Raw genomic sequence first — 461373 nt, 5'->3', positions numbered from 1 at the left:
AAAAGACTATTGAAGAAAATGGTAGATTAGCTGGAGTTAGTTTCAGATCAAGAGATGGACATTCCACTATGAATTTTAAAGTAGATAAATTAATACTTGCGATTGGTCAAGAAGCATCCTTAGGTTATAGAGATTTGAAGCTTTCTGATGGAATTTTTGCATCTGGAGATTTAATAAATGGTGGTGAAACTGTAGTTCAAGCAGTTGCAGATGGAAAAAAAGCTGCGTTAGATATAATCGATTATTTAAATAAAAAGGAGGCAAAATAATATGACTTTCAAAAAAGATTTGTCTATAGATTTTTTAGGAGTTAAATGTGAAAATCCTTTTTTTCTATCATCTTCACCAGTTAGCAGTAGCTATGAAATGATCTCTAAAGCTTTTGAATCAGGTTGGGGTGGAGTATTTTATAAAACAGTAGGAATATTTATTCCTGATGAATGTTCCCCAAGATTTGATATAGGAACAAAAGAGTCTACAGTATGGACTGGTTTTAAAAACATGGAGATGATTTCTGATAAGCCACTTGAGGTAAATCTAGAATATATAAATAAGTTAAAAAGAGATTATCCTAATAAAGTTGTTGCAGTTAGTATAATGGGCAGTACTAAAGAAGAATGGGAAGAATTATCAAAATTGGTAACAGAAGCTGGAGCAGACATGCTAGAATGCAATTTTTCATGTCCTCAAATGACAAGTAGTGCCATGGGTTCAGATGTGGGACAGAATCCAGATTTAGTATATGAATATACAAAAGCAGTAGTAAGTAAAACCCATTTACCTGTAGTTGCAAAGATGACTCCAAATTTAGGAAATATAGAAATACCTGCTATTGCAGCATTAAAAGGAGGAGCAAAAGGTATATCAGCTATAAATACAGTGAAGTCTATAACAAATATAGACTTAGAGCATTTAACTGCTATGCCCGTTGTAAATGGTAAATCTTCTATATCTGGCTATTCTGGAGCAGCTATAAAACCAATAGCGTTAAGATTTGTGGCTGATTTGTTAAAGCATCCTGATATTAGGGAAACCCATATAAGTGGAATAGGAGGTATAGAAACTTGGCAAGATGCACTTGAATTCTTATTACTTGGAGCACGTAATTTACAAGTAACTACTTCTGTTATGCAGTATGGATATAGAATTGTAGAAGATATGATAAGTGGATTGTCATATTATATGGATGAAAGAGGTGTAAGTAGCCTTGATGAAATAATAGGTACAGCATTGCCTAATATAGTATCGGCAGAAGAATTAGATAGGGACTTTAAAATCATACCTGAAATAGATGAAGAAAAATGTGCTAACTGTGGTAGATGTTATATATCTTGTTTTGATGCTGGTCATCAAGCTATTGATTGGGATGAAGAAAAGAGGCTTCCAAAAGTTAATGATAATTGTGTAGGTTGTCATTTATGTCTAAATGTATGTCTAGTATTAGGCTGTATAATTCCTGGAGAAGTGAAATTTAAAGAAGGCAGGACTCCTCATGAAGTAGAAATTAAAGAAATATATGAATAGGAAAAAGATTTACTATAGCAGTATTTTATGAAATGGTTTAAAGAATAAAGCCTTGTGTATTATGAAGTTTTAATACCAGGCTTTATTTTTTTATGTAAATAGTAAAATTTTCAATAAGTAAAATATGAATATTTATACACTGAATCTATAATTTTTCATTTTCTGATTTTTCTAACCTTAATGAAATTAGCATTAAAAACCTTTATATCACCCTGTTATTAAATATTATTTTCTCTGTAATAAATATATAATCTTTAAAAGATAAAAAAATATTTATGTATTTTTAAATAATATATTGCAATATTATTCATTTTGGCTTATAATATTAAATTATAATATAAATATCATGGGAGGAATATTAAATGAAAAAAATTAGTAATTATATAGCTTTAATTATGGTTGTTTTATTGTTATCGATAAGTTTAGTAGGTTGTAGTGGTTCGAAAGATGTTTCTACAAAAAATAAATCTAAGTCAAATTTAGAAAAAATTAAAGAATCAGGGAAGATAGTTTTAGGAACTTGTGCTGATTATCCACCTTATGAATTTCATAAACAAATTGATGGGAAAGATGAAATAGTAGGATTTGATATTGAAGTTGCTAAGGAAATTGCAAAAGATTTAGGTGTAGAACTTGAAATAAAAGATATGGATTTTAAAGGGCTTTTATCAGCATTACAAACTGGAAATGTTGATTTTATTGTAGCAGGAATGAATCCTACTCCAGAAAGAAAAGAGAGTGTGGATTTTTCAAAAATATACTATGCATCTGAACATGGACTGTTAATCAGAGCAGAAGATAAAGAAAAATATAAATCCATTGATGACTTAAATGGCATGAAAGTTGGAGCTCAAAAAGGTACTATTCAGGAGGAAATAGTTCAGGATAAAATTAAAAACCCACAAGCTAAAGCCTTAGGTAAAATTACCGATCTAACTCTAGAATTAAAAAATAAAAAAATCGATGGAGTAGCTTTAGCAATTCCTGTAGCTGAATCTTATGCAGAAGCAAATTCTGACCTTATTGTTTCGCCTTATATAGACTTTGGAAAAGAAGGAGACGGAGTTGCAATAGCAGTTAAAAAAGGTGAAAAAGAATTAGTAGATGCTATGAACAAAACAATAGATAAAATGACAAAGGAAAAACTTATTGAAAAATTCTTAAAAGATGCTACAGCTCTTTCAGAAGAATAGAATTAGTTCTATAGAATGTATCTGATATACTAGGAGGTTTAGAAATTGGATTTTAGTTTTTTAAAAAATTATTATATGTTTTTTTTAGAAGGAGCAAAGATAACTTTATTATTAGCTATACTTACAATATTTTTCGGTGTAATATTTGGAATATTATTAGCCTTAATGAGAATATCACATAACCCTATATTGAAAACTATATCAGCTGCATATATAGAATTTATAAGGGGTACACCTATAATGGTTCAATTATTTATAGTTTATTATGGATTATCATTTATAGGAATAACATTTCCTGATATAAATGTTTTAGGTAGCAGTTTTCCTGATTTAATGGCAGGAGTTACAGCTTTATCTATAAACAGTGCTGCATATGTAGCAGAAATAGTTCGTGCAGGAATTCAAGCTGTAGATAAGGGGCAAATGGAAGCTTCAAGATCTTTAGGTTTAACCTATTTTATGTCTATGAAAAGTATTATATTGCCTCAAGCCATAAAGAATGTACTCCCTGCCCTAGGGAATGAATTTATTGCAATTATTAAAGAATCATCTATAGTTTCAATAATTGGAATACATGAATTAATGTATAATACAGATATGGTAAGAGGAAATACATTTAAACCCTTTGAGCCACTGATAGTTACTGCAGGCATATATTTTATTATTACCTTTAGTTTGTCTACAATTGTAAGGACTCTTGAAAGGAGATTGAAAACAAGTGATTAAAGTAATTGATTTGCATAAGAATTTTAAGAATTTACATGTATTAAAGGGAATAAATCTAAATGTTTCTAAGGGAGAGGTTGTAGTAATAATAGGTCCTAGTGGCTCAGGAAAAAGCACTTTATTAAGATGTTTAAATAAATTAGAAGAATCAAACAGCGGTGAAATACTTTTTAAAGATATTTCAGTAACTAACTGTAAAAATGGTATAAATAAAATAAGGCAAGATATGGGGATGGTTTTTCAAAACTTCAATCTGTTTCCCCATATGACTGTTTTAGAAAATATTACTCTTGCTCCTATTAAGATAAAGAAAATGGATAAAAAACAGGCTGAAGATATAGGGTTTAAGCTTCTTGGAAGAGTAGGTTTATCTGATAAGGCAAATAGCTATCCTAATCAACTTTCGGGAGGACAAAAACAGAGAGTTGCTATAGCTAGAGCTTTGGCCATGTCGCCAGATTTAATGCTTTTTGATGAACCTACATCTGCCCTTGATCCTGAAATGGTAGGAGAAGTATTGGAAGTAATGAAGCAATTAGCTGCTGAAGGAATGACTATGATAATAGTGACTCATGAAATGACATTCGCTAGACAAGTAGCAGATAGAGTTATATTTATGGATGACGGTGTTATTTTAGAAGAAGGTAGTCCAGAAGAATTTTTTACAAATCCTAAAAACCAAAGAGCACAGGATTTTTTAAAAAGAGTTGTCAATTAAAAATTTTTATAAGAAATACCCCTAAAATAGGGGTTTTATTTTTTATATGTTATTATAATATATGATATATGTTATAATTGCATGTGTGGATATAGAAAGGAGCAAAATTTAATGAAATTATTATTAGATATGCACAATCATACAATAGCAAGTGGCCATGCATATAGCACTGTTCAAGAAATAGCAGCAGAAGCCTATAAAAAAGGTTTGAAATATTTAGGAATAACAGATCATGGTCCTGAAATGCCGGGAGGACCTCATATTTTTCATATAGGTAATCTTAAAGTTATACCAGAAAAAATCAATGGAGTAGAGATATTAAAAGGTGTAGAGGCAAATATTCTAAATCAAGAGGGAAAATTAGATATACCAGAAAAACTATTGAAAGATCTAGATATAGTAATTGCTTCACTACATGATGCTTGTATAGAACCTTATGATTTAGAGGGAAATACAAAAGCCCTTTTAAATACTATGGAAAATAAATATGTAGATATAATAGGACACCCAGGGAATCCAGTATTCCCAATTGATAAAGAAAAATTTGTTTTAGGAGCAAAAAGGACAAATACTTTAATAGAAATTAATAATAGCTCCTTTTTAAAAAGTAGAAAAGGTAGTGAAGAAAATTGCTACGAGATAGCTAAATTGTGTAAAAAACATAGAACACCAATAATTGTAAACAGCGATAGTCATATTTCTTTTGATACAGGAAAATTTGATAAGGCAATTGAATTATTAGAGGATATTGAAATGCCAGAAGAACTAATTATAAATACTTCTACTGATAAATTTATAAGTTATTTAAAGAACAAGGGAAAGACTAGATTTCTTTAAAAACTTTAAGATAAAATTACTTCCTCGCGTAAAATTGGAGGGAGTTTTTTATTACAATATAGCATTGAAGATAGCACTAATATAGAATACAATTATAATATGAAAAATATTTTATATTTAATAAAAAGGTAATATAAATATTATTAAGGGGGAATATAATGGATGAGATTAAGGTGGAAAGCAATGGAAAGGCACTTATTCCTTTTATAATTTTTGTAGCCATTTATTTAGCAAGTGGTATCATACTCCAATCTCAAGGAGTTGAAATGGCTTTTTATCAATTGCCAGGACCGGTAGCGGTAATGATAGGTATAATTATAGCATTTATAATGTTTAAAGGATCTATTGATGAAAAATTTAACACCTTAGTAAAAGGATGTGGTGATGAGAATATAATTATTATGTGTATTATCTACTTATTAGCTGGAGCTTTTTCATCAGTTTCTCAAGCTATGGGTGGAGTAGATTCTACAGTTAATCTAGGTCTTAAACTTATTCCAGCCAAATATGTTACAGCAGGGATTTTTATAATTGCAGGCTTTATATCTACATCTACAGGAACTTCTGTAGGAACTATAGTAGCTGTAGGTCCAATTGCAGTAGGATTGGCTGAGAAAGCAGGGTTAAATCTACCACTAGTAATAGCTGCTCTTATAGGAGGAGCTATGTTTGGTGACAATTTATCAATAATATCTGATACAACAATAGCAGCAACAAGAACTCAAGATGTAGAGATGAAAGATAAATTTAGATTAAATATTATAATTGCACTGCCAGCAGCTATAATTACAATAATTTTATTATTAATATTTGGACAACCAACTACTATTTCAACAGTTGGAGATTATTCATTCAATATAATTAAGGTATTGCCATATTTATTTGTACTAATAGCGGCATTAGTTGGGGTTAATGTATTTGTTGTATTGACAGGTGGAATTGTGTTTTCAGGAATTATTGGTATTGTATATGGAGAATTAGGGATATTGACTTTTGCTCAGGAGATTTTTAATGGATTTGAGGGAATGTTTGATATTTTCCTATTGTCTATGTTAACAGGAGGTTTAGCCTTCATGGTTATAAAAGAAGGAGGCCTACAATGGATTCTTGATAAAATTCAAGGGAGGATTAAAGGTAGAAAATCTGCTGAAGTAGGTATTGCGGCTTTAATTAGTCTTATAGATGCAGCTACAGCAAATAATACAGTAGCTATAATAATATCTGGATCTATTGCAAAAGAAATTTCTAAAGAATATAAGGTAGATCCTAGAAGGACTGCTTCTTTATTAGATTCTTTTTCTTGTGTAATGCAAGGTATGATTCCTTATGGGGCACAACTATTAATAGCTGTAAGTTTTACTAAAGGTTTAGTAAATCCAATAGAAATAATACCACTTTTATGGTACCAACAATTATTAGCATTAGCTGCTATAATATCGATATTTATCCCATTTGCAGATGGAATAATTAAAAGAAATCCATGGGATTTTCAAAATAATAAGGTGATGGAAAAATAAATATATAAAAGGTGAAATAGTACTTTGTCAGCTATATGACAAGGTACTATTTTTAGATATATATATTTTTTACTCTGCCTCAAGAATTGCATCTTTAATCCTTTTATATTTTCGTATATTAATTATTTTTGTCTCATCATTAATTAAGAAAGTGGGAACTTCTTCTATATTGTATTTATCTACTAGCTCATAAGCTATTTTTAATTTTTCATCATATTTTCCACTATCAATATTCCTATTCATTTCTTCTACATCTAAACCAACCTTTTTTCCAATATCATTAATAATACTTTCTTCCCCTATATTTTTTATATCTACAAATGCTGTTTTAAATACTTCCCTTGAGAAGACACTGTACTTATGTACACTTTTGGCATATTCTCTAGCCAGAAGGGCCCTATGAGAGTTGAATTTTATATTTACATTTTCATTAAAAGAAATATTATAAGGGCTACCATATTTTCCTAATGTTTTAAACATTTTTATAGTTTTGTCTTTAGAAAAAATATCATATAGATTTCTACCTTCAAAAGGAATTTCAGGGTATTGTTCATAAGGAATCCATTCTATAAAAAAATTAACTCCATCTTTTTTAAGTTGTTCTACTATACCAGTAGCTATAAAACAAAAAGGGCAATTAAAATCAAAAAAAACTTTTACATTAGTCATAATATACCTCCTAAAAATAATCTGTATTAAATATACCCTTATTTGTTTTTGCTATTCATATATTAGAGTAAGGTTTCTTAAGAATTAAGAAATTTCATACTAGAAAATTTATGGGCTTGGCACATATATTGCAATTAATAAAAGATAGTGTTTTAATAATTAATAAATTTCTTATATCTACCTATATACATTGTGTTAAATTAGACACTTAACAATTCAAAATAATTTAGATTTCACCCAATAACTAATCTAAAAGAATAATAATACAAATTCGCTAATTTTTTATGGCAAGTAAAACATAAGTTATATGAACCATTGTTATAATTATATCAATAATTTCATAATACCTGATCTTTAAATAAACTTTAAAATTCCAATAAAATTATTTTATTTGAATATTTCTAAATATTTTTATTGGATATTCAAAATGGGGGGATGAAATAGTGATAAAGTTATCTAATAAAAAGCTTGAAGAAGTTATGATACCAATTGATAAAATAAAAGTTGAAGATAACAATTTATATGAAAAAATTAAGTGAGGTAAAGGTTATATTATCTTAGATTCAGGTGAATCTATCTGGAAATGTGTAAATATAATGAAAGAAGAAAATCAAGATAAAATATTAATAAGTAAAAATAATAAAATTGTAGGTATAATAAATTGGGAGCTTATGATTTATCTTCTTCACAATACATTAAAGCAAAGTTCTTTAGCATTTAAATATATTTTTGATAATATTCAAGAAGCAGTATGTGTTATTGATAATAAAGGTAAGGTAGTTATATGGAACAATAATGCTGAAAAATTATACAATATACCTAAAACAGATATTTTGGAAAAACAGCTAGATGAGTTTTTTCCAAATGCTATAAATATGGATGTATTGAAAACTAAAAAAATTATAGAGAATGTTTATCATACGCCAAGAAAAGGATGTAATATAGTTATTAGTGCAGCTCCAATATTTTTGAATAATGAACTTATAGGTGTTGTAAGTACAGACAAAGATGTTACTGAAATGGAGAGACTTTCAACAGAACTGAAAGATGCTACTAGAAAAGTAAAATGTTTAGAAAGAGAATTGGAAAAGCTATCTAGTAAAGAACATAAATTTGTCATGGGGAAAAGTAAAATAATACAGCATAAGATGAAAAAAGCAAATCTTGCAGCAAAGAGTAATGCATCTATATTAATATTAGGGGAAAGTGGCACTGGAAAAGAAGTATTTGCAAGGAATATACATGAAGTTAGTTGTGTTGAAGGAAAATTTGTTCCTGTTAATTGTAGTGCTATACCATCTGAGTTATTTGAAAGTGAATTTTTCGGGTATGAGGCAGGTGCTTTTACTGGTGCTAGCAAGAAAGGTAAAGCAGGATATTTTGAACTTGCTAAAAATGGAACATTATTTTTGGATGAAATAGGAGAGCTTCCAATGTCTATGCAGTCTAAGTTATTGAGAGCTATACAGGAAAATAGGATAAAAAGGCTAGGATCAGAAAAGTATATACCTGTAAATACAAGAATAGTTTCTGCAACTAATCAAAATTTAGAAAAACTTATAAAAGAAAAAAAGTTTCGAATGGATTTATATTATCGTTTAAATGTAATTGATATAGAGTTACCACCTTTGAGAGAAAGACAGGAAGATATAATTTTATTTGTTAATTTCTTTTTAAAAAAGTTTAATAAGGAATATAATAAAAAAATATTAGGAATAGATAAAGACTTAGTTAATATTTTAAATTCATATAGATGGCCAGGAAATATAAGAGAATTAAGAAATGTAATGGAACAGATGGTTGTATTGTGTAGTGATAGAGTTATAACTAAAGATATGATTCCAGAATACATAATAGAGGATACAAAAACTTATAATATTAAGAAGTTCCTTAATAAAAATTGCAACGAAGAAATAGGATTAAGGGAAATACTAAAAAATTATGAAAAGTATTTAATAGACAAAGCATTAGAGGAGGAAGATGGAAATATTGTTAAAGCAGCAAACAGATTAAAAATTCCAAGAAGTACTTTACACTATAAATTAAATAATTATAATGATGATGTCAAGAACTTGACTTAAATAAAGTTTGTATAATATTATTAAAACTATATAATTGATGAATATTCTGATTTAGTAATAAGTCAGTATTGAGAGCTAATTTACTTAAAAACGCAGGGTTGATATATATCAATCCTGCGTTTTTAAATGACTAATTTATAAATATTAAAAAACCAAATGTCAAGAAGTTGACAATCAAGTCAACTTCTTGACATTTGGTTTATCCATATAAAGTAAACTAATACATTATTTATAGCAAATATTGGATGGAAAGGTTATAAAATCATATAAAAATACATTGGCATATGTTTTGCAATTAAATATAGTGTCGCTAATTTTGAAAAAAGGAGGTGAAATTATGAACGTAAAAATATATTTAAGACAACATGTTGGAGTAGCATCTACACCTACAGTTGAAGAAAATGAAGAAGTCTTGAGAGGTCAACTTATTGCAAAACCTAAAGGGTTAGGCAGCAATATACATTCAAGTGTGCATGGGGTAGTTAAGAAAGTATCAAAGGATTTTATTGAAATTGATGGATTTGATAAACAAAATGAAGAGTTTGTCAAAATCAAGGAAACAGATAATTACCTAGAGGCTATTAAGGAAGCTGGTGTAGTTGGTGCTGGCGGTGCTGGGTTTCCAACTCATGTAAAACTTGATACATCATTAAAGGGTGGATATGTTATAGCAAATGCTGCAGAATGTGAGCCTACATTAGAACACAATATGAAACTATTAGAAGAAGATCCTGAGGTTGTAATCAGAGGGTTAAAATATGTGATGAAAATAACAAATGCTTCAAAGGCTTTTATTGTGATAAAACCTAAAAATAAAAAAGCCATGATAAGTATAGCTAGAAAAATTAAGGAAAACAGGAAAATAGAAATTAAATTTTTACCAGACCTTTATCCATCGGGAGATGAAAGAGTAATACTAAGGGAGGTTTTAGGAGTTGAATTAGAGCCTGGAAAACTTCCTCTTGAAGCCAATGCTGTTGTATGTAATGTTGAAACTCTTAAAAATATAACTTTAGCCATAGAAGACAGAAAGCCTGTTATTGAAAAGGATATTACTATAGGTGGAAAAATTGAAGGAGCAAAAAATGGAAAAGTTTTCTTGAATGTGCCAATAGGAGTATCGACAGAAAGTATGATAAACAAAACAGGGGAGGTTATAAAACCTTATGGAGAAATTATTATGGGTGGAGCTTTTACAGGATCCCGTGGCAATCTTAATTCTACAATAACAAAAACTACAGGAGGTATTGCCATAACAGAGTCTTTTCCTACAGCAAAAACAAGTTTTGGAATTTTAGCTTGTGAATGCGGGGCACAGGAGGAAAGACTTGAAGAAATAGCTGCTGAAATGGGTGGAGAAGTAGTAGCAAGTACTAAATGTGCTCGAATGGTAAAGGTTGGTAATCAATACAAATGTGAAAAACCTGGAGTATGTCCTGGCCAAGCTAAGAAAATTTTAGAATTAAAAAAGAATGGTGCAAAAGCTGTGTTAGTTGGAACATGTCAGGATTGAACTAATACTGTTGCAGATGTAGCTCCTAGGTTAGGAGTTCCAGTTTATCACAGTACAGACCATATTGTAAGGGCATTTGGGTTAAATTTATATAGAAAAATTAAGTAGACATAGGAGGGATATAATGGCAATAACTGCTGAAGAGGCAAGGGAGCATAAAGATGAATTTGCTATAACTTGCTGCAGGTTTGAGGCTGGTGAGGAGATTAAACCATCAAACTTAGAAGATCCTAATATTGTACCTGATCTAGAAGACTCAGGACTTTTAGAAATACCAGAAAATTGTCTTAAAATAGGTGAAGTATTAGGTGCAAAACTTAAGGTTACAGTTGACGCTTTAACACCTCTTACACCAGATTTAGTCGAAGGGCTAAAAGAAACTGTGGCAGAAAAGAAGGAAGAAGTAGAAGAATCTTTCAAAGAAAAAGAAGTTGAAGAAAGAGTTGTTCCAATAAAGGGAATAAGAGACTCAGAGTATGTAAGAATTCATATAGGAGAAGGAAAGGATATAAATTTAGATATTCCTGTCTGTATTAGTCAAGGATTTGGAGCAGATACAAAATCAGAAAATATAGTGAAAGATTCAGCATTAGAGCTTAAAGAAGATAGTGATGAAGATAAAATAATAAGAACTTTAACTCGTAAGCATTTCGAAATAGATGAAGTTAAATTTGGGGATGAGACTAAAATACAAGGTACAACACTCTATATACGAGAAAATATAGTAGAGGAAGCAATAGATAGTCAAGATTTAGTAACTAATATAGAATTAGATATTATAACTCCTGATAGGTATGGAGAGTATAGCAACACTATAATGGATGTTCAACCTATTGCAGTAAAAGAAGAAGGAGGACTAGGTGAGGGAATAACTAGAGTAATTGATGGAGCAGTAGTTGTAGTTACAGGTACAGATGAAAAAGGCGTTCAAATTGGAGAATTTGGTTCTTCAGAAGGAGAAATTGATAGAAATGTTTTATTTAATAGGCCGGGATCTCCAGATGATGGAGATATACTAATTAAGACAAATGTTACTATTAAAGAAGGAAAGAATATGGAAAGACCTGGTCCAATGGCAGCTCATAGAGCTACAGATGTTATAACCCAAGAAATAAGAGAAGTATTAAAAAAAGCTGACGAAGAACTTATTGTAAATGAGGAAGAATTTGTACAAAAACATAGAGCTAAAAGGAAGAAAGTTGTTATAGTGAAGGAAATTATGGGGCAAGGTGCTATGCATGATAATTTCATAATGCCAGATGAGCCAGTAGGTACTCTAGGAGCAAAAGCAAATGTAGACTTAGGAAATGTGCCAATTGTTGTAACTCCTTTACAAATATTAGATGGCTGTATTCATGCTCTAACTTGTATAGGACCTGCATCAAAAGAGACATCTAGACATTATTTTAGAGAACCATTAGTTCTTGAAACAATGAATGATGAGGATATTGATTTATTAGCAGTTGTTTTAGTTGGTTCTCCTCAAGCAAATAATGAGAAATTCTATGTTTCTAGATTATTAGGTACAACAGTAGAGGCAATGAATGTAGATGGTGCAATAGTTACTACTGAAGGGTTTGGAAATAACCATATAGATTTTGCAAGTCATATAGAAGAAATAGGAAAAAGAGATATTCCAGTAGTTGGAATGACATTCTCAGGAGTGCAAGGTGAGTTAGTTGTTGGAAATAAATATATGGATGCGATGATAGATTTAAACAAATCAAGGCAAGGTATAGAAAATGAAATTTTAAGTAACAATTGTCTCACTAAAGAAGATGCAAAAAGGGCTTTAGCTATGTTGAAAGCTAAAATGGCTGGAGAAACAATAAAAAAAGCAGAACGAAAATGGAGCTCTGATATAAAAATGAACAACATAGCTTTAATTGAAAAAGCTACAGGAGAAAAAATTGAATTAGAACCAAATGAAACATTACTTAAAATGAGTGAAAAGCGTAAAAAAATATATGAGAAAGATAAATAGTAGGTGGAAATATTGAAAGAAGAAAGTTTTATAAATCAAAATTATTTTCAAGGAAAAATAACAGATATAAGTGATGGTGGTGTAAAAATAGAATTTTTTGGTCGCTTAGGAAGTATAAGAATTCCTAAGAGGATGTTAATCAGTAAAGAAGAACCTAAAATTGGTTCGGAGGTAGGATTTATGATGACTTACCCAGAGGTTTTAGAATGAGGTAAAAGGAGGTTTTAAAGTGGATTCTATAATAAAAAATTTGCAGTCAGAAGTTTATGTTCCAATAACTCCAGATCCTATATGGACACCTATAACTAAAGAATTAAGTGAAATGACTATTGCTTTAGTAACATGTGCAGGAGTACATTTAAAATCAGATAAAAGATTTAATCTTGCTGGAGATACAGGGTTCAGAAAAGTGCCAGGAGATGTTGAGAGTGATGATTTAATGGTATCTCATGGTGGTTATGATAATAGTGATGTAAACAAAGATATTAATTGTATGTTTCCAATTGATAGAATTAGAGAGCTTGCTAAAGAAGGCTTCATAAAAAGCATAGCACCAATTAATTTTGGAGTTATGGGTGGCGGTGGTGATATAGAAGCTTTCACCAATGAAACGGGACCTAAAATTGCTAAATTATTAGGGGAAGAGAAGGTAGATGCAGTTATATTAACTGCAGGATGAGGAACTTGTCACCGCTCTGCCGTGATTCTGCAGAGAGCAATAGAAGATAGTGGAATTCCTACAGTATTGATAGCAGCTTTACCACCAGTGGCAAGGCAGAATGGATCTCCTAGAATTGTATCGCCAAAAGTACCAATGGGTGCAAATGCTGGGGAACCAAATAATATTGAGATGCAAACAAATATTGTTAGAGATACTTTAGAACAATTAATTAAAATAGAAACGCCAGGAACAATCGTTCCTCTTCCATATGAGTATGAAGCAAAAGTATAAAAAATTAAATCACCTCCCAAACATTTGGGAGGTGGGTTTAAAAGTGAATATAGCAAAAATAGTTTACTGAAGAATCAGAATATAGAAAATTTTTAAATAATTGGAATAGAAGGGGGTTAAAAAATGAGTGTAATTATGAAAAGAATTAATGCTATAGATTCCCATACCATGGGTGAGCCTACAAGGGTAGTAGTTGGTGGAGTGCCTAAAATTCTAGGAAAAACAATGGCTGAAAAGAAAAAATATTTGCAAAAAAATATGGATGAACTTAGAACATCTTTAATGTTAGAACCAAGGGGACATAATGATATGTTTGGATCTGTAATTATTGAGCCTATCAACGATGAAGCAGATTTTGGAGTTATATTCATGGATAGTGGCGGATATTTAAATATGTGCGGACATGGATCCATTGGAACCATAACTGTAGCTGTTGAAACAGGTATTGTTGAGGCAAAAGAACCTTATACGGAAGTAATAATGGATACGCCAGCTGGTATAGTTAAGGGAATAGCTAAGGTAGAAGATAGTATGGTAAAGGAAGTATCTGTAGAAAATGTTCCAGCATTTCATTATAAAGAAGATGTAAAAATAGAGGTTCCAGAAGTTGGAGAAATAACATTAGATATATCTTTTGGTGGAAGTTTTTTTGCAATAGTCAATGCAAAGGATTTAGGCATAAAAGTAAAACCAGAAAATAGTACAAAATTACTTGAGCTAGGGTTAAAAATAAGGGATATAGTTAATGAAGAAATAGAAATACAACATCCTATTTTAAAACATATAAATACTGTTGATTTGGTTGAAATATATGATGAAGCAACTAATCCAAAGGCTGATGCCAAAAATGTTGTTGTATTTGGTCAAGCACAAGTTGACAGATCTCCATGTGGTACAGGTACATGTGCTAAAATGGCTACTTTATATTCTAAAGGAAATATGAAAAAGGGAGAAACATTTATATATGAAAGTATACTAGGCACAATGTTTAAAGGTAGAATATTAGCTACTACTAAAGTTGGAAACTATGATGCCATTATACCAGAAATAACAGGTGCAGCCTTTATATCAGGTTATAACCAATATGTTATTGATCCACATGATCCACTAAAAGATGGTTTTATTCTCTAAATTATAACATTGTTTGTTAAACAAATATCCAATTTAAAGGAAAGTGCTGGTCGCATAACAGAATTATATTATTTAAAAAACTTAATAGTAGGGAGGTATAAACCATGATAATAAGGATACTTCAAGGTGGATTGATTTTAATTGCAGCTTACTTTTTAACTCTCTTTATAAGAGATTTCAATATAAATAAAAATAATTTAGAAAATAATTCTTGGGGAAAGGTATCATCTATAGGATTTCTTGCGAATTTCTTTGATACATTAGGTATAGGTTCATTTGCCCCGTTAACAGCTTTGCTTAAGGGTTTTAAACAGACAGAAGATAGAGTAATGCCTGGAACTTTAAATGTTGGTTGTACAATTCCAGTGATATTAGAAGCGTTTATATTTATTTCTGTTATAGAAGTTGAACCTATAACTCTTGTAAGTATGCTGATTACTGCAACAATAGGAGCATGGATTGGAGCTGGAGTAGTAGCAAAAATGTCAGAAAAAAAGATTCAAAAAACTATGGGTATAGCATTAATTGTCACAGCAGTACTTATGCTATTAGGTAAATTTGAATTAATGCCAACTGGAGGAGAGGATTTAGGATTGACAGGAATGAAATTAATAGTTGCTATAGTAGGGAACTTTATATTTGGGGCATTAATGACTGCAGGAATTGGATTATATGCTCCTTGTATGGTACTAGTATATTTGCTTGGTATGTCATCTAGGGTAGCTTTTCCAATAATGATGGGTTCATGTGCATTTTTGATGCCAGTAGCATCAATAAAGTTTATAAAAGAAGGAGCATATGATAGAAAAGCTTCAATGGGTATAACCTTAGGAGGAGTAATTGGAGTTTTCATAGCAGCATATATAGTAAAAGAATTGCCTCTTAATGCATTAGAATGGTTAGTAATATTTGTTGTATTATATACTGCATCAACAATGTTAAGGTCTGCAATGAAAAAAAATGAGGTTTCAGATATTAAATCATCATAAATATTTTAAATAGTATTTATGATTTACTGATAAATACTCTGTGTTATATATTATAGGATATTTATTGAATTTTTCCTAAAAGTTGATTTTTCAAAAAAATAAATAAATTCAATAAAATAATTGACTATAGTTAAACAATATTGTATAATAATTTGATATAAGGTTAAAAATATTGAATAGGAATAGTAAGAAGATAATATCTTAAGAGAGGAAAATTCACCGGCTGAAAGATTTTCTAGATCCCTATCTTTTGAACCTACCTAGGAGTTGTTGATGATAATAAATCAAACGGTGTTGTCTCCGTTAAGAGACTTTCAAGAGGACATTTAATGTCAACTTGGGTGGTAACGCGATAAAACCTTCGTCCCATTTTTGGGATGAAGGTTTATTTTTTATATAAAAGGAGTGATAGGTTAAGATGGAAGATAAAAAACAAAAAAAGTTTGTAAAAGAAATAACTTCTAAAGAAGAGGATTTTTCACAATGGTATACTGATGTTATTTTAAAAACTGATATGGTAGATTATGCCCCAGTAAGAGGGTGTATGGTAATAAAACCTTATGGATATGGAGTTTGGGAAGGAATTAAGGATGTTACTGACAGAAGGTTTAAAGAAACAGGTCATAAAAATGCATACTTTCCATTGTTAATTCCAGAAAATTTTTTACAAAAGGAAGCAGATCATTTTGAGGGTTTTGCTCCAGAAGTTCTTTGGGTTACACATGGTGGATCTGAGAAATTGTCTGAACGATTATTCATAAGACCGACATCAGAAACTATAATATGTACAATGTATTCAAAGTGGATAAAATCTTATAGGGATTTGCCAGTCCTTATGAATCAATGGTGTAATGTTATTAGATGGGAAAAAACTACAAGACCTTTTTTAAGAACTGCAGAATTTTTATGGCAAGAAGGTCATACAGTACATGAAACTTATGATGAAGCTCAAGAGGAGACTTTGCAAATGCTGGAAATATATAGGGAAGTTGCAGAAGATGAGTTAGCAATGCCAGTGATACTAGGGGAAAAAAGTATTGGAGAAAGATTTGCTGGAGCTGATAAAACATATACTATGGAAGCTATGATGTACGATGGAAAAGCACTACAGGCTGGGACTTCTCATAATTTAGGTCAAAATTTTGCAAAGATGTTTAATATTCAATTTTTAGATAGAGACGGAAAATTAAAATATGGGTGGAGTACTTCTTGGGGAATATCTACTAGACTTATAGGTGGAATAATAATGGTACATGGAGACAATAGAGGATTGAAAATGCCACCAAGAATAGCACCAATTCAAGTAGTAGTTTTGCCAATAGCTTCCCATAAGGAAGGAGTAATGGATAAGGCTTACGAATTATTTACTCAACTCAAGGAAGATTTTAGAGTGGAGCTAGATGATAGAGAAGGTTATAGTGCTGGTTGGAAGTTTAATGAATGGGAGATGAAAGGTGTACCTTTGAGACTTGAAATAGGCCCAAGGGATATAGAAAAAAATCAAGTAACAGCTGTTAGAAGAGATACATTAGAAAAGTTCACCTTACCACTTGAGGGTTTAAATGAAAAAATAGCAGAAATATTAGATGATATTCATGATACGATGTTTAAAATAGCAGCAAATCATAGAGATGAAAATACTCATGAATCCATAGATTATGATGAAATTAAAGAAATGGCAAAGGGAATACCAGGATTTATTAAAACAATGTGGTGTGGTTCTGAAGAATGTGAAGAGAAATTAAAGTCAGACACAGGTCTAACTATAAGATGTATACCATTTGAACAAAAACATTTAGGAGATAATTGTCCTATATGTGGCAAAGAAGCTAAGCATATGGTATATATAGCTAAAGCTTATTAAAAGTATATAATAATTCTTAATTATATATTGATTAAGAGAAGTTCTTGTCTTTTATGATTAAAAGTCTAAAAGACAAGGACTTTTTTTATACTTAAAAATTCTATTTGAACTGTACCATAAGTAATAATGTCTAAAAATGATGAAAATATTAGATAAATACATTATAATATTATTGTTGTACTAAGACCATCTAAGACAATATAAGTAGAATTTCACAACATATGTAATATTGATTGTAAAAGATATGAAAGAATTTTCATATAAAAATTAATTATAATTATGCATAACTGAGGAGGAGTTATATGACAAAAATTGCTTTTGTAGATGGTGTACTTATTGATGGTATAGGTAGTGAGCCACTTGAAAAATCTTTAGTATTAATTGAAGATGAAAAAATTAAATATGTAGGTCAAAAAATACATATTGATTCAGATTATGAAATTGTAGATATATCTGGAATGACTATCATGCCAGGTCTTATTGATACCCATGTTCATTTTGGTGGTGCACTAAGTCCTTCAGATATAAATTGGATACTTGAGCCGACATTACAGAAAGCAGTAGTATCTGTTTCTCAAGCAGAAGCCTGTCTTGAGCATGGGATTACTACTGTGGGGGATATTTCAAGAAACGGAACTTATTTGAGAGATATGATTGATAAAGGAATAATTAAAGGACCGAGAACTATAACTTGTGGATTAGGACTTTCTAGAACTGGTGGTCATGGAGATACCCATTCTTTACCCTTTGATTATGTTCAAGAATCTCATCCTTGGGCGATATGTGTTGATGGTAAGGAGAACTTACGTCATGCAGTGAGAAGGATTATTAGGACTAATCCAGACATGATTAAAATCTGGGCTACAGGTGGAGGCGTTTGGAGACTAGAAAGAAAGACTGATCAACATTATAGTTTTGAAGAGATTCAAGTAGTAGTAGAAGAGGCAAATTATTTAGGACTCCCTGTAAGAGCCCATTGTGAAAGTTTAGAAGGTGCAAAAGATTGTTGTAAAGCTGGAGTATATAGTATTGAACATGGACAAGAATTAGATGATGAATGTCTTAGTTTAATGATGGAAAAGGATATTACTTTAGTTCCAACTATGCAATTTTTTTATGAATGGTTTACTGAATATGAACCACCCTATAGATCTATATTAGATAAATTTCCTGGTAAAACAATAGCAGAAAAAGAACTAAATCGTACAATAGCTAATTTTCAAGCTGCAAAAGATGCAGGAATAAGAATAGTAGTAGGCTCAGATTCTTTTTGTAGTCAACTTACGCCTTATGGCGAGTATAGTTTAAAAGAAATACATGCTATAAATAAGTCTGGACTATCTCCAATGGAAACTATAGTAGCAGCAACTAGAAGTGGTGCAGACATGCTTAAAGTATCAGGCATAACAGGTACTTTAGAAGAAAATAAATATGCTGATTTAATAGTTCTTGAAAAAAGTCCATTAGAAGATATAGAAAATATTAAAAAGGAAAATATGACTATAATAATGAAAAATGGAATTTTCATAAAGAAAAAATAGGTGATTAAAACAGAATAAATTGGTTAAAAAGATAGGTGGAGGATTCTTTCTTCCACTTATTTTTTTATTATATTGATTATAACAATTATTATCAATTGAAAACACCTATTATTTGGCTAAAACAGTAGATTTTTAAAGAATTAAGGTATATAATATTATCAATTGAATATAAATTTAGAAGGTATTATAGAATTATTTTGGAGGTTAGGATATGGAGAATTATAAATTGGGAGTTAAAGTTTCCATTATAACTATAATTGTTAATATAATTTTAGCAGTTATTAAAATATTTTCTGGAATTGTAGGAAAAAGTAATGCAATGCTGGCAGATGGAGTTCATACTTTATCAGATGTACTAACTACTTTTGTTGTACTTTTAGGTTTAAAAGTATCTTCAAAAGAGGCAGATGAAAATCACCCTTATGGTCATGAAAAATACGAACCTGTATTTGCAAAACTTTTAAGTATTATTCTTGTATTAACAGGCATTTATATTGGATATGGAAGTTTAAAGGTATTGATAAGTGGAAATATTAAGACTCCTGGTATAATAGCTTTGGTAGCTGCTTTAATTTCAATTGTATTTAAGGAAGGTATGTATTGGTATACTGTAAAGACGGCAAGGAAGATAAAAAGTTTATCATTAGAAGCAGATGCTTGGCATCATAGATCAGACTCATTGTCATCTATAGGTACATTTATAGGTATTCTGGGAGCTAGAATGGGAGTTAAAATTTTAGACCCTATAGCAGGAATAGTTGTTAGTATTTTTGTTGTAAAAGTTGGGGTAGAATTATATTTAAAGGCGACAAGAGAATTAGTAGATGAAGCAGCTGACGAAAAAACTGTTGAAAAGATTAGAAGTTTAACTTATTCCATAAAAGGCGTAGAAGAAATTAGGGATTTAAAGACTAGAGTATTTGGAAATAGAATATATGTAGATATTGATATTGCTGTAAATGCCTTTATTTCCGTAGAGGAAGGTCATAATATAGCAGAAGAAGTTCATGATGCTATTGAAAATCGTGTGGAAAGTGTAAAGCACTGTATGGTTCACGTAGAACCTAAAAAAACTCAAGATTAATCTTGAGTTTTTTTATTTTTTTAGAAAACCATAGATTTATTTTAAATTGTACAAAAATATGCTATACTCTATGAAAATAATAAATTTATAAAATATTATGAAATTTAGGACATAAAAGCTAATTTTTTAAGTTATTAAGGAGATGAATTTTCATGATATTGGATATACAAAATCATATAATAGTAATCAGAGGGGCTGGTGATATTGGTTCCGGTATTGGCTATAGATTATTTAGATGTGGTTTTAAAGTGATTTTCTTAGAAATAAGAAATCCATCTAACGTTAGAAGAAAAGTTTCTTTTTCTGAGGCTGTTTACGATGGAGAAACTAAAGTGGAAGGCATTAAGGCAAGGTGTGTTTCAAATGTTAAAGAGGCATTTAAAATATTAGATGAGGGAATAATTCCTGTAATAATTGACCCTATAGGAGAAACTATAATCGATATAAAACCTTATGTATTAATAGATTCAATTATTAACAAGAAAAATATAGGAACTTATGTTAACATGGCAGATCTAGTTATAGGAGTAGGTCCTGGATTTATTGCAGGAGAAGATGTGGACATAGTAATAGAAAGTAATAGAGGACAAAATCTTGGTAAAATTATAACTAATGGACAAGCAGAGCCTAATACTGGAATTCCAGGAAATGTAAAGGGATATACAATAGAAAGGGTTTTAAGAGCTAATAAAGACGGACAAATAGAGGTTTTAAAAGATATAGGCTCTCTAGTAAAGAAAGGTGAAATTCTTGCTTACATAGGTGGAGAGATTGTAAAAGCTGAAATAGATGGAGTTATAAGGGGAATGATAAAGAATGGATACTATGTAAAAAAGGGAATGAAAATTGGAGATATAGATCCTAGAGGCGATAGAAGTTATTGTTATAAAATTTCAGATAAGGCTATGGCTATTGGAGGAGGAGTTTTAGAAGGGATATTATATTATTTTAATGAGAAGGTTGAAAATGATATTGTATAATATTTTTTTCTATATTTATAAGTAAATATAATAAACATACAATCTATAATGAGAAAAATGTTTATTTAAAGAATAGTTTTTAAATAAGGAGTGATAAAATGGACGAGTCCTTATTGAAACAAATACAACCTACAGTAGCTCAATATGCTAATGTAATATCAAATGTTATACATGTAGAAGTAGAGATTGTGGACAATAACCTTATAAGAATTGCAAGTACTGAAATATATAAAGATAAAATTGATCAAAATATTTCTGTTGAAGGATATGTATATAGGTATGTTTTAAAAACAGGTCAATGTCAAATAATTGAAAAACCGGGCTATCATGAACTTTGCGTAAATTGTGTAAATAGATACAATTGTGTAGAAAAATTAGAGCTTTGTACACCTATTAAATTAAATGATGATATTATAGGTGTTATTGGACTCATATGCTTAACTGATGAACAAAAAAAATATGTTTTAGATAATATAAATTCACATTTACAGTTTTTAGATCAGATAGCTGAGTTTATTAGTGCCAAGGTATATGAAAATATGGAAAAGCAAAGAAATGCTTCAATGATAAAATTATTAAAAGAAATATTAAATAATATTAATAAAGGAATATTGGTCATTGATACAGAAGGTAGAATAAGGGATATAAATAATAGTGCTAAAGTTCAATTAAAATTAACATCGAAATCTTTAAATAAGAAGATAGAAATAGAATCTAATAAAGAGTATATAATGGGAGGGGAAGTATTTCTTATTAAAGTAGATAATAAAAAACATAATATTATAGGAAATGTTATCCCTGTATCTGAAATATTTCCACAATATGATAAGATAATTATATTTGACAAAACAAATAAATTAAAAAAAGATTTTTATAATGCTACTAATATTAGACAGCCTATAACTATGGATAACATTATTGGAAAATCTGACAAGATAATTAATATAAAAGAAAAAATAAAAAGAATAGCTTCATCTAATTCTACAGTGCTAATTACTGGAGAGAGTGGAACGGGAAAAGAACTATTTGCTAGAGCTATTCATGCAGAAGGTAATAGGAAAAGTAAACCTTTTGTAGCTATAAATTGTGGTGCTATTCCTGATACATTATTGGAAAGTGAGCTTTTTGGATATGTTAAAGGAGCTTTTACTGGAGCAGATCCAAATGGTAAAATAGGTAAGTTTGAACTTGCTAATGAAGGTGTAATATTTTTAGATGAAATAGGGGACATGCCTTTATATCTTCAAGTTAAGCTTTTGAGGGTACTTCAAGAAATGAAGATTGTGCGAATAGGATCAAATAAACAAATAGAATTAGATGTAAGGGTAATTGCAGCAACTAATAAAGATCTAAAAAGATTAATTAGAGAAAATAAGTTTAGAGAAGACTTATTTTATAGATTAAATGTAATCCCTATAGAACTTCCACCTCTTAGAGAAAGAAAAGAAGATATAGAACCTATAATGATGGAGCTTATATATAAATATAATAATATTTTTAAGAAAAATGTTCATGGAGTAGATGAGGATGTAAAAGAGATATTCTTAAATTATCCGTGGGCAGGAAATGTAAGAGAATTAGAAAATACCATAGAATTTATGATGAATTTTGTAAATGATAAAGGTATATTAACTAAAAATTTAATTCCTAAAACAATTCTTCATTATAAAGGAAGTGAAGCAATGAAAAAGGAAGATCAAGTTATAAAACCATTAAAAACTATGGAAAAAGAATATATTTTAAAAGTTTTAGATTTATATGGATATGATACTAGAGGTAAAAAAAGAACAGCAGAAGCCTTAGGAATAGGTATAGCAACCTTATATAGGAAATTGAACTAAAATTAGACTAACTCATGGGTTAGTCTAATTTTAGATTTGACAATTATCAAAATGATAAAAAATATCAAAATGATAAATGGGTATGAATAGCGCTTTCATGTATTTTTATTATCAAAATGATAAAAAACATTTTAAAATCAATTTTTTTATTAACTAAATTAGTTAACTAAAACATTGAGATAATGTCTGAAATCAAGTATATATCACGATAATAAGATTTTTAAGATAAAAAAGCTGCATAAAAAGATTTTGGCATAGTATTTGCTTATTAATATAGTAGAAGATATCTAATGAAATATATTTAAGGAGGACTAGTAATGAAAAAAGCAATAAAATGGCAAAACAATACTATGTCATGCAAAGGAAAAAAAGCGGATGTAGATTTTTTAAGTCAAAAAGAAATGCATAAAGTCAGAAATTTTCATAAAAGCTTTCCTCAATATACTGAAACACCTTTAGTAAAATTAGATAACTTAGCTAAAAGATTAAATATGGGAGGCATTTATATAAAAGATGAATCTCATAGGTTCGGTTTAAATGCTTTTAAGGTACTTGGAGGATCTTATTCCATAGCTAAGTATATGGCTAAAAGGCTTAGAAAGGATATTCAAGAACTTCCATATGAAAAGTTAATATCAGATGAAATTAGAAAAAAGTTAGGAGAAATAACATTTTATACAGCTACAGATGGAAATCATGGCAGGGGAATAGCATGGACTGCGAACCAATTGAAACAAAAATCTGTAGTCTATATGCCAAAAGGTTCTTCTCAAATTAGACTTGAAAACATAAGAAAAGAAGGGGCTGAAGCTTCAATAACAGATATGAATTATGATGAAGCAGTACGTTTAGCAGCAAAACATGCAGAAGAAACAAATGGTGTAATTATTCAGGACACTGCTTGGGAAGGTTATGAAGATATACCTACATGGATTATGCAAGGATATGGAACCATGGCTTTAGAAGCTTTGGAACAATTGAAAAATTATGGAGTAGAAAAACCAACTCATATATTTATGCAAGCTGGAGTAGGATCTTTTGCAGCTGCTATTCAGGGTTTTTTTGCATCAGTTTATGGAGATGATTGCCCTATATCAGTAATAGTTGAGCCTAATGATGCAGCATGTCTTTATAAATCGGCTGTTATAGGGGATGGAAAACCAAGATTTGTTACAGGAGATATGCCGACTATTATGGCAGGACTTGCGTGTGGAGAACCAAATACTATTGGATGGGAAATTTTAAAATCTTATAGTAGTAGCTTTATTTCTTGCCCTGATTGGGTAGCAGCAAATGGTATGAGAATACTTGGCAATCCTTTAAATACCGATAGAAAGGTTGTGGCTGGAGAGTCTGGTGCTGTTACTGCTGGCTTTATTGCAACTATTATGATAGATGAAAAATATAAGGATTTGAGAAAAGAGTTAAAATTAGATGAAAATTCTAAGATTCTTTTATTCAGTACTGAAGGAGATACAGATCCTGATCATTATAGAGATGTTACATGGAGAGGTAAAAATTCAGAACCAATTTTTAATGAATAATAAAAAAATAAGGGGGCAAGCAAAAATGAATATTGAGTTTGAAAAAGTTCTTAAAAAGGCAAAAGAGTATAGGGAAGATATGACTAAATTTTTAAGAGATATGATAGCAATTCCTAGTGAAAGTGCTCAAGAGGAAAAAGTAGTTCAAAGAATTAAAGAGGAAATGGAAAAAATAGGGTTTGATAAGGTGCAAATAGATCCAATGGGAAATATATTAGGGTATATTGGTAAAGGAAAGCATGTTATAGCAATGGATGCTCATATAGACACGGTAGGAATAGGGGATAAGGAACTTTGGGAGTTTGATCCATATGAAGGTTTTGAAGATGATGAAGTAATTGGTGGTAGAGGGGCAAGTGACCAAGAAGGCGGAATGGTTTCTATGGTATATGCTGGAAAAATAATTAAAGATCTTGGTTTAGAAGATGACTATACTTTAGTTATTACTGGCACTATACAAGAAGAAGATTGCGATGGGCTTTGCTGGCAATATATAATTAATGAACTTGAACTTAAACCTGAGTTTGTAGTTATAACTGAGCCAACGAATTTAAATATTTATAGAGGACAAAGGGGAAGAATGGAAATTAGAGTAGATACAAAGGGTATTAGTTGTCACGGCTCAGCTCCAGAAAGAGGAGATAATGCTATCTTTAAAATGGCTCCAATATTAAATGAATTGAGAGCATTGCATGAAAATTTACATGTGGATTCTTTTTTAGGTAAAGGAAGTTTAACAGTTTCAGAAATATTCTTTACATCACCATCAAGGTGTGCAGTTGCTGATGGTTGTACTATCTCCATAGATAGAAGATTGACTTGGGGTGAAACATGGGAAAAAGCTCTTGAAGAGATTAGAAATTTACCCGCTGTTAAAGAAGCGAAAGCGGAAGTTTCGATGTATAACTATGAAAGACCATCTTATACGGGACTTGTTTATCCAACTGAATGTTATTTCCCAGCTTGGAAGATTGATGAGGATCAAGAAGCTTGTCAAACTTTAGTTTATGCTTATGAAAATTTATTTGAAGAAAAACCATTAGTAGATAAATGGACATTTTCAACTAATGGAGTGTCTATCATGGGCAGATATGGTATTCCATGTATAGGATTTGGACCAGGAAAGGAAGAGGAAGCCCATGCACCAAATGAAAAAACGTGGAAAGATCATTTAGTAAAAAGTGCAGCTATGTATGCTGTAATACCAACAATATATGTTAATAAGTTCAAAAAATAATTTAAAAGAAAGGATGACTTTTAATGCAAACTATATTTAGAGGAAAGGATTTTATTACTTTACAAGAATGGACAAAGGAAGAAATAGATACTTTGTTAGATGTATCTTTTGATCTAAAGAGAAAATTTGCTATGGGAATAGATACACCTTATCTCAAGAATAAAACGGCATTTTTAATGTTCTTTGAGGAATCTACAAGAACTAGAAATTCAATGGAGGCTGGTATAGCTCAATTAGGGGGACATGGTAATTATTTAGATACAAGTACAATGCAAATTTCTCATGGTGAAGTTGCCAAAGATACTGCTATTATATTATCAAGATTTGGTCATGCAATAGCATGCAGAAATTGTTTCTGGGGAATAGGAAATAAATATTTAAGAGAAATGGCTGAATGGTCAAGTGCTCCTATATTAAATTTACAATGTGATCTATATCATCCAATGCAAGGTATAGCTGATTTAATGACAATTAAAGAAAAAGTTGGAGATACTAAAAGATTAAAAGTTTCAATAATATGGGCATATGCAACTACTCATAAGAAGCCAATTTCTGTACCTGTAACTCAAGCACTTCTTTTCCCAAGATATGGAATAGATGTAACTCTTGCTTATCCAGAAGGATATGACCTACCAGATTGGGTGATTAAGCAATCTAAAGAAAATGCAGAAAAACACGGTGGCACTTTCAAGATTACTCACAATATGGAAGAAGCTTATAGAGATGCTCATGTAGTGATACCAAAGAATTGGGGTAGCTGGGTGACAAACCAAAGTGATGAAGTAGTGGATGACTTACTAGAATCCTACAAAACTTGGAAATGTACTGAAAAAATGATGTCTATTGCTGATAAAGATGTAATGTATATGCATGCACTACCAGCAGATAGGGAAAATGAAGTTGAAAATTCAGTTATAGATGGACCTCATTCCATCATCTATGATGAGGCAGAGAATAGACTTCATACAGCTAAAGCAGTAATGACACTAACAATGGGTGGTAAATAAAAATGGAAAAGATAGCGGTTGTAGCTATAGGTGGAAATTCATTAATTAAAGATAAAAATCATTCAACAGTTGAAGACCAATATAATGCTATATGTGAAACTGTTAGTCATATAGTCAATATTATTGAAGAAGGGTATAAAGTAGTTATAACTCATGGTAATGGACCACAAGTTGGATTTAATTTAAGAAGATCTGAAATAGCTGAGGAAAGTGAAGGGATGCACCCAGTTCCACTTGTGAACTGTGGTGCAAATACACAGGGTTCTATAGGTTATCAAATTCAACAAGCTTTTGATAATGAGTTTTTAAAAAGAGGTATAAATAAAAAGGCAGTTTCAGTTGTAACCCAAGTAGAAGTTGATAAAGATGATAAAGCTTTCATTAATCCAACTAAACCAATAGGCTCTTTTTATACGAAAGAAGAGACTAATAAATTGAGAAATGAGCATCCTGATTGGGTATTAATTGAAGATGCAAAAAGAGGATACAGGAGGGTTGTTCCTTCTCCAATGCCAAAGAATGTAGTAGAAAAAGATGCTATTAAAGATTTAATAAATACTGGATATGTTGTAATTGCTGTTGGTGGTGGAGGTATACCAGTTATTAGAGATGAAGAAAAATACTTTAAAGGTGTAGATGCAGTAATAGATAAAGATTATGCTTCTAGTTTATTAGCAATTGAACTTAAAGCAGATTTATTCATAGTTTCTACTGGAGTTGAAAAGGTTTGCATTAATTATGGAACAGATAAAGAAAAGGCCTTAGATAAACTTAATATAGAAGAAACAAAAAAGTTAATAGAAGAAGGACATTTTGCTCCAGGAAGTATGCTTCCCAAGATAAATGCGATATTGAATTTTCTTGAGAATAGTAATGGAAAGGCAATCATTACATCTCCTGAAAAATTGAAGGAATCAGTTAAGGGTGAAGATGGAACTCATTTGATAAAATAAAGAGTTGAGCTTTTAGATGCAGTTATAACTGCATCTAAAACTCAAAAAAATATTTTCAAGGTTTAAAATAATAATATTGACTAAATCTTCTATAGAATACTATAAAATTTTTGATAAAGACTCTTATCCTATGATGTTCTAGAAAATTTTATTAAATGAACATGTAATTTGTATAAAAGCTAGGAAATCTTAAGGTTATTTAACTATATTGTAAATTTAATATAAATATTAAATTTACAAGAAGGGGTGGGTTTAATGACAAAGAGTACTTCTATTTATGATTTAGACGGTAAACCTGAATTAAAAGTTGCAATACCTTTAGGATTGCAACATGTTTTGGCAATGTTTGCAGGAAATATTGCTCCTATAATGATAATAGCTGGTGTAGTGGGATTAAGTATTGAGGATAAAGTGTTTATGATTCAATGTGCAATGTTTGTGGCAGGGTTGGTTACACTTATACAATTGTATCCTGTTGGTAGAGTAGGAGCAAGATTGCCAATAGTAATGGGAACTAGCTTTGCCTTTGTTCCAACGGCTATAGCTGTTGGAGAATCCTATGGACTTCCTGCTGTTTTAGGAGGGTCTTTAATTGGTAGTTTAGCTGAAATAATCATGGGTTTCTTTGTTAAACCTTTACGTAAATATTTTCCACCTATAGTTACTGGTATTGTGTTGGTTACTATAGGATTTTCATTATTCCCTGTAGGAATTAATTATTTTGCAGGAGGAGCAGGTGCAGCTGATTTTGGTTCACCTAAAAATTTATTTTTAGGATTTTTTGTTCTTATTATTATAATTTTGTTGCAGAGATTTAGTAAAGGACTGTTAAATGTAGCATCTATACTTATTGGGATAATATTAGGTTATATTGTGGCTATTCCGTTGAAAAAAGTTGATTTTTCAGGAGTATCAACAGCTGGATGGATTAGCATTCCAAGACCTCTTAAATTTGGAATGGAATTTCGCTTAGATGCAATTCTTAAATTTGCTTCTGTATACTTGGTTGTTGGGTTAGAAACTTTAGGTAATGTATCTGGTATTACATTAAGTGGACTTAATAGAGAGGCTAATGAAGATGAAATGTCAGGTGCAGTTATTGCAGATGGGGTAGGTAGCGCTATAGGTGCATTCTTCAATGTGTTGCCTAATACTGCCTTTGGACAAAATGCTGGTATTGTAGCTATGACTAAGGTTATGAGTAGATACTGTGTGGCTACAGGGGCGATTTTTCTTATGTTAGCTGGAATTGTTCCTAAATTTGGTGCTATATGTGCTGCTATGCCTTCAAGTGTTTTAGGAGGAGCAGTTATGATGGTATTTTCCATGATCACTATAAGTGGGTTCAAAATGATTTCTTTAGCAGGATTCGATGATAGAAATACTATTATTTTAGCTATTTCTTTATCTCTTGGTCTTGGATTTGCCCAAGTACCTGCTGCAACTGAGTATATGCCAGTAGTTATGAAATCTTTTTTTGGTGATTCCGTAGTAGCTGCAGGATTATTGGCCTTGTTCTTAAATGCTATAATTCCTCAAAAAGAAGAAACTGAAGAAGAAACACAAGCTGAATAGCTTAAAGGCTATATGACAAAAGTCATACTTTCTTTGTTATATTGTAGAATCATAAATAAAAAGGAGTGTTTTTATGCTACTTATAGGGAATGGAAGAGTTGTAACACAGGATGAAAATAATCCTTATATAGAAAATGGATGCGTTGTAGTTAAGGATAATTTAATATTGGAAATTGGTGATACTCAGGAGTTAAAAAGGAGATATAAAGATATAGATTTTATAGATGCTAAAGGAAAAGTAATCATGCCTGGTATGATCAACACTCACCATCATATATATAGTGCTTTTGCAAGAGGAATGAGTTTAAATGGAAAACCAGCAACGAACTTTATTGAAATACTTGAAAAATTGTGGTGGCGGCTAGATAAAGTTCTTACATTGGAAGATGTTAAATATAGTGCTTATGTTACGTTGATCGAATGTATAAAAAATGGTACAACTACTATTTTTGATCATCATGCAAGTCAAGGAGCTGTAAGAGAGAGCTTATTTACTATTGGAGAGATAACAAGGGAATTGGGAGTTAGAAGTTCTCTTTGTTATGAGGTATCAGATAGAGATGGAAAAGAGATAATGGAGGAAGGCATAAGAGAAAATTTAGCATTTATAAAACATGTTAATAATCTTAAAGATGATATGTTAAAGGGTATGTTTGGACTTCATGCTTCTTTTACCCTATCCAATGATACTATCAATAAATGTAGGGAATCAATAGAAGGGGTTGATGCAGGATTTCATATACATGTAGCTGAAGGCATCGATGATTTATATAATTCATTAAATAGATATAATAAGAGAGTTGTAGAGAGATTGTTTGATTTTGATATTTTAGGAGAAAAAACTTTAGCTATACACTGTGTTCATATTAACAATAGAGAAATAGAGATACTTAAAAATACGAATACAAAGGTAGTAAATAATCCTGAGTCTAATATGGGCAATGGAGTAGGATGTTCACCTATAATTGAGATGATGAAAAGAAATATAACTGTAGGACTTGGAACGGACGGCTATACAAGTGATATGTTTGAGTCTGTGAAAGTTAGTAATATTGTTCATAAACATAATCTCTCTAATCCAAATGCAGGTACAAAAGAAACACCAAAGATGATATTTAAAAATAATGCTAAAATTGCAGCTGAATATTTTGAAAGACCATTGGGAGTGCTAAAGGAAGGAGCATATGCTGATATAATTGTAGTGGATTATAATCCTCTTACTAATATGGATAAAAATAATTCAAATGCACATATACTTTTTGGAATGACAGGAAGAAGTGTAGATACTACTATTATCAATGGAAAGGTTATCATGAAAGATAGGAAATTGGTGAATATAGATGAAGAAAAAATTCACACTAAATCTCGTGAATTATCCTTAGATCTTTGGAAACGAATTTAAATAGTTATAAAAAATAAGATGGAGGGAAATACTATGGCGAATCTTAATGTGAATATTTGTGGAATGGATTTTAAAAATCCAATAATGACTGCTGCGGGTCCAGGGGCTAAAGATGGGGAAATGTGTAAAAAAGCTAAAGAAGGTGGAGTTGGGGGGATAGTAACAAAGACTATATCTGTAGAGGCAGCAGATGTACCACGTCCTTGTATGGCAAAGACAAGCGCAGGATTTCTAAATACAGAGCTTTGGTCAGAATTACCAAAAGAGCAATGGATCGAAAAAGAGTATAAAAAAGTTAAAGAAACGGGGCTTCCTGTGATTATAAGTATGGGATATACAGCTGACCAAATTAAAGAAATAGGGCCTCTTGTAAGACCATATGCTGATGCAGTGGAACTTTCTACTCATTATGTAGGGACAGATGTTACACCAATTGTCGATGCTTTAAAAGCAGCAAAAAATGCATTAGATGTGCCTGTATTCATGAAAATGAGTCCACATACAGATATTCAGAAGATAGCTAAGGCTGTTGAAAATGCAGGAGCAGACGGTTTAGTTATGATAAATTCTTTTGGACCATGTATGGCTATTGATACAAATACTGGATATCCAATAATGGGTAGTGAAGCTGGATATGGATGGCTTTCAGGGGCAGCTATTCGTCCATTGACTATAAGATGTATATATGATGCTGCTCAAGTTATAGATATTCCAATAATTGGCGTTGGTGGTGTGACTTCAGGAAGAGATGCGGCTGAGATGTTGATGGCTGGTGCAAATGCTGTACAAATTTGTACAGAGGCAATACTCAAAGGACCAAGTATTTATGGAAAAGTTGCTAAAGAGCTGCATGATTTCTTAGAGGAAAAAGGATATAATGATGTAAATGAAATTGTAGGATTAGCGATAGAAAAAGGAAAAGAAAGAAAGTTTAGAACATATTCAATACCTCCAGTAATTGATCAAGAAAAATGTATACTATGTGGACAATGTAAAATAAGTTGTGTATATGATGCTATTACATTAGATGGAGAATGGACTTTAAATGAAAATAAATGCTTTGGATGTGGATTATGTGTAACTAAATGTCCTACAAATGCTTTAACTATAGATTATCTTTAATTAGAACTTTTAGAAGGGAGTTTTTCCATGACTACAATAATTAAAGGTGGAAAGATAGTTACTGCTTCAGATGCATATTATGCAGATTTAAAAATTGATAATGGTAAAATAATAAGTATAGGGGAGAATTTGTATGAAAAAGATTCTAAAAAAATAGATGCTACAAATTGTTATATCTTTCCTGGAGCCATAGATCCTCATACTCATTTTGATTTAGAAGTTGGAAATGCAGTTACAGCAGACGATTTTGAAAGTGGCACTAAGGCTGCAATTATTGGAGGAACTACCACTATAATTGATTTTGTTAATCATAATAAGGGAGAAACTTTAAATGATGCTCTAAATAATTGGAAGAGAAAAGCAGAAGGAAAGACTTATTGTGATTATGGTTTTCATATGACTATATCAGAATGGAATGAGAATATTTCTGATGAAATGAAGGATATGATAGATAAAGGAATTCCATCTTTTAAAATGTACATGGCCTATAAAGAAAGACTTCAAGTAGATGATGATATCATATTGAAAGCTCTCAAGAGGAGCAAAGAAATCGGAGGACTTATAGAATTTCATTGTGAAAATGGGGATATGATAGATTTTCTAATAGAAGAGGAGAAGACAAAAGAACATTTTTCACCCAAATTTCATCCTATTTCAAGACCTAATGAAGTTGAAAAAGAAGCAGTTTCAAGGCTTATCTCTTTAGCTAAAGTTGCAGGACAACCAATATATATAGTGCATCTAAGTACAAAAGAGGCATTGAAAGAAACTATTGAAGCAAAGAAAGAAGGACAAGAAATCTATGTAGAGACCTGTCCTCAGTACTTATTATTAGACGATAGTTTGTATGAAGATGAAAATAGCAAAAATTTTGAAGTGGCAAAGTATGTATTATCTCCACCCCTTAGAAAAAAAGTGGATATAAAGGCTCTCTGGAATGGTTTAAAGAATAATTATATTGATATTATTGCAACAGATCACTGTTCTTTTAATTATAATGGACAGAAAACATTGGGAAAAAATGATTTTAGTAAGATTCCCAATGGAATACCTGGGGTTGAGCATAGATTTTTGCTAATGTATAATTATGGAGTTTTAACAGATAAAATAAGTATCAATCAGTTGGTAGATTTAACTTCGACTAATGCAGCTAAGATTTTTGGATTATATCCTAGAAAGGGTACTATAGCAGTTGGAAGCGATGCAGATATAGTTATTTGGAATCCAAATCATTTGTCTACAATTACAGCTAAAAATCAGACTCATAAAGTAGATTATACCCCTTATGAGGGATTTAAAATAAAGGGTAGGGTTGAGCATGTATTTTTAAGAGGTCATCATATTGTCAAACATTCCAAATTAGATTTAGAAGAATCTTTAGGAAGATTTGTATATAGAGAGCCTTTTAAAGGGAGGTAAAGATATGTATCAATTTATTGTAAATGGTGAGGATGTAGGCATAGATAAAGATAAAAAACTTATAGAATATTTAAGGGAAGATTTAAGATTAACATCTGTAAAAAATGGTTGTTCAGAAGGAGCTTGTGGTACTTGTTCTATTTTAGTAAATGGAAGGCCTATGAGAGCATGTATTTTAACTACATCTAAAGTAGTTGGTAAGGAGATTACAACAGTGGAAGGCCTTACAGATAGAGAAAAAGATGTTTATGCTTATGCTTTTTCTGAAATGGGAGCAGTTCAATGTGGTTTTTGTACTCCAGGAATGGTTATTAGTGCCAAAGGTCTTTTAGATACTAATTTGAATCTCACAGAAGAGGAAATAAAAAAAGCTATAAGAGGTAATATTTGTAGATGTACAGGATATATTAAAATTGCTGAAGCTATAAAGTTGGCAGCAAAAATTCTTAGAGAAAATATAGAAGTTCCTCAAGTAGCATTTAAAGGCATAGTAGGAGAAAGAATGCATAGAGTAGATGCAAAGGATAAGGTTCTTGGTACAGGGGAATATGTGGATGATTTATATTTTGAAGGTATGCTTTATGGTTCAGCCCTTAGAACTAAATATCCTAGAGCACTTGTTAAAAAGATTGATATTTCAAAGGCAAAGGAGTACCCAGGAGTAATAACGGTTCTTACTGCTGAAGATATACCTGGGAAAAGATACATAGGGCATTTAGTTAAAGATTGGCCTGCTTTAATAGCAGTTGGAGAGGAAACAAGATATGTAGGTGATGCTGTGGCATTAGTAGCAGCTGAAAGTAGAGAAGCTCTAAAAAAAGGCTTGGAACTCATAGAAGTTGAATATAAGGAACTTGAACCAGTTACAAGTCCTGAAATGGCTATGATAGAAGGAGCTCCTAAAATTCATAAAGATGGAAATATATTAACTAAAGAGGTATTAAAAAGAGGGAATGCATGTGGAATTTTAGAAAAATCAAAATATGTTGTGACTACTAAATATTCAACACCTTTTACAGAACATGCCTTTTTGGAACCAGAATGTGCAATTGCTATGCCTAATGGTGAGGATGGTATACTCTTATATACAGGAGGGCAGAGTGTTTATGATGATCAAACTGAAGTTTCTGAGCTATTAGGGTTTCCTAAAGAAAAGGTAAGAGTTATTAGTAAACTTGTAGGTGGAGGTTTTGGGGGAAAAGAAGATATGAGTGTCCAGCATCATGCTGCTCTATTAGCTTGGTATACTAAGCTACCTGTTAAAGTAACTTTATCTCGTAAAGAAAGTATTATGATCCATCCTAAGAGACATGCTATGGAAATGGAATTTACTACCGCATGTGACGAAAATGGAAAACTTACTGCTATGAAGGCCAGATTAGTGTCAGATACAGGAGCCTATGCATCATTGGGTGGTCCAGTACTTCAAAGAGCATGCACTCATGCAGCAGGACCTTATAATTATCAGAATGTTGATATTGAAGGTTTAGCAGTCTATACTAATAATCCACCAGCAGGTGCTTTTAGAGGATTTGGAGTAACCCAATCTGCTTTTGCTATAGAGTGTAATTTAAATATTTTAGCTGAAAATGTTGGTATATCACCGTGGGAGATACGTTATAGAAATGCTGTCAGACCTGGTGATATTCTTCCTAATGGACAGATTGCAGATGAAGGAACTGCTATAGTAGAGACTCTTTTAGCAGTAAAAGAAGAATATGAAAAGCATCCCTATGCAGGCATAGCTTGTGCTATGAAAAATGCTGGATTAGGAGTTGGGGTACCTGATTTTGGTAGATGTAGATTAACTATATCTGATGGTAAAGTTCATATTAGAACTAGTGCAGCTTGTATGGGACAAGGATTAGCAACTGTAACAACACATATAGTCTGTGAAACAACAGGGCTGATACCAGATAATATAATAGCTGATGCACCAGATACAGCTATAACTCCAGATTCTGGGACATCTACTGCTTCAAGACAAACTCTATTTACAGGCGAAGCTACAAGAAGAGCTTCTTTAAAATTAAAAGATGCCTTGAATTTAGGTAAAACATTAGAGGAACTTGAAGGAGAAGATTTTTATGGTGAATATGAGGGAAAAACAGATCCAATGGGATTGGATAAGCCGAATCCAGTAAGCCATATAGCTTATGGATATGCTACTCATGTTGCAATAATAGATGAAAATGGAAGAGTTCAAAAAATAGTAGCTGCTCATGATGTTGGAAAGGCTATAAATCCAATAAATATTGAAGGACAAATTGAAGGTGGAGTTGTAATGAGTCTTGGATATGCTTTGACTGAAAATTATCCATTGGAGAATGGTGTTCCGAAAGCTAAGTTTGGTACATTAGGTTTATTTAGAGCTAATGATATACCAGAAATTGAGAGTATTATTGTAGAGAAAAATGATATTTCATTAGCTTATGGAGCAAAGGGCATTGGTGAGATAACAGCAATTCCTACTGCACCAGCAGTGCAAGGAGCTTATTATAAATTAGATGGAAAGTATAGAACTAAATTACCACTTCAAGATACACCCTATAATAGGGAAAAATAATAAAAATATAATAATAAAGGAGATGTAAATTATGAGAAAACAATCTATATCAACAAATAAAGCTCCAGAAGCTATAGGACCTTATTCACAGGCTATAAAAGTAGGCAATTTAATATATACTTCAGGACAATTACCAATAGATCCTAGCACAGGAGAACTTATAAATGATGATATAAAGAAGGCTACAGCTCAATCATTAGAAAACGTTAAAGCTATATTAGAAGAGGTCAATGTCAGTATGGACAAGGTTGTAAAAACATTAGTCTTTGTAAAAGATCTTAATGATTTTACAGCAGTAAATGAAGTATATGCAGAGTATTTTACACAAAACTATCCTGCAAGATCTTGTATAGAGGTAGCAAAGTTGCCTAAGGATGCAAGGGTTGAAATTGAAGTTATTGCATTAGCAGAATAATTTAAATCAATAGGGTGCCTGATTGGTACCCTATTCAGCAGAAATGATAATTTCAAAATTAAAAAAGGGAGACTAATATGGAAGCTAATAAAAATTTTGCAAAAAAAACTATTATTGGTGTTATGGTACTAATATTTTTAACTATAATATCTATGTCTATTGGTAGATACCCTATAAATGCAAAAGATATATTTTTATACTTAATAGGTAGAAAAAATTTACCTCCTGAGGTAGTAACTATTTTATTTAAAGTTAGGCTTTCAAGAATATTGTCTGCACTTTTAATAGGAAGTTCATTAGCGCTTTCTGGAGCAGCGTACCAAGGTATGTTTAAAAATCCACTAGTTTCCCCTGATATATTAGGAGCTAGTACAGGAGCCAGCTTTGGAGCGTGTTTAGGTATGCTTTTTTCCTGGAATATTTTTTTTATACAGATTTCCTCTTTTATTTTTGGACTTATAGCTGTATTTATTACTTATGTTTTAAGTGAGAGAGTTAAAGATGGAGATAATATTTTAATATTAGTTCTTTCTGGTGTTATGATAAATACTTTATTCTCATCCTTTGTTTCTTTGATTAAGTTTATAGCAGATCCTTACAATAAATTGCCTAGTATCACATTTTGGCTTATGGGAAGTCTAGCTTCAGTTGATTATAAAGATGTACTATTTTTAATAATTCCTATACTAATTGGTATAATTACAATTTGTTTATTGAAATGGAAGCTGAACATATTGTCTTTAGGAGATGAAGAAGCGAAAACATTGGGGATAAATACTAAAAAAATAAGATTGATAGCAATTATGGCTTCCACTTTAATGACTTCTGCTACAGTAGCTATTGGAGGGAATATTGGTTGGATAGGTCTTATTATTCCCCATTTAGCAAGAGCAATTGTAGGTCCAGATTATAGATATTTAACAAGTATGTCCATAATCATGGGTGGAATATTTTTGATATTTATAGATGATTTAGCAAGAATTGTAGGAGGATTAGAAATACCAATAGGTATATTAAATTCTATAGTGGGAGTTCCTTTTTACATATATATATTAATAAATTATAGGAGAGATTGGTCATGAGAATTGAGGCTAGAAACTTAGCATATGGCTTTAATAACAATATTGTAGGCAGTAACATTTATTTTGAAGTTGCTAAAGGAGAAATGTTGTTTATCTTAGGACCAAACGGAGTTGGAAAGACTACCTTAATTAAAACTATACTTAATTTATTAGGACCATTGGATGGAGATATATTGATTGATAATTTATCTATATCAGATTTTAATAGAAAAGAACTGGGGAGAATTTTTGCGTATGTGCCTCAAAATAATTCTTTTAACTTTCCCTTTAAGGTTATAGATATGATTCTAATGGGAAGAACGCCTTATTTAGAAAAATTTCAAACTCCTAAGAAAAAGGACTATGAAATAGCTTTTAATTCATTAGAGATACTCAATATATCTCATTTAGAAAATAAACCTTTTACTAATATTAGTGGAGGAGAAAAACAACTAGTATTGATAGCTAGGGCATTAACACAAGAAGCAAATTTTTTAGTTTTAGATGAGCCTACATCCAGTTTAGATTTTGGAAATGAAGTTAAATTATTAAAAATACTAGAAAAATTATCTAAAAGGGGAATGGGCGTTATAATGGCTACCCACAATCCTAACCATGCTGTGAAGAAATCAGGTAAGATATTATTGTTAAAAGGGAAAAAAGATTTTTATTTTGGTTCTAGTCTAGAAACTTTAACAAAGGAAAGACTAGAAAAGGTTTATGAAACAAAAGTGGATGTAGCTTTTACAAAGAAAGATAAGAAAGTATTTATATCAATTTAATAAAAATAAATCTGTTTAGAGTACTAAAATAATTAGTACTAAACAGGTTAAACTAGGGGGAATAAATATGAATAAGAAAAAGTTGTTAATTAGTAGTATTTTTTTCATTTTAATAATTTCTTTATTAACAACAGGTTGTGTCAAGGAGTCAGATTCCAAAGAAGAGAGTACTATAACAATAGAGGATATGGCTAATAGAAAGGTAAAAGTTCCTACAAATATTTCAAAAGTTTATGCTACAAACCCAAGTGGAACTATATTTGTCTATACTTTAGACCCAGATTCTCTTATAGGTCTTAATTATGAATTTACTGATTATGAAAAACAATTTGTTGATGAGAAATATAGGAAGTTACCAGTTTTAGGAGGATGGTTTGGAAAGAATTCTACTGGAAATGTAGAAGAAATTTTAAAGTATAGTCCAGATTTAATAGTTAATGTAGGAAAAATTGACGAAACTTCTATATCAGCAAGTGAAAAGATAGAAGAAATCTTACAAGCACCAGTTATAATGCTTGGTGATAATATTGAAGAAATTTCAGAAGCATATGAAATATTAGGGAAAGTTTTAGGAAAAGAAAAAAGAGCTCAAGAATTAGCTAAGTATTCTAATGATATATTAAAAGAAGCAGAAGAAAATAGTTCAAAGATAAAAGAAGAAGATATGAAAAAGGTTTATTATGCTGAAGGTCCTAAAGGTTTAGAAACTGAAGGGAATGGTTCTAGGAGAATGAAGGTTCTAGAACTAGTTAAAGGTGAGAATGCTTCGAAATCTGTTGAAACAAAAGATAAACATGGAAAAACTAATGTATCTTTAGAAGAGTTGTTAATGTGGAATCCAGAATATATATTGGTAGGCTCTGATCCTGATAAAGGTTTAAATGTGAAAGAAAATATATTAAAAGACCCATTATGGCAAGATATAGAGGCAGTAAAAAATAAAAATATTTATGAGATACCACATGGGCCTTTTAATTGGTTTGATAGACCACCAGCTGTAAACAGATTGATGGGGATTAAATGGTTAGGAAATTTAATTTATCCTGAAGTATTTGATTATGATATAAAAGAAGAGACAACTAAATTTTATAAACAATTTTATAATATGGATTTAAATGAAGAGCAAATAGAAATGTTATTGAGTAATTAAATGAAAAAGATATGGGCATATTATTGGAGAAGAATAGAAACATATAAGGAGGTTTTTTTAATGAAAGCATATGTAGATAAAGACACTTGCATAGGTTGTGGTTTATGTCCTACTATATGTCCACAAGTTTTTGAAATGGATGATGATGGAAAGGCAGTAGCAGCTGACGAAGAAATATCTGAAACTCTAATAGATAGTGCTAGAGAAGCTGAGGAATCATGTCCAGTAGCTGCTATAACAGTTGAATAGTTTTCTTATCTAGAATACATAGCTAAGAATTTCTAGCTATGTATTTTTTCCCTTGATACTAAATGCAATATATAATATAATGATTACTGTAATAATACTCGTAATATATGTAAAAAAATAAAAGGATGTGTTTTTGGTGGGGTGCAATAAGAAATCTTGTATAGCAACTATTTTAACAATAGGCATGCTAACTTCTACAAGTTTTGCTAATGCTGGGGGGCATTCGCTAAACTCTGATTGCAAAAAAGAAAAAACAATAAAGATAATAAAAGAGAAAAAAAGCATTTCTAGAGAAATAAAAAAAGATAAGAAGCATAAAGAAAATATTTTAAAAACAAAAGAAGGAAAAGAAGCTTATAAAGTGTTAAATAAGACTTTTCTATTAGACAAGCCAAGCGAGGATGGAAAAGTTATAGAAGAATTAGATTCAGAACAAGTTATATATTTAATTAATAGCTATGGAGGTTATGGCTTGTTTATAACTAAAGACTCCAATAAAGGATTTGTAAAGCTTGATGATGTAAATGATGAGCCAGAAGAATTAGTAAACGTAACTATTGGTATTTCAAAAGTTACAAAGAGAATTACCAACGAAAATAAATATAATTATAATCTTGTAAAAGGAGATAATGTTTTAATCAAAGATTATGATGAAAATAATAAGAAATACATAATTGTAGATGAGTTTGGAAATGAGTTTAAATTGATTTCAGAATATATTAGTTTAAATGGGAATCCAGCTATAGCTTCAAGAAATGAAAATTTTAATTCAAAAGGATCCTTAGAAAATACTTATAATGAGAGAAGATCTATTGAAAAATCATATTTGAAAAATGGAGATTTATTGTATTTTAGAAATCAAGAAGGAAATTTTAATGTAGGATTATACTTAGAAGAGAATAAAATCATATATCCTTTATTAAGAGATAGAGAAATTAAAATCCCAAATGTAGACTCCATGAATCTTAAAAATGTAAATATTAGAAAAATAATAACTAGATAACTATTAGTATTGATTAGTCTAAAACATGGACTAATCTTTTCTATATCTAAATAAAGAGGAGGAGTGGAGATGAATTATGAGATTACAAAAAAAGAGAGGATTGCTAGGATTGTTAGTATTTTAACAGTTGTTCCGCTAGTTGCTCTTTTCACAATAACTTTATTGTATATTAATTTTAAAGAAGATTTTCAAGGTTTTTTCTGGTATTTTTATTCTATTTTATTTCTAACCATACTACCTATATCTGCCTATCCATTAAAATATATATTACCTAGTTATAGGAATTCAGGAAGAGGTGGGGAAAGAAAACTTGCTTTTATTTTAGCGATATTAGGCTATGTATTGGGAAGTTTTTTTGTCTTTATACTTAAGGGTTCACTTATTGTAAAAAAGATATTTTCTGTTTATTTCACATCAGGAATAATTTTGACTTTTGCTAATAAAAGTTTAAAATTTAAAGCTAGTGGACATGCTTGTGGAGTATCTGGACCTATTACACTTTTATATCATTTTTTGGGAATCCAATTTTATTTTTATATCTAATAATACCATTAATATTTTGGGCAAGAATAAAATTAAAAAGACATACATATAAAGAATTAATAGCAGGTACTTTAATAGGAATATTTTCTACAACTATAGGTATCTGGTTATTGTAACTTTTATAGTATGAATAGTAAAACTTTAACTTATTTTTCCTATATGATATAATAAAATTATTTAAAGGTAAATGAAAATATTTATAAAAGGGAGGTTGCTATGTCTAGTATATTAAAAGGGAAGGAAGTTGTTAAGAGGGTTAAAGAGGACATTAAAAGGGATATAGTAGATTTAAACGAAAAGGATATTGAACCTACATTAGCTATAGTAAGATTAGGAGAAAATCCGGATGATATTGCTTATGAAAAAAGCATACTTAAGAATTGTGAAGGGGTAGGAATAGAGGGTAAGGTTTATAAAAAGGATTTAAATATTTCTACGGAGGAATTGATAAATTCAGTTGAAAGATTAAATGAAGATGATAGTATTCATGGTATATTAATATTTAGACCATTGCCAAAACATATTGATGAAGATATAATAGCTAAAACAATTAGTCCATTAAAGGATGTAGATTGTATGAATCCTTTAAATCTAGAAAAAATATTTGAAGGAGATATGAAAGGATTTGCACCATGTACTCCAAAGGCTGCTGTAATGATTATGGATCATTATGATATTCCCTTAAAGGGAGCTCATGTAGTTATTATAAATAGGAGTATGGTAGTAGGTAGACCACTTTCTATGATGCTACTGGGCAAGGATTCTACGGTTACTATTTGCCATTCTAAAACTAAGGATCTAAAGAAATTTACCAATAGTGCGGACATAATTGTAACAGCTTTAGGTAGATCAAAATATATTACTAATGAATATTTCAACAAAGAAAGTGTTGTAATAGATGTAGGAATAAGCTTTGATGAAAAAGGAAAAATGACAGGAGATGTAGATTTTGAAAATGTATCTCCAAATGTAAACGCTATTACTCCAGTGCCTGGTGGAGTAGGAAGCTTGACTACTTCTGTTCTATTGAGTCATGTAGTGCTTGCAGCTAAAAATATTTAAGCTATTAAAAAGAGTCTTTTTAAAAATTAAGACTCTTTTTTTCTTTTTCATACAAAACTAGTCAATTTTTGATGAAGGAGAATATATAAGTAATATAGAAATATAAGAATGGATAGATGAATATAGCTATAGGAGGGATTGGCTTGAGGTTAATATTGGACACTATTGATGAAAATCTAATAGTTAAATTTAAAGGGGAGTTAGATCATCATACAACTGAAAAAGCTAGAGAAAAAATTGACAAATGGTATTTTGAAAAGAGAAAAAGAAATATAATATTTGATTTAAGAGAGTTAAATTTCATGGATAGTTCTGGAATAGGTCTTATAATGGGAAGATATAAGACTTGTAAGGAAAATAGGGGAGAGGTATTTATAGTAAATTCCAGTTCTAATCTAGAAAGAATCCTAAGTATGTCAGGAATTTATAAGATAATAAAAGTCTATCCAAGTGTTGATTCTATATTGGAAAATACTTTAGAGAGGTGAGAGTTGATGAGAAATGAAAATCATATGAAATTAGAATTTGTTAGTAAATCTAGCAATGAAGCTTTTGCAAGGGTAGTAGTAGCTGCTTTTGCTTCTCAACTAGACCCTACTATAGAAGAAATATCAGATATAAAAACAGCAGTTTCAGAAGCAGTTACAAATTCTATTATTCACGGATATGAAAATTCTGAAGGAATTGTAACTATAGAGTGCAAAATAATTGATAATATAATAGAAATAATAATTGAAGATGATGGAAAGGGAATAAATAATTTAGAAAAAGCTTTAGAGCCTTTCTATACATCTAGACCAGAGTTAGAAAGATCAGGGATGGGCTTTACTGTAATGGAGACTTTTATGGATGATTTGGAAGTAATATCTGAGCCAGAAAAAGGGACTAAGGTTAAAATGACAAAGAAGTTTAAAAGCCTTTCTAATAGGGAGTAGATACTATGACTAAAAAGGATATAAATGAAAATGGACTTTTAAGTCATGAGGAAACTATGAAACTTATAGTAGAGGCTCAAAATGGAAATGAAGAGGCTAAGGAAATATTAGTTAGTAGAAATATAGGACTTGTAAGAAGTGTATTAAAAGGATTTACTAATAGGGGTTATGATACTGAAGATTTATTTCAAATAGGTTGTATTGGTCTTCTGAAAGCCATAGATAAATTTGATGCAAGCTATAATGTAAAATTTTCTACATATGCTGTTCCCATGATTATAGGAGAAATTAAAAGATTTTTAAGAGATGATGGTATTATAAAGGTGAGTAGATCTTTAAAACAGGCTGCAATAAAAGTAAAAATTGCTTCAGAAAAATTATCTAAAGAATTGGGAAGAGAACCTACAATCCAGGAGATAGCTGATGAAATAGGCATGGATAAAGAAGAAGTTATAGTAGCATTGGATTCTAATTATCAACCTGATTATTTACATGATATAATTCACGAAAGTGATGGTTCGCCTCTTTATTTAATTGACAAAGTAAGTATAGATGAAGAAGATGAAGGAGATATTATAGATAAAATACTTTTAAAGGAAATGTTAGGTAAGTTAAAATCTAGGGATAGACAAATAATCATAATGCGTTATTTTAAAGATAAAACTCAAGTTGAAGTGGCTAAAATGTTAGGCATATCTCAAGTCCAAGTATCAAGGATAGAAAAGAGAATATTAAAAAATATGAGGGAAATGTTAGCAAAGGCATGAATTCATGCCTTTATTTTTTTGAATTAAAATAAAATAAAGGTAAATAATAAAGATGAGAATAAAAGATATGGGAGTGATTTAATGAAAATAAAAACTAGAAATTTACTAATACTAGTCTTAGTGCTTATTTTTTCTTTCTCAATGGGAATAATTTTATATAAGAACAATAATAAATCTAATAAATCTATTCCCAAGAAAGCAAAGTTTGTATTGAATACTATTGATTATAATAGAAAAGAATAGATTGAGGTGAGAATCATAGATAAAGATCAAGCATATATAAAATTAGAATCTAGATATACTGTAGAGCCAAATAGTAATGTTTATTTAACTGATGTAGCTGAAATATACTGTAATAATCCAAATGTACAAAAATTTTTAGAAGGGCTTAAAGTATATAAATCTAAAAATGAAGAAATTTATGAATTCATATCTGCTATAGATATATTAAGTAAAATAGAAAATCAAAAAGATAATGTAGATGTAGTAATGACTGGAGAACCTGAAGTGTTAATTGAAGTTAAAAAAGCAGAGAGAAAAAGTAAGATATTTGAATATTTTAAAGTATTAATAGTATGTTTAGTATTATTTTTTGGAGCAGGATTGGCGATTATATATTTTCACGAAGATGTAAATATGCAGAAGTGTATGGAAAAAATTTTTTATACAATTACAGGAGAATATAATAAGAATCCTTTAATTATACTCATTCCATATTCTCTAGGTATAGGCATAGGCATGGGAGCTTTTTTCAGTCCTATATTTAGTGTTAAATCAAAACGAAAAGAGCCAGGTCCATTGGAAGTAGAAATGGATCAATATAATAAAGAAATAGATGAATACATTGTAGAGGAAATAAAAAATACTGAGAAACCTCTTAAATAGGTGGTGATACTTTGTTAAATGCTTTACTAATGTTTATAGGAGTATCTGGAGGAATAGTTGTAGGAAATGCAGCAGGTGCTTTTATTTCTTTGTTAGGGATAGTTCCAAGATTAGCGCAGATAAGTGATACAGATAGTAGAGTACCTTTATATCAATGGATTTTAATTATATCTGCAACTATGTTTAGTTTTATATTTTTTTCAGAGTTCTCTTTTAAATTTAGTAAATATCTTTTAATTATACTTGGACTGTTTTTTGGTACTTTTGTAGGGCTATTTGCTTCTGCACTGGCAGAAGTTTTAAATGTAATACCAGTATTATCTAGAAAAATGGAAATTATCTACTATACACCTCTCTTAATTATCTCGATAGTATTAGGAAAGGTATCAGCTTCATTATTAAACTGGTTAGTATTAGTTAATTACAAATAGAAAGGAGTAAATTATGGATAGATTAAATAAAAAGGAATATGAAAAGTATGCAGAAAAGAAAATCCCAACACCTACTTATTTTAAAAATATATTTTGGGCTTTTGTTGTAGGTGGTGGAATATGTGTATTAGGTCAATTTATTAGAAATTGGCTTTTTTCAAGAGGTTTAAATGAAAAACAGGTAGCTGCAGGAACCTCTATAATGTTAGTATTTATTGGTGCTTTCTTAACAGGTATTGGAGTATATGATAGATTAGGAAAAGTTGCAGGAGCAGGTTCAATAGTACCTATTACTGGATTTGCCAATTCTATAGTCTCTCCAGCTATGGAATTTAAAAGAGAAGGTTATGTTTTTGGAGTAGCAGCACGAATGTTTACAATAGCAGGACCAGTTTTAGTATATGGAATAGGAAGTTCTATTTTGGTTGGAATAATCTATTTGCTATTTGGAGGTGGTAAATAATATGACACTGAAAAGAATAGGAACTCAGACTGTAAAGCTAGAGAATCCTCCATCTATTATTAGTACCGCAAGTATTGTAGGACCTAAAGAGGGAGAAGGACCACTTAAAGAGTACTTTGATATGATTTTAGAAGATGATCTTTGGGGCCAAGAATCTTGGGAAAAATGTGAAAGCAAATTACAAGAAGAGGCAGTAAAGATGGCATTAACTAATGCTGAATTAACAGAAAGTGATATTAATTATCTTTTTTCTGGAGATTTACTAAATCAAATTATTTCTTCTTCCTATTGTGCTAGACAACTTAGTATGCCTTATTTTGGCCTTTATGGAGCATGTTCTACTATGGCCCAATCTTTAAGTTTAGGTGCTATGACTATAGACGGAGGATTTGCTGACTATGTAGCTTGTGTTACTTCTAGTCATTTTAGTTCAGCGGAAAGACAATTCCGTTATCCACTAGAGTTTGGAAATCAGAGGCCATTTTCTTCTCAGTGGACTATAACTGGTTCTGGTGCTGCTATAGTATCTTCTACAGGAAATGGACCTTTTGTTACATATGTAACTACAGGAAAGGTTATTGATGCAGGGATAAAAGATGTAAACAATATGGGGGCAGCTATGGCTCCGGCTGCAGTAGATACTATATCAAATCATTTTAAAGATACAGGGTATACTCCAGATGATTATGATTTAATAATAACTGGAGATTTAGGTTTTGTAGGAAAAGACATTACATCAGATCTATTAAAACAAGAAGGATATGATATATCAGAGGTTTTTAATGATAGTGGGATTAAGATATTTGCTCATAAAGAACAAGATACTCATGCTGGTGGAAGTGGCTGTGGCTGTTCAGCAGTAGTATTTGCTGGTTATGTATATAAGGAACTTTTAAAAGGTAGTTTAAATAAGGTTCTCCTAATTTCTACAGGTGCTCTTCACTCTCCAATCAGTACACAGCAAGGAGAATCTATACCAGGTATAGCACATGCAGTAACTATAAGCAATTCAAAAGAGTAGAGGAGGATTTGAAATGGAATATTTAAAAGCTTTTATAATTGGCGGGCTTATATGTGTTATAGGTCAAATTTTAATGGATGCTACTAAATTGACTCCTGCCCATATCCTTGTAATATTTGTTACATCTGGTGTCATACTTACAGCCATAGGAATATATGAACCTTTGATTGATTTTGCTCAAGCAGGAGCATCAGTGCCACTAACAGGATTTGGATATGCCCTTTGCAATGGAGCATTTGAGGGAGTTAAAAAAAGTGGACTTATAGGAGCATTTACTGGAGGATTAGAAGCTACTGCTGGAGGTATAGCAGGAGCTATTATATTTGGATATATCATGTCAATAGTATCAAATCCAAAAACAAAGGACTAAAAATAAAGGACTAAGGAAAATTTCCTTAGTCCTTTAAATTAATTATTATTGGTTTTGTCTCCATCTTCGCCTGACTTATCTGGTTTATCAGGATCTTCACCATTTCCTGGATCTTTTGGACTCTCTGGATTTTCTGGATTTTCTGGGTTTTCTGGTGGTGGAGTTACATCATCTTTTTTATCATCCTTTTTATCATCCTTTTTATCATCCTTTTTATCATCTTTGTCTTTATCTTTATCCTTTTCCTTATCTTTATCTTCTTCTTTCTCCTTATCTTTTTCCTTATCTTCTTCATCCGGCTTTTCCTTTATAATTCCCTTATGAGCATTGCAAGATGCAGTAGGAACAGTGCCTTCTACAAATATTTCTGATATTATAGTACCTTCACTACTACATAGTGTACCAGGTAGTTTTCCAGATTTAGAACATACATTGGCAGTTGTTATACCATTTGGCCTGTCAAATCTTTTATTTTCTAAGCCTTCATGAGCTTTAGTCATAATATTTCTCCACAGACCAGAGGCCATTGAACTTCCCTGATTCAATTTGATTGCAGGAGAATCATTTCCTATCCATACTGCTGATACATAATATGGTGTATATCCAACAAACCAAGCATCTGCATTTTCCTGAGTAGTACCTGTCTTACCAGCTGTAGTCATATTAGGAATAGCCGCTTTTTTTGCAGTACCGCTTGTTACAGTGGTTCTTAAGATATCAGTCATTACATAAGCTACTTGTGGAGATACTACTTTATTTTTCTTAGGCTCATTGTCAATAAGGACATTTCCATGTTTATCTAGTATTTTAGTAAAAGATGTAGGTTCAATATAGGTTCCACCATTTGCAATAGAACCAAAAGCTGCTGTCATTTCCAATGGAGTAATTCCTCTTGTCATACCACCAAGACCTAAAGCAGCAAGGTTTTCATCATTACTTGCTTTATTTTCACTACTAGATATAAAATTATCATCCTTAGGATTATTTTTATTCACAATTCCCATTCTAGACAAATATTCTATAGAAGTATCTATACCAATAGATTCTAAAGTCTTAACAGAGTTTACATTCATAGATTGTTCTACAGATTTTCTAAGAGGAGTAGGTCCCCAATAGCCTTTATACCAGTTATTTGGCCACAAATTGCCAGCTCCATTATAATGAGGTGCATCATCAATAGCAGTAGCTGCAGTAAATCCATTATCTAATGCTGGTAGATATACAGCAATAGGCTTTATAGATGAACCTGGCTGTCTAGGAGAAGAAGTGGCTCTATTTAATAATTTATTTCCTTTGATATCTCTTCCACCTACTAGAGATTTTATTTGACCATTAGTATGATCCATTATAACTGTAGCAGATTGAGGTTGAACTACTCCTTCTTCATTTCTAAAGAAATAATCATCGCTTATAATTAAATTGCCATTTTCATCAAGAGAATAGAAATCTTTATTTTTAGATAAAAAGTCTTTAGAAATAATTATTTCTTTATTCTCTCCTATACGATATGCATCCTCAGAAATAGCCAAAGCTCCAACGGGATGAGTAGTTAAATTTCTCTTTTCATTAACTGTATAATAATCAGCAATATCTATACTTTTTGTATAAGGAGTGAGTTTTTTATTGTTGATTATTAAGTTATCGTCATTAATTTGGAAAGAACCATTTTCTATCATAAGATTAAAATTCTTGTCAAATAAATGATCCTGTCTATAATATATAATGTTATTTCTTTCATCTCTTATATTTCCACTGCTATCTAGAGACCAGCTGATTAATACAGGTTTTCCAGCTCCTTCTGGATTTCCAAATAAAATTTCTGTAAAGTTTCTGTAGACATCTTCTATTTTATGTTGCATATCTACATCCATAGTAGAATATATTTTTAGTCCACCAGTATATAATTCTTTTTCTGCTTCTTCTCTTGTATAATCAAGTTTTTCAACTAAAGCATCAATAACTTGAGATTTAACGAAATCAGTAAAATAAGAGGATATTCCTTTGATTTTCTTCTCTCCAGGTTTTAAATGTTCTGCCACATTTTCACTTAAGGCCTCTTTATACTGTTTTTCTGTAATATAGCCTAATTCTTTCATTTTCATAAGGACTACTTTCTGACGATTTACAGCTTCATCATTATATACAGCAATGTATTTTTCACCTAAAATGTCAATTTGTCCTACTTCGGCAGTGGACTTGCTGTCAAAGTTTTCAGGTTTAACTATTTTATAGGGTGGGTACTTAGATGGACTTTTGACTATACCTGCAAGAAGTGCACTTTCTCCAATAGTTAAATCCTCTACATTTTTTGAAAAATAAGTTTGTGAAGCTTCTTGTACTCCATAAGCACCTTGGCCTAAATAAATTCTATTTAAATAGGCTTCAAGTATTTGATCTTTTGTAAGAGCTTTTTCTAGTCGTAGAGCGATATAAGCTTCTTTAATTTTCCTATCAAGTTTTTTTTCATTAGTTAGATATAGATTTCTAGCTAATTGTTGAGTTATAGTACTAGCTCCTCTTACTGTAGATTTAGCCTTTATATTGTCTATGACAGCACTCATAATTCCCTTTGGATCTACTCCCATATGTTTTTCAAATCTTTCATCTTCAATAGCTATAAATGCATCTTGTAGATGCTTAGGGATTTTTTCTAAATCAACAATAGTCCTATATTCTTGAGTTTGAACCTTTTCTATCACCTTTCCATTTTCATCTAATATAAATGAAGTTTGATTTAACAATGCCTCTATATTTGTAGGCTCTATTTCTGGAGCATCTTTTACTATAGCTACTACAATACCAGTTATAGCACCTATAGATATTACAATAACTACTAATAATGCTAATAAAGATATTTTTAACTTACTTTTCTCTTTTTTGACTTCTTTTTTATTATTTGTTTTTTTTGTCTTTCTTTTATTGCTCTCTGACATTAAACTACCTCCTTAAATGGTAAAAAAGGTAAAATAGTAAATTAATTATAACATATTTTTTCTATAAAAACACACTTTAAACTAATAGTATGCATATATTATATACGAGGGGGGCTTTTTTTGAAACATATATTTAAAAGAAATAAACATATTATATGGATAGTTTTAGTAATTTTTGTTGTAATATACATATTTAAATATATTGATAAAAATATAAAACCTACATTAATAGCTATATCTGAGATTAAAGCAAAGGCTATGGCTACTGAAGTAATAAATGATTCTGTTAACTTAAGAATAAATGATGATATTGATTATAAAGATTTAATATTTGTTAAATATGATGATAATGGAAAAGTAACACTAATGCAAGCAAATACTATAGTAATGAATAGTATATCATCTGATGTTGCTTCAGAAGTACAAAAACAACTAAAAGAAATTTCTCAATCAAAAGTTGATGTGCCTTTGACAAATGCTTTTGATACACAACTTTTAAAACTACCTAGTATCAATATGGAAATAATACCTGAAGGAGCAGTTTCTGTAGATTTTGCCACTGAATTTCAAGAGTCTGGAATAAACCAAACTAGACATAGAATCTATCTAATTGTAGAAACTAATATTAAAATTATTGTGCCATTAGTATCTGAGGAAATTAAAATTAGTACTAATGTACCAATTGCAGAAACTATAATAATAGGAGATGTTCCAGAGCAATATATAAACGTTCCAGGAGATGATGTATTGAAAGTAGTTAAATAATAGAAAAGAAATAATATATATAGTATAATATGATAGAGAATGGATGGTGATATGGTGATTTCAAATGAAAAATCAAGAGAAAAAGTACTAATTGTAGGAGTAGATTTAGGAGAAAGAAATTTTAATATAGATGATTCCTTAGAAGAACTAGAAGAACTTGTACTAGCTGCTAATGGAGAAGTAATAGAAAAACTTATTCAAAAAAGAGAAAAAATTAATCCAGCTTATTATATAGGAAAGGGAAAGGCAAATGAGATAAAAAATTATTGTTATGAATTAAATATAGATACTGTAGTTTTCAATGATGAACTTTCACCTGCTCAAATTAAAAATTTAGAAAATATTATAGAAAGAAAAATAATAGATAGAACTAATTTGATACTTGATATATTTGCTAAAAGAGCCAGTTCTAAAGAGGGACAACTTCAAGTAGAGTTAGCTCAACTTAAATATAGACTTCCCAGATTAGTAGGGCTTAGAGATTATCTATCTAGAGAAGGTGGAGGTATAGGGACTAGAGGACCTGGGGAGCAAAAGTTGGAAACAGATAGACGTCATATTCTAAGGGAAATTGACAATATTGAAAGACAATTAAGAAATATAAAGAAAACTAGAAATATAAAAAGGAAGAAGAGAGAAAAAACAGATCTTCCTATAGTTGCATTAGTAGGTTATACAAATGCCGGAAAATCTACAATTTTAAATAAGATAATTGAGTTAAATGAAAACTATGATAAAAACAAGAAAGTATTTGTTTATGATATGCTTTTTGCTACATTAGATATTTCTCTTAGAAAAGCAGAATTGCCAAATGGTCAACCTTTTCTCATAACAGATACAGTGGGTTTTGTAAGTAAACTACCTACAGATTTAGTTGAGGCTTTTAAAGGTACTTTGGAGGAAGTAGAATATGCAGATTTACTTCTTCATGTAGTAGATGCTTCAAATGAAAATTTGGATCTTCAAATGAATACAACCTATGATATTTTAAAGGATTTAAATGTGTTAGATAAGCCTATTATCAGTGTATTTAATAAAATGGATAAAGTAGGAGATAAAAAACTAATATATGATGATAGGTATGCAGATGAAGAAATATTTTTATCCGCAAAAAATGGAAAGGATATTAATAGATTACTTGAAGCAATTCAAGAAAATTTACCTATAAAATATATAGACACTACTTTAATAATCCCTTATGATAAACAAGATATATTATCTTATATATTTGATAATTATAATGTGGAAATCATCGACCATATTGATGAAGGTACAGAAATAAAAGTAGAACTGAGTAGTGTAGATTATAAACGATATTTTAATTATATAAAGAATAGGTGATATTGTATGAAAGGTAGAAATATTTGGAAAAATATTTCTGAATTAGATGATTATTTTATAACTTATTTATTGTATAAAGAGGGAAAATCTATAGAAAGCATTGCCATTATTAGAAAAATGTCTAAAAGTGAAGTTGAAAAGGATATTATAAAAAGTAAGATATTTTTTTCAAAGGATGCAAAGAAAGATGATGAATTAATAAAAATTATAAGTTTATCAAAAAAAGAGAGAATAGCGTATTTAAATAATATGACAAAGGATGAAAAAAATAAACTATCTGATGAAATTTATAAAAGATATATTAAATTTAAAAATCAAGAAGATAGAATGATTCTCATTTGGCTTATAGGAGAGCTTGATGAAGATAGATTTCTTCCTTTTTTAAGAATGGAATTAAGAAGTAAAAATGTAAACTATAGAAGGCTCTCTTGTTCTGCTTTAGGGAAAATGAATAGAAAGGAAACTAAAGATTGGTTAGAAACTGCTTTAAGAGATGAGAATCCTCAAGTAAGACAATATGCAACAAAGGCATTATCAGGGATAGGAGATGAATATACTATAAAATTATTAGAAAAGATTGCTATTGTAGATGAAAAGGAATATGTGAAAAGAGGAGCTAAGAAATCTATTGAAGAAATAAAAAATAGATTAAAAATAGGGGTTAATAATTAGAAATATTACATAGAATATATATAAGAAGAAATCTTAATTTTTATTTTCAGAAAAATATTGAAATTCAATTAAATTTGATGTATCATTAAATTAATAGATATGGGAGGTGATTGCCAATGATAGTAAGAAAATGTGCTGGCGGTATAGTTTTCCACAGGAATAAGGTGTTTATTCTAAAAAATGATAAAGGTCACTGGGTATTGCCAAAAGGGAAAATTCGTAACGGTTCTCTAGCAGTAGAGACGGCCCTAAATCATGTAAGGATTGAGGGAGGCGTTGAGGGTGAAGTAATTTCTACTGCGGGAGAAACTAGTTACGAATTTTATTCTTTGTCTAGAAAACAACCAGTATATAACTTTATTACTTGGTACATTATGGAATCTCATTCTGAGGGTTTTGAATTTAATAAAGATTTAGGATTTTTAGATGGAGGCTTTTTCCCAATAGAAGAAGCTATGGACAAAATAACTCACAATCAAGATAAATCACTTGTAAACCTTTCCTACAAAAAATATTTAGATATGATTAATATGGAGGATATAGAAGAAGTTTATGTGTAAGGGTAGCTTGCTACCCTTATTTTTTATTTTCCTGTAAAAGATGATATAATTGTGAATAGTTAAATATAAAGGTGGAAAGGAGATAAGGATGAAAAATAGATATAGAACTATATATAAAATGGGCGAAGATGAAGTTTCAATTAAAAAATCTAGATTTATTGGATATGCAATGCCTATAAATTCAGAAGAAGAAGCTATAAAATTTATTGAAGAAATAAAAGCTAAACATAGGGATGCGACCCATAATGTTTATGCTTATGTTCTGGGAGAAGATAATAATATTCAAAGATATAGTGATGATGGAGAACCTAGTGGTACAGCAGGTATACCTGCATTAGAAGTTATAAAAAAGGAAGATTTAAGAAATGTGGTTGTAGTAGTTACTAGATATTTTGGAGGAAAGAAATTAGGGACGGGAGGACTTATAAGGGCGTATACAAAAGGAGCTAAAATAGGAATAGAATCTGGAATAATAATAGAAAGAGTACTTTTTAGAAAAGTGAAAGTTAGAATTGATTATACACTATATGGTATGGTAGAAAACCATTTAATTAATAAAAAAATTTATATAGAAGATACTATATTTGATGATGGAGTCAATATTATACTTTATATTGAATATGATAAAGATGAAAGATTTAGAAAAAACATACAAGAACTTACAAATGGAACGGGTATTATTGATGATATTGGAGAGGAATATCTTTCAATAAAAGATGGAAAAATATTAAAAAAACAATAGATTAAATATACATATATAGGGTAAATGTAAGGTGGAGGTGCAAATATGAAAAAAATGAAGAAAAATAAAGCGGAAATGTTGGATAAAAAAGTTTGGGCTGTAGTAGGTGCAACACCTAGTGAAGAAAAGTTTGGATATAAGATTTGGGAAATACTTAGAGAACATGATTATGAAACTTATGGAGTGAATCCAAAATATGATGAGATAAAAGGTCAGAAAATATATAAATCTTTAAAAGATATTCCAGTTAAACCTGATGTTATAGATTTTGTAGTACCACCAAAAGTAACTCTTGCTTTTCTTGAAGAAGCTAAAGAATTAGGAATAGAGTATTTGTGGTTCCAGCCAGGAACTTTTGATGATAATGTAATTGAGAAGGCAGAAGAAATGGGATTTAAAATACTATATCATGATTGTGTATTGGCAACTTTAAAAGAAATAGAATAGGCTTATAAGCCTATTCTTTCTTAATGAATAACTCACCTATACCTATGCATAATAATAGTATACTAAATAACTTTTTTAAAACATTAGAATTTATTTTAATTGCTAAAGAAGAACCTATAAGAGCTCCTATTACTCCACCAACTATTATTAAAATTGCTAGTTTAAACTCAATATTTTTATTTAAGTAATGAATAATTAAGGCAACTATAGATATGGGTATAAACACTATTAAATTAATTCCTTGAGCTTGCTTTTGAGTTAATTCAGTGAATAAGATTAGTGAAGGAATAAGTATAGTGCCTCCACCAATTCCCATACCACTTACTATACCTGAAAAAAATCCAATTATAAATAATTTCATTTTATCAACATCCTAATAGCAGCGAATATAATGATAGAGCCAAATATTTTTCTTAGTATATTTACAGGCACTTTATTTAATAATTTTGCACCTATAAAACTTCCTAGCATTCCACCTATTGCTACTATAAATGCAATATTTAGCTGTATTATATTATGCTTATAATATATTAAGACACTTATAATACTTAGAGGAAGTATTATAGATATGGCAGTGGCATGAGCTTTATGGTCATCTACATTTAACAAAAATACTAATGCAGGAACTACTATAGTACCTCCTCCAGAACCAAAAAGACCATTTACAAGTCCTGCTGCTAAACCTATTCCAACGGTTTTAAGTTGCTTTTTTTCCATAGTTATCTCCTTTATAGTTTATATGGTATAATATTTTGTAGTTAAAGTATCTTTATAGTTAATTTTTCCTAAACAATTAAACCTTATTCAAAATATAGATAGTTAAAATTTTTAATGGAGGTGTTTTAAATTGATTGCAAACAATATAATTGATCTTATAGGAGAAACTCCTATACTTAAAATGAATAATATAGTTGAAAAAGATTGGTCAGATGTATATCTAAAGCTAGAATATTTTAATCCGGCAGGTAGTGTAAAAGATAGACCAGCCCTTTATATGATAGAAGAGGCTGAGAAAAAGGGAAAGTTAAAGAAAGGATCAGTAATTATAGAGCCTACTAGTGGAAATACAGGAATTGGTTTAGCAATGGTAGGGGCGGCTAAAGGATATAAAGTGATTTTAGTTATGCCTGATACTATGAGTGTTGAAAGAAGAAGTTTACTTAAGGCTTATGGTGCAGAAGTTATTTTGACTCCAGGAGAGAAAGGAATGCAAGGTTCTATTGATAAAGCAGAAGAACTAGTTAGAAATAATGAAAATTATTTTTTACCTTATCAATTTAAAAATCCAGATAATCCAAAAGCTCATGAAGAGACTACAGCTCTAGAAATATTGAAACAAATGAATGGAGATATAGATGTATTTATAGCTGGAATAGGAACAGGAGGAACCATAACTGGAGTTGGAAAAGTTCTAAAAAAAGAAATACCTAATGTAAAAATAATAGGAGTTGAACCAGCTTCTTCTCCATTATTATCAGGTGGAGATGCGGGCCCTCATAAAATACAAGGAATAGGAGCAAATTTTATTCCAGAAATATTAGATTTAGATTTATTAGATGGAGTGGAAAAAATAAAAGATGAAGATGCTATAGAAATGACTAGAAGATTAGCTAGAAAAGAAGGAGTACTATTAGGAATATCTTCTGGTGCAGCAGCTTTTGCGGCATTAAAATGGGCTAAAAAATTAGGTGAAGGTAAAAGAATAGTGGCCATTGCTCCAGATTCAGGGGAAAGATATTTAAGTACAAAAATATTTGAATAAAAAATATTATAAATAATGGAGGTACATTCGTGGAAAATATAGAAAAAATATGTGATGAACTAGTTAGTTGGCTAAGAGAAAAAGTTAGTGAAGCAAATGCGAGAGGTATAGTTTTTGGTTTAAGTGGTGGGATAGATTCAGCTGTTGTAGCAGGTTTTGCTAAAAAGGCTTTTCCTGAGAATAGTTTAGGAATTATTATGCCTTGTCATAGCAATCCTATAGATGAGGAACATGGAATATTGGTAGCAGAAAGTCTAAATTTGAAAACTACTAAGATAGATTTAACTAGTACCTATGATATATTTATGGAGACTGTATCTAACAATGGAGAATCAAAATTAGCTGAAGCTAATGTAAAACCTAGACTTAGGATGACTACATTATACTATTTCGCTCAAAAGTACAATTATTTAGTTGCAGGTCCTAGCAATAAAAGTGAATTTACTGTAGGGTATTTTACTAAGCATGGAGATAGTGCTGTAGATATATTTCCTATTGCTTCATTTGTTAAATCTGAAGTAAGAGAACTTGCCTATTGCTTAAATATACCTGAAAAAATTATAAACAAACCTCCTACAGCTGGTCTTTGGGAAAATCAAACAGATGAAAAAGAAATGGGATTCAGTTATGATGTATTAGATAACTATATAAAAACTGGCAATGGTGATAAAGAAGTTGTAGATAAAATAGAAAAGATGAATAAAAGAAGTGAACATAAGAGAAAATTTCCTCCCATATTTACCTCAGAAAAATAAATCTAGTGAAATAGTTCGTTTTATATGTTAAAATATTATTGTTATTGATAGAAGGAGGTTAGAAACGGTATGGCAGGACATTCAAAATGGTCGAATATTAAAAGAAAAAAAGGAAAAGAAGATGCTGCTCGTGGTAAAGTTTTTACAAAACTAACTAGGTATATTACTGTAGCTGTTAAAGAAGGTGGAGATGATCCAGAGTACAATCCTGCACTTAAGGCTGCTATAGAAAAGGCTAAGGCTGAGAATATGCCTAATGATAATATAGATAGGGCAATTAAAAAAGCTGCTGGAAGTCAAGATGCTAACAACTTTGAAGAAATTAAATATGAAGGATATGGCCCAGCAGGAATAGCAGTATTTGTTACTTCTCTAACAGACAATAGAAATAGGACTGCTTCAGATGTAAGACATGCTTTTGATAAATTTGGTGGAAACTTAGGTCAAACAGGATGTGTTTCATTTATGTTTGATAGGAAAGGCGTACTTGCTATAGAAAAAAATAATAGTATAGATGAAGAAGAGCTCATGATGGAAGCTATTGAACTTGGAGCAGAAGATTTTAGTTCAGAGGAAGAAGTATTTGAAATAATCACAGCTCCTGGGGACTTTAATAATGTAAGAGACACATTAAAAGAAAATGGATACAGTTTTGTAACAGCAGAAACTTCTTTCATACCACAAAATACTGTAGAACTTAAAAATGAAAAAGATATTAAAAACATGGTAAAACTCATAGAGAGTCTTGAAGACAATGATGATATTCAAGAAGTATACCATAATTGGGAAATCCCTGATGATTTAGAAATTGAGTAGATTATAGAGGTCTAATACCTAAAAAATCGAAAAAAGAGAATTGAATAATGATATACGTATATATAAATTATTTATAATTTAGTATTTAACAGTATCCCATTTTTATATATGAGAAAAATATAAAAATGGGATATTATATTTTAAATAATGTACAGAAACTTGTAATAATATGCTAAATATTATATATGAATTTATTAATTAAATTTTAAAGGAGATGATTTTATGATTTTAATAAAAGAATTTGAATTTGATGCAGCTCATAATCTTATTCATTATCATGGGAAATGTGAAAAATTACATGGTCATACTTATAGACTTGTAGTAAAGTTAGAAGGAAAACCAGATGAAGAAGGAATGATTTTTGATTTTGTAGAATTAAAAAATATAGTTAATGAAAAAATAATAAGTAAATTTGATCATGCTTATTTAAACAATATTATTTCTCAACCTACTGCTGAAAATATAGCTATGTACACATGGAAAAATCTTGAGAAATATGTTAATAGGAATAATTGTAGTCTCTATGAGGTTGAAGTGTGGGAAACTAAAACTAGTGGTGTTATATATAGGGGTGAATAAAAATGGAAGACATACAAAAACAAATAGATACAAGGAATATAGCCCTCAAAAAAGTAGGTATTAAAGATTTTAAATGGCCTATATCTGTTCTTGATAAAGAAAATAAAAGGCAGGATACTATTGCTCAAATAGATGCAGCTGTAAGTCTTTCCCATGATATAAAAGGTACACATATGAGTAGATTTGTTGAAATTATAAAAAAGATGAAAAGAGTTTCTCCTAAAAGTATTGAAGAAACTCTTGATGACATGACAAAAAAGTTAGATTCTAAATCAGCATATATGAAAATAGGCTTTGATTATTTTATTAAAAAAGTTTCACCAGTTACTGAAATAAAGTCTTTAACAGATATAAGATGTTATTATAAAGCTACAAAAGAAGAAAAATTGAAACTTCTAATGGGCATTTCTGTACCTGTTATAACATTGTGTCCTTGTTCTAAAGCAATAAGTGAGTTTGGTGCTCACAATCAAAGAGCTATCGTTGATATTTTAGTTGAGATGAATAGTCGTGTTTGGATTGAAGAAATAGTTAAAATAGCGGAAGAAAGCTCTAGTTCCCCTGTTTATCCTCTTCTTAAAAGAAAAGATGAAAAATATATTACAGAGCAATCTTATTTAAATCCAAGATTTGTAGAAGATGTGGCAAGAGAGGCTGCTTTAAAACTTGAGAAAAATAAAAAAATTGATTGGTATAGTGTAAAGGTAGAAAGTATAGAGAGCATTCACAATCACAGTGCTTTTGCCTATACAGAAAAAGGTTATATATTATAAATCTTAAAACTTGAAAGGAGAGTTTATTATGAGGTATATAGAATTAAAAGATGGAACAATTTACAAATTTAAAAATATGAAGATAATGGGCATAATAAATGTTACAGATAACTCCTTCTATTCAAATTCAAGAGTATATAGTGTAGAAAATGCAGTGAATAGAGGAATTGAAATGATAGAATGTGGAGCAGATATTTTAGATATAGGTGGAGAGTCTACTAGGCCTGGTTCTAATCCAATAACTGTTGAAGAAGAAATACAAAGAGTAGTTCCTGTTATTAGTGGTATTAGACAAAAAAACAAAGATATACTAATCTCTGTAGATACTTATAGAAGTGAAACTGCAGAGGAAGCAATAAAGGCAGGTGCAGATATTATTAATGATATATCAGCTATGACTTTTGATGAAAATATGGCAGATATAGCCATAAAGTATAATGTTCCTATCATACTTATGCATATTAAAGGTAAACCAAAAGATATGCAAAAAAATCCCCACTATAATGATGTTATTAAAGAAGTTAAAGATTTTTTAGAAGAAAGAATAAACTATGCTATAAATAGGGGAATTAAAAAAGATAAATTAATACTTGATCCAGGAATAGGATTTGGAAAAAGTTTTGATCATAATATAAAACTTATAAAGAATATAAATGAATTTTTAATATTTGATTTGCCAGTACTTCTTGCAGTATCAAGAAAGTCTTTTATAGGTCAGGCTCTCAGTGATATTCCTGTAGAAGAATGCCTAGAGGGTACTATAGCAGTTTCATGTTATGCAGCTTTGAAAGATGTTGATATAATAAGGGTTCATGATGTATTAGAAAATAGTAGAGCTATAAAGATGACAGAGGTGTTAAAATGAATACTGTATATATAAGCTTCGGGAGCAATATAGGATATAGAGAGAAAGCTATTGAAGATGCACTGTATTTAATAAATCAAAATGGAATGAAAATAACTAGAATGTCAAATATATTTGAAACAGAACCCTATGGATATACAAAGCAACCAATTTTTTTAAATGGAGTAGTAGAAGTAGAAACAGAATTAAGTTGTAGAAATGTATTAGAAAGACTTCTTTATATAGAGAAAAAAATAGGACGAGTTAGAAAATTTAAATGGAGTCCACGGATTATTGATCTTGATATTATATTTTTTAATGATGCACTATATAATGAGGAAGACTTAAAAGTTCCTCATCCTGATATGCAGAATAGAGATTTTGTTCTTAAGCCTTTATGTGATATATGTCCTGATTTTATTCATCCAGTTTTTAAAAAGACAATTAAAGAGCTTTTGGACGATTTAAAATAATGATATATAAGAAATTTTTTCAAATAAGTAAAGTCACAAAAGCAAGACTTTTCACATTTTAAAATATAAAAAAATTTAATTTAGATATACTAAAAATAAAATTGAAAATAGGATAAAAGGAGTATTTTTATGTAAAATTATAACACAATTAAACATTAAAGTAGGAATAGAAATAGGAGGTTTTTATGAAGAAAATTGTAGCTCTTATGGGAAGTCCAAGGAAAGGTAAAAATACAGATATAATACTTAATTCTTTACTCAAAGGGATTAATAAGAAAGATTATAGTGTACATAAAATATATTTAGCAGAAAAAAATTTAACGTGTTGCACAGCTTGTGATTCCTGCAAAAGAGATGGGCAATGCATATTAGAAGATGATATGCGTGAAATATATGATTTGTTTGATGAAGGTGATGTGTTTATTTTAGCTTCACCCTTGTATTTCAATTCAGTAAGTAGTTTAACAAAAATAGTTATTGATAGATGTCAGAGATATTGGTCATTAAAATGTTCTTTAAATAAAATTTATAGGAAATATAAAAAAAGAATAGGTATATTTTTATCGGTAGGTGGAGCAGATTTTGAACATGATCAATTTCAAGCGTGTATAAAGACTATAGATCTATTTTTTAAATCAATAGATGTTAAATATGTAGGTAACTATTTGGTTTCTGGAACAGATAAAAAAGCTATATGGAATAGGAAAGATTTACTTGAAGAAGTTCAGGACATAGGTAGAAATATAGAAAAAACATCTTGTTTTTATATTCACAGGTAGAAGTTTTTCTATGTGTATTCAGCATAGATATAATTTAACGATAAAAGCTAGCTATAGGTTTAGCAATAGAAATTTAAGTCTTTAAGTATAAAAAACTCTAGTTTAAAACATACTAAAAGTAAGTTTGAATTTAGAAAAGAAGGAGTGTAGTTATGGATAATAATCAAAACTTTGAAGAGATAAAGGAAAGATTTAAAAATGCTAGTGTAGATGAGAAAATAAGAATATATACTACTACTCAAGGTTTAACTGTAGAACAATTTAAAGAACTACTCAGAATGTTTCCACTTAAATATCTAGATAAATTGGAAAAAGCTATGGCTTAAAAGCTGTCTCAAATACTTTGAGACAGCTTTTACTGTTATAATTCAAAAATATGGGTATAATTAAAATAAAATTTGAAAGGTGGAAAGAAATGGATAGAACAATATCTATATTATTTTCAATTTTTTTACCCATAGCTATTTTATTACTTAGTGTAAATGTCATAGCATTTAATGAAAATTTTTATGCTAAAAAGTATGATGAATATAACATTACCTATAGTACAAATATTGAAAAAGATGAACTAATGGACTTAACAACTAAATTATTTAAATATTTAAGGGGGGAAGAAAATAATAGCAAAATTGAAAAGTATTTTAATAAAAAAGAGCTTATGCATTTAGAAGATGTAAAAACTCTGTTTAATAAAGGATTTGTATTGAGAAATATTTCTATATCTATTTTATTAATTAGTATTATATATTTATTATTTAATAAACCTAAGAATCTAGCTGTATATGGAAGAAATTCTTCTATTATATCCCTTGGTATTATTTTAGCATTCTTTATTTTGTATTTAATAGATTTCAATAAATATTTTACTTATTTTCATTTAGTATTATTTGATAATGATTTATGGTTATTGAATCCAAATGTAGATATTTTAATTAGAATATTTCCTGAAGAAATATTTATAGACCTTCTAAATAACATAGTGTTATTATTTGTAATTATTATGTCAATAATACTAGTAATTACAAATTTATATATTGGAAGGGTGAAGGGGAATGTTAAATGAGGAAAGCTTAACTGATAGTTTAAAAAGAAGATTGAAAGATTTGAAAAGAAGAAAGAATATAAAAAATTATTATTTAAAAAAAATAAAGGGAGGCAAAAGTTATAATGCAGTATTACTAGATAGCTTAATCATAAAATTTATAATGACTTTATTATTTTTTATAGTGCTTATTTCCAAGACTGGGTATTTTATACTTTCCCTAATAATTTCTTTATTATTTCTCTTTTCAGTTTTATATGCTAGTTATTATATAAAAGCAAAAAAATTCAATAAAAAAGTCATTGAAATAAATAAAGATATAGTTAACAGAAAGATTATGAAAGAAATTAATTACTTTACAAATGATGAGTTTATTCAGTATGTAAGAGAAATTTTTGAAAAATACTATAATATCTCTTTTGATGAATATAAAGAAAATATAGATTTAGTTGGGAAAAAATACGATGAAGTATGGGCGATAAAATGTTTTAAAACATCTCAAGAAGATAGAATTTCTAAAAAAGATATAAGAGATTTTAAAGATGAAGTGGATGAAATTGGAATTGAAAGGGGAATAGTTGTAACTAATTCCTATTTTGTAAGTGGAATGAAAACAGAATATGAAGGTATTATTGAACTAGTAGATTTTGATTCATTAGTATACATGGTTAAAGAAATAGGAGAATATCCATCAAAAGAAGATGTAGAAGAAATTATTATAAGTAGATATGAAGAGAATAAAAAGGATATATCAAAAAGGAAAGGTCATGTATTTTCTAAAACTAAAGTGTTTAAATACTTATTTTTGAGCTTTTGTTTATTTATATTATCAACAATGACAATATATAGCTTTTATTACATGATTATGGCTTTTATTTCCTTATCTTTAGCTATAGTATCTGTATTCTATGAATACTTTCAGAAACTAATATTTAAAGAAACGGAAGAGGAATAAAACTTCTGCCTTCACAGGTAGAAGTTTTTCTATTACAATTATATAGTAAGGAGAAGGGAGAGAATACATATGATACGTTTTTTAACAGCAGGTGAATCTCATGGAAAAGAATTAGTAGGAATATTAGAAGGAATTCCCGCAAATATGGATATAGATTTAGATTTTATCAATAATGAATTAAAAAGAAGGCAAAAAGGTTATGGAAGAAGCGAAAGAATGAGTATGGAAAAAGATGATATGGTTATATTATCTGGAATAAATAAAGGAAAAACCACTGGAAATCCTATTAGCTTTAAAATTAAAAACAGAGGATATTTAGAAGTACTTGGAAAAATAAATAGACCTAGACCTGGTCATGGAGATTTATCTGGAGCTATAAAGTATAATCAAAAAGATGATGTAAGGAATGTATTGGAAAGAGCTAGTGCAAGGGAAACAGCAGCAAGAGTAGGTGTTGGTAGTATATGTAAGGTTCTTCTAAAGAACTTAGATATAGAAATATACAGTCATGTAATTCAAATAGGCGGAATAGAATCATCAAAATCTATCTATAATAAGGGAAATATAGAAGATATAAAGAATGCTGATCATTCTATTATAAGGGTAGTAGATAGTATAGCAGAGGAAAAAATAATTAAAAAGATTAGAAAAACTAAAGAAAAGGGAGACACATTAGGAGGAACAATTGAATTAATTGGAGTAAATATTCCAGTAGGATTAGGTAGTTATGTTAGTTGGGATAGAAGATTAGATGGAAAAATTGGTCAAAGCATGATGAGTATACCTGGAATAAAGGCTGTAGAGATAGGGAATGGCTTAGAAAGCGGAAAGAGCTATGGCTCAGAAATTCATGATGAAATTTTTTATGAAAAAAATTATTTTAGGAAAACTAATAATGCTGGTGGTATAGAAGCAGGAGTATCCAATGGAGAGGATATAATAGTTAGATGTACTATGAAGCCTATACCTACCCTTAAGAAGCCTTTAAAGAGCATAGATATGAATACAAAGAAGACATCTTTAGCTCAAGTAGAACGTTCAGATGTATTAGCAGTACCTTCTGCTAGTATAGTTGCAGAAAATATGCTTGCCTATATATTAGCAGAAGAGATAATGCTAAAATTTGGTGGAGATAGTATAGAAGAATTAAAGAAAAATTATAAATTGAGTATTTAGTAGGTGATAATATGAATATAGTCATTGGAAATCATATATTTGATAAAATGGAAAATTTTCTAAATAAAAATACAAAAGGAAATATTTTTTTAATTACAGATGAAAATGTGGGGAAATACTATTCAGATAAAATTCTTCATTATTTATCAAATTTTAAGGTTAATGTATATACTTTAATACCAGGTGAAGAAAACAAAAATTTAAATGTAGTGAAAGATATATATAGTCGACTCATAGACTTAAATTGTGATAGAAATACAGTGATAATAAGTTTTGGTGGTGGGGTAGTAGGAGATATTGCAGGGTTTGTAGCTTCAACTTATTTAAGAGGAGTAGATTATGTTCAAATACCTACTACATTATTATCTCAAATAGATAGTAGTATTGGAGGAAAAGTTGGAGTAGACTTTAAAGGTTATAAAAATATGATAGGTTCTTTTTATTTCCCTTTAGCTACTTTTATAGATATAGAATTGCTTAAATCTTTAAACAAAAGAAATATAACATCAGGAGTTGGAGAACTTTTGAAATACGGCCTTATATATGATTATAATTTTTTTGAGTTTTTATCTTCTAATATAGATAATATTTATAATTTTGATAATAAAGTATTAAAAATAGCTATAGAGAAGGCTGTTTATATTAAAGAAAAAATAGTTTCAGAAGATAAAAGAGATAAAGGAATAAGAAAAATACTAAATTTCGGACATACTATAGGTCATGGAATTGAATCCTTTTATAACTTTCAAAGATTTAATCATGGAGAAGCTATTATATTAGGAATGATATATGAAAGTTTTATTGCCAAGGAAATAAGGTTAATAGATGAAAAATATTTTAATGAAATATTTAAGGTCTTAAATAGACTAGTAAATCCAGAGGCGTTCAACCAAAAGGAAATAAATGAAATATTAAATAAAATGACGTATGATAAGAAAAATGAAAAAGACAAAATTGTATTTATTCTTCCAGTAGGTAAAGGAAAGGTTGAAATATTTAATGATATTGAAATTAATTTAATTAAAAAAACTCTAAGTGGTGATTGGATATGGAAATAATAGGTGGAAATAGGTTTTTAAAAGGTGAAATAAAAATACCAGGAGATAAGTCAATATCTCATAGAAGTATAATACTAAGTTCTATAGCTGAAGGAGAAACAGAAATATATAACTTCTTAGATTCAGAGGATACTAAAGCTACTATAGATTGCTTCAGAAAAATGGGAATATCTATTGATAAAGATGGAGAAAAGCTAGTTGTGAAAGGCAAAGGTTTAAAGGGGCTTGCCCCTCCAGATTGTATATTAGACTGTAAAAATTCTGGGACTACTATGAGACTTATAAGCGGTGTATTAGTAGGACAGAACTTTTCTACAATATTAACGGGAGATAATTCTTTAAATAATAGACCTATGAGCAGAATAATTAATCCCTTAAAAAGAATGGGAGGAAATATTGAAGGATTAGATAATGAATATCCTCCATTAAAAATAAGGCCTATTTCTAATTTAAATGGAATTTATTATAAAATGCCTGTAGCAAGTGCTCAGGTAAAATCTGCAATACTCCTTGCTTCTCTTTATGCAGAAGGAGAAACTATAATTGAAGAAAAAGGACCTTCCAGAGATCATACTGAAAGAATGCTTAATTATTTTGGTGCAAGAATTAATAAAAATAATAATTTGATTTCATTAAAAGGTGGCTCTAGATTAGAGGGACGAAAAATATTTATTCCAGGAGATTTTTCTTCTGCCTCGTTTTTTATAGTTGCAGCTTTAATTTTAGAAGGTTCAGAAATAGTTATAAAGGATGTAGGAGTAAATGAAACTAGAGTGGGACTTTTACATGTTCTTAAAGAAATGGGGGGGAATATCGAGATAGATAATGTAAAAAATTTCAATAATGAACTAGTAGGTGATATATATGTTAAGTATTCTAAACTTAAAAGCACAAATATATATGGAAATAAAATAGCTACATTCATAGATGAGATACCAATATTAGTAGTTGCTGCTACATTTGCAGAAGGAACTACAACTATAAATGATGCCAGTGAACTAAAGTATAAAGAAAGTGATAGAATAAAAGTTATGACAGAAGAAATGAACAAAATGGGAGCTTCAATAAAAGCCCTTGAAGATGGTATGATAATCGAAGGCGGCTCTTCATTAAAGCCAGCAAAACTAAATAGCTATAATGATCATAGAATTGCTATGGCTCTTTTTATTGCTGCATTAAAGGCAGAAGGAAAATCTTATATACTAGGTTCAGAATGCATAAATATATCTTTTCCTACATTTTTCGATATTCCAATAAGGAAAATCGACTAATTATTTGATTTTTCTACAATAAAGTCATATAATATTACAAGTGATTATTTCAATAATTGGTGTAAACTTATATAGATTTTAAGGAGGAGTATTAAATGAAAAAAGAATTACCAATAGCTATGTCAAATAAACATATTCACTTATCACAAGAACATTTAGAAATTTTATTTGGAAAAGGTTATGAGTTGACTAAAAAGAAAGACTTATCCCAACCAGGCCAATTTGCGGCTGAAGAAAGAGTAGAGATTGTTGGAACTAGAGGAAGTTTAAAAGTTAGAGTATTAGGACCAGTTAGGAAAGCTACTCAAGTAGAAGTATCAGTAACAGATGCTTTTACCCTTGGAGTTAGATCAGAAATCAGGAACTCTGGTGACATAGAGGGAACACCAGGGTTGAAGATAGTAGGACCTGAAGGTGAAGTTGAGTTAGATAAGGGAGTTATTGTAGCTGCAAGACATATTCATATGTATACGGATGAAGCTAAGGAATTTGGAGTTAAAGATGGAGATATAGTTAAAGTAAAAGTTGATGGGTTTAGAGGCTTGACATTTGATAATGTATTAGTTAGAGTTGGAGAAGGACATAAATTAGAAATGCATGTAGACATGGAAGAAGGAAATGCTGCAGGCATTAAAAATGGAGATCTTGTAGAAATAATAAAGTAATGGGGGTATATTATGAAAAATATAGGTTCTATGATTGATCATACTTTACTTAAGCCAGAAGCAACATCGGAAATGATTGAAACACTGTGTAAGGAAGCTAAGGAATACGGTTTTTTTTCAGTTTGTGTAAATCCATATTATGTAAAGCAAGTTAAAGAAGAATTAAAGGGCAGTGAAGTAAAAATAGCCACAGTCATAGGATTTCCACTAGGAAATACAACTAAGGAAGTAAAGGCTTTTGAGTCATCTGAGGCTATTAAAAATGGTGCTGATGAATTAGATATGGTGATCAATATAGCAGCTTTAAAGAATAGGGATTATGATGTAGTTGAGGAAGATATAAAGGCTGTAGTAGATGCAGCAAATGGCAGTGCATTAGTAAAAGTAATAATAGAAACCTGTCTTTTAAATGATGATGAAAAGAAAAAGGCTTGTGAAATAGCTAAATCTGCTGGTGCTGATTTTGTTAAAACTTCTACTGGATTTAGTACAGGGGGAGCTACTGAGGAAGATGTAAAACTTATGAGAGAAACTGTAGGAGAAAATTTAGGAGTTAAAGCTTCTGGCGGCATTAGAGATTATGAAACTGCCAAGAAAATGGTAAATGCAGGAGCTAGCAGAATAGGAGCTAGTTCTTCTGTAAAAATTGTTAAGGAAATAAATAATTAAAAAAATATATATGAAATTTATAAACAAAGACTGCCTAAATTAAAGGCAGTCTTTATTACATTTTTGGAAAAATATTATAATAATTGCCTTAATAGACTGGTAAATCATGATTATTATATAGATATATGGGTATCTTAAATTGTAGGGGAAAATAAAGGAGGTTTATTAAATGAGTCAATACCATGAACCTGTAGAGTTGTTAGATGAGAAAGCTAGGAATATTGTAAGGGCATTAAATAGTCTTAAAGAGGAAGTAGAAGCTGTAGATTGGTACAATCAAAGAGTAGTAGCATCAAAAGATGAAGAGCTTAAAAAAATAATGGCTCACAATAGAGATGAAGAGATAGAGCATGCTTGTATGACTATAGAATGGCTAAGAAGAAATATGCCTGCTTGGGATGAGGAACTAAAAACTTATCTTTTCACTGAAGGACCTATAACTGAATTGGAAGAAGAGGCAATGGCAAAAGGAAATAATGATGATGGGGAAAAACAAATAAATGATAGTAGTTTAAATTTAGGGGATTTAAAATAGGGAAGGAGGAATACAAATGCTCAATAGACAATTGGCACCTATAACAGAAGAAGCTTGGAAGGAAATTGATGAAAGGGCAAAGGAAGTTTTGAGATCTTACCTTTCTGCCAGAAAAGTAGTTAGCGTAGAAGGTCCTAGGGGATGGGATTATACAGCTATAACTGAGGGAAGATTAGAAAATATAAGAGAAGGAAATGATGTGTGCTTTGGTAATTATAGTGTATTGCCATTGATAGAAGTAAGGGCAGAATTTGAAATGAATCGCTGGGAATTAGATAATATAATGAGGGGAGCAAAGGATATAGACTATGAACCTCTTGAAAAAGCTGTAGAGAAAATAGCTTTGTTTGAAGAAGATGCTATATATAATGGACTTAAAGAGGCTAAGATAAAGGGAATATTAGATATCTCAAAGGGGAAGGAAATAAAGCTTGGAAGAGATAGTACTTCTATATTGAAATCAATAGCAAAGGGAGTACTAAAATTAAAAGAAGTATATGCTGATAGCCCTTATGACTTAATAATCGGAAAAGATATATATGAAATAGTACAATCAGAAAATCCAGGATACCCTTTAGATAGAAAAATAAAAGATTTAATTAAAGGAGATATAGTATTTAGCCATGTAATAGATGGTGCAGTACTAATTCCCCATGCTCATGAAGATTTAGAGTTTACTATAGGTCAAGATTTTTCTATAGGATACCAATCAAATGATAACAAAAATGTTAGATTTTTTATTACTGAGTCTTTTACATTTAGGATTTTAGATCCAAGTATTATAGTTAGTTATAAATTATAATATATTCACTCCTTAAATTATATTTGCCAAAGCTTTAGAATGAGATAAATTTTATAGCTTTGGCAAATATTTTTTTATGATATCATTTTAAATTTAAGGAGTCAAAATTTATAGTACGAAAAGCAGAGAAATTACAAAAAGCTGAAAAAACATTATAGCTTTTAACTAACTTCCATACAGCTGCTTGATTATTAATATTGGCTGAGGTAAGGACAATATCTGCAATATAACTTATAGTAACTTGACTCCATTATAAAATACAAAAATTTGCATTCCATGTATCAATTGCTTATACTAATAGGGAAAAGTTTAGAGCCATTAATTATTAATAAAATCTTAGTAAGAGAATCACTATTATACGAATTTTTATTTTGCAGTATTATGTTAAATAGATACTTTTATCTATGAATAGGAAGAAAGTGGGGAGACTTATGGGTGGCAATATTTTAATTGTAGACGATGAACAGGCTATAGCAGATTTAATTGAAGTTTATCTAAAAAATGAAGGCTTTACAGTATACAAATTTTATAGCGGTCAGGATGCGCTCAGGTGTGTTAAGTCGGAAAAATTGGAGCTTGCAATACTAGACATAATGTTGCCAGATATTGATGGTTTTACTCTTTGTCGAAAAATAAGAGAAAATTATAATTTCCCTATTATTATGCTGACGGCTAAAGAAGAAGAAATCGATAAAATTACTGGACTAACACTGGGAGCTGACGATTATATTACAAAGCCTTTTCGTCCTTTAGAGCTAGTTGCTCGTGTCAAGGCGCAGTTGCGTAGATTTACAAAATATAACTTTGTCGAGCCGTTGTGTGAGGAAAGGCTAATTGAATTCTCAGGGTTAGTTTTAAATAAGGATACTCATGAATGTACATTAAACGAAAGGCCTCTTGTCCTTACTCCTACAGAGTTTTCTATTTTGTGGGTGCTATGTTCCAATCGAGGACGTGTAGTTAGTTCTGAGGAGTTGTTCCAAGAGGTATGGGGGGAAGATAAATATTTCAGCAATAGTAATAACACAGTGATGGTACACATCCGTCATTTGAGGGAAAAAATGCATGATTCTGCAGAGCATCCTAAATATATTAAAACAGTATGGGGAGTTGGCTATAAAATTGAAAAATAATGGAAAGAGCATTTTAAAAGCTGGTCTTATCATCTTTGCAACTATTCTGTTTTGTTTAGGTACGGTATGGTTTGTAGATCAAGTATTTAACGGAGTATTTAAAGAGTGGTTTTATAATAGATTTTCTACTAATCCTGAATATTCAAGGTACGGAGAATTAGGAGTCATATTTAGAAGTTGGTCTGAAATAAAAAAAATTGTCATTAGTGTATTTTTTGCTTTTGTAATAATTATAGTGTTATGTTCAAGTATTTCAGCATATTTTTATGCACGCTATAGAAGTAAAAAAGACATCACCTTTATTGCAGATTTCATGAGTTCCTTTATGAATTCAAACAGTGATGGATTAACGTTGCCAAAAAAATACTCTGAAATTGAAATTCAGCTTATTAGGATAAAGGGAATTTCACAAAATCATCAGCAACTTATGCAGGTGGAAATGCAGCGAAAAAATGATCTAATTACTTATTTGGCACATGATCTAAAAACACCACTTGCTTCAGTAATCGGATACTTGAGTCTTTTAGATGAAGTACCAGATATGCCAGTAGAGCAAAAAGCAAAGTACGTTGGAATAGCTTTAGAAAAAGCATATAGGCTGGAGGAACTGATCAATGAGTTTTTTGAAATTACAAGATTTAATTTGCAGTCTATTGTCTTGAATAAAAGAAAAATAAAACTTGCTTTTATGCTTCAACAGATGGTTGACGAATTTTACCCTATGCTCATACCACAGGGAAAACAGGTCATTATTCATGCCCCTGATAATCTTATTTTAGTAGGAGATGCCGATAAGCTTGCTAGGGTTTTCAATAATATTCTAAAAAATGCCATTGCTTATAGTTATGAAAATAGTGTTATTGATATTTCAGCAGCTCAACAGGACGAAAATATCGTTATTACCTTTATTAATCAAGGTGATCCAATTCCTCCACAGAAGTTGGATACTATTTTTGAGAAATTTTATAGACTGGACTTTTCTCGTTCCACAAGCACTGGTGGAACTGGGTTGGGTTTAGCAATTGCTAAAGAAATAGTTACGGCACATGGTGGAACGATTACAGCTAAGAGCAATGAGGAACATACAATATTTACTATAAATCTTCCGTCTTAAGAGAATATTAAGATATTCATAAGACAAAATTCCAACATAATTCCTTCTTTTGTGATTAAATAGAATCATCACAAAAGAAGGAGATGTTTTATTATGGTATCAGAAAATATAAAGAAAAAATTAAGAATGAGAATAATTTTGATATTTCTCTCTATGGTTATCATTGCTGCTGTTATTTATAAATCTATCCTTATACCTAGAAATCAGTTAGGTGAAAAAAATCAGTTGGATAATAAAAGTCAGTTGGATCATCTTATTTCTATACCTTCTGACGGATTGTATAGTACTCATGCAATTTTGATACGTTTAAAGGACTATGCAGTTATGATGCAAAAAGAGAGCGAAGAAAAAATTTATCCAGCTTCTTTGACTAAAATGATGACAGCAATTATTGCAATTGAAAAATTGTCAAATTTGCAGGAGGAAATTACACTTTCCGATTCTATGTTCAATGAACTATACTATGCAAATGCTTCAATGGCTGGTTTCCAACCAAATGAGAATGTGAGGGCAATTGATCTGTTATATGGGGTTTTGCTTCCAAGCGGTGCAGAGTCTTGTATTGGGCTTGCCGATAAAATTGCAGGATCAGAGCAGAAATTTGCAGAAATGATGAATCAAAAGGCGGCAGAGCTTGGCATGAATGATACTCATTTTGTAAATGCGACTGGACTTCACGATGAAAATCACTATACAACAGTTAAGGATATGTCTATACTTCTTAGCTATGCATTGCAGAATGATACATTTCGTAAAATTTTTACTTCTTCCCGACATGCCACCAATCCTACGAATAAGCACCCTAACGGAATAACTTTTTACAGCACTATGTTTAGTAAACTTAAAGATTCAAGCATTATTAACGGAAAAATTTTAGGAGGGAAAACTGGATATACTGATGAGGCTGGCTTATGTCTTGCAAGTCTTGCTAAGGTAGATGGAAAAGAATATGTTTTAGTTACAGTTGGGGCTAAAGGAAATCCAAAATCTGAGCAGTATAATATTAGTGATGCATTGGCAGTGTATAATAGATTAGGAAAAGAATAAGTTCTTTATAATATTATCTTAAGACTTTGATAAGTTAAAATTCTAATACCATCTGTTTGAATTTAACAAGGTGATACTATTTGTGGATTATGTATGGATTGAGTTTTGAGTAATGAAATCTAATTATAAAATGACTCAAGAAAAAGAGTATAGTGCCATAGCTAAAATCTAGACTTTATTTTTAAAGATGACATTAAGCAAGTGGAAAACTTTCACATGAATTATATTTGAGACCAGGATAAATTCTTATCAGTTTATACTGAGCTTATTAATATATTTATTTACTTATATAAATTTTTATGATAAAATTTTTCAGGACAAGGGATTATAAAAATATACATTTTTGTCTATAATGAGGTGATATAGTAAATGAAAAATAAAGCAGTAGTTTTAGGAGCTAATTATTATATTGGTCTCAGTATAATACGTTGTTTAGCTATTCATAATATACCAGTTGTTGCAATTGATTATTCTAAAAAGGGTACATATGGTTTTCATTCTAAGTATTTATCAGAAAAATTAATTGGTCCTGATTGTAAAAAAGATCCCCAAGGTCTTTTATCTTTTTTAGTTGATTATGGCAAAAAACAAGAAAAGCCTCCAGTATTACTTCCTACAGCAGATGGATATGCAGAATTTATTGATAGATATTTACATACTTTAAGAAAATATTATTTAATAAATCAAACAGAACAGGGATTATTTACAAAAGTTATAAATAAGGAAACTCTCCATTCTTTAGCTAGAGAACATAATATATTGGTTCCAGAAACTATATATGTAGATGAAGAGGATTTTGAAATAAAAGTTAAAGAAAATATCAAGTTTCCATGTTTGGTGAAGCCAACAAATTCACCAGAATTTGTATCTCATTTTAGGAAAAAACTATTTAAAGTCTACAATATGGAAGAATTAAAAGATGCAATAAGAAGATCTAAAGATGCAAATTTAGAAGTAATAGTCCAAAGGATTATTCCAGGATTTGATGATCATATGTATACTTTTGATGCTTATCTAAATCAGGATTCAAAAGTAAGTCATTGGATGACATGTCAAAAATTAAGACAGTTTCCTATAAATTATGGTGCATCTGTATATACTATACAAAAGCATGTACCTGAATTATATAAAATAGGAGGAAAGTTTTTGGAGGACATTGGATTTAAAGGTTTTGCGGAAATAGAATTTAAGAAGGATGCCGATACTGGTAAGTTTTATATGATAGAAATAAATGCTAGAACTACAAACCTCAATAGTTTATTATATAAAGCAGGAATTAATATGCCTTATTTAGCCTATAGTGAATTAACTGGACAACTTCCTGAAGCCTATGCCATAGAAAAGGATACTAATATAGCTTTTTGGTATGCCTATGAGGATTTTTTAGCAATAAAAGACTATAGAAAATCTAACCAATTAAAATTAGGAGAAATCCTTAAAACATTTAATAGGCCTAAAGCCTATGCAATTTGGGACATAAAAGATCCAAAGCCTGCATTTGCTTTCTTAGGGAATAAGACAAAACGGGCATTTAATAAATTTTTTGGACAATAAAATAATTAATAATGTGGGGAGATGAGCAAATGATAAAACTATCTAAATTGCTTAAGTCCATAGAAGTAGTTAAATCTTTTAATGAAAAAGAAATGGATATCAAAGGTATTAGTTATAATTCTAAAGAAGTTAAAGAAGGATATTTATTTGTATGTATAAAAGGTTATAAAACTGATGGACATAAATATATACCACAGGCTATTAAAAATGGAGCAAAGGGAATTATAGTTGAAGATGTGCAGGATATACCAGAAATTCCTCAATTTCAAGTTAAGGATTCTCGAAAAGCTTTATCAGCCCTAAGTGCTAGATTTTATGGATATCCATCAAAAGATATGAAAGTTATTGGTATCACTGGGACTAATGGAAAAACATCTACATCTTTTTTGACAAATACTATATTAGAAAGCCATAGATTAAAAACAGGGCTTATTGGCACTATTATGGTTAAGTATGGTAGTTATTTAAAACCATCTATTTTAACTACTCCAGAATCCCTTGATCTTCAAAATTATTTCTACCAAATGAGAAAAGAAAATATATCCCATACTGTAATGGAAGTTTCATCATCTGCTTTAGAATTAAATAGGGTGGCTGATGTAGATTATGATATAGTAGCTTTAAATAACATAAGTAGAGAACATATAGATGTGCATGGTTCCTTTGATGAATATTTTAAAATAAAATCCAGTTTAATAAAAAATATAAAAGAAGATGGTTGGGCTATTTTAAATTTGGATTGTCCCTATTCTTCATCATTGATAAATAAAACTAGAGGAAATGTTTTAACATATGGAATAAAAGATAAGAATGGTTATTTATCTATTAGAGATCTAGATCTTTCTACTGGAAGGGCAAAATTCACAGTAGAACTTTCTAAATTCTTAACAGTGGGAAAAACAGAATATAAACATCAAAAGTTTAGGATAGAACTATCAGTACCAGGATATCATTCAGTTTATAATTCCCTAGTGGCTGTTTCCATAGGATTATTATGCCAGGTACCTATAAGTACTATTCAAGAGGCTCTAGGTTCATTTACAGGTGTAGAACGTCGTTTTCAATTTATTTATGATGAAGACTTTAAAATTATTGATGACCATTTTGCAAATTCAGGAAATATAGATGTGACAATGGAAACATTAAGTTTAATGGACTATAAAAATATTCATTTAGTATATGCAATTAGGGGAAATCGTGGCATTGTAACAAATAGTGAAAATGCAGAAACTATTGCTAAATGGATTAAGAAACTAGGTATGAAAGGAATAATTGCAACTAAAAGTAGTTCCCATGTTACAGAAAAAGATAAAGTATCAGATGAGGAGCTAAGAGTTTTTAAAGAGGTAATGGACAGAGAGGGAATTACTGTGTATTTATATGACAAACTTCCTCATGCTATAGATCATGCTTTAGCTAATGTTTCTTCTGGAGATATTATATTGTTGGCAGGCTGTCAGGGTATGGACTATGGTGCTCAAATAACTTTAGAAAAACTTTATAAATTAAGACCTGATCTAAATAAAGAAAGATTACTAGAACCTTTAAAAAGTAGAATAGCAGGAATTGCTTAGTTTGCAGGAGGAGAAGTATATTATGAATGATAAAATAATAGGAATAATCGGTGGCATGGGACCCGAAGCTACAGCAGACCTATATATGAAAATTATTAAGGAGACTAAGGTAAAGGAAGAGCAAGAACATTTCAGGGTTATAATTGACAGTAACCCTAAAATACCAGATAGAACTAGGGCTATATTAGAAAAGGGTGAAAGTCCTGTAAATGCTATAGTGGAAACTGCAAATAACTTAGGTAAGGCAGGAGTTGACATAGGATGTATGCCTTGTATAACAGCCCATTATTTTTTTGATGAGGTACAAAGTCAGGTGCCCTTTAAAATTATAAATGCATTAGAGGAATTAAATTTATATTTAAAAAATAATTACCCTAATATTAAGAATATAGGTATATTAGCTACTACGGGAACTGTTAAGACAGGTTTATTTAACAAATATCTTACAGATTTTAATATTATTTATCCTGACGAAGATACTCAATCTAAAAAGGTAATGGAAGCCATATATGGAGAATCAGGTATTAAAAAAGGAAATACAGGAAAAGAGAATTTAAATTTACTCGTAGAAGCTACTGAAGAATTAGTAGACAAGGGCGCAAAATTAATAATAGGTGGATGTACGGAAATTACATTAGTATTAAAACCTTATAATATAGATAAGCCATTAATTGATCCTATGGATGTAGTAGCTAAAAGTATAGTAAGGTACTAATATAATATTTTAGTGCGAATAGTTTGACAAAATATGAATATTTAGGTATAATGGCATTAAAATTAAACTATTGAATAATTTTAAGGCGTGTAACCATAAGAGGGCAAAAGCCAAAAAAGAAGTTTTTATATTTCTTTTTTGGCTTTTTTGTTTTTGTAAAATTAATGGACAATATGAAGTATATCCATTGCCACAAAATCAAACCTATAAGTGTGAAAGGCGGACAACCTAAGACAGGAAATATTAATAGTCCAGTTTTATATCTTAGTGATTTTCTATTATTAGTATTAGGAGTATTAATAAATTACAATATACTATAATTAGTACTAAATTGACATATCATACAATTTATAGGTGTGTTACTGAAAAACAGGCATAAACCCATATATCAGCTATCATACTTATATATGTGTTATGCCTTTTTAAACAAAGTTTTGTCTTTTTAGTATCGCGGGGGTGGATGAATATGAGTAGTAAGAAATATCTAGTAAACAAGGTATTTAATAATAATGTACTTCTTGCAGTCGATAAAGAAAATGGGAAGGAATTAGTTCTAGTAGGAAAAGGGATTGGCTTTGGCAAAACAAAAAAAGAAGGTAAACTAGTAGAAATAAAAGATGAGCAAGTAGAAAAATCCTTTGTTGCTTTTGATGATAATACAAAAGAAGAATATTATCAGCTCATGGGTTTAATAAATGAAAAGGTTATTGGAGTAAGTGAAGAAATTATAGCTATGTCTGAAGATAAATTTGGTAGATTAAACTCTCATATACATATTGCACTAACAGATCACATTGGATTTGCATTAGACAGGATAAAAACAGGTATGGAAATAAATAATCCATTTATATATGAAATTAAAGCATTATACCCTAAAGAATTTGAATTAGGACAAAAGGCGGCTGAAATTATAAAAGCCAGATTAGGAGTTGAAATTTCAGAATCAGAAATGGGATTTATAGCTCTACATATTCATTCAGCTAGAGAAAATAAGAAAGTAACAGAAACTATAAAGGATACAAAATTTTTAAAAAAATTAATTAACATAATTGAAGAGGATTTGGATATACATTTAAATAACAATGATTTAATGTATAGTAGGCTTGTAAATCATCTACGGATGACTATAATCAGACTAGAAGAAAAAAAGAATATAGAAAATCCTTTACTAAATGCTATAAGAGAACAATTTTATGAATCTTATAAAACAGCAACAAAGGTTGGAAAATATATTGAAAGTGAAAAGAATATACATGTAACAGATGAAGAATTAGGCTTTATGGCTCTTCATATAGAGAGAATTAAGGAAACCGCTAACAATCCAGCACTTAGGTCTTAATGAATTTTATAATATGGTTTTATAAAAATTATCAGATAATTAAAATTTAATATAAAATTAAAGCGTGTTACTGAGCGATATCAGGCATAAGCTTTCTAATATAGTTTTAAACTAACTGTATTAAAATAGCTTATGCCTTTTTTATATGGTGTACAAGTATTTTTGAAATATTTATTAGTAGTTGGCTATTTAAATCGTAGAACAATAATTTAATTACTATAAAAGAAAAGGTGATGTTGAAAGGTTATATCTAAGAAAATAGTATATAGAGGATTAGCAATTATAATAGCATGTGCCTTTGCTATTAGTAATCTTTGGATTACATCGATTTCATATGCAGAAGAAGATTCTTTATTTTAAATGAAGTAATAAGTTTTAATTTATATACTCATAGTAGGAGAATCCAGTCATTCAACATAAGAAAATATAGCAATTATATAAGTTTTGCAATAAGATATGAGATTTTTAAGGTAAGGAGGTGAGTTTTAAATTTAAGGGTAAAAGGAGTTATTATATTAATTTTATTTAGAAATAATAAAAAGGAGGTATTTAAATGAGAAATTTTTTAGGTAAACTTCAAAAATTAGGAAAGGCATTAATGCTTCCAGTTGCAGTATTGCCAGTGGCTGGTATACTATTAAGACTTGGTCAGGAAGATCTTTTAAATGTGCCTTTTATATCTGCTGCAGGAGATGCTCTACTTGGTAAGCTAGATATTTTGTTTGCAATAGGTGTAGCAGTAGGATTATCCTTTGATAATTCTGGAGCAGCAGGTCTTGCAGGGGCAGTAGGATATTTTGTAATAACTGAAGGTGCAGGAGCCATAAACGAAAATATCAATATGGGAGTATTAGCTGGTATTATAGCTGGAGTTGTTGCAGGAAATCTATATAATAAATATCATGATATTAAATTACCAGATTGGTTAGGCTTCTTTGGTGGTAGAAGATTTATACCAATAGTTACATCTTTTATATGTATTATATTAGCTCTTATATTTGGATATATATGGCCACCAATTCAAAATGTTATAGATAGTATAGGAGGATGGATTATAGGAGCAGGAGCATTGGGAGTATTTGTTTTTGGTTTCCTAAATAGGCTTCTTATTCCACTAGGACTACACCATGTTCTTAATAATTTTGTATGGGTTATATTTAGAGAGTATAATGGAAAAACAGGAGATATAGCAAGATTCTTTGCAGGAGATCCAAATGCAGGAATGTTTCAAGCAGGATTTTATCCAATAATGATGTTTGGATTAGCAGCAGCTGCGTTGGCTATGTATAAGACCGCAAAGCCTGAAAATAAAAAGAAGGTAAGTGGTGCATTATTTTCCATAGCATTTACTTCATTTTTAACTGGGATTACAGAGCCAATTGAGTTTATGTTTATGTTCTTAGCACCATCTTTATATGTAATTCACGCTCTTCTTTCTGGAATATCAATGGCAGTAGTTTATAGTTTAGGAATTAGACATGGATTTACTTTTTCTGCTGGTGCCTTCGATTTCTTACTAAATATGAAACTTGCAACTAAAGGATGGCTTCTTATTCCTATAGGATTGGTATTTGGACTTATATACTATCTAATCTTCGTATATGTAATTAAGAAAAAAGATTTACCAACACCAGGTAGAGTAGATGAAGATGGAGGAGATCTAGATACAGTAATAGATGAAAAAGGAATTGATAATTTAGCTGTAGCTTATATAGATGCACTAGGTGGAGTAGAAAATATTGAAAATGTGGACTCTTGTATTACTAGACTTAGAATTTCACTAAATGATAGTACAGGTGTAAGTGAAGAAGAGTTGAAAAAATTAGGAGCTTCTGGAGTTATAAAGCCAAGCAAGAAAAACATACAGGTAATTATAGGGACTAAGGCAGAATTCTTAGCTGATAAGATAAATAATTATTTAAGGGCTAAGAGTAAAAGATAATTTTGATAAATAAATATGGTGACTAATTAGTCACCATATTTATTTTATAAATTAAAGGTAAGGAGATTGTCATGATTAAGAGAATACTAGATTTGAATTCATCTGATATAAAAAATATGGATAAAGAAGAAAAACTTTTAAGTATAAAAACAGGAGAAGGAAGAACCTTAGTTACAGAAGTTATATGTATTGCACCGCCAGCATTATGGGATGTAAGCAATGTAGAATTAGCTTCTGCTTTTGGTTCTGACATTATTTTATTAAATGTATATGATGTAAATGATTCTAAAATTGAGGGATTGCCAGAAAGAAAGGGTATTAGCCCTATAGAACAGGTTAAAAATCTTACAGGTAGATTAGTAGCTGTGAATTTAGAGCCTACTGATTTAGATGAAGAAGTTTCAAATGAAAGATTGAATGTATCTGATGGTAGGGTAGCTACATTAGAAAATGTTAAAAGAATAGTAGAACAAGGGGCAGATATGGTTTTACTCACTGGGAATCCAAAGACAGGTGTAACTAATAGCCAAATAATAAAAATAATTAGAAAAATAAAAGAAAGTATAGGGGATAAAATAATAATTGCAGCTGGAAAAATGCATTCTTCAGGAAGTGAAACAGAAGTAGGATTAAATATCATAAATAAAGATCTGATAAAAAATTTTGTAGAAGCAGGTGCAGATATTATTTTAGTTCCAGCTCCTGCCACAGTACCAGGTATGACTGTAGATTATGTAAGAAATATGATAGAATATATTCATTCACTAGGAAAACTATCTATGACATCCATAGGAACTTCCCAAGAAGGAGCTGATGAATGGACTATTAAAAATATAGCTCTTTATAGCAAAATGGCAGGAACAGATATCCATCACATAGGAGACTGTGGTATGCCTCTAGGAATGGCTACTCCTGAAAATATTATGGCTTATTCGATTGCCATAAAAGGTAAGAGGCATACTTATAGAAGAATGGCTAGATCAGTAAATAGGTAAATTAATATAAAAAAATCTAAAATAACATAAGAAATATAATATATTTTACAAATATTACTATATAAGGAGGCTAAAAAATGTTTAATTTTTTCAAAAAGGATAAATCTTTGTCTATTAAATCTCCTATAACAGGAGAAATTGTTGAAATAACAAAAGTACCAGATGAAGTATTTGCACAAAAAATGGTAGGAGATGGAGTTGCCATAAATCCTACTGATGGAGTCATAGTTTCTCCTTGCAATGGAAAGGTAGTTCAATTGTTTCCTACTAGACATGCTCTAGGGATAGAATCAGATGATGGAGTAGAGATTCTTATCCATATAGGTTTAGATACAGTAGAATTAAAGGGAGAAGGTTTTGAAAGTTTTGTAGAAGTTGGAGATAGAGTGAAAACAGGTGATAAATTGCTAGAAGTAGATTTTGATTTAGTAGAGAAAAAAGGGAAGCCTATTGTAAGTCCAGTTATAATAACTAATCCGGATTTTGTAGAAGGGATTTCTAAAAACTCAGGAAAAGTTATTGCTGGTGAAGATGAGATACTAAAGGTGGAGTTAAAATAAATGGTGGATATAAAAGAAGCTTCTCTTAGTTTTATATATAAAACTAAGAGAAGCTTCTTTAAAAATGAATGAAGTATTATATCCAGAATATTATTTTCAGAGAATGTTTTCTTTTTTTGTAGATGTTATACTATCAAAATATATTTGTGTAGATGCTTTGTTTTTTCAGGATATTTTATGTTTTTTTACAATGTTTAAAAGTTTTAATTTACTAAAGGGAAAATATTTAGTTAGTGTAAATATTTTTAAAAACAAGCGAATATTAAATATTTTAAGAGGGCCATAAATGGATAGTTTATTCTTTATAGCTCTTTTGTTTATTATTGCCATGCATTATTCAATATACATTAATCCAAGTAATAAGTTTGCATGTGAGTTAATAGGGGAAAGTAATATAGGAAAAGATGACATTGTTATAAAGTTATCAAAGGTTAATCTCATTATATTGAAAACCTTAAAAACATTCTATATAATGTAATAGAAAAAGACTGTATTGTTGGGAGGTCGATTAAAATGATATATGTAATAAATAATAGCAATGACCCCTTTTTTAATCATGCTGCAGAAGAATATTTAATAGATAATTTTGATGAAGAAGTGTTTATGCTATGGATAAATAAACCTTCTATATTGATTGGAAGAAATCAAAATACCGTATCAGAAATAAATCTAGATTATGTTGAAGAAAATGGTATTATAGTAGTTAGGAGACTTTCAGGTGGAGGGACAGTATATAATGATTTAGGAAATATGAATTTTACCTTTATTACTTCTAGGGATACCACAAAACCACAAGTGAAAAATAAATTTGAAAAATTTGCATTACCTGTAGTAAAGGCACTTATATCCCTAGATGTAAATGCTGAATTTACAGGTAGGAATGATATAGCAATAGATGGAAAGAAAATTTCTGGAAATGCCCAATATTTTAGCAAGGACAAGCTTCTTCATCATGGGACTCTTTTATATGATTGTGATATGTCTAAATTATCTCTAGCGTTAAAGAGTAGACCAATAAAGTTTGTGGATAAATCGATAAAATCAACAGGAGCAAGAGTTACAAATATTTCTCATCATATGAAAAAAAAGATGAGCTTATCTGAATTTAGAAATTATTTGCAAGAATATATAATAAAGACTTATGACATAAAGACTATATATGAATTTAATAAAAAAGATTTATATGAAATTAATAAAATAGCTAAAAATAGATTTGCAACATGGGAATGGAATTATGGCAGAAGTCCAAATTATAAATATAAGAATTCTGTAAAATATCCAAGTGGAGTGATAGAATATCATTTAGAAGTTGAAAATGGGAAGATAGAGAATATTTCTATTTATGGAGATTTCTTTGGAGAGAAAAATATACAAGATTTGGAAAAAATCCTAATAGGAGTAAGGCATAGTGCAAAAGATATAGAGATTACTTTACATAAAATAGATATAGAAGATTATATCTATGGTATATTAATAAAGGAATTTATTGATGGATTAATGAATATAGAATCAAATATGGGAGGAGAATAATAGCTTTAAAGAAATAACATGGATTAGAGTAAAATGGATTATTACTACAGATGAAATTATTTCGGCAGAAGTTCTATGGAAAATAATGCATAAAAGATGGGATATTGACAATAATGCTTTTCATCAACTAAAAACATATTGGCATTTAACCTAATGAAATTGTATTTCTTTCCGTGTATTAGAGGCTTTAGAAAGAAAAGTATGCTTTATATAGATATTATTGAAGATATGAGAGATAAAAGATTTACAATAGAAGATAATTGGAATAATCCAATATTTATAAAAACATGATTTGAAAGTAAAATTGGAAATTAATTTTTTAGAATTTCTTGGGGTAGGGAGATTTTTATCTATTTTTATGACCTAACAGTCTTTAGAATTTCTATTTATTCAAATGAATGATAAAAAATGCTTTGTTCAATTACAAAAAATAAAGGAGTGTTAATATGCTATTTGAATCGTCTAGAATGTTTTTAAGGAAAATGACATCGGAAGATATAGAGGTATATCATAGATGGAGAAATGATATAGAGGTTATGAAATCCACTGCTCCATTTTTGGACATTTATCATATTGAAGAAACAGAAGAATTCGTTAATCAGGTAATTTTAGGTTCTCAATCTTCAAAGAGTTATATAATAGTGGAGAAAGAGTCTAACAAACCAATAGGGATTACTTCCTTAACTAATATAGATTACAAAAATCGTAGTGCTGAATTTATTATTGATATTGGGGATAAAACGTCATGGGGTAAAGGTTATGGAGCAGAGTCAATGAAATTGCTTCTTGATTACAGTTTTTTAGAAATGAATCTACATAGGGTATTTTTAAGGGTATTTTCATTTAATAATAGAGCTATTAAACTATACGAGAAGATGGGTTTTCAACATGAAGGAAGATCCCGAGAAAGTATTTTTCGAGAAGGAAAATGGCATGATATAATTCATATGTCAATTCTTCAAAATGAATATATTCAAAGAAATTAAAAGTTTAGAGTATAGAAATTTTGATTAAGTAAGATATTGAAGGATTACAATATTTATTATACAATTTACTTAGTATTTATAAGATAGTGAAAAATAAGTATGGAAACTTTAGTTAACAGTACTTTAGAGATTCTATCTGATACTATGATATAAAGAGATATAAGAGAAAGTTACTTCTCGGGCTGCACGTTTTGTAAGTTTTCGGCAATAGTTTTTTGCTGTGTATTTTAGGGTTTTCTTTGCCAAAAAGTAACACTGATGTTGTATGGTTTTATTGTCGGAAGAAGATAGCTCTATTAGGTTCACTCCCTTTCTGAGTGAAGTTCGGAAACAAGGGCTTTTCCCTTTTTTCTTTTTCACTCTGTATCCGTACGGAAGAAGGTGTTTTGTTGTGATTTTCAAAAATGGTTTTGAGAAAACGCAAAAATGTTCGCCACGGGAAATAACTTTTTTTGATAGGCTACATAGGCAATACGACAAAAAGGACACAGTGCTAACCGCCTAATAGCGCCGTATCCTTAAAAAAGAGCACACTTAATATATTCCCGTAAATCTATTTTTTTCAAAAGGAAAGCTGCGGCTTTGGTTGTTATCTCAAAACCACGGTTTTTTATTATACTGCAAGGCATATTCCCAATATGTTTTTGTTTGGGTACAGTACTTAATAGATAAAAAATAATAATCCAATTTATTATTTATCGTCTAAAGCGCAGTCCAAGGTAGTTTGACAATGAATTCTCAATGAGTTTAACAAGAGCTTATTTGTATCTTGCTGTCCTATTAATTGTGGCAATTCAGTACAACCTAAGATAACACCATCAACATCATAACGATTGATAATATCTAAAAATTGCTGCCTAGATTTATTTGATACTTTATTTATAACTAATTCTCCAAAGATGATATTTTCAATCACTTGCTTTTCATCATCGTTAGGGACAACAACATCAATGTCATATTTGCTAAAGCCTTTTTGATAAAAGTCACCTTGCATTGTATATAAAATACCTGTTAGTAAAACTTTTTTAAGTCCTTTTTGTTTGGCTTCTTTTGCTACCGATTCAACTATACTGATGATTGGTAATGGTATTTCATCAATAATGTTATCTAAAACGGAGTGAGGTGAATTAGCCGCCATAATCACAAAATCTGCACCAGCTTTTTTCAGATTTTCAAGTCCTTCTAATATATAAGATTGATATTCTTCTGTTTTGCGTTGATTTTCCAAATCAGTAAAATACTGAAAGTTTAAGCTGTTAATTAAGATTTCTGGATAATAGTAGTCATGGTATTTTTCATAGTATAGGTCGGTAATTGTCTTATAATAATGAATTGTTGAAGCTAAACTAATACCGCCTAAAATTCCAATTTTTTTCATACTTATTCGCCTCCCTTTGTTGTTTTAATTATAAATGATTGATTATCGATTGCTCTCATAGTTGCTAAAATACCGTCAAGGTGATCGTATTCATGTTGTAAAAGCTCAGATAAATCATCCTCTAAGTTCATATAACATTTTTGCCATTTGAGATCTAAATACTCAATTCTGCATTTTCTATGCCGCTGTACTTTTACCAGAAGATTAGGGAAAGACATACAATCATCTAAGACTGTCATCATTTCATCATCTAAAAAGTGGATAGACGGATTGATAAATACAATAGGTTTGTCAATAAACATATAAATAATTCTTTTTTGCACACCGATTTGTGGAGCGGCTATTGCCCTGCCTGCATGATATTTTTCTCTAAATGTCAATAGAGTATCATGTAAATCTTGAATTATTGGCAGTGTATCCGATAATTCTTCTTTTTGCACGGGTTTGCTAACCTCGTAAAGTTTTGGATTGCCAAGTAATAATATTTCTTTTTTCATTCTATCCCTCCATTCTTATGTACTATTATAGTATTGAAATTGTTTGGGTTCAATGGTAAAATTGTATGCAGAACAATATTGAAGGTGGAATGAATATGCCTGTCAACTCTTTTGAAAATTATCCAATGACATGGAAACCCAAAATAGAAAAGAATAATGAAAATCCGATTTATTTAGAGATTGCACAAGCCTTAGAAAATGACATTAGAAAGGGAATTTTGCAGCCGAATGATAAATTGCCGCCACAGCGAGAATTAGCTGACTTTTTAGATGTCAATTTAAGTACCATTGCAAGGGCTTTTAAGATATGTACATCAAAAGGACTTTTGAGTGGCGTTATCGGACGTGGTACATATATTGCAGCTGATGTTATGGCAAATATGCCTATGTTAGATGAAGCAGGATTAGAAAGTTGTATCAACATGGGGGCATCTCACCCTTTATATGAGCAAAATCATTATGTAGTTCAATCAATGAAACGACTTATAAAAAAGGCGAACATTGAAAATATATTAAAATATACGGAAACATCTGGCAGACTGTCACACAAAAAAAGTGCACAAAAATGGATTGAATACTTCGGACTTAAAACGGAATTAGAAAATATCGTTATTACATCAGGTTTGCAAAATTCACTGGCGATTCTTTTATCTTCGCTATTTCATTATGGAGATAAGATTGCAACAAATGAATTGATTTATCCAGGAATTAAAAATGTTGCAAATATGTTAGGCATACAGTTAATGCCTGTTCCTTATGATGATGAGAAAATAGATATTCAGGCTTTAGAGCAACTATGCAAATTAGAAAACATAAAAGGAATATTTGTAATTCCTGATTATCATAATCCCACAACCATAACTATGTCATTTGAGGAAAGAAAATCCCTTGCGGCTTTGGCTGAAAAATATGATTTATTATGCTTGGAAGATGGGACATATTCATTTTTGACAGAAATGAAAATCCTGCCTATTACTTCCTTAATTCCTGAGCGTAGCATTTATATTTCAACTATATCAAATTCCATTTGCGCTGGTTTACGTATTGCTTTTGTAGTTGCACCAACAAAAGTGATTATGCGTATTACAAACGCAATCAATAATATAAATGTTATGTCGTCACCATTTGAAGCAGAATTAGTATCACAAATGATTGAAAACGAATTAGCAATTAAAATTGTGGATGAAAAAATCAAAGAAATACAAGAAAGAAATAAGATAACTAATAAAGTTTTAGGCGGATATACTGTATGGGGAGATCTAAATAGTCAATTTCGCTGGCTCATGCTTCCTACGTTTTGGACGGGAACTCAATTTGAGAAAAAATTGAAGCAAAAAGGAGTACAGGTATTTTGTTGTGAACGATTTGTTGTTGGGAGCAATTCCATTGCACCTGCTGTGCGAATAGCAATCTGTACACCATCAACAATAAGAGACTTAGAAAAAGGATTATATATTATAAAAGAAACATTGGAAGATAATTAGTATAACGCTCAGTTGCATTTTATATTGTTCTATATTTCATTATAGAAAATATAATCTTATATAATAGGAATTGCATACTAGTTTAGGTTTAAGAATAGGATATGTAAAATGATATAGAGTTATATAATAATGCGTGAAGCAAAGCAACTTTATGACTTTTTGACAATCTATCAAAGTAGTACGAACAGGAAAGGGATTGATGAACGAATTAAGAGTGGATTAAGCAATAACTTAATCCACTCTTAATTATACATAAAAACAATACAAAAAACCGAAAAAAGAGATGATTTTTCTCCGACTCAGCCTATGGGCAACATGCTATAATAATAACATGAGCAGAAAACATAGATAAATCAACGATTCTAAAGCTCTATCCTAAAAAAATATGATCTTAGGAGGGTAAAATGAGCTATAAGAGAGCAGAACATATTCTGCCAGCAGAAATTATTGAACTAATTCAGAATTACGTTGATGGAGAATCTATATATATCCCCAGAAAAGATAACAATAGACGGGAATGGGGAGAAAGAACCAATATTCGTAATGAATTAGACACACGAAATCAACAAATATATGATGATTATCAACAAGGATATGAAATTATCGAATTAGTTAAAAAATACTTTTTATCTGAAAAAAGTATACAATGTATTATCCTTAAAATGAAAAAAACAGTTTGATAAGAATAAGTCAATATACTTTAAGTGTATTGGCTTATTCTTTTTTCTAAAAAAGTTTAAGGTAGAAATATGGTGTAAAAAGAACTAAAATAGACACATCCAATAGGAGAAAATTTAAGGAGGAAAAAGTATGTGGACACCTGTTTGATTTTCATAGCGAAGGCTGTTGCAAATAAATAACATAAGACATGTAATAGCTTTTAAATATTTCTGGTAAACAAAGGAGTACAAAATGGGCTATTTAAGGAAAATTGAATATAAGATTATGCAAAAGGATTCATATAAAATCATTCACAATTGTTCTGGATGTGGATGTAAAGCAACATGTTATAAAGTGATACGTGTATTAGGAAAATAGAAGATATAGATTATTTATATAATATCTTACAGAAAGGATGTTAGTATGAAAAATATTACTATAAGACAAGCAGGAAATAATGATATAAGAGGAATAAAAGATATTGTAAAGGAGGCCTTCGATAGATCGGGTAAGAATGAAGGATTGTCATTGGGGTCATTAGCAGTTAAGCCTTCGTATCAGCGTAAAGGAATTGGAAGAAGACTTATAGATTATGGATTGAAAAAAGCTAAAGAAATTGGGTTTGAATCTGCCTTAAAATATGGAATTGTATTATCTAATAATCATCCTGAGAATCCTTATTTAAAAATTAAATTTCTTGACATCAATAGGGAAGTATCTGGTAAGATGAGATTTTGTGACTCCTTTTATGATGGAAATGGAGAGTTACTATAGATATAGTCAACATTATTTAAAAAATCAAACATTAAAAGGTCTTAACTAGTCAATCATATGTTACACTTACTCATATATAATTTATATGCTTTGCCTAAATAATGAGCCTAAGAATATAGGATGATTTGTCAACGTGGTTTCCCTCGACGAATTATTCGATATTCTTTAAGATTAACTAGGCAATATCATATTTGTCTTTTAACTTAGTAACCATTTCTTCTGATGTTTTAAAATTTAATACATATTTAGCAGTATTATTATATTTGTATTCATGCCTTGCAACTGCCTTTATTAACTGTTTCTTACTATAAAAAGTGTGTCTATTATATAATATCTTGATCTACCCTATGGCTTCTTTCGACTCTACCATTTTGCCAAGGGGAATAAGGTCTTGTTCTTCTTAATGACATTTTTAACTGTTTTATAGCATTTTCAAATGAGTTCTTTTTATCTGTTCTTTCATCATCATTTGCAAATTCTGTCCCATTATCCGTTTGAATTGTATGTATCCTAAAGCCCATTTTAGATTCTAATTCTCTAAGAAACTTTGCTGTTTCATAAGTACTTTTTTCTTTATTTCTGTAACATATCTATTGTAACCTTATAAGATGTACTTCAAACACAAGATCCTTTATAGCATAAATAAAAATTGTTGAATAATTTTTATAAACTTAATTTACAGTATTTGAATATATTAATAATCGTTATGTCACTAAAATCATTTATAGGCATTAGCCTAGTATAAAAAATCAAAATAGTTATTTTATTTCATTGATATTTATCCAATTTACTGATATTTCTTTTATCATACAGTTAGCATCTATTACAGCTCTATTTGTTTTTGAAAATTTTCTATATTTTATCATTAAAAATGGATTCTTTGATAGTTTTTGTATGCAATAAAAAGAAAATTATAAAAATATTGAAAATTGTTTAAAGTGCCTGTATAATTGTATATATTTATCAATTATTCAAATTAAATAGAAGGAGGTTGAGAGCAAATGATTTATTCAGTCATAATAGTTACTTAAAAATTAAATTAGGGGGGATATGTAAAATGAAAAAAATTTAACCAAAATAACAACTATTATTTTATTAGTATTTTCTATGACACTAACAAATTTTTCAATGATTGTAAGAGCAGCTGAACCAAAGGCACAAGGAATACAGGAGGTGGAAGCATCTACTGTTAAAGAAGAAGTAAAGGATATAAAAGAGTCGATAAATCTACCGACATTAGAAAATATAGACAATTTAATAGACTCGGCAGAAGAAGTTAAACAAGAAGAAGATGTGGAGAAAATGCCTCCATTAAAGTTCCCGGAAATTAACACTATGAGTATTAAAGAGGGAAATAATTATCCAATTATTTTAGTTCATGGTTTTATGGGTTTTGGAAGAGATGAATTGTTAGGATATAAATATTGGGGTGGAACAGTTGATCTTCAAGAAAAATTAAATGCCTCAGGCCATAAGACTTATACAGCAACAGTAGGACCAGTATCTAGTAATTGGGATAGAGCTTGTGAACTTTACGCTTACATAGTAGGTGGAACAGTAGATTATGGAGAAGCTCATGCAAAAAAATTTAAACATAATAGATATGGAAGGACATATCCAGGTATATATAAAAATATAAGCAATGAAAATAAAATACATTTAATAGGTCATAGTATGGGTGGACAAACTATACGTACACTTACACAGCTGTTAAGTGAAGGCAGCAAAGAGGAAATAAATTGTGGACAAGAAAATATTTCACCATTATTTGAAGGAGGAAAGCATTGGGTTCATAGCATTACTACTATATCTACGCCTAATGATGGGACAACCTTATCAGATCTAATACCAGCAAAAGATTTATTAAGTTCTGCATTTGGTGCATTAGGAGCAATAACTGGTAAAAATAAGTTATTCAGCGCAGTATATGATTTTAAATTAGATCAATGGGGATTAAAAAAACAAAAGGCAGAATCTCAACGTGATTATATTAAAAGGGTTTTAGAAAGTGGTATTTGGAATAGGACAAAGGATATATCAACTTATGATTTATCCACAAAAGGTGCACAAGAACTCAATACATGGGTAAAGGCTCAACCAAACGTATATTATTTTTCCTGGATAACGCAAGCAACTAAAGAATCTAAACTTACAGGTCATTCCGTAGCACAAATTGGTCCAATGAATCCTCTATTTTATCCAACAGCAAACTTAATGGGTAGATATTCACGTAATAAAAAAGATCTTCCTATCATTGATAAGAAATGGTTTCCAAATGATGGTGTTGTAAATTGTATTAGTCAAAATGGACCTAAATTAGGTTCTAATGATGTTATTGAGCAATATAATAGCGGAGCTAAAATAGGACAATGGAATGTAATGCCTAGAATTATAAATACGGATCATATGGACATAGTAGGTACATTTGGTAACGTTAAAGACTGGTATATTGACTATGGAAACTTTTTAAGTAAATTGCCAAGATAAATAGATGAAATAATAAGATAAAACTAGCTTATTATATTTATGATAAGCTAGTTTTTTATACTGAAATTTACTTATACTAATTCGCGCCATTTATTTTCCATTAAAGGTGGTACATAGTTTTTCATTTGTTTGATTAATTCTAAAGGAGTGTCTGAAACTGAAATAAGCTTAATATTTGATTCATTCATGAAACCTTCAGTACAAGTGTTTTTAATCATATGTAAAAGAGGATCAAAGAAATTTGATATATTTAATATGACAATAGGCTTTTTATGAATACCAAGCTGAGCTCAACTAGATACTTCAAATAGTTCTTCAAAAATACCAAGCCCACCAGGAAGTGCTATAAATCCATCAGAAAGCTCAGCCATAGTTTGCTTCCTTTCATGCATGTTTTCAACTTCAATAAGTTTAGTCAAATTTTTATGAACCATTTCACCTGAGAAAAGCCCTTTAGGCATAACCCCAATAACTTTTCCGTTATTTCTTAAAACTTCATTTGATATCTCACCCATAAGGGCTATTCTTAAACCACCATATACTAATTCAATTTTGTTTTCAGCCAATATTTTACCTAGTAGTTTAGCACTTTCTTTATATTCAGAGCGTAAATCTAGATTAGAGCCAGAATAAACACAGATTCTTTTCATAAAAATTACCTCCTATAATGATGTTTTGTTGATAATGTGAAGTACAACTAAAGGATAAGATAGTAACCATTGCGGACTTGCTGCTGGAGAGATGGAACTAATACATCAAACATGATATCTCATCCTAAAGATCTATCTGATGAACTCATATATGCTATGAGGGATTGTAATAAAGTATGTAAACACCTACATTTGCCAGTTCAATCAGGTAGTGATAAAACATTAAAGAATATGAATAGAAAATATACTAAAGAAAAATATTTAAGACTTGTCGAAAAGATTAAAAATAAAATACTAGGCATTGCATTAACTATAGATATGATTGTAGGTTTTTCTGGCGAAACTGAAAAAGATTTTAAAGAAACTTTAGACTTAGTAAAGAAAGTTAAATATGATTCAACTTATACTTTCCTATACTCCATGGTATATTGAAAGGAGGAGCTATGAACAAATTTAAATCTAACCCATTTTATATGAAGGTATTTGGAGATTATACATTATTTACAGACCCTATGACAAAAGGGGGAGGAGAGAAGTTTACTTATCAGGTGCCAAGTTACCAAGCCTTAAAAGGGATAGTGGAGGCATGTTATTGGAAGCCTACATTTTATTATGTCATTGATTCTGTAAAGGCTTAAAGGTTTATCCTAAATTTTAATAAATGCCATGGAGAATTTACTACCGCAGTAGTTTTTGTACGGAGTCTATTATAGAGACCGATAAATCAAAATTTTAAGGAGGAAGTTATGAAAAAAACAGCTGTATTTTTATATGATAAATGTTGTCTTTTTGAGTTGACAGTGGCTTTAGAAATGTTACAGATGGCTCAAAAACCCATTACCTACTTTGCCACTGAATTACAGCCCATTCGTTCAGAAGAAGGTTTATTAGTTAAAGCAGATTGTACTTTGGAAGAATTGAATGTTAATGAGTATGATTCCCTTTTATTAACAGGTTCTTCTGATGCGAGAGGAGCAGTGGAAGATGTGAAAGTGTTACAATTTATCGATAAGTTTTACAAGAAAGAAGCTTTAATTGGTGCAATTTCTATCGCGCCTATATTTCTGCTAAAATTGGGACATTTGAAAGGTAAGCCCTTCATGATAGGTGTGGAAAAACACCATCTATATGAAGAAGGGGTGACGGAAGAGGATATGATACAAATGATAGGATGGAAGGCAGCTTGTGACGGTGCTGTTCCGGAAAAATATCTGAAAGCTGACAATATCATAACCTCTGTAGCTTTCGGATTTCGTCAATGGGCAATAGCTATCGGAAAAGAACTAGGTATTCCAGTTTATCCAGGATCTTTTGATTTAGAGAAAGAGTGATTTGTTTCTGTAAAATTTGATAAGTCTATTTACATTTTTCTATCAAGTTTATTTATAATAGACTCATACAAAAACTACTGCAGTAATTAATATTTTGATTCTAGGAAATAAGGGTTCTAAAGCGAAGTAATAATATTATAGATGATATATTTTCAAAATCCATTTATGATAGTTGTAGAGACGGGGCATAGTTCCCTACAATGCTTAGTAAAAGATTTCATGTTAGTCATAATAAATTTATGGGAATATTTTATCTTACAATACATGATAGGTATTTTATTTATAAATATTTGAATAAAACGTGTTAATACCAAACATGTAGTGTAAGTAATAAACATTAATTAAAGGATTTTTGGAATTTAGTAGAAAGCATTATCCTTGAATATAAGGAAAGAAAAGAATGGTTAAAAAATCATGGCATAAGAATGGATTTGTAGTAGAAAATAAGTTGGCATTTTTAGCCAACTTATTTTTATACATTGAATCTGAACAATACTACATCTCCATCTTGTATTATATAGTCTTTGCCCTCTAGGCGAACAAGGCCTTTTTCTTTTGCTTGAGTATTTCCACCTGCATTTATTAAATCTTTATAGTTTATAACTTCTGCTCTTATAAATCCTCTTTCCATATCTGTATGAATTTTTCCAGCAGCTTCAGGTGCTTTTGTTCCTTTTTTTATAGTCCAAGCTCTTACTTCTTGAGGACCAGCAGTTAAAAAGCTCATAAGGCCTAGTAGATCATAGCTAACTCTTATAAGTTTATCAAGTCCTGATTCTTTAAGTCCTAGTTCATCTAAGAATATGGCTCTTTCTTCTCCTTCTAGTTGAGCAATTTCTGATTCTATCTTTGCAGATATAATTACAGTTTTTGAATTTTCCTTTTTTGCATATTCTCTTACTTTAATTACATAGGGATTATCTTCATACCCATCTATTAAATCCTCTTCTGAAACATTGCACACATATAAAACCGGTTTCAATGAAAGGAGATTTAAGCTTTTTATAATACTATGTTCTTCTTTTGTAAAATCTAAGCTTCTAAGGGATGTACCTTCTTCAATATTTTTTTTAATTCTAGATAAAAGTTCATATTCTTTCTTGTAGCTTTTATCTCCTTTTAAATCCTTTTCTACTTTGGCAAGTCTTCTATCTATAACTTCTAAATCAGAAAGCATAAGCTCCAAATTTATAATTTCAATATCGTTTATAGGATCTATTCTTCCTTCTACATGAGTTACATTTTCATTTTCAAAGCATCTGATAACTTGAATGATAGACTCTACTTCACGAATATGTGAAAGAAATTTATTGCCTAAGCCTTCACCATTACTAGCCCCTTTTACTAAACCAGCAATATCGAAAAATTCAATAGTAGCTGGAGTGATTTTTTCTGGATTAACAAGCTCAGCTAATTCATCTAATCTTTCATCTGGCACAGGAACAATACCTACATTTGGTTCTATAGTGCAAAACGGGTAATTTTCTGCATCTGCCTTTGCAGCTGTTAATGCATTAAAGAGAGTGCTCTTTCCTACATTTGGTAGTCCTACTATTCCTAATTTCATTCCAATCTTCCTTTCGAGATTAAGTTGTTGTGTCATAAAACATTATATATTATGGTTTTTATTTATTCAATATGGAGTAGAGAATTTAAGGTTTTACTTTACATAGATTTTACTTTGTCTTAACTTGAATTTAACTATTTTAAACTAATATAAAATTGTAATAAGAAACGAGAGGAGAATGCAAATGAAAATTAGTAGCTTTAAGAAAGTAATATTAATCTTGTCTTTAGTATTAGTGATTTCTGTAGTGCTATCTGGTTGTAATAGTGATTCAAAAAAAGAGACTAATTCTGAAAGTAAAGGTTCAGAGTTAAAAGGGACGGTAAATATTGTAGGTTCTACATCTGTATCATTGTTGGCAGAAGAGTTAGGAAAAGAATTTAGTAAAAAAAATCCAGAAGTAAAGGTAAATGTACAAGGAGTTGGTTCTACAGCAGGAATTAAAGCTACAATTGATAAAACAGCAGATATTGGTATAAGTTCAAGGGATTTAAAAGATGAAGAAAAGAAGTCTGGAATAAAAGAACATATAATAGCTTACGATGGCATTATAGTAGCAGTACATCCTGAAAACAAAGTGGAAGATTTAGATATGGATACTATAAGTAAAATATTTACTGGGGAAATAAAAAATTGGAGTGAAGTTGGTGGAAGTAATGAAGAAATTTTAGTGGTTTCTAGAGAAGAAGGCTCAGGTACAAGAGGAGCTTTTGAAGAAATATTGGATTTTGATTCAGTTAGAGAAGATGCTCTTATCGCTGAAGGAAATGGAGCAGTTAAGGCCAATATAGCAAGTAAGAAAAACTCAATAGGATATTTGTCCTTATCTTATTTAGATGATACAACAAAAGGTCTTAAAATAGGCGGAGTAGAAGGAATAGTAGAAAAAATTAAATCTGGAGATTATAAAATTTCAAGACCATTTTTAATGCTTACAAATGGAGAGGAAGATTCTCTAATAAAAGAATTTATAGATTTTGTACTAAGTGAAGAAGGTCAAAAGATAGTAGGAGAAAAACAGATTACTGTGAAATAAATGGTGGGTACTAGAATTTAAATTTAATTAGTGCCAGTTCACGGATTTTAATTTATTAGGTCTTTCTTCCGAAAAAGCTTTGGAGAAAATAGGACTTAAATTTCATAAAACCCTATCGCGAATGATGGTTATTTTCTAAATTGATTGAAAATCAATTTCACAGGTTTTGTGAAAAACTTCTTCTCTATTTTCTAACCAAAGGCTTTTTAAGTCAATAGACCTAATAAATTAAAATTCTATAGCTATGTTATTTATTTTAAATATATTAATTCTAATGGCACAAAATGTGAGCAAATAGAAATAAAAGATGAGTGACTTAAAAAGTTTTGCCATGAAATAATCTGAATAAAATAGAAAATGCGTTAAGAAATTTTCACTATTTGAGCGAAGCGAGTTTGAAAATATTTAGCATTTTCTATTTTATGAGGATACTATTTCATCAAAACTTTTTTCGGAGCGAATTTTTATTTCTATTTGCGAAAATTCGCATTATGTTAAAAGAAAGTGTATATCTTATTATTTTAAATCTATGGATTGGTACTAATTCAAAAGAACTATACTAATTTAAAAAGAGGTGTAATATATGACCAAATCTAATTGGCAAGAAAAACTAAATGAAAAATTATTTTTAATAAGTGCACTAATTTCTATTATTTTAGTTTTTAGTATTACATTATTTATATTTATAAAAGGTGTACCTGCAATAAAAGAAATTGGGCTGAAAAGTTTTATATTAGGAACTAAATGGAAGCCTGGAAATGGTCAATATGGAATCTTACCTATGATACTAGGCTCAATATATGTAACTATAGGAGCTTGTATAATAGGAGTGCCTATAGGGGTATTTACAGCTATATATTTAAGTGAAATGGCTAATAAAAAAGTAGCGGATTTTTTAAGAAAAGTTGTAGAGTTATTAGCAGGCATACCTTCAGTAGTTTTTGGTTTCTTTGGACTTGTAACTATAGTTCCTATCATAGATAAAATATTTGGTGGAGGGGGAAATAGTCTTTTGGCTTCTTCAATAATACTTGGGATAATGATTTTGCCAACAATTATAAGTATTTCTGAAGCCTCTATGAGATCCGTTCCTAAGGAATATAAAGAAGGAGCATTGGCATTAGGCTCAACCCATTTAGACAGTATTTTCAAAGTAATATTGCCCTCTGCAAGTTCTGGAATATTTGCTTCTATTGTATTGGCATTAGGTAGAGCAATAGGTGAAACTATGGCTATTATATTAGTATCAGGTAATACTCCATTAATTCCTCATTCTGCTTTTGACAGAGTGAGAACATTGACTTCCAATATAGCCATAGAAATGGGATATGCGTATGGACTCCATCAAGAATCACTTTTTGCTACAGGTGTTATTTTATTTGTGTTTATAATGCTTATCAATGGAGTATTTATAGCATTTAGTAGAAAAGTAGGTGAAGCTAATGACAGATAAAAGTTTGCAATTGACAGGTAAAAGTTTACAAAGAAATCAAATAAATATTAAAAGTTTAAAAGAAAAATTTATTAAAGGGCTCATTTATTTTTCTGTATTTTTAACCTTTGGAATAGTTTTATGGATACTTGTTCATATAGTATTTAATGGATTTGTAAAGGCTAATAAGATGAATATTCTTAGTGGAGATGAAAGTATTTTACCTATTCTCATGAATACTTTTTATATTGTAGTATTAGCAGTATTTATTTCTACTCCTATAGGTATTTGGACAGCTATTTATTTAAATGAATATGCTGGAAAAAGTAAATTAGTCCATTTAATACGTTTTGCTATTCAAAGTTTGGCTGGCATACCTTCTATAATATTTGGACTTTTTGGAATGATTGTTTTTGTTGTAGGATTAAATCTTAATTGGTCTATACTTTCAGGGGCTTTGACCCTTAGTATTATGATTCTTCCTATAATAATTAAAACTACTGAAGAAGCTTTAAAAACAGTACCTCTATCTATAAGAGAAGGAAGCTTGGCATTAGGAGCTTCAAAACTTAGAACTATAAAAGGTGTGGTCATTCCTAGTGCTCTTCCTGGAATAATTATTTCGATTATTTTAAGTATAGGTAGAATAGTAGGAGAGACGGCGGCAGTTTATTTAACAGCTGGAATGGTACCTAGGTTAGCTGGTAGTCCCTTAGAATCTGGGAGAACTTTATCAGTACATTTATATATTTTAGCAAAAGAAGGAGTTTCTTTTGAAAGTGCTTATTTTACAGCTACTATTTTAGTTATATTTATATTATTTGTAAATATGATTTCAAATAAATTAGCTAAAAAGTATAACAAAAAGTTAAAAGGGAATTAAGGGGGAGTCATAATGAATAGCAAGATAATTGTGGACAATTTAAATTTTTATTATGGAAATATGAAAGTGCTTAATAGTATAGATATTTCCTTCTATGAAAATAGTATAACTGCTTTAATAGGACCTTCTGGATGTGGAAAGACAAGCTTTTTAAGAATATTAAACAGATTAAATGATACTGTATCTAATGTAAAAGTAGAAGGGAATATAGTATTGGATGGAACAGATATATATAAAGATATGGATCCTATAACTCTTAGAAAAAAGGTAGGAATGGTATTTCAAAAGCCAAATCCCTTTCCTATGAGTATATATGATAATGTAGCCTATGGGCCTAGGGTTCATGGAATAAAGAAAAAAAATGAATTAAATGAGATAGTTGAAAGGAGTTTAAAATCAGCTTTTCTATGGGATGAGGTAAAAGATAGATTAAATAAATCTGCATTGAGCCTTTCAGGAGGTCAACAACAAAGACTTTGTATAGCTAGAGCGTTGGCAGTGGAACCAGAGGTTATACTTATGGATGAGCCTACTTCTGCCCTTGATCCTATAGCCACATCAAAAATTGAAGATTTAATAACTACTTTAAAAGAAAATTATACAGTTATAATAGTTACTCACTCTATGCAACAGGCGGCTAGAATTTCAGATTATACGGCATTTTTTCTTTTAGGTAAATTAGTTGAGCATGAGAAAACTAAATATATTTTTGAATCTCCAAGGGATAAGAGAACTAAGGACTATATCACAGGCATGTTTGGCTAAAAGGCATAAATATGCCTGTGTTTTTTTAATATTTTTTGTTTTAAATGGAATAATAAAGTTTAAAGGAGGTTTTTTAATGAGGAAGATTAGAAGAAAGTTACTAGGTTTACTTATTATAGTTACAATAATGTCTTTATTTGCCATTGGATGTAAAAAAACAGATATAGAAAATTCAAAAGAAGAGCCAGAGAAAAAAGATGTAAGTACAAATATAGGAGGAAGTAAAAATAAGGAGTTAGTAGATAGGGGAGAAAATATTGCAGATAATTTAGTAGAGCTAATAGGTATAGAAGGAGCGACAGCAATAATATATGAAAATCAGGCTATAGTAGCTGTGGAGATAGCTGATAGTGTTGAATTAAATGAGGAATTGATTAATATGATAAAAGAAACTGCTATGAAAGCTGATGGACAAATAAAAGATGTTAAACTAATTGCAGATGACAAAACATTTGATATAATAGATAATATAGCTCAATCACTTATTAAAGGAGATAGTGTTAACAACTATAATACAGAAATAAATAAGATAGTTAAAAGGGCAAGATAATTGAAAGATATAGTCAAAACCTGGTCTTATGACTAGGTTTTTTCATATAATAACTAATAACTTATATTTTTATATTTAAATATGGGTAATATAAAAATAAATGGGTTAAGGAGGTAATTTTGTTGGCACCAATAAATGAAAGAATGAATATAGGTAAAGGAATAAATTTAAATCTAATTAAAACTAATAAGTTTAAATCAAATTTAGTAAGTCTTTATATGGAAATGCCTTTAGATAAGGATGATGTTACAAAGAATGCATTGATTCCCTTAGTTCTAAAAAGAGGTACGAATAAATATACTACTAATTTAGATATTGAAAGAAAATTGGAAGAATTATATGGAGCAGAATTCAGCTTAAATATTAATAAAAAAGGGGAAAGGCATGTATTAAGATTTACCATAGAAAGTCCAAAAGGTATTTATGTAGAAGATGAGAAATATTTTTATGATGTAATTGATTTTTTAAAGGAAATAGTATTTAATCCATATCTAGAGGAGAATAGTTTTAGTAAGAAATATGTAGAGCAAGAAAAAGAAAATTTAAAGAAAATAATAGAAGGAAAAATAAATGATAAAAGATCTTATGCTATAACTAGATGTATAGAGGAAATGTGCAAAAATGAAAAGTTCAGTATTTATGAATATGGTTATGTAGAAGATTTAGATTCTATTAATAATCAAAATTTATATAGCCGCTACGAATATATTTTAAATACTAGTCCTATAGAAATATTTTTTATTGGAGACTATGATGACAATATTGTAGAATATATGGAAGATACATTTAGAATAGATAGAGAAAATATAGTAGATGTTCCTAGGGAAAAAATTATAAATGGAGTACAGACTAAAAATATGGTCCGTGAAGATATGTCAATAAGCCAAGGAAAATTAGTAATGGGTTACAGAACAAGCATTCCCTATGAAGATGATCTCTATAATGCATTATTAGTTGCTAGTGAAATATTAGGTGGCGGGCCAAATTCAAAACTATTTAGAACTGTGAGAGAAAAGGAAAGCCTTGCATACTATATAGGTTCTATGGTATATAAATACAAATCTATAATGCTTATAGATGCAGGTATTGATTTTGATAAATATGAAAAGACATTGGAAATAACTAGAGGACAAATAGATGAATTGAAAAATGGAGTATTTACCGATGAGGATATAGAAATTGCGAAAAAATCTATAGTTACTTCTTTAAAATCTGTAACAGATAGCAATTATTTAATATCTGAATTCTTTTTAAGTCAAATATTATCCAATGACAATAGTACTATTGATGAAACAATAGAAAGCATTTTAAATGTGAATAAAGAAGAGATAATAGAAGCTTCTAATAAAATAAACATAGATACAATATACTTTTTAAGAAATGAAAATCTGTAATCTAGGAGGTATATACTTTGGATAAGAAAATATATAAAAACCAAAAAATAGATGAAGAAATGTTTTTCTATGAATCAGAAAGTGGCCTTAGAGTCTATTTAGTGCCTAAAAAAGGATATATGAAAAAACATGCTGTATTTGCAACTAAATATGGCTCAAATGACAATAAATTTATCCCTATAGGGAAAAAAGAAATGATTGAAGTTCCAGAAGGAATTGCTCATTTTCTAGAGCATAAATTATTTGAAGAACCAGATGAAAATATATTTGATCAGTTTTCAAAATTTGGTGCTAGTGTGAATGCCTATACAAATTTTAATCAAACAGCATATCTTTTTTCTTGCACTGACAATTTTTATGAAAGCTTGGAACTTTTAATTAAATTTGTTCAAAATCCATATTTTACTGATGAGAATGTAGATAAAGAAAAAGGTATAATAGCTCAGGAAATAAAAATGTATGAGGATAGTCCAGGATGGAAGGTGTTTTTTAATTGTTTAACAGGAATGTATCATAATCATCCTGTCAAAATAGATATAGCAGGTACTGTGGAAAGTATTCAAAAAATTGATAAAGAAACTCTTTATACCTGCTACAATACATTTTATCATCCTAAAAATATGGTTCTATTCTTAGTAGGAGATATATCTTTTGATGAAGTAATAAAAGTAGTAGAGAAATCTGAAAAAAAAGATATTAAAAATAATATAGAAGAAATAACTCGTATATATTCTGAAGAACCAAAGGAAATTAAAGAGAAATACATAGAGGAAAATTTAGTTACCTCTATACCTATATTTACTATAGGTTTTAAAGATGATGATGTAGGATTAGATGGAAAGAAATTAGTGAAAAAAGAAATTGCTACAAATATATTATTAGATATGTTATTTGGAAGAAGCTCTAAATTTTATCAGGAGCTTTATAATGAGGGACTTGTAGATAGTAGTTTTGGTGGACAGTATATTGGGCACAAAAGCTATGGGCATTCTATTATAGCGGGTCAATCATATAAGCCAGAAATAGTGCTTGAAAAGACAAATTTGTATTTAGAAAATATGAGAAATAAAGGATTAAATAAAGAAGATTTTGAAAGGATTAAAAAGAAAAATATAGGATCTAATATTATGGGCTTTAATTCAATAGATTTTATAGCTAATAATTTTATAAATTATTTATTCTTAGATTTTTCCTTTATTGATTATATAGATCTCTATGATTCCATATCCTTTGATGATATATCAAATAGATTTAATAATCACTATAGAAAAGATAATTATACATTATCTGTAGTAAAACCTGTTTAAATTCTTTTAAATTTTTCTATTTTATGTTATATTTAGGACGTAGGTATAGAAAGGGGGTTAATATATGGACCCTGTAGCTTTTAAAATATTTGGAATAGAGGTAATGTGGTATGGAATACTTATTTCTTCTGGTATCATAATAGGTGCAATACTTGCGTTTAGAGAAGCAAGAAGAGTGGGCTTTGATGAAGAAACATTAATAGATCTATTATTATATGCTATTCCCCTCTCTATAGTAGGTGCAAGAATATACTACGTAATCTTTAGTTGGGATTATTATGGCAATAATTTAAAAGAAATTTTCCACATGAGAGGTGGAGGATTAGCAATACATGGAGCTATTGCTGCTGCAGTAATAGTGACTGTGATATTTTGTAAGAAGAGGAAAGTAGATTTCTGGCAGGTAACAGATATAACTGCCCCAAGTATTATACTAGGTCAGGCTATTGGCAGATGGGGAAATTATATAAATCAGGAAGCTCATGGAGGACCGACAGATTTACCTTGGGGAATTATAGTTGATGGTGTAAAAGTTCATCCTACTTTCCTATATGAATCATTGTGGAATTTTATAGTTTTTTTCTATTTAATTTGGTATAGAAAAAACAAAGAAAAAGTAACAGGAGAAACTTTCCTATTGTATTTGATATTATATTCTATTGGAAGGTTTTTTATTGAAGGGCTTAGGACTGATAGTTTAATGCTAGGACCAATTCGAATAGCTCAACTTGTAAGCCTATCACTTATAGCTGTTTCTATATTGATTTTTTTCTACAGAAGAAAAAAATTATATAGGATTTAAAAGAGCAGCATATATTCTGCTCTTTTTTAATGTCTAAAAATAGCAAAATTACATTTATTATATAGATATTTAAACATTATTATAGTTTTTATGGAGTAGTAAAAAAAAGCTATTTAAAATCTAATTAAAATAGGACGGAAGTCCTAGATATTATTTAGATTTTTTTTATTTTTTTGAAGGATTTTACGAATAATTATAGAAATAAATAAGTGTGGAGTAAAGTGGTGAGAAGTGGGAGGTAGTGTAATCATTTTTTGGGGTGGATAAAATGTTTATTGGAGAATACCAACATAATTTAGATAATAAGGGAAGAGTTATTATTCCCTCTAAGTTGAGAGATGGACTAGGGGACAATTTTATAATGACTAAAGGATTAGATAACTGTTTATTTGTCTACCCAAAATCTGAATGGGGTATATTAGAAGAAAAGTTGAAATCACTACCTTTGACTAGCAGAGATGCTAGGGCATTTGTAAGATTTTTCTTTTCAGGAGCTACTGAATGTGAATTAGACAAACAGGGAAGAATCCTCATTCCTGCAAATTTAAGAAATCATTCAAAACTAGAAAGAGAAGCTGTAATAATAGGAGTTGGTACAAGAGTAGAAATTTGGAGTAAGGAAGAATGGGATATATACAATGAAGATGATAGTTTAAGTTATGAAAGTATAGCAGAAAAGATGGCTGAATTAGGGATATAAAAAATATATGGGAGTTGATAGATTGAATTTTGAACATATTCCTGTAATGCTTAATGAAGTACTAGAAGGACTTAATATAAAGGATGATGGAGTATATATAGATGGTACCTTAGGAGGTGCTGGTCATTCAATTGAAATTGTTAAAAGACTTAGTACAGGTAAGCTAATTGGGATAGATCAAGATGAAAATGCAATAAATAAATCTAAGGAAGTTTTATCTGATTATAGTGATAATGTGATTTTTGTACATGATAATTTTAAAAATATGAAAAATATATTAAATGAACTTGGGATAAAGAAAGTTGATGGGATACTTTTAGATTTAGGGGTATCATCTCATCAATTAGATGAAGAAGAAAGAGGTTTTTCATACAACAAAGATGCTCCTTTAGATATGAGGATGAATAGGGAGAGTTCTTTTTCAGCTTGGGATGTAGTTAATAAATATAATGAAAGACAATTAGAAAAAATTCTTTGGGACTTTGGAGAAGAAAAATGGGCAAAAAGGATAGCTAAATTTATAGTGGAGGGTCGTAAAGAAGGTCCAATAGATACTACATATGAATTAGTATCTATTATAAAAAAAGCTATACCAAAACAGGTAAGAAGTAAAGGTGGACATCCTGCAAGAAAAACTTTTCAAGCTATCCGTATAGAAGTAAATAGCGAATTGGATATTTTGAAAAATAGCATTTTAGATGCAAATAGCGTTTTATATGAAAAAGGGAGATTGTGTATCATTACCTTCCATTCATTGGAGGATAGGATAGTTAAAGATACATTTAAATATTTAAATAAAGATTGTATATGTCCACCAGAGTTTCCAATATGCAATTGTGATAAGAAAAAGGAATTGAAAATTTTAACAAGGAAACCAATAACACCTAGCAAGAAAGAAATAGGGACAAATCCAAGATCTAGAAGTGCTAAACTTCGAATAGGAGAGAAAGTTTAGTGTTCTAATTTTAGGGAGGTGTGAATAAATTTGTTAGTAGCTAAACGGGAAGAAAACCATTATTATACAGAAAGAAATAAGACGAGAAAGCCGAAGAAAAATAATAAAAATAAAAAAAATAAATCTAATGATAAATTGAAATTTTTACTTTGTGCAACTATAATATTATTAACTTGTCTATTTATTTTATTAAGATATACTTATATCACAAAAATGAGACTGGAAGTATCAAAACTGGAAAATGAAAAGAATCAATTAGAGAAGGAAAAACAGGAGGCAGTAGCTGAACTTGACAGAGTTAAAAGTGCTTCTAAAATAGAAGAAGATGCAAAGGTAAAGCTTGGCATGGATTATCCTACAGATGAACAAGTAGTTTATGTATCTATTGATGAACAAGGAATTAAAGATAATGAAGATAACAAAGAAGCAAAAGAAAAAGATGAGTTTTTTATAGTTGGGTATTTAAAAAATATGATGGATATAATATTAAAGAAATTCTAGGAGGTTCGGGCAAATGCCAGCACCTAGCAATAGGACTAAAAAACGATTAGTAATTATATTTTTTGTTGTATCATTTTTTGTTTTCGTGCTTATATTAAGATTAGGATATTTACAAATTGTAAAAGGTGAAGAGCTAAAAAAAGGTGCATTAGAACAATGGACTAAGGGTATTGATATAAAACCAAAAAGAGGAGTAATATATGATAGAAATGGCAAAAAAATGGCTATGAGCATTAGCTCTTACACCGTATGGAGTAGTCCAGCTGATATTAAAAATTCTAAAGAGACTGCTAAAGTAGTAGCTGAAATATTAGATATGGATGAAAAAGAGATTTACGAAAAAATAACCAAACAGCAGAGAGTAGAGAAAATTAAACAATGGATAACTAAAGAAGAAGCCGTAAAACTTAGAAAAGCTAATTTACCAGGCATAGAAATTATTGATGACAATAAAAGACATTATCCTTATGGAAATTTTGCAAGCCATATAATTGGATTTACAGATATTGACAATAATGGTTTATATGGTATTGAAAAAGTTTATGATAAATATTTAAATGGGACACCAGGAAAGTGGATAAAAACTACTGATGCAAAGGGAAGACAACTTCCATATGGTGGTGAGAAATTATATGAAGCAGAGGATGGCTTAAGTGTAGTACTTACTTTAGATGAAACTATACAGCATTTTGCTGAAAAGGCAGCATTAGAATCTCTTTTAAAGAATAATGCAAAAAATGTATCTGTTATTGTAATGGAACCTAAATCAGGAGATGTTTTAGCCATGGTTACTAAGCCAGATTATGATCCAAATAATCCAAGAGAACCAATAGATGAAGAAATAAAAGCACAGTGGAAGGATTTACCACATCAGGAACTTGAAAAAAGATGGTATGATATGTGGAGGAACTTTGCTATAAATGATGCATATGAACCGGGTTCTACTTTTAAGATCATAACAGCAGCTGCTGGTTTAGAAGAAAATGTGACAACTCCAAAGACAAGATTTCATTGTGGAGGTCAGATTAAAGGTATTCCAGGAGCAAATATAAAATGTTGGAGATGGTATAATCCTCATGGAAGTCAAACTTTTAAAGAAGGAGCTCAGAACTCCTGTAATGCTGTTTTTGTAGATGTAGGTAGAAAATTAGGAAGCGAAAAAATGCTTAAATATGTAAAAGCATTTGGATTTGGAGAAAATACGGAAATAGATTTGACTGGAGAACAGGCAGGAATTGTGCCAACAAATCCTAAAAATATGAAGGAGGTAAATCTTGCAACCATGTCTTATGGTCATGGAATTGCAGTGACTCCTATTCAACTTGTAACGGCTGTTTCAGCTGTAGCAAATGGTGGAGATTTAATGAAGCCTAGATTGGTGAAGGAATTGATAGATGAAGATGGAAAGGTTGTGCAAAGTTTTAAGCCAGAAGCTAGAAGAAAAGTTATATCTAAAGAGACTTCAGATACTCTATTAGATATACTAGAATCCGTAGTATCAGAAGGTACTGGTAAAAATGCTTATGTGCCTGGGTATAGAATAGCTGGAAAAACTGGAACAGCTCAAAAAGTAATAGATGGAAGATATGCTCCAGGTAAATATATTGCCTCTTTTGTGGCAGTAGCACCGGCAGATGATCCTAAGGTAGCTGTATTAGTAGTAGTGGATGAACCAGGTGGTGCAAGCTATTATGGAGGAAGTACTGCGGCTCCCACAGCTAGCGAGGTAGTTGAAGAAACATTGAAGTATCTAGATGTAAAACCTAAATACACTGAAAAAGAAAAAGAAGAACTGGCTAAAACAGTAGAAGTTCCAGATGTAAGAAATAAAAATATAGTAGATGCAGGTAAAATGTTGACAAAACTTGGTTTCAAATATAATACGGAAATACCAAATATTACAGAGGATGCAATAGTTATAGATCAATTTCCATTGCCAGGAACTAAAGTTAATGAAGGTTCTATTGTAGACTTATATTTTAATGAAAAGGGGAAAGAATCTAATGAGAAGATAATGCCAGATTTAAGTGGAAAGAATAGAGAAGAAGTAGTTAAAATTTTAGACGGTTTGAATGTGAAATATAACTTTAATGGAAATGGCATAGTAGTTGATCAAAAGCCTGAAGCAGGAATAGAAATTGATGAAAATATAACTGTAGAAGTTGAATTTTCAGATACTAAAGAGTAATATAGTAAAGGGCGACTTTTAAAGTTGCCTTTTAATTAATTTTTATAGTGGATCAGGTTTTAGAGAAGGATTTATTCTTAACTAAATACTGGATAATATAAAGGTATGTGCAAGAAAACTGAAGAGGTGAAAAGATGAAGATAAAAAACTTAATCGAAGGATTAGAGATAGAAAAAATTCATGGAGATTTGGAAAAAGATATAAAGGGAATTGGCTATAATTCAAGAAAGATTGACTTGGATTATTTATTTGTGGCTATAGAAGGATTTGAATCTGATGGTCATAAATATATACAAGAAGCAATAGAAAGAGGTGCTATTGCTTTAGTTGTTGAGAAGGATATTAAATTAGATAGAGAAGATATAACTATAATTAGAGTAGAAGATGGTAGAGATAGTTTAGCTAGAATAAGTTCAAATTTTTATGGAAAGCCATCACAAAATATGAAGGTTATAGGAGTAACAGGGACTAATGGAAAAACTTCTATAACTTATTTAGTTAAGAGTATATTAGATAGAGTCAACAAAAATACTGGAGTAATCGGTACTATGGGCAGTGTTATAGATGGAGAAGTATTAAGTACAGAAAATACAACTCCAGAATCATTATGGATACAAAGATATCTCTATACTATGCTGAAAGAAGGTACAAAACATTGTGTTATGGAAGTTTCTTCCCATTCTCTAGATTTAAAAAGAGTAGAATATTGTAATTTTGATATAGGGGTATTTACAAATTTAAGTAGAGATCATTTAGATTATCATAATACTGTAGAAAATTATTTTAATGCCAAATTAAAATTATTTTATATGACAAATAAATGCAATATAATTAATATAGATGATAAATATGGAAGAAGGATAATAGAAGAAACTAAGAATTTAGATATTTCTACAATTACTTATGGAATAGAAAAAAAATCTACTATATATGCTACAGACATAGAATATCATTTAAAAGGTGTAGATTTTAAATTAAATACACCTAAAGGTTCAATAGACATATCTTTTAATATTCCTGGAGAATTTAGTGTTTACAATGCATTGGCAGCTGCTAGTGTTGCATATTGTTATGGAATAGATCTAAAGGGCATAAAGGAAGGGTTGGAAGCTGTAGAAGGAATTAGAGGAAGATTTGAAATAGTTCCTACCAATGAAGATTTTTCGGTTATAATAGATTTTGCACATACTCCAGATGGACTTGAAAAAGTCTTATCCACAATAAAAGAATTTGCAGAGGGAAGAATAGTAGCTGTTTTTGGTGCAGGTGGAAATAGAGACAGAACAAAAAGACCTATTATGGGAGAATCAGTAGGGAAATATGCTGATTTTCTAATTGTAACTTCTGATAATCCTAGAAATGAAGAGCCAATGAGGATTATTGATGATGTAGTAGAAGGAGTTAAGAAAGTTAATAATAATTATATAAAAGTTGTAGATAGAAAAGAAGCTATAGAATATGCTATAAAAAATGCCAAACCCAAAGATATTATTTTGCTTGCAGGAAAGGGCCATGAGACATATACTATTATTGGCAATGAAGTTCTTCCTTTTGATGAAAGACAAATAGTTTTAGATTTTTTAAAGGAAATAAAGAATTAATTTATATATACTAGAGAGGAGAAAAAATAATGGTGGATTATACTGATACAATACGTACTATTGTTATTTCTTTTATTATAACTGTTATATTAGGGCCTATATTAATACCTGTTTTAAGAAAAATGAAAATTGGGCAAAGTATTAGAGAGGAAGGTCCAAAAACTCATTACAAAAAAAGTGGTACTCCTACTATGGGTGGAATTATTATGGTGATTGGACTTTTAATCACTATATTGACTTCAGGCATGTTAAATAGCGATATGTATATTTTACTTTTATCTACTTTTGGTTTTGGACTTATAGGATTTATTGATGATTTTATAAAAGTTGTAAAGAAAAGATCCTTGGGACTTAAACCCTATCAAAAGTTAATTGGTCAATTTGTTCTAGCAGCATTATTAGCTATTTATCAATCTAATACATCTATGTTAGGTACGAAGATAATTATCCCATTTGTAAGCAATAAATATTTGGATTTAGGAATGCTTTATATACCTTTTATAACATTTGTAGTAGTAGGTACTGTAAACAGTGTTAATTTGACAGATGGACTAGATGGATTGGCTACGGGAGTAACTTTAATAGTGCTATCTTTTTTTGGCCTAGTTTCTTTAAATTGGGGAATGGATAGTCTTTCTGTATTTGCTTCAGCATTAACTGGTGCATGCCTTGGGTTTTTAGTTTATAATGCATATCCTGCTAAAATTTTTATGGGTGATACAGGCTCTATGGCCTTAGGAGGAGCGGTATCTGCACTGGCAGTGCTTTTGAATTTACCCTTAATAATTCCTATTGTAGGAGGAATATATTTTGTGGAGGCATTGTCAGTAATAATACAGGTAACTTCTTATAAATTAACAGGAAAGAGAGTTTTTTTAATGAGTCCTCTTCACCATCATTTCGAACAAAAAGGATGGTCAGAAACTAGAGTTGTTGCAGTTTTTTGGATTACAACTGTTATACTTTGTTTGATTGGAGTAGCTAGTATAAATTAATTTTAGAAAGATAGGTGTTTTATATGGAGTTAGAAAACAAAACTGTACTCATATTAGGTTTAGGGATAAGTGGAGTATCAACTGTCAAAGCTTTAAATAAATTAGGGGCTGATATTATAATAAGTGATTTAAAGAAGAAAGAAGAGCTAGAAGAATTTTTAGAGGATATATCTCCCTACCCTGTAAAGCTTTTTTTAGGTACTAATGATATTCCATTAAATAATGTGGATTTAATTGTTAAAAGCCCTGGGATACCTTTTGATATACCAATAATTGAAAAAGCTAAAAAACTAGATATTGAAGTAATAAATGATTTAGAATTGGCTTACAGAATTATTCCTAAGAACAAATTTATAGCGATAACTGGAACTAACGGAAAAACTACTACTACTACATTGACAGGAGAAATTTTCAAAAAAGCTGGATATAGTTGTCATATTACAGGGAATATAGGAGTAGGAATACTTTGGGAGGCTGTGAACTCTAAAGAAGAAGATATATTTATAGTAGAAGCAAGTAGTTTTCAATTAGAAAGTACCGAAAAATTTAAACCTAAAGTAAGCACAATTTTAAACATAACTCCAGATCACATAAATTGGCATAAATCTTATAAAAATTATATCGATTGTAAGAAAAAAATATTTAAAAGTCAAGATGATACTGATTTTACTGTACTTAACTATGATGATGAGATATTAAGAAAATCAAAAGATAGTATAAACTCAAATATTATATGGTTTAGTGTAAATAATAAATTAGATGATGGAGTATATATTGATGGGGAAGATATAGTTATAAAAGATGGGGAAGAAGCTATTAAAGTTCTACCTTGGAAGGAAGTTAAGATGCCGGGAAAGCATAATTTAGAAAATGTACTATCCAGTATAGCTATAAGTTGGTCAATGGGCATAGATATAGAAGTTATAGAAGATGTTTTAAAAAATTTTGAAGGATTGGAACATAGAATAGAATATGTGACTAGTATTAAGGGTATAAAGTTTTATAATGATTCAAAGGGAACAAACCCAGTTTCTAGTATAGAAGCTATAAAGGCATTGGAAGATTCAATAATTCTTATAGCAGGAGGTAAGGATAAAGAATCTGATTTCGATGAATTTGTAGAAGTTTTTAAAGGTAGATTAAAATATTTAATTCTTTTAGGTGAGACTAGCAAAAAAATTAAAGAAACTGCAATTAAACATGGGTTCAATAATATATATATAGTAGGAAGTATAAAAGAAGCAGTTAATAAATCTTTTCAATTAGGAAATAGTGGAGATAAGATTCTACTTTCACCAGCTTGTGCTAGTTGGGATATGTATAAAAGTTTTGAAGAAAGGGGAAAAGATTTTAAGAAGGCTGTTTACAGTTTAAAGGAGGATTAGATAATGGCAAGAAAAAGGGCTAGTGACTTTACTTTACTTATATCTACCATATTATTAGTATTTATTGGTATAATTATGGTATTTAGCTCTAGTTGGCCAGATGCACTTCATAAATTGAAAGATGGTTATTATTTTTTAAGAAAGCAACTAATAGCAAGTTTCTTAGGATTGATAACTCTAGTTTTTTTTATGAATTTTAATTATAAAAAATTAAATAAAATAGCTTTACCTATTTTCATAATGTCTTTGCTTTCTGGATTGCTTATTTTTACACCTCTTGGAACAGAATTTCATGGAGCTAAGAGATGGGTTAAGGTAGGAGAATCATTTACTTTTATGCCTTCAGATATAATCAAGCTAGGAGCTATAATATATCTATCATCTTTATTAGCAAAGAAAAAAGATGATATTGAAAGCTTTTGGAAAGGGATTGTTCCTTCTCTAATTATTATAGGCTTGTCCTGTGGTTTGATTTTCCTACAAAGAGACTTTAGTACAAGTTTCACATTAGCTCTTACACTTTTAAGTATTATGTTTGTTGCCGGAACTAAGATGATCTATTTTGGAGGCCTTGTGCCGATAGGAGTACTAGGAGTCTACAAGGCTATATCAGGAGAAGAATTTAGATCTTTAAGAGTTAAAGCTTTTTTGGATCCCTTTGAGCATAAACTTGGGTATGGATGGCAAGCAGTCCAATCTCTATATGCCCTAGGTTCTGGAGGTTTATTTGGCTTAGGTCTAGGAAAGAGTAGACAAAAATTTTTCTATATACCAGAGCCTTATAATGATTTTATTTTTTCCATAATTGGGGAAGAACTTGGTTTCTTAGGTTCTCTTACAGTTATAATGTTGTTTTTATTAATTATATGGAGAGGTATTAAAATTGCTTTAAATATTGAAGATTTATTTGGATGTTTATTAGCTTCAGGAATTACGGCTCTTATTACCGTTCAGACCCTTATACATCTAGCAGTAGTTACATCTTCCGTTCCTACTACAGGGATTCCTTTGCCTTTAGTTAGTTATGGTGGAACATCTTTAATTCTTTATATGGGTTCTATAGGTATACTTCTAAATATATCAAGACATACAGAATTGGATAGGAGTTGAAAACAAATGAAATTTTTAATAACTGGTGGAGGAACTGGAGGACATATATATCCAGCTTTAGCCATTGCTAATGAAATAAGGGACAGATACAAGAATGCAGAAATATTATATGTTGGAACAGAAAAAGGAATGGAAAGCGAATTGGTTCCTAAGGAAGGTTTTGATTTTAGGACTGTAAGGGTGAAGGGCTTTCCTAGAAAAATATCAAAAGAAATTTTTAAGACTGTTAAAGAGTTGTTTTTAGGTCTTAATGATGCAAAAAAAATTATAAAGGAATTTCAACCGGATATAGTAATTGGCACTGGTGGTTATGTATGTGGTCCAGTAGTCTATATTGCCAGCAAAAAAAAGATACCAACTATTATACATGAGCAAAATGCATTTCCTGGAATGACTAATAAGATATTATCTAGATATGTAAATAAAATAGCATTAAGTTTTGAAGAGTCTAAAAAATATTTTAAGTATCCTGATAAAATGTACATAACAGGAAATCCAGTAAGAAAAAGCTTATTTTCAATAGATAAAGATAAAGCTTATGAAGAACTAAATATAAAATCAGATATTCCATTTTTGCTTTCTTTTGGAGGAAGTGGAGGACAAAAAAAATTAAATGACAGTATGTTTCATGTAATAAAGGAAAATATTAATAATTCTAATATACAAATACTTCATGTAACAGGTAAAAGATTTTATGATGATTTTATAAATAATTTAACTAAAGAAAATATAATTATAAAAGAAAACATTCAAGTACTTCCTTATTTTTTTGATATGCCAAAGGGTTTGAGTATTGCAGATTTAGTTATTACAAGTGCAGGCGCTATAACTCTTTCAGAAATAACTGCATTAGGAATACCAAGCATTATAATTCCTAAATCATACACAGCAGAAAATCATCAAGTATATAATGCAAAAGCTCTTGAAAAAAAAGGTGCTAGTGTAGTTATATTAGAAGAAAGTTTAACAGGAGAGGTTTTAGAAAATACTATTAAAGAGTTAATAAAAGATAAGGAAAAATTAAGTTCTATGAAAGAAAACAGCAAAAAACTTGGAAAGATAAAGGCAGTTAATGAGATTGTCGATATAATAGAGGAAATGATTTAATAAATTTTAGCTATGTAACACCTTTTTAGAATATGCATAGAATATATTATATCTAATATATAGTTGTTGCATATTCTGGAGGTGTTATGATGGGGAAATATATAATTAATGGAGACAAAAGATTAGTAGGTGAAGTTTCTGTGTCAGGGGCTAAAAATGCTGTTTTGCCTATTTTAGCAGCTACAATTGTTGGAGGTAATAGGAGTACCATTTTTAATACTCCAAATCTTAGAGATGTAGATATAATGGAAAAAATATTACTTTCCATTGGATGCAAAGTGGAAAGAATGGACAATATTATGTATGTTGATTCTAGAAATTTAAGTAGTACAAATATTCCAGATGAACTAGTAAGGGAAATGCGTTCTTCAATTATACTTATGGGTTCTATGCTAGCTAGATGTGGTGAGACAACTGTATCCTACCCAGGGGGTTGTGAAATTGGTCCAAGACCTATAGATTTACATCTAAAGGCATTGAGACAAATGGGAGCTGAAATAGATGAATCCCATGGCTTTTTATATTGTTGTTGTAAGGAACTAAAAGGTTGTGAAATACAATTAGATTATCCAAGTGTAGGTGCTACAGAAAACACTATATTGGCTGCTGTGAGAGCAAAGGGAACTACTATTATAAGGAATGCAGCAAGAGAACCAGAAATCATAGATTTACAAAATTATTTAAATAAATGTGGTGGAAAGGTATCTGGTGCTGGTACTAGTATTATAAGGGTTGAAGGAGTAGATAAATTTGAAGATGTAGAATATACAATTATGTCAGACAGAATAGTTACGGGAACTTATATGGCAGCATCAGCAATAACTGGTGGAGAAGTTGTAGTAAAAAATATTGAAACCAATCATATTCAAGCTATAGTAGCTAAATTAAAAGAGGCAGGTTGTTTAATATATAATGATAATAGTTCGTTGAAGGTTATAGGTCCTGAAAAGATAAACTGTATTGAAATGACGCAGACACTACCTTATCCAGGATTTCCTACGGATATGCAGGCCCAAATGATGGCTCTTTTAAGTATAGCCAATGGTACAAGTATTATATCAGAGACAGTTTTTGAAAATAGATTTAAGCATTCAGATGAACTAATAAGAATGGGAGCTAATATTAAAATAATAGGTAAGGTAGCTATAATAAAAGGGGTTAAAGAACTTACAGGTGCAAAAGTGACTTCAAAGGATTTAAGAGGTGGAGCAAGCTTAGTATTAGCAGGTTTAAAAGCCAAGGGAACTACTGAAGTTGAAGATATTTTTCATATAGAAAGAGGCTATGAAGATTTAGATAAAAACTTGAGAAAACTAGGAGCAGATATTGTGAAGATAGAATAAGCAGCTATTTGCTGCTGTAGTTTGCAAGGACAAGCACTAGGTGGTGTATTGAATGACTAAAAAGGTAAATGTTGATAAAAAATCAAAGAAGAAACAAAAAGGAATTATATTTTTTATATTTTTAATGATATTTTTTATTTTTATTATGATATCGTTTAAAACAAATTTATTCAATATATCCTCAATGGAAGTTGAGGGAAATGAAAATTTATCTGAAGAAGAAGTTGTTAATGCAGCAGGAAATTATGAAAATGAGAATATATTTAGGGTTAATACAAAGAAGATGGAGATGAATTTAAAATATCATCCTTATGTAAAGGAAGCAAATGTAAAGAGAAAATATCCTGATAAATTGGTAATTAAAGTCTTAGAGAGAAAAGAAAAATTTATTATACCTTATATGGAGTCTTATGTATATTCTGATGATGAAGGAATTATTTTAAGAATTGAATCTGAAGCTGATACAAAAAAAATACCAGCAATTAAAGGTATAGATATTGAAAGACCCAAGGTTAAAGACGAAGTTATTGTTAAAAATGATAGAGATTTAAATAATTTAAAAGAAATTATACAGACAGCTGATGAGTTTAAACTACTTCATCAAATAGAAAGTATTAATTTGTCAAAAAAGGAAAATATTAATATAGAATTAAGAAATGGAATTAAGGTTGCCTTTGGACCTTCAAATAATGTAAAATATAAATTAAGATACCTTTATAGTATATTAGAGGATATTTCAAAAAAAGACTTAAATTGTAAATACATATACTTTAATAAAGGGGAGAATCCAATTATAGTAACTGATGATAAATAGGAGGATTTAAATGAAAAAGGTTGAAGGACGAGTTGCAATTGCATTAGTATGTGTTTTCTTAGGTGTTATTTTAGCTATACAATTTAAGACTGTTAGCCAAACAATAGGCACAGGAGTTTTGCCTACTCAAAAATCTCAACAATTAGCTATTGAACTAAAGAAAATTCAAGAAGAAAGAGATGGACTTAGAAAAGAAATAGATGATATTGAAGAAAAAATCAGCCAGTATGAGAAAGGCGAATCAGAAAAGAATGTATATACTGAAAATCTATATAAGGATTTAGAAAAATATAGGATGTTTGCAGGTTATGCAGATTTGAAGGGACCAGGAGTAGTTTTGGAGATAAATGATCCACCTATGGATGTTCAACTTGGTGAAGAGTCTAGTATAATAGATGATTATGATATTATATTGCAAATAATAAGTGTTTTAAATGCTTCTGAAGCAGAAGCTATATCTATAAATGATCAAAGATACACTGCCTATACTGAAGTAGTTAGAGCTGGAAATCACATTGAAGTAAATGGAGTTTCTGTAGGTGCACCTATAGTAATAAAAGCTATTGGAGACCCTTCCTTGCTTGAATCTTCTCTAATTTTCAAGGGTGGCATATTATGGTATTTGGAAAATTATTCTGATTATATAGTTCAATTGAAGCAGGAAAAAAATATTGAAATTCCTAAATATAGAAAAACTCAAGAATTTACTTATGCAAAGCCTAAAGTTGACAGTGCCAATTAACAACCCTAGGGGGATGGATATGAAAAAAATTAGTAAATTTAATTCTATACTATTTGTTTTTAGTATACTTCTAGGTTTTTTAATTGTGACTCAAATGAAACAAAATGTAGAAAGTTATAATTTAGTTACTTTAAAATCTATTCAAGTTACTAAAAATGAGATAAATAATGCCCATGATGAGATAAAGGAAATGAAATCACTCATAGAAATTAAAAAAGGAGAATTGAAAAAAATAGAAAAAATAAAGGGCAATAGTAATGAAAATATACATGATGTTTTGATTGAAGGAGTTGAAGAGACAAAAGCTATTGCTGGGCTTACAGATATGGAGGGTCCAGGGATAGTGATTAAGATGCAAGATAATCAGGATACAGAAATTAAGGGAGTTGAAATTAGTGATGATGTAATTCATGACATGGATATACTTATGATATTAAATGATTTGAGAGTGGCTGGAGCTGAGGCAATAAGTATAAATGGTCAAAGAGTAATGCCTATGTCTGAAATTAAATGTGGAGGGCCTATAGTTAAAATCAATGGTAAAAGTTTGGGAACTCCTTTTATAATAAAGGCAATAGGTGATCCTAAGCTTTTATATGCTGCTGTCAATGCACCTGGAACTCATGGATATGAAATAAAAAATTTTAATAAAATAAATGTAAAATCCAATATGGAAGACAATGTTTTTATTCCTGGATATTCTGGCAGATTTAAATTTAAACATGCCAAACCTATAAAAGAAGGTGATTAAATTGTTATTTGCATTGTTAGGAATTTTAATAGGGGTAGTTGTTGGACTTATACTTCCCATAACCTATAGTCCAACTTATGCATTATATATATCAGTAGCAATACTAGCTTGCCTAGACTCAGTATTTGGAGGAGTAAGGGCAAATTTAGAAAACACATTTGACACTAGAATATTTATATCAGGTTTTTTTGGAAATGCAATATTAGCTGCTTTTTTAGCCTATATTGGTGATAGACTAGGAGTACCTTTATATTATGCAGCTATTTTTGCTTTTGGAGGAAGGTTATTTGACAATTTTGCATCTATTAGAAGAATACTTTTATTTAAAAGAGGTGCAAGGAAGAAGAAAGAGGAAATTAAAGAAGAATGATTAGAAGACTACTAGATATTCTAAAGTAGATTTAGGCTAAAGGGGGCATATTTATGGATGAGTTTATTACCTCTATTGACCTAGGTACTTCAAAGGTATGTGCTATTATCAGTGAAATAGATAAAAATAGACAACTCCAAATAGTAGGAGTTGGGACTTGCCCCTGTGAAGGGATTAAAAAGGGTATTGTAGTAGATATTGATTCTACCTCTAAGTCTATATTATATGCATTAGAACAGGCTGAAAATATGGCAAATATGGAAGTTAGTACAGCTTATGTAAATATACCTGGTGGATATACAAAGATTATAAGAAATAAGGGCATAATAGCTGTATCTGGCGAAGATAAGGAAATTGATTCTGAAGATATAGAAAGGGTGTTGAATTCAGCTGCCATTTTATCTATGCCACAAGATCAACATATAATAGATATTATTCCTGCCCAATATATAATAGATGGTTATGATGAAATAAGAGATCCTTTAGGGATGGTAGGAATTAGACTAGAGGCAGATGTAGATATTGTTATAGGTTCTACTACAACTATTTTAAACGCTGTTAAGAGTGCAAATGAAGTAGGTATGGAGGTTTTAGGACTAATACCTGAGCCTTTTGCAGTTTCCGAATCTGTATCTAACAAAGATGAAAGAGAGTTAGGAGTCTTGATAATAGATATAGGAGCTGGAACAAGTGATTTCTCAGTTTTTAAAAAAGATCAATTAAAATATAATGGTTTAGTTCCCATAGCAGGAAATCATATAACAAATGATATATCCGTTGGATTAAGAATTTCTTTTGATGAAAGTGAAGAAATAAAAAGAAAGTTTGGTATAGCTTATACCCCTTTGGCTAGCGATGAAAAAATGTTAAAGGTAAATCCTATTGGAATAGATCAGAAACTTAGTATTTCTGAAGCTCAATTGTCTACAATAATTGAAGCTAGATTAGGGGAAATTTTTGAAATGATTAATGAAGAACTTATAAAGAATGATTTGAAAAAAGAAATTTTAACTGGAATAGTATTAACTGGTGGAGGTGTTGGTTATTTTCCGGGTTCTAAAGAACTTGCTAAGGAAATATTTAATTTACCTGTAAGAATAGGTAAACCTAAATTTATAGGAATTGATGACCCAATATATTCGACAGGATTAGGATTGATTAATTATTCGCTTAAAAGAAAATTTAATTATTATATAGAACATAATGATTCAGAAGTTAAAAAAAGTAACTCTAGCAAAAAATCAGGAAACAATATTACATCATTTTTTAAGAAAATATGGGATGAATATTTTTAGCATTATTAGATAAGGGGGTTTATGACGTGTTTGACTTTGATGTGGAAGTAGAAGAATTTGCACATATTAAAGTTATAGGTGTTGGCGGAGGTGGCAACAACGCAGTAAATAGAATGGTTGAATGTGGTGTTAAAGGTGTTGAATTTATTGCCATAAATACGGACAAGCAAGCATTACAATCGTCCAAGGCAGAGACTAAGTTACAAATTGGAGAAAAATTAACTAAGGGATTGGGAGCAGGAGCCAATCCAGATATAGGAATGAAAGCGGCAGAAGAAAGTAGAAATGAAATTGCCGATGGATTAAAAGGGGCAGACATGATATTTATTACTGCTGGTATGGGAGGAGGTACTGGTACTGGTGCAGCACCTATAGTAGCAGAAATAGCAAAAGAAATAGGAATATTAACTGTAGGAGTAGTTACTAAGCCTTTTACTTTTGAAGGAAGAAGAAGAATGATCCACGCTGAAAAGGGTATTGATGAATTAAAAAACAAAGTGGATACATTAGTTACTATTCCAAATGATAGGTTGTTGCAAGTTGCAGAAAAAAAGACTACTATTGTAGAAGCATTTTCTATGGCTGATGAGGTGTTGAAACAAGGTATTCAAGGAATCTCAGATTTAATAGCTGTACCAGCCCTTATTAATTTAGATTTTGCTGATGTAAAGACTATTATGTATGATCAAGGAATAGCTCATATGGGCATTGGAAAGGCTACTGGAGATAATAGAGCACAAGACGCAGCAAGGCAGGCAATACAAAGTCCACTATTAGAAACTTCTATTGAAGGAGCGAAGGCAGTCCTTTTAAATATTACAGGTGGTGGAGATTTAGGAATATTTGAAGTTAATGAAGCAGCTGATTTAATTAGACAGTCAGTAGACCAAGATGCAAATATTATATTTGGAGCAGGAATTGATGATAGTTTAAATGAGGAAATACAAATTACTGTTATAGCTACTGGTTTTGGAGGTGGAAATAGAAAAACTCTAAAAAGCAAAGAAAAGCCTAGTGCAGATGAAAAACTGAAAACTAGAGAGGAAATATCAGATAGTCAATTTGACTTAGACAATCTTGATATACCTACTTTTTTAAGGAAAAAAGATAGATAAAGAAGAAAGTAAATATTATGTCAAAAAATCGTTTCTCAAAATAGAGAGGCGATTTTTTTTGAGCCTAAGAAGTGACAATATTTTCTAGATAAATAATATATAATATACATAAATTTATTTCTATATGAATAAAAGTAGAGTATAGGGTTTTTTAAAAGGGGGCATTGTATGTATATTTATGCTGAGTACTTAATTTTAGAAAATGCTATTATTAATTATATTATACTATATGTAACCAAAAAGATTACTAGAACCGAAACAAGTAAATTTAGGTTGATAATGGCAGCTTTTATAGGTGCAATCTATACTTTAGTAGTGTTTTTCCCATCTCTTAAATTTATGGTTAAATTTACAGTAAAGATTTCAATGTCAGTTTTAATTATTATAGTAGCTTTTAATCCAGAAAAATTTTCAGATTTTATCCGCCTATTATCTATGTTTTATGTGACAGCTTTTGTTTTTGCAGGTGCTACCTTTGCACTATTTTATGTAATAAATGGCAAGTTTTCAGTTTACAATGGAGTATTCTATATAACAGATTTTCCAGTGAAGTTTTTAATATTAGGAGTTTGTACATCTTTTATTTTAATAAAATATGTATTTAGTTATTTGCAAATAAAATTAGGTAAGAAAGATATTTTAACCAATATAATCATTAATTTAAATAATAAAAAAGCTAATATAGTAGCATTAGTTGACACAGGCAATTCTTTAAAGGAGCCTATTAGCCAAAGACCTGTAATAATAGTTGAATTTTTTGCTATAAAAGATTTGCTTCCAGAGAAGGTCCAGAGACTGTTCATGAATAATGATGATTTTGATTTAGATATTGTAACAGATATAATGCTAGAATCAATAGATGAAATAAACCTAAGAGTTATACCTTTTAAGGCTATAGGAACAGAGAGTGGTATGCTATTAGGGTTTAGTCCAGATGAAATTTTAATAGTAGATGAATTTGTAGAAAAGAAAATAGAAGAAGAAATAGTAGTGGGAATATATAATAATAAATTATCTAATGACAATAAATATAAGGGTTTACTTAACCCAGAAATTTTATACTAAGGGGATGACAATATCATGAGTAATTTAGTAAAAATCAGAATGAAAGTTAGTTTGTTTTTGTTGAAAACAGGGTCAAAGTATAAGCTATTAAGGGAAGTGTTTTATATAGGGAGTGGTGAAGTGCTTCCACCGCCTCTGAAACCAAAAGAAGAAAAAGAACTCATATGCCAATTAAAGGAAGATAATAGTGTGAAAGGTATACTTATAGAAAGAAACTTAAGACTGGTTGTTTATATAGCCAGAAAATTTGAAAATACAGGTATATGTGTAGAAGATTTAATCTCTATTGGAACAATAGGACTTATTAAAGCTGTTAATACTTTTAATCCAGAAAAAAAGATAAAACTTGCTACATATGCATCTAAATGCATTGAAAATGAGATACTTATGTATTTAAGAAGGAATAATAAGGTTAAATCTGAAGTTTCTTTTGACGAGCCTTTAAACATAGACTGGGACGGAAATGAACTATTGCTTTCAGATGTATTAGGAACTGATGCAGATATTATATTTAAATATCTAGAGGAGGAAATAGATAGAGAACTTTTAGATCAAGCTATGGAGAAACTTTCTGGTAGAGAGAAAAAGATAGTAGAACTTCGGTTTGGACTTAGAAATGGACAGGAGAAAACTCAAAAAGAAGTAGCTGATATATTAGGCATATCTCAATCTTATATTTCAAGACTTGAAAAAAGAATTATAAGAAGACTTGAAAAAGAGATAAGTAGAATGGTCTAATACTTGGATACAGGATTTTTCTTTAAAATGGTTAATCTATTTACATTAATTAATGAATAAAAAAAAGCATAAGGGTAATAATTTTATCTTAAAAGGGGCAAAAAATGGTGAAAGGGATGAAGATAAATAATGCGTAGCAACAAAGTAGAAATTTGTGGAGTAAATACATCAGAGTTGCCTGTTCTCACCAATGAAGAAATGCAAAAATTGTTTATAAAAATTAAAGCTGGAGACATGGAGGCAAGGGAAGAGTTTATCAATGGAAATTTAAGATTAGTTTTAAGCATTATTCAAAGATTCAATAAAAGGGGAGAACATGTAGATGATTTATTTCAAGTAGGTTGTATAGGTCTTATTAAGGCTATAGATAATTTTGATTTAAGTCATAATGTAAAATTTTCTACTTATGCTGTTCCTATGATAATTGGAGAAATTAGAAGATATTTAAGAGATAATAATTCTATTAGGGTTAGTAGATCTTTAAGAGATATAGCTTATAAAGCTTTGCAGTCAAGAGAACAATTTGTAAATAGGCATTCTAGAGAACCAACAGTAACAGAAATAGCAGAGGATTTAAATCTACCTAAAGAAGAGGTAGTTTTTGCTCTAGATGCTATACAAGAACCTATTTCACTATTTGAACCTATATATCATGATAGTGGGGATGCTATATATATAATGGATCAAGTAAAGGATGACAAAAGTGAAGATGAAGTTTGGCTTCAAGGAATTGCGTTAAGAGAAGCATTGGATAAATTAAATGATAGGGAAAAGCATATATTAAATTTGAGATTTTATGAAGGCAAAACCCAAATGGAAGTTGCAGATGAGATTGGAATATCACAAGCTCAAGTTTCTAGACTTGAGAAAAATGCATTGAAAAATATGAGGAAATTTATTTAAAAAATAATAGACTATTCATTCTCAATTATAATTGAGAATGAATAGATTTTTTATAGTTAAAGTTTTATTTAAGCAACAATTTGCTCAAACTTTCTTATATATATTTGAATTAATTCCTTTTCATCTATATCTGCACTTGGTTTATCTAATACTATTTGCCCACCATTTAGCATTATTATTCTATCGGAATATTTAAGAGCATCTTTTATATTATGAGAAATCATTATTGTTGTTATGGAATACTTTTCTATTAATTTTTTTGTCTTTTCCATTATTAGATTAGATGTTTTTGGATCTAATGCTGCTGTATGTTCATCTAACAATAATAGATCAGGATATTTCATAGTAGCCATAATTAGTGATAGAGCTTGTCTTTGACCACCAGATAGAAACTTTACTTTAGTATCTAATTTTTTTTCAAGCCCTAAACTTAAATCTTTTAATAGTTCAATATATTTATCTATATTTTCTTTTTTTAATAATTTTTTTAGAGTGAATTTTTCTCCTTTTTTATTAGCTAAGGACAAATTTTCTAAAATGGTAAGAGATGAAGATATGCCCATGGAAGGATTTTGATATACCCTTCCAATATATTTAGCCCTTTCTTCTTCTTTTAGTTTAGATATGTTTTTTTCTTTTAAAAATATATTGCCCTGATCTGCCAATATATTTCCACCAATTATATTGAAAAGAGTAGTTTTTCCACAGCCATTGGGACCAATTATAGCTGTAGATGTATTTGTTTCTACTTCTAAATTGAAATTATTAAATATATTTATTTGATTGTCCGTATTTGAGTTGAAACTTTTACATAGATTAGTTATTTTTAACATAATTTACTCCCCCTTTTCTTCTATTAAAGCTTAAGATATCTACTAGAAAATTATTATAGGATATAAATATTATTACTATTATTGCACTAATAGCTTTAAAATCAGTAGGCTCTAATCCTAAATCTAATACGATTCCTTCTATAAATTTATATATTATTGCACCTAGTATTGCTCTTGTTGTATTTTTAATTTTATTTGAATCTTTATTTATAGTATCTCCTATTATAATTGAAGCAAGGGCTACTACTATAATAGAACTACCCATAGTAATATCTACAAATCCTTGAAATTGGGATGCTAAAGCACCACTTAAAGCTACAAGTCCATTAGCTATCATCATTCCCATTGTTTTATACATGTTGATATTTTTTCCTAAAGCTTTTATAAAAGATTCATTATCCCCTGTTACTATCAATAAATAACCTGTTTCTGTTTTTAGAAATTGATCTAATATTATCTTTACAAATAATACAATTATAATTAGTACAACTAATGTAGAATTAAAATCAAAAATTGAATCATAACTAAATAGTGGTATATTAGCTTTTCCATTAGTCCTAAGATTTATAGAGTATAATATAGTCATAGTTAATATTCCAGACAAAAGAGGTTTTATTTTTAGCTTTGTAAAAAGTATAGATGTTAACAATCCAGCTAAAGAACCAAAGATGAAAGCCATTAAAGTACTTATTATCGGATTAACCCCCATATACATAAATTTTGCAAATATGAATGCTCCAAAGGGGAATGTTCCCTCTACAGAAAGATCTGCTATATCTAATATTTTATAGGTTATAAATACTCCCATAGCTAAAATAGAAAATATAAGTCCCTGTTCTAAGGATGTTATAATAAGTGAATTCATTAATAGTCCTCCATTCTTTACTTTTTATTTTCAACTTCTACAGCTTTTTTAAAAACAGGAAGGTTTGGATTTAATCCTAATTTATCTAAAGTATTTCTGTTAATCTTTGTTATAGTTTTTTCTGACACTTCAACAGGTATTTCAGAAATATCTTTTTTATCTACAAGTATTTTTTTTGCCATTTGTCCTGTTTGTTTTCCTAATTCATAATAGCTGATTCCATTTGTAATAAGGGCACCGCCTCTTACTTGTGTTTCTTCAGCAGAGACTGTTATCATCTTGTTTTCTATAGCTGTTTTTGATATTAATTCTATTGATGAAGCTACCATATTATCAGTAAGAAGATATAAAGCATCTGCTTTTTTCATTATGGAATTTAGAGCTTGAGGAAGTTCATTTACATTACTTACTCCAATAGTTACAACTTTCAGATCTTCGCTAGATGCCAATTTATTTACTTCTTCTATTTGAATTTCAGAATTTGTTTCACTAGTGTTGTACAATATACCTATAGTTTTGATATTAGGGTCAATTTCTTTAAACATTTTTAGTTGAGAAGCTGTAGGAGCCATGTCAGATGTTCCAGTTACATTTTCGTTGATATTTTCCCAATCTTCAATTATTTCTGATTTTACTGGATCAGTTACTGCACTAAATAATATAGGTATATTTCTTGTAACTTGCTTAGCACTTTGTGCAGCAGGCGTTGCTATTGCAAATATTAAGTCCATTTTATTTTTTGAAAAAATTTGAGCTATACTAACTGTATTTGCAATATCTCCTTGAGAATTTTGATAGTTTATTTCCACATTAACTCCAAGATTTTTTAACTCATCTTCAAAACCTTCCCTTACTTCGTCTAACGCTGGATGTTCCGATAATTGGCTAATTCCAATTTTAAATACTTCATTTCCTGATGTATTATTGTCTTTTTTACTATTTACATTACATCCTGTGAAAATTATTGTACTTGCTAGTATTATTAGTACTAATATGCTACTAAGTTTATATTTTTTCATTTTTGTTTCCTCCTTTAAAATTAATAATAAAAAAATCTTCCATCCCTATAAACATAATTTTTATTATGTTTATAGGGACGAAAGATTTTATCCGTGGTACCACCCTTATTATGACAGTGTCATCACTTAATCAGACCTAACAGTCCTATCCCCTATAACGATGGGCTTTCGAATCCGTCTACTTGAATAATCGTTTAACGAATCTGCTTTGGAGTGAATATTACATATCCTCTTATTGCTGGCTCTCACCTTTCCCAACTCTCTTTAAATAAGATAAGATATCTTTTTCTCCATCATAGCATTTATATATTGGATATTATAATAATACTTTAAAACATTAATGTCAAGAGTTATTGAAAATATTTTTAATATAAAATAATACTATACTAGAAATAAAGTAGTCATATTTTATATATCTATAAAAATATACATAGTAGAAGACAAGTATTAAAAGGTGGTGGAATAATGATTAAAATATCAGAATTAAGAGAGAAGGAAATTATAAATATAAGAGATGGTTCTAGGCTAGGATATATAGATGATGTGAAAGTAGATTTAGATAAGGGAGAAGTAACGGGCATAATAATACCTGGTCCAGGAAAAGTTTTTAGTTTATTTGGTAAAAATCAAGATGTAGTTATAAATTGGAATGATATTATAAAAATTGGAATAGACACTATTTTAATAGACTTCAAAGAAGCTGAATAAATCTATATTAGACAATTTTTAATCTATATATTATAATAATATAACCAGATGGTTAGTTATTAAGAGTGTATAATGTGAAAAAGAGGTGAAACCATGAAATGCCCTTTTTGTAATTTTTACGAAACTAAAGTAATTGATTCAAGACCTACTGATGAAGGACAAGCAATTAGGAGAAGAAGAGAATGCATTAATTGTAGTAAAAGATTTACAACTTATGAAAAAATAGAAGAAATACCTTTGATTGTAGTAAAGAAAGATGGGAATAGACAACCTTATGATAGGAATAAATTACTTACTGGAATAATAAAAGCTTGTGAGAAACGTCCAGTATCTATGAAAGTTATAGAACAGATAGTTGATCATGTTGAAAAAACATTGTACAATTCCATGGAAAAAGAAGTAACTAGTAAGTACATTGGCGAAATGGTAATGAATAAATTAAAAAATGTAGATGAAGTATCTTATGTAAGGTATGCCTCTGTATATAGGCAATTCAAGGATATAAATACTTTCATGGATGAATTAAAAAAACTTTTAGATGAAGAATAAAGAATAGTTCAGGACTTTACTATTTAGTAGGGTCCTATTTATTTAAGAGAGGTGAGGAAATGGGATTTAGACTTATGTCCAATAATGAAAATATTCAGTATTATGTAATAGAGTCCTTTAATAAATCTAATAAGGTTGATCATCTTTTTTCAACTAGAATTGGTTGGAACAACAATAATTTTTCAAAGAATATCTCAAAATTATTTAATGTAAAAGAAGAAAATATAGTTTTTTCAAATCAAGTTCATGGAACTAATATTGGGTATATAAAAGATATAGAAAAATACAAAAATGAAATATTTCCTAAAGGAGTAGATGGTTTAATTACTGATAGGAAAGATATAGTTTTAGTCACATATTATGCTGATTGTGTTCCGTTGTTTTTTCTAGATATTAAAAACGAAATTATAGCATTAGCCCATGCAGGTTGGAGGGGGACAGTCAAAAATATTGGAGGTAAAATGGTAGATTTAATGGTGAATAAATTCAATTCTAATCCAAAAAATATATTTATTGGAATAGGTCCTTCTATTGGTCCTTGTTGTTACGAGGTAGGAGAGAATGTATATAATGAGTTTAAGAAAAATTATAGTTTTTATGAAGAATTGTTTGTGACGAAAAAAGTTAATAAGTGGTATTTAAATTTATGGGAAGCAAATAGAATATTATTATATAATAAAGGTATACCTAATGGAAATATTACAGTTAGCAATATTTGTACTAGTTGTAATAATGATAAACTCTATTCATATAGAAAAGAAAATGGGACTCAAAATAGAATGATATCAGCTATTAAACTAAAGCATTAGTATGGAGGTAAAAAAATGAATGAGAAAATTTTAGTTGTTGATGACGAGGAACATATTGTTCAACTTCTAAAATATAATTTGGAAGGTAATGGCTATATAGTAGGAGAAGCCTATACTGGAAGGGAAGTTTTAGATATAGTTCAAAGAGAAAAGTTTGATCTTATAATATTAGATCTTATGCTTCCAGAATTAGATGGGATTGAAGTATGTAAAAAACTAAAAAGGGATGTATTAACAAGTAGTATTCCAATTATTATGTTAACTGCTAAAAGTGGAGAAATGGATAAGGTTTTGGGATTAGAAATCGGTGCTGATGACTATATTACAAAGCCTTTTAGTATTAGGGAACTTCTTGCAAGGGTTAAGGTGATTTTAAGACGTATAGAAAAAAAAGAAAATATTAAAAATGGAGAATTGAAAATAGGAGATGTAGTTATAGATTTAGATAGCCATGAAGTAAGAAAAAAAGAAGAGTATATAGATTTAACATATAAGGAATTTGAATTGTTAAAAGTATTGGTAGAAAATAGGGGAAAAGCATTGTCTAGAAATACACTTTTAGATATAGTGTGGGGATATGATTATTTTGGGGAGACTAGAACTGTGGATGTGCATATTAGAAATTTAAGAAAAAAGATAGAAGATAATGATAAAGAACCTAAGTATATTGAGACCATAAGAGGAATAGGTTATAAAATGAGATAGGTGATATTATGAGGAAAAAAATTTTTATCGTTTTTTCTTTTCTCGCATTGATAGCATTAATAACTACAGGAATACTATCTTTAAGTTTTCAAAAAATGATTAGCTTAAAAGTTTTAGAAGATAAATTAGATTCAAATGTTTTAATGGTTAAAAAAGCAGTTGAAGAAGAAAATATAGATAATAGAAATTTAGATATAGTAGCAAAAGAATATTCAAGATTAGTTGATGCCAGAGTTGTATTCATGGACGAAGATGGAAACGTAATAGGGGATAGTGCTGAAAAAGAAGAGAGGGCTTTAAAGGATGAATATATAGTAAAAGATATGATATCTTCAAATGTATCTCTTGACAATAAAAATGGTAATATTTCTAGTATTAGAATTTCAGTAGATTCCAGTGATGCAGATAAGTTAAATAAAAACTATGTAAAATATTTATTTATATCAGCTTTTATAGGTTTCATAGTAGCTTTTATTATTGGGCTTAGATATATGAGATATGCTACTGATCCTTATAAAGAGCTAACAAAGGCTATGAAGAATATTTCAAATGGAAATTATGGAGAAAAACTTCATTTTCAAGAATATAGCGAGTTGGGAGTTTTAGCAAATAGTTTTAATGATATGAGTGTGAAATTAGATGATACAATTGAAAAATTGCAGGAAAGCAATACAAAGCTTAAAGCTACACTTACAAGTATAGTTGATGGTCTTATAGCCTTGGACAATAATTTGAATTTTATTTTAATCAATCCAGTTGCAGAGAAAATATTTGATATAGAAGGGCATAAAATTATGGGAAAAAATATATATGATGTTTTTTCTGAAGAGGAAATATTTAAAATATTTCAAGACTATCCTATTGACAATTTTACTTGGGAAAAAGAATTAGAAATATATGAACCTGAATATAAAGTATTAAATGTATATGCAAATCCTATTATTTTAAACAATGATCCTACTCGAAAATTAGGAATGGTATATTTATTCCAAGATGTAACTAAAGTAAAGAAATTGGAAAGTGTAAGAGAAGATTTTGTTGCTAATGTATCACATGAGTTAAAAACTCCACTTACATCTATAAAAGGATTTATTGAAACTTTAAAAGATGGAGCTATAGAAGATAAGAAAGTATCCCATAAGTTTTTAAATATTATCCATGTAGAAGTTGAAAGATTAGATTGTCTAGTTAACGACTTATTACTTCTTTCGGAAATTGAAAGTAAAAATAGGGATTTAGTTTATGAGTATTTTGATGTTAAAGAAGCTATAGAAGATCTATTTCAGTTTCTAGATAAAATTGCAGAAAAGAAGGATATTGTATTAGAAAAAGAAATAGAGAAAGATATTCCAGAGGTATATGGAAGCTACAATTATTTTAAGCAGATGCTTATGAATTTAGTAGATAATGCTATTAAATATACTCCTAGTGGAGGAAAAGTAAAAATTTTAGCATTTAAAGAAGGGAAAGATTTAACAGTTCAAATTAAAGACACAGGCATAGGAATTGATAAAAAACATCAAGATAGGTTGTTTGAAAGGTTTTATAGAGTAGATAAAGCAAGAAGTAGGCAAGTTGGAGGAACCGGATTAGGACTAGCTATTGTGAAACATATAGTTTTAATCTTTAATGGAACTTTGGATTTAGAAAGTGCACCAAATGAGGGCTCAATATTTACTATTAAAATTCCTTTGAATAATAATGAATATTTTAGAGGTTGATAATATGGAGATAAGAGATTTTAATAAAATAATACTGCAAAATATCTTGCAGTATGGAGATATAGGAATACATGTTATAAATAATAGTAGAAAAACAATTGTATATAATGAGGCAATGTCAAAACTAGAGGGATTAAAAGAAGAAATAGTTAAGAATAGGGATTTATTAGAAGTTTTTCCTAGCTTGGACGAGGAAAGTAGTACTTTAATCAATGTAGTGAGAACAGGAAAGCCAATATTAAATAGAACTCAAACATATTTAAATTTAAAGGGACAGAAAATAGTTACAGTTAATTCTACATTGCCACTTATACATGAAGGAAATACTGTAGGAGCTTTAGAAATTGCTAAAAATATAACATATATTAAAGAATTATCTGATCAATTAATTGATTTACAGGCTGAATTAAATAATAAAAAGAAGAAGAAACAAAATAAAACTATTAAAAAATATAAATTTAAAGATATAATAGGAAATAATAAAGAATTAAAGAAGGCTATAGAATTAGGAAGAAGAGGAAGCAAATCTAAATCAAGTGTGTTAATATATGGAGAAACTGGCTCAGGAAAGGAATTATTTGCTCAAAGTATTCACTATGATGGAGCCAGAAAGAAAGAACCCTTTATAGCTCAAAACTGTGCTGCTATCCCAGATTCTCTTCTTGAGGGTATATTATTTGGCACAAAAAAAGGTGGCTTTACAGGAGCTGTAGATAAACCAGGAATATTTGAACAAGCTAATGGTGGCACTCTTATGTTAGATGAAATAAATTCTATGACTCTACCCTTACAAGCAAAACTTTTAAGAGTATTGCAAGAAGGTTATATTAGGAGAATAGGGGGAATTAAGGATATACCTGTTGATGTGAAAATAATAGCTACTACTAATGAAGAACCATTAGAGAGTGTGAAAAAGGGAACTTTGAGGAAGGATCTATATTATAGATTAAATGTAATATATATTGCTATTCCTTCATTGAGGGAGAGGCTAGATGATATTTCCTTATTATGTGAATATTTTATTGAAAAATATAATAGAGAACTTAATAAAAATGTATGGTTAATATCTGAAGAAGTTTTATCATGTTTTCAAAATTATTCATGGCCTGGTAATGTTAGAGAGTTAGAAAATGCTATAGAATCTGCTATGAATTATATATTAGATGATGAACATGTTTTAAAGAAAGAGCATTTTATTTCTACTAAACGTATATTAGAATCTAATCCAAAAACTAATTTATTTAAATATATTGATGAGGGAAAGGTTCTTCCAGAACTAATGAATGATATTGAAAAAAAGATTATTGTAGAGGCTCTATCTAAAAATGAAAACAATATATCTAAGGCAGCTAGAAATTTAGGGATAAAAAGACAGACATTGCAGCATAAACTTAAAAAATATGAATTATAACCATGTAGACGCAATAAATTTTGCATTATATTGCAAAAAAAATTGCGTCTATGTGGTTTTTTCACTATAATAATAATGAAAAACCATATATTTTGACAAAATATATGGTTTAAATAGGCTTTTTGGTTGGCATATATATTGCAATTGTATATGGTAGTTGATATTGTGATAGTAAAAAGATTATAAAAAATAGATTATGGAGGTGCTTTTTGTGAAAAAGGAAAATGTAAAGGTTATTCTTTGGGGTTTTGGTGCAATGGGAAGTGGTATGGCAGAAGTATTACTTAAGAAGAAAGGTATAGAAATAGTAGGAGTTTGTGATATGTATCCTAAGATAGTTAATAAGAGTATGTATGAAATCTTGGGGATAGAAAAAGGGGATAGGAAAGAAGTAATTATTAGTGATAATATTGAGGAAACCATAAAAGAAGGAGCAGCAGATATTGTACTTATTGCTACAGATTCCTTTGTAAAAGGTGTATTTGATAAGGTTAAATTTTGTTTAGAAAGAAAGATAAATGTTATAACTACTGCTGAAGAAATGGCTTATCCTCAGGCACAAGAATTAGAACTTTCTAAGGAACTTGATGAAATAGCTAAGAAAAATGGAGTCACAGTTTTGGGAACTGGAATAAATCCAGGTCTTATAATGGATTTATTAGTAGTGGCCCTTACAGGTGCATGTGCAGATGTAGATTCTATTAAAGCAGAGAGAGTTAATAATCTTTCACCATTTGGGCCAGCTGTTATGAGTGAACAAGGTGTTGGAATAACTGAAGATGAATTTAATGCAAGGGTAAAAGATGGTTCATTGGCAGGACATGTAGGTTTTCCAGAGTCAATAAATATGATTAGTGATGCTTTAGGATGGAAACTGAGTGGTGAAATAAAGCAAACAATGGAGCCAATAGTTTCAAACGTATATAGGAAAGCTCCATATGCAGAAGTAGAAAAAGGAAATGTAGCTGGATGTAAAATGTTAGGCCATGGATATGTAGATGGTGAAGAAAAAATAACAATGGTTCATCCACAGCAAGTTGAACCTCAGCTTGAAGGTGTAGATACAGGAGATTATATAACTATTAAAGGAAATCCAGATATAAATATGGCTATAAAACCAGAAATACCTGGTGGAATAGGTACTATTGCTATGTGCATAAATATGATTCCACAAGTAATAAATGCTAACCCAGGTTTAAAAACCATGCTCGATTTACCAGTACCTAGAGCTATTATGGGAGATATGAGGGACTATATTGAAGATTAATTATATTTTTAGAAAGAAGGAGGTACATTGAAATGGATGCTAAAAAAGGTAGTTGGGTGAGAATTCACAATATAGTTTTAAAACCTGAAGATAGATCTCCAAATTTACCAGAGGATACCAAGAAAGTACCTTTAGAAATGTGGGATAAAGGCTTTCTTTTAAATGAATTTGCTAATATAGGAGATATAGTAGAAGTTGAAACTTATATAGGAAGAAAAGTAGAAGGGAAATTAGTAGAGATAAATCCTTATTATGAACATGATTTTGGTAAATGTGTACCTGAATTATTATATATAGGTAGACAGCTTAGAGGTTATCTGGAAGGAAGTGCTCAAGATGAGTAAAGATATGAGTTTTGAGGCTGTAATGGCAAGAAGATCGGAAACAATGAAAAAGGCCATTGGAATAGATTATAGTCATTTTGAATCTGGGAGTATTGCTTTTGATTATGAAAGAATGATGAAAGAAACAGGTTATAGTTTGGAAGAAATACAAGAGATTCAAAAGGAAACGGGAGTAGGAAATACACCGGTTCTTGAACTTAGAAATTTAACTAAATTAGCTAGAAAGTTTTCACCTAAGGGGAAAGGAGCTAGAATTTTTGTAAAAGATGAAGCAGCTAATCCATCAGGAAGCTTTAAAGCTAGAAGAGCAGCTACAGCTTGCTATCATGCAGAAAAACTAGGATATAAAGGTGTTATTGCAGCAACTAGTGGAAATTATGGTGCAGCAGTAGCTAGTCAAGCTGCTATGAGAGGCCTTAAATGTATAATAGTTCAGGAATGCTATGATTCAAGGGAAGTAGGTCAGCCAGAAATTGTTGAAAAGGCGAGAAAATGTGAAGCTTATGGTGCAGAAGTTGTACAACTTACTGTTGGACCAGAACTATTCTATAGTTTTTTAAGATTATTAGAAGAAACAGGTTATTTCAATGCATCTTTATATACTCCTTTTGGTATTGCAGGTGTGGAAACATTAGGATATGAATTATCTACTGAGTTTAGAGAAAGGGAAGGAAAAGACCCAGATGTAGTGGTTGTAACTAATGCAGGAGGAGGAAATTTAACTGGTACAGCTAGGGGGCTTATAAAAGCCAATGCAGATACTCAAATTGTAGGAGCCAGTGTAAATTTAAGTGGTTTACACATGGCTAGTGACACCCAATTTAATAAAAAATCTTTCACTACTGGTCACACCGGATTTGGCATACCTTTTGCGACTTGGCCAGATAGATCTGATGTACCAAGGTCAGCAGCAAGACCATTAAGGTACATGGACAGATATGTAACCGTAAATCAAGGCCCTGTATTTTATATGACAGAAGCACTGGCACAACTAGAGGGACTAGAAAGAGGACCTGCAGGAAACACCTCTTTGGCAGCGGCTTTTGCTTTGGCTCAAGAACTAGATGAGGACAAAATTATTGTAGCTCAAGAAACAGAATATACAGGTGCAGGGAAGCATATTCAACCTCAATTGACTTTTGCAAAAGAAAATGGTATTGAAGTAATAGTTGGGGATCCTAAAAATGAAGTACCTGGAGAAAATATTGTTCTACCTAAAGATCCAAGTTATGTAAAGATAGAAGAGGTAGAATTAGATAATATTAAAAGATCATATATTAGAAATTGTATAAAGCATACAAAGGTAGATAGAGTTAGTAGAGAAGATATTGAATTTTTAATAAAGGATACGAAGTCTAGTAAAAAGTTTGTAGAGGGTATATTAGATGAGTTAGAAGTAAATTATTAAGATTATATTTATTATTTGGAGGTGTTATTAGTGAAAAGTCTTATAAAAAGAGAAGATGATTTTCAAGAAAGAAGAAAACATATTGCGAATTTAACAGAAGAACAACTAGAGGAAAGATTTTGGAAATTAGCTGAAGAAATTGTTGAGCCTTTAGTAGATTTAGCTTATAAAAACACTTCCCCATCTATTGAAAGATCTATATTACTTAGAATGGGATTTTCAAGTATTGAATGTACTGCAATAGTAGATGGAGCTATAGAGAGGGGACTTTTAGGAAAAGGTGCAGGACATTTAGTATATAGATTGGCAAAAGAGAAAAACATGTCTATAAGAGATGCAGGACTTAAACTTGCAGAAGGAGAAATGTGGGATGATTTATTGGCTATATTCAAGGGAGGTGCTGAATAATGGAGTTAAAGCCAAATGAGAAATTAAGTGTTGAAAATATATTAAAGGATATTGATAAATATAGACCAAGAAGAAGAGGATGGACTTGGAGAAGTGGAATAGATCAAAATAGAAAAATAGGACAATTTGAATATTATGATACAGCAGAGCCTTTAAAACAAAGCCAGCCATTACCAGCTAGTAAGGGTTTTAATTATATAGATCCACAACCAGAAAATGTTATAACTACAGAAATTGCTTCTGGAAGATTTGAAGATGATATTAGACGTATGAGAATGGCTGCATGGCATGGTGCAGATCATTTGATGGTTATTAGGACAGCAGGACAAAGTCATTTTGATGGTCTAATAGAAGGTACACCTCAAGGTGTAGGCGGAATACCAGTAACCAGAAAACAAGTAAGAGCTCAAAGAAAGGCATTAGATATAATAGAAGATGAGGTAGGTCGTCCATTAAATTATCATTCTTATGTAAGTGGAGTTGCTGGGCCAGAAATTGCAGTTATGTTTGCAGAAGAAGGGGTAAATGGTGCTCACCAAGACCCTCAATATAATGTACTTTATAGAAATATAAATATGATCAGATCTTTTGTAGATGCTGCTTCAGCTAAAAAAGTTATGACTTGGGCTGAAATAGCTCAAATAGATGGAGCTCATAATGCTAATGCAACAGCAAGGGAAGCATGGAAGGTAATGCCAGAGCTTATGGTTCAACATGCTATAAATAGTATGTTTTCAGTAAAGGTAGGCATGAAGAAAGAAAATATCTGTCTCTCAACTGTACCACCAACAGCTCCACCAGCACCTTGTATGAGATTAGACTTACCTTATGCTGTTGCACTTAGAGAATTGTTTAGAGATTATAAAATGAGAGCACAAATGAATACTAAGTATATGGAATCATCAACTAGAGAAGCCACTGTAACTCACACATTGAATTTGCTTATTTCAAAACTTACAAGAGCAGAAATCCAATCTACTATTACTCCAGATGAAGGTAGAAATGTGCCATGGCATATATACAATATTGAGGCAGTAGATACGGCAAAACAAGCCCTCATAGGTATGGATGGACTTACAGAAATGGTGGAAATAAAGAGGGACAAAGGTGAATTAGTTGATAAAGTAAGGGAACTTAAAGAAAGAGCAGTTCTATTTATGGAAGAAATTATAGAAGTTGGTGGATACTTTGAAGCAGTTGAAAAAGGTTTCTTTGTTGATTCAGGAGAGTATCCAGAACGAAACGGAGATGGAATAGCAAGAAAAATTGATGGAGGTATAGGAGTAGGCACAGTATATGAAAGAGAACCTGATTATATGGCACCTGTTACAGCTGTTTTTGGATATAATAATGTAGAACAATATGATAAAGAAGCAGTTGACAATCCTTCTAAACTAATGGGTGGATGTACATTTGAAGATCCTGATAAAATTGTATTTATTGATGAATTAGATGAAAATGATAATGTTAATGTTAGACTAGAAGAAACAAAGGAATTGAGAGAAACATCTAAGATAAAACCTGAAATGGAATGGGCAGGAGATGGAATAGTTCAAATCACATTATTTTTACCTACAAAGCCAAGAGTAGCAGAGTTTACTGCTATTGAAATTGGTAAGAAAATGGGACTTGAAGATGTAGAAGTAATCCATAAGGAAGTAATGCAAGAAGCAGAGGGAACTAGGATTGAGCTAAAAGGTAGGGTTCCATTTACTATAGATACAGATGAATTAATAATTCCACCAGAACCAGAAGTTATGACAGAAGACGAAATAAGGGCTGATATTGAAGCAAATCCAATGAAAGTAGTTGCAGGTACTGTAGGTGAGGATGAACATTCAGTAGGACTTAGAGAGATAATAGATATAAAACATGGTGGTATTGAAAAATACGGTATAGAATGTGAATATTTAGGAACATCTGTACCAGTGGAGAAATTAGTAGATGCTGCTATTGAAACTAATGCTGATGCAATACTTGCTTCAACTATTATAAGTCATGATGATATTCACTATAAGAATATGAAAAGAATACATGAGCTATGTGTAGAGAAAGGAATAAGGGATAAAATAGTACTTGTTTCTGGAGGAACTCAAGTATCAAATGAGTTAGCAGTTAAAAGCGGAATGGATGCAGGTTTTGGAAGAGGTTCAAATGGAGGTCATGTGGCTACATTTATAGTTAAGAAAAGAAGAGAGATAAAAAATGAAGATTAATATATTAGTTGCAGAAATAGGTAGTACTACTACAGTAGTTAATGGATTCCATGAAGTAGACAGTACTTGTCCTAGATTTGTAGGACAGGGGCAAGCACCTACTTCTGTAACAGAAGGTGATGTAAATATAGGCCTTAAAGGGGCAATAGATGATTTGAAAAATAATCTTAATATAAAAGAATTAGAATATGATGAACTTATAGCTACTAGTAGTGCAGCAGGTGGCTTAAGAATGACAGTACATGGGCTTGTATATGACATGACTGTAAGGGCGGCAAAGGAAGCAGCATTAGGTGCAGGAGCTAATATAAAATATATTACTTCTGGAAAGCTTAGAAAATCAGGTCTAAAAAAGATTAAAGAAATTAATCCAAATATTATTTTAATTGCTGGTGGAGTAGATTATGGAGAAAGGGATACTGCCCTTTATAATGCAGAACTTATTGCAGAACTAAATTTAAATGTACCAGTTATATATGCTGGAAATATTGAAAATCAAGAGGAAATTAAAGAGATTTTTGAAAATACTAAATCAGAATTATATATTGTGGATAATGTATATCCTAAAATTGATGATTTAAATATTGAGCCTACAAGGAAAGTTATCCAAGATGTGTTTGAAAAGCATATAATTCATGCACCTGGAATGGAAAAAATAAGGAATATGGTTACAGGACCTATTATGCCTACACCAGGTGCTGTAATGAATGCTTCCAAACTACTTTATGAAGATATAGGAGATATTTTGGCTTTAGATGTTGGAGGAGCTACTACAGATATTCATTCAGTTACAGAAGGCAGCGACGAGGTATCAAGGATACTTATAAGTCCAGAACCAGTGGCCAAGAGGACTGTTGAGGGTGATCTAGGTGTCTATGTAAATATGAAGAACATTGTAGAGATGGTAGGAAAAGAAGAATTAGAAAAAAATTTAAATATTAATTCAAAAGAGTTAGAAGAGCTTATTGAAAATCATAAACCTATACCTAGGACTGAACTAGAAAAAGATTTTGTAGAGGAATTGGCACTTCATGCAGTAATAACTGGAGTGAAAAGACATGCTGGCATATTTAGACATTTATACGGGCCTGGTGGAAAGAAGACTGTTGCAGAAGGGAAAGATTTGACTCAAGTAAAATATATAATAGGTACTGGAGGAGCTCTTACAAGACTTCCAAATAGACTGGATATGATGAAACAAATAGCTTTAAGCAATAAGGGAATGGAGCTTTTACCAAATAAAGATGCAAAAATACTTATAGATAATTATTATATAATGGCTTCACTAGGTGTATTAGCAAAAGAACATCCAAAAGCTGCATTAAGTATTTTAAAGAAGAGTCTTGAAATTAAATAAATATAGTTTATAAATTCTTTAAATAAGTCCAACAGAATGTTGGACTTATTTAAAATACAAATGGAGGGATATATATGAGTTATCCGAGAGTTGAGGTGGATTTAAACAAACTTAAACATAATGTAAAAACAATAGTAAGCAGATGCAATGAAAAAGACATAAAAGTAGCAGGGGTAACTAAAGGATTCTGTGGAGATCCTAAAATAGCCAAAGTTTATGTAGATGGTGGAGTTAGTTTTTTAGCTGATTCTAGAGTAGAGAATTTAAAGAAATTAAGAAATATAGATATTCCCAAAATATTATTGCGTTTACCTATGTTAAGTGAGGTAGAATATGTAGTACAATATGCAGATATCTCACTAAATTCAGAGATAGAAACTATTAAAGCTCTTTCTAAACAAGCATTAGAATTTAATAAAGTTCATAAAATTATTCTAATGGTTGATCTAGGTGATTTAAGAGAAGGATATTTTAAAGAGGAAGAAATATATGATGCTATAGAAAAAATAATAAAATTAGAAGGAGTTAAGCTAGAAGGCATAGGGACTAATTTAACTTGTCATGGTGGTATAATTCCAAGGAAGGATAATACTATTAGGCTTATTGAAATAAAGCAAAAGGTCAAGGAAAATTATAATATTGATTTAGAAATTATTTCTGGTGGAAATTCTAGTAGTCTTCATTTAGTATTTAATGGTGAAATGCCAGAAGGTATAAATCAATTAAGATTGGGAGAATCATTAATTTTAGGTAGGGAAACGGCTTTTGGAGGGAAAATAAAAGATACTTTTAATGATATCTTTACCTTAGTAGTGGAAGCTATAGAATTGAAGGAAAAACCTTCTATACCTATTGGGGAAATAGGAATGGATGCTTTTGGCAATAAACCTATTTTTGTAGATAGGGGCATAAGGAAAAGAATGATATCTGCTATTGGGAAACAGGACATAGATTTAGAGAACATAACCCCTATAGATAAAGATATAATAATAATAGGAGGAAGTAGTGATCACTTGATATTAGATGTGACTGATAGTAAAATAGACTATAGTGTAGGAGATAAAATAAGGTTTAAATTAGACTATGGTGGAATATTAAGTACTACAACTTCAGAGTATGTAAAAACAGTTTATATTTAACCTTGATAGAAAGGTGATTTAATGGATCTTTTTAGTTATAACATGGAAAAACAATTAGATAGAGAAGCACCATTAGCAGAAAGAATGAGACCAAAAACTTTGGAAGAGTTTGTAGGGCAAAAACATATACTAGAAGAAGGAAAATTTTTAAATAGAGCTATTAAAGCAGACAGATTGCCTTCTATGATATTTTATGGTCCTCCAGGGACAGGTAAAACTACATTGGCAATGATTATTGCTAATACTACAGAAATGAATTTTGAAAAGTTAAGTGCAGTCACATCAGGAGTTAAGGATATTAGAAAAGTAACAGAAATTGCAGAAGAAAAGTTAAAAATGTATAGCAAGAGGACTGTATTGTTTATAGATGAGATACATAGATTTAATAAGTCGCAACAAGATGCACTTCTGCCTTTTGTAGAAAGAGGTATAATTATTTTAATTGGAGCAACGACTGAAAACCCTTATTTTGAAGTTAATAAAGCTCTATTATCCAGAATGACAGTTATACAATTAGAATCATTAAAAGATAAAGACCTAAAATTATTATTATCTAGGGCTTTAAAAGATGACAGAAGAGGTTTAGGGAAGAATAATATTGATATTGATGAAGATGCTATAGATTATCTTATTAATATAGCAGATGGAGATGCTAGAATGATTCTAAATTCTTTAGAGTTAGCAGTTTTGACAACTACTAAAGATGGAGAAGGAAAAATTCTTATTACAAGGGAAGTTATAAAGGATTGTATTCAAACTAAGGGAATAAAATATGATAAAGCTGGAGATGAACATTATGATACTGTTTCTGCCTTTATTAAAAGTATGAGAGGTTCAGATCCAGATGCAACATTGTATTGGCTTGCTAAAATGATTGAAGCAGGAGAGGATCCTAAGTTTATAGGAAGAAGAATTATAATATCTGCTTCTGAGGATGTAGGAAATGCAGATCCTCAAGCTTTAAATATTGCTATATCTGCATTTCAAGCAATAGATATAATAGGAATGCCTGAAGGAAGGATACCATTAGCTCAAGCTGCGGTATATATGGCTTGTGCACCAAAAAGCAATTCTTCTTATTTAGGCATAAATAATGCATTAAAAGATGTGAGAAATGAAAAAATAGGTTTAGTTCCATCATATTTAAGAGATAATAGTTATAAGAAAGGCAATAAATTAAAGAATGATGACAATTATAAATATCCTCATGATTATCCAAATTCATATGTAGAGCAACAATACTTACCTAATGAATTTAAGAATAAGGTATATTATGTTCCTACAGAAAATGGATATGAAAGAAAAATAAAGGAAAAATTAAATAAATTATTTGACAAAAGGAAATAATGAAATTATAATTGTAGGTAAAACAATATTTTTCATGTGTATAAATACTTTGATAGGAAGAGTAAATATAGGAAAAGTCTTAGCGAGTCGGTGACGGTGGAAGACCGATACGGATTCTATATTGAAAAACATCCTGGAGTTTCTAACCGAAATTATTTAGAGAGTAGGCTTAGACGGTATCATACCGTTATATATGATAGGCATTTAATGTGCTAAATGAAGTAGGTCATCTAAATATGACAATTAGGGTGGTACCGCGAACCTTTCGTCCCTTTATAAGGACGAAGGGTTTTTTTATTTCATTTTGAAAGGAGAATGAGAATGGAAAAAGCAACTGTAAAAGAAATTTTTAAGGATTCAGAAAAATATTTAAATAATGAAATTCAAATAGAAGGATGGATAAGGACATTAAGATCTTCTAAAAAATTTGGATTTATAGAAGTAAATGATGGTACTTTCTTTAAAAATATTCAAGTTGTTTTTGATGAAAATCTTGAAAATTTTAAGGAAATATCTAAGTTCCCTATTAGTTCTTCAATAGTAGTACAGGGTAAATTAGATCCTACACCACAGGCGAAACAGCCATTTGAAATTAAGGCAACTAATGTTTCTATTATAGGTGATTCAGAAAGAGATTATCCTTTACAAAAGAAAAGACATTCTTTTGAGTATTTAAGAACTATAGCTCACTTAAGACCTAGAAGTAATGCTTTTTCTGCAGTATTTAGAGTTAGATCTTTAGCAGCTTATGCAGTTCATAAATTTTTTCAAGAAAGAAATTTTGTATATGTTCACACTCCAATAATTACTGGAAGTGATGCTGAAGGTGCAGGAGAAATGTTTAGGGTTACTAACCTAGATTTAAAAAATATACCATTAGACGATGATGGTAAAGTAGATTTCTCTGAAGATTTTTTTGGAAAAGATACAAATTTAACTGTTAGTGGACAATTAGAAGCAGAGGCTTATGCATTAGCTTTTAGAAATGTCTATACTTTTGGACCAACTTTTAGAGCAGAAAATTCAAACACTGCTCGTCATGCAGCAGAATTTTGGATGATAGAGCCAGAAATTGCTTTTGCTGATTTAAATGACAATATGGATTTGGCAGAAGATATGATGAAATATATAATTAATTATGTAATGGAAAATGCTAAGGAAGAAATGAAATTTTTCAACTCCTTTGTTGATAAGGGACTTTTTGATAGGCTTGAAAATGTAGTTAATTCTGAATTTGAACGTATAACCTATACAGAGGCAATAGATATATTAGAAAAATCCAAAGAAAAATTCCAATATCCAGTTAAATGGGGAATAGATTTGCAAACTGAACATGAAAGATATATAACAGAAAAGGTATTTAGAAAACCAGTATTTGTAATGGATTATCCAAAGGATATAAAAGCATTTTATATGAGGTTAAATGATGACGGTAAGACTGTAGCAGCTATGGATTTATTAGTACCTGGAGTTGGTGAAATAGTTGGCGGTAGTCAAAGAGAGGAAAGATTGGATATTTTAGAAAAGAGAATGGAAGAGTTAGGAATGAATAAAGAAGAATACTGGTGGTATCTAGAACTTCGAAAATATGGTGGAACAAAACACGCAGGCTTTGGTCTTGGATTCGAAAGAGCTATTATGTACATGACTGGTATGAAGAATATTAGGGATGTAATACCTTTTCCAAGAACAGTAGGTTTAGCAGAATTTTAATTTGAAATGAGGACTAAAATTTCAGGAAAATCTATAATAGGTTTTTCTGAAATTTTTTATTTTAAATTCCCAATTAAAGACCTTGATTTATTCATATATCTTTGCTATAATAGACTCTAAAACATATTATTTTTCAAAATAAATTATATATGTAGCTGTGAAAGGAAGTAGTAGGTTTTTTATTTCTTATAGAGAGCTGTCACTTGGTGGAAGACAGTAGAAATAATTCTGAACTCGTCCTTGAGTTGTTAAAGTGAAAACTATTAGCTTTAACCGGCAGAAGAGCCGTTATTCTTAGAGTGGATAGATTTTTTCTATCAATTAGTGTGGTACCGCGGAATGAAGCCTTTCGTCTCTAATAGAGATAAGGGCTTTTTTGTTTTTATAAAATAGCAAGGAGGTAATAAAGAATGGAATATAATCCGAAAACAATTGAAAAGAAGTGGCAAGATATATGGGATGAAAAAGAAATATTTAAAACTAGTGATGATAAGACAAAACCAAAATTCTATGCACTTATAGAGTTTCCTTATCCTTCAGGGCAAGGGTTACATGTAGGTCATCCTAGACCTTATACAGCTTTAGATGTAGTTTCTAGAAAAAGAAGGTTTCAAGGATATAATGTATTGTATCCAATGGGATGGGATGCTTTTGGACTTCCAACGGAAAATTTTGCTATACAGCATAAAATACATCCAAAAGTAGTTACAGAAAACAATGTGGCTAAATTTAAAAAACAACTTAAATCCATAGGATTTTCATTTGATTGGTCAAAAGAGATAAATACTACAGATCCAGCATATTATAAATGGACTCAATGGATATTTTTGCAAATGTTTAAAAAAGGTCTTGCATACAAAAAGGAAATGCCTATAAATTGGTGTACATCCTGTAAAGTGGGTTTAGCAAATGAAGAAGTAGTAAATGGAAGCTGTGAAAGATGTGGTGGAGAGGTTGTTAGAAAAGTAAAAAACCAATGGATGCTAAAGATTACTGAATATGCAGATAGATTGATTAATGATTTAGATACTGTAGATTATATAGATAGAATTAAAACTCAGCAAATAAATTGGATAGGTAGATCTGAAGGAATGGAAGTAGATTTTCAAATTGCAGGAAAAGAAGATTCCTTAAAAGTATTTACTACTAGGCCTGATACATTATTTGGTGCAACATATATGGTTATTGCTGCTGAACATCCATTAATAGAAAAGTATAATGATATTATAGAAAATATGGATGAAGTAAGAGAATATCAAGAAATGGCTACTAAGAAATCAGATTTTGAAAGAACTGAATTAAATAAAGAGAAAACAGGGGTAGAGATTAAAGGTTTGAAGGCAATAAATCCAGTAAATAACAAAGAAATATCTATTTGGATATCTGATTATGTACTTATGGGTTATGGAACTGGTGCTATAATGTCTGTACCTGCCCATGATAGTAGAGACTGGGAATTTGCTAAAAAGTTTGAACTTCCAATTGTAGAGGTAGTTAAAGGCGGAGATGTTAAAAAAGAAGCCTATACAGATACAGAAACAGGAATATTAGTTAACTCTGATTTTATAAATGGATTAGAAGTGAAGGATGCTATAGGGAAAATGAGCAATTGGTTAGAGGAAAAAGGCTTAGGTAAAAGAAAAGTTAATTATAAATTGAGAGATTGGGTATTTTCACGTCAAAGATATTGGGGAGAACCTATACCTCTTGTGCACTGTGAAAAATGTGGATGGGTTCCAGTTCCAGAGGAGGAACTTCCAGTTATGTTACCTGAAGTGGAGAATTACGAGCCTACCCATAATGGAGAATCACCTCTTGCAAATATGGAAGAATGGGTGAATGTAAGTTGTCCTAAATGTGGAGGGAACGCTACAAGAGAAACAGATACTATGCCACAATGGGCTGGTTCTTCTTGGTATTTCTTAAGATATATAGATCCATATAATGACAAAGAAATAGCAAGTAAGGAAGAAATAGATTATTGGCTTCCAGTAGACTGGTATAATGGAGGAATGGAGCATACAACCCTTCATTTATTGTATTCAAGATTTTGGCATAAATTTTTATATGATATAGGAGTAGTATCTTCTAAAGAGCCATACAATAAAAGAACTGCCCATGGAATGATCTTGGGAGGCAATAATGAAAAAATGTCAAAATCCAGAGGAAATGTAGTTAATCCAGATGACATAGTGAATGAATATGGAGCGGATACATTAAGAACTTATGAAATGTTCATAGGAGATTTTGAAAAAAGTGTTCCTTGGTCTGAAAATGGAGTTAAGGGTTGTAGAAGATTTTTAGAAAGAGTATGGAGGCTTCAAGATATAGTTGTAGATGGAAATAGTTATTCAGATAAGCTAGAGGCAAGTATTCATAAAACTATAAAAAAAGTAACAGAGGATTATGAAACATTGAAGTTTAATACAGCTATTGCAGCATTAATGTCTCTGTTAAATGAATTTAATGATATAGGAAAAATAAATAAAGAAGAGCTTAGGACTTACCTAATACTTCTAAATCCTGTAGCACCTCATATTACTGAAGAAGTTTGGGAAAAATCAGGACTAGGTGATACATTACACGAATCTATTTGGCCAAAATGGGATAAAAATAAGTTAGTAGAGGATGTAGTAGAAATTGCCATTCAGGTGAATGGGAAGGTTAGAGGTAGGGAGAAAATAGCTATAGATGAATCTAAAGAAAGTATAAGAGATAAAGTAGTACAAAATGAAGGTGTTAAGAAATTTATTGAAGATAAAGAAATTGTTAAGGAAATATATATACCGGGTAAAATATATAATATAGTAGTTAAATAATTGGTCAAAAAGGGAGGTTTTCCTCCCTTTTAAATTACCTATAGGAGGCAAAAATATGAAAAAAATTAAGATAATTACAGATAGTACTAGTTATTTAAGCAAAGAGTATGCATTGGAAAGAGATATTTCTGTTATACCATTAAGTTATACTTTTGAAAATGAAACTTATAAAGAAGGATTTCCTGGAGAATTTGATGAGTTTTTCAAAAGATTAAGTGAATCTAAGGATTTTCCAATAACATCTCAACCTTCTACAGGAGATTTCCTTAAAGAATATGAAGAAGCTCTTAATAAATATGATGAAATAATAGTTTTAACTTTATCTTCTAAATTAAGTGGCACTTATAACAATGCTATGTTAGCTAGAACTATGTCAGAAGAAAGTAGAATAACAGTAGTGGATTCTAGGCAGGCAGCTTCTAATCTAAAATTATTAGTCGAAGAAGCTGTAGATATGATTGAGGATGGTAAGAGTAGAGATGAAATAATAAATCGTGTAGCTGAAATGGAAAAAGGTATGGCTATTTATTTTACAGTAGGAACATTGGAATATTTGAAAAGAGGAGGAAGATTGAGTGCTGTTAGCACTGTCATAGGTTCAGTTTTGAATATTAAACCGATTATAGCACTTCAAAATGGTGAGTTGGAATTGTTAGAGAAAACTAGAGGAAAAAATAGAGCTGTAAAGAAGATGCTTGGATTAATTCCTTCTAATATAAATCAAATTAGCATTTGTCACATATTAAACTATGATGAAGCTTTAAGTTTAAAGAGTAAATTAATAGAGATTTTTCCTAAAGCGGTAGTGACTATAGATGAAATAGGACCAGTAGTAGGTGCTCATTTAGGACCAGAGACTATAGGAGTCTGTTATAGTTATTGATAAATATATTTCAATTTTCAAAAAGTATGTTATAATGAGATGGGAAATAAGTATAAAAAATCTATTTTTTGGAGGTGCTGTTTAATGAAAAAGATTTTAGTTACAGGAGCTCTTGGTCAAATAGGATCTGAACTTACTATGGAATTGAGAAAGATGTATGGTGACAACAATGTTATAGCTAGTAGTAGGAGAAAAAAGGAAGGACAAGAGGAGGTAATTGAATCAGGTCCTTTTGAAGTAGTAGATGTGTTGGAAGGCGAAAAGTTAGCCAATGTAGTAAAGAAACATAAAGTTGACACCATTATTCATTTAGCAGCAATACTATCAGCTGTAGGGGAAGAAAGGCCTAATCAAGCATGGAATATTAATATGAATGGTCTGTATAATATTTTAGAAATAGGAAGAGAAGAAAATTGCTTAGTATTTACCCCAAGTTCTATTGCAGCTTTTGGACCATCTACACCTCAGGATAAGACACCTCAAGATACTATACAAAGACCAGAAACTATGTATGGTGTAACAAAAGTTGCGGGAGAAATTCTATGTGATTACTACTTTAAAAAATTTGGTGTAGATACTAGAGGAGTACGTTTTCCAGGACTTATATCCCATAAGACATTACCAGGTGGTGGAACAACAGATTACGCAGTGCATATATATTATGATGCATTAAAACATGGAAGGTATACATCTTTTATTAAAGAAGGTACTTATATGGATATGATGTATATGCCAGATGCTATTGACGCTATAATTCAGCTTATGCAAGCAGATCCAGATAAACTTATTCATAGAAATGCTTTCAATATTACAGCTATGAGTTTTGAACCAGAAGATATAGCTGCTGAGATTAAAAAACATATACCTGAATTTGAGATGGATTATGATGTAGATCCAGTAAGACAGGCAATAGCAGAATCTTGGCCAAATTCTCTTGATGATACTGCAGCAAGAGAAGAATGGGGTTGGAATCCTAAATATGATTTAGCTAAAATGACTGAAGATATGTTGGAGAAACTAAAATTAAAATTAAATAAGTAGGAATATGCGTAAATTAAAAGGGATCTTTCTAATAGAGAATGGTCCCTTTGTTTATTTAGATATATATTTTTTAAAAATAAAAAGAGAAGAAATGTAATTATATTATTACATATAAATTAATTAATATAATCACACAAAGATAACTTTTATAATATATTAGTATTAAAGAAAGAAATATTTTATTACAAGGTAAAAAATATTTAAATAATAAATTTGAAGAAAGGAGATTTAGATTATGACGAAAGTTTATTATTATAATCCAAATAAATGTTGTCACAAACATGAACATTCTCATGAAAATCATCATAAATCCAGTTGCCATAAACCACCAAAAAAAGATTGTGAACCAAAAAATCTAGGTTTAAAGTGCAAAGAAATATGTGGTGCTGTAAATATACCTTTTATTAATTTAGCTACTACACCACCAGTACAAACTACACTAGGAAATGTTTCAGTAGACTTGAGATGTTATGATAAACCAAAATTGAAAATAGACTTTTCAGCTATAGCAAACCTTAATTTGACTGCTGCTACCAACTTCACATTGACTTTTAGAGTATACAGAAGATGTGATAATGGACCAGAGGTAGAAATAGATACAATTGTTATACCAAATACTATTCCAGTTACAGCAGCAATTGTTGCATCTAGTCCAGTTAGTTTTAGTATATGTGATGAAGATTTTTGTCCTGGAGAATGTTGCACTTATAGAATAACAGTTGAAGGAACATCTACTGCAGCTATAACAGGTTCATTTAATATAAGTAAAGGAGTTATATCCACATTAGTAACTGAACAATGTTAATACAATATTAGTTTATCATTAAAGCTCCTTTCTAGTAGTATATGCTACTAGAAAGGAGTTTATAATAATTATATTTAGAATAAATATAATTAGAGGTGATTTAAAAATTGAGAGAGAAAAATTATTATATATGTTTATTGAGTTCAAAAAATTATGTAATACAGATTATATATATATTAGAAAACCTAGGCTACACAAAATTTGATATTATATCTACTCCTTATGAAATAAGGAGAGGATGTGATTATGCGATTAAATTTAAAAAAATAGAAGATTTACAAATTATTATGAAAGAAACAAATAAATTAAACATGGAAATTAAAGATGTATATAAAATTGAAAGAATAAATGGTGAAAAAACCATTAAAAAGATAAAATATTTTATTTAAACTTGAAAAAACCTTTTTTATGCTTTTGGTCCTCAGTACTCATCAGTTTTTCTTTCATTAGTTTTAATTCTTCTTCTATAATATTTGAGTGAGCAATTATTTGTTCTATTGTTTCTTTTATTTCTAGTATATTTTTCTTGAGCTCCATAAAGTCAGAGTTGTGAATAGAAATTAATTCATCTTTTTCTTCAATTTGTATATCCTTATTATTTAAGTTTATTATTTCTTCTTTATCAAAGTTGATTTTTTTTTGATCTTTTTCATTAAAAAATAGATACATTTTATCACTAATTTGGGCATAAAAATTATTAGTTTTGTTATTAAGATATTTTTTTTTAGAATTAGATGAGTATTTTAAGAACCATATAGAAGGGCTATTTAGTTTTATTTTATCTATAAGGATCCAAGTTTCGCCATAGTCCATTGAATTTAAACATCCTATTTCATCATCTTTCAGATATGTTATTTTTAAAGTTTCATTTATTTCTGACATTATAGGTGTATATGTACAGTTATTAATAACAGGTAAATTTATTTTTTTCCATTTAAATTTACTTTGTCCTCCAGGAGATAATTTTTTGTATCTAAGAATATAATCTTTGTCTTCTAAACTAGACCAAAGAATATGAATATTGTTTTTAGAATCTATAAATAAATATGGAAATTTGTTATTTGTCTTAGTAAGAGAGATTTTTTCAATAATTTGAGACCATTTTTTTATAAAAACATTATAAAAGGTATAGTAAATATGTGTTGAGTTACGTTCATTAGTTCTAAAAACAAGATGTATATTGCCTAAATTATCTGAATCAATGTAAAAGGGAGCAAGTATTTTCTTGGAAAATATACTTGTTACAGTTTTTTTTGTCCAATTTGAAGAATTTTTAGTTATTTGTTCTATGCTCCATAAATTAATATTTACTAGATTAGCACAAGCATAAAAAATATTTACAGAATTATTTGACATAAATAAGGTTATATGTTTATAAATATTTGATTTAGTATTTAACCTAAAAATTGATTGCTTAATCCACTTTTTTTGAGTATAAGTACAGTGTATCAAATTACCATTTTCAATTAAATAAATTAATTGTATCTTATCTTTTTCATCAATAATTACTGAAAAATCTAATATATTATGCTCTATTTCAGAAAGAGAAATAATATTATTATTTTTATTATCAAATTTATTAAAAAGCAAATTGTTTTTTTCATCGATGTAAAAATTGAAATATTCTCCTTTTGAATTTTTAATAAGTTCACTTTCTTTTATTTTAATGTTCAATTTATTCCCTCCTTTTTTATATAAAAAATCACAAAACTTTATATAATTCATAATATGAGAGTAAGAGTTAATTTATTAAAGATAAAGGAGTGAAAATGATGACTGAAGGTTTCAAGTTTTCCAGTTGTAATGGAAAAATGGAATTTGATTTAAATCAAATCAAGGAATTAGATTGTATTATGGTAGATAAAGTTTATGATCAATGTCAACAGAGAGAATGTTATCCTAAAGTAGAGCTTGACATAGGTTCCAAATCTTTTGATAATATAAGATTTAAACCTGGGTTTATAGTTCCAGATACTTTAATAATATCTGACATACCTAATAAACCACACTTTAGGAGGGTTCAATTTACATTAAGGGTACCATATGAAGTAATTATGTCTGATGGTACGTCGGTCGAAGGGCTTTTGCCAGATACTAAGGAAGATATAGTAATGTTTATACCAGATGCAAGAGATGAATTTGAGTTTAAAATCATTGTAGAAACAAACTCTCAAGTATTAGGTCAACCTATGGTAATAGATAAAAAGCTTACTTTTGCAGCAGGTTTATTTATAATAATTAAAGTTTTAGGTAGAGTTCAATTACTAATTCCTACATTTGGTTTTTGCCCAGAACCACCAGAGTGTGAAGAGTTTAGTCCAGAAGATATTTGTGATGATTTTGATTGCCATCCATTTCCTTTATTCTCTCCCCTACAATATCAGGATATATTTGAAGATGAAGATTAAAAGAAGAGCGTTAGGCTCTTCTTTTTTTCGTAAGTATGATTAAAATAGGAATTAACTTAGTGGTGAAAGTTTAATACTAGTCCTGATATTGTTAAATATTGGTTTGAGACAAGGATATATAAGAAATTTCTTTGAATCATACAAGAAGGTATTGGTTACTGAGACAGTTATGCATAGGAATACTGACGTAACTAACTATGAAAAAATTTCACGATAATAATTATTATTTGTACTGAATTAGAAATAGAAAATATATTGGAATCAAATATAGGGTGAAAATAAGTATTTTAACTTATTTCCACCCTATATTTAGTTTATTTTTTTGAAAGTTTTTCATTTTTTCTTTTGTTTTCATATATTAAAGCTAATTTATCTAATATATCTACTGGATCTATAATCATAGATTTTCCTTTAGAAGAAGTATTTTCATTTTTTAAAGATGAATCTTTTTTGCTTGAGACTTCTTCTGTAATCTCTTTATCTTCCTTAAATTCAATATTTATCTCTTCTTTTTTATTATTTGTAATAGGATATTCATTTTTTCTTAAATCATTTCCCATTATAACACCTCCATTTAACATTAATTATTATGATTTACTAAACTTTGATATTTTTTTAAATAATTTATAAATTTCTTCTTCATTAAAATTACAATCATTAATTAAATGGGAGGTGATTTCTTCTGGGCTACTATTGGTATAAAAGTTTTGATTTTTATTTATATCATTTAAAACTTTTTTATATAATTTTTTTTCTTTTGGAAAAAGAACATCCTCCAAATTCAATTCATATGTTTCAGGTCTTTCATGAGTTCCACCTTGGTCTTTATAATTTTCAAACCAAATATGATTTTCTTCACATTGAAACTTTACATTTTCAGGTTTATTTATTTTTATTATTTCAGTAGTATTACAAAACTTACATTTCATAGACTCACTCCTTGCTCTCCTTAGAGATACCAAATATTTTAACTCCTGGTTCTATTTCTATGAGCTCAAACCTCTTATTATTTATAGTAAGAATGCCTTTTTCATCAATTTTCAAATCTAGATCTAATCCCTCAATATTAAATTTGTCTATATAGTAAGGATTTAAAATTACAAATATTGAATTTAATTGTATTGGTGAAATATTATTATTATTAGTCAGATTTGCTTGATTTGAAGCATTTATCATAAAATTATATAATCGACTATTTTCATCACTTAAAATATCGTCCAAACCTTCTTCTATTTTATTTTTTTCTTCCAATTTTCCCCCTCCATATAAGATCATTAGAAATTATTCATCACTTTTAGTTATTTTTTTATCAGAATATATACATATATTCTTATCATCTATTAAATCACCATCAAGACCATTAATGGATAATTCTCCAGACCTATCAATATTTATTGAAATAGGAATATTTTCTTTTTTAGTGTCTATATAAAGATATTCAAGTCCAAGAATTGCAAAAAAATTAAATTGAGACAAATCTATTTTTTTACAGCTAAAAGTGTTTGCTTGGTTTGAGAGGTTAAGTACTAATGATTGTTTTAATTTTTCCAAAATAATCACCTCATATATTCATTCATAATTTTTTGCACTTCTTTGTTTTTGTCTTCATTGCTTAGTTTTTTATTATTTCGTAGTAAATATAGTTTTTCTAAAAGTTCTACGGGGTTGTTTTGTTTTTTTATATTCATTGTCATTTCAATATTTCCTAATTCTATCTTATTTATATAGTCATCTATATTAGGATTTTCATCTACTGATTTCTTATTTTCTTTTTTATTATCCAAAATAATACCTCCTTACTTTCTAAAATTTAACAGTTGTAGTTTCTTTTCTATCTGGACTTTCTTTATCTTTTATTGTAATTGTTTTTCCCTTTTCAGCTTTTTTACTACTTTCAATTATTTTTTGTGTTTCTTCCCCAGAGCTAATTTTGTTATGTTGTTCAACATCTATACTTAAGTTTTTGTATTTAGAATTAGCTGCATCATAGGGTTCACCATCTACATATACATTGCCTTTCATATCAATTTTAAGTTCCCAAGGAACACCATCACGTTTTTTATTGGATCTTATTTTTATCCAATCATTATTTTCTGACATCTTATAGCCTCCTTTATGCGAAATTAATATTAACAGTGGAGGAATTTTGAGTTACTGCAGAATATGCAGAAAGGCACATATTAGATTGCTGGTTTGTATTTATTTGATTTGCAATCTTTGCACCCATACGGACATTGTCTTTATCTTTTACTTTTGGCAAAGTTTTTTTAAAATCTTGAGACATAGTAAAGCCTCCTATTATCAAATATTTCTACTAGTATGTTATGTATTGTAGGGATAAATGTTCATAAAATTTTCATAAAAAAAGAACCTCTGAAAAAAGAGGTTCAAACTTATTGTTTGCCAACAATACAATAAATCCTTATATTATATTGTTGTTTTATCTACCATTGATTTTAATAATTGTATTTTTTCTGATTTACTGGCGTTTTCAGGTTTTACTTCTTGAAAGGCTGTTAGTATTTCAGTAGCGCTAGTAGGGTTTAATGGTATATCTGATTCTAAACTTATACCTTTAAGAGGGAGATTTAACGGGTGAAATTTCTTTGAATTAAATGTTAAACCATCTTTTGAAAATCCTATTTTCAAGTCTAACTCTCCTTTCTTTATAATTTAGATTTTTTAAAAATACTTATTTTAACAGGGAGTTTTCCCTTTATTATATTCTATTAAATATCTAGCAAGTCACTATCATCTTGAATAGAAAAACCAACTTGAGCTTCTATTACATTGGCAACTTGAGCAGCAATTAGTGTCAATACTTGTAGCTGAACTTGGGTTACAGTTTTTTGATTTATCACAGATGCAAATATACGATCTGCCATTAATTTCCACCTCCTTAATTTTACATATCTAATGTTTTTATCAATTTTTAAATATCTAGTAAGTCACTATCATCTTGAATAGAAAAACCAACTTGAGCTTCTATTACATTAGCAACTTGAGCAGCAACTATTGTTAGCACTTGTAGTTGGACTTGAGTTACAGTCTTTTGATTTACTACGGATGCAAAAATGCGATCTGACATTATATTTAACCTCCTTAATTTATTATTAATTATGGTTAAATTAGATTTATTATCTAATTTTAAATATCTAGCAAGTCTCTATCATCTTGAATTGTAAAACCAACTTGAGCTTCTATTACATTGGCAACTTGTGCAGCAATTATTGTTAATACCTGAAGTTGGATTTGAGTTACGGTTTTTTGATTTACTACAGAGGCAAAGATACGATCTGACACTATGTCACCTCCTCATACCTTTGTTTTTGGTTCAGTACATACTATGCATGTATTTATAATTATGCTACATAAAAAATGTAATTATAATGAATATGAATGTTGACAAGAATACTAGGGTATTATATACTTATAAAAGAATACCAAGTAAATTAGTTGGAATTAAAAGAGGTGGAAAAATGAGATTATCTACGAAAGGACGATATGGCCTAAAAGCTATGTTTCAGTTGTCTCTTCACTATGGAGAAGGTCCTATTCCTTTAAAAAGTGTAGCAGATGAACAGAGAATATCTGAAAATTATTTAGAACAATTAGTAGCTGTACTTAGAAAAGATGGATTTCTTGAGAGTGTAAGAGGAGCACAAGGTGGATATCTATTGTCAAAGCCTCCGTCAGAGATTACTGTGGGAAGTATTTTAAGATCCTTAGAGGGAAATATGGCACCAGCTGATTGTGTAATAGATGATGAGATGAATAAATGTGATAGGGAAGAGCATTGTGTTACAAAATTAGTTTGGATGAGAATAAGGGATAGTATTGATGAAGTAATAGATTCTATTACTCTTCAAGATATGGTTGATGAACATATGGATATATTATCAAATAGGAAAGCAGAAGTTTAGGAGGAGATATTATGAAAAATTATATCTACATGGACAATTCAGCTACTACTCCTGTAAAAAAGGAAGTATTAGATGAAATGATTCCATATTTTATCGAAAATTATGGAAATCCATCAAGTATCTATTCATTAGGAAGTAAATCTAAAAATGCTGTTGAAAGCGCAAGAGATAAGGTTGCAAAGGTACTTGGGGCAAAATCAAGTGAAATATTTTTTACTGGAGGAGGCTCTGAATCAGATAATTGGGCTATTAAAGGAATTGCTTTTGCAAATAAAAATAAAGGAAATCATATTATTACTACAAAGATTGAACATCATGGAGTACTTCATACATGTGAATATTTAGAAAGAAAAGGTTTTAAGGTTACTTATTTAGATGTAGATGAATATGGAATGATAGATATAAATGATCTTAAAAATTCTATTACAGATGAAACTATACTTATTACTATAATGTTTGCCAATAATGAAATTGGAACTATACAACCTATTAAAGAAATTGGTGAAATAGCCAAGGAAAAAGGTATATATTTTCACACAGATGCAGTTCAAGCTGTAGGCCATGTGAAAATTGATGTAAATGAATTAAATATAGATCTACTTTCATTATCTGCCCATAAATTTTATGGACCAAAAGGTATAGGTGCATTATACATCAGACGAGGAGTAAAACTAGACTCTTTAATAGAAGGAGGAGCTCAAGAGAGGAGTAGAAGGGCAGGGACTGAGAATGTTCCTGGTATAGTAGGATTAGGTAAAGCTATAGAACTTGCTTACGAAAATATAGATGAAAATAATGAAAAGCTTATAACTCTCAGGGAAAGACTTATAAAAAAAGTTTTTGACAGCATTGATTATGTAAGATTAAATGGACATCCAACAAAAAGACTTCCGGGAAATGTTAGCTTTTGTTTTAAATTTATAGAAGGAGAGTCTCTATTACTTAGTTTAGATATGGAAGGAATAGCAGGTTCTAGCGGTTCAGCATGTACTTCAGGATCTTTAGATCCTTCTCATGTACTTTTAGCTATAGGTCTTCCACATGAAATAGCTCATGGTTCATTAAGGCTTTCATTAGGTGATTTCAATACAAAAGAGGAAATAGACTATGTAGTTGAAAAATTGACAGAAATTGTACAAAGACTTAGAGATATGTCACCACTATATGAAAAGGCAAAGGAGGAAAAATAATGTATTCAGAAAAAGTAATGGAACATTTTAGAAATCCTAGAAATGTTGGTGAAATACCAGATGCAGATGGTGTTGGTGAAGTAGGAAATCCAAAGTGTGGAGATATTATGAAAATGTATTTAAAAATAGAAGATGGAATTATTAAGGATGTTAAATTTAAAACTTTTGGTTGTGGTTCTGCCATAGCTTCTTCAAGTATGGCAACAGAAATGGTTAAAGGAAAGAGTATAGATGAAGCTATGAAGGTTACAAATAAATCTGTAGCTGAATCTCTTGATGGACTACCACCAATTAAAATGCATTGTTCCGTATTAGCTGAACAAGCTATAAAAGCTGCACTTTTAGATTACTCAAATAAGAACAATATTTACATTGATGGTCTTGAAGATTTTGATCCTACTGAAGATCCACATGATCATCATTAGAAAAAAACTGCTGAAATATTTCAGCAGTTTTTTTAATTTAAAAATCAAATATTTTTAAAAATATGTGAAATACTAATTCAATAAAGGTGAATTTAAAATTGAAAAGGAGCATCTATGTGATAAGATATAAGGATTTAATTGGAGCAAATGTGGTGGAAGAAAAGAATGGTGAAAAAATAGGAGAAATATCTGATGTGATTTTCACAGATGATTTTGAAAAATTCATTGGTTTTTTAATAGAAGATGGAAAATTTTTAAAACAAAAGAAAAAGATATTTATAGATGATATTTTATCTTTTGGCAAGGATGTTATTATTATTGATTCAGAAAAAGTCTTATCTATTAAAAAGAACAATGTAAATGAAGGTATTACAGGAGAGGATATTAAATTTATAGATAAAGAAATACTTACAGAAAATGGTGAGTGCCTAGGATATATAAAAGATTTATTATTTAACTATGAAAAAGAAAAGTTAATTGGATATATTATTACTGAAGGGATAATAGAAGATATTACTAAGGGAAGAAGTTTTGTGCCTAATTTATCAAATATAAAAATAAATAAGGAAAATCTAATAGTAGGTAATGAAGTTAAATATTTAATTAGCAAAAATAAAGAACATTACAAAAAACTGTTAGAATTGATAGAGAGATAAAGAGGCAAGATAAATATAGAATCTAAAAAAGGGAGATGATATAAATGAATGGTAGTTTTAAAAGAGGAGCTTTTATGGGAAGTCTTATAGGAGCATCAGCAGCAGTATTTGCTGCATCTAGAATAGGACCAATGCAAAAGAGAAAAATTAGGAGAAATACTAGAAAAGCTATATCAAATATAAAGGATGGGATGAACTTAATTTGGAAATAGGCAGCTTTTGCTGCCTATAAATTATAATAGGGAGATAAGAAATGGCTGTTAGAAATATGGTATTGGGTTTACAAATTTCAGCTGTATTACTTATAATAACAGTAATATACTATGTTATAAATATAGGAAATAAGTATATTGAAGAAAATAAAAAAATTAAAATAGATAATAAAAGGTTATATAAATTTTTTATATGCTTTTTATTATTATACTTAATATATATTTTAACTAAAAAATATAAATTTCTATTGGAAATAATAAATGTTTTAATATTGTCATTAATTTTAGCTTATCTTTTAAACCCTATAGTGGATTTTTTGGAAAAAAAGAAAATACCTAGGCTATGGAGTGTTATATTTTTATATATTCTCATTGGCTTCATAATATTCATTTTCTCTTTTATTTTAATTCCTGAAATTATAAAGGAGTTTAAAAATATAGGATATATATTGCCAGATTATTTGAATAAAGTTTATGCATATATAGATAAAATACACAATAGATATTTTTTAAATTTAAATAATTTACCTCCTGAACTTAACGGCATAAGAGGAGTATTTAAAGAAAATATAAATAGTCTTGAAAAGATTTTTATAAAATGGATTAAAAAGTTTACAAATATAACTGTGAATATGTTTTCTAAGATTTTCACTTTAATTTTGGTGCCTATTATTTCATTTTATTTTTTGAAAGACAAAGAATATTTTAAGAGAAAAATTTATTTAACCATACCTAAAACCTATAGAAATGAAGTTAAAAAGCTTTTTAAAGAAATAGATAAATCTATAAGTAGCTTTATTAGAGGAAGAATAATAGTAGGGATATATGTAGGTATAACTACTACTATAGCATTAATTATTTTAAATATAAATTTTGCTTTTAGTATTGGCATGTTAGCAGGTTTAGCAGATATAATTCCTTATTTTGGTCCCATTATAGGGATTGTTCCTGCGGTTTTCCTTGCATTACTTGATGGTCCTTTAAAAGTAATATGGGTTATAATTGCTTTCACCATTATCCAACAAACAGAAAATAATATAATTACTCCAAAAGTTGTAGGAGAAAGTGTGGGTATTCATCCTGTAACTGTTATATTATCTCTAATAATAGGAGGAGGCTTCTTTGGAATACTGGGAATGCTTTTAGCTATACCAATAGTAGCAATAATTAAAATTATGTATTCCTATTTTATAGAGAAAGTTAAATAGGGTTAATTATTGACAATTCAAAGCTTTTTAATTATAATCCTAGTTATAGAGTAGGGTATAACTGTCGTCCCTTTTCTGTTTCGGGACGTTTTTTTTATAGGATAAAAATATGAAGATTTATTTATTAAATAAATTCTTAAGATAAAGGTGAGGTGTGCTCTTAATGAAAAAGATGGGATTGAATGAAATAAGAAATGAATTTTTAGATTTTTTCCAAGAAAAAAACCATTTAATTTTACCAAGTTTCTCCTTAGTTCCTAAAAACGATAAAAGTTTATTATTAATAAATGCAGGGATGGCACCTTTGAAACCATATTTTACTGGTGATTCTATTCCTCCTAATAAAAGGGTGGCTACTTGTCAAAAATGCGTTAGAACGGGAGATATTGAAAATGTAGGGAAAACAGATAGACATGCAACTTTTTTTGAAATGCTAGGAAATTTTTCTTTTGGAGAATATTTTAAAGATGAAGCTATAGAGTGGGCTTGGGAATTTATGACTGAAAGATTGGAGATACCTAGAGAAAATATATGGGTAACTATATATTTTGACGATGACGAAGCTTTTGAAATTTGGAATAAAAAAATTAAAATTTCAAAAGAAAAAATAATTAGATTAGGAAAAGAGGATAATTTTTGGGAGCTAGAAGTAGGCCCTGGTGGTCCATGTTCAGAGATTTATATAGATAGAGGAGAAGAATATGGTTGTGGAAAATCAACTTGTAAACCAGGGTGTGAATGTGATAGATATGTTGAAGTTTGGAATTTAGTATTTTCACAATATGATAAAGATGAGTATGGGAATTATAATCCACTTCCAAATCCAAATATTGATACAGGAATGGGACTTGAAAGAATAGCAGCTGTTATGGAAGGAGCAGACAATATATTTGAAATAGGAATTATAAATGATTTATTAAAAGAAGTAGAGAAAATAAGTGGAGAGAAATATGGAAAAGATAAAAAAGTAGACGAATCTATTAGAGTGATAACAGACCATATAAGAGCTATTACTTTTTTAGTATCTGATGGAGTTTTACCTAGTAATGAAGGTAGAGGATATGTACTAAGAAGATTAATAAGAAGAGGAGCAAGACATGGTAAGTTATTAGGAATAGATGGAATATTTTTATATGCTCTTTCTGAAAAAGTGATACAATTATGGAAGGAAGAATATACTGAGCTTGCTGAAAATGAGGAAAAAATTAAGAGAATAATAAAAATTGAAGAAGAAAAATTTGAAGAGACTATTGATCAAGGAATAAATATACTCAATAAATATATTGAAGATATGGAAAATAATAATGAAAAAACATTATCAGGAGATAAAGCTTTTAAACTCTATGATACCTATGGATTTCCATTGGATTTAACAAGAGAAATACTTGAAGAAAAAGCTTTGAAAGTAGATGAAAAAGAGTTTAATATAGAAATGGAAGAGCAAAGAGAAAGAGCAAGAAATGCAAGAGATGGCTCAAAAAGAGAAGCTTGGGGAAAGGACGAGTTGACTAGTAGGTTTAAAGAATTTAAGACTAAATTCATAGGATATACTACTACAGAGTCTAATTCTAGAATAATAGGATTATTTAAAGATGAAGAAAAAGTTTCTATTTTAAAAAATGGAGAAAAGGGTATAATTATTTTAGATGAGACTCCTTTCTATGGAGAAAGTGGAGGTCAAGTTGGAGATATCGGAGTTATAAAGGGACAAAATTTTGAATCTAAAGTATTAGATACTCAAAAAACTAAAAATAATATTATATATCAATTTGTAGAGGTAGAAAGCGGAGAAATTAAAAATGGTGAAGAGGTATTTGCAAGGGTAGATAGAACTAGAAGGAAGGACATAGCTAGAAATCATTCTGCAACTCATCTTCTTCATAAAGCTTTAAAAGATGTTTTAGGTAATCATGTAAATCAAGCAGGATCATTAGTTTTACCAGATAGACTAAGATTTGATTTTACTCATTATGATGCTGTAACAAAAAAAGAATTAGATAAGATTGAAGAGATTGTGAATAAAAAAATATTAGAAGGATTAAATGTATCAGTTATCGAAACTAGTATGGATGAAGCAAAAAAAAGAGGAGCTATAGCTTTATTTGAAGATAAGTATAAAGAGGATGTAAGGGTTATAGAAATGGGCTCTTTTAGCAAAGAGTTTTGTGGAGGTACTCATGTAGACAATACTAGCAATATTGGTTTATTTAAAATTGTTAGCGAATCTAGTATTGCTTCTGGTGTTAGAAGAATTGAAGCTATAACTGGCAGGAAAGTTTATAGTCATTTAAAGTATATGGAGGAAGAAATAGATTCTATATCAAATATTCTTAAATCTAATAAAGACAATGTATTAGAGAAAGTGAAGTCTATGTCTGAAGAAATAAAAGAAAAAGAAAGGGAAATACAATCCTTAAAATCTAAGGTAGCTTCATCTTTGTCTGAAGATATCCTAGAACAAAAACATAGTATAGAGGGAATAAATATTATTACTTACAAGGTTAAAGATATGGATATGAATAGCTTGAGAAGTCTAGGAGATGAAATTAAAAATCATCTTGAATCTGGAGTTGTAGTACTTGCATCTGTTTCAGAAAATAGTGTATCTTTTGTGTCAATGGTTACTAAAGATTTAATTAATAAGGGACTTCATGCTGGAAATATAATAAGAGAAGTAGCTAAAGTGACTGGAGGCGGTGGTGGTGGACGTCCAGATATGGCACAAGCAGGTGGAAAGGATCCTAGCAAAGTAGATAGTAGTTTAGAATTGGTTGAAGTTTTAGTCAAGGAAAGTTTAAAATAAATATTAGTCAAATTATTTGACTAATATTTATTTTAAAAGTATGTATATAATATAATCTTTATGGTATAAATATTATAAGGGGGTGTTTTAATGAACAATAATAATTTTAATGAAACTATGAAATTTGAACCACCAAAAGAAAATATAAATGAGGCTAGAGAAATTCTTATAACTGTTTATGAAGCCTTAAAGGAAAGAGGATATAACCCTATTAATCAAATGATTGGATATATACTATCTGGAGATCCAACTTATGTAACTAGCTATAACAATGCTAGAAGTTTAGTAAGAAAATTAGAAAGAGACGAACTTATTGAAGAATTATTAAGGTCTTATTTAGAAAATGAAAATAATGAGGAAAATAATAGGAAGTAGGAGAGGTATAATTGAATAGGTACAGGCTAATAAGCAGCTTAATTATTGTATTACTAATGTTTTCTTTTTTCAGTGCAAACACTATAGAAGCATCAAGTGAATCTAATAATAAGACAGTGTACTTAATCGTACTTAATAAGTATATTCTGAAAGATATTGATAACATGGCTAATTTGAAGCAAATTGTTAATGAAGGCAGTATTGGACTCATGAATACTAGAGGGTTATATAATTATAAAGGTTCGGAAAGCTTTTTGACTATAAACTCATCGAAAAAAGCATATTCCACTTATGAAAGTGCAGAAACATATAATTTAAATGAGGAAAACAAAGAAATATACGAAAGAAGAATTGGACCAGTAACAGATGATTTTCAAATTGCAAATATAAATTTTAATAAAATTATTGAATTAAATAAGAAAAATAGCTATGAGCCGTATATAGGAGTTTTAGGAGATAGTTTACATAAATCAGGATTAAAAACTGCTATGTATGGGAATGGAGACACTTTGGAAGAAGTTATGAGATCATCAAGTCTTATTCCTATTGATTCTAAGGGATTAATTGATTTTGGAAATGTGGACAATATATTGATTAAGGATAAGAATTTTCCTTATGGAATTAGAACAGATTATGATAAATTGATCACTGAAATAAGTAATGTAAAAAATAAATCATCTTTGATAGTTGTTGATACTGGTGATTTAGATAGGCTTAGCTCTTATAGTCAGGAGCTAACAGATGAGATGTTTGAAAAGCACAGATTAAATATATTGGATAAGATTGATAATTTTATAGGGAATTTAAAAGATAATATTGATAAAGAGAATTCTATGCTTATTATAGTGAGTCCCAATAGTGGAGAGGAAAGATTAGATGATAGTAAATTATCACCTTTAGTGCTTTGGGGAAATAATATTCCTAAGGGGATTTTAAATTCTCCCACTACCAAAAGAGAAGGGGTGGTAACGAATATTGACATAGCTCCTTCCATTGCAGAATTTTTAGGAGCTTCAACAAAGTATATGTCTGGAAATGTGTTAAGTTATAAAGAAAATGATGATAATCTTAATTATATTTTAACTAATAATTCAAGAATAAATATAGTTTCTAAAAGTAGATTTTATATATTGTCTACTTATAGTATATTATCCATGATTGTAATATTATTTGTTATGCTAGTATTAGGAAGCAAGGTAAAGCTCAAAGGCAGATTATATAATATTTTAAGTATTGCAATTATAACTATTGGAATAATTCCATTATCTTTAATACTGACATCAGCAATAAATTGGACAAATTATACGAATTATATTATTTCTTTAATTGTTACTTTGTTTTTATTGATACTATTTATATATAAAGTTAAAAAAATAGATAAAGTTTTACTTGTTTCTGGTCTGATTTATTGGATATTAGTGCTAGATATGTTCCTAGGAGGGAATTTAACTAGGTACTCTGCATTAGGATATGATCCAACAATTGGTGCTAGATACTTTGGACTAGGTAATGAGATGGTAGGAGTGTTTTTAGGTGTTAGTGCAGTATTTATAGGAACTTTTATGAATAAAAGAGGAAATAAACTAATTTCATTTATTTTATTGGTTTTTTCTGCTATAATAGTAGGACACCCTAAATTGGGAGCAAATGTGGGGGGAAGTATTGCTACTTTATTTTTTACAATCTATTTCTTATTAGAGTCTTTAGACAAAAATATAAATTTTAAAAGGATTTTTACCATTGGACTATTTATTATAGGCTTTGTTATTATTATGGCTTTTATTGATATTAAATTTAATCCTAGCCCTACCCATTTAGGAAAAACTGTTATGATGACTAACGATGAAGGAAAGTGGATAATAGGTAGTATTGCCCTTAGAAAATTTTTGATGAATATTAAATTGGTGGGTTCCTCTATATGGACTAAAGTTTTACATGCTAATTTAATTTCTCAGATGGTAATTATTTTTACTTTAGGAGATAGATTAAGAGAATTATTCGAGGAGCATAAATATATTTATATAGGATTCATAAGCGGTATGACTGGAAGTATAATAGGGTTTTTGGCTAATGATTCTGGAATAATACTTGCTTCTATAGCTGTAACGTTAATTAATGTATCCTTTATTTTTAAAACAATTGAGTATATAGCTGATGAACAATGTTATTAAGTATGTATTTAATATTTTGTATAAAATTAATTTAAAATGAGGAGAGTTTATGGAAAGAATCTTAGGAATTGATGTAGGAGATAAGACGATAGGTGTAGCTGTAAGTGATCCTTTGGGGTTAACCGCTCAAGGTATTATTACAATAGAAAGAAATGGTATAAAAAATGATTTTAAAGCTCTAAAGTCTATTATCGATGAATATGAAATTGCTAAAATAGTAGTTGGATTTCCTAAAAATATGAACAATACTATAGGACCTCAAGGGGAGAAAGTTCTAGAGTTTGTAGAGGAAATAAAAAAAGAGTTTGAATTGGAAATAATTTTAGAAGATGAGCGTTTGACTACAGTAGCTGCTGAAAAGCTTTTGATTAATGGAGATGTAAGCAGAAAAAAGAGAAAAAAGGTCATTGATAAAGTAGCTGCAACCTATATATTACAGACTTATTTAGATAAAAATTATTGAAGAAGGTGAAGTAGGTGGAAGATAGGATAGTTTTATTAGACGAGAGAGGTAAAAAAGAAGAATTTGAAATTTCTGTAACTTTCGGTCTTGATGATTCTAATTATGCTGTACTTTTCCCTATGGACAATGAAAATGAAGCTTATATTCTCAGAATGGAATATGATGATAATGGTGATTTGATTTTAGTAGGGATAGAAGATGATGGAGAGTTAAATGATGCTATACTAGCTTATGAAAGTATTTTAAAGGAAAGTATTAAATAAAATTAAATACAGATATTTGACTTTTATTATATATATCTATATTCTATATATAGAATAAATAAGCAGGTGAAAATATGGATATTAATTTAGATTCTATAAAAGAGAGGTTAAAAGAAGAAGGATATAAATTAACAACTCAGAGAAGAGCAATATTAGATGTTATTATTGAAAATAAAGGGAGTCATTTAAGTCCAGAAGAAATTTATGATATAGTAAAATTAAAATATCCAGAAATAGGCTTGGCCACAGTTTATAGAACTTTGCAACTCTTGGAACAGTTAGACATAATATGCAAATTAAATTTTGATGATGGCTGTAATAGGTATGAATTAAATTCAAATTCTAGTGATCATCATCATCACCATCTAATATGTTTAGATTGCGGAAAAGTCATAGAAGTTAAATTAGACTTATTGGAAAGCTTAGAATATGAGATTGAGAAAGAAGGGAAATTTGAGATAGTGGATCACAATGTAAAATTTTTCGGATACTGTAGCGAGTGTCGAGATAAATAAATCCCCTAAAGGGGATTGTTTTTTTGTAAGTATAGTGTGTAAGCTAATATTTTGTTTTTCGAATACTAATTATTATAAGATTTGGAGAAATTAATAAAATAGAAGGAGTTGATATAGTTTGTCTAGAAAACCTTATAAATTAAAAATTATACCTTTAGGTGGCCTAGGTGAAATAGGAAAAAATATTACCGTAATAGAATATAGAAATGACATAATTGTTATAGATTGTGGTGTTATTTTTCCTGAAGATGAAATGTTGGGTATAGATGTAGTTATACCTGATATAAGTTATTTGTTAAAAAACAAAGAAAGGGTTAAAGCTATAGTTTTAACTCATGGTCATGAAGACCATATTGGAGCATTGCCTTATGTTCTAAAAAAGATAAATGCACCTGTTTACGGAACTAAACTAACATTAGGATTAGTGGAAAATAAACTGAAAGAACATAAGATGAAGAATGTTAAATTAAATAAACTAGAAGCGGGAGATTCTATAGAAATTGGCTGTTTTAAAATAGAGCTTATTAAAACTAATCATAGTATTCCAGATTCTGTTGCATTAGCTATACACACACCTGTTGGAATAATAGTTCACACAGGAGATTTTAAAATTGACTATACTCCTATAAACGATGAAGCTATAGATCTTCATAAATTTGCTGAATTAGGTAAAAAAGGAGTATTAGCATTATTAGCAGATAGTACTAATGTAGAAAGACCAGGATATACTATGTCCGAAAGTACGGTAGGTGAAACTTTTAATGATATTTTTGCAATGGCAGAACATAGAATTGTAGTTGCAACCTTTGCATCAAATGTATACCGTATACAACAAATAATAGATTCAGCAGTTCTTTTTAATAGAAAAGTTGTGGTATCTGGAAGAAGTATGGTAAATGTAATTGGAGTTGCTACAGAGTTAGGATATTTAAATATTCCTGATGGAACGTTGATAGATATAAATGATATGGATAAATATCCGTATGATAAAATTGTGGTTGTTACTACAGGTAGTCAAGGTGAACCAATGTCTGCATTGGCTAGGATGGCATATTCTGAGCATAGAAAAATACAGTTAGTACCAGGAGATTTAGTAGTTATATCTGCATCTCCTATACCAGGAAATGAAAAAACTGTTTCAAGAGTTATAGATCAATTAATGGAAAAAGGTGCAAATGTTATTTATGAATCTTTGGCAGATGTTCATGTATCTGGTCATGCATGTGAAGAGGAACTTAAACTCATTCATGCATTAGTAAAGCCTAAGTACTTTATACCAGTTCATGGAGAATATAGGCATTTAAGAAGACATTCTAAATTAGCAGAAAATTTAGGAATGCCAAAAGAAAATATTTTTATAGCTGAAAATGGCTCTACAATAGAATTTACTAGAAACTCATGTTCCTTTGGGCCTAAAGTAACTGCAGGAAATATTTTAGTAGATGGTCTAGGTATAGGAGATGTAGGTAATATTGTTTTAAGAGATAGAAAACATTTGTCAGAAGATGGTCTAATTGTAGTAGTTGTTACTATAAGTAAGGAAGATGGAAAGGTTATGGCAGGCCCTGATATTATATCAAGAGGGTTTGTATATGTAAGAGAATCTGAAGATTTAATGGAAGAGTCAAGAAATGTTGTTAGAAAAGTATTGAAAGAATGTGAAAAAAACCATATAACTGATTGGGCTACATTAAAGTCTAGTATCCGTGATGCGTTAAGAGGATTTTTATATGAGAAAATCAAGAGAAATCCAATGATATTGCCTATTATTATGGAAGTTTAAAGTCGTAGATTTTCTACGACTTTCCTCATATTATATAGCTTGTTTTATAATTATGTAGTATAATGTTCTTGATAAAGTATATTTAAATGGATTAAGGAGGTACTTCATGAACTATACAGTACTTGTTTATTTTTTACTACTTGCTTTAGGAGCTATTATTTCACATAAAGGCTTGATAAGTGATAATTTTAGCAAAAAACTTGGTCCTATTCAAAACTTTTGCCTATTATTCTTGCTTTTTACAATGGGTGTAAGGATTGGGTTGGACAAGAAAGTGATTTCCTCATTTTTTCAAATAGGTGCTAAAGCAACAGTTCTAGCTGTATTTTCTATATTATTTAGTATTATTCTTGTTAGATTAGTAAGAAATATGGTTCTTAGAGATGAGGGGGAGGTAAATGAGCCTTAGTATTATTTTAGCAGTTGTATTAGGAATTGGAGTAGGATATTTTTTAATTCCCGATTGTTTTTTTTCTTATACTGGTATTATTACAGACATAGGACTTTGTTTACTTTTATTTTTTGCAGGAATGGATATTGGAAAACAAAAAGGCGTATTTAAAGATCTTAAAAAAATGGGATTTAGGATACTTCTTGTACCTCTAATGATTATTATAGGAAGTATATTTGGTAGTATTGTAGGAGGATTTTTATTAAAAATGCCTATTAATGAATCAGGAGCTGTAGGCGCAGGTTTAGGATGGTATACACTATCTTCAGTGATGCTTACTAATTATTCTACAGAATTAAGTGCCATAGCATTTTTGACTAATGTAGTTAGGGAGATTATTGCTCTTATAGTTGTGCCACTAATAGCTAGATACATTGGATATTTAGAATGCATTGCTCCTTGCGGTGCAACTGCTATGGATACAGCATTACCTGTTGTTTCACGTTCAACTAATTCACAAACTACTATAATTTCATTTGTTTCTGGTGTAATACTTAGTTTGGTTGTACCTATTTTAGTTTCTATAATGATAAAGATATGATTAGGAGGGATACTATGAATGTATATGATGAAGCTCACAAATTATCCGGAGCTATAAGAGAATCAGATGAATATAAGAAATATGTTGAAAAACAAAAAAAGGTTTTTTCGGACGATAAGAATAAAGAAATGATTGAGGATTTTAGAAAGAAGGCTCTTGAAATTCAAATGGAACAATTATCAGGGAAGGAAATAGATAAGGAAAAAATTGAAAGACTACAAAAATTAGAAGACATATTAATGTTGAACCCTAATATAAAAGATTTTTTCATAGCGGAGATGAATTTTAGTCAATTAATATCAGATATCTATAAGATATTAGACGATGTAATGAAATTGGATCTACCTGAGAAATAGATATGGAGGAAAATATGGATACTAAATATATAACTAAAGCTGGACTTATTTCTGCAATATATGTAGTTTTAGTAGCCATTCAAATGCCTATTGGTCAATTAGCTTTTGGTCCTATTCAACTAAGAATTGCAGAAGGTTTAACTTTGTTACCTTTAGTAGAGCCAGCTGCAGTGCCAGGAGTTTTTATGGGATGTTTAATTTCAAATATAATACTCGTTTCTTTTTCTGGGTTTGGACTAATAGATGTAGTAGGAGGTAGTTTAGTTACTCTTATAGCAGCTTATTTGACTAGCAAAACAACTAGTAAAAAACTAGCCATACTTCCGCCTGTTATATTAAATGGATTCTTAGTTTCCATCTGGGTTTCATACTTTACAAAAATACCTTACTGGTACACAGTATTAGGAATTTCTTTAGGAGAATTAATATCTGTAGTAGTTTTTGGGAATATTATACTTATAATATATAAAAATATATTTAAAAATTGATATAGATAATTCTTTTATACATCCTTGTAAAAAAGAGATAATACTTGTATAATAAAATAAGTAAATATGGTTTAAAGGTGGAGATTTTGTGACAGAATCTTTAAGAAATAAAAAGTGGAAAAAAAGTTTTAATAAAATTCTTATCTTTTGTTCCATTATAATAGTTGTAAGTACGATTATGATGAAAGTTTATTATGATAAGGCTTTAAATCCAGTATCTCCTAATGATCCAAAAGAAAAAACTATAGAAATTTCTTCTGGAAGTTCTACATCTAGAATTGCAGATATTTTAAAAGAAAATGGGCTAATCAGGAGTAAATTAGTATTTAAGTATAAAGTTAGAAAAGAAAAGCTAGATGGAAAATTAAAGTCTGGCAATTATTCTTTAAATACAGGAATGGGAGTTAAAGAAATTTTAGTAAGCCTTTCTTCTGGAGGTAGAGATGGAGATATTATCAAATTTACGATACCAGAAGGTTTTGAATTAAAACAGATTGCTTATAGACTAGACGAATTGGGACTTGCTGATGAGAAAAAATTTTTAGAGCTGTGTCAAGATGTAAATAGATTTTCTAATAAGTATAGTTTTTTAAAGAAAATACCTAAAGGTTATAATTTAGAGGGATACTTATTTCCTGATACTTATGAAATATATATAAATGCAAGTGAGGAAGAAATTATTGAGAGAATGCTTTCAAGATTTGAACAATTTTATGAAACAGATTTTAAAAAGAAGGTTGAAAAATCTGATTTAGATTTAAATGAAATAGTAACATTAGCTTCAATGATAGAAAAAGAAGCTAGAGTTGATAAGGAACGTTCAACTATTGCAGGAGTATTTTACAATAGATTAGAAATTAATATGCTTCTTCAAGTGGATGCTACAGTACAATATGCCTTAGGAGAAAGGAAAGAACGCTTATTATATAAAGATTTAAAGGTTGATTCACCTTATAATACTTATATTCACAAAGGTTTACCTCCATCTCCTATTGCATCACCAGGTGAGAAGTCTCTAATAGCTGCTGTGAATCCTTCAGATGTAGATTATCTATATTATGTATTAAAAAAAGATGGTAGTGGTGAACATATTTTTACTAAGACTTATGAAGAACATTTGAAGGCTCAGTCAGAAAAATAAAATTTATATAAAATATTTATATAATACGTGGATGGCTAATTACCACGTATTACTTTTGTAAAAGAGGAAGTGTTATATTTGGTAGATATAAATTATGATTATATAGAAGAATATATTAGAGGTATTTTACAAGAGGATTCAGATAAATTAAAGGAAATAAAAGATTATGGGAATAGTAATCATATACCTATTGTATGTCCTGAAGTAGGACAATTTATTAAAGTGCTATTAAAGATAAGTGATGCAAAAAATATTTTAGAAGTAGGTACTGCTATTGGATATTCTTCTTTAATTATGGCTGAAGCAACTAGTTCTGATACCAAAATAACTACCATAGAGAAAAAGGAAGATATGTTTAAAATTGCAAAAAAAAATATAAATCAAAGTAAATACAGGGAAAGAATTAGGATTATAGAAGGAGATGCAAGAGAAATTATATCAGAACTAGAGCAAAAATATGATTTCATATTTTTAGATGCAGCTAAGGGTCATTATTTAGATTTTTTTAATGAATGTAGTAGAGTGTTAAGAAAAGGTGGAGTAATATTATCTGATAATGTTTTATATAAAGGAATGGTAGCTAGTGATGAATTAGTTGTTAAAAGAAAAAAGACAATTGTAAAAAGAATGAGAAATTATTTGGAATATATTTCAAATTTGGATGGTTATATAACTAGTGTTCTCCCATTAGGAGATGGTGTATCTATAACATATAAAGAGGAGGGAGATAATGAATAAACCAGAGTTATTGGCACCTGCTGGAGATCTAGAAAAGTTAAAAATGGCTATAGTTTATGGTGCAGATGCAGTTTATTTAGGTGGAGAAGAGTTTGGACTTAGAAAAGCTTCCAAGAATTTCACATTAGAAGATATAGAAGAAGGTATAAGATTTGCTCATAAGAGAAATAAAAAAGTTTATGTTACTTTAAATATAATTCCACATAATGAAGATTTAATAGGTCTCGATGAATATGTATCGGAGCTTGAGAAAATAGGTGTAGATGGTGTAATAGTAGCAGATCCTGGAGTTTTTTCTGTAATAAGAAGGGTAGCTCCTAATATGCCTATACATTTGAGTACTCAAGCTAGTGCTACAAATTATGAAACTATTAGATTCTGGTATGATCTAGGGATAAGAAGAATAGTAGTAGCAAGAGAATTATCCTTGGATGAAATTAAAGAGATAAAGAAAAAATTGCCTAAGGATTTAGAGATAGAAGCTTTTGTTCATGGTGCTATGTGTATATCTTATTCTGGTAGATGTTTACTTAGCAACTATATGGCAGGTAGAGATGCAAATAGAGGAGAATGTGCTCATCCTTGTAGATGGAAATATAATTTAGTAGAAGAAAAAAGACCAGGAGAATATTTTCCAATATATGAAGATGAAAAAGGGACTTTTATATTTAATTCTAAGGACTTATGTATGATAAAGTATATACCAGAGTTAATTGAGGCTGGAATATGTAGTTTTAAGATAGAAGGAAGAGTAAAAAGTCAATATTATGTAGCTACAGTGATAAGAGCTTATAGAAAAGCTATAGATGAATTTTTCAGATATAAAAAGAACTATGTATACAAAGAAGAATGGCTTGAAGAAATTAAAAAGGCTAGTTATAGAGATTTTACTACAGGGTTTTACTTTAAAAAACCTACAGGTGATGATCAGATTTATGAGAATAGCTCCTATATAAGGAAATATGATTTTGTAGGATTGGTTTTAGATTATGATAAGAAAACAAAATTGGCAACTGTGGAGCAAAGAAATAGAATATTTGTAGGGGATGAAATAGAAATTTTCGGTCCTAATAAAGAATTCTTTACTCAAAATATTGAAGAAATGTGGAATGAAAATGGTGAAAAAATAGAGGTAGCGCCCCATCCTCAGCAAATTATAAAGATGAAGATGAAAGAGCCTGTTGAAGAGTGGGATATTATTAGAAAAGCTAGAAAGGATTGATTTAATTGAAAAGATCTATACTTATAGGAATTACTGGAGGTACTGGTTCGGGTAAGAGTACTGTGGCTAAGGAAATTTATAAGTCTATTGAAGAAACAAATGTAGTAGTTATTGAACAAGATTCCTATTATAAAAGCCAAAGTAATTTAACTTTTGAGGAAAGAAAAAATACTAATTATGATCATCCTTTTGCTTTTGATAATAACTTACTAATTGAACATTTAAATAAACTATTAAAGGGACTGCCTATAGAAAAGCCTATTTATGATTTTGAAAAACATAATAGAAAAAAAGAAACAATAAAAGTATGGCCAAAAGAGATAATTATTTTAGAAGGACTTTTAATTTTAGATGATGAAAAAATTAGAGATTTGTTAGATATTAAAATTTTTGTAGATACTGATTCGGATGTAAGGGTTATAAGACGTATAAATAGGGATATTAAAGAAAGAGGTAGAAGTTTAGATTCAGTAATAGAACAGTATATGAAAACAGTTAGACCAGCTCATATGCAGTTTGTAGAGCCAAGTAAAAAGTATGCCGATATTATTATTCCGGAAGGTGGATATAATAAGGTGGCAATTGATATAATGGTTACAAAAATTAAATCAATTATAGATGATAAATAATAAATACCTCCATTACTAATTGGGAATACTATTATTGATTAAAGTGATGGAGGTTTTTTTATGGGGAAATATAGCAAGGATATTATTCAAAATAGAGTTTTAAAATCAGCATTTATTATTTTTTTTATATTTATGCTTTTAATATTTAGGTTATATTGGATTCAAATTATTAAAAATGAAGAATATAGATTGGCTGCGTTGAAACAGAGGGGAAAAGAAGTAGAAATATATCCTGCTCGTGGTATTATTTATGATAAAAATTTAATTCCTCTAACAAATAGGGAAAGAGTGCCTACGCTGTTTTTAATTGGAGATTACTTTTTAAAAGATAAAGAAGCTTTAGACTTTATTATGGATAAGGGTATTGAAACAGATCTTATAAATAGAGATATGAATCAATTTAAAGAAATAGAGATTGATGAATTGCTAGATAATGATTCACTGCCAAAAGGTATTTTTTTTACTGAAAAGATAGCAAGATATAATAAGGAAAATATTCTATCTCATGTTATTGGTCATACTAAAAAAAGTGAAAATAAAGGAGAGAGTGGAATTGAAAAGACTTTTGATGATGTACTAAAAAAAGAAAATACAGGTTCTATATATTTTGAAATTGACAATAAAAAAAATCCTATACTTGGAGGAGGCTATTCACTAGTAGAAAACAAAGATATAAATAAGCCTAGCAATGTACAATTAACAGTAGATTACCATATTCAAAAAATTGTAGAGGAAATAATGGATGAGGAAGGGATAAAGGGTTCCGTTATAGTTTCAGATACAAATAATGGTGATATTGTCGCTATGGCTAGTCGCCCTAATTTTATTCAAGGAGAAATAGATAATTTTTTTAATAGAGAAAACATGGAATTATATAATAAAGGAATTCAAGTTTCTTATCCTCCTGGATCTTTATTTAAGGTAGTAGTACTTCTTGCTGCATTAGAGGAAGATCCTAGTCTAATTAGGGAAAATTTTTATTGTAAAGGTTTTGAGGAGTTAAATGATTTAGTTATTAAATGCAATAAAGAGGAAGGACATGGAGAACTTTCTATAAAAGAAGCTTTTGCTAAATCTTGCAATTCTGCTTTTATTCAAATAGGAGAAAGAGTAGGCAGTGATAAAGTAATAGATGCGGCTAAAAAATTAGGATTTGGTGAAAAAATTAATATTGGACTTACAGAAGAGGTGAAAGGAAATTTACCTAAAGGTGAGGAAACTAAAGGGCCTTCTATTGGTAATATATCCATAGGACAGGGGAGTGTAGAGGTGACTCCGCTTCAAATAACTAATATGATAATGATAATTGCTAATAAGGGAGTTAAAAAAGATTTATCTATAATTAAAGGAATTGTTACAGATGATGGAAAGATGGTTAAAGAGTTTAATAAAGAAAAAAATGAAGAAGTAGTATCTGAAGAATCTTGTAAAGTTATAGATGAATATATGGCTGAAGTTATATTAAATGGGACAGCTAGAAGTATGAATTTGGAGGATATAGGAGGAGCAGCTGGAAAAACAGGTTCTGCCCAGGCAATATTGAACGGTAAAGATACTATACATGGCTGGTTTTCAGGCTATTTTCCTAGGGAAAATCCTAAATATGTTATAACAGTTTTTGTAGAAGATGATTCTTCAGGTTCAGCAAGTGCAATACCAATATTTGAAAAAATATCAAGAGAGATATGGAATAAAAACAGATAGGACTGGCACCTTAATTACTCCTACTTCATATACTTTAATATGGGGGAAAGTGGAGGTGCATTTATGATTCCATTGTTTTCTATAAGAGGGTTGTTTAAACCCTTTTTAATGTTTACTGGATATATTTCAAGCAATAATTCTTTTCCAAAACCTTTAAGTAGGGATGAAGAAGAAAAATACTTAAAATTATATGAAGAAGGAAATGAAGAGGCAAGAAACATATTAATAGAAAGAAATTTAAGACTTGTTGCTCATATGGTTAAGAAATATTCAAATACTGGAAAAGACATAGATGATCTTATTTCCATTGGAACTATAGGACTTATAAAGGCTATATCTACCTACGATAGAAAAAAAGGTACTAGATTAGCAACTTATGCAGCCAGATGTATAGATAATGAAATATTAATGACTATTAGATCAGATAAAAAGGTTAAATCAGAAGTTTCACTTCAAGAGCCTATTGGAGTAGATAAAGAGGGTAATGAAATTTCTTTAATAGACATATTAGGAACTGATATTGATGAAGTCATAAATGAAGTGGATTTAAAATTACAGATTAAAAAATTATACAGCAAAATGAGTAAGGTTTTAAAAGAAAGAGAAAAGACTATTATTGAATTGAGATATGGATTAGTAGATGGAGGATGTAGAACACAAAGGGAAATAGCTAGTATGTTAGGTATTTCTAGATCATATGTTTCTAGAATTGAAAAGAGAGCTATAAAAAAATTAAATAAGGCTTTAGATGGTTGATAAATAAAATAATATAAATAAAAAATCGGGATTTACCATCCCGATTTTGCTATTACATATTAGGAGTAATCCTTCTTAAAATTTCTTGAATTTCATCTGCAAAGCCAGAAACAGGTTTTCCATTCCTTATATCTCGGGCCATATTACTTAATCTTTTGTATAAATCTGCATCTGCAGTTACGCTTACAGTGGTAATATTATTGTCTGCATCTTTTACTGTTTTTTCAACTTTTCTTTTAATATCGTCAGTTACTCTTCCTTCTACATTGTTTTCCATATCAATTCCCACTAAGGCAGTATTTCCGGTTATTACGGTAGTACAACTATTTATATCATTTAAATCAGCAACTTTTCTAGATATGTTTTCTGCCCTGTTGGAAAGATCTCTATTCATATTATCAGTTGTGTTTCTATTATCATTTGTTCCAATATTATCAGTTATGTTTCTATTATCGTTTGTTCCAATATTATCAGTATCGTTTCTTCTAGTATCTTTCCCAAGATTATTATCGCCTCTTAAGTTATTGTTTAAATTCCCATCTATGTTTGTGTCATCTCTTGTATCTCTTCCTACTCTATTTTCCATCCTATTATTTCTAACATTAGGTCTCTGAGGTTGGCAACCAACTCCTAACAAAATTAATGCTAGAGAGAATATAAGGAATAGGAAAATTTTATTATTTTTCAAATTTTTCACCTCCTATAATTATTGTTTCATATTATCTTTTTTTTATTAAGGAATTTTATCATCTAAATGTATGAAAAAGGAATAATTAATATCATAAAAAATGTTATCATAATTGATATTAATTATTAAATAAAAAAACATAACAAATATTTAAATTATTTAAAATATTTGTTATAATATAAACATTGATATATTTAAAACGAAAGGTGAATTTTATGCTACTTAAAAAAATAGACTTAAAAAACATTCCAGTTGTAAAATTAATTGACTTAATAATAAATAAAGCTATTGATATGAAAGCTAGCGATATACATATAGAACCTTTTTCTAATAAAATTAGAATCAGATATAGAATCGATGGAGATTTAATAAATATTGGAAGGCTTCCAATAGAAAAACTATCTTCTATAATAACCAGAATAAAAATAATGGGCAAGATGGACATAGCAGAGAAGAGATTACCTCAAGATGGAAGAATAGAATTTTATCTTGAAGAAAGAACAGTAGATTTACGTATTTCAAGTTTGCCAACAATATATGGTGAAAAAGTAGTTATTAGGATTTTAGATAAAAATAATTTTATTTTTTCAAAAGAAGAATTAGGATTTTACTCAAAAAATTTAGAAACTTTTGAATACATATTGAAACAACCATATGGAATAATATTGGTTACAGGACCTACTGGAAGCGGTAAGACAACTACTTTATATTCAATATTGAGAGAATTAAATAGTATAGAAAAAAATATAATTACTATAGAAGATCCTGTTGAATATAAGTTAAAAGGCATAAATCAAGTTCAGGTAAATAATAAAGCAGGTCTTACTTTTGCTAATGGTTTAAGAACTATATTAAGACAAGATCCAGATATAATAATGGTTGGAGAAATTAGAGATTCTGAAACTGCTAAAATAGCTATAGGATCTGCTATAACTGGACATTTAGTTATTTCAACTCTACACACTAATGATACGGCTTCAAGTATTATAAGATTAGTTGATATGAAAATAGAACCTTATTTAATCTCATCTGCAATAATAGGAGTTATTTCCCAAAGACTTGTAAAGAAACTTTGTAGAAAATGTAAAATACCTTACGGTGCTAGTGAAAGTGAGAAGAAATTTTTAGGATCAAAACAAGAAGAACTAATTTTATATAAACCATGCGGATGTAAAAGTTGTAATAATGGTTTTAAAGGCAGAGTAGCAGTTCATGAAATTCTTCCTATAGATGAAGAGATAAGGGAATTAATAAATAAAAATCCATCTTCAAATGATATAAGAAACTTGGCAATAAAAAATGGAATGATTTCTTTACTTTCTAATTTAAAACAGCTTGCTTTAAAGGGTGAAATAGCCTTTGATGAAGTATTAAAAGTAGGATATACATTAAAGTAGAGGTGTTTTAATGAATTTTTTGAAATTAGTTAAATATGGTATAGAAGAAAAGGCCTCTGATATACATTTAGTAGCTGATACTTTCCCAATTTTTAGAGTTAATGGTGAATTAAAAAAATATGGAAATAGGAAATTGAATTCAGGAGATGTAGAAAAGATAGTTAAAGGTCTTCTAGATAAAAAACAATTAAGGAAACTTTATGAAGAGGGAGATGTGGATATAGCTTATTCAATAACAGATATAGGTAGATTTCGTATAAATATTTTTAAACAAAGAGGAAAATTAAGCTTATCTTTAAGAATCATACCAAATAATATACCTGCTATGAAAGAATTGAACATACCTGATGTAGTTAAAAAACTGATAAGTAAATCTAGAGGGCTTATTCTTGTTACAGGACCTACTGGAAGCGGTAAATCTACAACTTTAGCTTCTATCATAAATGAGATAAATGAAAAAAGAAATTGTCATATTATTACCTTAGAAGATCCAATAGAGTATGTACATAAACATAAAAAGAGTATTATTAATCAGAGGGAAATTGGAAGTGATTCAATAAGTTTTAATAAAGGGTTAAGATCAGCTTTAAGGCAAGATCCAGATGTAATTCTAGTGGGAGAGATTAGAGATTTAGAAACTATTAGTACTGTATTGACAGCTTCTGAAACTGGGCATTTAGTTCTTTCCACTCTTCATACCTCAGGAGCATCAAAGACTATAGATAGAATAATAGATGTATTTCCAGCACAACAACAGAGACAGATAAAAGTTCAATTAGCATCTGTTATACAAGGAGTAATATCTCAACAATTGCTAAAAAGCACTGAGGTGAATAAAAGGGTAGCAGCTTTTGAAATTATGATAGGTACTCCAGCTATAAGAAATTTAATTAGAGAAGGGAAAAATTATCAAATTGATACAGCTATTCAAACTGGAAAAAACTATGGTATGCAAACAATGGATAGTTCAATTTTAGATTTATATGAAAGAATGCGTATTTCTAAAGAAACGGCTTTAAATGGCTCAGTAAATAAAGATATACTAGCTAAATATCTTTAATAAGGTGGTGATATATTGATTTATAACTATAGAGCTGTTTCAAATAAGGGGGAAATAGTTAGAGGAAGTCATGAAGGGGAAAATATAGATGAAATTTTAGATATAATAAGAAATAACGGATATATTCCTATAAATATTGAAATGGTTAAGAAAGAGGAAATCAAAACGAAAAAATTATTCCAAACTAAAATTCAAAAAAAAGATATTTCTATATTTTGTCGTCAATTTTATACAATGCTAGAAGCAGGAATAGGTGTTATAAATTGTTTAGATACTTTAGAAAAACAAACAGAGAATAAACTTCTAAAAAAAACTATTGGACAAGTTCAAGAGGAAGTAGAAAAGGGAAATACCCTTTCAGAATCTATGAAAAAGCATAGAAAGGTCTTTCCTGATCTCTTTATAAATATGGTAGAAGCAGGAGAAATTAGTGGGTCTTTAGAGACAATATTAAAGAGAATGGCTCTTTATTATGAAAAAGAATATAAAATTGAAACAAAAACAAAAGGTGCATTAATTTATCCACTTGTCTTAATAATAGTATCCATATTTGTAGTTATATTTTTACTTGCTATAGTGCTACCCACATTTATAGGCATGTTTGAAAATAGTGATGTAACATTGCCAATACCAACAAGGATATTGCTGAAAATTGGATATAGCTTTAAAAAACATTGGTATATATATTTAGTTTCCTTATTAATTTTTTCTTTATTTATAAAAATTTACAAGGAAACTTATAAAGGAAGAATATTTTTAGATAGGCTTAAAATTGGATTGCCAGGCATACAGAAATTCAATTCCAAAATTATAACTTCTAGATTTACTAGAACACTTTCTACACTTTTATCTAGTGGGATTCCTCTTATACAATCATTAGAAATTGTAAATAAAACTATAGAAAATGAAGTAGTTATGGAAAAGCTTAACGAGGCAATTAAAAGTATAGAAAGAGGCTTACCATTATGGAAAAGTATTGAAAACATGAATATTTTTCCACCACTAGCTAATTCTATGATAAATGTTGGTGAAGAATCAGGTTCTCTTGTAGAACTATTATATAAAACTGCAGATTTTTATGAAGATGAAGTTGATACATCCCTTGAAACAGTGACAACTATAATAGAACCTATACTTATAATAATTATGGCATTTATTATTGGATTTATAGTTATAGCTATGGCAATGCCAATATTTGATATGGTGAATACTATCGAATTTTAATTGAAATTATTTTACAGGGGGAAGAGAAATGTTAAATAAATATGGAGAGAGATTAAAGAATAATAGTGGATTTACTTTACTCGAATTAATATTAGTAATTTCCATACTAGGAATACTTGCGGCAATTGCTGTACCTAAAATAAGCAAAACGAAGGAAATTGCAGAGATTGTAGCTCATAATGCAAATGTAAAAACATTAGAATCCGCAGCCAATATGTATATTTTAGATAAAGGAGTTCCAAATGGTAAGAAGAAAATAATATTGAATGATAATAATAATGAGCTAAAATCATATATAGAAGAAGTGCCAAAGATCCCAAATTCTATAAAGAAAGACGAGCATAGGGACTATTATACAGTTGTAATTAAAAGTGATGGTGAAATAGAAGTAGAGCCTAAAAAAAGAAATAAAGAAAATGAAAGTAAATAAAGGATGTTTAATATGACCATAATTATATTTATTTTAGGTACAATTGTAGGTTCATTTTTAAATGTATTTATATATAGAATACCAAGAAAAGAGGGCTTGACTTTTCCCTCTTTCCATTGTTCAAAATGTTTTAAACCTTTGAAGTGGTATGAACTTATACCCATATTAAGTTTTTTTATCCAAGGTGGCAAATGCAGATACTGTAAAGAAAGGGTGACCTTACAGTATCCATTTGTCGAAATATTGAATGGGTTTACATATTTGACTTTATATAATTATTTTGGTGTTGGTTTACAATTTGTATTTTATGCTATAATAATTGATATTTTAATTATTATAAGCCTTATAGATTATAATTTTCGAATTATTCCAAGCAAACTTAATATATTATTACTTATTTCAACTTTTATATACAAATTGTTTCAATTCCTATTATATGATATTTCGCCATATTTTCTCAATAGTATTATTGGACTAATTGCATCTAGTGGTATATTCCTATTGCTTCTTATAATATCAAAAGGAGGAGTAGGTGGGGGAGATATAAAACTTATGGGAGTATTAGGGTTTATTTTAGGGGCTGAATTATCTTTTTTAAATATATTTTTATCCTTTTTTATTGGGGCTATCGCATCTATTTTACTAATTATGCTTAAAATAAAAAGAAGAAAGGATTCAATTCCATTTGCCCCATTTATTTCTATAGCATTTATGATCACTATTTTATGGGGTAGAGATATTATTTATTGGTATTTTACTACTTTGTTTTAGCTATTATTAAAGAACGGGAGGGGAGATTTTGGTTTTTAAATTGGCGTTTTTAAATAGGACAATATTATCTATTGATATTGGTACATATGAGACTAAAGTAGTAGAGGGAAAAATAACTCATAAAGGGATAGTTATAAATAATTTTTTTTCTTTCTTAACTCCTGAAGGGGCTTATAGAGATGGACATATATTAGAAAAGGAACTCCTTTATTATGTATTAAAAGAGGAACTTAGAAAAAATAAATTATCTTCAAAAATTACTTATTTAACAATTAAAAGTAGTTCCATTATTACTGAGGAAATAAAAATTCCTGTAGTAAAAGATAAAGATATTGAAGGTATACTAAAGTACGAATTAAAAGAGTATCTACCCATAGGTATAGAAGATTATATAATACAATATAAAATACTTAATAAAATGAAAGTTGAAGAGATTGAAAAATTAAGGATACTATTAATAGCTATTCCTAAGGAAATAGTTGAAAATCATTTTATACTTTTAAGGGATTTAGGATTAAAACCTACTGTATTAGACTTTCAATTAAATAGTGTAAGTAAATTATTAAAATATAATCAAATTATAAATGAAAATCAAGATATTAAAGATACTGTTATAGCATTGATAGATTTAGGTTTTATAAATACCAGTGTAATTATAAATAGAAATGATGATATCTTGTTTAACCAAAGTATAGAATTTGGTGGTGATAGTATGAATGAAAACAGAATGAATGGAATAGATAAAGGAGATATTGAAATAATGCTAAAAGAAATAAATTCAGTATTTGTAAATTATAAAAAAATATATAAGGAAGACGAAATCAGAAAAATATTTTTATATGGAGGTCTTTCGAATATTAAAGATATGGGCAATATATTTGAAAAGTATTTTAATATGCCTTCTATCAGAATAAAAAATATGGACAATATTTATTTGAAGGAGGACTTAAATAAATATGTAAACTGTGTAGGTTGTATTATAAGGGCTGGTGAATAATATAATGAAAGACTTAAATTTTTTTAGTCCCTATGTAAAACCTAATAGATTTGAATTTGAAATATTATATTATTTTCTAATATTATCATTTATAGCGGGGGTTATTTTTTATAGCTTTATAAACGAAATGAAAATTGATAATCTTTTAAAAGAAGTAAATATATTAAAAAAAGAAGCTCAAAATGAAGAAATTCAAATTAAAGTTAAAAAACTAAAAAGAGAGAAAGAAGAAATAGAGAAAGATAAAAATATAACTAAAGAATTAAATAGTCTAGAAAAAGTTATTGAAGAAGAAGATATAATTGATGAAAAATTGTTAAAAGAAATTACTTTAAGAACTCCAAAAAATATTTCATTAAATTCTATAGAAATAAATTCAAATGTAATAGATATAAAGGGTATTGGGGAAGATAAATTCTCTATCGCTCAATTTGAACATAACTTAAATGAAGCAGAAAAATTTAAAGATGTATTTGTTTCAAACATATCCTTTGGAGAGAATAATTATAATTTCTCTTTAATAATAAGTCTTAAAGAAGAGGATGTGAGAAATAATGAAGATAATAGTGAACGAGAAAATTAATTTGAATAAAAGGGAAAGATATCTCTTAATATTATTAGGAACTATAATATTTTTTTGCTTTTTTCAAAAAACAATTTTTGCCGTACAAAAAGAAAGGATAAGAAAATTAGAAAAACAAAAAAATAAATATCAAGAGGAAAACATTGAAATAGATAAAATATTGAATGAAAAAGAGAAGATAAAGGAAAATTCTATTAGATTAAGTAGGGAAAAAGACAGAATATATATTCAATATTTTTCTAGTTTAGAACAGTCTCAAATTATTTATGTACTAGATGAGTTATTAAATGAATCAAAACTTAAAATATTAGATATAAATTTCTCTAAACCAGAGCTTGAAACAGAAAATGGAGTTTCTATTAATACTATGAATATATCTATCCTTTTTAAGGGGAACTATGAATATATTATAGAATGTTTAAAAAAAATAAAAAGCAATCCAAAAAAAATTTTAATAACTAATATTATTATAAATAGTGAAAATGATGATATTTTAACAGGGGAAATTGGACTAAAGTTATATAGTCTAGAAAATATATTAAATGTAAAAGAAAATACAGTTTCTATGAACTCTAATTTAAATTCTGAAAGGAAAAATCCTTTTAGTCCAATTAAGAAAAATGATGAAGGAATGGAAATTTTAGTAGAAGATAATTTAATAAATAGTGAAGAAGAAAATAAAATATATATGGATGATATTGTAAAAAAATCAGGCAACAATAGTAAAGTAAATAAAAATATATTTAATAACATTCAATATGTTCAAAAAGAATATATAAAAGAATATATACCTGAAACTAAAAGTTCAGAAGGTAAAGAAAAGACAGAGAAAAAACCTGAAGAACAAAAAAAGTATAAAGATAACTCTTCTAAATATGAAAAACAATTTTATATAGATTTAAGCAAAAGAAATATAATCATTAATTGTTCAGAAAACGATATGATTTTTTGGATTTATTCATGTGATAATTTAGATACTAAAATAAAATTAGTTTTTCTAGATAATAAGGGAAATAAAATTTATATAGAGAGCTTTGAAAAAGTGACTAGTAATAAATGGAAGTGTGTAGAATTTAAATTTCCAGAAAATAAATTCTCTTATCCTTTAAAATTGGACAAGATATATTTTGAGTTAGAAAATAATATAGATAAATCTAATTTTATTTTTGTTGATGGCATAGATATAAAGAATGGGGATTAAGTACTTTAAAAAATTAAAAAGGAGAGGACTTTAAATGCACAATTCTGTTGAACTCTCTAAAAATAAAATAGGTACAACTTTAATTGAGGTAGTATTATGTGTTGGGATTATATCTATTATATTGTTAATAGCTTTACCAAGCAGACAAGCTATATTAACTTTTAGAGAAAGAAAAGAATTAATGGAATTAAAAAATGACATAAATTATATAAGAAATAAAGCTATATGCGATATGATGAGATGTAGTATAAAATTTTTTCCCCAAAAAAATGCTTATAATATTTATAAATATGAAAGTTCCCAGGAATTAATTGCAAAGAAGCAGTTTAAAAGCAGTATGAAAATTGAAAAAGTAAATTTTTGTGAAGGATTAGAAGACTATTATGGGGAGTTAATGTTTACAGAGACAGGTGCTCCAAGAAGAGGAGGAAGAATAATTCTTAGGAATGGAAGAAATGAAAAAATTGTAATAACTGTAGAACCTGCTACAGGAAAGGTCAATATATATTTCAATGAGGAGTAGAAATTATGAACAAGAAAGGTTTTATTTTAGTAGAAGCTTTAATAGGGATATTTTTTGTAAGTTTAATATCTATTGTATTTTTTCCTATATTTACTTTAATAAACAATCAATTTTATAATATGGAGATTAAAAATGATATGAAATACTACGGAGAAACAATTATAGAAAGAATAAAAGCTTTTGACGATAATAGTGATGAATACATATTAGATATGAGTCTAGATGAAATTATTAACAATTTTTATAGAAAAGATGATGTTAGTATAAAGTTACCTTTAAATATGGATGGGAATTTTGATTATAAAGTAAATATTAATAAAAGAAATAGAGGTAATAATTTGTGGAAAATTATTGTAGAGGTATATCCTAAAACAAATAAAACGGAAATTGAAGGTGTTAGATTTGAAGCAAATATGCCCAAACCAGAAAAGAAGTAAAAAAAATTTTATATTGCTTGAAAATAAGGGGTTTACTTTGATAGAATTACTTTTAGGGGTTAGTATTTCTGGAATATTAGTATTGTCTCTATATTTTATATTTAATTATTCTGTGAAGACCAGTAAAATAGGAGAAGAAAAAGAAGAGTTTTTATTAAACGGACGATACGCTATTGAATATATGAAAAGAGAGATTAGAAATGGAGAAGAAATAATATCATCTGATAAAATTAATGGATTTAATAAAAAATATAAAAATAATTTTGGATTTGTTATAAAAGTTAAAAGGGATCAGGGATATAAATACGTTTCTTATTATTTGGAAAAAGGGAGTATACGTAGAATTGTATCTATAAATACAGCAAGTAAATATCCTTATATAGGTAGTTTCGAAGGACATAATAGGATAGTAGGAAATATAAGTTCAATTGAAGGCTCTAGAGTCGATTTTAAAAACAATAAAATAGTTTTAAATTTTCTAATGAATGGAGAATGGAATAACAATATGGAATTTAAAACAGAAATTTTTATGAGATGTCCGACAGATTATTAAATCGGGGGAGATATTTTGGACAATGATAAAGGTTCTATTCTTATTTTATCGATTATAATTGGAGCTATTATGTTTTTATTATCTAACTTTTTATTATATGCTATTCATCTAGACAATCAAATTGTTACTTCAAGTGTAAACAATACTCAGTCCTACTATTTGGCAGAGGACAAAATTTATCTTTGTTTTGACGAAGGGAGTACATATTATGACGAGTTGATTTCAATTTTAAAACATTATTTGAAATATAAGGGATTTAGCAATCCTCCAAATAAGAATACAATAATAATAGATAAAGAAGATTTAAACCTTGAGGATACAAAAAGAAAGGTTAAAACAGATACTTTTATAAAAGATAATATATTAAATGGCTGTATTGTAGCTGAATCTGATTATAAATCTATAGATAAAAAGGTTTGTGGAATATTTACAGTAATAAATCCTTTATATAATATGGGTGAACCAATAGTTTCTAAAAATATAGATGGAGAGTTTGAAAAAGAAGATATAGAAGAATTTATAAATCAAATTTTTAATGGTTTTAAACTTGAAAGTTTTGAAGATGATATTGAAATTATAGATGTAGATAGTTTTCACAGAGTAGATATATATATAAATGATGATAAAACAGAAAATATGAGAATAGATTTTTTTAAATATGAAGATGAAATAAAACCTATAGAGAAAAAGTATTTATCTAAGGATGAAATATTTTTAATTTTAAAAAATAAAAAAGACAGCAAATCTGAAGTAAATATATATGGAAATGAGAAAAAAGTTATAAATACATTTAAGGGAATTATATATGTTGATGGAAATTTAAATTTATATAATAAGGTGCAATTTAATGGAATTATAGCTATTAATTCTGGAAAATTAAATGTATGTTCTAAAATTGGCAAACCAAATATAAAAGGAATGTTCATAGTAAATAATTATATGGAAGATGAGAAATTAATTGAAGAAAAAGTAAACTTAGAATATCGACAGGAAATGGTAGACAGATTTGGAATATATCTACCTGAATATGTAAAACCGAAACTTTATATAGTAAGAGAAGGAGGAATGATAAAAAAATGAGATTACATATTTAATAGAAGATGAGGTTATTTATATAACAAATAAGGTGCTAAAGAATAAGGAAGATATATGTACATGTGAGAAATGTAAACTTGATATAGTAGCAATATCACTCAATAATTTACCACCTCAGTATGTTGTTACTGAGAAAGGGGAACTATATAAAAGAGTAAATAATATGAATATACAGTTTGAGATAGATATAACTAGAGAGGTAATCAAATCTATTGAAAAAGTAAACAAGAAACCTAGACATAAATAATTTTGGTGATGAGAATGAAGAATATTGTATTAATAGGACCTAGTGGTGCAGGCAAAACTTCAATAGGAAAATACATATCTAATATATTAAAAATTGAACATATTGATACAGATGATTTAGTTAAAAAACAATTTAATATGAGTATTGAGAAAATATTTTACAACTACGGTGAAGATTGTTTTAGAATGGAAGAAGCTAATATAGTTAAAAAAATAGCTGATAGAGATAATTTGGTTATATCCACTGGTGGAGGGGTGGTTATTAATAAAGATAATATAAGATATTTAAGAAAAAACGGCATATTATTTTTATTAACAGGAAATATAGATACCCTCACTCAAAATTTGATGTCTTCTAGAGAACAAAGACCTTTAATTGGCTGTAACAATATATATGGTAATATACATGACAAAATAAAAAACATATTTTTACAAAGGAAAGATTTGTATATTAACTCGGCAGATTATTTTATAAATATAGATAATAGAACTATTGAAGAAATCGGAGAAGAAATTATTTGGATTTATGAAAAATATTAAACTTGTAGTAATACAAAAGCCTTGCTATAATTAAAGTTGGTCATAGTTCTAATTTAAGGATATTAGAATTTACTAAATATTATAGGGCTAAAATAATTAAAAAATCAACTAAATATTTATTTTGATAATAGGAGGTATTATAGATGATTTCAGCAAATGACATAAGAAAAGGTGTAACTTTTGAAATGAATGGAGAAGTATGGCAAGTAATAGACTTTCAACATGTTAAGCCAGGAAAAGGTGCCGCATTTGTTAGAACTAAAATTAAAAATGTTATGACGGGAACAATAAGGGAAGTTACACTAAATCCAAATGAAAAATTCCCTAGGGTTCATATTGAAAATAAGGAAATGCAATATCTATATAATGACGGAGAATTGTATTATTTTATGGATAATGAAACTTTTGAACAAATACCTTTAAATAAGGAACAGGTAGAAGAAGATATTATTTATATTAAAGAAAATGATCAGGCAACAGTAAGATTTTATGAAGGGAAACCTTTTGAACTTGTAGCACCAAACTTTGTTGAACTTGAAGTAGTCGAAACTGAACCTGGCATAAAAGGAGATACTGCTACTGGAGCAACTAAGCCAGCAACTGTTGAGACTGGAGCAAGCTTTCAAGTACCACTTTTCATCAATACTGGAGATAAAATAAAAATAGATACTAGAACAGGTGAGTATTTATCAAGAGTTTAGGGCATAATTGAAATATATAAAAAATCTGAGGAGGGATTATATGGATCATTTATATCAGAAGGTTTCCTATTTAAAAGGGTTAGCTGAAGGTTTAGGAATTGAAGAATCAACTAAAGAAGGTAAATTGCTCCTACATATGGTAGATACTTTGGAAGATTTTGCTGAAACTATTGAGGAGTTAGATGAGTACATGAGCTATGTAGATGAAGATCTAGCTGATGTAGAGGAAGAAGTATATGGTTTAATTGACGAAGATTATGAATATGATGATTTTGAAGATGAATACAATTGTATAGAAATAAAATGCCCAGACTGTGATGAGGAAGATATAGAGTCCTTAGATAAAATGGAATAAAGAAATAAAGATACATCTTAAAACCTAGAACAAAATATTTTGTTCTAGGTTTTATTTTTTTAAAAAATTTAAGCATATTATTTGATTTTGGACATACTTATGTATAAAGGAGGGACAGGTTATTATGATGGATGAATCTCTAATATTTGATTATTTACTTCAATATATATCTCCTGAAATTAGCAATATATTATTTAAAATTTCTAAAGATGAAAAAAGAAAAATAGAAGAAATAAGGCTTAGAAATAATTCTCCCTTAATGGTTTGCTATGGAGGAGGAGATTATTATGTTTCAAGAAATGGAAAATTAATAGAGAATGAAAAATATAATTTTATGGTAAGTAAAAAACATTTATTTAAGACTTTTCAATTAGTAAGTAATTATTCAATATATGCTTTTGAAGAAGAGATAAGGAACGGATTTATAACTTTAAAAGGAGGTCATAGGGTAGGAATAGCAGGAAAAATCATCTATGGTCCTAATGGCATAGAAACAATTAAAGATATTTCGTCATTAAACATAAGAATTGCTAGAGAAAAAATAGGTGTTTCAGATGAAATTATGAAATATTTAATAAAGGAATCAAATTCGATATATCATACCCTAATTGTCTCTCCGCCCCAATGTGGTAAGACTACGCTTTTAAGAGATATTATTAGAAATATAAGTAATGGAATGCCAGGAGTAAATTTTAAAGGTAGAAAGGTAGGAGTAGTAGATGAAAGATCTGAAATTGCTGGGGTATATAATGGAATTCCACAAAAAAATATAGGTGAGAGAACAGATGTATTAGATGGCTGTCTTAAAAAAGATGGGATTATAATGTTGATTCGTGCCATGTCTCCAGAGATAATTGCAACAGATGAATTAGGAGGAAAGGAAGATATAAAAGCAATATATGAAGCTTTAAAAGCAGGAGTAATACTTATTTCAACAGTTCATGGGAAGGATTTAGAAGATATAATGACTAAAAATAATTTAGGTGAGTTAATAGAAGGAAAAATATTTGAAAGAATAATTATATTAGACAATTCAAAAGGAGTGGGGACAATTCGAGATATATTGGACGGGCATACATTCATTTCTGTTATTAATTAGGGAAGGTGTAATATTATGATTTTAAAGTTGATTGGAAGTATTTTAATAGTCTTATCTTCTAGCTTAATTGGTTATATATATGGAAAAAGCTATAAGGAAAGATTAGAGAATCTAATTTATTTAGAAAATTGCATAAAAATTCTAGAAACAGAAATTATGTATGGTGCTAGTCCACTGCCTGAAGCATTAGAAAATGTATATAACAAAGGAAATCAAAAAGTTTCATTTATTTTCGCCTTAATATCTAAGGCATTGAAAAAAAATAAAGATGGTGATGTCTTAGAATGCTTTTTAACAGTAGTGGAAAATATGAAAAAAGATTTGAATTTGAAAAAAGAAGATATAGAAGTTTTTTTAAACCTAGGTAGAACTATTGGTTCATCTGGTAGAAAAGATCAAGAGAAAAACTTTAAATTAATTCTAGCTCAAATAAAAGCATTGCAAAAAGAAGCTAGACTAGAAAAAGAAAAAAATGAAAAATTATTTAAAAATCTAGGTTTTTTATCAGGTCTAGCTATAGTTATTATATTACTATAAGGGAGAGAATAAAATGGATGTGGATTTAATATTTAAAATTGCTAGTATAGGCATATTGTCAGCAGTTTTGCATACCGTCCTAACTAGATCTGGAAAAGAAGAATATGCTTATTTAGCTTCTCTGGCTGGAGTAGTTATAGTCCTTGGAGTAGTTATAAATTTAATAAGTAAGTTGTTTGATAATGTAAAGTCGTTATTTCAGCTCTATTAACTAGGAAGTGATTATGTGGAGATATTTCAAATAGTAGGCATAGGATTAATAGCTACTATGATGATTGTATTTTTAAAAGATCAAAAGCCTGAATTTGCATTATTAATTAGTGTTGCAACAAGTATAATAATTTTTTATTTTATAATAGATAAATTTCAAGTAGTTGTGCAAGTTCTAAATAATTTAGCTAAAAATGCAAATGTAGATTTTATATATTTTACTACTATTTTAAAAATCATTGGAATAGCCTATGTTATTGAATTTGGAGCTCAGATTTCTAGGGATGCTGGTGAAGAATCAATTGCCTCTAAAATTGAATTAGGAGGTAAAGTAATAATAATGGTGCTGGGAATACCTATTTTAACGGCACTTATGGATTTAATAATAAAAATACTGCCATAAAGGTGAGTTAAAAATGATAAAAAAGAAAACGGTTATAATATTTTTTTTAATACTTATACTACCTACATGTATTTATGGCTCTGAAAGTGAAAATGATGATAATATAGATTATATCATGGAACAGCTTGAAATATTAGATATAGAGGAAATAGAAGAAGTGATAAAAAGCTTAGATGATGTAACATATGATTATTTTCCTGAAATAAACTTTAAAGATTTTGTTTTATCAATGATTAAAGGCGAGAGAACAATTAAAGCTGAAGATATATTAAAAGGCATGGGAAAGTTTTTCTTAAAAGAAGTTGCTGAAAATATAGCACTTCTAATACAAATATTAGCTATAACCATAGTTTGTGCTATTCTAACTAATTTGCAATCTAGTTTTGAAAATGATACTGTAGGAAAATTAGCCTATTATATATGCTATATATTATTAGCTACTATTGTAATAAAGAGTTTTACTGTAATAATGACACTAGGGAAAACAACCGTAGATAATATGGTGAATTTCATGCAAATAATACTTCCAATTTTATTAACACTTTTAGTAGCGGTAGGTGGAATTACTTCTAATGCTATTTTTCATCCAATAGTATTAGGAACTGTAAATATAGTAGGAGTATTAGTAAAAGATATAATATTTCCATTTATATTTTTTTCTTTCACCATTGGGCTAATGAGTAGAATATCAGAAAAAGTCCAATTTACTAAGTTATCAGAACTTTTAAGACAAGTAGTAGTTACAGTTATTGGAATTTCATTGACAATATTTATAGGAATTATGTCTATGTATGGGATAGCATCAAAAGTTGATGGAGTTACAGTAAGAACGGCCAAATTTGCTATGGACAAATTCATTCCAATTGTAGGAAAATTTCTATCAGATGCAATGGATACAGTAGTAGGCTGTTCTGCGGTGCTAAAGAATGCAGTGGGTGTTATAGGACTATTCACATTATTTCTCATATGCATTATACCGATTATAAAAATAATTGCTTTGATTTTTGTATATAAGGTAGTCATAGCAGTTATTGAGCCAGTTTCTACTATAGAAATTGGAGAATGTTTAAATGAAGTCAGTAAATCTTTATTATTAGTATTAGCTAGCTTGCTATCCGTATCAATTATGTTTTTTATAACTATTACAATAATAGTTGAGGCAGGAAATATAACTGTAATGCTAAGGTAGGTGAGAAAATTGGGATTGTAACATTTTTAAAAAGCTGGGTTATAGATATAGTTACAATGGTTATATTCATATCATTTTTAGAGATGATTTTGCCTAATAGCAATATGAAAAGATTTATAGATATGATAGTTGGACTTTTAATTATAGTTGTCATTATAACTCCATTCATAAAAATTATTTCTAGAGATATAGATATAGAAAAGCATTTTTTATTGAGTAATAACAAATTAAATAGTGAATTGAAAAACAATCATATAAATGAGGATGAAAAAGTTTCGAAATTACAGGAAGAACAAATAATTAAAGCTTATGAAAAAAATATTGAAAAAGAAATACAAAATTTGATAGAAAAAGAGACAGATTATGAACTGGAAAGCATAGAAATAACAATAGATAATGAATTAGAAGCTGAAGATTATGGATCAATAAGAGAAATGAGTTTAGTTTTAAGAGATAAAAAGAAGAAATCATTAAAAAATAAAAAAGAAATACAAGTAGAAAAGATAGAAAATGTTTGGATAAAAAATAATAAAATAAAAAAAGAAGATAAAGATTTTGAGGATAGTAATAAAATAAAAAAACTTATAGCAAAAGAATATGGTTTACCAATAGACAAAATTTCTACTCATTTAATAGGAAACGGTAGGTGAAAAGTATGGAATTTAATTTTAAAATTAAAGAATTATTACAAAAGATAACTAATAAGAAATATATAAATAAATTATTAATAATATTAATAGTAGGTATAATGCTTTTAATTACTTCTAGTATATTTAAGCAGGATAAAGAAAAAGAGACAATTAAAAAGAATAACAACATAAAGGAAAAAAAAGAGGAGAATTACATGGAAGATTATGCATATGAATTAGAAAAAAAACTGGAGAAAATTTTAGGTCAAATTAAAGGTGCAGGAAAAGTAAATGTAATGGTAACTTTAGATGAAACTACTGAAAAAATTCCTGCTGTTAATAAGACAGAAAATCAAGAAAAAACTAATGAGGAAGATTCTCAAGGAGGTGTTCGAGAAATCAAAAGAGAGGACTCCAGCGTTCAGGTTGTAACGAAGGGTAATGATGGTTCAATACTAGTACTAAAAGAAATAAAACCAAAGGTAAAAGGTGTGATAGTTGTTGCAGAGGGAGCTTATGATATAGAGGTAAAGGAACAATTATATGAGGCTGTGAAAACAGCTCTAGGTATATCAGGCAACAAAGTGGAAGTCTATTCTAGTAATTAAGTAAGGGGGGCTTTATATGTTTACTTTAAAAAAACCAGCGATTATAACAATTTTAGTTGCACTATTAGTTTTAACAGGATATGTTAATCATCAGCTAACACAAAATTCTGTTTCAAAAATTTCCAATGACTATCAAAGTCATGAAGAGAAAGAATTAGCTAAAGCTAAAAAATCAAATAACAAAGATTCTGTAGAAACCATTTCAAAAGAAAAAAATAACAAAAATGTTTCTAATCTAACAGAAGAAATAAATGACAACATAGAAAAGACTATTTCCAAGGAAGAAAACCTTAAAAGTAGCAATTATTTTGTAGAACATAGACTGTCTAGAGATAAGATGAGGGCAAATTTAGTAGATGACTTAAGAGATATTGTTGAAGATGAAAAAACTAATAATGAGATAAGAACAAAAGCTCAAAGCGAGATTATCAGCATGGGAGAAATGTCTGAAAAGGAATTGTACATGGAGGGGCTTATTAAAGCTAAGGGATTTGAAGAAGCTCTTGTGTTCTTAAAAGAAGATGGAGCAAAAGTAGTAGTGTCTGTAGACGAATTAACAGAACAGGATGTAATTAAAATATTAGATATAGTGAAAAATGAAACTAAGTTAGATCCTTCTAAAATAAAAATTATGAAAAAACAATAGATTTATAATTTTTAATATTACTCTTATCAAAAGATAATTATAAGGTGACATTATCATAAAATAATAATAAATTGAGAAAATATCTGTTGACAAAAAAGAAAAATTATAATAAAATCATACTGTCAAGCAATTTGCTTGACAGTATGATTTTGTTGTGGTGATTTTGATGGTAGATAAAATTGTTGAAATAGGTATCTTGTTTGATTTTTATGGAAAGCTTTTAACTGAAAGTCAGTATTTAGCAATAGAATTTTATTATGTATATGATTTGTCTTTAGGAGAAATTGCTGAAGAGCTTAATATAAGTAGACAGGGAGTTTATGATAGATTAAAAAGAGCAGAAAATATATTATATAGTTATGAAGAAAAATTAGGATTAGTTAAAAAATTTTCTTTTACTAAAGAAAAGGTGAAGGAAATATTAAAATATTCCCATGACATTGAGACTGAGGCAGAAAAGTTAGGGTTTGAGAAGACTGAATGTAATATTAAAAAAATCAAAAAGATTGCCTTAGAAATATTAGAAAGTGACCAGGAGGGTATATAATGGTATTTGAAAGTTTATCTGAAAAGCTTCAAAATGCTCTGGGAAAATTAAAAGGCAGAGGAAAGTTGACAGAAAAAGATGTGAATTCATCTATGAGGGAAGTTAAACTGGCTCTTTTAGAAGCAGATGTAAACTTTAAAGTTGTAAAAAATTTTATAAACGATGTTAAAGAAAGAGCAGTTGGTTCAGAAGTTATGGAAAGTTTAACTCCAGGACAGCAAATAGTTAAAATTGTTAATGAAGAATTAACTAACTTAATGGGAGAAAAAGAGAGTAAGTTAGAATTTTCTCCTACACCTCCAACTGTAATACTTATGTGTGGTCTACAAGGAGCAGGTAAGACTACTACTGCAGGAAAACTTGCAAATATTTTAAAAAATCAAGATAAAAGACCTTTATTGGTGGCCTGTGATATATATAGGCCAGCAGCAATTAAACAATTGCAGGTTGTAGGAGAGAAAGTAGATGTGCCTGTATTTTCTATGGGTGATAAAAATAATCCTGTAGATATTGCAAAAGCAGCAGTTGAACATGGGAAAAGGAATGGAAATGATATAATAATAATAGATACTGCAGGCAGACTCCATATAGATGAAGAACTCATGGATGAATTAGAAGGAATAAAAAGCGAAGTAACTCCTAATGATATATTACTTGTTGTAGATTCTATGACGGGACAAGATGCAGTTACTGTAGCAGAAACTTTTAATAGTAGACTTGGTATTACTGGCGTAGTACTTACTAAATTAGATGGAGATGCCCGTGGAGGAGCAGCTTTATCTATTAGAGCTGTTACAGAAAAGCCTATAAAATTTGTAGGAATGGGAGAAAAACTAGATGAATTAGAACCGTTCCATCCAGACCGTATGGCCTCAAGAATACTTGGAATGGGTGATGTATTAAGTTTAATAGAAAAGGCTGAAAAATCTTTTGATGCACAAAAAGCTATGGAATTAGAAAAAAAGATTCGTAGCCAACAATTTACATTTGATGATTTTTTAGATCAATTAGATCAAATGAAAAACTTAGGACCTTTAGATCAGGTATTAGGTATGATACCTGGTATTAATTCTAAACAGTTAAAGAATTTAAATGTAGATGAAAAAGAGATCGTAAGAATAGAAGCTATTATTCAATCTATGACAAAAGAAGAAAGAACTGATCCTGCTATTATAAACAGCAGTAGAAGAAAAAGAATAGCTAAAGGTAGTGGAACTTCTGTACAAGAAGTAAATAGACTATTAAAGCAGTTTAGAGAAACAAAGAAGATGATGAAGAGATTTACTGATATGGAAAAAAGCATGAAGAAAAAAGGTAAGTTTGGACTTCCCTTTTTCTAAGAATAGATATTTTTAAATTAAAGGAGGTGAAAATATGGCAGTTAAAATTAGATTAAAAAGAATGGGTGCAAAGAAAAACCCTTTTTATAGAATTGTAGTTGCTGATTCTCGTTCCCCAAGAAATGGAAGATTTATAGAAGAGATAGGATACTATAATCCTTTAACAGAACCTATAACTATGAAGGTTGATGATGAAAAAGCTGTTAAATGGCTAACTAATGGTGCAAAACCTACTGATACAGTTGATAGACTTTTCAGAGAAGGTGGAGTTTACGACAAGTGGAATGAAAGTAAGGAACAACAATAATTCCTTAGGGGGTGAAAGTTGTGGGAGAATTAGTTGAGATAATTGCTAAAGCGCTTGTAGATAATCCTGATGAGGTAGAGGTAAATGAAGTGGAAGGAACTCAATCAGTAATTATAGAACTTAAAGTTGCTCAAGAAGATATGGGGAAAATAATAGGTAAACAAGGTAGGATAGCTAAAGCTATTAGGACAGTAGTAAAAGCAGCTGCTATTAAAGAAAATAAAAGAGTAGTTGTAGAAATTATACAGTAGGGATTAGCTTTCTAATCCCTTTTTTACTACCAATTGGCAGGTGAGGCTATGGATTATATTCAAGTAGGAAAAATTATAAATACCCAGGGGATTAAAGGAGAAATAAAGATTTATCCGTTTACAGATAATATTTATAGATTTGATGAGCTTAAAAAAGTTTATATTGGTGAAAGAAAAGTATTAGTGTGTATTGAAAATGTTTGGTATAAAAAAGAATTTATAATTTTAAAACTGGAAGGATACGATAATATAAATGAAGTGTTAAAATTTAAAAATGAATATTTATATATTGATGAAAGAGATAGAGTTAGACTTCCAAAAAATTCTTATTTTATATTTGATATAGTAGGTTGCAATGTATTAGATAGCAGTAAAAATAGTATAGGGATTGTAACTGAAGTCATAAAAAATACAGGCAATGATATATATATTGTAAAAAATAAATGCAATAATAAAGAATATTTGATTCCAGCAGTGAAACAATTTATAAAAAAAATAGATATTGAGAATAAGAAAATAATTATTGAACCTATTAAAGGATTGATAGAATGAAAATAGATATTCTGACTTTATTTCCTGAAATATTCCATGGTATATTTAACTGGAGTATAATAGGTAGGGCAGTAGAAAAAGAATTAGTCAAACTTAATTCTATAGATATAAGAGATTTTTCAAAAGATAAGCATAAAAGAGTAGATGATTATCCTTTTGGTGGAGGACCAGGTATGGTTATGAAACCAGAGCCCATTTATGAAGCTATAAAAAGTGTTAAAAAAGATGGATCTAAAGTTATTTATTTATCTCCTAAAGGGAAGGTATACAATCAAGAAATGGCTAATGAATTAGCAAGGGAAAAGCATTTAATACTTTTATCAGGACACTATGAGGGAATTGATAATAGAATTGTAGAAAATTATGTAGATGAAGAAATATCTATAGGAGATTATGTTTTAACTGGAGGAGAAATTCCAGCTTTAGTTTTATTAGACTCTATAGTAAGGCTTATTCCAGGAGTTCTTAGTAGCAAAGAGTCATTTATGGAAGAATCTCATTATAATGGGCTTTTAGAGTATCCACAGTATACTAGGCCTAGGAATTTTAAAGGAGACAATGTTCCCGAAGTTCTTCTATCTGGAAACCATAAAGAAATTGAAAAATGGAGATTATATGAATCATTAAAAATGACTTACTTGAACAGGGTAGATTTAATAAAAAAAAGAAATTTAACTAATGAAGAAAGAGCTATTCTAAAAGAAGTTTGTAGAGATTTAAAAAATAAATAAATATTGTATTTTAAACATACATATGCTATAATACACAAGGTATGGTATAAAGGACGGTCCTCTGTCTATAGGATATGAACGTCTAGGGAGAAGGGAGGTTTTTATACTATGAATATTATAAAAATGATTGAAGATGAGCAATTAAAGAAGGATATTCCTCAATTTAATACAGGTGATACTGTTCAAGTACATTATAAAGTTAAAGAAGGCTCTCGTGAAAGAATTCAAGTATTTGAAGGTACTGTTTTGAAGAGACAAGGCGGTGGAGTGAGAGAAACTTTTACAGTTAGAAGAATTTCCTATGGAGTTGGAGTAGAAAGAACTTTTCCTCTACATTCTCCAAGAATTGAAAAACTTGTTGTTACTAGAAGAGGTAAAGTTAGAAGATCTAAACTGTATTACTTAAGGGAAAGACAAGGTAAATCTGCTAGAGTTAAGGAAAAATCAAAATACTAAAATATTGGGACTTATTAAGGTCCCAATATTTATTTATTCTCAGGTTGGTGATAGTATGAATATAAATTGGTATCCTGGACATATGAAGAAGACTAAAGAATCAATGAAAAGAAGCCTACCCCTTATAGATATTATATATGAAGTTCTTGATGCAAGAGTACCTATTAGTAGTAAAAATCCAGATGTTGATAATATAATTGGAAACAAACCTAGATTGATTATATTAAACAAAGCAGATCTAAGCAATGAAATAGCTAATAAGGAGTGGGAGAGGTTTTTCTTAAATAAAGGAATACCTACAATTTTTGTAAATTCTTTAACTGGTTCTGGATTAAATCAAATAGTTAACAAATCTAATACTTTAATTAAGGATAAAATGAATAAATTGAAAGATAAAGGTATAAAAAATAGACCTATTAGAGCTATGATATTAGGGGTGCCTAATGTAGGAAAATCCACTTTAATTAATAATTTATCAGGTAGAAAAGGTGCTAAAACTGGCAATAAACCAGGTGTTACTAAGGGAAATCAATGGATAAAAATAAAAGGAAATTTAGAATTATTAGATACTCCGGGAATATTGTGGCCTAAATTGGACAATGAAGAACTAGCTTTAAATTTAGCTTTTACTGGAGCTATAAAAGATGAACTTTTAGATATAGAAGATTTAGCTTTTAAATTGCTTGAAAAACTTATAAAGCTATGTCCCGTGTTAATAGAAAAAAGGTATAATATTATAGTTAGAAACCATTCAACCTATGAGATCATGGAAAGTATTGCTATGAATAGAGGGTGCATATTAAAGGGTGGAGAAATTGATTATACAAGGATAAGTAATACTATAATTGATGATTTTAGGAAAGGAAGAATAGGAAAAATAACATTAGAACTACCCTAGTTATTGTCTGGAGGGATTTTATGTTAGAAATTGAAAATGAAATAAGGTCTAGAGGGTATAAATACATTGCCTGTATAGATGAAGTAGGTAGAGGTTGTTTAGCAGGAGATGTAGTGGCTTCTGCTTTAATAATGCCAAAGGATTTAATTATAGAGGGAGCAAAGGATTCAAAAAAACTAACACCTAAGAAAAGAGAAAAACTATATACTAAAATATTAGATAATGCTTTGGCAGTTGGATTTGGACAAGTAGATTCTAGAACTATAGATAGAATTAATATCAAGGAAAGTACCAGATTAGCTATGAAAAAAGCAGTACTAAACTTAAAAGATAGAAATGGAAATAAAGTTATTCCGGATTTTTTGTTAATTGATGCAGAAGAGGTATATTTAGATATTCCACAAAAAAGCATTATAAAGGGAGATGCAAAATGTCATGGAATAGCATGTGCCTCTATATTAGCAAAGGTTTTCAGAGATAGACAATGTGAAGTTTGGGGAAGGGAATATATTGGATATTTAATTGAAAAAAATAAAGGTTATGGTACTAAAGAGCATAGGGAAGCCATAAAAAAAATAGGTCCATCTCCAATTCATAGACTAACTTTTCTAAAGAAAATTATTTAGGGGGAAAAGGCATGTATATATATAACTCTTTCCCATTAGAAAGTCTACATTTAGATATAAGTGATTTTTTAATTAAAGAAGGGGATATAATCTTTGGAGAAATATTAGATATAAATGAAGAACTAATATTTTTAAAGTTGGAAAATATAGGATTAGTAAAAGGGGAAAATAATATAAATATTAAGTATCCAAAGTCTGGTAGAATCAAGTTTTTAGTTAAGTCTATATATAATGAAAAAATAGAGTTATCCCCTATTATAAATGAAAAAACAGAAAATTTAAGACCAGAAAAGTTTGAAAATAAAAAAATTATTGATAAGATATTTAGAGAGTATAATATTTTACAAGATGAAATATCGGAGGAATTTGTAGAAAGTTTATTAGATTATAATATTCCTCTAAATAAAGATAATGTTTTAAAGGGACTTAAAACCATAAAAAAATTAGAATGGATTTTAAATAAAGAAGATGGAGAAAAAATAATATTATTTAATACTGATAAAGAGCCTATGAAGGAAGAAATAGAAAAATTTATAATAGTAAATAAAGAAGAATACAACGAGATGAAAAGTCTTGATTATATATATACTAAAGTAAAAGATATGTTTCCAGAAGGGGAATTAACAAGCTGGTGTATAAAATCTATTGCATTTATTTTAAAAAATAATATGAATATATCAATAAATAATTTGGAAAAAATATTTTGTATATTGAAAGGTAGAGAGATAATATCACGGGAAGTATTTGAATTTTTTTATGATGAAGATGAAAATAAAGGTGATAGTTTGATTTTTAACAATAAAAATTTTATTGATATTATAGGAAAAGATAACTCTTATATTAAAAATTATTATAAGGATTTAAATAAAAAAATAGAATATATTAATAATAAAATTAAAAACAATTTTTTAAAAATAGACAATGATACTAAAAAAAATATTGAAAAGTTAGGTGACAGTTTAAAGTTTTTAGAAGAAATAAACAAAGAAATGACCTTTGTCTATGTACCAATATTTGCTGATAAAGAGGAGAATAGAGGTTCTGTATCTATGTTTAAAAAGGCAAATAAAAATATTAATAAAGGTGATAAATTAAATGTATTTATTAATTTGGATATGGATTATTTAAATAAAGTTAAAATATATTGTGAGGCATTTGACAATTTATTAAATATTAGTTTCAATATAGAAAAGAAAGATATATACTTATTTAAACAAAATGAGGAAATACTTTATAATCTTATAAGAGAAAGCGGGTATAAATTAAATGCTGTAAATTATATAGAGGATAGAGACATAAACTTATTAGATACCTTATCAGACAACCAGAATCCATACTATTATTTAGATGTGAGGGTGTAAGATATGAGGAAATCTAAAAAAGATAAAGAAAAAAAGGCTGTGGCATTAAAATATAGTAAAGATGATGTTTCTCCTATTATAGTTGCAAAGGGAAAGGGATATGTTGCAGAGAATATAATTAAAAAGGGAAAAGATGAGAAAATTGAATTATATGAAGATGAAAAACTCCTAGATGACCTTATGAAGTTGGAAATTAGAGAAGAAATTCCTCCTAAACTTTATAATGCTGTAGCGGAAATAATTGCTTATGTATATTATTTGGACAAGAAAAAGGGTGATTTAAATGACTAGCCATATAGAAAAAGGGAGGACTGGTGAATCTATAGCGGTTAAATATTTAATTAATAAAGATTATTATATACTGGAGAAAAATTTCAGAATTAAAACAGGAGAAATTGATATTATCGCTTTAAAGGATGATATTTTAGCTTTTGTAGAGGTTAAAACTAGGACAAGTACTAATTATGGATATGCATATGAGGCCGTCAATAAAAAGAAACAGAGGAAAATTATAAATACTGCTCTATATTATATAAAGCTTAATAGAATGAAAAATTATCAATTGAGATTTGATATTATAGAAGTGTATCTAGGAAGAACCAATAAAATAAATCATTTTAAAAATGCTTTTGTATAGATAAATTGGCTTAAAAGGATTTTAAAATAAAGAATATTTTAATAAATCAGAAAAGAGGTTTAAAATGTATTCAAAAGTAAAAACATGTGTACTTCAAGGTTTAAATGGGTTTACAGTTGAAGTTGAAACAGATATATCTAATGGGCTTCCAACTTTCACCATAGTAGGACTTCCGGATATATCTATAAAAGAGTCTAAAGAAAGAGTTAGAACAGCTATAAAAAATAGTGGCTATCAGTTTCCGTTAAAAAGGATTACAATTAATCTAGCCCCAGCTAATATAAAGAAAGAAGGTTCACAAATAGACTTAGCTATAGCCATAGGAATGTTAGCGGCAATGGATGTAATTAATAGATATAATTTTTCTAATATTTCTTTTGTAGGAGAGTTGGCTTTAGATGGAAAAGTAAATAAAATTGAAGGGGCACTTCCTATGATTATATCTTTAAGGGAAAAAGGCATAAAAAATATAGTAATACCTTATGAAAATAGGGATGAATGTGGGATAATACAGGATATAAATATAATACCAGTTAAGAATTTAAACCAATTAGTGAGATTTCTAAATGGCCAGGAAAAGATAAACTTTTATAAAAGAGATGTAAAAAATTCACTTAGCAGTAATGAAAGTATGGAAAAAGATTTTTCTGATATTAAAGGTCAAGAAGGATTAAAAAGGGCATTAGAGGTTGCTGCTGCAGGATTCCATAATATAATAATCATTGGTCCACCTGGTTCAGGGAAAACTATGTCATCAGAAAGACTTCCAACTATACTTCCAAATCTTACATTTGAAGAATCTATAGAAACAACTAAGATATATAGTGTAGCAGGACTGTTAAATAAGGATTCCTTAATAAATAAAAGGCCTTTCAGATCCCCACATCATACTGCATCTTCATCTTCTTTAATTGGAGGAGGAAGAGTTCCTAAACCAGGAGAAGTTTCACTAGCTCATAATGGTGTATTATTCTTAGATGAACTCCCTGAATTTCAAAAAAATGTATTAGAAGCTCTGAGGCAGCCCATCGAAGATGGCAATGTAACTATATCTAGAGTTAATGCAACTTTAACATATCCATCTAAGTTTATGTTAGTTGCAAGCATGAATCCATGTCCGTGTGGATATTTAGGTGATCCATATCATGAGTGCACATGTACTACAAATAGTATTAATAAATATTTAGGGAAAATAAGTCATCCTCTATTGGATAGAATTGATATACATATAGAAGTTATGCCAGTAGAATATAGTGATCTAAGAAAGGATACAAAAACAGAATCTTCCCAAGATATAAGAACAAGAGTTGACAGAGCGAGAGAAATTCAGTTAGAAAGATATTATAATAAAAATATATTTTCTAATGGGCAATTAACCTCTAAAGGTGTGAAAGAATATTGCAGACTGAACAATAAAGCTAATAAAATTATGAAACAGGCTTTTGAAAAATTCAAATTTAGTGCAAGAAGTTATAATAAAATATTAAAAGTAGGGAGAACTATTGCAGATTTAGATGGAGAAGAAAAAATTAAAGAAAATCATATATTAGAAGCTATCCAATATAGGAGTTTAGATAAAAAATATTGGGGGTAAGGAGATGAATGAAGTCAATAATAGGGAAGTACTTATCTGGTTAAATAGCATAGGAGTTAGTAATGTAACTGTAAACAAGCTTTTAAGATATTTTGAAAATATATCAGATATATGGAAAGTATCTACTGATGAAATTTTAAGTTTGAAAGGTATAAGAAGTAGCGTCAAGGATAAAATTATTTCTAAAAGAAAAGAATCTGTATTAGAAAATATCTTGATAAAAATAAAGAAAAACGATATAAATGTTATGACTGTATTTGATGAAGATTATCCAAATAGGTTAAGATATATTTATAATAATCCTGCAGTTTTATACTATAAAGGATCGTTTTCAGAGGTTGACAAATTATCCATAGGTATAGTAGGCTCTAGGAAGGCGACTTCTTATGGAAAATGGGTTAGTGGAAAATTCTCAAATGAATTATCTGAACTAGGGATTACAATTATAAGTGGAATGGCTAAAGGTATAGATACCGAAGCTCATAAAGGTGCTTTAAAGGGTAGCGGAAGAACAATTGCTGTCTTAGGTAGTGGATTAGATAATATATATCCTAAAAACAATAAAAAATTATATGATAGAATATGTGAGTGTGGAGCAGTTGTATCTGAATTTCCTTTAGGAACTGAACCTTACGCATCTAACTTTCCTCAAAGAAATAGAATAATTAGTGGTTTATCTTTAGGTATTCTAGTAATAGAAGCAACAGAGAAAAGTGGTTCTTTAATAACTGTAGAACATGCTATAGAACAAGGCAAAGAAGTATTTGCTATTCCAGGCAATATAAATAGTATTTTTAGCAGAGGAACTAATTATTTGATAAAAGATGGTGCTAAAATAGTTATGGATATAGAAGATATATTGGAAGAAATAGATGAATTTAAAAATATATCCATTAGAAGTGATGAAAAATTTGATTATTCTGAGTTAAGCTCTATGGAGATGAAGATAATAGAGTGCATAAGAAAAGAACCTACTCATTGTGACAATATAGTTTATATGACAGGATTAGATATATCTACTGTAAGTAGTACATTAACTATATTGGAATTAAAAGGGATAGTAAAGGAACTTCCTGGTAGGGTATATATATTATGTTAACATATAGGAATTAATAGTTGGAGGTGTGTACATTGCAAAAAAATCTAGTTATAGTTGAGTCACCTGCAAAAGCAAAAACTATTGGAAAATTCTTGGGAAAAAATTATAAAGTAAAGGCATCTGTTGGTCATATAAGGGATTTACCTAAAAGTACTTTAGGTATAGATATTGAGAATGATTTTGAGCCAAAATATATAACTATTAGAGGTAAAGGCCCAGTCATAAAGGAATTGAAAAGTGAAGCGAAGAAATCAGACAAAATTTATCTTGCAACAGACCCTGATAGAGAAGGAGAAGCTATATCTTGGCATTTAGCTCATATACTAGGGTTAGAAGAAGAAAAACCAGTAAGAATAGAATTTAACGAAATAACTAAAGATGCAGTTTCAGAAGCTATAGAAAATCCTAGACCAATTAATAGGGACCTAGTTGATGCACAACAAGCAAGAAGGGTATTAGATAGATTAGTTGGATATAAAATAAGTCCATTATTGTGGAGAAAGATAAGAAGGGGTTTAAGTGCAGGTAGAGTTCAATCTGTAGCTGTAAAGCTGGTATGCGATAGAGAGAAAGAAATAGAAGATTTCATACCAGAAGAATATTGGAGTATTAAAGGAATATTTGAAAAAAATAAAAGAAAATTTGAAGCAGACTTTTATGGAGAAATGAAAGGCAACAAGGAGATAAAAATAGATTTAAAGTCAGAGAAAGATGTAAAAAAAGTGATTAAAGATCTAGATAAAGGTAAGTACCATGTACATGAAGTGAAAAAAGGCACAAAAAGACGAAATCCTTATCCCCCATATACTACTAGTACTTTACAACAAGATGCTTCAAAAAGGTTAAGATTTTCTGCAAAAAAAACTATGGCTATAGCACAGCAGTTATATGAGGGAATAGATATAAAGAGAGAAGGTACAGTTGGACTTATAACTTATATAAGAACTGATTCTACTAGAATTTCTCAAGAAGCTATGGATACTGCAAGTGATTTTATTATAAGAAATTATGGAAAGGAATACTCTGTCAAAAGAAAAAACATTAAGAAAAAGAAAAGTAGTGATACTCAAGATGCTCATGAAGCTATAAGAGCTACATCTGTTAATAGAAAACCAGAAGATATAAAGAATTCATTAACTCCTGATCAATATAAATTATATAAACTTATCTGGGAAAGATTTATAGCTAGTCAAATGAGTGTAGCAATATATGAAACTTTATCCATTAAAATTCTATCAGGGAAATATATTTTTAGGGCATCTGGTTCTAAATTGAAATTTGATGGTTTTATGAAAGTATACAGTGTATTAGGGAAAGATAATACTATAGGTATGCCTACCCTTAAAAAGGGAGAAGAAATAAAGTTACAAAAATTAAAACCTAATCAACATTTTACTCAACCACCTGCTAGATATACAGAAGCAAGTCTTATTAAAACTTTAGAGGAGTTGGGCATAGGAAGGCCAAGTACTTATTCTCCTACTATATCTACTATTTTAAATAGAGAATATGTGGTCATAGAAAATAGAAGTTTCGAGCCTACAGAGTTAGGACTATTAGTTACAGAATTGTTAGAAGAATATTTTAAAAATATAATAAATGAAGAATTTACTGCTAACATGGAAGAAGATTTAGATAGAGTAGCAGATGGAAAATCTCCATGGAAAAAAGTAATTAAGGATTTTTATTCTGAATTTCATAAAGTTTTAGAAGTAGCTGAAGAAGAAATTGAAAAAATAGAAATAAAAGATGAAGAAACAGATGTTATTTGTGAAAAATGTGGAAGAAATATGGTAGTTAAATATGGACGATATGGAAAATTTTTAGCTTGCCCAGGATATCCTGAATGTAAAAATACAAAACCTTTTTTAGAGGAATTAGGTGTGGATTGTCCACGTTGTGGTGGGAAAATTGTTGAAAGAAGAACTAAAAAAGGTAGAAGATTTTATGGGTGTAGCAATTATCCTAAATGTAATTTTATGTCTTGGGATGAGCCTATTAGTGAGAAATGTCCAAAATGTGAAGATATACTAGTTAAAAGAAAAAATAAAAATAGCGCTATTATTAAATGTATGAATAAATCTTGTGATTACAAGAAAGTAGAAAAAAATAATAAATAAAATTAATAAATTAAGCTGTACTTTTATGTGAAATTATGGTAATCTATCATTAGACACGCAATTTAAACAAAAAAAAATATTCTGAAAACTATAAAATTAGTCTTGAACTTATGGAGAAAATATGATACTATTTCTTTTGTTTGTATATGTCCTATAAAGGAGTGGTTTTAGATGATGAAGGGAACTACTATTGTAGCTGTTAAAAAAGACGAAAAACTAGCTATTGCTGGCGACGGACAAGTAACTATGGGAGATAAAACAATAATGAAGGGGACAGCAAAGAAGGTTAGAAAAATATACAATGGGAAAGTACTTATTGGATTTGCTGGTTCTGTAGCAGATGCAATTACATTAGCTGAAATTTTGGAAGAAAAATTGGAACAATATGATGGAAATTTAAGAAGAGCTGCAGTTGAAATGGCAAAAGATTGGAGAAGAGATAAAGTATTAAAGCAATTAGAAGCTATGCTCATAGCAGGTGATAAGGAAAATTTATTAGTTATATCAGGGAATGGAGAGGTTATAGAGCCTGATGAAGGTATAGTTGCAATAGGTTCTGGAGGAAATTATGCGTTGGCTGCAGGTAAGGCTTTACTTAAACATTCAAAACTAGGTATTAAAAATATTGTAAAGGAATCTTTATATATAGCTTCAACTATTTGTGTATATACAAACGATAATATAACTGTTGAAATGCTCTAAGGAGAGTGATTAAATGAAGGAATTAACTCCTAGTGAAATAGTAAATGAGCTAGATAAATATATTGTTGGTCAAGATAAAGCTAAAAAGGCTGTAGCTATTGCCATTAGGAATAGGTATAGGAGAAGTTTATTAGATGAGGAATTTAAAGATGAAGTTAAACCTAAAAACATCTTAATGGTTGGACCGACAGGAGTTGGAAAAACTGAGATAGCAAGAAGATTGGCCAAACTTATAAAAGCTCCTTTTATAAAAGTTGAGGCTACTAAGTTTACTGAAGTGGGCTATGTAGGTAGAGATGTAGATTCCATGGTTAGAGATTTAGTTGAAGATTCCATTAGAATGATTAAGGAAGAAAAAATAAACAAGGTTTATGATAAGGGTAAGCTACTAGCAGAAGACAAAATCTTAGATATACTTGCACCAAGTTCTAAAAGGAAAAAAAATTCTAATAATCCTTTAGAAATGCTTTTTAATATAGAAGATGAGGAAGAAAAAAAAGTAGAAGATAAAAGTATAGAAATTAAAGAATATCGTAATAATATGAGAAAAAGACTTAAAAATGGCGAATTAGAAAATAGGATTATTGAAATTGAGGTAGAGGAGAATTCAAATTCTACAGTAGAATACTTTAGTGGATTAGGTATGGAAGAGTTTAATATAAACATGGGTGATATGTTTGGAGACTTTTTACCTAAAAAAGTTAAAAAAAGAAAGGTAACAATAAAAGAGGCTAAAAAAATAATTGGAGCACAAGAAGCACAAAAATTAATTGATATGGATGAGGTTATAGAAGAAGGAATTAAGAGGGCAGAAAATAGTGGAATAATCTTTATTGATGAAATAGATAAAATAGCAGGTAAAGATTATTCATCAGGACCAGATGTATCAAGAGAAGGAGTGCAAAGAGACATTCTTCCTATAATAGAGGGCAGCAATATAATGACTAAATATGGACCTGTTAAAACTGACCATATACTTTTTATTGCAGCTGGAGCTTTTCATGTTTCAAAAGTTAATGATTTAATTCCAGAAATACAGGGAAGATTTCCTATTAGGGTTGAATTGGATAACTTAACTGAAGAGAATTTTAAACAAATTCTTACTAAGCCTAAAAATGCTTTAATAAAGCAGTATCAACTTTTATTGAAGACTGAAGGGATAAATCTTAGTTTTACTGAAGAAGCTATAACTGAAATTGCTAAGTTTTCTTATATTTCTAATGAACAACATGAAAATATAGGTGCAAGACGATTACACACAGTCATTGAAAAAATATTAGAGGATATATCATTTAATGCGCCAGATTTAGAAGAAAAAGATGTAGTATTAGATGGTAAATATATAGAATCAAAACTCATGAATGACATTCAGCAAAAAGACATATCAAAATATATATTATAAAGGGAGGATTATAATGAGTGAAAGTTTATTACAAAAAACTAGAAGATTGAATAAAGCACTACAAAGTTCAGGGTCTAAACCTGTTTCTTTTCCTGAATTAAGTAAAATACTTAGTGATATATTGGATGCAAATGTATATATAGCTAGTAGAAAAGGTAGGGTTTTAGGCTATGAGCTTTCCACCGGTCTTGATTGTGATATACTTCAAAATGAAGTAGTGGAAGAGAAAAGATTTCCTAAAAAATATAATGATCGACTACTGAGAGTTATAGAAACTAAGGAAAATGTTGAAGAAATGAAAGAATGTGTATTTGATGAAATTTCTGAATGTGAATATCCTAATAAAATAGTAACTATAATACCTATAAATAGTGGTGGAGTTAGATTAGGAACTTTAGTATTATCTAGATTAGATAGAAACTTTACAGAAGATGATTTAGTTTTAGCTGAATATAGTGCTACAATAGTAGGCATGGAAATTTTAAGATCTAAAAATGATGAGATAGAAGAAGAAGCTAGGAAAAAAGCAGTAGTACAAATGGCCATAGGAACTTTATCTTATTCAGAATTAGAGGCTATGGAGCATATATTTAATGAGTTAGATGGCAATGAAGGATTATTAGTAGCTAGCAAAATTGCAGACAGAGTAGGAATCACTCGTTCTGTAATAGTAAATGCCTTAAGAAAATTTGAAAGTGCAGGTGTAATTGAATCTAGGTCATTGGGAATGAAAGGAACACATATAAAAATATTAAATGATAAATTGATTGATGAGCTTCAAAAAGCTAGAGGATAGTAGGTTTTTAAACCTACTATTTTTTATATTATGAATACTAGATTTTAGATAAAAAATTAAAACCTCTTCTATGCAATACAGTTAATCCGTTCGTCCCAAAACAAATTAGGACCTTGGTCCTAATTTGTTTAATTTCAATAAAAAAAAGAAATTTTAGAAGGAAAATTTTGCTTAGGCAAGAATATAGTACTAGTGGACTAGCGAAAAATGTTATTTTCTTAGAAAAAAGATAAAAAAAAGAGGAATAATATAGATAAAAAGACAAAAATAGTTTATAATGTTAATAACAATATTTAGTTTAAGAGGTGAGAATCATGTTATCAAATATATATTCGACAACAAATTTTTTAAAGAAAGCTTTAGATGGAACTTGGGCTAGGAACAAAGTCATATCTCAAAACATCGCTAATGTAGATACTCCGAACTACAAAAGAAAATCAATAGTATTTGAGGACTATTTAAAACGGGAATTAAGTAGTAGTAAAAAAGGGCTAGAAACCACAAATGATAAGCATATTTCTGGTATTAGAGCATTTCAAGATGATGAACCTAAGATAGTAGAGCATAATAATTCATCTTACAGGTTTGATGGAAACAATGTAAATATAGATGTGGAAACAGGAAATTTAGCAAAAAATACTATTATGCATGAAGCTTTGGTAAAACAAATTACAGATGAATATGAGAAAGTTAAAAATGCAATTATTGAAGGAGGAAAATAAAATGGGTATGTTTGATTCTATTAATATAAATTCTTCTGCTTTAACAGCTGAAAAGGCAAGGATTGATATTATATCTAAAAATATTGCTAATGAGAAAACCACTAGATCTACAGGAGGACAACCTTATAGAAGACAAACAGTAGTATTTCAGGAGAAAAAAAAGAATCTTTTTTCTCAATATTTGTCAAAGCATAAGAAGGACTTTAATGGAGATGGTGTGAAGATAGCTAAAATAGTTGATGACCCTACACCTTTTAAACTAGTATATGAACCAGGGCATCCAGATGCAGATGAAAATGGATATGTTAGAATGCCAAATGTAGAAATGGTAAAAGAAATGGTTGATATGATAGACGCTCAACGAGCTTATGAAGCTAATATAACTGCTATGAATGCATCTAAAACTATGCTTATGAAAACATTGGACATAGGTAGAAGATAGGAGGACTAAATATGAAAGTTAATTCTATACAATATGAAAATAATGATTTTCCTATTGTGAATAATAAAAAAGATAATCAGGAAAGTAATGGAATATCTTTTGGAAATTATTTAAAAAAAGCAATTGATAATGTTAATGAACTTCAAATTAATTCTGAAAACTATAAAAAACTATTAGCTACAGGAGATATTGATAATCTTCATGATGTTATGATAGCTGGAGAAAAAGCAAACATTTCACTACAATTAACTATGAGCATAAGAAACAAAGTAGTGGAGGCATATAGAGAAATTATGAGGATGCAATTATAGATAATGTAGCAGAGAACGGGGTGATTTAGTGGGAGAAACAATTCAGCAAATGAGAAAGGAATTAAATGAGCATTGGCAAAATATGAGTAAAAATAAAAAGATTAAGCTTGGTATAATAACCGGAGTAGTGATACTAGTTGTTTTTATATTAATATTTACTTTAACAAGACCTAAGTATGAAGTTCTTTATGATAATTTATCTCTTAAGGATATGGGAGAGGTAACTAAGAAACTTGATGAAATGAATATAAAGTGGAAGACTGACAATGATGAAAAAACTATTTTAGTACCTGCAGATATGAAAAACAAGGTGAAGCTTGAGCTAGCCTCTGAAGGCTTACCAAAAGAGGGATATGGTTTTGCAGATGCATTTGATGATAGCAATTGGACTATGACAGATTATGAAAAAAAGGAAAGAATGCGATATGCTCTTCAAAATGAATTATCTTCCACTATTTCTGAAATAGATGGGATTGAAAGTGCAACTGTGTACATAGATGAAAAAGAAGACTCAGGTTTTGTATTAGAAGATGATAAAAAAGAAACTACGGCTTCAGTATTTATTAAAAAGAGTGAAAAAAAACAGATACCAGCAGATAAGGTGACAGCAATTAAAAATCTTGTAGCAGGTTCAATCAATATGGATGAAGGAAATGTATCTGTTATTGATGACTCAGGACAGCTTTTAACAGATAATGGAGATAATGCAAATTACCAGATGAATGATCAATATGCTATACAACAGAATATAGAGTTAAAAACAAATGAAGGTCTTAGGAGATTTTTAGAAAATGTATTTGGGTATGGAAATGTAGATGTAAGAACTAGTGCAAAGGTAAATTTTGATAGTGAAGTAACAAAAGTAGTGGAATTTTCACCCCCTATTGAAGAAAATGAAGAGGGACTTATTAGGAGTATGGAAGAGATAGAAGAGACAATGGTAGGCGGAGATGGAAATATACCAGTTGGAGTTGATGGAAATCCACCAGATTATGAAATGGAGGATGGTGGAAATTCTAGATATGATAAAGCAAGTCGTGCAATTAATTATGAATTAAATGAAATAAATAGGGAAATCAAAAAAGCACCTGGTCAGGTGGAAGGTATAACAGTTGCTGTTCTTGTTAATGAAGCAGCATTAATAGATGGAGAAATGACAGAAGAAAAAAAGAATGAAATAGCTAATTTAGTTACAGCAGCTACAGGTCTTGATACTAGAGAAGTTCAAATAAGTTCTCAAGTTTTTAGTAGTAGTATGGAACCAGAAGAAGAGGAAAAAAAGGAGAATAAAGATTTAATTAAGTGGATTATATTAGCAGGAGTACTAGTGGCTGTTACTGTTGGCTTTATATTATATAAAAGAAAAAGAGATAAAGAGGAAGAAGAAGAGCTTGAAGATTTAGAAAGGTCTTTAGAGGAAAAAATAGATGAAACAACTCAAACTCAAATTCAAGGGCTGGATTTTGAGGCAAAAGAATCTGAAATGAAGACTCAAATAGAAGAATTTATAGAGAAGAAGCCAGAAGCTGTAGCTCAACTACTAAGATCATGGCTAAATGAATAGGAGTGACAATTAATGGCTAAAGAACAATTAACTGGTAAAGAAAAAGCAGCTATACTTCTTATTACATTAGGTCCTCAAAAATCTGCTGATATATTTAAACATTTAAATGAAGAAGAAATAGAGGAACTAACATTGCAAATCGCTAATATGAGAATGGTTTCTCCTGAAGAAAAACAAAAGATAATAGAGAATTTTTATCAACTTTGTTTAGCTCAAGAATATATTTCAGAAGGCGGAATCAGCTATGCTAAGGATGTATTAGAGAGAGCCTTAGGTGATGATAAGGCAGAGGATATAATAAGTAGATTGACATCATCTTTACAAGTTAGACCTTTTGAATTTGCAAGAAAAGCGGATGCAGGTCAATTATTAAATTATATACAAAATGAACATCCTCAAACTATTGCATTAATACTTTCCTATTTATCATCATCACAGGCAGCCCAGATATTAGCGAGTCTACCTGAAGAAAAACAAGCGGAAGTAGCTAGACGAGTAGCAATTATGGACAGGACTTCTCCAGAGGTAGTTAAAGAGATAGAACAGGTACTAGAAAGTAAATTTTCAAATATTGTTTCTCAAGATTTTACAGATGCTGGAGGCGTTCAAACTGTGGTAGATATATTAAATTCTGTAGATAGAGGAACAGAAAAACATATCATGGAAGAAATAGATATAAAGGATGCAGAACTTAGTGATGAAATTAGAAAGAGAATGTTTGTATTTGAAGATATAGTGGGACTTGATAATAGAAGTATTCAAAGAGTTATTAGAGAAGTTGATAATAGTCAGTGGGCTATTGCTCTAAAAGGGGCTAGCGAAGAAGTAAAAGAAAGTATATTTACAAATATGTCTAAGAGACTAGTTGAAATGATTAAAGAAGATATAGAATTTATGGGACCTGTTCGATTAAAAGATATAGAAGAAGCACAACAAACTATTGTAAATGTAATTAGAAAGTTAGAAGAAGAGGGAGAAATCATTACTCCAAGAGGAGGAGATGAAATAATTGTCTAGTATTATAAAATCCTCTAAAGTTTTAGAGGTAAAAGGTGATTCTCTAATTAAAAAAATAGATAATAAAGAAGAAAAAGTTTTATTAGAAAAAGCTAAGGAAAAATATGATGAGATAGTAAAGATAGCAAATAAAGAAGCAGAAAATATAATTAGAAGCGGATATGAAGAAAAGAAAATAATATTAGATAAGGTCTCTGAAGAAGCTAAAAAAAGTTTCGAACAATGGAAGCAAAAAGGCCATGAAGAAGGTTTGAAATTAGGATATGATGAAGGGTATATGAAAGGATATGAGGAAGGAAGAAAAGATTCTAATATTTTAATAGATGAGGCTTTAGAAATAAAAGAACATTATATTAAAGAAAAAGAAAAAATATATAGAGAAGTTGAAGAAGATATTATTAAACTTGTCATAGAAATTTCTGAAAAAGTAATTTATGACAAAGTAGATCAAGACAAAGAGTATATAGTTTCTGTAGTATTAAAGGGGATTGATAGTCTTAATACTACGGAAAGCTTAATTGTTAGGGTATCCAAGGAAGATTATAAGATAGTGGAAATGTCTAAAAATAAAATATTAGCTAAGGCAAGCTTAGTTAATGATTTAGAAGTAAAATTAGATAACAATCTAAACAAAGGAGATTGTATCATAGAAACATCAAAGGGCAATGTAGATGTAAGTATAGATTATCAGATAGAAAAAGTACAGGAATTATTAAATAATATTTTGCATAGCGAGTGATTTATGTGGAAAAAACAGTAGATATAAAAAAATATATAGAAGCTGTAAAGGATAAACGATTAGTTAAATATACTGGAAATATTACTAAGGTTACAGGTCTTACTATAGAATCTAATGGACCTATGGCTAGCATTGGAGAACTATGCTATATATATCCTCATGATAAAAGTAAACCTATAATGGCAGAGGTTGTAGGATTCAGAGAAGATAAAATACTTCTCATGCCTTTAGGAGATATGGAAGGTATTGCCTCAGGGAGTACTGTAATTGCTAATGGAAAATCATTAAATGTTAATGTCGGGGATGAACTAATAGGAAGGGTTATTAATGGTCTAGGAGAACCTATAGATGGAAAAGGCCCAATTAGTACATTAAAAAGCTATCCAGTTTCAAAATCCTCACCTAATCCATTGGAAAGGAAGAAGATAGATGAACCTCTGTCTCTAGGAGTAAAAGCTATAGATGGACTTTTAACTTGTGGTAAAGGGCAAAGAATAGGAATATTTGCAGGAAGTGGAGTTGGAAAGAGTACCCTAATGGGAATGGTTTCAAGAAATTCAACTGCGGATGTGAATGTTATAGGACTTATAGGAGAGCGGGGAAGGGAAGTTAGGGAGTTTATAGAAAATGACTTAAAAAAAGAAGGGCTTGAGAAGTCTGTAGTTGTAGTAGTGACTTCTGATCAACCGGCTCTTATTAGAGTTAAAGGTGCCATGGTAACTACAGCTATTGCCGAATATTTCAGAGATCAAGGAATGAATGTAATGCTTTTGATGGATTCTTTAACTCGTTTTGCAATGGCTCAAAGGGAAATTGGGTTAGCTATTGGAGAACCTCCAGTTACTAGAGGGTTTACTCCATCTGTGTTTGCTCTTTTGCCAAGGCTTTTAGAGAGAGCGGGAACTTCTTCAAAAGGGACTATTACTGGTCTATATACAGTATTAGTGGATGGTGATGATTTAAATGAACCTATTACCGATACAGTAAGAGGTATATTAGATGGGCATATAGTACTTTCAAGAAAACTTGCCAATCAAAATCATTATCCAGCAATTAATATTTTAGGAAGTATAAGTAGGGTCATGCCTAATATAGTCTCGGAAGAACATAAAAATATGTCCAATAGTATTAAAGATATATTAGCAGTATATGAGGAATCAGAGGATTTAATAAATATTGGTGCTTATAAAAGAGGTAGTAATAAGAAATTAGATATGGCAATAGATTTAATAGATGATATAAATGAATTTTTAACTCAGGAGGTTTCAAGAAGCTATAATTTTGAAGAAACTAGAAATAAGCTTTTAGAGATTGATAAAAAATCTAGAAAGTTTAAGTAATGGGAGAGTGTAGTATTGGAAAAATTCAATTTTAAATTTGAAAGGTTATTAGACTATAAAAAGACCTTAGAAAATCATAAGAAAAGTGAATATGGAAACATACAACAGAAACTAATTAAAGAAGAAGAGATTTTAAAAAACTATTGTGAATTCAAAAATGAACTTAAAAAGAAAAAGAATAAATCTTCAAATAAAATAAATGTAGCTAGCTTGCAACTATATAATAATTATATAAATGATATGAATGAAATAATTTCTACTCAAAAAGAATTAGTTAATAAGGCTGAAGACCAATTAAAAACCGTAAAAAGTGAGTTATTAGAGATAAGAAAAGAAAAAAGAGCTTTTGAAAGATTAAAGGAAAATAAGTATGAAGAGTATTTATATTGTGTCAAAAAAGAAGAAGAAAAACTTATAGATACAATAGTAAGTTTTAAAGGAAGCACCCGATAATAAAGAAAGGGGTGTTGTAAAAGGCATGGAGAACCTTAAAAATAAAAAGAAAACTTTGATCATAACAATAATCCTAATATTTATTTTTGTAAGTATAGTTTCTATTTTTCATGGAAAAGATAGATTTTTAAAAAATAAATCAAATATTTTATTTAGTAAGATATTTGGTTTTACAGGAGAACTATTCAAATCTGGTTCTACAAATGCAGAGAAGGAAAATAAAAAGGATTGTTTATCTAATTATTATCTTTCTTTAGAAACTAGTAGTGCTGCTGATAAACTTTATATAATAAAGAAAAATGATAAAGAATTATATAGTGATTTGATTAAGATAATGAATAGAAAATCGCCTAATAAGACTTCTAATATTTTAAAACTGATAAGAAATATAGATAAAAGAAAAGATTATCTTTCTTCGATATTTAATGAAATACAAAAAGGTAAGGAAAAAGAAATAAAAGAGGAAGTTGAAACTTTAGAAAACATTGATACTTTAGCTAGTATAAAGAAAATAGAGCAGATGACTTACGAAGATGAAGAATATTTAAGCATATTGCCAAAAATTATAAGTATCATGGATGAAAAAAAATCAGCTGAAATTCTCTTTTACATTGATAATAATATAAAGAAAAAAACTATGGCTAAATTAGAAAATAAAAAAAGAAATGATTTGGAGAAATTGATATTTAAAATGGAGTATCAAGATAGAAAGTTGGAAGATATAGCTAAGACATATGATTCAAAATCTACAAAAGAAGTTGTCAAAGAAATTGGAAATGAAGAAATATATTCTATGAAAAAGCTGTCTTATATATATATGAATTTGTCAATAGAGAAGGCAGCAGAAGTTTTAGCAGAAATAAAAAATGATGAATTTGTGGAAGAACTTATTTCAGCTATAGGAAAAGAAGAAGAGCTTCGAAAAGTTGATAACTCCAGAATGACTGAAATTAATGAAGCAGTTAAATTTTTAAGAGAGTATAATGAAAAAGTAGATGAATTAGTAGAAGTATATTCGAAAATGTCAACTAATAATGTAGCTAAAGTTGTTGAAAATATGATGGGAAATACAAAAAAAGTAACTTCTTTGGAAATTGATTCTTCACCAATATATGAAATATCTGATTCTACTATTATATTGGATGTACTAAGTAGAATGAAGAAACCTACTTTGTCAAAAATTATTAATAATATGGACAGCAAAAAAGCTTCCAAGTTAACTCAAATGTTAGCTAGTCCATAAAAATATTATGTAAAGGAGGTGAAAATATGAAGGAGATAAATAATATGCCAAAATTAAAAGCTGCTAATGATTTCTTTATTTTCAAGGATAAAGTTGAAACCAAAGACGCAGAAGGTGATTTTAGTAAGGATTTCTTCAATTGTTTGGAGAAAATTAATTCTAAAAAGGAAGATAAGTCTATAGATAAGGATGATTCAACAAAGAATAAAAAAATAAATAGAGATATAGATGGAGAACTGAATGAAATTAATATATTATTAGAAAGTATAATTTTATCTTTAAATAAAATAGAAATAATAGCTGATAAGGAAGAATTCAAGAAATTGGATAAAGACTTATTTATGGTAGTAAAAGAAGAATTTCAAATTCAAGATGAATATTATAATTCTAATGATTTAAACACTGAAGAGATTATAGAAAATTTATTAGATAATATATCCAATATTGAGGATATAATATATGAAATTGAAGAAGATATAGAAAATAAATTATCTAATAAAGAAGAAAATTATCTTTTCAATACAAGAAATATTAAAGAAAATATAGGAGTTATTAAAAAAGAAATACTTCCTCAATTAGAAGATAGAATAAATATAATTAAAGATATAGCTTTTTTTGAAAAAATAAATGATGAAGAAAATAAGGAAAGTAGCAAAACAGATTTAATTTTTCTAGAGGAAAAAAATATTCCTGAAAATACAAGTATGTCGCTATATAAGGCATTAGAAGCGATAGAAGATGCAACAGATGAACTATTAGAAGAATTATTGACTGAAGATAGTTTAGAATTAGATGAAAAAGATAGTCCTATTGATTTTGAAAAAGTTTTAGAACAAGATTTTAGTTTTTATGAAGTACAGGAACAATCCACATTATTAAGTACTAAATCAGATTTAGTATTTAACAATAAAATGGAATCAATAGAAAATAAAGTGATAGAGAACCCAAAGGAAAATGTAATTAAACAGGTAATAGACAAGGCAAAATTTATGTTAGAAGATAAAAAATCTGAAATGCAAATAAAGCTTAAACCAGAAATATTGGGAGAGCTCTTATTAAAAGTAGAAGTTGAAAAAGGCGTAGTTGTAGCTAAGGCAATAGTAGATAACTATAGAGTTAAAGAGCTTATTGAGACCAATATTATTCAATTAAAGGAAGGACTTGAGGAACAAGGTTTGGATATTAAAACCTTTGAGGTTCAAGTGGGAAATAATTCGGATTTTGAGAAAGAAGAAAGAAATGATGCCTTTTACAAGAATAAAAATAAAAAGTTAAAACTTAAAAAAGAAAGAATTTCAAGTCTAGATAATTATGAAGAAAACACAATATTTAATGATCCTATTTTATTAAATGAATTTAGATTAGATTTAAAAGCCTAGGAGGTGTAAGTTTGGATATCAATAATATAAATAATAAAAATAGTGAAAATTATATATCTGAATTTGATAATGAAAAGAAAGGGTTTGATAATAAATCAGGAAAAACTAATGAATTAGACAAGGATGCTTTTTTTAAATTATTGATGGCACAATTTTCGAATCAGGATCCATTAAATCCAATGGAAGATAAAGAATTTATAGCTCAGATGGCACAGTTTAGCACTCTTGAACAAGTACAAAGTTTAAATAAAAATTTCACAAACTCTCAAAAAGAAATAAAAGCTTCTATAGATAATTTAAATAATAATTATATTGATGCAAGTATTGAAACTTTGAAGGAGATAATAAATTTAAGAAAAGCATTGGAAGCTTATTTAGCTAAAGAAGATAAGCCTAGTACACCAGAACCAGAAGAAAATGAAGAGTAAATAAATCTGGAGCTGATATTGTGAATAGAATTAATATAAAACAATTAGAGAGTAGATTAATTAATTCTTCTACTCCAATTAATGATAAACAGGTAAATTCAAACAAAAATTTTAAAGAAATACTTGAAAAAGTCCAAGGGAAAAATGAGGAAATCAAATTTTCTAAACATGCATTAGAAAGAATGGATTCAAGAGATGTAAAGCTAAATTTAGAAGAAGTAAAAAAAATAGAAATGGCTTTCAAAAAAGCAGAAGAGAAGGGAGTTAAAGATGCATTTATTCTTCTAGGAGATAAAGGATTTATAGCAAGTATAGAAAATAAAACTGTTATTACTTCTATAACTAACGAAGAACTTAAGGAAAATATATTTACAAATATTGATGGGGCAGTAATATTGTAACTGGACCTTTTAAGGAAGTTATCTATGTCTGACTGATTGAAGACATGGTACTGCTTAGAAAATGGAGGTATGTAAAATGATGAGATCAATGTATTCAGCCGTTTCTGGACTGAGAGCACACCAAAATAAGATGGATGTTATTGGAAACAACATTGCTAATGTAAATACTGTTGGATATAAAAAAGGTCAAATGACTTTTCAAGAAGTATTTAGCCAAACAATAAGAGGAGCAGGAGCACCACAAGGTGGAAAAGGTGGGACAAACCCTCAACAGGTAGGTTTAGGTGTAGATGTTGGCTCTATAAATACTATCCATACAAATGGACCATCTCAAAGAACGGATGACCCTAGAAACGTTATGATAGATGGAGAAGGATTTTTTGTAGTAACTGATGATGCCAATTTTGAAAATAGATATTATACAAGAGCTGGAAATTTTGGGGAAGACACAGATGGAACATTGGTAACACCTGGTGGATATAAAGTATTAGGATATAAAGCAGATGAAAATGGAAATATAACAACAGAAATTGGACCAATAGTCATAAATAAGTCAGAAACAATAGCACCAACAGCAACAACAGATATTCAATTTAGAGGAAATTTAGATTCAAGAAGCGATGAAACTTTTACAATAAATACTGTTATAAAAGATAGTTTAGGTGGTTCATGGATCGTAGAATTTAAGTTTGAAAAGGATCCTAATGAAACTAATCAATGGACAATATCATTAGAAGATATAAAAAGTGAAAAAACAGGAATAAAGATAGAAGGAAAAATCACCGGTAAGAACACTATAAAATTTGATGAATATGGGAAAATTGATGAAAATTCAGTAGAAAATCTTTATTTAGATCTTTCTGGTATAACACAAGGTGAAGACAAGGATGGTAACAAAGTTGATTTAGGAGCAACTTTTGGGAATGAAGGAAATATAACTATATTTGATCCAGAAGACAAAGATTCCTATAAAAAAATAAATCAGTATGATAATGATAGAGATATTGAGCCATATCCTAAAAACGGTAATTCTTCTGGAAAATTAAAGGATTTTTCAATAGATGAATTTGGAGTTATAGTAGGAAATTTTACTAATGGAGAAAATAAAGCATTAGGACAGCTGATGTTAGCTAAATTTGACAATCCTATGGGATTAGAAAAAGTAGGGAGTAATTTTTTTAAAAATACTAGAAACACTGGGGAAGCCCAATATGGAGCAGCAGGTACTAGCGGTTTTGGAACAACTAAGTCTGGAAATCTTGAGATGTCTAATGTAGATCTCTCTATGGAATTTACCGAAATGATAACAACTCAAAGAGGATTTCAAGCTAATTCTAGAATTATTACAGCTTCTGATGAAATGCTTCAAGAATTAGTAAATATGAAGAGATAATTAATTATTTAATTGGCTATTGAGGGGAAAAACCCCTCATGCCAATTACAGAAGGTGGGATATTTATGATAAAAGTTAAAAGATTAAATGGAAAGGAGTTTGTTATAAATAGTGATTTAATTGAGTTTGTAGAGGAAACACCTGATACAGTTATTACTTTAACGACAGGTAGAAAAGTAGTTGTTCAGGAGCCTATAGATGATATTATAGATAAGGTTATAGCTTTCAAATCAAAAAATATACAGTATATAAAAAGATAAGAATAGGGAAAAGAGGTGTAACAGTTGGATATAGCAACTATTGTTGGATTAGTTAGCGGTTTTATATTTATTATATGGGGAATTCTTATATCTGGAGAGATAGGTTCCTTTATAGACATATCTTCTATTTTAATAGTTATCGGTGGAACTTTAGCTTCTACTCTTATAAGTTACCCTATAAAAAGTTTTTTAGGATCTTTTAAGGTAGTAAAAAATGCTTTTTTTCATGAGGAAATTTCCCCAGATGGAGTTATAGCACAAATAATTAAATTGGCTAATGTAGCAAGAAAAGAAGGATTATTATCTCTAGAAGAACTTGCGGAAGGTATTGATGACAAGTTTTTAAAAAAAGGCATAATGTTAATAGTAGATGGAACTGATCCAGAACTAGTAAGAAATATACTTGAAACAGAACTTGTTTTTCTTGAGGAAAGACATACAGAAGGTCAAAGTTTATTTGAAACTATGGGATCATTTGCTCCAGCCTATGGAATGTTAGGTACTCTTATAGGGCTTATAAATATGCTTAAAAAACTAGAGGATCCTTCTAGTATAGGACCAAATATGTCTGTAGCTTTAGTAACAACTTTTTATGGTTCGTTTTTAGCTAATGTAGTATTTTTACCTATGGCAAATAAGTTAAAAATTAGAAGCAATAGAGAAATATTAGTAAAAGAATTAATGGTTGAAGGACTTTTATCTATACAAGCAGGTGAAAATCCAAGAATCATTGAGGAAAAATTAAAAACTTTTGTTCCACCGGAGCTTAGAACTGATTATAAAGATCAGCTTGAAAGTGAGGGAGCATAATGCGAAAAAGGAAAAAGGAAGAGAAGGAAAACGCTCAAGAATGGCTAACTACATATAGCGATATGGTTACCTTATTACTTTGTTTCTTTATTTTATTATTTTCTTTTTCGGAAATTGATGCTCAAAAGTTTAGGACTATTATGAGCTCTTTTCAAGGTGGTACAGGAGTTTTGGAAAGTGGTTCTGCTATGGATATTCCAGAAGAACTAGAGGGAGATGTAAATGTAAATGCAGATGAAGATGAGTTAAAAGAACTAAAAGATGTTATTGAAGAATATGCAAAAAATATAGGTATGGAAGATGAAATTACATTAAAAATTGAACAAAGAGGATTAGTTATAAGATTTATGGATAGTGTATTTTTTGACTCAGGTAAAGCTGAAATAAAATCTGAATCAAAAGAAATACTCCATTATATGGCTGAACTATTAAATAAAAAAGAATTTAAAGGAAAACTTATAAAAATAGAAGGCCATACAGATTCTGATCCAATTGTATATTCTACTACATACCCTACTAACTGGGAACTCTCATCTACTAGAGCTACAAATGTGTTAAGATACTTAATAGAGTCAGAAGGAATAGATGGAGATAGAGTATCCTCTTCAGGATATAGTTTTTATAGACCAGTAGCTTCAAATAACACAAAAGAAAATAAAGCAAAAAATAGAAGGGTTGATATAGTTATTTTAAAATCATCTTATGAAAAATGGGAGCCATAAATTATGCTATAAAATTCTAGTGAGGTGAAGATATGGATACTAAAAAAACAATACTAATAGTTTTGCTTGTTATTTTAATATTATTTGCAGTAGCTGGCTTAATTTTAGGATTTTCTATTTATAAAAATAGTGGAGACAAAAATAAAGATATAGAGAAATATTATATTACTTTAGAAGAAATGTATTGCAACATAAAGGATAGTAAAAAGATTATAAAATTAAAGGCTACTATAGAAATTAATAATAAAAAGACTTATGAAGAATTAGAAGAAAAACAATTTTTAATGAGGAATGAAATAAATAAAATTATTAGAAATAAAGAGGAAAAAGAACTTCTAGGAAAAGAGGGGCAAGTAGCTTTACAGAATGAGATAAAAGATAGTTTAATAAAATTATTTGACAACGGTGAAAGCATTTCAAATGTTTATTTTGATGAGTTAATAATACAGTAGGGGGGATATACAATTGGCTGAAGTATTATCACAAAGTGAAATAGATGCCCTACTCCAAGCAGTAAGTTCTGGTGAAGTTGATGTAGAGGAAATACAAGAAGAAGAAAACTTTAATAAAGTTAAAAAATATGATTTTAGAAATCCGCAGAAAATTGCTAAAGATCAATTAAGAACTTTAGAGATTATTCATGAAAATTTTACAAGACTTTTTCAAACTTTTTTATCTGGTTATTTAAGGGCACCAGTTAAAACATCAATTTTAACAGTAGATCAATATGCATATAGTGAATTTAGTAATGCTATTTCTAATCCAGCTTTTTTGAGTATAATTAATTTCAATCCTTTAAATGGACAGATATTAATTGATATGTCCACAAATATAGTATTTACTATAATTGATAGATTACTAGGTGGAGATGGTGAGGAAATAGATGAAACAAGAAGTTTTACTGAAATAGAGATTTCTCTTTTACAGGGAATGATGAACAGGGTTATAGGACTATTAAAAGAAGCATGGGAAAATGTCATTGAATTGAAACCGTCCTTAGAAAAAATAGAGGTAAATTCTCAATTTGCTCAAATAGTTCCCCCTAATGAAACTGTAGCATTAGTTACCTTAAATATATCTATAGGCGATGTTGAAGGTATGATTAATATATGTATTCCATATATAGTTTTAGAACCTATTTTAGACAAATTAAGTACAAAATTTTGGTTTTCTAGTGCTAGAAAAGAGATATCTAAAAAAGATTTGGAGGTTATGAAAGAGAGGATTTTAGAAACTTCTGTGCCTGTTCAGGCAGAGTTAGGTTCTACTATTATTAGAGTTAAAGATATATTGAATATACAAATAGGAGATGTAATTAAATTAAATTATAATAATAATTTAATAAAGATGAGAATTGGTTCAAAAGTAAAGTTTCTAGGAACTCCAGGAGTATCAAACAATAATATGGCAGTGAAAATAGTAAAGGCAGTAAAGGATGGTGAGGGTAACAATGAATAATGACATGCTTTCTCAAGAAGAAATTGATTTTATACTTAAAGGGTCAGATGGAGAAAAGAATGAGGATAATTTAGAATTAATTGGAGATGTAGAAAAAGATACACTTGGTGAAATTGGAAACATAAGTATGGGGACTGCTGCTACAACTTTATCTACATTGTTAAATCAGAAAGTTACTATTACTACTCCAAAGGTAATGATAACAACTATTGATAGATTAGCAGGTGCATATCAAATACCTTTTGTTGCAATTGATGTAACTTATAAGGAAGGTTTAGAAGGAGCTAACATACTGATATTAAAAGTAGATGATGTGAAGGCAATTACAGATGTATTAATGGGAAAAGAAGAAATACATTTGGAAAGGGAGTTAACAGATCTAGATTTAAGTGCTGTAAGTGAAGTTATGAATCAAATGATGGGATCATCAGCAACTTCCTTATCAGAAATATTTTCGAAAAAAATTGATATAGAGCCTCCTAAGTCTTATGAAATAACCTTTAGTGAAGGTAAAGAAAAAATTGATATTTTAAAAGGTGACCAACCTATAGTTAAAATATCTTTTAGAATGATTGTAGGAAATATAATAGATAGTGAGATAATGCAGCTTATACCTTTAGATTTTGCAAAAGAAATGGCAGATATTTTATTGGGAAAAGAAGAAGAGAATCTATCTTTAGAAAAGGACAATGAAGTATCAGCAGCAGTAGAAGAAATTGAAGAAGATTATGAAGTTAGTGAAGAAATACCAATAAAGCCAACTAATTTGGCAGAAGATGAAAATAATATAACTAAGAAGAAGATTGATAATAATGAAGAAACAGTTGTTGTTAAAAAACCTGTTTTTGAAACTTTTAATGGAAAATCTGATGAAAGCTATAATGAATCAATAGATCTAGTAGGAGAAATTCCTGTAGAAATAACTGCTGAATTAGGCAGAACTAAGAAAAAGATTGGTGAAATATTAGAATATGGTCCTGGAACAATAATAGAATTGGACAAGCTTGTAGGAGAACCTTTAAATATCTATGCAAATGGAAAGTTTATAGCTAGAGGCGAAGTAGTAGTAATAGATGATAATTTTGGTATTAGGATAACAGAGATTGTTAATTCCTATAAACATAGTTAATAGAATAATAAATAAGTAAGGGGGAATTTAAATGTCTAAAAGTATATTAATAGTAGATGATGCATCATTTATGAGAATGATGATAAAAGATATCTTAACTAAAAACGGTTTTGAAGTAGTTGGAGAAGCAGAAAACGGAAAAAAAGCAGTGGAAAAATATGAGGAACTAAATCCAGATCTAGTAATTATGGATATCACTATGCCTGAAATGGATGGAATTCAAGCTGTGAAAGAAATTAAAAAAATGAATGGAGAGGCAAAAATAGTAATGTGTTCTGCTATGGGACAACAGACTATGGTTATAGAAGCTATACAAGCAGGAGCTAAAGATTTTATAGTGAAACCTTTCCAGGCAGATAGAGTTATTGAAGCTGTGAAAAAGGTACTTGCTTAAGATGGGAAAAAGTTCCTTAATAGTATTTCTAATTTGTTTATTTCCAGATATAGCTTTTGCAGCAAATATTAATGAAAATAATCTTCATTATGGTAATTTGCTTTTAAAGATCATAATGTATGTTATTTTGCTTATATTGGTATTGTTTATTACATTCTATGGAACAAAGTTTCTGGCCAAAAGGTCAAAAACATTTTTTAATAGTAAATATATGGAAGTTGTTGACTCTATTAACTTGGGATCTAATAATAGGATAGTGATTATTAATATAAATAATTATATTTATATTATATCCATGAATAATAATGGGACAGCCCTTATAGATAAGATGGAAATAGAGTCTTTCTATTCAAGTAGTAGGGAAAGCAAAGATTTTAGCAAATATTTAGAAGAAAACATTGAAAGAAAGGAAATAGCAAATAGCTTCGAAAATGAACTTAAGAAAATGCTAAATAGATTTAAATTTATTAATAGAAAAATAGATGGGAATGAAGATGAAAATGAAGAGAGTGATTAAAAATGCCATCATATTATTAATTTTGATATTGTTTTTTTCTAATACAATATATGCTCAATCAGAATCACCTTTTTTGGGGAAAACAATTAAAATTGATGATGTAGAAAATCCACATGACTATGTAGCTTCTATACAAATATTATTATTACTTACAGTACTTACACTAGCACCATCTATACTTATAATGATGACTAGCTTTACTAGAATTATAATAGTATTGTCTTTTATAAGAAATGCTTTAGGTCTTCAGCAAACACCTCCAAACCAGGTGTTAATTGGATTAGCTTTGTTTTTAACTTTCTTTATAATGGCTCCAGTTGGCAGTAAAATTAATAGTGAAGCTATACAACCTTTTCTTAGAGAAGAAATTGATCAAGAGATAGCATATAAAAAGACTATGGAACCTATAAGAGAGTTTATGTTTAAACAAACTAGGGATAAGGACTTAGGATTATTTATGGATATAGGAAAGTTAAAAGATGTAAAAAAGTTAGAAGAGATACCTAGTAGAGTCCTTATTCCTGCTTTTATAATAAGCGAATTAAAGACTGCATTTCAAATTGGTTTTATAATATATATACCTTTTCTAGTAATTGATATGGTAGTTTCTAGTACATTAATGTCTATGGGAATGATGATGTTGCCACCTGTAATTATCTCTTTACCTTTTAAAATACTTTTATTTATTTTGGTTGACGGGTGGAGTTTAATAGCAAAATCCTTAGTTACTGGTTTTAAATAGTTGAGGTGATTAATTATGAATGAAGGAGATGTTTTAAAGATAGCCCAAGAAGCTATCAAAACTATTTTAATAGTATCGGCACCGATGTTGGGTTTTAGTTTAATTGTAGGATTAATAGTTAGTATTTTTCAAGCTGTAACTCAGATACAGGAAGCTACTTTAGCTTTTGTACCTAAAATAATTGCAGTATTATTATCTATAATAATATTTGGACCTTGGATTTTAAAAGCGGTAACAGAATTTACAGAAACTTTACTAACAAATATTAATTTATACTTACAGTAGAATAGGTGTATAAAATGGAAAATATGTTTAATTTTTTAGCTGATAGCTACGAATTATTTTTATTAGTATTTATTAGGGCTTCAGGGATATTTCTTTTTTCACCTCTCTTTAGCTCTCAAAATATACCTAATATATTTAAAACAGGGTTTTCGCTTATATTTTCATTACTTCTGACTTTAAATTTAGGTATTGAATATTTAGGACAAGCTAATGGAAATCTTATAGTATTAATAGTTAAAGAGTTAATGGTAGGAATAATAATTGGATATATAAGCTATGTTTTCTTTAGTGTTTTTTACATTTTAGGTCAAATAGTTGATATGGAAATTGGATTTGGAATGGTGAATGTAATAGATCCTCAAAATAAAATACAAATACCAGTTATGGGAAATTTTTATTATATATTAGCATTGTTAATTTTCTTATCTATTAATGGGCATCATTTCATTATAAAAGCTTTAGTAGATAGTTATAAATATATTCCTATAGGTGGTTTTGATATAGGAGAGGCTACTACAAAACAATTAGTAGATATTTTAGCTAATACTTTTAGTTTAGGATTTAAGATAGCTAGCCCAATAGTTGTGATAATACTTCTTACAGATATACTTCTGGGTATTTTATCAAGAACTATTCCTCAAATGAATGTATTTGTTGTAGGGTTACCATTGAAAATTATAGCAGGTATGCTGATTATAGCTGCTACAATACCAATATTTAATGTGCTTACAGGCCATGTATTTAAAGATATGTTTAAAGAAATATATACTTTTTTAAAAGGCCCTTAATTAAGGAAGGATTTAAATGGAATTTAAAATACAATTACAACTCTTTGCAGATGCAGAAAAGACAGAAAAGGCTACACCCAAAAAACGTAAAGATGCTAGAGAAGAAGGTCAAGTATTTCAAAGCAGAGAAATAAGTTCTGTATTTATTTTACTTATCTCTTTTCTAGTTTTCAATACGTTTGGAAAATTGATTTTCAAAAATTTAACAGATTTAATGAAATATTTATATTCATCTTTTGAAAACTTAGATAATTTCTTTACCTATGATAATATTAGAATTAGATTTTTATCTATAGTAGTCATTTTTTTAAAAACTTCTGCTCCAGTTTTAATAGCAGCTTCTTTTGCTGGCATATTAATTAATTATATACAAATAGGATTTTTATTTACAACAAAACCTTTAAAACCTAAATTAAGTAGAATTAATCCAATAGAAGGTTTTAAAAGAATTTTTTCAAAAAAAGCATTTGTTGAATTAGCAAAGTCTATAGTTAAAATATTGTTAATAGGATATGTAGCTTATTCTTTTATAAGAAAAAGAGTTGGAATCTTAATAAATTTACCTAGTATGGAACCTATTAAAATATTAGAAAATTTTTCAAATCTATCTTTTAAATTTGGAATGAAAATATTAGGAGTATTATTATTTGTATCCTTATTGGACTATTTATATCAATGGAGAAGTTATGAAAAGAATCTGATGATGAGCAAAGAAGAGATAAAAGAAGAATTTAAGCAAACAGAGGGAGATCCATTGATAAAATCTAAGATAAGAGAAAAGCAAAAGAAAATGGCATTTACTAGGATGATGCAAGATGTTCCAAAGGCAGATGTTATTATTACAAATCCAACTCATATTGCAATTGCTTTAAAATATGATCAGGAATCATATTTTGCTCCTATTTTATTGGCTAAGGGAGAAAATATTATAGCTGAAAATATAAAGAAGAAAGGAAAAGAAAACTCTATCCCTATTGTAGAAAACAAGCCACTAGCTAGGGCTATTTACAAGACAGTAGAAATAGGGGATATTATACCTGAAGAATTATATGAAGCAGTGGCAGAAGTATTGGCTTATGTATATAGTTTAAAAGATGAGTTTTAGGGGGATATTTAGAATGAAATTTGGCGATCTTGTTGTAGCTATAGGAATAATTGCAATGGTTATTATAATTATTATACCAGTACCTACATGGACATTAGATATACTTTTAAGTTTAAATATTTCTTTATCATTATTATTATTATTAATATCCATGTATACTAAAGATGTATTGGAAATTTCGATTTTTCCATCTTTATTATTAATATCTACGGTTTATAGATTGGCTCTTAATATTTCGACAACTAGAAGTATTTTAAAAGATGGAGATGCTGGAAGAGTAATTGAGACCTTTGGTCAGTTTGTTATACAAGGAGATATTGTAGTAGGATTTATAGTATTTTTAATTATAGTTATAGTACAATTTATAGTTATTACTAAAGGAGCAGAAAGAGTGGCAGAAGTAGCAGCTAGATTTACTTTAGATGCAATGCCAGGAAAGCAAATGGCTATTGATGCTGATTTGAATTCAGGACTTATAACGGAAGAGGAAGCTAGAGATAGAAGAAAAAAAGTACAAAAATATTCTGATTTTTATGGTGCTATGGACGGAGCCAGTAAATTTGTAAAGGGAGATGCAGTTGCAGGTTTAATTATAACCTTTATAAATATTGGAGCAGGATTTATTATAGGAATGGTTTCTAAAGGAATGCCCTTTAAAGAAGCCTTATCTAAATATACACTTTTGACAGTAGGAGATGGACTTGTAAGTCAGATACCAGCACTACTTATATCTACTTCAACAGGATTAGTAGTTACAAGAGCTGCTTCAGAGTCAAACTTAGGACAAGATTTAATCAATCAACTATTTGGAAATGATCCTAAGTTAATGTTTGTTATAGGAGGAGTACTTATATTTTTAGGTGTATTTACTCCATTACCAACTATTGCATATATTATATTAGCAGCGTTATTTGTGTTTTCTGGATATTCTATGAAGAAAGAAATTAAAGAAGTTGAAGAAGATGAAATTGTTGAAGAAACTGAGGCAGATGAGTTAAGAAAACCCGAGAATGTTATGTCATTATTAAAAATAGATGATATAGAATTAGAATTTGGATATGGGCTTATTCCTCTTGCTGATGCTAATCAAGGAGGAGATCTTTTAGATAGAATAGTTATGATTAGAAGACAGATAGCTATGGAACTAGGACTAGTAGTCCCTATAGTAAGACTTAGAGACAATATCCAATTAAATCCAAATGAGTATATAGTTAAAATTAAAGGTGTGGAGGTAACCAGAGGAGAAGTTTTATTTGATCACTATTTAGCTATGAATCCTGGAATGGTAGATGAAGAAATAGAAGGGATTGACACTGTCGAACCTGCTTTTGGATTGCCAGCTAAATGGATAACAGATAGGGAAAGGGAGAAAGCAGAAGTTTTAGGCTATACTGTAGTGGATCCACCTTCTGTTATAGCCACCCATTTAACTGAAATAATTAAGGAAAGAGCTCATGAACTGATAGGTAGGCAGGATGTGAAATTATTAATTGATAATGTAAAGGAAGACTATCCAGCAGTTGTAGAAGAATTGGTTCCTAAAATTTTATCTATAGGAGACATTCAAAAAATACTTTCCAATTTGCTTAGAGAACAAATAAGTATTAGAGATATGGTCACTATATTAGAAACTTTAGCGGATTATGGTACTATCACCAAAGATACAGATTTACTAACTGAATATGTAAGACAGAAATTATCAGGGTATATAACCAATAAATATGTAATGAATAGCAGAATAAATGTTATAACTCTTGACAGTGAAGTAGAAGAACTCATAATGAATTCAATAAGTAAAAATGAAACAGGATCTTATCTATCAATGGAACCCAATACTGCACAAAAGGTACTTAGCTCTACTTTAAAATCAGTTAAGAATTTGACTTCTATTGGAGAACAACCAATTATATTAACTGCTCCTATAGTTCGATTGTATTTTAAAAGACTTACAGAACAAGTTACTAGAGATTTAGTTGTATTATCATACAATGAGATTGAACCTTCTGTGGAAGTTCAATCTTTAGGGATGGTGAACATTTAAAATGAAGGTAAAAAAATATATAGGAGAAAATACAAAAGATGCTCTAATGAAGCTAAAAGAAGATTTAGGTCCTGAAGCTGTAATATTAAATACTAGAACAGTGAAGCAGAAAGGGTTTTTAGGTTTTTTAAAAAAGCCATCAGTTGAGATTATTGCGGCTAGCGATAGAAATTATAAAAAATCCACCATAATAGAAAAAAAAGAAAGCATTAACCATGCAAATAACATAAATAATGAATTAAAAAGGCTTGGAAATTTAGTTGAAAGTATGGCTACGCAAGTAAATAATGGGGGACAGGTATTTAATACAAAGTTAGAAAAGTATAGGAAGGTATTAGTGAATAATGGTGTTAATTATAATATTGCCACTAATATATTGAAAAGAATAGATGAGCAAATAAATATTAATGGAAAAAGTGAAGATGAAATTAAGAAAATTATTGGATTTAACTTAAAAGAATCCCTTGGAAATATTGAACCCATAGACATAGAGAGCTTTCCAAAAACTATATTTTTCATAGGACCTACAGGAGTAGGAAAAACTACAACTTTAGCTAAAATAGCAGCTAATCTAGTAATTGATGGGAGTTATGATATAGGACTTATTACAGCCGACACTTATAGAATAGCAGCTGTAGAACAATTGAAAATTTATAGTGAAATATTAGGTCTACCTGTTAAGGTTATTTATAATTCAGAAGAAATATACAAGGCTATGGCTGAGTTTAAAGCGAAAGATATTATACTAGTTGATACTGCAGGAAGAAGTCATAAAGATAATTTTCAAATGAAAGAAATTAGAAAACTTTTAGATAGTGTAAACAATAAGGAAATATACTTAGTCTTAAGTGCAGTTACAGACTTTGTTACATTAAAATCTATTTTAAATAAATATGATTTTGTAGAGGATTATAAAATTATATTTACAAAATTAGATGAAGTTAACGGATATGGAAATATATTAAATACAAAGTTTTGTATAGATAAGCCATTATCTTATTTTACGACTGGACAAGATGTACCAGATGATATAGAGATAGCAGATGTAGATAAAGTAGTAAAATATTTGATTGGAGAGAATTAGTATGGCTGATCAAGCGGAGAGACTAAGGGAAATTATGCATAGACATTTAGATAGAAATGATATTGATAGAATAGAAGATAATGAATCAAAATTTATTGCAGTTACTAGTGGAAAAGGTGGAGTTGGGAAAACTAATTTCACTGTAAATTTAGCCATATCTTTGGCAATATTAGGTTATAAAGTAGTTATAATAGATGGGGATCTAGGGCTAGCTAATGTAGATGTTATTTCTGGAACATATTTAAAATATACTATTTCAGATATGTTTTTAAAGGGAAAAAGTATATCTGAAATAATGGCTGAAGGACCAAGTGGAATTAAAATAATATCTGGAGGTTCTGGATTAAAAGAGTTAAATTTATTGAGTGGTGAAAATTTAGAGACATTTATAAAGGAAATAGAAAAAATTGAAAACCAATATGATTTTATAATAATAGATACTGGTGCTGGAATATCTCAAAATGTAATTAAGTTTTTACTATTAGCGGATGAGTTGGTTTTAGTAACTACTCCAGATCCTACTTCATTAATGGATGGATATGCTCTTTTAAAAGCAATAATTACCTGTGATTATATGGGGGATATTAAAATGTTCATAAATATGGTTGAAAGTAGGAAGGAGGCAGAAGAAGTTTATAATAAATTAAATATTGCATCTAACAGATTTTTAAAGAGAGATATTGAATTTTTAGGTTATTTGAATAAAAGTTTTATTGTTGGAAATGCAGTAAAAAATCAAAGGCCTTTTGTATTGGACAATCCTAATTGTTCTGTATCTAGAAAAATAAAAATAATTGCTTCAAGATTTACTAATATAAGTGAAAAGGAATTTAAAAAAATAAAAACCACAAGCTTCTCTCAAAGACTCCGAGAATTTTTCTTAGGAGAAGGTGGCTAGAACATATGGAATAAAATAAAGTTCTATTTAACACTGGTCATAGGATAGAAATATTGAAAACTAGAAATGAGTAAGAAATTAGCTATTCTGGCCAAGTGTTAGATATATTAGATGATGATATATCTAATTATTAGACCTATTAAAAAGGGTTCTAAAATACCATTATATAGTGGGGATATAATTAAAATTGCTTGCATGCAGGAAAACAAAAGAAAATATATGTTTGGAGCAAAAATAACTGATAGAAAACATAAAGGTATCTATTGAAAAAGAGAGGATTTTAAGAGAAAAAGGAATGATATAAGTGATAAAGGTATTAGTTGTAGATGATTCAGCTCTTATAAGAAAAATAGTTATAGATATATTAGAAGAAGATCAAGAAATTAAAGTTGTAGGAACTGCTAGAAATGGAAAAGATGCAATAGAAAAAATTTTATCCCTTAAACCAGATGTAATAACATTAGATATTGAAATGCCTATAATGGATGGAATATCCACATTAAAGGAAATTGTAAGAAACCATAAAATACCTGTAGTCATGTTAAGTAGTTTAACGGTTAAAGGGGCTGATTTAACTCTTAAAGCATTAGATATTGGAGCAGTTGATTTTGTGACAAAACCTAAAAATATTTTTAGTATAGGAAGTATTTCTGAAAAAAATAAATTAATTAGAAAAGTTAAAATAGCTTCTAAAATTAGGATAGATGAGAAACAAAGGACTTTTGAGCAGATTAAGTTATTTGAAGAAGATGAAAATAAAGGAAAATATAATACTGATAATCCTTATGATAATATTATTGCAATTGCTACTTCTACAGGAGGACCTAAGGCTTTACAGGAAGTTATACCTAAATTACCTTACAATATTAATGGAACTATAGTAGTTGTCCAACATATGCCTGCTGGTTTTACTAAATCATTAGCTATTAGATTGAATTCTATTTCTCAAATAAAAGTAAAAGAAGGTGAAGATAGTGAAAAACTAAAAAGAGGATATTGTTATATTGCTCCTGGAGATTTTCATATGAATATATATCAACAGGGAAATGAGTTTTTTATTAAATTAAATAAAGAAGAGCCTATATCTGGATTAAGACCTTCAGCAGATATACTAATGAATTCAGTTTCAAAACTTAATGGAATAAATAAAATAGGAATAGTTTTAACTGGAATGGGTTCAGATGGAAGTAAGGGTATTAGTCAAATTAAAAACAAAGGTGGCTATACTATGGCACAAGATGAGAAGACATCTATAGTATTTGGTATGCCTAGGTCTGCAATAGATACGGGAAATATAGACTTAGTATTGCCATTAGATAAATTTGGAAATGAAATTATTAAAAGAGCGGGGGTGCAGTAATGGATTTAGATATTAATCAATATTTAAATATATTTGTGGAAGAATCTAAAGAACATTTACAGGATATGAATGATATTCTATTAAGTTTGGAAAAAGATACAGAGAATGAGAAATTACTAAATGAGATTTTTAGAATATCCCATACATTGAAAGGTATGGCTGGTACTATGGGATTTAATAATATGGCAAATTTAACTCATGACATGGAAGATGTATTACAGGCGATTAGAAGTGATGAGATTAGTATAAATACAAATATAGTAGATATATTGTTTAAATGTCTTGATGCATTAGAGATTTCTGTAGATTATGTAAGTGAAAATGAAGAAGAAGATGACAATGAACATTTAGAACTAATAGAAGAATTGAAGAAAATACTTAATAAAGATGAAGAATTAAAGGACGAAGAAAAAAAGTATAAAAAACCAAAGAAATATGATCAATATATTGCAAATGCAGTCAAAGAAGCTAGGGAAAAGGGTTTAAATCCTTATGATATATCTATAAAATTAAATGACGATTGTATGTTAAAGTCTGCCAGAGCTTTCATCATATTTAATACTGTAGAAAATTTTTCTGAAATAATATATTCAAATCCTAGTGTTGAAGACATTGAAGATGAAAAATTTGAATTGGAATTTTCCTTAGTTATTATAACAAAATATGAGAAAAATAAGGTAAAAGAAGAAATATTAAATATATCTGAAATAGATGAGGTTAATGTAGAAGATATTGAAATAAGTAAAGATAATAAGAAAAATATTAAAAAGAAAAAAGATAAAAAAAATGTAAAAAAACCTACTACTAATAATGGGAAAAAAGCAAATAGAGTTGGCAAAACAGTTAGAGTGGATATTGATAGATTAGATACTTTAATGAATTTAGTAAGTGAATTAATAATAATAAAAACTAGAATGGAAGATATGAGTGGAACAACTAGCAAGGAAGATATGAATGAAGCAATAGAGTATTTGGAAAGGATTACTACAAATCTTCATGATGCAGTAATGAAAGTTAGAATGGTACCTATTGAAAGGGTATTTAATAGATTTCCAAGGATGGTGAGAGATTTATCTAAGGAATTAAATAAAGAAATAAACTTGGAAATGTCAGGAGAAGAAACAGAAGTTGATAGAACTGTTATTGATGAAATTGGAGATCCGTTAATCCATCTTATAAGAAACTCTATAGATCATGGAATAGAGCATCCAGATGAAAGAACTGAAATAGGAAAGGACAGAGCGGGTACTGTAAAGTTAAAAGCTTATCCTGATGGAAATAATGTAGTTGTTGAAGTGGAAGATGATGGAGGAGGAATAGATGAAGAGATAATAAAGAAAAAAGCTATAGAAAAAGAATTAATAACTGAGGCTGAGGCAGAAAAATTAAATAAAAATGAATTAATACAATTATTATTTAAAGCTGGATTCAGTACATCAGATACAGTATCAGATGTTTCAGGAAGAGGAGTTGGATTAGATGTAGTAAAGAGTAAGATTGAGGCTATAAATGGATCTATAGAAATTGAAACCAATAAAGGAAAGGGAACTTGCTTTATAATAAGAATACCTTTAACTTTAGCTATTATACAAGCTCTATTAGTGAAACTTGGTAAAGAAATATATGCTATTCCATTAAGTTCAATTTCAGAAATAACTAGTATAGATAGAGAGAAAATTAGAAAAATTCAAGATGAGGAAATTATACTATATAGAGATAAAACATTGCCTATTGTTAGATTAAACCGTTTGATGGGAATAAAAGAAAGTGAAATGGACGAATTAACAGTAGTAGTTGTAAAAAAAGGAGATAGACAAGCAGGCTTAATTGTAAATGATTTAATAGGCCAACAGGAAATAGTAATTAAGCCTTTGGGAAGATTTTTATCCAATATAAAATATTTGGCAGGTGCTACTATACTTGGCAATGGAAAGATTTCTTTAATATTAGATGTAAATACATTATTTTAGGAAGGAGAAGCTAAATGGTTTTGAATACTGAGAATAAGGACTTAGAAAATAAATACGTGTTATTTAAATTAGATAACGAATACTTTGGTTTAGGTATAAATAATGTTCTTTCTATTGAAAAGTTCCAAGATTGTACTAGGGTTCCTAATGCTCCTGTATATATTGTAGGAGTAGTTAATTTAAGAGGAGAAGTTATTCCAGTTGTAGATTTAAGGAAAAAATTAAATTTAGAATTTAAGGAAAATGATAAGGATACAAGAATAATTATTGTAAAGTCTAAGGAAGTAGTAGTAGGACTTGTAGTTGACTTATCTTCAGAGGTCTTAGAAATTGATAATAAAAACATAGACAAGCCACCAGCTACGGAAAATAAAAAGATGAGAGAGTATATAAAGGGTATAGGAAAGGATAATGAGAGATTAATTATATTATTGGATTTGGATAGGCTTTTAGATCTGGATTAGATGGGGTGTTAATATGGCATTAAATACCAATGATATCAATGATATTAAGATTGATGTATTGAAAGAGCTGGGAAATATAGGTTCTGGCAATGCAGCAACTGCTTTGGCAACTATGATATCTAAAAAAGTAGATATGGATGTTCCGAAAGTTAAAATATTAGATTTTAAAGAAGTTCCTAATATTCTTGGAGGAGAAGAAGCTCCTGTAGTAGGAATTTATTTTGAAATGACTGGAGAAATAGTAGGAAATATAATGTTTGTTCTAGATTTGAAATCCGCAAAAAATTTAACTAATATTTTGTTGGATAGAGAAAATAAAACCTTAAATTTGGATGAAATGGATATTTCAGCTTTATCTGAACTAGGTAATATTTTAGCTTCATCATATATAAGTTCACTAAGTACTCTAACTGGTTTAAATGTAGCTATATCTATTCCATCTTTGGCTACAGATATGGCTGGAGCTATTTTGAGTGTCCCTGCCATTCAATATGGATATATTGCGGACTATGTGCTTCTTATTGAAACCTATTTTCAAGAGGGAAATAATAAAGTAACTGGAAATTTATTTATGATTCCTGAAATAGATTCGTTTGAAAAATTATTAAAAAGTTTAGGAGTATGTTGAAATGGATGCTATAAAAGTAGGTATGGCAGATTTGAAAGCTATAGAATCACCAGGAATATTAACTACATTGGGGCTTGGTTCCTGTGTAGGAATAACTTTGTTTGATAAAAAATCTAATATTGCAGGGCTAGCACATATAATGCTACCCTCTAGTAAAGAAATAAAAAACAATAGCAATAAGGCTAAATTTGCTGATACGGGAATTGAACTTTTAGTAGAAAAAATGCTCTTAATAGGAGCAAATAAAAATTTTTTAGTAGCTAAAATTGCAGGAGGTGCACAAATGTTTTCTTTTAATTCCAAGAGTAATATTTTAAAAATTGGAGAAAGAAATGTGATAGCTACAAAAGAAAAATTAAAGGAACTAAAAATTCCTGTTGTTAGCGAAGATACTGGTGGTAACTATGGAAGAACTATAGAATTAAATGCAGAAGATGGTTCTTTATTAGTTAAAACGATAGGACATGGTATAAAAATCATCTAGTTTTTCCTAGTAGGAGGTATACCTATGGTTATTGGAGAATTATGGAAAGAGTATGAAGAAACTAATGACAAAAAAGTGAAAGAGAAATTAATTATTGAATACATTCCCTTAGTAAAAATTGTAGCTGGAAGGATGTATAATTTCTATGGTAGTAAAGTTGATTTTGAAGATTTGATAGGTTATGGTATTTTAGGCCTAATAGATAGCATAGAAAGATTTGATCTAAGCAAGAATATTAAATTTGAAACCTATGCTCAAATTCGGATAAGAGGGACAATAATTGATAATGTAAGAAAATTGGATTGGATACCGAGATCTTTAAGAAAAAAATCAAAAGATGTGCAGAGGGCAATGATGGAGCTAGAAAATAAATTAGGATATTCTCCATCAAATGCTGAATTAGCAAAACATATGAATATGAGCATAGAGGAAATAGAAGAATTGTTAGCAGATATTTCTACTTTTAATGTAATTTCTCTAGAAGATACTTTAAAAGCAAATAATGAAGGGGTAATTGATGTGAAAAGCAGAGAAGATACTCCAGAAGATATTATAGAAAAAAAGGAAATAAAAGAAATATTAATAAAGGCCATAGAAAATTTACCTAATAAAGAGCAGTTAGTAATTTCGCTTTACTATTATGATGAATTAACTTATAAAGAGATTGGATATATTTTAGAATTATCCGAGTCAAGAATTTCACAGATACATAGTAAGTCAATATTAAAAATTAAAAATTATTTAATAAGAAAAGGGATAAAATCCAATTAAGCTGGAGGGGGATTTTAGTGAAATATGGTTTTGAAGAAAAAATATTTGTGGAAGTGAGTAGAAATGGCTTAGAAGGATATTTAACATTAATTTCTGACGATAAAGATTTAAATTTTGATTTTAATAATACTATATCTATTATTAAAGAAAAAATAAAATTAGGACTAAAAAGTGACATAATAAAAGATATGATAGATAATAAAATATACAAGGAGAGAGTTTGTATTGCAGAAGGAGTTTATCCAATAAACGAAAAAGATGGTTATGTTAAATATTATTTTGATAAAAATAAAAAACTGATGCCTAAAATAAATGAAGATGGCACTGTAGACTACAGAGAGCTGGATTTAGTTAATAATGTTAGTGAAGGAGATATATTAGCTAAAATAATATTACCTTCTGGAGGAAAAGAAGGATTAAAGGTTACAGGAGAAAAAATTCCTTATAGACAAGGGAAAACTCCATTTTTTAAATGTGGAAAAAATGTTAAGACAGCTGGAAAAGGACTTTATTTAGTTTCAACTCATGATGGTCAAGTAAAGCTAGTAGATAATAAATTAAATGTTTTAGAAGTTTTAGAGGTTTCTTCTGTTGACAATTCTACTGGAAATATAGATTTTAATGGTTCAATAATAGTTAAAGGCAATGTAATAAATGGATTTAAAGTAAAGGCTGATGGAGATATTGAAATTTTAGGTGTAGTTGAAGGTGCTGATATAGAGTGTACTGGTGATATTTCAGTTAGACAAGGTATACAGGGATGCAATAGTGGTGAAATATCTAGTATGGGAAATATAGTAACAAAGTTTATAGAAAATTCTAATATATTTTGTAAGAGAAATTTAGTGGCAGAGGCAATAATGCATAGTGAAGTAATTTGTAATAATTCAGTAGATATAATTGGGAAAAGAGGTCTATTAGTAGGAGGAATATGCAGAGCAAGAAAAGAAATAAGGGCTAAAACAGTAGGTTCTAGGATGGCAACTTCAACTATTCTAGAAGTAGGGGTTGAGCCAGAATATAAAATTAAAAGTAATAATTTAGCAGAAGAGATTTCCACAACTAAGTCTAATATAAGTAAAGTTGAGAAATCTTTATTTACATTAGAAAAACTAGTTAATTCTAATAAAATAAATGAAGAAAAAAAGCAGCTATATAAGAAATTGGAAAACACTAGAAGGGTCTTAGAAATGAAACTAAATAAAATAAATAAAGAATATACTGCTGTAAAATCTATGATGAAAGATATATCTGAAGGATGTATAAAAGTTGAAGGAACTGTATATCCGGGAGTTAAGATTGTAATAGGGGATAGTACAATGTTTGTTAGGGAAGAATTAAAGAATTGTACATTTTATAAGGAGGAAGGTGAAATAAAAATCGCTCCTTATTAAGGGGATGGTGGAAAAAATGACAATTAGACCTGTAGATTATACTACTTTAGTGTCAAAGACTCAAGAGCTATCTCAAGTTAAACAAATAGAAAATAAAAGAAATGAAATTCAAATGCAACAAGACTTTGTTTATAAACAAGATAAGATTAAAAAGGATCTAAATAGGGTTAGAGATTCAGAAAAAAGCAGAATGTTAAATATAAATGATAAGGAGAAAAAGAAAAAACACAATGATTCGAGAAAAGAGAAGAAAAAGAATAAAAAAGATAAGAAAAAATCTTATATAGGAAATGAAATAGATATTAAAATATGATAAGGAGTTATTATGATATATATAGTTTTATTATTTATAGGAATAATACTAGTTATAATTTCTTTTATATATATTTTAAAAATAGAAAAAGAAAAAGACGAAAAGTATAATTATATTGAAGAAATGTATTTAGAGATTAAAAAATATAATAATAAGTCCATGGAGATAATGGAAGAATTTGAGGAATTAGTGGATTTATCTATATCTAATATAGAAAATACATTAGAAGATAAAAATAAAGAAAAGCAATCTATATCAAATAAAAAAAATAATTTATTTGAAAGCAAAAATTATTTAACAGAAAAGAGTCAAATAGATAAAATATTAGAATTAAAAAAAATAGGATTAACCAATGAAGAAATAGCAAAAAAGCTAAATAAAGGAATAAGGGAAATCGATATAATTCTAAAGGTTAATACAAATAATACAAAAATATAATAAGACAATAAATATATGTTGAATAATTAAAAACTCTATGTTATACTACTAGAGTGATTACACACATTCTCTGATTTTTAAAGCAGTGCCGAATAAGGTCCTTTAAAGAAATGAAGGGAATGGAGGAATAAAACTAGGAGGTGAAATTATATGTCAGTTGTTACTATGAAAGGTCTTTTAGAAGCTGGTGTTCATTTTGGACATCAAACTAGAAGATGGAATCCTAAAATGGCAGAATATATATTCACAGAAAGAAATGGAATATATATTATTGATCTACAAAAAACAGTTAGTAAAGTAGAAGAAGCTTATGAATTTATTAAAGAAGTATCTGAAGATGGTGGAAAAATACTATTTGTAGGAACAAAGAAACAAGCTCAAGAAGCTATTGAAGCTGAAGCTAAAAGATGTGGTATGTATTATGTAAATCAAAGATGGTTAGGTGGAATGTTGACTAACTATAAAACCATAAAAAAGAGAATTGATAGGCTTAGCGAGTTAAAAGAAATGGAAGAAGAAGGTATTTTTGAAGTGCTGCCTAAAAAAGAAGTAATGCAACTTAAACATGAAGCTGAAAGATTAGAAAAATTCCTAGGCGGAATTCAAGACATGGGTGGTCTTCCAGATGTATTATTTGTTGTAGATCCAAGAAAGGAAAGAATTGCAGTAAATGAAGCAAAGATTTTAGGTATACCTGTTGTGGCAATAGTTGATACTAACTGTGATCCTGATGAAATAGATTATGTGATTCCAGGAAATGATGATGCTATCAGAGCTGTAAAATTGCTTACAGGAACTATGGCAGATGCAGTAATTGAAGGTAGACAAGGAGAACAAATAGAAGAAACTGAAGAGTAAATACTAAATGGTAAGGGTCATATAAGGGAGTTTTCCCTTACTACTCTTACCTTTTTAATTAATAAGATGAGGAGGTATAATATGGCTGTATCAGCGGCATTAGTAAAAGAATTAAGAGAGAGAACAGGTGTAGGCATGATGGACTGCAAAAAAGCCTTAGAAGAAACTGGTGGAGATATAGATAAATCAATAGAACTATTAAGAGAAAAAGGTCTATCAAAAGCTGCTAAAAAAGCTAGTAGAATAGCTGCAGAAGGTCTAGTTGATTCATATATACACAATGGTAGAATTGGAGTTTTAATAGAAGTGAATACAGAAACAGATTTTGTAGCCAAAAATAAAGATTTCCAAGATTTTGTTCATGATATGGCAATGCAAGTTGCAGCAGCAAATCCAAAATATATTTCAAAAGAAGATGTACCAGAAGAAGAAGTTCAAAAAGAAAGAGAAATACTAATTCATCAAGTTGTAAATGAAGGCAAGCCAGAACATGTTGCAGAAAAAATAGTAGAAGGAAGACTTGGTAAATTTTATGAAAGAATTTGTTTATTAGAGCAAGCTTTTATTAAAGATCCAAATGTTAAGGTTAAGGATCTTCTAAATGAAAAAATAACAACTATTGGAGAAAATATTAAAATAAGAAGATTTGCAAGATTTGAAGTTGGAGAGGGTTTAGAAAAAAGAGAAGAAGATTTTGCTGAAGAAGTTGCAAAACAAATGAATAATTAATTTAAATGGAGAACATTATAGTGTTCTCCATTTAAATAAAATCGATATATGAGAAGGAAAAGTGATTTAAATGTAGAAATATATAGAATAGGGAGTGTTACCATGACTAAAGCAAAATATAAAAGGATAGTTTTAAAATTAAGTGGAGAAGCATTATCAGGAGAAAAGGGCTTTGGTATCGATGAAAACACAATTACAAGGATTTCTAATGAGATTAAAAAATTAAATGACATAGGTGTAGAGGTTGCTATAGTAGTAGGAGGAGGCAATTTCTGGAGAGGAAGAAGTAGTAAAGGAATGGACCGAACTACGTCTGATTATATGGGTATGTTAGGTACTGTTATAAATGCATTGGCATTGCAAGATGCATTAGAAGAGATAGGAGTTATAACAAGAGTTCAAACTGCTATAGAGATGAGACAGATTGCAGAACCTTATATTAGAAGAAGAGCTATAAGACATTTGGAAAAGGGCAGGGTAGTTATATTTGCGGCCGGTTCAGGAAACCCATATTTTACAACTGATACTGCAGCAGCTTTAAGAGCAGCAGAAATCGAAGCTAATGTAATGTTACTTGCAAAAAAAGGTGTTGATGGAGTATATGATTCTGATCCTAAATTGAATATATCTGCTAAAAAATTTGATAATTTAAAATACATAGATGTATTAAACCTAGGACTAGGAGTAATGGACTCTACGGCTACATCTCTATGTATGGATAATAAAATTCCTCTAATTGTATTTGGTATTGATAGCCCAGATAACATTATAGATGTTGTTTTAGGTAAAAAAATTGGTACAGTGATAAAGGAGGATTAAATATATGTATTTGGATGTTCATAAAGAAGCTGAAGACAAAATGAAAAAGACTGTTAATGTATACAAAGATGAATTATTAGGTATTAGAGCTGGAAGGGCAAATCCTGCATTATTGGATAAAATAAATGTGGATTATTATGGGGTGTTAACTCCATTAAATCAACTAGCAAGTATTTCAACTCCTGAACCAAGGCTTTTAGTTATACAACCTTGGGATGCTAATACTATTCCTCAAATTGAAAAATCAATATTGACCTCTGATTTAGGATTAAACCCTTCCAATGATGGAAAATTAATTAGACTCCCTATTCCACAATTAACAGAAGAAAGAAGGAAAGATTTAGTAAAGCTTGTAGGTAAAAATGCAGAAGAAGCAAAAATTGCTATCAGAAATACTAGAAGAGAATTAAATGATAAATTAAAGAAGATGGAAAAAAATAAAGATATAAGTGAAGATGAAAAAAAACAAGCAGAAAATGAAGCTCAAAATATTACTGATAAATATATAGAGGAAATAGATAAATTGACTGAAAAAAAAGAGCAAGAGTTAATGGAAGTCTAATAAAGTATTTAAAAGTTCACAAACCCCCCTTCCATATTGGAGGGGGGTTTGCAAGTCTAGAAGCTTTCGGAGGTAATAAATATGAAAAATAGACAAAGAATAATTAAAGATTTGAAAGAACAAATTGATGAAAATAATTTACCTAAACATATAGCTATTATTATGGACGGAAATGGAAGATGGGCGAAAAAAAGATTTTTGCCAAGAACAGCTGGGCATAAGGAAGGCATGGAAAGAGTTAAAGAGATTGTTGAAGTGTCTGCAAGATTAGGAATAAAACATCTATCTCTATATGCTTTTTCTACTGAAAATTGGAAAAGACCAGAACAAGAAATAGATGGGCTTATGAAATTATTAGTTCAGTATTTAAGATCAGAAATTGAAAGATTGCATAAAAATAATATAAAAATTAAGGCTCTGGGGGATATATCTAAATTACCATCTTTACAAAGAAAAGAAGTGGAAGATGCCATGGAAAAAACTAAGAACAATAGTAGGATGATTTTAAACATTGGATTAAACTATGGTGGAAGAGATGAAATAATTGTAGCTACAAAAAATATTTTAAAAGATATAAAAATGGGTAAAATGAATATAGAAGATTTAGATGCTAATACTTTTGAAAAATATCTTTATACTAAAAAACAACCAGACCCAGATTTATTAATAAGACCTAGTGGAGAATTAAGAATAAGTAATTTTTTATTATATCAAATAGCATATACAGAGTTTTGGTTTTCTAATATTTATTGGCCTGATTTTAGAGAGGAACATTTCTATCAAGCTATCATAGATTATCAAAAAAGAGATAGAAGATATGGAGGAATTTAAGTGAAAGAGTTAATCATTAGAAGCATAAGTGGGCTAATTGGAATCATATTATTAGTATTAATAGCATCAAAAGGTGGTCTAATACTAAATATTGGTATTATGCTTGTATCTTTTGTTGGAGTATATGAGTTTTACAATGCTACAAATATGAAAGGATTCAATCCTATAAAAACTCTAGGCTATATTTTTTCTATTGGTCTATTTATAAATAATATTAAATCCCAGTGGTTAAGCTTAAATTTCCTTATTTTTATTATCTTAATAGCAATATTAATTTTGTTAATATTGAAAAAAAATTTTAGTATACAAGACGTAGGAATAACATTATTAGGACTTTTATATATTCCTTTTTTAATATTTCACATAACTTATTTGGATAAGAGCATATATATATGGTTTATATTCATTATCGCTTGGGGAACTGATACATTTGCATATATAGCAGGAAATTTATTTGGAAAGAAAAAGCTTTGTCCTAATTTAAGTCCTAATAAAACAGTTGAAGGTTCTATAGGTGGAATCATAGGTAGTGTCTTATTGATTGTAATTTTTTCAAAATATTTTAATTTAGCTTCTTTACGGGGAAATATATTATTGTCAATTATAGCATCTATTATGGCACAAATTGGTGATTTAACAGCTTCAAAGATAAAAAGGATTACTGGCATTAAAGATTTTGGATATATAATACCAGGTCATGGAGGTGTATTAGATAGATTTGATAGTATACTTTTTACAGCTCCAGTAGTATATTATTTTGTAAAGTATTTTATATTTTAAAAAAGGATAGGTGGTGTATCAATTGATTACAGCATTAGCGGCAGTATTTGTATTCATGATGGTAATAATGTTTCATGAGTTTGGACATTTTATTACAGCAAAAATGGTAGGGATAAAAGTACATGAATTTGCTATAGGTATGGGACCTAGAATATTTCATAAAACAAAAGGTGAAACAGAGTATTCTATAAGGGCCTTACCTATAGGCGGATATGTAAAAATGGAAGGTGAAGATGAATCTTCTGATGATCCAAATAGTTTTAATAAAAAGCCAATAGGTTCTAGAATTTTGGTGGTAGTTGCAGGAGCTATTATGAATTTCATTTTAGCTATAATTGTATTTGGGATTATTTCTTATGTAATGGGTATGCCTACTACTGTAATAGATGAAGTAATAGTAGATACACCAGCATATAAGGCAGGTTTAGAACCTGGGGATAAAATTATAAATGTAAATAATAAAGAAATAAATAGCTGGAATAATGTGATAAAAGAAATAAATAATGTGGAACCTAAAAAAGATATAGAAATTATTGTATTAAGAGGTTCGGAAAAAAAGAGCTTTACATTAAAACCAAAGTTTGATAAAGAAACTGGAAGATATCTCATCGGCATAACTACCAAAACTAATAAGAGTTTTACTTCTGCAGTAAAAGGTGGAGTAGAAAAAACAGGTGAAATACTAGGTGCTATGTTTGAGTTCTTTAGAATGCTTGTTACTGGTGAAATTAAAAAGGGAAGTTTGTCTGGACCAGTAGGAGTTATTTATACTGTAGGTCAGGCAGCTAAGTATGGATTTATGAATATTCTATACATAACTGGGCTTATAAGTGTAAATCTAGGTTTTTTCAACCTTTTACCAATTCCAGCTTTAGATGGAGGCAGAATATTATTTATGCTAATTGAGTTATTTAGAGGTGAGCCTCTGGATCCAGAAAAAGAAGGCTTTATACATTTTGTAGGATTTGTTTTACTTATAATATTAATGATTTATGTTACCTATTCTGATATAGTTAAATTTTTTGGATAGTTTTAATGTTAATTGTTAAGAGGGTGAGAAAATGAATAGAAGAAAAACTAATATTTTAAAAGTTGGTAATGTCTATATTGGTGGAGATAGTCAAATATCTATTCAGTCTATGACAAATACAGATACTAGAGACGTAGAATCTACAATTAATCAAATTATAGAACTTGAAAAGGCAAAATGTGATATTGTAAGAATAGCTATTCCTGATATGGAAGCAGCAAAGGCAATCACCAAGATAAAAAAGAAAACCAATATTCCAATTATTGGAGATATACAGTTTGATTATAGATTAGCTATAGAATCCGTTAAAAATGGTATTGATGGTTTAAGAATAAACCCAGGGAATATTGGTTCTAAGACTAGAGTAAAAGAAGTTGTAAAATCATGTCAAGAAAAGAATATACCTATTAGAATTGGAGTTAACTCTGGTTCTATAAGCAAAAAAGCTTTAGAAAAATACGGCGGTGTTAATGAAGATTCTATAGTGTATAGTGCTTTAGAACATATACGAATTTTAGAAGATATGAATTATACAAATATAAAAATATCTTTAAAGGCTACTGATGTACCTTTGACAATTAAATCCTATTTAAAGATGGCTGAATATGTAGACTATCCATTTCACTTAGGTATTACAGAGGCTGGCCCTGTATGGAATGGAACTGTAAAATCTTCTGTAGGTATAGGAGCACTGTTGGCAATGGGAGTTGGAGATACTATAAGAGTATCATTAACAGGCAATCCAGTAGAAGAAGTTAGAGTAGGAAAAGAGATATTGAAGTCTTTAGATTTGCTGGAAGATGGAGTCCAGATAATATCTTGTCCTACTTGTGGAAGAACTCAAATAAATTTATTTAAATTAGTTAAAGAGGCACAAGATAAACTTGAAAATATAGATAAACTTATTAAGGTGGCTATTATGGGCTGCCCAGTAAATGGGCCTGGTGAAGCTAAGGAAGCAGATATTGGAATAGCTGGTGGTAAAGGTTATGGACTAATTTTCAAAAAAGGAAAAATAGTAAAAAAGGTTAGTGAAGAAAAATTGTTGGACGAGCTAATAAAAGAAATCAAAACTATTTAATTATCTAGTTATATAAATAAATTATAGTAACCAGGGAAATATATAATATTATGAAGATTTTAGATACAAATTAGATTAGCTTTCATCAATGAATATTGAAATCTTTCAAAAGTATTAATTAAGGGGGCTTCTTTTTAACATATGAATAATCAAAATAGATTAGATAGTATATTGACAAAGAATAAGCTTCATTTAAATTTAGAAAATTTAAATGAAGCTTATATAACCGAAGTTTTATTAGATGTAAAAGACAAAAGCATTTTTTTAAAATTAATGTCTCAAAAATTAGTTAAAGAGAAAGAAATAAATATTTTAAAAGAATATTTAAATAAAAAATTTCATGATTTTAATGAAGTATATATTCATATTAGTTATAGTATTAAAGAAAGTGATTTCCAGTATATATTAGAAGACTATTGGTCTAATATTGTTTATTTAATAAGAAAAAAAGTACCCTCTAGCAATGCATGGATAAATGATATAAGATGGCAAATAATAGAAAACACACTTATATTGACTTCTGAAAATGGAATATCTCTATATACTTTAAAGAAAAATGGGATAGAAAAAGAAATAGAAAAAAAGATATACAACGAGTTTAATATTAAAATTAAAGTTAGTATAGATTCTAATAATATAAAAAATGATGTAAATAAAGAAGATTTTTTTGTTCAAAAGAAAGAAGAAGAAAAAAATTTATCTAAGAATGTTTTAGAATCAACAAATTATGAACAGAATGGAAAAGAATCGACTAGAAAACAATTTGAACAAGACTATTTATATAAATATGGTGGAAAAACTGGTGATGACATATTAGATATAAAAAATATAAATGTAAATTCTGGTGTTGTGACTTTAGAAGGAAAAATATTTGATACAGAATCTAGAGAAATTAGAGGTGGGAAAACTTTATATATTTTCAATATTACTGATTTCACAAATTCTATTACAGTAAAAGCTTTTTTAAAAAAGAAGGATAAAGATGAATTTGAATATTATGTAAAAGAAGGGAAATATGTTAGGGTTAGAGGAGAAGTAGTATATGATAATTATTCAAGAAGTACTGTTTTAATGCTAAGAAGTTTAAATATAATAGAAAGGCCTAGAAGAGAGGATAATTCAAGTAAGAAAAGAGTAGAACTTCATTTACATACTCAAATGAGTGCTATGGACGGTTTGACTAAGTTTTCTGAGCTGGCTAAGCAAGCCAAGGATTGGGGGCACAATGCCATTGCTATTACAGATCATGGGGTAGTCCAAGGCTTTCCAGAAGGAATGGAAGCTAGTAAAAAATATGATTTAAAAATTATATATGGAGTTGAAGGCTATCTTGTTAATGATATTGGTTCTATAGTTAGAAATTATAAAAATGAAGATATAGATTGTGAATATGTAGTATTTGATATAGAGACTACAGGATTTTCCCCAATAAATGATAAGGTTACAGAAATAGGTGCAGTTAAGATAAAGGGTGGAAAAGTAATTGATAGATTTAGTCAATTAATAAATCCTGAAAGGCCTATACCAGAAAAAATAATAAAGTTGACTGGAATAACTGATGAAATGGTTAGTAATCAACCTACTATAGAGAAAGTACTTCCTGAATTTTATAAATTCATTGAAGGAACTGTTTTAGTTGCGCATAATGCCTCTTTTGATGTAGGATTTATGAGAGAAAACTATTCTCGTATAGATATGGAAATAAAAAACCCAGTTTTAGATACTTTAGAATTAACACGAAGTCTATTTCCACAATTGAAAAGTCATAGGCTTAACACTGTAGCTAAGTATTTAAATGTAAGCTTAGAAAATCACCATAGAGCAGTAGATGATGCTGAAGCTACTGCTGATATCTTTTTGAAATGTTTAGAGATTTTAGATAGAAAAGGAATTACTAAATTATATGAAATTAATACTAAATTGCAGGATACTAAAAATGCTTACAAAGGTCAGACATATCATATAATTATATTAGTAAAAAATTATACAGGATTAAAAAATCTTTATAAAATAATTTCTGAGTCTCATTTAAATTATTTTTATAGAAAACCCAGAATACCTAAATCTTTATTAACAAAATATAGAGAAGGACTTATATTGGGAAGTGCTTGTGAAGCAGGAGAACTTTACAAAAGTATATTAAATAGAAGTGATAATAATCAAATTAGAGATATTGTTAATTTCTATGATTATTTAGAAATACAACCTATAGGCAATAATCTGCATTTAGTGAGAAATGGTATGGTTAAGAATATAGAAGAACTGAAGGATATTAATAAAAAGATAGTTAGTCTAGGAGAAAAATATGAAAAACCTGTTGTTGCTACAGGAGATGTACATTTCTTAAAAAGAGAAGATGAAATCTATAGAAGAATATTAATGAATGGGCAAGGCTTTTCAGATGCAGATAATCAACCACCTCTTTATTTTAGGACTACAAATGAAATGTTGGAAGAATTTAATTATTTGGGAGAGGAAAAAGCAAATGAAGTAGTAATAGATAATACTAATTATATTGCTAATATATGTGAAGAAATAATTCCGATTCCAGATGGAACATTTCCACCAGAGATCGAAGGTGCAGAAGATCAATTAAAGTCTATTACTCACAATAGGGCTATGGAAATATACGGTAATCCGTTGCCTGATATAGTGAAGAAAAGATTGGACAAGGAATTAAACTCTATTATTAAAAATGGTTATGCTGTTATGTATATAATAGCACAAAAATTAGTGTGGAAATCTTTAGAAGATGGTTATTTAGTAGGTTCCAGAGGTTCTGTAGGTTCTTCTTTTGTTGCAACTATGAGTGGAATTACTGAAGTTAATCCATTAGTTCCTCATTATGTATGTCCAAAATGTCAATATAGTTATTTTTTTGAGGATGGTTCTGTAGGTTCAGGAATAGATTTGCCAGATAAGAAATGTCCAAAATGTAATACTGAACTTAAAAAAGATGGTCATGATATACCTTTTGAAGTTTTCTTAGGTTTCGAAGGAGATAAAGAACCAGATATAGATTTAAATTTTGCAGGAGAATATCAACCTATAGCCCATAGATATACGGAAGAATTATTTGGTGAAGGCTATGTATTTAGAGCAGGAACTATAGGTACTATTGCAGAAAAAACAGCTTATGGCTTTGTTAAAAAATATTTTGATGAAAAAGATGAATATGTGCACCCAGCAGAAATAAATAGACTAGTTAAAGGATTGACTGGAGTAAAGAGAACATCTGGACAGCATCCAGGAGGAGTCATGATAGTGCCAAAATATAAAGATATATATGACTTTACTCCGGTACAATATCCAGCAGATGATAAGAGTTCTGGAGTAATAACCACTCATTTTGATTATAATTCTATTAGTGGAAGGATATTAAAATTAGACATATTAGGACATGACGTTCCTACAATAATTAAAATGTTAGAAGATATAACAGGTGTTAAACCTGAAAGTATATCATTAGATGATAAGGAAACTATGAAATTATTTACTAGTACTGAATCATTAGGTATTACTAAAGATGATATAAATACAGATGTAGGAACATTGGGAATACCAGAGTTTGGTACTAGATTCGTAAGACAAATGCTTGTAGATACAAAACCAAACACCTTTTCAGAGCTAGTTCAAATTAGTGGACTTTCCCATGGAACGGATGTATGGCTGAATAATGCTCAATTAATAGTTAAAAATAAAATAGCCGAATTTAGTGATGTTATTTCTACTAGAGATGATATTATGTTATTTTTAATTTATGAAGGTTTAGATAAGAAAAGATCATTCAAGATTATGGAAAAGGTTAGAAAGGGCAAGGGACTAACTGAAGAAGATGAGAAGTATATGAGAGATATGAATATCCCTAATTGGTATATAGAATCTTGTAAGAAGATAAAGTATATGTTTCCAAAAGCACATGCTGTAGCTTATGTTATGATGTCTTTTAGAATTGCCTATTTTAAGGTATATTATCCAGAAGCTTTTTATGCAACTTATTTTACAACTAAAGCTAGTGATTTTGATGCAGATTTAATACTTGAGGGGATGTCTACAGTTAAAAACAAAATAGAAGAAATTGAATCATCTCAAGAAATAACTGCAAAAGAAAAAAATCTTTTGACTGTTCTTGAAGTGGCTCTTGAAATGTATTCAAGAGGATATAAGTTTGAAAGAGTTGATTTGTACAAATCTGATAGTGACAAATTTTTAATAGGAGATGAAGGAATTATTCCACCTTTAAAATGTTTACAAGGTGTTGGTCAAACTGCTGCAAAAAATATAGCTATTGAAAGAAAAGCAGGAGAGTTTATTTCCGTAGAAGATTTTATGAATAGAGCTAAGGTGGGTAAGACAGTAGTTGAAGCGTTAAAAAGGCATAAATGTCTTGTAGGAATGCCAGAGAGCAATCAGCTTGATTTATTTAATATTTGATTTTTTATCTGAAGATGTTATAATATTAGTGACAATACTTATGATACCTGATAAAGTAAAGAGTGGGAGTGCCCACTCTTTACTTTATTTAAACTAAAAACAATAAGTATAAATAAATATATTTATGAAAAAATAGGATTAAGCCTTATATTCATGTATCAATATTTAGTTAAAAAATATATACAAGTGATATAAGTAAATGAAAATCATGGAGGTGAAATTGTGAGAAAGAAAGATATAATTAGTTTAATATATAAAATTAGTGAATCTAAAATAAAAGAGTTTGGATATGAATTAGTTGATGTAGAGTTTGTTAAAGAGGGAAAGAATCATTTTTTAAGAGTATTTGTTGATAAACCTGGTGGTATAACAATAGACGATTGTCAAAATGTAAGTGAATTTATAAGCAATTCATTAGATGAACATGATCCTATTAATATTCCTTATTATTTAGAGGTTTCATCTCCAGGTCTTGATAGGCCATTTAAAACTGATAAGGATTTTAATAGGAATTTAGGAGAGATTGTGGAAGTTAGTCTATATAAGAATTTCAAGGAAAAGAAGAACTATATTGGGGAATTATTATCTTTTAATAAAGATATGATAAAAATAATTGATTCTGATTTAGGAGAAATTGAAATTCCTAGAGAGATTATATCTAAGATTAATTTAGCTGTTATATTTTGAGGGAGGTTTTGAAAAAAATGAAAGCCGAGTTTATACAGGCACTTGAGGAAATAGAGAAAGAAAAGGGCATATCTAAAGATACTATATTTGATGCTTTAGAATCTGCATTGATATCAGGATATAAGAAAAACTTTGGTTCTTCTCAAAATGTAGAAGTTGAAATAGATAAAAATACAGGTTCAGTAAAAGTATATGCAAATAAAACCGTAGTGGAGAATGTGTCTAATAAATTGTTAGAAATAGGTTTAGAAGAAGCACAAGAAATTGATAGCAAATATGAAATTGATGATATAGTTAAAATAGAAGTTACACCTAAGAACTTTGGAAGAATTGCAGCTCAAACCTCTAAACAAGTGGTAATGCAGAAGATAAAAGAAGCAGAGAGAGAAGTTGTATATGAAGAGTTTGTAAATAGGGAAAATGAAATAGTTACTGGAATGATACAAAGAATAAGTAAAAATATGGTTTATATAGATCTGGGTAAGACAGAGGGAGTTTTACCACCTTCAGAACAGATTGAAGGTGAAAGATATGAGCAAGGAGATAGAATAAAAGTTTATATTTTAGAGGTGAAAAAAACAACTAAGGGTCCACAAATAGTCCTTTCAAGATCCCATCCTGGTTTGGTAAAAAGACTTTTTGAATTAGAAGTTCCAGAAATTCATGATGGAGTAGTAGATGTTTATGCAATATCTAGAGAAGCTGGCTCTAGAACAAAAATTGCAGTTTATTCTAAAGATGACAATGTAGATCCAGTAGGAGCTTGCGTAGGATTTAAAGGAAGCAGAGTTAAGGCAATAGTTGAGGAGTTAAATGGAGAAAAGATAGATATAGTTATATGGAATAAAGATATGGAGAAATTTATTGCTAATAGTTTAAGCCCTTCACAAGTTTTAATGGTAGATGTAGATGAAAGAGAGAAATCAGCACTAGTTGTAGTTCCAGATTATCAATTGTCCTTGGCCATAGGTAAGGAGGGACAAAACGCCAGGCTTGCAGCAAAACTTACAAACTGGAAAATAGATATTAAAAGTGAGAGTCAATATGAAACAGAAATTAAAGAGTAGGGTGATTTAATTGAAAAAAAGAAAACTGCCTTTAAGAAAATGTATAGTTTGTGGTCAAAAAAGAATAAAAAAAGATCTAATAAGAGTAGTTAAAAATAAAGAAAAAGGTGTAATGGTAGACTCAACGGGTAGAATTAATGGAAGAGGAGCTTATATTTGCAATAATATAGATTGCTTAGATAATTTAGAAAAGAATAAAAAACTTTCTAAAATATTAGAAACTGAAATTCCAGAAGAAATATATAATGAGTTAGCATATATAATTTCTAAAAAAGATAATGAACATTAGATATAGAGTCACCTTTAAATAATTTGGGGGGTGTATAGTTTGACAAAAATTAGAGTATATGAATTAGCAAAGGAATTAAATATAACTAGTAAAGAGTTAATAAAAAGAATTTCTGATTTAGATTTGGATATAAATAGCCATATGAGTACTGTGGAAAAAGAAGAGGCAGAACTAATAAAAGAATTATTAGGGTCAGAAGTGGATTCAAATGAAAAAAATGTAAAGGAAGATGATAATATAGAAGATATTGAGGCAATAGAAATAGAGGAAAATATAGTAGTTAAAGACCTAGCAGAAAAACTAGATGTTACTCCTAGTGAAGTTATTACTAAACTTATACCATTGGGAATTATGGCAAATCAAAATCAAGCTATAGATTTTGATACTGCTAGTATTGTAGCTGAGGAATTTGGAGTTTCTATAAAGCCTATTGATATTGAAAAAGATAGTGAAGATATTGGAATCGATCTAGATTTTGAAGATGATTCAAAAGATTTAAAACCTAGACCACCTATAGTAACAGTTATGGGACATGTAGATCATGGAAAAACTTCCTTGTTAGATGCTATTAGAAAGACTGCTGTTACTGAGAGAGAAGCTGGTGGAATTACTCAACATATTGGAGCTTCTACCATAAGAATAGGTAAGGAAAAAATTGTGTTTTTAGATACTCCAGGGCATGAAGCTTTTACGACTATGAGAGCAAGAGGTGCACAGGTAACTGATATAGCTATTTTAGTAGTTGCTGCAGATGATGGAGTTATGCCTCAAACTGTTGAAGCAATAAACCATGCTAAAGCTGCAGAAGTACCTATAGTAGTTGCAATAAATAAAATAGATAAACCTACTGCAAATCCAGATAGAATAAAACAAGAGTTAGTAGAATATGGTTTAGTTTCAGAAGACTGGGGAGGAGACACTATATGTGTTCCAGTTTCAGCTCGAAATAATGAAGGAATTGACGAGTTATTAGAAATGGTACTATTAGTTGCAGAGATGCAAGAGTTGAAAGCAAACCCAGATAGAAAAGCTGTAGGGATAATAGTAGAAGCAGAATTAGATAAAGGAAAGGGACCAGTAGCTACTGCTTTAGTTCAGAAAGGTACTTTAAGAGTAGGAGACGTAGTAGTTTCAGGGACATCTCATGGAAGAGTAAGGGCTATGATAGATGATAAAGGAAAAAGAGTTAAAAAAGCTACTCCTTCCATACCAGTTATGATATTAGGCTTGTCTGAAGTGCCAGAAGCTGGTGAATATATATATGTAGTAGATAATGAGAAGAAAGCAAGACATTATACTGAAATAAGGAAAGAAAAAATAAGAGAAGAGCAGATGAAAGCTTCTCAGAAAGTTTCTCTTGATGATCTTTTTGAACAAATACAATCAGGTGAAGTTAAAGAATTAAATGTAATAATAAAAGCAGATGTAAAGGGATCTGTAGAGGCAGTAAAACAATCTTTAGCTAAGTTAGAAACTGAAGAAGTTAGGGTAAATATTATACATGGTGGCGTAGGTGGAATAACAGAAAGTGATGTTATGCTAGCTTCGGCTTCAAATGCTATCATAATAGGCTTTAATGTAAGACCAACTTTAACTGCCATAGATATATCTAAAAGAGAAAGCGTAGATATAAGAACTTATAGAGTTATATATGACGCTATAGAAGATATAGAGTCTGCAATGAGAGGACTATTAGATCCTGATATAGTAGAAGAAGCTATAGGAAGAGCAGAAATAAGAGCTACCTTTAAAGTACCTAATGTAGGAATGGTTGCTGGCATTTATGTCTTACAAGGGAAGATAACCAGAAGTTCTAAAGTAAGATTATTAAGAGAAGATGTAGTAATTTATGAAGGAGATATTTCATCTTTAAAACGTTTCAAGGATGATGTTAGAGAAGTTCAATCAGGTTATGAAGGTGGGTTAAGTCTTGAAAACTATAATGATATAAAAGAAGGGGATATTGTAGAAGCGTATATTTTAAAAGAGGTAAAGAGATAGGAGTGTATTCTTTATGAATAATAAAAGAATAAATAGAATTTCAGAAGAGGTAAAAAAAGCACTTTCGTATATAATATCTAATGATCTAAAGGATCCTAGAATATCTCCAATGACAAGTGTAACTCATGTAGATGTTACAGGGGATTTGAGATATGCCAAAGTTTATATTAGTGTATTAGGAAATGAAAGAGAAAAAGATAATACAATAAAAGGATTAGAAAGTGCTAAAGGATTTATAAGAAATGAAATAGGAGATAAAGTGGACTTACGATATATCCCAGAACCAATTTTTCAATTAGATGAATCTATTGAACGAGGTATATATATGTCAAAGCTTATAGATAAAGTAAATAAAAAGGATAAAAGAGGGAGTACAGATGAATAGAGAATTAAATCTGTTAATAGATGAGTTTATTGATTTAATTAAATCAAGTAATAATATTTACTTGGCTAGCCATGTTCAGCCAGATGGAGATAATATAGGATCTTTGCTGGCTTTAGGCAGGGCTCTTGAAAAAATGAATAAAGACATAAATATAGTAAAAGTTGATAGTATTCCAAAAAATTTTCAATTTTTACCTAATATGCATTTTTTTCAAGAGCCAAATATTGATGAAGACATAGATCTTTTTATTGCTTTAGATAGTGGTGATATGGAAAGATTGGGTGTAGCAAAAGAAATAGCTTTAAAATCAAAAAAAATAGTTAATATAGATCATCATATAACTAATAATAATTTTGGAGATTTAAATATTGTTTCCCCATTAGCTAGTTCTACTGGGGAGATAGTATACCATATTATAAAAGAAATGAATATAGATATAGATGAAGATATAGCTACATGTATTTATGTGGCCATAAGTACAGATACAGGAAGCTTTATGTATGATAGTACTACTATGGAAACTCACTTAATTGCAGCAGATTTATTAGATAAAAATATTGATTTAAATAAAATTATTGTAAATATATATCAAAGTAAGACTTTAGAAAAAACCAAACTTTTTATTAAATCATTAAACACTTTAAAAATATTTAAAAATGGAAAAATTGCTATAGTAAAAACAACTCAAAAAATGTTAAATGATTGTGGGGCAAGTATAGAAGACGCAGAAGGTTTAGTTTCTTTCATTAGGGATATTGAGGGAGTAGAAGTAGCCTGTATACTGAAAGAAATAGATAAAAAAGAGATAAAGATTAGCTTAAGATCTAAAAAGGAAGTTGATGTTTCCAAAATTAGTTTAAAATTTAATGGAGGAGGACATAAAAGAGCTGCAGGTTGTACAATATATGAAAATATAGATGATGCAAAAAAGATTATATTAAAAGAAATATATAATTATATTTAAGGTGATGTTATGGACGGTGTTTTTAATATTTTTAAACCTAAGGGTTTATCTTCTCATGATATCGTTAGAGAAGTTAGAAAAATATTGGGTATAAGAAAAGTAGGACATACAGGTACATTAGATCCAAATGCTAGTGGAGTATTGCCTATATGCGTAGGTAAAGCTACAAGAACTAGTGAATATCTATTAGACTCAAATAAAACATATATTGCTGAGCTTACATTAGGATATGAAACTGATACTCAAGATGAAGATGGAAAAGTTTTAAAACAATCTGATAAAATTGTATCTAAAACAGATATTATTAGAATCTTTGAGTTTTTTAAAGGGGAAGTATATCAACTTCCTCCTATGTACTCAGCTCTAAAATATAAGGGAAAAAAGCTATATGAGTTAGCTAGAGAAGGAATAGAAGTAGAAAGAAAAAAAAGAAAGGTATACATATATGATATGGACATATTAAATATAGAAAATAATAAGATATTATTTAGAGTTAAATGTTCTAGAGGAACATATGTAAGAACCTTATGTAATGATATAGGGAGAATGCTAGGCACCTATGGATATATGTCCTATTTAATGAGAGAAGAGGTTTATCCTTTTAATATAGAGGAAGCCATTAGTTTAGAAACTCTTTTTATTAAAAATGCAAATAAAGAGATTGAGGATATTTTAATACCTATGGACTATGGATTAAAATGCTTTAAGTCTTTTGATTTTCCACCATATCTTTGGAAAAAACTTTCTAATGGTGAAAAAATTAAATTAAATAATCTAGATATATTTAAAGATGTTGAAATAGAAGAAAATTTACGTATTTATTGTAAAGACACTTTTATAGGTATTGGAAAAATTACAAATAAAAATAAAGAATTAATTTTTAAAATGGATAAAGTATTATTATAAAGGTGATAAAATATGGAAATAGTAAATTATGAAAAAAATGAGATGGTTAAAGAAAAAACAGCTGTAGCCTTAGGCAATTTTGATGGGTTGCATATAGGTCATCAAAAGCTAATTAAAACAATGGTTAGTAAAGGACGAGAAAAAAAACTTAAAAGTTCAGTATTGCTTTTTAAAACACATACTAAGAGTATAATACGTGGAAATAAGAGGCCTAAATTGCTAACTTCTAATAATCAAAAGATCTCCTTATTAGAATCTATTGGGGTTGAAATGATCTATTCAATGAATTTTAATAAAGACATAATGCAACTTAGTCCAAGACAATTTGTAGAAGATATATTAGTAGATAAATTGAATGTTAAACTTGTAGTAGTAGGCTTTAACTATAGATTTGGACATAAGGCTCAGGGAGATAGTGCTTGTTTAAAGAAATTAGGAAAAGAGTTTGGTTTTGAAGTTATAGTAGTAGAGCCAGTATATGGTGAAGAGTTAATTATAAGCAGTACTTTGATAAGAGAATTACTAAGTGAAGGAAATATTGAGAAAGCTAATAAATTTTTAGGTAGACCTTATGAAATGGAAGGAGAAGTAGTAGAAGGAAATAAAAGAGGAAAAGGACTAGGTTTTCCTACGGCAAATATTAAATTAGATAAAGGTTATTTAGTACCTAAATTTGGTGTATATAAATCTATTACTATTGTTGATGGAAAGAAATATTTAAGCTTGACAAATGTAGGGAAAAATCCTACTTTTAATGACGATGATGTTAGTGTAGAAAGCTATATATTAAATTTTAATAATAATATATATGGCAAAAAAATTAGTGTGAAATTTATAGATTTTATTAGAGAAGAGATAAAGTTTAATACAAGAGAAGAGCTCATAGCTCAAATGCTTAAAGATGTAGATAATATAAAAAGAATTTAATAATGTTTACATTCCAATAAGTATATGATAAAATTAACTTAGTCTTGGTTACCTCCAGCTAAGTATATCGTATCCTCGACGATACACTTAGCTGGAGGCGAATAAAATTAATGAGGAGGTGCTTTAAATGGCATTGACAAAGGAAGAAAAGGCTAAAATTATAGAAGAATACAAAGTACATGAAGGTGATACAGGCTCACCAGAAGTCCAAATTGCTATGTTGACTTATAGAATAAATACTTTAAATGAACATCTTAAAAATCATAAAAAAGATTTTCATTCAAGAAGAGGTTTGTTAAAGATGGTTGGGCAAAGAAGAGGGTTATTAAATTATTTGAAAAACTCAGATATAGAAAGATACCGTAATCTTATTGAAAGGTTGCATATAAGAGGATAGAATAGAGCGGGGACTCCCGCTCTATTGATTTATTAGACTTAAACTTTATTTATTATTTAATATAGTTTTTTTTATTGAATTCAGGTTATAATATCTATTATTAATAGTTATTATACAAAAATAAAAGGAGGTAAAACATGGAGAAAGTTTTTGAATATGATTTAGCAGGTAGAAAATTATCTGTGACTATAGGAAAAGTTGCAGAACAAGCAAATGGTGCCTGCATTGTTAGATATGGTGATACTGTTGTTTTAGTAACAGCCACTGCATCTAAGGAACCTAGGGAAGGAATAGATTTTTTTCCACTAAGTGTTGATTTTGAAGAAAGGCTTTATTCAGTTGGTAAGATACCAGGTGGGTTTATAAAAAGAGAAGGAAGGCCAAGTGAAAAGGCTATTTTAACTTCAAGACTTATTGATAGACCTATAAGACCATTGTTTCCAAAAGGGTACAGAAATGATGTACAAGTTATTGCAACAGTATTATCTACAGATCAGGATTGCACTCCTGATATTATTGCAATGATAGGCTCTTCAATAGCCCTTACAATATCTGATATTCCATTTGCTGGACCAACAGGCTCTGTATTAGTAGGTTTAGTAGATGATAATATAGTTATCAATCCTACTAGTGATGAAAGAGATAAATCTGACTTACATTTAGTAGTTTCAGGTACTAAGGAAGCTGTAATGATGGTTGAAGCCGGGGCAAATGAAGTATCTGAAAAAACTATGCTAGATTGCATAATAACTGCACATGAGCACATAAAAGGTATATGTGATTTTATAGAGGAAATTAGAGAAGAAATAGGAAAAGAAAAATTAGAGTACGAAGTTTTCAAACCTGAAGAGGAAATAGAGAATGAAGTAAGAGATTTTACTGTAGAAAAAATAGTGAAAGCTATTCAATCTACTGATAAGCAAATACGAGAAGAAAATATGGATAAGGTCAAAGAGGAAATCTTTAAACATTTTCTAGAAAAATATCCTGACCATGAAAAAGATATAGATGCGATTATAGGCGAAATAACAAAAGAAGAAGTACGAAGAATGATATTAGAAAAAGGTATTAGACCAGACAATAGAAAAATTGATGAAATACGACCAATATCTATTGATGTAGGAATATTACCTAGAACACATGGTTCTGGATTATTTACAAGAGGGCAAACTCAAGCCCTTACTATTGCTACATTGGGTGCATCAAGCGATGTACAAATAATCGATGGTATAAGTGAAGAAGAATCTAAAAGATATATGCATCATTATAATTTTCCTCCATATAGCGTTGGAGAAACAAGAATGCTTAGAGGTCCTGGTAGAAGAGAAATTGGACATGGGGCTTTAGCAGAGAGAGCTCTAGAGCCAGTTATTCCTTCAGAAGAGGACTTTCCATATACAATTAGATTAGTATCTGAAATATTAAGCTCTAATGGTTCTTCATCTCAAGCTAGTGTGTGCGGAAGCACTTTAGCATTATTAGATGCAGGAGTGCCTATAAAAGCACCTGTTGCAGGAATAGCTATGGGACTTATGAAATCAGAGGATAAAGTTGTGATCTTATCTGATATTCAAGGTTTAGAGGACTTTTTAGGAGATATGGACTTTAAAGTTGCAGGCACTGAAAAAGGTATTACAGCTATTCAAATGGATATAAAGATAGCTGGAATTGGAAGAGATATTTTAGAGGAGGCATTAGAAAGAGCAAGAACAGGTAGATTATTTATATTAAATAAAATGTTATCAGTAATTTCTGAACCAAGAGAAGAGTTATCTCCTTATGCACCAAGAATATTTACTATGCAAGTAAGTCCAGATAAAATAAGGGATGTAATAGGACCTGGAGGAAAAGTTATTAATAAAATTATAGAAGAAACAGATGTTAAAATAGATATTGATGAAAAAGGCAAAGTTTTTATAGCTGCTGATGATGAAGAAAAGGGAAACAGAGCTATGGAAATGGTTAACAAGGCTGTAAAAGATGTAGAAGTAGGAGAGACATATCTAGGTAAAGTAACGAGAATAGCCCCATTTGGAGCTTTTGTAGAAATATTAAATGGTAAAGAAGGGCTAGTTCATATATCCAATATTGCAAGAGAAAGAATAAATAAAGTAGAGGATGTACTATCTATTGGAGATAAAATACTTGTAAAAGTAATAGAGATAGATAACCAAGGAAGAATAAATTTATCTAGAAAAGCCACTCTACCAAAAGATGAAGACGAAAAAGGAAAAGAAGATAAAAAGAATAAAAGAAAATAAGAGCATGAACCTAGGGATGGTTCATGTTTTTTCATCATAAAATATCATAATAAATCTTATCATAATTGATATAGCATATATTAATATAAATTTGAATAGAATATAACAAAACCTAGTTTATAAAAGGAGGTAAATTATGAAAATTTTTTATATAAATAAAAGAAAATTATATATGATTATTACATTATTATGTATAATAATAGTTTTTATAATATTCTATAATGTATATTATAAAAACTCAGAAGAAACTTTTAAAGAAGATGTATTTTATAAAGGAAATACAAATGAAAATATTATAGCCTTTGCTTGTAATGTAGATTGGGGCAATGAATATATACCTGAAATGCTTTCTATTTTTGAAGAAGAAGAAATTAAAATAACTTATTTTGTAACTGGTAAATGGGCAGAAAAAAATAAGGATTTGTTAAAGGAAATATATTCTCATGATCATGAAATTGGAAATCATGGTTATTCCCATGAGAATTATGGAGAGTTAGGATATGAAGCTAACATGGAAGGAATTAAAAAATGTCATGAAGTTTTAAATGAAACATTAGATATAGAATGTAAATATTTTGCACCACCATCAGGTTCTTTTAATGATAATACGATTAAAGCGGCAAAAGATTTAAATTATGATATAATTATGTGGAGTATTGATACTATAGACTGGAGAGATGATAGTACAGAGGATAAAATTATAAACAGAGTATTGACTCAGGCAGAAAAATCCACTATAGTTTTAATGCATCCTACAGAAGAAACTATAAAAGCGCTACCTACAATTATTAAGTCATTAAAAAAGGAAGGATATTCCATTGGAAAGGTTAATCAAATTATAAAATAATTTCACTATATTTATTAATTTATTAAAAAATGATACTGAGGTGATAAAAATGAAAGTTAAAATAATTAACAAAAGTTCTTTTTCTCTCCCTGAATACAAAACAGAGGGATCAGCAGGTATGGACCTATATGCTAATATTGAAAAACCAAAGATTTTAAGACCTTTAGAAAGAGCTTTGATTCCTACAGGTATTTTTCTTTCCATTCCTTTTGGGTGCGAGGGACAAGTTAGACCTAGAAGTGGACTAGCTTTAAAGCATGGTATAACCTTAGCCAATGCAATAGGTACTATAGATAGTGATTATAGAGGTGAAATCAAAGTTATATTGATTAATTTAAGTAATGAAGATTTTGTTATAGATAAAGGCGATAGAATAGCTCAATTAATTTTTGTTAAATATGAAAAAGCTGATTTTGTAGAAGTAAATTCCTTAGATAACACAGAAAGAGGTCAGGGAGGCTTTGGACATACAGGATATTAGAAATTATAACAAAGCATATCATAGATGATACATTCATATATTATAAAAAAACAATAAAATAAAGTAAAAATAAATTTGTGCTTGGAGGAATTTAAATGTTGTTAAGCGAATTAGGAGGAAAAGAAATTGTAAATTTAAACGATGGTGGAAGATTAGGAATGATTGCAGATTCAGACGTGATAATAGATATAAACACTGGGAAAATTATATCCTTATTACTACCAGATAAAAGAGTACAATTTAAGTTATTTGGAGAAAAAGAAGAGATAGAAATACCTTGGAATTCAATAAAAAAAATAGGAGATGACATGATAATAGTGGAAATAGAAGATTATTGAAAAGTCACAAACTTTTAGCTAATCCATATTATAAAACTAAAGGTGAATAAAAATTAGAGGTGAAGGTTGTAATGAATACAATAATTCAGAAATATGGCGGAACTTCTGTAGCAACAAAAGAAAGTAGAAAACAAGTTGTGGCTAAAATAGTGGAAAAGCATAATGAAAATTATAATGTAGTTGTAGTAGTATCCGCAATTGGAAGAAAAGGAAATCCTTATTCTACTGATTCATTAATTGATTTAATAAATAAAAATTTTATATCTAGTAGAGAATTAGATATGATTTTATCTTGTGGAGAAATTATTTCAGCGGTAGTATTGGCTAATGCATTAAGTGAAGAAGGATATAAGTCTATAGTATATACAGGATATCAAGCTGGAATTAAAACTACTAAAAATTTTGGCAAAGCCGAAATTATAAAAATTGAACCTGACAAAATAAATAATAGTTTAAATAAAGGTTATATAGTAATAGTCGCTGGCTTTCAAGGGGCTACTGAAGATGGTGAAATTACTACCTTAGGCAGAGGAGGTAGTGATATAACAGCTATAGCATTAGGTAAAGCTTTAAATAGCAAATTGGTGGAAATTTATTCTGATGTGGATGGGATAATGACTGCAGATCCAAATATTGTACCAGATGCTCGTTCTTTAGAATCTATGGGATATTCTGAGGTATATCAATTAGCTGAAGATGGTGCAAAAGTAATACACCCAAAAGCTGTAGAATTAGCTCAAAAATATAATATTCCCATAAAAATAAAAAATACTTTTTCAAATAAACAGGGTACCACAATAGAGAGTACTGAAACATTAATTTTAAATGGCAAAAAAGATTTTAAAAATGAAAAAATTATTACTGCTATTACTTATAAAAAGGGTAGAGTGCAAGTAATAATACGTATTGATGAAGAATCAGATGATACTGAAAAATTAATGGAACAATTAACCTTTCATAATATAAGTATTGATCTTATAAATTTTTTTATTGATAAAAAAGTTTTCACTATTAACGAAGAAGATTTAAATATAGTTGAAAAAATATTAGTTAAAGGGGACTATAATTATGAACTAATCAAAAATTGTTGTAAGCTAAGTGCCATAGGCTATAAGATGCAAGGAGTTCCAGGTGTGATGGGTAGAATAGTTAAGTCTCTATCTAGAGAAAACATAAGGATATTACAAACTTCAGACTCTCATAGTACTATCTGGTGTTTGATAAAAGAAAAAGATACAAATAAAGCTTTAACCGCTCTTCACAAAGAATTTAAGCTATATGAATAAAAAAGCATGATTATCCTTATATAAGGATAATCATGCTTTTTTAAAATAAATTTCTTGTTTTAGCATATTTTTTAATAAAGAGTAGAAACTAAAAAAAGAAACTATTGAAGAGTAAATGGAGGTAATATTTTAATGGGATTTTTAGATTTAAATAATAATGGTGAAAATGAAGAGAATCAAAATAATGAAATTGAAAGTCTTATAGAACTAGGTACTGAAAAGAAGTCAAACAGTAAAAATATTCCAAAAGACATACAATTTTTAACAATAATAGGTGAAATTGAAGGACACACAGTTTCACCTCCTCAAAAAAAAGCTACAAAATACGAACATATAATTCCTCTTCTGATTTCAGCTATGGAAGATCCTAATATCAAAGGTATATTTATTATATTAAATACAATAGGCGGAGATGTAGAAGCAGGCCTGGCATTAGCAGAAATGATAAATAGTATTGATAAGCCAAAGGTATCTTTAGTATTAGGAGGAGGGCATAGTATAGGTGTACCATTAGCTACTGCAACGGATTATTCATTTATAGTTCCTTCCGCTTCTATGACTATTCATCCAATACGAACCACAGGATTAGTAATAAGCGGCCCTCAAACTTTTAGATATTTTGAAAAAATGCAGCAGAGAATTATAAATTTCATATTAAGAACATCAAAGGTTGATAAAAAAGTTTTAATGGAATTAATGTATGCAACTGATGAAATTGCAAATGATGTAGGAACTATACTCATAGGCCAAGAAGCAGTAGATTGTGGTTTAATAGATAAAGTTGGCGGATTTAGTGAAGCTATGAAAAAGCTTAAAACTCTCTTTTGAATCTCATTAAATAATGCATATAGTATAACTAACTAAATTATGCTATAATAACATAGATAAACAGTTTTTTAAGGGGGGATTTTTTTGACATTTATACAAGCTATAATTTTAGGAATATTTCAAGGTGTTACTGAATTTTTACCAATTAGTAGTTCAGGGCATTTAGTAGTTTTGCAACATTTTTTTGGTATCAAAGAGGGAAATTTATTTTTTACTGAAATGCTTCATTTTGGTACATTAATTTCTATTTTTATCGTGTACTTTAATGATATTATAAAGATAATAATTGAATTCTTTAGAATGCTAGGACAAGGTATAAAAAACAAGAAATTTAAAATTACTAATATATACCAAAAAATGGCTATCTTAATAATTATTGGTAGTATACCTACAGCCATAATAGGTCTAGTGTTTAAAGATAGTTTTGAAAAGCTATATAGTTCTATATCGGCAATTAGCATTGCTTTTCTAATTACAGGATTTATATTATGGTTTGTTGATAAAAAAGCTAGAGGTAATAAGGATGTAAAAGATATGAGTTTATTTGATTCCATACTAATAGGAGTTTTTCAAGGAGCGGCTATAGCACCTGGCATATCTAGATCTGGTTCTACTATAGCAGGAGGATTATTTAGAGGCTTAAATAGAAAATTAGCAACAGAGTTTTCTTTTTTACTTGCATTACCAGCAACTTTTGGTGCTGGACTATTAGGCATAAAGGAAGTAATAGATACTGGAAGCAAAGCACATTTTTCTGCTCCATTATTATTAGGAGTTGTTATTTCTACTGTTGTAGGAGTTATTTCAATAAAAATTTTAATTAAATTATTAGAAAATGAAAAACTATATTATTTTTCTTATTATCTATGGGCTTTAGGAATAATATTATTATTTACTCAGATGTTTTAAATAAATAGAGATTTTAAAATCATCTGTAGAAATAATTCTAGAGGTGGTTAAGTTGAAAAAGAAGAAGAAAGAATTTAATAGAGAAGTAACAGGTCTTATTATAATATCTATGGGAATGCTCTCTGTTTTAAGTTTGTTAAGTGATAAAATGGGGATAATAGGAAAGCTCTTAAGAGACACATATCTTGCCTTAATGGGATTTGGAGGCTATATATTTCCATTAGTTATTATATTTACTGGAGTATTATTTATTATAAATAAAGTAGATATAGCAAAAGATAAAAAAACGATATTCCTATTGATAATATTTTTGTCTTTTATAACTATTTTAGATATTAGTAAAGTAAGAACAGATTCTTTTAGAGAACATATAAATCTAGCCTTTGAATATAGTAAAAGTGGCCTAGGTGGGGGAATTATAGGTGGTTTTTTTGGCTATCTTTCCTTTAAATTATTTGGCTCTTTAGGTTCTTATATAATATTTTTTATTATTGCATTGGTAAACTTTTTATTAATAACAGAAATAGAGATAAAAAATTTTTTCAAAAAAATAATTAAGGAAAATGAACCTTCTAAAACTAAAAAAGACAATAATACATTAAATATTATGAGGAAAAAAGAAAATACTAAATCTAATAAAAAGAAAGATGAAAAAATAAAAATATTTGATTATAACAATAATAAAAATTTCAACAAAGAAAATTTTAACAAAGTTAAAAAGAAAAACATAAACTTTAATGAAGAGTCTACAAATACTTATAATTTTCCACATTTGGATTTATTGAAAGATAGACGAAGTGAAAAAAGTTCTAATGATAGAAAAGAAGTTCTATCAAATGCAAAAAAAATAGAAGAAACGATGGAGAACTTTGGTATTAAAGCAGAAATTGTCCAAATAAGTAAAGGACCTACTATTACTTGTTATGAGCTACAACCTGCTCCAGGAGTTAAAGTGAGTAAAATAGTAAATTTATCTAATGATATAGCTTTAAACTTAGCTACATCTGATGTAAGAATAGAGGCCCCCATACCAGGAAAAGCAGCAGTAGGTATAGAAGTGCCTAATAAAAATAAATTGAGTGTACCCTTAAAAGAAATTTTAATGTCAGAGGATTATAAGAATATTAATACAAAAACACCTTTAGCTTTAGGAAAAGATATATCAGGGAAACCAATAATAACTAATATGGAAAAAATGCCTCATTTATTAATTGCTGGGGCTACAGGTTCAGGGAAAAGTGTTTGCATAAATACTATTATTATGAGTATATTATATAAATCTAGCCCTGAAGATGTGAAATTAATTTTAATTGATCCTAAAGTAGTAGAGTTAAATATATATAATGGAATTCCTCACTTGTTAATTCCGGTGGTAACAGATGCTAAAAAGGCTAGAAATGCATTAAGTTGGTCTGTAGAAGAAATGACTAGAAGATATAAAATTTTTGCTCAAAATAATGTAAGAGATATCCATAGTTATAATAACAAAATTAAAAATAATAAAGAAAGTGAGTCTGAAGTTTTACCTCAGATAGTTATAATTATTGATGAATTAGCAGATTTAATGATGGTATCTGCTCAAGAAATAGAAGATTATATCTGTAGATTGGCACAAATGGCTAGAGCTGCTGGAATGTATTTAATTGTAGCAACTCAAAGGCCTTCAGTAGATGTAATTACTGGTACTATAAAAGCTAATATACCATCTAGAATTTCTTTTGCAGTTACGTCTCAGGCAGATTCCAGAACTATTTTAGATATGGGCGGAGCAGAAAAATTATTAGGTAAAGGAGATATGCTTTTCTATCCTTCTAATTTTTCTAAACCATTAAGAGTGCAAGGTGCTTTTGTTGATGATGAGGAGGTTGTGGAAGTAGTTAAATTTTTAAAAGAACAGAAAAGTGTAGAATATGATGAAGAAATAATAGATTCTATGGAAAATAAATCTATCATTGACAAAGACAAAGAAAACGAAGATGAACTACTTCCTGAAGCTATAAATTTAGTTATAGAGGAAGATCAAGCTTCCATATCACTCCTTCAACGAAAATTACGTATTGGATATGCAAGGGCTGCACGTCTTATAGATGAAATGGAAGAGAGAGGAATAGTCGGTGGACATGAAGGCAGTAAACCTAGAAAAGTGTTAATTGACAAAGAAACTTTTAATTCAGAATAAAGAGGTGTTCATAGTTGGATACAAAAAACATAGCTATAATTACTTTAGGATGTTCAAAGAATGAAATAGATTCGGATTTAATGACAAGTATTTTACTTAATAAGGGATATTATATTACTGATGAATTAAATAAAGCAGATGTGATAGTTATAAATACCTGTGGATTCATTAATGATGCAAAAGAAGAATCAATAGAAATTATTTGGGAAATGTGTAAATACAAAGAATATGGTCGTTGTAAATATATTGTATTGGCAGGTTGTTTAGCAGAAAGATACTGGAAAGAATTGATGGATGAAATAAAATATGTAGACGGAATTATAGGTACAGGAAATATAAAAGAGATAGTAAATTTAATAGAGGAATTAGAAAGAAAAAATAAAGTTATAAAAGTAGGAAATATAAATAGTGAATATGTAGAAAAACCTAAAAGAAGAGATTTTAATCATACTGCCTATGTTAAAATCTCTGAAGGTTGCAATAACAATTGTTCCTATTGTATAATACCAAAACTTCGTGGCAAATACAGAAGTAGAAAAATAGAGGATATTATTTCAGAAGTTGAATATTTGGCAGATGAAGGTGTCAAAGAAATAATACTTATTGCACAGAATACAACAGATTATGGAATAGATTTATATGGTGAGTATAAATTACCTCATTTATTAGAGAAATTAAATAAAATAAAAAAAATAAATTGGATTAGACTTTTATATATGTATCCTGATAATTTTAATGATAATTTTATAAAAGCTATTAAAGAAAATGATAAGGTAGTAAAGTATTTAGATATACCTATTCAGCATATGAGTGATAAAGTTTTAAAAAATATGAATAGAAAAACTACTAAAAAAGATATTACAAATTTAATAAGTAAATTAAGAAATGAAATTCCAGAAATAGTTATTAGAACTACAATTATAGTTGGATTTCCTGGGGAGACATTAGAACAATTTAATGAATTATATCAATCTGTTGAAGAAAATAAATTTGATAGATTAGGTGTCTTTACTTATTCTAGAGAAGAAGGGACAAGTGCATATAATTTCAAAGATCAAATAGATGAAGAAACAAAAAAATATAGAAAAGACAAAATAATGGAACTGCAAAAAGAAATATCTTTAAAAAGAAATAAAGAAAAACTAGGTAAAATATATACTGTTTTAGTGGAAGAAGAAATAGAATCAGGTACATATATTGGTAGAACTTATATGGATAGTCCTGAAATAGATGGTCTTGTTTATTTTAATAGTAGTGATAAAGTAGAAATAGGAAGTTTTATAAAGGTAAGAATTGTTGATTATTTAGAGTATGATTTAATGGGGGCGATTATAGGTGAATCTGGCCAACAAGATAACACTTTTTAGAGTTGTTTTAATTCCTATTTTCATGTTTTTCTTACTTTCCAATATTAGTAATGGTCAATATATAGCTGCAGCAATTTTTATAATAGCATCACTTACTGATACATTAGATGGATATATAGCTAGAAGCAGAAATCAAGTGACTAACTTTGGTAAATTTATGGATCCGTTAGCTGATAAATTATTGGTTTCTGCAGCTTTAATATCTTTAGTAGAATTAAAAAGAGTACCAGCTTGGATGGTTGTAGTTATCATTGCAAGAGAATTTGCAATTACAGGTTTAAGAGTTATTGCAGCTTCAGAAGGAGTTACTATTGCAGCAAGTAGTTTAGGAAAAATAAAAACAATCACTCAACTAGTAGCTGTAATAGCAATATTATTTAATATTCATCCTTTTGATACAATAATGCTTTATACAGCAGTGTTCTTTACTATATTATCAGGAATAGACTATATACGTAAAAATAAAAAAGTGTTACATTCTGGGGAAAGATAGACAGGAGTTGAAAACTTATGAAATCTGAAATTATTAGTGTTGGTAGTGAATTGCTTCTTGGAAATACTATAAATACTAATGCTACATTTATATCTATGAAATTAGCTGAATTGGGTATAGATATATTTTATCATACTGTTGTAGGAGATAATGCAAATAGGCTTAAAGATGTTACAAAACTGGCAATTAGCAGATCAGATTTAATTATTTATACAGGCGGCTTAGGACCAACTAAGGATGATTTAACAAAAGAAGTTGTTTCTGAAACTTTAGGTATTGAATTAGAACTTAATAATATTTATCTTAAAAATATAAAAGAATATTTTAAGAAAAAGAATGCTAAAATGACAGAGAATAATATAAAACAAGCTTATATACCTAAAGGAGGCAAAATTTTAAATAATGATATAGGAACAGCTCCTGGTGTTTTCTTAAATCGGAAAGGCAAGAAAATAGTGTTTCTGCCAGGACCTCCAAATGAAATGAAAACTATGTTTAATAATTATACAGTTCCATTATTAAAACAAGAAAATATTATAAAATCAAAAGTTATAAAAACTATGGGAATAGGAGAATCTTCTTTGGAGGAATTAATTAAAGATATTATTGCTAATCAATCTAACCCAACTATTGCTACTTATGCAAAACAAGGACAAGTAGAAATTAGGGTGACTGGAAAGGGCAGAAGTGAAAAAGAAGTTAACCAACTTATTAACCCTATAATAGATAAAATTAATAAAAAAGTAGGAAATTATATATATAGCTATAATGACGAGTCTATTGAAGAAGTTTTCTTTCAGTTATTAAAGAAGAATAACATGACAGTAGGATTTTGTGAATCATGTACTGGAGGTTTAGTATCTAGCAGATTTACAGCTCTAGCAGATGCATCTCAAGTTTTTGAAAGAGGAATAGTTGCTTATAGTAATAATTCTAAAATGGAAGAATTAAATGTAAATAAAGATACATTAGAAGCTCATGGACCTGTAAGTGAAGAAACTGCGAGAGAAATGGCTTTAGGACTATTGAACAAAAGTAATGTAGACATAGCTTTATCTACAACTGGAATAGCAGGACCAACTGGCGGAACCAAAACTAAACCTTTGGGTTTAGTTTATATTGGACTAGCAACTAAAAATGAAAACTATGCTATAAAAACTTTCTTTACTGGAGATAGAAACTCTATTCAAAGGAAAGCTGCAAATAAGGTATTTGCAGAAGGAAGAAAATATTTACTTAAAATTAATAATTGACTATACCACTAAAATAATGTAGAATAGTTATTATGAACTTGTGTTCTAATATTTGAAAGGTGGTGAATCCAGTTTAACTGGGTATAAATGGTTGAAAACACTGATAAGCAAAAGGCATTAAATAATGCTTTAAATCAAATAGAAAAACAGTTTGGTAAAGGTTCTATAATGAAATTAGGAGAAAATGCTCATATGAATATTGAGGTGATTCCAACTGGAGCTTTAGATTTAGATATAGCCTTAGGAATAGGAGGACTTCCTAAAGGGAGGGTGATAGAAGTATTTGGCCCTGAATCTTCTGGTAAGACTACAGTAGCTCTTCATGCTATAGCTGAATCACAAAAAAGAGGTGGTATTGCTGCTTTCATAGATGCTGAACATGCTTTAGATCCAACTTATGCAAAGAAACTAGGGGTAGATACTGAAAATTTAATTGTATCTCAGCCTGATACAGGAGAGCAAGCTTTAGAAATTGCAGAAGCTTTAGTAAGGAGTGGTGCTGTGGATATTGTAGTAGTTGACTCAGTTGCAGCATTAGTTCCAAAAGCAGAAATAGAGGGAGAAATGGGAGATAGTCATGTTGGATTACAAGCAAGGCTTATGTCTCAGGCTTTAAGAAAATTATCAGGCTCTATAAGTAAGTCTCAAACTATTGCTATATTTATAAATCAACTTAGAGAAAAAGTAGGAATTATGTTTGGAAATCCTGAAACTACTACGGGAGGTAGAGCTTTAAAGTTTTATTCTTCAGTAAGATTGGATGTAAGAAGAATAGAAGCTATAAAACAAGGTGATAATATAATAGGAAATCGTACTAGAGTAAGAGTTGTTAAAAATAAGGTAGCACCTCCTTTTAAGAAAGCAGAATTTGATATAATGTATGGGGAAGGTATATCTAAAGAAGGAAATATTTTAGATGTAGGAGTATCTTCTGATATTATAAATAAAGCTGGTTCTTGGTACAGTTATGGTGAGCATAGGTTAGGTCAAGGAAGAGAAAACTCTAAAGATTTTCTAAAAGAAAATCCTGAAATAGCTTTGGAAATAGAAAATAAAATTAGAGAAAAATATGGTTTAATAAATAAAAAAGATAAAAAAAACATTCAAGACGAAAGTAAGGATAAAAGTGAAAAAAAGAAAGAAAAAAATAAATAGAAGATAAAACCTCCTTATATTATATAAGGAGGTTTTATCTTAAAGGAGTGTTATATTTGAAAATACTATTCTTTACAGATACACATATAAGAGGAACTACTCCTGCAAATAGAAAAGATAATTTAGTTGATACCTTAGAGGAAAAATTTAATGAAGTATTGGATATATCAAATAAACACAATGTAGATTATATACTACATGGAGGGGATTTGTTTGATAGACCAGATGTTTCTATTTCCATTGTAAGTAGATTCGTTACCATTTTAAATAAATTTAAGATGCCAATTTATATAATCTGTGGTAATCATGACATATATGGACATAATCCAGATACAATAAATAGGACTATGCTAGGATTGTTTAATTCTATTGGTACAGTAAATTTAATAGATGAAAACCAAATTGTATTTTTAAAAAAAGATGATGTGACTGTACAACTAACAGGTCAGCCATATATATATAATATTGATGATAATAATAGTTTAAATAGATATATTATAAATGATGTAGATCCTAAAGCAGACTATTCAATTCATATGGTTCATGGTATGCTCTTAGATAAACCTTTTATAAAGGGAATTCCCTATACATTAATATATGATATAAAATCTACTAAAGCTGATATTACACTTTCTGGACATTATCATTCAGGATTTGGTATTATAAAATCAAATGATAAATACTTTGTGAACCCAGGAAGTTTGATCCGAATAACAAATAGTCTTAAAGAAATTGAAAGAATTCCTCAAGTAGTTTTAATTGATTTAAATGATGATATAAATATAAAACTTATTCCGTTGAAAACAGCATTACCTGGAGAAAAAATATTAGATAGAAAGAAAATTGAAACTTTTATATTTAAAAATGAGAGATTAGTCCAGTTTAAGCAATCTATAGATTCAACTGTCAGCTTTGAAAAATTGGATATTAATGAAGTATTATTAGAAGTTTCTACAGCTGAAGGAGTTGCAGAAAATGTAAAGGAAGAAGCTTTAAGAAGAATTGCATCCTCTCAAATGAAAGATTTAGGAGATGATTAGTATATGAAGTATATTAAGAAGGTTATTTTAGAAAACTTTCAATCCCATAAATATACGGAGTTAGAGTTTGATGAAAATTTAAATGTCATAGTTGGACCTTCAGATCAGGGCAAAAGTGCTATAATAAGAGGAATTAAATGGGCTCTTTTTAATGAACCTTCTGGAGACTTCTTTATAAGAGAAGGTGAAAGTGATTGTAGTGTAACAATACAATTTAATGATGGTATTAAAATTAAGAGATATAAAAGTAAAAATAAGAATTTATATTGTCTTTATGATAGCAGTGGAGAAGAACAGATTTTTGAAGGGTTTGGAAAAAATGTTCCTAAAGAAATAATTGATGCAACAAATATTAGAAAAGTATATTTAGATGGAAAACAGACAAACTCTATAAATATAAGCGATCAATTAGAAGGGCCTTTTTTACTGTCTGAAAAAACTAGTACAAGGGCAAATGCAATTGGAAGATTAGTTGGAGTTCATATAATTGATGATGCTGTTGGAGAGACTTTGAAAGATATAAGAAACTTAAATTTATCTAGACGGAATTTAACAAATCAATTAGACAAACTTGAAAATAATTTAAAAGAGTATAACTATCTTGAAGAATTAAAATCTACTGTAAAAAAATTGGACGAAATAAAAAATGAAATTAAACAATTAGAAGATAAGTCTATGAAATTAAAGAAAATAAGTATAGAATATAATAATATAGAAAAAGAAACAAAAGATTTGAAAAATCTAAGTATTAAATTAGAAAATATAAATACAGTAGAAAGCATTACTAATGATTTAAATATGAAAGTAAAAACATATAATTTTATTGATAATAGACGGAAATACTTATTCGATATTAATAAAAATATTTGTTATAATGAAAATATAGTGAATTCTTTAGAGAATTTACATAGAGTCAGTGAATTAGTTAAAGAATCAGAAGATAAGGTTATTAAAAAAAATAGATTAGAAGTTGTAGACTCAAATTGCAAATTAGTGAAAAAGAATATAAAAGCTAATTATAATATTCTTACTGAGTTAAAAAATATTGATATTGTAGATAAAAAAATTTCCTTCATATATGATGATAGTAAAAAGCTTATAGAGTTAATATCTACTAAAAAAAAGTTTGATGAAAATAATATGAGAACAATATATGGAAGAAATTATCTAGAGAAATTTTCTCAGATAAATTATGTAGATAAAGTTTTTTCTGTTTTGGAAAAGAAAGTGCTTATATTGTCAAAGCTAATAAATTTTCAGAATGAAAAAAATATTACTCAATCTGAACTAAACTCAACTAAAAAAGCTATTAAAAAAGAAAATAAACAAATTGAATATTATCTTAGGGAATATAAAAGGTTATTAGAACAATTTGAAGTATGCCCATTATGTTTTCACAAGATAGACAATGAAACTATAGAGGAAATAATTAATAACTATAATTGAGGAGGATAAATGTGAGTGACTATGAAAAAGAACTAAATTTATTGAAAAAAGATCTTGAAAAGGCAAAATCTTTAAAATATAAAGCAGAAGCAAGATTAGAACAACTAAATAAACAACAAGAAGAAATTGTTAGAGAATTGGAAGAATTAGGGGTTAATCCTGATGAATTAGATGGGGAAATCGAAAAGTTAACTAAAGAAATAAATAATTTATTTGAAGAAGCTCATAAAATGCTTCCAAAGGATATTTTAGAAAAGAAGTGATGCTAATGATTGAAAATTATTTGGATTTAGAAAATAAGACAGAAGCTCTTAAAAGTTTTTTATCTAGAGAGTCAGGAAAGAAAGATAAAATATTAGAACAGATAGAAGATACATCAGAAGAGCTTTCGAATATTGATGAGAAGGTAAACCTTTTAGAAAAGGTAAATATATTACTCCAAAAGACTTCTGAATATGCAAGGCTACAATCAAAACAGCAAATTGAGGTAATAGTTTCTAACTGTCTTCAATATATATTTGATTCTAATATGGAGTTTATTATTGAAATTGAAGAGTTATATGGCAAGCCTAATGCTGAATTTTACGTTATTACAAAAGATGAAAAAGAAGTTATTAAAACTAAACCAGAACTATCTAGAGGGGGAGGAGTAGTAGATATAATTTCCTTAGCATTAAGAGTATCTTTTCTTCAAGTTCATAAACCTCTTATACAAGGGCCTTTAATATTAGATGAACCAGCTAAACATGTTAGTGAAGATTTTATTTTTAATGTAGCAGATTTTTTGAAGAGAACTTCTGAAATGTTTAGTAGACAGATTATTATGGTTACACACAACCATCACCTTTCATCTGTTAGTACAAATGCTTATAGAGTTCATCTAGAGGGTACTAAGAGCATTGTTGAAAAGGTAACCCCTAATTAATCACTTGACAGACCTATATAAAAGTAATAAAATAAAATCGTATGCAAGTCCTATCAATACACAAATGTAGACTCTATAAACCGAGACTACTCGGTTTATATTTTTATCATGATTTATTCGTTTATTTATTTGTTAATGATTATTGAAAATATTGTATGGAACTTGAAAAGTTAATAGAAATGGAGGTGCTGTGTTATTGACCCTATTATTAAATTAGTTATAACTGCCGCTATAGGAATTATTGTTGGTTTTTATATAAGAAAAACTATAGCTGAAGGTAAAATTAATAATGCAGAAGAAGTAGCTAAGAAAATAGTAAATGATGCCAAAAGAGAAGCGGAAACAGAAAAAAAAGAAGTTCTTCTTGAAGCAAAAGAGGAAATTCACAAACTTAGAAATGATATTGAGAAAGAAAATAGAGAAAGAAGAAATGAAATTCAAAGATTAGAAAGAAGATTAGTTAATAAAGAGGAAACAATTGATAGGAAAAGTGAATCCCTTGAGAAAAAAGAAGAATTTATTGTAAAGAAAGTCAGAGAGCTAAATGAAAAAGAAAGCTTAATAGAACAACTTTATGATAAGCAGGTTGAAGAACTTGAAAGATTATCTGGACTTACAACAGATGAAGCAAAAGAACTTCTTCTAAATGATGTAAGAAAGGAAATCGTACATGAATCTGCCATAATGATTAAGGAAATGGAAAATAAAGCAAAGGAAGAAGCAGATAAAAAAGCAAAGGAAATAATTTCTTGTGCTATTCAAAAATGTGCTGCTGACCATGTAGCTGAAACCACTGTTACTGTTGTTCCTTTACCTAATGATGAAATGAAAGGTAGAATAATAGGAAGAGAAGGTAGAAATATTAGAACATTAGAAACTTTAACAGGAATAGATCTTATAATAGATGATACTCCAGAAGCTGTAGTACTTTCTGGCTTTGATCCTATTAGAAGAGAAATAGCTAGAATTGCTTTAGAAAAATTAATTGTAGATGGAAGAATTCATCCCGCAAGAATTGAAGAAATGGTGGAAAAGGCTAAGAAAGAAGTAGAAAGTATTATTCGTGAGGAAGGAGAACAAGCAGCTTTTGAAACTGGAGTACATGGATTACATCATGGGCTTGTTAAGCTACTTGGTAGGCTTAAGTATAGAACAAGTTATGGTCAGAATGTATTAAGACATTCTATAGAAGTTTCTCATCTAGCCGGAGTTATGGCTGCTGAATTAGGAGCTAATGTTAGAGTAGCTAAAAGAGCTGGCTTACTTCATGATATAGGTAAAGCAGTAGATCATGAAGTAGAGGGACCTCATGTAACTATTGGTGTAGATCTATCTCGAAGATATAAAGAATCAAAAGAGGTATTACATGCTATAGAAGCTCATCATGGAGATGTTGAACCTCAAACTATAGAAGCTGTATTAGTCCAAGCTGCCGATGCTATTTCAGCGGCTCGACCTGGTGCAAGAAGGGAAACCTTAGAAGCATACATTAAAAGACTTGAAAAATTAGAAGAAATTGCAAATTCTTTTGATGGTATAGAAAAATCATTTGCTATACAAGCAGGTCGTGAAGTAAGGATAATGGTTAAGCCTGAGATAATTAATGATGATGAGATAATGCATACTGCAAGAAATATAGTTAAAACAATAGAATCAGAATTGGATTATCCTGGACAAATAAAAGTAAATGTAATCCGAGAAACAAGAGCTGTAGAATATGCTAAATAAATTTAATTTAGAGAGTATTATAGCTATAGATAAAAATATATTATTTTTTTATAAACTTTTTCAAAAATAAAAGAGGATTTCTCTATTAATTGTAGAATTAAGTGTATATATAATATAAATAAAATAATATATGTAGAGGGGGCTATTTTAATGGATGTATTAAAAGTATCAGCAAAATCAAGTCCAAATTCTGTTGCAGGAGCATTGGCAGGTGTTTTAAGAGAAAAAGGTGCTGCTGAAATTCAAGCTATAGGAGCAGGAGCACTTAACCAAGCTGTTAAAGCAGTTGCTATTGCTAGAGGATTTGTTGCACCAAGTGGAATGGATCTTATTTGTATTCCAGCATTTACTGACATTGAGATTGATGGTGAGGAAAGAACAGCTATGAAATTGATTGTGGAACCAAGATAATAAAATACTAAAAGTAATAAAAAAATCTGCCAAAAGGCAGATTTTTTTATTACTTTTAGTATACTTTCATAAGTATTTTGAAATTAAAGAGGGTTTTATTATTATTTGTAGAATAGATATATATATAGGAATAATATACAAAATATAAAACGTAATTTTGTAAAAATATTTTATTAAATAGGAGGCTAATTTTAATGGATATATTAAAAGTAGCAACTAAATCAAATCCGAATTCTGTTGCAGGGGCATTGGCAGGTGTTTTAAGGGAAGAAGGAAGTGCTGAAATTCAAGCTATAGGAGCAGGAGCACTTAATCAAGCTATTAAAGCAGTTGCTATTGCTAGAGGATTTGTTGCACCAAGTGGAGTAGATCTTATTTGTATTCCAGCATTTACTGACATTGAGATTGATGGTGAGGAAAGAACAGCTATGAAGTTGATTGTGGAACCAAGATAGTAGGAATAAAAAAACCTGCCAAAAGGCAGGTTTTTAAATTATAAAAAATGTTATAATATAAATATCTTTTATATCCCAAGGGAGTGATCCATATGATAGCCGATTTACATGCTCATACATTTTTTTCTGATGGATTATTAACTCCAGAAGAAATTGTAGATTTAGCTGTAGAAAAAAATCTTGATACTTTAGCTATCACTGACCATGATACTGTATCAGGAATCGATAGAGCTATAAATAGGAGTAATTTGTATAAAAACTTTTTTATAATTCCAGGCATAGAGCTAAGCTGCATATATGATGATGAAGAAATTCATATATTAGGTTATTTTATAAATTATAAATCATCTTGTGTAAAAAAAATTACAAAGAAATTACAAGATGAAAGAATAATTAGAGGTAAAAAGATCATTTTAAAATTAAATGAATTGGGAATGAATATTAAATTATCAGATGTTGAGAAATTTGCAAAAGGTAAAATAATTGGAAGACCACATATTGCTCGAACTTTAATCAAAAAAGGATATGTAAGAAACATGGAAGAAGCTTTTAGTATGTTTTTGAATAAAGATAAACCAGCATATGTTGAAAGATATAAATTATCTTTAAAAGATGCTATTGATTTAATACATAGCATTGGAGGTATAGCTATTATTGCTCACCCAGGATTAATTAATAATAAGGAAGCAATATATTATTGTATTGAAAACGGAATTGATGGAATAGAAGTAACTCATTCTAAACATTCACTAGAGCAAGTTTCATATCTTATTAATATAGCTAATAAATATAGTCTAATTAAAACAGCTGGCTCTGATTGTCATGGTGAGTTAATAGATGGAGAGTATTTATTAGGGAAATATTATGTAAATATAGACAATATACCAGAATTTAAAAGGAGGGTTGAAATTGACAATTTATAGAGGTGAAAGAAGTAGACAATTTCCTTCTAAGATTAGTACCACTTCTTTTGTGAAACTTTATATACTACACTTACTTAGGGATAAAACTTATTATGGTAATGAAATAATTGATGAAATAAAGCTAAGACTTAACAATAAATGGGAGCCAAGTCCCGGGATGGTATATCCATTGTTAAGAGAATTAGAAGAAGAAGGATATGTAACTGGATGGTGGGAGGAACCTGATAAACGTTCCATTAGGAGATATAAACTTACTGATAAAGGATTTGAACATTATAAAGTTATATTATTAATGTATAAGCCTGTATTTGAAGACTCTTTATACATTATAAAAACTGTCTTAAAAGATATATATAATATAGATATTTAACAAATCTTAATATCTAAAAGAAGGGTTAGCTATTTTAATATAGAAATAACTAAATATATTGAAAATCACATTGTATAATGGAGGGAGAACATGAATTTTAATTTATCAAAGAAAAGTCTAGAAATTTCACCATCTTTAACTTTAGATATTACAGCGAAAGCAAAAGCTATGAAGGCTGAAGGGGTGGATGTAATTAGTTTTGGGGCAGGTGAACCAGATTTTAATACGCCTAAAAATATAGTTGAAGCTGGAATTGAAGCTATTGAACAAGGAAAGACTAGATATACTCCAGCTTCTGGTTTAATAGAGCTAAAAGAAGCTGTATGCAAAAAATTTAAAGATGACAATAATCTTTCCTATTTACCTGAAAATATTATAATATCTAGTGGAGCAAAACATTCTATTTACAATGCGCTAATGGCTATTACAAATCCTGGTGACGAAATAATTATATCTGTTCCCTATTGGGTTAGTTATCCTGAACTAATAAAACTTGCAGGTGGTATTCCAGTATATATAAATACTAAGGAAGAAAATGATTTTAAATATACTATAAATGATTTAAATAGAGTAATTACTGATAAGACAAAAGCAATTATATTGAATAGCCCAAATAATCCTACAGGTGCTCTTTATAATGAAGAAGAATTAAAAGAAATTGCAGATTGGGCTATAAAAAATAATATACTTGTAATATCTGATGAAATATATGAAAAATTAGCATACGATGAAGAGACACATGTAAGTATTGCTTCTATAAATAATGATATTAAAGATATAACTATAGTCATAAATGGTATGTCTAAAGCTTATGCAATGACAGGATGGAGAATAGGATACGCGGCTGCAAATAAAGATATTGCTAAAGTTATGAGCAATATTCAAAGCCATACTACTTCAAATCCTTGTTCTATTTCCCAGTACGCTAGTATTGAAGGACTAGCCGGGGATCAAGCTAGTGTAGAAAATATGAAAAAAGCTTTTGAGCAAAGAAGAAATTTCATGGTAGATGCGATAAACGATATAAAAGGATTAAGTTGTCAAAAACCTAAAGGTGCTTTCTATGTGATGGTTAATTTTACCAAATTAAAAAATAAAACAATTTACAATAAAAAAATAAAAAGTTCTTTAGACTTTGCGAACCTTTTATTAGAAAAAGGTAATGTAGCAGTAATTCCAGGTATTGCTTTTGGAGATGATGATTATATAAGATTATCTTATGCAACATCCATGGGTAATATAGAAGAAGGATTAAATAGAATAAAAGAAATAGTAGAAAGGGCATAGAATTTAAAGAGAATAAATAATTATAAATTTGTTTAAAAAACATTCTTTATTTTCGATTTTAAGGCATTATAAAATAAATTCAATAGTTTAACATTCAAAAGGTAGCAAAATGTTTTTGTAAGGATTTTATGCCTTTAAATTATACTGTTATATATTTATGCATTATAAAATAGTTAAAAATAAATAATAGATAATATATAATATTAATTAAATAGTTGAAAATAAAGTTTACATAATAATATTATGTAAACTTTATTTTTGCAGAAAGATAAGTTATTAAAATATAAATATATAGTATAAATAAAAGGTTAAGAAAATAAATTTGTTAGAAAATATGATATAATATATTTATAGAGATTATTTAGGTTATGCCAAAGCCACTCTTTCTTCCTATTTTATTTTAACACGGAGAAATTGAGAGACACGAAAAGAATGAGTTAGAGCTAGACTTTAAAGCAAAAACTAAAATTCTAAAATTAAAGATAAATTAGAAAACAAAATAGGATTTAATGTGAAACAGAGAAAAAGATACAAATTTAAAAAATAACAATATAAGGTGAAAAAAATGAACAATAAAGTTTTAGTAGTAATTATGGCATGCATAATAATAGTAGCTAACAGAAAATAAATAGGGCATTTAGTTTTGACAAGTACTTTTTCAAGATTAAATGTTTTTTATTCAACTATAACATTAGTCACAAAATAAACATTTTGTGACTAATGTTTGGAAAAATAATAGAAAGTGGTGATAAAATGGATGATATACCATTAATATTAGAAGATTATTTAAATTATATGGAAACTATAAGAGGAAAATCTTCGAATACAGTTAAAGAATATTTTTTTGACATAAGAACTTTTTTTAGATTTTTAAAGATTAGATATAGATTAGTTAATAAGGAAACTATTTTTGATGAAATTGAGATTTTTGATATAGATATAGATTTCATCAAAAAAGTTACTATACAAGATCTACATGCTTTTATTTCATTTGTAGATAAAACGAGAGATAATGGCAACCATGCTAAAGCTAGAAAAGTTGCTAGTGTTCGCTCCTTTTTTAATTATCTACATACAAAGGTCAATCTTATTGAAAAAAATCCTGCAGATAATTTAGAATTTCCAAAAGCTAATAGTCGGCAGCCTGTATATCTGACCTTAGAACAAGCAAAATTATTATTAGATACAGTAAATAAAAATCCTAGTGAACTATTTAGAAAAAGGGATTATGCTATTATAACATTGTTTCTAAACTGTGGGCTTAGACTATCGGAATTAGTAAGTATTGATATTGATAAAATTAAAGAAGATACACTCACTGTAATAGGAAAAGGAAACAAAGAAAGAACCATATATTTAAATGAAGCTTGTATAAAAGCTATAGATGAATATATAAAAATAAGGCCTAAAGATACTAAGGACAAAAATGCATTGTTCATAAGTAAAAGAAAAAATAGAATTAGTAATAGAGCTGTACAACATATGATAGATAAATATTTAGAAAAAACAGGACTTGATACATCTATATACTCTACTCATAAACTTAGACATACTGCAGCTACTTTAATGTATAAATATGGGAATGTAGATATAAAAGCATTGCAAGAAATATTAGGTCATGAAAATGTTGCTACAACTCAAATATATACACATATTGATGATGAAAGATTAAGAGATGCTGTAAATAGCAATCCCTTATCCCATACTTTCCCCTCTGATATTAAAAACCAAAGGTAATTTTACCTTTGGTTTTTAATTGGTACTTTTATAATATCACCTGGATATATATTCATCTCTTTTAAATTATTGAACTCTACTATATCGCACACCATTTTTCTTGTATCATAATCTTTTGGTTTGTTCTTTAACGCTATTCCCCAAATAGTATCCCCTTCTTTAACTTTCACCCTATGATATTTTTCTTCATATGTAATACTATAAGCTTTATTATTTAAAAATATTACTGTTATCAAAATAACCATTATAACCATAACAAGTATTGATAGAAAAAATCTTTTAAAATTCACTATACTAACTTTTTTATTTAACATAAAACCACCTCAAAACATAAGTTCTTTTTCTTTATTATCATTATAAGCAAACGTAAGTTCCAAGTCAATACTTTTTTCTCAAAAAAACGAACTCTTGTTTGAATTTTTTCTTTTTTTATGCTATAATAAATATAATTTAATATTAGTTGGTGTATTTTTTGAGCAATTTGAAGATTTGTCATGTACTCTCGTAACTCCAGTCATGAATTAGTAGCTAAATTTTGTATATGTTATAAATTTTATGTATACATAAGTATAAATACACTGTAGGTTCTGCAGAAATTAAGACGCTTGTTAAAAAGCAAAGAACCAAAAGCTATGCTTTTATCTGAATCGTTTTGTTTCTTTGCCCAGATAGTAGGTTACAAGGTTGATGAAGCAGAAATTTTTAGTAGTGATGCTAAAAGTATGTGACTTTAGTCATGTGAAGTTCACTAAATATTAAGTATATACTAATCCTATGTGAGGTGTTTAAATTGTATGAAGATTTAAATCAAAAACAAATTGAAATATTACTTTTTATAAAAAGTTCAATTCAGAAAAAAGGATACCCTCCTTCCGTTAGAGAAATATGTAAAGGAGTAAAACTAAAATCTACTTCTACTGCTCATAGTTATTTAGGCAATTTAGAAGAGAAAGGATATATTAGAAAAGACCCTACAAAACCTAGGGCCATTGAAGTTTTAAATAGGGATGAAGACTATTTATTTGCTCCTAAAAAAACTGTAGATATACCTATTATAGGAAAGGTAACTGCTGGGCAACCTATACTCGCTATTGAAAATATACAAGAAACATTTCCTGTACCTTTAGAAATAGCTGAAAAAGGTTCTATATTTATGCTAGAAGTTCAAGGTGAAAGTATGATCAATGCTGGCATTTTTGATGGAGATTATGTATTAGTAAAGCAACAAAATAATGCTGAAAATGGAGATATTATAGTTGCATTATTAGATGATGAAGCCACAATAAAGAGATTTTTCAAGGAAAAAGACTGCGTAAGATTACAACCAGAAAACGAAAGTATGTCTCCACTACTTACGAAGAATGTTGCAATTTTAGGAAAAGTAATAGGGTTATATAGAAGTATTAAATAAGGATAAGCTGTATTTAAACCAGCTTATCCTTATTTATTAAGTTTTCTTCGTATAAATTATTTAAAGATTTCATTATTCCCAATTTGCAATGTTCATAAGTAAGACCACCTTGATAATATGCATAATAAGGTTCTCTAATAGGAGCATCCGCACTCAATTCAATAGATGAACCTTGTATAAATCCTCCAGCGGCCATTATAACTTGATCTTCATACCCAGGCATATCTGAAGGTTCTGGAGTAAAATAAGAGTCCACTGGAGATGCACTTTGTATACCTTTACAAAACTCTAGAATTCTTTTTCTGCTATTAAATTCTATTCCTTGTATAATATCACTTCTTAAATCATCTACATTAGGTATAACTTTAAAACCTAAACTACTATAAACTGCTGCCATTAGAATAGCTCCCTTTACAGCTTCTGATACAATATGAGGTGCCAAAAATAAACCTTGTAAAATACTTCTTGTCATTCCAAATGTTAATCCACAATCTTTTCCAAGTCCTGGTGCAGTACTTCTATTTGCTATTAATTCAATTAAATCTTTGTTTCCCACTATATATCCTCCAGATAAAGCTAAACCTCCTCCTGGGTTTTTAATTAAGGATCCTGCCATAATATCAGCTCCTATATCTGTAGGTTCTTTTTTTTCTAAAAACTCTCCATAACAATTATCTACCATAATTATTACTTTATCATTATTTTCTTTAATTTTTCTAATAACATTGTTCATTTCACTTATATTTATAGCTTTTCTATCACTATATCCAGTAGATCTTTGAATTAAAATTAATTTAGTTTTCTCAGTAATATTCTTTAGAACTTGGTCTATATTTATATGACCATCATTATCTAAAGGTATTTCTTTATAAGATATTCCAAACTCACAAAGAGTTCCCTTTTCATTTCCCTTTGTCCCTATTACTTTTTGTAATGTTTCATAAGGGCTACCTGTTATAGATATTAATTCATCATTAGGTCTCAATATTCCTGACAAAGTTAAAGTAATAGCATGTGTGCCAGAGGCAATTGTAGGCCTTACTAGAGCATCCTCTGTGTTAAAGACATAGGAATATATCTCCTCTACCTTATCCCTTCCTATATCATCATATCCATATCCTGTGGTCCAATAAAAATCTGTAGAACTTAATCTAGCTTTTTGCATTCCCTCTATTACTTTATATTGATTATATTCTTTATTTTTATCAATTATAGATAAATTCTCTTTTATTAATTTTTCCTTTTCTTCCACATACCTTATTACTTCTTCTTTAAGACTAAATTGTTTACATAAAATATTTATTGTATCCTTATCCATATTCTTAGTTTCCACCTTTTCTAAAATATTTAAAAACAAAAGCCTCTGAAAATCAGAGACATTTGTCTAAATCTATTCTTGTTCTATATTTCGGTTTATATAATTAATGGTTTTACTAGGCACAATCGTAGATATAGCATGCTTATAAATAAGTTGTTGTTTTCCTTCACTTTCTAATATTATTGTGTAATTGTCAAATCCCTTAACAGTACCTTTTAATTGATAACCATTAACTAAAAAAACTGTTATATCTACACTATCCTTTCTTGCCATATTCAAAAACATATCTTGTAAATTCATACTACCTTTCAAAATATTTCCCTCCTTTATTTATTAAATTTAATTCACCCTTTATATATTTTATAATATAATTTATAACTTCATATTTATTTTTGAAGTCATCTAAATTAATCCACTTTATTTTTTCATCTTTTCTAAACCATGTTAATTGCCTTTTTGCAAATCTTCTTGTATCTCTTTTTAATAAAGTCAGCGTTTCATCTAAAGTCTTTTCTCCTTTTAAATAAAGGATTATTTCCTTATATCCTAAAGCTTTTAGCGAATTAAGTTCTTCACTATATCCCATGTCTAATATTTGTTTAACCTCTTCTATTAGACCTTCTTCTATCATTTTGTCTACTCTTGAATTAATTCTATTATATAGAACTTTTCTTTCCATGGTCAATCCCATTATAATTACATTATACTTTTCATTACATTTTCTTGAATCCTTATAAAATCTTGACATAGGTTTACCAGTTTCATTATATACTTCTAATGCACGTATTATTCTTTTTCTATCATTTACATTAATTCTATTCGAAGAATTAGGATCTATTTCTTTGAGTTTATTATATATATATTTATTACCATATTCATCAGCTATTTTATTGCACTTTTCTCTAAATTCATCTCTAGGAGGAACATCAATAAAATTCAAATCATATACTAAAGAATTTACATATAGTCCTGTCCCTCCTACAACTATTGGAGTCTTACCCCTGTTATAAATATCTTCAATATATTTAGTAGCCAATTCTTTATAGTCTGCTACAGTAAATTCTTCATCAGGATTAACTATGTCTATTAAATAATGAGGAATTCCCTCCTTTTCTTCTTCTTTAATTTTTGCAGTTCCTATATTCATGTATTTATATATCTGAGCAGAATCAGCTGAAATAATTTCTCCATTTAATTTTTTTGCTATTTCTATCGATACTTCTGTTTTACCTATAGCAGTTGGTCCTACTAGTATAACTAGAGGTATCTTTTTTGTCATACCAATCATCCTTTAAATAATTCTTTTGAATTTTTTCTCTAAATCTCTCTTTGTTATCTTTATTATAACTGGCCTACCATGAGGACATGTATATGGGTTATTTAGTTTTGTAAGTTGTTTTAACAATTCTTCAATTTCCGGTTTTGTAATTTTATCTCCTGCCTTTATAGCATTTGTACATGCCATTTTCATTATTTTTTCTAGTTTTACATCATAATTAGTATTTAAATTGTTTTTTATATTATCTAGTATATCAAAAAACAATTTCTTTATCTGAGGTTTTCCAAAAATTAAAGGCACTCCTCGTATAGCTATACTATTTAATCCAAATTCTTCAATATCAAACCCTAAATTATGAAATAAATCTTTATTATCTTCAACAATAGATAGTTCTTTATTTGTCAATTGAATGATTTCTGGAGATAATAAAGATTGAATAGTAATATTTTCTCTTTCATATTCCCCTTTATATTGTTCATATTTTACTCTTTCATGGGCTGCATGTTGATCTATAAGATAAAAATAATTATCTAATGTATTTTCTAAAATAATATAGGTGCTGAATAATATACCCACCAATTTAGTATTTTTAAACACATCATTTAATTCTTCTTTTTCATATTCACAGTCTGATACTTTCTCAAACTGTTTATTTTCTTCCTTATCTATCTGCTCTTTTACCTCTTTTTTCTCCAAAGGAGATTCTGCTTTAAAAGAAATAGATCTAAGCATGGTTTCACTATTTAGATCTTCTTTATTTTCAAAGGAATTAGTTTTTTCATATATTTTAATATTGTCTATAGGTTCTTCTTCTTCTTTGTTTAAATCTAAAAAATTAACTTCTTCAACAATATTATCTTTTTTACCTTCTATTTTTACTTTCGGGATAGACATGGTTTCCTTTAATATTTTATCTACTAATCCTTCTATTATATTATTTATTTCATTTTGATTAGAAAATCTTATTTCTTGTTTTGTAGGATGTATGTTTACATCTATTAAACTTGGATTAATTTCAATGAACAATATAAAAATAGGGAACCTATTAATTGGTATTAAGGACTTGTAACATCTTTCAATAGTCTTAGTTAGTTGAATATTTTTAATCCATCTACCATTGACAAATATATATTGATGTCCTCTATTTCCTCTGTAGAAATCATTTTTAGATATATATCCTTTTACTGATAATTTATTGTCAGAATAATTAATTTCTAATAGATTTTCTATAAAGTCTTTTCCTAGTATAGAGTATATATTAGATTTTATATTGTTTTTACCAGGGGTTTTTAATACTATTTTATTATCTTTAATATATTTAAAAGAAACATTAGGATTTCCTAAAGCTATTTTATAAATTACATCACTTATATGATTTGATTCTGCTAAATCGCTTTTTAAGAACTTTTTCCTTACAGGAATATTATAAAATAAATCTTTTGCTATCATTGTAGTTCCTAAAGGACAGCCTATTGTTTCTTTTTTTAATATTTCACCCTCTTTCAAAAATATTCTTATACCTTTATTAGAATCCTTACTACGTGTAAGTGTTTCCATCTTAGTAGTCATAGAAATACTTGCAAGTGCTTCTCCTCTAAACCCTAATGAATGTATATTTAATAAATCCTCAGCAGTTGAAATTTTGCTAGTAGAATGTCTTAAAAATGCATACTCAACTTCATCTTCATTCATGCCAATACCATCATCCGTTATTCTTATATAAGTTTTTCCTCCATTTTTTATTTCTATAACTATATTATTTGAACTTGCATCAATAGAGTTTTCAACTAACTCTTTTACAATAGAAGCTGGGTTTTCGATTATTTCACCAGCTGCAATTTTAGCAATAGTTGATTCATCTAGAATCTTTATTCTATTATTCATTTTCTCCTCTCCTTAGAGGTTCTTAGCCTCCTCAACCATATTATACAATATATTCATAGCTTCCATTGGTGTTAATTTAATTATATCTAAATCTTTTACTTTGTTTATAAATTCTTCACTTTTATATTGAAATAAATCTAATTGTTTTAGATTATTTTTCTTTTTTTCATTATCATTATCATTATCATTATGATTTTCATTTTTTATTTCTATATATTCCCTAGGCTTTTCATTCCTTTCAATATTGTTTAAAATTTCATCAGCCCTATTTATAATATCCTGATTGATACCAGCAAGTCTAGCTACTTCTATCCCATAACTCTTATCAGTACTACCCTTAACTATCTTTCTCAAAAATATAATTTCTTTTCCCTTTTCTTCAACTAAAATTGTATAATTTTTAATACCCTCAAGTTCATTTTCCAACTGGGTTAATTCGTGATAATGAGTGGCAAATAATGTTTTTGCTCTTATATTTTCATTAATGTATTCTATTACAGACCAAGCAATACTTAGTCCATCGAAAGTGCTTGTACCTCTACCTACCTCATCTAATATAATTAGACTATTTTCAGTTGCATTTTTAATAATATTTGAAACTTCGTTCATCTCAACCATAAAAGTACTTTCACCCTGAGCTAAATTATCAGAAGCACCAATTCTAGTAAATATCCTATCTACTACTCCAATATTCCCTTCATCTGCTGGTATAAAGCTTCCTACTTGGGCCATTAGTGTTATCAAAGCTACTTGTCTCATATATGTGGACTTTCCAGCCATATTAGGTCCTGTAATAATTATAGTTCTATTTTCTTTATTATCTAAATAGGTATCATTTGGTACAAAGGAGTTTTCTTTTAGAGTTTTTTCTACCACAGGATGCCTTCCATTTCTTATATCTATAATACCATTATTATTTAATTTAGGCCTAACGTAATTATTCTTATAAGCTACTTGAGCAAAAGAATTCAAAACATCAACTTTAGATATTATTCTGCTTACTTTTTGGATCCGCTCAACTTCACTTTTTATTTTATTTCTAATATTTATAAAGAGATTATATTCTAAGTCTACCATTCTTTCTTCTGCTCCTAATATTTTAGCTTCCATTTCCTTTAATTCAGGAACAAAATACCTTTCTGAATTAGCTAAAGTTTGTTTTCTAATATAATTATTAGGAACCAATTTTAAATAAGACTTTGATACTTCAATAAAATAACCGAAAACTTTATTATAACTAACTTTTAATGTCTTAATTCCTGTTTTTTTCTTTTCTTGTTCTTCTAAATTTGCTAACCATTCTTTACCCTTTATTGCTGCTTCTCTAAGCTCTTTTAATCGATCATCAAATTCAGCTTTAATAATTCCTCCTTCTCGCACCGATATAGGTGGTTCATCTGTTATAGATTTATCTATTAAGGAGAAGATATCGTCTAATGGATCAATTTTATTTCCTAAATCTGTTAATCCTATACTATCTGAATTAATAAGTGTCTGTTTTAACTTAGGCAATTCACTAAGAGAGTTCTTTAATGAAATTAAATCCCTAGCATTACAACTTCCATATATAATTTTACTCATAATTCGTTCTAAATCGTATATATTTTTTAATGAATTTTTTACTTCATCCATGAGCATAATATCTTCTATAAAATTCTCTACTATTTCAAGTCTATATTCAATTTTATCTCTAGCTACTAAGGGTTGCTCTAGCCATTTTTTTAGAAGTCTCCCACCCATTGCCGTAGAAGTATTATCTAAAAGCCACATAAGAGAACCTTTTTTTTCTTTACCCCGAATTGTTTCATTTATCTCTAGATTTATTCTAGTATTAATATCTAAAAACATATAATTTTTAACTGAGTAAAAGAAAATCTTATTTATATGTTCTAAAGTTGTTTTCTGAGTTTTAAATAAATAAGATAATAATATCCATATAGATATAATGGAATAATTCTTATTATTAAGTTCAAATTTTGTAATAGAATTAGATCCAAAATGTTTTTCTATTTTCTCTATACAATCACTTAATTCATACTCAGAATCATCATATACTTCTATATGAGGGTTTATATTATTTTCTATTATTTTCATTATTTTTTTATTTTGAAATAATCTTTCGCTTAACATTACCTCAGATGGTATAGTCTTTCCTAACTCATCAATTATAAAATTTGTATTGTCCTTTGTGTTACCATAGTATTCGGTAGTATAAAACTCACCGGTAGAAATATCTACATAGGATAACCCTACTCCTTTATCTCCTAAATATATACTTGCAAGAAAATTATTAGATTTCTCATCTAGTGCTTTTAAGTCTGTTATCGTTCCTGGTGTAACAACCCTAACTACATCTCTTTCAACAATACCTTTTGCTTCTGAAGGATCTTCTAATTGTTCACAAATAGCTACTTTATAACCTTTTTTTATAAGTTTAGAGATATATGAATCAGCTGCATGATAAGGCACTCCACACATAGGTGCCTTTTTTTTATTTCCAATTTCTCTTTTAGTTAATGTAATCTCTAATTCTTTAGCAGCTATACTAGCATCATCAAAAAACATTTCATAAAAATCTCCAAGTCTAAAAAAAAGAATACAATCTTTATATTTATCTTTAATATTTATATATTGTTTCATCATTGGTGTTAAATCTTTCAAATTAATCCCTCCAATAGAAATAGAAAAAAGGTTCTAGACTATATGACCTTCCAATGTGAAAGTTTTTACATCAGTTATTTTTACATTTACAAAGGTTCCAATTAGATCTTTATCGCCCTTAAAGTGTACTAATTTGCTAGAATCAGTTCTGCCATTTAACATACTTTCATCATTTTTACTTATATCTTCAACTAATACTTTTACAATTTTGTTCATATAATTTTTGTTGCTTTCATAAAAGATAGGATATAAAGTATCTAAAAGTCTTTGAAATCTTTCATGTTTTATATTATCTGGAACTTGTTCTTCATGTTTTGCAGCAATAGTACCTTCTCTCATAGAGTATAAAAAAGTATAAGCTGAATCATATTTTACTTTTTTTACTAAATCCAAAGTTTCTTTAAAATCTTCTTCTGTTTCACCAGGGAAACCTACAATTATATCAGTGGTTAATACAATATTGGGTATTTCCCTTTTAATTTTTTCTACAAGTTTTAAATATTTTTCCTTAGTATATTTTCTATTCATATTCCTTAATATTTTATCACTACCAGATTGAACTGGCAAATGTAGATGTTTACATACTTTATCACAATCTCTCATAGCATGTATAAGTTCATCTGACAAATCCTTAGGGTGAGATGTCATGAATCTTATTCTCTCAATACCATCAACTTCATTTATATCTCTTAACAGTTGAGCAAAAGTATAAGGTGTCTCAAGGTTTTTACCATAAGAGTTCACATTTTGTCCTAAAAGGGTGATTTCTTTGTATCCTTTTTGAGCTAATAATTCTATCTCTTTTAATATGTTTTCAGGAATTCTACTCTTTTCTCTACCCCTAGTATAAGGAACTATACAATAGCTACAAAAATTATTGCAACCATACATAATATCTACAAAAGCTTTAAAGTTGTATTTTCGGTTAGCATCTATATTTTCTACAATTTCACGACTTTCTTCAATTATATCCACTATAGTTTCTCCTGTTTGCAGATGACTATTTATTAATTGGGGCAATTTATAAATATTATTTGTGCCAAATATTATATCTACATGTTTAAATTTATCCATTATAAAATTTCGTACACTTTCTTGTTGGCTCATACATCCACATACAGCTATAGTGATATCAGGCTTTTCTCTTTTAAGAGCTTTCAACGCTCCTAACTGTCCATAAACTTTTAAATCGGCATTTTCTCTTACTGAACATGTATTGTAAATAATTAAATCACTATCTTCTTTATTATCTGCAGGAGAATATCCCATGCTTTCTAATATCCATGATATTTCCTCTGAATCATGTTCGTTCATTTGACAACCATAAGTTACAGTGAGATGTTTCCTTCTCCTGCTTGTTTTCTCAAAGTATTCATCATTCCATTGTTTTACTTGCTCCATATAATGCTGTTGTTTTAACTCTTCACTATTAATATCTATATTTATATTTTTTCTCTTATTCATTATTTTTCCTCCTCAGTGTTTATAGTTCAATGATATATATTATACCATACAACTATATAAAAAAAGACCTGGCTTTACACCAGGTCTTTTTAATTTAAATATTGGATTTTTTAATCTAATTAGAATGTAATTGTATTGCTAGTATTAAATAAACCATCTACAAGGAGAATAGGAGGTCAATTTTATGTGAGATTAGCAAAATAAAATACAAAATCCGAGCTTATTAGATTGTAAAAATCTAAAGCTAATTCTATATGTTTTTTATTGCTCATATCTAGTTTTTCAAATAATAGATTTTCAGCTTCATTTATTTTACCTAATTCTATTAATTTTAATAATTCTTTATGAAGATAATCGGTTTGAGAATTTTCATTTTCATATAATAAATCATAATATACCTCATCTTTATCTTCAATATGTAGAAAAATTTTTGCTAAAAAATTTATTATTTCTTTTATCAATCTCATTATATAATCCTGCTGATACATATAAACACATCCTTTCTATGGATAAAGAAGATCGAAAAAATAATCATAGTTATATAATGCAATTACTAATCCCCTTCAATAATAACCTCTATTCCCACATTTAAGCCTATACGATACAATCCAATGGCATACTTGTTGCTGCAGGCTTGCCTATAATCAGAGAATTTATGCATGAATCCCTTTTTCATATAGGATTATTTTTTATCTATGTTGTAGAAATAAATAGATAAAGTCCCTTTTTGTTTCCATATGTTCATTAGTACTATCTAAATTAAATTCTAATATATTTAGAGCATTGAGTAAACAATAATTGTCAAAAGAAAAAAGTTATCACTTTCTGGTAAAATTTTTTAGTCTAAAAACAAAATTAGTTATAAAAGTATGACTTAACTATGATTATAACATTAAATATTGAGCTATCGCATATATTTTAAAGTCAAATTAAAAATTTAATTATTTAACAACTTAAATATAATTATTAAACATAGTCCAACCTTATATATAATTGATGTAAAAAAGACCAATCATAACTAAATATCCAGTTATAGCAGATCTTATAACTATTTTAGCAGTTTCAGAATCTCTAATTTCTCCAACCATTATTATATCTGGATCTTGTCTTAATATAGGTCTTAAACCATTAGTAAAAGTAAGACCTGTTTTATTATTTACCTGAACTTGATTTATGCCTTTTAACTTATATTCAACAGGATCTTCTATAGTAATTATATTTTTTTCCATACTATTTAATTCTCTCAATATTGAATATAAAGTAGTTGTCTTGCCGCTTCCAGTAGCGGTCGGAATAGTACTGGGATAGTTTTATATGAACAATTAAGTGATTCTTATAGATATGAAAATTATCCTGAAAGGACCTTAGGAGAGAAAATAAGAAAGCAGAGAAATATAAAAGGACTTACTGCTGAAGAATTGGGTAACCTGTGCGGAGTTAGTAAAAATACAATTTATAGTTATGAATCAAACAATGCTGTTCCTACTTCTAACGTTATGAAAAAAATAGTTAATGTCCTGGATGTAGATGTTAAATATTTTGAAGATGATTATTATAATTTTGTGTTATCTGAAAATTATACTGATTATTTAAAAGAGTGGAGAAAACTTCTTAGAGTTGAAGAACTAGAAGAAAAACTAGGTGTATCTTATGCATCTTATTCAAGTTGGGAAAAAGGTAGTTTTATGGCCAGAAATACATTCAATAAAATTAAAAATAGGTTATTTTAAAAAATATAAATAAGAATCTCTAAATAGATCCTTATTGATTTGTGATTCTATTTTTGATAACTTTATTTTTATAAAAAATATTTAGATATGTCGCAAACCACTTAGCAATTAATAAAATGGTGGCTGGTGAGATATAAAAAAAGGGGGTAAAATCCCCTTTTCTTATATCTTCTTATTTAAATTTAAATAGATTTAAATCTTGCATAAAATAAAAATTGAAATATTATACTACTTAATAAATTAATTAAAATATTAATGTTTTCTTTTTTAAACAATTTCTTACCTAATTTCAAACAGATAACTATAGAACTAAGATTCATTATTATACTGATTATAATTATAATCAGTGATTAAAGTTATTAAATGAATAACTGCTGAAATTATGATAAAAACTCCATATATTATATTATAAGTATTAATATATTTTTCTCTCATTGTAATACTTCCTTTTACTTATCTTTTTCTTCCCTATATCTTATATTCTACAAATAATATCAAAATCCTTTTTTATTTGTGGTAAAGATGTCCAATTGATTTTAAAGCCTATATTTAGCTTATATAATGTTTTAATCTGATTAGGATGAATTGTATTACTAAAGTTAAAATAAATGTCCTACAAGGAAAATAGGAGGTCAGTTTTGTACAAGTTTAGCTAAAATAAGAAAAAGAGCCTAGGCTCAGGCTCTAAAGATATGTACTCCTAAAGTAACTCATTAACTTAATAAATTCTATATATGCTAAATTTTTAACTTTTAAAAAAATGTTCTCCATTATCATATTTATTTAGAGTTAAAGTTTTACTTTCTATATTAACATTTTATTCATCATAAAATATAAATGTTGATAAATCTAAGTCTTCAGTATTATATGATATAAAAACCGCTTTTTCTTTATCACTTAAATTAATATCTTCTAATGGAGTTACCTTTGGCATCTCATGGACTTTTTTTTCAAAGGTAGCTAATTCTAATGCTTCCGTGGCCATTAAAATTCCTTCATCATATGTTTTAGCACAACTTATACACTCTGGTAAATCTGGAAATGATATTGATATTCCATATTCATCATATTCATCATAATTAAAGATAGCATAATATCCTATTTTCATAATTATCCCTTCCTTCGCTTATATCCAACCAGCTTGTTTCCAAATATTCCTTAAAGTGCCTATTGGTATTTCATGATTTTTTCCATGATTAGGTACCTGTACTGTCTTCTTTCCTTTTTTCCATGTTTCATGGCTTCCTTTCTGGCGAACTTTTTTAAAACCTTCTTTTTTCAATCTTTGATGCACATCTTTAACCTTTCTACCTGTTGGCTTAGAATTTTTAGCCTTCTTTTTTATAAAATTAACAATACTATTATATAATTTGTGGCCCTTTGTTATAAGCTTACCACCATAATATATTGCAAGTCCACCTCCGACTGCAACTAAAACTACCTTACCAACTCCAGGTATATACCAAGTACCTGCTAATAACGACGCCATGGCACTAGGAAGTTCAATGCCAACACTAGCAGCCCTCATTAAACCATTATTAGAATTACCATATAAATTAGAATTAATATCAATTTCACCATTTGAATCATCAATTTTAATTGCATAATCAATTGTTTCTAAGTAATTAATAAATTCATCCTCTGTTAACTTTGTACCATCCTCCAATATAATGTAATCACTTGTAGAATCATCCTCTGATGCAAAAGAAAAACTACTAAAAGATGTTAGCATTATACAAAAAACCAAAGTAAAACTTATAAATTTTTTATAATTTTTCATTATACTTCTACTCTCCTACCTAACATTAATTAAATACCATACATAAAATATAATGCATACAACAATTAAATTCAAGCAAAATATTTTTTTATAATAACTCATTTGATTATAGAAAAAATTTATAATTTAAAATAATTAATTACTTTTTCTAAATCATCTCTTATTACATCTTCAATACTCATATTTATTAAATCACCTATTTCCACACCATAAAACCTCAATTCCTTTTAAATATTGATTATACATTCCAATCACAAACTTCAACGTGATATTTAAACATCTTATCTTAGCTCTTCATCTTTATTATGCGTATTGGCTAAATCTCCATACACTAATTTATACTAATTTAAATCTAAACTAAATTATGTCATATTAAAAACACATCTCCAAGAATCTAAAAATCTCAGACACTACAGATGGGTAATTCACTATATATTATCTTTTATAACACTTTCTCAAAAAATAAAAAAGACCTGGCACTACACCAGGTCATAAAAATTTATAAAACTATTGCTTCAAATCCATCTTTCTTTAATTGTGCAACTAGGTTGTCCCCACTTCCCCTCTTACTAAATGCACCAGTTTGAACTTTATACAGCCCTCCATCTTTCACTATTATAGCATCATATCCTTTTGATTTTAATTCATTAACTAACTTTTGAGCATTACCCTTATTACTGAAAGCACCAGTTTGTACTCTATATAGTTTGTTATTATTTGAATCTTTATTTTTTATAGCTTCTTCTATTTTGGAAAAAGTATTCTTACCAGGTATTCCATCTGCCGTAAATCCATTATCTCTTTGAAAAGCTATTACTGCATTTTTAGTACTATTACCAAAGACTCCATCAATACTTCCTACATTATATCCTAGTTTATTTAAGTTACTCTGTAATCCTCTTATTATAGAATTCATTTTATTTAGTGTATTGGGTCCTGCTATTCCATCAGTAGATAGTCCATAAGCTGCTTGAAATCTTCTTACTGCATCTGCTGTGCCTGCACCATAAATTCCATCTATAGATACCCCTTTGTATCCTAAACCGTTAAGGTTCATTTGTAAATATCTTACTTCTGTTCCTCTACTACCTATTTTCAATACTGTAGATGTATTATTATTAGGTTCACCATCTCCACTTGAAATTTGCCCTCTTACTTCTCTCATAAATTGAGCTTTATCTATACCAGTTCCAGGACAAGTTTTAGAAGCATTTTCTCTATGAAATCTAATATATTTACCTCTATCATCAAACCATTTTGCTAATTTTAATATACTAGCTTTTTGAGATCCTTCAAATTTATCATTACCAATATCAAAGTTTCCAAGCATTTCAACCATAAAAGGTATTCCACCATTAATTGAATTATAGCCTTTTATACTTGCAGGTTGTCTCCCAAAGCTCCTACCAGTTATAAATTTTCCATCTGGTGTTAATGTAACATGTTGTCCTATATCTTCCCATCCTAGAGTGTTTACATGGTAGTTTCTCATACTATTTTGCCAGTATTGGGCATCAGGTCTTTGTCTCCAATTTAAATGATCTGGTCTCCATGTATGATGTACATGAAGCTCCACATGATTATAGTTTTTAAGTTCATTAATAAGTTGATCAACTGTTAATATTCTATCTACATTATAAATCCTCTCCTTTTATTTATAACTAATTTAATTTTTCTTTTTCTGCCCTTGGGTCAGCTATAACCTCATAAGTTCCCATAGAAGTTAAGCTTATTAATATAGCATTTATTACTGTTAAAACTATGCCTTCTATGCCTTGTCCACTTTTAGCAAAAATAAAAGTAAGAATTAATGCAATTATGAAAGCATATATTCTTACTACTTGATCACCAAAATTCTTTTTTATAATACTTTTTGTAAATTGAACTACTATACTTACTGCAGCTACTAATCCTGCAAAGGTTGCAAGAGTTTCGGCTGTCATAAATTCATTCATATGAACTCACCTCCTTTCACTTAGAAATAAAATAAGTGACTGCTGCTGTAGCAATCACTGTAATTATTGTCTTTATTAAATTCTCCCAGTTTTGACCTGGTTTAGATTCTAACTTATCAATTTTATTATCAAGTCTATCTATTTTTACTTCTAGTTTTTCGAGTGTAGAAGTCATGTTCTTCATTTGTTCATTATTTGCTGTAAAATCTAGTTTTGTTTCTGTTACATCTTTCTGCAACCCTTCTACTACTCCTTCAACTTTAGTAAGCCTTGTTTCTACATTCTTTATATAAATGCAATCTTTACAGTCTTCATTCATTTTCTACCTCCAAATTTACATAATTAAAGAATTAAAAAATAAACTCACTTTTAAATAGGGCTAGCTATAAAAAATAACTTATTGTAGAAAAGTGGCTGGCTGTATCTATTAATTACTTCTGTCTTGTATTTATTATGATTAAACATATCAAGATACTCTTTCTCTGTTCTAATGTAATTACCCTTATCAAAATATCTCATGCAATTATTTTTTAAAACACAATAAGGTTTAAAATAAGGTTCTACTACAAGTATATTTCCTTCATGTTTTAGTACCCTATGAAACTCTTTTAAATAGTCCTTTAGTTCCTCTGAATCAATATGATGCAATACAGAGAATATAAGTATATGATCTATTGATTTATCATCAATTGGTAATATAGAGGATTCAAGAGTTGCAAACTCATATTCGGGATATAATCTTTTTGCATATTCAATTCTTTCCTTATTATGTTTAATTACATTCTCTACATAAAGCTTAGAAAACCACTTTGGCCTTACGAGAATATGATACAATCTTGGGGATAACTCCATATTATATGTCCTCCTTTTAAAAATTAATCCTGTTTTATTATCCCCTTATAATATTTAATTATTTAAGTATAAAAAATAAGCCTTTAAGGCTCTTTAATTTTCTGCATCTCTCTTTTCCTTTATCTAACTCTTTGTTTTATTTTTATCATTAATTTGCCAAATCAATTGTTTTTTCATTATTTTATTTACCTCTTCTGAAGATATATCAAATTTTTTAGCTATTTCTGTATCAATTTTGTCTTCATCTGGAAAATCATCATCTTTAGCTTTTGATTGATAAAGATCGTGCCAAGCTTTATACACTTTTGCTTCTTCCTTAGTTAACTGCTTGCTCCAATCTTTTTCCATTAGCTCATAATTATAATCCATTTTCTCATATTCTCCAGGACTAACAGTATCCGCCTTTGCCCAATCACCTTCTGGTGCATATGTAGTTTTACCCAATGTATGACCTTCGCCTATATATTCTTTATAATCATAAAACCATATTACTACAGCATTAAACTTTTCTTCCTCTTTTATTTTTTCAACAATCTCTTTAGATATATCTTCTAATTCTTTTACATTTACTTTTTCTTTTATTACAACATCATAAGAGTATCTTTTGGCTGCTTCTACTGATATATCTTCTTTTTCTATTATCTCATAATCTACACTTGCAGTACTACTTGTATTCTTACTACCACAACCAGTCATAGCTATAAGTAACAAAAGAATCGTTAAGTAAAATAAACTCCTTTTAGATAATAGTTTTTTGATATTTAATCTCCCCCTTCTTTAACTACTTTCACAAAAAAGGAGAAAATCCTTCTTTCTTCTCTACTGTCTCTACTACCTTAATTTATTACATAAAAAGAGAGCTCTTTTGTGAGCTCTTTTAATATTAGTATTTTTATATTAATTATTTAAAGCTTTTATATTTTAATTAAACTCCCTTTCTATTTCAATTACTTCTCCTGTGTTAGCATCTATTTTTACTTCATAATACATTCCAGTATAGGTTCTTATAGTAATTTCATAAACTAATATACCATTTTCAGTGTCTAGCTCAACTTTTAATACTTCCCCTGGAACATGTCTTAAAGCAATTTCAATAGCTTCTGATCCACTGATTTGATGAATTCTCCAATGATTGTCCATTGCATAAATCTCCCCTTTCTTATGATTTACACAATTACTATATTCAATTGCTTAAAAAATTGTGCTATTTCCATTTTTTTGTTTTTTATCTTATTAATTATGATTAAATCTGTTTAGATATTAATTTTATGTATAACAAAAGAACATACCCTGTGCAATAAGTATGCCCTCTTTATTATCTTCTAAATATTTTAAATAATTTCTGTCCTGTACTGGTTGTATAGTAAACTTTATTGCTATAATTTTTCTTCCTTTTTTAATCTTTTCATAATTTATTTTTATATCAGTAAATTTATTTATTTCTTTTTTTGATACTTTTAAAACCGATCTTTCAAAATCATAAAATCTTTCATACTCTTCTTCTATTCCTAAATATTCTCTTAAATCTTTTATGTTAATTTTCCTTTCTTCTATTGATTCATATTGTTTTAATAACTCGTATATTCTAACTGAATAACTACTTCTCAGTTGTAAAATATTTTCTATTTGATACCTTGTAAAATTCTTTTTTAAATCCAAAATATAAGGTATTAAATCTTTGTCAATATATAGACCTAGCTCTTTACTATCTTCAGTAATTTCTGGTTTATTTATCAATCTTATTATTGTAGCAGTTTTTTTCCTTTTTCATTTATACTTTCAACTTGTAACCTTTTTTCCTCCAAGTTAAAAGCTACTTTTTTAATGTAGTTATAAAAATTCTTATCTTTTGTTTGCTCTTTTAAAGATAATACATTTATATAATATTTTTCAAATTGCCTCTCCTGATGTTCTCTTACATCTGTTATAATTAGACTAAACAATTTTAATTCATTTAAATTCATTCTTCCTTTAAATTCAATTAGCTTATTATGCTTTACTACTAATTTTTTATTATTTTCTTCCATTTATCTCACTTCCATTTTTTTGCTTTTTTAATATTATATCATTTTTAAGACGAGAAATAAACTACAGACTCGCTCATAGTCCTTATTTTTATCGTTATAACCCTTAAATTTCTCGTCTACTAATCTTTGTAATCGTCTGATCAAGCTTGTCCTATACCTTCTAAAAGTAGTTAAATTGTTTGTTAGTATATCTATTTTTCACATGATTTTGATACAATATATAGTTATTTTGTTCACGTGAATTGGTATTTAATTTATTTATATGTTATGCTACATAAAAGTATATTATGGTAAAATAAGAATCTATTGGGAGGAGATTTTTAATGTTTAAAAAGGTTTTTACTTGTATGTTAACGGTTTCATTGATTATAACTGGTACTATCAATATAACTTATGCACAAGAGTCACAAGTTATTTCTGAGGATGAGATAAATAATAGGTTAAGAACATTTAGTCAAGAATCCAAATCAGTAGATTTGAATGAAAAAACAGTAAAAAGTCTTGAACAAAGAATAAAAAGAGGAGAACTTCTAGATAGTGAAGAAGTAACAGATCATGATTCTTTGATGGAAGAGTATGAACGGTTTTTAGAAAAAAATAAAAGTAAATCTAATTGGACTTCATTTATTTCAGATAGTGGAACTGTTGTAAGTTCTACATAATATCATACAACAATAAATGGTGCTAAGGTAAGAAAAAGTCATGGTGCATATTGGGCAGGTTTTACATTTGATTATTCAACATATAGACAAGGTAATAGTAAAATTCATCGAGTTTATGGTGCACAATCAGTAGCTGGTGGTGGAACTATGAGTTTATCTTCACCAAGAATTATTCGGGACTGCAACTGTAACAAGTCCAGCGAGAGCAGAAATGGATTTTACTTTTAGTGGATATGGAGGTGTAGGCAGTTATTCAGGAGTAGTTGGAATAACTGCTGGAAATAATCATGGTTCAGGTGGAGTTTATACGTATTAGTAAGGTTAATATATGAAGAAAGGAAGTTTATGATATATGAATAATGTAATAAGAAGTTTAATAGTTTATACTACTCCGATTTTAATAATAATTTTAGTAATATTATTAATAGTATATATCATTAGAAAGTTAAGTGATAAAAATAAATAACTAGATAGTGAATATATTTGATTCTTATTTTACTTAATATATTGTAAATAAAGGAAGCTTCAAGCTTCCTTTATTTAATGAATGAACTATTTTTATTTATTATTAATATCAGTTATGATATTAATAATAAATAAATCTATCCTGGTACTTTATCAATTCTTTTATTTTTTAAAAACTTAAAAACTAATAAATACTCAATTTTTTTAATTTTTTTATTATCTTCATTTTGAACAATATAAAATCAATTTTAAGACTTGTATTTGCGTTTTTAAGGACTTTAATATGTTTACATATATAGAATATAAGTTTATTTTTCATTAGCCTCAACTCCTTTGCTTTATCCTTCTCCCACATCTTTTATAACTATCATGTCTCATTAAATTTTCAACCTTATCTCCAAGTTTAATTTTCTTAGCCTTCTTCTTTTTATATATGTTCTTTAATTTTCTATATGTGTTAATATCACTTTTCCTTAAGTATTCTCCAATAGTCATCATCTCCGCCACCTTTTACTTATTGTTTTACTGTTATATGTTGTGAAATAATACGTAAAAAACCGTAAGATTGAAATTTGAATCTTACGGTTTTTCTATAATTTGTGATATAAATATAAAGTATCTCTAATCAATATTTATATTGTAACAAAATACATAACATTATAATTTAGTGTATCTTATTACTTTATTTTATCTGCATATATTCTATAATCACCTATAAAATTATCAAAATTCACTGAAAGCAGGTATCTTTCATCTTTGTCTACTACTAATTCTTTAGTACCACTCTTATTTATTGGAAAATCTTGAATCACTTCATCTTTTGAACGAGTTAGTTGAATTTTTAAAGTGCCTTCTTTTACATTAGAATCATATGTGAATTTTACCTTATCACCTTTTTTTAACTCTAATGTTATTACTCTATTGCTACTTGTTTTAGATTTAATATCATCTTTAATACACCCTAAAGAAGGAATCATACTTTCGATAGACTTAAAAGAGGAACATCCTGCTGTAAAAAATATTAGCATACATATTACCAATGTTATGATTAATAGTTTATAAAATTTCATATATTATCTCCTTCCTATTGTTGTTTATTTAACATCTAATGGTATCCGGTCGTAACTTACTGCTGTAGAAATTATAGCATATTTTTTCATAACATGGAATTCGTCCATATATTTTATTTATGAGCAACTATAATATGTAATAAAAAAAGACACACCCTTACAGGTATGCCCTCTTTTATGTTATTTCATCTATAAGTAATTCAACTGTTATTGGCTTATCCATAAAATTATATATATGTTTCATTACCTCTATAGTCTACTTATCATTCATGCCATAGTTATAAACCCTTGATTTTCCATTCTATTTAGATATTGCTTGTGACTACATGATAGTTTTAAAATTTTATTGATAATATTTATATAAAACTTGCCTAATCTACTCCAGATTCTTTCAGCCCTTTTTACTGCTTCTTGCATTTTATCCCCATATCTCTTTTAAGGTATTTAATACTTTTTGTATGGTCTTATCCCCAACCCCTTTTGTCCTCTTTAGAACTTGCACTAACTTTATTTTAAAGTCTGCTCCTTCTGCTGACTCCGCACCATCTTTGAAACCTTGACTGTATATATCAGATAAAAGCTTTCCATCTCTTGCCTGTCCATCTTCTTTACTGTTTTATAAACTTTTCTGTTTAATAACTTTTTCATTTTTATACCTTCAGCAAGAATTTTTTTAGCATAATCACGTTATTATGAATAACCACCCTTGTATTTTTTCTAAGTTATCTTTTTTAAATATATTAATTAATCCATATATGAATATTGATATAGACCACATCGTTTCCATCTCTCTACCTCCTACTTAACTATTTTCAAGCTCAAATCTGGATATTGATACTCAAACATCTTTTTCTTAATCTTAAACACTTGAGTTTCAACCCCTTTAACATCAACAACCTCTGTAGTTCCGTCATTGTTTACTATTACAAAATCTGCTATGTATGTAATAGCTCTATATTTCTTTCCGTTCTTTGTAAATTTAGGTTGTAACTCGTACCTTGGTTGTAATCCAAAATCTTTTATCTCTTCTGCCTGTTTTAATATCTTTAACATAGAGTAATATTCAGCTTCTTTTTTACTATCAAATGTAATTCCGTCTATTTCAGTCTTTTTATTGTTATACTTGCTTTTCTTTTTAGGCTTTTTCTTATTTAAATAATTAAGATATTCTTCTTCTGTCCATCTTAGACTCATAGGTTTCACCTTCTTTTCTCCTGCATAGTTCTATAGCTCCTTTTACGCTCATATTCTCATCAAAATATATTTCAACTACTTCATCAGCTATAGCTAACATTTCTTCCTTACTCATTTTTATTTTACCTTCTCCTTATAATTCTTGTCATCACGTTTTCTAAACACCTAGCATAATTTATAGTAGGCACCAAATATATCTCATTCTAAGGAGGTGTAATTATGACTAGAGAAAGATGTCATTTTGACGATTCACTACTATTCTTCTTCTTGTTACTTGTAATAATCTTCTGTAACTGTGATCATTTCTAATAAATTTGTCTATTAAGCCGGGGAATAATCCTCGGCTTTTTTTATAACTCTTCTACTTTACACTCACCTGTTACAAAGTCTAGCTTAAGAAAACATTCCTTAAATCCTTCTCTATGCTGTAGAATATAAAATTCCTTTTCCTCTGCTATGAACATTCCTTTAAATTTTGTTCCCTTTTCACCTTTTCCTTTTCCAAATGTTGTGATTTCGTACCTTTTTCCGATATTCATGATATTCCTCCTATAATTGATTTTGCTCTCTCATCTTTTTCAAAGCTTCTTCTCTTTTTCTTTCAGCAATAGCTTCTAAATCATCAGCACTATACTTGTCCGTTCTTTGCCCAAAATTATGAAATCTAGTTTTTTTAGGTTTCTTATATTGTTTATTTTGATATAGCTGCTGTTGTTTTTGTTGCTTTTCTATTTCTTTTTTTCTTCTTAAAGGTTCTAAGTCATCTATAGTTAATATGTTATTATCTTTCCAGTTTCTTAAAATTCCTAGAACATATTAAAATTCCTAGAACATATGGAACTCTCCTACTTTTATTTCCAACCGCAATTTTTATAGCCTCACTAAACATTTGTAAACTAAATATTTTTGAGTATTCGTATATTTCATCAATTAAGATTGGAGGTATCACTCCCATATTTTCTTCTAGAAGCCTTACGATATTTTTTAGATTTTCGTCGTACATACACTATTCTCATCGTTCTTTTCATTCTTGTTTATGTCTTTTCGTAGTTCTTTTACAGTTTCTTTATGGTTTTTGTCGGTCTTTTACTAGTTTTTCTGTGGTTTCCTCACTCTGGTAAAGCTCGTATTTTACTATCTTTATAGTGGTCTTTTTTGAATCTGGTACCTTTATAATCATACTTTCACTTTCCAATAGATTTTAAAAATTTCTTACCTTAGTTTTTGACCAATTCCAAGGATCCATATGTAATGTAGAAAAATCATACTGTAACTTATTCTTTTATTGTGTTATTATATATTTAGAGATAAAAGTTGAATTTATTGAATTTTAAAACAACATAATTATATTTTTTTATATTTTAAAGGAGGAGATTTTCCATGAACTTTTCTAAACGAATTGAGAAAATGCAAGAATCCCCTATTAGAAAGTTGGTACCTATAGCGGAAGAAACCAAGGGAAAAGGGAAAAAAGTTTACCATTTAAACATAGGACAACCTGATATAAAGACTCCTGTAGAATTTTTTAATGCTGTTAAAGATTTTGATAAAGAGGTTTTAGCGTATGCACCATCTCAAGGTACTCCAGAACTTATCTCTGCTATCAAAAAATATTATGCCAAATATAATATAAATTTTGAAGATGATGAAATACTTGTAACAAATGGTGGAAGTGAAGCTCTAATATTTTCTCTTTTAGCTACTTGTGACCATGGAGATGAAGTTTTAGTACCAGAACCTTTCTATACTAATTATAATGGGTTTGGAGATATGACAGGTGTTAATGTAGTGCCTATTACAACAAAGGCTGAAAACGGTTTCCACCTACCTGAAAAATCTGAAATAGAGAAACTCATTAGCCAAAAGACTAAGGCAATATTATTTTCCAATCCTGGAAATCCAACTGGAACTATATATACAAAAGAAGAAATTTATATGCTTAGAGATATATCTAAAAAACATAATATATTTTTAATTGCAGATGAAGTTTATAGAGAGTTTGTCTATGATGGATTAGAATATATGAGTTTTGCACATTTAAATGATATTGAAGATAGAATTATTTTAACTGACAGTGTTTCAAAACGATTTAGTGCATGTGGTGCAAGAATTGGATGTATAGCTTCTAAAAATAAAGATCTAATGAAACAAATACTAAAACTATGCCAAGGTAGGCTTTGTGTTGCTACTATCGAACAAATTGGTGCTGCTAATTTTATTAATGTACCTGATAAATATATTGAAGAAACAAAAGAAGAATATAGAAAAAGAAGAGATGTAGTATATAATGCATTAAAGGAAATGGATGGAGTAATTTGTGAAAAACCACATGGTGCCTTTTATAATATTGCAAAATTGCCAGTAAAGAATGCTGAAAAATTTGTTATATGGCTATTAAAAGAGTTTGATATAAATAATGAAACTGTTATGTTAGCACCTGCTGAAGGTTTTTATGCCACAGAAGGATTAGGCAAAGATGAGGTAAGAATCTCATACTGTTTAAATGTAGAAGATCTTAAAAAAGCTATGAAAATACTTAGTGAAGCTTTGAAAGTTTATCCAGATAAGAAATAAAGATATAAAAAGCAAGCAGCATTAGAACTGCTTGCTTTTTATATCTTTAGTATTCCTGTACTAAAGATCTCTCATATAATTCACATTTTTCATAATTGCATAGTCCCTGGATATTGTTTATACAAGTTATTGCACCACATTTTTTAAAATTCATACAGAGTTTTAATTTAGTTTTCTTATTTGATTTTTTTCTCATACCCATCTTCCTTTTCTGCCTTTTATAAAATCATATCATAAATAAATAGTATTTTCAATACCATTTTCAGAAATTTGCAACAAATTATATATTAATATTCATTTTCCTATTAATTTTAAATATAATATAGGCAAAAATGCAAGAAAAGTATTATTATAATCCAATATTTTTATTTAGACTTAAATATTTTTTTAAAAAACCCCTTATTAGATTCTTCTATTCTTTTTACTTTTTCTTTTAGCCCTGCTACTTCATAAGATTTTTCTTTTACCTTCATCTTTAATTTTGCATTCTCACAGATTAAAACATCCCTTTCCTTACTAGTTAGCTCTTTTCTTAATTCTTCAATTTCATCTTTTAATTTCATTATCAATTTTTCTTCATTTTCTTGATTTGAATCTAAAATATTTTTTATTTTTACAGCAATTTCTTCAGTGATTACTTCTCCTAGATTGGTACTAATTTCTTGTGATAATGTATTAAAATCTATTTTTTGTAATGAATCCGAAGTAGTTACTGCTTCTTCTTGATTATTAACAAGAATTTCAGGGGATTTTATTATTAATTTAATTTGTTTATTGCTAAAGCCTTTGTCTTGTAATGACTTTATGTACTGGAGCATCTCTATTTCCTTATAGGTATAGTATCTGTGATTAGAATCATTTCTAGGAATATCAAGTTCAAATTCTTTTTCATAATATCTTAAAACATGCGGAGGATAATCAGTTATTTCAGATACTTCAGAAATAGTATGTTGTTTCTCTAAATCTAGATCTAGCATATATTCCGCCTCCTTCATATTATTCCTCTTATATAATAACTATTCTTTAAAAACTTGCTATTTCCTTTTTATATAATACATATTTTCCAAAGTATTTATTGACATAATGTACTATATATCTTAATAATATAATTTCTATGTCAAATAAAATAAAAAAATAGGGACTGAATCATCAGTCCCTATTTTTCAATAGATTTCTCCAACAATTTAACTAACAAATCTACAGAAGAATTAATATCTTTTTTTGAAGCCATTTCCACAGTTGAATGGACATACCTAGTAGGTATAGAAATTGCTCCTGTAGGAACTCCATCTCTAGTTAAATGAATCGCTCCTGAATCTGTCCCTCCAAATTCCAATACTTCCATTTGATAAGGTATATTATTTTCCTCTGCAATTTCTATCATAAGATTTTTTACTTTAGGATGAGTAAGTATTGAATTATCTTTCACTTTAATAGCTGTACCCTTATTTAATCCAACAGCAAATCTTTTAGCCTTTGGAGTGTCACCAGTTGAAGTAACATCAATTGCAATACTTAAACTAGGGTTAATCTTATAAGCAGAAGTTCTAGCTCCTCTAAGACCAACTTCTTCTTGAACAGTGAATACAAAATACAAATCGTTATTGCTACTTTTAATTTTTTTAATAGCCTCAATAGCTACAAAGCATCCAATTCTATCATCTAAACATTTAGAAAAAATCACATTATCATTTTCAGAAAAACCTGACTCATAAACACAAATATCTCCTATATTGATCTTTTCTACTGCTTCTTCTTTATTTGAAACTCCAATATCTATGAACATATTTTCAAGTTTCAATTTTCCCATATTATCTACAGGCTCTGAAAATATAACTCCAACAGTCCCATTTTCAAAAATAACTTTTTGTCCAAGAGATATAAAAGGAGAAATTCCTCCTATATTTGTAAATCTTAAAAAACCTTCATCATCAATATCAGTTACCATTAAACCTATTTGATCCATATGAGCTGCAATCATTATTTTTTTGCCTTTCCCTTTTTTTCTCCCAATTAAATTACCTAATGGATCTATTTCAATTTCATCAACATAATCTTTAATTTCATCCATTATAAAGTTCCTAATATTATTCTCATTTCCCGATGGTGAATATATCTCTACTAGTTTCTTAGCTAACTCACTATTAAAAGCCATTTAAAAATCCCCCTTTTTAATTTCACTTAATATAGATTTTAAAAGTTTAAAAGTATTCTCATAGTCTTCCTTTGCCATGACAGATATAGGTGAATGTATATATCTACATGGTACTGAAATTGTTGTTGTAATAGATCCTTCTTTAGTTTGATGAATTTTACCTGAATCATTTCCTCCAAAACTAGTTTTCCTAAATTGATAAGGTATATTGTTTTTTTCCGCAATATTAACTATATATTTTCTAAAATTAATATTAAATAATGTTGTTCTATCTATTAAAGATATAGCAGGCCCCTTTTTTAACTTAGTAGGAATTAAATGTTCGTCTGTTTCTGGAGAGTCTGAACAAAGAGTTCCCTCTAAAATTATACTAATTTCAGGTTCAACGGTATAAGTTGCTGGTCCAGCTCCTACTAAACCTACTTCTTCCATAACAGTAAATACAGCATAAAAACCGAATTTTGTATTTTCTTTAATCAAATCTATAAGAAGACTACATCCTACTCTATTATCTAAAGCCTTGGCTTTTATTAAATCATTTCCAAATTCTATGTATTCACTATAAAATATTGCATAGTCTCCTATAGAAATTAAGTCTTCTGCCTCTTCTCTGCTGTTTGCACCTATGTCAATATAAAGTTGCTCTAATTTTAATGCTTTGAGACGTTCTTCCTTTTTCTGCAAATGTATAGGTTTAGCACCTATAACACCTGGTATTTGTTTTTTACCAACTATTACAGGTTTAGATACAAGAATTCTTTCATCTATTCCACCAACAGTTGTAAATTTCAAAAGTCCGGAATCATCTATATCAGTTATAATAAATCCTACTTCATCCATATGGGCTGTTATCATTAACTTAGGAAAACTATTCTCTCCTTTTTTATAGGCAATTACATTTCCTATTTTATCAACTTGTATTTCATCTACATAATCTTTTATTTCCTCAATGATTATATCTCTAACATCTTTTTCATTTCCTGAAACTCCAGAAGCTTCAGTTAATTTTTCTAATAACATAATAACCCCTCCAAATTTTCATTTGAAATTGAAGATATAAAGAAAGTTAATAATTTTGCTGTATTTTCTATATCTTTTAAATCAACAACTTCAACAGAAGTATGCATATATCTTAATGGAATAGAAATACATAGAGTAGGGATACCTTGTCTAGTAATTTGGATGGCTCTTGCATCAGTTCCTGTAGGACCAGGATCTACTTCTAATTGAAACGGTATATTATAATCTTTAGCTACACTTACTAGTTTTTCTCTCAATCCAGGATGAATATTCCCTCCTAAAGTAATTCCTGGCCCTTTACCCATTTCTAAAGTATCTTCTTTAGGTAATTCAGGGGTAGAACCAAATCCTACATCTATTGCAATACCTATATCAGGGTTTATATTATATGCACTTGTAGCTGCTCCTCTGCATCCTACTTCTTCTTGAACAGTAGATACAAAATAAATATCAGGATGATGATTTATAGTATTTAATTTTCTGATACATTCATATAATGTAACTACTCCTGCTCTGTCATCTAAGGCTTTACCAGTTACTCTATTACCTTGCAATTTTATTAACTCTCTTTTAATAGTAATACTATCCCCTATTTGCACAATATTTTTAATATCTTTTCTATCTAAACCTAGATCAATGGACATATCTTCTATCTTTACAGAATTGTTTCTCTCAGCTTCTTCTTGTAGATGAGGAGGTTTTGCACCTATTATGCCAAATAAGTTCTTTTTACCATGTACTATAACTTCTTGGCCTAAAAGGGTTCTAGGATCTATCCCTCCAATTGTTGAAAATCTTATAAATCCTCCATCTTCAATGTCTGTAACTATCAACCCAATTTCATCCATATGTGCTGCTAACATAATTTTAATTCTATCCTTATTGTTACTTAAAGTACCTTTTTTAATAGCTATTATATTTCCAAGATTATCAGTTCTTATTTCATCAGAATATTTATCAAAAGCAGAAATAATTGTATCTTTAATTTTGTATTCATAGCCAGAAACTCCATGAGAATCAGATAAAATTTTGAGAAAATCTTCTGTTTTCATTAAAAACGCCCCCTTATTGGTCTTATTATACCATAATTTTTAATTATTAGATTGTCTAAATAATTTTTCTATAAAAAAATGTTCTCACAGGCTTAAAGTTATATCTATCTGGTAGAATAATCTGCTCAGTACTTCCAACAAATAGTATTCCTTCATCTGATAAACTATTATAGAATTTCTCATATAATAATTCCTTTCCCTCTTCAGTAAAATATATCATTACATTTCTACATATTATTAAATCTATATTTTTAGGAAAAGAATCCTTTAATAAATCCATTTTTTCAAATTTTACACATTCTTTTATCTCGTCTTTTATCCTATAGTTAGATTTTAGAGGAGAGAAGTATTTATTTTTAAATTCTATAGGTAGATTTCCTAACGCTTTTTTATTATATATACCAATTTTAGCCTTCTTTATGGCTTCCATATCTATATCTGTGGCTAATATATTTATATCTTTTAAATTGAAAAATTTACTTAATAACATTACCATAGAATAAGGTTCTTCACCTGTAGAACATGCACTACTCCAAATCCTAAGAGGCTTGTCCTTTTTCTTAATAAGACCAGAAAGAATATATTTTTCTAAAACTTCCCATTGTTTCGGATTTCTATAAAATTCCGAAACATTTATAGTTAGATAGTTTACAAATTCGTTTAATAATTCCTCGTTATTTTTTAAGCTAATAAAATAATCATCAAAGTCTTTAAAATTATTTCTAGTAACTAAAGAACCTATTCTTCGTTTCATTTGCTTTTCTTTATAAAGATTTAAATCTATATCTATTAGCTCTTTTACTTGTTTTTTAAATACTTCATATTTTTCCATGATTCAACCCCTTTGCATTATTGTATACCTCTTATTTTAGCAATAAAAAAGAACTGTGGCAAATAAAAGCCACAGATTAATGTAAAGGGGGTCTTGATGTATTTTGTGAGGTCATTTAATATCTTTGACAATTAAATTTTTTTTATACATAAACCCCCAAAGTTTTATTCTTTATCTTTTATTATTTCTTCAATAGTACTATCAATTTCTTTATTTTCTATAACATATTCTTCATTTTCCTCTTCATCTAATGCTTCTTTCATACTAAGACTAATACGCTCTTTATCTTCATTTATATCCATGATTTTAACTTTAACCTTTTCTCCAATTTTCAATTTATCAGATGGCCTATTTATATGTTCATTTGAAATTTGAGATATGTGAACTAAGCCATCTACTCCTGAATCAAGTCTTACAAATGCACCAAAATCTAATAAATTAACAACATTACCCTCAACAATATCTCCAATATTACATTCTTCTATAAATATTTCCCATGGTTTTGGAAGTGTTTGTTTTAATCCAAGAGAAATTCTATTTTTATCTTTATCAAAATTTAAAACCTCAACTTTAATTTCTTCACCTTCACTTATGACTTCAGAAGGATGCTTAATTTTATTCCAGGATAGATCCGAAATGTGGACTAAACCATCAATACCTCCTATATCTACAAAAGCACCAAAGTTTGTAATTCTCTTAATTTCTCCCTTAATTATTTTTCCTATCTCAAGATTTTCCCATATTTTCTCCTTCATTTCATTTAATTCTTCCATTTCTACTTCTTTTCTAGATAATATTATTCTATTTTTGTTTCTATTAAAATCAGTTATTTTTACTAAAAGAGTTTTTCCTTTATAATTCTCTAAATTTTTAACGTATTTTACAGATAACAAAGAAGCAGGAATAAATGCTCTTAAACCATTTACAAGAGCTATAACTCCACCTTTAACTATTTCTACTACTTTACACTCTACTTTTTCTTGGTTCTCATATATTTGTTCAACTTTATCCCAATTTTTTATAGTTTCTACTCTCTTAGTTGAAAGTACTACATTCCCCTCTCCATCATCTAAGTTAAGCACATATACTTCTATTTCATCATCTTCTTTAAAAAGTTCCTTAGGAGAAAGATTAGGTTCATTTGAAAGTTCTGATCTTTCTATGATTCCATCGGATTTATATCCTACATTAACTATTACCTCATTATCAGTAACAAGAATAACCTTTCCCTTCACAATGCTTCCACGTTGTAAATAAATCATAGAATCTTCTATGGCTTTCATCATTTCATCATTATTTATATTTTCCATTTTATCAATTACCTCCTTAATGATCCAATCAGGTGTTGAAGCACCTGCTGTTAATCCCACAGTTTCATATCCTGAAATAGTTTCTAATGATAAATCATCAATTGTTTCAATATGATATACATTTTGACAGTATTTTTTACTTATTTCTACTAATTTATTTGTATTTGAGCTATGATATCCTCCAATTACAATCATTGCCTCAACTTTTTTCGCTATATCTTTACAAGAATTTTGTCTTAGGCTTGTAGCATTACAAATGGTATTAAATATCTCCAATTCATCAACTTTATTTGAAACTATATCTACCAATGTATTAAATTTATCTAAAGTATTGGTTGTTTGCGATAATATACATGCTTTTTTTAAATTAGGTAAATTTTCCGCTTCTTCTTTATTATTAATAATTATACCTTCATTATTGCACCATCCATTTATTCCAATAACTTCTGGATGTTCTTTATCTCCAATAATAATAATTTTATAACCATTTTTCCAATACTCATTTGCCTTTTTATGAATATTTTTTACATAAGGACATGTACAATCAATTACATCTAGATTTTTATTCTTTATATTTTCATAAATATTATTAGGAATACCATGAGATCTTATGATTACTTTTCCGTTTTTAATATCATCAATAGAATTAGCAACTTTTAAGCCTAAACCATTTAATTTTTCAACAGCTTGTTTATTGTGTATGAGAGGTCCTAAGGAATAAATAGAATCATTTTCTTTTTCTAATTCATCTGTACTCATATCTACAGCTCTTTTAACACCAAAACAAAACCCCGCATTATCAGCTATAATAATCTCCATTTTTTTCATCCTTCCAAATAAATTATTTTAAAGAATATATTGCCTTCATTATCTCTTGACTAAGAATTTTATAATCCTCTGTTCTAATTTTTTTATTATAATATTCACTAAAATATATAGGTTCTCCTATGTTTATTTTAATTTTACTGAAAGGTTTATATTTAGATTCAATGTGTATGGGAACTATTGGTGCCTTTGCTTTTATACTTATTAATGCAATACCAGGTTTAGCATTTTCAATATTTTCTTCATAAACTCTGGTCCCTTCTGGAAATATACCTAGAACTTCATTATTTTTTAATACTGTTAAAGAATTTCTTATTGCAGACAAATCTGCAGACTTCCTATCTACCGGAAATGCTCCTAATGCACTTACTAACCAACCTAAAAATTTATTTTCAAATAGCTCTTTTTTGGCCATAAATCTTATTCTTCTAGGAATAGCTATACCTAAAATAACAGGATCTAATTCACTAATATGATTAGAACATAGAATAACCTTCCCCTCAGTAGGTATATTCTCTTTCCCTGTTATTCTAAATCTAAATATAATTCTAAAGATAATATTACCAATTAAATGACAAAACTTATAGAAAAATAACATCTGTTACCTCCCTTCGACTATATCAACTATTAAATTGACAGATTCATTTATAGATTTATAAGTAGTATTTATTTCAATAGCGTCCTTAGCTTTTTTTAGAGGACCAATAGCTCTAGTACTATCCAATTCATCCCTTTTTTCAATCTCTTTTTTTATTTGTTCCAATGAAATACTTTTTTCACATTTTTGAATTAAATCTTTATATCTTCTTTTAGCTCTTTCTTCAATAGAAGCAGTAATATAAAATTTAAAATTTGATTTTGGAAGAACTACAGTACCTATATCTCTACCATCCATTATAATATTTTTATCTTTAGCAATATCTCTTTGTAATCTAATCATACCATTTCTAACCTCTCTAATTTTTGCAATATCTGATACATTTTGACTAATAATATTATCTCTAATCTGCTTGTCTACATTTTTATTATCTAAGTAAATATGTCCATTTATAAAATCTATATAAGTGCTATTTAATTCTTCTATAATTTTAATTTCATCATTTAAATTTATTCCTTTTTCTAGTACTTTAAGAGTAAAGGCCCTATACATTGCACCTGTATCAATATATTCTATATTCATTTTCTTAGCAACTAATTTAGAAATAGTACTTTTTCCTGCACCTGCTGGTCCATCTACAGCAATGGAAATATTATTATATTTATTTTTCATAATTAAATCCTCCTTATGTAAAACTATAACCACCATTTGGTGGTTTTGTTATTCTTTATTTATTTAAATCAGGTCTTAAGTTTTTTGCCTCCTTTAAATAAACATGCTTTACACTATTTTGACCTATACTAGAATCATACAAGACCATTACTCGTATACATTTTTTCAAATTATCCAAAACTTCCATTTCATTGAAGCACATTAGTGCAGCATTTTTATATCCAATAACTCTAGCAGCTTTTGCAGGATATTCTTTGTTTAAATCTCTGGTAGAGGAAAACAAAATACTAATTACTTTTTCTTTATCAAGATTATTTTTTCTTTCTATTTCTTTTAATAATTCAATAGTATTTGAAATTATACTTTTACTATTATTTTCCTCTACTGTAGTAGCACCTCTTATAGCAATAGTACCCATTATACCACTATCCTTTTTTATTATATATTAAAAATATTAATCTCTCAAGCTATTTTAGTTTTACATTTCCTAATATTTCAATACTTTGAGATGTAGATACAATTGTATCCAATTTTGGACTTTCAATATTTTTACTAATACCAATTAATTTTACTGTAGCCTTATCCATATATTTTGTTCCATCAATTTCAATTAAATCATTATTTGAAACATTTATTTCAATTTCATCTTTTTTTGAAAAATCTCCTTTCTTTTCACCATTAATTAATATACTGATATTCTCTTGACTATTATCTTCAAGTTTTAATATTATTACCCCATTTTCTAATTCATTAAATTTATTCAAGGAGATATATTTTATATCATTATTAAATTTAGTTGTGCTTATTATATTTTCATCTTTTATATTTATAAATTGTATACATATTAAAGAAATTAAGCCTATTATAGCAAAAGTTAAGATAATTGATTCAATTTTCTTAAATAAGTTGTCCATAGTATCCTCCTATACATTATTTTATATATTATAGTTTATGTAATAAACTTATAAATAATGTATAAGAAAACTAGTTTTAAGTTAACAATTGATACCCGCTAAATAACCAGTAGAATATGCATTTTGTAAATTATATCCTCCAGTTAGAGAATCTACATCAATTACTTCGCCTGCAAAAAATAATCCTTTAACTAATTTGGATTCCATAGTAGAAGGATTTATTTCTAAAGTAGAAATTCCTCCAGATGTAATAATAGCTTCTTCTATAGGTCTAAATTTAAGAAAATTTAATTTTAATTTTTTTATATTTTCTATAAGTCTAATACGTTCTTCTTTAGTTATTTGATTAATATATTGACTTTCATTAATATTCGACAATCTTAATATAATAGGAATAAGTTTTTGGGGTAATAAATCTTTTAATCCATTTTTAATTTGTTTATTATTATATTTATCAAAATCTTTTAAAATTCTATTATCAAGTTTTTCAAAAGATAATGCCGGTTTTAAATCTATATAAAGAATTATTTCTTCCTTTGCTGATACATGTTTATTGATAATATTACTCATAGTTAAAATTATTGGACCTGTTAGTCCAAAATGAGTAAATAACATTTCTCCAAAGTTTTCATATGTTTTTTTATTTCCTATATAAGCTGATATGCTTATATTTTTCAATGTTAGTCCTTGCAAATCTCTAACCCATTTTTCCTTAGTTTCACATGGTACTAATCCAGGCTTTAATGCTATAGTTGAATGTCCTAAATCTTTTGCAAATTTATATCCATCTCCTGTAGAACCTGTTATAGGATAAGATTTCCCTCCTGTTGCAATTATTACTTTATCAAAATTTTCACTAGAACTATCCTTAAATGTTAATGTGAAAAAACCATCCCTATGAGAGACTTTATTAACTTCTTTATTTAATATTATATCTACATTCTTTTCAATTAAAAATTTTTCAAAAGCCTTTATAATATCACTAGATTTATCTGAAACTGGAAAAATTCTTCCTCCTCTTTCAACTTTAGTTTTAAGACCACATTTATTCAAAAGAGCTAATATATCCCTGTTAGTATAGCTATATAATGCACTATATAAAAAATCTTTATTAGTAGTCACATTATCTAAAAAAGTCTCCACATCAGCATTATTAGTTATATTGCAACGACCTTTTCCAGTTATAAATAATTTTTTCCCTAGTTTGTTATTTTTTTCAAACAATTTCACTTCTTTATTTCGAGAACTTGCAAATCCTGCAGCTATTATACCAGCAGGTCCTCCACCTATTACTGCTACCTTTTCTTTCATTGATTTTCCTCCTAATACTTAAGATGACAAGTATCATTAAATAATTTCAGAACATTATTATAATCCCTAAATTCAATAATACTTAAACTTACATTGTCTAAAGACATTTTACTAAAGTAACTAATATCCATATCTAATAATCCTATAATTATAGTTTTAATTGCGGCACTATGAGATACTACTAGAATATTTTTATTTGGATTTAATTCGGATATTCTATTAATGCCTTCCATAGTCCTCTTTTGTAAATCTGATAATGTTTCAGCATCTTCTAATTTTAATTTGTGAGGTTCTTTCATCCATAAAAGATGTTTTTCATAATGTCTTTCAATAAGGTCTTTTTTCGTAATTCCTTCCCAAGAACCAAAATTAATCTCCCTAAAATTTTTATCAGAATTAACTTTTAGTTTTAATTTATTTCCAATAACTTCTGCAGTTTTAAAAGCTCTTTTTAAGTCACTAGAATATATATTGTCTATTTTTTCATTAGACAACCTATTGGCAATTTCTTCAGCTTGTTTTATTCCTTTTTTAGTTAATAAAGTATCTCTTTGTCCTTGAATTTTCTTTAAAATATTCCATTCTGATTCTCCGTGTCTTACTAAATATAGTCTTTTCATAGCTAGTCCTCCTTAAATGGTTATATTAATAGTATAGTCTATTTTTAAAAAATATGTAGTTATTTTTATATTTTATTTTTATATCAATTATGATAAGATTTATTATGATATTTTATAAGAAACAAATAGAATCCCTAAACTTAAGGATTCTATTTGTTTCTTATATTTTCATTTTGTTTATTAGTAAAATTGTAAACACTATGTTTCTTCCAAATATCTTCCAAGTCTTTAAAGTATTTAGTTATGTCATCTCCCTTTTTCATACCTATTGCAATTACCAATGCATTTATTAAACTCATCGGTGCTACTAGTGAATCAACAAATGAAACCATGTTACTACTTGCAAGAAGAGTTATATCCGATATTCGAGCAGCAGGTGAAATTAAACTATCTGTTATTCCAATAACCTTACATCCCTTCTCCTTTACATAATTTAATGCATCTAAAGTTCTTGTTGAATATCTTGGATAACTAATTCCAATAACTACATCTTTGTCAGTAACTTTAAATAATTGTTCAAATATATCATTAGGACCTGCAGTTACAACTGTTACATTTTCTATTATAAAATTTAAATAAAATCCTAAATATCCTGCTAAGAAAGATGAGCTTCTTAAACCTAGTATATAAACTTTTTCACTATTTAAAATTTTATCTACTGCATCTTGGAAAACATCAAAATCTATTTCGTCAACAGTTTTATTAATATTAGACATATCTTTTTTAAAAACTTTTTCAAATAAATTTTCCTTACTAGAGCAATTATCAACTAATGATATTCTTTGAACAGTAGTTAATTTGTTTTTAATCACTTCTTGTAACTCATTTTGCAAATCTCTATATCCATCATACCCTAAGGTATCTGCAAATCTAACTACTGTTGACTCACTTACTCCTACTTTCTCTCCTAATTTAGCAGCTGTCATAAAAGCCGCTCTATCATAATTCTCCATAATATACTCAGCAATTAGCTTTTGACCTTTACTAAGCTTGGCAAAATTCTGTTGTATTAATTTTATTAGGTCTATATTGTCCTTCATTGTCCACTCCTTCATATCTTGTTATTAATTTAAAACCTTCTTCTAATGCCGCCTTATTTATTGTTTCAGTTCCTTTAGGAACTCTATTTAATACAGCTTTTTCCAGCTCTACTTTGTCTACAACTTTAATAAGTCCATTTAAACTTCCTAATGCAATCATATTCGCCACCATAGGCCTATTTAATACATTTTCTGCAGTTTCTAATATAGGAATAGTATATATATATATATCTTCTCTATTAGGCTTATTTCTTACACTACTATCTATTATTAAAGAGCCACCTTTCTTTAAAGAATCTATATATTTATCACAGGCAACTTGAGTTAATGCTAATAATACATCACAATTTCTAACTTTAGGGTAATTTATTTCTTTTTCACTGATAATAACCTCAGCTTTACTTGCTCCACCTCTTGCCTCTGGTCCATAGGACTGTGATTGGACTACATGTTTCCCATCTGAAAGTGCTGCTTCTGCTAAAATAATACCAGCTAGTATTAATCCCTGTCCTCCAGAGCCGCTTAATCTTAATTCTCTTTGTACCACAATATCACCCCTTCTTTAAAAAGAATTTACCAGCCTTTTATACTCTTCCGTATATTCTGGCCTAATACTTTTATGCAATTCACCAACTATGATTTTCCCTTTAAGTTTATCTTCATCTAATTTTTTAGCTGCATTTATACTAATAGATTGATCCCTTAAAAATTTCATCATATCTACAGCATTTCCTTTTTTATTCTTTCTTCCATAATAAGTAGGACATATTGTCACTGTTTCTATAAAAGAAAATCCCTTGTTTTTAATACCCTCTTCTATTAGTTTAACAATTAGTTTTGGATTAAATACTGTAGATCTTCCTACATATGTTGCACCTGCACTAGTAGTTAAATCACAAAGATCAAATTGAGTATCAATATTTCCATAAGGTGCAGTAGTGCCTTTATCACCTCTAGGAGTTGTTGGTGAATATTGACCTCCTGTCATTCCATAAATATTGTTATTATAAACTATGGTGGTAATATCAATATTTCTTCTTGCAGCATGTATTAGATGATTCCCCCCAATTGCTGCCGAATCTCCATCTCCAGTAATGACTATAACATCTAAATTAGGGTTAGCCATTTTAATTCCTGTAGCAAATGCAAGAGCCCTACCATGAGTTGTATGTAATGTATTAAAATCTAAATAACCTGAAGCTCTTGATGAACAACCTATTCCAGAAACAATACAAATTTTATCTCTATCTAGTTTTAAATTATCTATAGCTTTAACAATTGAACGTGTAACTATACCATTTCCACAGCCAGGACACCAGATATGTGGTAAGCTATTAGTTCTAAAATAATCATCTACTATTTGACTAGGCAATTTTTAAACCTCCTTAATATAAGATAATATTTCATCAGGAGTAATCAGCTCTCCATTAACTCTACCATATTTATATACATCTGTTGATTTTTTAGCTATTCTATCTACCTCTAGATAATATTGTCCTAAATTCATTTCAACTACTATTATCTTTTTCACAGTTTTGGCTAACTCCAAAATTTGTTTTTCAGGTGAAGGCCAAATTGTAATAGGTCTAAACATACCGACTTTTATATTTTCCTTTCTTGCCATATCTACTGCACTTTTTACCGATCTAGCAGTTCCTCCATATGCTATTAAAGCTATTTCTGCATCTTCTAAAAAATATTCATCATATTTTACTATATCTTGAGTATTTTCTTCTACTTTTTTGGTCAATCTATTTATTAAACTCTCTGCTATTTTTGAGTCATTAGTTGGAAAACCATTTATATCATGAACTAGTCCAGTAACATGATATCTATAACCTTCTCCAAAGCTTGCCATGGCTGGAACTAAATCTCCGTCATTAATTTCATAAGGGTTATAATCTTCAGCTTTATCTTTAGGTTTTAATCTATCTACTATTTCAATTTCATTTTCATCTGGTATTTCTATCTTTTCCCTCATATGAGCAATTACCTCATCCATTAATATTATAACTGGTGTCCTATATCTTTCAGATAGATTAAAAGCTTCTATAGTGATTTCATAGGTTTCCTTTACAGAATATGGGCTTAAAGCTATAATCGGATGATCACCATGTGTTCCCCATCTAGCTTGCATTACATCTCCTTGAGCAGGTGATGTAGGGAGTCCTGTACTAGGCCCTCCTCTCTGAACATCTACTATAACACAAGGAACTTCTGCCATTGCAGCATATCCTATATTTTCTTGTTTCAATGAAAAGCCTGGTCCACTAGTTGCAGTCATAGACTTTAAACCAGTTAAAGAAGCTCCTATTACTGCACCTATACTTGCTATTTCATCCTCCATTTGAATAAATTTTCCCCCAATTCTAGGAAGTTTGGCAGCAGATATTTCAGCAATCTCTGTAGATGGAGTTATAGGATAGCCAGAATAAAATCTCATACCTGCTGCAATTGCACCTTCTACACAAGCTTCATTGCCTTGCATTAGTTTTATATTTCCCCTTTTCATTTATTCTTACCTCCTAAATAAATAGCATAATCAGGACATCTTAGTTCACATTGACCACATTCAATACATGAATCTATATCTTCAATATTTACTTTTCCATCTTTAATACTAAGTACATCTCTAGGACAAAATGCCACACATATTCCACAGCCCTTACACCATTCCTTATTTACCTGTAGCTGCTTTAACGTTTTTTTAGGCATTACCCTACTCCCCCTTTTATAATTATTTCTTCAATTAAATAATACCAAATTAATTATATAATTGCAAGATTTATTTCATTTTTTATTTATTTCTTTATTTTTTGCAAGTTTAGATTCACCCCTTGTGTTTATTGTCATAAAAATAAAAGCCTGATTAGGCTTTTATTTATATTGGGTAGGTTTTAAATTCTTCATTTACTAAATTAGTATCTATTTTATATTTTTTTGCTTGCCTATTTTTAAAATACTCTAGTGCTATTTGAGGAAATAAAGCATAAGACAATACATCTTCATCTTGTTCTATATATTCTTTAATATCTTCTTTTAAGTTCCCTAGTTCTGGCTCTAATAAATCTGCAGGACGTCCCGTAAAAACTTCTTCATCTCCAATTATTATTTTTTTAATATCTTCCTTTATAGGTATAGTTGGCTTTCCATACAATCCCTTAACATAATTTTTAACTTCTTTAGGTATCATTTTATATCTTTCACCTAGAACAATATTAAATACTGCTTGAGTTCCTACCATTTGGCTCATAGGAGTTACTAGAGGAGGATATCCTAAATCTTCTCTTACTTTTGGAACTTCCTCTAAAACTTCCTCAAACTTATCTAGTGAACCTTGAGCCTTCAATTGAGATACTAAATTAGATAACATACCTCCTGGTACTTGATACTTCAAAGTTTTGGCATTTACCTCAAGTACCCTAGAATTTAATAAACCTTCCCTTATGTATTTTTCTCTTATGTCTTTAAAATACTCAGATATTTCTAAAAGCAAATCCATATCTAACCTTGGATCGTATGAAGAATCTTTTAAAGATGCTACCATGGGTTCAGTTGCAGGCTGACTTGTTCCCATTCCAAATGGAGAAATTGCAGTATCTATTATATTTGCTCCTGCTTCTATTGATTTCATATAAGTTTGATTTGCTATTCCACTAGTAAAGTGAGAATGAATTTGTATTGGTACATTAACCTTATCTTTAATTTGTTTAACCAATTTTTCTGCAGTGTATGGAAGTAATATACCGGACATATCTTTTATACATATTGAATCTGCTCCCATTTCTTCCATTTCTATTGCTAGATTAACATAATAATCAATATTGTGAACTGGACTTATTGTATAGGATATTGCAGTTTGGGCATGCCCACCTGCTTTTTTAGTTGCGTTTACAGCAGTTTTTAAATTTCTAGTATCATTTAATGCATCGAATACTCTAATTATATCTATTCCATTCTTTATAGATTTTTTAACAAACTCTTCCACAACATCATCAGAATAGTGTTTGTATCCTAAAAGATTTTGACCCCTTAGTAACATTTGAAGTTTAGTATTTTTGAAGTTTTTCCTTAAAACTCTAAGTCTTTCCCATGGATCTTCATTTAGATATCTTAAACAAGAATCAAAAGTAGCTCCTCCCCATACTTCTAGAGAATAATACCCTACTTGGTCTAACTTCTTCGCAATGGGTAGCATTTCCTCTGTTTTCATTCTAGTGGCTATTAAAGATTGGTGGGCATCTCTTAAGATTGTTTCTGTTATTTTTACTTCTGACAAATTTACCCCTCCTAATTAAGTTTTTCTACACCATACAGTATTGGTGGATTATTAATTTGATTAATAAATTGAAACTTCAAAACACTATATTTTTTTTGATTTAGTTCATATAAAAACTTTTCAATTATTTTCTTTTCTTCTAATCCTCCTATATGGCCTGTATAACTAGTTACTAAAAGAACGCCATTTTGATCTAATAACTCTAATGAAGTTTTTATTCCCTGTATAGTTGTTTCAGGCTTTGTAACAATATTATGATCTCCCGTTGGTAAATAGCCCAAATTAAATACTACAAGTTTTATTTTTTCATCTTTTATATAATTTGAGATGTTTTCATGCCCATCATGAATAAGTCTAACTCTATTAGCCAGACCCTTTTCTTTAAGTCTTTTTTTAGTATGATCTAGTGCATCTATTTGAACATCAAACCCATAAATCTTACCTAAAGGTCCTACTAGTTCAGCTAATAATAGAGTATCATTTCCTTTTCCTACAGTGCAATCTAGTACAATATCTCCTGGCCAAATTGTTTCTTTCATTATTTTTTTTGCAAGTTCTACAGCATTTTTAAAATATTTATAATCCAATTTGTTTCAACTCCATAATAAATTTATGTTAATCTAAAATTTATTTATAAAATATAATTATATCTATGCCTTATTATATAAAAAATATGGCAATTTTAAATGCCATATCCTAATTATGACAAAATGTTAAAGATTCTTTAAATACTCTATTTCCTCATTTGTTAAATACTTCCAACTTCCTATCTTTAAGCTTCCTAATTCTAAATCTTCAATAGCTATTCTCTTTAAAGAAATTATCGGATGATTTATAGCATCACACATTTTTCTAATTTGTCTATTCTTTCCTTCATGTATCTCCATTTCTAATAAAGAACTATCTTTATCTTTATTTAATACCTTTATGCTTGCTTTTGTAGTAATATAATCATCTATTTTTAATCCATTTCTAAATTTTTTAAGCTCTGTTTCTGTAGGAATTCCTCTAACTCTTCCTATATATCTTTTCTTAATCTCATTACTAGGATGAGTTAATTTATAAGTTATTTCCCCGTCATTTGTTAAAAGTAATAGCCCTGAAGTATCATAATCTAATCTTCCTACTGGATATATTCTTTCTTCTATACCTTGAATTAAATCTATAACTTTCTTTCTGTTAAATTCGTCTTTAACTGTAGTTACATATCCAGTAGGTTTGTTCAGCATTATATATACACTTTTTTCTTCTATTTTTATTACTTTTCCATCTACCTTTACTATATCTTTCTTTAAATCCACTTTACTTCCTAACTTCTGTATAACTTCCCCATTCACCATTACTCTTCCTTCTAAAATTATTTCTTCTGATCTTCTTCTTGAGGCTATACCACAAAGAGCCATATACTTTTGTAATCTCATAGAAACTCCCTCTTTTCTTTAGATTAATTATCTTTAATATTTTATCTTAAATTAAATATTTAGTATAAATATTTAACAACCCACTATCTTCGACCCTCTTCTTTATTATTTTTTTATCTTTAGTGTATAGATTCATATTCTCCATTCTTTTGAAATAACTATCTCCAGCAAAAGTATATCTTTTTCTAAGCCCCTCCTTACTCCTCATTCTTTCATTAGTATAAGCAATAATATCACCTATGGCTAGAGATCTTGGTAACTCTAGAAGCTTATATTCCTTAATCATTCTAACACTATTATGTCCTGCTAAACTTCCTGTTGATATAGCTTCAGTATGTCCTACAAATAGTCCTGACTTTTCTCCTCCACAAAATAAATTATCCACGCCTTTTACTTTCATGGTATTATCCCTAGGTGCCATAGATAAATATCTTACAGAATTTCCTATGCCACCAGAATAAGGATCTTCATATCGAGCATTTTCTAATCCCTTAATTTTTCTTAGTTCATCTAAAGGATAAAAAGATGTCATAAGCTTTGCATGGCCAGTATCTAGTAATATTAGATTTTCTGCATATTCTTTTAAGGCATATTGTTCACATACTTTTTTAGATAGTTTACTCCTATCAATATCTTCTTTAGGTACTGGAATTATAACTACTCCTTTTTCATTTAATTCTTTTTTAATATCATCACTTAAAGAGTCTTTATTTAATTTACAAGAACCGCTAAAAGCTCCATAGGTACCATCACTTTTTTGACCTACTAGGTCTTTAACTCCTGCTTTTTGACTAATACTAACTCTAGGACCAAAGGTAGGACATCTTAATATACACATAGAACAACCATTTCCATATTTCAAACAATTCCCCATAGGCCCTGTAGAACCTGTTGTATCTATAAATACATTTCCATTCACAACTTTTTCATCATCAAGTACTACACCTTTAATAGTTTCCTTATCCATTATAACATCTACTACTCTCTTTTTAGTCATAATCTGAATATCTAAATTATTAAGAAGTTTTCTTACTTCTGGTTCTACTTTAGTTACATCATATAAGCTGCCATGCTTATGACCAGGAAATTCTATATTTTTATGCCTTGATAATCTATCAGTTATTTCAAATAATTCATAAGCCCCTAAATATATATTTTCTTCTGTTGCAGTAAAACGTCCATTATTTCTCATTATACCTCCTACATTTCCTAGACCAAGAAGCATATCTGTTTTCTCTATTAAAATTACCTTAGCCCCTGCTTTTTTAGCAGATATGCTAGCGGCACACCCTGACCAGCCCCCGCCTATTATGACAACAGTATCCAATTAAATCACCTCACTAATAAAATATTTTTTGTTGGATTTTTGCTTTACATAGCTTTACTCTTTGTCCTTCTTTTATCCTATTAGTACAAGCTCCACATACACCTTCTCCACAACAAATCTTAGAATTATTTGTAGTCATAAATTTAATATTTTCATTAGTATTTTTTATTATTTTATATATTGATTCATGTAGTAAATCTGAACCAGCACTAAATACTAACTTTACATTTTCATTTTCTATTAATTTCATAATTATTTCTGTATCTTTTTCTATTTTTCCCTCTATTATTTTTATTTTTTCTAAACTTGTAAAATTATTTATATAGTTATTTTTAAATTCTCCTGGATCCAGAAATAATATTACATTGTTATTATTTCTTATCATTTCTTCTATAGTTAAATTTATAGAAGCCTGCCCCATACCTTTTGAGATTACTAGACAATTAGAATCTTTTATTTCTTTTAAATATCTAGCTCCTAAAATACCATTCCAATAGGGACCTCTTATTATATATTCAATATTATTATTTAAAGCTTTTGTCTTAGAACCTCTAATTTTATATAGTATGCTTATATATTTATTATTTTCTGTTTTCAATATAGACATTGGTACATTAAAATATTCTTTATCTTTACTTCCTCTTAAAATTATATAAGAACCTGCCCTATTTAGTTCCTTTACAAGTTCCTTTTCTGTTTCAATCTTTAATAAATATAATTTATCTTCTATTTTTTTCTTTTCAATTAGCATTCCTTTATAATCTTTCCTACTATCTTTAACTTTTTTATTATTCATATAGTACTCATTTAAAATACATACTCCATTCCATTCACAATCACAAAATTCTCTTCCCTGTAGTTGGGAACAAGTTATACAATCCATAGTATCTGCTAAAATACAAGGACAGTATTCTGTTCCTGCATCTACACAATTAAAATTTTTAGCCATAAAACCTCCTCCTATTTTTCCATCTAATATTAAAATATTTATTTAAAAATATTTTGTTACAGTTTTAGGCAAATTAAAAAAGAGCTTATAAGCTCTTTTTTAATTTCTTCAAAAAACCAATTCCTTTAATTTCTTCTTTTGCTATTAAGTTACTGGTATATATTAGCTCCCCATCTAAATACACAGATATTTTCCCAATTATATCTCCTTTATTTACAGCGGCTTCAATATTTTCAGGTAAATTTATAGTTACCTTTATCCTTTCTTTCTCCTCTTCTTTCAATGGCAAAATACAGCTTGAATCTGTAACTATTGGTAAATATTCTTTGTTACCGTTTTCAACTTCTATATTTTTTATAAATTGCCCTTTATCATATATAAAATATGGTTTATAATTTTCAAATCCATAATCTAATAACTTATAACAATCATTAAACCAATCTCGATCATTTAGAACTACTGAAACTAATTGCATGCCATTTTTAGTAGCACTAGATACTAAACACCTTCCTGCTCTTTTTGTATACCCAGTCTTAACTCCATCTCCACCATCATATTGCCACAAAGTTTTATTTTTGTTATAAAAATAATTATTTTTATCCCTATTTGCTGTCCATGATTTGCTACTTACTATTTCTTTGAAAGTTTCATGTTTCAATGCTTCTCTAGAAATAAGTCCTAAATCATAGGCAGTAGTATAATGATTTTCGTCTTCTAATCCATGGGGATTAGTAAAATTTGTATTTAAAGCACCTATTTCCTTTGCCTTATCATTCATTAAATTAACGAAGTTTTCTACATCTCCACCTATATGGTCCGCTATTACCATAGCAGCATCATTTCCTGAACGAAGCATTAAACCATATAACAAATCCCTCAAACTTATCTTTTCCTCTTCATATATATATATACTTGAACCTTCTATTCCTACAAAATCTTTTTCTACTTTGATTTTATCATCTAAATCTCCATTTTCTAATGCTACTAAAGCTGTCATTATCTTTGTAGTACTTGCCATTGGCATCTTTTTATTAGGATTTAGAGTATAAAGTATTCTTCCAGATTTCACATCTATAAGTATGCTGCTTTCTGCATTTATTACAGGGTCAGTATATGATATGGAAGTTATAAAAAATAAAATTATAAAGGATATAATAACAACTTTAATATTCAATTTTCTACCTCCATTTATATGAATTCATTCTTCTATAGTAAATAACAGAAGCAGAAATATTCTGCTTCTTAACTAGGTTCAATATCATTTATCTCTTTGGTAGAACCTTTCTTATTACTTTTATTTATAAGATCAGTAGTAAGTTTTCCTGCTAAATCAATAATATTATTTATTGCATTACTTCCTTCATCTACAGGTAACATTTTTATTTGTTCATTACCTACAACCATAAATGCAATAGGCTGAATTGATACCCCAGCTCCAGCTCCACCGCCAAAAGGTAATTTTTCCTCTTCAGTATCATAATCATTTTTTTTATTTTTTCTATTGTTCATATTACTAAATTCAGTTCCTCCAGATGCAAAACCAAAAGATACTCTTGAAATAGGTATAATAACTAAACCATCTGGAGATTGGACAGGGTCTCCAACTATTGTATTTACATCTACCATTTCTTTTATACTATTCATTGTAGTTTTCATTAGCCCTTCTATAGGATGTTCTGCCATTTTTATTCACCACCTTCTTTATACTTAGTCCATATAAACTTATAATAATAATATAAACCAAATTGGATTTAATTATACAATTAAATCTAGTTTCAAACTTACTTTTATTAAAATATGGATATATATTTATGTAAATATCATCTATTTCTCTTTTATTTATAAGAATTGAAAGAACAGAATTTTTTATTGCCCAAAAAAGCCCAGTATAAATACCAGTTAAAGCTGCATCTTTTGAGCCAATATCAGTTATCCAATGTATTTTCTTTATTTCTCCTCTTTTCCAAAAAAAAGAAATAACTTTTTTATATTGATTATAATATTTTAAATATCTTTTTATTTTAAATTCTTTTTCCCCATCATTTTTCTTTCTTCTCTTATATCTTTGTATAATTTTTTCGTTATCAATTTTATATTTTATCAATCCCTTTAAAGCAATTAATTGAATATTAATCTCATTAGATTCCTTTCTTCTGAAATCAATAACTATGTATAGAGGCCATAATAAAATAACTAAAAACACAACCAAAATAATTAAAAACCATTTCATAAATTCACCTCATTTTAATATAGAAGGCTAATAAATATTATTTCCATAAAAAAAGAAAATAACACACTTAAGTGTATTATTTTCCATCTTCGTCAATCTTAAACTCTTCTAATGGAGGCAATTCTTTTAAACTTTTCAATCCGAAATATTTTAAAAATTGTTTAGTTGTTCCATATATTATAGGCCTTCCTGTTTTTTCTATTCTTCCTTTCTCTTCAATAAGTTCCTTTTCTAATAAAGTATCTAAAGCTTTATCACATCTTACACCTCTAATAGCTTCTATTTCGCTTTTTGTTATAGGTTGTCTATAAGTAATTATAGACAATGTTTCTAAAGCAGCATTAGATAAACTTTTCTTAGTCTTTGGCATGCTCAATTTTTTAATCCAATCAAAATGCTCAGATCTGGTGCCTAACTGATAACTATCTCCAATCTGAGTTATTTTAATTCCTCGCCTTTCAAAATCAAACTCATTTATCATTTCATTAATTATTTCTTCAACTTTTTTTTCATTCATTTCTAAAACATTAGAAATATCCTTTAACGATAAAGGATCTCCCCAAATAAACAAAAGTGATTCAATAATTGATTTGATCTCTTTTTTATCCATTGCTGACCATCCCTTCAAAGGATTTTTTAACTAAAAGAATATCAGAAAAATTATTCTTCTGTTTAATTTTAATATATTTTAATTTTGCTAGTTCTAAAGTTGATAAGAAAGTTACTATAATTTCGGATCTTGTAGAATTATTGTCAAATAATTGGCTAAATCTAATACTTTTTTCTATATTCAATCTATATTTTAAATTTCTTATACATTCTTCCAAAGTAACTTCATCTCTTTGTATTTCATTAATATCTATAGGCTTTATTTTCCTTTTACTTTTATCTAAAAGATCATTTAGGACATCTACTAATTGTTCTAAATTCATTTCATCTAATTCTATTTCCTCTTCTATATCTTCTTCTATGTATTGAGATATATCTTCTTTAGGTTTATAAAAAACTTTATTTTGCCTTTCTTCATAAACTTTCAATTTATTAGCTGCCTTTTTATATTTCTTATACTCAACTAATTTTTTTACTAGTTCCGTCCTAGGGTCTATTTCTTCCATTTCCATTTGAAGTCCCTGATCTTCCTCTTTTTTAGAAGGAAGCAACATCTTAGACTTAATTTCTAATAAAGTAGAAGCCATAACTAGAAATTCGCTAGTTATTTCCATATTAACTTCTTCAGCTTTATTTAAAAATTCCATATATTGATCTGTTATTTCACTAATAGGTATGTCGTAGATATCAACTTTAGCCTTTTCTATTAAGTGCAATAATAAATCTAAAGGTCCTTCAAAAGCATTAAGTACTACATTATATTTCATATAAAAACCCCTTTAACTAACTATTTTTAATAAAAGATTTAAACTTATATTTATCAAAGGTCCTAAAATTTTATCAATAGTATTGCTAATCACTAAAAAAACTAATATTAAATAAAGATACCTTTCATATTTATAAAATTTATATTCCCATTTAACTGGAAGAATACTTGCAACTACTTTGGAACCATCTAAAGGAGGAAAAGGTAGTAGATTAAACACTCCTAACATAATATTATACCATAAAGTAATTATTAAAATATCTATAAAAATGCTATTTTTAATTATATTAGTTGATATTATAAAAGCTGATATTATAGCTATTACAAAATTTGTTAATGGACCTGCTAAAGAAACTAATATAGTATCTCTTTTTCTCTTTTTAAAATAGCTTGGGTTAATAGGCACAGGTTTAGCCCACCCAAACTTAAACACTAACATAAATAAAAAACCTACTATATCAATATGTTTTAAAGGATTAAGAGTCAATCTACCTGCTTCCTTTGCAGTAGGATCCCCTAATTTATAAGCAGTATATCCATGAGCCAACTCGTGGAATATTATAGCTATAAATAAACCAGGTAAAGAAATTATTTTTTCTAAAATCATAAACAACCCTCACTCTCAAAAAATAAAGCTAGATACATTGTATAATTATTTTATAAAAAATACAATGTATCTAGCTAACTATAAGCCATATTTATTCAGTTAAAAAATTATTTAAAGTTTTCTTAAACATATCTTTAAATCCTGCACTATCTATTGAATCGTTGAAAACTAAGTTTATTTTCTCAACTTCTTTCCCTTCAATACTTAAAATCATGTCTCCTATTTTTTCCCCTTTCTTTACAGGAGCATCAACAGATTTAGGTAATAGTATTTCCTTTTCCACTTCTTTTGTAGAATTTATAGGTAATAGTATATATGCATCCTTTTCTAGAGATACATCAACTTCTTCCTTACTACCCTTTTGAACTATTATTTTATCTACTATATCACCTTTTCTACCTATTGTTAAAGAATCATAATTTGAAAATCCATAATCTAAAAGTCTTTTACTCTCATCAAATCTTATTTTTGATGTTTCACAACCTAATACTACTGAAATAAGTTGTAAATTACCTTTTTTAGCAGAAGCTGATAAACAAAATCCTGCATCTTGAGTAGAACCTGTCTTAATACCATTAGCTCCATCATATTCTTTTATAAGTCTATTAGTATTAACTAAACCTTGAGTTATTTTTTTATCTTTGCCTACTTTCATTTCTTTCATCCAAATAGTTAACCATTCATGAATTTTAGGATACTTTAATAATTCTCTAGACATTAAACTCACATCATAAGCAGTTGTATAATGGTTTTCTGCTGGAAGTCCAGTTGTATTTTTAAAGGATGTATTTTTCATGCCTAGTTCCTTAGCTTTTTCATTCATTTTTTTTACAAATGCTTCCTCGCTACCTGATATATGCTCGGCTATTGCCACACTTGCATCATTTGCTGATCTTAAGCAAATAGCCGTAAGAAGATCCTCAACTCTTTGAACTTCTCCTTCTTCTAAATAGATTTGGCTTCCTCCCATTCCTTGGGCATGAGCTGAGATATTTACTTCATCATTAAGATCTATTTCTCCTTTTTCAATAAGTTCCATTGTTATTAATAAAACCATTATTTTAGTAATACTAGCTGGATGAAGTTTCTCGTGGGAATTTTCTTCATATATAATATCTCCGGAATAAGAATCTATGAGTATAGCTGATTTAGCATCTATATCAAGTTTATTTTCTGCAAAAACTTTATTTGTTGATAAGAAAAAGATTAATATTGCTAAAAAAAAGCATGTATACTTTCTATTTTTTTGAAATAAACTCATATTGTTCCCTCCTATCTTGCTATATTAAATATTTATACTTATATTAACCTATTAAATATTAAGTTATTCAATTTTAAATCGAACAAATAAAAAAACAAAACTTTTAAAAAAGTTTTGTTTTTTTATTTGTTATTTCTCCATAAACTAATTTTTTATTTTCTTTATTTTTATTTCCTACATCAATAATATTCTTTAACTTTTCTTTAACTTCTTCCACTTTTCCTCTATTATTTCCATGTATATAAGCTAATACATCTCCCTTTTTAACTTTATCATCCACTTTTTTGTTTAATACAATCCCTGCTGATAAATCTATTTCTGATTCTTTAGTATCTCTTCCTGCACCTAATATTAATGCACATTTTCCGATTTCTTCAGCATTCATAGATTTTATATAACCTTCTTTATCACTTTCGACTTTTAAAACATACTTTGCCTTGGGCAATAGCTCTGTATCTTCAATATAGCTAGTATCTCCATATTGATATTTTACTAATTCCAACAATTTCTTATAAGCTTTGCCTGTTTTAATAGTATTCACTAACATTTCTCTTCCTTCTTTTTCATTGGAAGTTTTTTTAGCCAATACTAATAATTTAGAACCTAAGAATAAACATAATTCATAAAAATCTTTTGGTCCTTTTCCTTGTAATGTTTCAACTGCTTCTTTAATCTCCAGTCCATTTCCTATAGCATATCCTAAAGGCTCGTCCATATTTGTAACTAATGCTATAGTTTCCCTACCAAATCCGGTTCCTATTTCTACCATTTCTTCTGCTAATGAGATAGCGTTGTCTAGATTTTTCATGAAAGCTCCACTACCTACTTTTACATCTAATATTATTGCATCTGAACCTATTGCTAATTTCTTACTCATAATACTACTTGCTATCAATGAAATATTCTCTACTGTAGCTGTTACATCTCTTAATGAATATAATTTCTTATCAGCTGGGGTAATATTAGCAGTTTGGCTACAAAGAGCAATATTTATTTCATTAGAAATGCGAACAAATTCTTCCCTACTTAATTCTACTTTAAAATCTTTTATTGATTCAAGCTTGTCCAAAGTGCCTCCAGTATGACCTAACCCTCTACCTGACATCTTAACAAATGGGACTCCACAAGCTGCCACCATAGGAGCTAAAGCTATAGTAGTTTTATCTCCTACACCCCCTGTACTATGTTTATCTACTTTTGTGCCACTAATTTGAGATAAATCTACAGTTTCCCCTGAATTTATCATAGCTTTTGTTAAATTTAAAGTTTCCCTTTTATTCATTTTATTAAAGTATATAGCCATTAAAAGAGAAGCTACTTGATAATCTGGTATCTTATTATCAGTATAACCTTTAATAAAGAAATTAATTTCTTCTTTTGTAAGCTCCTCTCCATCTCTTTTTTTCTTGATTATATCATACATTCTCATAGCCATATTACCCCACCTTTATCTTTGTTAGATATTTTTAACTATTTCTCTTACTAGTTTTTCAAAAGTTCCTTTAACTTTTTCAGATGTTTCAACGACTTCTTCATGATTTAATGGCTTATCTAATATACCTGCAGCCATATTTGTTATGCAAGATATCCCTAAAACTTTCATTCCACCATGTCTAGCAATAATTACTTCTGGCACCGTTGACATTCCAACTGCATCTGCACCAAGAATTCTTGCTAATTTAACTTCTGCTGGAGTTTCGTATGTTGGTCCAGTAAACCACATATAAACTCCTTCCTTTAAATTTATACCTAAAGTTTTAGATGATTTTTTAGCAATGCTTATTAAATTCTCATCATATGCAGATGTCATATCTAAAAATCTTAATCCCAATTCATCAATATTTTTTCCCATTAAAGGATTTTTCCCTGTAAAATTTATATGATCTGTAATAAGCATTAAATCTCCGGGACTAAATTTTTCATTTATTCCTCCTGCTGCATTAGTAACAATGATAGTTTCTATTCCCATTGATTTCATGACCCTTATTGGAAAAGTAACATCTTCCAATGGATATCCTTCATAAAAATGGAATCTACCTTGCATAGCAACAACTTTTTTATTCTCTAAATCTCCTAATATTAATCTGCCCTTGTGACCTTCTACAGTTGAAATGGGGAAGTTTGGTATTTCATCATATTTGATTATTGTTTTATTTTCTATTTTTTCTGCCAACTCTCCTAATCCAGAACCCAATATTATTCCAATACTTGGTTTGTAATCTACTTTAGATAGTATATACTCTCCACTTTGATTTATTTTTTCTAAAAAATTCAAAATTACCCCTCCTAAGCTCTTGGATGTGCTTTATCATACACTTCCTTTAATTTTTCATCATTTATTGCAAAAAAATATTTTTGTGTTGTAGAAATATCTGAATGTCCTAATATTTTCTGAACAGATTTTAAATCTGCTCCATTTTGTAAAATATGTACTGCAAATGAATCTCTTAAAGTATTAGGTGTTATTTTCTTATTAATATTTGTTTTTCTTGTATAATATCTTATAATTTTCCAAAATCCTTGTCTTGTCAACCTTTTCCCTTGATAATTTATAAAAAGAGCTCTTTCCTCAGTATCTTTTAATGTTTCCATTCTATATTCATTAATATATTTTTTTAAATAGGTAGAAGCTGTCCTACCCATTGGAACCATTCTTGTATTATTTGCTTTTTTATCCAATGTAACATTGCTAAGTTCAAAATTGATATTATCTATATCTAATAGTACTAGTTCTGAAACCTTAATTCCAGTTGCATACAAAAGTTCCAAAATAGCCTTGTCTCTTGAACCTTTAAAGCTATTAGGTATAGGCTGAGCTAATATTATATTGACTTCCTTTGGAGTCAATATGTCAGGTACTTTTCTCTCTTGTTTTGGTGCTTGAAGATTATGTGTTGGATCTATATCAATAATCCCATTATTTAATAAATATTGGTAAAAAGATCTTAAAGAAGCAAGTTTCCTTGAAATAGTAGAAGCAGATTTTCCATCTCTTTGTAAATAAACTAAATAAGTTATTATAATAGTTTTATTTACATTCACTAAATCTACAGAACTATAATTACTTAAGTAATTATTAAATTGTTTTAAATCTCTAATATAAGATTCCTGCGTATTTCTCGATAATTCCCTTTCATTTTTAATATAATTTAGGAACTGCTCAATAATATTATGCATATTAATTTCTCCTTTATAGTTATAGTCTATAGTTAGTATATATAGTCTGTTATAAGTTTCATAAATATAGGAGTAATATAGGCTTCTACTATACTACCAATTAATATAATAATAGAAAATATAAGTATTATTATAGAATAATTTATAAAGCTAGTCAATTTATGGTTATAATTTAATCTAAGTTTTTTTCCTTTTATACTATTTAATGAATTTACCATTCCAATTGAAGCTATAGATATAATTCCTGGTATTATAAATAAATTTTGAGGCAATATGGAGAACAATGCAAATAACAGTCCTTTCATTTTAAACTCATTAACTAAAAAACCTACTGTGAAACCAATTGCAAATCCTCTTAATAGGATTATAACCGGTATTATTGGAATACCAATTATAATAAAACTTGTTATCCATATTAAAAATATTGTTTTAAAATTATTTAAAACAGACTCTTTTAACAACAAAAAACTATCCACATTATCTTTGCTAATTAATTTAAAAAAAGAATTGAAAAAGCTTATTACTTGTCCTTTTTGCTCACTATTTAAAACCCTTATAGATATAGCACCTATGATTATACCTATAATTAAAAAAGCAAACATTATAAAATATATTAAAAAATTATCTTTAAAATGTTTATATAACCAACCCTTTGCTTTATGTTGCAAAAGTATATCCTCCTTTCTCAGCTATATACAAGCTTTATATAAAATACTATGCTTAAAAAGAGGATATTATCACTTTTAATATTTTATTTATTTTCTAAATAATTTTTAGCTATTAACGCACCTATTATAGTCTTACTATCTACTATTTCTCCTTTTAGTACTTTATCTATTAATGAATTAAGATCTAATTTAATAATTTCTATATACTCATCCTTTTCTGGTTCAGCCAATCCTTCTATTAGTTCAATAGCTAAAAATAAATACATTTTTTCATCTGAAAAACCTGGTGAAGTATAAAACTCAGTTATATATTCTAGTTTTCCCGAAGAAAAACCAGTTTCTTCTTTTAACTCTCTTTCAGCTGTCTCCTTAGGTTCCTCTCCAATCTCTAATTTCCCAGCAGGTATTTCTAAAAGTTCTTTTTCTACTGCTTTTCTATATTGCTTTACAAGTATTATTTCCCCTTCTTTTGTTATAGGTACTATAGCTACTGCACCAGGATGTTCTACTATTTCACGTTTTGAATACTTTTTATCTGGTAATTCCACTGTATCTATTCTCAAATTAAGTATTTTACCTTCATATATCTTTTCTGTTTTCATAGTTTTTTCTTCAAAATTCATTTTAAGTTTCCTCCTTTTTTAAAAAATACTTATATACAGCTCTACCTACAGCACCTAAAGTCATAAAAAACTCTCTATCTTCCTCAATACCTCTCCCCATAGTTTTTATATCTAAATCAAAATGGTTTAAAGCCTCTACTATACCTTCTCCATTTTCATAATTTATTTCATATCTTTCTAATATTTTATTATCTGATAATTGTTTATTGATTAGGTTATTTTTAACTTCGTCTAATTTTGGAATAACTAATTTTCCTCCTGTATTACAGATTTCATCTAGTACTGTTAGAGTATGATGACTTATACCTCTATGTCTATCTCTTTTATCTTTAAAACTAATTCTTGGAACTATAAAAGGTATCCCTCCAAGATTATTTACTGCATCGACAATATAACCTTGTTCTATTCCACTAAACCCATATTTAGTGCCTGTTCCTACAATTCCTGGTCCCATAGTTATTATAGTTATATCGCTTTCAATTGCCTCTTTAGAAGCTATTATTCCCGAATATATATTTATAGCTTCTATATCTCCTCCAAAAGCATTGCCTATAGTTATAGTCTTATTAATAATTCCTTTTTCTTTTAACTTCTTAACAGTATTACTAAATTGAATAGGTAATGCTCCAGCATCTGTCATTATATAATTTATTTTCAGAGAAGGATCGATCCATTTTAACATACTAGAGATAGGAGCTAACATGCTGTGTAAAGTCCCTACTATGAAAATATTGCCATCTAAACTAGTAAATTTATTAAATGCATCATGATACGGACTATCCTCTTCCTCAACAGCTAAGCATTTGAGTTGTAATGGTGTATATCTTAATTTCATTATATGACCTTTTCCATGTATACTTTGGAAAGTATTGCTATAATTATATATAACAAAATGGTATCCTCCTGTCCCTAGAGATAATGATACAGCTGTAGTATTTAGAACAACCTTATCCCCTATTTCAATCTTTCCAGTCATATCATTATAGTTTATAGCTTTTGATATATCACCCTCTATATCTATTTCAATCCAAGTTGTAGTTTTATCTTTTTTTAAAATATTATTTACAATTCCTATTTTGTAACCTATCAGTTTGAAGACCTCCTTATCTACCTAATTTATCTAAAAATCTTAAAAAACTGTTTTTTTCTATTATCTTAGAAAAAGAAATAAATTCTGCAATCATTTGAATTATAATTAAAATTAATAAATAAATTATTTTTACATTCATACTATGAGTAAATACACAATAAACTCCTAAAGTAAAACCCAATATATTAGAACCTATATCCCCCATCATACATTTGGCTTTCAAATCTATAGGCAAATATCTAATTAATATACCAAAAAAAGAAAAAAGTATAAAATCAAAATAATTATTTCCAGAGGTTAATATTAAAATTACAGACATTATAATAAATACCTTTGATGCCCTTCCTGGACGTAAATCAAAAAGATTTATTAAATTAGTAAATAATGAAATTACTAAAATATTTAAAATTACTTCAATTATGGATTTAGAAATGTATAGAGATATTAAAACTGCTACAAGGAATCCAATACCTGCCTTAAGTCCTCCAGTTGTTAACCTACCTTTAAAAAAAGATTTAATATGCCCTTTAAGGCCTTTAACTTTTTCATCTCCTATTAAATCATCTAATAAACCTATAAGCCCAATTAGTATAAATCCAACTAAATATAATAATATTTTAGTGATATCCCTTTTTAAATAAAACCCTATTAAGATAACTGTAATAGTTTGAACTATAACAAATAATAATCCCATACTAGATGGTATTCTTTCTTTCCTATAGTTTAAGCATAAACAATTGCTATCGTTTAGCATATTGAAAATAAAAGGTGTACCTATAAAAGATATTATAGTACTCATTAATAAACTAATTATATTGATTATATATATATTCATAAATTCACCTTCTAAAAAAAAGTATTATAATAGTATTTAAAATATTAAAAAATTGTTTCCCTCTGTGTACAAAGTCCTTTAAACTTCTTCCTGTTTCCCTATGTCTCATATCTACTTCTACTTCCTTAATAGAATATCCTCCTCTTAGAGCACCTACTGTCATTGCTATTTCCACTCCAAATCTATCAGGAATATAGTTTATACTCTCAACTACTTCTTTTTTATATACTCTTTGTCCAGATAAAGTAGTATCTATACTTTTTCCAGTATGAATATATACTCCTCTTTTTGCTAACCTTTTAACAAAGCCAAATCCACCTTTTTTTAAAGGTTTTGGAAATTTTGCTACACTAAAATCTGCTTCATCGTTTAAAACAGGATAAATAAGCTTCTCGATTTCACTACTAGTCTTTCCTAAATCTCCATCAACTAAAACTAAATAATCATAATCTATTCTATTTACAGCTTCTTTTATAGCAAATCCTTTTCCTCTGTTTCTATTTAACTTAATTAAATCTATACCCATATTTTCAACAATAGTTGAAGTATTATCCATAGAACCATCATCTACTACAACCAAGTTATTTATTAAATTAACTTTTTTTAAATCTTCTATTGTTTCTTTTATTGTATCCTCTTCATTATAAGCTGGAATTATTGCAACTATCTTTCTTTTCACCATAAAATCTCTCCTATTCTGAAATAGCATCACTAGGATCTGGAAGCAAAGATTCAGCACTAGGTTTTATACCATAATTACCAGGTCTTCCTTCCATAGACATAACTAAAGCTACTTTTCCCATTATTGAATCTATATTATCTACAGTAGATATTCTAGAATCTTTATATTCCTCCATATATGAATTTTTTACTTTAGTTTTTTCAATACCTATAATAGGTAAGTCCAATTTTTTTACAGTATCTATAATGTTTTTATCAAGTATATTTATTCTATCTACATCTTTACTATCACTGCCACCTGCTATAATTATATAATCAACTGATTCATCTATATTCCCTATTATATTTATTAGACCATATTCTTTAAAATATTTGATAATTTCATTTTCTTCATCTGAGGCAATAGCAGTTGATAAATCAATTGTAGCTTTTCCAACTATATTATCCTCTAATTCTTCCTTTTTCACACCATTTTTCAAATAGATTTCATTTAAAATATCTTGATTTAGAAATTTATCTTTTATTGTTGTTATATTCACAACATCAGCTCCTGACATTTCTAAAACTTTTCCCACACCTGAATATATATACTCATCATTTGTCTCAATTATTGCTACTTTCATACCTGATAATCTATTCTTAATAACTTCGGGGTATAAGGTTTCATTAAACTTTTCATATTGTGAGTTTTGCATTTTTAAATCCTCTATATCTTTTTTTAAATTAATATTCTCTCCTCGTAAATAATCAAATTTTTCCTCTAGTTTTGATGCTATATCTTCTTTCTGTTCTACTAAAAAATTTTGAGCATCTAAAGTAAATCCAATATAAATTCCAATAGCTAAAGCTAAAAATATTGATACAATTGATATTACATAGAATTTCATATTTGGTATCAAAATATCACTCCTTACATTCCAAACATTATCTTAAGTCTAATTTTTATAAGTTGCATTAGTTCCTTCATAGGAGGAAACATCATTGTAATTACTATTATAGGAATTAAAGCTGCAAGGCCTAGTCCAATAATATATTTTAATTTAAAATGACTTCTGTATAATTTGTTTACCCCCTTTGCATCAACTAATTTGGAGCCAACCTTCAATCTAACTAAAAAAGTGCTAGCCATTCCACTTCTACCTTTTTCTAAGAAGTCAATCATATTATTGTGAGTTCCCACTGCCACAATTAAATCTGCATTATTTGAGTAGGCAAGAAGCAATGCAATATCTTCACTTGTACCAGGCGATGGAAAAACAACAGCTTCTAAACCAAGTTCTTTTACTCTCTCGAGTCCCGGAGCTTTTCCATTAGTGTATGCATGAACTACTATTTCCTTACTTTCCTTCAAGCATCTATCACTAACACTATCCATATCTCCTACAACTATATCAGGAGTATAACCAGACTCTAATAATGCATCCCCACCTCCATCAACACCTATTAATATTGGGTGAACCTCATTTATATATGCCTGGATAGCTTGCAAATCTCTTTTATAATCTCTTCCTCTTACAACTATTAATGCATGTCTTCCATTTATTTTTGTTTTAATATCTGGTATTGGAACTTTGCCTGTTACAAGTCCTTTCTCTCTCTTTGCATATTCTAATGTATTTTCAATAAATAAATCTAGTTCTTTTTCTAGATTTTCATACCCTATACTTAGCAGTTTTTCAATTTTTCCATCGTCTAATAATTGACAAACTCCAATAGGATTTCCATCTAAAAATAATTTATTGTCTTTTATTTCAATTGTTTCACCTTCTCTTACTAAATCAAATACTTCAGTACCTATTGATTCAAATATAGGTATTCCTGCTTCTAACAATATCGAAGGACCTCTATTAGGATATCTTCCACTAATAGTTTCATCCGTATTGATTACACATTTAATCCTTTTTTCAACTAAAGATGCAGCTGCTATTTCGTCTAAGTCTTTATGACAAATCATAGCTATATCTCCTGGTTTCAGTCGTTTTGTCATATTTTTAGTTTGTTTGTCCTTTTTTACTTTTCCTTTAATATACATAATAATCCTCCATATCTATTATACATATAATAGTGGCTTAAGCAATACTTACTATAGCACTTGGTAATATATCCATGACTCTTCAATTTATTATAGCATAATATTGAATTTTATAAAATTTTTTTAATTTACTTCTTACTAAAGACTCATAAACTTTTATTTTTTTAATACTTTAGTTATATTTTTTTATTTTATTATCAATTATGATAAAATTATTTATGATAATATTAGATATAATAATAGTGACCCATTGTCTAATTTTAATTAAACAAAAGGTCACTGTTTATAGACATAATTTATAGTTTACAGATATTAAATATAACTATAAGATCGCTCTATCCTGTCTAAGCTTCACTTTTCATCATTTCTTGTTCTAGTCTTAATTTATCTGCAACCATTGCTATGAATTCACTATTTGTATAAAGTGGTAAAAATGGAATATAGCAATATACACATTTAACTCTTTTATTTAGTTATATTTATCTAATATTCATAGGTTTTTATAATAAATATTTATAGATTTTCTAGTACCTACCTATTATATATATAATATAGCTTTTATAAATAAGAGTCAAGTATATTATTTATACCACATATCAATTATGACAAAGTCAATTAAGATTTACAACCCAACAACTTTAATTTCTCTTTCAACAAAAACAGTTTCATCTTCTACTAATGTTGCTTTCAAGTTAAAACTACCAAATTTATAATTATTATTAGTTTTTATTTTACAACTCTTACCATCTTGTGATGCTATAGTTGCCAATGAAGTATCATCTATTTCAAACTTGACATCTTTGTCCACTTCTTCATCATTGTTAAATACTGTTGCAGTATAGGTAGATTCAAAACCCACCATCATTTTGTCATAGCCATCTATGGTTATTGAATAGTTATCTTCTGGTTCAGTTGGTTCTGGTTCTTCTGGTATCTCAGGTTCTTCATCGACAACATCAAATGGTAAAATTGGTTCTATATTGCCCTCTAATATATCTATTTCATCCTTATATCTATTTGCAATTTCATTCTCTATATCATCATTACTATTATTTATTAATGTTTGCTTACCATGCAATATCACAAGTCCATCTTTTGCATAATCTATTCCTTGAACTTCCCATTTTTGCCCCCACTTTATAAAACAATCTTTTTTCTTTATTTGCCTTGTAATTTCCGTATAAGGTAAAGTTACAGTTATATTGTCGGCACTTAAACTAAATACATCTTGTTGTTCAATTGTAAACTTATCACCTTCTACAAATGCATAAAATAAATATAGCTTATTATTAATAATAAATTTAATATCAAAATTACATCTTCTTATTATTGACTTGTAATATGAATTATATTTCTTACAATTTACTTCTGGCAACACAATAAAAAAGAGGTCATTATATTCTACATAATCACCTCGTGCAATTTTACTATTTGTTATTATTCTTTTATCGTCAAAAATTCTTTCTTGCTTTGTATTTTGTATTATTGCTTTTGTTAGCTTATTATTTATCTTTACATCTTCCCCTATTTCTTGAATTATAAAATCTATATCATCATTCAAACTTATATTAAAAATATCCATTAAATCACATCCTTTTTTTAGTGTTCTCTGTAGAGAGGCGTTTTAAGAGGTTATAATTTATCCATAGACCAATTATATGTCTTGAATTTTTAAATTGATTCTGTGGTGTTCTGTGGTGAATAATATTATTTGTACCCCTAGCAAATGGCTATTTCAAGCCGTTTACAAGGGTTTTATTGATGTTGAGATGTTACCCTCTACAAATGGCATGGTTGACACGTTTGTAAGGGGTAGTTATTTTTAACCATATACCACTACCCCTATTTTTGCTTGTTTATTACTATTTAAACATCCACACAAAACTAGCATCATTTTCGCTAACTAAATCATCATTTTTCATAGCTGAAATTTTCCTTCTCAGGTCGTCAATCCTTTGCATAATATTTGTGTGGAAATGTGTTATGCTTATATCATTCGTTTTGTAATTTTTCATTGTTTGAGGATTGTTTGCAATACTTTCTAAAACAGATAATGCTGTTTGATATATAGCTTTTTTATTTGTATTAGATGTTGCAATATATTCATCTGTATCAGCTAAATTATTTTCCATTAAATACACTTGTAGTTTCTCATCTGAAATATTAAAACCTTCAATTTCCATTGATAATCTTTCCAAATTTGTCATATTAATCATCCTTTCTCTTTTTCTTTCTTCTTAATATATAATAAAAAATAACATTGCCAACAACTTACCTATTTGTAACATGAAATTAGGACAAGTTTAAAGTATGTGTAATTAGCCATATCAGGTATCCAATGGACTACCTAACCTATTGTATATCTATTGCATACACAATTGTATATGCAATAATTAGTGTAATATATAAAAAAGGACTAGAAATTTAATCCTAATCCTTATGTAACGGTAAGTTGTGATATAACTTACTAAATTTCAATATTTATATTATCTTTGGTATAGTTGATAATATCATATATATTATTAAACCTTCTGTTATCATTTTTATGATTTAATTTATATCCTTTTTTATCCTCTACAAATAATGTATTATATATCTTATATCCGTTATTATTAATATTAAATACATATTCATCAAACAACGTTTCTTTAAACAAATGAAGTTTTAAATCCCCTTTAATTCCTCTAATTGAAGTTTCATTTATTTCTTCAACTTCATAGCTATTATTATTTAGATATTCTTTAAAATCATTAAACAAGCTCATATTATGCTTATTCATAAAACCCCTCCCCTATTTTCCTATTCCATATTTATTATTCTATATTTAACTGTTGTTTCCCTTCTTTTTAGAATAGGAATATATAAGTTGAGATACAATCATTGGTTAGCTCACATAAGTTATTATATTTCATGTTTAGAAATTATGGTATTTTTTGGGTGTGTAAATAAACCTACTCTCCTAAAATTTTTACACTTGTATCAATTAAATACAACAATCCATCATTTATATTGTCATCTTTTATATATCCCAGTGCTCCCCAATATTTTTGATTAATTTCTTTAATTCTTTTTTCTAATATAGGTGATTCTATAACTTCAATCTCATCACTATATTTGTTAACTATATATTGTACTATATTTTCTTTTTCAATTGCTTGTTTAACATCTTCTTTAGATTCTTTATAACCTTTGTCTACTAAACGAATTATATCTAATACAAATTCAGTAAAACTCATCACCCTCATCCCCTTTTATAATTTTATTATATTATACCATAAAATCCAATATTTTTTTGGGTGTGTAAATTGATTAACTCTCAACACATTTTTACAAAAAGGGGGTATCGGCTTTATACCCCTGTACCCTATATTTTATATTATATCCTTTTGAATTGTCTGAATATTCATAATAGTTTTAATGTCACAAAACCTCGGTTTGATGACTAATGATACCCTTACTTATACCTTAATTCTATATAATATATGTTATGTATAATTATTTTACCATTTATTGTATATTTTATATGCTTTCATGTACTCTCTTTACCTCATTAAAGTACATTGTTATGTACGTGTCAATGTTATCCCATTTATTACCTTTTATAAGGTTATATTATCCATTAATTACCTTTTATCCTTCATTATTTCTCTGGTTATATTTCCCTTTTAACTACCATTTATTGTTATATTATTGATACCCTTCTGGTGTATAGTATATATGGTACAATATGTAATTTCCATAATATACCATAATATGTTATAATGTAGTATTCTTGTAAGTGCCGAATAGTTGGCATTTCCCGGGAAATAATATGGAAATAATTAGGTGTATTACCTCATTAATACACTTCCCACCATTAACACATTCCCCTTCAACCCCCTACCTTCCAAACCTACAACACCACACCAATACAATAACATATGAATGATTGTTCATACGTTCATATGTCTTATATCTATACATCACATCTATATACTACATCAACTAATCAACTAATCAACTAATCAACTACAACAAACATCACACCAACACCAACTCTAACTCTAACACTAATCAATACACCTCAACTACAACCTCTTTATACAGTTGTCTTATAAGCTCTTACAACAACCACCCATACCAATACCACACCCACAACACCCCAACACCACACAACGCCAATACAAAGCCAACGGAACAACGGGACACACCCTACGCCCCGCTGACCCACACAACAAACTACTGCTCTATATCATCTTTGCTAGTTAGTTTCTCTAGTTCTGCATTAACATCTATCGTAAATGGATTACATTCTACCGCCCTTTCAGTACTCATTATACCACTTTCTGTTGCTTTAGATAAGTTCTCTATTATCTCACCCGCATTTTGTGGTATGTTCATGTTAAAATTACAATCTATATAAGCATCTTCATTTATATTATATCCTAATATGTTTAATAACTTCTTCATTATCCCCCATCTTTTCTCAAATCCTTGTTTAAGATATAAGCTATTCATTGCCCCTTTAATTTCTGCTAAACTATACATCATCCTGATACTTGTTTCTGATACATTACTTATTTCTTGTGAGTTCATACTTACTGCTGGTGTCATAGATATATCCATTAAACTTTGTTTAAGGTTTTGCCACAATATTTTAAAACTTTGATAATCCATTTTACTATTTACAAATTCAAAGTTCGCATCTTCCGCTAATTGTAAAGCATAGCCAACTGCATTTTCATCAACTCCACCTTCTTTAGTATTTAGTTTAGTCCCTTTAAAAGTTGGTATAGGATTAAGATACTTATAAAAACTGTCCATATACTTACTTAGTAAATCCTCCATCGAATCTAATATATCTATATATTCATTTAAACTTGCATTACCTTTAAGTTCATCTTCTTCTGATGGTATTCTATATACTATAGGTAAACCACTTAAATTATTATATTCCCCCGTCTTGTGTAAATCCCCGCCGACATCATTATATTCTTCTACAGTTGTATCTGTATATATAGTATAATAACTAATCCCATCAAAGATATAATAATGGATAAAACTTATCATATCACCTTTATTATCATAAATCGGATAAGAATCCTCTCCATCAAATACAATACTTTTTATCCTTCTATTCTCATCTATATATACATATTCATATGTTTCCCCATACTTTACCATATTACTTAATATCCTATAATCTAGCTGATTATATTTCCCTTCTCGATACACCTTTTTATATTGTTCAAGTGCATCAAGGTCATTGCTAATTAAAGTTACTGGATTCTTTAATAAAAACGCTGTTTCAAATGTTAGTAGTGTTTTAGCATAATTTAAAGCTATCTTCCTTGTCCTAAATACTTTACCATTATACACTTCATCAACTCTTTGTTTAATCTTATGTTTACCCGCCAAATATTCTTTATTGTCAAGTATATTTCTAACTCTATTCATATGCCAATTATCTTTAACTTCTTCTTCAAACCAAAACATATCACCATCATATTTACTTAAAATATATTGTTCAAGTTTATTCATATTATCACGCCTTTCTATTTTTATTGAATTTCCTTTTAGGAATTTCTAAACGTTCTTAATGTCCATTTAACCCTTATAACTTAATATCTTTAAATCATAATCCTTACCATCATCAAATAAATAAGGTATCTCCATTAACTTAATATCATTAAGAGATACCTGTATATGTTTCTTTTTTATAACATCATCAAATATAAAATATTTATTTTCAAACATTTCCTTATCATGTTTATTTTTTATAACTGCTTCATTCCTTTGCTGAAAGTCCAAAAAGTCCATAACTTCTGTATATGTACAATTTATTGTTTGCATTTGTCTATTACCTTTTATTAGTAGCTTTATAGACACTACAGTTGTATCTAAATCAATATTTTTGCTTACTTTTGCCATAAAATTATACCCCCTATATTAAACTTGAACCATGTATCTACCTAGTTTAAGCGACTGTACTGCTAAACCCAACGCATCAACAAGGTCGTCATGATTATTTTCTCCCTCTATATTTGAAAACTTTCCTCTACTTTCTCTATAAATCAACATTTGTTCAAGTGTTTCTTTGTCATTTATAGTTATTACCCCTGTTTCAAATACTTCTTTTAAATCATTTACAAGAATTGTTTTACTTACACTATCTTGATACCAACCATGCTCCCACTTTCTACGCCCTGTTATCTTATCCTTTTTCTTTGTCTTATTTAGATTAATATATTGCTTTTCTTTCCATAACCTTTGTAATATATCAATTCCATATGTATTACGTTCACACATTATACAAGCATAGTTGTAAAAATACCCTAGCTCTGCAACTATATCAACAAATTTATATGTAGGTATGTCATTCCTATTAAATGTAGCAACTTGTTCACCATTTGAATCTAAAATACATATCGTTGAGTCATCACCTTGTCCATTACCTAAGGCAACATCCACACCCATAAAGTACCATTCTTTTTGTTTAGGTGTTTCATATATATTCAACCCATCACAAACATACTTTTGTAAACTTAAAGGCAATCCCTCTATACTCTTTAATGGTTTTGGTATGTAATACATTCTTTCATTTATAATATTGGTATCAAATACACCTTTATTTGTACTAACAAAACATTCACTAGGATAAGCGGGATATTCTTGTACAAATAAATCTTTCATGTCTTGCATTTTATATCTTCGCCACATTAATTGTCTTAATGTAACTTTTGTATCTTCAAGTAATTTACGTTCATATGGTGTAAGCTCCAAAGGGTCTGAACTTAATGGTCTACCATGATTTGTTGACTCATACCACCTTACCGCCTCTTCAATTTCCGTCTTAAATTGCATTGCATGAGTTTTACTTGTCCATGGATAAAAGAATGGTTTATATTTACTTCTTCCTTTCTCTGCATTTTGCCATATTGCATGGTAAAAATCATACCCCTTTGCTGTACTTTCTATTATTAATTTACTTGTATTATTTTTAGCCAATGCTTGTTCAAGTGCTAATAATCCTTGCTTTTTAACATCATCTTTTATAACCATTGCCAGCTCTGAAATGTGTATCATTTGTAATGTATGTGACCTTCCAACATCACTAGAAAAAACTTGTACTGCAATTCTTGAACCATTTTCAAGTAGCAACTCATTCCTATTTGACCTTTTTTCCTTTAATCTAACTACATCTGGAATTGACCTTTGCATTAGCTTTAATCTATGAAATAAGTTTTGTAGTGCCTTTTCCTCATGACAAACCATCAAATAATTACTGTTTGGAATTTGATATGCACTCCACAACATTAAACCCAAAGATAAGGTACTAAATCCTAGTTGTCTTGATTTCAAAATTATATTATATCTTCCCATATCGCTAACAAAATGCTCTTGTTCTTCATTCAGCTTAAAAGGTATCATTTCATTTTTATTATCTAATATCTTTACAAAATTCAATAACCACAATCTCGGATCATTGTTTATTATCTTTAATTTTTCCTTTGTACTCATTTTCTTTCCCATTTTGCTTATATCCTCCCTTCATAACAAAAAACTAAAATAGGGTAATGCTATTACACTACCCACTAAATAAAACCCCTCTAAACGCCTTCTATAGAGGAATTATAATATTAATCCATCATCCTCTTCTTTTTCTTCCGTTTGCATATATTTATCAATTGATTTTCTATATTTCTTTATTTCCTTTTGCAACATAATCATATTTTTTATTGCTTGTGAATCTGTATCTTCTATAGCTTTCTTTTTTACTTCTTCGTATACTTCTAACATATCAGTTGCAAATTCATCTTCCTTCAATAAAAAAAGTAGTCGCTTATATTCTGGACTACTTTCCCACCTTTTCATGTAGTTAAGGAATTGCTCTCTATTGCTTATTTTTCCACCTGCCCATCCACGACTACAATATTCAATATAATCATCTTCCGTCATTTGGCTATAATCTTTTTTTATTCCTTGAATATTATTTTTCCATTGGAAATACGTTCTTCTTCTAATATTATCTATTTTACTTATTTCTTCCCATATGGTAGTATCCGCCATTACTCTTCACCTCTTCCAAGTAAACTGTTTATCTTATCTAAATTAAATTTCATTTCATGCATTACACGCAACATTTCTGTTTGAACTTCCTCTATTGTCATTGTTCTTATTCTTTGTTTTTCTTGCTCTGTCAAAATATCTTTTTGTTGTTGTAACAAATAATCTAGCTTTTGATTCATGCTATTATAAAAATCCTCATTTTCCTTCTTATAATCTTTTATATTTGTTAAATTTTCCATCTCCATAACCTCCTATTTTATAAACATTTTATAAATACATCCAATAAATAAATAACAAGCATATATTGCTATGCTTGTATATAATCCAAAATCTACACCTTTTTTTATTTCCTTATAAACGAATGAGGGAGTTATTAATTGACTATTTACAACCAAAATCAAATTAAAAGTTGTAGAATCAAAAACAAATGGCTTGTTTAGCGGGTTACAGGGGTCGCTTCGTATAGAGAGGGTATATATAAGTTGTAGAATAATAATTATAGAAATAAAAACTTAAATAAAAGAAACTTACATAGATGTAGGGTTGCACCCTACGACCCGCTGGCTTGTCTTAAAATTGTTCCGCTATCGCTACACAATTTTAATCCAATCCATGTTTTATTTTCTATTTTATTAATTTACAATTCAATAATAACTATATTTATTTTTTGTTTAAGAATATTTTAATTTTATTATTATTTATGTATCTACCATTTATATGTATAGGTAAGAACAAAGAAGCAACTTCGCCCCAAAAACAGTCGATAATGGCTTGAAATACACACAAACTAGGATTTCAACATGGACTAGACGGGTAGTCCATGTAGACAATTACATGGTCTAGACGGGTAGTCCATGTAAAATCTAATATGGTGTAATTGGTCTATATCCCGCATCCTTAAATAGGTTAACTGTTGCTTTTGATACTTCATTTCCACTACATATCAAATAAGGATTAAAATATATTTCCCTTGCTTGTCTTTGTCCTACCCTCTTAATAAAAAGCTTATCTTCTAGTGTTTTTAATAAACCTTTTATCTTATCTCTACCTAGCTTTGTAAGCTCTTGTAATTCTTTGTTGCTAAAACTTGTCCCATCTGGCTTTGCTATTCTATTTGTTTGGAACTCTACATATGTTTGTATGCAAAATAAAAAGAGTCCTTCATCTGGACTCAGTTTAATAGTTTGCATATATTCTCTTAATTCTGTTCTATATATTTTAATAAAGTGACTATCTTCTTTCCAATTTAACCAATATTTTTCTTTTTTCTCTTCTAAATCAAACATTCTTCTTATTTCTTTTACTTTTGCATTGTCAACTTGTTTATCTTTACTTACTTTTTCAAGTAAATTAATTATAACCTCTTTATCTTCTATTATTTCGCCTGTTTCTTTATTGTATAGGGTATTAGTACCCCTATTAATTTCTAAGTCCTCTAAACACATTTCTATAGCCATATTGCATTACCTCCACTTTTTTATTTTACTTTTTAAGATAAAAAAATTAGTGACTTTTATTTTCATCACTAATTTCATATATTCTATCTATTAAATTTCTTTCATTCTTAAAAACAAATAACGTTTTTATTTTGTTAAACTTGTCAGGTTTAATATCTACAATTGTATATCCTTCTTTTAATAATTTTCTTGCAATTGCAGGTTCAAAAACTGTTATACACTTTTTCATAACATACACCTCCAAAACAATAAAAAAATAAGGTCAACTTTTTCTAGTCAACCTTATTAAAAAAATAATCTATCAATTTCATCTTCATGTTTTTTATTAAAATCAATTTTCTTTTCAGCTCTATTTATAACTTGCTTTGTTCTGTAATATCTTTTCTTTTCTTGCTTTGTCATTTTTTTATTGTTTTGTTTCTTTATCAACACCCTTTTATTTTTATTATCTAAAATTATATTATTAATTTTATAAACCCCTCTCCACCTTTTATTCTTGTACACACCGTTTATTTTTATTGATACTTTATACTTGCTTTAACAAAATTCTTGTTTGTTACTGCACTAGAAAAAACTTTTCTGTGCTTTGCTATATATACAAAATCATGTATATCCATTCCTACATCCTGTAGGTGATATATTGCTTTGTATTTTTGTTTTGGTAAAGATAAATCAATACCAAATATTTCTCCTAATTCATTAAGTTTTATTTCTGTTTCCATATATCCTTCCTCATCTACATATATTTTTTTATGTAGATTATACTTTTTTATTATATCATAAAAGTAATTTTTACTATGTTTTGAAACTACATCAACAAATTCAGGATATTTTAATATATCTTTATAATAATATTTAAACATGAATTTGTCAAAGAAATATTGTTTGAAAGCTGTGTCAATAGAAATTAATATTTCAAGTTGTTCCTCTGCAAAATTATCTAGCTTTACATCATACAAACTCATTATAGTAACTAGTGTTGAACCAGCAAATTTATCAAAATATTCTTTACAACCAAACTGTATATTTTTATTTAAGCTAATACAATCAGGATTTTGTATGTATGTTACATGATTCCCAAAACATTTATTTTTTGCTAAATCCATATCCACACCGACCATTTTACTAACTTCTAAATCTTTTAATTCTGTATCTTCCCTTAAATATAATGTGCTAAAACTGTTAAAAAGTTTAGTTTCTATGCCAAATAGCTTATTTAAAACATATGTACTACCTAAACTATCTACATCATCACTACCCATAATGTAATATGTATTGTCTAAATCCTTGTACCATTTTTTAAATCCTTTTTTTCTAATAAAAAGTAAATCCATATTATCCGATGCTTGTCTATGTTTCTTTCATTTTTATTATTAAAAAGAGGAAAGAATATAATTGCATCTTCTCACCTTCCTTTTTTATTTATTTTTCTTCTATGTAATTTTTATATTTTTCTACTTTATCATCAGACATATTTCTTTCATTATTTTCCCATTTTGAAATTAAACCTATTGAACAATTTAATTCTTTTGACAATTCCCTTAATGTTATGTTCTTTGACATTCTTTTAATTTTCCAATTCCACCTGTTCACCTTTCTAACCTCCCTTATCCCTTATTTGTATAAAGTTTGACTTTAAAGCTAAATAAAAAAGGTAGGAGGGGAATAACCCTTCTACCTTTTTAAAAGCTCTCTAAATTGATTCTATGCTGTTATTATGCACTTGCCTTTTCTGTAAATAGTGCAACTGCTTTTTCATTTAGAACTTTCAAAGTTGGTTCTGCAATTACTTGTGCTTTAACACTATCACCAGTTTTTGCCAACATTTCAAATTGTGGTGTTCTTAAAAATGCTATTCTTACAAATGCAGGGTCAAATATTAATATCTTATCTGCATCCATGTGTCTATCTAATATTAAATGTACATTTCCAAAGTTTGTTTGAATTGTATTAGCAACTATACCAAATTTATCATTTTGTGCTTGATAGAAATAAGTATCCTTGTAAAGTGCATCAATTTTTTCTTTCATATCTGCATTTACTAATGCAACATATTCACCTGTTCCTAGTCCATTTTCCCATAATTTTCTAACTGTTGCTTTAAAAGCATCCTCACTAAATACTCTATTTACTTTGTTATCTGTTGTAACAAAGTTTTGTAGTCCTTGCATTTTTCTTATTCCTGTCGCTGAGCCATCGTCTTTTACAGAATTTAAAAATGCCTTTTCCATGCCAATTTTCATTTCAATAAGACGGTCATTTAACTCTTCACCTAGCATATCTTTAATTCCAATAACATCTGATGCCATAGCTGAACCTGATACTGCAACGGAACGTTTGAATATTTGGCAAACATTGTTCTTTTCTTTTCTTGTGCTAGATTGAAATTTAGTTGTTTCTGCACCTTCTGCAACTGTCATATCTTCATCAATACTTAATTCTTTTTCTCTCCATGTTACAATTTTACTTGTTGCTTTATCATATTGTCCACTTCCTAAAAGCAATGTTGAAAGTGGTGTGTCAATTGGGTGTACTAAACTAATCTCCTTTGTTAAATCAATATTTTCATTTTGTGTAAAATTATCTGTCTTAATCATAATCAATCATCCTTTCTAATTTTGATTTATCCGCATATTTGGTTTTTATTTTAACCAAATAATCTTTCTAATTTACTTCCAATCATGCTTTGTACATTACCTTCTTTTTCTGCTTTAGTATATTGATCGTCATTCCTTTTCTTTTCTGGTTTGAAACTTTCATCAATTTCTTTTTCTTTTGTTAGCTCTTTAAACTTATCAATTTTTTCTTGCATTTTTTCTAAATCTTCATCGACTACAAATTCAATTATTTCTTCATCAATACCATTTTTTAATGCTAAATTCTTTTGACTCAATTCCTTATTTCGCTTGTCTAATTCTTCTACACCTTCAACCTTCTCATTTAGTTCTTGAATTGTAGTATCTTTTGTTGTAATAGTTTCTTCTACTTGTCCTTGAAATTGATTGACAAGCTCTTTTACCTCTTCAAGTGTATATGTTTCCTTTTCCTCAAATTCAAATTCCATACTTATCATCTCCTTTATTTTTATTGTTGTTATTGTTGCTGTTTCCATCTCCTACCGTCTAAAATTCGACTTATACACTAATAAAAAATAAGAGTACCGATAAACAGTACCCTTATTAAATAGGAGATGTATTTTATGTAAAGCTCTTAGAGCTTATTTTAAAAAGTCATGCAACGTATAATCACGTTGCAAAATTATGGCTACTAAAAATTCAATTATAATACTAAAATTTTTAAATTAAATATTAATTAAATAATAATTATAAAAAAGGAAGGTGAGCTTAAATAAGCTCTACTATACACACATAAAATGTATATATAATACAACTTATTTATACCCAAAACACTACCCCCTCTATATATAAGATTGTAGCTTTGCTAAGCACTTTGTCAAGCAAATCATGTTAAATTTTCCTACCTTCAATATATTTGTTAAAAATGTTTGATTTTACCCCTATTTGTGCTGGATTCTGCTAGCTATTTTGTTACTATTGTCATGTTAAAAATACTACCTCCCCTATATATAAGATTGTAGCTTTACTAGCCGTTTATGTGAATGTTTTATGCTAAATATACCCCTTCCTCATATAGTTATACTACATCTCTCAATCCGTTTGTCAAGTAAATCATGTTAAATACTACCCTTCCTGTTAATATATTATGTACATCTGCTTAGTGTTTTTACACTATTGTCATGTTAAAAATACTATCCCCCTATAATATACCTATGCTTGCTTAGTGTTTATATCTATTCTTTTGTTAAAATACTATCCCCTCTATATATATAATTGTAGCTTTGCTCGGTGTTTATAGAACTATTTACATAAAAAATAAAGTTGCCCTACTTGGACAACTCTATTAAATATTCTTTATATCTTTTTACCTCTTCTGCTAATTTTCTTTTATATTCTATATCTGTTTCTAGTTTTGATTTAATAATACGTTCATTTCTTTCTATCATTTCTTTTAATTTTTCTTCTAGTGCAACTTTTATTACTGCATCATCTGTTTCAAGAATCCAATGCGGTTTTTCATTTTTCATATAGCTCTTTATCTTTAACATTAAATCACTCCTATTTTTAATTTTAGTAAAATAACTACTTGACTTTGCTTTAAAATATAATATCCTGAAAGGTTGCGTTAGGAAAAAGGGTATAGGTATCCTGTTTTTTGATACCATACCTATTTCCCTTTTTCTTCCACATATCCCGAATAGGATTGTTGAGGTTTCAAGGTGTGTATAATAGTCGGCTTTTTCATTCCCGAATTGAGTCATCGTATGCAACTGTCCTTACTCAAACGACTCAATGTATCTCTGCCAGTTGTCTCCCCCGAACCAATATTTATTTTATTTGGGTTTGTGTTCTCCACCCCAATTAGGACAATATAAGATAATACACATATCTATACTGCCCGAACAACTTTTTGCATTAGCTTGTTCAAACTATCGTTTTTTAAGTGGTATCGGCATCCACTTTTGATACTCAATATTTAATTTTAAACAAATAAAAAGGCACTCCCACATTATTTGTGAAAGTGCCTTAAAAGTTAGTTTATACTACTTGCATAAACACCAAAAATTTGGTATATTATAAGTAATATAAACTTCCTTTGTAGATAAGTGGGCGGCACTTTCTACCTCGTCTATATTGTGTGGTGACAATATAGAAAGGAAGTTTTTATTTTATTGTTTTAAATCTCTATTCTAGGATGATATTTAATAAATTCTTTTCTCAAGTCACGTTCTGACATATTCAAATAAATCATTGTTGTTTGTATATTAGAATGGTCTAATAACCTTGATAGAACGTGTATAGAACCACCATTGCGTAAAAATTCTATTGCAAATGTAGCTCTTAATCTATGTGGATGCACATCTTCAATTCCTGCTTTTTTACCTGCACTTCTCAATGACTTGCCATAGCTTGTAACTTGTAATTTAGTCCCACGATTAGTAGGAAATAGCCATTCATTTGGATGTTGAGAATATTTCTCTCTAAAATTAATCCACCTCTTCAATTCAAAACTCATACGATTGGTTAAGTAGCCAACCTTTTCTTTTTTATTTTTTGTGTCCTTAAAAATAATAACTCCATTCTTAAAATCAATATCATCATCTGTAAGAGATAAAGTTTCCCCAATTCTTGCCCCTGTAGAAACCAATAATTTTGTAATGATATAATCTCTATGTCCATGTAAAGTTAAAACATCAAATTGATCTAGTATCTTTTTTAATTCTTCTCTTGTAATAGCTTCTTTGATTTTTTCTCTCTTTTTTAAATATTTAATTCTTTCTGCTGGACTTTCCCTAATATATCTTTCTTCCACCATAAAATTAAAAAATACTTTTATGTTTCTAATGTAATTATTGATTGTATTTGGACTTAATTCTTTTCCAAAATCATCTCTATTTTCTGGACTGTTTATATCTGCATTGGCTGTTGCAACTGTATATTTGCCCCGTTCTTGTAAATACTTGATATAGTGTCTTATATGTTTTGGCTCTACTTGTTCAAATGAAACCACGTTTAATTCATTTTCAAGATACATTGCAAATAACTGCAAAGTTTTGTCATATGATATAATTGTTTTTTTAGATAGATTTTTTGAAGTACAATACAAGCTGTAATCTTCAATCATGTATTCAAAATTATTTAATTCAGGCATAAGAAAAGTGACCCCCTTGCTTAGTCCTATTAACTAAACAAAAGAGTCACTATTTATAGGTGTTTCAAATGTGTTTGTTGGTATATATTACTGATTGGAAAATATTTACTATTGCTCAAACCCTTGAATTATGCTTTATTTTCCATCATTTCTTGCTCTAATCTCAATTTATCTGCAACCATTGCTATGAATTCACTATTAGTAGGCTTACCCTTATCTGTATGAACAGTATATCCAAAAATATTGTTTATAGTGTCTACCTTTCCTCTACTCCATGCTACTTCTATAGCATGTCTAATAGCTCTTTCCACTCTACTAGGAGTAGTATTGTATTTTTTAGCTATATTTGGATATAATTCTTTAGTTACTGCACCTAATAACTCTACATCCTCAACTACCATAGCAATAGCTTCCCTTAAGTATAAATATCCCTTTATATGGGCTGGTACTCCTATTTCATGAATAATATTAGTTATTCTTGCTTCCATACTTTTATTATTATCTGGATTTACAGGCATCTCTTTAGGTATATTAATATATCTTTTTATATTTACATTATCATTAACCATTCCAGATACTTCTCTCAGCCTTTTCATAAATATCTCGAAGTCAAAAGGTTTAACTACATAATAATCTGCTCCTAATTCAATAGTTCTTTGGGTTATCTTATCTTGTCCAACAGCTGATAAAACAATTACCTTAGGACGTTTTTCTAAATTCATAAGATTTAAACGTTCTAAGACACCTAATCCATCTAAATGTGGCATTATAATGTCTAAAATTAAAACATCTGGTCTTTTCTCTTCAATCATATCCAATGCCTCTAATCCATCTTTAGCAAAACCTATAACTTCAAAGTCTTCCTGTTGTGCTAAATATTCCTCTAATATGTCACAAAACTCTCTGTTATCATCAGCTACAACTATTTTTATTTTTTCCAAAGTAAATACCCCCCCTGTATATTAAGTTAAAAAATCATCTTTGCATCACATATATTTATTCGACAAACAAATGTTATATCCTTCTATTTCTTTTAAAAACATTTTTAACATTAAATAGGAAAAGATAGAACTTGTCTATCTTTCCCTATTTTCTGCAAAATTACTCTTGTTTTTAATGCTTATATTGGTTTGTTCTAACATCCACTCTATATACAATCCATAACCTTTTGTAGGATCATTTACAAAAACATGAGTAACTGCTCCAACTATTTTCCCATCTTGTATTATAGGACTTCCACTCATTCCTTGAACAATTCCTCCAGTTCTCTGTAATAAATCTTTATCTGTAACTTTTAAAACCATACTTTTTTGTTCAGGAACCAATTGATTTTGAGCTTTAACTATTTCTATCTCAAACTTTTCAATCTTATCTCCATTTAGAGTGGTTAATATATAAGCTTTCCCTTCTTTAACTTCTTCTTGGAGAGCTACAGGCATAGGTTTTTCGTTATTTGTATTTGAAATATCAGTATTTATTTTTCCATATATACCGAAGGGAGTATTTCTAGTTATATCACCTAAAATATTTTCTGTTTCATAAAATATTCCTCTAATTTCACCAGGATTTCCTTTTTTACCTTGTTCTATTTCTGAAATCTTCGCCTTCATTATTTTGCCGTTTTTTACATTTAATAATTTCCCCGTATCCATATCTGTAATACCATGACCTAAAGCTCCAAACATATTATTATCTTCATTATAAAAAGTAAGAGTTCCTATTCCTGCTGTTTTATCTCTTACCCATATACCTAATCTATAGCAATTATCTTGAATACTTTTTACAGGTATTACTTCTGTGGTAAAATTCATATTATTTCTTTCAATTACAATAGACACTCTATTATCCTTTATATTATTTAATAATTCAATTACATGTTCAGCACTTTCTACCTTCTGTCCATTTATTTCTACTATATTATCTCCTGCTCTTATACCTGCTTTTTTAGCTGGATTATATTTTTTACCATCTACACCTACAATATCTGTTACTGATACTACTAGAACACCTTTTGTATTTAAACGAACTCCTACAGAATTGCCTCCAGGTACTAGATATGCTCTATCTATAACATTTACTTCTACAGTTTTAATTGGCACAATTCCAAATAACTTAAATTGCATTTTAGCTATACCTGATTCTAAAGTATCAAAACTATAGGATTTTTTCAAAGAGGTCCCAAATTTTTCAGTAGAATCTATATTTAATATATTATTACTATCCTGAGAAACTTTCAAAGTGAGAGGAAAAAAAACTTTAAAATCCTTTTTTTCTCCCTTTATAATATTGATTTCTTCAGGATAATAAAAAACACTCCATGTTTGAATGAAGTAAAAAAATATAAAAAATAGAAATAAAATAGATATTTGTCTTTTATATTTAGAATACCTTGGCAAATATAATCACTCTCCTAAAATTGCCTTTTTATATTCACCTCCACAAAATTATTATTTGCAAATATAATTTAGCCTTTTTTGCACCTATTTATTCTGTGTAATTATTTATCCATATGTAAAGTAAATTCAACACTGGTTTAAAAATGAAAAACACTTTATACTTAAGTATAAAGTGTTTTTAAAATTATTTTTTTATTTTTTTAGTTAATTCTAGCATTTCTTTTGCATGTAATTTTGTCGTATTTGTTAAATTTACTCCACCTAATAATCTTGCTAATTCATTAATTCTTTCCTCATAATCTAATTTTTTAACTTTAACAGAAGTTTTATTATTAGTACTCTTTTTTGATATGGCAAAATGCATATCTGCTAAAGCGGCAATTTGAGGCAAATGTGAAATACAAATTACTTGATGATTTTTTGAAATTTTATTAATTTTTTCTCCTACAACTTGAGCAGTCCTTCCACTAATTCCTGTATCAATTTCATCAAATATAAGGCAAGGTATATAATCATATTCCGCCAATATGGATTTAAAGGCTAACATTATTCTAGACATCTCTCCACCTGAAACAATTTTAGAAAGAGGTTTTAATTTTTCACCAGGATTTGTGGATATTAAAAATTCAACTTTATCAACACCGCTAACTGTAAAATAATCATATTCCTTGAAATCTACTTTAAAAACTATATCCTTCATATTCAATTCTTGTAATTCCCTGAAAATATTATTTTCAAGTTTTTTACTAATTAATTTCCTTTTATCAGTTAAAACTCCACAATTAATTTTTAAAATATCTTCAATCTTCTTTATATCATCCTTAATTTCTTGTATTTCTTCTTCCATATTTAAAAACAATTGAAGTTTTGAGTACATTTTATCTCTATATATAAAGATTTCATTTATAGTATTTCCGTATTTTTTTTTCAATTTATTTATAGTATTGATCCTGTCTTCTAAAAATTCTAGTCTTTTATTATCTAAAGCTAAATTATCCATATAAGTATTTAAGTTTCTTGTAATATCTTGTAATTCATAGTTAATGTTTAAAAGTTCTTCATAACTTTTGTCTAACTGAATATCATTTTCTTTTATCTTTTCAATTAAACTAATAACTTCATTCAAACTATCTATTGTAGAAAAACTATCATACTCTTTAGATTGGAGAATATTTATAGATTGACCTAAACTAGATACAATATCTTTTGCATTATTTAATTTATTATACTCATTGAGGATATCTTTTTCTTCATCTTGAGACAATTTTGCACTATCTATTTCTTCTATCTGATACTTTAAAATATCAATCTCTCTATCTCTTTCCATCTCTTCTAAAGAAAGCTCTTTTAATTTTTTTCTTAAATTTAATACTTTCATATAATCAGATGCTACTTTTTCTTTTAATTTGTTAAAAGACTTGTCTCCAAATGAATCAATAATATCTATATGACTTTCTGTATTTAAGAGAGATTGATGTTCATGCTGACCATGTATATCAATTAAATGTTTAGTAATATTATCTAACATATTAACAGTAACTGTTCTTCCATTGATTCTAGAAACGCTTCTACCTGTCGAATGCAATTCTCTAGTTATAAGCATATAATTATTATTATCATTTTCAATGCCATATTTTTTTAAAATTTTTTCTATCTTCTTAGAATCTTCAAGAAAAAAAAGCCCCTCTAATATAGCCTTATCATAACCTGTTCTTATTAAATCTTTATTGGCTCTCCCACCTAAAATAAGACTTATAGCTTCAACAATTATTGATTTTCCAGCTCCTGTTTCTCCTGTTAATACATTTAATCCTTTATTAAAGTTTATATGTAGTTTTTCAACAATAGCAAAATTTTCAATATTTAATTCTACAATCATAAAGCTCCCTCCAATTAATTAAGTAAGCCTTGGAAAGTCTTTACTACTGAATCAACATATTTCATATCACTAACTGCTATAAATATAGTATCATCTCCTGCAATTGTACCTACTACATGCTCAACTTTTAATGTATCAATAGCCGAAGCACATACTTGAGCCGCACCAGGTAAAGTTTTAATAACTAAAATATGACCTGCTATATCAAAGCCTATAATCGAGCTTTTAAATATTTTTATAAGCCTCTCAGTCGCTCCCTCAATATTTTCATCCATAACTGCATATTTATATTTTCCACTTTTAGATAATACTTTAACTAATCTCAATTCTTTTATATCTCTAGAAATAGTAGCTTGGGTAATATCTATACCAGTTCTCTTTAAATGCTCCGATAGCTCTTCTTGAGTTTCTATTTCATAAGCCTCAATTAATTCTAAAATTTTTCTTTGTCTTGCATATTTCTTCATATTTTTCCTCCTTATGAACAAGGATAGTGTGTTTTTTAAATTACAGTACTTGATGAGATTTATTAACTATTTCTTTAAGGTTACTTTCCATTTTTTCATTATTCTCAGATATTTTCCCTGTTAAGTAAAATAAATATTCTATATTCCCAGTAGCACCCTTTACCGGAGAATACGTTACATTTTTCACAAATAATTTTAATTCCCTGCAAAATTCATAAACATTTAATAATACTTCTTCATGAACTTTTTTATCCCTTATTATGCCTTTTTTGCCCACTTTTTCTTTGCCAGCTTCAAATTGAGGTTTAACTAAAGAGACAATTTCCCCATCTTCTTTTATAAGTTTTTTTACAACAGGTAAAACTAATTTTAGTGAGATAAAAGAAACATCTATAGAGACAAAATCCACTAACTCACCTATATCATCCTGAGTTACATATCTTATATTAGTCCTTTCTTTAACAATTACTCTATCATCTTGTCTTAAATTCCAATCTATTTGTCCATAGCCTACATCTATTGCATATACTTTTCTTGCACCTTTTTTAAGCATACAGTCTGTAAATCCTCCTGTAGATGCACCTACATCTATTGCCAATTTATCTTTTAAATCTATGTTAAAATATTCAATAGCTTTTTCTAGTTTCAATCCTCCTCTACTTACATAAGGAATTGGATCCCCTTTTATTATAATATCTTTAGTTATATCTATTCTTTCACTAGGTTTATCAATTCTTTGTTCATCTACAAAAACTATACCTTCCATAACAATCCTTTTAGCCTTTTCTCTAGATTTAACAAGTTTCTTTTCAACTAATAGAGTATCTATTCTCTCCTTCTTCATATAATCTCTCCTATATCTATCTCTTTTCACAATTATTTTGGTTTTTAAATAAATTTACTTTAAATTTATTTTCTAAAAAATTAAGTAGCTTTGCTATGTGAAAAATAATATTCTCAGAATTATTTATAGCTATTTCTTTGCCTATAGCTTTTCCACCTACTGTAAAAGAAGCAATTAAAGCTGTTATTATAATACTCAATATAGTCCCATCTTTAATATCATATATATTTATAAGTTTAAAAATAATAATTGTTCCAGCAGAACCACTAATAATTCCACTTATATCTCCAATAACATCATTGCAAAAATTTGATACTTGTCCTGCATTTTTAATAAGTTTTATTGCATATCTCGCTTCTTCTACTTTATTTGCTGCCATGGAATGAAAAGGTTTTTCATCTGAAGCAGTTACTGCAATACCTATTATATCAAATACAATCCCCAATAGTATAATAATAATTAATATTATAAATGCAAAAAAAATTTCTAATCTATTCATCAATTTTTCAGCTATTAAACTGAAAAGAATAGCCATTATAAATGTCCAAAAGAAAATAGTAATAACCCATTTTTTATTTTGCCTATGAGATATATCATCAGCATCTTTTTTTCCCATCTAATCCTTTACCTCCAAATTATTATTAATTCAAACTATATATAAGAATAAAAAGCTGATAGCAAATGCTATCAGCTTTTTGAGTGGCAATATGATAAGTAAATCTTACGGCTTAAGGTCTAGCAGGATTTCCCAGATAAGAACTCTATGTCGCCATACTAGCGGTTACCCTTCAATCTTATCTTCACATTGTCGCCAAATAGTGAAACTAGATTACCACTTAGACCGCACTGTAATCCTTAACATATTTCTGAAGAACAGTCTAGGAGTTTTCCCCAAACAGTCAGTCTATTCCTTAGCCTCTTTTGCAAAATGGGTTTCGACAACAAAACCTGACTTTTCTGGGCCCTTTGAAAAGCCTAGTTATATATTATCTTCTGCCCAATTCACTCAAGGCAGGCTACACTGCAAGTAATTTTTATTACTTTACAGGTTTATCTTGTTTTTTAATTAAAAACAAGTCTCCACGAAAGTAGGGTCAACGCCTGCATGCCATTGCAGATCGCCCCATCTTTCTTACTTCCAACAATGGCCCTCAACTGGGCGTCAAAAGCCAAGGTTAGAAACTTCATCGATATGCCCTTTGACGGATTTTTAGCCCCGCCTTCGAGAATAGCTGTGCTGACTAGAATACTGCACCACTCTGAACTAAAAACAATTATAGCATATAAAAACCCTTATTTCAATACTATAAAAAAGTTATTTATTCCTATTAATTAAATAATATGAAATTTCATCTAAAAATTTATTGTTTTTGAAACTTTTTACAGATTCTTTTGCCTCTTTACTTAAAGATTCCACTTTTTCCTTTGCTTTTCCTGGTGGATTAAAAGATAAATAAGTAGTTTTACTAATTTTCCTATCTTCATCCATATCTAATATATCATCCCTTATTTGATATCCTAAACCAACACACTCTCCATATGTTTTTAATTTCTTAATTTCCTCATTATTAGCGCCACCAATAATTCCTCCCGAAACAACTGCTGCTCTAATTAATGCTGCTGTTTTGCATTTATACATATATTTCAATTCTGAGCTATCTATAATCTTTCCATCTGATAATATATCAACTACCTGCCCACCTATCATTCCCTCTACTCCACTAGCATTACTAATTTCTTTAAAAGCTAATAAATATCTATTATAATCATTTTTATCTTTAGATTTATTAATTATACTTTCCACCATAATTTCATATGATAAATTTAAAAGACCATCTCCTGAAAGTATTGCAATTGCTTCTCCAAAAACTTTGTGATTCGTAGGCTTTCCTCTTCTAAAATCATCATTATCCATAGATGGCAAATCATCATGGATGAGAGAATAGGTATGAATCATTTCTAAAGCTAAGGCAAAAGGTATAGCCTCCTCATAGCTACCTTTAACCATTTCACAGCTTTTCAAAAGCAATATAGGTCTAATGCGCTTTCCTCCTGTGAAAAGGCTATATTTCATAGCTTCAAATATTTTTTCTTGATAATTTCCTGTTTTATTAGTAAAAACTTTACTCAATTCATTATCTACAACAGATTGTAAATTGTTAATTTCATCCATTAAACTCATGTTGTTAACCCTCCAACTGAAATTCTTCTTCTCCTTCTCCATCTTTCATTATAATTTTTATTTCTCCCTCTACCCTATTAAGCATATTATATAAATATTTATACAAATCGATGCCCTTTTGAAATTTATTTAAAGATTCTTCTAAAGTTAGATCTTCATTTTCTAAACTATCCACTATATCTTCTAATTGTTCTATTCCTTCTTCGTAAGACAATTTAGTTAAATCCATCTTCAAACTCTCCTTTATTAATTTTTACCACATCAGTTTCAACTATACCATCTTTTAGTAAAATATTCAGCTTCTCACCTTTTTTTATATTATTAACAGTTTTAATTGGCTGCTTTTTTTCATTTAGAACAAGTCCATATCCTCTATTCATTGAAGCTAAAGGACTTAAAACATTAAGCTTATTTCCTAGCTTATCAAGCTGATTATTTAATTCTGTCATTTTCAAGTTTAATATTGTAATCAAATTTTTGAATAAATTATCTAAATACTGTTTATCATTATCAAGTCTGACAATTGGATTTCTATAATCTAATTTGTTTTTTTGATAATTTAAATCCTTAAAACTATTATCTATTATAGAAGTAAAACTGCTAACTAATTTTGAAAAATCATCTTCTAATTCTTGTTTTAAAAATTCCAATTCTGGAACTGCTAATTCTGCAGCTGCCGAAGGGGTTGGAGCTCTTAAATCTGCAACAAAATCTGATATTGTATAGTCCGTCTCATGGCCTACAGCTGAAATAATTGGTTTATTCATTTCGTAAATAGTTCTTGCCACTTCCTCATTATTAAATGCAAATAACTCTTCTATTGATCCTCCACCCCTGCCAGTTATTATTAAATCAATATCATCCCTATTGTCAAAATACCTTATGCCCCTACATATTTCTTCAGGTGCAAATTCTCCTTGGACTAAAACAGGGTATATTTTAATCTCAATTAATGGAAATCTCCTTTTTAATATTGTAATTATATCTCTAATTGCTGCTCCAGTAGAAGAAGTTACTACCCCTATTTTTTTAGGAAAATAAGGTATCTCTTTTTTATGTTCTTCATTAAAAAGTCCTTCCTTTTCCAATTTGCTTTTTAGTTCTTCAAAAGCTATGTATAATTCTCCTAATCCTTTTTCTTTTATACTTTTGACATATAATTGATAATTACCATTTTTCTCGAAAACAGATATGTATCCTTTAACTATTACTTTCATTCCATCTTTTAATTTCAATGAAATATCTTCATTATAACTTTTAAACATAACAGATTTAATTTTTCCTTTTTCATCCTTTAGAGAAAAATACATATGTCCACTATAGTGATGCTTAAAATTTGATATTTCTCCTTCAACACATATATTAGATAATATTGGATCTCCTGCAAAAGACCTCTTGATATATTGATTTACTTCACTTACTTTTAAAGGTTTAATTGACATAATTGACCCCTCACCTATATTCATTCTTTTTTCATCTTTCCTAAGTAAGCAATTCCTATTCCATTGTCCGAACATTTTTCAATGGAGGGTATATATAAATTTATACCCTTTTCATTCAAAGTTCTTTTAAGATTTCTTCTAATAAAATTATTAGAAGCTACTCCTCCTATCAATAATACCTTATCTATATTTAATTCCATACATGAATTTATTATCATCTTTTCTAAAGATAAATAAATTGTATAAAATAAAGTTTTAATTATATCTTCAGTTGAATATATTCTATTATTTATCAAATCATTAAATATATTTTCATATCCAGAAAAATTTGCCCAAGTATCCTTTATGCTCGCAGGTAATTTTTTATTAATTATATCTCCATCTTGAGACAATATATCCATCTCTTTTCCACATGGAAAATCTAGCCCTAAATTAACTCCAATCCTATCAATTAATTGTCCAACACTTATATCCAATGTTCCGCCTATTATTTGAACATCAAATTCTCCTTCTTTATTGTCTACAAGAACTAATTCAGTAGTACCTCCTGATATATGAAAGGCAATAAATTTTTCTTCACTTTCTAAAGGACTATTCATAATTCCAGCGGATATATGTCCCTCTTGGTGACTAAATTGTTTAAATGGTATATTGAGCAATTTAGAGATAATAAATGCCTGTTCTTTTCCTACAACAAAAACAGGCATGTACGATTTTTCTATATTCCTTGGTTTTGCACTAGCACTTATAACCTTTAGATTACCTATATCTATGGAGTTAGATACTTTTGCAAACATTTTAGATATATTTTTAATATGTTGAAAAATTGCTTCTTGTTGTCTTAAACCTCTTTTACCTTTTCCAACTTTTAAAGTTTCTCTTAAATCTAAAATTACATTCCCCTCTGAATTTACAACTCCAATTGAAGTAGTATAAGCACTTGTATCTATTCCTAGATAATATTTGTCTGCCATCTGCTATTCATCCTTTTCGCGTACAAAACTTCCTAAAACACCATTTATAAACTTTGATGATTCATCGGTACTATATTTTTTACAAATTTCTATAGCCTCATTAATAGAAACTTCTATTGGTATATCTTTTCTATAAACAATTTCATATACAGCTATTCTTAGAACAGATAAATCTACTTTTGCAAGTCTATGAATTTTCCAACCTTTTATATATTTTTCAATAGATTTATCAATATTATTTAAATTGGTCATTATTGTTCTTACAGCATGCCTCATATATTCTTGTTCATCATGGTCAAGATTATTTTCATTTATATATAATTCTACTAGATTATCTGAACAATCATTATTCATTTCCATCTGGAACAATAACTTCATCGTTTCCTCTCTTGCAATTTTTCTACCCATATTTGTCCTCCTTGTAACTATAGATAATATATACTAATATTATAATTAATTTGATTTCCCTGGAGGAAGTATTTTATCCAAAAAATCTCTTAAATTTTCCTGGCTATCAGATTTTTTTCCAATGTAATATCCTAATCCTGTGCAAATTACAATAAATAAAGTCTTAAAAAAACCAATAGTAAGTATAAATATAGCAATTATAAATCCTATTATTGTTCCTACGGTTTTTCCTTTATTATTTCCTAACATTTGAATAAGTCTTGAAATCTTTTCCTTATCCACCATTAAAACACCTCTACAATTTATTTTACAGTTCTAGTTGGCGTCATTACACTACTTATTTCAACTTTAACTTCCCCTACCTCAACACCTGTACATTTTTCTACATGTTCTTTCACTTTGTTTTGTAATTGTATTGTAGTTTCTGGAATATTTATTTCAGGGGAAACTTCTCCTCTCATATCTAAAATTATTACTCCTTCAAGCACATTTACTTTTATTTTTATATTTCTAATACCTGAAAATTTAGTTACTACACTTTGTGCAATTCCCTCGATTGTTTGAGTCGAAATTTTTAATTCACCATAATCAGTATGTCTAATTAAAAAGGTTCCTCTATTCTTTTCATTATTCCCAATTAGCCCAGACACTAAAAATCTAATACTTACTAATAAAAAAGCTACTCCTATTACAGAATATATATAATTGCCTTTTAGTTGCATCAAATAAAGTTCTACATTTTTTAAAGATAAAAAATCAATTTGTTCAAAAGGAAATAATATAAATACTATAGATACTAAAGCAAGGCAAAAAGTATATATAGTCAATATAATTCTATCAATAATATTCATAAGATACCTCTACCTCCTATATTACTAAATTTACCCCCTGAATATTCAGAGGGTAAGTATTTTATTTTACTCTAGGTTCTTCTTTTTCAGGTTCTTTAGGTATATTTACTCCCTGAACATTTACATTCACCTCAATAACTTTTAAACCTGTCATAGTCTCTACAGCTTCCTTAACATTTTCCTGTACTCCAAAAGCAACTTCAGAAATTTTAGAACCATATTCAACTATTACGAATATATCTATAGCACATTCTTTTTCTCCAACTTCTACTTTAACTCCCCTTGATAAGTTTTTCATTCCCAACATATCACTTATACCACCGGTGATGCCGCCACTCATTCCAGCAACACCTTCAACTTCAGTAGCAGCTAAACCTGCTATAATTGCTACTACTTCATTAGCAATTTTTACATCTCCATACTCTACCCCTTCATTATTTACAATACCTGCCAAGTTGGCCACCTCCACCTATCTAAAATCTTATAAGCATATTATACCAGAATAGATGATGTTTTACAAACAAATCTATTCCTTTTATCCAATCAAAGCTTCTATGAATTTTTCTGCATCAAAAGGTTGGAGATCGTCTATTCCCTCTCCTACACCTATTAGTTTTACCGGTACATTTAATTCAGATTGTAATGCTATCACTACCCCACCTTTTGCTGTTCCATCAAGTTTAGTTAAAACTATTCCTGTAATATCACATGCTTCTTTAAATACTTTTGCTTGTAAAATAGCATTTTGTCCTGTAGTTGCATCTACAACTAATAGAACCTCTTTACTAGCTTCTGGATATTCTCTCTCTACTACCCTGAATATTTTATTTAACTCATTCATTAAATTTTTCTTATTATGAAGCCTACCTGCAGTATCACATATTAGCACATCAGATTCTCTAGCTTTTGCTGCTTGAATGCCATCATATATAACTGCTGCTGGATCCGAGCCTTCCTGGTGAGCTATTAGATCTACATTAGCTCTATTTGCCCATTCTTCCAACTGCTCAATAGCAGCTGCTCTAAAAGTATCTCCTGCTGCAATTAATACTTTTTTGCCTTCTTCTTTTAAATTCCAGGCCATTTTTCCAATAGTGGTAGTTTTGCCTGCTCCATTAACTCCTACTACCAAAATAATGGCTGGAGACGTCTTTACATTTAATTTTCTATCTAATTTTGATTCTTCTACACTTTTTAAGGTTTTTTCTATCTCTTCTTTCAGGAGTATCCTAATGTCATTAGCTTCTTTAATTTTATTTTCTTTAGCTCTTTCTTTAATATTATCTATTATTTCCATAGTAGTATTAACTCCTACATCAGCAGTAATAAGAATCTCTTCTAACTCGTCAAATAAATCATCATCTATTTTCCCATAAGATTTAAGAATACTATCTATTTTATCTGTTACTCCCTGTCGTGTTTTAGAAAGGCCTTTTTTAAGCTTTGTAAAAAAATCTTCTTTTTCTATTACTTCATCTTTTTCAACCTCTTTTATTTCGTCTTTTACTTCATTTTCTAAATCTTCCACTTTATCTTTTTTAAATTTATCAAAGAATTTAAACATTTCATTCCTCCTTATCTAGCTTGCTTTATCTGATAGTTTTATTGAAACCATTCTGCTTATTCCTTCTTCTTCCATAGTTATACCATATAGAATATCAGCCATTTCCATTGAACCTTTTCTATGTGTTATCATTATAAATTGAGTATCATCTGAAAAACTTTTTAGATAATTAGTATATCTTGAAATATTTGCTTCATCCAATGCAGCATCTATTTCATCAAGAATACAAAATGGAGTAGGTTTAGTTTTCAATACTGCAAACAATAATGCTACAGCTGTTAGAGATTTTTCACCTCCAGATAATAATGAAAGGCTTTGCAATTTTTTACCTGGTGGCTGTGCTATTATCTCAATTCCACTAGAAAGCAGATCATTTTCATTGATTAAATATACATCTGCCTTTCCTCCACCAAATAACTCCCTAAATACTTGATTAAAACTTTTTCTAATTTCAACAAACTTTTCTAAAAATCTTTCTTCCATCTCCTTTTCTATATCTTTAATAACCTCTTTCAATCCATTTTTAGCAGAAATTAAATCCTCTTTTTGGGTCTGTATAAACTCTAATCTTTCTTTAAGGTTTTTATATTCTTCAACAGCCCCTAAATTAACTGTTCCTAAATTCTTTATATTGTTCTTTAACTTTCTAATATTCTTTTTTGCTTCTGCCATATCTTCAATATGGACTTTATAATTTAAAGCTTCAGCATAATTCATTTCATAATCTTCTAAAAGTCTAGAATTATAATTTTCAACTTGAACACTATATTTGGTGTAGTCAATATCTAAAGCATTGATTTCCTTTTCGAAAGTATTTATATTATTTTCTATTTCTTTTAAATTTCTTTGTTCAAGGATAAAACTCTCCATTTTCTTTTCTTTTTCCTCTTTAATTTTTTCCAGTTTTATAGAACAATTATTTAATAATGATTTAAGATTATTAATCTCTTCCTTAAGTCTTCTTTTTGTATTTTTCAGCTTCTCTATTTGTAAAGTGTTTTCTTTAAAATCTTTTTGTCTACTATAAATAGTATCTAATGTATTTTTATAATCTTCATCTGTATTTGAAATTTCATTCTTCAAGGAACTTATTTGTTGTTTAAAAGAGTTTATCTTTATTTTAAAATTTGTTACTCTCTCATCTATATTCTCTTTCTTTTCTTTTTTATATTGAAACTCTCCTGTATTCTCATCTAAATTTTGATCTATTAAATTTTTCTCATTATTAAGCTTAGTTAAATCTAAACTCAAAGCATCAATCTCTCTATCAATATTTTTCTCTTCCTGTTTTAATTTATTTATTTCATTATAATACTTTGATATGGAGATATCATTCTTTTCATTATCCTGAATTATTCTTGTAATTTCATTTTCTAATTTTATTATTTCAATGTTTAAAGTTTGAAGTTTTTTATTTCCATTCTCAATAAATTCTTTAACTTCACTTAAATTAAGATTTAATTTATTTTCTTTAGATTTATATAATGCTAATTCGGCCTTTAATTCTTTAATCTCCTTAATTAGTCCATCTATCCTTGTTTTTCTATTTAAAATATTTGTAGAGTTTTTCAATATGCTTCCACCTGTAATAGAGCCTCCTGGATTAAAAAGCTCTCCATCTAAAGTTACTATTCTTATAGAATGATTATACTTTTTAGCTATTTTCATAGCAGAATTAATATCTTCAACTATTAAAGTTCTTCCTAAAAGATATTCAAAAACATTTCTATAATCTTCATCAAACTGGACTAATTGAGAAGCTATTCCTATGACACCCATATCTCTTATTGCATTAAAATCCATATTAAGCTTTCTGCTTTTTATTGAAGTCAATGGTAAAAAAGTAACTCTACCTAGGTTATTTCTCTTAAGATATTGGATAGCTTCCTTTGCATCTTCCTCAGTCCTAGTAACTACATTTTGAATACTTGACCCTAATGTAATTTCAATAGCTTTTTCATACCTTCTATCAACCTTAATAAGCTCCCCAACTACTCCAACAATACCTTTATTCAATTTATCATTCTTCTTAGAAGCTAATAAAAGACCTCTTACACTTTTATAATAACCCTCATAATCCTCTTCCATGTTTTTTAAAAGGTTGTAATTGGAAATTTTTCCTTGTAATAATCCCTTTATTTCATTAATCTCTTTACTCAAAATACTGTATTCATTTTCAATATTTTTTTCTTCTTCTGTATACTCTTTTATATCCTTTTTACATGAACCTAATGATTCTTCATTTCTTCCTTTTTCTATGCAAAAATTATCTAATAATTTTTCATTTTCTATTTTGATATTTTTTATTATATCTATTTCTTTTTCAATTTCCGTTATTCTACTTTTTATATTTTGTTTAAAAGTTTTTAAACTCTCAATTTTATTTTTTTTATCTGACATTAAATTATATATCTTAAAATTATTGTTTTTTTCTTCTTCAATATGCTTTTCCTTTAATATTATTTCTTTATTGATATCTTCTAAAAGCTTTTTTTCCTTTAAGTAATCTGACTTCAATTTACTTAGATTTTCGATATTTTCTTCCAATTCATCTTTTATCTTTTCTTTTTTTAATAATAGTTTTTCTTTTTTATCTAAAAGCTCTTTTTCTTCCCTATTTAAACGTCTTTTTTCTTCTAAATAAAACTTTTCTTTTTCACTACTTAATATTTGTTCATTATCTTTTTTCTCTATATTACTTTGAATAGAATATTTTTCATCTTGTAACTCTTCAGCAGAATGTTTTATTTTTTCAATTTCATCTTTCATAGAAAAATATCTATTTTCCATTATTGTTTTTCTGTCTAAATTTTCCTTTATTAAATTATTTAATTCTTTTCTTTTGTCTCCTATAGATATGAGTTTATGTTTTAATCTACTAATTTCTTCTATATAAAAATTAACCTCTAATTCTTTAAGCTTTTGAGCAATTTCCAAGTATTTTTTTGCCTTAATAGCCTGTTTTTCTAAAGGACTAATTTGGCCCTCTAATTCAAATACAATATCATTTATTCTAACTAGATTTTCCTCTGTCTTTTTAAGCTTTTTTTCTGACTCTTCTTTTCTAGTTTTATATTTAACTATACCTGCAGCTTCTTCGAATATATGTCTTCTATCTTCAGATTTTGTACTCAATATTTCATCTACTCTACCTTGTCCAATAATTGAGTAACCATCTTTTCCTATTCCTGTATCCATAAATAGCTCTCTTATATCTTTAAGTCTACAAGAGTTCTTGTTTATATAATATTCGCTTTCTCCAGATCTAAACATTCTTCTAGTTATTGAAACTTCTGAGTACTCTATAGGTATTGTTTCATCTTTATTGTCAAATATAATACTCACTTCAGCATATCCTAAAGGTTTTCTACCATTAGTGCCAGAAAAAATTACATCCTCCATTTTACTGCCACGTAAAGTCTTAATACTTTGCTCTCCTAATACCCATCTAATAGCATCTGAAATATTGCTTTTTCCACTTCCATTAGGTCCTACTATTCCTGTGATTCCTTTTTTAAATTCTATTTCAGTTTTATCTGCAAAAGATTTAAATCCTTGTATTTTTAGTTTTTTTAAATGCAATCTAAACACCTCTTAAGTCTTATCTAAAAGGGTTTCCATTATGGAAACCCTTAATTATTTATTAAATCTTCCTTTAGTAGATACTTTTCAATAATCTCATCCTTATTAATTTTATCATAAAAATCGTGATTTTTAATATAAAATATTTCTTTTGGAATATTTTCTCCATGAATTTTAATTTTACTAATATTAAACTTGTTCCTAATAAATTTAGTATTTATTGAACCTTGACCTACTAGATTGGAAATTTCCTTAGGATTTATATTAATTACAAATTCTTTTATATCTTTAAAATCTTTTTCAGAAAAATATTCATCTAAAATCTTTTTATAAATATTAGATTCTACTAATTGTCTAAAAGCTGGATGAAACGGCCCAGCTATTACATCCTTACCTAGAGTTATATTATCAGTTGGCTGTAGTCCTATTCTTATTACATTTATTTTATTGTATTGGAAAATCATTAATAATTTAGTCGATATATCTACTGCCATCTCAAGCGACAAGGGCTTATACCTGCCATCCAAATACATTTTTTCTAAAAAAGTATCCTTCACTACTAATGTAGGATAAATTCTCGTACATATGGGATTTAGTTTAACTATTTCCTTAGCAGTATATAAACTTTTTTCTTCAGTATCCCCTAGAAGTCCAATCATCATTTGAAGACCTAATTGAAATCCATATGATTTTATAAGGCTAGAAGCCTTATATACATCTTCACTTTTATGCCCTCTTCCACTAAGAAATAGAACTTCTTCATCTAAAGACTGTACTCCTAATTCTATAATATCCACTCCATATTCCTTTAAAAGAAGAAGTTCTCTTTCATTTATATAATCTGGTCTAGTAGATAATCTTATTCTATCTACAATTCCTTCCTTTTTATAATAAGATGCTATGTTTAAAAGTTCTCTTTGCATATCTGGTGAAATAGCGGTAAAACTTCCGCCATAAAAGGCAATTTCCAATCCTCTATTAAGTGAAGGAATAGTTTTCAAATGATCTTTTATTATATTATCAGCTTTTTCACTTGTCATATCTGTACTCAATCCAGTAATCCGCCTTTGATTGCAAAAAACACAATCATGTGGACATCCTAAATGTGGTACAAATATAGGTATTATAAAATATTTTTTATTCATCTTTAGCACCCATCCTAATCAAAACTTCTTTTGCCGCCATTTGCTCTGCTTCTTTTTTACTTCCTCCACAACCTTTTCCAAGTTTTTTACCATCTATTAAAGCTAATATGTGAAATTTTTTATCATGATCAGGCCCTTCCTCTTTTTCAATTCTGTATTCTATTTTTGCCTTTGTAGTCCTTTGCAATATTTCCTGCAATTTAGTTTTATAATCTATAAATAGCTCTCCCTTATTTGATGCTTCTATAATTTCTTTTTCTAATATATCTATAACAAATTTTTGGGCAGTTTTAAATTCACTATCTAAATATATAGCTCCAATTAGAGCTTCTAATGCATCAGCCAATATTGAAGTTCTATTTCTACCTCCAGTAGCTTCTTCTCCTTTGCCTAATAACAAATAATCACCTAATTTTATTCTTTTCGCAATTAAAGCTAATGCAGATTCACAAACTACAGTTGCCCTTATCTTTGTCAGATTTCCTTCTGAAAAATAAGAATATTTTTTGTATATATAATCACTGACTGCTAAATTTAATACAGAGTCCCCTAAAAACTCTAATCGTTCATTGTATACTATATTTCCATTTTTATGCTCATTAGCATAAGAACTATGGGTTAGTGCTCCATCTAAAAGCTTTGAATCTTTAAATCTATAATTTAATTCCTGCTGTAGATTATAGATTAATTTTCTCCTATTGCTTTTTTTCACATACATACCTCCAAAAAAGTTAAGTATTTATAAGGTCTCGAAATCAATCCGAGACCTAATATATAAAACTAGTCTAGATTTAGTCGATTTTGAATATACTCTACTACATCTTTTACTGTTTTTATATTTTCCACTTCATCATCTTCAACCTCTAGTTCATATTCATCTTCAAATGTCATTATTAATTCAACTAAATCTAAAGAGTCAGCATTTAAATCATCTTGGAAAGAAGTATCCATTGTAATTTCATCTTCATCTACATCCAATTGTTGGGATATTATGGATTTTATTTCTTCAAAAACCATTTGATACACCTCCTTTAACTTCCTTAGATTGTAAAATAATTTTTTATATTTTTTTTACATCTTCCTCAATCCTATCAATAACTTTTCCTTCAGTAAATATTTTGGCTTGTTTTATAGCATTTTTAATTGCTAGCCCATCAGAACTTCCATGAGCTTTTATAATAGGTTTTCTAACTCCTAATAATGGTGCACCACCATATTCTCTATAATCAAATCTTTCTTTAAAAGACTTAAGCTGAGGTTTTAACATAAGAGCGCCAATTTTTGAAGAAAAGCTCTTCTTAAACTCCTCTTTCAAAGTAGAAAAAAACAAATTAGCCAAACCTTCTGTTAACTTAAGTATAACATTTCCCACAAAGCCATCGCAAACCATTACATCTACAATTCCTTCTGGAACATCTCTTGCCTCAATATTTCCATAAAAATTAATATTAGAATTTGCCAATAATTCATAGGCCTCTTTAATTAAAATATTACCCTTTTCTTTTTCTGTTCCAACATTTACTAGACCAACAGAGGGAGATTTTACTCCTAAAACTTTTTCACTATATATAGAACCCATTATAGCAAATTGTTGTAAATATTCAGGCTTGCAATCTACATTTGCTCCCATATCTAAGAGTAAAGTCATACCATCTCTAGTAGGATAAACACTTGAAATAGCAGCCCTATCTATTCCTTCTATTCTTTTTATAATGAACAATCCTCCAGCCAGAAGAGCACCTGTATTTCCAGTTGAAATAAATGCATCTCCATATCCTTCTTTCAGTTTATTGAAACCTATAACCATAGAAGAATTTTTTTTCCTTCTTATAGATAATGTAGGACTGTCCTCATTTAAAATTATATCTTCAGCATGAATAATTTCAATCTTATTTCCAGTATAATTATTTTTATTTAACTCTTTTTCTATTAAATCTTTTTTACCTATAAGAGTAACTTCTAAATCAAGCTCTTCCACTGCTTCTACACTTCCTAAAGCTGTTGCCTGAATACTATTATCTCCTCCCATAGCATCTACTATTATTCTCATTCTTATCCTCCTAAAACCTAGTAATAAACGTTACTGTATTAAATATATATTAGATAAAATAAAAAAGCAACAAAAAGTTAAAAAAGATAGTGACCCTCCTCACTATCTTTTTACCTTTATTCTACTTCTATAACCTCTCTATTTTTATAATATCCGCAAGATTTACATACTCTATGAGGTAATTTAAGCTCATGACATTGTGGGCATTCAACAAAAGTTGCTTTTGATAATCTATATGCTGAAGCTCTTCTTTTATCTCTTCTACTTTTTGAAGTTTTTCTCTTTGGAACTGCCATTAGATACACCTCCTTATTTACTACTTAAAAAAATCTTTCAATTTTGCCAATCTAGGATCTATATTTTCTATTACACAATCACATTCACCCTTATTTAAATCTTTACCACATTTAGAACATAAGCCCTTACAGTCATTCTTACATAAGGATTTCATAGGCAGAGATATAATTATTGTGCTAATTATTGGCTCCCTTAAACTTAATTCATTTCCTTCATAATAAATAATTTCCTCATCTTTCTCAGTTGAATTAATAATTTCATCTGATTTTTCTCTTAGTTCTCCTGACAGAACCGTATCTATAGTTTGTGTAAATTCTTTTAGGCATCTATCACAGTTCTCAGTATATTTAAAAGAAATATTGGCAGTTAAATAATTAATACCTTCCATCTTATAAATATGTCCTGATACTTTAACTGGTTCTACAAAAACTATCTCCCTTTGACCTATATCCAATTTACCTAATTCTAATTTTTCATCAAAGGGTATATCCTTTACAGCTTCATCAAGAAAACTTGCTAGATCAATATACATTTATTTCACCTCTTAAATCTAACAAGTTTTATTATATAAAGGTAAAATACTTTTGTCAAGAAATATAATTGAAATTAAGCTAGTTCTTCAGTATCTTTTGCAATCATCAACTCTTCATTTGTTGGTATAACTAATACTTTAACTTTTGAGTCATCTTGGCTAACTAAAGCTTCTTTTCCTCTCACATTATTCTTTTCTTCATCTAATTTTATTCCCAAACTTTCTAATCCATTGCAAACCATTTCTCTAATTTCTGCAGAATTTTCTCCAATGCCAGCTGTAAATACTATAGCATCTACTCCACCCATTAATGTTGTATAGGCACCAATATATTTCTTAACTCTATTTACAAAAACATCTAATGCAAGCTTTGCTCTTTCATTTCCTTTTTCAGCTTCTTCTTCAATATCTCTAAAGTCACTACTTACTCCTGAAATTCCAAGAACTCCAGACTTTTTATTTAGTAAGTTATTTACTTCTTCCATTGATAAATTTTCTTTATCTACTAAAAATGGTATTATAGCTGGATCTATATTTCCAGTACGTGTTCCCATAGCTAGTCCTTCCAATGGGGTGAATCCCATACTTGTGTCTACTGACCTTCCTTTTTCTACTGCACAAATACTTGCTCCATTTCCTAAATGACAAGTTATAATATTTAAGTCTTTAATATCCCTTTCTAATATTTCTGCTGCCTTTAATGATACATATTTATGTGATGTACCATGGAAACCATATTTCCTAATTCCATATTTCTCATATAGTTCGTATGGAAGAGGATATATATAATTATCTTTTGGCATAGTTTGATGAAATGCAGTATCAAATACACCTACCATTGGAGTATCTGGCATTAGTTCTTTACAAGCTTCAATTCCCATAATATTAGGTGGATTATGTAATGGAGCTAAATCTATACATTCATTCAAAGCTTTCATAACTTCATCATCTATTTTAACTGAATTTGCAAACTTTTCTCCTCCATGTACTACTCTATGTCCTACTGCATTAATTTCATCCATGGACTTTATAGCTCCATGTTCTGAATCTACTAAAGTACTTAATACTATTTCCAAAACTTCCTTATGATCTGACATTGGCTTTTCAATGATAATTTCCTTTTTGCCAGTAGTAGTATGCTTTATTCTTGAACCTTCAATTCCTATTCTTTCAGATAGTCCTTTTGCTAATACTTTTTCTTCATTCATATCAATTAGTTGATATTTTAATGAAGAGCTACCACAATTAATTACTAATATGTTCATAATATATACCTCCTATTGTTTGTCTATGCACTATAAAACATAATATTATAATTATATCAAAAAATCAACTTATTAAACTTATGTTATAATTAAATTTAGTATATTTTATAAATATAGGAGGAAAAAATGAAAGTTTTAGGTATAATTAGCGAATATAATCCATTTCATTATGGACATCTATACCATCTAGAAGAATCCAAAAAAATAACTAATGCTGAATATTCTATAGCTGTAATAAGTGGCTCTTTTGTACAAAGAGGTGAACCATCTTTTGTAGACAAATGGACAAAAACAAAGATGGCTATAGATAATGGCATTGATTTAGTTTTAGAGCTTCCTGTGATTTTTTCAGTTCAAAGTGCAGAATTTTTTGCATATGGAGGAGTAAAACTTTTAGATAGTTTAAAAATTGTAGATTATATTTCCTTTGGCAGTGAATTAGGCCAATTAGAACAATTGAAAATTATTGCTAATATTTTTGCCAAAGAACCTTATTATTTTAAGTCAATGCTTAAAAAATATTTAGATAAAGGAAATTCTTATTCTGTATCAAGAAGTCTTGCATTAGAAGATTTCTTAAAGGAAACAAAGTATAAAGAAAATAATTATATAGACATTTTAAAATCCCCAAATAATATTTTAGCCATTGAATACTTAAAATCTCTTTATAAACTCAATAGCAGTATTAAACCTATTACAATAAAAAGAATTGGAAGTAATTATAATGAGAAATTTTTTAATGATAAATATTCTAGTGCCACATCTATAAGAAACAAAGCTTTTAAAGGTGAATTAGATAAAATAAGAGACTATCTACCTAAACCAACATATTATCATCTTAATAATTATTTAAAGGAATATAAATCTTTTAATTCTATTGAAAACTATTCTCAAATACTTATGTATTTGTTGAGAACAATTGATGAACGTAAATTTTCTAAAATTATGGATATAGAAGATGGTTTAGAAAATCGATTCATTAAAAATAGCTTTAAATATAATAATATTATTCAAGTCATAAATAATACTGTAACTAAGAGATATCCTAAAACCCGTATCCAAAGAATATTAATTCAATTGTTAATAGGTATTAATGGAGATATATTTATTCAAGCAAAAAATACTTATCCTCAATATATAAGAGTGCTTGGTATGAATAATAAAGGTATGAAACTTTTAAATAAAATAGCTAAAAAGACTAATATCCCAATAATAAATAAATTTGCGGATTATAAAAAATTAAATAATCCTAAAATTAATAACATAATTAATTATGATAAAATAGGAACAGATTTGTATTTTTTAGGTCTAAATAATGAAATAAATAGATTAGCCAATTTAGATTATTATAAATCACCTTATATAAAAAACTCAAAGACTAAGAATTAGTCCTTGAGTTTTTTTCTTTCCAAAGCTTTATTTTTTCCTTTATTTCGTCTATATGATCTAATGTTGTATTATAACCTATCTCTGCACATTCCTCTACTCTTTCAAACTGGGAGGATTCTATATGGGATAAAGGTGGTTCCATTATAATATCTGCATATATTTTATCTGCATCCAATATTTTTTCTGCCATAATATCTATGGATTGTTGAATAATATCAAGCAAATGAAACACTCTATTTCCATATTCGCTAAATCCTACATCTACTGCTATAACTATATCTGCACCTATGTCCTTAGTTAAAGATATAGGAACCCTATCAACTACGCCACCATCTACCAAGACCCTATCCTTGTGATTTACTGGTTCAAAAACTCCAGGAATAGATATACTTGATCTAATAGCTTTATATACTGGTCCTTCTGTAAAAATAACTTTCTCTCCTTTTTGTAAATCTGTTGCTACAATTGCCATTTTCTTGTTTAATTTTTCAATATTCCTTCCACCAGTAAGTAATTTTAATATTTCCTCTATTTTATCTCCTTTTAAAATCCCTCTTCTAGAAACAGTAAAATCCATCCATAATTTCTTATCTACTTGAATGGCTATATTTTTAATCATTTCTGGCTTTATACCGCAACAATATAATCCTCCAACTAACGCCCCTGCACTACTTCCTGTAACTATATCTACAGAGATATTGTTTTCTTCTAATGCCTTTAGAACTCCAATATGTGCAAAACCCCTAGCTGAACCTGAACCTAATGCTATCCCTATTTTAGGTTTATTTGCCATATCAATCCCCCCCAAAGTACTTTTTATGTATGTAATTTATCATATTAACCTGAACTTTAAAATATAAATATATAAAAATGGAGGTACTGCCTTATGGAAAAAATAAAAATTCTTAAAAAAAATTATATAAATACTATACTATATCTTATAATAATTCTATGGTTTTTATTTAATATAATAGCTTTCCCTCAAAATTGTATGAAAGCTGCTCATAATGGATTATTAACTTGGTCTAATATTGTGATACCTTCTTTATTGCCTTTTTTTATAACATCTGAATTGCTAATAGGCCTTGGATTTGTAGATTTTATTGGTATACTATTAGAACCAGCAATGTCACCTATATTCAATGTCTCTGGAAAAGGGGCTTTTCCTTTAACAATGAGCATAACATCTGGTTATCCAGTAGGAGTAAAGATAGTTTCAAATTTAAGAAAAAACAATCATATTACAAAAATAGAAGCCCAAAGATTGTTATCATTTTGTAGCACATCTGGACCTATTTTTATGATCGGTGCTATAGCTACAGGTATGCTAAACAATCCCTTAATTAGCCCCTTAATAATATTTCCCCATTATTTAGCAGCATTAACCATTGGTTTAATATTTAAATATTATAAAAGAAATGTACAAATCAAGCCAATTAGATATAATCAGAATATCTTTAAAATTGCATTAAGAAAACTTTTTGAATCAAGAGAAAAAAATAATAAACCCCTAGGACTTCTTCTTTCTAATGCTGTAAAAGAGGGCATAAACTCTATGTTATTAATTGGAGGATTTATAGTTTTTTATTCTGTATTAGTAGAAATATTAAATCTATCTAATTTTTTTAATTCAATAATAAGGAAAATTAGCTATTTGTTTTCCATAAGTAACAATCAAAATGCTTTAAAAAGCTTAATAACTGGTTTATTTGAAATAACCATAGGTGCTAAAAAAATTGTAGAATTAAAGGAAGTTTCCTTATTATATAAAATTATTATGATAAACTTTCTAATTGGCTGGAGTGGATTTTCAATACATAGTCAAGCTTTGAGTTTTTTAAATGAAACCGATTTAAATGTTAGATTATACATTTTTTCAAAATTTTTACATGGTATGTTTGCAAGCCTCTATACAATACTTATATACAAATTTAAATATAGTGATATTGTATTAACTTCCTTTAATCCTAATTTTAGTTCATGGGATAGATTTTCTTTTCCAAATTGGATTAACACTTTAATATCTTCTATGCAATTAGAACTTAATATTATAATATTTACTCTTTTAGCTGCTATAATAATTGGTCTTATAAATACAATAATTAAAAATAAATAGTTTTATTTAACTCCTCTTAATTCTCTTCTATTTTTATCAAGAACTTCTATTAGTTCTTTTAGATTTTCCTGAGTCTCCATTAAGATACTATCCGCATATTCCATAGAGCCTAGTCTAATTTCCTTTGCATTATTTTGAGCTTTTGTAACAACTTCTTCTGCTCTATCCTTTGCTTTTTTTGTAACTTCATCTTCCTCAATTAATTCTTTTAAATGGTTTTTAGCTTCTAAGACAATAGTATCTGCTTCTTTTTGTGCTTCTGCAAGAATTCTCTTTTGTTCCTCTTTCACCCAATTAGCTTGTTTAATTTCACTAGGTAATTTTTCTTTTATTTCATTTAAAATTTCTAACAATTCTTCTTTATCAATTACTACTTTGCCTGAAAAAGGAACAGAAGAACTGTCTTCTATAATACTTTCTATTTCATCAATTAGTTCTAATACACTCATTTAAGTTCCTTACCTCCTTTTATTTTTTCTGTTAAAAACTTTTCCACAACTTCTGGAACTAGACACGATACATCTCCATCAAACATAGCTATCTCTTTCACTATACTTGAACTTAAATAAGCATAATCACCACTTGAAACCATAAATAATGTTTCTATTTCCTCATATAATTTTCTGTTTACCAAAGCCATTTGCATTTCATACTCAAAATCTGATACTGCCCTTAGTCCTCTTACCATAGTAGTTATATTTTTTTCTTTTGCATAATCAATTAAAAGTCCTGAAAATGTATCTATTTCAATATTGTCATATCCTTCTAGACATTTTTTCAATAGCTCTTTTCTTTCTTCTACTGTAAATAGAGTGTTCTTTGATCTGTTATTCAAAATCGCAACTACAACTTTATCAAATTTTTTAGCACATCTATCAATAATATCTAGATGGCCATTTGTAATAGGATCAAAGCTTCCTGGATATATAACTTCCACTAGTCTACCTCCTTATCATCTATTCATAAAAGTTATAGTTTTATCCCCATATCTTCTCTCATCTATTTTATGTAAATTATAAATACATTCATTTAATATTAATGTATTTTCATGTTCTATGATAATAATTCCTTTATCTTTTAATAGATGATTTTTACATATAGATTCTAAAACATTTACAATTAGATTACTTCTATATGGTGGATCCATAAAAATGTAGTGAAAATTTAAACCTTTTCTACCTAGGATTTCCATAGCTTTAAGTACGTCATTTTTATATACCTTAGCATTCTCATTAAGTTTTGTACTATTTAAATTTTCTTTAATAGCTTTAATACTATTAAAACTATTGTCAATAAAATAGCATTCCTCAGAACCTCTACTTAAAAACTCTATTCCTATAGAACCAGAACCAGAAAATAAATCTAATACTGAACTATCTTTCTCTATACTGCCCAATATATTAAATAATGATTCTTTTATTCTGTCCTGGGTTGGTCTAGTATCTAACCCTTTTGGAGCTTTCAATCTATGTCCTTTCCTACTTCCTGAAATAACTCTCAACAAACCACTCCTCTTTTGTTGTTAATTCTATTTTAACATAATTTAAAACTATAATAAAATATAATATAAATTAATTAAATATTATATTATCTGTTTTCCCTTCAAACATACATTTAATTCTGTTTTTCATTAATTCATATTTTTTATCACTAAGATATAAATCTTGACTTAATATTTCTGAAGCCTCTTTCTGTGCTATTTTTAGTATTTTTATATCAGTAAATAAATTAGCAATCTTTAAATCAGGTAATCCATGTTGTCTAGTTCCAAAAAATTCGCCTGGCCCTCTAAGTTCCAAATCTTTCTCAGATATTTTAAAACCATCATTAGTTTTTTGCATTATTCTCATTCTTTCCTGTGAAATCTTACTTTTTCCTTCATTAATTAATATGCAATAAGATTGGTACTCTCCCCTTCCAACTCTTCCCCTTAACTGGTGAAGTTGTGCCAGTCCAAAACGTTCAGCATTGTAAATGACCATTATATTTGAATTTGGAACATTTACACCAACTTCTATAACTGTAGTTGAAACTAGAATATCTATTTCTCCATCTTTAAATTTATTCATAATTTTCTCTTTTTCTTCTGCTTTCATCCTTCCATGAAGAAGTTCTACTTGGAATTCTTTAAAAATTTCATTTTTAAATCTTTTATGCAATTCTTCGCAGGCTTCTATATTCAATATCTCTGATTCTTCAATTAAAGGTGAAACAATATATACTTGTCTACCTTCCTTAATCTGGTTTTTTATAAACTCAGTTAGTCTCTTTTCCATATTCATTCCTATTGCATAAGTTTCTATGGCCTTTCGCCCTGGAGGCAATTCATCTATAATAGATATATCTAAATCTCCATATAATATAAGAGCAAGAGTTCTAGGTATAGGTGTAGCAGTCATTACTAATACATCTGGATTTGACCCTTTCTGGCTTAAAACTGCTCTTTGGCTAACTCCGAATCTATGTTGTTCATCTGTAATAGCAAGACCTAACTTATTGAATTTTACTGTGTCTTGTATAATAGCATGAGTGCCTACAAGTATATCTATATTTCCCTTCTCAAGTTTATCTAATACTTCATCTTTTTTATTTTGTGATAAACTTCCCACTAATAACTCGCAGCTAATATCATAATCATCTAACATACCTTTAATAGTTTCAAAATGCTGAGTAGCTAATATTTCAGTTGGTGCCATCATAACTGATTGGTAACCAGATTTCCATGCTTTAAACATTGCTAAAATTGCAATAACGGTTTTTCCCGAACCTACATCTCCTTGAACTAATCTATTCATTTGTTCATCTGATTCCATATCTTTTTCAATTTCTTTTAAAACTCTGAATTGGGCTTTTGTTAGTTTAAATGGTAATTTTTCAATAAATCTATTTAGATCTTCTGATTTTACAAATTTAATCCCTTTATTATTTGACTTAGTTCTATTTTTTATTATAAAAAGACCTAATTGCAAAGTCAAAAGTTCTTCAAATACTAACCTTTGCCTTGCTCTTAAAAAATTCTCCCTACTCTGGGGAAAATGGATATTCAATATAGCCTCCTTAACAGACATTAAATTAAATTTATTAATAATATGCCTAGGGAGTATTTCCTTTACATTATTTATATAACTCTTTAAAGCATTATTAACTATTGAAGTCATTTCATTATTAGTTAAATTCTCGGTTAATTGGTATATAGGTACTATTCGTCCAACTTTTTTATTTGATGAACCTTCTTTCTCATAAACTGGATTTTGTATTTGAATTTCATTTGCTATTTTTTTAACTTTCCCATTAACTATTATTTTTTCTCCAATACGAAAATTATCAGCTAAATATTCTTGATTAAACCAAATTAAATATGCTATTCCTGTACTATCCTTTATTGGAATTTTTAAAATGGAAAGATTTCTTCTAGGCCTTAATACAGTAGGATGACCAGCTATTCTCACATTGAAACTTGCTTTTTCTCCATCTACAGAATTATATATATTATTAAACTTTCTTCTATCTTCATAGGCACGAGGAAAAAAATAGATTAGATCCTCAACAGTATCTATACCTATTCTTCTCAATTTAGCTGCTCTTTTTGGCCCAACTCCTTTCACATATTGAACTGACATAGACAATCTATCCATTTTTTCACCTCAAATAAATATATTTCCCCTACCTTTTGGTAGGGGAGAAATTACTCAATTGAAAATATATAATAATAAAGTGGCTGTCCTCCATAAACTACTTCAATATCACAATCTCCAAATTCTTCTTCTAATAACTCTCTTAAAATATTTGCTTTTTCTTCATCTATATTTTCACCATAGAAGATTGTTATAAGCTCAGTTTCTTCATCGGCAACTTTTTTAATAAGTTCTAAAGAAACATCTTGAATATCCTCTCCTATAGCTTTAATATCACCTTCACAAATACCAATAATATTATCTTTTTTTATTTTTATACCATCTATCTCTGTATCTCTAACAGCATAGGTAACTTGGCCTGTTTTAACATGCTCTACAGCCTCTTCCATAGTTTCAAGGTTTTCTTCTATATTATCTTCAAAATTAAAGTGTAAAAGTGCAACAATTCCCTCTGCTATTGTTTTGCTAGGAAATACATGGATATTTCTCTCACTCATTTCTTTTGCTTGATTAGCAGCAAGAACTATATTTCCATTATTGGGAAATATTATTATATTTTCACCGTTTACTTTCTCCACAGCATCTAGTATATCTTCTGTACTTGGATTCATAGTTTGCCCACCTGGAATTACATAATCTACACCTAAATCTTTAAATACCTTAGAAATTCCTTCGCCCATTGACACTGTTATAAAACTATATTTTTTAGTCTCCTTCTTAGAATCTATATTTATTACATTATTGTTTGTTTCATTATATTCTTCTTCCTGTATTAGTAAATTTCTATGCTGTATTCTCATATTATCAATTTTTATATCATTTAACTCCCCAACAGACAGTGCTTTTTCTAAAACTAATCCTGGATTATTTGTATGAACATGAACTTTAATTAAACTGTCTCCTCCTACAACCATTAGAGAATCTCCATATAAAGCTAACTCTTCTCTAAATTTTTCAACATCTTCATTTGTATTATTTATTATGAATTCAGTACAGTATCCAAATTTAATATCACTTGTTTCTAATTCATCCTTATGAACTTGATGTGTATCCTTCTTTTTAGAAGCAGTTAAACCTAAGTATTCAATTTCTCCTTTATTAGTTAATGCTCTAAAAGCTCCAGTTAGTATTACAATAAGTCCTTTTCCTCCTGCATCTACTACTCCAGCTTGTTTTAATACTGGTAGCAAATTAGGAGTATTGTTTAAAGATTCATTGCCATGTTCTATTACCTTACTCATGAAAACTATTATATCTTTTTCCCTTTTAGCTAAATCTAATGCGTATTCTGCACATTCTCTGGCAACTGTAAGGATAGTTCCTTCAGTAGGTTTCATAACTGCCTTATATGCCATATCTGCTGCCTGTTTAAAAGATTCAGCCAAATCTATTGTATTAGCTTTCTCTTTATCTTTTAAACCACTAGCGAATCCTCTAAAAAGCTGAGATAGTATAACTCCAGAATTTCCTCTAGCTCCCATCAGAGAACCATTACTAGCTGCCATAGCAACTTCACTAATAGTATTGTATTCTTCTAGCTCTAATACTTGTTTCATAGCAGATTGAACGGTTAAAGACATATTTGTGCCTGTATCACCATCTGGTACTGGAAACACATTTAGTGCATTAACATCTTCTTTATTTTCTTCTAGATAATTAGCTGCCCCAATAAATGCTTTTCTAAGCAGCAAACTATTTGCATATTCAATCTTCAATATTAGTACCTCCCCTTACTACTTTTGAACTCTAATCCCTTGTACATATACATTTATTTTTTCTACTTTAAGTCCTGTTAAGTTTTCCACATTATATTTAACTTTTTCTATTATGTTTCCTGCAACAACTGAAATTTTGACCCCATATTGTAATATAACATGTAAACCTATAGTTATTCTATTTTCTTCTGTATATACCTTAACACCTTTAGATAAATTTTCCCATTTAACTAATTCAAAAAGTCCTTCTGTTGCACTTTTGCTAGCCATACCAACTATACCATAACACTCCATAGCAGAAAGACCTGCAATAGTAGCTATTACATTATCATCTATACTAATAATTCCAAAATCATTATCTAATTTACCAGGCATTGTTAATCTCCTCCCTAATTAATTTATTTATGACTATATTTTACCTTATTGCAATAAATAGTTCAACTCTTACCATTTTATATTAATAAAATTCTTTCAATCTTGCAATTATACTATTCATTGTGTTAAAATATAATATGTTATTTTAAGATAATATATAAATTAAATATTATTTTTAATAGTTAGTCAAGGAGGTGTTTTACATGGCTAAATACTGTCAAGTATGTGGAAGAGGAAAAAGTCATGGACATAAAGTATCCTTTTCAAATAAAAAGCATAATAGAACCTGGGCTCCAAATGTGAGAAGAGTTAAAGCAATTGTAGAGGGTTCTCCAAGAAGAATCTATGCTTGTACAAAATGTTTAAAATCTGGAAAGGTAACAAGAGCATTATAAAAGAATTGGCTTCCAATACATATAGCGGAAGCCATCTTTTTATCCAGTTTTAATAAAAAATAATCCAATTATTAAAATAATAAGACCAAATATAAAAAACCAGATACTTACAGGTAAGACTTTTAATATTATTGATAATCCTACTAAAAACAGCAATATTCCTAATACTTTCTTTTTATTTAATCTACAATAAAATTTTCTAAATCTCTTTTTCACTTATATCACCTCAAAACAGTCTTTACAATATATTATTCAGTTTACATATTATAAGTTACAAAAGAAAAAAGCCTAAAATAGGCTTTTTAATCTCTAGATTCAATTATAAGGCATATTCCATTTTCGACTTTTATATATCCTTTCTCTTCTATTATTCTATTGCTTACCCCTAAGGTAGAAGAAAAGTTAAAATCAACTCTATCCGTTTCGTATTCAAATCCCTTTAAAGTAACCTTAGCCCCATCTGAATTTATAGGTAATACAGAAATAAAAACTCCATCTTCTTTTTTAATTTCCATCTCATCATCTATTATATGCATAGTATTCTTTTCATTTATTATTATTCCTTTTACACCTTGATTAAGTAATTCACTTAATAAGAATATATTAGCCAAAGTATGATCAATTCTACTACCAATAACTCCCATAAGAACAATCTCTTTAAAACCTTTGTCAATTAAATATTTTAAAGCTAATTCTGTATCTGTATAGTCCTTATGGGAGGGATACTTTAATATTGGAATATTTTTTTCCTTTATTTCTTTTAAAATATCTTTATCAATAGAATCTAAATCTCCAACTACTAAATCTGGTTGTATATCAGACTTCAAAATATATTTTGCTCCTCCATCAACAGCTATAATAAAATCCATCTCTTTAGATATAGATTTTAACTGGTTTAAATCATTAATTTCTCCATTAGAAACAACTAAACTCTTCATAAAAATCCTTCCATTCTTTTCATTATTTTTCAATTTTACTTAAAGGTTTCCATAAAAGCATTAATATTATAGATGAGATAATAAGTTCGGGAACTAAGTAGCCTCCATTATATATAGCAGAATATATCCAAGGATTTTGATTCCCCGCATACTCTGCAAAAAATACTACGCCTGAAAGAAGATGAGATATAAATCTTCCCCCTATAGATAATAATACTCCTAGAAATATTTTAAAATAATCTTTTCCATTTAACTTTCTACTTTTCATTTTTGCTATTCCAGCTAATCCTAAAAATCCATAAGCAATAAGATAATCTAATAAAAATTGAACTGGATGATAAAAATTAGGCTTTAGAATAAAATGTAATACACCATAAGTGGCGCCAACAAACACTCCTGGGCCTACTCCCCATCTCATAGCAAAAAACATTATAGGGATCATACTTCCTGCCGTAACAGAGCCGCCTTGAGGCGCTTCATATATTATAATATAACTCAATAAAATTGATAAAGCAATCATAACTCCCCCTTCAGCCAACATTCTAACATTCCATTTTTTATTCATTATATACACCTCCCTTTGTTTTTTAAAAAATAAACCCATTACCTGAAAAAAGTAATGGGTTATTAAAATAATATTATATTTCCTCCGCTAGCATTACCTAGTTCAGGTTTAAGGGTCGAAACAATTATTGTTTCCTCTCAGCCTCTAAAGCTCCCCAATAAAATATTAGATTTTAATTCAATTGTATCATATATAATTGTTTTGTACATATTATACCTCTTTAAACAATCTAACTCTTTCCACTATATTATCTGCTTTAAAGATATCTGAGCCTGCAACCAATATATCTGCACCCCAATCTGTAACTTCTTTTGCATTATCCAGTTTGATGCCTCCATCCACTTCTATTTCTATAGCTAAATCTCTATCATCAATTATTTTTCTAAGATGTTTAATTTTTCTTTCCATAGCTGGAATAAAGGATTGTCCACCAAATCCAGGATTGACCGTCATAATAAGTACCATATCTATATCTTCTAATACATATTCTATATTTTCTAAAGGAGTTGAAGGGTTTAAAGATATTCCTGCCTTCTTTCCACAGTTTTTAATATTTTGTATAGTTCTATGAAGATGAATAGTAGATTCTTCATGAACTGTAATAATATCTGCTCCTGCCTCAACAAACTCTTCAATATACCTTTCTGGTCTGTCTATCATCAAGTGTACATCAAATGGAATATCTGTAATACTTCTAATTTCCTTTATAACTGGTGGTCCAAAAGTTATATTTGGAACAAATATGCCATCCATTACATCTAAGTGGACAAAATCAGCACCACCTTCTTCTATTTTTCTAATTTCTTCTCCTAGTTTACTAAAATCCGATGATAAGATTGATGGTGAAATTTTTGCCATATCAATACCTCCTGTTATGTCTTTTGACTTCTTCTAAAAAATTTAAATAATTCTTATATCTTTCCCTACTTATATTTTCTGATTCAACTTGATTTTTCACTTCACAATTAGGTTCTTTAAAATGTAGACAACTATTAAACTTGCACCCATCACTATATTTTCTTATTTCTTTAAAATAATATTGTACTTCTTCTTCTCTTTTAATAAAATCTAACTCTAAAGAACTAAAACCAGGTGTATCTAATACATATCCACCTATTTCAAGCTCTATAAGTTCTACATGTCTAGTTGTATGTCTTCCTCTTTTAGTTTTCTTACTTATTTCACCTGTTTCAAGTTTTAAATTTGGTTGTATCTCATTTAAAACAGAAGATTTTCCCACTCCTGAAGGTCCTGCAAATACAGTTATTTCATCTTTAAGAGCTTCCTTTAATTCATGGATTCCTCTATTTAATTTACAACTAGATAATATAACTTTATAACCTATATCAGTATAAATTTTATAAATATCTTCTACAAAAGAACTGTTATCTAAATCTATCTTATTTATAACTATAACTACATTTAAGTTTTGTTCTTCTGATAATACTAGAAATCTATCTAAAAGCCATAGATTTAGAGATGGATCTTTAGCACTCATAACTACTACTGCTTGAGTAATATTAGCTACAGGAGGTCTAATAAGTTCTGTTTTTCTTTCCATAACTTCCTCCACATAGCCTGTCTTATCTAAGTCATTTACTCTTATTTTTACCTTATCTCCTATAAGGGGAGTTATATTATCTTCCCTAAAAACTCCCCTTGCCCTACATTCATATATTCCATTATTTGTTTTTACATAATAAAATCCACCTATACCTTTTATGATAATTCCTTCTACCATCCATTACCTCCCTAGGTTTAGTTATAATAAGTTTTTGATACTAATTATTGTTGTTCTCTCTGAGTATTAGTTTCTCCCTCTCCTGAACCTTCTCCTCCAGAGCCTGAGCCACTTCCTTCTCCTTCTTCTCCTGAACCTTCTCCTCCATGACCCGAACCATTTTCTTCTCCTTCTCCAGGTTTTTTACCCCCTCCTGGTTTTTTCTCGTTTTGATCTTTTTCATCTTTTGGCAGTTCTTTTTTCTCCTCTTCCTTAGGTTTTTTTGGAGGTCCGCTGCTTATAACTAAATCCACACTAGTATTTTGTTGTAATTGAGTTCCTTGATCATAACTTTGCCATAGTACTATACCTCTTTCTACACTGTTACTAACTTCATATCTAATATTGCCAACCACTAATCCTTTAGCGACAATACCTCTTTTAGCTTCATTTTCTTTTAGACCAATTAGTTTTGGCATAGTTGTAGTCCTGATTTCTGGTCCTTTACTAACAACTAGATTTATTTTACTACCTTCTTTTACTTCTGTACCTGATTCAATACTTTGACTCATAACTATATTTTTAGGAACACTATCACTATATGAATAGTCAACAACTCCTTCTTGAAGTCCCGCTTCTTCTAATAAAAAGCTTATTTCTCCTATATCTTTGCCAGTAAAATCTGGTACCTTTACTTTTTTATCACCTTTACTAACTATAACTTCAACAGAATATCCTTTTTTAACTGTCTTTCCTGGATCTTCACTTTGCCACATAATTTCTCCTTCTTTAAACTCGGAACTATATTTTCTTTCTTTAACAACAAACTCAAGATCCATTTCTTCTATTTTTTCTTTAGCCATCTCTTCTTGCATGCCCATCAAATCTGGTACCTTTACTTCTCTAGACATGAATCCATCTTTGAGTTTTAAAATTCCAAAGGCTATTCCATTTACTAATAAAAACGCAAGAAGTATACCTAAAAATACTGCTTTTTTATTTCCTTTTTTATCTTTTGGTTTCTTTTTTAGTTTCTTTTTTGGTTCCTTTTTTTTCTTTTCTTCATCTTCGTCACCATTTTCTCCTACTGGAGGCAATATTATGGTTTCTGAATCAAATCTATTTGTATCTTCAGTAAAATGTAAATCTTCATCTGAATATTTCACTTTTCTCAAATCCTCCAAAAGTTCTTCTGTATTTTTATATCTTCCTGCTTGATCTCTTTTAGCTGCCTTCATAATTATATATTCGATATTTTTAGGAATACTATGATCAATTTCACTAGGGGGAGTTATTTCTTCCTCTACATGTTTCAAAGCTACAGAAATAGGACTCTCTCCTTCAAAAGGAACTTTTCCAGTTATCATCTCATACATTACTATCCCTAGAGAATATATATCTGATTTTTCATCTGTAAATTTACCTCTTGCCTGTTCTGGTGAAAAATAATGGACTGAACCAATTACACTGGAAGTATTAGTCATAGTAGCTGAAGTTGCTGCTCTAGCTATTCCAAAATCTGTAACTTTTATCCTGCCATCATCTGTCACCATAATATTGTGAGGTTTTATATCCCTATGAACTATATGGTTTTTATGGGCATGACCTATAGCCTCAGCAATTTGCATAGCATAATTAATAGTTTCCTCTGGGCCTAATTTACCCTTTTCTTTTATAATATCCTTCAATGTCTTCCCTTTAATATATTCCATAACAATATAGTGAATATCATCTTCTACTCCAACATCATATATACCAACAATGTTTGGATGAGACAAACTAGCGGCTGCCTGGGATTCATGTCTAAATTTATTTATAAATTCTTCATCGGTAGTTAATTCATCTCTCAATATTTTTACAGCTACATATCTATTCAATAGTCTACATCTTGCTTTATAAACTACTGCCATTCCTCCCTCGCCTATTTTTTCGATTATTTCATATCTCTTCCCTAAAACCTTTCCAATTATCTCAACCATACTCTCACCTCAATTCATACCAATTTAATAGCCATTACAGTCACATTATCTACTCCACCTAGCTTATTTGCTCTTTCTACTAAATTATCACATGTCTTTTGTAAATCTACATTTTCCATTAACAATTTCTTTATCTCCTCATCACATATCATGTTGGTTAAACCATCAGTACATAATAATAGGATATCATTTTTATTAGTACTCTTAACTATAACATCAATATCAACTTCTTTATTTGTTCCAATAGCTCTGGTTATTATATTTTTTTGGGGATGACATTCAGCCTCTTCCTCACTTATACTTCCTGCTCTAACTAACTCAGCAACAAGAGAGTGATCTTCAGTTAATTGAACAAGTTTATCTTCTCTTAATAAATAAGCCCTGCTGTCTCCAATATGTCCTATATATAATTTATCCTCAGAAAAATAAGCCATTGTTATTGTTGTACCCATGCCATGGAACTCTTCACTTTTAATAGATTTCTCATAAATCTCCATATTAGCTTTTTCAATACTATTTTTAATAGTTTCAGAGATATTTATATTATTTTTTAATAGTTCTTCCTCCTCAGATACGAAAAAGTTCTTAACTAATTTAACAACCATACTACTTGCCACTTCTCCTGCCTTATGACCTCCCATTCCATCTGCTATAATAAATAAAGGTATATTTAGTTTATCTGGAATAAAATAAGCATCTTGATTGTTTTTTCTTACCTTTCCTTTATCTGTACTTACTCCCATATTCATAATATCACCTCGCCAAGCTATACTAGCCTATAAGCCTTTTATGTATTTTCTTCTAAGCTGGCCACAAGCTGCATTAATATCTGAACCCATTTCCCTTCTAATAGTTGTAGATATACCTTTTTGATTTAATCTATTTTTAAATTCTTGAATTTTATCTTCCTTAGCTTTAGTTTTATTAAATTCCTCAATAGGATTCAAACAAATTAAATTTACATGACACAAAAGCCCCCCTAATATTCTAGCCAGCTCTTCTAAATCCTCTCTTCTATCATTTTCTCCATTAATTAAAGTATATTCAAAGGTTATCCTTCTATTAGTTTTTTCTACATAATAATAACATGCTTTTAAAATTTCTTCTACTCTATATTTTTTTCCTATAGGCATCATTCTTTTTCTATCCTCATCAAAAGGAGAATGTAAGGATATAGACAAAGTAATTGGAATTTTCTCATCAGCTAATTTGTATATCTTTGGAACTAAACCACAAGTAGATAAAGTAATATTTCTATATCCAAAATTTTGTCCTTTTTCATCATGCAATAATTTTAAAAAATTGATTACATTATCGTAGTTATCTAAAGGCTCCCCGCTGCCCATTAAAACAATATTGCTAAGTTTTAGATTAAGATCCTTCTGTATATTATAAACTTCGCTTAAAATTTCACTTGAAGTTAAATTTCTTACAAGTCCCTCTTTAGTAGAAGCACAAAACACACAACCCATTTTACAACCTACTTGAGTTGAAATACAGGCTGATGTTCCATAACTATATTTCATAGCTACACTTTCAATTATATTCCCATCTTCTAATAAAAATAAATATTTTTTCGTATCATCTATTTTTGAATCATATCTCTCTAAAACAGAAATATTTCCTATAGTATAATTCTTTTCTAGCTTGTCCCTAGTGTCTTTGGGTAGAACTGTTATTTTAGATATTGAATCCACCATATTTTTATGAATGAAATTAAAAGTTTGTTCTCCCCTATATTCTTTCTCCCCTATTTTAAGAAATAATTGTTTCATTTCTTCTAAAGACAACGATTTAAAATCTATTTTTTGCAAAAAAACCCTCCTAACTTTCTTAATTAAATATTATACCATAATTGATAAAATTTTATTCATTTTTCTTTAAAAGTTTAGCTATAAAAAAGCCATCAGTACCATGAATATGAGGAAAAAGCTCAATATACCCATCTTTTGCAGTCTCAAAACCCTCTTCAAATTTCAAAAGAGATTTAAAACTAAGTAATTCAAAACTATCATTCTCTGAAATAAACTCTCTAATTATATTTATATTTTCTTCTCTTTCAATAGTGCAAGTACTATATACTAAAATTCCTCCAGGCTTTAAATATTTGCTTCCATTTTTTAATATTTTGTATTGAGTTTCTTTTATTTCTTGTATATCTTCTTCCTTTCTATTCCATTTTATTTCTGGTCTTCGTCTTATAAGCCCTAAACCGCTACAGGGAGCATCTACTAATATATAATCAGCTTTCGACAACAATTTTTCATCTATATTTAAGGCATCAAATAATTCTGTTTTTATAATATTTATACCTAAACGGCTAGAATTATTTTTGATTAATTTTAATTTATGATCATAAATATCCCTTGCTATTATACTTCCCTCATCTTCCATATGTTGTGCCATATGCGTAGTTTTACCACCTGGTGCACTGCATATATCTATTATAGTACTATTTTTTTTAGGATTCATTATTTGAGAAACTAACATGCTACTTTCATCTTGTATAGTAAATAATCCATTCTTAAACTCATCTATATCTGTAATCCTATAAGGATTTTCTACTATTAATCCATCTAAAGCATATTTAGTTTCTAAAATACTGTATCCTTTACCTTCTAGTGATTTTTTTAAAGTCTTTCTATCAGTTTTTAATGTATTTGTTCTAATATTTAATTTTGGCTTCTCATTATTTGCTTTACATAATTTTAATGTAAACTCTTCTCCAAAATCTTCTATCCATCTTCTTACCATCCACTTAGGATGTGAATATTTTATAGATATATATTCTAATTTATCTTTTATATTTATATTGTCTATTTCTTCCTTGTTTCTAGCTATGTTTCTCAAAACTCCATTTACATATCCAACTGCACCTTTATGAGAATATTTCTTTGCTAGCTTTACAGATTCATTTACAGCTGCACTATCTGGAATTCTTTCCATAAAGATTATTTGATATACTCCAATTCTTAAAATCTCTAAAATAATAGGAGCAATTTTTTTAATTTTTATTTTAGAAAACTTTGATATTGTCCAATCTAAATATATTCTGTTTTCTAATACCCCATAAACTATTCCTCTTGTAAGATTTTCATCTAATTTATTTGTATCTAGTTTAATATATTTATTTAATGCTATATTTGAATAAGCACCTTTTTCATTTATTTCAATCAATATTTTAAGGGCAGCCTCTCTCGTGTTTTTCTTCATATATTCACCTCCAAGATTATTATATACAAAATTCATAAAAAAATAAGAGGTGAGATTCACCTCTTTAATTTCTTCTACTAGATAGAGACATAAGTCTTAATAATTGTCCAATGGCTACTAATGTTGCCGCTACATAAGTTAATGCTGCAGCTTTTAATACCTTCTTAGCTGGACCTATTTCATCACTTGTAACTATTCCTGTATCTAATTGATACAATGCTCTTCTACTAGCATTAAATTCAACTGGTAATGTTACAATTTGAAATAATACTATCGCTAAATATAATATTATTCCAACTTCTATAAGGAATGGACTTATTAAAAATCCTAAAAAGATTAATATCCAAACAAATCTAGACCCAATGCCAGCAATAGGTGCAATATTGTTTCTTAGTATAAGAGGGAAATATCCTTCTGCATGTTGAATAGCGTGACCAACCTCATGTGCTGCTACACTTAGAGAAGCTATAGAACGTCCATTATAAACATTATTAGATAATCTAATAACATTGGTTCTAGGATCATAATGATCAGTAAGATTTCCTCCAATTGGTTCAACTCTTACATCATATAAGCCATTTCTATCTAATATCTCTCTTGCGACTTCTCTTCCTGTATAACCTGAATTACTTGGAACCTTTAAATATTTGTTAAAGGATGTGGTTACTTTAATTTGAGCATAGAAAGATATGATTAAAGCTATCATGAGTAATAAATAATAATCCATAAAAACCCTCCTTTTTTTATAGTATCATAATATAATACTATAGTTTTTATAATAATGCAACTATTCCAAAATTGTCCCTACTTTTATTTCATTGCCCTTAATAAAATCCTCTACCCTCATTTTTCTTTTGCCTGGAAATTGTAATTCTTTAATTATAATACATGAATCTTTAGAATTCACAAATATTCCTTCATTATCCACCTTAACTATTTCACCATTTTCGCCTTCTTTAAATTTAGAACATAATTCAACTCTGTGAATTTTTACATTGTTCTTTTCATAAAATGTATAAGCAGTAGGCCAAGGCTTTAGTCCTCTTACAAGATTTTTTATTGATTCACCTGATTCATTCCAATCAATTTTTCCCATTTTCTTATTTAACATTGGAGCATAGTTGGATTTTGAATCATCTTGGCTTTCAGGAGTTATTTTACCACTAATTATACCTTTTAATGCTTTAACAATTGTTTTTCCACCTAATTCAGATAAACTATCATGAATGGTTATTGCATCATCATCTTCTTTAATATTTATACTTTCTTTTATATATATATCTCCTGCATCTAATTTCTCAACCATTTCCATAATAGTTATCCCAGTTTCTTCTTCTCCATCTATAATTGCCCAATTTATAGGTGCTGCTCCTCTATATTTAGGTAAAAGGGATGCATGAATATTTATACAAGCATATTTAGGAATTGATAAAATCTTCTTCCTTAAAATTTGACCATACGCAGCTACAACTATAAAATCTGGTTTAATATCTTTTAATTTATTTATACTATCTTCACTATTTATATTGTCTGGCTGGAATACTTCCAAACCTAATTCTTCTGCTCTAGCTTTTACAGCTGTAGGTAAAAGCTTTTTCCCTCTTCCCTTTGGTCTATCCTTTTGAGATACTACTAATGGGATATCAAACCCTTCTTCATATAGTTTTTCTAATGGCTTTACAGCAAATTCTGGCGTTCCCATATAAATAATTTTCATTGAACCCCTCCTAATCCTCTTCTATTTCCTCTACAATTTTATCAATAAATAAGACTCCATTTAAGTGATCTATTTCATGACAAAGGGCTCTAGCTAAAAGACCATTTCCTTCAATTGTTTGTTCCTTACCATCTGTATCTAAATATTTTACCTTTACTTTCTCAGGTCTTAAAACTTTTCCTGCTCTATTTGGCACACTTAAACATCCTTCTACATCTAAATTTTCTCCTTCTTTCTCTATTATTTCTGGATTTATTAATTTTAGAATTCCTTCCCCTATATCAATAACTATAGCTTTTCTCAATATCCCTACCTGTGGAGCTGCTAATCCTACTCCTTCATTTTCATGCATTGTTTCAACCATATCATCTAAAAGAGTTTTTATTCTATCATCTATTTTAGTTATTTCCCTAGATTTTTTTCTTAATATAGGATCATTTACATATCTTAATTGTCTAATTGCCATTTTTATTCCTCCTATAATATTGAATTTGGATTTACATCTATACTAAACTTTATGCCTTTGTATTTTTTACTTTGACTATTATATATACATACCCTATTAATTATATCTTTTAACATACTTGAATCCCCTTTGTCTGATTTAAAAATAATTTGCCATCTATGATTATTCTTAAGTTTTTCTAATGGTGCAGGATTAGGTCCAAATATATCTTTTTCTAGTTTTTCCAACTTATTTTTTCTAAGTTCTAGTATTATTTTTCCATATACCTCTTTAGATACTTCAGATACCTTCCCTTTATCTCTACCATATATAACTAAGCTAATAATCTCCATATAAGGTGGATATTTAAATTCCCTTCTTAACAATATTTCCTTATTATAAAATTGAGTATAATTATGTTCTTTTGCCATCTGAATACTGAAATGTTTTGGATTGTAAGTTTGCACTATTACCTGACCCTCAAAATCTCCCCTTCCAGCTCTACCTCCCACTTGAGTTAAAAGTTGAAATGTTCTTTCAGAAGATCTAAAATCTGGTAAATTTAAACTAGTATCTGCTGCAATAATGCCTACTAAAGTCACAAGGGGAAAATCTAATCCTTTAGTAATCATTTGAGTTCCAATTAAAATATCTATATTCCCATTTTTTACATTTTGTAAAATTTTCTCATGACTTCCTTTTCTAGAAGTAGTATCTACATCCATTCTTGCCACCTTAGCTTGAGGAAAAAGCTTCTTTATTAGATCCTCTACCCTTTGAGTACCTGATCCAAAATACTTAATATATTTACTTCCACATTTAGGACAAATTCTAGGCGGTGTGTCTATCATACCACAATAATGACATTTTAATTTATTATCAGAGAAATGATATGTTAAAGAAATATCACAATTCTTACATTTTGCTATATAGCCACATTTTCTGCAAGATATAAAAGTTGAATATCCTCTCCTATTTAAGAATAAAATTGTTTGCTTTTTATCTTTTAAGTTTTCTTCTATGGCATTATATAAATCTGTACTCAAAATAGATTTATTTCCTGAATTTAACTCATCTCTCATATCTACTATATTCATAATAGGTAATTTTTTATTATTGATTCTATCTAATAAAGTTAAAAGTTTTATTTCTCCATTTTTAGCTCTATAATATGTTTCTATTGAAGGTGTTGCCGTTCCAAGAACCAAAGCAGCTCCTTCTAGTTCACATCTTTTTTCTGCTACTTCAATAGCATTATATTTAGGGTTCATACTAGATTTATAACTATTTTCATGTTCCTCATCTATTATTATTATACCTAAATTATTAAAAGGAGCAAAAACAGCAGACCTTGCACCTACAACTATTTTTACTTCCCCTCTTTTTATTCTTCTCCACTCATCAAATCTTTCCCCAGCTGAAAGTCTACTATGTAATACTGCTACATTTTGACCAAACCTCCCTACAAATCTTTCTACTGTTTGAGGTGTAAGAGAAATCTCTGGTACCAATACTATAGCCTCTTTTCCCTTTTCAATAAGCTTTTCAATTAATTGAAGATATATCTCTGTTTTCCCACTTCCTGTTACTCCATGGATTAAAAACTTATTTTCTTTATTCTCTTTTATACAATTTAATATTTCATCTAAGCAATATTGCTGCTTTTCTGTCAATCTATGTTTTTCATAATTTAAAATACCCTTTGGTATTGGATTTCTCAAAACTTCTCTTTCAATAATTGCTATTCTATTTTTTTTCTCTAATGATTTTATAACTCCATGAGAAGTATTTACCTCTTTTAATAATTTTTTTAAGGGAGTTTCTCCATGCATATACAAATATTCTATAATTTCCTTTTGCTTAAAAGCTCTATTGTCAATTTCAGAAATTAGTTCTTCTAATTTAATATTATTATCTTTTAAATCAATATACTTTTCATATCTTTTTCCAACTTTCGTTCCAACTTCTAAATCAGTTTCCAATATTCCTATTTCTTCTAATTTCTTTATATGCTTTCTTATATTATTATCTTTAATTTTTTCTTTTAATTCTTTAAAAGAAATTTTCTCGTTTTTATTTAATAAATTAATTATATTCTTTTGAATATGAGATAAACTATATGTCTCTGAACTTGGTCTGTTTTTCATATAGATATAGGTAGTTATTTCTTTGATATCTCCCGGAGGCATAACAGCATGCAATGCATCTAAATAAGAGGATAGATATTTTTCTCTCATCCATAAACCTAATTCTAAAATTTCCTCAGAAATAATAGGCCTATCATCTAATAATTCTTCAATATACTTTAATTTAAAAATATCTCCACTATATCTTTCCGTTTCTATTACAATACCTTTAATAAATCTATTTCCCATTCCAAAGGGAACTAGAACTCTCATTCCTTGTTTCAAATCCTCTTCCATATCTTTCTTAACTGCATAGGTATAAGGTTTGTCCGTTTTTGAAGCCCTATTGTCCACTATCACCTTAGCAATGATTTTACTCATAATTACCAATCCTCTTTATCTATTAAAAAATTAAAAGCCAGACGAAAATCTATCTAGCTTTTAGTTTTCAATTTTACTATCTTATCTAAAATAATATTTGCCAATTTTTTCTTTTGCATCAAAGGATAATTTTCAATATTTCCATTTTTATCTATTATAGTAACTATATTTGTATCAGTCTTAAAGCCAGCTCCTTCTTTTGACACATCGTTAGCTACAATAAAATCAAAGTTTTTTCTTTTTATCTTTTCATTTGCAGATTCTATAATATTATCTGTTTCTGCTGCAAATCCAACCATTATTTGAGATTTTTTTATTTTCCCAAAATGTCTGGAGATATCTGGATTCTTAATAAACTTCATCTCTAAGATATCATTTTTCTTCTTAATCTTTGAATTACTTACCACATTAGGTCTATAATCCAAAGGGGCAGCTGCTTTTATTAAAATTTGGCAGTCATTAAATTCTTTCTCTACTGCATTAAGCATTTCCCTTGTAGTATTTATATTAACTACCTTAATATCTGTAGGTGGTTTTAAATTAGTAGGTCCAGTAATCAAGACTACATCTCCACCTCTCTTTTTGGCTTCTTCTGCCAATGCATAACCCATCTTGCCGCTAGAAAAATTAGTCATATATCTTACAGGATCTAATGGTTCTATAGTTGGTCCTGCTGTTATAACTAATTTCTGGTTTTCTAAATCTTTAGGTCCAAAATAGCCTTTTACATATTCTATTATATTTAAAGGCTCAGCCATTCTACCAGCTCCATAGGTTCCACAGGCAAGAAGTCCACTTCCAGGTTCTATAAATTCATAGCCAAGATTTGATAGCTTATTCATATTTTCCTCTACAATAGGATTAGAATACATATGACTATTCATAGCAGGAGCAAATATAACCTTAGCCTCTGTAGCCATAATAACTGTAGAAAGCATATCATCTGCTATTCCATTGGCTATTTTGCCTATTGTATTAGCTGTAGCTGGAGCCACTAATATTAAATCAGCTTTTTCTGCCAATGAAATATGTTCAACCTCCCAAGTTTTTGGCTCTTCAAACATATCTACATAAACAAAGTTTTGGCTTAAAGTTTGAAAGGTCAAAGGAGATACAAATTCAGTTGCAGCTTCTGTCATTATAACTTGTATATTAGCATCCAATTTTTTCAATTTACTTACTAAATCAGCTGTCTTATAAGCTGCTATTCCTCCAGTTACTCCTACTAATATATTTTTACCATTTAACATTTCCTCACCTACTTAATACTTTTAATATCTGGACGTTTATAAGTTATTTTATCCTCTGCTATTTCTTCTATAGCAATACTAACTGGTTTAGTTGAATCTGTTTCTATATAAGACTTGGAACCATCAACTAATTGTCTTGCTCTTTTAGCTGTCAACATAACTAAAGTATATCTACTATCTGCTTTTTTTGTCACTTCATTAATAGAAGGATATAACATAAGAAACCTCCTCACAATAATATTTTATTTATTAATTCAATTTGTCTATCTACCTTAGACTTTTCAGCTGTTACTATAGATTCTAATTTTTTCACAGCTTTTTCAACCTTATCATTTACAATTGCATAATCATATTCATTTATATACTCTATTTCCTTAAAGGCATTTTTATATCTTCTGTCTATGTCACTTTTGCTTTCTGTTCCTCTTCTTATAATTCTATTTTTTAATTCTTCCATAGATGGAGGCAATATAAATACAAATACTCCATTTGGATAAATTTTCTTTATCTGTAATGCTCCTTGAATATCTATTTCTAAAAATATATTTTCACCTTTTTTAATTTTATCTAATACATATTTCTTTGGAGTTCCATAAAAATTTCCATGTACATTAGCATATTCTAGGAATTCATTTTTACTAACCATTTTTTTAAATACATCTTCTGTTAAAAAAAAATAGTTCACTCCATCTTTTTCGCCTCTTCTAGGACTTCTTGTAGTAGCAGATATAGAAATATTCATATCTTCATTTCGCTGTAAAAATTTTCTACATATAGTACCTTTACCACATCCTGATGGACCAGACACTACAACAAGTAGACCTTCTGCCATATTTCCTTCCTCCTCTAATCTATTTCCACATCTATTACTTCTTTACTATTTAACCTATGGGCTACAGTTTCAGGTTGAACAGCAGATAGAATAATATGATCACTATCTGTTACAATGACTGCTCTAGTTCTACGACCATAAGTTGCATCAATTAACATACTTCTATCCCTAGCTTCTTGTATCATTCTCTTTATTGGTGCTGATTCTGGACTTACTATAGCAATAATCCTATTTGCTGATACTATATTACCAAAACCAATATTTATTAGTTTAATGTTCATAACCTACCCTCCCTTAATTATTCTACATTTTGAATCTGTTCTCTAATTTTTTCTAATTCACTTTTAAAATCTACAACTAGTCTACTAATTGCTATATCACTAGATTTTGAACCAATGGTATTTATTTCTCTATTCATTTCTTGAATTAAAAAATCCAGCTTTCTTCCAACTGATTCATTACTATTTAAGCATCCAAAAAGTTGATCTACATGACTGTATAGCCTTACTACCTCTTCATCAATACTGCTTTTGTCAGCAAAAAATACAACTTCATTTGCTAGTTTATTTTCATCTAATTCGTATTGATTTTTTAAAAGTTCTCCAACTCTCTTTTCTAATTTTTCTCTATACTCTTCAACTACTATAGGAGCTCTTTTTTCAATCTCTTCAATCATATTTTTAATATTCATTGTTTTTTTTGTTATATCATTAAAAATTTGTTCCCCTTCTTTACATCTCATATTTATTAAATTATTCAAAGCTTCATCCAAAGCCTCTTTTAGACATGACCATATTTTATTTTCATCATCTTTTTTTCTTTCAGTTTTAACTACTTCTGGCATTTTTATAATATGATTTATATTAATATCTTCATCTATATTTAAATTATCTCTCATATTTTCTAATGCTTCTTTATAAGCCGTTGCTAATGGAATATCAACGTTAACATTTACATTGTTGTCATTAATGTATTTTAGATCTATGTAAACTTCCACTCTTCCTCGTCTTACCCTTTTTCTTATCATTTTATTTATATTTTCTTCCATATAATTGATATGTTTAGGCATCTTTATTATAATATCATTATATCTATGATTAAGTGATTTTACCTCAACAGTGAAATTATATGTATCATCACTGCTCTCTCCCCTTCCAAATCCAGTCATACTCATTAACATGGTATTCATCCCTTTCTAATCCATTATAGTCAATTTTACCATATTTTTTATTCCTGTCAAAGTAAATTACAATATAATTATATTGTAATTAGAATTTTTTATCTATAATATATTACAAAAATGTAACTTTTTAAATTCATTTATATTGTTTTATTTATTTAGTTCTTATTAAATGGTATACTTTAATTAATAAATTAAATGGAGGAATAGAAAATGTCTTTTGATGGAATTGTAACAAATGCTTTAGTAACAGAATTTAAAGAAACAATTGTTGGTGGGAGAATTGATAAAATATATCAACAAGAAAAAGATGAAATACTTATCCATATTCATAATTTAGGAAACAATTATAAACTACTTCTATCAGCTAGTAGCAATAATCCTCGAATATATTTAACGAACTTTTCCAAACAAAATCCTAATAATCCTCCCATGTTCTGTATGTTTTTAAGAAAACAAATACAAGGAGGAATAATACTAGATATTAACCAATACGAATTGGATAGAATAATAATTATAGATATTAAATCCTTGGATGAAATGGGTGAAATCAATATAAAACAATTAATCATTGAAATCATGGGAAAGCATAGTAATATAATTTTAGTTGATGAGTCCTCTAAAATTATATTAGATTCTATAAAGAGAATCCCTGAAAATATAAGTAGAGTGCGTCAAGTTCTACCAGGACTTCAATACCAATATCCTCCTTCTAACAATAAAATTAATCCTTTAAATGTAGATTTTAAAACATTTTTAGAAATAGGGGATAAAAGCAAAAAAAATTCTCAAGTATTTAAATATTTTTATACAAATTTTATTGGACTAAGCCCTTTAATTAGTCGAGAAATTTGCTATAGAGCTAATATAGACGAAAGGTCTACTACTGATGTTTTAACGGATTTAGATAAAAAAGAATTATATAACTCTTTTAAACTAACAATGGATGATATTTTAGAAAAAAGATTTACACCAAATATTATAAAAAATGATAATAATGAGATTTTAGCATTTCATGCTTTGAAACTTACTCAGTATGATGGCATAGATAAAGAATACAATGAATCTATGAGTACTATTTTAGATAATTATTATAGAGAGAAGGATATTTTAGATAGAATTAGGCAAAAATCTTTATCCATTAGAAAAACTGTACAAACTAAATTAGATAGAGATCTAAACAAATTAAATAAGCAAAGGGAAGAATTTTTAGAATCTAAAAAAAGAGAAAAATACAAAGTATATGGAGATCTAATATCTGCAAATATATATAAAATTGATAAGGGAGCAGACAAAGTAAAATTAGAAAATTTCTATACAGAAAATCTAGAAGAAATAAATATTCCTTTGGATCCAAAATTATCTCCACCTCAAAATGCTCAAAGATATTATAAAAAATATGCAAAACTCAAAAATGCCTCTAAACTATTAGAAAAACAGATTCCTAAGACTAAATACGAAATTGATTATTTAGAAAATATACTCATTAGTATTGACAACTGTACAGAAGTAGAAGAATTAGATGAAATAAAAGATGAGTTAAGAAGAGAAGGGTATTTAAAAGGTAAAGACAAAAAGAATAAAAATAAAAAGGAAAGAACCTCTAAACCTTATCATTTTATTTCTTCCAACAATCTTGACATATATGTAGGAAAAAATAATAAACAGAATGATTATTTAACCCTTAGATTTGCAAATAAAGATGATATATGGCTTCATAGTAAAGATATACCTGGAAGCCATGTTATTATTCGATTAGAAGATGCTGAGGTTCCAGAAGAAACTTTATATGAAGCTGCTCTTTTAGCTGCTTTCTATAGTAAAGCAAAAAATTCACAAAATGTAGCCATTGATTATGCCCAGAAAAAAAATGTTAAAAAACCAAAAGGTGCAAAACCAGGAATGGTCATATATGAAAAAAATAATACTATTTATGTAACACCTAAAAAAGAAGAAATTAACAAAATAAAAAAGGTAGAAATTTAAATTTCTACCTTTTTATTCTTTAATCAACACCTGATCTTTTCCGTCTATTTCTTCAAATTCAACACTTACTATTTCATTTCTAGATGTAGGTACATTCTTTCCTATATAATCTGGACGTATAGGTAACTCTCTATGTCCTCTATCTATTAAAACTGCCAACTGTACTTTTTTTGCCCTTCCCTTATGAGCCAAAGCATCCAATGCTGCCCTTGCAGTTCTTCCTGTATATATTACATCATCTACTAATACAATAATTTTATTATTTATATCAAAACTAAATTCACTTTTATTAATAATTGGATTTTTACTTATTTCCTCCAAATCATCCCTATAAAAAGTTATGTCTAATATTTCAACTGGAACTTTTTCCCCTTCAATTTCAAATATCTTCCTAGAGAGCCTTTCTGCAAAAGGAACCCCTCTAGTTTTTATACCTACTAATATAAGGTCTTTAGTACCTTTATTTCTTTCTAATATTTCATTAGCTATCCTTGTAGTTGCTCTTTGAATTGCTTTTTCATCTAAAATAATCGCTTTAGTTATCAAATGTAACCCCCCTTAATTTTTCTAAAATATTTATAAAATAATTTGGAAGTTGTGATTCAAATTCTATATAATTTTTCTTTCTAGGATGATATAAACCTATTTTCTTTGAATGGAGTAATTGTCCCTTTAAATCAAATGAATCTTTCCTATCTGAATAAACCTTATCACCAACTACTGGATGTCCAATATAAGACATATGAACCCTAATTTGATGCGTACGTCCAGTCTCTAATTTAACTTCTACTAAAGTATATTCCTTAAATCTTTCTAACACTTTAAAATGACTTCTTGCTTCCTTGCTATTTTTATTTATCACGGCCATCTTTCTTCTGTCTACAACATCCCTTCCAATAGGAGCATCTACAATTCCATTATCTACTTTTATATTTCCATGAACAAGACAATAATAAATTCTTTTAACTTTGTGGTTCTTTATTTCATCTACTAAAATACTATGGGAAAAATTATTCTTAGCCACTATTAGAAGTCCTGAAGTATCCTTATCCAGTCTATGAACTATTCCTGGTCTTTCTTCTCCCCCGATATAAGAAAGACTATCCATATGATACAAAAGGGCATTCACTAAAGTACCAGAATAATTTCCAGATGCAGGATGTACAATCATGCCTTGAGGTTTGTTAATTATGCCAATATCTTCATCCTCATATATTATATCTATAGGAATATTTTCAGGAGGAATATCTATTTTCTTAGGTTTCAATATCTTTACCTCTATATAATCTCCATCTTTAACTAAATATCTAGGCTTGACTTTCTCTCCATTCACTATTATCAAATTTTTCTTAATCATTTTTTGTATCTTAGATCTTGATATATTACCAAGTTTTTCAACTAAATAAGAGTCTATTCTTTGATTCCCTTTTTCATCTACACATATTTCAATAATATCCATTTTTTCTCCCCTATACTTTATACTTATCAAATAAAACCATATATATAATCAATATAGTAGATATGACTATAAAGCTATCAGCAATATTAAATACTGGAAATCCATAGCCATTTTTAAATTTAACTGAAATAAAATCTACTACATAACCAAATCGTATTCTATCTATTAAATTTCCTATAGCACCAGCTAAAAGCATAACTAAAGAAACCTTCATTCCTTTATTCAAAAAATAAAAATTTTTCCTAAAAAAAACAAATATCGCTATTATTACTATTAAAGTTATTATAATAAAAAATATTCTACAGTTTTGTAATATTCCAAAAGCTGCTCCAAAGTTTTCTACATAATTGAATTCCAAAAAATTATCTATAACCGCTATAGGTTTGTTATCCTTTAAATACTTTATAGCTCCGTGCTTTGTCAATTGATCCAATATTATAATTAATATAGATATTACATATAGCAAATGTATTTCCTCCTTAGTTAATAATTACATATTATATTTTAATTCATTAAGCAAATTATTACAACATAAAAGACTAGTTAACCTTCTAACTAGTCTTAAATATAATTTCTTAAAGTGTATCTTTAAAATCTTTTTCTGATATTTTTTCTACATCTTCCACAATACCCTCTTCTGTTTCATCAAATATCCCTTGATTATCTCCTGTTGTATCAGAAGGATCTTTTTCAACTTTATTGTATCTAGCAACTGCCTGATAACTATCTTCTCTATCAAAGTCCATATCAGTCTTATCTGAAATTTCAATATTTCTTCTTCCAAAAGGACTTTCTCTATCTTCTTCCTCAGGTCTAAAACTCATCTTTATATCTAAAGGCAATTTTTTCTTTGAACAATCTAAACATAATTTTATATACGGAATTAACTCTAATCTATCTTTTTCAATTTCAACGCCACAATTTTCGCATATCCCATAATTTCCTTCTTCTAATTTATCAATAGAGGTTTCAATTTCATATATAATATCTTTATTTTTATTCTTTAGTCCCATATCATGTTCCATCATAAATACTTCCGTTCCTAAATCTGCTGGATGATTGTCATAGAAAGATAGTTCTTTTCCATATTCCTCCATAGACCCTAGATGATTTCCTTCCATTCCATTTAAAAGATTTTCAACTCTTTCTTTTTCCTTGAATAATAGTTTTTTATAATGTTCTTTTTTAGTTTGATCCATTATATTCCTCCAACTAAAGATTATCCTTAACTATTTTTACAATTTCCGATATAAAATTCCCAATAAGAGGTAAATTCAATTTTATTAATTGTTGCAAAAAATAAAGAAATAATGCACCTAATATAGTAAAACCTATTGCCATACCAAAGCCTCTTGCAATACCCTGAATAAAGTTTAAATAAATAAGTCTTTTCCTATTATTTATATAATCAACATATTCGTTTATTTTTGTTTTTTCTAAAGTTAAAACTATATCATCAAGTTTTTCATATAACTCTTTTCTTTTTTTCAATTTACTCCCCTCAAAAATAATATTCCCTATTTGAAAAATAAAATGTGTAAAAAATATATTATTTTAAATTGCATTAATGCTTAATAATAAGAAGAAAAACAAAAGGCTATGTCTATCAAATTTAGCATTCCAAATTTGAGTAAGAAGCAAGAAAAAAAACAAAAGGTAATTGTCATTTTCTTCATTTTTTATTTCTAACATAAAAAAACCCTCCCTATGAATATAACTCTACTACATATTATGATCATAGGTAAGGTTCGTTCCACCTATACTAATTCATTTATTTTTTTAATTTCATTAAATAAACTCTTGAATTGACTAAAATCTAAAGATTGAAATCCATCAGATAATGCCTTAGAAGGCTCAGGATGCACCTCTATAATGACACCATCTGCACCAATGGCCAATGCAGCTTTTGTAGCTGGAAGAATTAGCTCTTTTCTTCCAGTGCCATGACTCGGATCTACAAGTATAGGATAATCTGTTTTTGATTTAATTATAGGAACACTTACTAAATCTAAAGTATTTCTACTATAATCTTCAAATGTCCTTATTCCTCTTTCACATAAAATAATATTTTCATTTCCTTCCTTTTTAATATATTCTGCAGCCATTATCCATTCTTTAATAGTTGAACTCATTCCTCTTTTTAAAAGTACAGGTTTCTCAGTTTTTCCTATTTCTTTTAACAAAACATAATTTTGCATATTTCTTGAACCAATTTGAATTATATCTATATATTCAGAAGCTTTTTCTACATCTCTTGGGTCCATAACTTCTGATACAACTTTAAAATCATATTTTTCTTTTATCTCCTTAAGAATTTTAAAACCTTCAAAACCTAAGCCCTGAAAAGAATTAGGGCTAGTTCTAGGTTTAAAAGCTCCACCTCTTAAAAATTTGATATTAAGAGAATTTAAAAAACAACCTACCTTTTCCATCTGAGCATAATTTTCTACAGCGCATGGTCCTCCTATTATAGAAAAACTCCCGTCTCCAATTTTTGCTTCGTTTCCAATATTAATAACTTTTGTCATATATACTCCTCCAAAACTATAGTTCATATACAGTTTTTACATTATTTCTTAATCTCTGTCAAGCTTGAAAATAAAAAAGGAGGCTAAGCCCCCATGTCATCCAATTTGTCTATATCATTTTCTTCTTTGTCTAAATCTTTCATACGAATATTATTTGAGCTATGAGCATTATCTATACCTTCTTTATCTGCTTCATCTTTTGACTTTTCTTTAGCATCATTAATTACCGCACTTTCTATTTCACTATAATAATCATCTAATGTTGAAAGTTGTGCTTCAATTAAAGATTTAAATCTAGTTTTAAAAACATAAATTTCCTTTCTTAAACTTTCATATTCTTTCTGTATTTTAAGCACTTCATCATTTGCATCAGATATTATTCTTTTTGACTTTTCCTCTGATTCCATAATTATTAAATCAGCTTTTTGTTTTGCTGTATTAGTAACTTCCTCTGCTGTACCTTGAGCCACTACTAAAGTATTTTTCAATGTTTCCTCAAGATTATTATACTGTTTTAAATGATCATTTAAAGCAGTAATTTTGTCTTTTAACTCTATATTTTCTTTATAAAGTTTTTCATAATCTATAACTATTTCATCTAAAAAACTATCTACTTCTGATTCTTTATATCCCCTAAAAGAGCTCTTAAACTCTTTATTTTGTATATCTAATGGTGTAAGCATTCCCTTCACTCCATTTACTTAAATATTGTAATATTTGCTTTAATTCTTTCTTTTCTAGTTTTCCCCAGTACATTAGATAAAATAAATCTCCCATATCCTTTTACAGATATTAAATCTCCTTCATTTATCTCAAGAAAAGGTTTATTTATAGGTTCCCAGTTTACCTTTATCTTTCCACTATTAATAAGATTTAAGCTATCTTTTCTAGATAAATTAAAGGTTTTACTTATTACTGCATCAAGTCTTAAGGAAGGAATAATAACGCCTTTCTTCTTAAAATCTTTCTTACCTTCCTTTAATTCTTCTCTACTGATTAAATTTACATTCACACTTTTATTTCCTACTTTCTTCAAATTAAACATTATATAATCTGAGATTGAATCCTCAACTATAATCTGAACTTCTTCCTCATGTAAAAGAATATCTCCAACTTTCTCTCTAGTTATTCCTAACCCCATTAGAGAACCTAAAAAATCCTTATGTTTTAAACCTTCTACACTTCCATTTATAGACAATGGCACAATAGGTGCTCTAATTTTTTCAAATGCTAAATAATCAGGAAAAATAGAGATAATTTTTCTTTCAGCATTTAAAAGTCCACCATCTTCTGAGTAAGATATATCATCAAATCTACTTAATATAGATTTTGATAATCTTCTCTCATATGGATCTAAAAAGTCTGTGTTTTCAATACTATGTCTAGCTAATACAATTTCCACCTTATCTAATACTCTTCTCATATTAAATATCTGATGTTCATCATTTATATGAGAAATAAATCTATCTTTGTCTTTAATCATTTATAATCACCAAAATTCAAAAAATAATTCTTGTGATAACAGCAGAAATAATTCTTAAAAATAGCACTGCAACTAATGGTGAAAAATCAAAAGGTCCCGTATCTAAACCAATCTTATAAAGTAACTCTCTACAAGGGCTTAAAATAGGTTCTGTCATATCATATATAAATTTTCCAAATAAATTGTTCATATTTATTGGCAAAAAAGAAAACACAATTCTAATAAAAATAAATGTTTCAATTATATAAAATAGAATATTTAAAGCTCTATATAAAACTATCATATTATTACCTCATTGTATATTTATTTTATCTTTTACCATGAAAATAATCCTTTATTTTCAAAATCTTCTTTTAGATATCCATCAATTTCTACATTTTTTGGAGCAAGTATAAAAACATCTTTTGTTACTTTATGAATATTTCCTTCTAAAGCATATAAACCTCCATTAATAAAATCAAATACCTGCCTTTTACAATCTGTTTCTAATTGTTCTAAATTTACTACTGCTGCTTTTCTCATTTTTAAATCTTCAATAATACTAGGAGCGTCTTCATAGTTTAGTGGTTCATGAACTACTAATTTCATATTTACATTGTTATGAATACTAACTACATTGTTATTTACTCTCATTTGTTGTGACCTTTCTAATTCTTCTTCATAATCCTCATAATCCTCATCATCATATTCTTCATCTAAGTCTTCAAGCCCCATAAAGTACTTAAATTTATTTAACATATCTGCCATACTATTTACCCCCTTAATATGTTCTTTTCCCGAATAAGGCTGTGCCAACTCTTATCATATTAGCACCTTCTTCTATGGCAATTTCATAGTCATTAGTCATGCCCATAGAAAAGTATTTCATTTCAATATTTTTATAATTTCTGTCCTCTATTTTATATCCTAAATTTCTTAAATCCCTAAAAACATATCTTATTTTTTCAGGATCTTCAGCATATGGTGCCATAGTCATTAATCCCTTAATATTTATATTTTCCATTTCTAAAACTCTTTCTATGAAGGGAAGAACTTCTTCTTTTTTTAAACCAAATTTAGACTTCTCCTCTGAAATGTTTACTTGTATAAGTACATCCTTAATCTTCTCCTTAGCTTTTGCTCTTTTATTTATTTCTTTAGCTAAAGAAATTCTGTCCAAAGAGTGTATTAAATCAACATTATCGATTATATATTTCACCTTGTTACTTTGAAGGTGTCCTATCATATGCCAGTTTACTTTATCATATATATTATCGTATTTTTTTTGTATTTCTTGAACCTTATTTTCTCCTATATTATTTACTCCTAAACTAATTGCATCATTGATAGTATCTACATTTACAGTCTTCGTTACAGCAATAAGATTTACATCATCCTTTCTACCAGATTTTATTAATGCATTTTCAATATTTTCTTGAATCCTTAACAAATTATCTTTAATGCTAATTTTAAATCCCCCCTTGTTGTCAGTCTACAATTCGTCCTTCTTTTATTTTACCGTTACTCAAAAGAATTTCATCAAATAGCTTTACAGTTTTAACTGGTTTATTATTTCCATTTATATCTATATTATTATTTTGATCTCCACTAGAAATAATAGCATATTCTTTATTTTTACCTAAAATTTTTATAGGTTTAAATTTTATTATACCACTGATGTCTTTAATATAAACACCATTAACACCATCTTTTTTAGATATAGATTTTATAGGTATTTTATACCCTTCATAACTAGATTTAATTAAATTTATATTAACTTTTCTCTTATTATAATAATTATGGCAGAAAAAATCAGATTCAATAACCATTGCAGCTTGTCTTCCTTTTTTGTCTATTCTTCGAATTTTTCCCCTTAACTTTTGACTATCATTATCTATTAAAAAACTTATGCTATCTCCTTCTTTAAGTGGTGAAATCTGTTTGATATCATCTATCTGAACTAAAAGGTAAAAATGGTGATTATCTACTATTTTAAAAAGGATATCCTCAGCATTTATTTTATTTCCATCTTTTGTAACCTTTGAACGAAGTTCAGCTTCTTTTATATCTTCTACATTGTATTTAGACAAATTTTTAGGAGAAAAAATATTTTCTAATCCATCAATTTCATAACTTACTATTCCTGCCTCTTCAGATATATATTTAATGGAATTGTTAGCAATTTCTTTTTTTATCTTTTCTTTTTCTCTATTTAAATTTTCCAAAGTTTGTTCTGAAAGAGTATTTCCTCCAGATACATCTTTTTGTTTCCCTAAAGAAAAATAAAGTTCTTCCTTTAAATTAGGTATTTCCTCATAATTTTTATTCGCAATACTATTTTGTATATTATCTAATACTTCATTGGAATTTTTATTGGCTTTATCCTTATCAGATTTCACTGTTTCTCTTTCTTTTTGTATCTTTTCAACACTTTCAATCTTTCTATTTATTTCCTCTAATTCATTTTTTAAAGATGCATCTTTGTCCAGCAAAGAAACCTGAGCAATTTCTGTTCCAACCTTTACTCTTTCACCTTCTTTTTTGTAAAGCTTAACCTTTCCCTCTCCTTTAGAAGTATATACTTTCTCATTTTTAACTACTATAGCTTTTAATTCAACTTTATCTTCTACAGTACCTTCTTCTACGATAGCTGTTTTCAGTGTTGAAGCATGCAATGCAGGCACGCTCCTAAAAATCAAGTATATAAATATAAAAGCTATGAAAAAAGCCCTAATCTTTTTTCTCTTACTTCGTTTCTTATCTCTTTCTTCTCTAGACATAAATAACCATCCTTTTTTTACAAATAGGTAATAATTACACTTTCTCTATATATTTGTTTTTTCCTTCTATTTTTTTAAAAAAAGTCCTAGGTCTAAAGTCCTATTTTTTAAAAAAACTTTCCATACTTACTAATTATCCTAAATTTTTTTACATTGTCAATACAAAATTTTTTAATTTCATCACTATGAGTTACCATAAGGATGGCTCTTTCTTGCCTTTTTGCCCCTATTAAAATACCATGAATTATTTTATTGCCCTTTAAAATAACTTTAATTTCATCACCTGATTTAACCCTATGCCCATCAAATATAAATTCTTTCATATCTGCTTCATCTATATGCTTTTGAGTTACTGATTTTTTATTTATAACTATCATATTATTCTTCAAATAAATCTTCTCTTTTAATACTGAAAGTATATATCCTGTTATACTTACAATAAATAATATTAATAAAATATTTTCAATAAATCTTAACAAAATATTATTACCCCCATATTATGTTTTGCTATTTATTATTAGTATAAGTATATCATAATTAAATAATTACTTAAACATATTATAAACATAGATTTCTACATATAAAAATAAAATTGTTAATAAGTCCTCCTATATTTTCTGAAGATTTTGATAATATAATTAAGAAAAGTAGATAAGATTTCATGATATGAGGCATACTAATCTACTCTAATGCTAAAATCTAAAACACCTACTAAAGTAGCAAATAAAAAATTAGGCCATTTTAGTACTTCAATAACATTAGATACTTATTTCCATATTTTAGAATCCATACAGGAAAAAGCCACTGATAAAATTAATAACATAATAGAAAAAATGAAAGGAAAAGTAAAAGTGGCACGAAATTACAAAACATTAAGACTATCAAATAGATGTATGCTAGTTATAAACTTATTTACAGAGAAAATAAAAATGGTCGGGATGACTGGACTTGAACCAGCGACCCCAAGTCCCCCAGACTTGTGCGCTACCAAGCTGCGCCACATCCCGACTTCCATTACGACTACTATAGTATATACTATTTTTAAGGAAAATGCAAATTTTATCTTTTAAATAGTTAGTATTAAATTTAGTAAGCTTTTCTCAATTATATTTATTTTTAATTCATCACACGACAAAAGCACATTAAAATAAATTTATTTTAATGTGCTTAAATATTTCCATTCATTTTTATTATATTATAATACAGATGAGCGCACCGCTACCATCATTTATTATTCTTTCTAAAGTTCTTCTCATTTTAGCTCTCGCATCTTCTGGCATAGTATTCAACTTTACTTGAAGTTGTTCATTTACTAAATCATATAGAGATTTTCCAAATAAATTAGACTGCCAAATTTTTGATGGGTTTTCTTCAAACTCATCTATGAAATATTTTACTAATTCTTCACTTTGTTTTTCTGTTCCTATAAGTGGAGAAACTTCTGTTGTTATATCAGCCCTTATTAAATGCAGCGATGGCGCCTTAGCACGAAGCTTCACACCAAATCTATTACCTTGTTTATATATCTCAGGTTCTGCTAATTCTAATTCTTCTAATCCTGGATTTACTAATCCATATCCAATTTCTTTTGCATCATTTAATGCAGCTTCTATCTTACTGTATTCATATTTTGCTTCTGATAATTTAGATATAAGACCTAAAAGCTGATAATCCCCTTCAATAGTATAACCTGTCATGTCTTCTAATACATTATAAAAAAGATTATCTTCTAATATTATATCTATATCTGCAATACCCTCTCCTAATTTTATTTCATTTATTTTAGTTTTTTCTATTATATCCAATTCATTTAGGCTCTCTATAGAAGAACTAACTTCACTTAATTTTTGTAATGTCTGTATAGATTCTTTTAAAGAATCTAAAATACTAGATTTTATCCAATGATCTCTGCCCAAACCTTCCATCCAACCTGGTAAGTTTATGTTTATTTCTTTCACTGGAAACTCAAATAATATTTTTTCAAATATTTTCTCAATATCATTAGTTTCCATATTCAAACAATCTACAGCTATTACAGCTACTTCATATTTCTCTTCTAAACTTTCTCTTAATGCAATAGTACTATCTAAATTTGGATGTTTTGAATTTAACAATATAATGAATGGCTTTTCTAATTCTTTTAGTTCATTTATAACTCTTTCTTCTGCCTTTATGTAATTAGATCTATCTATATCAGTTATTGAACCATCAGTAGTTAAAACAATCCCTATTGTTGAGTGATCAGTTATAACCTTTTTAGTACCTATTTCTGCTGCTTCTTCAAAAGGTATTTCTTTTTCATACCAAGGAGTAGTAACCATTCTTGGAATACTATCTTCTTCATGTCCAAGAGCACCTTTTACTAAATATCCTACACAGTCTACCATTCTAACTTTAAATCTAACATTATCTTTTAAAGTTAGTTCTATAGCTTCATTAGGAACAAATTTTGGTTCTGTTGTCATAATAGTTTTTCCTGAACCGCTTAAGGGCAGTTCATCTTTAGCTCGTTCTTTTTTATACCTATTTTCAATATTAGGTAGTACTAATAATTCCATAAAACGTTTTATAAAAGTTGATTTTCCTGTTCTAACTGGTCCTACAACTCCTACATAAATATCTCCATCAGTCCTCTCACTAATATCTTTGTATATATCAAACTTCTCCATTTTATTCCCTCCTTTAAAACATATTTTATCTATAAAGAATCGCTCCTTAACATTATATATATATGTCTTAATTTTAGAAATATGATAACCATTAAAAAAGACATACTAGAAAGTATGTCTTACCATTCATTATTCAATATTTTTGCGATATCCTCCATCTCATGCTTTTTATCTCTAAGCATTAAATTTACAACAGAGTTTTTAACATCTTTTCCCTTATATAATACTTCATATATTTCTTCAGCTATTGGCATTATCACATTATATTTGTCAGCTAATTCATATGCAGATTTAGCTGTTTTAATCCCCTCTACTACCATTCCTACACTGCTTATAGCCTCTTCTAAGGTTTTTCCTTCTCCAATAAGTATACCAGCTCTTCTATTTCTACTATGCATGCTTGTACACGTCACTATTAAATCACCAATACCTGAAAGACCTGCAAAAGTTTCATAATTAGCCCCCATTTTTTCTCCAAGTCTTGCCATTTCTATAATTCCTCTAGTCATAAGAGCTGCCTTTGTGTTATCTCCATAGCCTAGTCCATCTGAAATTCCCGCACCTAATGCAATAACATTTTTTAAAGATCCACCTAATTCTACACCTATAACGTCTGGATTAGTATAGACTCTAAATTTAGGTGCCATAAATATATCTTGAACATAGTTTGCTATATCTTTTTCTCTAGAAGCTGCAACTACTGTTGTAGGCATATCCCTTGCAACTTCTTCTGCATGAGATGGTCCTGATAAAATTGCATACTTACTTTTGGGAACAATTTCATTTACAACTTGTGAAATTCTCATAAGACTTTCATTTTCTATTCCCTTAGCTACATTAACAATTATTTGTCCTGATTTTATATAATTTTTAGAATTTATTAAGATATTTCTAACCCCATGGGAAGGAGTAGCTAAAACTAAAATATCTTTATTTTTTACTACCCTTTCTAAATCATTTATAATCCTTACATTACTGGGAATTATTACTCCTGGTAAATATTTTACATTTTCTTTAGAAATATTTATACTATCACATTGAGCTTTATTCCTTATCCAAAGCTCTACTTCATATCCTTTTTTAGAAAGAAGTATGGCTAATGCAGTTCCCCAACTTCCTCCTCCTATTACTCCGATTTTTTCCACCATTTAATTAGCCCCCTATAACTAATATACTAAACTCGTTCTCCAAGTTTTGACTCTTTACCATTCAATAATCTTTTTATATTGCTTTTATGTCTTAATATAGCCATAAGAGCTAAAGCAATAGTAAAAAAGAAGAAATTAAAATTAAAAGGCTTTTTAGTAAACAAACCTACAATAGGTACTAGTCCTGTAGCCATTATTGAGCCTAAAGAAACATATCTAGTTTTAGCTATAACTAAAAAACCTATAGCCATACATATAATTGCTGTAGGCAGATTTAGACACAGCATAACTCCAAGAGAGGCTGCTATACCTTTTCCTCCCCTAAATTTAAGAACTATTGGCCAATTATGTCCTATAACTACAAATAATCCTGCTATTAAACCTCCGTTAAATCCCATAATATTTTTACTTACCGTAACAGCTATAAAGCCCTTTAAAATATCAAATATAAATGCTAAAATACCTATTTTTATCCCAAAAACTCTTAAAGCATTAGTTGCACCAGCATTTCCACTACCATAGTTTCTTATATCTTTTTTTTCATACAATTTTCCTAAGATATAAGCTGAAGAAAAATTACCTATAAAATAAGATATAATAATGACCTTTATTATATTGCCCAACTTAATCCCCCTTTTCTCTAAATTGAAACCTAATAGGAGTTCCTTCGTAACCAAAGTGGGATCGAATTTGATTTTCTATATATCTTTCGTAGGAGAAATGTAATAACTTTGCATTATTTATGAATATAGCAAATTTGGGCGGTTTGACCCCTATTTGAGTTCCATAATATATTTTAAGACTTTTTCCTTTATCTGTTGGAGGTGGACTTAAAAGGACAGCCTCATTTATAATATCATTTAATACTCCTGTACTAATTTTCTGGGTATAACTATTATAAACTTTTTTAATAAGTTGGAGTAGCTTATCAACTCTTTTTCCTGTTTTTGCAGATACAAAAATTATAGGTGCATAAATTACAAAAGATAATTTATTTCTGATATTTTTTTCAAATTCCCTATAAGTATTATTAGCCTTTTCTATTAAATCCCATTTATTAACTGCAATAATCAAACCTTTCCCTCTTTCATGGGCATAACCTGCTATTTTAGCATCCTGTTCCGTAACTCCTTCTGTAGCATCTATCATTAAAATAGATATATCTGATCTTTCTATAGCGGTAAGAGTTCTTATAACACTATATCTTTCTACATTTTCCGAAACATTTCTCTTTCTTCTAACTCCAGCAGTATCTATAAATACATATTTGTCTTCCCTATATGTAAAAGGAGTATCTATTGCATCTCTAGTAGTTCCAGGTATATTACTTACAATAACTCTATCTTCACCTAATACATTATTTATTAAAGAAGATTTACCTACATTAGGCTTACCTATAATAGAAACTTTAATTACCCCTTCTTCATATTCTGTATCTTTTCCTTCAGGAAAATTTTCTATTACTTTATCAAGTAAATCTCCTAATCCTAAACTTTGCCCAGCAGATACCACTGTAGGCTCTCCAAAACCTAATTCATAAAACTCGTATACTATATCAGGAGTTTTTGGTGTATCTACTTTATTGCATACTAAAATAACTTTTTTTCCTGATTTTCTTAATAAATTAGCAATTTCTCTATCAGTAGATGTAACTCCATCTAATCCATCTACTACAAATAATATTATATCAGCAGTATCTATGGCTACCTCTGCTTGTCTTTTTATTTGAGACAATATAATATCATCACTATAAGGTTCAATGCCTCCTGTATCTATTAAAATAAAATAATTATTTAACCATTCTGCCTCAGCATAAATCCTATCTCTCGTAACTCCTGGCCTATCTTCTGTAATTGCAATTCTACTTCCTACTATTCTATTGAAAAGTGTAGATTTACCTACATTAGGCCTTCCTACTATACAAACTACTGGTCTCATTCTATCACCTCATATTTTTAGAACATTTATTACATAATTAACAATTCCATATTATATTGTTATTGCATCTATTTTATTATAGCAGAATAAATATGTAAATAGATATAATTTAAATTTAGTGTCTGACTATAACATAACATCCATTTTCTAATTCATGGATCATTCCTAAAGTAATTTTGGACAATAGAATTGCAATATTTTCTCTTTCTTTTTCATCTTTAGCCAAAAAAACTGGGGCATCTCCACCAATTATCTTACTTTCATCTGTAGTTACAATAGCCAATATATTATTTTTTATCTTAATATCCAATGAAATTCCTCCTAATCTGCAGCCTTTTTTCCCACATAGGATGATAAAGGTTTTCTCTTAGCACTTTCAAGAACAAGGGTCCTTTTAACTGCTAATATTAAATATTCAATATCATTCTCCATGCTAACTATTACAAATACAAGATTTCCTGTATCTGGGTCTCTACTTATATAAGGTGCAAAATCTGGCTGGTCTAAATCCTTTCTTATTCCTAATTGTATAGCTACATTATGCTCTATGGCCTTTCTTTGACCTAAATTTGAAAGAGTTACTACTGCATTTTGGTTTTTAGGAACTATTTCAACTGCCATACCTTTTTCTAAAAAAATCTCTCTAGATTCTGTTAACCCTATATTTGTTATTCCTATACCATTAACAGTTAAAATAGGACCTTTAAAAGATATCTTAGCAGGATAAATATCTGCTATCTCCCCAATCAGTTCCCTAGAAACTATCTTATGAAATAAAACAATAATCAAAAGTCCTAAAATACCACCTAATAATATTGAATAAGATCTTATTAAGAGTTTATCAAAAATAAAAATAGCTAAGCTTACAAATAAAGAAGTCATCATAGTCATATAATTTCTGGCCTCAAAAGCTTTCGCTATATCTTCAATATAAGCTGTTCCCCTTGCTACTAATTCAGTTTTATCAATATTTTCCAAGCTTTGCCTTTCTAAATTTCTAACCTCTCTAAACTGCTGTGCGGCTAAAGCTAAAAAAGTTACTGCTGAAAATTCCTTCTCTAACAAGGCTGGAAGAGCCACTGCTCCCAAACTTGAAGATACTATACCTAATGTAAAATGAGAAAATACACCTTGAGGATAACTCGGATATTGTCTATAATCTACTCTAAGCATAGATAATCTTGATATTATACCTAATATTATAGAAGGGATTATTATATAATTGTATTTAAGCATTATAACACCCACCTAAATAATCATTATATTATATATTTCCCTTTTTAAATTTATATATGCTAAAAACCTATGGCCTAAACCATAGGTTTTTAACTTTTATTCATATAGTGGAAATTTATTGCACAAATTCTTAACTCTATTTTTTACTATATCTCTATCAATATCTTTATCTAATGCTTGGCCTATAATTTCGGCAATTTCCTTCATATCTTTCTCTTTCATTCCTCTTGTAGTTACTGCTGGAGTACCTATTCTAAGCCCACTAGTTACAAAAGGACTTTCTGGATCAAAAGGTATAGTATTCTTATTAGTTGTCACTCCAATATCATCTAAAAGTTCTTCTGCCTCTTTCCCTGTTAAATTTTTATTTCTTAGATCTAATAATAATAAATGATTATCTGTTCCATCTGATACCAATCTAAATCCTTCATCTTTCAATCCTTCTGCTAAAGCTTTTGCATTTCTGATTATTTGTTTTTGATATTCTTTAAATTCATCTGTAAGAGCTTCTCCAAAACTAACAGCCTTTCCAGCAATAACATGCATCAGAGGTCCACCTTGAATTCCTGGAAATATTGCCTTATCTATTTTCTTAGCATATTCTTTTTTACAAAGTATAGCCCCACCTCTTGGTCCTCTCAAAGTTTTATGAGTTGTAGTAGTTACAAAGTCTGCATAAGGAACTGGACTTGGATGAAGTCCTGCTGCTACAAGTCCTGCAATATGAGCCATATCCACCATTAAATATGCATCTATTTCATCAGCTATTTCCCTAAACTTTTCAAAGTCAATAATTCTTGAGTATGCACTAGCACCTGCTACAATCATCTTAGGTTTTTCTTTTATTGCAATCTCTCTTACTTTATCATAGTCAATCTTCTCTGTATCTTTATCTACTCCATAGGAAACAAAATTGTAATATGTTCCTGAAATATTAACTGGACTACCATGAGTTAAATGTCCCCCTTGTGATAAGTTCATACCTAGAACTTTATCTCCCGGTTCTAATACAGCAAAATAAACTCCTAAATTAGCATTAGAACCTGAATGAGGTTGAACATTTACATGTTCTGCACCAAATAGCTCTTTAAGTCTATCTCTAGCTAAATCCTCCACCATATCTACATATTCACAACCACCATAATACCTCCTATTAGGATAACCTTCTGCATACTTATTTGTAAGTTGACTACCCATGGCTTCCATTACTTGAGGAGTTACAAAGTTTTCAGAGGCAATTAATTCTATTTTTTCTCTTTGCCTCTTAGTTTCCATTTCAATAAATTTCATTACTTCTGGATCAGCTTTTCTTAAGTTTGAAAAATCCATTTATTTATCTCCTTTCTTTTATTATAATTTAATATTCTATACGTACTTGATTAACTCCTGTTTCATAATATAATATAAATATAATTTAAGATAATATTAGTTCATTATATAATTTTATTATATAAATTTAAGAATATATTTACAAGTTAAAAAGTTTTAACAATAGAGGTGAAAAAATGACAATGAATCCAATATCCGAAAAAGAAGAAGTAAAACGTCTCCTAATATTAGCCATTCTAGCTGGTAGGATAATGCTTAAAAATGGCGCTGAAACTTATAGAGTTGAAGATACAATAATTAGAATATGTAAATCTAGAAAAAATATTAAATACGTAGAATCTTTTGTAACACCTACAGGAATATTTGTATCTTTAGAATATGGGGAAGAAGTTTTATCATATCTTCAGAGAATAAATACTATAAAAATTGACCTAAATAAAATAAATATGGTAAATGATTTTTCAAGACAATTTGTATCATCAGATATGAATATAGAAGAGGCAACAAAAAAACTTAAAAAAATTGATGATATTGATAATTATAAAAGTATTACTAGATTTTTTTCTGGAGGTATTATTTGTGCTTTTTTTTCTTTATTATTTGGGGGAAGTTTTCTTGATTTCTTGGCAAGTTTCTTTACAGGAATAATAGTTGTAGCAATTTCTACTAAATTAAATAACCTAGGTATTACATTCTTTATAAGTAATTTTTCTGGAGCAGCTATCGCTTCATTATTATCAATATTATTTGTAAAAATTGGTATGGGAACAAATATTGATAAAATTATAATAGGTTCTATAATGTCATTAGTTCCTGGAGTAGCCATAACCAATGCTATTAGAGATACTATGTCTGGAGATTTTGTTTCTGGACTTTCTAGAGGAATGGAAGCTGTAATAACAGCAATGGCTATAGCTTTTGGAGTAGGTATGGTACTAAAAATATATTTTAAGGGGTTGATTTAATGGAGCTTTTTAAACAATTTATATTTTCTTTTTTTGCCACTATAGGAGCTGCAGTATTATTTAGCATACCAAAGGACTCTATAATATCAGCTGGTGCTATAGGAGGTTTTGGATGGATAATTTATACTTTTATCTTAAATCAATATTCTTCAGCTGTAGCTGGCACTTTCTTTGGTGCCTTAACTGTAGGTATATTAGGAGAACTACTAGCTAGACATTTCAAAAAGCCAGCCACAGTTTTTATTATACCTGGTATTATACCATTGGTACCAGGAGCAGGAATGTACTATACAATGTTAGCTCTAATAGAGAAAAGATTTTATGATTCTGTAAATATAGGAGCAGAAACTTTATTTATTGCAGTAGCTATTGCTATTGGTATAGTCATGTCCTCTTCCTTAAGTCGATCAATAAAAAGGGTTAAAAATAAATCAAGGTAATTTTTCATTTTGTATATTTCAATATAGTGTCAATTAAATCATCTAGCACTTTTTCATCTGTACTATTGTCTAAAGAAGCTTTTATGCAATCTTTCATATGATCTTCTAAAATCATACCTCCTACCTTATTTAATGCAGCCCTTGCTGCAGCAATCTGTACAAGGATATCGCCACAAACTTTATCTTCTCCAACCATTTTTTGTATACCTTTTACTTGTCCTTCAATTCGTCTTAATCTATTTATTATAGCAACCTTCTTTTCTTCTTCTTTACCCACCCTAATACCCCCTTTATAATATTTTAACCATTTCAAAACTTAAATTATTAGTCTCTTTTACTTTTTTATCTATTTTTCTAAGGATCATATAGGATATTGCTAAAAATATTAATCCTACTAGGAAACTATAGTTTTCATAGCTTTTTATGCCCATAGACTTAAATATATACATACTTGCAAAAATGCCTAATAATAACATAAAAAATGGAATCATATATGTTATTATTGCATATTTCAATATGCTTTCACCTTTAGCTCTTAATTCTATATAATCTCCTGCACTGGCATTTAAAATATTAGGCACAGTTATTTTAATGCCCGGTACACGACAAGTACCTGAACAACTATGACAGCTATGTCCACAAGCTGTCATACGCTTTATTTCAACCTCTGCCATATCATCCTTTATTTCAGTTACAAGTCCAACTTGATCCATATAATCCCTCCTAACTAATTAAATCTTTAACCACTTCTGAAGCAATCATTAATCCTGCTACAGGTGGAACAAAGGAAACACTTCCTGGAATGGGCTTCCCAGTTTTTTGATCTATTAAATCTACTTTAATAGGTTTTTCTCTAGACCATATAACTTTTAGAGAATCTATATTTCTTTTTCTTAATTCCCTTCTCATGACTTTTGCCAATGGACAAACACTCGTTTCATATATATCTCCTACTTCTAATACTGTCGGATCTAATTTATTTCCTGCACCCATACAGCTAATAATAGGCATATTCACATGGCTACATCTTTCAATTAGAGCTAGTTTTGATGTCACCATGTCTATTGCATCTATTACATAGTCATACTTTTCTTTCAACAAGAAGTCTAAATTAGATTTTTCCACTTTCGTATTAAATACTTTAATATTTACCCATGGATTAATATCTAAAATTCTTTCCTTCATAATTTCAACTTTATATTTTCCTACAGTACTATGTGTAGCATGGATTTGTCTATTAATATTTGATATATCTATTATATCATAATCTACTAAAACAATATTGCCAATTCCTGATCTTACTAATGCTTCTGCAGCATAGGAACCTACACCACCTATTCCAAATACACAAACCTTTGATTTTTTTAATATATCCATATTCCTTCTTCCTAAAAGTAATTCTGTTCTTAAAAAAGAATTATCCAAAATTATCACCTACATTATGAATACTTTCCAGGGCAAAAGCCCTGGAATAATTATTTTTCTAAATCCAATTTCATATGAACCTCTTTAAGCTGTTCAGAATCTATATAAGTTGGTGCTCCTGTCAAAAGACAGGTTGCACTTTGAGTTTTTGGAAAAGCAATTACATCACGAATATTATTTGTATCAGTTAGAAGCATTACTAATCTATCAAATCCATACGCTATTCCACCATGAGGAGGAGTTCCATATTTAAATGCCTCTAATAAAAATCCAAATTTGTCCTTAACTTCTTCTTCTTGAAGTCCTAAAGCTTTAAACATTCTTTCTTGAAGTTTGGAATCACTAATTCTAATACTTCCTCCTCCCATTTCATCACCATTTATAACAATATCATAAGCTTTTGCTCTAACGTCTTGGGGTCTAGTTTCTAAAAGATGAATATCCTCTTCCATTGGATGAGTAAATGGATGATGTTTAGCTACATACCTTTCTTTCTCTTCATCATATTCGAATAAGGGAAACTCTGTTATCCAAACTAATTTTAAATCATCTTTTTCTATTATATCAAGTCTCCTTGCAACTTCTACCCTTAAATTGCCTAAACTATCAAATACTACTTTAGATTTATCTGCTACAAATAATAGCAAATCTCCTTTATTTCCATCCATTCTTTCAATTATTTTTTCTAGCTCTTCTTCTTTTAGAAACTTAGCAATAGGCGAAGAAATACCTTCTTCTGTTATCTTAATCCAAGCCAAACCTTTTGCACCAAAATCCTTTATATAAGATTCTAATTTAGAAATATCTTTCCTTGAAAAATTAGATTCATGGCCTTTTATATTTATACCTCTTACTTCTCCATTATTTTTTATAGTACCACTAAATACTTTAAAATCTGAGTTGGCAACTATATCCGTTATATCTTTAAGCTCAAAACCAAATCTTAAATCTGGCTTATCTGAACCAAATCTTTCCATAGCCTCATTATAAGTCATTCTTTTAATAGGCAATTCTATTTCTACACCTTTTATTTCTTTAAATATTTTATATAAAAGCTTTTCATTTATTTCTATTATATCCTCTATATCTACAAAGGACATCTCTATATCTACCTGTGTAAACTCTGGTTGCCTATTTGCCCTTAAATCCTCATCTCTAAAGCATTTTACTATCTGGTAATATCTATCCATACCTGCAACCATTAAAAGCTGTTTCATCAGTTGTGGGGATTGAGGAAGAGCATAAAATTTACCAGCATTAATCCTACTAGGTACTAAATAATCTCTAGCACCCTCAGGGGTAGGTTTAGTAAGCATAGGGGTTTCTATTTCTACAAAATTATTTTCATCTAGAAACTCTCTTATTATTTTACTAGTTCTATGTCTTACTTTAAGATTATTTTGAATAGATGGTTTTCTTAAATCAAGATACCTATATTTTAACCTCATATTATCAGCAACATCATCATTATCTTTAATATAAATTGGAGGTGTTTCTGATTCATTTAATATTTTTAATTCATCTGCTATTATCTCTATTTCTCCAGTGGGAATGCTAGGATTTATAGATTCTCTTTCTCTGACTTTTCCTTTAATTGCAATAACATACTCACCTTTAACTTTTTCTGCTTTTTTAAATAGATCTTCTGAAATAGTATCATCAAATACAATTTGTGCTATTCCCATAGTATCTCTCAAGTCTGCAAATATTAGAGAACCTAAGTTTCTTTTCTTTTGAACCCATCCCATAAGCACTACTTCTTCTCCAATATTTGAACTTCTTAGCTCTCCACACATATGAGTTCTTCTTAGTTTACCCATTTTTTCAACCATATTTCTAACCTCCCATAATATTTTCAAAAATAAAAAAACTCTCATCCATGAAACTCAGGGACGAGAGTTTATATCTCGCGGTGCCACCCTAATTAGGTATTGTACCTCGCTTTTTTTAGACTTATTGACTCAAAGGTGTCTTCATTAAATATTGACATCGGATTTCCACCATCACCGACTCTCTATAGTCTAGAAATTTAACTACTACTCCTTATCCTAGTCTTTTAATATGTTTTTATAATTATAAGATAAAAATTATATAGTGTCAATGAGCTTTCTTTTTCTATCTGCCATTTCTTCTGTTCTAGTCAAATATTCTCCCAAATTTTTTACATTGGGTACTCTTTCAAATCTATTTTCATCAGGATAAAAAATTTTAGACACTCCTCCTGCACCTACTGCTATTATAGTTTCTTTTTCTTCCATTATAAGCATATTATAAATACATTCTTTGCCTTTAATTGAATATCCTATGTTCTCAAAGTTACCTAACATTTGTTTTTGCCTATATAGATAGTAGGGTAAAAGCTCCATATTTTCTGCATACTTTTTAGTTAATTTTAACATAGAATTAATAATTTCTTGATCTTTTATCGAATAGCTACTAATCTTTTTTCTAAATTCAGAAACTCTTTTAACTGTCAGTGTATGGACTGTTAAACTTTCAGGATTTAACTTAGATATAATTTCTAATGTATTTTCTACATCCCTTATATCTTCTCCTGGAAGTCCAATTATTATATCCATATTTATATTAGAAAAACCTGTTTTTCTTGCTAATTTAAATGTTTTAACTATATCTTCATCTGTATGTTTTCTACCTATTAATTTTAAAGTCTTTAAGTTCATAGTTTGGGGATTTATACTTATCCTATCTATATTATTTTCTTTCAACATATGAAGCTTTTCAGAAGTCATAGTATCAGGTCTACCCGCCTCAACAGTTAACTCTTCTATATTATTCCTTCCAAATAAATTATATATAGTCTTGATTATTCTATCTAAGTTTTCTGTAGGTATAGCAGTGGGAGTTCCACCCCCTATATAAACTGTACATATTTTCTTATTTTCCATAAACTCTTTAACCATATTTAGCTCATATATAAGTTTTTCTGTATACTCATCTACATAATTTTTACTTATCTCTAGAGAATTAGAGGGAAAAGAACAATATATGCATCTAGTAGGACAAAATGGAATACTTATATATAAACTAAATCTATCCTTAGATAATGGATAGATAAATCCTCTTTGTCTTTTAGCTATATCAATAATTAATCTAGCTCTATCAGAATATAATTTATACTCATTTATAAGAATATTATATATTTTTTCTTCTCCTATTTGTTTATCTATTAAATCATGTACAATTTTTACTGGTCTTACTCCTGTAAGTATTCCCCAAGGAGCCTCCACTTTAGATATATTTGATATTGCTTCATAAATACTTTGTTTTATACCAACCTTAATCTTTTTATTTAAATCATCTCTTTTAACATCAATACTATTAATAGAACTTACTAAATATTTACTTATTATTTTTCCATCACTTACAATTTCAGTGATAGAAAAATAATCATCTTCATTTTGTTTTAAATAATTTTTTATTAATATTCCATTTTCATTATAATCTTTTTCGTCTTCTATAAATTTAATATCTTCTCCAAAGAAAAATAATTTAGTTAGTTCATGAACTTCATAGTTATACATATGCCCTTCTAAATAGATCAATATCATCTTATCACCTTAAGTTCTTAAAATACTTATAGATATTCTTTATCTTATAATAAATGGATTAGAAACTTTCTCTCTACCTATTGTTGATGATGGACCATGACCTGGATATACAATAGTATCATCTGAAAAAAGAACTAACTTTTCTTTTATTGAGTTAATGATTTGCTCATAAGAGCCTCCTGGAAAATCTGTTCTTCCTATTGAACCTGCAAATAAAGTATCTCCAGTAAATAAACTACTATCTATATTTATACTTATTCCTCCTGGAGTATGACCAGGTGTGTGAATTATTTTAACTAAATAATTTCCAAAACTAAGTTCTTCTCCATCTTTTACAAACCTATCAGCTTCTAGTTGAACACTTCCTGTAGCCATCACACTAGATAAATTTTTAGTTCCATCGTTTAACAATTCCCTATCACCTTCATGAATTAAAATAGGTGCCTGAGTTCCTTCTTTTACTTCTTTTAGTCCACCTATATGATCTCCATGTCCATGAGTAAGAATTATATATTTTACATCTAAATTTAATTCTTCTATCCTTTTTAATATTCTATCTCCTTCTTCACCTGGATCAATAACTATACCTTCCTTGGTATCCTCACAATAAATAATATAACAATTAGCAGCATATACTCCTACTGTCAATCTTTCTATTTTCAAAATATCCCTCCTAAAAATTTTTTTTACTATCTAAAAGAATAGTAACTGGTCCATCATTTTCAATACTAACTTTCATGTCTGCACCAAATATACCTTCTTTTACTTTTATATCATATTTTTTACTTTTTTCAATAAAGTTTCTATATAATTTTTCAGCCATATCAGGTGAAGCTGATGATGTGAAACTTGGCCTTTTACCCTTTCTAGCATCTCCATACAAAGTAAACTGGGATACTACCAATAATTCACCTTTAATATCTAAAAGTGATAAATTCATTTTTTCATTTTCATCCTCAAATATTCTAAGACCAAGTATTTTGTTAACTAAATAATTTAAATCTTCTTCAGTATCTTCTTTACCCACTCCTAGAAATACTAACAAACCCTTATCTATTTCTCCAATCTTTTTATTATCAACAGTAACACTACTATAGTTAACTCTCTGAACTACTGCTCTCATTCTTTTTCATCCTTTCTTTACGATTAAGTAGTCACCCTATAAGCATCCATAACACCTTTTACTTTTTTTATCTTTTTAACTAATTGTCTTAACTGTTCCACATCTTTTATTTCAAGGGTTATATTCATAAGAACTAACTTTTCTCTATTTGTCCTAGCACTTAAAGATATAACTGCTAATTTTGCATCAGTTATCTTTTGAGTTATATCAGTTAAAATTCCTGGCCTATCAGTAGCCTTTATTTGAATTTCTGCTTGATATGAAGCTTTTTTGTCTTCAGCCCACTCTACATATATAAACCTTCCACTACTTCCTAATTCTGTAATATTAGGACAATCACTTCTATGGATAGAAACTCCTCTTCCTCTAGTTATATACCCAACTATATCATCTCCTGGAACTGGGTTACAGCATTTAGAGAAACGGACCTTTATATTGTCCACTCCTTTTACTGTTACACCCTGCTCTGCTCTTTCTTTCTTTTTTGGAGCTTGGGGAACAGTTTTAGGTTCTATGATGTTTTTTTCATCTTTTATATCATAATGCTCTTTATAAAACTCTTTAAGCCTAGGCATTACTTGACTTAAAGTCACACTTCCATAACCAAGCCCAGCATATAAATCATCTGTAGTATTTAAACTAACTTTACTTGCAATATTTTTCAACCAATCTTCTTTTAAAATTTCTGTTAGTTTAAATCCTTGTCTTTTTACCTCTTTTTCTAACATATCTTTTCCTTTAATAATGTTTAAATCTTTTTCTTCTCGTTTAAACCATTGTCTAATCTTAGTTTTGGCTTGACTACTTTTGACTACTTTTAACCAATCTCTACTTGGTCCTGTATTATTTGCAGAAGTAATTACTTCTACTATATTTCCATTTTTTAATTTATAGTCAAGGGGAACAATTCGTCCATCTACTTTAGCACCTACACAATTATTTCCTACGGCTGTATGGACTCTATATGCAAAATCTATAGGTGTAGAACCATTAGGTAGACTAATAACATCTCCCTTTGGAGTGAATACAAAAACTTCATCTGTAAAAAAATCTATTTTAAGAGATTCCATAAATTCTTTAGGATCCTTCATATCTTTTTGCCACTCTAAAAGTTGTCTTAACCAAGATAATTTTTCATCAAAATTATCTGTCTTTACAGTTCCTTCTTTATACTTCCAATGAGCTGCAATTCCATATTCGGCAGTTCTATGCATATCCCAAGTTCTTATTTGAACTTCAAAAGGTTCTCCTTGAGGTCCCATGACTGTAGTATGAAGAGATTGGTACATATTAGGTTTCGGCATGGCTATATAATCTTTGAATCTGCCTGGAATAGGCTTCCACATAGTGTGCACTATACCTAATGCTCCATAACAATCCTTAACTGTATCTACAATTATCCTTACTGCAGTTAAATCAAATATTTGTTCAAAACCCTTATTTTGATATACCATTTTCCTATATATACTATAAAAATTTTTGGGTCTACCGCTTATTTCACAGGATATGTCCATTTCTTCAAGTTTATCCTGAAGTGTATTTATTATCATTTGAATATAGGCTTCTCTTTCTCTTCTTTGTTTAGATATTTTATCTACTAATTTATAATATCCTTCTGGATCTAAAAATCTTAAAGATAAATCTTCTAACTCCCATTTTATTCTTGAAATACCTAATCTATGTGCAAGAGGTGCATAAATTTCCAATGTTTCCAAAGCTTTTTCTTTTTTCTTCTCTTCGCTCATATATTCTAAAGTTCTCATATTATGCAATCTATCTGCCAATTTAATTATTATAACTCTGATATCCTTAGCCATTGCTACAACCATTTTTCTTAAGTTCTCTGCTTGATTTTCTTGCTTAGTTTTATATTTTAATTTCTTAAGTTTTGTAACCCCTTCTACTAAATCTGCTACTTCTTTTCCAAACTCCTCTTCCATTCTTTCATAACCAATATCTGTATCTTCTAATACATCATGTAAAAGTCCTGCTATTATAGTGTCAGTATCCATATTTAGCTCAACAAGTATCATGGCTACATTATAGGGATGGACAAAAAACCTTTCCCCTGAATTTCTATACTGACCTTCATGAGCAGCTTCTGCAAAACTATAAGCTTTAATAACCTGTTTCATATTAGCTTGTGGATTATATTGTTGTATTTTTAAAATTAAGTTTTCTAACATAAATTCACCCACTCATTTCCTATTTACTATGCCCTTTCCTAGATAATACCCTTATTAAATATAATTATTTAAACTATATAAGTATTTTACTTTAGATGTTTCTCCTATGTCAATTTTTTCATTAGAATTTTCCAATACCTTTATAAAATAAAATTTACCCTTATAAACAAAATCTATAAGATTTATATCTTTAAATATTTCAAATATTAGATCTAACTTAAACTTTGTTATATTTCTAGCTGATTTTTTATTTATGGATCTTAAATATACATATGGTTCAATCTTAAAAGCCTTTCCTTTCGCAGAAATAAGCGTTTTATATACTACTCTCATTTCATCTATTGTTGGAATAAAAGAGTTGATTAATTCTTTATTTTTATCAATATCCTCTCTAGTGAATAAAGTTTGAATATTCAAATTCTTTGATTCATCTATAAATTCAAATAAATTATTTTTATCAAAACTTAGATCATACAATATAATATTTTTATAATCTTCAAGTTTTAGTTCTGACAAAATAGGAAGTATAACTAAATTATTTGTTTTTCCTTTATTATTAAAATTATAAGTAATAGATGTCTTTCTAATTATTTCTCTTCCTTCCATTTTTATAGCTTTTAATATTTCTTCCAAATTAGAATAATTAAATACTAATACAATTGTTGAATCTTCATTTTTTAATTTATCAATAATAAAATCTAATCTATCTACCTTAGAAGAAAAATCTAAGTTTACAGAATTATAAGAATGATTTTTTTTACTTACTTTAAAACAGTTTTTCATATGGCTATGATAATCATCATACATATTAGATTGATAAAAATCTAAATCTGCTATTTCTCTAATATTAAATTGAGGATTTATCATTCCCCTATATTCATTAATCTCCAATGTAGTTATAACATTTATACTATCCCCAGGTCTTAATACATTATCATATTCACCAAAGTTAAATGCTATAGCATCTACTTTGCTTTCCTCTTTTTCTAATACTAATTTTAAATGTTTATTATCTCTTCCTACACTTCTAATATTATCAATATTTGCATTTTTATATATGAATTGTGGAGAAGGATTACCTACACCAAAGGGTTCAAGTTCCTTCAATTCTTTTATAGTTTTTAAATTTATATCATCTGAATTTAATTCACTATCAATAGATATTTCCGGAATAAAATCTGCTTCAGTCAAAGTATTTTCAACTATATTATTTATTTTTTCTCTAAAAACTTCTATATTCTGAGTCTTAATAGATATACCTGCTGCTTGCTTATGACCTCCAAATTTTTCAAATAAATTACTACATTCAACTAAGCCATCATAGATGTCAAAAGTTGGAATACTCCTTGCTGATCCCCTAGCCAAGTCTCCCTCTATGGAAAATAAAATTGTAGGTTTAAAATACTTATCTGTCAATTTAGAAGCACATATTCCGATAATACCTGAATGCCATTTATCAGAAGCTAATACTATTGCTTTATCTTTTTCTAAGTCTATTTCATTTTTTATCAATTCTTCTGCTTCTTTCAATATCTCATCTTCAATTTCCTGCCTTTTTTTATTTTCCTCATCTAATTTTCCTGCTAGTAAAGTGGCTTTTTCATAATCCGTAGAAAGAAACATTTCAACACCAGTTGATGCAGCTCCTAATCTCCCTGCTGCGTTAAGTCTAGGACCTAGTACAAAACCTAAATGATAGGATGATATTTCTTTATCTTTAAGTCCTACAACTTCTAAAAGAGCCTTCAACCCAATATTAGATGTATTAGCCATTATCTTAAGACCATTTTTGACTATAACTCTATTTTCACCAATTATAGGCATTACATCTGCTACAGTTCCAACAGCTACTATAGGCAATATTTTTTCATAATCTATAGGAATATTTAATTCCTTTGATAAACCTTGTATTAATTTAAAGGCTACACCTACTCCAGCTAATTTTTTAAAGGGATAAGAACAATCTTCCCTGTTAGGATTTATAATAGCAATCCCCTCTGGAAGTCTATCTCCACATTGATGATGATCTGTAATTATAACATCTATACCCTTTTCATTTAGATAATTCACCTCATCTATGTTAGTTATTCCACAATCAACTGTAATTACAAGAGAAGCACCTAAACTATGTATTTTGTCTATAGCATTTCTATTTAATCCATAACCTTCTTCAAGTCTATTTGGTAGATAATAGAAGTAATCTACATCTATGTTTTCTAAAAAAAGCAATATTGTAGAAGTACTAGTAACTCCATCTGCATCATAATCCCCATAAATACATATTTTTTCACCTAAATCTATAGCTTTAACAATTCTTTTAACAGCTTGTTCCATATCTTTTAACAAGAAAGGATCTATTAAATTATTTATATCTGTATTTAAAAATTCTTTTCCCTCTTCTACATTCTTAAATCCTCTATTTATAAGTACTTTTGCTGTAATAGGAGAAATATTTAACTCCTTACATAATATATCAACTTCAGAATAATTTTCTTTATACAAGCTATATACCTTATTAAACTTTATCACATAATCACCTCAAAATTTAGCTCTTCTGTTCATCTATAATATTGCTATCCTTTTCAATGTCTAATGTATTTCCATTTTGTTCTTCTAGAAGAAATCTCAATTCATTTTTTTCCACCTCTATAGATTCTATCTTTTTATTTAACTCTTTAACTTTCTTCTTAAGTTTAAAATTCCTTACACTCCCCATAATTGCTACTATAACTGCCCCTAAAATTGCAGAAATTAGTATAACTAATGCTTGGGATATACTTACTTTTCCAAATATAAAATCTATAAGAACTTTATTAGCATTTTTTAATGCAAATATAGCTACTAGAATTGCAAACAATAATGAAAATATGAAACCTTTCTGCATAATATTTCCTCCCTGATACATGATTTAATAATATATTACAATCTTTTTAGATAAAAAGAAAGTCTTTATTTGTTTTATACTATAAAAAACTGCCTCTCGGCAGTTTTTTTATATTTTTCTAAGCTTTTCTAGGATTATATTTTGCATCTTTTTCCTTTGATTTAAATACATACCACAAAGGACTTGCAATAAATATAGAAGAATAGGTACCAGCAATAACGCCAATAATTAATGGAAAAGCTAGTATTTTAATATCTTCAACTCCTAATATATACAATAATACAATTGTAATTAAAGTAGTTATAGAAGTATTTATAGTTCTAGTAACAGATTCTTTAATACTTTTATTGATAATTTTTTCATGAGATTCTTTTCTTGATAATCTTTCGTTTTCTCTAATTCTATCAAATATAACTATAGTATCATTTATAGAATAACCTAAAATAGTTAATATAGCTGCAATAAAAGAGCCATTAATAGGTATTCTAAATATTGCATATACTGAAAGAGTAACAAGTACATCATGGGCTAATGCAATTATTGCAGATATAGCAAACTTAAATTCAAACCTCCATGAAATATAAATAAGCATTGCTACTGCAGCTAGAACTGATGATAATAAGGCCTTCCTTCTTATTTCTTTACCCATTGTTGGACCAAATTTCTGAGATTGAACTAGATCTTCATCTTTTAAATTATATTTTTCCTTAAATTCATTAAACATTTTATTTATTTCCTTGTTATGGAAATCTTTCTTACTCTTAATTTGTATCTCGTCTTTTTTATCTCCTGAATGGACTATACTTGCATCTTTATCAAACTTATCTGTGATAGCTTTGACCTCATCTACAGATATTTTTTTGCCTATTTTAATTTGTATTAATGTACCACCTTCAAAATCTATCCCTCTATTTAATCCATTTACTGCCATCATTATCATTCCAAATATAATTATTATTAAAGAAATAGAGAAAAATATCTTTCTATTTTTTACTATATTCACCTATAATCACCCCTTTTCTAGGCTCCATACAACTTAGTATTTTTTGCATTAGTCATATTTACTATAAGTTTTAACAAATGTTTAGTAATAAATACAGCAGTAATCATTGAAGCAATAATACCTAATACCAATGTTACTCCAAAGCCCTTTATAGAGCCACTTCCAAATCCATATAATACTACTCCTGCTATTAGAGTAGTTATATTCGAATCAAGTACTGATGATAATGCTCTCTTGAATCCAGCATCTATTGAAGATCTTATGGATTTTCCTACTCTCAATTCTTCCTTTATTCTTTCAAATATCAATACATTTGCATCTACAGCCATTCCTATAGAAAGTATAAGTCCTGCTATCCCTGGTAAAGTAAGTTTCACTCCAAGACCTTTCATTCCAAGTAAAACTAAAAGAATATATATAGTTAATGATATATCCGCAACTAATCCTGGTAGTTTATATATAATAACCATAAATAAGAATATAATTATGATTGCAATAGCTGCAGCATTTATACTCTTATCTAGAGCTTCCAAGCCTAATGTAGGTCCAATTACTGAAGATTGTACTTCTTTCATTTCTACTGGCAAAGAACCAGCTCTAATTAGAGTAGCAAGTCTCCCAGCTTCTTCTATAGTAAAATCTCCCTGTATTACAGCTCTGCCATCTTCTATAACTGCATTAACTACAGGACTGGATATAACTTGATCATCTAATATTATACTAATTATTTTCTCCATATCATTAGTTTTTGGTGCTAACCTTCTTGTTGCCTCAGCAAATTTTTTACTTCCTTCCTTATCGAACTCTAAGGACACTACAGGTTGTTCCACACCATTGTCCATCTTTTGATACTGTGGTTCAGAACCTTTAACATTTTTTCCTGACAAAATTTCTTTACCTTCTGGATCAACAAACTTAAGTTGTGCTGTTTTTCCTATCATATTTATAGCCTCTTGTACGTCCTCTACTCCTGCTAGTTCTATTCTAATTCTATTATTACCTTCTATTACTATATTAGGTTCAGAAACTCCTAAACCATCAACTCTTTCACTAATTACAGCCTTTGATTGTTCCATTATCTTTTGAAGTTCTGGCCCCTGAATATCAGTCTGAGCTTCCAAGACTACATATACTCCACCAGCTAAATCCAAACCTAGGTCTATAGATTCTTTAACACTAGGTATCTTAGCTTTTCCAATTTCTATTCCATTAATAGCTGCATAGGTGCCAAAAAAGACTAAAGCAATTATTATGAAAAATATAATAGTGTTTTTTAGCCTCATTCCTCTTCCTCCCTCTAGTATCTGATACTATATAATTATATAGTTCTTGATTTTCACAGTCAAATAACTTATAAAAGCTAATTATTCCAAATTTGCTAAAATTGATATAGCACATTCAATTCTCTTCTTTTCCATTTCACAACCTATTTTATAAGGTTTTGTGATATCCTTATTAGCATTGAAGGCATTTGCATGACAACCACCACTACAATAAAATCTTGCCCAACAGTTTTTACATTCTTCTTTACTAAAAACATTGGCTTGTTTAAACTTTTGTCTTATATCTGAATTTTTAACTCCCTCATATACATCTCCTAATTTGAAATCTTCATTTCCAACAAATTGATGACAAGGATATAAATCTCCCTCAGGAGTTACAGCCATATATTCAGAACCAGCCCCACAACCTGTTGCTCTTTTAATTACACAAGGACCTTGATTTAAATTTATCATAAAATGAAAAAATGTAAAATCCCTGTCCACTTTTTTTATTTTTATATATTCCTTTGAAAATTTTTCATATTCTTTTAATATTTTATCTAAATCTTCTTCTTTTATAGCATATTCTTCCTTAGGATCTGTAACTACAGGTTCAATTGAAACTTTTTTAAACCCTAAATTATAAAATTCTAAAATATCTTGGGTAAAATCTAGGTTATTGCCTGTAAAAGTCCCCCTTACAAAATAATCTTTATCTCCTCTTTTACGGACCATATTAATGATTTTAGGAACAATAGTATCATAGCTACCCTGTCCATTGATAGTTTTTCTCATATTGTCATTAACTTCTTTTCGTCCATCAAGACTTAAAACTACATTGTCCATATTTTCATTAATAAATTCCATATTATCCTCATCTAGTAAAACTCCATTAGTAGTTATCGTAAACCTAAATCTTTTATTATAAATCTTTTCTAATTTTCTGCCATAGCTTACTAGTTCTTTAACTAATTCAAAATTCATCAAAGGTTCTCCACCAAAAAAGTCCACTTCTAGATTCCTTCTATTTCCTGAGGAATTCACAATAAATTCTAAAGCCTTTTTGCCTACTTCTAAAGGCATCATAAGTCTTTCACCTTTGAAATCTCCTTGAGATGCAAAACAATATTTACATCTTAAATTACAATCATGGGCTACATGTAGACACAATGCTTTAACTACATTCTGACTGTTATAAGTGAAATTATCTATATTTATTGCTTCAGAAAACAAAAGCCCCTCTTCTTTGATTTTATTTATCTCTTCATAAGCTTCTTCTATTTCTTTTTGAGAATATTCATTACTTAGTATAGATAATATTTCCTTTAAATCTTTACTTTCATAATAATCTAACACATCATAAGCTATCTTATCTACTAAATGAACTGCACCACTATTTATATCCAATACGATATATTTATTGTTAAGATAAAATTTGTGAATTTTTTTACTATATAACATGTGAAATCCTCCTACTAACTATTTACATAGAAAACTACAAATTAAAAAGTAGTGGATAAAACCACCACCTTTTTAAACATTACTATTTGTTCTCGCACTTTTGATTTCCTACAGTGCAAGATGTCTTACATGCTGATTGACAAGAAGTTTGGCATTCTCCACATCCGCCTTTAATTAAAGTATCTTTTAAATTTCTCTTTCCTAAAGTTTTAATGTGTTTCATACAAATAGGCCTCCTTATGATAACAATGATATCTTATAAATTATATCATAGAATAATATATATTTAAAGTTCTATTCTAAATTGATTCCAATCATTCCACCAATTATACCAGTAATTAATGAAATTATTAATTTAGAAATAAAATATATATTAAGTCCAAATTCTTTTAAAAATATTTTCTTTAATATTATAAGAATTAAAAAATACAATATTCCTATTATTGCTCCGTTTAACCAACCTTTTTCCCCTATCTTTAAAGTCAAGTATATTGCTCCTAGAGCAATACTGACTATAATAATTATTGTAGATAAAATTGGAATACTGCTCTCTTTCAATGATGTATAAGTTAAAAGCAAAGATACTATTGTAAGCATTATAATAGTAATAATATATGAAATTGCAATTCCCTTTAAAATATGTAAAGCATAATCAGTTTTTTTTATATCCACAAAACTCACCTCCTATATTCCTTAATCCATACTTATTTTATAGGAGTAAGTTTTATTACTTTAAACATTAAAAAACTTCCTTTTAAAAGGAAGTTTTTTATATTATTTTTCATCTTTATTCTTTTCTTCTTTCTTTGGAGGCTTACTATTTGTTACACTACCTATAGCCCATTTAGAAATATCAAATTTCACTTTATCTGAACCTACTTCAATTGTTACAATATCTTCCTTAACCTTCACTACCTTTCCATAAATTCCTCCAATGGTTATTATTTTATCTCCTACTCTAAGAGCCTCTCTCATTTCTTGAACTTTCTTTTCTCTTTTTTGCTGAGGTCTTATTGCTAAGAAATAAAAAATCGCAAGAAACGCAATTGGTACTATTAATCCTTGAATATTTGCTGGCAATTTCATCCCTCCTTCACTTTATTTTTATTCAACAAAACTTTTCTAACTCCTTCTTAATTTTAATTAATATATCCAAATTTTTTATAAAACTCTTCCCTATATTCTAAAAGTCTATCTTCTTTAATAGCTTTCCTTACATTTTCCATCAACTTAATAAGAAAATAAAGATTATGAATAGTAGCAAGTCTTGGACCTAATATTTCATTTACATTAAAAAGATGTCTTATATATGCTCTTGAATAGTTTTTACATGTATAACAATCACATTCAGGATCTAATGGTCCAAAATCATTTGAATACTTGGCATTTCTTATAACTAATTTTCCATGACTGGTAAAAGCTGTCCCATTTCTGGCAATTCTCGTAGGCAATACACAATCTGCCATATCTATACCACGAATTGCAGATTCAAATAAATAATCTGGTGTTCCAACTCCCATCAAATATCTAGGTTTGTCTTTAGGAAGCATAGGAGTAGTAAAGTCTAACATTTCACACATCAAATCTAATGGTTCTCCTACACTTAAGCCGCCTATAGCATATCCTGGGAAATTTAAGTCTGTTATGGCTTTTACACTTTCTTCTCTTAAATCTTTATACATACCACCTTGTACTATTCCAAAAATTCCTTGCCTATCCCAATCTTTATGATATTCTTTACATCTCTTTGCCCATCTACTAGTTCTTTCCATTGAGTTTTTTATATATTCCCAACTACTAGGATAAGGAGCACATTCATCAAAAGCCATCATAATATCTGAACCTAATGAATTTTGTATCTCAATAGATTTTTCTGGAGTTATCATGTGTTTTGAGCCGTCAATATGGGATCTAAACTCTACTCCTTCTTCTGTTATCTTCCTTAGTTTTCCTAAGCTAAAAACTTGAAAACCTCCACTATCTGTAAGTATAGGCTTATTCCAATTCATAAATTTATGGAGTCCACCTGCTTCTTCAATAAGTTTATGCCCTGGTTTCAAATATAAATGATAGGTATTTCCTAATATTATTTGAGCTCCTAATTTTTCAACCTCTTCTGGTGTCATAGTCTTTACAGTAGCCTTAGTTCCTACGGGCATAAATATTGGCGTTTCTATGACTCCATGAGGAGTATATAGTTTCCCTAACCTAGCATTACATTCACTAGATTCTTTAATAATTTCAAACTTTATTGCCATATGATTCCTCCTCAATTAATTAACATAGCATCCCCAAAACTAAAAAATCTATACTTCTCTTTAACTGCCATATTATAGGCATTAAGAATTATTTCCCTATCCGCTAAGGCACTGACAAGCATTATCAAAGTGGATTCTGGAAGATGAAAATTAGTTATTAACGAATCAACTAATTTAAATCTATAACCTGGATAAATAAAAATATCTGTCCACCCTTTTCCTTCTACAATTTTTCCTTCACTATTAGCTATACTTTCTAAAGTTCTTGTAGAAGTAGTACCCACTGCTACAATTTTTCCACCATTTTCTTTAGTTCTATTTATTATATTAGCAGCTTCTTTTGATACCTCAAAATACTCTTCATGCATATGATGCTCCTCTATATTTTCAACCTTTACAGGCCTGAAAGTTCCAAGACCTACATGAAGAGTTATATATGCAATATTTACTCCCTTATTTTCAATTTCTTTTAAAAGTTCCTTAGTAAAATGCAAACCAGCAGTAGGTGCAGCAGCTGAGCCCTTATTTTTTGAATAAACTGTTTGATATCTTTCCTTGTCTTCAAGTTTTTCTTGAATATATGGGGGCAATGGCATTTCACCTAGTTCATCTAGTATTTCCTCAAAGATGCCTTCATATTTCAAATCTATAATTCTAGTTCCATCTTTTTCAATACTTAATACATCACCTTTAAGCTGTCCATCTCCAAATACTATTTTATGTCCTGGCCTTGCTTTTTTGCCTGGCCTCACTAAAGTTTCCCATTTATTATTTTCTATCCTTTTAAGAAGTAAAAACTCAATACTTTCTTTTTTTCCTTCTCTACTTCCATACAGCCTTGCTGGAATAACTCTTGTATCATTTAATACCAAGCAATCACCAGTATTTAAATACTTTATTATATCTTTAAAATATCTATTTTTAGTTTCCCCAGTCTTTTTATCTAAAACCATTAATCTAGAATCTTCTCTATTTTTAAGAGGATGTTGAGCTATTAATTCCTCTGGTAGTTCATAATAAAAGTCTTCCTTTTTCATTCGATCATTCCTTACTATTTATTTTACGATTACCTTTTAAACAAATTTAAAATTATGGTAAGAATCAAGCTTATAATTAAACTTGAAACTATAGGAAAGAAAAAAGTAAAATTACCTCTCTTAATAAATATATCTCCTGGCAATTTTCCTAATCCTATTTTTCCACCTAATATTATAATAACTCCAAATATTAGAAGTATTATTCCCATTAATATTAAAATTTTTCCCATATGCTCCATATCTTCACCTCTTATACATCCTTGTATGGGATATTAAAATGTTCATAGGCTTTTGTAGTTACCACTCTTCCCCTAGGTGTTCTATTTATAAATCCTATTTGTAATAAATAAGGTTCATATACATCTTCAATGGTAGTTCTTTCTTCTCCTGTAGCTGCTGAAACTGTATCCAATCCTACAGGTCCTCCATCAAAATTTTCTATCATAGTTAAAATAAGCTTTCTATCTACGCTATCCAACCCTAGTCTATCTATTTCTAAAAGCTCTAAAGCATTATTTGCTACATCCAAAGTTATAACTCCATCTGCTAATACCTGTGCATAATCTCTAACTCTCTTTAAAAGCCGATTTGCAATTCTTGGAGTTCCACGAGATCTTTTAGCTATTTCTAATGCACCTTCATCTGCAATATCTATATTTAAAATATTTGAAGATCTTTTTACAATCCTTTTAAGGCTTTCTTCATCATATAAATCTAAATTTAATATTACTCCAAATCTATCTCTTAAAGGGGATGTTAAAAGACCAGCTCGTGTAGTAGCACCTATAAGTGTGAATTTAGAAAGATCTAGTCGCACAGATCTAGCACTAGGTCCTTTGCCTATGATAAGGTCTAGTGCAAAATCTTCCATAGCAGGATAAAGCACTTCTTCTACACTTCTATTTAATCTATGGATTTCATCTATAAACAATACATCATTCTCCTCTAGATTAGTCAAAATACTAGCTAAATCCCCAGGTCTTTCAATAGCTGGTCCAGACGTTACTTTTATATTTACATCCATTTCATTAGCAATAATATTAGCTAATGTAGTTTTCCCTAAACCTGGAGGACCATACAATAGAACATGATCTAGACATTCTTCTCTCTCTTTTGCAGCTTTTATAAAAATATTTAATTTTTCTTTTACCTTATCTTGACCAATATATTCATTAATAAACCTTGGTCTTAGACTCGTATCATTTTCTATATCTTCTCTTCTTAGGTCTCTTGATACAACTCTGTTATCATCTTCAATCATGACTATCCATACCCCTTCTTATTTTTTAAACATGTTTTTAAGTACCAGCTTTATAATCTCTTCTGTAGTTAAACCACTAATATCTATTCTGTCCAATGCCTTATCTATCTCACCCTTTGTATATTCTAAACTCATAAGTGCATCAATAGCTTCCTTTACATTGCCATTCTCTTCAACAATATTTAAACTATCTTCAATATCTATATTTTGGTCTATTCTATCTTTTAACTCTAAAACTATACGACCTGCAGTTTTTTTACCTATTCCTGGAGCCTTACATAAAAGTTTAGTATCATTGTTCATTATAGCAACCTTAATATCATTAGGCTTTAAAACTGATAATATACCCATTGCTATTTTAGGACCTATTTTAGAGACTAATAGAAGCAATTGAAACATATCTAGTTCTTCTCTTGTTCCAAATCCATAGAGAAATATTCCATCATCCCTTAAATTAAAATATGTATACATCTTAACATTTTCCCTCTCACTTATATGAGATAAAGAATTTTTAGAAGCATATATTTTATAGCCTATACCATTATTATCTAGAACTAAATAATCTTCCTGTATATTCACAACATCTCCTATAATATATTCATACATAAAAACACCTCATTATTCCATTTTAAACATTTCTTTAAATTTTAAAGAACTTCCATGGCACAATGCTATCGCTAAAGCATCTGCAGCATCATCTGGTTTAGGTATCTTTTTTAAGTTTAAAAGCATTTTTACCATTTCTTGAACTTGTCTTTTATCTGCTCTACCATACCCTACCACACCCTGTTTAACTTGTAAAGGTGTATATTCATATATTTCTAGTCCTTTATGAACTGCAGCAAGTATTTCTACTCCTCTAGCTTGTCCAACTTTTATGGCTGTTTTTACATTCTTATTAAAAAACAATTCTTCTATTGCTAAATCTACTGGATTATATTTATCTATTATAGACAACATTTCTCTATATATTATATCTATCCTTTCTGGAGAAGGGGTATTAGCATCAGTTGTTATAGCACCATAGTCCAATGCCTTAAATCTATTACCTTTACATTCTACAATTCCATATCCTACAATGGCTATACCTGGATCTATTCCTAATATAATCATAAATATCCCCTTTCAAAAGTTCTACTATTTATTTTAACATATTTATTTTAAAATATTAAATTAACTCTAAAAAAGATAATAAAAGAGGGACGTAACCCTCTTAATTATCAAATATTAACTAATAAAATTCTCTAATACATCTGAAAGTTCCTCTTCATTGTCTACAACTATTCCATCCTTTAATTTTTGTTGATCTACCTCTTTAAGTAAAGACAATGGATAATCTTTAAATATTTTATCTAAGATTTTTTCTCCGTTCTCGTTAACTTTAAATATAGCAATTTTTCCTTCAGATTCACCTACTATATAATGATTTGGACAAAGATGATTTCTTTCTTCTTTCAAAACAATTTTCTGAGAAGAAAATGCAATTATTTTCGTATTAGGATAATTTTCTTTTATATATTCTCTAAAATCTTTTTCATCTTTATTTACTATTTCTTCATTTGCTTTAGATGTATCTACAATAGTATGGCCACATTCAGAATAGTCTATCTCCTTTTCAATAAAGGTATTAGGAGAAATTACATTTTCTTCTCTGACTATTTCTAAATCATTTGTCTTATCAATAGAATTTTTGGCACTATTAGGTTTATTATTTATCTTTTTATTAATAAAATAATATCCATAGACAAAACTCAATAAAAAAATTGTTACACAAAGTACAGATATGAGAAAAGCACTAAATTTTTTCATAAAATATCCCTCCAGTACTATCTAGAGGGATATTTTTCCCATTTCACATTTTTTTATACATAAATATTTCCAAATTATCTTTCTACACTGGCTATTTTAAAACCTGATTTATTGATTTTATCAATCAAAGCATCCACATCTCCTGAATCAACTCTGATTACAACCTTATAAACATCTAATACCTTTGCATCCATTACAGCTATATTGGCTATATTAACATCTTCTTTTCTTATTATTTCAGTTAATTTAGCAAGCTGACCAGGTATATCAAATAAATTTACCAATATTCTTGTTCCTTTACCAAGCCCGAAAATTTCTGAAAAAGCATCAAAAATAGCTACATGGGTTAAAATTCCTGTAAATTCTCCAATTCCATTAAAAACTGGTAAAAATGGAGTTCTGACTTCTTTCAATAAATATGATGCATTTTCTATTAGTTCTGTTTCTAAAATAGATTTATATACTTCAGTATACAAATCTGATACTTTAACCTCACTTAAAAAATCATCTTTTCCTATATAATCTGATTCAAAATAATATCTAAAAATTGCTTCTTTCATTAAAATACCCCTAAATTCCTTACCTTCAAATACAGGTAAGGATAAAAAATCCCCTTTATTTATCTTTTCTAATGCATTACCTATGCTTTCATCAACATAAACAACCGTTAATTTATTCTTTGGCAACATATGATTTTTTACATACACAATAATCCCCCCTAATAATAATTAAATCTATTCTATAATAATTTAAAAATACCTACTAAGTATAATTTTTATTATATAGAGTATCTCTTTATAACCTTATCATTTACTCCAAACCAACTTGCATCTTTATATATTTTGAAGATACTCTTGAATAAATCTTTAATTATAGCCTCATAAATTCTATCTAAATCTTCCTCAGAAAATTTAAAGCCTTCTTCTTTTATAGTAGAACTTGAACTAAAATCCATCTTCAATTGTCTATCTATGTATTCATTTAAATTTTTTATTTTATACTTTATAATTTCATCACAAAATGAATTCACCAGATTTTCTATATATTTATTTTCTTTCTCTATTTCTTCTATTTCTAGTTCAAACTCCTCTTTCAAAAGCCTTAAATCATCATGTGAAAAATCATAATGAAATAATAACCTTTTTTCATATATCTCCTCTACAGTACAATATTCAAGTGTCTTCTCCTCTAATATATTTACCCATTTATTGTTGTAATAACCATATTTATATCCTTCTAAATAAATACAAAGTTCTAACCTATCCACATCTTCATGTATTAAATAGCTAATTTTATTAGCAACTAAATCTTTATCATCTCTATACCTTAATAAATTTTTTACACGTTTCTTTACATTTTTTATGCACATGTATTTAGGGCAGATATTGGTTATATCTTCTTCTAAATCATACAAGTTAAGGAGGATATGTATACAATCTATATCATTATTAAATAAAAAATTGTATTTTAATCCTTTATACATTTGCCACAAATTCACCGTTGCTGTAGCCATTAAAACATCCCTCCCCTAGCAATTATTACCAAAGAAATGGAGGTTTAAACCTAAGACAATAAAATAAATGCCCTCTAAATAAAGGCACATATTATTATACTACATAATTTTTAATAGTGGTAAAAAATATATACTTTTTTGCTTTTTATATAAATGTTTTGTAAAAAACACTATTTATATATTTATTAAATAAAAAGGTAACTATTTTTCAAGAATTACATAAATATATAGTAAATAACTAAATGGAGGTGTATTCATGAATAGAAGACCTATTCAAGATGTTGATATAATTGAAGAATTAGAAGAAAAACATGAACAATCTAGTATAGGATTCTTTGGTGGTTTCCATTTTATATTTATAATATTTATTTTCTTCTTCTTATTTGGAGGATGGGGTTTTATATTAGGTGAGAAGAAATAGGAATATCATATGATATTCCTATTTCTTCTCAGTAAGAATTTTTAGTATTTCATTATAACTTAAGTTTTTTTCTAAATTATAATTTCCCGTTCTTAATTTCTTATCTACTTTTATCTGTTTTGCCATTTGAATAAAATCTTCTTTATTTGCTATTAAACCCTTTTTAAATAAATTATCAGCAACAGAACTCAACGTATCATCATCTTTAATTTGAAAAAAAATCTTTTCTTTTTGTTTTACCTCTTTTTTATTCTTTTTGTCGTTTTTTTCATTAGTTTCTATTTTATCTTTAACTGAAACCATACCTAATTGTTTTGCTTTTTCTATTATTTCTTCATCATTATAATCTATATACTTGATTTTAGGATTCAATATAAATATAAAACTAGTTAAAATAATACCTATGCCAATTCCTAAAGACATATAAAAAATATTTGTTTTATTCTTCAAAATATCTCCTCCATTAATAACTTTATTATATTCTATAATAGCTCATTATTAAAGCAAAAAAATGTTTTTCTCCTTGCATTCTTCTATTATTTCATCAGTCCATACTGAAGCTTGAACTTCACCAATATGCTGCTTTTCTAAAAAATACATACAAATTCTTGATTGACCAATTCCTCCTCCAACTGTACTTGGTAGTTTATTTTTAATTAATTGTCTATGATATTCAAAATCTAATCTTTCTTCACAATTTGTGAGCTTCAATTGCTTTAATAACGATTCTTTATCTACTCTTATTCCCATACTAGACAATTCCATTACTTCATTTAATACTGGATTCCAAAATAGAATATCGCCATTTAACTCCCAATCATCATAATCTGGTGCTCTTCCATCATGTGGTTTCCCAGAGTCTAATACTTTTCCTATTTTCATCAAAAAAACTGATTTTTTTTCTTTACATATTAAATATTCTCTTTCCTCAGGATTTTTTTTAGGATATAGATTTTCTAATTCCTGAGTAGTTATAAAAGTAATCCTTTCAGGCAATTTGTTAGATAAAAAGGGATAACATGAATTTATATATCTTTCTGTCTTTACAAAGACATCATATATATCATCTACAATACTTTTCAAATGTCTTTCGGTCCTTTCTTCTTTCAATATTACCTTCTCCCAATCCCATTGATCTACATATAAAGAATGGGTCTTGTCTAAAACTTCATTTGGTCTTATAGCATCCATATCTGTATATAGACCTTCTCCACTTTTAAATCCATATCTTCTTAATGCAAATCTCTTCCATTTAGCTAAGGATTGAACTATTTCTAATTCTTCATTGTATTTCCTCATTGTAAAAGACACAGGTTTTTCAATACCATTTAAATTATCATTTAGTCCTGTTTTAGGTTTTACAAACAATGGTGCCGATACCCTAGTGAGATTTAATCTTTCTGAAAGGTTCTCTTCGAAAAAATCTTTTAATTTTTTTATAGCTATTTGGGTTTCTCTTATATCTAAATATTTCATAAAATTTACCTCCCTTAAAATCATATATTTCAATATCAAAAAACAAAAAACCTTCCATCCAAAGGACGAAAGGTTACTTCCGTGGTACCACCTTAATTTACAGCACTCTAATATCAGCACAGAATAATCATTCGATACTGTTTGATTTTTAACGGATCAAAACCGTCTAAGCCTACTTTTAAAAATTTCGGTTAGAAACTCAGAGATGTTCTTCAACTATAGACCTGTATTGGATTTCCACCTTCACCAACTCTCTATAACTAATCTTATAGTCTACTCTTCTCTTCATAGCAATAAGATATTCGATTTACTTAAGTATTCTATTAAACAAACAAAGTTTTGTCAATAGCAATTAAAATTAATTTATTCCTTTAAATCATTAAATAATTCTTCAATGGACTTTCTTCTTTTTTCTGTTTCCTCTTTTAAAATAATAAATTTATTTTCTTTAAACTTCACTATGTCTCCTTCCTTAATTTCTTCAGGAAATTTTTCTTTTTTAATACTCTGTATTTCTCCATTTATTTCTAATATTACATAGTTTCCTTCAATTCTGTCTACAATTCCCTTCACTTTATCTCCCCCTATTTTATACATTTTTCATGAAGTTTATACCCTTTACTTTCCGCCTCCTCCTTAGATTTAAACTTCATCTGATTTTCCTCCTTAGGTAATGAATTACAATCTGGTGAATGATATATTTTAGTATTTTTATTTCCTATATAATTTTCTTCAACTTTTTCATCATTTTTTTCTTGTATAGAATTACCTAAATTATTTCTATCTAATACTTCAATATCTTTTCCATTAGATTTAATAATTATATTTCCTAGTTCATCAGTTCTAAGTACTTTTATTCCATTCTTGTTAAGTAACTCTATAGTTTCCTTATGTGGATGTCCATATTTATTATCCTTAGCTAAACTAATAACTCCATAAGCTGGTCCTACTTTTCTTAAAAATTCTTCTGTAGTAGAAGTACTACTTCCATGATGTCCAACTTTTAAAACATTTGCAGTTAAATCGTAACCTTTTTCTACCATTTCTTTTTCTGAAATCTTTTCAGCATCTCCTGTAAATAGAAATGAATTATCTTTAAAAGTTATTTTTGAAACTATTGAATAATCATTAGTATTATCATACTTGTCCCCATTTGGGGCTAATACCTGATATTTCAAATCATTATTATCTATTATAAATTCTCCAGCACTAGGAATATTAACCTTCAAGTCTTTAGATTTAATTTCACTTAATAATCTTTTAAATATAGTGGTATTAGCTGTTTTATCTGGCATATATATTTTTCCTATTTCAAAATTTTTGATTACTTCAGGCAATCCCCCAATATGATCTTCATGTGGATGGGTTGCAATTATATAATCTATTTTTTCTACTTTCATTTCCTTTAAATAATTTACAATTATATCACTACTAACTTTAGGTCCTGCATCTATTAAAGATGTTTCACCATTTGGAAATTGTATAAATATACTATCACCTTGTCCTATATCTACAAAATGTACTATCAAATCCTCATTATTATATTGGAAACTTTCCTCAGGGTTGATTTCACAGCCAGTTAAAAATAATATTAAGATAAGCATTAGCAATAATACAACATTTAAATTCTTAAATTTCTGCATATATATTTCTCCTTCCATTGTTTTTTCAATTAATATCTATTCTAAACTAAATATAAAATACAATCAATATTATAAAATATAAAAAGCATTTCTATTAGCTAATAGAAATGCTTTTTATATTCTTCACTAAGCATAGATTTTAAATTTAAGTTATAAAACTTTCCTCCCTTTTTAGTGCCATGACGCAATGTTCCCTCATCTACAAAACCTAGACTCTTATATAAATTTGAAGCCCTTTTATTTTCTTCAAAAGTATCTAATGTAACCCGTTCCATCTTTAAATCTTCAAAACAGTATCTAAGCAATATTTCCATTGCCTCTTTTCCGCAGCCTTTTCCTAAATATTCTTCTTCTCCAATATATATCCTAGTTATATCCAATGACTTTAAGTTGTTATCTAATCTACTTATATATATTCTTCCTATAGGCTTAGCATTTTCTCTATATATTATAGTAAATTGAAGTTTAGTTTCATCATTTTCATACTCTATAAATTCTCTTACTATTTCCTCATAATTTCTAGTATCTTCAATTGTTAAAAACTCTTTTACATGTTCTTTATTTTCCCACCTATTAAATTCCTTACAATCAACAAATTTTGAACTTTGAATTATTAAATTATCTGATTTTAAATTTAATTTCTTATACATGCTAAGCCTCCTAATATTTTATTATTTTCTATTATCTTTTTTCCAGTGTAAATAACGTCTGTGTACACCTTTTATAGCTACTATTATAGCTTTCTGCGAATATCCAAAGAATCTATTTTCTACCTTCTCCACTAACCCCTCCACACCATCTTCTTCAATATTGTGTCCTACTATTAAATAATGTAAAAATTCCTTGCATAAATCAGAAAGTAAAGTAACCATTACATCTTCTATTATACCAGTTTTTGTGTTAATTAGAAAGCCTACTCCCACCACTCTATGAATATATGTTGCAGACATGTCTTCTGGAAGTTTTGCATAAGAAACAAAATAAACATGTTCTTCACTAAAATCTTGTAGTTGACCCACAATCACCCCTCCTTTATTTACATATATAGAATATTCCACATATGATAAGTATTTCCTCCATAAAAAAGAAAAGTTATATAAAATTTTATATAACTTTTCCTTTGAATTTTATAATCCTAATATTTTTCTAGCTTCATCTGGAGTTGCTATTTCCCTTCCTATTTCTTTTGCTAATCTTACTATCCTCTCTACTAACATAGCATTAGTTCCTATAGTACCTTTGTCGTATAATATAGTATCTTCTAATCCTGTTCTTGTATGTCCACCCATCAACATAGACATGGTAAGCATAGGTACTTGACTTGGTCCAATACCAGACACAGTAAATGTAGAACCTTTAGGAAGAGATTCTACCATATGAAGTAAATTTCTAGGAGTTCCTCTTATTGAACCTTTTACATGCATAACCAGATTAAAATGCAGTGGTTCTTTAAGTACTCCCTCTTTAACTAACAATTTTGCATTATCAATCATTCCTAAATCAAAAGCTTCCAATTCTGGCTTAATATTATTTGTATACATTTTATCTGCTAGTTCCTTTATAAGATTAAAAGAGTTGGCATTAACCTTAGTAGCAAAATTTGATGAACCTGTAGTTAAACTAGCCATTTCTGTATTTAAATCTAACATTTGTCCTCTCCATTCTGCCGTATTGCCTCCTCCCCTAGCTCCTGTAGATAACTGTGTAATTATATCTGAATTTTTTTCTTCTAATTTATCCAATATTTCTTTATATATTTCCCTATCACAAGTAGGTTCCCCTTTTTCATCTCTTACGTGAATATGTGCAATAGCTGCACCTAATTTTCTACATTTAATAATGTCTTCAACAATTTCATCAGTTGTTACTGGAATATTTGGGTTCATTTTCTTAGTTGGAACATTGCCTGTAGGAGCAATAGTAATTATTAACTTCTCTTTTCTAGCCATTCTTATCTCCTCCTATAAAACATTTTTTGCACCTAGAACTTCTTTTGAAGTATTTTCAATTGCATTTTCTAGTTTTTCGTAAAATTCTTCTATTTCTTCTCTATTAATATTTATGGGTGGTGCAAATAGCGTATGATCTCCTTTTATTCCATCTACTGAACCTCCGCCTGGATATGGAACTATTCCTTCATTTAAACAATGTTTTGTAAATATTCCTTTAACATTTTTATCTGTATCAAAAGGTTTTTTAGTTTCTTGATCTTTTACAAACTCAATTCCAATCATCAGACCTTTTCCTCTTATCTCTCCAACTATTGGATATTTATACAACTCTTCCATTTGTTCAAATAAATATTCACCTTGTACTCTTGCATTCTCAATATATCCTTCTCTTTCTATAATCTTCATAACAGTTTGAGATATTGATGCAGATAATGGATTTCCTCCATAGGTATGACCATGAATAAATTGTCCACTACCTTTAACCATAATAGTTTCAAATATTTCATTATTAGTTACTGCTGCTCCTATAGGGGTATATCCACTACTCATTCCTTTAGCCATAGTTATTATATCTGGAACTACATCATAATGATCTATACCAAAATTCTTACCTGTTCTTCCACAGCCAGCCATTACTTCATCTAATATCATTATTACATCATATTTGCTACATATTTCTCTTATAACTTTAAAATATTCTTTCGGTGGATTCACTCCTGGAGCTGCTGAACCTATAACTGGCTCTGCTATAAAAGCTGCAATACTTTCTGGTCCCCATCTTAAAATAGTTTCCTCTAGCTCATAAGCACATTGAAGATTGCACTCTGGATAGGAACTTTCATATGGACATCTATAACAATAAGCCTGATGTATCTTAGGAAAATTAATTAATAATGGATCATAAATTCTTCTTCTTCCTGTAGAACCAGTCATTGAAAGAGAACCCATAGTATTTCCATGGAAAGAATTCCATCTTGATATAACTTTCCATTTAGATGTACCTTTTCCATCCCTTTCTACAAAATACTGCCTCGACAGTTTAATAGCTGTTTCAGTAGCTTCTGAACCTCCTGATACAAAATATACATGGTTTAAATCTCCTGGAGTCCAATTAGCTACTGTTTCTGCACAATCTTCTATGGCATCATTAGTAAATCTTGATAAATGGGTAAATGCAATTTTCTTTATTTGTTCAGCTGTTGCTTCTGCTACTTCTTCATTTCCATGTCCTATATTAGCCACTGCAGAACCTGAGCAAGCATCCATATACTTTTTTCCATCCTCTCCATATAAATATACTCCCTTGCCATAGACAATTTTTGGATAATACCAATTTTGGTTCCTATAAAATACATTATTTTCTGGTGCTTTGTTTAAACTCATTAAACTCTCCCCTTTTTATTTTTTAAATTAAAATTTATCATTACTCTTAAGAAAACCATTTCCTATTCATTAGAAACTTTTATTCTTTCATTATCTGCAAACATTCCACCATGATTAAATATTTTTCTATCTAAATCACCTTCTAAAGAAGATACTACAGTACCTATTGCTAAATCACCTAATGTATTAGTAGATGTATGAATCTGATCCACTATTCTATACACTCCAGCAATCAATGCTAGCCCATCTAGAGGTATTCCTAAATCCGTAAGCAATGCAATAGATATAATGAGCCCAGTCTGGGGTGCTGCTGCACATCCTATTGAAAGAAGGGTAGCAGTAAGAACTAATGATATTTGTTGACCTAAAGTGATTGGAATACCATATAATTGAGCTGCAAACATAACTACAACTCCAAAGTATATTCCAGTCCCATTCATATTAGCTGTAGCTCCAAGAGGTAATATAAAACTTGCCGATTCTCTCGGCATTCCTAATTCTTCAGTACCTACTCTCATAGTCTCAGGAAGAGCAGCTGTACTACTACATGTACTAAAAGCAATAGCACAGGGTTGGAATGCTTTTTTGTAGAACTTTAATGGATTTACCTTTCCTACAAAATATAGTATTAAAGAATAGACTATAGCAATATTAAGAATATTCGCCAAATAATCTGCTAATATAAACTTAAATACAGGTCCAAATATTTTCATTCCAAAAGTTGCAATAGATTTTGACATTAAACCAAATACTCCTATAGGAGTAAATCTAATGACTATATCTGTAATTTTATACATCATTTCTGATAAGTTATCAACTAAGTTTATAATTAGTTTAGCTCTTTCTCCCATAGCAAGTAAAGCAGTCCCACAAAACATACTAAATACTATAATTTGCAACATTTCTTCTTCTACAAAAGATTCAAATACATTAGATGGAATTAATGTTAATATAGAATCATAAACTGTTGGAAGTTCTTTCATTTCAACAGAATTTTCTGATATTTCTCCTATTTGTACACCTTCACCAGGTTTAAATATTTGTGCCACTACAATACCTATTGAAATAGCTATAAAGCCTGTTATTAAGAAAAATACAAGTGTCTTTATTCCAATACTTCTTAATTTTTTAATTTCTGTTAAATTTGCAACTCCACTAATTATAGAGAAAAATACAAGTGGAACAATTACCATTCTAATAAGTCTCAAAAATAAATCCCCTAGAAGCTGTAACCACGGCGTAATGGTTATAGTAAGCTTATGACTTTCTCCTAATTTACTTAAAATAGCCCCAAAAAAGATTCCAAAGAATAGCCCGATAAAAATTTTATGAAATAATTTTAATTTTTTTTTCTTTTTTTGCTTTACCATTTTATCCCCCCTGATTTTTTAAACTTAAAAATAGTAAAACATTGCCTCCTTTCTATTAAATTTTCAAATATAAAAAAACCAAGCACTAATGGTCCTAAAAAACCATTAGTACTGGGTTTTATTCGCTACAACAAACTGGATTTAATACCCTTTTGCCACAAATAAAGCAGTACTTAAAAATTTATATAAAATTATGAATTTTTTGTTATATATTACTTTCTATATTATAATTAAAAATCCTCCTTTTTTTATAAAAATTTTTTAAATCAGTTATTATATAAAAAACCTTCTCAGTTAAAACTGAGAAGGTACTAAAATTCAAATGCAAATTCTCTTTTCATAGCTTCATTATATACATTTATAGTGTCTATTATGAAATAAGAAATTTTAAGATTTAAAGAAAGAGAAAAATCAAGATCATTTTCAAATCCCTTTTTTATAGAATATTCTTCAATAACATTTTCAATATAAATTTTAACTAATTTCTTTAAATTTATTTTTTTATCTTGAAAAATATCTATATCATTTATATTTATAACATTTTCCTTAAAATCATGTTTTGTAACATAATCATTTAATTTTGACTCATAAGATAAATGTTTAAACATATTTTTTGTGAAAGTCCACCGTTCAGCATGGGGTAAGCATAGAAAATCACTTAAAAAATGTGATATAATGCCTATTTTTTTACTAATATATTTTTTAGATATAATTTCTATTCCACTTTCTAAATCCATATATCTACCTAAGAAGATTAATTTTGTTATTTCGTTTACAACAAAGTCTAAACTTTCATCTTTATAATGTCTTTGAAGTTTTAGTTGTGGCAATATATCAGGTGCTACTGACCCCCATAGGAGTTTTTTCTTATCTAAATCTATATTATAAGTTTCACGAATGTTATCATAAATATTACTAGCTATTAATTTATGAGTATCTCCAAAAATTTGAAACACTCCCCTTATTTAAATTTTATAATAATACATATGCATAATATAATATTTCACCTTAAAAGTCAATATAAATAAAAACCATACAAAAACAAATACAAATATTAATTAAATTTTTGATTTAACTTTTCTTCATATACTTTATAATCTTTATCATTAAATAATACAAAATTCACTTCCAATATGTGTCCTTCTTTTTTAATAAACTCTATTACTGACTTTATAGCAATATCTGAAGCTTCATATATAGGATAACCATATGCACCTGTTGATATAGATGGAAAAGCAATAGTTTTTAAATTATATTCTTTAGCTAATTTTAACGAACTATAATAGGCATTGTATAAAAGTTCAGCTTCTCTATTTTCACCACCTCTATATATAGGTCCTACCGTATGTATAACATATTTGCTAGGTAATTTGCCTGCAACAGTTATTCTAGCTTCCCCTGTAGGACAACCGCCTATTTTTTTACACTGCTCAAGAATCTCAGGTCCACCAGCTTTATGTATAGCTCCATCTACCCCTCCTCCCCCAAGTAAAGTATTATTTGCTGCATTAACTATAGCATCATTTTTAATCTTAGTTATATCACCCTTTATTAGGTTTATGGTAGTTTCATTAATTTTATACATAAATAACTACATCCTTTCTAAAGTTTTATTAAAAACTATTATTATATTTATTCTTTATATACATTATATGATTTTTAAAATAAAAATAAAGACTACAAACATAGTCTTTAAAAGAGAAATTAGACATATATTAATGATAATGTCAGCTCTATAAAAATATATATTAAATTATTTTATCTTTTTTAACATATAATATGGTATATATCCTGGTTCATAATCTATTTTCCATTCCCCACTAATTTTTTTAAGTCTTATTTGTCCTTCTTTTTCTAAAATATCTTCCTTATCATCGTTATAAAATTTAAAATCTGCTGTATAATGTAAAGTTATTTCATCTTCTAGTTCTTCAATATTTTTAGGTTTTTCTATTTTATATTCAATATTGCCAACTTTAATATTTCTTTTAGCTGATTTAGCTATATCTACTGTTCCTCCACTTGCTCTTTTTTGCTTTAACTTATTAAAAAATTCTTCTGTAGTATATTTTTTTATACTTTCAACTAAATCTATTTCTTTTTTGTATGCCTTATTACTATCATCTAAAATTTTATAATCCTCTATGGTATAGTAACTATTAAAATAATCTTCTATAGTTTTGCATATTTTATCTATTTCTTCTTCATTTGAATTGTTATTTTTGCATCCAACTAAAATTGCTGATAATAAAATACACAATATTAAAATATAGCTAACCTTTTTCAGAATAGATATCCTCCTCTCTATAAATTAAATCTATATTACTGAAATTATTAATTTCCATTATATCATATTTATTCTAAATTGTTTGTATATTTTGAATTATTGTTTTTCATATATTGAAAACTTCTAATGTAATAAACATATTGTTTTATTTAACCTTAAAATAGTATACAATAAAATCAATATCTAATTTGGAGGGATCACTTTTGAAATACAATAACATATATGAAGGAATCTTTTTAGAGCGTCCTAATAGGTTTATTGCTAATGTTCTTATTGATGGCAAAAAAGAAAAAGTTCATGTGAAAAACACTGGTAGATGTAAAGAAATTCTAATAAAAGGTACAAAAGTTTATTTAGAAAAATCAAATAATCCAAATAGAAAAACTAAATACTCTCTTATCTCTGCCTATAAAGGGAATCAACTTATAAATATAGATTCACAAGTTCCAAATAAAGTAGTTTTTGATGCTGTTCAATCAAATAAAATAGAGGGATTAAATAATATAAAAGTGCTTAAAAGAGAAGTTACCTTTGGGAATTCTCGTTTTGATTTATATTTTGAAAAAGATAATGAAAAAGGATTTATAGAAGTAAAAGGTGTGACACTAGAGGATAATGGATTGTCTTTATTTCCAGATGCCCCTACTGAAAGGGGTACTAAACATATAAAAGAAATGATAAAAGCAGTAGAATTTGGACTTAGTGGATATATATTTTTCTTAATTCAAATGGAAAATATAAAATATTTCACTCCTAATATTTCTATGGATGAAAAATTTTCAAATGCACTGATAGAAGCAAATAAAAGAGGAGTAAATATATTAGCCTATAACTCTACGGTAAAGAAAGATTTTATAAAAATAAATGAAAAAATAGAGGTACTAATATAGCACCTCTATTTTCAAATTTTTATATGTTTAAATCATTGATAATATCTTACCTACTAAAAGTCCTCCCCCAGTACCTATTACATAACCCATTAGAGCCATAAGTACCCCAATTGGTATTAAAGCTTCACTATATGCTGCTGCTAATATAGGTGCTGAAGCAACCCCTCCTATATTAGCTAAGCTTGCAACACCACAAGTAAATAAATCTAATTTAAACAATTTTGCAGCCAAGAATAATATAAAACCATGAATGCCTAAAATAACAAATCCAGAAATTATATATAAAGGCGCTTGAGCAAGTTCTGCAAAATTTGCTCTTGAAGCAATAAGTCCAATTATAGTATATAACATTAAATTTGAAATTTCCGAAGAGCCTGGTACTTTAGCCAAAGGTGTCATTGCAGCTATAATACCTGCTACAGTAACTATAATAACAGTCCAAGTAGTTTCAGATAAAAAGTCTGATTGAGGTAATTTAGTTGATATAAACATAGCTATTGCTGCAACAAATAGACTAACACCTGTAAGTAAAATCATATCAGTAAACTCAATAATTTTTCTTTCTTTTTCTTGAGCTTTTGCAATTTCTGCTCCTACTTCATCAATTAGACTAGTATCTGCTTTTATCCATTTGTTAAATTTATTTGCAAATGGTACTAATGCTAATAAGATCATTACCCAGATAGCATAATTTATAGAATCCATTAATAATGTATAACCTAATTTAGCATCTGACACATTTAATGCTCCTTGAACAGCTACCATATTTCCGGTTCCACCCATCCAGCTTCCACAAAGTGCTGCAAAAGCCTTCCATGTGTCTGGTTCATACATATTCTTAAATATTGAATATGTGACTATAAATCCTATGCCAATACTTATAGATGCAGAAAAAAAGCCTATTAACATTTTAGGACCTAATTTAATAATTTTTCTTAAATCACATTTTAATAACATCAAAAAAATCATTGCTGGCAACAAATTATTTTTAAATCTGCTATAGTACATATTTATTTCTTCAGTTTGTTCCCATACTCCAATAGTGGACAAAAGCATTGCCACAAAATAAATCAGTACAACTGCTGGAATATATTCAAAAAATTTTCCCTTATGCTTTTTTTCCATCCAAACCACTACACCAGCAAAGAATATCAAAAAAGATAAATAAGTAAAGCCACTTTGAATCATATTTTTCCTCCTCACATTTCATAATTAATATAAAAATATTCAATAGTTGGTATTTTAGTACATAGGAAAACCTCTAATCCTTATTTTTTCATAATTATAAATAAATTTGCAATAGAAGGGAAGTCACGAAGATTATCTGAGAACTGCCACATTGAAATATAATAAAATCCTTGTAATCATTAATAACTACAAGGATTTTAATGGTGTGCCTAGGAGGGATCGAACCCCCAACCTTCTGATTCGTAGTCAGACACTCTATCCAATTGAGCTATAGGCACATAATGGAGGCGACACCCAGATTTGAACTGGGGATAAAGGTTTTGCAGACCTCTGCCTTACCACTTGGCTATGCCACCATATTCAATTTGATTATTACTTTAAAACAGTAACTCTAGAGAACTTTTCCAACTAAGTGATTCATACAAAACGAAAATGGAGCGGGTGAAGGGAATCGAACCCTCGCAACCAGCTTGGAAGGCTGGGGCTCTACCACTGAGCTACACCCGCGTAATATTTATATCATTTGAAAGAATGTATGGAGCGGAAGACGGGATTCGAACCCGCGGCCCTCGCCTTGGCAAGGCGATGCTCTACCACTGAGCCACTTCCGCATATTGTTTAAGATTGCTTTTTATTATAGACAGATTTATAGTTTAACTCTACTACTAAGCGATTTGCACCAAATTATAGACTTGAACTCTATATTTATATTACTGAGCCACTTCAGCGTATTATTAAATTATGTATGGTGGAGGAGACTGGATTCGAACCAGTGAAGGCTGAGCCAACGGATTTACAGTCCGTCCCCTTTAGCCAACTCGGGAACTCCTCCAAATTTGGAGCTGGTGAGAGGACTTGAACCCCCAACCTACTGATTACAAGTCAGTTGCTCTGCCAATTGAGCTACACCAGCATAAATGGCGACCTGGAAGGGACTCGAACCCTCGACCTCTAGCGTGACAGGCTAGCATTCTAACCAGCTGAACTACCAGGCCATATTAATCTTATTTAAAATCTCTAATATAAAAATTTGAATTTGGTGGGCGCAATAGGGCTCGAACCTATGACCCCCTGCTTGTAAGGCAGGTGCTCTCCCAGCTGAGCTATGCGCCCTGGTGACCCTACCGGGATTCGAACCCGGGATACCGCCGTGAAAGGGCGATGTCTTAACCACTTGACCATAGGGCCAATTATTTTAAACATAAAACAATGGTAGCGGCGAACGGATTTGAACCGCTGACACTGCGGGTATGAACCGCATGCTCTAGCCAACTGAGCTACGCCGCCATATTTTTTAAAAGATTTAATGGTTGCGGGAGCCGGATTTGAACCAGCGACCTCCGGGTTATGAGCCCGACGAGCTACCATACTGCTCCATCCCGCGATATTATATAAATTTAAAATTATTAAATATTATGATGCCGAGGACCGGAATCGAACCGGTACGATCTTTAAGGATCGCAGGATTTTAAGTCCTGTGCGTCTGCCAGTTCCGCCACCCCGGCAATAATATGGCTCCTAGGGTGGGACTCGAACCCACAACCTACCGGTTAACAGCCGGTTGCTCCACCATTGAGCTACCCAGGAATAGTATCTGGCAACTTCCTACTCTCCCAGAGTGTTTCCACTCAAGTACCATCAGCGTTAGAAGGCTTAACTTCTGTGTTCGGTATGGGAACAGGTGTGACCCTTCTGCTATCGTCACCAGATAATGTATTAAATTGAAAATAAGATACACAGTAAGATATATT

510 protein-coding genes, 14 tRNA genes, 1 rRNA gene, 2 pseudogenes, 1 riboswitch and 6 other annotated features (1 of these 534 only partly in view) are annotated in these 461373 nt (G+C 28.9%); of the genes and pseudogenes, 296 read left to right on the top strand and 231 right to left on the bottom strand.

Annotated features, from left to right (window positions below; translation table 11 throughout):
* The 7 genes from NSA23_RS02625 to NSA23_RS02595 form a co-directional block, all read left to right on the top strand.
* Positions 1–269: the 3' end of an FAD-dependent oxidoreductase gene (locus tag NSA23_RS02625; protein ID WP_042681276.1), read on the top strand. It extends 964 nt beyond the left edge of the window; 269 of the gene's 1233 nt are visible here — the last part of the coding sequence; the start codon falls outside the window, past its left edge; its stop codon occupies positions 267–269.
* Between the two features lies 1 nt (position 270).
* Positions 271–1524: an NAD-dependent dihydropyrimidine dehydrogenase subunit PreA gene (gene preA, locus NSA23_RS02620; protein WP_042681278.1), complete on the top strand. Its 1254-nt coding sequence runs from the start codon at positions 271–273 to the stop codon at positions 1522–1524.
* Between the two features lie 362 nt (positions 1525–1886).
* Entirely contained in the window at positions 1887–2717 is an 831-nt protein-coding gene (locus NSA23_RS02615; protein ID WP_042681279.1) for an ABC transporter substrate-binding protein, read from the top strand.
* 45 nt (positions 2718–2762) lie between these two features.
* Positions 2763–3443 (top strand): amino acid ABC transporter permease, encoded by a 681-nt coding sequence (locus NSA23_RS02610; protein ID WP_042681281.1) that lies wholly within the window; start codon positions 2763–2765, stop codon positions 3441–3443.
* Positions 3436–4161 carry an amino acid ABC transporter ATP-binding protein gene (locus NSA23_RS02605; protein ID WP_042681283.1) on the top strand — a complete coding sequence of 242 codons (726 nt, stop codon included), beginning with the start codon at positions 3436–3438 and terminating at the stop codon, positions 4159–4161. Before NSA23_RS02610 ends, NSA23_RS02605 begins: the two co-directional genes overlap by 8 nt.
* A gap of 111 nt (positions 4162–4272) precedes the next feature.
* Positions 4273–4998 (top strand): phosphatase, encoded by a 726-nt coding sequence (locus tag NSA23_RS02600; protein ID WP_042681285.1) that lies wholly within the window; start codon positions 4273–4275, stop codon positions 4996–4998.
* A 158-nt stretch (positions 4999–5156) separates the two neighbouring features.
* A complete protein-coding gene (locus NSA23_RS02595; RefSeq protein ID WP_042681287.1) occupies positions 5157–6515 on the top strand; it encodes a Na+/H+ antiporter NhaC family protein in 1359 nt (452 codons plus the stop codon).
* 69 nt (positions 6516–6584) lie between these two features.
* Here the strand turns inward: NSA23_RS02595 and NSA23_RS02590 are convergent, their stop codons facing one another.
* Positions 6585–7184 (bottom strand): DsbA family oxidoreductase, encoded by a 600-nt coding sequence (locus tag NSA23_RS02590; protein ID WP_042681289.1) that lies wholly within the window; start codon positions 7182–7184, stop codon positions 6585–6587.
* 596 nt (positions 7185–7780) lie between these two features.
* Between NSA23_RS02590 and NSA23_RS02585 the strand changes: the two genes are divergently transcribed.
* The 39 genes from NSA23_RS02585 (at position 7781) to spoVAE (ending at position 47106) form a co-directional block, all read left to right on the top strand.
* Positions 7781–9265 (top strand): sigma-54-dependent Fis family transcriptional regulator, encoded by a 1485-nt coding sequence (locus NSA23_RS02585; protein ID WP_050069784.1) that lies wholly within the window; start codon positions 7781–7783, stop codon positions 9263–9265.
* 337 nt (positions 9266–9602) lie between these two features.
* Positions 9603–10886 carry a proline reductase-associated electron transfer protein PrdC gene (gene prdC, locus NSA23_RS02580; RefSeq protein WP_187116658.1) on the top strand — a complete coding sequence of 428 codons (1284 nt, stop codon included), beginning with the start codon at positions 9603–9605 and terminating at the stop codon, positions 10884–10886.
* A 16-nt stretch (positions 10887–10902) separates the two neighbouring features.
* Complete coding sequence (prdA, locus tag NSA23_RS02575) at positions 10903–12762, top strand: D-proline reductase (dithiol) proprotein PrdA (RefSeq protein WP_042681292.1); 1860 nt, start codon at positions 10903–10905, stop codon at positions 12760–12762.
* A gap of 12 nt (positions 12763–12774) precedes the next feature.
* Positions 12775–12972 carry a CBO2463/CBO2479 domain-containing protein gene (locus NSA23_RS02570; RefSeq protein ID WP_050069785.1) on the top strand — a complete coding sequence of 66 codons (198 nt, stop codon included), beginning with the start codon at positions 12775–12777 and terminating at the stop codon, positions 12970–12972.
* Positions 12973–12991: 19 nt separating this feature from the next.
* Positions 12992–13441, top strand: coding sequence for a glycine/sarcosine/betaine reductase selenoprotein B family protein (locus NSA23_RS16810; protein ID WP_042681294.1), 450 nt, complete (start codon positions 12992–12994; stop codon positions 13439–13441).
* Between the two features lie 21 nt (positions 13442–13462).
* Positions 13463–13714 (top strand): proline reductase, encoded by a 252-nt coding sequence (locus tag NSA23_RS16805; RefSeq protein WP_042681296.1) that lies wholly within the window; start codon positions 13463–13465, stop codon positions 13712–13714.
* A 123-nt stretch (positions 13715–13837) separates the two neighbouring features.
* Positions 13838–14845, top strand: coding sequence for a proline racemase (locus NSA23_RS02560; RefSeq protein WP_222704774.1), 1008 nt, complete (start codon positions 13838–13840; stop codon positions 14843–14845).
* 104 nt (positions 14846–14949) lie between these two features.
* Positions 14950–15834, top strand: a complete 885-nt coding sequence (locus NSA23_RS02555) for a sulfite exporter TauE/SafE family protein (protein ID WP_042681298.1) — start codon at positions 14950–14952, stop codon at positions 15832–15834.
* Positions 15835–15997: 163 nt separating this feature from the next.
* Positions 15998–16206, top strand: a binding site (T-box leader).
* Between the two features lie 46 nt (positions 16207–16252).
* The gene (proS, locus tag NSA23_RS02550) at positions 16253–17698 is read left to right on the top strand and encodes a proline--tRNA ligase (RefSeq protein ID WP_042681300.1); all 1446 of its coding nucleotides are present in this window, start codon (positions 16253–16255) and stop codon (positions 17696–17698) included.
* Positions 17699–18000: 302 nt separating this feature from the next.
* Entirely contained in the window at positions 18001–19239 is a 1239-nt protein-coding gene (locus NSA23_RS02545; RefSeq protein ID WP_042681303.1) for a metal-dependent hydrolase family protein, read from the top strand.
* A 211-nt stretch (positions 19240–19450) separates the two neighbouring features.
* Positions 19451–20323 (top strand): cation diffusion facilitator family transporter, encoded by an 873-nt coding sequence (locus NSA23_RS02540; protein WP_042681305.1) that lies wholly within the window; start codon positions 19451–19453, stop codon positions 20321–20323.
* A 152-nt stretch (positions 20324–20475) separates the two neighbouring features.
* Positions 20476–21303 (top strand): selenium-dependent molybdenum cofactor biosynthesis protein YqeB, encoded by an 828-nt coding sequence (gene yqeB, locus NSA23_RS02535; protein ID WP_042681307.1) that lies wholly within the window; start codon positions 20476–20478, stop codon positions 21301–21303.
* A 98-nt stretch (positions 21304–21401) separates the two neighbouring features.
* A complete protein-coding gene (locus NSA23_RS02530) occupies positions 21402–23144 on the top strand; it encodes a sigma 54-interacting transcriptional regulator (RefSeq protein ID WP_042681309.1) in 1743 nt (580 codons plus the stop codon).
* A 317-nt stretch (positions 23145–23461) separates the two neighbouring features.
* The gene (gene dpaL, locus NSA23_RS02525) at positions 23462–24688 is read left to right on the top strand and encodes a diaminopropionate ammonia-lyase (protein WP_042681312.1); all 1227 of its coding nucleotides are present in this window, start codon (positions 23462–23464) and stop codon (positions 24686–24688) included.
* Positions 24681–25925, top strand: coding sequence for a YgeY family selenium metabolism-linked hydrolase (locus NSA23_RS02520; protein ID WP_042682227.1), 1245 nt, complete (start codon positions 24681–24683; stop codon positions 25923–25925). Before dpaL ends, NSA23_RS02520 begins: the two co-directional genes overlap by 8 nt.
* A gap of 23 nt (positions 25926–25948) precedes the next feature.
* Positions 25949–26932, top strand: coding sequence for an ornithine carbamoyltransferase (locus NSA23_RS02515; protein ID WP_042681315.1), 984 nt, complete (start codon positions 25949–25951; stop codon positions 26930–26932).
* Between the two features lie 2 nt (positions 26933–26934).
* Positions 26935–27885 carry a carbamate kinase gene (gene arcC / locus NSA23_RS02510; protein ID WP_042681317.1) on the top strand — a complete coding sequence of 317 codons (951 nt, stop codon included), beginning with the start codon at positions 26935–26937 and terminating at the stop codon, positions 27883–27885.
* Between the two features lie 255 nt (positions 27886–28140).
* On the top strand, positions 28141–29460 hold the full coding sequence (locus tag NSA23_RS02505; protein ID WP_042681319.1) for a uracil-xanthine permease family protein: 1320 nt from the start codon (positions 28141–28143) through the stop codon (positions 29458–29460).
* Positions 29461–29533: 73 nt separating this feature from the next.
* A complete protein-coding gene (gene ssnA / locus NSA23_RS02500) occupies positions 29534–30862 on the top strand; it encodes a putative aminohydrolase SsnA (RefSeq protein ID WP_042681321.1) in 1329 nt (442 codons plus the stop codon).
* Between the two features lie 33 nt (positions 30863–30895).
* Complete coding sequence (locus NSA23_RS02495) at positions 30896–31984, top strand: 4Fe-4S binding protein (RefSeq protein ID WP_042681323.1); 1089 nt, start codon at positions 30896–30898, stop codon at positions 31982–31984.
* A gap of 27 nt (positions 31985–32011) precedes the next feature.
* Positions 32012–33403 (top strand): dihydropyrimidinase, encoded by a 1392-nt coding sequence (gene hydA, locus NSA23_RS02490; RefSeq protein WP_042681325.1) that lies wholly within the window; start codon positions 32012–32014, stop codon positions 33401–33403.
* Positions 33404–33407: 4 nt separating this feature from the next.
* Positions 33408–35969, top strand: a complete 2562-nt coding sequence (xdh, locus tag NSA23_RS02485; protein WP_042681327.1) for a selenium-dependent xanthine dehydrogenase — start codon at positions 33408–33410, stop codon at positions 35967–35969.
* Positions 35970–36000: 31 nt separating this feature from the next.
* The gene (locus NSA23_RS02480; protein ID WP_042681330.1) at positions 36001–36384 is read left to right on the top strand and encodes a RidA family protein; all 384 of its coding nucleotides are present in this window, start codon (positions 36001–36003) and stop codon (positions 36382–36384) included.
* A gap of 77 nt (positions 36385–36461) precedes the next feature.
* Positions 36462–37466, top strand: a complete 1005-nt coding sequence (locus tag NSA23_RS02475; RefSeq protein ID WP_042681331.1) for a FecCD family ABC transporter permease — start codon at positions 36462–36464, stop codon at positions 37464–37466.
* A complete protein-coding gene (locus NSA23_RS02470) occupies positions 37463–38227 on the top strand; it encodes an ABC transporter ATP-binding protein (protein WP_042681333.1) in 765 nt (254 codons plus the stop codon). The genes NSA23_RS02475 and NSA23_RS02470 overlap by 4 nt, the downstream gene beginning before the upstream one ends.
* A 67-nt stretch (positions 38228–38294) precedes the next feature.
* A complete protein-coding gene (locus tag NSA23_RS02465) occupies positions 38295–39377 on the top strand; it encodes an ABC transporter substrate-binding protein (RefSeq protein WP_050069786.1) in 1083 nt (360 codons plus the stop codon).
* Between the two features lie 60 nt (positions 39378–39437).
* Positions 39438–39626 (top strand): ferredoxin, encoded by a 189-nt coding sequence (locus NSA23_RS02460; protein WP_042681338.1) that lies wholly within the window; start codon positions 39438–39440, stop codon positions 39624–39626.
* 136 nt (positions 39627–39762) lie between these two features.
* The gene (locus tag NSA23_RS02455) at positions 39763–40629 is read left to right on the top strand and encodes an NlpC/P60 family protein (protein ID WP_042681340.1); all 867 of its coding nucleotides are present in this window, start codon (positions 39763–39765) and stop codon (positions 40627–40629) included.
* A 69-nt stretch (positions 40630–40698) separates the two neighbouring features.
* The gene (locus tag NSA23_RS02450) at positions 40699–41172 is read left to right on the top strand and encodes a hypothetical protein (protein ID WP_257490091.1); all 474 of its coding nucleotides are present in this window, start codon (positions 40699–40701) and stop codon (positions 41170–41172) included.
* 216 nt (positions 41173–41388) lie between these two features.
* A complete protein-coding gene (locus NSA23_RS02445) occupies positions 41389–42234 on the top strand; it encodes a bifunctional 5,10-methylenetetrahydrofolate dehydrogenase/5,10-methenyltetrahydrofolate cyclohydrolase (protein ID WP_042681344.1) in 846 nt (281 codons plus the stop codon).
* A 143-nt stretch (positions 42235–42377) separates the two neighbouring features.
* Positions 42378–42722, top strand: a complete 345-nt coding sequence (gene spoIIAA, locus NSA23_RS02440) for an anti-sigma F factor antagonist (protein WP_246119199.1) — start codon at positions 42378–42380, stop codon at positions 42720–42722.
* Between the two features lie 6 nt (positions 42723–42728).
* A complete protein-coding gene (spoIIAB, locus tag NSA23_RS02435; RefSeq protein ID WP_042681349.1) occupies positions 42729–43169 on the top strand; it encodes an anti-sigma F factor in 441 nt (146 codons plus the stop codon).
* 5 nt (positions 43170–43174) lie between these two features.
* A complete protein-coding gene (sigF, locus tag NSA23_RS02430) occupies positions 43175–43936 on the top strand; it encodes an RNA polymerase sporulation sigma factor SigF (protein WP_042681351.1) in 762 nt (253 codons plus the stop codon).
* Between the two features lie 81 nt (positions 43937–44017).
* Complete coding sequence (locus NSA23_RS02425) at positions 44018–44179, top strand: hypothetical protein (RefSeq protein ID WP_187116659.1); 162 nt, start codon at positions 44018–44020, stop codon at positions 44177–44179.
* A 6-nt stretch (positions 44180–44185) separates the two neighbouring features.
* Entirely contained in the window at positions 44186–44821 is a 636-nt protein-coding gene (locus NSA23_RS02420; RefSeq protein ID WP_042681352.1) for a stage V sporulation protein AA, read from the top strand.
* 11 nt (positions 44822–44832) lie between these two features.
* A complete protein-coding gene (locus NSA23_RS02415; protein ID WP_050069787.1) occupies positions 44833–45252 on the top strand; it encodes a stage V sporulation protein AB in 420 nt (139 codons plus the stop codon).
* A gap of 13 nt (positions 45253–45265) precedes the next feature.
* A complete protein-coding gene (gene spoVAC / locus NSA23_RS02410; protein ID WP_042681354.1) occupies positions 45266–45715 on the top strand; it encodes a stage V sporulation protein AC in 450 nt (149 codons plus the stop codon).
* 1 nt (position 45716) lies between these two features.
* Positions 45717–46736 carry a stage V sporulation protein AD gene (gene spoVAD, locus NSA23_RS02405; protein WP_042681356.1) on the top strand — a complete coding sequence of 340 codons (1020 nt, stop codon included), beginning with the start codon at positions 45717–45719 and terminating at the stop codon, positions 46734–46736.
* A gap of 13 nt (positions 46737–46749) precedes the next feature.
* Positions 46750–47106 carry a stage V sporulation protein AE gene (gene spoVAE, locus NSA23_RS02400; RefSeq protein ID WP_042681358.1) on the top strand — a complete coding sequence of 119 codons (357 nt, stop codon included), beginning with the start codon at positions 46750–46752 and terminating at the stop codon, positions 47104–47106.
* A 38-nt stretch (positions 47107–47144) separates the two neighbouring features.
* Here spoVAE and NSA23_RS02395 read toward each other — a convergent pair whose 3' ends face one another.
* Positions 47145–50039 carry a penicillin-binding protein 1A gene (locus tag NSA23_RS02395; protein WP_257490090.1) on the bottom strand — a complete coding sequence of 965 codons (2895 nt, stop codon included), beginning with the start codon at positions 50037–50039 and terminating at the stop codon, positions 47145–47147.
* A 120-nt stretch (positions 50040–50159) separates the two neighbouring features.
* Between NSA23_RS02395 and yunB the strand changes: the two genes are divergently transcribed.
* From yunB to NSA23_RS02365, 6 genes are all read left to right on the top strand, one after another.
* Positions 50160–50804, top strand: coding sequence for a sporulation protein YunB (gene yunB, locus NSA23_RS02390; RefSeq protein ID WP_050069788.1), 645 nt, complete (start codon positions 50160–50162; stop codon positions 50802–50804).
* Between the two features lie 39 nt (positions 50805–50843).
* Complete coding sequence (gene hflX, locus NSA23_RS02385) at positions 50844–52145, top strand: GTPase HflX (RefSeq protein ID WP_042681364.1); 1302 nt, start codon at positions 50844–50846, stop codon at positions 52143–52145.
* Positions 52146–52151: 6 nt separating this feature from the next.
* Positions 52152–52817 (top strand): HEAT repeat domain-containing protein, encoded by a 666-nt coding sequence (locus NSA23_RS02380; RefSeq protein ID WP_042681366.1) that lies wholly within the window; start codon positions 52152–52154, stop codon positions 52815–52817.
* A gap of 116 nt (positions 52818–52933) precedes the next feature.
* Positions 52934–53377: an NUDIX hydrolase gene (locus tag NSA23_RS02375; protein ID WP_042681369.1), complete on the top strand. Its 444-nt coding sequence runs from the start codon at positions 52934–52936 to the stop codon at positions 53375–53377.
* A gap of 88 nt (positions 53378–53465) precedes the next feature.
* The gene (locus tag NSA23_RS02370; RefSeq protein ID WP_042681371.1) at positions 53466–54119 is read left to right on the top strand and encodes a YigZ family protein; all 654 of its coding nucleotides are present in this window, start codon (positions 53466–53468) and stop codon (positions 54117–54119) included.
* A gap of 45 nt (positions 54120–54164) precedes the next feature.
* Positions 54165–54566: a CoA-binding protein gene (locus NSA23_RS02365; protein WP_050069789.1), complete on the top strand. Its 402-nt coding sequence runs from the start codon at positions 54165–54167 to the stop codon at positions 54564–54566.
* Between the two features lie 10 nt (positions 54567–54576).
* On the opposite strand, the gene NSA23_RS02360 is transcribed toward NSA23_RS02365, so the two are convergent.
* Both NSA23_RS02360 and NSA23_RS02355 read right to left on the bottom strand, forming a co-directional pair.
* Complete coding sequence (locus tag NSA23_RS02360) at positions 54577–54927, bottom strand: sulfite exporter TauE/SafE family protein (protein ID WP_042681374.1); 351 nt, start codon at positions 54925–54927, stop codon at positions 54577–54579.
* Complete coding sequence (locus NSA23_RS02355) at positions 54924–55283, bottom strand: sulfite exporter TauE/SafE family protein (RefSeq protein ID WP_042681376.1); 360 nt, start codon at positions 55281–55283, stop codon at positions 54924–54926. Before NSA23_RS02355 ends, NSA23_RS02360 begins: the two co-directional genes overlap by 4 nt.
* 130 nt (positions 55284–55413) lie before the next feature.
* Between NSA23_RS02355 and cysK the strand changes: the two genes are divergently transcribed.
* The 32 genes from cysK to NSA23_RS02195 all read left to right on the top strand — a co-directional run bounded on the left by cysK (position 55414) and on the right by NSA23_RS02195 (position 84009).
* Positions 55414–56328: a cysteine synthase A gene (gene cysK / locus NSA23_RS02350; RefSeq protein WP_042681378.1), complete on the top strand. Its 915-nt coding sequence runs from the start codon at positions 55414–55416 to the stop codon at positions 56326–56328.
* 29 nt (positions 56329–56357) lie between these two features.
* Positions 56358–57083: an NAD(+) synthase gene (nadE, locus tag NSA23_RS02345; protein ID WP_042681380.1), complete on the top strand. Its 726-nt coding sequence runs from the start codon at positions 56358–56360 to the stop codon at positions 57081–57083.
* Between the two features lie 69 nt (positions 57084–57152).
* Complete coding sequence (locus NSA23_RS02340; protein WP_042681383.1) at positions 57153–57899, top strand: YebC/PmpR family DNA-binding transcriptional regulator; 747 nt, start codon at positions 57153–57155, stop codon at positions 57897–57899.
* Between the two features lie 222 nt (positions 57900–58121).
* Entirely contained in the window at positions 58122–58478 is a 357-nt protein-coding gene (queD, locus tag NSA23_RS02335) for a 6-carboxytetrahydropterin synthase QueD (protein ID WP_042681385.1), read from the top strand.
* 2 nt (positions 58479–58480) lie between these two features.
* Positions 58481–59251, top strand: coding sequence for a GTP cyclohydrolase FolE2 (folE2, locus tag NSA23_RS02330; RefSeq protein WP_042681387.1), 771 nt, complete (start codon positions 58481–58483; stop codon positions 59249–59251).
* Positions 59252–59279: 28 nt separating this feature from the next.
* Complete coding sequence (gene folP / locus NSA23_RS02325) at positions 59280–60116, top strand: dihydropteroate synthase (RefSeq protein ID WP_257490089.1); 837 nt, start codon at positions 59280–59282, stop codon at positions 60114–60116.
* Complete coding sequence (gene folK / locus NSA23_RS02320) at positions 60113–60568, top strand: 2-amino-4-hydroxy-6-hydroxymethyldihydropteridine diphosphokinase (protein WP_257490088.1); 456 nt, start codon at positions 60113–60115, stop codon at positions 60566–60568. Before folP ends, folK begins: the two co-directional genes overlap by 4 nt.
* A gap of 185 nt (positions 60569–60753) precedes the next feature.
* Complete coding sequence (locus tag NSA23_RS02315; protein ID WP_042681393.1) at positions 60754–61347, top strand: flavodoxin family protein; 594 nt, start codon at positions 60754–60756, stop codon at positions 61345–61347.
* A 152-nt stretch (positions 61348–61499) separates the two neighbouring features.
* Positions 61500–61673, top strand: a complete 174-nt coding sequence (locus NSA23_RS02310) for a hypothetical protein (RefSeq protein WP_097668031.1) — start codon at positions 61500–61502, stop codon at positions 61671–61673.
* Between the two features lie 89 nt (positions 61674–61762).
* The gene (locus tag NSA23_RS02305; RefSeq protein WP_050069790.1) at positions 61763–62410 is read left to right on the top strand and encodes a TIGR01906 family membrane protein; all 648 of its coding nucleotides are present in this window, start codon (positions 61763–61765) and stop codon (positions 62408–62410) included.
* Positions 62400–63344 (top strand): restriction endonuclease, encoded by a 945-nt coding sequence (locus NSA23_RS02300; RefSeq protein ID WP_042681397.1) that lies wholly within the window; start codon positions 62400–62402, stop codon positions 63342–63344. The genes NSA23_RS02305 and NSA23_RS02300 overlap by 11 nt, the downstream gene beginning before the upstream one ends.
* Positions 63345–63413: 69 nt before the next feature.
* Positions 63414–64520 (top strand): chorismate synthase, encoded by a 1107-nt coding sequence (gene aroC / locus NSA23_RS02295; protein WP_042681398.1) that lies wholly within the window; start codon positions 63414–63416, stop codon positions 64518–64520.
* Positions 64521–64531: 11 nt separating this feature from the next.
* Positions 64532–65578 carry a 3-dehydroquinate synthase gene (gene aroB, locus NSA23_RS02290; protein WP_042681399.1) on the top strand — a complete coding sequence of 349 codons (1047 nt, stop codon included), beginning with the start codon at positions 64532–64534 and terminating at the stop codon, positions 65576–65578.
* A complete protein-coding gene (gene aroA, locus NSA23_RS02285; protein WP_222704775.1) occupies positions 65569–66849 on the top strand; it encodes a 3-phosphoshikimate 1-carboxyvinyltransferase in 1281 nt (426 codons plus the stop codon). The genes aroB and aroA overlap by 10 nt, the downstream gene beginning before the upstream one ends.
* A gap of 95 nt (positions 66850–66944) precedes the next feature.
* On the top strand, positions 66945–67514 hold the full coding sequence (gene pduL / locus NSA23_RS02280; RefSeq protein ID WP_042681401.1) for a phosphate propanoyltransferase: 570 nt from the start codon (positions 66945–66947) through the stop codon (positions 67512–67514).
* Between the two features lie 12 nt (positions 67515–67526).
* Positions 67527–68183: a deoxyribose-phosphate aldolase gene (gene deoC / locus NSA23_RS02275; protein ID WP_042681403.1), complete on the top strand. Its 657-nt coding sequence runs from the start codon at positions 67527–67529 to the stop codon at positions 68181–68183.
* Between the two features lie 169 nt (positions 68184–68352).
* A complete protein-coding gene (locus NSA23_RS02270) occupies positions 68353–68718 on the top strand; it encodes an encapsulin-associated ferritin-like protein (RefSeq protein WP_042681405.1) in 366 nt (121 codons plus the stop codon).
* A gap of 16 nt (positions 68719–68734) precedes the next feature.
* Positions 68735–69520, top strand: coding sequence for a family 1 encapsulin nanocompartment shell protein (locus NSA23_RS02265; RefSeq protein ID WP_050069791.1), 786 nt, complete (start codon positions 68735–68737; stop codon positions 69518–69520).
* 431 nt (positions 69521–69951) lie between these two features.
* The gene (vanR, locus tag NSA23_RS02260) at positions 69952–70653 is read left to right on the top strand and encodes a VanR-ABDEGLN family response regulator transcription factor (RefSeq protein WP_042681409.1); all 702 of its coding nucleotides are present in this window, start codon (positions 69952–69954) and stop codon (positions 70651–70653) included.
* Complete coding sequence (locus NSA23_RS02255) at positions 70643–71767, top strand: sensor histidine kinase (protein WP_042681411.1); 1125 nt, start codon at positions 70643–70645, stop codon at positions 71765–71767. Before vanR ends, NSA23_RS02255 begins: the two co-directional genes overlap by 11 nt.
* Before the next feature lie 93 nt (positions 71768–71860).
* Positions 71861–72814, top strand: a complete 954-nt coding sequence (locus NSA23_RS02250) for a D-alanyl-D-alanine carboxypeptidase family protein (protein WP_042681413.1) — start codon at positions 71861–71863, stop codon at positions 72812–72814.
* Between the two features lie 369 nt (positions 72815–73183).
* Complete coding sequence (locus NSA23_RS02245; RefSeq protein ID WP_042681415.1) at positions 73184–74368, top strand: carboxylate--amine ligase; 1185 nt, start codon at positions 73184–73186, stop codon at positions 74366–74368.
* A 29-nt stretch (positions 74369–74397) separates the two neighbouring features.
* Positions 74398–75942, top strand: coding sequence for a Mur ligase family protein (locus NSA23_RS02240; RefSeq protein WP_042681417.1), 1545 nt, complete (start codon positions 74398–74400; stop codon positions 75940–75942).
* 22 nt (positions 75943–75964) lie between these two features.
* Positions 75965–76657, top strand: coding sequence for a cysteate racemase (cuyB, locus tag NSA23_RS02235; RefSeq protein WP_042681419.1), 693 nt, complete (start codon positions 75965–75967; stop codon positions 76655–76657).
* Between the two features lie 466 nt (positions 76658–77123).
* Positions 77124–77996 carry a PRD domain-containing protein gene (locus tag NSA23_RS02230; RefSeq protein WP_042681421.1) on the top strand — a complete coding sequence of 291 codons (873 nt, stop codon included), beginning with the start codon at positions 77124–77126 and terminating at the stop codon, positions 77994–77996.
* Between the two features lie 553 nt (positions 77997–78549).
* Positions 78550–79938: an N-acetylglucosamine-specific PTS transporter subunit IIBC gene (nagE, locus tag NSA23_RS02225; protein ID WP_257490087.1), complete on the top strand. Its 1389-nt coding sequence runs from the start codon at positions 78550–78552 to the stop codon at positions 79936–79938.
* 71 nt (positions 79939–80009) lie between these two features.
* The gene (locus NSA23_RS02220; RefSeq protein ID WP_187116660.1) at positions 80010–80933 is read left to right on the top strand and encodes a DUF7916 family protein; all 924 of its coding nucleotides are present in this window, start codon (positions 80010–80012) and stop codon (positions 80931–80933) included.
* A gap of 77 nt (positions 80934–81010) precedes the next feature.
* Positions 81011–81493 carry a PTS sugar transporter subunit IIA gene (locus NSA23_RS02215; RefSeq protein WP_042681425.1) on the top strand — a complete coding sequence of 161 codons (483 nt, stop codon included), beginning with the start codon at positions 81011–81013 and terminating at the stop codon, positions 81491–81493.
* A gap of 64 nt (positions 81494–81557) precedes the next feature.
* The gene (locus NSA23_RS02210) at positions 81558–81779 is read left to right on the top strand and encodes a hypothetical protein (RefSeq protein WP_042681428.1); all 222 of its coding nucleotides are present in this window, start codon (positions 81558–81560) and stop codon (positions 81777–81779) included.
* Complete coding sequence (locus NSA23_RS02205) at positions 81780–81971, top strand: hypothetical protein (protein WP_042681429.1); 192 nt, start codon at positions 81780–81782, stop codon at positions 81969–81971. It abuts the gene before it with no gap.
* 35 nt (positions 81972–82006) lie between these two features.
* Entirely contained in the window at positions 82007–83023 is a 1017-nt protein-coding gene (locus NSA23_RS02200) for a lipoate--protein ligase (protein ID WP_257490086.1), read from the top strand.
* Positions 83024–83469: 446 nt separating this feature from the next.
* Complete coding sequence (locus tag NSA23_RS02195) at positions 83470–84009, top strand: GNAT family N-acetyltransferase (RefSeq protein ID WP_042681434.1); 540 nt, start codon at positions 83470–83472, stop codon at positions 84007–84009.
* A gap of 691 nt (positions 84010–84700) precedes the next feature.
* Here NSA23_RS02195 and NSA23_RS02190 read toward each other — a convergent pair.
* Positions 84701–85387 carry an aspartate/glutamate racemase family protein gene (locus tag NSA23_RS02190; protein ID WP_042681436.1) on the bottom strand — a complete coding sequence of 229 codons (687 nt, stop codon included), beginning with the start codon at positions 85385–85387 and terminating at the stop codon, positions 84701–84703.
* 2 nt (positions 85388–85389) lie between these two features.
* The gene (locus NSA23_RS02185; protein ID WP_042681438.1) at positions 85390–85884 is read right to left on the bottom strand and encodes a peptide deformylase; all 495 of its coding nucleotides are present in this window, start codon (positions 85882–85884) and stop codon (positions 85390–85392) included.
* 65 nt (positions 85885–85949) lie between these two features.
* Between NSA23_RS02185 and NSA23_RS02180 the strand changes: the two genes are divergently transcribed.
* The 3 genes from NSA23_RS02180 to NSA23_RS02170 all read left to right on the top strand — a co-directional run bounded on the left by NSA23_RS02180 (position 85950) and on the right by NSA23_RS02170 (position 88802).
* Positions 85950–87368 carry an aminotransferase-like domain-containing protein gene (locus NSA23_RS02180; RefSeq protein ID WP_257490085.1) on the top strand — a complete coding sequence of 473 codons (1419 nt, stop codon included), beginning with the start codon at positions 85950–85952 and terminating at the stop codon, positions 87366–87368.
* Between the two features lie 404 nt (positions 87369–87772).
* Positions 87773–88048: a CD3324 family protein gene (locus NSA23_RS02175; RefSeq protein ID WP_257490084.1), complete on the top strand. Its 276-nt coding sequence runs from the start codon at positions 87773–87775 to the stop codon at positions 88046–88048.
* Positions 88049–88451: 403 nt separating this feature from the next.
* Positions 88452–88802 carry a GNAT family N-acetyltransferase gene (locus NSA23_RS02170; protein ID WP_257490083.1) on the top strand — a complete coding sequence of 117 codons (351 nt, stop codon included), beginning with the start codon at positions 88452–88454 and terminating at the stop codon, positions 88800–88802.
* 323 nt (positions 88803–89125) lie between these two features.
* Here NSA23_RS02170 and NSA23_RS02165 read toward each other — a convergent pair whose 3' ends face one another.
* Positions 89126–89323 carry a hypothetical protein gene (locus tag NSA23_RS02165; protein WP_257490082.1) on the bottom strand — a complete coding sequence of 66 codons (198 nt, stop codon included), beginning with the start codon at positions 89321–89323 and terminating at the stop codon, positions 89126–89128.
* Between the two features lie 586 nt (positions 89324–89909).
* Here NSA23_RS02165 and NSA23_RS02160 point away from each other — a divergent pair.
* The gene (locus NSA23_RS02160; protein ID WP_257490081.1) at positions 89910–91289 is read left to right on the top strand and encodes an esterase/lipase family protein; all 1380 of its coding nucleotides are present in this window, start codon (positions 89910–89912) and stop codon (positions 91287–91289) included.
* 71 nt (positions 91290–91360) lie between these two features.
* Here the strand turns inward: NSA23_RS02160 and NSA23_RS02155 are convergent.
* Positions 91361–91939: pseudogene (locus NSA23_RS02155) on the bottom strand (LOG family protein).
* 111 nt (positions 91940–92050) lie between these two features.
* Between NSA23_RS02155 and NSA23_RS02150 the strand changes: the two are divergent.
* From NSA23_RS02150 to NSA23_RS02140, 3 genes are all read left to right on the top strand, one after another.
* Positions 92051–92371, top strand: a complete 321-nt coding sequence (locus NSA23_RS02150; protein WP_257490080.1) for a radical SAM protein — start codon at positions 92051–92053, stop codon at positions 92369–92371.
* Between the two features lie 11 nt (positions 92372–92382).
* Positions 92383–92577, top strand: coding sequence for a CRISPR-associated protein Cas5 (cas5, locus tag NSA23_RS02145; RefSeq protein WP_257490079.1), 195 nt, complete (start codon positions 92383–92385; stop codon positions 92575–92577).
* A 108-nt stretch (positions 92578–92685) separates the two neighbouring features.
* The gene (locus NSA23_RS02140; RefSeq protein ID WP_042681453.1) at positions 92686–93270 is read left to right on the top strand and encodes a DJ-1/PfpI family protein; all 585 of its coding nucleotides are present in this window, start codon (positions 92686–92688) and stop codon (positions 93268–93270) included.
* A gap of 472 nt (positions 93271–93742) precedes the next feature.
* Here NSA23_RS02140 and ychF read toward each other — a convergent pair whose 3' ends face one another.
* Positions 93743–94837: a redox-regulated ATPase YchF gene (ychF, locus tag NSA23_RS02135; protein ID WP_257490078.1), complete on the bottom strand. Its 1095-nt coding sequence runs from the start codon at positions 94835–94837 to the stop codon at positions 93743–93745.
* A gap of 184 nt (positions 94838–95021) precedes the next feature.
* Between ychF and NSA23_RS02130 the strand changes: the two genes are divergently transcribed.
* From NSA23_RS02130 to sigG, 27 genes are all read left to right on the top strand, one after another.
* Positions 95022–95873 (top strand): phosphate ABC transporter substrate-binding protein, encoded by an 852-nt coding sequence (locus tag NSA23_RS02130; protein WP_257490077.1) that lies wholly within the window; start codon positions 95022–95024, stop codon positions 95871–95873.
* Between the two features lie 583 nt (positions 95874–96456).
* The gene (gene pstC, locus NSA23_RS02125) at positions 96457–97326 is read left to right on the top strand and encodes a phosphate ABC transporter permease subunit PstC (protein ID WP_257490076.1); all 870 of its coding nucleotides are present in this window, start codon (positions 96457–96459) and stop codon (positions 97324–97326) included.
* Entirely contained in the window at positions 97316–98188 is an 873-nt protein-coding gene (gene pstA, locus NSA23_RS02120) for a phosphate ABC transporter permease PstA (protein ID WP_042681462.1), read from the top strand. The genes pstC and pstA overlap by 11 nt, the downstream gene beginning before the upstream one ends.
* A 12-nt stretch (positions 98189–98200) precedes the next feature.
* Positions 98201–98953: a phosphate ABC transporter ATP-binding protein PstB gene (gene pstB, locus NSA23_RS02115; RefSeq protein WP_257490075.1), complete on the top strand. Its 753-nt coding sequence runs from the start codon at positions 98201–98203 to the stop codon at positions 98951–98953.
* Positions 98954–99029: 76 nt separating this feature from the next.
* Positions 99030–99503, top strand: a complete 474-nt coding sequence (locus tag NSA23_RS02110) for a YhcN/YlaJ family sporulation lipoprotein (protein ID WP_042681465.1) — start codon at positions 99030–99032, stop codon at positions 99501–99503.
* A gap of 122 nt (positions 99504–99625) precedes the next feature.
* Entirely contained in the window at positions 99626–100897 is a 1272-nt protein-coding gene (yfmF, locus tag NSA23_RS02105) for an EF-P 5-aminopentanol modification-associated protein YfmF (protein ID WP_050069792.1), read from the top strand.
* 17 nt (positions 100898–100914) lie between these two features.
* A complete protein-coding gene (yfmH, locus tag NSA23_RS02100; protein ID WP_257490074.1) occupies positions 100915–102204 on the top strand; it encodes an EF-P 5-aminopentanol modification-associated protein YfmH in 1290 nt (429 codons plus the stop codon).
* A gap of 64 nt (positions 102205–102268) precedes the next feature.
* On the top strand, positions 102269–103006 hold the full coding sequence (gene lgt, locus NSA23_RS02095; RefSeq protein ID WP_042681467.1) for a prolipoprotein diacylglyceryl transferase: 738 nt from the start codon (positions 102269–102271) through the stop codon (positions 103004–103006).
* Between the two features lie 268 nt (positions 103007–103274).
* Positions 103275–103706, top strand: coding sequence for a division/cell wall cluster transcriptional repressor MraZ (mraZ, locus tag NSA23_RS02090; RefSeq protein ID WP_042681469.1), 432 nt, complete (start codon positions 103275–103277; stop codon positions 103704–103706).
* Positions 103707–103728: 22 nt separating this feature from the next.
* Positions 103729–104661 (top strand): 16S rRNA (cytosine(1402)-N(4))-methyltransferase RsmH, encoded by a 933-nt coding sequence (gene rsmH, locus NSA23_RS02085; RefSeq protein WP_257490073.1) that lies wholly within the window; start codon positions 103729–103731, stop codon positions 104659–104661.
* A gap of 30 nt (positions 104662–104691) precedes the next feature.
* On the top strand, positions 104692–105162 hold the full coding sequence (locus NSA23_RS02080) for an FtsB/FtsL family cell division protein (protein WP_257490072.1): 471 nt from the start codon (positions 104692–104694) through the stop codon (positions 105160–105162).
* 13 nt (positions 105163–105175) lie between these two features.
* The gene (locus NSA23_RS02075; protein ID WP_257490071.1) at positions 105176–107350 is read left to right on the top strand and encodes a stage V sporulation protein D; all 2175 of its coding nucleotides are present in this window, start codon (positions 105176–105178) and stop codon (positions 107348–107350) included.
* A gap of 134 nt (positions 107351–107484) precedes the next feature.
* A complete protein-coding gene (locus tag NSA23_RS02070) occupies positions 107485–108951 on the top strand; it encodes a UDP-N-acetylmuramoyl-L-alanyl-D-glutamate--2,6-diaminopimelate ligase (protein ID WP_257490070.1) in 1467 nt (488 codons plus the stop codon).
* 29 nt (positions 108952–108980) lie between these two features.
* Entirely contained in the window at positions 108981–109946 is a 966-nt protein-coding gene (mraY, locus tag NSA23_RS02065; protein ID WP_257490069.1) for a phospho-N-acetylmuramoyl-pentapeptide-transferase, read from the top strand.
* 23 nt (positions 109947–109969) lie between these two features.
* On the top strand, positions 109970–111331 hold the full coding sequence (murD, locus tag NSA23_RS02060; RefSeq protein WP_257490068.1) for a UDP-N-acetylmuramoyl-L-alanine--D-glutamate ligase: 1362 nt from the start codon (positions 109970–109972) through the stop codon (positions 111329–111331).
* A 3-nt stretch (positions 111332–111334) separates the two neighbouring features.
* Positions 111335–112441 (top strand): putative lipid II flippase FtsW, encoded by a 1107-nt coding sequence (gene ftsW / locus NSA23_RS02055; RefSeq protein ID WP_042681482.1) that lies wholly within the window; start codon positions 111335–111337, stop codon positions 112439–112441.
* A 6-nt stretch (positions 112442–112447) separates the two neighbouring features.
* Complete coding sequence (gene murG, locus NSA23_RS02050) at positions 112448–113548, top strand: undecaprenyldiphospho-muramoylpentapeptide beta-N-acetylglucosaminyltransferase (protein ID WP_042681483.1); 1101 nt, start codon at positions 112448–112450, stop codon at positions 113546–113548.
* Between the two features lie 89 nt (positions 113549–113637).
* Positions 113638–114891: a UDP-N-acetylglucosamine 1-carboxyvinyltransferase gene (gene murA, locus NSA23_RS02045; protein WP_042681485.1), complete on the top strand. Its 1254-nt coding sequence runs from the start codon at positions 113638–113640 to the stop codon at positions 114889–114891.
* A 52-nt stretch (positions 114892–114943) separates the two neighbouring features.
* Positions 114944–115705 (top strand): cell division protein FtsQ/DivIB, encoded by a 762-nt coding sequence (locus NSA23_RS02040; protein WP_042681487.1) that lies wholly within the window; start codon positions 114944–114946, stop codon positions 115703–115705.
* 10 nt (positions 115706–115715) lie between these two features.
* The gene (locus NSA23_RS02035) at positions 115716–116447 is read left to right on the top strand and encodes a DUF881 domain-containing protein (RefSeq protein ID WP_042681489.1); all 732 of its coding nucleotides are present in this window, start codon (positions 115716–115718) and stop codon (positions 116445–116447) included.
* 19 nt (positions 116448–116466) lie between these two features.
* Positions 116467–117198: a DUF881 domain-containing protein gene (locus NSA23_RS02030; protein ID WP_042681492.1), complete on the top strand. Its 732-nt coding sequence runs from the start codon at positions 116467–116469 to the stop codon at positions 117196–117198.
* 1 nt (position 117199) lies between these two features.
* On the top strand, positions 117200–117568 hold the full coding sequence (locus tag NSA23_RS02025; protein ID WP_042681493.1) for a small basic family protein: 369 nt from the start codon (positions 117200–117202) through the stop codon (positions 117566–117568).
* Positions 117569–117621: 53 nt separating this feature from the next.
* Positions 117622–118863 (top strand): cell division protein FtsA, encoded by a 1242-nt coding sequence (ftsA, locus tag NSA23_RS02020; RefSeq protein ID WP_042681495.1) that lies wholly within the window; start codon positions 117622–117624, stop codon positions 118861–118863.
* 26 nt (positions 118864–118889) lie between these two features.
* The gene (ftsZ, locus tag NSA23_RS02015; RefSeq protein ID WP_042681497.1) at positions 118890–119978 is read left to right on the top strand and encodes a cell division protein FtsZ; all 1089 of its coding nucleotides are present in this window, start codon (positions 118890–118892) and stop codon (positions 119976–119978) included.
* A 168-nt stretch (positions 119979–120146) separates the two neighbouring features.
* Positions 120147–121043, top strand: coding sequence for a sigma-E processing peptidase SpoIIGA (gene spoIIGA / locus NSA23_RS02010; RefSeq protein WP_042681500.1), 897 nt, complete (start codon positions 120147–120149; stop codon positions 121041–121043).
* Between the two features lie 15 nt (positions 121044–121058).
* Complete coding sequence (gene sigE / locus NSA23_RS02005) at positions 121059–121781, top strand: RNA polymerase sporulation sigma factor SigE (RefSeq protein WP_042681502.1); 723 nt, start codon at positions 121059–121061, stop codon at positions 121779–121781.
* Positions 121782–121910: 129 nt separating this feature from the next.
* Positions 121911–122684, top strand: a complete 774-nt coding sequence (gene sigG / locus NSA23_RS02000) for an RNA polymerase sporulation sigma factor SigG (RefSeq protein WP_042681504.1) — start codon at positions 121911–121913, stop codon at positions 122682–122684.
* A 68-nt stretch (positions 122685–122752) separates the two neighbouring features.
* On the opposite strand, the gene NSA23_RS01995 is transcribed toward sigG, so the two are convergent.
* The 3 genes from NSA23_RS01995 to NSA23_RS01985 are packed head-to-tail and all read right to left on the bottom strand — an operon-like array spanning position 122753 to position 125401.
* Positions 122753–123517: an ABC transporter ATP-binding protein gene (locus tag NSA23_RS01995; protein ID WP_042681506.1), complete on the bottom strand. Its 765-nt coding sequence runs from the start codon at positions 123515–123517 to the stop codon at positions 122753–122755.
* Positions 123501–124382, bottom strand: a complete 882-nt coding sequence (locus NSA23_RS01990) for an ABC transporter permease (protein ID WP_042681509.1) — start codon at positions 124380–124382, stop codon at positions 123501–123503. Before NSA23_RS01990 ends, NSA23_RS01995 begins: the two co-directional genes overlap by 17 nt.
* Before the next feature lie 17 nt (positions 124383–124399).
* A complete protein-coding gene (locus NSA23_RS01985) occupies positions 124400–125401 on the bottom strand; it encodes an ABC transporter substrate-binding protein (RefSeq protein WP_042681512.1) in 1002 nt (333 codons plus the stop codon).
* 70 nt (positions 125402–125471) lie between these two features.
* Positions 125472–125707: a binding site (T-box leader), on the bottom strand.
* 159 nt (positions 125708–125866) lie between these two features.
* Here NSA23_RS01985 and NSA23_RS01980 point away from each other — a divergent pair.
* The 20 genes from NSA23_RS01980 (at position 125867) to NSA23_RS01885 (ending at position 148440) form a co-directional block, all read left to right on the top strand.
* Complete coding sequence (locus NSA23_RS01980) at positions 125867–126109, top strand: YlmC/YmxH family sporulation protein (RefSeq protein ID WP_042681514.1); 243 nt, start codon at positions 125867–125869, stop codon at positions 126107–126109.
* Positions 126110–126202: 93 nt separating this feature from the next.
* On the top strand, positions 126203–126658 hold the full coding sequence (nrdR, locus tag NSA23_RS01975) for a transcriptional regulator NrdR (protein ID WP_042681516.1): 456 nt from the start codon (positions 126203–126205) through the stop codon (positions 126656–126658).
* A gap of 59 nt (positions 126659–126717) precedes the next feature.
* Positions 126718–127467, top strand: coding sequence for a peptidoglycan editing factor PgeF (gene pgeF / locus NSA23_RS01970; protein WP_042681518.1), 750 nt, complete (start codon positions 126718–126720; stop codon positions 127465–127467).
* A 15-nt stretch (positions 127468–127482) separates the two neighbouring features.
* On the top strand, positions 127483–128172 hold the full coding sequence (locus tag NSA23_RS01965; RefSeq protein ID WP_042681520.1) for a response regulator transcription factor: 690 nt from the start codon (positions 127483–127485) through the stop codon (positions 128170–128172).
* 8 nt (positions 128173–128180) lie between these two features.
* Positions 128181–129893 (top strand): two-component system histidine kinase PnpS, encoded by a 1713-nt coding sequence (gene pnpS, locus NSA23_RS01960; protein WP_042681522.1) that lies wholly within the window; start codon positions 128181–128183, stop codon positions 129891–129893.
* 4 nt (positions 129894–129897) lie between these two features.
* Complete coding sequence (locus NSA23_RS01955; RefSeq protein ID WP_042681524.1) at positions 129898–131304, top strand: sigma-54 interaction domain-containing protein; 1407 nt, start codon at positions 129898–129900, stop codon at positions 131302–131304.
* A gap of 211 nt (positions 131305–131515) precedes the next feature.
* Positions 131516–132571: a 2,4-diaminopentanoate dehydrogenase gene (ord, locus tag NSA23_RS01950; protein WP_246119200.1), complete on the top strand. Its 1056-nt coding sequence runs from the start codon at positions 131516–131518 to the stop codon at positions 132569–132571.
* Between the two features lie 32 nt (positions 132572–132603).
* Positions 132604–132915, top strand: coding sequence for a 2-amino-4-oxopentanoate thiolase subunit OrtA (gene ortA / locus NSA23_RS01945; RefSeq protein ID WP_042681529.1), 312 nt, complete (start codon positions 132604–132606; stop codon positions 132913–132915).
* A complete protein-coding gene (gene ortB, locus NSA23_RS01940; protein ID WP_042681531.1) occupies positions 132908–134323 on the top strand; it encodes a 2-amino-4-oxopentanoate thiolase subunit OrtB in 1416 nt (471 codons plus the stop codon). Before ortA ends, ortB begins: the two co-directional genes overlap by 8 nt.
* Before the next feature lie 30 nt (positions 134324–134353).
* Complete coding sequence (locus NSA23_RS01935) at positions 134354–134731, top strand: ornithine aminomutase subunit alpha (protein ID WP_246119201.1); 378 nt, start codon at positions 134354–134356, stop codon at positions 134729–134731.
* A complete protein-coding gene (gene oraE / locus NSA23_RS01930) occupies positions 134731–136947 on the top strand; it encodes a D-ornithine 4,5-aminomutase subunit OraE (RefSeq protein ID WP_042681534.1) in 2217 nt (738 codons plus the stop codon). The genes NSA23_RS01935 and oraE overlap by 1 nt, the downstream gene beginning before the upstream one ends.
* Entirely contained in the window at positions 136937–138304 is a 1368-nt protein-coding gene (locus NSA23_RS01925) for a GlmL-related ornithine degradation protein (RefSeq protein ID WP_042681537.1), read from the top strand. The genes oraE and NSA23_RS01925 overlap by 11 nt, the downstream gene beginning before the upstream one ends.
* 74 nt (positions 138305–138378) lie before the next feature.
* Entirely contained in the window at positions 138379–139443 is a 1065-nt protein-coding gene (orr, locus tag NSA23_RS01920; RefSeq protein WP_042681540.1) for an ornithine racemase Orr, read from the top strand.
* A 21-nt stretch (positions 139444–139464) separates the two neighbouring features.
* Entirely contained in the window at positions 139465–140790 is a 1326-nt protein-coding gene (locus NSA23_RS01915) for a replication-associated recombination protein A (RefSeq protein ID WP_042681542.1), read from the top strand.
* A 40-nt stretch (positions 140791–140830) separates the two neighbouring features.
* Positions 140831–141066 (top strand) — a binding site (T-box leader).
* A 45-nt stretch (positions 141067–141111) separates the two neighbouring features.
* Positions 141112–142503, top strand: a complete 1392-nt coding sequence (gene asnS / locus NSA23_RS01910; protein WP_042681545.1) for an asparagine--tRNA ligase — start codon at positions 141112–141114, stop codon at positions 142501–142503.
* 148 nt (positions 142504–142651) lie between these two features.
* Positions 142652–142863 (top strand) — a binding site (T-box leader).
* 50 nt (positions 142864–142913) lie between these two features.
* Complete coding sequence (leuS, locus tag NSA23_RS01905; RefSeq protein WP_042681547.1) at positions 142914–145322, top strand: leucine--tRNA ligase; 2409 nt, start codon at positions 142914–142916, stop codon at positions 145320–145322.
* Positions 145323–145377: 55 nt separating this feature from the next.
* Positions 145378–146205, top strand: coding sequence for a DegV family protein (locus NSA23_RS01900; RefSeq protein ID WP_042681549.1), 828 nt, complete (start codon positions 145378–145380; stop codon positions 146203–146205).
* 84 nt (positions 146206–146289) lie between these two features.
* Positions 146290–147246 carry an L-threonine 3-dehydrogenase gene (locus NSA23_RS01895; RefSeq protein WP_042681551.1) on the top strand — a complete coding sequence of 319 codons (957 nt, stop codon included), beginning with the start codon at positions 146290–146292 and terminating at the stop codon, positions 147244–147246.
* A 235-nt stretch (positions 147247–147481) separates the two neighbouring features.
* Positions 147482–148051 carry a DUF4489 domain-containing protein gene (locus NSA23_RS01890; RefSeq protein ID WP_042681553.1) on the top strand — a complete coding sequence of 190 codons (570 nt, stop codon included), beginning with the start codon at positions 147482–147484 and terminating at the stop codon, positions 148049–148051.
* Positions 148052–148158: 107 nt separating this feature from the next.
* Positions 148159–148440: a putative Se/S carrier-like protein gene (locus NSA23_RS01885; protein WP_042681555.1), complete on the top strand. Its 282-nt coding sequence runs from the start codon at positions 148159–148161 to the stop codon at positions 148438–148440.
* Here NSA23_RS01885 and NSA23_RS01880 read toward each other — a convergent pair.
* Complete coding sequence (locus NSA23_RS01880) at positions 148433–149725, bottom strand: hypothetical protein (protein WP_042681557.1); 1293 nt, start codon at positions 149723–149725, stop codon at positions 148433–148435. The two genes, NSA23_RS01885 and NSA23_RS01880, sit on opposite strands and share 8 nt — an antisense overlap.
* Positions 149726–149823: 98 nt before the next feature.
* Between NSA23_RS01880 and NSA23_RS01875 the strand changes: the two genes are divergently transcribed.
* Positions 149824–150459 (top strand): hypothetical protein, encoded by a 636-nt coding sequence (locus NSA23_RS01875; protein WP_050069794.1) that lies wholly within the window; start codon positions 149824–149826, stop codon positions 150457–150459.
* A 314-nt stretch (positions 150460–150773) separates the two neighbouring features.
* Here the strand turns inward: NSA23_RS01875 and NSA23_RS01870 are convergent, their stop codons facing one another.
* The 11 genes from NSA23_RS01870 to NSA23_RS01820 all read right to left on the bottom strand — a co-directional run bounded on the left by NSA23_RS01870 (position 150774) and on the right by NSA23_RS01820 (position 153762).
* Positions 150774–151019, bottom strand: coding sequence for a hypothetical protein (locus NSA23_RS01870; protein ID WP_042681560.1), 246 nt, complete (start codon positions 151017–151019; stop codon positions 150774–150776).
* A 27-nt stretch (positions 151020–151046) separates the two neighbouring features.
* Positions 151047–151388, bottom strand: a complete 342-nt coding sequence (locus tag NSA23_RS01865; RefSeq protein ID WP_042681563.1) for a hypothetical protein — start codon at positions 151386–151388, stop codon at positions 151047–151049.
* Positions 151389–151392: 4 nt separating this feature from the next.
* Complete coding sequence (locus NSA23_RS01860) at positions 151393–151710, bottom strand: hypothetical protein (RefSeq protein WP_042681565.1); 318 nt, start codon at positions 151708–151710, stop codon at positions 151393–151395.
* 30 nt (positions 151711–151740) lie between these two features.
* Positions 151741–152010 (bottom strand): hypothetical protein, encoded by a 270-nt coding sequence (locus NSA23_RS01855; protein ID WP_042681568.1) that lies wholly within the window; start codon positions 152008–152010, stop codon positions 151741–151743.
* A 5-nt stretch (positions 152011–152015) separates the two neighbouring features.
* The gene (locus tag NSA23_RS01850) at positions 152016–152243 is read right to left on the bottom strand and encodes a hypothetical protein (RefSeq protein ID WP_042681569.1); all 228 of its coding nucleotides are present in this window, start codon (positions 152241–152243) and stop codon (positions 152016–152018) included.
* Between the two features lie 19 nt (positions 152244–152262).
* Entirely contained in the window at positions 152263–152559 is a 297-nt protein-coding gene (locus tag NSA23_RS01845; RefSeq protein WP_042681572.1) for a hypothetical protein, read from the bottom strand.
* Between the two features lie 13 nt (positions 152560–152572).
* Complete coding sequence (locus tag NSA23_RS01840) at positions 152573–152743, bottom strand: hypothetical protein (RefSeq protein WP_187116661.1); 171 nt, start codon at positions 152741–152743, stop codon at positions 152573–152575.
* Between the two features lie 143 nt (positions 152744–152886).
* Positions 152887–153108 carry a hypothetical protein gene (locus tag NSA23_RS01835; RefSeq protein ID WP_042681574.1) on the bottom strand — a complete coding sequence of 74 codons (222 nt, stop codon included), beginning with the start codon at positions 153106–153108 and terminating at the stop codon, positions 152887–152889.
* Positions 153109–153188: 80 nt separating this feature from the next.
* Positions 153189–153344: a hypothetical protein gene (locus NSA23_RS01830; protein ID WP_187116662.1), complete on the bottom strand. Its 156-nt coding sequence runs from the start codon at positions 153342–153344 to the stop codon at positions 153189–153191.
* A 47-nt stretch (positions 153345–153391) separates the two neighbouring features.
* On the bottom strand, positions 153392–153547 hold the full coding sequence (locus NSA23_RS01825; protein ID WP_187116663.1) for a hypothetical protein: 156 nt from the start codon (positions 153545–153547) through the stop codon (positions 153392–153394).
* Between the two features lie 59 nt (positions 153548–153606).
* Positions 153607–153762, bottom strand: coding sequence for a hypothetical protein (locus NSA23_RS01820; RefSeq protein WP_187116664.1), 156 nt, complete (start codon positions 153760–153762; stop codon positions 153607–153609).
* A gap of 92 nt (positions 153763–153854) precedes the next feature.
* On the opposite strand from NSA23_RS01820, the gene NSA23_RS01815 reads away from it, so the two are divergent.
* From NSA23_RS01815 to sigK, 23 genes are all read left to right on the top strand, one after another.
* Positions 153855–154382 carry an RrF2 family transcriptional regulator gene (locus NSA23_RS01815; protein ID WP_257490067.1) on the top strand — a complete coding sequence of 176 codons (528 nt, stop codon included), beginning with the start codon at positions 153855–153857 and terminating at the stop codon, positions 154380–154382.
* Between the two features lie 11 nt (positions 154383–154393).
* A complete protein-coding gene (nifS, locus tag NSA23_RS01810; RefSeq protein ID WP_042681576.1) occupies positions 154394–155572 on the top strand; it encodes a cysteine desulfurase NifS in 1179 nt (392 codons plus the stop codon).
* Positions 155572–155997: a Fe-S cluster assembly scaffold protein NifU gene (nifU, locus tag NSA23_RS01805; protein ID WP_042681579.1), complete on the top strand. Its 426-nt coding sequence runs from the start codon at positions 155572–155574 to the stop codon at positions 155995–155997. Before nifS ends, nifU begins: the two co-directional genes overlap by 1 nt.
* A 116-nt stretch (positions 155998–156113) precedes the next feature.
* Positions 156114–156653: a PRC-barrel domain-containing protein gene (locus NSA23_RS01800; protein ID WP_042681581.1), complete on the top strand. Its 540-nt coding sequence runs from the start codon at positions 156114–156116 to the stop codon at positions 156651–156653.
* A gap of 44 nt (positions 156654–156697) precedes the next feature.
* A complete protein-coding gene (locus tag NSA23_RS01795) occupies positions 156698–156865 on the top strand; it encodes a YtxH domain-containing protein (RefSeq protein ID WP_147524987.1) in 168 nt (55 codons plus the stop codon).
* A gap of 41 nt (positions 156866–156906) precedes the next feature.
* Positions 156907–158073: an AI-2E family transporter gene (locus NSA23_RS01790; RefSeq protein WP_042681583.1), complete on the top strand. Its 1167-nt coding sequence runs from the start codon at positions 156907–156909 to the stop codon at positions 158071–158073.
* A gap of 163 nt (positions 158074–158236) precedes the next feature.
* A complete protein-coding gene (alaS, locus tag NSA23_RS01785; RefSeq protein WP_042681586.1) occupies positions 158237–160876 on the top strand; it encodes an alanine--tRNA ligase in 2640 nt (879 codons plus the stop codon).
* Positions 160877–160966: 90 nt separating this feature from the next.
* Entirely contained in the window at positions 160967–161251 is a 285-nt protein-coding gene (locus NSA23_RS01780) for an IreB family regulatory phosphoprotein (RefSeq protein WP_042681587.1), read from the top strand.
* A gap of 11 nt (positions 161252–161262) precedes the next feature.
* The gene (locus NSA23_RS01775; protein WP_042681590.1) at positions 161263–163422 is read left to right on the top strand and encodes an alkaline phosphatase family protein; all 2160 of its coding nucleotides are present in this window, start codon (positions 161263–161265) and stop codon (positions 163420–163422) included.
* A 49-nt stretch (positions 163423–163471) separates the two neighbouring features.
* The gene (gene ruvX, locus NSA23_RS01770; RefSeq protein ID WP_042681592.1) at positions 163472–163885 is read left to right on the top strand and encodes a Holliday junction resolvase RuvX; all 414 of its coding nucleotides are present in this window, start codon (positions 163472–163474) and stop codon (positions 163883–163885) included.
* Between the two features lie 14 nt (positions 163886–163899).
* Positions 163900–164148 (top strand): DUF1292 domain-containing protein, encoded by a 249-nt coding sequence (locus NSA23_RS01765; protein WP_042681594.1) that lies wholly within the window; start codon positions 163900–163902, stop codon positions 164146–164148.
* A gap of 74 nt (positions 164149–164222) precedes the next feature.
* The gene (locus NSA23_RS01760) at positions 164223–164663 is read left to right on the top strand and encodes a Fur family transcriptional regulator (RefSeq protein ID WP_187116665.1); all 441 of its coding nucleotides are present in this window, start codon (positions 164223–164225) and stop codon (positions 164661–164663) included.
* Positions 164664–164781: 118 nt separating this feature from the next.
* Positions 164782–166446 carry a ribonuclease J gene (locus NSA23_RS01755; RefSeq protein ID WP_042681596.1) on the top strand — a complete coding sequence of 555 codons (1665 nt, stop codon included), beginning with the start codon at positions 164782–164784 and terminating at the stop codon, positions 166444–166446.
* A 106-nt stretch (positions 166447–166552) separates the two neighbouring features.
* Positions 166553–166855 carry a hypothetical protein gene (locus NSA23_RS01750; protein WP_050069795.1) on the top strand — a complete coding sequence of 101 codons (303 nt, stop codon included), beginning with the start codon at positions 166553–166555 and terminating at the stop codon, positions 166853–166855.
* A complete protein-coding gene (locus NSA23_RS01745; RefSeq protein WP_042681599.1) occupies positions 166845–167438 on the top strand; it encodes a LysO family transporter in 594 nt (197 codons plus the stop codon). The genes NSA23_RS01750 and NSA23_RS01745 overlap by 11 nt, the downstream gene beginning before the upstream one ends.
* Before the next feature lie 14 nt (positions 167439–167452).
* Positions 167453–167794: a YlbF/YmcA family competence regulator gene (locus NSA23_RS01740; protein ID WP_042681601.1), complete on the top strand. Its 342-nt coding sequence runs from the start codon at positions 167453–167455 to the stop codon at positions 167792–167794.
* Positions 167795–167808: 14 nt separating this feature from the next.
* Positions 167809–168282, top strand: a complete 474-nt coding sequence (locus NSA23_RS01735) for a QueT transporter family protein (protein ID WP_081915227.1) — start codon at positions 167809–167811, stop codon at positions 168280–168282.
* Between the two features lie 88 nt (positions 168283–168370).
* Positions 168371–169423, top strand: coding sequence for an endolytic transglycosylase MltG (gene mltG, locus NSA23_RS01730; RefSeq protein ID WP_042681605.1), 1053 nt, complete (start codon positions 168371–168373; stop codon positions 169421–169423).
* A 78-nt stretch (positions 169424–169501) separates the two neighbouring features.
* Complete coding sequence (locus tag NSA23_RS01725) at positions 169502–170161, top strand: O-methyltransferase (RefSeq protein ID WP_042681607.1); 660 nt, start codon at positions 169502–169504, stop codon at positions 170159–170161.
* Positions 170154–171383, top strand: coding sequence for a peptidase U32 family protein (locus NSA23_RS01720; protein WP_042681610.1), 1230 nt, complete (start codon positions 170154–170156; stop codon positions 171381–171383). Before NSA23_RS01725 ends, NSA23_RS01720 begins: the two co-directional genes overlap by 8 nt.
* Positions 171384–171388: 5 nt before the next feature.
* Complete coding sequence (udk, locus tag NSA23_RS01715) at positions 171389–172012, top strand: uridine kinase (protein WP_042681613.1); 624 nt, start codon at positions 171389–171391, stop codon at positions 172010–172012.
* Between the two features lie 60 nt (positions 172013–172072).
* Entirely contained in the window at positions 172073–173716 is a 1644-nt protein-coding gene (locus NSA23_RS01710; protein WP_042681615.1) for a peptidoglycan D,D-transpeptidase FtsI family protein, read from the top strand.
* Between the two features lie 63 nt (positions 173717–173779).
* On the top strand, positions 173780–174472 hold the full coding sequence (sigK, locus tag NSA23_RS01705; RefSeq protein WP_042681618.1) for an RNA polymerase sporulation sigma factor SigK: 693 nt from the start codon (positions 173780–173782) through the stop codon (positions 174470–174472).
* A 52-nt stretch (positions 174473–174524) separates the two neighbouring features.
* Here the strand turns inward: sigK and NSA23_RS01700 are convergent, their stop codons facing one another.
* Positions 174525–175160 (bottom strand): YhcN/YlaJ family sporulation lipoprotein, encoded by a 636-nt coding sequence (locus NSA23_RS01700; RefSeq protein WP_050069796.1) that lies wholly within the window; start codon positions 175158–175160, stop codon positions 174525–174527.
* 215 nt (positions 175161–175375) lie between these two features.
* Between NSA23_RS01700 and NSA23_RS01695 the strand changes: the two genes are divergently transcribed.
* The 121 genes from NSA23_RS01695 to NSA23_RS01100 all read left to right on the top strand — a co-directional run bounded on the left by NSA23_RS01695 (position 175376) and on the right by NSA23_RS01100 (position 281966).
* Complete coding sequence (locus NSA23_RS01695) at positions 175376–176557, top strand: GspE/PulE family protein (protein WP_050069797.1); 1182 nt, start codon at positions 175376–175378, stop codon at positions 176555–176557.
* A gap of 10 nt (positions 176558–176567) precedes the next feature.
* Positions 176568–177617: a type IV pilus twitching motility protein PilT gene (locus NSA23_RS01690; protein ID WP_042681621.1), complete on the top strand. Its 1050-nt coding sequence runs from the start codon at positions 176568–176570 to the stop codon at positions 177615–177617.
* A 15-nt stretch (positions 177618–177632) separates the two neighbouring features.
* Complete coding sequence (locus NSA23_RS01685) at positions 177633–178841, top strand: type II secretion system F family protein (protein WP_050069798.1); 1209 nt, start codon at positions 177633–177635, stop codon at positions 178839–178841.
* Positions 178842–178869: 28 nt separating this feature from the next.
* Positions 178870–179271: a type II secretion system protein gene (locus NSA23_RS01680; protein WP_042681627.1), complete on the top strand. Its 402-nt coding sequence runs from the start codon at positions 178870–178872 to the stop codon at positions 179269–179271.
* Between the two features lie 12 nt (positions 179272–179283).
* The gene (locus NSA23_RS01675) at positions 179284–180042 is read left to right on the top strand and encodes a prepilin peptidase (RefSeq protein ID WP_050069799.1); all 759 of its coding nucleotides are present in this window, start codon (positions 179284–179286) and stop codon (positions 180040–180042) included.
* 28 nt (positions 180043–180070) lie between these two features.
* Entirely contained in the window at positions 180071–181039 is a 969-nt protein-coding gene (gene pilM, locus NSA23_RS01670) for a type IV pilus biogenesis protein PilM (protein WP_042681631.1), read from the top strand.
* A 127-nt stretch (positions 181040–181166) separates the two neighbouring features.
* A complete protein-coding gene (locus tag NSA23_RS01665; RefSeq protein WP_257490066.1) occupies positions 181167–181622 on the top strand; it encodes a PilN domain-containing protein in 456 nt (151 codons plus the stop codon).
* Positions 181594–182823 carry a hypothetical protein gene (locus NSA23_RS01660; RefSeq protein WP_257490065.1) on the top strand — a complete coding sequence of 410 codons (1230 nt, stop codon included), beginning with the start codon at positions 181594–181596 and terminating at the stop codon, positions 182821–182823. Before NSA23_RS01665 ends, NSA23_RS01660 begins: the two co-directional genes overlap by 29 nt.
* A gap of 34 nt (positions 182824–182857) precedes the next feature.
* A complete protein-coding gene (locus tag NSA23_RS01655) occupies positions 182858–183346 on the top strand; it encodes a hypothetical protein (protein ID WP_042681639.1) in 489 nt (162 codons plus the stop codon).
* Between the two features lie 5 nt (positions 183347–183351).
* Positions 183352–183783, top strand: a complete 432-nt coding sequence (locus NSA23_RS01650; RefSeq protein WP_257490064.1) for a type II secretion system protein — start codon at positions 183352–183354, stop codon at positions 183781–183783.
* Positions 183740–184336 (top strand): PilW family protein, encoded by a 597-nt coding sequence (locus tag NSA23_RS01645; RefSeq protein ID WP_257490105.1) that lies wholly within the window; start codon positions 183740–183742, stop codon positions 184334–184336. The genes NSA23_RS01650 and NSA23_RS01645 overlap by 44 nt, the downstream gene beginning before the upstream one ends.
* A 15-nt stretch (positions 184337–184351) precedes the next feature.
* On the top strand, positions 184352–185416 hold the full coding sequence (locus NSA23_RS01640) for a hypothetical protein (RefSeq protein ID WP_042681645.1): 1065 nt from the start codon (positions 184352–184354) through the stop codon (positions 185414–185416).
* 1 nt (position 185417) lies between these two features.
* Entirely contained in the window at positions 185418–185678 is a 261-nt protein-coding gene (locus tag NSA23_RS01635) for a late competence development ComFB family protein (protein WP_257490104.1), read from the top strand.
* A 14-nt stretch (positions 185679–185692) separates the two neighbouring features.
* Positions 185693–186217, top strand: coding sequence for a shikimate kinase (locus NSA23_RS01630; protein ID WP_042681647.1), 525 nt, complete (start codon positions 185693–185695; stop codon positions 186215–186217).
* Positions 186218–186360: 143 nt separating this feature from the next.
* Positions 186361–186918: an elongation factor P gene (efp, locus tag NSA23_RS01625; RefSeq protein WP_042681649.1), complete on the top strand. Its 558-nt coding sequence runs from the start codon at positions 186361–186363 to the stop codon at positions 186916–186918.
* 40 nt (positions 186919–186958) lie between these two features.
* Positions 186959–187273, top strand: a complete 315-nt coding sequence (locus NSA23_RS01620; RefSeq protein WP_257490063.1) for a CD1247 N-terminal domain-containing protein — start codon at positions 186959–186961, stop codon at positions 187271–187273.
* 124 nt (positions 187274–187397) lie between these two features.
* Positions 187398–188372, top strand: coding sequence for a stage III sporulation protein AA (gene spoIIIAA / locus NSA23_RS01615; protein ID WP_042681653.1), 975 nt, complete (start codon positions 187398–187400; stop codon positions 188370–188372).
* 15 nt (positions 188373–188387) lie between these two features.
* Positions 188388–188909 carry a stage III sporulation protein SpoIIIAB gene (gene spoIIIAB / locus NSA23_RS01610; protein WP_042681654.1) on the top strand — a complete coding sequence of 174 codons (522 nt, stop codon included), beginning with the start codon at positions 188388–188390 and terminating at the stop codon, positions 188907–188909.
* 13 nt (positions 188910–188922) lie between these two features.
* Positions 188923–189120 carry a stage III sporulation protein AC gene (gene spoIIIAC / locus NSA23_RS01605; RefSeq protein WP_042681655.1) on the top strand — a complete coding sequence of 66 codons (198 nt, stop codon included), beginning with the start codon at positions 188923–188925 and terminating at the stop codon, positions 189118–189120.
* 15 nt (positions 189121–189135) lie between these two features.
* Positions 189136–189522 (top strand): stage III sporulation protein AD, encoded by a 387-nt coding sequence (gene spoIIIAD / locus NSA23_RS01600; protein WP_042681657.1) that lies wholly within the window; start codon positions 189136–189138, stop codon positions 189520–189522.
* Between the two features lie 13 nt (positions 189523–189535).
* Complete coding sequence (gene spoIIIAE / locus NSA23_RS01595; protein ID WP_257490062.1) at positions 189536–190711, top strand: stage III sporulation protein AE; 1176 nt, start codon at positions 189536–189538, stop codon at positions 190709–190711.
* Between the two features lie 8 nt (positions 190712–190719).
* Positions 190720–191361 carry a stage III sporulation protein AF gene (gene spoIIIAF / locus NSA23_RS01590; RefSeq protein ID WP_338080852.1) on the top strand — a complete coding sequence of 214 codons (642 nt, stop codon included), beginning with the start codon at positions 190720–190722 and terminating at the stop codon, positions 191359–191361.
* 5 nt (positions 191362–191366) lie between these two features.
* The gene (spoIIIAG, locus tag NSA23_RS01585) at positions 191367–191948 is read left to right on the top strand and encodes a stage III sporulation protein AG (protein WP_042681661.1); all 582 of its coding nucleotides are present in this window, start codon (positions 191367–191369) and stop codon (positions 191946–191948) included.
* A 16-nt stretch (positions 191949–191964) separates the two neighbouring features.
* On the top strand, positions 191965–192594 hold the full coding sequence (locus NSA23_RS01580; protein WP_042681663.1) for a SpoIIIAH-like family protein: 630 nt from the start codon (positions 191965–191967) through the stop codon (positions 192592–192594).
* Between the two features lie 166 nt (positions 192595–192760).
* Complete coding sequence (ylxM, locus tag NSA23_RS01575) at positions 192761–193141, top strand: YlxM family DNA-binding protein (protein ID WP_042681665.1); 381 nt, start codon at positions 192761–192763, stop codon at positions 193139–193141.
* A complete protein-coding gene (ffh, locus tag NSA23_RS01570) occupies positions 193141–194481 on the top strand; it encodes a signal recognition particle protein (protein WP_257490061.1) in 1341 nt (446 codons plus the stop codon). Before ylxM ends, ffh begins: the two co-directional genes overlap by 1 nt.
* Positions 194482–194515: 34 nt before the next feature.
* A complete protein-coding gene (rpsP, locus tag NSA23_RS01565) occupies positions 194516–194788 on the top strand; it encodes a 30S ribosomal protein S16 (protein ID WP_042681669.1) in 273 nt (90 codons plus the stop codon).
* Between the two features lie 20 nt (positions 194789–194808).
* On the top strand, positions 194809–195039 hold the full coding sequence (locus NSA23_RS01560) for a KH domain-containing protein (protein WP_042681671.1): 231 nt from the start codon (positions 194809–194811) through the stop codon (positions 195037–195039).
* 48 nt (positions 195040–195087) lie between these two features.
* Positions 195088–195591, top strand: a complete 504-nt coding sequence (rimM, locus tag NSA23_RS01555) for a ribosome maturation factor RimM (RefSeq protein ID WP_042681673.1) — start codon at positions 195088–195090, stop codon at positions 195589–195591.
* The gene (trmD, locus tag NSA23_RS01550) at positions 195588–196322 is read left to right on the top strand and encodes a tRNA (guanosine(37)-N1)-methyltransferase TrmD (protein ID WP_257490060.1); all 735 of its coding nucleotides are present in this window, start codon (positions 195588–195590) and stop codon (positions 196320–196322) included. Before rimM ends, trmD begins: the two co-directional genes overlap by 4 nt.
* A 108-nt stretch (positions 196323–196430) precedes the next feature.
* Positions 196431–196778: a 50S ribosomal protein L19 gene (rplS, locus tag NSA23_RS01545; RefSeq protein ID WP_042681677.1), complete on the top strand. Its 348-nt coding sequence runs from the start codon at positions 196431–196433 to the stop codon at positions 196776–196778.
* Between the two features lie 55 nt (positions 196779–196833).
* Positions 196834–197676: a ribosome biogenesis GTPase YlqF gene (gene ylqF, locus NSA23_RS01540; RefSeq protein ID WP_042681679.1), complete on the top strand. Its 843-nt coding sequence runs from the start codon at positions 196834–196836 to the stop codon at positions 197674–197676.
* Between the two features lie 20 nt (positions 197677–197696).
* Positions 197697–198302, top strand: coding sequence for a ribonuclease HII (locus NSA23_RS01535; protein WP_042681682.1), 606 nt, complete (start codon positions 197697–197699; stop codon positions 198300–198302).
* Positions 198303–198313: 11 nt separating this feature from the next.
* Positions 198314–199663 carry a hypothetical protein gene (locus tag NSA23_RS01530; RefSeq protein WP_042681684.1) on the top strand — a complete coding sequence of 450 codons (1350 nt, stop codon included), beginning with the start codon at positions 198314–198316 and terminating at the stop codon, positions 199661–199663.
* Between the two features lie 3 nt (positions 199664–199666).
* Positions 199667–199954: an EscU/YscU/HrcU family type III secretion system export apparatus switch protein gene (locus NSA23_RS01525; RefSeq protein WP_042681686.1), complete on the top strand. Its 288-nt coding sequence runs from the start codon at positions 199667–199669 to the stop codon at positions 199952–199954.
* Positions 199947–200300 carry a YraN family protein gene (locus NSA23_RS01520; protein WP_042681688.1) on the top strand — a complete coding sequence of 118 codons (354 nt, stop codon included), beginning with the start codon at positions 199947–199949 and terminating at the stop codon, positions 200298–200300. Before NSA23_RS01525 ends, NSA23_RS01520 begins: the two co-directional genes overlap by 8 nt.
* Before the next feature lie 64 nt (positions 200301–200364).
* Complete coding sequence (locus NSA23_RS01515; RefSeq protein WP_257490059.1) at positions 200365–201894, top strand: YifB family Mg chelatase-like AAA ATPase; 1530 nt, start codon at positions 200365–200367, stop codon at positions 201892–201894.
* Positions 201895–201898: 4 nt separating this feature from the next.
* Entirely contained in the window at positions 201899–202993 is a 1095-nt protein-coding gene (dprA, locus tag NSA23_RS01510) for a DNA-processing protein DprA (protein ID WP_042681692.1), read from the top strand.
* A gap of 32 nt (positions 202994–203025) precedes the next feature.
* Positions 203026–205113 carry a type I DNA topoisomerase gene (gene topA, locus NSA23_RS01505; RefSeq protein ID WP_042681694.1) on the top strand — a complete coding sequence of 696 codons (2088 nt, stop codon included), beginning with the start codon at positions 203026–203028 and terminating at the stop codon, positions 205111–205113.
* A gap of 171 nt (positions 205114–205284) precedes the next feature.
* On the top strand, positions 205285–205815 hold the full coding sequence (hslV, locus tag NSA23_RS01500; RefSeq protein ID WP_042681696.1) for an ATP-dependent protease subunit HslV: 531 nt from the start codon (positions 205285–205287) through the stop codon (positions 205813–205815).
* A 13-nt stretch (positions 205816–205828) separates the two neighbouring features.
* A complete protein-coding gene (gene hslU, locus NSA23_RS01495) occupies positions 205829–207217 on the top strand; it encodes an ATP-dependent protease ATPase subunit HslU (protein WP_042681698.1) in 1389 nt (462 codons plus the stop codon).
* A gap of 13 nt (positions 207218–207230) precedes the next feature.
* Positions 207231–208013 carry a GTP-sensing pleiotropic transcriptional regulator CodY gene (gene codY / locus NSA23_RS01490; protein WP_042681700.1) on the top strand — a complete coding sequence of 261 codons (783 nt, stop codon included), beginning with the start codon at positions 207231–207233 and terminating at the stop codon, positions 208011–208013.
* Between the two features lie 314 nt (positions 208014–208327).
* Positions 208328–208735 (top strand): flagellar basal body rod protein FlgB, encoded by a 408-nt coding sequence (gene flgB / locus NSA23_RS01485; protein ID WP_042681702.1) that lies wholly within the window; start codon positions 208328–208330, stop codon positions 208733–208735.
* A gap of 1 nt (position 208736) precedes the next feature.
* Positions 208737–209177, top strand: a complete 441-nt coding sequence (flgC, locus tag NSA23_RS01480; protein ID WP_042681704.1) for a flagellar basal body rod protein FlgC — start codon at positions 208737–208739, stop codon at positions 209175–209177.
* 11 nt (positions 209178–209188) lie between these two features.
* Positions 209189–209488: a flagellar hook-basal body complex protein FliE gene (gene fliE / locus NSA23_RS01475; RefSeq protein WP_042681705.1), complete on the top strand. Its 300-nt coding sequence runs from the start codon at positions 209189–209191 to the stop codon at positions 209486–209488.
* Between the two features lie 28 nt (positions 209489–209516).
* Positions 209517–211052, top strand: a complete 1536-nt coding sequence (gene fliF / locus NSA23_RS01470) for a flagellar basal-body MS-ring/collar protein FliF (protein ID WP_042681707.1) — start codon at positions 209517–209519, stop codon at positions 211050–211052.
* Between the two features lie 12 nt (positions 211053–211064).
* Positions 211065–212069: a flagellar motor switch protein FliG gene (gene fliG / locus NSA23_RS01465; protein ID WP_042681709.1), complete on the top strand. Its 1005-nt coding sequence runs from the start codon at positions 211065–211067 to the stop codon at positions 212067–212069.
* Positions 212062–212808, top strand: a complete 747-nt coding sequence (locus NSA23_RS01460; protein ID WP_042681711.1) for a FliH/SctL family protein — start codon at positions 212062–212064, stop codon at positions 212806–212808. The genes fliG and NSA23_RS01460 overlap by 8 nt, the downstream gene beginning before the upstream one ends.
* Positions 212805–214148, top strand: coding sequence for a flagellar protein export ATPase FliI (gene fliI / locus NSA23_RS01455; protein ID WP_222704778.1), 1344 nt, complete (start codon positions 212805–212807; stop codon positions 214146–214148). Before NSA23_RS01460 ends, fliI begins: the two co-directional genes overlap by 4 nt.
* A 15-nt stretch (positions 214149–214163) precedes the next feature.
* Complete coding sequence (gene fliJ / locus NSA23_RS01450; protein WP_042681713.1) at positions 214164–214601, top strand: flagellar export protein FliJ; 438 nt, start codon at positions 214164–214166, stop codon at positions 214599–214601.
* A gap of 55 nt (positions 214602–214656) precedes the next feature.
* Positions 214657–215844, top strand: a complete 1188-nt coding sequence (locus tag NSA23_RS01445; protein ID WP_257490058.1) for a hypothetical protein — start codon at positions 214657–214659, stop codon at positions 215842–215844.
* A gap of 26 nt (positions 215845–215870) precedes the next feature.
* Positions 215871–217223 (top strand): flagellar hook-length control protein FliK, encoded by a 1353-nt coding sequence (locus tag NSA23_RS01440; protein ID WP_042681717.1) that lies wholly within the window; start codon positions 215871–215873, stop codon positions 217221–217223.
* 11 nt (positions 217224–217234) lie between these two features.
* The gene (locus tag NSA23_RS01435) at positions 217235–217651 is read left to right on the top strand and encodes a flagellar hook assembly protein FlgD (protein ID WP_050069802.1); all 417 of its coding nucleotides are present in this window, start codon (positions 217235–217237) and stop codon (positions 217649–217651) included.
* Positions 217652–217671: 20 nt separating this feature from the next.
* Positions 217672–218052 (top strand): TIGR02530 family flagellar biosynthesis protein, encoded by a 381-nt coding sequence (locus NSA23_RS01430; RefSeq protein WP_050069803.1) that lies wholly within the window; start codon positions 217672–217674, stop codon positions 218050–218052.
* Positions 218053–218128: 76 nt separating this feature from the next.
* A complete protein-coding gene (locus NSA23_RS01425) occupies positions 218129–219445 on the top strand; it encodes a flagellar hook protein FlgE (RefSeq protein WP_042681719.1) in 1317 nt (438 codons plus the stop codon).
* Between the two features lie 65 nt (positions 219446–219510).
* Positions 219511–219705, top strand: coding sequence for a flagellar FlbD family protein (locus NSA23_RS01420; protein ID WP_042682266.1), 195 nt, complete (start codon positions 219511–219513; stop codon positions 219703–219705).
* 24 nt (positions 219706–219729) lie between these two features.
* On the top strand, positions 219730–220515 hold the full coding sequence (locus tag NSA23_RS01415; protein WP_042681721.1) for a flagellar motor protein: 786 nt from the start codon (positions 219730–219732) through the stop codon (positions 220513–220515).
* Entirely contained in the window at positions 220515–221237 is a 723-nt protein-coding gene (locus NSA23_RS01410; RefSeq protein ID WP_042681723.1) for an OmpA/MotB family protein, read from the top strand. The genes NSA23_RS01415 and NSA23_RS01410 overlap by 1 nt, the downstream gene beginning before the upstream one ends.
* 32 nt (positions 221238–221269) lie before the next feature.
* Positions 221270–221689, top strand: coding sequence for a flagellar basal body-associated FliL family protein (locus NSA23_RS01405; protein WP_042681725.1), 420 nt, complete (start codon positions 221270–221272; stop codon positions 221687–221689).
* 13 nt (positions 221690–221702) lie between these two features.
* A complete protein-coding gene (gene fliM, locus NSA23_RS01400) occupies positions 221703–222695 on the top strand; it encodes a flagellar motor switch protein FliM (protein WP_042681726.1) in 993 nt (330 codons plus the stop codon).
* Complete coding sequence (gene fliY / locus NSA23_RS01395) at positions 222688–223824, top strand: flagellar motor switch phosphatase FliY (RefSeq protein WP_042681728.1); 1137 nt, start codon at positions 222688–222690, stop codon at positions 223822–223824. Before fliM ends, fliY begins: the two co-directional genes overlap by 8 nt.
* A 31-nt stretch (positions 223825–223855) precedes the next feature.
* Positions 223856–224218, top strand: a complete 363-nt coding sequence (locus tag NSA23_RS01390; RefSeq protein ID WP_042681730.1) for a response regulator — start codon at positions 223856–223858, stop codon at positions 224216–224218.
* Between the two features lies 1 nt (position 224219).
* A complete protein-coding gene (locus NSA23_RS01385) occupies positions 224220–224735 on the top strand; it encodes a flagellar biosynthetic protein FliO (RefSeq protein WP_042681732.1) in 516 nt (171 codons plus the stop codon).
* On the top strand, positions 224713–225477 hold the full coding sequence (gene fliP, locus NSA23_RS01380; protein WP_246119203.1) for a flagellar type III secretion system pore protein FliP: 765 nt from the start codon (positions 224713–224715) through the stop codon (positions 225475–225477). Before NSA23_RS01385 ends, fliP begins: the two co-directional genes overlap by 23 nt.
* Before the next feature lie 15 nt (positions 225478–225492).
* Entirely contained in the window at positions 225493–225762 is a 270-nt protein-coding gene (fliQ, locus tag NSA23_RS01375; protein WP_042681734.1) for a flagellar biosynthesis protein FliQ, read from the top strand.
* Between the two features lie 14 nt (positions 225763–225776).
* The gene (gene fliR, locus NSA23_RS01370; protein WP_042681736.1) at positions 225777–226550 is read left to right on the top strand and encodes a flagellar biosynthetic protein FliR; all 774 of its coding nucleotides are present in this window, start codon (positions 225777–225779) and stop codon (positions 226548–226550) included.
* 16 nt (positions 226551–226566) lie between these two features.
* Positions 226567–227655 (top strand): flagellar biosynthesis protein FlhB, encoded by a 1089-nt coding sequence (gene flhB, locus NSA23_RS01365; RefSeq protein WP_042681739.1) that lies wholly within the window; start codon positions 226567–226569, stop codon positions 227653–227655.
* Between the two features lie 13 nt (positions 227656–227668).
* Complete coding sequence (gene flhA, locus NSA23_RS01360; protein WP_042681741.1) at positions 227669–229696, top strand: flagellar biosynthesis protein FlhA; 2028 nt, start codon at positions 227669–227671, stop codon at positions 229694–229696.
* Position 229697: 1 nt separating this feature from the next.
* Positions 229698–230780: a flagellar biosynthesis protein FlhF gene (locus NSA23_RS01355; RefSeq protein ID WP_042681743.1), complete on the top strand. Its 1083-nt coding sequence runs from the start codon at positions 229698–229700 to the stop codon at positions 230778–230780.
* 1 nt (position 230781) lies between these two features.
* A complete protein-coding gene (locus NSA23_RS01350) occupies positions 230782–231678 on the top strand; it encodes a MinD/ParA family protein (RefSeq protein ID WP_042681745.1) in 897 nt (298 codons plus the stop codon).
* A gap of 111 nt (positions 231679–231789) precedes the next feature.
* Positions 231790–231945 carry a flagellar brake domain-containing protein gene (locus NSA23_RS16675; protein WP_147524988.1) on the top strand — a complete coding sequence of 52 codons (156 nt, stop codon included), beginning with the start codon at positions 231790–231792 and terminating at the stop codon, positions 231943–231945.
* A gap of 37 nt (positions 231946–231982) precedes the next feature.
* Positions 231983–233038 (top strand): protein-glutamate methylesterase/protein-glutamine glutaminase, encoded by a 1056-nt coding sequence (locus tag NSA23_RS01345; RefSeq protein WP_042681747.1) that lies wholly within the window; start codon positions 231983–231985, stop codon positions 233036–233038.
* On the top strand, positions 233038–235008 hold the full coding sequence (locus tag NSA23_RS01340) for a chemotaxis protein CheA (protein ID WP_042681749.1): 1971 nt from the start codon (positions 233038–233040) through the stop codon (positions 235006–235008). Before NSA23_RS01345 ends, NSA23_RS01340 begins: the two co-directional genes overlap by 1 nt.
* Before the next feature lie 14 nt (positions 235009–235022).
* Positions 235023–235472: a chemotaxis protein CheW gene (locus NSA23_RS01335; RefSeq protein ID WP_042681752.1), complete on the top strand. Its 450-nt coding sequence runs from the start codon at positions 235023–235025 to the stop codon at positions 235470–235472.
* Positions 235473–235485: 13 nt separating this feature from the next.
* Positions 235486–236100, top strand: coding sequence for a chemotaxis protein CheC (locus tag NSA23_RS01330; RefSeq protein WP_042681754.1), 615 nt, complete (start codon positions 235486–235488; stop codon positions 236098–236100).
* A gap of 1 nt (position 236101) precedes the next feature.
* A complete protein-coding gene (locus NSA23_RS01325; RefSeq protein WP_042681756.1) occupies positions 236102–236584 on the top strand; it encodes a chemotaxis protein CheD in 483 nt (160 codons plus the stop codon).
* Positions 236585–236608: 24 nt separating this feature from the next.
* Positions 236609–237355, top strand: coding sequence for a FliA/WhiG family RNA polymerase sigma factor (locus NSA23_RS01320; protein WP_042681758.1), 747 nt, complete (start codon positions 236609–236611; stop codon positions 237353–237355).
* A 17-nt stretch (positions 237356–237372) separates the two neighbouring features.
* Positions 237373–238749: a DUF342 domain-containing protein gene (locus NSA23_RS01315; protein ID WP_042681759.1), complete on the top strand. Its 1377-nt coding sequence runs from the start codon at positions 237373–237375 to the stop codon at positions 238747–238749.
* Between the two features lie 16 nt (positions 238750–238765).
* Positions 238766–239062, top strand: a complete 297-nt coding sequence (locus NSA23_RS01310) for a hypothetical protein (RefSeq protein WP_147524989.1) — start codon at positions 238766–238768, stop codon at positions 239060–239062.
* Positions 239063–239074: 12 nt separating this feature from the next.
* Positions 239075–239500: a DUF6115 domain-containing protein gene (locus NSA23_RS01305; RefSeq protein WP_042681764.1), complete on the top strand. Its 426-nt coding sequence runs from the start codon at positions 239075–239077 to the stop codon at positions 239498–239500.
* 150 nt (positions 239501–239650) lie between these two features.
* Positions 239651–240358, top strand: coding sequence for a 30S ribosomal protein S2 (gene rpsB / locus NSA23_RS01300; RefSeq protein WP_042681767.1), 708 nt, complete (start codon positions 239651–239653; stop codon positions 240356–240358).
* Between the two features lie 81 nt (positions 240359–240439).
* Positions 240440–241087 carry a translation elongation factor Ts gene (gene tsf / locus NSA23_RS01295; protein ID WP_042681769.1) on the top strand — a complete coding sequence of 216 codons (648 nt, stop codon included), beginning with the start codon at positions 240440–240442 and terminating at the stop codon, positions 241085–241087.
* Positions 241088–241189: 102 nt separating this feature from the next.
* On the top strand, positions 241190–241906 hold the full coding sequence (gene pyrH, locus NSA23_RS01290) for a UMP kinase (protein ID WP_042681771.1): 717 nt from the start codon (positions 241190–241192) through the stop codon (positions 241904–241906).
* Between the two features lie 4 nt (positions 241907–241910).
* Entirely contained in the window at positions 241911–242468 is a 558-nt protein-coding gene (gene frr / locus NSA23_RS01285; protein ID WP_042681774.1) for a ribosome recycling factor, read from the top strand.
* An 81-nt stretch (positions 242469–242549) separates the two neighbouring features.
* Positions 242550–243299: an isoprenyl transferase gene (locus tag NSA23_RS01280; protein WP_042681776.1), complete on the top strand. Its 750-nt coding sequence runs from the start codon at positions 242550–242552 to the stop codon at positions 243297–243299.
* Positions 243300–244079, top strand: a complete 780-nt coding sequence (locus NSA23_RS01275; protein WP_050069804.1) for a phosphatidate cytidylyltransferase — start codon at positions 243300–243302, stop codon at positions 244077–244079.
* A gap of 22 nt (positions 244080–244101) precedes the next feature.
* Positions 244102–245109: an RIP metalloprotease RseP gene (rseP, locus tag NSA23_RS01270; protein WP_050069805.1), complete on the top strand. Its 1008-nt coding sequence runs from the start codon at positions 244102–244104 to the stop codon at positions 245107–245109.
* Between the two features lie 31 nt (positions 245110–245140).
* The gene (gene ispG, locus NSA23_RS01265) at positions 245141–246190 is read left to right on the top strand and encodes a flavodoxin-dependent (E)-4-hydroxy-3-methylbut-2-enyl-diphosphate synthase (RefSeq protein WP_257490057.1); all 1050 of its coding nucleotides are present in this window, start codon (positions 245141–245143) and stop codon (positions 246188–246190) included.
* Positions 246191–246331: 141 nt separating this feature from the next.
* Positions 246332–250624, top strand: coding sequence for a PolC-type DNA polymerase III (locus NSA23_RS01260; protein ID WP_075052119.1), 4293 nt, complete (start codon positions 246332–246334; stop codon positions 250622–250624).
* Between the two features lie 222 nt (positions 250625–250846).
* Positions 250847–251311 (top strand): ribosome maturation factor RimP, encoded by a 465-nt coding sequence (rimP, locus tag NSA23_RS01255; protein WP_042681781.1) that lies wholly within the window; start codon positions 250847–250849, stop codon positions 251309–251311.
* A gap of 17 nt (positions 251312–251328) precedes the next feature.
* A complete protein-coding gene (gene nusA, locus NSA23_RS01250; protein WP_042681782.1) occupies positions 251329–252378 on the top strand; it encodes a transcription termination factor NusA in 1050 nt (349 codons plus the stop codon).
* 10 nt (positions 252379–252388) lie between these two features.
* Positions 252389–252667 (top strand): RNase P modulator RnpM, encoded by a 279-nt coding sequence (gene rnpM, locus NSA23_RS01245; RefSeq protein ID WP_042681785.1) that lies wholly within the window; start codon positions 252389–252391, stop codon positions 252665–252667.
* A gap of 39 nt (positions 252668–252706) precedes the next feature.
* Positions 252707–254668 (top strand): translation initiation factor IF-2, encoded by a 1962-nt coding sequence (gene infB / locus NSA23_RS01240; RefSeq protein WP_050069806.1) that lies wholly within the window; start codon positions 252707–252709, stop codon positions 254666–254668.
* A gap of 13 nt (positions 254669–254681) precedes the next feature.
* Positions 254682–255053, top strand: coding sequence for a 30S ribosome-binding factor RbfA (rbfA, locus tag NSA23_RS01235; RefSeq protein ID WP_042681790.1), 372 nt, complete (start codon positions 254682–254684; stop codon positions 255051–255053).
* Positions 255046–256017 carry a DHH family phosphoesterase gene (locus NSA23_RS01230; RefSeq protein ID WP_050069807.1) on the top strand — a complete coding sequence of 324 codons (972 nt, stop codon included), beginning with the start codon at positions 255046–255048 and terminating at the stop codon, positions 256015–256017. The genes rbfA and NSA23_RS01230 overlap by 8 nt, the downstream gene beginning before the upstream one ends.
* 9 nt (positions 256018–256026) lie before the next feature.
* The gene (gene truB / locus NSA23_RS01225; protein ID WP_042681792.1) at positions 256027–256923 is read left to right on the top strand and encodes a tRNA pseudouridine(55) synthase TruB; all 897 of its coding nucleotides are present in this window, start codon (positions 256027–256029) and stop codon (positions 256921–256923) included.
* A gap of 12 nt (positions 256924–256935) precedes the next feature.
* Positions 256936–257850, top strand: a complete 915-nt coding sequence (locus tag NSA23_RS01220; protein ID WP_042681795.1) for a bifunctional riboflavin kinase/FAD synthetase — start codon at positions 256936–256938, stop codon at positions 257848–257850.
* Between the two features lie 127 nt (positions 257851–257977).
* On the top strand, positions 257978–258247 hold the full coding sequence (gene rpsO / locus NSA23_RS01215) for a 30S ribosomal protein S15 (RefSeq protein ID WP_042681797.1): 270 nt from the start codon (positions 257978–257980) through the stop codon (positions 258245–258247).
* A gap of 137 nt (positions 258248–258384) precedes the next feature.
* The gene (pnp, locus tag NSA23_RS01210; protein ID WP_042681799.1) at positions 258385–260508 is read left to right on the top strand and encodes a polyribonucleotide nucleotidyltransferase; all 2124 of its coding nucleotides are present in this window, start codon (positions 258385–258387) and stop codon (positions 260506–260508) included.
* A 136-nt stretch (positions 260509–260644) separates the two neighbouring features.
* Positions 260645–261355 carry a polysaccharide deacetylase family protein gene (locus NSA23_RS01205; protein WP_042681801.1) on the top strand — a complete coding sequence of 237 codons (711 nt, stop codon included), beginning with the start codon at positions 260645–260647 and terminating at the stop codon, positions 261353–261355.
* Between the two features lie 49 nt (positions 261356–261404).
* Positions 261405–261836: a dUTP diphosphatase gene (gene dut / locus NSA23_RS01200; RefSeq protein ID WP_042681803.1), complete on the top strand. Its 432-nt coding sequence runs from the start codon at positions 261405–261407 to the stop codon at positions 261834–261836.
* Between the two features lie 95 nt (positions 261837–261931).
* Entirely contained in the window at positions 261932–262174 is a 243-nt protein-coding gene (locus NSA23_RS01195; RefSeq protein ID WP_042681805.1) for a YlmC/YmxH family sporulation protein, read from the top strand.
* Positions 262175–262245: 71 nt separating this feature from the next.
* On the top strand, positions 262246–263460 hold the full coding sequence (gene dapG / locus NSA23_RS01190) for an aspartate kinase (RefSeq protein ID WP_042681807.1): 1215 nt from the start codon (positions 262246–262248) through the stop codon (positions 263458–263460).
* 132 nt (positions 263461–263592) lie between these two features.
* Positions 263593–264288, top strand: a complete 696-nt coding sequence (locus tag NSA23_RS01185; RefSeq protein ID WP_042681809.1) for a ClpP family protease — start codon at positions 263593–263595, stop codon at positions 264286–264288.
* An 84-nt stretch (positions 264289–264372) separates the two neighbouring features.
* Positions 264373–265197 carry an undecaprenyl-diphosphatase UppP gene (gene uppP / locus NSA23_RS01180; protein ID WP_042681811.1) on the top strand — a complete coding sequence of 275 codons (825 nt, stop codon included), beginning with the start codon at positions 264373–264375 and terminating at the stop codon, positions 265195–265197.
* Positions 265198–265306: 109 nt separating this feature from the next.
* Positions 265307–267376, top strand: a complete 2070-nt coding sequence (locus tag NSA23_RS01175) for a DNA translocase FtsK (RefSeq protein WP_050069830.1) — start codon at positions 265307–265309, stop codon at positions 267374–267376.
* Between the two features lie 14 nt (positions 267377–267390).
* Positions 267391–268743: a 30S ribosomal protein S12 methylthiotransferase RimO gene (gene rimO / locus NSA23_RS01170; protein ID WP_075052121.1), complete on the top strand. Its 1353-nt coding sequence runs from the start codon at positions 267391–267393 to the stop codon at positions 268741–268743.
* A complete protein-coding gene (gene pgsA / locus NSA23_RS01165) occupies positions 268712–269236 on the top strand; it encodes a CDP-diacylglycerol--glycerol-3-phosphate 3-phosphatidyltransferase (RefSeq protein ID WP_042681815.1) in 525 nt (174 codons plus the stop codon). The genes rimO and pgsA overlap by 32 nt, the downstream gene beginning before the upstream one ends.
* Before the next feature lie 17 nt (positions 269237–269253).
* Complete coding sequence (locus tag NSA23_RS01160; protein ID WP_042681818.1) at positions 269254–270489, top strand: competence/damage-inducible protein A; 1236 nt, start codon at positions 269254–269256, stop codon at positions 270487–270489.
* 87 nt (positions 270490–270576) lie between these two features.
* Positions 270577–271644, top strand: coding sequence for a recombinase RecA (recA, locus tag NSA23_RS01155; RefSeq protein WP_042681820.1), 1068 nt, complete (start codon positions 270577–270579; stop codon positions 271642–271644).
* A gap of 47 nt (positions 271645–271691) precedes the next feature.
* The gene (locus tag NSA23_RS01150; RefSeq protein ID WP_338080851.1) at positions 271692–272684 is read left to right on the top strand and encodes a metallophosphoesterase family protein; all 993 of its coding nucleotides are present in this window, start codon (positions 271692–271694) and stop codon (positions 272682–272684) included.
* Positions 272685–272687: 3 nt separating this feature from the next.
* A complete protein-coding gene (locus NSA23_RS01145; protein WP_050069808.1) occupies positions 272688–274130 on the top strand; it encodes an AAA family ATPase in 1443 nt (480 codons plus the stop codon).
* Positions 274131–274141: 11 nt separating this feature from the next.
* Positions 274142–274393 (top strand): hypothetical protein, encoded by a 252-nt coding sequence (locus NSA23_RS01140; RefSeq protein ID WP_042681825.1) that lies wholly within the window; start codon positions 274142–274144, stop codon positions 274391–274393.
* Between the two features lie 5 nt (positions 274394–274398).
* Positions 274399–275055 carry an ATPase gene (locus NSA23_RS01135; RefSeq protein WP_042681827.1) on the top strand — a complete coding sequence of 219 codons (657 nt, stop codon included), beginning with the start codon at positions 274399–274401 and terminating at the stop codon, positions 275053–275055.
* Positions 275056–275250: 195 nt separating this feature from the next.
* Complete coding sequence (gene rny / locus NSA23_RS01130) at positions 275251–276783, top strand: ribonuclease Y (RefSeq protein ID WP_042681829.1); 1533 nt, start codon at positions 275251–275253, stop codon at positions 276781–276783.
* Positions 276784–276933: 150 nt separating this feature from the next.
* A complete protein-coding gene (locus NSA23_RS01125; protein WP_042681832.1) occupies positions 276934–277194 on the top strand; it encodes a stage V sporulation protein S in 261 nt (86 codons plus the stop codon).
* Positions 277195–277388: 194 nt separating this feature from the next.
* Positions 277389–277649 (top strand): stage V sporulation protein S, encoded by a 261-nt coding sequence (locus tag NSA23_RS01120; protein WP_042681834.1) that lies wholly within the window; start codon positions 277389–277391, stop codon positions 277647–277649.
* A 92-nt stretch (positions 277650–277741) separates the two neighbouring features.
* Positions 277742–278572, top strand: coding sequence for a PHP domain-containing protein (locus NSA23_RS01115; protein ID WP_042681836.1), 831 nt, complete (start codon positions 277742–277744; stop codon positions 278570–278572).
* Positions 278559–278942 (top strand): PadR family transcriptional regulator, encoded by a 384-nt coding sequence (locus NSA23_RS01110; RefSeq protein ID WP_042681838.1) that lies wholly within the window; start codon positions 278559–278561, stop codon positions 278940–278942. Before NSA23_RS01115 ends, NSA23_RS01110 begins: the two co-directional genes overlap by 14 nt.
* Positions 278943–279032: 90 nt before the next feature.
* Entirely contained in the window at positions 279033–280229 is a 1197-nt protein-coding gene (locus tag NSA23_RS01105) for a pyridoxal phosphate-dependent aminotransferase (protein WP_042681840.1), read from the top strand.
* 753 nt (positions 280230–280982) lie between these two features.
* The gene (locus NSA23_RS01100; protein ID WP_042681843.1) at positions 280983–281966 is read left to right on the top strand and encodes a tyrosine recombinase XerC; all 984 of its coding nucleotides are present in this window, start codon (positions 280983–280985) and stop codon (positions 281964–281966) included.
* A gap of 2 nt (positions 281967–281968) precedes the next feature.
* On the opposite strand, the gene yneA is transcribed toward NSA23_RS01100, so the two are convergent.
* Positions 281969–282280: a cell division suppressor protein YneA gene (gene yneA / locus NSA23_RS01095; RefSeq protein WP_042681845.1), complete on the bottom strand. Its 312-nt coding sequence runs from the start codon at positions 282278–282280 to the stop codon at positions 281969–281971.
* 291 nt (positions 282281–282571) lie between these two features.
* Here yneA and NSA23_RS01090 point away from each other — a divergent pair, with 291 nt between their 5' ends.
* Both NSA23_RS01090 and lexA read left to right on the top strand, forming a co-directional pair.
* Positions 282572–282694, top strand: coding sequence for a hypothetical protein (locus NSA23_RS01090; protein ID WP_257490055.1), 123 nt, complete (start codon positions 282572–282574; stop codon positions 282692–282694).
* 62 nt (positions 282695–282756) lie between these two features.
* Positions 282757–283377: a transcriptional repressor LexA gene (lexA, locus tag NSA23_RS01085; protein WP_042681850.1), complete on the top strand. Its 621-nt coding sequence runs from the start codon at positions 282757–282759 to the stop codon at positions 283375–283377.
* Between the two features lie 13 nt (positions 283378–283390).
* Here the strand turns inward: lexA and NSA23_RS01080 are convergent, their stop codons facing one another.
* From NSA23_RS01080 to NSA23_RS01045, 8 genes and pseudogenes are all read right to left on the bottom strand, one after another.
* Positions 283391–284710: a methionine gamma-lyase family protein gene (locus NSA23_RS01080; protein ID WP_338080850.1), complete on the bottom strand. Its 1320-nt coding sequence runs from the start codon at positions 284708–284710 to the stop codon at positions 283391–283393.
* Between the two features lie 57 nt (positions 284711–284767).
* A complete protein-coding gene (hfq, locus tag NSA23_RS01075; RefSeq protein WP_042681855.1) occupies positions 284768–285007 on the bottom strand; it encodes an RNA chaperone Hfq in 240 nt (79 codons plus the stop codon).
* On the bottom strand, positions 284997–285974 hold the full coding sequence (gene miaA / locus NSA23_RS01070) for a tRNA (adenosine(37)-N6)-dimethylallyltransferase MiaA (RefSeq protein WP_042681857.1): 978 nt from the start codon (positions 285972–285974) through the stop codon (positions 284997–284999). The genes hfq and miaA overlap by 11 nt, the downstream gene beginning before the upstream one ends.
* Positions 285975–285986: 12 nt before the next feature.
* Positions 285987–287858 carry a DNA mismatch repair endonuclease MutL gene (gene mutL, locus NSA23_RS01065; protein ID WP_042681859.1) on the bottom strand — a complete coding sequence of 624 codons (1872 nt, stop codon included), beginning with the start codon at positions 287856–287858 and terminating at the stop codon, positions 285987–285989.
* Between the two features lie 12 nt (positions 287859–287870).
* Positions 287871–290519: a DNA mismatch repair protein MutS gene (mutS, locus tag NSA23_RS01060; RefSeq protein WP_097668033.1), complete on the bottom strand. Its 2649-nt coding sequence runs from the start codon at positions 290517–290519 to the stop codon at positions 287871–287873.
* 33 nt (positions 290520–290552) lie between these two features.
* A complete protein-coding gene (miaB, locus tag NSA23_RS01055) occupies positions 290553–291920 on the bottom strand; it encodes a tRNA (N6-isopentenyl adenosine(37)-C2)-methylthiotransferase MiaB (protein WP_438357571.1) in 1368 nt (455 codons plus the stop codon).
* Positions 291921–292165: 245 nt separating this feature from the next.
* Complete coding sequence (locus NSA23_RS01050; protein ID WP_050069809.1) at positions 292166–292471, bottom strand: DUF6483 family protein; 306 nt, start codon at positions 292469–292471, stop codon at positions 292166–292168.
* A 525-nt stretch (positions 292472–292996) separates the two neighbouring features.
* Positions 292997–293266: pseudogene (locus NSA23_RS01045) on the bottom strand (GspE/PulE family protein); the annotation flags it as partial.
* Positions 293267–293287: 21 nt separating this feature from the next.
* Between NSA23_RS01045 and NSA23_RS01040 the strand changes: the two are divergent.
* The gene (locus tag NSA23_RS01040) at positions 293288–293713 is read left to right on the top strand and encodes a helix-turn-helix domain-containing protein (protein WP_081915233.1); all 426 of its coding nucleotides are present in this window, start codon (positions 293288–293290) and stop codon (positions 293711–293713) included.
* A gap of 309 nt (positions 293714–294022) precedes the next feature.
* Here the strand turns inward: NSA23_RS01040 and NSA23_RS01035 are convergent, their stop codons facing one another.
* The 11 genes from NSA23_RS01035 to NSA23_RS00985 form a co-directional block, all read right to left on the bottom strand.
* Positions 294023–294148 (bottom strand): hypothetical protein, encoded by a 126-nt coding sequence (locus NSA23_RS01035; RefSeq protein ID WP_257490054.1) that lies wholly within the window; start codon positions 294146–294148, stop codon positions 294023–294025.
* Between the two features lie 382 nt (positions 294149–294530).
* Positions 294531–294821, bottom strand: coding sequence for a type II toxin-antitoxin system HicB family antitoxin (locus tag NSA23_RS01030; protein WP_050069810.1), 291 nt, complete (start codon positions 294819–294821; stop codon positions 294531–294533).
* Between the two features lie 18 nt (positions 294822–294839).
* Positions 294840–295493: a type II toxin-antitoxin system HicA family toxin gene (locus tag NSA23_RS01025; RefSeq protein WP_222704779.1), complete on the bottom strand. Its 654-nt coding sequence runs from the start codon at positions 295491–295493 to the stop codon at positions 294840–294842.
* A 499-nt stretch (positions 295494–295992) separates the two neighbouring features.
* The gene (locus tag NSA23_RS16575; RefSeq protein WP_147524990.1) at positions 295993–297069 is read right to left on the bottom strand and encodes a peptidoglycan-binding protein; all 1077 of its coding nucleotides are present in this window, start codon (positions 297067–297069) and stop codon (positions 295993–295995) included.
* A gap of 85 nt (positions 297070–297154) precedes the next feature.
* Positions 297155–297448, bottom strand: coding sequence for a hypothetical protein (locus NSA23_RS01015; RefSeq protein WP_042681867.1), 294 nt, complete (start codon positions 297446–297448; stop codon positions 297155–297157).
* Between the two features lie 16 nt (positions 297449–297464).
* Entirely contained in the window at positions 297465–297767 is a 303-nt protein-coding gene (locus tag NSA23_RS01010) for a hypothetical protein (protein WP_042681870.1), read from the bottom strand.
* Between the two features lie 50 nt (positions 297768–297817).
* Complete coding sequence (locus NSA23_RS01005) at positions 297818–298300, bottom strand: methyltransferase domain-containing protein (RefSeq protein WP_042681872.1); 483 nt, start codon at positions 298298–298300, stop codon at positions 297818–297820.
* 123 nt (positions 298301–298423) lie between these two features.
* A complete protein-coding gene (locus NSA23_RS01000; RefSeq protein WP_042681874.1) occupies positions 298424–299011 on the bottom strand; it encodes a DUF4875 domain-containing protein in 588 nt (195 codons plus the stop codon).
* A gap of 210 nt (positions 299012–299221) precedes the next feature.
* A complete protein-coding gene (locus NSA23_RS00995; protein WP_042681876.1) occupies positions 299222–299440 on the bottom strand; it encodes a PepSY domain-containing protein in 219 nt (72 codons plus the stop codon).
* Between the two features lie 126 nt (positions 299441–299566).
* Positions 299567–300037: a replication initiation protein gene (locus NSA23_RS00990; protein WP_042681878.1), complete on the bottom strand. Its 471-nt coding sequence runs from the start codon at positions 300035–300037 to the stop codon at positions 299567–299569.
* A 5-nt stretch (positions 300038–300042) separates the two neighbouring features.
* A complete protein-coding gene (locus NSA23_RS00985; RefSeq protein ID WP_042681881.1) occupies positions 300043–300327 on the bottom strand; it encodes a replication initiation protein in 285 nt (94 codons plus the stop codon).
* A 323-nt stretch (positions 300328–300650) separates the two neighbouring features.
* Here NSA23_RS00985 and NSA23_RS00980 point away from each other — a divergent pair, with 323 nt between their 5' ends.
* The gene (locus NSA23_RS00980; RefSeq protein WP_042681884.1) at positions 300651–300989 is read left to right on the top strand and encodes a hypothetical protein; all 339 of its coding nucleotides are present in this window, start codon (positions 300651–300653) and stop codon (positions 300987–300989) included.
* Positions 300990–301778: 789 nt separating this feature from the next.
* Here NSA23_RS00980 and NSA23_RS00975 read toward each other — a convergent pair.
* From NSA23_RS00975 to NSA23_RS00940, 8 genes are all read right to left on the bottom strand, one after another.
* Positions 301779–301949: a hypothetical protein gene (locus tag NSA23_RS00975; protein ID WP_187116667.1), complete on the bottom strand. Its 171-nt coding sequence runs from the start codon at positions 301947–301949 to the stop codon at positions 301779–301781.
* 182 nt (positions 301950–302131) lie between these two features.
* Positions 302132–302524, bottom strand: coding sequence for a hypothetical protein (locus NSA23_RS00970; RefSeq protein WP_042681886.1), 393 nt, complete (start codon positions 302522–302524; stop codon positions 302132–302134).
* A 267-nt stretch (positions 302525–302791) separates the two neighbouring features.
* Complete coding sequence (locus NSA23_RS00965; RefSeq protein WP_187116668.1) at positions 302792–302941, bottom strand: hypothetical protein; 150 nt, start codon at positions 302939–302941, stop codon at positions 302792–302794.
* Positions 302942–303031: 90 nt separating this feature from the next.
* Complete coding sequence (locus NSA23_RS00960) at positions 303032–303172, bottom strand: hypothetical protein (RefSeq protein ID WP_187116669.1); 141 nt, start codon at positions 303170–303172, stop codon at positions 303032–303034.
* 150 nt (positions 303173–303322) lie between these two features.
* Positions 303323–303718 carry a DUF1064 domain-containing protein gene (locus NSA23_RS00955; protein ID WP_050069812.1) on the bottom strand — a complete coding sequence of 132 codons (396 nt, stop codon included), beginning with the start codon at positions 303716–303718 and terminating at the stop codon, positions 303323–303325.
* Complete coding sequence (locus NSA23_RS00950; RefSeq protein WP_187116670.1) at positions 303684–303833, bottom strand: hypothetical protein; 150 nt, start codon at positions 303831–303833, stop codon at positions 303684–303686. The genes NSA23_RS00955 and NSA23_RS00950 overlap by 35 nt, the downstream gene beginning before the upstream one ends.
* Before the next feature lie 235 nt (positions 303834–304068).
* Positions 304069–304257: a hypothetical protein gene (locus tag NSA23_RS00945; protein ID WP_042681888.1), complete on the bottom strand. Its 189-nt coding sequence runs from the start codon at positions 304255–304257 to the stop codon at positions 304069–304071.
* 242 nt (positions 304258–304499) lie between these two features.
* Complete coding sequence (locus tag NSA23_RS00940) at positions 304500–304721, bottom strand: DnaD domain-containing protein (protein WP_042681890.1); 222 nt, start codon at positions 304719–304721, stop codon at positions 304500–304502.
* Between the two features lie 377 nt (positions 304722–305098).
* On the opposite strand from NSA23_RS00940, the gene NSA23_RS00935 reads away from it, so the two are divergent.
* Positions 305099–306292: a pyridoxal phosphate-dependent aminotransferase gene (locus NSA23_RS00935; RefSeq protein ID WP_042681892.1), complete on the top strand. Its 1194-nt coding sequence runs from the start codon at positions 305099–305101 to the stop codon at positions 306290–306292.
* A 365-nt stretch (positions 306293–306657) separates the two neighbouring features.
* On the opposite strand, the gene NSA23_RS00930 is transcribed toward NSA23_RS00935, so the two are convergent.
* The 79 genes from NSA23_RS00930 to NSA23_RS00540 all read right to left on the bottom strand — a co-directional run bounded on the left by NSA23_RS00930 (position 306658) and on the right by NSA23_RS00540 (position 378310).
* A complete protein-coding gene (locus tag NSA23_RS00930) occupies positions 306658–307269 on the bottom strand; it encodes a helix-turn-helix domain-containing protein (RefSeq protein ID WP_042681894.1) in 612 nt (203 codons plus the stop codon).
* Positions 307270–307448: 179 nt separating this feature from the next.
* Complete coding sequence (locus tag NSA23_RS00925) at positions 307449–308447, bottom strand: M42 family metallopeptidase (RefSeq protein WP_042681896.1); 999 nt, start codon at positions 308445–308447, stop codon at positions 307449–307451.
* Complete coding sequence (locus NSA23_RS00920) at positions 308448–309467, bottom strand: M42 family metallopeptidase (RefSeq protein WP_042681898.1); 1020 nt, start codon at positions 309465–309467, stop codon at positions 308448–308450.
* Positions 309458–310519 (bottom strand): M42 family metallopeptidase, encoded by a 1062-nt coding sequence (locus tag NSA23_RS00915; protein ID WP_042681900.1) that lies wholly within the window; start codon positions 310517–310519, stop codon positions 309458–309460. Before NSA23_RS00915 ends, NSA23_RS00920 begins: the two co-directional genes overlap by 10 nt.
* Before the next feature lie 55 nt (positions 310520–310574).
* Positions 310575–311351, bottom strand: a complete 777-nt coding sequence (locus tag NSA23_RS00910; protein WP_042681902.1) for a CheR family methyltransferase — start codon at positions 311349–311351, stop codon at positions 310575–310577.
* Positions 311352–311515: 164 nt separating this feature from the next.
* Positions 311516–313480, bottom strand: coding sequence for a bifunctional 4-hydroxy-3-methylbut-2-enyl diphosphate reductase/30S ribosomal protein S1 (locus tag NSA23_RS00905; protein ID WP_042681904.1), 1965 nt, complete (start codon positions 313478–313480; stop codon positions 311516–311518).
* Positions 313481–313502: 22 nt separating this feature from the next.
* Positions 313503–314084 (bottom strand): lysophospholipid acyltransferase family protein, encoded by a 582-nt coding sequence (locus NSA23_RS00900; protein ID WP_042681906.1) that lies wholly within the window; start codon positions 314082–314084, stop codon positions 313503–313505.
* A 3-nt stretch (positions 314085–314087) separates the two neighbouring features.
* Complete coding sequence (gene cmk / locus NSA23_RS00895) at positions 314088–314756, bottom strand: (d)CMP kinase (RefSeq protein ID WP_042681908.1); 669 nt, start codon at positions 314754–314756, stop codon at positions 314088–314090.
* A 55-nt stretch (positions 314757–314811) separates the two neighbouring features.
* A complete protein-coding gene (gene aroH / locus NSA23_RS00890; RefSeq protein WP_042681909.1) occupies positions 314812–315174 on the bottom strand; it encodes a chorismate mutase in 363 nt (120 codons plus the stop codon).
* Positions 315175–315223: 49 nt separating this feature from the next.
* Positions 315224–315670 (bottom strand): hypothetical protein, encoded by a 447-nt coding sequence (locus tag NSA23_RS00885; protein WP_042681910.1) that lies wholly within the window; start codon positions 315668–315670, stop codon positions 315224–315226.
* 81 nt (positions 315671–315751) lie between these two features.
* Entirely contained in the window at positions 315752–316981 is a 1230-nt protein-coding gene (locus NSA23_RS00880; protein ID WP_042681912.1) for a BaiN/RdsA family NAD(P)/FAD-dependent oxidoreductase, read from the bottom strand.
* Positions 316982–316992: 11 nt separating this feature from the next.
* The gene (locus NSA23_RS00875; protein WP_042681915.1) at positions 316993–317601 is read right to left on the bottom strand and encodes a histidine phosphatase family protein; all 609 of its coding nucleotides are present in this window, start codon (positions 317599–317601) and stop codon (positions 316993–316995) included.
* 149 nt (positions 317602–317750) lie between these two features.
* A complete protein-coding gene (locus tag NSA23_RS00870) occupies positions 317751–318641 on the bottom strand; it encodes a MurR/RpiR family transcriptional regulator (RefSeq protein WP_042681917.1) in 891 nt (296 codons plus the stop codon).
* The gene (locus tag NSA23_RS00865) at positions 318586–319188 is read right to left on the bottom strand and encodes a 2-oxoacid:acceptor oxidoreductase family protein (protein ID WP_042681919.1); all 603 of its coding nucleotides are present in this window, start codon (positions 319186–319188) and stop codon (positions 318586–318588) included. Before NSA23_RS00865 ends, NSA23_RS00870 begins: the two co-directional genes overlap by 56 nt.
* 15 nt (positions 319189–319203) lie before the next feature.
* Entirely contained in the window at positions 319204–320013 is an 810-nt protein-coding gene (locus NSA23_RS00860; RefSeq protein ID WP_042681920.1) for a 2-oxoacid:ferredoxin oxidoreductase subunit beta, read from the bottom strand.
* Positions 320014–320016: 3 nt separating this feature from the next.
* Positions 320017–321153, bottom strand: a complete 1137-nt coding sequence (locus tag NSA23_RS00855) for a 2-oxoacid:acceptor oxidoreductase subunit alpha (RefSeq protein ID WP_042681922.1) — start codon at positions 321151–321153, stop codon at positions 320017–320019.
* Positions 321150–321356: an indolepyruvate ferredoxin oxidoreductase subunit alpha gene (locus NSA23_RS00850; protein WP_042681924.1), complete on the bottom strand. Its 207-nt coding sequence runs from the start codon at positions 321354–321356 to the stop codon at positions 321150–321152. The genes NSA23_RS00855 and NSA23_RS00850 overlap by 4 nt, the downstream gene beginning before the upstream one ends.
* A 166-nt stretch (positions 321357–321522) precedes the next feature.
* Positions 321523–322920: an oxaloacetate decarboxylase subunit alpha gene (locus tag NSA23_RS00845; protein ID WP_042681926.1), complete on the bottom strand. Its 1398-nt coding sequence runs from the start codon at positions 322918–322920 to the stop codon at positions 321523–321525.
* Between the two features lie 11 nt (positions 322921–322931).
* A complete protein-coding gene (gene mnmM / locus NSA23_RS00840; protein WP_042681928.1) occupies positions 322932–323507 on the bottom strand; it encodes a tRNA 5-(aminomethyl)-2-thiouridylate-methyltransferase MnmM in 576 nt (191 codons plus the stop codon).
* A gap of 126 nt (positions 323508–323633) precedes the next feature.
* Positions 323634–324341 carry a pseudouridine synthase gene (locus tag NSA23_RS00835; protein WP_042681930.1) on the bottom strand — a complete coding sequence of 236 codons (708 nt, stop codon included), beginning with the start codon at positions 324339–324341 and terminating at the stop codon, positions 323634–323636.
* A 46-nt stretch (positions 324342–324387) separates the two neighbouring features.
* Complete coding sequence (locus NSA23_RS00830) at positions 324388–325668, bottom strand: FAD-dependent oxidoreductase (RefSeq protein WP_042681932.1); 1281 nt, start codon at positions 325666–325668, stop codon at positions 324388–324390.
* A gap of 13 nt (positions 325669–325681) precedes the next feature.
* A complete protein-coding gene (locus tag NSA23_RS00825; RefSeq protein WP_042681934.1) occupies positions 325682–326617 on the bottom strand; it encodes a sulfide/dihydroorotate dehydrogenase-like FAD/NAD-binding protein in 936 nt (311 codons plus the stop codon).
* Positions 326618–326702: 85 nt separating this feature from the next.
* Positions 326703–327791, bottom strand: a complete 1089-nt coding sequence (locus tag NSA23_RS00820; protein WP_050069813.1) for a D-alanyl-D-alanine carboxypeptidase family protein — start codon at positions 327789–327791, stop codon at positions 326703–326705.
* Between the two features lie 68 nt (positions 327792–327859).
* Positions 327860–328300, bottom strand: a complete 441-nt coding sequence (gene ytfJ, locus NSA23_RS00815; protein WP_042681936.1) for a GerW family sporulation protein — start codon at positions 328298–328300, stop codon at positions 327860–327862.
* Positions 328254–328847, bottom strand: coding sequence for a DUF2953 domain-containing protein (locus NSA23_RS00810; protein WP_042681938.1), 594 nt, complete (start codon positions 328845–328847; stop codon positions 328254–328256). Before NSA23_RS00810 ends, ytfJ begins: the two co-directional genes overlap by 47 nt.
* A gap of 76 nt (positions 328848–328923) precedes the next feature.
* A complete protein-coding gene (scpB, locus tag NSA23_RS00805; protein ID WP_042681940.1) occupies positions 328924–329457 on the bottom strand; it encodes an SMC-Scp complex subunit ScpB in 534 nt (177 codons plus the stop codon).
* Positions 329450–330223: a segregation and condensation protein A gene (locus NSA23_RS00800; protein ID WP_042681942.1), complete on the bottom strand. Its 774-nt coding sequence runs from the start codon at positions 330221–330223 to the stop codon at positions 329450–329452. Before NSA23_RS00800 ends, scpB begins: the two co-directional genes overlap by 8 nt.
* Positions 330224–330235: 12 nt before the next feature.
* The gene (locus NSA23_RS00795; protein ID WP_042681944.1) at positions 330236–330829 is read right to left on the bottom strand and encodes a site-2 protease family protein; all 594 of its coding nucleotides are present in this window, start codon (positions 330827–330829) and stop codon (positions 330236–330238) included.
* Between the two features lie 91 nt (positions 330830–330920).
* Complete coding sequence (locus NSA23_RS00790) at positions 330921–332090, bottom strand: D-alanyl-D-alanine carboxypeptidase family protein (RefSeq protein WP_042681946.1); 1170 nt, start codon at positions 332088–332090, stop codon at positions 330921–330923.
* Positions 332091–332193: 103 nt separating this feature from the next.
* The gene (locus tag NSA23_RS00785; protein WP_306419582.1) at positions 332194–333525 is read right to left on the bottom strand and encodes a pyrimidine-nucleoside phosphorylase; all 1332 of its coding nucleotides are present in this window, start codon (positions 333523–333525) and stop codon (positions 332194–332196) included.
* A gap of 21 nt (positions 333526–333546) precedes the next feature.
* Positions 333547–334365, bottom strand: coding sequence for a purine-nucleoside phosphorylase (locus NSA23_RS00780; protein ID WP_042681948.1), 819 nt, complete (start codon positions 334363–334365; stop codon positions 333547–333549).
* Positions 334366–334376: 11 nt separating this feature from the next.
* Positions 334377–335267, bottom strand: a complete 891-nt coding sequence (gene xerD, locus NSA23_RS00775) for a site-specific tyrosine recombinase XerD (protein ID WP_042681950.1) — start codon at positions 335265–335267, stop codon at positions 334377–334379.
* Positions 335268–335299: 32 nt separating this feature from the next.
* A complete protein-coding gene (spoIIM, locus tag NSA23_RS00770) occupies positions 335300–335935 on the bottom strand; it encodes a stage II sporulation protein M (protein WP_042681952.1) in 636 nt (211 codons plus the stop codon).
* 83 nt (positions 335936–336018) lie between these two features.
* Positions 336019–336558 carry an NUDIX hydrolase gene (locus tag NSA23_RS00765; protein ID WP_042681953.1) on the bottom strand — a complete coding sequence of 180 codons (540 nt, stop codon included), beginning with the start codon at positions 336556–336558 and terminating at the stop codon, positions 336019–336021.
* A 1-nt stretch (position 336559) separates the two neighbouring features.
* Positions 336560–337615, bottom strand: coding sequence for a DUF3866 family protein (locus tag NSA23_RS00760; RefSeq protein WP_257490101.1), 1056 nt, complete (start codon positions 337613–337615; stop codon positions 336560–336562).
* Between the two features lie 46 nt (positions 337616–337661).
* Positions 337662–338483 carry an MraY family glycosyltransferase gene (locus NSA23_RS00755; RefSeq protein WP_042681957.1) on the bottom strand — a complete coding sequence of 274 codons (822 nt, stop codon included), beginning with the start codon at positions 338481–338483 and terminating at the stop codon, positions 337662–337664.
* 4 nt (positions 338484–338487) lie between these two features.
* Positions 338488–339165: a glycosyltransferase family 2 protein gene (locus tag NSA23_RS00750; RefSeq protein ID WP_081915235.1), complete on the bottom strand. Its 678-nt coding sequence runs from the start codon at positions 339163–339165 to the stop codon at positions 338488–338490.
* A gap of 10 nt (positions 339166–339175) precedes the next feature.
* On the bottom strand, positions 339176–340063 hold the full coding sequence (locus tag NSA23_RS00745) for a copper transporter (RefSeq protein ID WP_050069814.1): 888 nt from the start codon (positions 340061–340063) through the stop codon (positions 339176–339178).
* 11 nt (positions 340064–340074) lie between these two features.
* Positions 340075–341196, bottom strand: a complete 1122-nt coding sequence (steA, locus tag NSA23_RS00740; protein ID WP_042681959.1) for a putative cytokinetic ring protein SteA — start codon at positions 341194–341196, stop codon at positions 340075–340077.
* 622 nt (positions 341197–341818) lie between these two features.
* Positions 341819–342778 (bottom strand): hypothetical protein, encoded by a 960-nt coding sequence (locus tag NSA23_RS00735; protein ID WP_257490053.1) that lies wholly within the window; start codon positions 342776–342778, stop codon positions 341819–341821.
* A gap of 280 nt (positions 342779–343058) precedes the next feature.
* The gene (locus NSA23_RS00730; protein ID WP_257490052.1) at positions 343059–343403 is read right to left on the bottom strand and encodes a hypothetical protein; all 345 of its coding nucleotides are present in this window, start codon (positions 343401–343403) and stop codon (positions 343059–343061) included.
* A 260-nt stretch (positions 343404–343663) separates the two neighbouring features.
* Complete coding sequence (locus tag NSA23_RS00725) at positions 343664–343975, bottom strand: hypothetical protein (RefSeq protein WP_257490051.1); 312 nt, start codon at positions 343973–343975, stop codon at positions 343664–343666.
* A gap of 172 nt (positions 343976–344147) precedes the next feature.
* Entirely contained in the window at positions 344148–344432 is a 285-nt protein-coding gene (locus tag NSA23_RS00720; RefSeq protein WP_257490050.1) for a hypothetical protein, read from the bottom strand.
* A gap of 982 nt (positions 344433–345414) precedes the next feature.
* Positions 345415–346716, bottom strand: a complete 1302-nt coding sequence (locus tag NSA23_RS00715) for a phage portal protein (RefSeq protein ID WP_257490049.1) — start codon at positions 346714–346716, stop codon at positions 345415–345417.
* Between the two features lie 66 nt (positions 346717–346782).
* Positions 346783–347106 carry a hypothetical protein gene (locus tag NSA23_RS00710; RefSeq protein ID WP_257490048.1) on the bottom strand — a complete coding sequence of 108 codons (324 nt, stop codon included), beginning with the start codon at positions 347104–347106 and terminating at the stop codon, positions 346783–346785.
* An 18-nt stretch (positions 347107–347124) separates the two neighbouring features.
* Positions 347125–348708, bottom strand: coding sequence for a terminase large subunit (locus NSA23_RS00705; RefSeq protein ID WP_257490047.1), 1584 nt, complete (start codon positions 348706–348708; stop codon positions 347125–347127).
* Between the two features lie 99 nt (positions 348709–348807).
* Positions 348808–349245: a hypothetical protein gene (locus tag NSA23_RS00700; protein ID WP_257490046.1), complete on the bottom strand. Its 438-nt coding sequence runs from the start codon at positions 349243–349245 to the stop codon at positions 348808–348810.
* A complete protein-coding gene (locus NSA23_RS00695; RefSeq protein ID WP_257490045.1) occupies positions 349245–349484 on the bottom strand; it encodes a hypothetical protein in 240 nt (79 codons plus the stop codon). The genes NSA23_RS00700 and NSA23_RS00695 overlap by 1 nt, the downstream gene beginning before the upstream one ends.
* A gap of 624 nt (positions 349485–350108) precedes the next feature.
* Complete coding sequence (locus NSA23_RS00690) at positions 350109–350702, bottom strand: hypothetical protein (RefSeq protein ID WP_257490044.1); 594 nt, start codon at positions 350700–350702, stop codon at positions 350109–350111.
* A gap of 46 nt (positions 350703–350748) precedes the next feature.
* Positions 350749–350931, bottom strand: a complete 183-nt coding sequence (locus NSA23_RS00685) for a hypothetical protein (RefSeq protein ID WP_042681977.1) — start codon at positions 350929–350931, stop codon at positions 350749–350751.
* 286 nt (positions 350932–351217) lie between these two features.
* Positions 351218–352036, bottom strand: coding sequence for a hypothetical protein (locus tag NSA23_RS00680; protein ID WP_257490043.1), 819 nt, complete (start codon positions 352034–352036; stop codon positions 351218–351220).
* An 88-nt stretch (positions 352037–352124) separates the two neighbouring features.
* Positions 352125–352295, bottom strand: a complete 171-nt coding sequence (locus NSA23_RS00675; RefSeq protein ID WP_257490042.1) for a helix-turn-helix domain-containing protein — start codon at positions 352293–352295, stop codon at positions 352125–352127.
* 122 nt (positions 352296–352417) lie between these two features.
* Positions 352418–353299 (bottom strand): DUF5309 domain-containing protein, encoded by an 882-nt coding sequence (locus NSA23_RS00670; RefSeq protein ID WP_257490040.1) that lies wholly within the window; start codon positions 353297–353299, stop codon positions 352418–352420.
* A gap of 50 nt (positions 353300–353349) precedes the next feature.
* Positions 353350–353766: a hypothetical protein gene (locus NSA23_RS00665; RefSeq protein ID WP_257490039.1), complete on the bottom strand. Its 417-nt coding sequence runs from the start codon at positions 353764–353766 to the stop codon at positions 353350–353352.
* Positions 353767–354606: 840 nt separating this feature from the next.
* Positions 354607–354828: a hypothetical protein gene (locus NSA23_RS00660; protein ID WP_257490038.1), complete on the bottom strand. Its 222-nt coding sequence runs from the start codon at positions 354826–354828 to the stop codon at positions 354607–354609.
* 629 nt (positions 354829–355457) lie between these two features.
* Complete coding sequence (locus NSA23_RS00655; protein WP_257490037.1) at positions 355458–356432, bottom strand: tyrosine-type recombinase/integrase; 975 nt, start codon at positions 356430–356432, stop codon at positions 355458–355460.
* 128 nt (positions 356433–356560) lie between these two features.
* Entirely contained in the window at positions 356561–357373 is an 813-nt protein-coding gene (gene spo0A / locus NSA23_RS00650; protein ID WP_257490036.1) for a sporulation transcription factor Spo0A, read from the bottom strand.
* 135 nt (positions 357374–357508) lie between these two features.
* A complete protein-coding gene (gene spoIVB / locus NSA23_RS00645) occupies positions 357509–358828 on the bottom strand; it encodes a SpoIVB peptidase (RefSeq protein WP_050069818.1) in 1320 nt (439 codons plus the stop codon).
* Between the two features lie 184 nt (positions 358829–359012).
* Positions 359013–360707 carry a DNA repair protein RecN gene (gene recN, locus NSA23_RS00640; RefSeq protein WP_042681998.1) on the bottom strand — a complete coding sequence of 565 codons (1695 nt, stop codon included), beginning with the start codon at positions 360705–360707 and terminating at the stop codon, positions 359013–359015.
* Positions 360708–360721: 14 nt separating this feature from the next.
* On the bottom strand, positions 360722–361174 hold the full coding sequence (gene argR, locus NSA23_RS00635) for an arginine repressor (RefSeq protein ID WP_042682000.1): 453 nt from the start codon (positions 361172–361174) through the stop codon (positions 360722–360724).
* 40 nt (positions 361175–361214) lie between these two features.
* Positions 361215–362018: a TlyA family RNA methyltransferase gene (locus NSA23_RS00630; protein WP_257490035.1), complete on the bottom strand. Its 804-nt coding sequence runs from the start codon at positions 362016–362018 to the stop codon at positions 361215–361217.
* 16 nt (positions 362019–362034) lie between these two features.
* Entirely contained in the window at positions 362035–362634 is a 600-nt protein-coding gene (locus NSA23_RS00625; RefSeq protein ID WP_042682005.1) for a hypothetical protein, read from the bottom strand.
* Positions 362635–363333: 699 nt separating this feature from the next.
* Positions 363334–364200 (bottom strand): polyprenyl synthetase family protein, encoded by an 867-nt coding sequence (locus NSA23_RS00620; protein WP_257490034.1) that lies wholly within the window; start codon positions 364198–364200, stop codon positions 363334–363336.
* A 4-nt stretch (positions 364201–364204) separates the two neighbouring features.
* Entirely contained in the window at positions 364205–364429 is a 225-nt protein-coding gene (gene xseB / locus NSA23_RS00615) for an exodeoxyribonuclease VII small subunit (RefSeq protein ID WP_042682012.1), read from the bottom strand.
* A complete protein-coding gene (xseA, locus tag NSA23_RS00610) occupies positions 364416–365642 on the bottom strand; it encodes an exodeoxyribonuclease VII large subunit (RefSeq protein ID WP_042682319.1) in 1227 nt (408 codons plus the stop codon). Before xseA ends, xseB begins: the two co-directional genes overlap by 14 nt.
* Positions 365643–365662: 20 nt before the next feature.
* Positions 365663–366616, bottom strand: a complete 954-nt coding sequence (locus NSA23_RS00605) for a Kae1-like domain-containing protein (RefSeq protein WP_042682014.1) — start codon at positions 366614–366616, stop codon at positions 365663–365665.
* 3 nt (positions 366617–366619) lie between these two features.
* On the bottom strand, positions 366620–367024 hold the full coding sequence (nusB, locus tag NSA23_RS00600) for a transcription antitermination factor NusB (protein WP_042682016.1): 405 nt from the start codon (positions 367022–367024) through the stop codon (positions 366620–366622).
* A gap of 45 nt (positions 367025–367069) precedes the next feature.
* Entirely contained in the window at positions 367070–367309 is a 240-nt protein-coding gene (locus NSA23_RS00595; protein ID WP_042682019.1) for a DUF2273 domain-containing protein, read from the bottom strand.
* A gap of 17 nt (positions 367310–367326) precedes the next feature.
* Positions 367327–367875, bottom strand: coding sequence for an alkaline shock response membrane anchor protein AmaP (gene amaP / locus NSA23_RS00590; RefSeq protein WP_042682021.1), 549 nt, complete (start codon positions 367873–367875; stop codon positions 367327–367329).
* Positions 367876–367936: 61 nt separating this feature from the next.
* Positions 367937–368329 (bottom strand): Asp23/Gls24 family envelope stress response protein, encoded by a 393-nt coding sequence (locus NSA23_RS00585; protein WP_042682023.1) that lies wholly within the window; start codon positions 368327–368329, stop codon positions 367937–367939.
* 81 nt (positions 368330–368410) lie between these two features.
* Complete coding sequence (gene ftsY, locus NSA23_RS00580; RefSeq protein ID WP_075052124.1) at positions 368411–369439, bottom strand: signal recognition particle-docking protein FtsY; 1029 nt, start codon at positions 369437–369439, stop codon at positions 368411–368413.
* Positions 369440–369454: 15 nt separating this feature from the next.
* On the bottom strand, positions 369455–373021 hold the full coding sequence (gene smc, locus NSA23_RS00575) for a chromosome segregation protein SMC (RefSeq protein ID WP_257490033.1): 3567 nt from the start codon (positions 373019–373021) through the stop codon (positions 369455–369457).
* Positions 373022–373071: 50 nt separating this feature from the next.
* Complete coding sequence (locus tag NSA23_RS00570) at positions 373072–374166, bottom strand: elongator complex protein 3 (RefSeq protein WP_042682028.1); 1095 nt, start codon at positions 374164–374166, stop codon at positions 373072–373074.
* The gene (rnc, locus tag NSA23_RS00565) at positions 374159–374884 is read right to left on the bottom strand and encodes a ribonuclease III (RefSeq protein ID WP_042682030.1); all 726 of its coding nucleotides are present in this window, start codon (positions 374882–374884) and stop codon (positions 374159–374161) included. Before rnc ends, NSA23_RS00570 begins: the two co-directional genes overlap by 8 nt.
* Before the next feature lie 62 nt (positions 374885–374946).
* The gene (gene acpP, locus NSA23_RS00560) at positions 374947–375192 is read right to left on the bottom strand and encodes an acyl carrier protein (protein ID WP_420841070.1); all 246 of its coding nucleotides are present in this window, start codon (positions 375190–375192) and stop codon (positions 374947–374949) included.
* A 34-nt stretch (positions 375193–375226) separates the two neighbouring features.
* Positions 375227–376216, bottom strand: a complete 990-nt coding sequence (gene plsX / locus NSA23_RS00555; protein ID WP_042682034.1) for a phosphate acyltransferase PlsX — start codon at positions 376214–376216, stop codon at positions 375227–375229.
* A gap of 116 nt (positions 376217–376332) precedes the next feature.
* A complete protein-coding gene (gene rpmF, locus NSA23_RS00550) occupies positions 376333–376512 on the bottom strand; it encodes a 50S ribosomal protein L32 (protein WP_042682036.1) in 180 nt (59 codons plus the stop codon).
* A 20-nt stretch (positions 376513–376532) separates the two neighbouring features.
* Positions 376533–377045: a YceD family protein gene (locus tag NSA23_RS00545; RefSeq protein ID WP_050069819.1), complete on the bottom strand. Its 513-nt coding sequence runs from the start codon at positions 377043–377045 to the stop codon at positions 376533–376535.
* 74 nt (positions 377046–377119) lie between these two features.
* A complete protein-coding gene (locus tag NSA23_RS00540; protein ID WP_042682039.1) occupies positions 377120–378310 on the bottom strand; it encodes an acetate/propionate family kinase in 1191 nt (396 codons plus the stop codon).
* A gap of 126 nt (positions 378311–378436) precedes the next feature.
* On the opposite strand from NSA23_RS00540, the gene NSA23_RS00535 reads away from it, so the two are divergent.
* Entirely contained in the window at positions 378437–379699 is a 1263-nt protein-coding gene (locus tag NSA23_RS00535; RefSeq protein WP_042682041.1) for a nucleotidyltransferase, read from the top strand.
* Here NSA23_RS00535 and NSA23_RS00530 read toward each other — a convergent pair.
* A complete protein-coding gene (locus tag NSA23_RS00530; protein WP_042682043.1) occupies positions 379689–380492 on the bottom strand; it encodes a patatin-like phospholipase family protein in 804 nt (267 codons plus the stop codon). The genes NSA23_RS00535 and NSA23_RS00530 overlap by 11 nt on opposite strands.
* A 93-nt stretch (positions 380493–380585) precedes the next feature.
* Between NSA23_RS00530 and ylbJ the strand changes: the two genes are divergently transcribed.
* A complete protein-coding gene (ylbJ, locus tag NSA23_RS00525) occupies positions 380586–381815 on the top strand; it encodes a sporulation integral membrane protein YlbJ (RefSeq protein WP_042682045.1) in 1230 nt (409 codons plus the stop codon).
* 2 nt (positions 381816–381817) lie between these two features.
* On the opposite strand, the gene NSA23_RS00520 is transcribed toward ylbJ, so the two are convergent.
* The 6 genes from NSA23_RS00520 to NSA23_RS00495 all read right to left on the bottom strand — a co-directional run bounded on the left by NSA23_RS00520 (position 381818) and on the right by NSA23_RS00495 (position 387540).
* Positions 381818–382264 carry a hypothetical protein gene (locus NSA23_RS00520; protein ID WP_042682047.1) on the bottom strand — a complete coding sequence of 149 codons (447 nt, stop codon included), beginning with the start codon at positions 382262–382264 and terminating at the stop codon, positions 381818–381820.
* Complete coding sequence (gene coaD, locus NSA23_RS00515) at positions 382261–382752, bottom strand: pantetheine-phosphate adenylyltransferase (protein ID WP_042682049.1); 492 nt, start codon at positions 382750–382752, stop codon at positions 382261–382263. Before coaD ends, NSA23_RS00520 begins: the two co-directional genes overlap by 4 nt.
* 15 nt (positions 382753–382767) lie before the next feature.
* Complete coding sequence (rsmD, locus tag NSA23_RS00510; RefSeq protein WP_257490032.1) at positions 382768–383319, bottom strand: 16S rRNA (guanine(966)-N(2))-methyltransferase RsmD; 552 nt, start codon at positions 383317–383319, stop codon at positions 382768–382770.
* Positions 383320–383386: 67 nt separating this feature from the next.
* Positions 383387–385450: an ATP-dependent DNA helicase RecG gene (recG, locus tag NSA23_RS00505; RefSeq protein WP_042682054.1), complete on the bottom strand. Its 2064-nt coding sequence runs from the start codon at positions 385448–385450 to the stop codon at positions 383387–383389.
* Positions 385451–385500: 50 nt separating this feature from the next.
* Complete coding sequence (locus NSA23_RS00500) at positions 385501–387165, bottom strand: DAK2 domain-containing protein (protein ID WP_042682057.1); 1665 nt, start codon at positions 387163–387165, stop codon at positions 385501–385503.
* 18 nt (positions 387166–387183) lie between these two features.
* The gene (locus NSA23_RS00495) at positions 387184–387540 is read right to left on the bottom strand and encodes an Asp23/Gls24 family envelope stress response protein (RefSeq protein ID WP_042682059.1); all 357 of its coding nucleotides are present in this window, start codon (positions 387538–387540) and stop codon (positions 387184–387186) included.
* Between the two features lie 203 nt (positions 387541–387743).
* Between NSA23_RS00495 and rpmB the strand changes: the two genes are divergently transcribed.
* Complete coding sequence (gene rpmB, locus NSA23_RS00490; protein ID WP_257490031.1) at positions 387744–387935, top strand: 50S ribosomal protein L28; 192 nt, start codon at positions 387744–387746, stop codon at positions 387933–387935.
* 39 nt (positions 387936–387974) lie between these two features.
* On the opposite strand, the gene NSA23_RS00485 is transcribed toward rpmB, so the two are convergent.
* From NSA23_RS00485 to NSA23_RS00400, 18 genes are all read right to left on the bottom strand, one after another.
* Positions 387975–388151 carry a hypothetical protein gene (locus NSA23_RS00485; RefSeq protein ID WP_187116672.1) on the bottom strand — a complete coding sequence of 59 codons (177 nt, stop codon included), beginning with the start codon at positions 388149–388151 and terminating at the stop codon, positions 387975–387977.
* A gap of 86 nt (positions 388152–388237) precedes the next feature.
* Positions 388238–388873 carry a thiamine diphosphokinase gene (locus NSA23_RS00480; protein WP_042682324.1) on the bottom strand — a complete coding sequence of 212 codons (636 nt, stop codon included), beginning with the start codon at positions 388871–388873 and terminating at the stop codon, positions 388238–388240.
* A 22-nt stretch (positions 388874–388895) separates the two neighbouring features.
* Positions 388896–389438: an energy-coupled thiamine transporter ThiT gene (gene thiT, locus NSA23_RS00475; RefSeq protein ID WP_042682063.1), complete on the bottom strand. Its 543-nt coding sequence runs from the start codon at positions 389436–389438 to the stop codon at positions 388896–388898.
* Between the two features lie 62 nt (positions 389439–389500).
* Positions 389501–389605: riboswitch (TPP riboswitch) on the bottom strand.
* 43 nt (positions 389606–389648) lie between these two features.
* Positions 389649–390296, bottom strand: a complete 648-nt coding sequence (rpe, locus tag NSA23_RS00470) for a ribulose-phosphate 3-epimerase (protein WP_042682065.1) — start codon at positions 390294–390296, stop codon at positions 389649–389651.
* A 1-nt stretch (position 390297) separates the two neighbouring features.
* On the bottom strand, positions 390298–391179 hold the full coding sequence (rsgA, locus tag NSA23_RS00465) for a ribosome small subunit-dependent GTPase A (protein ID WP_042682067.1): 882 nt from the start codon (positions 391177–391179) through the stop codon (positions 390298–390300).
* Between the two features lie 44 nt (positions 391180–391223).
* Positions 391224–393137: a Stk1 family PASTA domain-containing Ser/Thr kinase gene (gene pknB / locus NSA23_RS00460; protein ID WP_050069820.1), complete on the bottom strand. Its 1914-nt coding sequence runs from the start codon at positions 393135–393137 to the stop codon at positions 391224–391226.
* A 14-nt stretch (positions 393138–393151) separates the two neighbouring features.
* Positions 393152–393886 carry a Stp1/IreP family PP2C-type Ser/Thr phosphatase gene (locus tag NSA23_RS00455; protein ID WP_042682069.1) on the bottom strand — a complete coding sequence of 245 codons (735 nt, stop codon included), beginning with the start codon at positions 393884–393886 and terminating at the stop codon, positions 393152–393154.
* A 27-nt stretch (positions 393887–393913) separates the two neighbouring features.
* The gene (rlmN, locus tag NSA23_RS00450) at positions 393914–394951 is read right to left on the bottom strand and encodes a dual-specificity RNA methyltransferase RlmN (RefSeq protein WP_075052125.1); all 1038 of its coding nucleotides are present in this window, start codon (positions 394949–394951) and stop codon (positions 393914–393916) included.
* Between the two features lie 52 nt (positions 394952–395003).
* A complete protein-coding gene (rsmB, locus tag NSA23_RS00445) occupies positions 395004–396350 on the bottom strand; it encodes a 16S rRNA (cytosine(967)-C(5))-methyltransferase RsmB (RefSeq protein ID WP_042682072.1) in 1347 nt (448 codons plus the stop codon).
* Between the two features lie 64 nt (positions 396351–396414).
* Entirely contained in the window at positions 396415–397077 is a 663-nt protein-coding gene (locus tag NSA23_RS00440; RefSeq protein WP_042682074.1) for a zinc metallopeptidase, read from the bottom strand.
* Positions 397078–397137: 60 nt separating this feature from the next.
* The gene (gene fmt / locus NSA23_RS00435; RefSeq protein ID WP_042682076.1) at positions 397138–398067 is read right to left on the bottom strand and encodes a methionyl-tRNA formyltransferase; all 930 of its coding nucleotides are present in this window, start codon (positions 398065–398067) and stop codon (positions 397138–397140) included.
* A 10-nt stretch (positions 398068–398077) separates the two neighbouring features.
* A complete protein-coding gene (gene def / locus NSA23_RS00430; protein WP_042682079.1) occupies positions 398078–398533 on the bottom strand; it encodes a peptide deformylase in 456 nt (151 codons plus the stop codon).
* An 11-nt stretch (positions 398534–398544) separates the two neighbouring features.
* A complete protein-coding gene (gene priA / locus NSA23_RS00425) occupies positions 398545–401019 on the bottom strand; it encodes a primosomal protein N' (protein WP_050069821.1) in 2475 nt (824 codons plus the stop codon).
* Positions 401020–401072: 53 nt separating this feature from the next.
* The gene (coaBC, locus tag NSA23_RS00420; protein ID WP_042682081.1) at positions 401073–402269 is read right to left on the bottom strand and encodes a bifunctional phosphopantothenoylcysteine decarboxylase/phosphopantothenate--cysteine ligase CoaBC; all 1197 of its coding nucleotides are present in this window, start codon (positions 402267–402269) and stop codon (positions 401073–401075) included.
* 8 nt (positions 402270–402277) lie between these two features.
* Positions 402278–402487 (bottom strand): DNA-directed RNA polymerase subunit omega, encoded by a 210-nt coding sequence (rpoZ, locus tag NSA23_RS00415; RefSeq protein WP_042682084.1) that lies wholly within the window; start codon positions 402485–402487, stop codon positions 402278–402280.
* A gap of 11 nt (positions 402488–402498) precedes the next feature.
* Entirely contained in the window at positions 402499–403101 is a 603-nt protein-coding gene (gene gmk, locus NSA23_RS00410) for a guanylate kinase (protein WP_042682086.1), read from the bottom strand.
* 14 nt (positions 403102–403115) lie between these two features.
* Entirely contained in the window at positions 403116–403376 is a 261-nt protein-coding gene (remA, locus tag NSA23_RS00405) for an extracellular matrix/biofilm regulator RemA (RefSeq protein WP_438357572.1), read from the bottom strand.
* A gap of 23 nt (positions 403377–403399) precedes the next feature.
* A complete protein-coding gene (locus NSA23_RS00400) occupies positions 403400–404281 on the bottom strand; it encodes a YicC/YloC family endoribonuclease (protein WP_042682091.1) in 882 nt (293 codons plus the stop codon).
* A 213-nt stretch (positions 404282–404494) separates the two neighbouring features.
* Between NSA23_RS00400 and NSA23_RS00395 the strand changes: the two genes are divergently transcribed.
* Positions 404495–406267, top strand: a complete 1773-nt coding sequence (locus NSA23_RS00395; RefSeq protein ID WP_042682094.1) for an Rqc2 family fibronectin-binding protein — start codon at positions 404495–404497, stop codon at positions 406265–406267.
* A 12-nt stretch (positions 406268–406279) separates the two neighbouring features.
* Here the strand turns inward: NSA23_RS00395 and pyrR are convergent, their stop codons facing one another.
* The 22 genes from pyrR to NSA23_RS00285 all read right to left on the bottom strand — a co-directional run bounded on the left by pyrR (position 406280) and on the right by NSA23_RS00285 (position 422816).
* Complete coding sequence (pyrR, locus tag NSA23_RS00390; protein ID WP_042682096.1) at positions 406280–406813, bottom strand: bifunctional pyr operon transcriptional regulator/uracil phosphoribosyltransferase PyrR; 534 nt, start codon at positions 406811–406813, stop codon at positions 406280–406282.
* Complete coding sequence (locus NSA23_RS00385; protein ID WP_042682097.1) at positions 406803–407726, bottom strand: RluA family pseudouridine synthase; 924 nt, start codon at positions 407724–407726, stop codon at positions 406803–406805. Before NSA23_RS00385 ends, pyrR begins: the two co-directional genes overlap by 11 nt.
* Before the next feature lie 10 nt (positions 407727–407736).
* Positions 407737–408198, bottom strand: a complete 462-nt coding sequence (gene lspA / locus NSA23_RS00380; RefSeq protein ID WP_257490100.1) for a signal peptidase II — start codon at positions 408196–408198, stop codon at positions 407737–407739.
* A 103-nt stretch (positions 408199–408301) separates the two neighbouring features.
* Entirely contained in the window at positions 408302–408925 is a 624-nt protein-coding gene (locus NSA23_RS00375; RefSeq protein WP_042682101.1) for a TraR/DksA C4-type zinc finger protein, read from the bottom strand.
* A gap of 13 nt (positions 408926–408938) precedes the next feature.
* Positions 408939–409217: a DUF5665 domain-containing protein gene (locus tag NSA23_RS00370; protein ID WP_042682103.1), complete on the bottom strand. Its 279-nt coding sequence runs from the start codon at positions 409215–409217 to the stop codon at positions 408939–408941.
* A 63-nt stretch (positions 409218–409280) separates the two neighbouring features.
* Positions 409281–409418 (bottom strand): hypothetical protein, encoded by a 138-nt coding sequence (locus tag NSA23_RS00365; RefSeq protein WP_257490030.1) that lies wholly within the window; start codon positions 409416–409418, stop codon positions 409281–409283.
* A 65-nt stretch (positions 409419–409483) separates the two neighbouring features.
* Entirely contained in the window at positions 409484–410254 is a 771-nt protein-coding gene (locus NSA23_RS00360; RefSeq protein WP_257490029.1) for a bifunctional 3-deoxy-7-phosphoheptulonate synthase/chorismate mutase, read from the bottom strand.
* An 83-nt stretch (positions 410255–410337) separates the two neighbouring features.
* A complete protein-coding gene (locus NSA23_RS00355) occupies positions 410338–410937 on the bottom strand; it encodes a DivIVA domain-containing protein (RefSeq protein ID WP_042682105.1) in 600 nt (199 codons plus the stop codon).
* A 14-nt stretch (positions 410938–410951) separates the two neighbouring features.
* Positions 410952–411737, bottom strand: a complete 786-nt coding sequence (locus NSA23_RS00350) for a YlmH family RNA-binding protein (protein ID WP_042682107.1) — start codon at positions 411735–411737, stop codon at positions 410952–410954.
* 16 nt (positions 411738–411753) lie between these two features.
* Positions 411754–412020: a YggT family protein gene (locus NSA23_RS00345; protein ID WP_042682109.1), complete on the bottom strand. Its 267-nt coding sequence runs from the start codon at positions 412018–412020 to the stop codon at positions 411754–411756.
* Between the two features lie 32 nt (positions 412021–412052).
* Positions 412053–412484, bottom strand: a complete 432-nt coding sequence (locus NSA23_RS00340; protein ID WP_257490028.1) for a cell division protein SepF — start codon at positions 412482–412484, stop codon at positions 412053–412055.
* 13 nt (positions 412485–412497) lie between these two features.
* Positions 412498–413184 carry a YggS family pyridoxal phosphate-dependent enzyme gene (locus NSA23_RS00335; protein ID WP_042682114.1) on the bottom strand — a complete coding sequence of 229 codons (687 nt, stop codon included), beginning with the start codon at positions 413182–413184 and terminating at the stop codon, positions 412498–412500.
* Between the two features lie 19 nt (positions 413185–413203).
* Positions 413204–414496 (bottom strand): biotin/lipoyl attachment domain-containing protein, encoded by a 1293-nt coding sequence (locus tag NSA23_RS00330; protein WP_257490027.1) that lies wholly within the window; start codon positions 414494–414496, stop codon positions 413204–413206.
* A 107-nt stretch (positions 414497–414603) separates the two neighbouring features.
* Positions 414604–414975, bottom strand: coding sequence for a hypothetical protein (locus NSA23_RS00325; protein ID WP_222704780.1), 372 nt, complete (start codon positions 414973–414975; stop codon positions 414604–414606).
* Positions 414976–415426: 451 nt separating this feature from the next.
* Positions 415427–415503: transfer RNA gene (locus NSA23_RS00320), tRNA-Pro, on the bottom strand.
* Positions 415504–415686: 183 nt separating this feature from the next.
* A complete protein-coding gene (spoIVA, locus tag NSA23_RS00315) occupies positions 415687–417165 on the bottom strand; it encodes a stage IV sporulation protein A (RefSeq protein ID WP_042682120.1) in 1479 nt (492 codons plus the stop codon).
* 119 nt (positions 417166–417284) lie between these two features.
* The gene (locus tag NSA23_RS00310; RefSeq protein WP_042682122.1) at positions 417285–418313 is read right to left on the bottom strand and encodes an NAD(P)H-dependent glycerol-3-phosphate dehydrogenase; all 1029 of its coding nucleotides are present in this window, start codon (positions 418311–418313) and stop codon (positions 417285–417287) included.
* Positions 418314–418339: 26 nt separating this feature from the next.
* On the bottom strand, positions 418340–418936 hold the full coding sequence (gene plsY, locus NSA23_RS00305) for a glycerol-3-phosphate 1-O-acyltransferase PlsY (RefSeq protein WP_081915237.1): 597 nt from the start codon (positions 418934–418936) through the stop codon (positions 418340–418342).
* A 1-nt stretch (position 418937) separates the two neighbouring features.
* Positions 418938–420251, bottom strand: coding sequence for a ribosome biogenesis GTPase Der (gene der / locus NSA23_RS00300; protein WP_042682124.1), 1314 nt, complete (start codon positions 420249–420251; stop codon positions 418938–418940).
* Positions 420252–420366: 115 nt separating this feature from the next.
* Entirely contained in the window at positions 420367–420561 is a 195-nt protein-coding gene (locus NSA23_RS00295) for a capping complex subunit for YIEGIA (RefSeq protein ID WP_050069823.1), read from the bottom strand.
* An 11-nt stretch (positions 420562–420572) separates the two neighbouring features.
* Positions 420573–421487: a YIEGIA family protein gene (locus NSA23_RS00290; RefSeq protein WP_042682128.1), complete on the bottom strand. Its 915-nt coding sequence runs from the start codon at positions 421485–421487 to the stop codon at positions 420573–420575.
* Positions 421488–421583: 96 nt separating this feature from the next.
* A complete protein-coding gene (locus tag NSA23_RS00285) occupies positions 421584–422816 on the bottom strand; it encodes a serine hydroxymethyltransferase (protein WP_042682130.1) in 1233 nt (410 codons plus the stop codon).
* Between the two features lie 176 nt (positions 422817–422992).
* Here NSA23_RS00285 and NSA23_RS00280 point away from each other — a divergent pair, with 176 nt between their 5' ends.
* Complete coding sequence (locus NSA23_RS00280) at positions 422993–423781, top strand: threonine/serine exporter family protein (protein ID WP_257490026.1); 789 nt, start codon at positions 422993–422995, stop codon at positions 423779–423781.
* Positions 423781–424221, top strand: coding sequence for a threonine/serine exporter family protein (locus NSA23_RS00275; protein ID WP_257490025.1), 441 nt, complete (start codon positions 423781–423783; stop codon positions 424219–424221). The genes NSA23_RS00280 and NSA23_RS00275 overlap by 1 nt, the downstream gene beginning before the upstream one ends.
* 4 nt (positions 424222–424225) lie before the next feature.
* On the opposite strand, the gene NSA23_RS00270 is transcribed toward NSA23_RS00275, so the two are convergent.
* The 25 genes from NSA23_RS00270 to NSA23_RS00150 all read right to left on the bottom strand — a co-directional run bounded on the left by NSA23_RS00270 (position 424226) and on the right by NSA23_RS00150 (position 447012).
* Positions 424226–424498, bottom strand: coding sequence for a metal-sensitive transcriptional regulator (locus NSA23_RS00270; protein WP_042682133.1), 273 nt, complete (start codon positions 424496–424498; stop codon positions 424226–424228).
* A gap of 13 nt (positions 424499–424511) precedes the next feature.
* On the bottom strand, positions 424512–424934 hold the full coding sequence (locus NSA23_RS00265) for a SoxR reducing system RseC family protein (protein WP_257490024.1): 423 nt from the start codon (positions 424932–424934) through the stop codon (positions 424512–424514).
* 10 nt (positions 424935–424944) lie between these two features.
* Positions 424945–425655 (bottom strand): tRNA threonylcarbamoyladenosine dehydratase, encoded by a 711-nt coding sequence (locus NSA23_RS00260; RefSeq protein WP_246119207.1) that lies wholly within the window; start codon positions 425653–425655, stop codon positions 424945–424947.
* A 41-nt stretch (positions 425656–425696) separates the two neighbouring features.
* Positions 425697–427478 (bottom strand): aspartate--tRNA ligase, encoded by a 1782-nt coding sequence (gene aspS / locus NSA23_RS00255; RefSeq protein ID WP_257490023.1) that lies wholly within the window; start codon positions 427476–427478, stop codon positions 425697–425699.
* Positions 427479–427531: 53 nt separating this feature from the next.
* Positions 427532–427705, bottom strand: a binding site (T-box leader).
* 28 nt (positions 427706–427733) lie between these two features.
* Positions 427734–429188 carry a coproporphyrinogen dehydrogenase HemZ gene (gene hemZ / locus NSA23_RS00250; RefSeq protein ID WP_257490022.1) on the bottom strand — a complete coding sequence of 485 codons (1455 nt, stop codon included), beginning with the start codon at positions 429186–429188 and terminating at the stop codon, positions 427734–427736.
* 66 nt (positions 429189–429254) lie between these two features.
* Positions 429255–429878, bottom strand: a complete 624-nt coding sequence (locus tag NSA23_RS00245; protein ID WP_257490021.1) for an MBL fold metallo-hydrolase — start codon at positions 429876–429878, stop codon at positions 429255–429257.
* 10 nt (positions 429879–429888) lie between these two features.
* Positions 429889–430338: a D-aminoacyl-tRNA deacylase gene (dtd, locus tag NSA23_RS00240; RefSeq protein WP_042682146.1), complete on the bottom strand. Its 450-nt coding sequence runs from the start codon at positions 430336–430338 to the stop codon at positions 429889–429891.
* Positions 430339–430361: 23 nt separating this feature from the next.
* Positions 430362–432524 (bottom strand): RelA/SpoT family protein, encoded by a 2163-nt coding sequence (locus NSA23_RS00235; protein ID WP_042682148.1) that lies wholly within the window; start codon positions 432522–432524, stop codon positions 430362–430364.
* A gap of 54 nt (positions 432525–432578) precedes the next feature.
* Positions 432579–435053, bottom strand: coding sequence for a single-stranded-DNA-specific exonuclease RecJ (gene recJ / locus NSA23_RS00230; RefSeq protein ID WP_257490020.1), 2475 nt, complete (start codon positions 435051–435053; stop codon positions 432579–432581).
* Positions 435054–435069: 16 nt separating this feature from the next.
* A complete protein-coding gene (locus NSA23_RS00225; RefSeq protein ID WP_257490019.1) occupies positions 435070–435408 on the bottom strand; it encodes a LapA family protein in 339 nt (112 codons plus the stop codon).
* 118 nt (positions 435409–435526) lie between these two features.
* Entirely contained in the window at positions 435527–436411 is an 885-nt protein-coding gene (secF, locus tag NSA23_RS00220) for a protein translocase subunit SecF (protein WP_257490018.1), read from the bottom strand.
* A 17-nt stretch (positions 436412–436428) separates the two neighbouring features.
* Positions 436429–437694, bottom strand: coding sequence for a protein translocase subunit SecD (secD, locus tag NSA23_RS00215; RefSeq protein ID WP_257490017.1), 1266 nt, complete (start codon positions 437692–437694; stop codon positions 436429–436431).
* Positions 437695–437775: 81 nt separating this feature from the next.
* Positions 437776–439134, bottom strand: coding sequence for a thioether cross-link-forming SCIFF peptide maturase (gene scfB / locus NSA23_RS00210; RefSeq protein WP_257490016.1), 1359 nt, complete (start codon positions 439132–439134; stop codon positions 437776–437778).
* A gap of 82 nt (positions 439135–439216) precedes the next feature.
* A complete protein-coding gene (scfA, locus tag NSA23_RS00205; RefSeq protein WP_042682158.1) occupies positions 439217–439357 on the bottom strand; it encodes a six-cysteine ranthipeptide SCIFF in 141 nt (46 codons plus the stop codon).
* 71 nt (positions 439358–439428) lie between these two features.
* Complete coding sequence (locus NSA23_RS00200; protein WP_050069825.1) at positions 439429–439806, bottom strand: TIGR04086 family membrane protein; 378 nt, start codon at positions 439804–439806, stop codon at positions 439429–439431.
* A gap of 102 nt (positions 439807–439908) precedes the next feature.
* Positions 439909–440214 carry a preprotein translocase subunit YajC gene (yajC, locus tag NSA23_RS00195; RefSeq protein ID WP_246119209.1) on the bottom strand — a complete coding sequence of 102 codons (306 nt, stop codon included), beginning with the start codon at positions 440212–440214 and terminating at the stop codon, positions 439909–439911.
* A 59-nt stretch (positions 440215–440273) separates the two neighbouring features.
* Positions 440274–441392, bottom strand: coding sequence for a tRNA guanosine(34) transglycosylase Tgt (gene tgt / locus NSA23_RS00190; RefSeq protein WP_042682163.1), 1119 nt, complete (start codon positions 441390–441392; stop codon positions 440274–440276).
* Positions 441393–441403: 11 nt separating this feature from the next.
* On the bottom strand, positions 441404–442429 hold the full coding sequence (gene queA / locus NSA23_RS00185) for a tRNA preQ1(34) S-adenosylmethionine ribosyltransferase-isomerase QueA (RefSeq protein ID WP_257490015.1): 1026 nt from the start codon (positions 442427–442429) through the stop codon (positions 441404–441406).
* Between the two features lie 29 nt (positions 442430–442458).
* Entirely contained in the window at positions 442459–442659 is a 201-nt protein-coding gene (locus NSA23_RS00180; protein WP_257490014.1) for a DUF2905 domain-containing protein, read from the bottom strand.
* A 20-nt stretch (positions 442660–442679) separates the two neighbouring features.
* Positions 442680–443690: a Holliday junction branch migration DNA helicase RuvB gene (ruvB, locus tag NSA23_RS00175; protein WP_257490013.1), complete on the bottom strand. Its 1011-nt coding sequence runs from the start codon at positions 443688–443690 to the stop codon at positions 442680–442682.
* Positions 443691–443708: 18 nt separating this feature from the next.
* Entirely contained in the window at positions 443709–444296 is a 588-nt protein-coding gene (gene ruvA / locus NSA23_RS00170; RefSeq protein ID WP_257490012.1) for a Holliday junction branch migration protein RuvA, read from the bottom strand.
* Between the two features lie 12 nt (positions 444297–444308).
* Entirely contained in the window at positions 444309–444803 is a 495-nt protein-coding gene (ruvC, locus tag NSA23_RS00165; protein ID WP_042682172.1) for a crossover junction endodeoxyribonuclease RuvC, read from the bottom strand.
* 114 nt (positions 444804–444917) lie between these two features.
* The gene (locus NSA23_RS00160; RefSeq protein WP_042682174.1) at positions 444918–445499 is read right to left on the bottom strand and encodes a BofC C-terminal domain-containing protein; all 582 of its coding nucleotides are present in this window, start codon (positions 445497–445499) and stop codon (positions 444918–444920) included.
* Between the two features lie 74 nt (positions 445500–445573).
* The gene (locus NSA23_RS00155) at positions 445574–446206 is read right to left on the bottom strand and encodes a CBS domain-containing protein (RefSeq protein ID WP_257490011.1); all 633 of its coding nucleotides are present in this window, start codon (positions 446204–446206) and stop codon (positions 445574–445576) included.
* A gap of 71 nt (positions 446207–446277) precedes the next feature.
* Positions 446278–447012, bottom strand: a complete 735-nt coding sequence (locus NSA23_RS00150) for a hypothetical protein (protein WP_042682179.1) — start codon at positions 447010–447012, stop codon at positions 446278–446280.
* Between the two features lie 256 nt (positions 447013–447268).
* Between NSA23_RS00150 and NSA23_RS00145 the strand changes: the two genes are divergently transcribed.
* Positions 447269–447433, top strand: coding sequence for a hypothetical protein (locus NSA23_RS00145; RefSeq protein WP_257490010.1), 165 nt, complete (start codon positions 447269–447271; stop codon positions 447431–447433).
* Positions 447434–447451: 18 nt separating this feature from the next.
* Here NSA23_RS00145 and NSA23_RS00140 read toward each other — a convergent pair whose 3' ends face one another.
* The 12 genes from NSA23_RS00140 to NSA23_RS00085 all read right to left on the bottom strand — a co-directional run bounded on the left by NSA23_RS00140 (position 447452) and on the right by NSA23_RS00085 (position 457517).
* Complete coding sequence (locus NSA23_RS00140) at positions 447452–447883, bottom strand: endolytic transglycosylase MltG (RefSeq protein WP_257490009.1); 432 nt, start codon at positions 447881–447883, stop codon at positions 447452–447454.
* A 48-nt stretch (positions 447884–447931) separates the two neighbouring features.
* Complete coding sequence (asnA, locus tag NSA23_RS00135) at positions 447932–448909, bottom strand: aspartate--ammonia ligase (RefSeq protein ID WP_147524991.1); 978 nt, start codon at positions 448907–448909, stop codon at positions 447932–447934.
* Positions 448910–448967: 58 nt separating this feature from the next.
* Positions 448968–449207: a binding site (T-box leader), on the bottom strand.
* A 65-nt stretch (positions 449208–449272) separates the two neighbouring features.
* Positions 449273–449482, bottom strand: a complete 210-nt coding sequence (locus NSA23_RS00130) for a DUF3006 domain-containing protein (RefSeq protein WP_042682340.1) — start codon at positions 449480–449482, stop codon at positions 449273–449275.
* Between the two features lie 11 nt (positions 449483–449493).
* Positions 449494–450552 (bottom strand): MBL fold metallo-hydrolase, encoded by a 1059-nt coding sequence (locus NSA23_RS00125; RefSeq protein WP_257490008.1) that lies wholly within the window; start codon positions 450550–450552, stop codon positions 449494–449496.
* Between the two features lie 98 nt (positions 450553–450650).
* Positions 450651–451202: a GNAT family N-acetyltransferase gene (locus tag NSA23_RS00120; RefSeq protein WP_042682186.1), complete on the bottom strand. Its 552-nt coding sequence runs from the start codon at positions 451200–451202 to the stop codon at positions 450651–450653.
* A gap of 21 nt (positions 451203–451223) precedes the next feature.
* A complete protein-coding gene (locus NSA23_RS00115) occupies positions 451224–451571 on the bottom strand; it encodes a DUF3870 domain-containing protein (protein ID WP_257490007.1) in 348 nt (115 codons plus the stop codon).
* A 108-nt stretch (positions 451572–451679) separates the two neighbouring features.
* The gene (locus NSA23_RS00110) at positions 451680–452501 is read right to left on the bottom strand and encodes a beta-keto acid cleavage family enzyme (protein ID WP_257490006.1); all 822 of its coding nucleotides are present in this window, start codon (positions 452499–452501) and stop codon (positions 451680–451682) included.
* Between the two features lie 12 nt (positions 452502–452513).
* A complete protein-coding gene (locus NSA23_RS00105; protein WP_257490005.1) occupies positions 452514–453887 on the bottom strand; it encodes an aminotransferase family protein in 1374 nt (457 codons plus the stop codon).
* A gap of 62 nt (positions 453888–453949) precedes the next feature.
* Positions 453950–455257 (bottom strand): dicarboxylate/amino acid:cation symporter, encoded by a 1308-nt coding sequence (locus tag NSA23_RS00100; protein WP_257490004.1) that lies wholly within the window; start codon positions 455255–455257, stop codon positions 453950–453952.
* 311 nt (positions 455258–455568) lie between these two features.
* Positions 455569–456213: a zinc dependent phospholipase C family protein gene (locus tag NSA23_RS00095; protein WP_042682199.1), complete on the bottom strand. Its 645-nt coding sequence runs from the start codon at positions 456211–456213 to the stop codon at positions 455569–455571.
* A 98-nt stretch (positions 456214–456311) separates the two neighbouring features.
* The gene (locus NSA23_RS00090; protein WP_042682202.1) at positions 456312–456842 is read right to left on the bottom strand and encodes an O-acetyl-ADP-ribose deacetylase; all 531 of its coding nucleotides are present in this window, start codon (positions 456840–456842) and stop codon (positions 456312–456314) included.
* A gap of 168 nt (positions 456843–457010) precedes the next feature.
* Complete coding sequence (locus NSA23_RS00085; RefSeq protein WP_042682204.1) at positions 457011–457517, bottom strand: hypothetical protein; 507 nt, start codon at positions 457515–457517, stop codon at positions 457011–457013.
* A gap of 230 nt (positions 457518–457747) precedes the next feature.
* On the opposite strand from NSA23_RS00085, the gene sfsA reads away from it, so the two are divergent.
* Positions 457748–458434: a DNA/RNA nuclease SfsA gene (sfsA, locus tag NSA23_RS00080; RefSeq protein ID WP_042682205.1), complete on the top strand. Its 687-nt coding sequence runs from the start codon at positions 457748–457750 to the stop codon at positions 458432–458434.
* A 27-nt stretch (positions 458435–458461) separates the two neighbouring features.
* Here the strand turns inward: sfsA and NSA23_RS00075 are convergent, their stop codons facing one another.
* From NSA23_RS00075 to rrf, 15 genes are all read right to left on the bottom strand, one after another.
* Positions 458462–459622 carry a DUF819 family protein gene (locus NSA23_RS00075; RefSeq protein ID WP_042682206.1) on the bottom strand — a complete coding sequence of 387 codons (1161 nt, stop codon included), beginning with the start codon at positions 459620–459622 and terminating at the stop codon, positions 458462–458464.
* A gap of 201 nt (positions 459623–459823) precedes the next feature.
* Positions 459824–459900, bottom strand: a tRNA-Arg gene (locus NSA23_RS00070).
* 4 nt (positions 459901–459904) lie between these two features.
* Positions 459905–459978 (bottom strand) — tRNA-Cys (locus NSA23_RS00065).
* Positions 459979–460055: 77 nt separating this feature from the next.
* Positions 460056–460129, bottom strand: a tRNA-Gly gene (locus NSA23_RS00060).
* A gap of 29 nt (positions 460130–460158) precedes the next feature.
* Positions 460159–460233, bottom strand: a tRNA-Gly gene (locus tag NSA23_RS00055).
* Between the two features lie 135 nt (positions 460234–460368).
* Positions 460369–460454 (bottom strand) — tRNA-Tyr (locus NSA23_RS00050).
* A gap of 5 nt (positions 460455–460459) precedes the next feature.
* A tRNA-Thr gene (locus NSA23_RS00045) sits at positions 460460–460535 on the bottom strand.
* A 5-nt stretch (positions 460536–460540) separates the two neighbouring features.
* A tRNA-Asp gene (locus NSA23_RS00040) sits at positions 460541–460617 on the bottom strand.
* A gap of 42 nt (positions 460618–460659) precedes the next feature.
* Positions 460660–460735 (bottom strand) — tRNA-Val (locus NSA23_RS00035).
* Positions 460736–460810, bottom strand: a tRNA-Glu gene (locus NSA23_RS00030).
* A gap of 22 nt (positions 460811–460832) precedes the next feature.
* Positions 460833–460909 (bottom strand) — tRNA-Met (locus NSA23_RS00025).
* A 20-nt stretch (positions 460910–460929) separates the two neighbouring features.
* Positions 460930–461006 (bottom strand) — tRNA-Met (locus NSA23_RS00020).
* A 35-nt stretch (positions 461007–461041) separates the two neighbouring features.
* Positions 461042–461127, bottom strand: a tRNA-Leu gene (locus NSA23_RS00015).
* A 7-nt stretch (positions 461128–461134) separates the two neighbouring features.
* A tRNA-Asn gene (locus NSA23_RS00010) sits at positions 461135–461209 on the bottom strand.
* Positions 461210–461214: 5 nt separating this feature from the next.
* A 5S ribosomal RNA gene (gene rrf, locus NSA23_RS00005) occupies positions 461215–461331 on the bottom strand.
* Positions 461332–461373: the final 42 nt, after the last annotated feature.

Origin of the sequence: Anaerosalibacter massiliensis (assembly GCF_024623155.1) — a bacterium.
Classification (GTDB): Bacteria; Bacillota; Clostridia; order Tissierellales; family Sporanaerobacteraceae; genus Anaerosalibacter; species Anaerosalibacter massiliensis.
Note: the sequence above shows the minus strand (reverse complement) of the source record. Positions and strands in the feature narration are given on the sequence as shown.

Bases quoted from the DNA above. Each gene is read 5' to 3' on its own strand.
- NSA23_RS01350 (WP_042681745.1), top strand. From the start codon at position 230,782: ATGGCTGATCAAGCGGAGAGACTAAGGGAAATTATGCATAGACATTTA.
- alaS (WP_042681586.1), top strand. From the start codon at position 158,237: ATGAAAAAGATGGGATTGAATGAAATAAGAAATGAATTTTTAGATTTT.
- sigF (WP_042681351.1), top strand. From the start codon at position 43,175: ATGACTAAAAAGGATATAAATGAAAATGGACTTTTAAGTCATGAGGAA.
- rpoZ (WP_042682084.1), bottom strand. From the start codon at position 402,487: ATGTTATATCCTTCTATTAATGAAGTGACAAAAAAAGCAGATAGTAGA.
- NSA23_RS02365 (WP_050069789.1), top strand. From the start codon at position 54,165: ATGAAAAAAATGAAGAAAAATAAAGCGGAAATGTTGGATAAAAAAGTT.
- aroB (WP_042681399.1), top strand. From the start codon at position 64,532: ATGAATATAGTCATTGGAAATCATATATTTGATAAAATGGAAAATTTT.
- NSA23_RS01120 (WP_042681834.1), top strand. From the start codon at position 277,389: ATGGATATATTAAAAGTAGCAACTAAATCAAATCCGAATTCTGTTGCA.
- NSA23_RS01410 (WP_042681723.1), top strand. From the start codon at position 220,515: ATGCGAAAAAGGAAAAAGGAAGAGAAGGAAAACGCTCAAGAATGGCTA.
- NSA23_RS02530 (WP_042681309.1), top strand. From the start codon at position 21,402: ATGGACGAGTCCTTATTGAAACAAATACAACCTACAGTAGCTCAATAT.
- nusB (WP_042682016.1), bottom strand. From the start codon at position 367,024: ATGGGTAGAAAAATTGCAAGAGAGGAAACGATGAAGTTATTGTTCCAG.
- NSA23_RS01790 (WP_042681583.1), top strand. From the start codon at position 156,907: ATGGCTGTTAGAAATATGGTATTGGGTTTACAAATTTCAGCTGTATTA.
- gmk (WP_042682086.1), bottom strand. From the start codon at position 403,101: ATGGCAGAAGGTCTACTTGTTGTAGTGTCTGGTCCATCAGGATGTGGT.
- rsmB (WP_042682072.1), bottom strand. From the start codon at position 396,350: ATGAAGAAAAACACGAGAGAGGCTGCCCTTAAAATATTGATTGAAATA.
- NSA23_RS02160 (WP_257490081.1), top strand. From the start codon at position 89,910: ATGACACTAACAAATTTTTCAATGATTGTAAGAGCAGCTGAACCAAAG.
- frr (WP_042681774.1), top strand. From the start codon at position 241,911: ATGTATTTGGATGTTCATAAAGAAGCTGAAGACAAAATGAAAAAGACT.
- spoIIIAB (WP_042681654.1), top strand. From the start codon at position 188,388: ATGATTTTAAAGTTGATTGGAAGTATTTTAATAGTCTTATCTTCTAGC.
- spoIIIAA (WP_042681653.1), top strand. From the start codon at position 187,398: ATGATGGATGAATCTCTAATATTTGATTATTTACTTCAATATATATCT.
- lgt (WP_042681467.1), top strand. From the start codon at position 102,269: ATGGACCCTGTAGCTTTTAAAATATTTGGAATAGAGGTAATGTGGTAT.
- miaB (WP_438357571.1), bottom strand. From the start codon at position 291,920: ATGGAGCAAGTAAAACAATGGAATGATGAATACTTTGAGAAAACAAGC.
- fliE (WP_042681705.1), top strand. From the start codon at position 209,189: ATGAAAGTTAATTCTATACAATATGAAAATAATGATTTTCCTATTGTG.
- dpaL (WP_042681312.1), top strand. From the start codon at position 23,462: ATGAAAAAAGCAATAAAATGGCAAAACAATACTATGTCATGCAAAGGA.
- NSA23_RS02190 (WP_042681436.1), bottom strand. From the start codon at position 85,387: ATGAAAAAAATTGGAATTTTAGGCGGTATTAGTTTAGCTTCAACAATT.
- NSA23_RS01390 (WP_042681730.1), top strand. From the start codon at position 223,856: ATGTCTAAAAGTATATTAATAGTAGATGATGCATCATTTATGAGAATG.
- ruvC (WP_042682172.1), bottom strand. From the start codon at position 444,803: ATGATTATATTAGGAATAGATCCAGGTATAGCCATTGTAGGATATGGA.
- scpB (WP_042681940.1), bottom strand. From the start codon at position 329,457: ATGGATAAAAAAGAGATCAAATCAATTATTGAATCACTTTTGTTTATT.
- NSA23_RS02140 (WP_042681453.1), top strand. From the start codon at position 92,686: ATGAAAAAAACAGCTGTATTTTTATATGATAAATGTTGTCTTTTTGAG.
- NSA23_RS00705 (WP_257490047.1), bottom strand. From the start codon at position 348,708: ATGGGAAAGAAAATGAGTACAAAGGAAAAATTAAAGATAATAAACAAT.
- NSA23_RS01310 (WP_147524989.1), top strand. From the start codon at position 238,766: ATGACAATTAGACCTGTAGATTATACTACTTTAGTGTCAAAGACTCAA.
- NSA23_RS00280 (WP_257490026.1), top strand. From the start codon at position 422,993: ATGACAATGAATCCAATATCCGAAAAAGAAGAAGTAAAACGTCTCCTA.
- NSA23_RS01185 (WP_042681809.1), top strand. From the start codon at position 263,593: ATGGGATTTTTAGATTTAAATAATAATGGTGAAAATGAAGAGAATCAA.
- NSA23_RS00285 (WP_042682130.1), bottom strand. From the start codon at position 422,816: ATGGATTTTTCAAACTTAAGAAAAGCTGATCCAGAAGTAATGAAATTT.
- def (WP_042682079.1), bottom strand. From the start codon at position 398,533: ATGGCAATTAGACAATTAAGATATGTAAATGATCCTATATTAAGAAAA.
- NSA23_RS01735 (WP_081915227.1), top strand. From the start codon at position 167,809: ATGGATACTAAATATATAACTAAAGCTGGACTTATTTCTGCAATATAT.
- prdA (WP_042681292.1), top strand. From the start codon at position 10,903: ATGGCAATAACTGCTGAAGAGGCAAGGGAGCATAAAGATGAATTTGCT.
- NSA23_RS00765 (WP_042681953.1), bottom strand. From the start codon at position 336,558: ATGAATTTTGAAGAAAAAACTATGAAAACAGAAAAGATATATGAAGGT.
- NSA23_RS00310 (WP_042682122.1), bottom strand. From the start codon at position 418,313: ATGGTGGAAAAAATCGGAGTAATAGGAGGAGGAAGTTGGGGAACTGCA.
- NSA23_RS00655 (WP_257490037.1), bottom strand. From the start codon at position 356,432: ATGCCTGAATTAAATAATTTTGAATACATGATTGAAGATTACAGCTTG.
- NSA23_RS01035 (WP_257490054.1), bottom strand. From the start codon at position 294,148: ATGAGAGAAAAATATATTAATACTTATAATATAATATATGGAGTTTTT.
- NSA23_RS00875 (WP_042681915.1), bottom strand. From the start codon at position 317,601: ATGAAAAGACTATATTTAGTAAGACACGGAGAATCAGAATGGAATATT.
- rpe (WP_042682065.1), bottom strand. From the start codon at position 390,296: ATGGCAAAAATTTCACCATCAATCTTATCATCGGATTTTAGTAAACTA.
- NSA23_RS00920 (WP_042681898.1), bottom strand. From the start codon at position 309,467: ATGTTATTAGAAAAATTAACTGAAGCTTCTGGAGTTTCAGGAAATGAA.
- NSA23_RS01355 (WP_042681743.1), top strand. From the start codon at position 229,698: ATGAAGGTAAAAAAATATATAGGAGAAAATACAAAAGATGCTCTAATG.
- pduL (WP_042681401.1), top strand. From the start codon at position 66,945: ATGAAAAAAGAATTACCAATAGCTATGTCAAATAAACATATTCACTTA.
- NSA23_RS01515 (WP_257490059.1), top strand. From the start codon at position 200,365: ATGTATTCAAAAGTAAAAACATGTGTACTTCAAGGTTTAAATGGGTTT.
- spoIIIAE (WP_257490062.1), top strand. From the start codon at position 189,536: ATGATAAAAAAGAAAACGGTTATAATATTTTTTTTAATACTTATACTA.
- NSA23_RS02380 (WP_042681366.1), top strand. From the start codon at position 52,152: ATGAAAGGTAGAAATATTTGGAAAAATATTTCTGAATTAGATGATTAT.
- pstA (WP_042681462.1), top strand. From the start codon at position 97,316: ATGACAGATAAAAGTTTGCAATTGACAGGTAAAAGTTTACAAAGAAAT.
- hflX (WP_042681364.1), top strand. From the start codon at position 50,844: ATGGATGGTGATATGGTGATTTCAAATGAAAAATCAAGAGAAAAAGTA.
- NSA23_RS02195 (WP_042681434.1), top strand. From the start codon at position 83,470: ATGCTATTTGAATCGTCTAGAATGTTTTTAAGGAAAATGACATCGGAA.
- NSA23_RS00100 (WP_257490004.1), bottom strand. From the start codon at position 455,257: ATGGTAAAGCAAAAAAAGAAAAAAAAATTAAAATTATTTCATAAAATT.
- recA (WP_042681820.1), top strand. From the start codon at position 270,577: ATGGTTGAAAACACTGATAAGCAAAAGGCATTAAATAATGCTTTAAAT.
- NSA23_RS02170 (WP_257490083.1), top strand. From the start codon at position 88,452: ATGAAAAATATTACTATAAGACAAGCAGGAAATAATGATATAAGAGGA.
- fliQ (WP_042681734.1), top strand. From the start codon at position 225,493: ATGAATGAAGGAGATGTTTTAAAGATAGCCCAAGAAGCTATCAAAACT.
- NSA23_RS02130 (WP_257490077.1), top strand. From the start codon at position 95,022: ATGAAAATTAGTAGCTTTAAGAAAGTAATATTAATCTTGTCTTTAGTA.
- NSA23_RS01825 (WP_187116663.1), bottom strand. From the start codon at position 153,547: ATGTCAGATCGCATTTTTGCATCCGTAGTAAATCAAAAGACTGTAACT.
- rpsO (WP_042681797.1), top strand. From the start codon at position 257,978: ATGGCATTGACAAAGGAAGAAAAGGCTAAAATTATAGAAGAATACAAA.
- ylbJ (WP_042682045.1), top strand. From the start codon at position 380,586: ATGGAAAAAATAAAAATTCTTAAAAAAAATTATATAAATACTATACTA.
- dprA (WP_042681692.1), top strand. From the start codon at position 201,899: ATGAATGAAGTCAATAATAGGGAAGTACTTATCTGGTTAAATAGCATA.
- NSA23_RS01335 (WP_042681752.1), top strand. From the start codon at position 235,023: ATGGTTTTGAATACTGAGAATAAGGACTTAGAAAATAAATACGTGTTA.
- NSA23_RS01815 (WP_257490067.1), top strand. From the start codon at position 153,855: ATGAATGTTGACAAGAATACTAGGGTATTATATACTTATAAAAGAATA.
- NSA23_RS02545 (WP_042681303.1), top strand. From the start codon at position 18,001: ATGACAAAAATTGCTTTTGTAGATGGTGTACTTATTGATGGTATAGGT.
- aspS (WP_257490023.1), bottom strand. From the start codon at position 427,478: ATGGTTGAAAAAATGGGTAAACTAAGAAGAACTCATATGTGTGGAGAG.
- NSA23_RS00960 (WP_187116669.1), bottom strand. From the start codon at position 303,172: ATGAAAAAGTTATTAAACAGAAAAGTTTATAAAACAGTAAAGAAGATG.
- NSA23_RS01030 (WP_050069810.1), bottom strand. From the start codon at position 294,821: ATGAAAATAGGATATTATGCTATCTTTAATTATGATGAATATGATGAA.
- xerD (WP_042681950.1), bottom strand. From the start codon at position 335,267: ATGCATAATATTATTGAGCAGTTCCTAAATTATATTAAAAATGAAAGG.
- NSA23_RS00800 (WP_042681942.1), bottom strand. From the start codon at position 330,223: ATGAAATATAATGTAGTACTTAATGCTTTTGAAGGACCTTTAGATTTA.
- NSA23_RS00930 (WP_042681894.1), bottom strand. From the start codon at position 307,269: ATGCTAGATCTAGATTTAGAGAAACAACATACTATTTCTGAAGTATCT.
- rpsP (WP_042681669.1), top strand. From the start codon at position 194,516: ATGGCAGTTAAAATTAGATTAAAAAGAATGGGTGCAAAGAAAAACCCT.
- yneA (WP_042681845.1), bottom strand. From the start codon at position 282,280: ATGTTAAATAAAAAAGTTAGTATAGTGAATTTTAAAAGATTTTTTCTA.
- spoIIGA (WP_042681500.1), top strand. From the start codon at position 120,147: ATGTATATTTATGCTGAGTACTTAATTTTAGAAAATGCTATTATTAAT.
- NSA23_RS02505 (WP_042681319.1), top strand. From the start codon at position 28,141: ATGACAAAGAGTACTTCTATTTATGATTTAGACGGTAAACCTGAATTA.
- NSA23_RS01525 (WP_042681686.1), top strand. From the start codon at position 199,667: ATGAGGAAATCTAAAAAAGATAAAGAAAAAAAGGCTGTGGCATTAAAA.
- NSA23_RS01580 (WP_042681663.1), top strand. From the start codon at position 191,965: ATGTTTACTTTAAAAAAACCAGCGATTATAACAATTTTAGTTGCACTA.
- NSA23_RS00520 (WP_042682047.1), bottom strand. From the start codon at position 382,264: ATGAGTGTATTAGAACTAATTGATGAAATAGAAAGTATTATAGAAGAC.
- NSA23_RS00870 (WP_042681917.1), bottom strand. From the start codon at position 318,641: ATGAAGGACAATATAGACCTAATAAAATTAATACAACAGAATTTTGCC.
- NSA23_RS02495 (WP_042681323.1), top strand. From the start codon at position 30,896: ATGGCGAATCTTAATGTGAATATTTGTGGAATGGATTTTAAAAATCCA.
- spoVAC (WP_042681354.1), top strand. From the start codon at position 45,266: ATGGATAGATTAAATAAAAAGGAATATGAAAAGTATGCAGAAAAGAAA.
- truB (WP_042681792.1), top strand. From the start codon at position 256,027: ATGGACGGTGTTTTTAATATTTTTAAACCTAAGGGTTTATCTTCTCAT.
- nagE (WP_257490087.1), top strand. From the start codon at position 78,550: ATGAGAAATTTTTTAGGTAAACTTCAAAAATTAGGAAAGGCATTAATG.
- NSA23_RS00400 (WP_042682091.1), bottom strand. From the start codon at position 404,281: ATGTTAATGAGTATGACTGGATTTGGAAGGGGAGAGAGCAGTGATGAT.
- NSA23_RS01325 (WP_042681756.1), top strand. From the start codon at position 236,102: ATGGATGCTATAAAAGTAGGTATGGCAGATTTGAAAGCTATAGAATCA.
- NSA23_RS00720 (WP_257490050.1), bottom strand. From the start codon at position 344,432: ATGAGTTTTACTGAATTTGTATTAGATATAATTCGTTTAGTAGACAAA.
- NSA23_RS00660 (WP_257490038.1), bottom strand. From the start codon at position 354,828: ATGTTAAAGATAAAGAGCTATATGAAAAATGAAAAACCGCATTGGATT.
- codY (WP_042681700.1), top strand. From the start codon at position 207,231: ATGAGTGAAAGTTTATTACAAAAAACTAGAAGATTGAATAAAGCACTA.
- ortA (WP_042681529.1), top strand. From the start codon at position 132,604: ATGGATGCTAAAAAAGGTAGTTGGGTGAGAATTCACAATATAGTTTTA.
- NSA23_RS00785 (WP_306419582.1), bottom strand. From the start codon at position 333,525: ATGGCTATGAGAATGTATGATATAATCAAGAAAAAAAGAGATGGAGAG.
- NSA23_RS00360 (WP_257490029.1), bottom strand. From the start codon at position 410,254: ATGACAAAAGTTATTAATATTGGAAACGAAGCAAAAATTGGAGACGGG.
- fliP (WP_246119203.1), top strand. From the start codon at position 224,713: ATGAAAATGAAGAGAGTGATTAAAAATGCCATCATATTATTAATTTTG.
- spoVAE (WP_042681358.1), top strand. From the start codon at position 46,750: ATGGAATATTTAAAAGCTTTTATAATTGGCGGGCTTATATGTGTTATA.
- NSA23_RS00755 (WP_042681957.1), bottom strand. From the start codon at position 338,483: ATGAATATATATATAATCAATATAATTAGTTTATTAATGAGTACTATA.
- NSA23_RS02175 (WP_257490084.1), top strand. From the start codon at position 87,773: ATGAGCTATAAGAGAGCAGAACATATTCTGCCAGCAGAAATTATTGAA.
- folE2 (WP_042681387.1), top strand. From the start codon at position 58,481: ATGGAAGACATACAAAAACAAATAGATACAAGGAATATAGCCCTCAAA.
- folK (WP_257490088.1), top strand. From the start codon at position 60,113: ATGAATACTGTATATATAAGCTTCGGGAGCAATATAGGATATAGAGAG.
- NSA23_RS02340 (WP_042681383.1), top strand. From the start codon at position 57,153: ATGGCAGGACATTCAAAATGGTCGAATATTAAAAGAAAAAAAGGAAAA.
- NSA23_RS00345 (WP_042682109.1), bottom strand. From the start codon at position 412,020: ATGATAGTTTTATATAGAGCTTTAAATATTCTATTTTATATAATTGAA.
- rpmF (WP_042682036.1), bottom strand. From the start codon at position 376,512: ATGGCAGTTCCAAAGAGAAAAACTTCAAAAAGTAGAAGAGATAAAAGA.
- spoIIAB (WP_042681349.1), top strand. From the start codon at position 42,729: ATGAGAAATGAAAATCATATGAAATTAGAATTTGTTAGTAAATCTAGC.
- NSA23_RS01990 (WP_042681509.1), bottom strand. From the start codon at position 124,382: ATGAATTCACTTATTATAACATCCTTAGAACAGGGACTTATATTTTCT.
- NSA23_RS01665 (WP_257490066.1), top strand. From the start codon at position 181,167: ATGAAAATTGATAATCTTTTAAAAGAAGTAAATATATTAAAAAAAGAA.
- NSA23_RS01135 (WP_042681827.1), top strand. From the start codon at position 274,399: ATGATTGAAAATTATTTGGATTTAGAAAATAAGACAGAAGCTCTTAAA.
- mraY (WP_257490069.1), top strand. From the start codon at position 108,981: ATGGTGGATTATACTGATACAATACGTACTATTGTTATTTCTTTTATT.
- NSA23_RS01865 (WP_042681563.1), bottom strand. From the start codon at position 151,388: ATGAAATGTAAGTTTTGTAATACTACTGAAATAATAAAAATAAATAAA.
- murA (WP_042681485.1), top strand. From the start codon at position 113,638: ATGGGGAAATATATAATTAATGGAGACAAAAGATTAGTAGGTGAAGTT.
- NSA23_RS00290 (WP_042682128.1), bottom strand. From the start codon at position 421,487: ATGCTTAAATACAATTATATAATAATCCCTTCTATAATATTAGGTATA.
- NSA23_RS01195 (WP_042681805.1), top strand. From the start codon at position 261,932: ATGTTGTTAAGCGAATTAGGAGGAAAAGAAATTGTAAATTTAAACGAT.
- NSA23_RS01745 (WP_042681599.1), top strand. From the start codon at position 166,845: ATGAGCCTTAGTATTATTTTAGCAGTTGTATTAGGAATTGGAGTAGGA.
- pnp (WP_042681799.1), top strand. From the start codon at position 258,385: ATGGAGAAAGTTTTTGAATATGATTTAGCAGGTAGAAAATTATCTGTG.
- orr (WP_042681540.1), top strand. From the start codon at position 138,379: ATGAGTTATCCGAGAGTTGAGGTGGATTTAAACAAACTTAAACATAAT.
- NSA23_RS00570 (WP_042682028.1), bottom strand. From the start codon at position 374,166: ATGAATAAAAAATATTTTATAATACCTATATTTGTACCACATTTAGGA.
- arcC (WP_042681317.1), top strand. From the start codon at position 26,935: ATGGAAAAGATAGCGGTTGTAGCTATAGGTGGAAATTCATTAATTAAA.
- NSA23_RS00880 (WP_042681912.1), bottom strand. From the start codon at position 316,981: ATGAAAGAAAAGGTAGCAGTAATAGGTGGAGGACCTGCTGGTATAATA.
- NSA23_RS00595 (WP_042682019.1), bottom strand. From the start codon at position 367,309: ATGGTGGATAAGGAAAAGATTTCAAGACTTATTCAAATGTTAGGAAAT.
- NSA23_RS00620 (WP_257490034.1), bottom strand. From the start codon at position 364,200: ATGAGTTTAATGGATGAAATTAACAATTTACAATCTGTTGTAGATAAT.
- NSA23_RS01680 (WP_042681627.1), top strand. From the start codon at position 178,870: ATGTTAAATAAATATGGAGAGAGATTAAAGAATAATAGTGGATTTACT.
- NSA23_RS01870 (WP_042681560.1), bottom strand. From the start codon at position 151,019: ATGGGAAATGATTTAAGAAAAAATGAATATCCTATTACAAATAATAAA.
- pgeF (WP_042681518.1), top strand. From the start codon at position 126,718: ATGGGATTTAGACTTATGTCCAATAATGAAAATATTCAGTATTATGTA.
- NSA23_RS01175 (WP_050069830.1), top strand. From the start codon at position 265,307: ATGGGAATGCTCTCTGTTTTAAGTTTGTTAAGTGATAAAATGGGGATA.
- NSA23_RS02240 (WP_042681417.1), top strand. From the start codon at position 74,398: ATGATAAAACTATCTAAATTGCTTAAGTCCATAGAAGTAGTTAAATCT.
- NSA23_RS02590 (WP_042681289.1), bottom strand. From the start codon at position 7,184: ATGACTAATGTAAAAGTTTTTTTTGATTTTAATTGCCCTTTTTGTTTT.
- ylxM (WP_042681665.1), top strand. From the start codon at position 192,761: ATGGTAGATAAAATTGTTGAAATAGGTATCTTGTTTGATTTTTATGGA.
- NSA23_RS01965 (WP_042681520.1), top strand. From the start codon at position 127,483: ATGAATGAGAAAATTTTAGTTGTTGATGACGAGGAACATATTGTTCAA.
- NSA23_RS01385 (WP_042681732.1), top strand. From the start codon at position 224,220: ATGGGAAAAAGTTCCTTAATAGTATTTCTAATTTGTTTATTTCCAGAT.
- xseB (WP_042682012.1), bottom strand. From the start codon at position 364,429: ATGGATTTAACTAAATTGTCTTACGAAGAAGGAATAGAACAATTAGAA.
- NSA23_RS02250 (WP_042681413.1), top strand. From the start codon at position 71,861: ATGGTATCAGAAAATATAAAGAAAAAATTAAGAATGAGAATAATTTTG.
- rbfA (WP_042681790.1), top strand. From the start codon at position 254,682: ATGAATAATAAAAGAATAAATAGAATTTCAGAAGAGGTAAAAAAAGCA.
- NSA23_RS00955 (WP_050069812.1), bottom strand. From the start codon at position 303,718: ATGAGTCTAAGATGGACAGAAGAAGAATATCTTAATTATTTAAATAAG.
- NSA23_RS02270 (WP_042681405.1), top strand. From the start codon at position 68,353: ATGAGTCAATACCATGAACCTGTAGAGTTGTTAGATGAGAAAGCTAGG.
- NSA23_RS02360 (WP_042681374.1), bottom strand. From the start codon at position 54,927: ATGAAATTATTTATAATTGGATTTTTTTCAGGTATAGTAAGTGGTATG.
- NSA23_RS00480 (WP_042682324.1), bottom strand. From the start codon at position 388,873: ATGAAGAGTTTAGTTGTTTCTAATGGAGAAATTAATGATTTAAACCAG.
- NSA23_RS00995 (WP_042681876.1), bottom strand. From the start codon at position 299,440: ATGGACAATCATTGGAGAATTCATCAAATCAGTGGATCAGAAGCTATT.
- rpsB (WP_042681767.1), top strand. From the start codon at position 239,651: ATGTCAGTTGTTACTATGAAAGGTCTTTTAGAAGCTGGTGTTCATTTT.
- NSA23_RS00935 (WP_042681892.1), top strand. From the start codon at position 305,099: ATGAACTTTTCTAAACGAATTGAGAAAATGCAAGAATCCCCTATTAGA.
- scfA (WP_042682158.1), bottom strand. From the start codon at position 439,357: ATGAAACACATTAAAACTTTAGGAAAGAGAAATTTAAAAGATACTTTA.
- ftsY (WP_075052124.1), bottom strand. From the start codon at position 369,439: ATGTTTAAATTCTTTGATAAATTTAAAAAAGATAAAGTGGAAGATTTA.
- NSA23_RS00235 (WP_042682148.1), bottom strand. From the start codon at position 432,524: ATGTTAGAAAACTTAATTTTAAAAATACAACAATATAATCCACAAGCT.
- argR (WP_042682000.1), bottom strand. From the start codon at position 361,174: ATGAAGAAATATGCAAGACAAAGAAAAATTTTAGAATTAATTGAGGCT.
- NSA23_RS00330 (WP_257490027.1), bottom strand. From the start codon at position 414,496: ATGTCTAGAGAAGAAAGAGATAAGAAACGAAGTAAGAGAAAAAAGATT.
- vanR (WP_042681409.1), top strand. From the start codon at position 69,952: ATGGGTGGCAATATTTTAATTGTAGACGATGAACAGGCTATAGCAGAT.
- fliR (WP_042681736.1), top strand. From the start codon at position 225,777: ATGGAAAATATGTTTAATTTTTTAGCTGATAGCTACGAATTATTTTTA.
- NSA23_RS00690 (WP_257490044.1), bottom strand. From the start codon at position 350,702: ATGGCTATAGAAATGTGTTTAGAGGACTTAGAAATTAATAGGGGTACT.
- NSA23_RS01115 (WP_042681836.1), top strand. From the start codon at position 277,742: ATGATAGCCGATTTACATGCTCATACATTTTTTTCTGATGGATTATTA.
- NSA23_RS01795 (WP_147524987.1), top strand. From the start codon at position 156,698: ATGAATGGTAGTTTTAAAAGAGGAGCTTTTATGGGAAGTCTTATAGGA.
- NSA23_RS00275 (WP_257490025.1), top strand. From the start codon at position 423,781: ATGGAGCTTTTTAAACAATTTATATTTTCTTTTTTTGCCACTATAGGA.
- ruvB (WP_257490013.1), bottom strand. From the start codon at position 443,690: ATGATTGAAGATGATAACAGAGTTGTATCAAGAGACCTAAGAAGAGAA.
- coaBC (WP_042682081.1), bottom strand. From the start codon at position 402,269: ATGTTAAATGGTAAAAATATATTAGTAGGAGTAACTGGAGGAATAGCA.
- NSA23_RS00670 (WP_257490040.1), bottom strand. From the start codon at position 353,299: ATGATTAAGACAGATAATTTTACACAAAATGAAAATATTGATTTAACA.
- NSA23_RS01105 (WP_042681840.1), top strand. From the start codon at position 279,033: ATGAATTTTAATTTATCAAAGAAAAGTCTAGAAATTTCACCATCTTTA.
- leuS (WP_042681547.1), top strand. From the start codon at position 142,914: ATGGAATATAATCCGAAAACAATTGAAAAGAAGTGGCAAGATATATGG.
- ruvA (WP_257490012.1), bottom strand. From the start codon at position 444,296: ATGTATGAATATATTATAGGAGATGTTGTGAATATACAGGAAGATTAT.
- NSA23_RS02070 (WP_257490070.1), top strand. From the start codon at position 107,485: ATGAAGATAAAAAACTTAATCGAAGGATTAGAGATAGAAAAAATTCAT.
- queD (WP_042681385.1), top strand. From the start codon at position 58,122: ATGATTTTAATAAAAGAATTTGAATTTGATGCAGCTCATAATCTTATT.
- NSA23_RS00665 (WP_257490039.1), bottom strand. From the start codon at position 353,766: ATGGAATTTGAATTTGAGGAAAAGGAAACATATACACTTGAAGAGGTA.
- NSA23_RS01100 (WP_042681843.1), top strand. From the start codon at position 280,983: ATGGATGATATACCATTAATATTAGAAGATTATTTAAATTATATGGAA.
- preA (WP_042681278.1), top strand. From the start codon at position 271: ATGACTTTCAAAAAAGATTTGTCTATAGATTTTTTAGGAGTTAAATGT.
- NSA23_RS00825 (WP_042681934.1), bottom strand. From the start codon at position 326,617: ATGGCTAAAAATTTTAATTGTGTAGATGCAGGAACAGAATACTGTCCT.
- NSA23_RS01305 (WP_042681764.1), top strand. From the start codon at position 239,075: ATGATATATATAGTTTTATTATTTATAGGAATAATACTAGTTATAATT.
- NSA23_RS00905 (WP_042681904.1), bottom strand. From the start codon at position 313,480: ATGGAGATTATTATAGCTGATAATGCGGGGTTTTGTTTTGGTGTTAAA.
- asnA (WP_147524991.1), bottom strand. From the start codon at position 448,909: ATGAAATATTTAGATATAAGAGAAACCCAAATAGCTATAAAAAAATTA.
- NSA23_RS02395 (WP_257490090.1), bottom strand. From the start codon at position 50,039: ATGTCAGAGAGCAATAAAAGAAAGACAAAAAAAACAAATAATAAAAAA.
- NSA23_RS02265 (WP_050069791.1), top strand. From the start codon at position 68,735: ATGCTCAATAGACAATTGGCACCTATAACAGAAGAAGCTTGGAAGGAA.
- ffh (WP_257490061.1), top strand. From the start codon at position 193,141: ATGGTATTTGAAAGTTTATCTGAAAAGCTTCAAAATGCTCTGGGAAAA.
- NSA23_RS02110 (WP_042681465.1), top strand. From the start codon at position 99,030: ATGAGGAAGATTAGAAGAAAGTTACTAGGTTTACTTATTATAGTTACA.
- NSA23_RS02205 (WP_042681429.1), top strand. From the start codon at position 81,780: ATGGATAGTTTATTCTTTATAGCTCTTTTGTTTATTATTGCCATGCAT.
- NSA23_RS01050 (WP_050069809.1), bottom strand. From the start codon at position 292,471: ATGTATCAGCAGGATTATATAATGAGATTGATAAAAGAAATAATAAAT.
- ftsA (WP_042681495.1), top strand. From the start codon at position 117,622: ATGGATGAGTTTATTACCTCTATTGACCTAGGTACTTCAAAGGTATGT.
- NSA23_RS00535 (WP_042682041.1), top strand. From the start codon at position 378,437: ATGAAAGTTTTAGGTATAATTAGCGAATATAATCCATTTCATTATGGA.
- NSA23_RS02470 (WP_042681333.1), top strand. From the start codon at position 37,463: ATGAGAATTGAGGCTAGAAACTTAGCATATGGCTTTAATAACAATATT.
- NSA23_RS01145 (WP_050069808.1), top strand. From the start codon at position 272,688: ATGAAGTATATTAAGAAGGTTATTTTAGAAAACTTTCAATCCCATAAA.
- NSA23_RS00385 (WP_042682097.1), bottom strand. From the start codon at position 407,726: ATGGATATTATTGAAATATGTGTAGATGAAAAAGGGAATCAAAGAATA.
- pstC (WP_257490076.1), top strand. From the start codon at position 96,457: ATGACCAAATCTAATTGGCAAGAAAAACTAAATGAAAAATTATTTTTA.
- NSA23_RS01010 (WP_042681870.1), bottom strand. From the start codon at position 297,767: ATGAATGAAGACTGTAAAGATTGCATTTATATAAAGAATGTAGAAACA.
- ruvX (WP_042681592.1), top strand. From the start codon at position 163,472: ATGGAAAGAATCTTAGGAATTGATGTAGGAGATAAGACGATAGGTGTA.
- NSA23_RS02300 (WP_042681397.1), top strand. From the start codon at position 62,400: ATGTTAAATGAGGAAAGCTTAACTGATAGTTTAAAAAGAAGATTGAAA.
- ssnA (WP_042681321.1), top strand. From the start codon at position 29,534: ATGCTACTTATAGGGAATGGAAGAGTTGTAACACAGGATGAAAATAAT.
- NSA23_RS02560 (WP_222704774.1), top strand. From the start codon at position 13,838: ATGAGTGTAATTATGAAAAGAATTAATGCTATAGATTCCCATACCATG.
- NSA23_RS00910 (WP_042681902.1), bottom strand. From the start codon at position 311,351: ATGGAAAAATATGAAGTATTTAAAAAACAAGTAAAAGAGCTAATAGAT.
- NSA23_RS01780 (WP_042681587.1), top strand. From the start codon at position 160,967: ATGAACAATAATAATTTTAATGAAACTATGAAATTTGAACCACCAAAA.
- ytfJ (WP_042681936.1), bottom strand. From the start codon at position 328,300: ATGGCAGAACATCCTATAGAAGGGCTAATGAAAACTACAATGAATAGT.
- spoIVA (WP_042682120.1), bottom strand. From the start codon at position 417,165: ATGGAGAAGTTTGATATATACAAAGATATTAGTGAGAGGACTGATGGA.
- NSA23_RS01530 (WP_042681684.1), top strand. From the start codon at position 198,314: ATGTATATATATAACTCTTTCCCATTAGAAAGTCTACATTTAGATATA.
- NSA23_RS02165 (WP_257490082.1), bottom strand. From the start codon at position 89,323: ATGGGCTTTAGGATACATACAATTCAAACGGATAATGGGACAGAATTT.
- NSA23_RS00915 (WP_042681900.1), bottom strand. From the start codon at position 310,519: ATGAAAACAGAAGATTTTCTCAAAATTTTATCTGATTCTCATGGAGTT.
- NSA23_RS01690 (WP_042681621.1), top strand. From the start codon at position 176,568: ATGAATTTTTTGAAATTAGTTAAATATGGTATAGAAGAAAAGGCCTCT.
- nifS (WP_042681576.1), top strand. From the start codon at position 154,394: ATGAAAAATTATATCTACATGGACAATTCAGCTACTACTCCTGTAAAA.
- NSA23_RS00180 (WP_257490014.1), bottom strand. From the start codon at position 442,659: ATGGGAAAAATTTTAATATTAATGGGAATAATACTTCTAATATTTGGA.
- cuyB (WP_042681419.1), top strand. From the start codon at position 75,965: ATGAATGATAAAATAATAGGAATAATCGGTGGCATGGGACCCGAAGCT.
- NSA23_RS01630 (WP_042681647.1), top strand. From the start codon at position 185,693: ATGAAGAATATTGTATTAATAGGACCTAGTGGTGCAGGCAAAACTTCA.
- NSA23_RS01660 (WP_257490065.1), top strand. From the start codon at position 181,594: ATGAAGATAATAGTGAACGAGAAAATTAATTTGAATAAAAGGGAAAGA.
- NSA23_RS00090 (WP_042682202.1), bottom strand. From the start codon at position 456,842: ATGTATAAAATTAATGAAACTACCATAAACCTAATAAAGGGTGATATA.
- NSA23_RS00540 (WP_042682039.1), bottom strand. From the start codon at position 378,310: ATGAACATATTAGTAATTAATTGTGGTAGCTCTTCATTAAAATATCAA.
- NSA23_RS02600 (WP_042681285.1), top strand. From the start codon at position 4,273: ATGAAATTATTATTAGATATGCACAATCATACAATAGCAAGTGGCCAT.
- NSA23_RS02230 (WP_042681421.1), top strand. From the start codon at position 77,124: ATGAGTAGTAAGAAATATCTAGTAAACAAGGTATTTAATAATAATGTA.
- NSA23_RS01995 (WP_042681506.1), bottom strand. From the start codon at position 123,517: ATGTTAAAAATAACTAATCTATGTAAAAGTTTCAACTCAAATACGGAC.
- NSA23_RS02030 (WP_042681492.1), top strand. From the start codon at position 116,467: ATGAAAAAAATTAGTAAATTTAATTCTATACTATTTGTTTTTAGTATA.
- NSA23_RS02315 (WP_042681393.1), top strand. From the start codon at position 60,754: ATGAAGAAAATTGTAGCTCTTATGGGAAGTCCAAGGAAAGGTAAAAAT.
- NSA23_RS01425 (WP_042681719.1), top strand. From the start codon at position 218,129: ATGATGAGATCAATGTATTCAGCCGTTTCTGGACTGAGAGCACACCAA.
- NSA23_RS01440 (WP_042681717.1), top strand. From the start codon at position 215,871: ATGAAGGAGATAAATAATATGCCAAAATTAAAAGCTGCTAATGATTTC.
- nusA (WP_042681782.1), top strand. From the start codon at position 251,329: ATGAAAGCCGAGTTTATACAGGCACTTGAGGAAATAGAGAAAGAAAAG.
- folP (WP_257490089.1), top strand. From the start codon at position 59,280: ATGAGGTATATAGAATTAAAAGATGGAACAATTTACAAATTTAAAAAT.
- NSA23_RS02200 (WP_257490086.1), top strand. From the start codon at position 82,007: ATGATATATGTAATAAATAATAGCAATGACCCCTTTTTTAATCATGCT.
- NSA23_RS02150 (WP_257490080.1), top strand. From the start codon at position 92,051: ATGATATCTCATCCTAAAGATCTATCTGATGAACTCATATATGCTATG.
- NSA23_RS00795 (WP_042681944.1), bottom strand. From the start codon at position 330,829: ATGATTTTAGAAAAAATAATTTCTTTACCTGGTTTATTTATAGCTATA.
- rpmB (WP_257490031.1), top strand. From the start codon at position 387,744: ATGGCTAAATACTGTCAAGTATGTGGAAGAGGAAAAAGTCATGGACAT.
- NSA23_RS00365 (WP_257490030.1), bottom strand. From the start codon at position 409,418: ATGTTAGAAATAAAAAATGAAGAAAATGACAATTACCTTTTGTTTTTT.
- xdh (WP_042681327.1), top strand. From the start codon at position 33,408: ATGTATCAATTTATTGTAAATGGTGAGGATGTAGGCATAGATAAAGAT.
- sigE (WP_042681502.1), top strand. From the start codon at position 121,059: ATGAGTAATTTAGTAAAAATCAGAATGAAAGTTAGTTTGTTTTTGTTG.
- queA (WP_257490015.1), bottom strand. From the start codon at position 442,429: ATGAAAAAGGAAGACTTTTATTATGAACTACCAGAGGAATTAATAGCT.
- NSA23_RS00925 (WP_042681896.1), bottom strand. From the start codon at position 308,447: ATGGCTTTTAATAGTGAGTTAGCTAAGAAACTAGTAGAGATATATTCA.
- fliG (WP_042681709.1), top strand. From the start codon at position 211,065: ATGGCTAAAGAACAATTAACTGGTAAAGAAAAAGCAGCTATACTTCTT.
- NSA23_RS00545 (WP_050069819.1), bottom strand. From the start codon at position 377,045: ATGTATATTGATCTAGCAAGTTTTCTTGATGAAGCTGTAAAGGATATA.
- NSA23_RS00940 (WP_042681890.1), bottom strand. From the start codon at position 304,721: ATGTACGACGAAAATCTAAAAAATATCGTAAGGCTTCTAGAAGAAAAT.
- fmt (WP_042682076.1), bottom strand. From the start codon at position 398,067: ATGAAAATTATTTATATGGGAACGCCAGAATTTGCTGTAAAGCCATTA.
- NSA23_RS00630 (WP_257490035.1), bottom strand. From the start codon at position 362,018: ATGAAGAAGGAGAGAATAGATACTCTATTAGTTGAAAAGAAACTTGTT.
- NSA23_RS01220 (WP_042681795.1), top strand. From the start codon at position 256,936: ATGGAAATAGTAAATTATGAAAAAAATGAGATGGTTAAAGAAAAAACA.
- NSA23_RS02075 (WP_257490071.1), top strand. From the start codon at position 105,176: ATGCCAGCACCTAGCAATAGGACTAAAAAACGATTAGTAATTATATTT.
- pknB (WP_050069820.1), bottom strand. From the start codon at position 393,137: ATGGTTGAGATAATTGGAAAGGTTTTAGGGAAGAGATATGAAATAATC.
- NSA23_RS01230 (WP_050069807.1), top strand. From the start codon at position 255,046: ATGAATAGAGAATTAAATCTGTTAATAGATGAGTTTATTGATTTAATT.
- NSA23_RS01330 (WP_042681754.1), top strand. From the start codon at position 235,486: ATGGCATTAAATACCAATGATATCAATGATATTAAGATTGATGTATTG.
- NSA23_RS00075 (WP_042682206.1), bottom strand. From the start codon at position 459,622: ATGATTCAAAGTGGCTTTACTTATTTATCTTTTTTGATATTCTTTGCT.
- NSA23_RS01125 (WP_042681832.1), top strand. From the start codon at position 276,934: ATGGATGTATTAAAAGTATCAGCAAAATCAAGTCCAAATTCTGTTGCA.
- NSA23_RS00350 (WP_042682107.1), bottom strand. From the start codon at position 411,737: ATGATTAAAGACAAAGATAGATTTATTTCTCATATAAATGATGAACAT.
- NSA23_RS00145 (WP_257490010.1), top strand. From the start codon at position 447,269: ATGAATAGAAGACCTATTCAAGATGTTGATATAATTGAAGAATTAGAA.
- NSA23_RS02585 (WP_050069784.1), top strand. From the start codon at position 7,781: ATGAAAGAAGAAAATCAAGATAAAATATTAATAAGTAAAAATAATAAA.
- hemZ (WP_257490022.1), bottom strand. From the start codon at position 429,188: ATGTATAACTATGAAGTTCATGAACTAACTAAATTATTTTTCTTTGGA.
- hydA (WP_042681325.1), top strand. From the start codon at position 32,012: ATGACTACAATAATTAAAGGTGGAAAGATAGTTACTGCTTCAGATGCA.
- NSA23_RS00160 (WP_042682174.1), bottom strand. From the start codon at position 445,499: ATGAAAAAATTTAGTGCTTTTCTCATATCTGTACTTTGTGTAACAATT.
- NSA23_RS00810 (WP_042681938.1), bottom strand. From the start codon at position 328,847: ATGAAATGGTTTTTAATTATTTTGGTTGTGTTTTTAGTTATTTTATTA.
- NSA23_RS02460 (WP_042681338.1), top strand. From the start codon at position 39,438: ATGAAAGCATATGTAGATAAAGACACTTGCATAGGTTGTGGTTTATGT.
- NSA23_RS00150 (WP_042682179.1), bottom strand. From the start codon at position 447,012: ATGGCTACAGCAACGGTGAATTTGTGGCAAATGTATAAAGGATTAAAA.
- priA (WP_050069821.1), bottom strand. From the start codon at position 401,019: ATGAGTAAAATCATTGCTAAGGTGATAGTGGACAATAGGGCTTCAAAA.
- hslU (WP_042681698.1), top strand. From the start codon at position 205,829: ATGAAGGAATTAACTCCTAGTGAAATAGTAAATGAGCTAGATAAATAT.
- rsgA (WP_042682067.1), bottom strand. From the start codon at position 391,179: ATGGTAGAAGGAATTATCATAAAAGGTATAGGTGGATTTTATTATGTA.
- NSA23_RS00980 (WP_042681884.1), top strand. From the start codon at position 300,651: ATGTTTAAAAAGGTTTTTACTTGTATGTTAACGGTTTCATTGATTATA.
- NSA23_RS02540 (WP_042681305.1), top strand. From the start codon at position 19,451: ATGGAGAATTATAAATTGGGAGTTAAAGTTTCCATTATAACTATAATT.
- NSA23_RS01405 (WP_042681725.1), top strand. From the start codon at position 221,270: ATGGATACTAAAAAAACAATACTAATAGTTTTGCTTGTTATTTTAATA.
- NSA23_RS01875 (WP_050069794.1), top strand. From the start codon at position 149,824: ATGACTGAAGGTTTCAAGTTTTCCAGTTGTAATGGAAAAATGGAATTT.
- fliY (WP_042681728.1), top strand. From the start codon at position 222,688: ATGAATAATGACATGCTTTCTCAAGAAGAAATTGATTTTATACTTAAA.
- spoVAD (WP_042681356.1), top strand. From the start codon at position 45,717: ATGACACTGAAAAGAATAGGAACTCAGACTGTAAAGCTAGAGAATCCT.
- spoIIIAC (WP_042681655.1), top strand. From the start codon at position 188,923: ATGGATGTGGATTTAATATTTAAAATTGCTAGTATAGGCATATTGTCA.
- NSA23_RS00340 (WP_257490028.1), bottom strand. From the start codon at position 412,484: ATGGCAGATATGTTAAATAAATTTAAGTACTTTATGGGGCTTGAAGAC.
- cas5 (WP_257490079.1), top strand. From the start codon at position 92,383: ATGAACAAATTTAAATCTAACCCATTTTATATGAAGGTATTTGGAGAT.
- deoC (WP_042681403.1), top strand. From the start codon at position 67,527: ATGAAAAATATAGGTTCTATGATTGATCATACTTTACTTAAGCCAGAA.
- NSA23_RS01160 (WP_042681818.1), top strand. From the start codon at position 269,254: ATGAAATCTGAAATTATTAGTGTTGGTAGTGAATTGCTTCTTGGAAAT.
- NSA23_RS02555 (WP_042681298.1), top strand. From the start codon at position 14,950: ATGATAATAAGGATACTTCAAGGTGGATTGATTTTAATTGCAGCTTAC.
- ylqF (WP_042681679.1), top strand. From the start codon at position 196,834: ATGAATATAAATTGGTATCCTGGACATATGAAGAAGACTAAAGAATCA.
- dtd (WP_042682146.1), bottom strand. From the start codon at position 430,338: ATGAGAGCAGTAGTTCAGAGAGTTAACTATAGTAGTGTTACTGTTGAT.
- dapG (WP_042681807.1), top strand. From the start codon at position 262,246: ATGAATACAATAATTCAGAAATATGGCGGAACTTCTGTAGCAACAAAA.
- NSA23_RS02035 (WP_042681489.1), top strand. From the start codon at position 115,716: ATGAAAAAGGTTGAAGGACGAGTTGCAATTGCATTAGTATGTGTTTTC.
- NSA23_RS02375 (WP_042681369.1), top strand. From the start codon at position 52,934: ATGATAGTAAGAAAATGTGCTGGCGGTATAGTTTTCCACAGGAATAAG.
- NSA23_RS01005 (WP_042681872.1), bottom strand. From the start codon at position 298,300: ATGGAGTTATCCCCAAGATTGTATCATATTCTCGTAAGGCCAAAGTGG.
- NSA23_RS02425 (WP_187116659.1), top strand. From the start codon at position 44,018: ATGAAAATAAAAACTAGAAATTTACTAATACTAGTCTTAGTGCTTATT.
- NSA23_RS00950 (WP_187116670.1), bottom strand. From the start codon at position 303,833: ATGAGTAAGGAAGAAATGTTAGCTATAGCTGATGAAGTAGTTGAAATA.
- NSA23_RS01650 (WP_257490064.1), top strand. From the start codon at position 183,352: ATGAACAAGAAAGGTTTTATTTTAGTAGAAGCTTTAATAGGGATATTT.
- murD (WP_257490068.1), top strand. From the start codon at position 109,970: ATGGAGTTAGAAAACAAAACTGTACTCATATTAGGTTTAGGGATAAGT.
- amaP (WP_042682021.1), bottom strand. From the start codon at position 367,875: ATGAATATTATTGATAGAATTATATTGACTATATATACTTTTTGCCTT.
- NSA23_RS00700 (WP_257490046.1), bottom strand. From the start codon at position 349,245: ATGGCGGATACTACCATATGGGAAGAAATAAGTAAAATAGATAATATT.
- steA (WP_042681959.1), bottom strand. From the start codon at position 341,196: ATGTATATTAAAGGAAAAGTAAAAAAGGACAAACAAACTAAAAATATG.
- NSA23_RS02615 (WP_042681279.1), top strand. From the start codon at position 1,887: ATGAAAAAAATTAGTAATTATATAGCTTTAATTATGGTTGTTTTATTG.
- NSA23_RS00790 (WP_042681946.1), bottom strand. From the start codon at position 332,090: ATGAGTTTATTTCAAAAAAATAGAAAGTATACATGCTTTTTTTTAGCA.
- recG (WP_042682054.1), bottom strand. From the start codon at position 385,450: ATGGATAGATTGTCTATGTCAGTTCAATATGTGAAAGGAGTTGGGCCA.
- NSA23_RS02355 (WP_042681376.1), bottom strand. From the start codon at position 55,283: ATGGAAAAAAAGCAACTTAAAACCGTTGGAATAGGTTTAGCAGCAGGA.
- NSA23_RS00120 (WP_042682186.1), bottom strand. From the start codon at position 451,202: ATGTATAAGAAATTAAATTTAAAATCAGATAATTTAATAATTCAAAGT.
- miaA (WP_042681857.1), bottom strand. From the start codon at position 285,974: ATGACAAAAAAGATACCTCTAGTTATACTAGTAGGACCAACTGCTATA.
- NSA23_RS02370 (WP_042681371.1), top strand. From the start codon at position 53,466: ATGAAAAATAGATATAGAACTATATATAAAATGGGCGAAGATGAAGTT.
- NSA23_RS02450 (WP_257490091.1), top strand. From the start codon at position 40,699: ATGAATTATGAGATTACAAAAAAAGAGAGGATTGCTAGGATTGTTAGT.
- xseA (WP_042682319.1), bottom strand. From the start codon at position 365,642: ATGTCAATTAAACCTTTAAAAGTAAGTGAAGTAAATCAATATATCAAG.
- flhA (WP_042681741.1), top strand. From the start codon at position 227,669: ATGAAATTTGGCGATCTTGTTGTAGCTATAGGAATAATTGCAATGGTT.
- NSA23_RS00685 (WP_042681977.1), bottom strand. From the start codon at position 350,931: ATGAAAAAGTGTATAACAGTTTTTGAACCTGCAATTGCAAGAAAATTA.
- NSA23_RS16675 (WP_147524988.1), top strand. From the start codon at position 231,790: ATGATGATATATCTAATTATTAGACCTATTAAAAAGGGTTCTAAAATA.
- pstB (WP_257490075.1), top strand. From the start codon at position 98,201: ATGAATAGCAAGATAATTGTGGACAATTTAAATTTTTATTATGGAAAT.
- aroC (WP_042681398.1), top strand. From the start codon at position 63,414: ATGATACGTTTTTTAACAGCAGGTGAATCTCATGGAAAAGAATTAGTA.
- NSA23_RS01750 (WP_050069795.1), top strand. From the start codon at position 166,553: ATGAACTATACAGTACTTGTTTATTTTTTACTACTTGCTTTAGGAGCT.
- NSA23_RS01340 (WP_042681749.1), top strand. From the start codon at position 233,038: ATGGATTTAGATATTAATCAATATTTAAATATATTTGTGGAAGAATCT.
- ftsW (WP_042681482.1), top strand. From the start codon at position 111,335: ATGGCAAGAAAAAGGGCTAGTGACTTTACTTTACTTATATCTACCATA.
- NSA23_RS00395 (WP_042682094.1), top strand. From the start codon at position 404,495: ATGTCTTTTGATGGAATTGTAACAAATGCTTTAGTAACAGAATTTAAA.
- ortB (WP_042681531.1), top strand. From the start codon at position 132,908: ATGAGTAAAGATATGAGTTTTGAGGCTGTAATGGCAAGAAGATCGGAA.
- thiT (WP_042682063.1), bottom strand. From the start codon at position 389,438: ATGAATAAAAAATGGAATGTTAGAATGTTGGCTGAAGGGGGAGTTATG.
- NSA23_RS02040 (WP_042681487.1), top strand. From the start codon at position 114,944: ATGACTAAAAAGGTAAATGTTGATAAAAAATCAAAGAAGAAACAAAAA.
- NSA23_RS01320 (WP_042681758.1), top strand. From the start codon at position 236,609: ATGGTTATTGGAGAATTATGGAAAGAGTATGAAGAAACTAATGACAAA.
- NSA23_RS01915 (WP_042681542.1), top strand. From the start codon at position 139,465: ATGGATCTTTTTAGTTATAACATGGAAAAACAATTAGATAGAGAAGCA.
- NSA23_RS02220 (WP_187116660.1), top strand. From the start codon at position 80,010: ATGATTAAGAGAATACTAGATTTGAATTCATCTGATATAAAAAATATG.
- NSA23_RS02310 (WP_097668031.1), top strand. From the start codon at position 61,500: ATGGATAATAATCAAAACTTTGAAGAGATAAAGGAAAGATTTAAAAAT.
- NSA23_RS01845 (WP_042681572.1), bottom strand. From the start codon at position 152,559: ATGTCAGAAAATAATGATTGGATAAAAATAAGATCCAATAAAAAACGT.
- NSA23_RS02245 (WP_042681415.1), top strand. From the start codon at position 73,184: ATGAAAAATAAAGCAGTAGTTTTAGGAGCTAATTATTATATTGGTCTC.
- NSA23_RS01675 (WP_050069799.1), top strand. From the start codon at position 179,284: ATGACCATAATTATATTTATTTTAGGTACAATTGTAGGTTCATTTTTA.
- NSA23_RS01535 (WP_042681682.1), top strand. From the start codon at position 197,697: ATGTTAGAAATTGAAAATGAAATAAGGTCTAGAGGGTATAAATACATT.
- secD (WP_257490017.1), bottom strand. From the start codon at position 437,694: ATGAGGCTAAAAAACACTATTATATTTTTCATAATAATTGCTTTAGTC.
- NSA23_RS02520 (WP_042682227.1), top strand. From the start codon at position 24,681: ATGAATAATAAAAAAATAAGGGGGCAAGCAAAAATGAATATTGAGTTT.
- NSA23_RS00750 (WP_081915235.1), bottom strand. From the start codon at position 339,165: ATGGTGAAAAGAAAGATAGTTGCAATAATTCCAGCTTATAATGAAGAG.
- murG (WP_042681483.1), top strand. From the start codon at position 112,448: ATGAAATTTTTAATAACTGGTGGAGGAACTGGAGGACATATATATCCA.
- NSA23_RS01900 (WP_042681549.1), top strand. From the start codon at position 145,378: ATGAAAAAAATTAAGATAATTACAGATAGTACTAGTTATTTAAGCAAA.
- spoIIIAG (WP_042681661.1), top strand. From the start codon at position 191,367: ATGGAATTTAATTTTAAAATTAAAGAATTATTACAAAAGATAACTAAT.
- NSA23_RS01985 (WP_042681512.1), bottom strand. From the start codon at position 125,401: ATGAAAAAATATAAACTTAGTAGCATATTAGTACTAATAATACTAGCA.
- NSA23_RS01890 (WP_042681553.1), top strand. From the start codon at position 147,482: ATGACGAAAGTTTATTATTATAATCCAAATAAATGTTGTCACAAACAT.
- NSA23_RS00455 (WP_042682069.1), bottom strand. From the start codon at position 393,886: ATGAATATGGGAGTAAGTACAGATAAAGGAAAGGTAAGAAAAAACAAT.
- proS (WP_042681300.1), top strand. From the start codon at position 16,253: ATGGAAGATAAAAAACAAAAAAAGTTTGTAAAAGAAATAACTTCTAAA.
- flgB (WP_042681702.1), top strand. From the start codon at position 208,328: ATGTTATCAAATATATATTCGACAACAAATTTTTTAAAGAAAGCTTTA.
- NSA23_RS00375 (WP_042682101.1), bottom strand. From the start codon at position 408,925: ATGGATCAAACTAAAAAAGAACATTATAAAAAACTATTATTCAAGGAA.
- NSA23_RS00605 (WP_042682014.1), bottom strand. From the start codon at position 366,616: ATGGCAGACAAATATTATCTAGGAATAGATACAAGTGCTTATACTACT.
- NSA23_RS01620 (WP_257490063.1), top strand. From the start codon at position 186,959: ATGGATCATTTATATCAGAAGGTTTCCTATTTAAAAGGGTTAGCTGAA.
- hslV (WP_042681696.1), top strand. From the start codon at position 205,285: ATGATGAAGGGAACTACTATTGTAGCTGTTAAAAAAGACGAAAAACTA.
- NSA23_RS00680 (WP_257490043.1), bottom strand. From the start codon at position 352,036: ATGGATTTACTTTTTATTAGAAAAAAAGGATTTAAAAAATGGTACAAG.
- yqeB (WP_042681307.1), top strand. From the start codon at position 20,476: ATGATATTGGATATACAAAATCATATAATAGTAATCAGAGGGGCTGGT.
- NSA23_RS00125 (WP_257490008.1), bottom strand. From the start codon at position 450,552: ATGCAGAAATTTAAGAATTTAAATGTTGTATTATTGCTAATGCTTATC.
- NSA23_RS02595 (WP_042681287.1), top strand. From the start codon at position 5,157: ATGGATGAGATTAAGGTGGAAAGCAATGGAAAGGCACTTATTCCTTTT.
- NSA23_RS02465 (WP_050069786.1), top strand. From the start codon at position 38,295: ATGAATAAGAAAAAGTTGTTAATTAGTAGTATTTTTTTCATTTTAATA.
- NSA23_RS00225 (WP_257490019.1), bottom strand. From the start codon at position 435,408: ATGCAGAAAGGTTTCATATTTTCATTATTGTTTGCAATTCTAGTAGCT.
- NSA23_RS01420 (WP_042682266.1), top strand. From the start codon at position 219,511: ATGATAAAAGTTAAAAGATTAAATGGAAAGGAGTTTGTTATAAATAGT.
- NSA23_RS00850 (WP_042681924.1), bottom strand. From the start codon at position 321,356: ATGCCTAAAAAAACGTTAAAGCAGCTACAGGTAAATAAGGAATGGTGT.
- nrdR (WP_042681516.1), top strand. From the start codon at position 126,203: ATGAAATGCCCTTTTTGTAATTTTTACGAAACTAAAGTAATTGATTCA.
- NSA23_RS01925 (WP_042681537.1), top strand. From the start codon at position 136,937: ATGAAGATTAATATATTAGTTGCAGAAATAGGTAGTACTACTACAGTA.
- NSA23_RS00730 (WP_257490052.1), bottom strand. From the start codon at position 343,403: ATGACAAATTTGGAAAGATTATCAATGGAAATTGAAGGTTTTAATATT.
- NSA23_RS02515 (WP_042681315.1), top strand. From the start codon at position 25,949: ATGCAAACTATATTTAGAGGAAAGGATTTTATTACTTTACAAGAATGG.
- NSA23_RS01720 (WP_042681610.1), top strand. From the start codon at position 170,154: ATGAATAAACCAGAGTTATTGGCACCTGCTGGAGATCTAGAAAAGTTA.
- tgt (WP_042682163.1), bottom strand. From the start codon at position 441,392: ATGGCAATAAAGTTTGAAATTATTAAAGAATCTAGTGAATGTAATGCT.
- NSA23_RS02445 (WP_042681344.1), top strand. From the start codon at position 41,389: ATGTCTAGTATATTAAAAGGGAAGGAAGTTGTTAAGAGGGTTAAAGAG.
- cmk (WP_042681908.1), bottom strand. From the start codon at position 314,756: ATGAAAAATAAATATAATAATATTTCCATTGCTGTAGATGGACCAGCA.
- recN (WP_042681998.1), bottom strand. From the start codon at position 360,707: ATGATTGTAGAATTAAATATTGAAAATTTTGCTATTGTTGAAAAACTA.
- NSA23_RS02480 (WP_042681330.1), top strand. From the start codon at position 36,001: ATGAGAAAACAATCTATATCAACAAATAAAGCTCCAGAAGCTATAGGA.
- aroA (WP_222704775.1), top strand. From the start codon at position 65,569: ATGGAAATAATAGGTGGAAATAGGTTTTTAAAAGGTGAAATAAAAATA.
- rplS (WP_042681677.1), top strand. From the start codon at position 196,431: ATGAATATTATAAAAATGATTGAAGATGAGCAATTAAAGAAGGATATT.
- aroH (WP_042681909.1), bottom strand. From the start codon at position 315,174: ATGGGTACTATTGCTATAAGAGGTGCTACTACAGTAGAGGAAAATAAT.
- scfB (WP_257490016.1), bottom strand. From the start codon at position 439,134: ATGTTATATAGTAAAAAAATTCACAAATTTTATCTTAACAATAAATAT.
- NSA23_RS00715 (WP_257490049.1), bottom strand. From the start codon at position 346,716: ATGAATAAACTTGAACAATATATTTTAAGTAAATATGATGGTGATATG.
- NSA23_RS01980 (WP_042681514.1), top strand. From the start codon at position 125,867: ATGATTAAAATATCAGAATTAAGAGAGAAGGAAATTATAAATATAAGA.
- NSA23_RS02475 (WP_042681331.1), top strand. From the start codon at position 36,462: ATGGAAGCTAATAAAAATTTTGCAAAAAAAACTATTATTGGTGTTATG.
- NSA23_RS01015 (WP_042681867.1), bottom strand. From the start codon at position 297,448: ATGAATGAATTTATGACAGCCGAAACTCTTGCAACCTTTGCAGGATTA.
- NSA23_RS02305 (WP_050069790.1), top strand. From the start codon at position 61,763: ATGGATAGAACAATATCTATATTATTTTCAATTTTTTTACCCATAGCT.
- nifU (WP_042681579.1), top strand. From the start codon at position 155,572: ATGTATTCAGAAAAAGTAATGGAACATTTTAGAAATCCTAGAAATGTT.
- NSA23_RS00985 (WP_042681881.1), bottom strand. From the start codon at position 300,327: ATGGAAGAAAATAATAAAAAATTAGTAGTAAAGCATAATAAGCTAATT.
- NSA23_RS01260 (WP_075052119.1), top strand. From the start codon at position 246,332: ATGAATAATCAAAATAGATTAGATAGTATATTGACAAAGAATAAGCTT.
- plsX (WP_042682034.1), bottom strand. From the start codon at position 376,216: ATGAGAATAATAGTAGATGCTATGGGAGGAGATAATAGTATTCAGGCA.
- ychF (WP_257490078.1), bottom strand. From the start codon at position 94,837: ATGAAATTAGGAATAGTAGGACTACCAAATGTAGGAAAGAGCACTCTC.
- mraZ (WP_042681469.1), top strand. From the start codon at position 103,275: ATGTTTATTGGAGAATACCAACATAATTTAGATAATAAGGGAAGAGTT.
- NSA23_RS00530 (WP_042682043.1), bottom strand. From the start codon at position 380,492: ATGGCAAATAAACCTAAAATAGGGATAGCATTAGGTTCAGGTTCAGCT.
- NSA23_RS01840 (WP_187116661.1), bottom strand. From the start codon at position 152,743: ATGTCTCAAGATTTTAAAAAAACTTTGCCAAAAGTAAAAGATAAAGAC.
- tsf (WP_042681769.1), top strand. From the start codon at position 240,440: ATGGCTGTATCAGCGGCATTAGTAAAAGAATTAAGAGAGAGAACAGGT.
- NSA23_RS02180 (WP_257490085.1), top strand. From the start codon at position 85,950: ATGCAGAACAATATTGAAGGTGGAATGAATATGCCTGTCAACTCTTTT.
- NSA23_RS00965 (WP_187116668.1), bottom strand. From the start codon at position 302,941: ATGCAAGAAGCAGTAAAAAGGGCTGAAAGAATCTGGAGTAGATTAGGC.
- NSA23_RS00695 (WP_257490045.1), bottom strand. From the start codon at position 349,484: ATGGAAAATTTAACAAATATAAAAGATTATAAGAAGGAAAATGAGGAT.
- sigG (WP_042681504.1), top strand. From the start codon at position 121,911: ATGCGTAGCAACAAAGTAGAAATTTGTGGAGTAAATACATCAGAGTTG.
- NSA23_RS01895 (WP_042681551.1), top strand. From the start codon at position 146,290: ATGAAAAAGATTTTAGTTACAGGAGCTCTTGGTCAAATAGGATCTGAA.
- oraE (WP_042681534.1), top strand. From the start codon at position 134,731: ATGGAGTTAAAGCCAAATGAGAAATTAAGTGTTGAAAATATATTAAAG.
- der (WP_042682124.1), bottom strand. From the start codon at position 420,251: ATGAGACCAGTAGTTTGTATAGTAGGAAGGCCTAATGTAGGTAAATCT.
- NSA23_RS01025 (WP_222704779.1), bottom strand. From the start codon at position 295,493: ATGAAAAATTATAAAAAATTTATAAGTTTTACTTTGGTTTTTTGTATA.
- NSA23_RS00970 (WP_042681886.1), bottom strand. From the start codon at position 302,524: ATGAAATTTTATAAACTATTAATCATAACATTGGTAATATGTATGCTA.
- NSA23_RS00710 (WP_257490048.1), bottom strand. From the start codon at position 347,106: ATGGCAAAAGTAAGCAAAAATATTGATTTAGATACAACTGTAGTGTCT.
- flgC (WP_042681704.1), top strand. From the start codon at position 208,737: ATGGGTATGTTTGATTCTATTAATATAAATTCTTCTGCTTTAACAGCT.
- NSA23_RS01655 (WP_042681639.1), top strand. From the start codon at position 182,858: ATGCACAATTCTGTTGAACTCTCTAAAAATAAAATAGGTACAACTTTA.
- NSA23_RS00885 (WP_042681910.1), bottom strand. From the start codon at position 315,670: ATGGACAACTTATTTAAGAAAATTGAATCAATTATCTTAACTTTTGCT.
- NSA23_RS00975 (WP_187116667.1), bottom strand. From the start codon at position 301,949: ATGACTATTGGAGAATACTTAAGGAAAAGTGATATTAACACATATAGA.
- NSA23_RS01695 (WP_050069797.1), top strand. From the start codon at position 175,376: ATGCTACTTAAAAAAATAGACTTAAAAAACATTCCAGTTGTAAAATTA.
- NSA23_RS01280 (WP_042681776.1), top strand. From the start codon at position 242,550: ATGAAAAATAGACAAAGAATAATTAAAGATTTGAAAGAACAAATTGAT.
- NSA23_RS02215 (WP_042681425.1), top strand. From the start codon at position 81,011: ATGTTTAATTTTTTCAAAAAGGATAAATCTTTGTCTATTAAATCTCCT.
- mutL (WP_042681859.1), bottom strand. From the start codon at position 287,858: ATGAATAATAGAATAAAGATTCTAGATGAATCAACTATTGCTAAAATT.
- NSA23_RS01205 (WP_042681801.1), top strand. From the start codon at position 260,645: ATGAAAATTTTTTATATAAATAAAAGAAAATTATATATGATTATTACA.
- dut (WP_042681803.1), top strand. From the start codon at position 261,405: ATGAAAGTTAAAATAATTAACAAAAGTTCTTTTTCTCTCCCTGAATAC.
- NSA23_RS00440 (WP_042682074.1), bottom strand. From the start codon at position 397,077: ATGGATTATTATTTATTACTCATGATAGCTTTAATCATATCTTTCTAT.
- NSA23_RS00110 (WP_257490006.1), bottom strand. From the start codon at position 452,501: ATGGCTAGAAAAGAGAAGTTAATAATTACTATTGCTCCTACAGGCAAT.
- ispG (WP_257490057.1), top strand. From the start codon at position 245,141: ATGAATAGAAGAAAAACTAATATTTTAAAAGTTGGTAATGTCTATATT.
- asnS (WP_042681545.1), top strand. From the start codon at position 141,112: ATGGAAAAAGCAACTGTAAAAGAAATTTTTAAGGATTCAGAAAAATAT.
- NSA23_RS02185 (WP_042681438.1), bottom strand. From the start codon at position 85,884: ATGAAAAAAGAAATATTATTACTTGGCAATCCAAAACTTTACGAGGTT.
- rimM (WP_042681673.1), top strand. From the start codon at position 195,088: ATGGATTATATTCAAGTAGGAAAAATTATAAATACCCAGGGGATTAAA.
- flhB (WP_042681739.1), top strand. From the start codon at position 226,567: ATGGAATTTAAAATACAATTACAACTCTTTGCAGATGCAGAAAAGACA.
- NSA23_RS00735 (WP_257490053.1), bottom strand. From the start codon at position 342,778: ATGGATATTTTTAATATAAGTTTGAATGATGATATAGATTTTATAATT.
- NSA23_RS00105 (WP_257490005.1), bottom strand. From the start codon at position 453,887: ATGAGTTTAAACAAAGCACCAGAAAATAATGTATTTTATAGGAACCAA.
- efp (WP_042681649.1), top strand. From the start codon at position 186,361: ATGATTTCAGCAAATGACATAAGAAAAGGTGTAACTTTTGAAATGAAT.
- NSA23_RS01830 (WP_187116662.1), bottom strand. From the start codon at position 153,344: ATGGCAGATCGTATATTTGCATCTGTGATAAATCAAAAAACTGTAACC.
- NSA23_RS00625 (WP_042682005.1), bottom strand. From the start codon at position 362,634: ATGGGAAAAAAAGATGCTGATGATATATCTCATAGGCAAAATAAAAAA.
- NSA23_RS01520 (WP_042681688.1), top strand. From the start codon at position 199,947: ATGACTAGCCATATAGAAAAAGGGAGGACTGGTGAATCTATAGCGGTT.
- NSA23_RS00835 (WP_042681930.1), bottom strand. From the start codon at position 324,341: ATGAGATTACAAAAGTATATGGCTCTTTGTGGTATAGCCTCAAGAAGA.
- NSA23_RS00495 (WP_042682059.1), bottom strand. From the start codon at position 387,540: ATGCCTGGTAAATTAGATAATGATTTTGGAATTATTAGTATAGATGAT.
- pnpS (WP_042681522.1), top strand. From the start codon at position 128,181: ATGAGGAAAAAAATTTTTATCGTTTTTTCTTTTCTCGCATTGATAGCA.
- rnc (WP_042682030.1), bottom strand. From the start codon at position 374,884: ATGTATGTGAAAAAAAGCAATAGGAGAAAATTAATCTATAATCTACAG.
- NSA23_RS00900 (WP_042681906.1), bottom strand. From the start codon at position 314,084: ATGTTATTTTTCTATAAGTTTTGTCATTTAATTGGTAATATTATCTTT.
- NSA23_RS01710 (WP_042681615.1), top strand. From the start codon at position 172,073: ATGGGGAAATATAGCAAGGATATTATTCAAAATAGAGTTTTAAAATCA.
- NSA23_RS02210 (WP_042681428.1), top strand. From the start codon at position 81,558: ATGAATGAAGTATTATATCCAGAATATTATTTTCAGAGAATGTTTTCT.
- pyrH (WP_042681771.1), top strand. From the start codon at position 241,190: ATGACTAAAGCAAAATATAAAAGGATAGTTTTAAAATTAAGTGGAGAA.
- NSA23_RS01740 (WP_042681601.1), top strand. From the start codon at position 167,453: ATGAATGTATATGATGAAGCTCACAAATTATCCGGAGCTATAAGAGAA.
- NSA23_RS01955 (WP_042681524.1), top strand. From the start codon at position 129,898: ATGGAGATAAGAGATTTTAATAAAATAATACTGCAAAATATCTTGCAG.
- sigK (WP_042681618.1), top strand. From the start codon at position 173,780: ATGATTCCATTGTTTTCTATAAGAGGGTTGTTTAAACCCTTTTTAATG.
- NSA23_RS00355 (WP_042682105.1), bottom strand. From the start codon at position 410,937: ATGCTTACACCATTAGATATACAAAATAAAGAGTTTAAGAGCTCTTTT.
- NSA23_RS00725 (WP_257490051.1), bottom strand. From the start codon at position 343,975: ATGAATAAGCATAATATGAGCTTGTTTAATGATTTTAAAGAATATCTA.
- NSA23_RS01760 (WP_187116665.1), top strand. From the start codon at position 164,223: ATGGATATTAATTTAGATTCTATAAAAGAGAGGTTAAAAGAAGAAGGA.
- NSA23_RS00945 (WP_042681888.1), bottom strand. From the start codon at position 304,257: ATGAATATCGGAAAAAGGTACGAAATCACAACATTTGGAAAAGGAAAA.
- NSA23_RS00855 (WP_042681922.1), bottom strand. From the start codon at position 321,153: ATGAAAAGGGGAAATATAAAACTAATGCAAGGCAATGAAGCTTGTGTA.
- trmD (WP_257490060.1), top strand. From the start codon at position 195,588: ATGAAAATAGATATTCTGACTTTATTTCCTGAAATATTCCATGGTATA.
- NSA23_RS00265 (WP_257490024.1), bottom strand. From the start codon at position 424,934: ATGGATCAAGTTGGACTTGTAACTGAAATAAAGGATGATATGGCAGAG.